Genomic DNA, 461373 nt, shown 5'->3' with positions numbered 1-461373 from the left:
GTCCAACCACGGCTGGTCGTTCTCCCACCGCGGGTCGAGCCGTGCGTGCTGGATGAGGCGGCGGTGCTGGTAGAGCGACATCCACTGCGGGAAGCAGTAGGACATGTAGTCGCTGGTCGCGCCCGGCACCAGGACGGCGCCGGTGGAGGTGTCGAGACCGTACTCGCCGATCGACGCGGCGGCGTAGGGCTCGTAGGTGGGGTAGCTCGGGTCGGTCGCGCCGGCCGCGCCGCACGGGGTGTGCTGGAAGCCGTACCCGTGCCCGATCTCGTGGAGCAGGGTCCCCTGGTCGCCCGAGACGGCGGAGCCCAGGCCGCCGATCCCGCACCCCGGGACCCCCAGCGGGATGCCGCTGGGCAGGAGGCCGTAGTAGACGACGTCGGTCCGGTTGCCGTCCGCGGTGCGCCGGTTGGTCAGGGCGTTGAGCAGCAGGTTCCAGTTGGCCGAGCAGCCGCCGGCGTTGAGGCGGGGGTCGTCGAGCGGGCGGGTCCACGCCAGCGTCGCCCCCGCCTGGGTGAAGGAGCCCCAGGCCTGGACGGGCATGGCGCGCAGGGCCCGCGCGGAGGTGGCCTGGAGGTCGGCGAGGCTGGGCGCGGCCAGGTTGAGGGGCGGCGGGGTGGGGATCCCCGGGGTGGCGTTCGCCGTCGTCGGCCCGTTGTAGCTGACGAGGATGCCGCGCAGCCGCAGCGTCTGGCGCAAGGTGGCATCGACCGTCACGGTGCGCGTGTCGTACTCCCGGCGGGCGCCGTCGGTGAGCGTCACGGTCATCCGGACGTTGCCCCAGAACGTCTCCGGGGGCACCCGGAAGTTCAGGGTGTGCGCCACGTTGCCGCGCTCGGTGGCGTAGTCGAGGAACGGGCGCGCCCGGACGGTGCCGGGCGCCAACGGGGAGAGCGTGGCCACGTCGACCCAGAGGAACCCCAGGATGCGGCGTTGCACGCGCAGCCGGCCGGTGACCCCGTGCACCGTTCCGAAGATGCCGCCGCGCACGTACACCCGCACCCACGTCGTCTTGCCCGCGACGAGCCGCACCGAGTTGTCGGCGCCGCGGTCGGCGGGGTCGGTGAGGTGCTGGTGCGCCTGGTGGTGCTGGATCGACTGGGTGACCTCCATGCCCGTGGCACGGACCCACCAGAAGCGGAACCTCTCCACCGCCCAGTCGTCCCAGACCCGGCGGGGCAGCACCTCGGCCACCCGCCTGGCGTCGTCCGAGCCGAGCGCCTCCGCGAGCCGAGCTAGCCAGTCGTCCCGATGCATCGTCGGGTCGCCGTGCGTCTCCGGTGCCATCAGAACCACCTCCTGGTCGTGCCGGCCCCGGTGGCCCCGGCGGACGCGGTCCCGGGCATGGTCGCGCAGCCGGCGTTACGGAGCCGTTACGGCCGGTCGTCGCGGCGACGGCGCACCCCAGGCGCCCGGCGGTCGGTCCCCGTGCCGTCGTCGCCGGGAGGATCGTTGACCCCGCGGAGACGCGGACCGTACCGTCGGTGCCTCAGGGGTCGAGAGCTCAGGGATCGAACATGACCTCGTCCGACGGCGGAGCGACGCAGGTACCAGTGGCACGCCCCCGGCACGGTGTCCCGGACGCGCCCGGGCCGCGCTGGGAGCTCGGTCTTCTGGGCGGTTGGCTCCTCGAGGGGCCGGCCGGTGTGACGGCGGACGTGCCCATGCGCGAACGACGGCTCCTCGGTCTGCTGGCGCTGCACGGACGGCGCTCCCGTCCCCACCTCGCCGCCCTGCTGTGGCCGGACAGTGCGCCGACCCGCGCCCACGGCAACCTCCGTGCGGCCGTGTGGCACGTCCAGCACCGGCACCCCGGGCTGCTGGAGGGGGAGCACGGCGCGATCCGGCTCTCGCCGGCGGTCCGGGTGGACGTCCACGCCCTCAGGGCGGCCATCGCCACGCTCGAGGCCGAGGGACCTCCGCCGTCGTGCGAGGGCTTCCTCGACCTGCTCGGTCACGACGAGCTGCTGCCCGGCTGGGACGAGGCGTGGGTAGCCGAGGAGCGGGCCCCGCTGCACCAGCACCGCCTGCGCGCGCTGGAGACCCTCGCGGGAATCCTGCTGGAGCGGGGCGACCTGGCTGGGGCGCTGACGGCGGCGCACCGGGCGGTGACCCTCGACCCGCTGCGCGAGAGCGCGCACCGGGCGCTGATCAGGGTGCACCTCGAGGACGGCAACCACGCCGAGGCCGTACGGATCTACCGGTCCTACCGCGGACGCGTGCGGGACGAGCTCGGGGTCGAGGTCTCCCCACGGCTGGTCGCGCTGGTCGCGCAGGTGCACCAGGCGGCTGCCGCGCCGGATGGTCGGGCGGTCGGGGGTGTGTCGGCCCCGCAGACGCTCGCGCTACCGTGAGCGGCACGGCAACGACGCCGGACGGCGGGAGACGACCATGCGCACATCGGTGCTGACCTCACGGTCGGGGGAGGCGTTCACGGTCCGGATCGGCGACGACGGCCGGATCGCCGACGTCGACGGCCCCTGGCCCACCGAGCCCGGTGCGGAGGTCGTGCTCGAGGGCGATCTGCCCGCCCACGCCTCGGCGCTGGATGCCCCGGAGTCGGTCCGGGCCGACGCCCTCGCTCGCGGGTTGGACGTGTGCTTCCACAGCGAGAGCCCGTGCCGCACCTGCTACTGCGACGGCTCCGGGCGTCTGGTCCGCTGCGTCGCGATGTGCTGAGGACGCCGCCATGGAGCGCTTCGCCGCGAACCGCGCCGCACCGAAAGAGGCCGCCGAGGTCGCCGGCCGCGCACCCCGCGCCGACGTCACGCAGGCCGACGACGCGGCGCAGGAGTACCTCGATGCGTGCCTCGCCTCCCTCGCCCGTGACCCCGAGGCGCCGCTGCCCGAGCCGGAGACCTTGCGTCGCCTCCTCGGTGGGCCGCTGAGCGTCGGGCACGCGGTCGTCGACGACGGCGTCGCTCCGGCCCGCGCGCTGTGCCCGGACGGCTCGAGCGGCGACTGCTGGCGTGAGCAGCGGCGCGAGGGAGGCCGCACGTACTGGGTGTGGGTCTGCAGCTGCCACTAAGTGTCTGGGTGGCCGCCGCCCGACGGCTGCCGGGCGGGGGTGCGCCGGCCCGACCTCCTTTCCTCCGATGTCCCCGGGCGGCGATAGCGTGGCGTCCGACCGCTTCCCCGACGAATCGAGCCCTCCATGTCCAGCAGCTCCGTCACCGTCTCGCGCACCGTCGCGGCGCCCGTCGAGACGGTCTGGGACGTCGCCACCGACCTCGAGGCCATGCCGGGAACCATGTCCGCGGTCGCGCGCGTCGAGGTCCTCGCCGGTGGCGACCCGTTCGACGTCGGCACCCGGTGGCGCGAGACCCGGGTCATGATGCGGCGGGAGGCCACCGAGGAGATGACCGTCACGCATGCGGCGCGGCCCTCGACCTACACCGTCGAGGCCGAGGACCATGGTGTCCACTACGTCTCCACCTTCGCGTTCACCCCGCTGGGTGCCGACCGCACCGAGGTCACGCTGACCTTCGCCGGCGAGCCCACGAAGCCGCAGAACCCGCTCGCCAGGGCGATGGGCCGCCTCGGGCTGCGGATGGTGAGGAAGGAGCTCGAGAAGGACCTCGCCGACCTGGCGACGGCCTCCGAGGCGGCTGCCCGGCGCGGGTGACCCGGCGCCGGTGCGGGCGCCGGGTGCTCACGCCGGCACGACGACGGGTGCAGGTTCGGCCTCCAGGTGGAAGACCGCGGCGAACCGGTCCAGCGCTCCCTGGTCGCCGTCGAGCACGCGGACGACCCCCGTGAGCAGGGCCTCCTCGGGCGACACCGCCCCGGCGATGACCTCCCGGATCGCCGGACCGGCGGCCAGGGTGAGCGTGGCGTCGTCGATGGCGCCGCGGGTGACCGCGAGCTCGCCGTCGCCCACGGCCAGGGTCAGGACGACGTCGCCGACGTGCACGACGAACGTGCCGGACCACCCGGTCGCGGCCGACGGCCGGAACGCCGTCCGGAACGCCATGGTCATCGAGTCCGGCGTGACGACGTCGTCGGCGCCGGGCTCTCCCATGGCGCGGAAACCCCACCGACCCAGGGCGAGGACGACGTCCTCGAGGCCGCGGCCGTACTCGGTGAGGTCGTAGACGAGGCCGTGGGCGAGCGGGACCCGGCGCACCACACCGGCCGCCTGGAGCTCCTTGAGCCGGGTGGCGAGGATGTTCGTGGGGATACGAGGCAGGCCGGCCTTGAGGTCGGAGTAGCGGCGCGGGCCCACGAGCAGGTCTCGGACGATGAGCAGCGCCCAGCGTTCGCCGACCAGCTCGAGGGCCGTCACGACCCCGCAGTACTGCCCGTACGCGCGTGGTGCCATCAGGCCTGCGGCGCCTGCCCGTCGCCTCCGGCGCCCTGCTGGGCCATGAACGCCTCGGGACCCTGCTCGGCCGCCATGGGGTGCATCCACAGCGCGGAGAAGAGGTTGCCGTCCGGGTCCTCGAAGTCGCGGGCGTACATGAAGCCGTAGTCCTGGGGCGGTCGCGGCTCGGCGCCGCCGGCAGCGAGGGCTCGGTCGAGGATGGCGTCGACGTCCTCGCGGCTGTCCCGGCTGAACGCGGTCTCCACCTGCAGGGAGGTGCGGGGATCGGCGATCGGCTTGTCGGTGAAGGTGGCGAAGAAGTCGCGGGTGAGGACCATGAGGTAGAGGTGCTCGTCGATGACGACGCACGCGGCGTTCTCGTCGGTGAAGTTCTCGTTGATGCGCCAGCCCAGGCCCGTGTAGAACGCCTTCGCGCGCTCGAGGTCGGTGGTGGGCAGGTTGACGAAGAGCTCGGTGGCCATGATGTCTCCCTTGACGTGGCGGTGCCGCTCTCGTGCGACGTCCCATCATGGTTGCTAAAAACAAGCGGACTTGTCAATAGCAAGCGCGAGGGAAGGTTGACGCCTTCTCGAGCCCCAGCGCGTCGAGGAGGGCGACGACGTCGGCCGTCATCTCGTCCCGGGTGTAGCCGGCCTGCGGTGCGTCGGTCCATCCCGAGCCGTGCAGGTCCGGGCAGATCACCCGCCGGTGCGACGCGAGCCCCGGAATTATCTTGTGCCACCCGTACCAGTGCACTGGGGCACCGTGCAGGAGCAGGACGGGGTCACCCGCGCCCGCCTCGGCCACGTGCATGCGCAGACCCGGCAGGTCCACGAAGCGGTGCTCGACGCCGTCGACGTGCGGCAGGTCGGTGCGGGCGGTCGTGGTTCGCTCTGATGAGCCGCCGAGGCTCTGCTTGCGCTCCGGGGCGAGAACTTACTACGTCTGTTGTGTCCTGTCACTACTGCTGTAGTGCCCACTGTACGGAGCGACAGCGCCCGGGCAGGGCCAGAGGCTCGGCGGGGAGTGTTCGGTGGTTCGGGGTGGAATCCGTGGCCCGGCGCCGTCGGATCTACCCCGACATTCCCTCGGTCTCGTCCGCGCCCTCGACAGTCGCCGGGACGTGGTGGTCCAGCGGGTGCTCGAGCTCGTCGCGCGGCATCCGCGCCAGGATCACCGCTGCGACGGCGAGAAGGACCGGGACGAGGCCCGCCACGAGGAACACCGGGCCGAGGCCGAACGCCTCGCCCACCGGACCGGCAAGGGCCATCGAGACCGGCATGAGCAGGATCGAGACGAAGAAGTCGAGGCTCGAGACCCGCCCCAGCAGGGCCGCGGGGACCCGCCGCTGCAGGAGCGTGCCCCAGATGACGGTCGCCGCCCCGCTCGTGAGACCCACGACGAACACCGCGGCCACCATGACCCAGAGCCGGTCGGTCAGGCCGATGACCGCGACCGGCATCGCCCCGGCGCCCCAGAGCATGACCATCACCGTGAGGTAGCGCCGCGGCAGCCGCCACGAGGCGACGAGGAGCGACCCGAGCGCGCCGCCCACGCCGAACGACGCCAGCACCAGCGCGAACGCCCCGGCCCCGCCGCCGGCCTGGTCGCGCACGGCGAACGGCAGCAGCACCTCGATCGGCCCCATGAGGAGCAGCACCCAGCCGGTCGCGAACAGCAGGGTCGCGAGGAACCACGGCGTGCGCACCATGTAGAGGTAGCCCTCGCGCAGGTCGGCGACGAGCCCGGCCACCGGGTTCCGGTCCGTCGGCTCACGTGGCGGGAGCGTCAGGCGCAGCCGGCTGAGGCCGACGGCGGCGAGCACCTGGGACCCGGCGACCAGCGCGAGGGCAAGACCGGGGGAGAGCGCCGCGATCGCCGCGCCGGCCAGCGCCGGGCCGGCGGCCTGCATGACGGCGGGCCGGAGCACCCCCTCGACACCGTTCGCCGCCAGGAGGTGCTCGGTGGGGAGCACGTTGGGCAGCAGGGCCGAGTAGGCGGGGTAGAAGAAGCCCTCGGTCGCGCCGACCACGACCGCCACCACCACGAGGTGCCACAGCCTCAGCGTCCCGGTGAGCGAGAGCGCCGCGAGGGCGCCCACGAGCAGCGCCTTGGTCGCCTCGACGCCCAGGAGGATCCGGTCCTGCGGGACGCGGTCGGCGAGGACCCCGCCGAAGAGGACCGCCACGAGCATCCCGACGGCGGAGCCGGTCGCGACCTGAGAGAGCTCGACCGGCCCGCCGTCGATAGCGATGACCTGCCAGACGAGCGCCACGATCCAGATCCCGGTCCCGAGCAGCGAGAGGGTGAGGGCGAGCGCGAGGATCCGGTACCGCCTCACGGTGAAGGGAAGCAGGGCACGCGGGAGCGGACGGCGTGACCGGCGCCGGTCGGTCGTCCGGGTTCCCGGCACGGCTCCACCTCCTCGATGACGGCGCCACGGCTCTGCGGGCAGCCGGTCTCGCGCGCGCGAGCGGCACGTCTGAGGACACTGTGCGCCGGAGGTCGTTCGACGGTCCATCGGATTTCGGCGGTCCGAAAGCGTCGGTGGGACGGCGGACGCTCTCGTTCGGCCCCTGCGGCGGTCCGCGAGCTCAGACCCGGACGAGTCGGCGGATCGTGACGAGGCCCTCGGGAGTCCCCGGCCAGTGCCGCTCCAGTGCTTCTGGGCCGGCCGCGCGGACGACCGAGCGCAGTACGAGGGCGACGACGATCACGTCGTCCGCGTAGCCGAGGACGGGGATGAAGTCCGGGACGAGGTCGAACGGCAGGGCGAGGTAGGCGAGGAGCAGCACGAGGCGAAGGTGGACGCCGCGGGGGAGCGAGGTGTCGCCCACGAGGCGTCTCAGGAGCCGCAGCACGTCGGGGAGCAGGCGGACGGCCTCGCGCAGGCGGATCTCGTCCGGCTTCGTGAGCCAGAGCGAGACGAGCAGGACCAGCCACAGCACGAGCAGGGCGCCTGCCAGGCCGGCAAGAACCGGCCACGCGCTGCTCAACCACTCCGGCATGCGCTCCACCTGTCCGTTGCCCGCAGCGGCCGACGGTGCTCGGGAGCTGCAGTGAGGTGCCGGCCAGGACCTCGAGGATCCTCCGCCGGACTCGGGCGATTCTCCAACACGAGGGGACCGCATGCACCAGATGCAAACTTGCACTGCGTGCAGTTGAGCCGCACCATGGACCCATGACGGTCGAGCCGGCTGCCGGGCGCCGCGAGCTCAACAAGGCGCGCACCCGCCAGGCGCTCCTCGACGCCGTCAAGGAGCTGAGCCGCGAGCGCGGTGTCGACCGCGTGACGGTGGACGACATCGCCGACCGGGCCGGCGTCTCTCGCCGGACGTTCTTCAACTACTTCGCCGGCATCGAGGGCGCCGTCGCCGAGGCGACCGCCGCTCCCGTCCAGCGGCTGGTCGAGGCGTTCCTGCGCCAGCCCCGGGCCGGCGACCCGCTCGCCGCGATCATCGCCGCGGTCCGCGAGTCCCCCGTCGACGAGGGCCTGCTCGGTTGGCAGCCCGCCGACCCCGCGGCCGCCGAGGACGCGGCGGGACACCGCGCCCACCTGCGGCTGTGGCAGCACCACGAGGACTGGCTCGCCGGCGTCCTCGCCGAGCGGCTCGACGACGACGACCCGCTGCGCGCCCGGACCCTCGCAGCCACCGTCATGACCCTCTTCGAGACGGTCGAGCGGTCCTGGCGCGTACGGAGCGCCGGGATGTCCGACGCCGACGCCGTCGCGCTGTTCAACGCCGACCTCACGTGCGCGCTCGAGCACGCCCGCGCCGGGTGGCGAACCGCCTGACCGGCCCCGCGACCGGCACCGGCACCAGCACCGACAACCCGCACCTGCCGCCTCCGGGCGCCACCCACACCACCCGCCACGACCGTGGCGGCAGGGCCACGCGCCCGGAGAGGAGCCCTCGTGGCCGCCCTGCTGCACCGGATCGGACGCTGGAGCGCCCGGCACCACTGGAGCGTCGTCGTCGCCTGGCTGCTCGTCATCGCCGTGGCCGGCACCGGCGCCGTCGTGCTCGGCAAGCCCCTCGGCAACGACTTCACCATCCCCGGCAGCCGCTTCCAGGAGGTGCTGGACGAGCTCGAGCGCGAGATCCCCGAGGCCTCCGGCGTCATCGGCACCGTGACGTTCTCCACCGAGGACGGCTTCACCGAGGACCAGAGGGCCGCGGTCGCCGACGTCACCGAGGAGTGGTCGGCCATCGACGGTGTCATCGAGGCCACCGACCCCTTCGAGGTCCAGGCCCAGCTCGACGGCACCGGCGAGCAGCTCGCCCAGGGCCGCGAGGCGATCGAGGCCGGCCGCGCCGAGCTCGAGGCCGGGCGGGCCGAGCTGGCCGCCGGTCAGGAGCAGGTCGACGCCGGACGGGCCGAGGCCGAGGCCGGTGCCGCCGAGCTCGACGCCGCCCAGGCCCAGCTCGACGAGCAGGCCGCCCAGCTCGAGGCCGGGCGCGCGATGATGCCCGCCGAGCAGATCGCGGCCGCCGAGCAGCAGCTCGCCGCCGGACAGGCGCAGGTCGACGCCGGCCGGGCCGAGCTCGCGGCCGGCAACGCCCAGCTCGACGCCGCCCAGGCGGAGATCGACACGGGCCTGGGCCGGCTCGAGCAGGGTGAGGCCGACCTCACCGCCGGCGAGGCCGAGCTCGACCAGGGCGAGCGGCTCGCCGCGCTGACCGACGGCGTGCGCCAGGTGTCCGAGAACGGCACCGTGGCCATGGCGCAGATCCGCTTCGACGCCGTCGGGGGCGGCACGCTGCCCGCCGAGGTCACCGAGGCGGTCCAGGAGATCGGTGCGGACCTCGAGGGGACCGGCGTCGAGGTGGACTACTCCACCGAGGTCGTCTCCGACGTCTCCAGCGTCATGGGCCCCGGCGAGGCCATCGGCCTGGTCATCGCCGCGATCGTCCTGCTCGTCATGCTCGGCTCCCTCCTGGCCGCCGGGCTGCCGCTGCTCGTCGCCGCGGTGGGCGTCGCCGTCGGCATCGGCGGGGCCCTGGCGCTCAGCGCCGTCGTCGAGATGACCAGCGTGACCCCGGCGCTGGCGCTCATGCTCGGCCTCGCGGTCGGCATCGACTACTCCCTGTTCATCCTCAACCGCCACCGCATCCAGCTCTCGGGCGGTATGGCGCGGACCGACTCGATCGCCCTGGCCACCGGCACCGCGGGCAACGCGGTGACGTTCGCGGGCATGACGGTCGTCATCGCGCTCGCGGCGCTGACCGTCACGGGCATCCCCTTCCTCGCGGTCATGGGCCTCGTCGCGGCCGCGACCGTCGTCGTCGCGGTGCTCGCGGCGATCACCCTGACCCCGGCGCTGCTCTCGCTGCTCGGGGAGCGCGTCCTGCCGCGACGTCGGCGTGGTGCGGCGCGGGCCGCCGGGGAGCGTCGCGCGGCGAGGGCGGCTCACCCCGCCGGCGCGGCGACGGCGGAGCCCACCGGCTCGCGGCGCGAGAGCCGTCCGAGCCGGAGCTGGGGCGCCGTCGTCCAGCGGTACCCGTGGCTGGCGATCGTCGGCGTCGTCGTCCTCGCTGGGGTGCTCGCCAGCCCGGTCCAGCAGCTGCGCCTGGGCCTGCCCGACGGCAGCGCCGAGCCCGCGGACTCCACCGCGTACCGCACCTACGACCTCATCCGCGACAACTTCGGCGCCGGTGCCAACGGTCCGCTCATCGTCGTCGCGACTCCGGATGAAGTGCCCGCCGACGACGCCGCGGTGACCACGGTCCAGCTCGACGTCGCCGAGGACCTCGCCGGCGTCGAGGGCGTGGAGTACGTGGTCCCGTTCGGGGTGAGCGAGGACCGCTCCACCCTGGCCTTCCAGCTCGTGCCGGCCGAGGGGCCCTCGACCGAGTCGACCGTGGACCTCGTGCACCGGCTCGACGACGCCGCGCCCGTCATCGGTGAGGCGCGCGGGGCCACGCTGGGCCTGACGGGGCAGACCGTGGCGAACATCGACATCTCCGAGCGTCTCGCCGACGCGCTGCCGGTGTACCTGGCCGTCGTCATCGGGCTGTCGCTGGTGCTCCTGCTGCTGGTGTTCCGCTCGATCTGGGTGCCGCTGCTCGCGACCGCGGGCTTCCTGCTCTCCCTCGCCGCGGCGTTCGGAGGCATCGTGGCCACCTACCAGCTCGGGATCGGCTCGGGGATCTTCGGGGTCCACGAGCCCGGACCGATCCTCAGCTTCCTGCCGATCATCCTCATCGGCGTGCTGTTCGGCCTGGCGATGGACTACCAGGTGTTCCTCGTCTCGGCGATCCGCGAGTCGTACGTGCACGGCGAGAACGTCCGCGCCGCGGTGGTCAGCGGGTTCGACCACAGCGCCCGGGTGGTCACCGCGGCCGCGATCATCATGGTCTCGGTCTTCGGCGGGTTCATCTTCGCCGAGCTGACGATGATCCGGCCGATCGGGTTCGGGTTGGCCCTCGGCGTCCTGGTCGACGCCTTCCTCTTGCGGATGACGCTCACCCCGGCGGTGCTGAGCCTGCTCGGGGAGCGGGCGTGGTGGCTGCCGCGCTGGCTCGACCGGGCGCTGCCCGACGTCGACGTCGAGGGGGCCAAGCTCGAGCGGTCGCTCGGGATCGACGACGGCGAGCAGCCGCACGCCGTGGCGCAGCCGGCGCCGGTGCGCTGAGCAGGGTCGGCCCGCGTTACCGCGGGCCGGCGCGCACCGCGGGCTGCCGTTCCCTCGCCGTGCCTCGTAGCCCATTCCTGTCGGCACCTGTTCAGGTGGCACCTTCGCAAGGTCGCCTCTACGTTGTGGCGTAGACCACACCGGAGGTGACATGTCCGGCTCGCAGGGCAGGGGCCAGCGCTCGGACGGCGGACGCCGTCTCGGACGCTGGGCCCTCCGCGGGCTGGGGCTGCTCGCCGGGTCGGTGGGCGCCCTGGCCGCCGGTGCCGCGCTCGCGTCGTCCGCGAGTGCGTCCGTGCTCGACGGCGGCGCGCTGGACGGCGCAGAGAGCGTCGTCGAGCACGTGGCCGCGACGGCTTCGACCGCCGTCGACCCCGTGGCCTCCGCCACGAACGAGGTCGTCGAGAGCGTGAGCGCGGAGGCGGTCGAGACGGCGGTAGCCCCTGCGGCGCCGGTGGTCGAGGTGGCTGCCCCGGTCGTCGAGGTGGTGGCACCGGTCGTGGAGACTGCGGCGCCGGTAATTGAGGCAGCACTCCCGGTGGTCGAGGTCGTGGAGGCGGCTGCCCCTGTCGTCGAGGTCGCAGCGCCGGTCGTCGAGGTCGCAGCGCCGGTCGTCGAGGTGGCAGCGCCGGTCGTCGAGGTGGCTGCGCCGGTCGTCGAAGCGGTGGCGCCCGTCGTGGAGAGCCTCACGGAGATCAGCGCGCCGGTCGAGCCCGCTCTCGCCCCCGTCAGAGATGCCCTCGACGACGTCGTGCTCGAGCCGGTCCTGGAGGCCGCTGCACCCGAGACCACGACCCCCGCGCTCCAGATTCCGGCGGAGTCGCCGGTCGCCGGTCCGGCGGCCGTGGCACCCGCTCCGGTGGCCGACGACGGCAGCGCCGGCGCCGATGACGTGGCCGCATCCACCGTGACGACAGGCGCCGACCGGTTCGATGGTGCGACCTCCCAGGTTCGAACCGGGGAGCCGCGGCCGGCCGGCCCGACGCTCGTCGCCACCGAGGGCGAACCAGGCGCAACCACCGGCACAGTCGTCGGAAGCATCGGGAACGCACGCACGCCGTCGTCAGCCGCGGTTCCCGGTACGCCCGTCGTGGCCGCGAGTGGTGCGTCCGCCGCCGCGGAGGCCGCTCCGGCCACTCCCTACAACCTCGACGCCGGACCGCGCACATCTCGCGGCAACCCCGGCGACGACCCCACACCGCAGAGCATCGCTCTGGACGTCTCCGTCTCTCCTGCCTGAGGCGGGTCCGGCCGGCTCCACTGCCGGCACGCGACCCCGCGCCCTGTGCGCACCCATCCCTCAGTCAGGAGATTCAGCCATGCACATCTACGTCACTCGGGCGCTCAAGACAGCGCTCGTCACCGGTGGCCTCTTCGCCGCCGGCGCCACAGCAGCACACGCCGAGGTCGGCGGAACCGGCCTCGACCTCAACGCCGAGGCGTCCGTCGAGGTCGTCACCGAGGTGACAGCCACGGAGGACGTCCTGGTGGACGTCGACGCGACCCTCGGCGGCACCGACGCCGTCACGGGCACAGGCACCGGCGACGTCGTCACCGTGGACGCGGAGGTCGACCTCACCGGCGACGCCGCCAACGAGGTGGTCGATGTCGATGCCGAGCTTCTCGGTGGTGACCTGTCCGAGGAGCAGGCGGCCGACGCCGCCGACCCGGCAACCGCCGATGTCGACCTCGCGATCGGTGACGCCAACACCGGCACCGGCACAGGCACCACCGGCACCGAGAACACGGGTGCGGGTGAGGTCGTCGTCGCGGACGTGGAGGTCGACTTGGCCGGCGACGCCGCCAACGATGTTGCCGATGTCGATGCCGAGCTTCTCGGTGGCGATCTGTCCGAGGAGCAGGCGGCCGACGCGGCTGACCCGGCCACGGTCGATGTCGATCTCACGATCGGTGGCACGGACACCGGTGGTATCGGCACCGACGACATTGCGGTGGGTGCTGACGACCTCGCCACTGCGGACGCGGAGGTCGATCTGACCGGCGACGCCTCGAATGAGGTTGTCGACGTCGATGCCGAGCTTCTCGGTGGTGACCTGTCCGAGGAGCAGGCGGCCGACGCTGCTGATCCCGCCACCGTCGATGTCGATCTGGCGATCGGTGGCAGCGACACCGGTGGTGTCGGCACCGACGACATCGCGGTGGGCGCCGAGGACCTCGTCACCGCGGACGTGGAGGTCGACCTGACCGGCGCCGCCTCGAATGAGGTTGTCGACGTCGACGGTGAGCTTCTCGGTGGTGACCTTTCCGAGGAGCAGGCTGCTGATGCGGCCGATCCGGCCACCGTCGATGTCGATCTCGCGATCGGTGGCAGCGACGCCGGGACTGACACCGACACCGGGACGGACGCAGGCACCGGGACGGACGCAGGCACCGGGACTGACACCGACACCGACACCGACACCGGGACTGACGCCGACACCGGCGAGGTCGTCATCGTGGATGCGGAGGTCGACCTCGGCGTCGACTCCGCCGACCGGACCGCCGGCGACAACGCCGTCGTCTCCACGGGTGGCGCGGCCGTTGGCACCGGCGTCCTCGGCGCCGGACGGATCGTCACGGTCGCCAACCTGACGCACGCCCTCAGTGCCTCGGGCGGACCGGCGGCGCAGATCTCTGGCACCGGAGTGGCTGCGATGTCCACCGGCTCCCTCCCGGTAACCGGAGGTGACGGCCGGATGCTCGGCGGGCTCGCCGTGCTGTTCATGCTGGCCGGTCTCGCTGCGACCCGGCGGTTCGGGATGCAGATCAGCTGACGAGCACAGCAGGTGACCGGCCACGTCCCGCGTGGCCGGTCATCGGCATGCCCGGGTGTCGGCAGGCTCGCGCGACGGTCCCGTCGCCGAGTTGGGGGTTGTGGCTGGTCCTCGAGGCGATCTGGTCGCAACAACCCGCAACTCGGCGCGTGGCTCGGGTGTGTGACACGCCGACCCGCCGAGGGAACGGGCTCGGGGCAACCTGTGGCAACCGGTGGCCACAGGTGTCGGTGCTCCGAAGACTGCGTCGTGTGCCGAGGAGCGACCGCAGCGCCTCCCTCGCACGACCCGTGCGGGCCGCGATCACCGCGGCCTCGCCGACAGGACACCGACGTTCCTCGAAGGAGAGCTCCTTGACCACCCAGAGACTGACCCGGCGGCACATCGCCGTGACTGCCGCGGCGCTCGGCGCCATCGGCCTGACCGCCACCATGGCACCCGCCGTCGCCGCCCCGCCCGCCCACCCGCACGCCGAGCCGGACGCCGTCACCGAGTCCCTCACGGCGGTGCCCGACGTCGTCGGACCGATCGCCGTCACCGAGGACAGCTACCCCTGGTCGACGATGGAACGGGCCCGCCAGCCCCTCGACCTCGCCGCCCGCGGCTACGTCGAGGAGGAGTACTTCCTCTCGGGCACCGCCAACGTCTACGACGACGACGCGGCCGCCGAGGGTGAGCTGAGCGTCGTCACCGAGGACGTCGACTACACCAACCACATCCTCGTGCGCCGCCCCGCGCACAAGGGCGACTCCTCCGGTGTCGTGCTCGTGGACATCCTCAACGCCTCCAACGGCTTCCCGGGTGAGGACCACTGGCGCCGCATGTGGGACTGGGCGATGGACGAGGGCCACACCGTCGTCGGCGTCACCTCCAAGCCCATCCAGGTCGACGCCCTGAAGAACTTCGACGCCGAGCGCTACGCGCCGCTGACCTGGGACGTCGAGGACGTCGAGCGTGAGCCCATCGTCGCCGACCCGGACGACCCCTCGTTCAACCCCTTCATGGTGGTGCCCGGCGCGGAGGAGGGCCTCGCGTGGGACATCCTCACCCAGGTCGGCACCCTGCTCGACGGCAACGACGGGCGCGCCGTCCTCGGCGGCGAGAAGGCCAAGACGGTCCTGCTCATGGGGCAGTCGCAGTCCGGTATCTACATCAACACCTACGCCACGCACTTCCACGAGGCCGTCACCGCGGCCAACGGCGGGCCGGTCTTCGACGGCTACCTCAACTCCGTCGGCGCTGTCCTCGAGCGCCCTCTCCAGCAGGCGGACACCGACGGGTTCGTCGTCGGCCCGGGCTCCGAGCCCGCGCTCGACGTCCCCTTCATCACCGTCACCTCGGAGGGTGACGCCGGCCTGTTCGGCGCCGCGACCCTGGCCGAGAAGGACCTGCCGGACAACCGCCGCCACTGGCAGGTGCCCGGCACCCCGCACACCGACCTCCTCTCCCCGGTCATCCCGGCGGATGCGGAGATCTACAAGGCGGGCCGGCTGCCCAACACCGACGTGCACAAGGAGGAGTTCCGCGACGCCCTCAACCCCTACCCGCTCGAGCCCACGATCATTGCCGCCGCCGAGGCGCTGGTGAGCTGGAGCAAGACCGGCAAGGAGGCCGCCCCCTCCCAGTGGTTCGACCAGGCCGACGGCGCCCTCGTCCGCGACGAGAGCGGCAACGTCACCGGTGGTGTGCGCTACGGCCTCATCGAGTACCCGCTGGGCTCGTACCTCGGGGCTTCCAAGCCTGGGTCGGTCTACGGTTCGGTCGACCTCATCACCGCTGAGGAGTTCGGGCAGACGTACGGCACCCGGGCGGAGTACCTCGCCCTGGTCGCCGAGGTCGACGCCCAGCAGATCGACGCCGGCTACCTCACCGAGTGGGGCGCGGAGTACCTCGCGGGCGTTGCTGCAGACCTCCTGGACCGGATCGGCGTCCCGGCGGAGTAGGGCAGCGCGACCCCGGCGACGTCACGGTTACCGAGACGTCGCTGACCGGGGTCGACGCCGACCCGCATCGTGAAAGCAGCCCCCGACCGCGCAACCGGTTGGGGGCTGCTTGACGATGTGACCTTGTTGCGACGATCTGTGCACGCAGACTCGCAACGAGGTGACACGGGCGACGCTGGTCGACTGCTCTCGATGGAGGGCGCAGTCCCTTGGGCTCGTTCCTCCGCCGTCCCGGCCGGCGCGCCCGCATGTGGGCGCGCCGGTAACGTGGTGGCCGATGGAGGAACGGGAGAGCCGGTGGGAAGAGCGTCTCGCCCTGCCGGTCCTGGTCGCCGCCGTCGCCTCCGTCCCCGCCGTCTTCCTCACGCTGCTCGACGACCCCTGGGCGACGCTCGGCACGGGCGCGAACTGGCTGAGCGGGGGAGTCCTCGTCGCCGAGACGGTCGTGCTCTTCGCCGTCTCGGGCGACAAGGTCGCATGGCTGCGGAAGCACGTGTGGATGGTGCTGCTCACCGTGGCCGTCGCCATCGCCGTCGTGCTCGCGGTGGGACCGGTCCAGCTGCTCCGCCTGCTCAGAGTCGTGGGTGCGCTGAGGATCGTCCGGGCCGGGCGCATCGTCCGGGCCGCGCAGATCCTGCGAGCGAAGATGGGGCTGGACGGGGTGTCGTCGAGGTGGGTCTCGGTCCTCGCCGGCGTGCTGGTCGCCGCGTTCGTGGGCGTGGTCCTCGCCGACCCCACCTCGCAGTCCCGCCAGATGCTCGAGTCCGTGGTGTCCGGCACCACCGGCACGGTGATCGTCATCGTCGCCGGGCTGCTGCTCGGCGGTGCGACGTACGTCGTGATGCGTCAGCGGCAGCGGGATCGCGGCCGGTGATGTGTCGGCCGCCCTCCACCGCCGCGCCTACGGTGGTGGTGTGAGCTCCCGACGACTGGGAGGTGGCCGATGACCCTCGTGCGACGGCCCGCGCCGCTGGACCGCCTCAGCGCCATGGATGTCACCAACCTCCTGGTGGAGTCCCGCGGGGTGGTCATGCACGTCGCCGCGCTCGCCGTCCTCGACGGGCGCCCGCTCCTCGACCCTGCCGGCGAGGTTCGGATCGACGCGGTGCGCGAGCACATGAGCGCGCGGCTGCCGCGCCGCCTGCGGCAGCGGCTCGTCCTGCCGCACCGCGCCGTGGCGTAACGCGGCGTGGTGCACCGGGCTGCTCACGGCGGCGCGCACTGGTCCGCACCCGGACCCGTCGACCTCACCCGGCACGTGCGCGCCCAGGCGCTCGACCCGCCCGCCGACGAGGCAGCCCTGCTCGAGGCCTGCACCCGGATCAACGAGCGGCCGCTCGACCGTGACCGCCCGCTGTGGGAGATGTGGCTCCTCACCGGCCTGCCCGGGGACCGGGTCGGGTTGTTCCTGCGACTGCACCACGTCATCGCCGACGGCGTGGCGGTCCTCGGTCTGCTGGAGTCGCTCTTCACCGGCGGGCCGGGCGCCGCAGGACAGGGGCCGGTGTTCGATCTCGCGGAGGTGCGCGACGCCGCCGGGCGTTCGCCGGCTCGGCAGGGTGCGCGTGCCGCCACGCGCGCTGGGGTGACCGGAGCCCGGACGGCGGTAAACCGGGCCGCGGAGACGGTGGAGGTGCTGCGCGCCGGCCGGGCGCCCGCCGTCTCCTTCAACCGGCCGGTGGGCGGGCGCAGCCGGATCGTCCTCGCCCGCGCCGACCTGGCCCGCACCAAGGCCGTCGCCCACGCCCACGGCGGCAAGGTCAACGACGTCGTCCTGGCAGCGGTGGCCGGCGGGGCCCGGCGCCTGCTCGAGGGCCGTGGCGAGCTCACGGACGATCTCGTCCTCCGCGTCTCGGTGATCGCCTCGCTCCGCGATCCCGCGGCGCGCCCCGACGGCGCCGCCGGCAACCTCACCGGTGTGCGGGTGGTACCTGTGCCGGTCGGGGAGGCGGACCCGGTGCGCCGCCTGGAGCTGATCGCCGCCCACACCGCCGCGCACCGGGGCCGGCCGCCGCTGCGGCCCGGCGGGCGGCTGCTGCGCCGGTGGATGGTCGGGGTGATGAACCACCAGCGCATGGTGAACTTGCTCGTCAGCAACCTCCCGGGCCCGACGGAGCCGCTCGTCTTCGCGGGCGCGCCGGTGCTGGAGCTCTTCCAGCTGGGCACCAACCAGGGCAACCTCGCGCTGTCCGTCGGTGTGCTCTCCTACGCCGGAACCCTGGAGATCGACGTGGTGGGCGACGTCGACGTCGTCCCCGACCTCGACGCCTTCGTCAGTGGTCTGACGGACACGCTGGTGCAGCTAGGGGTGTGCTGAGGGACGAGCGACCCGGTCGTGGGCGACCGGCGCGTGCGCCACGTCAGGTCGACCGGCCGGGAGAGGCGACGTCTAGGCCGGCGGCCCGTGCGGCGTCGGCGAGACGGTCGTCGTAGGTGACGAGGACCGTCAGGGCGTCGCCGAGCAGGCGGGCGGAGGCGAGGTGCAGCGCGTCCGAGGTCCTGAGCGACGGATCTCCGACGTCGCACGCGACGTCCTGCACCGCGCGGTCGAGCGAGATGAGGTCGAGGTCTCCCACGACGGCCCGCGCCTCTGCCAGCGCGTTGGCGCCAGCTCGTCGCGCGGCTCGCAGGACCTCGACCCGGCCGAGCTCGCTCGTCACCGCGGGGAGGTCACGGTGAAGCTGGAGCCACTCGAGGAACCCGGCTGTCTCTACCTCGCGTCGCACCAGCTTCATCATCGCCGACGAGTCGAGGTAGATCACATCCGTTCCTCGCGGCCGGCGTCGAGCAGATCCTCGTTGGCCGGTTCGCCGGGTGCCACCGGCACCGGGTGAGGGGAGCGGAGACGCCCACTCGGACTCGTCGCCGGAATGAGCAGGCCGGCTGCGATCAGGTGCTCCCGAGCGCTCCGGGCGCCTTCCGGGGGAGTGAGGAGCGCGACCAGCTGTCCCCGGTCCGTCACCTCGACGGTCTGGCCCTTCCTCACCAGAGCGATGTAGCGGGACGCGTGCTGGCGGAGCTCCCGGATGCCGATACGCGTCATACCGGACACTGTAGCACTCGGGGTGCTACCAGGCCTCACCCTGAAGGGCCGCCGACAGCCACGCCGCGCGACACGGTCCCTACACTGAGGTGATGGCAGCGCTCGAGCAGCGCATCGGGTTCGCCACCGCGCGGGACGGCACGCGCCTGGCGTACGCCGTCCACGGCCAGGGACCGGTGCTCGTCCGCGCCGCGCACTGGCTGACCCACCTCCAGTACGACTGGGAGAGCCCGATCTGGCAGCCCTTCCTCGCCGAGCTGGGCAGCCGGTACACGGTGGTGCGCTACGACGAACGTGGTTGCGGCCTCTCCGACCGGGAGGTCGAGGACTTCTCGCTGGACGCCTGGGTGGAGGACCTCGAGACCGTCGTCGACGCCGCGGGCCTGGACCGCTTCGCCCTCCTCGGGGTCTCCCAGGGGACGCCGGTCGCGATCCGCTACGCCGCGGCCCATCCCGAGCGGGTGAGCCACCTCGTCCTCTACGGCGGGTACCTGCGCGGCTTCGACCACCGCGACCCCACCGACCTCCAGCGCCAGGCCCGCGACGCCATGACCACCCTCATCCGGATCGCCTGGGGCAAGGAGAACCCGACGTTCCGCCGCCTGTACACCTCCGACTTCGTCCCCGATGGTGACGAGGAGCTCCTCCGCGCCTACGACGAGCTCCTGCGGCGCACCACGACGCCGGCCGACGCCGCGCGCTTCGAGGCGGCCTTCGGCGCGATCGACGTGCGGGACGTCGCGCCGCACGTCACCGTCCCGACGCTCGTGATGCACCTCGACGACGACCGGGTCATCCCGCTGTCCGCCGGCCAGGAGGTCGCCGCCGCCATCCCGCACGCCCGGTTCGTCCTGCTCCCGGGCCGCAACCACGTCATCCAGCCCGACGAGCCGGCCTGGCAGCGGTTCTTCCGCCTCGTCGACGACTTCCTCGCGAGCGACCCGGACGGCGACGCCGGCCGGGCGCCCCACACGCCGCTCACCGTCCGCGAGCTGGACGTCATGGCGCTCGTGCGGCGCGGGCTGGGCAACGACGAGATCGCCGCCGGGCTCGGCATCAGTCCGCGCACCGTCGAGCGGCACCTGTCGAACGTCTACGTCAAGCTCGGCCTGACCGGCAAGGGGGCCCGGGCTGCAGCAGCGGCGGCGACCGCGCACCCGAGCGGCACGCGGAGCTGAGGTCCCTGGGCGGCCAGCGCTCGTGCCCAGCCCGTTGAGCCACGTGCGCCCTACGTGCACCGCGCCGCACCGGGGCCGCACGGGGGCCGCCGCGCCCCGGCGACGTGGGTGGTACGACGGACGCGGCCATGCCAGCGGCGCTCCTAGCGTGAGGAGTACGACCGAGGAGGATCACCATGACCACCACCGCACCCACCACCACGTACGACGTCGAGGGCCGGCTGCTCGAGGTCTGTTCCTGCGAGGTGATCTGCCCGTGCTGGGTGGGGGAGGACCCCGACGGCGGCACGTGCGACTCCGCCCTGGCCTGGCACGTCGACTCCGGGACGATCGAGGGCACCGACGTCTCGGGCCTGACCCTCGCCCTGAGCGTCCACATCCCCGGCAACGTCCTCGCCGGCGGCTGGCGCGCCGTCGTCGTCGTCGATGACAAGGCCACGCAGGAGCAGGAGCGCGCCCTCCTGCGCCTCTTCACGGGGCAGCTGGGCGGTGCGGTCGCGGACCTGGCCGCCCTCATCGGTGAGGTCGCCGCTGTCGAGCGGGCCCCCATCGTGTTCACGGTGGCCGAGGGTGTTGGGCGTCTCACCGTCGGCAACCTCGCCGACGCCGAGATCACCGGGTTCACCGGCGCCACCGGGCAGCCGTCCGTGCTGTCCGAAACGGTCTTCTCGACCATCCCCGGCTCGCCCGTCTACGTCGGCCGGGCGTCGCGGTTCACCCGCGACGGCAGCCGGCACGGTCTGCCCGACGTCGACCTCGGCGGGCACAACGCCCTCCAGGGCCACTTCCGCTTCACTGCCTGAGGGGTGGCGAGATGGCCGTCGCGCACGCACCGCTGGCCCGGTTCCGGGCCGGGCTCGACCCGCTGGTCCTGGTCACGGTCACGGCTGCCTGGGCGCTGATGCTGGTCCTGGTCGTGCTCGACCGCCCGGCGGTGCTCGACCACGGCGCCATCCTGAGCGCGCCGCCGGCGTCGCTGCCCGTGGTCCTGGTCCTGTTCGTGGCCACCTGGCAGGTGATGACGGCGGCGATGATGCTGCCCACCGCGCTGCCGATGCTCCGGGCCTTCGGGCGGGTCGCCCGCGGGCAGGCCCGGCCGCGGACGACGATGGCGGTCTTCACCTCCGCCTACTTCGCGGTGTGGACCGGTTTCGCCGTCGTCGCGCTCGGCGGCGACGCCGTCCTGCACCGGGCGGTCGACGCCTCGCCGTGGCTCGCCCAGCGGCCGGACCTCATCGCCGGCGGCGTCCTCGTGGCGGCCGGGCTGTTCCAGCTCAGCCCGCTCAAGGAGCGCTGCCTCACCGAGTGCCGATCCCCGTCCGCCTTCCTGTGGACGCACTACCGGCGCGGCGTGGCCGGCGCCTGGCACACCGGCCTGCGGCACGCCGGCTACTGCCTGGGGTGCTGCTGGGCGCTCATGCTCGTGATGTTCGCCGTCGGGACGGGCAACCTCGTGGCCCTGGCGGCGCTGACCGGGGTCATGCTCCTCGAGCGCACGCACCCGCGCGGGCGCCGGCTCGTCCCGGTGGTGGGTGTCGCGCTCGTCGTCGCCGGGACGCTGGTCGTCTCCCTGGCGGGACCCGCGGAGGATGGCCACGGCGACGCCGATCACGCCGCACCTGGTTACACCGTCGACGACGGCGGCGCGTCGGTTCTCGTCGGGGGCTGACCGCATCGGTCGCAAGGGCTGACCGAGCAGAGCGCACGGGGAGAGGCCCGGGTCCGTGGACCCGGGCCTCTCAAGGGTGCTTTCCCGGTGGGTCGGCTTCCGCGACATGCCCGATCATGGGCTGTGCCGGTGCTGACTTCGCATCAACGGCCAAGTGGTCGCACGTCGCCTGACGGCCGGGTAGCGCTAGTTGGCTTCATCACCTCTACGCATCACCTGCTCTGCTTCCGTTCCGCACCGTTCCCCCCACCGCCGGCGAACGTGTGCACCGCGTCCGACCGCCGGGGGAGTTGCGGTCTTGTCCGTCCACCCTAACCCCGGAACCCGCCGGACGACAGGTCCAAGGTCGCTGGTGTCGTGCTCCGCCGACCGGACGATGTGGTCCGGTTCAGACGAGCTCGTGGAGCCGGCTGATCGGGGTGCTGACGGCGGTGCGGGCGCGCACGACCGCCTCCTCGTCGGGGGCGTCGTAGAAGCACAGGCACTTGAGGGTGTCCTCCCGCACGTAGGTGCGCAGGAAGCTCACCTCGGGGACGTCGGCGTAGCGCGGGGCGTTGGCCTTCTTGCGCGTGAGGTAGCTGTCCATGTCGATCTCGGCGGGGATGTCCCACTCGACGAGGTAGCCGGCGGCGGGGCGGGCGGCCTTGATGTCGGCGAGGTCCGCCCCGACGATCCGCACTTTCGCCGGTGGGGAGACCGAGACGGCGTCCAGGGCGGCAGGGTCGAGGGCGGGCGCGGCGGCGTCGTCCGCGACCTCGGCCACGGTGAAGATCTGGGTGGCCCCGCGGGTCACCTGGGACTCGATGACCTCGGCCCCCGCGGCAGTGAGGAGCTCACCGATGCCGGCGACGACGGCGGCCGGGTCCTCGCGGTGCGCCTCGTTCGGGACCGTCTCGTACAGGTAGAGAGCCATGCGGGTTCCTTCCATGTCGATGTCTGCCCGCGGGCAACGTGGTCTGCCCCGTGGACGGGCTGCTGCCAGGCTAACCGATGAACAGACAGGTCGGTCTAGTCGAGCTTGCGATGTCCACGGGCTGGACCGATCCGTGGGGAGGCCCACGAACCCGATCGATAAGGTGGTCGCGTGACTCTGACCACCGGGCGGGCGCACGCCGAGCGGCTCCGCCCTCGGGACCGGCTGCTCGCGACCGCGACCGAGCTGTTCGCCGAGCGGGGCGTCCACGCCGTCGGCATCGACCGCATCCTGCGCGAGGCGGGCGTGGCGAAGGCGAGCCTGTACACGACGTTCGGCTCCAAGGACGAGCTCGTGGCGGCCTACGTCCGCTCGCTCGACGAGCGGGACCGCGACCGGTGGGCGGGCGCCGTCGCCGACGAGGCGGACCCCACGGCGAAGGTGCTGACCTTCTTCGACCTCGCCCTGGCCGGCCAGGAGCCGCACCACCGCGGCTGTCTCTACCTCGGCGTCGCGTCGGACTATCCGGAGGCGACGACGGCGGGCGAGCGCGCCGTCCGCGCCGCGATCACGGCCCACCGTGACTGGTTCTTCACCACCATCGCCGACCTCCTGCGCCAGGACGGCCGTGACGACGCCGAGGAGCTCGCCCGCCGGCTGCGGGTCCTCTACGACGGCGCACTGGCCGGGTCGAAGCTCGCCCGCGACGGCGAGCCGCTCCGCACCGCCCGCGACCTCGCCGCGGCGATGCTCGCCCGCTGAGCCTGCGTCCGCTACGAGGTGCGCTGCCGGCTCACCATCTCGGTGATCCAGGCCGGCGCGAACGGGGAGGTGCAGCCAGGCGGGGTCGGGTAGTCCTTGAGGACCTCGAGTCGCTCGCCGATCTCCAGCGCCCGGGCGCGGTGCTCGGTGTGCTCGATGCCGATCTGGGCCAGGCAGTGGTTCATCGCCCACTGCAGGCGGTCAGGAGCATCCTTCATCTGCGCCTCGATGACGTCGAGGAGCCCGGGCAGGTCCAGGCCCTCGGGGCTGCGCGCCACGCGGTCGGTGGTCAGCGCCCAGCCGGCGCTCGCGACCACCGGGTCGGCGAACCACGCCACGCGCAGCGCCTCGGCGTGCGGGGACTTCTTGACGACGTAGCCGACGAGCCAGTCGTGCACCTTCGGGGTCCGCGCGTCACGCAGCATGGCGTCGAGCTCGTCCCGCTCGAACGCCTTCGGGCGGCAGACGAGGATGGCCAGCAGCCGCGCGGCGGTGTCACCGGTCGACCACAGCTCACGGGCCAGCTCGTGCTGGGTCTTGAGCCGCTTGGCGACCGCGCGAAGCTTCGTCAGGTTCACGCCGTGGTCGTCGCCGTGCCGAACGTTCACCGCGCGGACCTTGGGGTCCTCGAGTGCGGCCAGCTCGGCCATCACCTCGGCCACCGTCGTCCCGGTCGTCGCCGTCTGCGCCATCTCGCCCTCCCGATCGTCGGGGTCAGCCTACGGCGGCCCCGGCGGGGGCCCGTGTCGCCCGCGCGGCCGGCGCGGCCCGGCGCCGCTCGAGCAGGCGCCTCGAGAGGGTGTCGAGGAGGAAGCCGAGCGCCCCGATGACGACGATGACGGCCATCACCTGGTCGTAGGCGAGCTGGTCGCGCGCGTTGAGGACCTGGTAGCCCAGGCCTGACCGGACTCCGAGCATCTCCGCCGGGACCAGGACGATCCACGCCGTCCCGAGGGCCACCCGGAACCCGGTGAGCAGGGCGGGCCGGATCGAGGGCAGGACGACGGCGAGCAGGATCTCGCGGTGCGTCGCACCCATCGAGCGGGCCACCAGCACGTGCCCGGGATCCATGGCGCGCACCCCGGCCACGGTGTTCATGACGATCGGCCACACGGCCGCCGCGGCCACGAGGAAGACCACGGGCTCGTGCCCGATACCGAAGACGGCGACGGCGAGCGGCGTCCAGGACAGCGGCGAGATCATCCGCAGGAACTGGAACGGCGAGTGCGTGGCCTGCTCGAGCCGGCGGTTGAGCCCCACGAGCAGACCCACCGGGATCCCGACCACGGCGGCCACGAGGAGACCGCTGAGGAGCCGGTAGAGCGAGGCGAGGGCGTCCGGGACGAGGACGCCGCGGGCGAACAGCCCGGCCACCGCGGGCAGGGCGTGCTGCGGGGCGACCGCCCGCAGGATCGGGTCGTCCACCACCGCCGGGTGGGTCAGCGCCCACCACAGCACCATCAGCGTGGCGAACCCGGCGAGCGTGGCGCCCAGGCGGCCGGACCGGGCCCCGCGGCTCCGCGCGCGGAGCACGTCGGTGCGGGCGTCGGGAGGGGCGCTGCGGGTCGGCGCGCCAGAGGGCGGCGCGGTCGGGATCTGGGCGCTCATACGGCGATCTCCTCGGTACGGGTGAGGTCGGCGGGCAGGCCCCAGGCGGCGGCGCCGCCGGTGCGCTCGAGGGCGGTGCGGACGAACCGGTCGTCCACCAGGGCCCCGTGGACCGCGGCGGGGTCGAGGCGGTCGAGGAACGTCCGGTCGCCGTCGACGACGGTGGCGTGCATGGTCTCCACCAGGGCCTCGGTGAAGCTCGGGAACGGGAACGGCGCGAACCCGATGAGGTGCGGGTCCCACGCCGGGTGGACGACGGCGTGGGCGCCGGCGGGCTGGTTGAGCGCCCGGGCCACCACCGGCCCCGGCTGGGGCAGGTACGACATCTCCGTCAGGGTGGCGGCGGCCCCGGCCCGGTCGGCCACGATCGCCCGCTGCCCGGCGAGGACGGAGTCGGTGAGGGACTGGACCGCGCCGGGTCGGGCGTCGATGAGCTCGTCGTGGGTGAGGAGCACGCAGCACGCGTGGTCCTTCCAGACGTCGCCGAGGAACCGGTGGATCCGCCCGATCCCGCGCGCCTCGGCGGCGGCGTTGAACGGGTCCGCGACGGTGTATCCCGCGATCGACCCCCCGGCCAGCGCGGGCACCATGTCCGACGGCGACATGACGATGAGCTCGACCGTCCCGGCCCGGGCCGACGCGCCGCGCCGGATCACCGGCTCGAGGCCTGCGCCGCGCAGCATCCGCTGCAGGACGATGTTGTGGATCGACCACCAGCCGGGGATGGCCACCTGCTGCCCGGCGAGCTGGGCGAGGTCGGTGACCTGCGGGGCCACGGTCAGGGCCGACCCGGAGGTGTGGTTCCAGGCCAGCACCCGCGCGCCGGGGTCGACGGTCGCGCGCAGCTGCAGCGCCATCGGCATGAGCATGTGCACCACGTCCACCTGACGGGTGAGGAAGGCCTCGGCCAGACCCGCCCAGCTGCGGAAGAGGACCGGCTGGGCGACGTCGAGGTCGTGCTCGGCGTAGAGCCCGTGGCCGTGCGCCACGAGCAGGGGCGAGGCGTCGGTGATGGGGAGGTAGCCGATCCGCAGCGGCCGGTCCCGCCCGGAGGTGGCCGGGGCCCCGGTGGCGGCGGTGATGCCGAGGTTGGCCAGACCGGTCAGACCCCCGGCGGCGGCGCCCGCCACCAGGAGGCCGGACCCGGCGCGCAGCAGTCCCCGGCGGGTCAGGCTCATCGGCGGTACTCGCTGAGGATCTCGGTGCGCAGCGCGGTCCGGGCGCTGCCCTCGCGGGCGCGGTCCACGTCCGTCCACACGCGGTCGACGACGCCGGAGCCGCTGAGCAGCCCGATGCGGCCGCCGAGCGTGATCGCCTCGTCGACGTCGTGGGTGACGAGGATCGTCGTCGTGCCGAGCTCGGCCACCACACCGGCGAGCCACTGCTGCAGGTCGGCCCGGGTGGCGGGGTCGAGGGCGCTGAAGGGCTCGTCGAGGAGGAGCAGGCGGGGCCGGACCCCCACCGCGCGCATGACGGCGACCCGCTGGGCCTGCCCGCCGGAGAGCTCGTCGGGGTAGGCGTCGGCGAGGTGGTCCAGGCGGAAGTGCTCCAGCATCTCCTGCAGGTCGGAGTGGCCGTGGCGCTCGCGGGTGGACCGGAACCGCGAGCCGAGGGCCACGTTCTCCCGCACCGTGAGCCAGGGGTAGAGCAGCGGGTCCTGGAACACCATGGCGACGCTCGGGCGGACCCGGCCGGCGCCGTCGGCCTCGCTGACGGCGGCGAGGTCGACCGTGCCGTCGTCGAGCTGGTCGAGCCCGGCGAGGACGCGCAGCAGCGTGGACTTGCCCGAGCCGGACGGGCCGAGCAGGACGAAGAACGCGCCCTCCCGCACCTCCAGGTCGAGGTCGGCGAACAGGGGGCGGCCGTCGGGCAGGGTCCGGCGGGCCCCGTCGATGCGGACGGCGGGCGCGACCGTCACGGGCGGGGTCACGGGGGCGCTCATCGCGCCACCGCCTCGGCCCGGGCGAGCTCCCAGCGCAGCTGGGCCTCGGAGGGGGACTGCACCGGCAGGAAGGACGCCTCTCGGAATCGCCGGTTGGTGGCCGAGGCGGTGGCGTAGCCGCGCCCGCCGTCCAGGGCCAGGCCCAGGCGAGTGCTGGCGGTGGCGAGCGTCGTGCTCTCCAGGCGCAGGGCGATGAGGTCGCGCACCGCGACCGTGCCGGGCGTGGAGTCGGCGGCATAGCCGTGCAGGCGGTCCCGGAGGTCGTCGTAGCGGGCGGCGAGGTCCTCGTGGTCGCCCGCGTAGACGGCGCCGGTGCCGGCGAGCTGGGGGATTGCGGCGTCGAGCGCCGCGCCGGTGACGCCGCTGCAGAACGCGGTCTGCAGGAGCAGGAACCGGGGCCGCACCGTGGCGGCGAAGGCCTGGAGGTCGGTGCTGACGACGGCGTCCGCGGGGACGGCGACGTCGTCGATGAGGAGGGAGCCGGACGCCGTGGCGTTCAGGCCCAGCAGGTCCGGCGCCGCGCGCACGGTGAGGTCGGCGGCGTCGACGGCGAGGACGCGGGTGCCGCCGCCGGGCAGGTTCGCGGCCAGGACGACGACGCTGTCCGCGGCGACGTTCGACGCCCAGGCCACCGTGCCGCTGAGGCGGTACCCGCCCGCACCGTCGGGGGTGGCGGTGACCGGGGCCTTCTCGAGCCCGACCGCCTGGCGCTGGCCGGCGGCCATGGCCGTCACCCCGCGGCGGCGCACCGCGACGACGTCGGCGAGCCGGGTGGCCGTGCGGGGTGAGGCCGGGGCGAGGGCGAGGTACTCCGCCGCCATCCGCTGCGCCCAGGCCACGAACCCCACGGTGAGGGACGCGCGGGCCACCGACTCGATGACCCGCACCGCGGTGGCCACCGACGTCGCGCTCGGGTCGAACAGGTCGAGCCGGTGGGCGAGGACCCGCAGGTCGTCGATGGGGTCGGCGTCCGAGCGGTCGATGGCCCCGGCCCTGTCGGCGATGTCGGGCAGGACGTCCTCGAGGACGTCCTCGAGCGAGGGGGAGGTGGTCATGTCGGGCCTTCCTGGGCGGTGTCGGTCCGGTGATGGCTCGACGCTCCCACCGACAGACCGGTCTGTTCTCGTCCGGTTCGCCCGGATCTCAGGATGTGGGCCGAGGGCGGCGCGGGTGCGGCCGGTCGCCCGCACGTACTCGCCGTCGCTGGACGACTACGACGCCGACGACGCCTCGCTCGCGGCCGAGCACCAGGACTTCACCATCCCCTACGCCGCGGTCGGCATCACCCCGCGGGAGAAGGTGCTGGCCACCGACGCGCTCGTGGTCGAGGTGCTCACCGGCGTCGAGATCGCCGAGTTCGAGGGCGTCCCGTCGGGGGAGACGGTCACGGCCGGGTGGGCCGACCTCCCGGCGGGGGAGCACGGCTGGAACGTGGTGGTCACCGACCCCTACGGCGCCGAGGCCCTCTCAGCCGTGGAGACGGTGACGATCTCGCGCGGTGGTGCGGGCGAGCCAGGGGCCGGTGAGCCGCCCGCGCACGCCGGGGGAGCGGGCCCGGCCGGCGTTCGCCGGTCAGCCCGGCCCGCCGCCGCACGCGGGCGGGTACGCCAAGCGCCCGTAGCTCACAGCCAGAGGGGACCGGAGGGCATCCGGTCCCCTCTGCCGTTCCCTTCCCCATGGTCCGGTGAGGCATTGCCGCTTGGTGTCCGTGGCGGTATACCAGTGGGTATGAATGACTCCACGACCATCAAGGTGCCGCGTGCGTTGCGTGACCGGCTGGCCGTCCGCGCGAGGCAGCAGCACTCGACGCTCGCTGCAGCCATCGAGACCGCCTTGGATGCCTCCGAGGAAGGCGAGTTCTGGACGCGGGTTCGGTCGGAGAACGCCGCGCTGACCGACGAGGAGCGCCGCGCCCGCCTCCACGATCCGGCGGCCGCTGACAACCTTCGTGATCCGGTCGACGACGCCCTCAGGGAGGATGACTGGTGATTCGCGGCGAGATCCACCTCGCTGATCTCGGTGAGCCAGTGGGGCACGAGCAGTCGATGCGTCGGCCGGTTGTGATCATCAGCGCTCAGCCTTGGCTCGACTCGGCACCGCCAGTCGTCACGGTCCTGCCTATGACCCGAACCCACCGGCCGTCGGTCACTCATGTCGAGGTTGAACCGGGAGCCTCCGGTCTGCGCCAGACAAGCTATGTCAAGTGCGAGGACGTCCGGGCCATCTCGCCCCAGCGCCTGCTCCGAAGGATGGGTGCGGTGGACGTGGTGACACTCGCGCGCGCGGAGCTTGCGCTCCGGCGGCTCCTGGGCCTGTGATCCGACTGCCCCACGCGGCTCAGGTCAGGCCGAGCTGATCGACCACCTGCTGCATGACCACGTCGAGAACCGGGAGTAGGTGCGCCGGGAGCTCGTAGCGGTCGTCCGCAACGCTGAGCACGCCGGCCGTCGCGAGTGCAGCAAGGTCAGCGTGGACCATCACCGCCATGAGGTCGGCGGACGGGTGTGTGGGGGCGGCGAGGTGGACGCCACCGGGCTGAGCCGCCTTGGTCAGGGCCAGGAAGGTCAGCGGGGGCATCGCGGCCACCGTGGTCCCGTCCTCCTGCTCCGCGAGGAAGGTCAGCAGCGCCGAGCCGAACAGGACGTTGCCGCAGTTGACTCGCGCCTCGGCGTCGCCGTTCGGGCCTACCCACGGCAGGGCTTTCGCTGCGGGTGAGACGGTGGTCCGGCTGAGGTCGATGAAGCCACCGGCGACCAGGGCGGTCCAGAGCAGCGCGAGCTCGGGGACGTCCCACATCGAGCGCACGTGCGGGTCGTCGAGCCCGAGCAGCCCGATGACCTCCGCGGTGTCGGCCTGGCGCAGCGCACCGGTGCTCGTCACACGCCGGCCGTCGCCGAGCCAGGCCAGCAGGGCGTCGGCGCGGCGCACCAGCGTGGTTCCCGAGACCGCGGCGGCCTGCTCGGCGAGGGAGGTCGGTGCCGGGACGGCATCGGGGTCGACCGGGTCGCCCAGGAACGGCGGCCAGATGTCGGCGAGCTCGACGTCGTCGTCCTCGTCCGGCCAGTCCTCGTCGTCCTCGTCGGGCCAGGCGTCGTCGTCGGACCAGCTCACGCCCAGGTCCGGGACGACCGAGAGCCGTGGCCGGCCGCCCGGGCCGAGCCCGAACGCGGCACCGGCTTCACCCGGAGCCTGTGGGGTGCCGGGGGCGGCGTCGTCCGGGAGCCGACCCGTCTCGGTGACGGCGAAGCGCTCCTCGTAGCTCAGCGAGTTGAACCACTCCATGGCCGCGGCGACACCGGCGGGGCCGGTGACGTCGAACCCCTGGGAGCGCGCGGCCTCGATGATGTTGCCGCCGATGGAGCCGGTGGGGTCCGGACGGTCTCTCCGGTGCGGCCGCCGCACCGGGGGCTGCGTCTGGTGGGTCCGCGTCTTGCGGTTCTTGCGCTTCTTCGGCACGGGGTCCTCGCGGTGTCGGCCGACGGGATGGTCAGCGTCCAGTGTGCCAGCGGCCCCGACCGCGCGGTCCCGTGGGCCAGTCATGCTGCTCCGTCCTTGTCGTCGAGGAGGGTGCCGAGACGGTCCATCCGGTCGGGCCAGGTGGCCGTGAGGCCGGCGACCCACTCCTCGAGGTCCTGTACCGGTCCGGGGAGCAGCCGGTAGATGCGGCGCTGCACGCTTCGTCACGCCGACGACCCCCGCGTCGGCCAGGACCCGCAGGTGCCGGGACACCTGCGGCTGGCCGACGCCGAGCGCGTCGACGATCGCGCCGACCGATATATATCTGCAAGGGCATGCGCAGGCGGTCGTGGCTCGGTGCACAGGGCTGGCACCCGGCGCCGGCGGCCGTCCGGGACCTACGCCCGTTGTTCCCTGAGCCGGCGGTCATAAACTCCAAGCAGGGGCGGTCTCGGTCGCCAACGGGGGAGCTGCTGGCGGGCTGTCCCGACCGTCCAGAGGAGATGAGGACGGTGGCAAGGGTCGAGCACACAACCATGATCAACGCCCCGGTCGAGGAGGTCTTCGCGTTCGCGAAGGACCTCGGGAAGCTGTGGGACTGCTGGCCGGACGTCCGCGCAGGCCAGATGACGGACACCCCGCACGGCGTGGGCAGTCGTGCCGAGTTCTTCATCAAGGTGTTGGGCCCGATGCACATGCAGGGGCACGTCGACCTGCTCGAGATGGTCCCGAACGAGCGGCTCGTCGTGAAGTCGTCCTTCGGACCGCGGTTCACCTTCACGTTCGCCCCGCACGACGGCGCCACGGCTGTGACCATCGTCGTCGAGTGGAGCTACGACACCCCCATCGTCGGTGCGCCGATGGAGAGCCTCACCGCGAGGCGGTCGGTGAGCGAGTTCCTCACCTTCCTCGCCAACGTCAAGGCCGCGATCGAGGGCATCCCCGCCGAGGAGGTCGAGCCGGCCGAGGACGTCGCACCCGGCGTCCTCACGCGGTCGGTCCTCATCGACGCACCGGTCGAGAGGGTGTACGAGGACGTCCTGGACATCGGGACGTTCTGGACCGGGGCGCCCGACGTCGCCATGAGGTCGGTCCGGCGCACGCCCGACGGTGTGGGCACCTCGGCCCGCATCTACACCCACTGGCTCGGCGCTCACATGGAAGGGGGCCTCGAGATCGTCGAGGCCGTCCGTCCCGAGCGCGTCGTGGCGAAGGTGACCTTCGGGCCGGAGAGCCCGATGTGGACCTTCACCCTCGAGCCCGTCGACGGCGGGACCCGCCTGAGCGGGCAGGGCCGGTGGCACCTGGGCGTGCCGGTGGTCGGCAAGCGGTTCGTCACCATGATGGCGGCATCGCACGAGGAGTTCCTCGAGCAGATGCTCGCCGGCGCCAAGGAGCGGCTGGAGGCGCCGCACCTCGCCATGGCATGAGGCTCGGAAGGTGCGACATGGGGCCCGGGTCCGAGGACCCGGGCCCCTCATGGCCTACGACTCGTCCGCAGGTGCGGGTCGCCGACAAGGACGTCTGCGGCGTCGCGCAGATCGTCGATCAGGTCGGTGAGCAGCGCCTCCTCGTGGATGGCGTTCGTGATGTCACCCCGGACCAGCACGGCGTCCGGCGCCGAGGTCGGGTCGGTGAGGACACCGCCCGCGGCGGCGTAGTCACCCCGCGTGAACCGCCACGGCTCGAGCGCGGGTGCGACGGTGGTGAGCAGCCGGACGATGTCGGCACCTCTGCCGTCGAAGTCCGCCCGGGCCCGGACCGTGTACCCGGCACCCGCCACGGTGGCGACGAGGTCGATCACGGTCTGTGTCGGCACGCCGTCGGTGCAGATCAGCGGCGGACAGGCCGGACCGAGGCGGTCCGCGGCCGCCTCGACCACGGTGGGGTTCTCGCAGACGAACACCGATCCGCGCGAGGCGGGCGCCGCGACGGCCCAGCTGCCCGCGAGTGACCGCAGGGTCAGCCACACCGGTTCCCCGGGCGTCGCCGTCGCGACCGCGACGGCGGGCGCGGTCCCGCGCAGCGGCAGGTTGAGCACCAGCGCCGTGGAGGAGATGGTGTCGCACCACACGTCCGCCCGGGCCCACCGCTGCCGCCACGACGACGGTCCCGCCGGGTAGTCCTCACCGTGCACGAGGGCGACGAGCAGGACCGTCGCGCGTCCCGCCGCGGTGTCCCGGTCGAGCGCGTGGGCGTCCGCGCCGGTGACGAGCGTGGCGAGCTCGGCGAGCCGGACGGGCCGACCGCCGTGCGGGAGGTGGCCCCAGGCGCGCGCGACCTGACCGGCCAGGTGGACCAGCGTGCCGTCGCCACCGGCGGGCGTGACCGGGTGGGCGGCCCAGGCCGCCGCGGCCTCGGCGTCGACGCCGGCCTCGACCAGTGTCCGCACGGCGCGGTCCGTCTCCTCGACCCGTCCGGCGCGGGCCGCGGCCCGCTCGGCGCTGCGCGGCACGACCGGTGCGCCGTCCAGCCCCTCGAGGAACGCCGGGACGTCGAGCCCGTGCTCCGCGACCGCCCTGGCCAGGTGCTCCACCCGGACCGGGGCGGTGCCCAGCGTCCAGGGGGTGCCCAGGAGCCGCCCGACGTCGGACCGCTCGGCCTCGGTCAGGTCCGCGGTGACCTTCCCGCGCTCGAGTGACGCTCCTCGCCGGCCGCGCTCGCGCAGGGCGTCGACGACCTTGGTGCCCCCGGCGGTCTGCGCCCAGGCCCGGAGACCGGGCGGAACGGCGTCAACCACGTGCACCCTCGAGGTCGAGCTCGGACTCGACGTCCACCGCCGCCGCGGATGTGGCCGGTCCTGCGGCCACGTCCGCCACCCTCACCCGCCGGCCGCCCGCCCACAGGTAGACCACGGAGTCGACGCCGGGGAACCCCTTCTCCCGGGCGAGGTCGTAGATGGCCACCGCCGGCACGGACGGGTAGGTGCCCCACTCGTCGTGCGCGGTGAGCATGAGGTCGAGGTCGAAGTCGACCGTCAGGCCCAGGAAGGACGCCTTGAGCTCGGCGTCGACACCGGTCATCGCCTCGTCCAGCCACACCCAGCGCGGAGCGGTGGGCAGGGCCGAGTCGTAGGCGACCACGGCGGCCGCGAACAGCGGCTGCGACAGCAGGACCACCTTCTCACCGCCGGACTTCGACCCGTGCGTCGCGGCGTCGAAGGGCACCCAGGCGCTCTCCCGGCCGGCCCGGTACTGCAGCGTGATCCGCAGCCAGGTGCGGTAGTCCAGGGCGTGGTGGAGACTCTCGCGCCAGTCCTGCCCGTCGGCCTCGGCGTTGTCCCGCGCGTCCTCGATCCGCCGGGCGAGGAACTGGCGGACCTGCTCCTGGCGTTCGGCGGTGAGCTGGTCGAACCCGCGGCTGAGGGCGTGGATGACCTGGCCGGCCTCGGGGTCCTGGGAGTCCGGCTCCCACCGCAGCCGGACCGACTGTCCCTGGCGCGTCGGGTGCTCGGCGAGCCGGTCGTTGATGCGGGTGAACGTCCGCTGGGTGTAGTCCAGGCGCTCCTTGAGGTGCTCGATGAACGTCGAGCCCAGCAGCGTCGCCAGGACCCGGTGCTGCTCCTCGTCGAAGTGTGCGCGCTGGCGGTGGAGCTGTTCGGTCAACGACTGCTCCGCCAGGTCCGGCCGCTGCCAGCCGGCGTCGGGGTCGGCGAGGATCTCGAAGCCCCGCAGGACGGCGTCGGCGTCCTGGCGGTGCCGGGCGTCCCGCTCGGTGGCGAGCTCCTCGCCCAGGCGGGAGGTCGCGGCGAAGCACGCCCGCCAGGCCCGGTCGACGGCGGCCGCGAGGTCCTCGGCCGAGACCGACAGCGAGCCGCGGGCCGCGCGGGCGGAGACGCGGGCGGCCTCGACGGTGTGCCGCTCGGGGGCGTCGATCTCCAGCGCCGACAGCAGGCCGGCGTCGGCCGCCACCCACCACGCCGCCATCGCGCGGTCCCGTCGGCCCTCCGCCTCGACGTAGGCCTCCTCGTGGCGGTCCAGGACGCCGCGGGCCTTCTCCGCCTCGACGGTGGCGGCCAGCAGCGTCCGGCCGAGCTCGCGGACGGAGGTCTCGAGCTCACGGACGTGGTCGTCGATGCGCTGCCGCTCCGCGAGCACCTCGGCGTGGTCCTTGCGCATCATCCGTTCGAGGGTGTGCAGCCGCGTGCGGCACTCCTCGAGCTCGGCGACCCGCCGCGCCCGGCTCTCGCGCTCCACGGCCACGCGGGCGGTGGCCACGTCGAGCGCGTCGTGGGCGTCCGCCGCCGCACGGCGGCGCTCGTCCTCGATCGCGACGGCGTGCCCGAGTCGCTCCAGCGCCGCGGAGAACGCCCGGAGCGCCTCCTCCTGCGCCGGGACGTCGTCGGGGGAGAACCCGTGCTCGGAGGCGTACCGGGTCAGGGCGGCGCGGGCCTGGCTCACCGCCCCGAGGTTCTCCTCGTGACGGCGCCGGGTCGCCGCCGCTCGCTGCTCGGCGTCGGCGACGGCGCGCAGGGCCGACGCGAGGGCGGTCCGGGCTGCCCGGGCGCCGTGGTCCGCGGGCACGGTGCGGGCCTCGCTGTCGAGGCGGGTCAGGCGGTCCTGCACGCCGTGCACCGCGCGGGTCGCCTCGACGACGTCGGCGCGCAGGTCCCGCTCCTGGGACTCGAGGAGGGCGATCCGCCGCCGGCGCGCCGCCTCCCGCGCGGTGGCGCCGAGGTAGGACGCCGGCTGCAGCGGTGCCGCCCGCCCCGTGAGCGGCCCGAGGGACCAGGTGCCGTCCGGGGCGAACCACGCCTCCGCCGGCACGGGCGGGCGGCCCCACCCGATGGTGGACAGCAGCGCGAGGATCGTCTCGCCGGGCAGGGGGCAGCCCTCGGCGGGAGCGAGGACCGCGGTGAGGGTCGGGCCTTCCACGGGCGGCCCGCCGGGGCGCAGGACGACCTCGGCCACGGCCGTGCCGTCGGGTGCGCTGAGCAGGGACCCGCTCTCGCTCACCCAGGCGTCGAGGACGCCGGCCGCTGCCAGGGCCGCCTCGAGGGTCGCGGCCGCGTCGTCGTCGAGACCGACGGGCTCGACGCAGCGCCAGAACGGCGCACCGTGCGGGCCGGGCGCGGGACGCTCGCGGCGGCGCCAGCCCACCGGCTCCGGGACGCTCTGCTCGGTGGTGGACCGCTCGCGCCGGAGATCCTCGACCGTGCGGTCCAGGCGCTTGTCGATCTCGGACCTCACGGCAGTGAGCCGGCCGAGCTCGGCGGTGAGCAGCCGACGCGGGGCGGTGGTGGCCTCGTCGACGAGCTCGCGCAGGACGGGCGGGTCGGAGTCGGGCACGTCGAGCTGGGCGACGGCGTCCTCCCAGCGGGGGAGCCAGGCAGCGCCGTCGAGCTCACGAAGCTGCCCCGCCCACGCCACGAGGGCGCTCTGCAGGCTGGTCACGGCGCCGTCGAGGGCGTCGGCACGTCCGTCGGCGTCGTGCTGGGCGCCGGCGAGGTCGGCCTCGCGGGTGCTCAGCTCGGTCCCGGAGCCCTCCGCCGTCCGCGCCGCGCGCTGGTGCTCCGCGCTGAGGGTGCGCAGGTGGCGGAGGCGTTCGGAGCGTCGCTGGACCGTGGCGCGCAGGGCGTGCAGCGCGGCGGGGAGGGCGTCCTCGGGCAGCGCGACGACGACCCCGGCCGGGCCCCCGGTGCCGTGCAGCAGCTCCGCGGCGCGCTCCCGTGCGGCGACCGACTCGGTCAGCCGGTCCGTGGCGCCGGCATGCCGGGCCACGACGTCCGTGCGGTCCCGCTCCGCGGCGGCCAGCCGGGTGGCAGCGTCCTCGGCCTGCGCGGTGAGCCGTCGTGTCTCGTCCCGCAGGCTCGTGACGCGGTGCTCGGCCTGCTGGGCGTCGCGGTACGCCTCGGACTCCATGAGCTCGGCCAGGGCGGCGCGCTGGCGCTGCAGCTCGGCACCGGCCTCCTCCTCGTCGACCCGGGTGGTCTGCACGAGCGCCTCGCTCGCCGTGAGCGACTCCTGCGCCTGGCGCCGGTCCCGGGTGGTGCGGTCCAGGCGCGAGGTGGCGACCGCCATCTCGCCGGCGCGCTGCTCGACGACGGCGCGGGCCCAGGGCCGCCAGCTGTCGGCGACGTAGCGGGCGACGGCGCGGGCGGCGCGTTCGGTCTGGGCCATCCGCTCGCGCAGCGACTCCAGCCCGTCCCAGCCGTCTGCGAGCTGGCTGACCTCGTGGGACGCGAGCGGCGGCAGGGCGTCCCGCAGCGTGGCGGCCAGGGTGGCCGGGTTCAGCCGCTCGCCGAGCTTGGGGACCCGGAGCTCCCGCAGGAGGTTCGTGAGGTTGTCGTAGGCGCCGGCGGACAGGCCGAAGAGCTCGGCGGAGAGACGATCGCGGTAGGCGGCGGCGCTGGAGAACACCGTCATCCCGGGCAGGGCGCGCAGCTCCTTCTCAGGCAGGACCCGCCGGTCCTGCACGAGCTCGAGGTCGCGGCCCGGTCGCAGGTGGGTGACGAAGCGCCAGGACGTGATCGCGGGGTTGCCCGCGGCACGCCGGGCCGCAGCCCCGACCCCGGCGACGACGAACTGCGGGTCGCCGTCGTCGTCGAGCCGGCCGAACTCCACCCACGAGTAGCCCGTGGCGGCGTCGACGGCCGGTCGCGGGTCGTCGCCCTGCCCGGACGCGAGCAGGTTGTACCCCATGGTGCGGTTCCGGCTGCCGAAGGGGTCGAGCACGGCCGGGGCGATCTCCCCCCGCAGGAGCATCAGCGTGGTCAGCTCGAGGACCTTCGTCTTGCCGGAGCCGTTGGCGCCGCGCAGGATCAGCCGTCCGTCGGCGCTCCAGAACTCGGCCCGGTCGTACTCCCACATGTTGACGATGCCCACCCGCAGCGGTTGCCAGCGCTGCCGCGTGGGCAGGGGCAGTGCGCCGGTGGCCTGCGCGGCGAGCCACCGTCCCGGGTCCATCATGAGAAAACCTCCGTGTCGAACAGGGCGCTCTGGTTCTCGGGCCGGGGCTGCGCCTCGTCGTGCTGGGGTCCGCCGACGGAGACCGCCGGGTCGCGGAAACGCGCCGCGGCCGGCATGAGGTGCCACGAGCCGGGGACCGGGCCGGGCCGGAGCAGGTCGAGGGCGACCAACAGCTCGACCGACCGGTCGGCGACGGCGTCGCGCCCGGCCAGATCCTTCGTCATGGCCCGGGGGTAGGTGGTCCGCACCCGGTCGGCGGCGTCGAGCAGGACCTCCCGGGACACGACCGGCGCGGCAGACCCGGCGGGCGGCGCCGCCCGCACCAGCTCGCCGAGCACCATGAGGGCCGCGAAGTCGCGGGCTCGGGGACGCGGGAACGGCAGGTCCGTCCCGCCCTCGTGGTCCGGGACGAGCGCGACCCCCTCCCGGCGGTGCTCGAGGGTCCAGCCCGTCATCTCCTCGCACCACTGGGCGATCCGCGGGCGCTGGCCCGCCAGGTACTCCTGCTCACGGGGTGCGAGGTCGGCCACGAGGCAGACCGGCAGCTCCACGATCCGGCGCATGACGCCGAACCGGGCGGGGTGCTCGGCGGCGTCGGCGGGCCCGTGCCCGCCGGGTCCGTCCGGGCGCGGGCCGTGCGGGTCGGCGCCGAGCGCGGCGGTGAGGTTCGCGGGATGGACCAGTCGCAGGAGCATCTCGCGCTGGACCTGGTACGCCCCGCCCACCTGGTCGCGCTGGTGGGCCCAGCCCTCGCGGGCGTCCTCGTCGCGTCGGGCCAGCGGAACGAGCGCCCCCGCCCGGAGCAGCATCCCGAGCCCCTGGACGAACGTGCGACGCTCGGCGAACCGGTCGGGGTCGTACGCCTCCACGCCGACCTCCTCGCGTGCCGAGAGCACGCTGACCCGGTCGGAGAGCTCCTGCGTGGAGGTGATCTCGTCGGCGTCCTCCGCGACCGCAGCCGCCAGCAGCGCCAGGACGAGGGCCCGCCGGGGAACGGGTTCGAAGGGCCCGGGCGAGACGACGCCCGCGGGCGAGGCGAGCCGGACCAGCCGGGCCGTGGTGGCCGAGAGCACGAGCCGGTAGCCCAGGCGGGTGTCGAACCACTCGCCGAGGCGGTTCTGGTGGCGGCGCACGAGGTGGAAGGTCTCAGGGCTGCCGGCCCGGGAGAGCGCGGGCGTGGCCAGCAGCGAGGTGAAGGCGGTCTGGAGCTCGCGAGCCGACTGCGTCATGCCGGCGTCATCTCGAAGTGCCAGTCCCGCAGGGCGAGCGCACCGTCGGGGGAGTCGAGGACCACCACCGCGCCGGGCTCCGGCTCGGTCAGGCGCACCCGCCAGCGGCCGTCCTCGGTGACGGCGGTGCGGTCGTGGCCGTCGCCGTGACGGCTCAGGCGCGTCACGGTCGCGAACAGGTCCAGCAGCACCGTGAGCTCCTCGCGGTCGATCTGGGGCCAGGTCCCCACCCGGGTGCCGGACCGGGCCCGCAGGCGGGCGATGGCCTCCTCGCGTCCGGCCTCGCGCTGCTGGCGCGCCAGCCGGGAGAGCCGGCGCCCCTCGGCGAAGCTCGGGGCCCGGGAGACCCGACCGGCCACGGCGCGGGCACCCTGCTCCCGGAACCGCGTGGCGATCGGCGCCGGCGGAGCCTCGGCCCAGGAGAGTCGCTGATCCTCGGCCGAGGGGGCGGCGACGAGCAGGTGCCGCGAGGCGAACAACCCGGTCGCGACGTCCCACAGCTGCCAGGCGACGTCCTCGTCCTCGGCACGTTCGATCGCGGTCGCGAGCGCGAGGAGGTCGCCGCGCCGGGACACGGTCCCCGCCGACCCCATGAGGATGCCCATGTTGCGCGCCCACGGGGAGACGAGGTCGCGCAGCTGCCGGCGCAGGCTCCGCGCCTGGGAGTCGGGGCCGTCGAACCAGCGGCGCAGCACCACCCAGGCCTCGCGCCACCGCTCGACCGAGGCGTCGACCGCCGACTCCGGGGCGCCCTCACCCATGGAGGCCCGCACGCACGCCCGCCAGACGCCCGTGTCCAGCCGGGCGTCCAGGCGGTCCAGCGACGCCGAGATCGCGGGGGAGTGGACGTCGACCTGCTCGCCCCACATCGCGATGTAGGCGGATAGGGTCTGCCAGAGCAGGTCCTGCTTGTGCTCCTCGGGACGTCCGGCCAGGGCGTGGGCCAGGGTCCGCTGCCAGGAGCGGGCGGCCCGGGCCATCGACTCGCGCTGGACCTTGATCTGGGCGAACTCGTTGGCGGCCGAGGTGTAGTCCGCGGCCAGCACGGCGACCTCGAACGCCTCCGCGCGCTCGCGTATCGCCCGTGGGGCCAGGGCGATGTCGGCCTCGGGCTCGACGTCGTCGCCGAGCGTCCGCCAGAAGTGGTGCAGCGCCGCCGCCCGCGGGGTCAGCTGGTACCGGTCGCGCCGGCGCAGGAAGTCCTCACCGCTGCGGGCCGGCTCCTGCCACCGGGTCAGCACCCCCCAGTCCGCGAGCTGCTCGAGACGGGCCTCGAGCGGGAACACCTCCTCGTCGGTGAGTCGCCGCGCCGTCTCGCTGTCGAGGACCGCGGTCAGGTGCGCGACGACGGCGGAGCGTGCCTCGTCGAAGCTCATGCCGGTGAGCGAGGAGTCCTGCGTGGCGAGGAGGACGTCGACGACGGTGCGGTACTGCGCCGCGTGGCGCGAGGTCAGGTAGGTCGGGATGGACTCCGGACCCGCGAGGTAGGCGGCCCAGGGGTCCGGGCCGAGCTCCGCCGTCGCCTCCTCGGTCATGCGCGCCATGGTAGGTGCCCCCACCGACACTGATGATAGGAAGCGTGTTCCGAGGGGTCGTGACCCGCCTACTGACTGGCGCCCTGCTGGGTTGCCTTCCAGTTGATCTGTCCGGCCCCTCGGGCATGGCACCGGCCGGGCCGGTCATGACCTGATAAGAGCTTGGCGGTTCCTCACCAGTGTCCTGTCTGACCGTCCCGACCGGCGTCGACCCCATCGACTCCAGCGAAAGGGCGGTTCCAGCATGACAGCGGCACCAGGAGATGACGACCGTGACGACGGGGCCGAGGAGGTCATCGGAGGCATCGACACCCACGCCGAGACCATCCATGTGGCTGTCGTGAGCGTGCTGGGGCGGGAGATCGCCGACGCCGAGTTCGCGACCACTCCGGCGGGCTACCGGGCGGCGTACGACTTCCTGAACAGCCACGGCGCGATCGAGCGGGTCGGCATCGAGGGCACCAGCTCCTACGGGGCCGGGATCGCCCGGGCATGTGCCGCCGGCGGGCTCGAGGTCCGAGAGGTGCTGCGCCCCGACAAGACCGTCCGCCGCCGCCAGGGCAAGTCCGACCCCATCGATGCCTATCACGCCGCCCGTGCGGTGCTCTCCGGCCGGGCGACCTCGCCACCCAAGGACGAGAAGATCCTCGGCCTGCGCGCCCTGCACCTGGCCCGCCGCTCCGCGGTCAAGGCACGCACGGCGACGATCCACCAGATCCACCAAGTCCTGGTCACCGCACCGGACTCGATCCGGCAGAAGTACCGTTCCATGACCAACACCAAGCTGGTCACCGCACTGTCCCGAAGCCGCACCACCCGCTACGACCCAGTCGGCGCGGCCATCATGCGCGCGTTGAAGGACCTCGCCGCACGACACGAGTTCCTCACTAGTCAGGCCGCTGACCTCGAGCGCGACATCCGTACCGTCGTGGAGTCCATGAACCCCGGTCTGCTCGCCGCCCACGGCGTCGGCCCAGACACCGCTGCCCAGCTGCTCATCACCGCCGGCGCGAACCCCGACCGGCTCAGCAACGAGGCCTCCTTCGCCGCACTGTGCGGCACCGCACCGGTGCCCGCTTCCTCGGGCAAGACCCGCCGCTACCGGCTCTCCCGGGGAGGGGACCGCGCCGCGAACAACGCCCTGCACCGCGTCGCCCTGGTCCGCATGTCCAGCGACCCCACCACCCGCGCCTACGTTCAGCGACAACGCGCCAGAGGCCGCTCGAGCAAAGAGATCCTCCGCACCCTCAAACGTGCCCTCGCCCGGGAGATGTTCAAGTACCTCACCCGAGTCGTCACGGCCCCCGCGACCGCGGACTTGCGCCCCGCCCGACAGGCCAAGAACATCACCCTGACCCAGGCCGCCGCCCACTTCGGCGTCTGGCCCATGCACATCTCCACCATCGAACGCGGCACCCGCCGCGACGACGACCTCGCCCGCGCCTACCGCCAATGGCTCCAAGCAGCTTGACAACCAATAGGAGCATCAGTCGGTGTCGGTGTCGTCCGATCGGTCGGCACCAGCCGAGCCGTTCGCCCTGGGTCCGTTCAGCCCGCCAGCCCGAGGAACACGATGAGGGAACGGTCGAGCCGAACCATGTCGGCGTCGCTGAGGCGCCCGAGCCGCTGTCCCAGGTCGGCTCGAGGAACGGTCGTGACCTTGTCGACCATGAGACGGCTCGACCTGGTCAGTCCGTTCGAGAGGGAGGGTTCGACCTGGATACGGAAGAGCGGTGCCTCGACCTCGCTGGTCGTCGTGGGGCAGACCGTGACCGACGCCGTCAGGTCGAAGTGATCGTCCTGAACGATCACCACCGGTCTCGGCTCTCCGGTGTCCGGACCTCGTGCTGCAGCGGTGAAGACGTCTCCTCGCCTCACTCGTCCGCGCTCTCCCACGAGATGGCGTCGACGAATGCCTGGTCATCCTGTTCGGCGTCGCTCCGCGCAGCCGCAGCCGACTGTCGACGCGCCTCCTCGGCGAACTGAGGGGCGTTGACGTCCGGCACCCAGATCTGCACCGGCCGGAGTCCCTGCTCGCGGAGGCGACGGCGGTGCGCCTTCACCCGCTCCCTCGTAGAAGCCATGGGTCTACGTTACATGTAACGCTGACGGCGTGCGACGGAGGAGCGGTGTTCACGGGTGGGTGGTGGACCCTGCGGTCCACCACCCACCCGACTCGCGTGCGCCGGTCAGACGTGCGGCACGACGACGGCGCGGCCCGAGAGCTGGCCGGACTCGAGCTTGCGGTAGGCCTCGAGGGCGTCGTCCATGGAGTACCGCTCGACCTCGGGCCGGATCTGGCCCGCGCGGTACATCGCGACGACCTCGTGCAGGTCGGCGATGGTGCCCCAGTACGTGTTGCTGATGGTCGACTCGTACGGGGTCGTGAAGAACGACCACTCGGTGACGCCGTTCGCGATGCCCACGACGGTGAGCCGTCCGCCCTGCGCCATCGACGCCTGCGCGGTCTTGATGGTGGGCGTGGCCCCGACGAAGTCGAAGGCGGCGTCGACGCCGCGGCCGCCGGTGAGCTCGCGGATCGCGGCGACCTGGTTCTCCCCGCCCGGCACGGTCACCGCACCGTTGGCCTCGGCGCGCCGCATGGCGTCGTCCTTCATGTCGGTCGCGATGACGGTCGCCCCGGTCAGCGCGGTGAGGATCTGCACCGCCACCTGCCCGAGCCCGCCGAGCCCGATCACGAGTGCGAAGCGGCCGCCGCCGGCCAGGTTCGGCAGGGCGTTCTTGATGGCGTGGTACGGGGTGAGACCGGCGTCGCTCAGCGGTGCCGCGTCCACCGGGTCGGCGTCACCGAGGGGTACGAGGTTGCGCGCCGGGACGAGCACGTACTCGGCCATGCCGCCGTCCCGGCCCAGCCCGATGCCGAGGTAGGGCATCGACGCCACGTTCTCGCAGTACGTGTCCTGGCCGCGCGAGCAGGCCTTGCAGTGCCCGCAGCCGATCGGGCCGTAGGCCAGGAACGCCTCGCCCTTGGTGAATCCGTGGACGCCGGGTCCGGTCTCCTCGATCCAGCCGGAGACCTCGTGGCCGAGGGTGAAGCCCGGTGCGATCGCCCCGGGAGTGCCCTCGGCGAAGTCCTCGTAGATCGCGACGTCGGAGTGGCAGGCCCCCGAGCCCGCCACCTTGAGGAGCACCTCGCCCGGCCCAGGGACGGGCCGCTCGACCTCGGTGAGTGAGGGAAAGGTCTGGAAGTCGGTGAAAACCACTGCGCGCATGGCAGCTTCCTCTCGTGCCCGCACCCGGCGGGCCGGATCGTTCGAGCACGGGCGGGTGGGCCGTGCGGACGCCGTCGCCCTGCGGGAATTGTCCGGCTAGCGCCGGAAACGCGGTTGGGTCGAAGGTCCCAGAGCAGGGACCTTGGACCCAACCGCCCTCGGCCCCACCACGGGAAGCGGCAGCAGCCGGAGACGACGTCGCGGGGACCTGCCGCGGGATCACCTGACCGCCGTCGTGGTGATCGTCCGTCAAGACGTCGCACCGGTGCTCGGTGTTGACAACCGCAACTCTGTCTGAGAACGTTTCCAACAGCGACGACTTGGAAACGTTTCCAGTTCGACTGGACGTCTGCGCACCGCCATCAACGATGAGGAGGGAAACCGCATGGGCACTCACCGAGCCACCCTGCCGCAGGTCGCTGACCGCGCCGGCGTCTCCCTCGCCTCCGCCTCCCGCGCGTTGCACGGCAGCGGCGCCAGCAAGGCGATGGTGGAGAAGGTCCGTGTCGCAGCCGCCGAGCTGGGTTACCAGGCTGACGCCACCGGCAGGTCCCTGCGCCTGCGCCGCACGTTCCAGATCGCCTTCGCCGTCGCGGACATCGGCAACCCCGTCTACGTCGAGATGATGAAGGCACTGCAGGGTGAGCTCGCCGGGCGTGGGTACCGCCTGATGGTCGCCACCACGGGGGACTCGGCCGAGTCGACGATCGAGCTCGTCCACGGCCTCAGCAGCGGCCTGGTCGACGGCCTCGTGGTCAGCCCGCTCCGCGTGACGGACGCACTGGTCACAGCGCTCCGCGAGGCGCCCGTCCCTGTCGTCGTCATCGGCCGGTCGTTGGAGGACTCCGGACTCAACTCGGTCTCCACCGACTCCGCGGGTGGCATCGGGCAGGCCGTCGCGCACATCGTCGCACTCGGCCGCAGGCGGATCGGCTTCCTCAACGGTCCCGCCGACACCACGCCGGGCTCCGCCCGCCGGCGTGGCTTCGACGAGGCGGTCGAGCGCGAAGGATTCAGCGCCGACCTCGTGGACGCCGAGACCGCCGGCGACTTCACCGTCGCGGCCGGCCGTGCCGGCGCCCAGGCTCTGCTCGCGCGGCACGCCGGGCACCGCCTCGACGCGATCGTCGCCGCCAACGACCTGCTCGCCATCGGCGCGATCAAGGCGGTCCGTGAGACAGGGCTGCACGTCCCCGAGGACGTCGCGGTCACCGGCATGGACGACACCGAGATCGGGCAGGTGTACCAGCCCAGCCTCACCAGCGTCTCCCTCCACTCGAGCGAGCGCGGACGCCGTGCTGCCGAGCTCATGCTCGCGCTCCTGGACGACCCGTCGAGCGGACCCACCAACGTGTTCGTCGCGCCCGAGCTCCGGGTGCGCGAGTCCACCTGTCACGAGGAGGAGATGGCATGACAGCGCCGTCGCTCGCCAGCGGTCGCCAACGGCCGCCACTTCCGGACCCCAGCCCGGACCTCCGCAGGGCGCAGAAGCCCCGCATGGGCGGCGTCGGGAAAGCCAAGCGCCGCGAGGCCATCGCTCTCGTCCTGCCCTCGCTGCTGCCGATCCTGCTCCTGAGTGTGGCTCCGCTGCTCGTAGGCGTGCTCCTCGCCTTCACGGACGCCCGGCTGGTGCGCAACCCCGAGTACGCGTTCGTCGGCATCGACAACTTCACGCGGCTGCTCGACAACAGCTTCTTCTGGGACTCCTTCCGCATCGGCATGGTGTGGGCGGTCTCGGTCACGCTGCTCCAGCTCCTCGCCGGCATGGGCCTGGCGCTGCTGCTCAACTCCGACCTCCGCTTCCAGGGGCTCACCCGCGTGCTCGCACTCATCCCGTGGGCGATGCCCCCGGTGGTCGTGGCGATCATGTGGCGGATGATCTACTCGCCCAACGCCGGCCCGCTCAACGCCGTGCTCGGCGCGGTCGGTCTGCCTGACAGCATCAACTGGCTGGGCAACTTCGACACCGCCCTCCCCGCCGTCGTCGTTGTCGGCGTGTGGCTCGGCATGCCCCAGACGACCGTCACGCTCCTCGCCGGTCTGCAGCAGATCCCGGGCGAGCTCTACGAGGCGGCGTCGATGGACGGCGCGAACGCCGTCCGCCGGTTCTCGAGCGTGACGGTGCCGAGCCTGCGGCCGATCCTCACCTCGATCACGTCGCTCAACTTCATCTGGAACTTCAACTCCTTCAGCCTCGTGTACGTCCTCACCGAGGGCGGACCCGGCGGGAAGACGATGCTGCCGATGCTCTTCACCTACCTGGAGGCGTTCAAGAACCGCAACATCGGCTACGCCGCTGCGATGGGCGTGGTGCTCGTGGTCGTCGTCGTCCTGCTGCTCGCCGCGTACCTCTGGTCGCAGTTCCGCGAAGAGAAGGAGTCCTGAGCCGTGCGCGCAGTGGTCAAGCCGGCGCAGTACGCCGCACTCTTCCTCTACATCCTGTTCCTGGGCTTCCCGTTGCTGTGGCTGATCTCTGCCTCCGTGAAGTCCTCCGCCGAGCTGAACTCCCTCTCGGTCAACCTCATCCCGCAGGAGTGGCACTGGGAGAACTTCTCCGAGGCCCTCGAGCGTCAGGGACTGGTGCGCTCGGCGGGGAACTCGATCGTCGTCGCCCTCGTCTCCACCGCCCTGGTCGTCCTGATCTCGCTGCCGGCGGCCTACGTCCTGGCCAGGTTCAAGGGCATGTTCCGCACGGTCGGGACGGGCTGGATCCTGGTCAGCCAGGTCTTCCCCGTCATCCTCATCATCCTGCCGCTGTTCCTCATCCTGCGGACCGTCGGCCTCACCGACAGTCTCATCGGCCTCACGCTGGTCCACACCACGTACACGATGCCGTTCGCGCTGTGGATGCTCCAGGGCTACGTCTCGGCCATCCCGCCGGACCTGGAGGAGGCCGGGGCGATGGACGGCGCGGGCCGGCTCGTGGTGCTGCGCCGCATCGTGTTCCCGCTCCTCATGCCCGGCATCGTCGCGACCGCGATGTTCTCCTTCGTCTCCTCCTGGAACGAGTTCTTCTTCGCCCTGGTCCTCCTGCAGTCGCCGGAGAACTACACCCTGCCGATCACGCTGAAGATGTTCGTCGGCGGGGAGGGGAAGGTGGCCCTGGGCCCGCTCGCCGCGGGCTCGGTCCTGGCCGCCATCCCGAGCATCGTCTTCTTCTCCATCATGCAGAAGAAGCTCACCGGCGGACTCCTGTCCGGTGCCGTCAAGGGTTGATCCACCTCCACAACGCTGAAAGGCGACAAGACATGAACAAGCGTGGCGCTTCCATCGCTGCAAGCCTCACCGCCGGCCTGCTCGTCCTCACTGCCTGTGGCGGCGGGGACGGCGACACCGAGGCGGAACCCACCGGGCCCATCACCCTGGAGTTCCAGTCCCTCTCCGACCAGCCCGCCGCCATCGAGGCGACTGAGTCGATCGTCGCCCAGTGGAACGAGGAGAACCCCGACACGCAGGTCGAGATCGTCCCGGCCGGCTGGGACGGCATCTACGACAAGCTCATCACCCAGTTCAACGGTGGCGCGGCGCCGGACATCATCCACTACGAGGCCGCCTCGATCGTGCCCTTCGCGCGCGACGGCTACCTCGCCGACCTGTCCGAGTGGATGGACGAGGACTTCGCCTCCGATGTGCCCGAGGGCATCATGCAGACCGTCACGGTCGACGGCGAGGTGATCGGCTACCCGACCGAGCTGCAGTCCTACATGGTCTTCGCCAACCGCACCCTCCTGGAGGATGCGGGCGTGGAGATCCCCACGGGTGAGACCATGACCTGGGACGAGCTGCGTGAGATCGCGAAGACGACGACGGCGGACGGCAAGTACGGCCTCGGCTGGGGCCTGAAGAGCCCGACCGCCGCGTTCATGACCATGGGGCCGGCCTTCGGCGGCACCTACTTCGACGGCACCGGAGCCGACGCCGCTCTGCAGGTCGACGAGGGCGAGCTCGCCATCCCCGAGCTCGTCAACGCCATGAACACCGAGGACCAGTCGATCCTGCCCGTTTCCCTCACCCAGTCCGGCTCCGAGGTGCTCGCCTCGTTCTACGCCGGCGAGATCGCCATGACGATCCAGGGCTCCTTCCAGGCGGCCAACATCGCCGCCGACGCCCCGGAGGGCTTCGACTGGATCGTGCTGCCCCCGCTGGAGGGGCCTGAGGGCGCCGGTCAGGCTGCCAACCCGCAGACACTCTCGGTGAACATCGACTCGGAGTACCCGGAGCAGGCCGCCGAGTTCCTCAACTTCTTCACCCAGGCCGAGAACCTCGCGGCGCTGAACGAGGCGGACGCCCTCATCCCGGCGTCCAGCTCCGCCCAGGACGTCATGGCGGAGAACCTCTCGGGCGAGCCGGGCTGGGACACCGTCCTCGCCTCCGGCCAGCACTTCACGGACGCGCCGTACCTGTTCGTCGACGCCTACGCACAGTGGAAGGACACCGTGGCCACCCCTGCGTTCCAGCGTTACCTGGCGGGCGAGATCGACTCCGCCGGGCTCGCGGAGGAGCTCCAGGCCGGCTGGGACGAGATCACGGCCTGACCGCACCACCCATCGGCAGAGCGAGAGGTCACCGGCCCGGCCACCGTCACGAGCTCGTGACGCTGGGCCGGTGACATCTCGGCAGGCTGAGGACATGGCGATCCCTCCGTGCAAGGGCATCACGATCCCTCCTGCGAGGGCATCACGATCCCTCCGTGCGAGGGCATCACGAACGAACGGGAGCAGACGTGAGCTGGCTGGAAGACCGAGCGGTGGCAGTGATCACCGGTGCCGCCGTCGGGGACGCCCTCGGCGGCGCCATCGAGGGCTGGACGCCGGAGCAGATCGAGGAGCGCCACGGCGGCCGTATCACCGGCATCGTCGGGCCCTGGTTCGAGAACTGGCGCGACGCCCGCCCGATCGCGCCGTACCACAAGGGCGACGGGCACATCACCGACGACACCCTCATGACCCGTGCCCTCGTCGAGGTCTACGCCCGGCGCCGCGACCACCTCGACGCGTACGCCGTCGCCGAGGACCTCGTGCCGCTCATGATCGGCGAGCCGACGTGGATCCCCGAGCTCGAGACCACCGCCCTGATCCTCCAGCGGGTCTTCCTCGCCGAGAAGTGGCTGGTGGCGCGGCTGCACTACGGCCACGTCGACCCCCGCGAGGCGGGGGTGGGCAACATCGTCAACTGCGGCGCCGCGATGTACATGGCGCCCGTCGGCCTGGCCAACCCGGGCGACCCCCGGGGTGCCTACGCCGAGGCGATCGACGTCGCCGGTGCGCACCAGGCCAGCTACGGCCGCGAGGCCGCCGGCGTCTTCGCTGCCATGGTGGCCGCCGCGGTCGCCCCCGGCGCCACGCTCGACGACGTCGTCACCGCGGCCCTCGACGTCGCGCACGACGGCACGCGGGCCGCGCTCGTCGCGATGGTCGAGGCGGTCGTCGGCCGGGACGTCCCCACCACGGACGAGGAGGAGCGCGAGCTGGCCAGGGTCGTCCGTGACGCCGTCGCGCCCTACGACTCGGTGGGCCCGGAGTACCGGCAGATGTCCATGGACGCCCGGCGTCCCTCCCGGACCAAGGCCATCGAGGAGCTGCCTGCCGCGTTCGGGCTCGTCCTGGGCTACCGCGGGGACTTCCGCGGCGCCGTGCTCGGCGCCGTCAACTACGGACGCGACGCCGACTCCATCGCCGTCATGGCTGGTGCGATCTGTGCCGGGCTGGGCGGCCCCGACGTCGTCCCGGCCGAGTGGCTCGACGAGATCGAGACCGCCTCGAAGATGGACATCCGCGCGACCGGTCACCTCATGGGGCAGGTGGCCCTGGACATCGTCGAGCGGGACCGGACGCGCGCCCGCGCCCGGCTCGCCGCGCTGGAGACCCTCATGGAGCGTGAGCCGGCGTGAGACTGACGTGGGCCCAGCCCGAGGACCTGCTCGCCCACGAGCTCGTCCAGTCGGCCGCCGAGGGCAGGGACGTCGCGGCGGTCGTGGCGCGGTGGCAGCAGGCCGGCGGGGACGTCGTCCCCGCCGTCTCCGGCGCCTCGGCCACCCCGGCCACCCCGGAGCTGCGTGTCCTCGCCCGCGCCCACCTCGCCGAGCTCGCCGCCCTGCCGGCGGCGCCGGCGGACCACGAGCCGGACGGCTGGGACGCCATCGAGGCGCTGCTCCCGCCCGCGCCGTCCCTACCGGCGCCGACCGACCAGGAGCGGCGCGTCCACGGCGCGTGGACGGGACGGGCCGCCGGGTGCCTGCTCGGCAAACCGGTGGAGAAGATCCCGCGCCAGGGCATCGAGGAGATCCTGCGCGCCACCGGGCGGTGGCCGCTGGAGACGTGGTTCACCGCCGTCGGGCTCCCCGAGGACGTCGCCGCCCGCTGGCCGTGGAACCGGCGCAGCGCCCCGACCTCCCTCGAGGAGAACATCGACGGCATGCCGGAGGATGACGACCTCAACTACCCCCTCCTCGCCCTCGACCTCCTCGAGCGCCATGGGACCGGGTTCACCACCGACGACGTCGCCCGGGCCTGGCTCGACAACCTCCCGGCCGGGCGGGTCTTCACCGCCGAGCGCGCCGCCTACCGCAACATCCTCGACGTCCGGCCCGTGCCCGAGACGGCCACGTACCTCAACCCGTTCCGTGAGTGGATCGGCGCGCTGATCCGCACCGACGTCCTGGGCTGGGTGCGCCCCGGCGACGTGCGCGGCGCCGCTCGCCTGGCCTGGACGGACGCGCGTCTGTCCCACACGCGCAACGGGATCTACGGCGCCATGTGGGCCGCCGCCCTGTGCTCGGCCGCCCTGGTGGTCGACGACGTGGAGCAGGCCCTCGACGCCGCCGAGACCGTGCTCCCGCCGCAGAGCCGGCTGGCGCGGGCGGTGCGCCGCGGCCGTGAGATCGGTCGCGCGGACGGGGACGTCGCCGCCGGGCTCGACGTCCTGCACGCCGAGTACGGCCACCTGCACTGGGTGCACGTGCTCAACAACGCCGCCGTCATCGCGTACGCGCTGACCAAGGGCGGCGGGAGCTTCGGCCCGTCGGTCTCCATCGCCGTCACCGCCGGGTGGGACACCGACTCCGCCGGCGCCACCGTCGGCTCCGTCCTGGGGGCGCTGCTGGGCACCGAGGGCATCGGGGCGAGCTGGACCGCGCCGATCCACGGCACGATCGCCACCTCCCTGCCGGGCGGCGCCGTCCGGAGCATCGACGACCTGGCGCGGCGCACGCTGCGCCTGCAGGAGGGGGCAGCATGACCGGCACGGTGGTGGTCGTCGGCAGCGCCAACGTTGACCTGGTCGTGGACGTCCCGCGCCACCCAGGCCCGGGGGAGACGATCCTCGGCGGCAACCTCCGCCGCACCCCCGGCGGGAAGGGGGCCAACCAGGCGGTCGCCGCCGCCCGGGCCGGGGGAGCGGACACGTGGTTCCTCGGCGCGCTCGGCCGGGACGAGGCCGCGGACCTGCTGCTCGCCTCCCTGACCGGCGCCGGCGTCCACACCGACCTGGTCGCCCGTTCCGCGGAGGCCACCGGCACCGCGCTGATCTGGGTCACCGACGACGGCGAGAACGCCATCATCGTCGCGCCCGGCGCGAACTCCGAGGTGAGCGTCGACGCCGTCGCGGCCCGCCGGCTCGCGGTGGCGGACGTGGTCCTCGCCCAGCTGGAGATCCCGCTGGAGACCGTGGTCGCCGCGGCGCGGGCCCGCCGGGACGGCGCGCGGCTGGTGCTCAACGCCGCCCCGTCCCGGGATCTGCCGGCGCAGCTGTGGGCCGAGGTCGACATCCTGGTGGTCAACGAGCACGAGGCCCGCGACCTCGCCGGCCGCGACGGCAGCCCCGCACAGCTGGCCACCGCCCTCCTCGAGCGGGTCCCCGCCGTCGTGGTCACCCTCGGCGGCGACGGCGCGCTCGTCGCCGAGCGCGGCAGCGAGCACCAGAGCGTGACCGCACCCAGGGTCACCGCCGTCGACACCACCGGGGCCGGGGACACCTTCTGCGGCGTCCTCGCCGCGGCGCTGGCCGATGGCGCCTCCCTCGCCGGCGCCGCCCGGCTCGCCGCCGCGGCCGGGGCGCTCGCCGTCACCCGGCCGGGCGCCCAGGATGCCGTCCCCACCGCCACCGAGACCGCCCACCTCGCGAGGGAGCACGCGTGACCTACAGCTTCGACCCGCTCGTCCCGCGCCCCATCGACCGGCCGACGCCCGTCCCGCTGGAGGACGGCGCCGACCTCGCCGCCCTCGACGAGGCCAAGATCTTCGCCGCCCCGGACGACCCCGCCGACCGGCCCGCGTGGCGGGCGCGGCTCACCGCCTGGCGTGAGGGCGCCCGGCGGCGCCACGCCTACGACGGCGCCGCGTACGAGCGGCCGGGCGCCCGGTGGGCCGCGCGCTGCTTCACCGTGGCGCAGGTGTGGCTGTGGGACGAGCTGCTGTACTCCTTCGACGACCACCGCTTCACCCCCGAGCGCTTCCTCGACGACGCCCGCCAGCGGTTCGGCGGCCTCGACGCCGTCGTGCTCTGGCACGCCTACCCGGTGATCGGCATCGATGACCGGAACCAGTGGGACTTCTACCGCGACGTCCCGGGCCTGACCGGGCTCGTCGAGGACCTGCACGCCGCGGGCGTGAAGGTCTTCGTCGACTACAACCCCTGGGACACCGGCACCCGCCGCGGCGAGGACGACCTCACCGAGCTCGCCGCCCTCGTCCGGGACCTGCCGGCCGACGGCGTCTTCCTCGACACCCTCAAGAAGGCCGACCCCGAGCTCGTCGACTCCCTCGAGCGTGCCCGCCCCGGGATCGTGCTGGAGGGCGAGTCCAAGCTCGCCGTCGAGCGGATCGTCGACCACAACGCCTCGTGGGCGCAGTTCTTCGCCGACAGCCCCGTGCCGGGTGTGCTCCGCGCCCACTGGTACGAGCGCCGCCACATGCAGCACCACATCCGCCGCTGGCACCGCGACCACGCCGAGGAGCTGCAGTCCGCCTGGCTCAACGGCGTCGGGGTCATGGTGTGGGAGGTGGTGTTCGGCGTGTGGGTCGGGTGGAACCCCCGCGACGCCGCCACCGTGCGCCGCATGGTGACCGTGCAGCGCGCCGCCACCGAGCTGCTGCTCGAGGCGGAGTGGACCCCGCTCGCGGAGATCTCGCCGGACGCCGAGAGCGCCGGGGTCTACGCCTCGACCTTCGCCCGCGACGGCGTGACTTTGTGGGCGCTGGTCAACCGCGGCGACGCCGACTGGAGCGGTTCGCTGCCCGCCGACGGGAGCGTGCTGGATCTGTTCGGGACGGGCGGTGACGGCGTGAGCACCGCCCGTACCGGCGACGCGAAGGCCAGCGCCGTCACCGTCCGCGCCCGCTCGATCGGCGCCGCTCTCGCCGTGGCGCCCGGGGCGAGTGAGCCGGACTGGCTCCCCGGGCTGCTCGAGCGGCTCGCCACCATGCCGTTCGACGACGACGCCCGCTTCCCGCACCGCCTCGCCCACCGGGTGACCCCGGTCCCGCCCGCCGGACCCGCCTCGGCCCAGCCCGGCACGGCGCCGGCCGGCGCGGAAACGCCCGCCCCGACGCCGGCCGGCCTCGTGCCCGTGGACGCCGCCGTCGTCCCGGCGGGGGAGTACGTCCTCACCGTGCGCCACCGCGCGCGGGAGACCGGCATGTACCAGGGCGCCCCCTACGTCGACGAGTGGAAGCCGCTCGTCCCGCGGCTGCACGACGCCCGCACCCTCCAGCGTGACGGTCGGCTCGACCGCCCGGTCGCCGTCGCACGCGAGATCACCAACGCCGAGTTCGCCGCGTTCGTGGACGCCACCGGCTACCGGCCCGCCGTCGCCCACCGCTTCCTCGCCCACTTCGACGGTGACCGCCCGCCGGCCGGCCGCGAGGACGAGCCGGTCACCTTCGTCGACCTCGACGACGCCCGCGCCTACTGTGCCTGGCGCGGCGGGCGCCTGCCCACCGAGGACGAGTGGCAGCTCGCCGCCGAGCGGGGCCTGCGCCGCCGCACACCAGCGGTGTGGAGCTGGACCGAGAGCGAGCACAGCGACGGCCGCACCCGTTTCGCCATGCTCAAGGGCGGCTCCGCCCACGAGTCCGAGGGCTCGGAGTGGTACTTCGACGGCGGGGTCCGCGAACCGGGATTCACCGCCAAGCTGCTCGTGCCGGGGCTCGGCCTGGCCCGATCGTCGAGCATCGGCTTCCGGTGCGCCTGGACCCTGGAGGGCGAGCGATGACCGTCTCCCGTGACCCCGCCCGCGGAGCCCTGGCCGGCCTGAAGGTCGTGGACGCGTCGACGCTGTTCGCCGGCCCCCTCGCGGCCATGCACCTGGGCGACATGGGCGCCGACGTCGTCAAGGTCGAGCACCCGCGCAAGCCCGACCCCTCCCGGGGGCACGGCGCCGCCAAGGACGGCGTGAACCTGTGGTGGAAGACCCTCGGGCGCAACAAGCGCGCCGTGACGGTCGACCTCGGCTCCGACGGCGGCCGTGAGGTGTTCCTGCGGCTCGCCGCGACCGCCGACGTCGTCATCGAGAACTTCCGCCCCGGCACCCTGGAGCGGTGGGGCCTCGGGTACGACGAGCTCTCCGCCGCCAACCCCGGCCTCGTCCTCGCCCGGGTCTCCGGGTTCGGGCAGGTCGGCCCGTACCGCACCCGCCCCGGGTTCGGCACCCTGGCCGAGGCCATGAGCGGGTTCGCGGCCATGACCGGCGAGCCCGACGGCCCGCCCACCCTGCCGCCCTTCGGGCTAGCGGACGGCATCGCCTCCCTCGCGACCGCCTACGCGATCATGACCGCCCTGCATACCCGGCAGGCCACCGGGCGCGGGCAGGTGGTGGACGTGTCGATCATCGAGCCGATCCTCGCCATGCTCGGTCCGCAGATCACGCGGTGGGACCAGACCCGGACCGTCCAGCCCCGCACCGGCAACCGCTCCACGAACAACGCCCCCCGCAACACCTACCGCACCGGGGACGGGCAGTGGGTGGCGGTGTCCAGCTCCGCGCAGTCCATCGCGGAGCGGATCATGCGGCTCGTCGGCCGGCCGGACCTCATCGACGAGCCGTGGTTCGCGCACGGCCACCTCCGCGCACAGCACGCCGTCGTCATCGACGAGGCCGTCGGGGCGTGGATCGCCCGGCGCACCCGCGACGAGGTGGTCGCCGCCTTCGAGGAGGCGCAGGCCGCGGTCGCACCGATCTACGACGCGCACGACATCGTCGAGGACCCGCAGTTCCAGGCGCTCGGCACGATCCACGAGATCGAGGACCCCGAGCTGGGGCCGATGCGCATGCAGGGCCCGCTCTTCCGCCTCTCCGGCAACGTCGGCGTCATCTCCTTCACCGGCCGTCCGCACGGCGCGGACACCGACGCCGTGCTCGGGGAGCTGGGGTTCACCCCGGACCAGGTGGCGGCGTTCCGTGAGGACGGGGCGGTATGAGGCGGCCCGTGCTGACCCTGCTGTACGCGCCGGGGGACCGGCCCGACCGGGTCGAGAAGGCCCTGGCGTCCGAGGCCGACGTCGTGATCGTGGACCTCGAGGACGCCGTCGCGCCAGCGGCGAAGGACCGGGCACGGTCGGAGACGGCGCGGCTGCTCGCGACGGTGGACCGGCCGGTGCAGGTGCGGGTCAACCACGTCTCGACGCCGTGGCACGCCGACGACGTCGCCATGCTGGCCGCCGTGCCGGCGGACGTCGGTGCCCGGGTGCCGAAGGTCGAGTCGGCGGCGGAGGTGCGCGAGCTCGCCGCCGCCCTGCCCAGCCGGAGCCTGCACCTGCTCCTCGAGTCGGCCCTCGGTGTCGAGCGGGCCTTCGAGATCGCGGCCGCGTCGGAGCAGGTGGCGTCGGTCGGCCTCGGGGAGGCGGACCTGCGCTCGGACCTGCGGCTCACCGACGACGCCGGGCTCAGCTGGGCCCGCAGCCGGGTCGTCGTCGCCGCCCGCGCAGCGAAACTGCCGTCGCCCCACATGTCCGTCCACCCGAACGTCAAGGACGTCGACGGGCTCAGCGCCTCCTGCCGTGCCGGCCGGGCGCTGGGGTTCCTCGGCCGGGCGGCGATCCATCCCGCCCAGCTCGGGCCGATCCGCGAGGCCTTCCTCCCCACCGGGGAGGAGGTCGAACGCGCCCGCACCGTCCTCGCCCGGGTCGGTGACGCGCGGACCGACGGCGTCGGCGCCGTCGCGCTCGAGGACGGCACCTTCCTCGACGTCGCGATGGTCGAGCAGGCCCGCGCGGTCCTCGCCCTGGCCGACGACAGCACCTGACACCACCCCGCACCGACCAGTACCGCCGATGCCCTCAAAGGAGAGAAGCATGACGACACGCATCCTTCGCCGTCCCCTCACAGCACTGGCGGCAGTCGCCGTCGCCGGAGCGGGGGCGGTCTTCGCCCTCCCGGCGCTCGCGGTGGAGCACGGCACCGTGCGCTCCGCCGAGGCGCCGTCCGACGCCGTCGGAGCGATCGACTACACCGTCTACCTGCCCGCCGGGTACGACACCAGCGACGCCGAGTACCCCACGGTCTACCTCCTCCACGGCCGCGGCGACACCCAGGCGGCGTGGCAGCGCGTCGCAGGGGACCTCGACGAGATGATCGCCGCGGGCACCATCCAGCCGATGGTCGTCGTCATGCCGGACGCGCCCTGGAATGAGCGGGGGAGCTGGTACACCGACTCGCTCTACACCGGGGACAGGACGACCGGCGCGGGCGCGGGCGTGCCCGTCGAGACCGCGTTCACGGAGGACCTTGTCGAGCACGTGGACGCCACCTACCGCACCGTCGAGGACCGGGCGGCCCGCGCCGTCGGCGGGTACTCCATGGGCGGCGCCGGGGCGCTGCGGTTCACCCTCGCCCACCAGGACACCTTCTCCGCCGGCATCGTGCTCAGCCCGGCGGTCTACGTGCCCCAGCCGCCCGCCGACTCCTCGACCCGGGACTACGGCGCCTACGGCGTCGGCCACAAGCTCTTCGACAAGCACCGCTACACCGAGCTGAGCTACCCGACCGCCCTCGAGGCGCTCGACCCGAGCCTGCCGGTGCACCTGTTCATCGCCGTGGGCGACGACGAGTGGGCCAACCCCGACCCGGCCGACGCCTCCCACGACCTCGACTTCGAGGCGGCCCAGCTGTACAACACCGCACGCCGCGTCGACGGTGTGACGGCCGAGCTCCGCGTGCTCGACGGCGGCCACGACTGGGACGTGTGGCAGCCCGCCTTCCGTGAGGCGATCACCGACGTCTCCGCGCGGCTGCGCACCGAGCCGGTCGCACCCTGGAGCGCTGAGCTGGTGGGCACGACCGCCGACGACCGTGCGGGCGGCGTGCTCGCGCTCGACGACGGCACGCTCGTCGGCCTCAACGTCGGGGCCGCCTACGCCGACGTCCCCTACGCCGGCGCGATGGACGTCGTCCTCGAGCGGCGGGCGGCCGACGGCAGCGTCACCTGGCGTCACGCCCTGGCCACCGCGGCCAACGACCGCGCCTACGGCGTCGTCGCCGGGAGCGACGGCGGCGTCGTCACGGCCGGGTACACCCGCGGCGACCTCGACGGCGCCCACCCGACGGGCGCGAGCGACGACGCCTTCGTCGCTGGAATCGACGCCGCCGGGGCGCGCGCCTGGACCACCCAGCTCGGCGACCCGGCCGCCGCCGACCGCATCTACGCCGTCGCCTCCGACGGTGCGGGCGGCGCGTACGTGGCCGGGTACACCAGCGGCAGCGTCGACGGCCCCAGCGCCGGCGACAAGGACGCGCTCGTCGCCCACGTCACCGCCGACGGCGCCATCGCGTGGACCACCCAGCTCGGCGGCACCGGCGAGGACAAGGCTCTCGCCGTCGCATCGGCGCCCGATGGCGGGGTGTACGTGGGCGGGGTCGCCGGCGGCGCGATGCCCGGCGCGACCCACGCCGGCTCGCTCGACGGCTGGACCGCCAGGCTGTCCGCGGCCGGCGACGTCACCTGGCTGAACCAGCACGGCACCGGCGACACGGATCAGGTGAGCGGGATGGCCGTCCGCGACGACGGGACCGCCATCGCCGTCGGCCACACCGGCGGCCGGCTCGGCGCGACGGCGTTCGGGGACAAGGACGCCTTCGCCCTCGCCCTCGCCGTCGACGGCTCGGAGCTGTGGACCACCCAGCTGGGGACGGCCACCGACGACCGTGGCGTCACCGCCGTGGCTCGCGCCGACGGCTCCGTGTTCCTCGTCGGCACGACGTACGGGCCGGTCGGCTCCCAGGTTGGTGGGGTCGACGTGTTCACCGCGGTGCTCGACGCTGCCGGCGCGGTGGGTGAGCTCGACCAGTTCGGGTCCGCCGACCGCGACGGGGCCGACGAGTGGGACGAGGCAAACCTCTACGCCGCCGGCGCGCCCGATGGAAGCGTGCTGGTCTCTGGCCTCACCTTCGGCGCACCGGACGGTCAGACCAACGCGGGAGCCGGTGACGTGTTCACAATGACCATCGCCCCGTAGAGGTCGGCCGCCCCCGGAGCTGCTCCGGGGGCGGTCGACCGCGTTCAGATCGGCTTGCGGATCTCGCTCAGCCGGGCCCGCAGGAGACGCTCGACGACGTCATCGGGCAGCGGGTGCTCGGCGGTGAACCGCACGGTGCCCTTCGACAGCGAGTACCCCTCCAGATCCGCGCGCACGGTGTCGATCGCCGCGGGGGAGAACGGGAAGAGCGAGAGGTGCTTCGCCGCGGCGACGACGCTGACGAACGGCTTGTCCGCCACCCGCAGCGCCGGCATGCCGTAGCTCATGCCCTCCTCGGCGTCCGGCGCGAGCCGCCGAGCGATGTCGATGACGCGCTGGAGCGCCTCACGCGACGGCGAGGGGACCGCTGCGATGGCGTCGTCGACCGTTCCCATCGGTCCATGGTGGTGCAGGGTCTCGGCCGCTGTGCGAGAACGACGTGCCGAGCGCTCAGCCGATCTCGGCCCGGATCTTCTCGAGCTGGGCCACCGCCGCGTCGATCAGCGCCTCGTCGGCACCGCGGACGACGACGGTCGTGCCGTACGTGTCGCCCTCGCGGAACGGGTAGGAGCCGACGCTCAGCTCCGGCATCGCCTCGGCGAGCGCGCGCAGCGGCGTCGCGATCCGACCCTCGCCGACGTCGAAGCGGACTTCGCGGGACAGACGCGGGACGCCGGCCTCGAGCGTGGGCAGGACGGTGGCGAGCATCGCGACGAAGATGCTCGGCACCCCGGCCATGACGTGGACGTTGCCCATGCTGAATCCGGGTGCGCCGGAGAGGTCGTTGACGATGAGCGTCGCGCCGTCGGGGATGCGCGCCATGCGGAGCTGGTCGGCCGTGGCGGTCCGTCCCCGCCGGGCCAGGGAGGCCTCGAGCAGGGCCCGGGCGTCGTCGCGCACGCCGATCCCGACGCCGAAGGCCGCGGCGACGGCGTCGGCGGTGATGTCGTCGTGGGTCGGGCCGATCCCGCCGGAGGTGAAGACGTGCGTGTACGCGACGCGCAGGGCGTTCAGCGCACCGACGATGACGTCGTGGACGTCCGGCACCACCCGGATCTCGTGCAGGTCGATCCCGGCGGACGTCAGCTCACCGGCGAGGTGATAGGCGTTGGCGTCCCGGGTGCGACCGGAGAGGATCTCGTCGCCGATGACGAGCATGGCGGCAGTGGGGTTGGGCATGTCCGGAGCCTATGTGCCGGTGGGCGGCACGTCCCGGCGGACGACAAGTTCGGCAAACCGGCGCCCATCGGGGCGCAGAGGAGTGCCGTGGCCGGTACCCGGACGGTCGGTGTCCGGCAGAATGACCCCAACGCCGACGACAGCGCCCAGCGTAGGGAGTGCCCGTGAGCACCCGGAGCGAGGAGGTCCCGGTCCCGGTCGCGGATACCGGGCGCCTCGTGGGGCGCGCGGACGACCTCGACCGGCTCACGGCGCTGCTCGACCGGCCGGCCGTGCGGTGGGTCAGCGTCACCGGGCGGTCGGGCATCGGCAGGAGCGCGGTCGTGCGCGCACTGGCGGCCCGGCTCCGACGGCGCGGCACGCTCGTCCTCGCCGAGCCGCTCCTCGACGACCGCGAGGAGCCCCTGGTCGAGCAGGTCCGCAACCGGCTCGCCACCTTGCGCCGCTGGGTGGGGGACGGTGCCGCCCGGCCACCGGTGGTCGTCGTCCTGGAGGACCTCGAGCCCGACCGCCGGGACGAGGCGGACACCGTCGTCGCCGCCCTCGACCCGCTGACCACGGTCCTGGCGACCTCGGTCACGGGGCTGAACCGGCCGTGGGAGGTGCGCTACCCGCTCGGCGGCCTGGCCCACGTCGGCGATGCCGCCCCACCGCGCGGCGCCGCCACCCCCTCACCGGCCGCGGCGCTGTTCCTCGAGCACGCGGCGCGGGTGGACCCGCGGTTCCGGTCCGGCGAGGTCGTCCTCGACGACGTCGAGCGGCTCTGCGCGCTGCTGGCCGGTGTACCGCGCGACCTCGAGGTGTGCGCGGCACGGACCCCGGTCCTGGGTGTGCCCGGGATCCTGCGTGAGCTGACCGGCCAGTCCGACGCCGGCCGCCGGGCCGTCCTGACGTGGCGGGACGCCGAGGGGCGGCCGCTCGGCTCGTCGCTCGCCTGGACCCACGCCCACCTCTCCGCGGACGCCCAGCGCACCCTGCGGGCGGCGTCGGTGTTCGCCGAGACCTTCGGCCTGGACCACCTGCGTGCGGTGGTGGGCCCGGACCTCGACGACGGCCGGCTCGTCGACGCCCTCGCCGAGCTCGTCGACGTCTCCCTCGCCGAGCCGGTCCACGCCCAGGCGGCCGCACCCGTGCCGGGCGCCCCCGGGACCCCGGAGCACCCCGTCGCAGCGTCACCCTCGGACGTCGAGCCGCGGTTCCGGCTGCGTGCGCTGGTTGGGGACTTCGCCGCGCGCGAGGCGCGGCTGGCGGGTGAGGCCGAGGACCTCAGGGGCCGGCACGCCGCCTACCTGAGCGCGGTCGCCCGGCACTGCGCCACGCGGTGGGACGACGCCGAGGAGACCGAGGGGCTGCGGGTCCTGACACCCCTGCTCGCCGACCTCGTCGCCGCCGTCGAGTGGTACGCGTCGCGCGGCGAGGTGGCCAGGGCGCTGCGCCTGGCCTCCGACGCCGCGCCGGTGGCCGTGCGTCAGGGCCACCACGGCGAGGTGCACCGGGTGCTGCGCCGGCTCCTCGACGACCCGGGCGCCGCCGACGTCGACGAGGCCACCCGCGGTGACGCGCTGGTCTGGCTGGCGGCCGGCGGCCTGGGGGCCGTCGACACCGGCGAAGCGCCCGAACGGGTCATGCGGACCTGGCACGAGGGAGCCGAGCTCGTCCGGCGGCACGGGTCACCGACGGCGCTGCTGCGCACCCTGGCCCTGGCCTGCCTCGCCCTGCCGGTGCATCGCGACCTCGAGCTGACCGGGAGGCTGCTCGCCGAGGGGGTGAGCCTCGCCGACCGGATCGGCCACCGGGTGTGGGCGGACCGGTTCCGGCTCTGGACGGCCATGCTGCACCACGTCACGGGGGACCTCGACGGGGCGTGGGACACCGGCCTGGCCGTGATGGAGGCCGCGCGGCTCAGCGGCGACCCGGTCGCCCGGATCGGTGCCGCGCTGCTGCTCATCCCGCTGCGGGAGACACGCACGGTCGACGCCGACCTGGCCCCGTCGTCGGCGGACCTGCTCGACCTCGCGAGGGCGTTCGGCGACCCCTTCTACCTGAGCCTGGCGCGCGCCTACGAAGCCCGGGACACGCTCGCGCGCGGCGACACGATCGGCGTGTGCCGGCTCGTCGCCGACGCGCTGCGCGACGTGGACGAGCCCCGGCGGTGGCGCCTGTCCGAGTTCATGGTGGCCCTCGTCGTGCGGGTGGCCGCGGTTCGCGGTGACAGGGTCGTCGCGGCCACCCTGCACGGCGCCGCCTGGGCGCAGCTGGTCTCCTCCACGTCCTGGCCGGTGATGTGGCGGCGGACCTACGAGGAGGAGGTGGCGCGGCTGGCAGCGGGTCTCCCGCCACAGGTGTGGGCCCGCAGCCTCCACGAGGGCGCCTCACTCGGGTGGGCCGAGGTCCTCGCTCGAACCTCGTCGTACGTCGAGGACGTGCTCCGCTCGGCCCCGGCGGTGCGGTCCGCACCGCCTGCGGACGAGCTCACGGCCCGCGAACGGCAGGTGCTGGGCCACATCGTCGACGGCCTGACCAACCGCGAGATCGCCGAACTCCTCCAGCTCAGCGTCAAGACGGTCATGCACCACTCGACGGCGATCTACCGCAAGCTCGGCGTGCGGGGGCGCGCCGAGGCAGCCGTCTGGTGGGTGCGGCACGGGCAGGACTGAGCGCGGCCGGGCGTCCGGGCTGAGGCCGAGGCGGGCAGAGCGAAACCCGGGCATTTGCCCGATGTGTCGCCGGAGCGGACCGTCCTACGGTCGAGGTCCCATCTCGACCGTAGGCGAAGGAGCTCGGCAATGTTCCCCACGACGGCAGGTCCCAGGCGGCGTCTGGTCGGGATCGCCGCGATCTCCACGGTCGCCGCGCTCGCCACGGCGGGAGCTCTCGCGACGGCGTCGCCGAGCGGGACGGGCCCGGACGGGTGCGTCCCCGGACCGGGTGAGGGCGAGCAGGTCTGCACCTGGTCCACCCCCGGCGCCGCCCTCTGGAGGGTGCCGGAGGGGGTGACGAGCGCGACGTTCGCACTGCGCGGCGGCTCCGGCGCGGGCGACCCGTACGACTTCCGAGGTGGCTACGGCGCCCTCGTGACTGCGACTGTGCCGGTGACGCCGGGCGACGCCTTCGGCATCGTCGTCAGCCTCGGTGCCGCCAGACGCTCGGGCGGCTCCCTGGCCGGGGAGGGGGGCGGCGCGCTCGACGGCACGTCCCAGGGGTACGGCGGCGGCGGGCTCAGCGCCGTCCTGGACGGCGACGGCGGCGACCAGCTCCTGGTCGCCGGCGGCGGCGGTGGCCAGGGGGGCGGCCTCGGAGGCCTCGGTGGTTCCGGCGGGAACGCCGGCGAGGTCGCCGGCGACGGTGCCGGCGCCGGTCTCGCCAGGGGCGGCACCGGAGCCACCGCCGGCACCGACGGTGCCGGTGGCAGCTCGGCGCTGCAGTCGTTCGGCGACGGGTTGTGCGGTGGCGCCCTGACGGCGGGCGGTGACGGGCGGGGCGGCTTCGGTGGCCCCGGCGGCACCAGCGACTGCGCCGGCGGCGGAGGCGGCGGAGCGGGGTACCGCGGCGGCGGCGGTGGGGGCGCGAGCGGACCCGAGCTGCTGCAGGGTGCCGGCGGGGGCGCCGGCGCGAGCTACGCCGCCGACGGCATCGACGCCACGATGCGAACCCGCGACGACCACGGGGGCGGCCAGGTCGTCGTTCGCTTCATGGTCCCGGAGGACGCCGACACGCAGGGCTGAGCCGTGACCTGGGCCGGGCGTCTTCGCGGGAGGCTGTCCGCCCCGGCCTACCCGCCGGTGATCTCCGCGAGCCGGGCCCGATGCGCTCGACGACGTCGTCGGGCAGGGGGTGCTCGGCCGTGAAGCGCACGGTGCCCTTCGACAGCGAGTGGCCCGCGAGCTCGTCGCGCACGGTGTCGATCGCGGCCGGTGATAACGGGAAGAGCGAGAGGTGCTTCGCCGCGGCGACGTACGGCTTGCCCGCGACCCTCAGGGCCGGCATGCCGTAGCTCACGCCGTCCTCGGCGTCCGGCGCGAGCCGCCGGGCGATGTCGATGACGTGCTGGAGGGCTTCGCGCGAGGGCGAGGGGACCTCGGCGGTGGCCTCGTCGACGGTGCTCATGCCGCCATGGTCCTCGCCGAGGGGGACGCTCGGTGGGGAAGCTGGGGTCAAGGACGACTGGCACCTCCGTGGTCTCGACACTGATCCTCCCAGGCGATTCGGACGAGTGCCGGCATTCCCGTCGATAGCCTGACGGCGTGACAGAGACGACCGACGGAGAGCCCGCCTCGGAGGCGTCCCGCCGGATGAGGCTCCGGTATCCCGGAACCTGCCGGGTGTGCGGGGCCGGGCTCCCTGCGCGCACCGACGCCGTCTACGAACGCGCGACGAGGACCGTGCGGTGCGTTGAGTGTCCTGTCGAGGAGACAGCGACCACCGCGAGTGACGAAAGCCTGATGCTCACGTCGGCGCCGGAGCCGGCGACCTCGGAGCCAGCTGAGGAAGCCGGGGTGGCCGGCTCGTCCGCTCGCCGTGAGTACGAGCGTCGCAGAGCACGGGACGAGGAGCGACTCCGCCAACGGTGGGGCAGGCTCGGCGGCGTCGCGGTGGCCCTGTCGGACGAGCGGCAGAGCACGACGGCGTGGGAGCGTGGGGCCGTCGGCGAGGAGCGCCTGGGTGCTCGTCTCGACGGGCTGACCTCCCGAGGGGTCGTCGTCCTGCACGACCGTCGGATTCCCGGCACGAGGGCAAACATCGACCACATCGCCGTCACCGGCGGCGGCATCTGGGTGATCGACGCCAAGCGCTACCAGGGACGTCCTCAGCTGACCATCGAGGGCGGCTTCCTCCGACCTCGGGTCGAGAGGCTGCTCGTGGGCCGCCGCGACTGCACGAAGCTCGTCGACGGCGTGCTCAAGCAGGTCGAGCTGGTCCGCGAGGTCGTTGGCGACGTGCCGGTGACGGGTGTGATCTGCTTCGTCGAGGCGGACTGGCCGATGATCGGTAGTGCGTTCTCCACGCGCGGGGTACCGGTCCTCTGGCCGAAACGACTCGCGAAGCTCCTGGTCGAGGACGGCGGCGACGTCGACGTCGCCGCGACGCGTCAGGCGCTCGCCTCGCGGTTCAGGCCGAGCTTATGCCGGAGTGTCAGGGAGCGGTTCCGCTTACGAGCTGTTCTGCCGGCGCACCATCTCGGTGATCCAGATCGGCGCGAACGGTGACGTGCAGCCCGGCGGGGTGGGGTAGTCCTTGAGCACCTCGAGGCGCTCACCGATGTCCAGCGCGCGGGCCCGCTGCTCGGGGTGCGTGTTGCCGATCTGGGCGAGGCAGGTGTTCATCGCCCACTGGAGGCGGTCCGGGGCGTCCTTCATCTCTGCCTCGACGAGATCCTCGCCCGGCCGGCGCCGCAGCCGCGGATCGTGGTGCTGACGACGTTCGACCTCGACGAGTACGTGTGGTCCGCCGTCCGGGCCGGCGCCGCCGGGTTCCTCCTCAAGGACGTCGCCCCCGACGACCCGTTCACGCCGTGCGGGTGGTCACACGCGGGGAGTCGATGCTGGCGCCGGCGCTTATCACGAGGACGCTGACCCAGTTCGCCCGCCGGCCCCCGGCCGGGCAACGGCCGACCGAGCTGAGCGCCTTGAGCGAGCGGGAGACCGAGGTGGTGCGGCTCGTCGCGCGAGGCCTGTCGAACGCCGAGGTCGGCGCCAAGCTGTTCCTCAGCGAGGCCACGGTCAAGACGTACGTCTCCCGGGTCCTGACCAAGCTCGACCCTCGCGACCGGGTGCAGATCGCGGTCGTCGCGTACGAGTCCGGGCTCGTCCAGGCGGGGGAGCCGGGCTGACGACTGCCCGCTGGTCGGCGACCCATGGCACGCCACCGTCCACATAGTTCCGCCGTCATGCTGGCCGGCCGGGTGCTGTTCGCCGTGATCCCGCCCCGGTGCGGACGCCCGTGCCGGTAGGTTGCCCTTCGGCTGCAGACGCCCCGTAGCTCGTCGGGGGGCTGCTCGTCTGATCGGAGAGAGGTGCCATGGAGGACGGGTCCATTGAGGAGCTCGACTGGAGCGACCTTCGGCGCGTCGCGCTCGCCGTGGCCCGCGAGCAGGGAGCGGGGGAGTCGGCGGAGGACGTCGCCAGCGAAGCCCTCACCCGGCTGTGGGTCAACCTCGAAGAGGTTCGTGAACCGCGAGCCTGGGTGCGCCAGGTGACGCGACGCCTGGCGATCGACCAGCACCGCGCGGGGCCTGCTGACGGCTGGACCGACCTTCCGAACAGCAGCCCCGAGCCCGGCGAACGGCCATTCCCGGCCCATCTCGCGGCCCGATCACCGAGCGGAAAGGTGGCGGCACGCGACGACCTCGAGCGGGCTCTCGCCGTGGTGAACGACGTCGAGCGCGACCTGCTCCTCGGTCAGTCCGCCGGCTACTCGACCCGTGAGCTCGCGGAGAGGTGCCGCTACACCGAGCGGTCCGTCAGGGTGAAGCTGAGCGTCGCTCGTCGCAAGATCCGTCAGGCGTTCCCCGGGTTCGTCCTCGACTGATCACCCCCGCTCGGGTCGGCGCGTCAGCGCCTGATCGAGCCCGGCGAACCGGTCCCTGAACCGCTCGAGGACCTCGGCAGAGCCGTGACCCCCGGCCCGAACGAGATCCGTCATGGCAACCGACAGGGCGCCGTCGTCCTCCAGCTCGCCGCGGTCGGGCACGAGAACGCGGACCCGGGCCTCCCGTGTCACTGTGGAGGCGACGATCGTGAAGGGACGCTGCCAGCCGAAGAGTCCCTTCGGCATGACGGGTCGGACCGGGACGTCGAGCTTGGAGTACTTGGCGAGCGCGTGGAGGGCGACGTCGAGGAACGTCGGTTCGTCACGGATACTGAGCGCGCGCTCGAAGCCACGCGTGAGGTCGTGCCGGTCCTCGAGTGCGAATGCCACCAGCCCCAGCCCGCCCGCGACGACGACCTTGCCCGCGCCGGTCTCAAGACGGATGCAGTCAGGCGGCCACCGGCCCTCTAACCACATCACGGCGTCGTCCCCGGTGACGGACGTCCGGACCGACCACGGGCCCTCACCGACCTGCACGAAGGCGTCCCGCACGTCGACGTGGGGCCCGTCGCCCCGCGGGTCGATCCCGTCCGCCCACCTGTAGGGCCCCACGAACGTCTCGGCACGGAAGGTCCATCGGCTGTGACCGCCGCGGCGTAGGGCGCGGTCGCCGGCCCGGTCCGCCCATTCGAGCGATCGGTTGTCGGTCCCAGTCGGCTCACGGCGGCGTGGACCATCCATGGCCTCGCGCACGTGCCGAGCACCCTCATCAGCTCGATGGGCGATGGCCCGGGTGCTCGCCAGCGACAGGTCCTCGGGCCGGAAGTCCTCCGTCCACCACAGCGTGACCAAGCCGTCACCGCTCAGGGCGCCGCGAAGGCGGTCGAAACCGGTGAACCCTGCGTCCTGGGCGGTCAGGAGCGTATCTAGAACGGGGGTGGTGGCCGGGTAGGTTCCGACCTCCACGCCGAGCCAGCACCCCTGCGAGGACGGTGCGTCGTCCGGATCGAGCGGACCCCCGATGAGGAGGTCTGCTCGGCCGTCGCGGCCCATGCGGTGCACCAAGGTGTCGTGGTGCTCCTCGGTCGAGAGCAGTCGGAGACCGTCCAGCTCCAGGAGCGTCGACGCGACGTCGTGACCCGTCACAGTGCCCTCGCCTTCTCGAGGGCGAGGAGGATGAGCCCCTCGGCGGTGTCGAGGTCGTTCGGTGTTGTCACACGGGACGTGACGCCGTACCGGACGTGCTGCGGCCGGCCGAGCCGGTCGTCCGCAGCGAGCTCCGCCGGGAGGTCCTCGGGGACGAGCCGCACGGAGAGCTTCCCCGTCCAGTGCAGGTACGCCACGGCCGGCGACGGCTCACCCATGGCGAGGTCGTGGAGGCGGATGTAGTCACCGGTCCCGCCGTCGCGCGATGCGCCGACGACGGCCGCCACCTCCTCGTCCGTCAGCCGGTCGAGGAGGGACCGCAGCAGCGGCGCACGGTCGCCGGCGCGCTCGACCAGCGCCTCGTCGAGCGAGAGCGGTGCACCCGCAGTGGCCTCGATCTCGGTGGTCTCCACGTCCTCGGGGAGATCGGCGGTCGCGGGCGTCTGCGTGGTGGCCCCGCTCGTGGGCGGCACGAACCGGCGCTCCTCGAGCATGTCGTAGATCTCCACACCGGCCGCGACGTACCGGTCCCAGCCGACGGCGCTGACCTGGCCGAGGCGGGCGTGCTCCTCCACCGTGACGGTGCACGCCACGGCGTACTGCTCGAGGAAGTCGCGGAGCTCGTCGAGCGACCACTCCGGGCGGTTCAGGAGCTGCTCGATGATCCACTTCCGCTGCCAGACGTGCTCGTGGTTCACCGGGCTCGGGCTACTCGTGTCCAGGGCACCCGTGGAGCGAAGGCGGACGTGGTACTTCGCGTACGGCGCTACTCCCTCCGCCTCGGTCCACTTCCAGATGGCGATGCTCAGCATCTCCTTCTTGTGCGGGTCGGTGACGTCGGTGAGGCCGAGCTGGTGATGGATGAGTCGCAGCGCGCTCTCGCGGCGGGCGGGCATTCCTGCGTCCTCGACGTAGACGCGGGACAGGTTGATGGCGGTGTTGGTAGGCACGTCGCTCCTTGTCGTAGTGGCTTCACCTACAGAGACGCACGGAATGGAGAAGTGTTAACGACCCACTGCCAGGCGGGCCTCGGGACCGGTAACCGGCAATGCCAAGAGCACCTCGAACAGGGCACTGCTACACGCATACGCCCCACCCGATCGCCGTGGCCTTACCGGCAAGAACCGCGGCCACGTCGAAGGGCGGGACCTGAGCCAACGGTCGGGGGCCCAGTCGGCGCGGGAGCGCCTCCGGCTGACCGGGTAACCGCGATGTCGCCGGCTTCACGCCCCTATCTGGACTTCGCCCCGAGTGCCTCCAGAGTCTCTCGGATCTTGTCCCAGCCGACGCTCGATCTCGCGGCGGGTGAGATGGTGCGCTCGAACTCGATCAACGCGTCGCGGAGTGCGCGGTCGGCCGGGCTGAGGCCGGAGAGGTACCGCTCGTCCAGGAGGTACTCGGCCGAGAGGCTGTGGGTCCGAGCGGCGGTCCAGGAGAGCCGGTCCAGGAACACCTCGAGAGTTCGGGCCGCCTCCGCCACGCTTCCGGTCTCGGCCATCGGAAGGAACGTGAGATCGCCCTCCAGCTGGAACTCCTGGTCGGTCTTGCGAATGAGCGGAAGGACGGTCCCTGCGGTGGGCCGCGAGCTCGCACCGTCAGGCTCTGCATCGGCCCGTACCCGTGCGACCGCTGCCGCCATGTCGAGGAAGTCGCGGTCGGTCATGCTGAACCCGACGAAGAGGAGATGGCTTGTGAGCATAAGGGACTGGACCACTCCGGCGAGCGCCTTGTACTCCTCCGCGTGGGCGTCGTAGTGCGCCCGGGTCAGGACCACGGAGCCTGGCCGCGCAATGTCTCCGTGGAGCTTCAGGAGCCAGGGCAGAGCACCGTCGGCAAGGCGCCGGGTCATGACGCGAAAGCCCTCCTCGCCCAGCACTGATTCGAGCGCATGCTCCATGCACGGGTCGAAGTTGGTCGTGACCATCTCCCGGGGACGGAGGCCGGCGAGGAGGGCATGGCCGATGCCGTGGCGAGGAGTGCCCAGGATCTTGCCCAGCTCCGCCTCGATCTCGAGCTTCTCGGCGATCGAAGTGGCGACGTCGAGCGGGTCGGCGTCATCCGGCCAGTCGGTCGGGAGCTGTGCTCGTTCGGCGAGTATCCGCAAGAGCGTCTGCCAGTCGGGGAGCCCAACCGGCTTGGAGACGCCGGCGCCGATGAACAACGACAGTTGGCCCTTGGCCGCCATCGTGCCCAGCCGGTCCGCCTCCGCCTCCAGGTGCTCGGGGAGCGCCGCCCACTGCTCGTCGGTGCGCCGGGCCTGGACCGCCGCCACATCGCGGCGGTCCTGCACCACCAAGGCGATGTCGAAACCGTGGTCGCGAGCCGCGGTCGCCAGCGCCGGGAGGTACACGTCGATGACCTCGCCGCGCTGATGGTGCAATCCGCCCGCTCCGGTGCCGATCATCGGGACGCCGAGGAGCGGCCGGTCTCGGCCGCCGCGGGCTTCGAGCCCGCCGGCGAGCTCCGTGACGCCGTCGAGCATCCGCTGGACCATGCTGGTGATGGTCATGTCGTCGTGGACGGTGGCGACGGCGGTGACCCTGCGTCCGTCGCTGTCCGGGAGCGCCACGGCCGTGCCTGTCGAGGGGTGTGGCAGCCGCAACCAGCCGGTGCCTGGGACGCGAGGGAGGTTGCCCGGCAGGAAATCGGACCAGACGTCCGTGATGTTGAAGCGATCGTCGCACGGGATGGCGATGCCGTCGCAGGCGAGCTTGCGAAGGTCGCCGTGGATGACGAAGAGGTGTCCGGACATGGCGACATCGTTCCAGGAGGGCGCGGACAGGTCAGACCGACTCGCGGGGCAGCTGGAGCCGACGTCGTGAGGTGGCGCGATGGTCGGCGTCTCCCGACTTGGTGAAGACCCGGGCGGGTCGTCCCCCGGCGGACCGGGTCAGGGTGCTCCCGCGCTCGAGGACGGGTTCCAGGTGCTCGCTCATCCGCCGGTTGAAGGTGTCCTTGAGCAGTCGTTCGCCGAGCACGGCCTCGTGACAGGCGCGCAGCTCGGCGAGGGTGAACTCCGTTCCGAGGAGCCCGTCCGGGTCCGGCAGGTGCTCGTACCGATCGCGCATCGCCGCGGCGGCTTCCCGCACGATCGTGCCGTGGTCGAAGAGCAGCGGGTCGTCCGAGACGAGCGCGCCCGTGAGGTCGACGCCGACCAGCCGCCCGCGGCCCATCCGCAGGACCTCGTGGGGGAGGACGAGGGCGTGGCCGAGGGAGATCGTCCAGGCCCGAGGGTCGCGGTCGGGGTCGTCGAAGACGCGCAGGAGGTGGGGGGCCGGGACCGGGACCTTGAGGCCGACCTTGAGGCGGAGGACGTCGGCGACGGCGCCCGGGATGTGCTGCCGCTCGCGAAGGAACCGGCCGGGGAGTGCGGGCCCGGCAGGACCCGTCTCCCGGTCCTGGACCAGGACGACGAGCTGCCCGTCGGGTCGGGCGGGGTCGGGCGACCGATCCGGTGCCACGGTCAGCACGGCCAGATCGACGGCGACGTTGGGTCGCGGATACCCGGTCAGGTCGTCGTTGTTCCTCATTGCACACAGTTTAGCTCAGAGTTGCGCTATGGTTAGCGCAGGAACGAGATAAGGGGTGGTCGGAATGAGAGAGCTTCATGTCGGCAGGGGTGCGAACGCTGGCGCCTTGACCGTCTTCCCGGTGTGGGGTGACGCCCCCACCTCCCGCGGGTACGGCATCGACGACGCATCGCTCGTCGTGTCGGAGCTGCCGGACGGGCCCGCCGTGGGCCACGTGCTCGCCCAGAACAGCGCCAGCATGCCGTTGCTCATCACCGAGGGGATGCTCCTTGAAGGCGGTTGGCAGACCCGGGCGCTGACCCGCTCCGTCCTTCTGCCCGCGAGGGAGTCCCTCGCCGTCGAGGTGGTGTGCGTGGAGCAGGGCCGGTGGAGTGGCGGCGCCGGGCACCGGACGGCCGGCCGGCGTGCAAGCTCCCGCATTCGTGCGGCGGCTCGCCGACGTGGGGACCACGGCGCCCAAGGAACGGTCTGGCAGAGAGTGGCCCAGTACGAGGCCCGCTTCGGCCAGAGTCCGACGTCCTCGTACGCCGATCACGCCGACCGTGGCGCGGCCGACGTCCGCCGCCTGGTGGCGACGATGCGGACGCTGCCGGGCGAGCTCGGCGTCGTGATCGGCATCGGTGGCCACCAGGTCGTCGCCGAGGTGTTCGACAGCCCGCTCAGCCTGCGGCAGCAGTTCGCCGCGATCATGGAGGCGGCCGGTATGGACGCGCTCGACCAGCCCGCGGTGGCCACCCCCGCGCGCCGGGCCATCCGGCTCATCGAAGAGGCGGAGGGGCTGAGCCTGCGTCCGATCGCTGCAGCGGGTCTCGGCACGACCATGACCGGCTCGTCCGAGCGCGTCGCCGTGGATGCGCTGGCCTGGCGCCGACGTCTCGTCCACACGACCGTGACCAACGCGCATCACCCGTTGAACGTGGGCGCCTGAGATGCGGTGGCTGGATTCCGCGCAGCCGTGCGGGCGGACAGCCCGCCCGGCCATCGGTGAGCGGGACCTTGCGTCGTCAGCTTGGTGATCAGTGGCGGCCGTCGCCCGCGATCTCCAGACCGCGGTACTGCAGTGTTGCCGCGACGAATCGCTCGGCTGCGCGCGCTGTCGCTTGAGAGCCGAGAGGCGGTAGCCAGGGCACAAGGTCCTGTCTGAGCGGGCCTGCCGAGCGACCGTGGGGTTTGAGGACCTGCGCCTTCGGTTGGTGGTCGGGAGAGCAGTGCTGCCCGTGACGCTCGGTGATGCGCTTGGTCGTCTCACCGACGTAGATCACCGGCCGGCCGACCCCTTGGACGTCGAACGCGTAGATGCGGTGGCTGCCGACAGTCGCAGGGTGTGCCCAGACGAGGCTGTCGAGCAGACGTCTTGCGTCGATCACCTCACGCATGGTCCGTACGTGCGTCGCAGATGCCTGACCGTGGACGGCACAGTAGACGTAGGCGGAGTTCCTCATGCGGGTGGCCGCCGGGTGCCACCAGTCGAGCCACTCGAGGTGGGCGCCACACACGGCATCACCAGGGCCCGGTCGCGGACAGCACACGCCTAGCGATCCACCGGCACGCCATCCAGGTCGCCGCGCCGTCGTCCACGAGACGGGAGCCTCGTGAACCATGTCGAGCTCGTCCAGCGTGGGTCCGAACAGGGCTGCGGCCGCGTCGGCATCCCGTGTCTCGGCCGCCGGGAGGCTCGCGCCGTCCGTGAAGTGCACCTGGAGGTCCGAGCCCGACCGCTGCCAGAAGTAGTGCAGGCGATGAGCGCGTGCCATCTTCCGCACGGCCACGGCCGAGGTCGACACCACGGAGGCGCCGCGCAGAGCCCCCAGCGGTCCAAGGTCGATGTCGTTCCCGGTCGCGTCGATCCCGTTCAGGGTCTCCGGACCCGCGGGCAGGACGAAGACTTCTGCTGCGGGCGCCGACAAAGGAACCGATGGTTTCGGCGGGACCGAGCCCAGTGCAAGCCGTTCCGCGACCGTCAGACCTCGCGGGCTCCTGGGGAGGGCGACCAACTCAAGCCCCTCAGGCCAGCCCAGCTGGGACTTTGTCCGGGCGGTCGAGCGGCTTGCTCGCCTTCCTGCCGGACTCATGGAGCCAGATGGCGTGGTCGAGCGCACTGGCCGAGACCCCTAGCCGTCGGGCCGCCTCCTCGACCAGCTCCGCCACCTCACCCGCCGACATCCACGGGTCAACGGGCACGGAGGAGCTCTCGACGAACCGGCGGACCATCCGGTCCGGCTTCACGCCGGGAACACCGGCGAGCATGAGGAGGTACCGCCAGCTGATCCCCGACTTCTGACCCGGCAGGGCGAGCCACGCGGCCTTGAAGTCGTGCACCTTCGGCTCGGGTGCGGTGCGCAGGTCCTCGGTGGTGGTGACCCCCAGCTGCGGCAGCCGCGTGGCAGCTCGAAGGATGACCTCGGCCTTCAGCGGCGCGCGCGCCGCCGTGGAGGACTCGTGACGGTTGCCGACGGTGCGCGTCCAGCCCTCCACACCGCCCAGCTCGGCGAAGACGTTTCGGATGTCATCGAGGTCGTCGCCGTTGGCGCGCTCCTCACCTCGGTGGGTGCGGTACCGCGCTACGACCTTCTGCACGCTGCCGTATCGCACGCCGATCGACTGGACGGAGTCGATGACGCAGAGCGCGAGACTGTCGGGATAGCCCCGGGAAAGGACCACGACGACGGCGCGCCCAGGCGATTCTCGATGTGCATGATGAGCTCGTCGACGACGTCGATCGAAGTGGCGTCAGATTGCATCCCGCCATCCAACCACCGCCATACCCTGTGTACACAGGAATCAGGTTGCAGATTGGATCGCCCCGGGTCTTGTGTAGGGTCTGATCGCGCGGTTCGCTCTCGGCTTTCGCAAGCTGACCAACTACATCGCCAGAGCTTTTCTCGGTGCTGGCGCATTCAGGCGCCGACTACACGGGTCGAGCGGGCGAGGATGCCGATCGAGCAGTCGTCGTCGGTTCCTTCACGGATCTGAAGGTCCATGACGCGCTTGAGTTCCTTCTTGTACGCAGGATTGGCGACGGCATAGGTGGGGGCGTCAGATATGATGCGAAAGAGAGTGCGGCACGCGCGCGCCAAGACACGACGCTCATAGTTGTAGAGACTTTCTGCCGTGCCGTCGGACATTAGAATGAAGCCGTTGTAACCATCCAACTCGCCCTTTGTGATCTGCATGGAGGGCACCGCATTCTTTGACGTCACGAACGTCGTCACGTTCGGAAACTCCCCGTTGTCCGGGAGGGTCACAAGTTCGAGTTCGCCATCGCGTTCAGCTCCGATGACGCCGTCGCCGATTTGGGCCGCGACAAAGAACTCCTCGGTCACGGCCACGCACAGGAAGGTTGACGCCAGATCCTTGAGTTCGCATCCAATCCGTGCGGCAGTCCCGTTCAGCTTCTCGATCAGGTGCGCGTGGAGTGCGTTTCCATCGAGGTTACCGCGCCACCCTCGCCCAGATTCGAAGAGGTCCACGATGAAGTCACACCCCGCCGCGACAACCGCTTGCGCCCCATGCTCAGCCAACTTTGCTGATCCCGCGCCGTCCGCGAGGCAGAGCACCTGGACGCCACTACGAGACTCGTAGCGGAACCGATCCTGACCGGGTTTTCCGTCTAACACATGGCTCTTGCCACGCACTTGGTAGGCAAACTCGCGCCACCTTCCCCCCATCAAGATCAGCCTTGGAACATCTCTTTGTAGTTCTTGTACTTGTCGAGCTTGTTCGAGGTGACGGTCTGCTTGAGAGTGTCGACGGGAACTAGGTCCTCGATGTCCTCGGGCTCGATCTCAGGTCCCGCCTCAGAACCCTCGGATGCTGAGCGAGACATTGAATCGGATAGGACCTTGAAGAACTCTTTGAACGAGGAGAGACCCTCCAGTTGGAGCGGAGGAATCTCTGGGCTGAAATCAACGAGCGTCTCCCAGTCAAGCTCACCGTCGTCGCCGATCGCGATGGTGATGACAGTCAGCTTCTTCAGGTCGGCCATCTCTTGGACCTGCTTGATGACGCGGGGCTCATCCTCAACTCCTACGTTGGAGCCGCCGTCCGTCATGAGAACCAGCGTTGGGCGCGCTGCGCGTCGCCCGCCGGCGGCCTGCTTGTAGTACTCACGTCGCTTCGCGAGCAGGTCGAGGGCAAGACTCACGGCTCCGCTGATGTTCGTCCCTGTCGTCTCCAATTCAATCTGAACATCCCGATCAACGGAGTCGATGCTGGTGAATGGTTGCACCACAGCCGCATCGCCGCTGAACCCGATCAGGCAGAGGTCGGCGCCGTAGCGAGTTCGAGGATCAGCCTCGATGTCGCCGTAGAACTTCTTGAGCGCGGCTTCCAGGTCGGGCTTCTTGGTTCCGTCATTCATTGACCAGCTACGGTCGACACAGATCGCGATTGGGATGAGTTTCGAGCGATTGTTCGCCATGTCCTCATCGAGAATCTTCGTGCGCGCCATGAGCGCCCCCTTCTGTCTGGACGATGTCCATTCCGGTCACAGGTTGTTCCACCATCGTGCGATCCGCTGCCCCAGCGACTCCGTCTTTGAAGCGGTGGATTGCTTTGCGCTCGCCAACCCTTTCCGTGCCGTCGCGCCCGACCCAGATTTGGCTGCCGGGAGTCGGACGATTGGCGAGGAGTCGCACCTTGGGTCGGAATGCTTGTGTACCGGGCGGATCGGAATGCTGCGCTGATTGAGCCACTCGATTTCACCAAACGTTATGTATGGATTACCGCATCGCTCGCACAGGCGGGTTTGATCCAACGTTTCGCGCCTAGCACGCTCGGCATCCTTCGCGGCCTTCTCCACCGCTCGCCGTGCGCGGTCGGCTTCCCGCTGGGCTCGCTCTGCCTCCCTCTTGGCGCGATCGGCTTCTTGTAGGTCGGATCTGCGACACGGCCAACAGATCCCGGACTCCAGCGTCTCTGGCTCCCGTGGTTCCCCGCAGTTGTCGCACTTCGGGAGGCACTCATTGCAGGCAGACGGTGTCCGGAATTCCTTGTCGGGGCCATCGCCGACGCTGTACTCGGCGATGAAGTTGTGGCCCCCACACTGCGGACAATCGAGCAACTGTGCACCGCGCTCGGCCTTCCGCCGGATGGGGAAGATCTCTAGTGACTGAGGGTCGACGTCGCGATACTCGAGATTCTTCTTGAAGCCCTCGAACGCATTAATCCACTCCTCAACAGTGACCCGTTTGTCGGGTTGATACCGAGATCCCTCGCGGTGGAAGGAGTTCCAGAAAAGCTCCTTGAGTTGGTACGAGAGGTGGCTCCAGACGTAGAGCCATCGCAAGGGGGGCTGGAGGTCGCGCTCGGACTTCCCGTCGAATCCGTACGGGAAGAGCCCAGACTTGATGTTCTGGACAGTGTCGTCCGAGCCGCTGTTCTCGTACGGAAACGTGCCGGTCATCATGATCATGAAGACCAAGACCGCGATCGCGAAGTACTCGTGCTCGATCGAGCGTAGTCCTTGGACTCCGCCCAAGATTTCTGGAGCGGTGAACTCGTCCCACCCAACTGGACACGGGTAACCCTCAACTTGGACGGAGTCGATGTCGATGATCCAAGCGTCCTTCTGGTTCCCCAGCATGACGTTGTTCGGATTGATGTCGCCGATCAGGATGTTCAGGTCGTGGAGCGACTTCACACGCTTCAGGCACGACAGGCAGACATCGACCAGGTCGCGGCGAGTCCAACCTGGGTAGAGGCGATCGAGTTCCTGAGGAATGAAGATGGTGTCGTTGAGCACATGCGCGTCTTGCGCGCGGCGCATCGTAAAGCCGACGAACTCGCCCTCATAGCTAAGAATCGACTCCGGAAAGCAGACGCCGGGTAGCCACACCTTGTGTTGAACCATGAGTTCAACCTTCTCTTTGCGGTGTGTCGTGACCTTGCCCTTCTTGAAGATCTTCGCGACGAGATGGGGCTCTCCGTCGACCTGGTAGACGCTTCCCTCCTTGCCCCGAGAGATGCGCTCACCGAGCACCAACTGGCCGCTCGACCCGGGGCGTTGGAATGCTGCCTCGTCGCCTTCGCCGGGGAAGCTCCTCACCTCTATCGTCTGGTCAGGCGGCTTGAGTGCAGTCGATGGCGCGAAGGGGCTGGGAGGGGTTTCACGCCTGCGATCGGGCGTCTTCTTTGTCGGAGCCACCCGCCTGGGTTGCTGACGCAGGTCGAAGGCATCTGGCCACTCCTTGAGCACGGCAGACAGTCGGTCGTACTCATCGGCCTTACCGGGCTTCTCGGCGAGGGACTTCTTCTTGTTCATGCCCTTTCTCAGCATGAGAGCAAGGTTCTCAACCTCTACGAGACCATCAGCTGTGGCGGCGCCGGCAAGGTGCGCCTTGCGCTCCTTCTTGCCGAGGAGTCGAACCTCAAGCTTCACGGTGATGTCGGCAGTCAGGAACAGGACTTCCCAGCCCATCTCGGTTGCGACTCGTGCGATGGTGCTGAACTCGGGGTCGGCTTCGAAGTCTTTGATGCCACCGAAGTCGGTCGTTGCGAGACCGTCGCTGACGAGATCCTCAACCAGAGACTTCGCCAGCCTCGCGCGTCCCGCCAACTCAGGGTCCCTCAGCCTCGATCCGTAAGTTCTTGGGTGGCCCGGGAGGGCTGGGTGTGGCTGAGCCTTGATCGCCCGTTGATGGCTCCGATGGATTGGCCGCCCGGTTCCTCCTGGGGCGCCTTGACTGCTGATTGAGATGCGCGTCCTGGTCGCTGTTTACGGATCTGTCGGCGGGGTGTTCCTTCGGGCCATGGCAATCGCTCGTGTGCTCGAAGGAGGAGTTGATGAAGCAACGGATCGCGCCCGGGTGGGCTGGTGTCGACGTCGGTAAGGGTCATCACTGGATCTGCCTGATCGACGAGGCCGGCACCACAGTCTGGTCGACGAAGGTGGTCAACGACGAGGCCGCCATCCTCGACGCGATCGCCGGCGTCCTTGGCCACGCCGACGAGGTCGTCTGGGGAGTAGACGTCACCGGGACCATGTCGGGACTGCTGCTGGCACTGCTGGCAGCCCACGGTCAGCGGGTGAGATACGTCCCCGGCCGCACGGTGAACCAGATGGCCAGCGCCTACCGCGGTGAGGCCAAGACCGACGCCCGCGATGCCTACGTCATCGCCGAGACCCTGCGACACCGCGGCGATCTACAGGACGTCGAGGTCGCCACCGCGCTGGTGACCGAGCTGCGGCTACTGGTGACCCACCGCACCGACCTGGTCGGTGACCGGGTCCGCGTGGTCAACCGGCTCCGCGACGTGCTCAGCGGCTACTTCCCTGCGCTGGAGCGGTCCTTCGACTACGCCCATAGCCGGGGTGCGTTGGTCCTGCTGACGGGCTACCAGACGCCGCAGGCGATCCGCCGGACGGGTGAGTCGCGGTTGCGGGCATGGCTGGTCAAGCGGAAGGTGCGCAGCGCCGACCAGATCGCTGCAGCTGCGCTCGGTGCGGCCAAGGCCCAGCAGACCGTCGTGCCCGGGCAGGATGTGGCGGCCAGCATCGTGGCCGACCTCGCCGCTCAGCTCCTGGCGCTCGGCGCGCGGATCTCCGACCTCGACGCCCGGATCACCACCACCTTCCGCGCGCACCCCCAGGCCGAGATCATCGAGTCCCTGCCCGGCATGGGACCGATCCTCGGTGCCGAGCTGGTAGCCGCCGCAGGGGACCTTGCCGCCTATGCGAACGCCGGACGGCTCGCCTCGGCCGCCGGGCTTGTCCCGGTCCCGCGGGACTCTGGCCGGCGCACCGGGAACCTGCACCGGCCGATGCGCTACTCGCGCAAGCTGCGCAGAGTGTTCTACCTCTCCGCCTCAGCCGCCATGATGCGCGAGGGCCCCAACCGCGACTACTACCTCAAGAAGCGCGGACAAGGCCACGGGCACGTCCAAGCGCTCATCGCCTTGGCGCGCCGACGCGTCGACGTCCTATGGGCCCTGCTCCGCGACAACCGACCCTTCGAACTCGCCCCACCCTCGCGAGAACCGATGGCCCAAACGGCTTGACAAAGTCATTGAGAATCCACCGGTGGGGTGGGCGGGTCGTGACGCACGAGTGCCCTTCTGACCTGGGACGATGGGACTTGTCTAAGGTTCCGCGTCGCAGATAGAAGGGCACTTCGCAGGTGCGAGTCTCTCACAAGGTTTCCACGGATTTTGATGACCCGAATCTGGTGTCGGTGGCGGGTCTGGTCCCGACGATGGCGTTGGCGCGGCGGGCCGGGCTGCATGACCTGGCGGGGCAGCGGGTGAAGGTGCCTGGCGATGCGGGCGCCAATGCCGCGATGAAGGTCCCGGCCCTGGTGGCGGGGATGGTCGCGGGCGCGGACAGCATCGATGACATGGACCTGTTGCGCCACGGCGGCATGGGGAAGGTCTTCGCCGGGCTGCGGGCACCGTCGACGTTGGGCACGCATCTGCGCGCGTATACCCATGGGCATGTGCGCCAGCTCGACTCGGTCGCCGCGGCCGTTCTGGTTGGCCTGGCCGGGGAGGTCCCGGACCTGCTCAAGGGTTCCGAGGAGGTGGCCTACCTCGACGTTGACGACACCATGCGGCAGACCCACGGGTACCAGAAGCAGGGCGTGGCCTACGGGTACAACAAGACCAAGGGCCTCAACGCCCAGCTCGCGGCGGTCTCGACCCCGCTGGCGGCGCCGGTGATCGCCGCCACCCGGCTGCGCCGGGGCAACGTCTCCTCGCCCCACGGGGCGAAGTCGTTGATCACCGAGGCGCTGGGCACCGCACGCCGGGCCGGGGTGAGCGGGCAGATCACCGTGCGGGCCGACAGCGCGTACTACACCCACGCCGTCGTCGCCGCCGCCTCCAGGGGCGGGGCCCGGTTCTCCGTCACCGCCCGGATGGACCCCGCGGTGGTCGCGGCAATCTCCCGGATCCCCGAGACCGACTGGGTGGGGATCAAGTACCCCGCGGCGATCTGGGACCCCGACGAGCAACGGTGGATCTCCGACGCCGAGGTCGCCGAGGTCCCCTTCGTCGCGTTCACCTCCCGCCGGAAGGCCGAGCACGTCACCGCCCGGTTGATCGTGCGCCGGGTCAAGCGCCTGAATCCCAGGTCGGTCCCGGCCGGGCAGGGCGAGATGTTCGCCGCCTACCGCCACCACGCCGTCTTCACCGACACCGAGCTGGCCATGCTCGAGGCCGAGGCCTCCCACCGCGACCACGCGATCATCGAGCAGGTCATCGCCGACCTCAAGGACGGCCCGCTCGCTCACCTCCCCTCCGGGGTCTTCACCGCGAATTCGGCCTGGACCGTGCTCGCGGCCATCGCGTTCAACCTCACCCGCGCCGCCGGCACCCTCGCCTCGACCCGGCACGCCCGAGCCCGGACCGCCACCATCCGCAAGCATCTGATCACCGTCCCGGCCCGTCTCGCGACCTCCGCCCGCCGGCTGCGCCTCCACCTGCCCAAGGACTGGCCCTGGGAGCACCCCTGGCGCGCCCTCAACGACGCCGCCTTCGCTCCACCGCTCGCCCCCGCGGCCTGAGCCGCAGTTCCTGACCGCACGAGGAAACACACCGAAGTGGAAAAGGCCGGGCACACCGGCGACTACCCCACGCCCACCCAGGGGTGAACGGCCCCGACCCGAAATCAATCACCAAAGAATCCGCGTCGGTGGATCGAGGCTCAGTGCTCGCCGGTCCGACGTCTGGCTGGTCAGCTCGTTGAGCACCGCCTTTGGAATGACCAGGGGGTTCGCCGCGAGCGCCTCTGCGCAGTTTACGACCAACTGGGGCACGCCGCCGGCGTAACCCTCCCTGGTCTCCAAGAGCGCAGAGGTGTCAACAACGATCCTGCGATTGTCTGTGAGGTAGTCCCTCGGATCGAGCGCTTCTACGTCGAATGTGTTACGGGCGCCATCCGCCATCGGTGAAAACTCCGTTCGTACTTCCAGGGAGTGGGGTCATCCACGGCTCATCGGAAACCTCGCCTGCACTCGAGTCGGAAGGGGGAACAGCGACGGTCTCCACAGGCGATGAGTCGCTCGGGTGTGACTCGTTCTTTGTTGGCTTCGCGGGAGTGTGCGGGCTTGCACGCTTCGGGGGGACTGCGCGGTGAGGTTGTTCGACCGAACCGTCACTGACGTCCTCGATCGAGGCCTTAATCTGATCAATCAGGTCCTTTTTCTTACCGTCAATCGAAACGCCTGTGTTTTCGCCCAGGATGTAGTCTCGGTACTCCTTGATGAGGCTACGGATGACGAGATGCTTGAAGTTCTCTTCGTCCTTCCGGTAGAGGAAGTCGTTGAAGAAGGAAATGCTCACCGACAGGTACTCGTGAAATCTGTCGTCGTGCTGAAGTAGGGAAGCCCGGATGCTGTCGTTCGCTTTTGTGGCAATACAAGTCAGATAGTCGCTCAGTCTTCCAAGTTGGTGGTCGTAGTTCCCGACCACGCCGAGCACTTCGCGGATGTTCTCCCACTCCGGGTTGTTCGCCCCGGGATTCAGCAAGAAGCTTTCCCGGGGGTTGGCGAGTTCCTTGAGATGATTCGCGATCTGAAGGAAGACGTTGTTGCGGAAGCTGAATTTCACGTCCTTGAGGAGTGCCAGGGCCGAGTCCAGATCGTCGTCCTGGATCGTGCCGCCGAACTCGGCAGCGAGTTTGTCGATCGTGACGTCCGGGTCATCACCGGGAGAAATTTGGAACTTCCGCGCGAGGTCACCCGTGTTGTCGAGGAAGATGTTGATGAGGTCGTCCTTGAACTGTGTGACCTGTTCGTCGTAGAAGACGTCAAGTCCGCCGTATTGAGCGGTGATCTCGCGGCGAATCCGTTGCGCCTCGTCGCGGTACCAGTTGTAGTAGTCTTTCCGGCCGCGCGCGGCGAATTCCCACTCGGCTCGACCCATGAAGAAGCCGTCCTCGATGGACGCACGAGACTCGGCATGGATCCGATTGACGTCCGCGTCGAACGCGACATACCAGTCGCTGTGCTCGTCCGCCTCGTCGTCCAGCTTCTTCTGGAAGGTGTTGTACTCATGGATCAGGTCGCTGGCGATCCGGTCGATCTGCCTAAGAAGGATCTTCTCGGGAATGGGGATCAGTCGCAGGAGTTCCGTCAGCGTGCGGCTCAACTCCGTCAGCGTTCCCCGCACATCGGCCTCGCTGGCTTCGCTGGCAAGCGCGTGTGCTAAGACCTCTTGGTCCATCGTGTGCAGGCGGTCACTGATCCGTCGGAGGAGGGTGTCGAACAGGTCAGCAACCGATGAGTCGTCGATCGCTGTGTACTCGAGGACTTCGATGGGGTCAGAGCTGGCTCTGTTGATCTTGCGCTCAAAGTCGTCTCTGAGTGTTTCAACGGTCGCGCTAAGGCCCTCAGTAACGTTGATACCTGCCGTAATCAGGTCGCCACGCCGTTTGATTCCAGGCTGGATGCGTCGAAGATGGTCGATGTTGCTAGCGATCCCTTGCTTCGCGTAGCCCTCCGCGTCCGTGGGGCGCATGATCGGGAAGATCTGGTCAACGGCGTCCTCAAGGCCGCGCAAGTGCATGTCTGCGACCGAGGCGCCGATCTCGCCCAGCCCAGGCAAGTCAACAAGGCCAATCTTCACACCCTCAAGCCGCGGGAAGTGACAGAAGATTTTCACCGACTTGACCGCGATGTATGAGCGGCTCGAAGGCGTACCCGTGGCCTTCTCTGCGTCGAGGTCTTCTTTGGAGGGGTAGGCGACGTAACTCCGGAGGTCGTCCAGAGCAACTTGCCTGACGCCACCCGTCAGGAGCGATTCGTAGGTGTCGATGCTTCGCTGTGCATCGAGGAGTCTGTTTAGGCTGTCGGTGCTGATCGAGTCAACGTTCGAGCCGAGCGTCTCGGGGAACTTCGCAGTCCGCAGGCCGGCCAAGGTGTTGACTGCGAGCGGGACATCCAGGTGCCCGTTCACGATCTCAAGCAGAGGGTGGATGTACTCGGCGACGAACGTCTTCTGGTCGCGGAACGTGACTTCGGCGCGCTCGTCGGCACTGTTTACGATTTCCGACCGTACGGCGGTAACGGGTAGGCCCTTGCCGGTCGGGATCTGGGTGTCCGTCAGACCAGAGAACTTCTGCAGGGTCGTCGACTTGCCAACGCGTGCCTCGCCCGACACGCCAATGTTCACCGTGTCCCGGCTGAACCGAGCGCGAAGGGCGTTTAGGGTCGCTTCCCGCGCGGAGAAGGAGGAAAGAAGCTGATCAAGGTCGCCCAGGGCACCCTCGATGCGATCGAGCGCATCTTGGTCCTTCTCGATCCCTTTGAGTTCTCGCAGCAGTTCGAGCAGTCGGTCACTATCGCTTCGGCGTCGTGCAGCATCGTCTACCTCCCGCTGAACGGCGGGCAGGAGTCCCTTCCGAGCAGCCACGATGCTGTCGACTCGCTCAACTAGCACTCGCAACTGCTCGCTGTTGATGCTCAAAACGCCTCCCGCTCAGAACTTGGAGTCCAGTCTGGCAGCGGGGTCCAACGAAACTGCGCAACAGAGCCGACGGTGCCTCCTTCGGAGGACGACCTGCGGGTGCAGCGGCCGAGCGAAGTACGCCCGTTAGTTGCCATGACATTCCCTTTGCCCTAGGCAACTCGGTCCACCGGATGGCGTGCGCGTGACAGCCTAGCTAACCGAAGTCTATCTATTCCGCTTGTCCTCGGACGGAGAATCCGCTCTGCCGTGGCGTGCTCCCCGGTGAGGGTCATACACTGCGCCACACCGGGAGCGCTGCCGCGCTGCAGGCTTGGGCCGTGGAGCCTTGAGTCACCTCGTCTCCCAGGAGGCTTCGAGGGCGGCTTGCTCGGTGTCGGCGACAGCCCGTTCCAGCTCGTCGGGCTTTGGGCGCTGACGGCAATCAGGTCGGTATTGCGGCGGATGCCGTTTCCGGCGGTGAGGTCGGCTTCCTGCTGGAGGACGTTCCTTTACTCGGCGGACTGCTAGGCATCCTCGATCTGGCCGATCCGATGCCGCTGGGCGGCACCGGCGGAGATGTAATCCGTCTTCTTCTTGCGGATGTTGCGGGCAGCCTGGTCGGTTCGGATCGGTATGAAGAGCAGCGTGAAGGTGCGTCGTACGCCGGAGGAGAGCAGGACGGTCGCGAGGAAGCCCGGGCAGACGAGCGAGCGTGGCCATTCGCTTATCCAAAGCCCGCATTGGTGGGCGGAGTCGCTGGTCACTGTGGTCACCAGGGGCGAATGCAGTCAGGGAGTCGCTGAAGACCTGGTCTGTGGGTGACCGGAGCATCGAGCTGCCCCCACTTGCCGACGGCACAGCAGAGCTGTGGCGGCGCGTCGCGGGAGGAGAGCCGACGTTGCTCGAGGTCGACGGCCTCGACGAGCCGGACTAGCCCGACAGCGACCTCCCGCTGCTCACGGTGCTGGAGCAGCTCCTCACGCCGCTCCTCGAGGGCGGGTTCGCCCCCACGAGAGACGGTACGACCGCGCCGGAAACCCTGACGGCACGCTCGAGCGCCGCTCGAGTGCCCCGGACGGCGACCCCATGATCACCCTGCTCGCCACCCGCAACCAGGCCGTCGACGACGCCGCCGACATGGCCGACCGGTTGACGAGAAAGCTCTCGCCGCCCGAAGGGCTTCTCGTCGCCTCCACGGTGGACTCGTGGCAGGGGCAGACGAACGGCATCACCATCGCGGTGCACCCGCTCTCGGGTGCCAGCACGCTCGACGCGTTCAACTCGGCGTTCGGACGACTCGCCGTGGCGTGCACGCGAGCCACGCACGGACTCCTCCTGGCCTCCCGCGCCGGGCTCGACGATCTCCTGGCGAATGCGCGAGCACGCCCGGGGAACCCGTTCGGCGAGCCGGGCAACCGATCCCTGCCGCGACAGACGCACGCCCGGATCCTCGCGACGATGACCAGGGCCCGGATCGCAGTCCCATAGCGTCTCCCGGCACGCTGCGCCGCACTTCTCCGATAATGTCGTGACAGCGGTACCGACGGACTTCTGAACCACAGACATGTCCCCTCCGCACGATGATTCGTGCTGCCCGAGGGGAAATCAGTGGTCGGGAACGTCCGTCTGTCCGCGCACCAGCTCAGCGAGAGCGTCCACGGTGATTTCTCCGTGGTCGAGGACGCACTGGAGAACCATCTCCTCATGCACGGCGGCACAGCCTCCCGGTTTTCGCCGCCGACCTGACGGCCGCGGGTCTCGGCGACGTGGAGGTCGTCCTCGAGCACCGGCTACCGCTGTCGAACAAGCGGATCGACGTCCTCCTGGCCGGGCTGCACCCGGAGACGGGCCGTCCCAGCTACGTCCTTGTCGAGCTCAAGCAGTGGGGCGGCGCGACGCGCTGGCAGGACAGCGACACCCTCGTGGACGTCGCCGGGGCTCCCTACCGGCCGTCCCTGCACCCCTCTCTCCAGGTCGCCGCGTACGGCGAGTACCTCCGCGACTTCCTCGTCGTCCTGCAGGACGAGCCCGACCAGCTCGCGTCGGTCGCCTACCTGCACAACGCCACGGACCACCTTGTCGAGGACCTCTGGCCGACGGCGGAAGTCAGCAACGCCCCGATGTTCACCGGGCAGGGACGCGAGCATTTCCGTGAGTACCTCCGCACCTACCTCGCCCCGTCGTCCGGATTCTCGGCGGCCGACTCCCTCCTTTCCTCGCCGGTCCGGCCCTCCAAGCAGCTCCTCGAGCACGCTGCCGCCGAGATCCAGGACCGTGAGCAGTTCGTGCTCCTGGACGAGCAGCGCGTCGCCTACGAGCTGATCCTCCAGGCGGTGGAAGAAGCGCGACGCGAGAACAGCAAGACGGCGATCGTCGTCAGCGGCGCACCCGGCAGCGGCAAGAGCGTCATTGCCCTCTCCGTCCTCGGCGAGCTGGCGCGGCGAGGCTACCCGGTGGTGCACGCGACCGGTTCGAAGTCCTTCACCCAGACCATGCGCCAGGTCGCGGGTAAGGGCTCCACCCGGACGAAGAACCTGTTCAAGTACTTCAACTCGTTCATCGGCGCAGAGGCGGACGGTCTCGACGTGGTCGTGCTCGACGAAGCCCACCGCATCCGGGAGAAGTCGGTCAACCGCTACACGCCCAAGGCGCTGCGCGACCAGGCCCGCCCGCAGGTGGAGGAGCTGCTCGACGCCGCTCGGGTGCCGGTCTTCCTCCTCGACGAGCACCAGGTGGTACGGCCGGGGGAGATGGGCACGATCCCGGACATTAAGGCCCACGCGGCCAGCCGAGGCATCACCGTCCGGCAGGTCGACCTCGCCGGCCAGTTCCGCGCCGGAGGCAGCGACACCTATCTCGACTGGGTACACGCGCTGCTGGGACTCAGCACGGAAGCGCCGCACGCCGCAGGCCAGCCGGCAGCGTGGCACGACGAGTCGACCTTCTCCGTGGAGGTCGTGGACTCCGTCGAGGAGATGGAGGCCAGGCTCAGGACCCGGGTGGATGCCGGTGAGAACGCCCGGATGACCGCGGGCTTCTGCTGGCCGTGGAGCGACCCGAACAAGGACGGATCGCTCGTCCGCGACGTGCGGGTCGGCTCGTGGAGCCGGCCGTGGAACCTCAAGAGCGAGCGCGCCGTCGGCGGCGCCCCGCCCGCCTCGCTCTGGGCCTCCGATCCGGCCGGCTTTGAGCAGGTGGGGTGCGTCTACACCGCTCAGGGCTTCGAGTACGCCTGGAACGGTGTCATCCTCGGCCCAGACCTCGTCTGGCGGCGGGACCACTGGGTGGCCCGCCGCGAGTTCAACAAGGACCCGGACTTTCGCTCCCGTGCGGCGGTGGACAACCCGACCTTCGACCGGCTGGTCCGGCACGTCTACAAGGTCCTACTCACCCGCGGCCTGCGCGGGACGCTCCTCTACTCCGTCGACGAGGAGACCCAGGCGATGCTGCGTGACCGCGTGAACCCCGCGCGGGTCACTACCGAGGTACTCACCGCCTCCTGACAGTCCTCAGCGGAGCGACACCCCTGATCAACCACAAAACACAGCACGCGGCCCGACAGGCTTCCGGCTCCCGGACACGCCTCCACCCGCAACACGCGGACGAGGAATGCCATGACGAGCTGGGTGCTCACCATTGCTGAGGACTACCCGAACCACTGGGAAATCGCCAAGGAGAACGGGCTGTGGGACATGACCACACACCGCCCGATCGAGCGCGCGGATCGTGTCTACTTCTGGGTGACAGGCGGTATGGGATTTGTCGGCCGCGTGCTTGTGACACGTGGTGCGCATGCCCTCGCCGACAATGCTGTGTTGCCCTGGACGGACCAGGGTAAACGAGAGTACGTATCCCGATTCGAATTTGCGCAGGCCGAGGACTACGGCGCGGAGCCCGTTAGTTGGACCGCGGTCGCCAAAGTCACGGGGTGGGCACGCCGACCGGACTACGCCTCAGCGACGCCACGCCAGGACTCCGCTGCGGAAACGTGGCTCAGCTCGCTCTTCACGACGACGGAGGACGACGCCGAACGCGCCTTCGCCACCGCCGAGAGCGCCGCGGCCAAACTGGCGGATCTCAAGGAGGACACCCGCGAGCGGGCGCTCGCCGAGATCGCCGTCCGCCGCGGGCAGGGGAAGTTCCGCACGTCGCTGCTGGCCGCGTACGGGCGGCGGTGCGCCGTCACCGGGACGACCGAGGAGGCCGTGCTCGAGGCCGCCCACATCTCCCCGTACCGCGGCACGCACACGAACCTCGTAGCGAACGGTCTCCTGCTGCGGTCCGACATCCACACCCTCTTCGACCTGCACCTCCTCACGGTGCGCCCGCACGACGGAAGCTACGTCGTGCGGGTGGCACCCTCGGTGGCGGAGCAGCACTACCGCGACCTTGACGGGCACCCGCTCCAGCACCTGCCGCACGACGTCACGGCGAGACCGTCCGCGGAGGCGCTCGCCAACCACAACCAGGGCTGCGCGTGGTTGACCGGTCGAATCGGACCGACCGTCGACTACGCGCGCTGAGCGGCTCCAGCGAGGGTGTCGAGCCTGCCCATGTCAGCGGTGCTCCGGGCGCGCCTGCGTCGCTGCTTGTACTGCTCGGGCGCGAAGCGGTTCCACGCCTTCTGACGCACGGCGGCGATGTCTCCGGTGATAGCGGATTCCGCAGAGCCGGGGGCCGCCGGGTTCTTCGGCTTGCTCCACTCGGACCACTCGGAGATCGCGTTGAATGCGCCCCACGCGGTGTTGCGTCCGAGGTCCTGCGTGGGTGCGTCACGGAAGAAGTAGGCAAGGCCCTTCCGGTCGAGCATGCGGTTCTCCCACTGCTTGGGGCTGGCGTGGGGCGGCATGGGGATGAACTCCCGTGCCACGATGTCGTCAAACTCCGCGTCAGTGACCCTGTTCTTCAACATCTCCTCCGCCGCGGCGACGATGTCGAGACCGCCCGCCATTGTGATGCCCAGCATCTGGCGCGCCTCGGCCGCCGAGGGCGCCTGGCCGGGGCGGTGCTGCACCCTGTATCGCGACCGCGCCTCACGTAGCGCCAGGGTGAGCGTATTCTGACACACCACCCGCACGGGTGTGGGGATCGCAGTGAACGCGGACTGACCGTCATGGCTCGTGGTCACGGCGAGGTAGAGGTCTATCTGGTCGTGACCGGCCACCACGACGCTCTCCGGCACCCGCATCGTCACGAAGACCCGCGCGCCGCCGTGGAGGGAGCCGGCAGTCTCGAACGTGGCATCACCGTCTTCCACCAGATCGGTGAGGAAGCTGAAGGCTTCCTCGTTCTGGATGACCTGGTAGTCGGTACCGACGACCCCAAGCGCGTCGAAGGAGCCCTCGGGAGCACCCGGGGTCCGTCGTACCGTGGCACGGTGCTTGGGGAGTGCCACCGGCTGACCGTCGGGTCCGGTAGTGAAGACCGGCCTCATCGTCACGTCCCAGTTGTCGAGCCCCGCGAGGCGAAGAGCGTGCTCCGCCCGGACGGCGTCGTCCGTGACCGTGCCCAGCCGGTGCCACGCTGGCGTCCGCGCACCGTAGAACGCGGCTCGACCGTCCTGGAATATCTCGATGTCGTCCACTCGGTCTGCCTTTCGTGTGGCGCATCGCCACAATTCGCGGGACCGACGAGAAAAACTCGACGGCGAACGTGTCGTTCCTGGCCAGACCATATTGGTGCGTACCGACATTCCGGGTTGAATGGCGAGAGGGGGCGACGGCGCCACATAGGGTTTCCAGCACGGGTGACTCGCGGACACCCACGAACGGCCGAGGCTCCGTCCGAAATCATGGCAAGATCGAACGCCTTGGCCCACGTTGGTGGCGCCAGCGGCGAGTGGGGGCAGGGAACCGGATGGAGTCGGCGTCGACCAGGTGGGTCAACCTCGGTGAACCCGCCTCGCCGGCCGAGGCCGCACCCCTCGCGCGCTTCCGCGAGATACTGCCCGAAGGCGCCGCCTTCGCCTGGTCAACCTCACCTTCATCGACACCTCCGGAACGAATCGAAGGCCTCCCGGCTGCTCCCGATCGGCCGGGAAAGAGCGGATTCGCTTGTGTTGTCGAGGAAATCTCCTCGCTGACACCTCCGACTCTAACCGGTCAGTGATGGCCTGTAACGGGTCGATCTGGAGGGTAAGTGGAGGGCGAGCGCATCGAGCGATCTAGATGTACTCGGCCAGGAGGTTGGTGACACTCCGGGCCGGTTGTTGACGAAGCGAAGACCTCTGGGTGGCGGTGGGCGATGTCTAGGTCGTCTACCGTCTTCAAGGTCAATCCCCAGCGGTCCTGGCTGAGACTTCCACAAGGCTCCGACAGAATCAGCCGTTATCGGCCAGAGGAGGCTCTCCGCGCCCGCCGCTGATCCGCCGGCACGTCCCGGCAAAGTTCCGCCAGGTCGCACTTCGAGCACTTGTCCTCCCAGACTGGGAGGCGTGGAAGATCGTTGTCACGCAGTGCGTCGCCCGCCGCCTTGATCCGACCCCGGACGGCGGTGAGCAACGGGTCCTCAACGAGCTCGCGGATGGTCTTGCCCTGTTCGTCGAGGTTGAGGACCTCAATGAGATCTGCCCGTTCGCCGGTCAGCTCCTGATAACCAACTGCGTAGACATGAAGCTGGTCGCGCGTAACGTCCTCGTCCTGGGCCCGAGCCGTCGACTTGAAGTCGACAATCGCGACCTCGTCACTGTCGAGGCGACGGACAAGGTCGATGCGGCCGTCAACCGTGATCCCAGGAGCCACGTGCACCTGGATCTGCTTCTCGCTGTGGACCGTTCGCTCCAAGTCCGCAGCGTGATCCGTCAGGTAACGCTCGACAGACTTAATGGCGGCGGCACGCAGCGTTGCCTTCAGCGCCGGATAGGCGTACGGAGCGTGCAGGTGTCGGTCGACGAGGTCCTCGGCGGCGCCCGCACCGAGTATGTCCCCATTGAGCGCGCGCTTGTGCGCTTCGGCTAGCGCGTCATGGAGACCCTTCCCGTAGCCGAGCGCCTCGTGCAGCGGCGGATTGAAGCCGTAGAGAAAGCGCAGCTTGAACTGGTACGGGCACTCGAAGAGGTACTTGAGTTCTGAGAACGAGAGGGTGACGTTCGGCAGCTCCTGCTTGGCATGCGGCTCGAGCGTGGGCGCGGGAGCTGCTGGCTCGCGGGTCAGGAACCAGGGCTGCCGAGAGCAATGGTCGAAGAACTGCGAACGTCTGCCATACAGCCGATTGCCGGGCACCGGAGAGTAGGAGACGAATAGGAACTTCTGGGCCCGGGTCACTGCGACGTAGAACAGGCGAGTCTCGTCCTCGACGGTTCCGCGGTAGCGATCGGGGCTCGCGACCGCGGTGTCCGGAATGACGTGGAAGAGTCCGAGCCCGCCTTGCCGCTTCGCGGGAAAGCGGTTGCTGCGGAGACACGGCACGAAGACCACCGGCCACTGCATGCCCTTGGCTTGGTGGACCGTCGAGATGACGACGGCATCGGGTGCGGCGTACCCGACGTCTGCATCAGCGTCGGCGTAGTAATCGGGTGCTTGGTGCTCCAGCCAGTCGGCGAACGACCTGTACTTCTGGGCTGGGTCGGTGTTGAAGTAGATCGCTTCGAAGTCCGAGATCGCTTGGCTGAACTTGCCGAGTTGGTAGAAGACCAGTTCCGCACGTGCGGGATCGCCGGGAACGGTGTCCTCGCGGAGCATGAGCGTTTCGAGGAATTCCAGGTACAGGCGCTGGATGTTGTAGACGCCCCACCTTTCGCCACGGTCGAAGTCGCGCCCCTCGTCCAACACCCGCATCGCAGCCGCCCAATCTCCGCCGGCCGTGAGTAGCGACGCGTCGTCGAACAGAGTCCGTAGCGCCGCTCCGTCAATCTCGCTCACGATGTAGCGGAAGATTCCGACAATCGCCTGGATCTCGGGGCTATCGAACAACCGGTTGAGTCCCTTGATCACAAACGGAATGCCCCGGCGGCGCATCTCGTCCACGAGAGGTCCGGCGTCACGGGCCACCGATCGGAACAGCACCGCGCAGTCCGACCACGAGAGGCCGCGCGGATCCGCACTCGGCCCGTCGGCGAAGGCAACTCCCCGCATGGCCTGGATCCGGTTGCAGATCCACGATGCCTCCGCATCCGGTTCAGCGAACTCGAGAGCCAGGAGGTCACCACGAGCGAACTTCTGATGTCCCGAAGCAACCATCGCCTTCGAGAGCCTCGCCCCGAAGGGAATGAGCTCAGCGACCGACCTACCGACCTCCACGACGCCCCCGCTCGAGCGAAAGTTGTCGTCAAGTGTGACCTGTCGAACGCCGGCGTAGCGATCCTTAAAGGTCAAGATGTTGCTGACCTCACTACCGCGCCACTGGTAGATCGTCTGATCGTCGTCTCCGACGACGCAGAGGTTCGCGCCGAACTGCACGAGGCCCCGGATCAGTCGTTCCTGGAGCGGGTTGACGTCCTGGTACTCGTCGACGACCACGTAGCGGATCTCGTCACGGATGTTGCGCTGGACCAGGCCGGCCTCCGCATCCTCGTCCGGATCGCCCTCAAGAAGTTGCACCGCGAGATTGATCATCTCCGTGAAGTCGAAGTACGCGTTGTCGTACAGCAACTTCATGTAGTCCCAGTGGGACCTCAGCACACCGGCTGGAACCTGCTCCTCGTCGATGGTGTCTTCCCGGAGCACGCTTGTTGCCTGCATGTAGAGCTTCGAGTGGACAAAGCGCCGGAGGCGAGGTGTCCCGGGCGACAGCGTGGGGCACTCGGTGAGCCCTGACTTCCGGCTGTTGCGATCGATGAACAACCGCGTTGTGATGTCGGTGAGCACGGAGAACTTGAAGGTCTCCGGCACGAGGCGCTGCACCAAGTCGAGGGCGTATCCGTGCATGGTGCCTACGTACATCTCGGCGATGCCCTGGGTGCTCACGCCCTCAGCCTCGAGCACCGTGTGGATGCGCTCTTTCAGTTCCGCTGCTGCCTTCTCCGTGAACGTGAACGCGATGACGTTGCGCGGCTCGATGCCCGGCTGCTTTAAGATCTCGGCCACACGTTGGGAAATGACCTGCGTCTTCCCCGACCCCGCACACGCGATGATCTGCAGCGGCTCGTCGAGACAGGCGATGGCTGCCGCCTGCGCTTCGGTGTAGGCCGTCATCGAGGGCTCGGCTCCTTCGGCCCCGTCGGAATCGCATCCGGTGAGCCAGTCATGTGCTCGATCATCTCAACCGGGAATGGGCTCTGCGGCATTGTGTTGAGCCAGTCGACGCATGCCAGCGCATCGCGAAGAAATCCTGGGGCGACTCGATCGATCTGAACTGTGAACTTGCCGACGACTGGATATTCGTAACGGGTGATCGTGCCCTCGCGGTCCGCCATCATCCGACCGGACCCAGCGTAGGCAGTATCGCCCAATCTAATTCCCGAGTTCGCTGTCGTTGCACTGCTCAAATTGTGATGGACAAAATCGCAGAGGAGTGAGTATCTCGTTTCGGCGTCGGTGTGCTCGGGCTCAGACGCAAGCCCTCTAACACAGTTCGTGATGTTGAAGGGTTCCAAGCGTTTGCTCGGGACGCCAGCCTCGAGCAGCAGCGAACGGAACTCCGGGTTTGTGGTCGCGTATCGGGCACGTACAAGTAGTCCAAAGAACTTTTCTCCGAGCGGCCGCCACGACCTATCGGAGACCGCGGCCACTGTCTCGACCAAACGGTGATTGACCTCGTGCAAGTAGGCATTTAGCTCGAACATGCTCCGCGCGATCGAGTACAGCGTCATCGGATTCTCGTCGTCGACTGACCGAAGGAAGCCGTCCACGAGATACATGAATCTAATGCGGTTCGAATGCACCAGATGTTCGCGGTGGATGGTCGCCGTCTGCAAGATGTGCTTGTAGATCCGGACTGAATCGCCCCGTCGGGACTCGATATCCAACACCGCGTCTGGTTCGAAGAGCTCGATACGCTCCGCGACGCGGGGTAGCAGGTCGTCTCGAAGATTGCGGATCTTCTCCAAGGACTCCTGTCCACAAGGGTCCTCAGACATCAGTTGACCTCGAAAACCTTCATGACCTCATCGCCGTAGTCGTTGATGACCTTCACTGCGACTTTGCCGCTCTCGGGCTTCGCGAAAGGTCGGGAGACGGTCTTGTACAGCGACGCCCAGGCGTCCTCGTCGACGTCCGCCTTAAGCGCGGTCTTCAGACGCTTGTACGGGTCGTTGCCGCCAGTGAAGTAGCAGTGCCGGACGAAGAACGACTCGCCGTTATAGTCGGTGTCGATCATCCACAGCGCGATCTGGCTAGTGTCGTTGCTTCGCACCTCACCTGTCGTTGGGTCGTAGATGTCGACGCCCTTGAGATCCACCACGTAGCCTCCGGCGCTCTTCGAGATGTCGATGTCTGGCTCGCCGAAAACGGTGAAGAGGTTCCCTCTCCCCGTCTTCTTTAGCTCCTCCCCCATCAACAGGTCGGCATTCATCCGCACCATCAGAACGGGGAGCTTGCCGAGCAGACGTGCGCCTTCGACCTGGGCGAAGCCCTCGTCGGTGGCCTCAACCGTCACGCCGTCGGTCTCAGTGACGTTGGTGACGTTCGGATCGAAGGCGAAGCCAAGAAGGCAGAGCAGGTCGACGTTGTCGGCCTGGATCGCCTCTTTGGCTGCGCTCTTTACGTACGACGCACTCACCGTGCCGTACTGCGGGCCGACCGCGATGCCGATCCGTGAGGGCTTCGCGTGGTCGCCGGCCGGGATCTGCTCTCCGATTGCCTGGATGTACGAGCCGGCGTAGGTCTCGAACGCCGCGAACCTGATGCGTTCCGCCTTGGTGCCGTTCTGGATCCCGGCCTTCGCGAGGTTGTCAAGGATCGACTGCTCGAAGGTCGGCGCGTCGGCGTCCTTCGCTGCCTCGGTCTCGGAGACCGGCTCGTCCCAGTCCCTAAACGAAAGCGCACGGTGTGGGCTGAGCGACTCGACCGTGAACGGACCAGCGACTCGAACCTTCCTTGAATCCTCGAACGGTCTGTCATACATCAGCTCAAAGTCCGAGTGTCGGGTGATCGCGGCGTCGATCGCGGCCCGCGTCATGCCCTCCTGGATATCGGGGTTGTTGGCAATCGACTTGAGCATGATGTGCGGGATGCGTGCGTAGACGAATCCGTGGCGGATGTCGCCCGTCGGGGTCTGCCGCGGAAGAACGGCGGCTGTAAGCGACTGCTCCTTCTTGTAGCCGTCGACCGAATCCGCTAGCAGGTACCACGGATAGCGCGCTGCCATCACCCGTTGTCGCGCCAGGGCAAGTGAGACACGGGACGTATCCATCGTGATCCAGCGCCGGCCCCATTGCTCCGCAACGTACGCCGTCGTTCCGCTACCGCAAGTCGGGTCAATCACGAGATCCCCAGGGTCGGTACACATGAGCATGCATCGCTCGATAACCCTGGTGTTCGTCTGAACAACGTAGACCTTTGGATCAGCAAAGCCCGATGTCACCGTGTCATCCCACAGGTTGTTGATCGGGAACGCAGCGAAGTCGTCCAGATACCTGACGTAGGTCAGCGTGTTTCCCACTGGAGCGACACGATTGGCGGCAACGAGCCGCTTCATCCCTGCTTCGCTTGTCTTCCACACTCCCTTGCCGGGCGTGAAGATCCGGTCCCCAATCTTTACCGGATACCTCGTCTTGTCTACGCCGCTCTGGGACGTGAGTTGGTCGTACCGAAAGATCCGATCACCAGCCGAGACTGCGGCTCCCCGATGAGGCTCACGGGTTCCGTCCTCCCGCTCGACGTACCGGTATTGGCCGCCGCCCGCACCGTCCACCGTCTTAGCGAAGTAGAGCTGCCGATACTTGACGTTCGATCGGTCGCGGGCGAACCACACGACGTGGTCGATCACCCCAGCGAGGGTGTCCGTGCCTCCACTAGGCGAGCCGGCGCCGCTTGTTGTCTTATAGCTGACCTGGCTGACGAAGTTCTCACTGCCGAAGACCTCATCCATGAGGCTCCGGACCAGGTGCACGTTCTCGTCGCCAATTTGAACGAAGCAGGAGCCAGAGTCTGTCAACATTTCTCTCGCGACCAGGAGGCGGTCCCGCAGGTAGCCAAGGTACGAATGAATCCCGAGCTCCCAGGTGTCTCGAAACGCCCTGATCTGCTCGGCCTCCCGGACAGCGTCTTCCAACTTGCCGTCGCGAACAGATCGATTACGCGTCGACACTTGCCAGTTCGACCCGAACTTGATGCCGTACGGCGGGTCGATATAGACCATCTGGACCTTGCCACGCAGCTTCTCGCGCTCAGCAAGGGAAGCCATGACCTGGAGGCTGTCACCGAGAATCATGCGGTTCGACCAGTTTGCGTCGTGCTCGTAGAACTCGATCTGTTGGAGGTCGTCGAGGCCGTCGAACGAGTCAAAGAGCGTGAGCTCCGGCTCCTCCTCCGGACGTTCGCCCGTACGGCGCAGGTTCTCGATCAACACCCTCGAGTCGATCTTCTCTTGGATGTAGATTGGCGGCGCGTCCGTGACCAGGTCATTGTCGTACACGCCTACCTCATTGGACGGCGGGTACTTTCCGCGCCAAACCAACTGCGGGTCGAGGGACTCGTCTCGGGCGTACCGGACCTGACGGACCTCCTCCAGGACAGCGCTGTCATGGAACTCCACGCTGTCTGCCGTTGGGATGTTGGTCCGCTTCTCGTCGTGAGTGATCGAGTTGACGGGGGTCGGGTCCTTCGAGCTGTTACGCGCCACGAGCGCTCCTATCGCTGCCAGTCTCGCTGAAGTCCAGAAGGTCGGGGTCGCCGATGATCGGCGCGTCGTCGTACACGGCCTGGATCGCCTCCGCGATGCGGACCTTGAAGCTGTTCGGGTCGGTCATCTCGATGTAGCCCCAGCGCCCAAAGCCACCGTGATTGTTGACCGCGACGCACCACGAGTCGCGAGCCGTGATGGCCTTCTGCTGGGTTGGTCCAGGGCTCTTCTGACTTCCGGAGACCTCGATAATCAACATCCGCTCGATATCGGATTCGTCGTGCTTGACCAAACGGACGAGGAAGTCCGGGACGTATGAGTGACTCCGCCCCGTGTGCACGTACGGGATGGTGAAGCCGAGGTGGTCGTTCTTGACGTAGGAATACACGTTCTTGTTGAGCTCGAGCTCGCTGGCGAGGAGCTGCTCCCAGGTGTTGCCGTCCTTGCCGTCCAGCGTGACGTGCGAGACCTCAGACTTCTCGGCAGTGACGACTCGCTTGCGAGTGACGAAGTCGACGTCGCCGGTCGAACCCTCGGGGTCGAAGCGATTGATCATCGGGCGTAGCCGCTCTCGCCGGTTGCCCACGTGCCTGGTGATGGCATTCCAGACCTGCTCGGCCGCGAGGACTCGCGCCTCGGTAATGGTCATGAGGTAGCCCAGGTTGTAGTCACCCTTGAGCACGACCTTCTGCTCGATCCAGTCTTGGCAGAGCTTCACAAGCTTCGGGAAGAGCCATGGACGCTGGTCGCCAGCAGTCGTGAACTGCTCATCGAGAATCCGCTTGGCCAGGGCGAAAGCGACCTGCTGCGGGCGGTAAGCAGCGGGGTCCCCTTCCTCGAGCTCGCGCCTGCCGACGACTCCTCCCATTTCGACCCAGGTCGGAACGGTGTTCGGACCGATCTCGAAGACGGGCGCGTTGTCCAGATCGAGCCAGATGTCCTCGTCGGGAAGTTCCACGCGATAGCCGTCGAGCTTCGGAAAGGTAATGCGCAGGTCATCGCGTTCTTCGAGTGCTCGCACCTCGATCGAGGGCTTGGGCGGCGCAGGGTCAACGATTGGCTTGTCGCTGGAGATGAACTGAAACGGGATGCCGTACACGTTCGCATACTCCGGCTCGAAGTAGCCGTCCTCATTGGTTGCGTAGTTTCGCCGTCGCAGTCCGCGGCCAACTACCTGCTCGCACAGCAGTTGGCTGCCGAATGCTCGAACACCGAGGATGTGGCTGACCGTGTTGGCATCCCAGCCCTCGGTGAGCATCGAAACGCTGACGACACAGCGGACGTCGGCACCGAGCTTGCCCTTCTTGCCAACGGTGTTCATAACCTCGCGCAGCAGGTCCTGGTCCGTCAGCTTGTCGGTGTCAGCTCCTGGGTTGCGCTGGCGGTACTCGGCCTTGAACTTGGCGATCTCGAGGCCGGCCGCCTTCTTGAAGTCGTCCTTGAGCGTCTCGCCTGACTCGAGCTGTGCTGAGTCGACCAGGATGCTGAACGGCCGAACGACAGGCTGACCATCGACGATGTTGCTGAACAGCGCAAGGTTCCCTGGCTTGTGGGCGATGACTTCGCCCTCCTCGACGATCGCCTCGCCGGCGATCCAGTCGTAGACCAACTTGCTGACGACCGTGTTGGGGCAGACGACGATGAAGACTGGGGGTGTCTCGCCGAACGGCTTGAGGACCCTCTCCCAATGCTCGTACGCCTTTTCGTAACTGCGGTAAAGGCTGCGCAGCGCGCCTTCGAGTTCTTTGGGCGGCAGCCAGTCCTTGACTGTGTCCTTGGCTGCACGCTTGGGCAAGAGCTGTCCCACGTAGTCCCACAGCCGCAGATAGGTGACGAGGTCTTCGTCGGCGTCGTCGTCGACTGGGGTCCTCGGAACCTTGACGATGCCAGCCTCGATCGCGTCCATCAGGGAGAAGTCGCTGACGGTCCAGGGGAAGATGTAGCCCTCGTTGTAACCGCTGCCGGAAAGGTAGAACGGGGTCGCGGAAAGGTCCCAGACCTGTTTGATCCCGACGTGCTTGGCGATGGCCTGCAGGCCGGAGAACCAGACGCCTGCCTTCTCGTTCTCCTCCGCCTGCTCCTTCGCTACCTTCTCGCCAGTCTGAATCGGGCGAGCGAGGTAGCAGTGATGCGCCTCGTCGTTGAGCACCATGATCTGCTGCTTGTCCGCACCCAGGTCCCGGAGGACCCGGCTCACCATGGCTTTCGGCGTCTCTTTGAACGGGTCCTCAGCGCGGTCACCTTTGAGCAGCAGGCGCGTGTTCTTGGCGATGCCCTTTAATTCCTTGGCGTCCTTGAGGAGGAAGGAGTGGTAGTTCGTGATGACGATGCGCGCGCTGTCGAGGCCGCCCTTGAGATCGGCCGGCACGAGGTCCCGCAGGTCGTAGTAGTTCTCCGAGTCCTCGGGCAACAGGACCCGAAGGCGGTCGCGGATGGTGATGCCCGGCGCGACGATGAGGAACCGGTTGGTGAACCGCGCGTCGCGCGGCGCGTACTGCTTGTTCAGCGTTTGCCAGGCAATAAGCATCGCCATGACTATGGTCTTGCCAGAGCCAGTCGCCATCTTGAGTGCAGCACGCGGAAGGCCGCTGTTGTGTGCCTCGTTCTCGGGCTCCAGCCGCTTGCGCCAGTCAGCGTAGGACGCCTGCCGTCCCGCGACCTCGGTCAGAAAAATGGCCGTCTCCGCAGCCTCGCGCTGAGCGAAGATGACGCGGTTCTCGCGGGTTGGGTCAGCCCAATGCTGAAGGAGTTTCCGCGAGATGGGAGTGACCCCGGCGTACTGCCCGTCCCGGCGCCACTTGTCGACATCGCGACGGATGTCGTTGATCAGGCTGTTCTTCTCGCGACGCTCATGGGTCACGTCGAAGTCGAACCCCTCCTGCTCGGACCCGTCGCCGCCCTTCTTGCTCTTCTTGCTGACAGCGATCGGGATGAAGGACTCGCTCGGCCGCCGGCCGTCCTTGATCTCACCCGTCGGCCCCTGCGGACCGATCACGTAGTGCCGGTCCGGCTGCTCGTAGGGCGAGTTGAGGATGGGGTTGTCGATCGTCCCCGTCATGCGCGCACCTTCTCCACTCCCACGGAGACCACCCTAGTGAGGTCCTCCGACGGAAATGAGCAGGTTCGCCCCGAGTTGGAGCCCCGCCTACGCCCACGGACGGATTCAACCGACTCTGTCGGCCGTCCTCGGTACGGTGATCCGGAGACTTGGAGGATCGGGAATGACGGGCACCGCCAGCGAGCAGACGACGCTTTCGAGAGCGTCGGATCACCTTGGGAACCTTGCGAACATCCTCAAGGACCTCGGGGGTGGCGGCACGCTCCTGCACGAGTTGACGCAGAACGCGAACGACGCGGAGGCGGCTCGCATTACCTTCACCGCGTCGCGCGAGGAGCTGACCGTCTGGAACTCCGCCGTGTTCACCGACTGTGAGCGCCAGGACTTGAAGCGGTGCCCGTGGAAAGTTGACGAGGGACGGCGTAGTTGCGACCTGCACTCATTCCGCCAGGTCGCGGGCCGACACAAGGCCGACGACGCCCGGACGACCGGAGCATTCGGCGTGGGCTTCACGGCCGTCTATCAGGTCACCGATCATCCCGAAGTCCTCACGGCAAGGCGACACCTGATCCTCGACGAGTCCCGCGATGAAAATGAACGGATCGTCCTGTGTCCCGGAGGATGCTCAAGGGATCACGCCCGGGCCGGAACAACCTTCTTCCTGCCTTGGGCCCGGCAACAGACTCCGTTGCGCCGAGACTTGAGCTCCCCTCCGATGACCGATTCCGACGTTGCCCGGCTCGAAGAGGAACTGCACGAAGCAGCCGGAACCGCGCTGATGTTCCTCGACCGAACCCAACTACTCAGCGTCGAGTCGCCCGCACGGGCGACCAACGTGGTCCGGAAGCGGCAAGAGAACCGGATCACCGTCACGGTCAACGGCGCGACCTCCGGTTGGCTGCTCCTCGAAGGCGAGGCGGAGGGTGCGTCTCGGTTAAAGCAGGAGTACGAGCCCGACTCGAAGAGATCCTCGGTCGTCCAGGTTGCCGTGCCTGTTGAGGAGAGTGTTGTGGGCAGGATTTTCGCGGATCTCCCGACCGACACTCGAACCGGTTGGAGCGGCCACATCAACGCGACCTTCTTCCCCCGACAGGACCGAAAGGGCGTGGAGTTCGACAGTCGAGGATTTCGCGGCAAGTGGAACGACCTCCTGCTCGATGCCGCAGCCACCCTCATCGCTGACAACCTGGAAACGATCGCGCAAGAGCTCGGTCACCGAGTGGTGTGGACCTATCTGGTCGATGTTGAGAAGGTCAATCGCGAGATCGCCAAGGACGAATACCCGGCGGTGTTCAACAGGTTCTTCGAACGCGCGAAGGAGTTCGCCTCCGGGTCTCGCATCGCCCTGCTCGCCGACGACACGTCCGTCTTGCCGGCCGGGACGGTTGTGCCCCGAGATGAGGACGAGTACGACGCCGTGGGGGTCATGCTCCGGCTGGGCATGCCAGTCCTGGCGCCTTCCATTCGGCCACTGGCGAGGCAGACGACGCTCACGCAGTACGGCATGAGCGTCCTCAGGATCTCCGATGTTGTTTCGGCGCTGGAAGAATCCGAGATAACTGAGGCGTGGGAGCCGGAGCGCGACGACGCGCTGCTAACCGCTGCAGACGTCGAGGCGCTCTTGCGCCTTGTCGACCACCTTCAGGACCGCGGCAAGTCGCTGCTGGCCAACTCCAATATTGCCGAAGTGGCGATCGTCCCATGCGTGGGCGGAACGTATGCGGCTGCGTGTCAGGTATCGAGGCTCGAGGAGGACGACCGCGCCCTCTTCGAACTTCTCGACCCCGACCTGAAGATCGTGGACGCAGCGAGATTGGCTGCGCTCTGTCCCAACCTGATCGACCTCTGCGACGACATCAGCCCTGAGCGAGCGGTCGAGATCTTCGAAGCCGATCCAGCGGCTCTCGAAGTGGCGCCCGACCTGGTTCTGGACTGGCTGGACAACCACCGGGCGGCCCTGGCTCGAGAACTTGGAGCCCGCGTCAGTGCTCTTCCCCTCTTCCCGAGCGCCGGTGGCGAACTTCGGCCGCTCACGGAACTGTCGCTATCGTCCGACTTCGACGACCTCCTCGGCGTCGCCGACGTTGTGGACCGTGACAAGACCGCCGGCCATACCGACCTATTGCGCCTACTCGGAGCCCGGGAGCTCGACGCCGTGGAGTACCTACTGCGCCATGTTGCGCCGGCTGCGGTCAAAGGCCTCAGCGCCGACCAAGCTCGACAAGTGCTCGAGATCATTCAGCGCCACCGTGTCGAGTTGGACCAGGCCCCCGGCGCCCGGGCGATCCTCCGCCAAACGCCGATCGTCCCCTGCGCCGACGGACTACATCCGGCCAACAACGTCCACCTGCCCAACCCGGCGCTCACACTCATCGCACCTGAAGCGCCCATCGCTGACACCCGCGGCATGGCGTCTCACCTCGTCGAGACGCTCGTGTGGCTTGGGGTGTCGACACATCCGAGCGATGAGGTTTTGAACGAAGCCGCTCTCAGACTCGGACAGCAAGATGCCGCGCCGGACGCAGGCGTCGTACTGGCGATCCTTGAGGCTCTGCCCAACCCGCCCGAGTCGGAAACCGTCCCCGGTTCGTTGCGATCGCTACAGACGGCAGCATGGCTTCCGTGCGAGGGAGGCGGCCGCGGGAAGCCAAACGAGATCTTCGCAACGTTTCAGCGGTATCTATTTGAGTCGCAGGGCAAGAAGCTGGCGCTCCATGTGACCGACCAAGGTCGACTCGCCCCGGTCCTGGAGTGGCTAGGCGTCCAGAGGACGCCGGGAACAGCCATGGTCATCGCCCACTTGCGCCACTGCGTCGCTGGGAAGAGCAGGCTGCACCCCGAGGTGTACCGCACTCTTGGACAAGCGAAGGAAGAGCACGCCGTCAAGGCGCTAAGCCGCGAACCGTGCATCCAAATTGGTGATGGCGCGTTCGTTGAGCCGAGTACCGTCTTCTGGTCAGATCCCGGACTCGGCGAATGGGCGCACGTTCTAGCGCCGGGCAATCGGGACTACCAAGCCTTCTTCGATCGCGTCGGGGTCAGCGAGTCAGCGGAACCGGCTCACGTCGAGGAAACACTGCGCCGGGTCAGCCGAGCTGCTGGCAACACACGGCTCGATGAGGATGCCAAGCGGGTTGTCCATCGCTGCTGGGAACTACTCGACCAGCATCTCCCGGAGTCAGCAGAGACGCTGGCGACACTGGGCGCGATCAAGTCCGCCGTCGGCCCGCGTGACCTGCTCGAGAAGCCCGAACTACTCCTGTTCGCAGACGGCCGTCGGCTTGCCGAGACGATTCTGCTGATCAGGGACAACCTGATCAGACGTGATCGGTCCACTCATCGTGCGTTGGCCGCAGCCGGGGTCCGGCCTGCCGAGGAAGTGATCACCCCGCACATCAATGAAGAGGCGCCTTCGAACGAGGCGTCGTCACTCGCCGCGCTCGTGGACGACCGCATGCCGGCGCTCGAGCGTCTTGCCGAGGCGCAGCGCGTAGCGGACGGGGCCCAATACGACCTCATGCGACTGGCCGAGACCGGCATCGAGGTGATGCCCGACCTCACAGTCGAATACGTCACCCGATTCGCGCACCAGCATCAGGTCGATCCGCCCCGACCAACGGAAGCGATCTACCTACCCGACGAGCTGCGCCTGATCGTTCGAACGGAGACCCCCAACCGTCACATTGCTCGAGAGCTCGCGCTTTGCATCGCTCCCGACATCGACGTGAGCTCGCTGGCGCCATCCATCCTGGAGATCCTGACGGCCACCGATCTCGCTGATGCCATGACCGTCCTCGACGAGTACGGGGTGCGAGATCTGGATTACACCGAGTGGGAACGGGTGGGCAGCCAGACCTCCGTCGAGGTCCAAGACCTCGACCTCGACCCCGTCACCCCTGCGCCATTGGACGACGACCTCGACTCAAGTCGCTCCCAGGACCCGCCCGCTTCCTCCGACGGGGATGTAGCGGAAGACCCGGCACTTGGCGGGGAGTCCGAGTCTGGCGGCAACGCGGACGGCGGTGATGCACCGTCGTCGACCGTTCCGGGTCGGAAGCGGACCCGGCGTCACCCAGGCGGCGGGCAACGGCGGACTCACATGGCTTCCTTCGTCTCGTACGACAACGAGGACCGAGGCCACGACGACAGCGGTGACGGGGCAGCTGAAGAGTCACCAGTTGATGTCGCGGGCGTCCGCCGTGTGCTCGAGTACGAGCGGTCTTGCGGTCGGAACCCGGAGGAGCAAGCGCATAACAACCCCGGCTACGACGTCCTCTCCAGGGACGCGAACGGTGTCGTCCTCAGACGCATCGAGGTCAAATCGATCGGCGGAGCCTGGACGGGCTTCGGCGTGTGGATGTCCGCCACCCAGCTCGAGGAGAACAGGGCCCATCCAGACGACTTCTGGCTGTACGTGGTGGAACACGCAGAGGACGGCGATGCCGCAGTAGTCCACCGGATTCAGAATCCGGTGGCCGAAGCGACCAAGTTTGGGTTCGATGCTGGTTGGCAAGCCCTCCGCGAGCCTGACGTCGAGCGCGACTTGACGGGCAAGGCTCTCATCAACTCGACTCGTCGCCTCCTTGGCTGGGCGAAGCCGGAGGAGCGATGAGCTCCTGGGCGACCGGCCTGGGTCGAGCACAAACTGGTCTCCTGCGCCGGTAGTCCGTCGAAGAAGTCGTTCTAGTGATCCCAAGATCTGTTCGGCGGCTTGGCCCAGATGTGCGGGGTTGACCAGGTCAGGTCCGGCGCGTCCGCACGGACCCCGCGCGATCCCAAGGCGCATCGCGACGCCAACGGTCCGCGCCCACTTCGGGTCCCACAGCCCCCGCTCGTCCATGAGGTGCGCGAGGAGCTCCTCGAGCAGCACCGTGCACGCCACCGGCGAGGCCAGCACCCGGCCGACGCAGTCCTCGACCCCATGCTCGACCCGCCGTGTCGTCACCCGGTCGACGACACGCACCGCGATCGCGCCGCGCGCGGCCGCACGCCGCTCCTCATACGCCGCCCGCGGCCGCACGCCGCTCCTCATACGCCGCCCGCCGGCACACCTGCTAGCACCACGTCGCAGGCCGCCCCCTCTCTCGCATCGGCACCGGCGCACCACACCGCGGACACAACCCCGGCTCGACTCACCTGCTTTCCGTACGGACGTAACAGCAACGGCCTCTGGTGCCAGAGGTGTGAGCGCCTTGTGTTCTCGGCGTGGAACGTCGTCCCCAAGGCGGTTTCGGTCCTGCTCAGCTACGAGGTCGAACGTCGCGCGAGTGCCGCCAGTGGGGGAGAGGGGAGGCCCAGCTACATGCACACCATCACCCCGCCGCTGCGGTTCCAGGTCGAAGGCGGCCGGCGGAGCGGGATGCCGGTGCTCGGACTTCTTTACCCCTCGGTCACGCTGGCCCGCCTGGGGGATCCCCTCGAGGTGGCCCGGTCGACGGCGAGCACGCTGCCCGCTGACGTTTCTCGGGTGCGCGCGGAGGTTGATCGCCGGGTTCGTGCGGCGCTCAGTGCGCTACCCGATCCGGAAGGCACGAGGGACGAGCGGTGGTACTGGGCTGCTCCCTTTGCGCTCGACCGTCTTCACGACGGTGACGAGCAGCTGGAGTTCCAGCGGATGATGCGCCGATGGGGCGACGAGGATGTTGAGGACGCCACCACACGTCTGGTCGAGCACGTTGCGGAGGCTGCATCATTCGACGTCGCCGATCTCGGCGCACGTCCGGACGACCTGGCCGACGTCCTCACGGATCTCGCGCTGGCAGGCCCGGGCGTGGCCGCCCTCCGCGCCCTGTCGCGGGTCTCCGGTGGAGGCGATGTGCTGGCGGACGTGCACGTGCGCGAGAGCGCCTCGATCGTCTCGTGGGGACTGCGGTCGCTGTTCAACCGGCCGGAAATCATCTCAATCCTCCGCTCCGAGACGGACGGCAGGCTGCCGTACTGGCGGCGGGTGCTGCGCCACTGCGTGGAGGGAAACCTCCAGTCGGTGCTGGACGAGTACGCGCACGTCCTCACCGAGTCGGAGGGCCTCCAGGACACTGCCGGTGCGGAGAGGGCAGCCGAGATCAGCGCTGTCATGGCGGACGCGGCGAGCATCCGGACCGTACGCAACGCGATGGACGACGTCGTGATCGACGAGGCCGGGATCCGTCTCGAGCAGCGGCACCTCCGTGCCCACTTCGCGATGAGGTTCGGGCGGGCGGCCACCGAGGACGATGCTACGCAGCGTGAGGGGAAGGTCAGGGTGGCGTTCAACTCGCCGTTCTGGCCCTTTGTGCTCGCCTCCACGAGCGTGGGCCAGGAAGGGCTGGACTTCCACACCTACTGCCATGCCGTCATGCACTGGAACCTTCCCGGCAACCCGGTGGATCTCGAGCAGCGGGAAGGGCGCGTGCATCGCTACAAGGGACACGCAGTGCGCCGGAACGTCGCTGAGCGCCACCACGGCGCAGCGTTCCACGCCATAGTGGATGACCCCTGGTTCGCGATGTTCCTTGCGGCGGCCGAGCGGCGGCCGGCGGGGGAGAGTGAGGTGTACCCGTATTGGATCTTCACGGAGGGCACGGCAAAGATCGAGCGGCACATCGCACTGGCGCCGCTGAGCACCGAGTCTTCGCGGTACCGGCAGCTGCAGAAGTCAGTGGGGCTGTACCGAGTGGCCATCGGGCAGGCACGCCAGGAGGACCTCGTGACGCTTGCGGGCGAGGGTCAGGACCTGTCGTGGATGCAGCTGGACCTGACGCCATGAGCTTCATGATGGGCAGCCTTGACGGCGAGTCTGGAGCGGGCAGCTGTGGGTGCGAGGCGGCGACCCAGGATCACACAAACGACCTGATGGTCCTGTCCGCGTAGAGCAGCGTCTCGTCGATGGCCTTCGCCATGTCCTCGACGGCGTCCCGTTTCGCTGTGAGGAGCGCGCTCACGTTGATGCTGCTGACGGCTAGCAGGCAACCTGCGACCTCGAGAAACTCTCCGTACCGGCGCTGCCCCTCGCTCCCAAGCGAATCCCATCGTCGGGGCTCGGCAGGCAGACTGGTTCGCCACTTGTCGAGGGCGTGGGTGCCATGAACGCTGACGTACTCCATGATCTCCCTGGCACGTTCGAGCACGTCGGTCATCACGTCGAAGCCCTTCTGGGACTGCCGTAGAGCTGCTTCCGCGGCTTCGACCTCGCGCCGTAGACGTTCCTCCTCCATTCGGCTCCGCCGCTGCCTGACGACGTAGAAGCCCGCGGCCGCAAGTGCTGCGGCGGGTGCGGCAACCATGCCGGTGAGTAGAAGGGCGCCCCCAGCCATGCCAGCCCCCCCGGCCGCTAGCGTGCCACCCCCGAGAAGGGCGAGCGTGGCGTTGGTAGCGGCGACACCGGACAGGGCGGAAATGGCGGTGCCGGTGGAGGCGGTTCCAAGGAGTGCGGCAGCGGTGAAGGCGCCGTACGCGGCGGCCCCGCCTGCGGCTGCACCCGCCGCGACACCGGTTGCAGCGCCCCGGACCGCATTTGCGATGCCGACCGACATAGCCTGAATTCGTATCGCCGTCGGTGCTTCACCCTCGCCCTCCAGTTCCGCCTCGCTCGGCATCTTCGGTTCAGGGGCACCGGTGATGGTCTCCGCTAGTTGGACAAACTTGAGGAAGAAGTGGTCTCGCGCCTCATCGTGATAGGTGTTGAAAGACTCCGCCAGGTCCTGGGTCGTCCTGGAGCGAGCTGCCACCGTCTCATTGACCTTGTCGTGGCGAAGCTTCGTCTCGGCGACTTGCTCGCGAAGCCTCGCGGGTCTCGGCTTCTCCTGATCGGCCAGTGACCTGGTCCGGTCCGTCGCCTCCTGCTTGAGCTTCTCGGGAGTGAGCTGGAGTGCGAGAGCGATGGCCGCGAGTCTGCGCTCGCCGGGGGTCACGAGGCCCCGTTCGACCCTGGAGATCGAGACGGCCCCACCCTTTCCGTACTCGGCAAGGCTGGCGAGCTCCTGCTGAGTCATCGGTGGCGACTGCGCCTGACGCCGCTCGCGGATGGTGAGGCCCATAGCCTCCGCGCTGAAACTGTCCATCTCAAAGCCTCGTTCAGTCGCTGTGCCGCCGCCAGGACGACCGAACCTCGAGTGCCAGCTCGGTACCGGAGCGAATTGTCTGGGCGCCGTCCTCAGCAAATTGCCTGGCAGCCTTCACAACTGCAGGGTCCCGGCGAACTGCGTCTGCCGTGCGGATGTTCTGGCTGGCCATCGCAGCGAGGTGCTGGGCGTCGATCTTGGACATGGTGACCTCTTCCTTGAGTTCTCTGCTCGCACCAACGACCATAGCATCCGATAGTGTGCGCTGTCTCGTGTTTAGTGATCACTATCTAGTGCTTGGGGCCTTCGTCGGTCGAAGGGCCCTCGACGCGTCGCCTGTTGCTGCGGTGGGTCCGGTCGGCAGCAATTCGCGTTGCTGCGTCAGGAGATGTCCAAGACCCGTGTCGCCTGATCAGTCAAGCAGGCCCATCGTGGTTGCCAGCTCCGCCTCGTCCACGGTTTCCGGCACGACGACAGCGTCCTTGAGCGTGGTCTTCTGCCGGAGCAGGCGGTCCAGGTTGAGGTCGAAGGAGTCGTGGTGCGGGTGGAGCGCGATGGGAAGGTAGACGTGCACAGGGCGCGTCTGGCCGATGCGATAGATGCGGTCCGTCGCCTGGGCCTCTTTCGCGGGGTTCCAGTGGCGTTCGAGGTGGATGGCATGGTTCGCGCCCACGATCGTCAGGCCCACCCCGACCGCGAGTGGCGACATGATGATGAGGTTGAACCCGGGCTCGGCCTCGAAGTCCTGGATGATCCGACGCCGGGTCTCCCCGCCACCCTTGGACACGGCGGCGGTGTCCCCATTGACCACCCGAACCGGGAGTCCGTAGCGCTGGTGCAGCCAGAGAGCGAGGTGCTGCTGCACCTTCTTGTTGACGACGAAGATGATCACCTTCTCGCCCCGGGACCGGATGTCGTCGAGCACCGGCAGCATCGCCCGCATGCGCGCGGAGAGCTCGAGACCGGACGGGTCCTTCGCCAGTGCCGAGTCACCCTGGGCGTCGGGGTGCAGACTGACGGCCCGCAGCGCCTGGATGGCCTTGAGCGCGGCACCCTGGCTGCGTTGCGCTCGTGCCTGGAACGCCTGCACGTGGGCGTCGTACGCCGCCTGCTGAGGCGGGGGCATGGTGAGGGCGAGTCGGGGGTCGTGAGCGATGTCGGTGCCGGGTGCAGGGACGCCGCTGTGCACCGTCTTCGTCGGCAGGTCCGGCAGGTGGTCCTCCTTGACCCGCCGAAGCATGAACGGCCCCACCTCCTCCCGGAGGCCACGGCCCAGCTCGGCCTTGCGTTCACCGTCCGCCCCGTCCATCGGCGTGACCCACGCCTCCTGGAAGGTGGGCCACGAACCGAGGAGGCCTGGCTGTGCCGTGTCCATCAGGCACCAGAAGTCGAGGAGGCTGTTCTCGATGGGCGTTCCGGTCGCGAGCAGCTTGAACCGGGCTTTGAGGCCCTTCGCGGCTCGGGTCCGCAACGCGTCTGGGTTCTTGATGTTCTGGGCCTCGTCGAAGACGACTGCACCCCAGTCGACCTGGGCGAGGGACAGCTGGTACGAGGCGAGCGTCTCGTAGGTGGCGAGCACGAGTCGCCCCGGCACGTCGAGCCGGGCGGGGCCGTGAGCGTCGCCTACCCGCAACGACAGGCGGATGGCGTCCTCACGGAGCATGCCGTCATTGCCGACGTTGCTCGCTATGGCCGACGTCTCGCGGCCCGCGCCCCCGATGCGGAACCGGCCGAGGTCCCGGCCACTCTGCAGCACGACGACGTCGTCGAAGACCGGCCCGGCGAACGTCTCCCGCAGCTCGCCCTCCCAGTTCTCGATGAGGGAGACCGGGAGCACCGCGAGCGTGGGACGGCGTTCGTCGCGCGCGTCCTGGGCGGCCATGAGCTCCCGCAGCGCGACGAGCGTCATGTAGGTCTTGCCCAAGCCCATGTCATCCGCGAGCAACGCGCCCTGGACACGGTCCGGGGCGTCGGCGTCGCCGTCGAGTGATGCGGCCATCAGCGCTGAGAGCAACTCGATGCCCTCGCGCTGGTGGGGGTACGGCGCGCGCAGCAGGTCGGCGTACGGCACCGCCCGAGGGGGTGACACGTCCGCGACCCTGGCCCGGAGCAGATCGGTCAACGGGAGGGCGTCGCCGATCACCACGCCGACGGCGACAGTGCGCTCCCTTGCGCCGGCGGGCGGCCGGCTCTCATGCTGGCGCCGAAGCCGAGCGCGTGTGAGGACGAGCGCCTCCTGGACCGCGTCGTGGTCCGAGACGTCGACCAGCTCCTCGGCGACGGGCACGACCGTCCGGCCCGCCGTCCACGCCTCGTCGACGTCGCGTTCGACGGCGGTCAGGCTAGCGAGGTCCTGAATGAGGTCGGGGAGCACGCGTGCCGGCTTGACGGTCGCGCCGTCATCGAACCAGCTGATCCCGGACTCCGACGCCTCGACGAACGACTGGGTGACAACTCCGACGCCCGCGACGCGGACCCCGAAGTGGAGCTCGACATCGACGAGAGCGGTGTCGAAGAAGGAGCCCGGGGCCTTGAGGAAGGTCGGGACCTGGTGCTTCGGGATCGTTCGGTTCGACAGAACATTGCGGACACCGGCGAGCTGCTTCTCCTCGAGCAGGATGAGCTCGTCGTCGACCCGCAGCACCCCCGTGTCCGACTCCTCGTCGAGCTGGCGCCACCGACGGTCCAGCGTGGCCGTGTCGACGTCGGTACCGAGGTCCGGGGTGACCTTGAGCGAACCGTCGGTGCCGGGCTCGACGACGAGGCCGACCGACTCGGGGACGGTGGTGCTCCACGAGTCCAGGTGGCCCAGGCTCAAGCGGAAGCTCGGGTCGCGAGATTCCTCGGGACCTTCCGCCGCCAGCCTGTTCGCGCCCTGGAGCTCGGCGACGAGGCGGACGTTTCGGGACTCCGTGCGCTCGTCGAGGTCGAGCCGGCTGTGCTCCTCGACCGCGCGCAGCGCGCGGAGAGCGGGCAGCGAGAGCCGGTAGGACGTCGCCGATCCAAGGCGAAGCGTGGGGCCCAGCCGGTTCGACGGCTGCGGACTTGCACCACTGTGGGCGAGGATGGTGACCGCGAAGCGCTGGGACGTGGTGTTGGACCGGACCTCGGCGACGAAGGTCCCGGGGAACCTCGGTGGGAGGCCGACGATCTCGGCTTCCTCGTCGCTCAGCCGCGCCACGTCCTCGGCGTCCATCTCGAAGCCGTTGGGCAGGGGTCGCGCCGCGCCCTGCTCGGCGAGCATCTCGAGCACGAGGTGCTGCTCCTGGGCGGTGCGCTGTCCCTGACCACGGCGGAGAAGTTCGAGGTCGGACGCGGTGGTGACGAAGTTGGCGCCATCGTCGTCGAAGGTCACGTCGAAGCCCGGCATCGGGGCGTCGGTCTCGTCCGGCCGCATGCCAAGGCCTCGAAGCATGTCCCGCAGGCCCATGTGTTACCGCCGTCTCATCGTGCGTCGTACCGGAAGGCCGAACTTGTGCTTCAGGGTCGCGTAGTCCTCGGGGGAGAGGACCGCCCTGGGCTCCACAGGGAAGCCGTGCTTCTCGATGAGGAACTCCAACGCGCGTCGTTGCCAGAACCCGTTGTGGGTGACCTCGTCGTGGGCGTTGTACCCGAGTGGATGTGACTGAGAGTGGGCTACCGGAACGGTGTAGCGCAGGTCGTCGCCCGTGAACCTTTGCTTGGAACGGTCGGTGAGGAGCGGCACGGGCCGGCCCGCGTACAGCCACATCTTGAAGTGGTGGGACCCCTCGACGATGTGGAAGTCGCCGCAGTCAACGAAGATGATGGCGGTGTTGGGCATGTTCTCGAGCTTCGCCGCATCCGTACGGAGGCGCCCGACCTGTCGGACGACGGAGTTGCGCACGTTCGTGCCGAGGATGAGACGCGTCTCCTTGACGAGGCCGCTGTCGTACAGACCCCAGAGGAACTTCTTGCGCGGCGGGAAGAGTCTCTGGAGGTCGCTCACCCGCTCCTGCCTGCCGAAGTTCTCGACCGCCATGAGGAAGAGCCGCAGATCCTCTGCGCTCAGCCACGTCGTCACCCGGTCGACGAGTTCCCGGGGCAGGCGTTGCCACCACGTGCTCCAGTCGGGCGTGTGCCGCAGGCGGGGGTCACCACCGATGTCGATGACGGCCTGGAGCCACTCGTCGCTCGGGGTGCCCGACGTCCGGTCAGTGAGGGCGACGAGGAGGTCATGCCCGAAGAGTCGGCCGGCGGTGGCGGAGAGCGAGTTCTTGACGGATTTCGCAGCAACCTCGGTGAGGACCTCGTGGCCGGAGGTGGTGTGGTCCGCACGCCGGATGCGGGTGAGGTAGAAGGCCTGTCGGACGCGCTCGCCGTACCGGCCGTCGTCGAATCCCAGCAGTCCGGTGCGGCGCACGTGGTCGGACAGGGAGAGGTTCTGCGCGACGAGGCGTTCGGCCAGCCGGTCGGGGCCCTGCCTGTCGAGGTAGAGCCGCGGTTCGCTGCGCATCGTCGCGACCAGGTCGTGAGCGGCGTTGCGTGTCTTCTGCGACTGAACCGCTCTCGCGGTCGCCGTCGAGACCTCGTCGAAGAGGCCCGGGGTCCACGAGTCCAGCTCGTCGAAGTACTTCAGGAGGACGGCAGCGAGGCCGGTCGTGGTGAGGTACGTGGGCCTAGGGTTCTGATGGCGGAGCAGTCGGCGGACGCGGTCGCCGTCGAGCGACCGCTGGGCGAGACGCTCGTCGTGCTGCCACACGTGCAGGAGCGCCCGTGCCGCGGCCCGGCGTTCCTCGAGCATCTCATCGAGGTGGGCGAGCGCACCGCTCTCGACGAGCCTGCGGATCTCGGTGACGAGAGCGAGGAAGTCCCGTCCCTGACCTACCCGCTGGGTGATGGTCGCTGCTCTCTTGGTGGTGGTCGCCCACGCCAGCGTGTCGGCCGGCTGCCACGCGGGCAGGGCGGGCGAGAGCGGCAGGCGAAGCTTCACGAGTCCTCGGGGAGGAGCTCGAGGATCTCGGTGAGCTCGTCCGCGCTCGGTCGGACGATGGTGAAGCGGATGTCGATCCGGCGGTTCTGGGCCATCTGCGCGTCCGTGCCCTGCTCCGCCACCAGCGGACGGGTCTCGCCGTAGCCGCTGACGGAGAACAGGGGCTTCCCCGCGTCGCTGAGGAAGGAGTCGAGCTGCTTGTCCGCGGGCAGCTGCTCGTCCCAGAGGCGCCACAGCGAGATAGCCCTGAAGGTGGACAGGCCCCAGTTGCCGGTGCCCTCCAGACCGCCGAAGGCGAGGTTGTCGGTGTGCCCCTCGACGAAGACCGTGTCGAGGTACCGGTAGCGGTCGTCCTCGGCGATGACGTCCGCGATCGCGGTGCCGATGCGCTGGGAGACGTCGCGGTACTCCGGCTTGATCTCGAAGGAGGCCGGGTCGAAGCCCAGCACCTGCGCCGGGATGCTGAGCACCGTGTTGTTCTCCGAGACCGTGACCTCGATGCCCTGGGCGCGCAGGTTCTCCTGGACCTCGAGCAGCATCTCGGCGCGGATCTCCTCCGCGCGGCTCAGAGTGACGATCTGGTTGGAGAACCGTGCCCGCTGCTCCTCGGCGGTCTCCTGCTCGGATGCCAGGGCCTGCTCCCGCTCGGTCAGCTGCAGCACGAGCACGGCCACCGCGAGGATGAAGATCAGCAGGAGCGCGGACATCAGGTCCGAGAAGGAGATCCAGTACGGGTCAGCGTCGTCCCGCCGTGACGCCGTTCGGCGACGGGCTGCTAGCTGCACTGTGCTTCACCTCGATCTCGTCGACCACGTCCGAGAGCGCCTGGGCGGTGCGGAGCATGTGCGAGGCGTACTCCTGGCTGTGCTGGTTCCACAGCTGCATCCGGTCGGTGAGCTGCCCGGAGACCGCCTCCGCGTACGCCATCAGCCATTCCGACATCTGCTCGCCAAGAGCCGCGACCTCCTGCCGGAGTCCCTGGAGGAACTGGGTCTGGTGCGACTTGAGGGACTCGAACCCCTTCGTTGCGTCGGCCGCCGCCCCGCGCAGCTCGGTGCCCGCCCGGGTGCTCGTGACCGTGAGCTCCTTCAACCGCTCCGAGTGGCCGTCGAGGAGTGCCGCGGCGCGCTCGTGGCCCTGGCTGATGTGCTCGAGGGACTCCGCGCTCTGACCGATGATGGAACGCATCTCGTCGCTCGTGCTGGCGAAGATCGCTGCCGTCTCCCGGAGGTTCTCGGTGGCGGTCGCCAGGCTCGCGGTGGACGCACCGATCCGCGCGGACGCGGTGTCCAGGTTGCCGACGATCTGCGTGAGCGCACCCGAGAGCATCTCGCTCTGACGTGCGCTCAACCTCATGAGCTCCTCGAGCTGAGTGCTGAAAAGGGCCGACTGCTCCGCCTGCGCGGTCATCTGCTTGTCGCTGTGCGTCCTGAGGTCCTCGAGCATCGACGTGACGCCACCCGACATCGACTCAAGGGAGGTGGCGACACCGGCTGACGCGGCGTCGAGCCGTTCGGCCTGGCTGGTGCCGATCTGCTCGAAGGAGGCGGTGAACTTCTCGACAAGGCGTTCGAACACCGCACTCGACTGGGTGGCGGCGTTCTCGGCGAGCGACGCCATCGACGGCGCCATCGCGGTGTCGATGGCCCGGGTGAGCGCCTCCTGCATGTCGGCCGAGAGGCCCTCGACCGCCTCCTGCAGCTTGGTGCCGATCTTCTCGTGGAGCTCCTGCATCGCCACCGAGGTCTCGCGTGAGCTGTCCATGATGCTCACGAGGGACTGCTCGGGTGCCATGCGGAGGAAGAGAGCGTCGACGTGGTCCTGGAGGCGGCCCAGGCGGTCGGCGACACGGCGCTCGGCGACCTTCTCGAAGATGTTGGTCAGGAGGCTGGCGCCGACACCCCACACCGACGTCATGAACGCGACCGCCGCACCGCCGATGAGGTTGTCGATGCCGCTCTTGAGCTCGTCGGCCGAGGAGTCAGTCCCGAGCTCCATGCCGTTCAGACCGGTCGTCAGGCCGACAAACGTGCCGAGCACGCCCACGGCGGTCAGGATCGACGGCACCGTCGAGAGAACCCGGTTGTGCATCAGCTCGGATGCCAGGGTGCGGCTGTTGAAGAGCTGCTCGGCGTCGACCGTGTTCTCTAGCCGCAGGTGGTCGGGCGACATGACGAGGGTCTCGTCGAACTCGCGCCACAGATGACGAACCCGCTCGGAAGCGGCCGAGCCGGCCTGTTCGCGGATCTCCTCCCGGCGTACGACCAGATCGTCGGTGCGGACGTCTTCGACGAGGTGATGAAGCGCTGCGATGTCGCGCAACGCGCGTCGCCTCTTCACGTACACCGTCACGAAGAACCAGAGGGTGATTGCGAGAATGATGAAGATGACGAGAGCGCTCAGGCCCTCCAGCTCGCCACGGCCCAGGGCGCCGAAGTCGGGCATGAGCAGGGCGAAGATGTCCCAGAGGTCGTAGTCCTGCATCGCTCGGGTACGGGCCTTTCAGGTGCTGCCGGATTGCGGGGCACGGCAGCGATGCCATAGACCCAGGAGTATTCGCCGAGAATACGCGCAGCCAGGACGGAAAAGTCCAACTTCGAGTCACGATCGGTCCGATCCGTGGCAACGAGTCGGTGCTGCGTCGCTTGGCGTGCGCGAACTCACGGTACGGCGTGCCGAGATTGGCGGAGCTCGGGCGACGCATCGCGAGTTCCGTGAGCGATGTCATACGGTGGCCCTAGGATCCAGTAATTCGTTGTCCGTATGTCAGAGGATCCGCATGAGTGTGACCGACGTCGCCGAACGGCAGAGTGTGCTCGACCAGGAGCAGAGGTACTTCGACGACGCGTTCCATCACCGTGAGGCGAAGCGCCTCCGGCAGGCGGAGCAGTGGAAGGCGGCGGCCAACCCGAAGGACGGGGCAGCGCTGAAGGCGGCCGGCAACGGTGCGCTCGGCTCTCCGGAGGAGGCCGTCGCGTTCGCCAAGTACGAGACGACCGACGAGCAGACGTTCTACGTGGGGATGCACCTCATCACCGACGACGCCCGGGACATCGTCGTCTACCCCTGGCAGGCGCCTCGGGTGATGAAGCTTCGGGAGGCGACACCTGAGGCGCCCGCCGACGTCGCCAGGATCGTCAGCTTCACGACCACGGCCAACACGATCGTGGACTTCGACGAACGAGTGCTCGCCGAGATCGCCGACCGGCTGAGCGAGCTCGACAACCCGGACACCGTCCTGATCCGTGAGGACGAGCTTCTCAACGACGCCCTCGGCCGCCAGCGCACTCCCGAGATGCGGCAGATCGTCCAGACCATCCAGGCCGCCCAGAGCGCGTTGATCCGCTCTCCCCGGGAATCCCTGCTGATCATCCAGGGCGGCCCGGGGACAGGGAAGACGGCTGTCGCCCTGCACCGCGTCTCCTGGCTGCTCTACAACTACTCGGCGGGCCGGACGATGGACGTGCTCGACCCGGACGATGTCCTGGTCGTCGGGCCGAACCCGACGTTCACCCGATACATCAAGCAGGTGCTGCCCGAGCTCGGTGACAACGACGTCGTCCAGACCGACGTCGCCTCGATGCTCGAGACCGGGGTGCGCGCCTCGCGCAAGGAGTCCGGTGAGGTCGCTCGCGTCAAGGGCGATCTCCGGATGCTCGACATCATCTCCCAGGGCCTGCAGGACCGGATCCGACCGCTGCGGGAGCCCGTTCGGCTCAAGGCCGAGGGGTTCCCGTGGAGCGTCGAGGTGACGGAGCGCGACGTCCAGCCCATCGTGGCCCGGACGAGGTCGATGACCTACAACCGCGGACGGTCGCGGTTCCGTGAGGAGCTGCTCGCCTTCTTGGCCGGACAGGCCACGAGGACCCTCAAACGTGACGGCGGGGTCTACCGCGGCGACACCCGGCAGCTCTTCCAGACCGTCGAGGTCGACGCGATTGTCGAACGAGTGTGGCCCCAGCTCAGTGCCCAGGCGTTCCTCCGTGACCTCTTCGGCTCCCTGGCGCGGCTCGTCTCGGCCGCACCGCCGGGATTCCCTGTCGACCAGCTACAGCTCCTCCAGCGTCCGCCGGCGGGTCGGCTCTCCGAGGAGCGCTGGTCCAAGGAGGACCTCGTCCTCCTTGACGCGGTCCAGGCCGAGCTCTCCGGCGAGCCCATCGACTATGCGCACATCGTCGTCGACGAGGCGCAGGACCTCTCACCGATGCAGCTCAGCGCGATCCGGCTCCGTTCGCGGACCGGGTCGATGACGATCGTCGGCGACATCGCCCAGTCGACGGGGTTCTGGGCGCGTGACTCCTGGGACGACGTCGTCGAGATCCTTCAGTCGCCGTTGCCCGTGCGACGGGAGTCTCTGACCCACGGCTACCGTGTGCCGAGGTCTGTGCTCGCCCTCGCGAGCAACCTCCTCGACGAGCGGGACGCGCAGACCCTCCCGAGCGTCATCGTCCGCGACGTCGAGCCCGGTCCGGAGCTCCACGAGGTCGCGGCCAGCGCCGACCTGGCGGAGGCCACGCTCGAAACGGTGAAGCACCACAGCGCCCGCGGGCACTTCGTCGGCGTGGTCTGTCCGGCGAACCGCCGTGAGGCTCTCGAGGCAGCGTTCAGGTCGGCCGGAATCATGTGGTCCGATGCCGACCGCGGGGGACTGACCGCGGCCATCAACATCGTGAGTCCGCCCGCCGCGAAGGGTCTTGAGTTCGACGCCGTGGTGGTCGTCGACCCAGCGGCGATCGCCGAGTCCGGACCACAGGGCGACCGGATGCTCTACATCGCCATGACCCGCACCACGCACTACCTGGACATCGTGTACCCGGCGGGAACCCTGTCCCCGGCACTCGGCGGCACGCAACCCGAGGACGGCGCGGTTGATGACCCGGCGACGGCGATCGAGCAGTCGGTCCTGAAGGAGCAGCAGGACGCCGCCGTGTCGGCACCTGCAGACGCCCAGGCGGCAACCCGCTCGGGAGGTCCCCTGGGCGACGACCCCCGGAGCAGGATGGTGAAGTTCGCGGCCCAGGAGCTGCTCGGGCAGCTCCGGGACACCGTGGGGCCGGCGCTGTGGCGGGATGCACTCGGTGAGGCGATTCGACTGCTCGACAACGACGTCGCGCGGTAGGCACGAAGCAATCAAGGGAGCATTGGATGTCACACACGTCGCTCGTCTACGGTTACGACCCCTTTCACGAGAGTCTCGCGTTCCTTCCTGAGGATGTCGCAGTCGAGATGGCCACCGAGGTGCAGGCGATGGCCGCCGCCCGCACTCTCGGTGAGGCCCGTGCCGTAGAACGTCGCCACACCTGGCTGCCATTCGACGAGGAGAGCGAGGATGACGACGACACCGCGTTCGACGTCGAGGAGTCAGCGGCGTTCGCCGACGGCGACTGGCCTCCGATGGCGACGCAGTACGCGCTCGATCAGCAGCTGTTCCCCGAAGAGCTCCGCGAGGACATTGGCCAGGTCGTACGGACGACGCTCAACGGGGACTACCTCAAGATCCCAGCCAGCCGTGAGAAGGAGGTCGTTGCGCTCCTCGGGGAGCACGGCTTCGTGTGCCGACGAGACGACGAGCTGGTCCTTCGCTCCAGCTACCTTGGCGAGAACCTGCAGCAGTTCTTGGTGCAACGGTCAGAAGGGCCAAGCAGGTAACCGCGCCCACTTGACGGAAGCCTTCGAGATCAGCTACCCATGCCTGCGGAGCTCGCCGGTTTGGAATCGCCGACGGACCGCCGGCCGCGGAAGTCCCCTCAGGCGTGTCGAGGCTGATTTAGTCTTGCTCGGCAATGGCCTCCGCGGGCCTTGTTCCGGCCTCCGGCAGGGCGGTCGAGCCGAAGGGGTCATGGCCGATGACCTCTGTGAGCTGCTCGACAACAGAGAACGCCTGGTCGTGGTCTTCCGGGACGACGTTCTCGACGTCGAGGAACAGCTCGCTGTCGAGATGCGGGTACTTGTCCATGAGAAAGCGGCGCCGGTACGCGAACTCCGCCGCATCCACGATGGACTCCAAAGTGGCCCAGTTGAAGCCGGCGCCCATGATCACACCGACCGCGGGGAGGAATTTCCCCAGTGACTGCTTCGTCGCGCGGGTCCCGAATGCCTTCGCGAACGCAACGTACGCGCGCGACAGCACGGACTCATTGAGAACCTGCCAGGTCTTGCCACGGAACAAGGCTTGGGTGAGCCGAGAGAGGTCCTTCATCGCGGCTTGTTTGGCTGATGCCGACATCGCCGTGCCGACGTTGATGACCGACCAGATGAACGGCTTCTCGTTCGGATCCTCAGGGTCGTAGCCGTAGAGAAGTGCAACGTGTCCAACGGCTCGGGATGAGAGACCCATGACGGTGGCGATGTCGCTTGCGGACGCCGCCGCGATAGCCCCGCCGGACGGGGCAGCGGCCGCACCGCCGGACATCGCTCCGGTCAGCTCTCCGCCTGTGATGACAAGCGCGGCTGCCGCTCCGGACGTGGCGGCGGCAGCTGGATATGCCAGCCCGAGAAGCCGCCCGCGGACCTCGTCAACCTGCTGCAGGTCGAGTGCGCGCACGTCGAGCAGGCTGTGCACGTTGTGCCCACGGGCCTGGTGCTTGGAGACGACTCGGTCGGGTGAGAGACCGACCCTGGCGACACGGGTCACCATCTTCGTGGTGGAGCGTCCCGCGTCAATGAACCAGGATTGCGCACTTTCGGGGACAGACTTCCGGGCCTGTTTCGCAACGGTCGAGAGGCCGTTTCCGGCGCGCGTCGCGGCCTGACCGCCGCGCCTCATGACATCTCGTGCCCTTGGGTGCGCGTCGAGCACATTGTGTGCCTTCCCTCCCACTGCACGCGCGCCCGTCGCGACTCGGTCGTTGACCGAACGTACGGCGCCGGAGATGGGACGGGATCGGGCGAGCTGGACCTTCGCCCAAGCATCAAGTTCGTACGGGGAGGGTTCAGCCATGGCGGTCAGCGTAGAGGAGATATCCGACACCAGCGGCGCTTTACGAGGGTGTGCGTCAGCAAGGTTCCAAAGACCCAAAAGATCAGTGAGCCGCAACAGCTACGCATGATTGGCGACCGAGATCGCTCCCCGAGGTGTGCCGGGCCGACGACGCCGAGCCCTTGCAGATCATGGGTACGGCAGAATCTGACGACGCTCGCCCCCGGTCCGAGTCCGGCCGGAAACGTGCCCTACATAGCCGACACAAGCAAGGGCCCGCGTTGCTAGCGTGTGACGCACCTCACGATCACCCCAACGCGGACTGATCGTGCGGGAACGGGGGGGCTGGCACGTCGGACGGAGCCCAAGCAGCAATTACATGTCCCACCTTATGAAGTGTCACAACCCCACTGGTCTTGGAGCAAACCATGAGAAGAACGATTGCCGCCGTCCTCGTCATGACCGCAGCCGTCCTTGGACTGACCACAGCCGCCCACGCCCTCACCGGCACGCTCGGCAACCCCGCGACCGACCGCGCCTACGTGGACGGGTACCACAACTTCACGATTGTCGACACCAATCACCCGGCGCCGTTCGACGGCACGTTCACGCACGTCAACTACTACGCCGAGCGGGCCGGCGACATCCGCTTCGTCGTGGTCGACACCACGGGCACCGTCACGTGGGTCTCCGACGTCATCACCGCCGCGGGCGCCGGAGTCCAGACAGCGACCCTCGCCGACCCGGTCGGGGTGACCGCCGGGTCGAACATCGGCGTCTTCTCAGTAGGCCAGGGTGTCGTGAGCTACGAGTACGCAGGCGCACCGTCTGAGTGGACTGCGAACAACGCCGGACTTCCGGCGGTCGGGGACACCCTTGACTACGAGGCCACCACCCAGGGCCGCGTCTACTCCATGAACGCCACTGTCGAGGCGTCCTCACCGGAGGTCTGCAAGGACGGCGGCTGGGAGATGTACGACTACAAGAACCAGGGCCAGTGCATCGCGAGCATCGTTGCCGACAGCAACAGCGGGAAGTAGGGACGGCACATCGGCGACGGTCGGGCCCTGAGGGACCCGGCCGCCGCTGCCAGCCGCTGAGAGTCCGGCGCCTTCGGAGCTCCACGTCGCTCATACCGCTGAATACTGGGTAAGCGTCCGAACAAGCGATCATCGGTTGCCCGCCAGCTGAGGAGTCGAGATGCCAGTTGCGGTGTGGTCGGTGGGCGGGAACGCCGCACGCCGCCTGGAACAACGCCAGGACTGGGTCGAGGCCCAGCTGGAGGCCTGGGTCAAGCACGACCCGACCATGATCGCGCCGGGCCTGCGGTGGCTGGGCCAGCAGGTCATCTTCCCCGACCGGTCCCGGCTGGACCTGCTAGGCCTGAGCCAGGAAGGCGGGATCGTCCTGGCCGAGCTCAAACGCGGCCCCGTGGACGTCGCGACCCTGTCCCAGGCGCTGCACTACGTGCTGTGGCTCGGCTCCATGGACCCGGACGACCTCCTGGGCCGCCTCCGGCTCTCGGGCGACGACGCCGCGACCACCCGCCAGGCCCTGCAGAACGAGGGGGCGCGGGAGATCTCCATCGTGCTGATCGGGACGGGGCGGGCGCCTGAGCTCGACCAAGCGGTGCAGTTCCTCGTGGCCTCGGGGTTCACCGTCCCGGTCAGCATCGTCACGTTCACCTCCTTCGTCGACCCCAGCGGTGCGGTGTTCCTCACCCGCGAGACGGAGGACCACCAGGTCGCCGCCGAGGACGTCACCCCACGCCAGCAGGGAACCCGCCGCGCCAAGGTGGAGTGGGTCCTCGAACAGGCCCGCGAGCACGGCGTCCAGGACGCCTTCCAAGATGCCATCGCCCTCGCCGGAGACCTCGGCCTGCGGATCAAGCCGTGGCCCAACTCGATCACCGTGGTGCCACCGTTCACACACGGACGCACCCTCCTGTACCTCAGCCCCACCGGCCCCGGGCAGGTAGAGCTGTGGTTCAGCGAGGAAGCGCTCGCTGAGCTGTACGGGGCCGATGAGACGGACGTCCGTGAGGCCGTGGGACCGAACGGGAACTATGCCCTCATTGACGCCCGTCAGCGAGTCCGGACGTTCGCCGAGATCATGAACCGCCTCCTCGCCGCCAAGGATCCCGACCGTCAGACAACAGCCGGCGACCAGCACTAACACCGCCAGCAGCGGGCCGAGCGCCGGTCGCCGGCCTGCCCGATTCTTCAGGACGGCATCGCGGGCAGCCACGGACGAAGCCGCGGTCGGCCCGTGCTGGCCAGAACACCACCGCCCCGTTCACCCACAGGTCACCCGCACGTCGCCACGCCCTCCTACGTTCGGACGTGGACCGGACAAAACCACCCGGCCACCGATCTCCTGGGGGAAGAACCGTGCACGTACCGCTACGCCCACTCGCCGCGCTGGTAACCGCCGGCCTGTGCCTGACCGGCCTCACCGCCCTGCCCGCCGTGGCCACGCCCATCGCCGAACCGGTCGGCACCACCACCGGCGACACCGGTGGCCTCGACCTCGACGCCGACGGCTCGGTCCTCCACGAGGTCTCCACCCGCGCCGTCGCGCCGGGTCTGGACCTCACGAGCTTCCAGCGTCTGGAGGACAAGGGCTGGACGTCGGGAAACATCCTCGTAGCCGACCTCACCGAGCCGACCCTCAGCATGGAGGTCCTCGACTCCGGCTCGACGACGTCTCCCGCGACGGTCCTCGACCAGGTCGCCGGTACGGGTGCGGTCGCCGCCGTCAACGGCAACCACTTCGACATGAACTACACCAACGCCCCGGTCCTCACCACGATCACCGGCGGCGAGGTGGTCAACGGCTACCGCGAGGCCAACCCGGCGTTCACCCTCGCCGACGGCGTCGCCGCCATCGAGTACCTCTCCGCCGCCGGAATCCTCACGATCGGCGGTGCCGCCCACGAGCTCGCCGGCCTCAACCGCGCGACGGTCCCCGCCGGCGCCATCGGCGTCTACAACGAGCGGTGGGGGAGCGCGTCCCTCGACCGGCCCGCCGGCCTGCCCGGCGAGACGAACGTCGCCTCCGCCGTCGTCGTCGACGGGGTCGTCACCGCGGTGACCGACACCGTCGGCGAGCCCACCCTCCCCGACGGCGGGCAGATCCTCCTCGGCCGCGGGGCGGGAGCCGACGTCGTCCGTACGCTCGAGGTCGGCCAGGCCGTCGAGATCTCGATCGAGCCCAGCTCCGACGTCGACCTCGCGATCGCCGGGAACGTCCCGCTCGTCCTCGACGGCGAGCTCGCGAACTTCCCCGACGAGCCGGTCGCCGCGCGCACCGTGCTCGGCCTGACCGAGGACGGCTCCGAGCTCCTCGTCGCCACCGTCGACGGCCGCAGCGCCACCGCCCGCGGCCTGACTCGCGTGGAGATGGCCGAGCTCATGATCGACCTGGGCGCCCACAGCGCCGTCAACATCGACGGCGGCGGCTCCACCACGATGGTCGCCCGCCCCGCCGGCGGCACCGAGCCGGAGCTCGTCAACGTCCCCTCGGATGGCTCCCCACGCGTCGTCGCCAACTCCCTGTCGTTCTTCTCCTCCGCCGACACCGAGGAGCTCACCGACGTCGCCGTCCGGCCCGTCCTCGACGGCGACGACGCCCATCACGTCCTGCCCGGCCTGCAGCGCACCGTCGAGGGCGTGGGCCTGAGCGACCAGCTCGCCGGCACCGACGCGCAGGGCAGGTTCACCGTCACCTCGCCCGGCTCCCTGCCCAACGGCGACGACGCCAACGCCGTCATCGCCGAGCAGACCAGGACCGGCGCCGTCCTCACCGGCGTCACGCCCGGCCCCGCCACCCTCAGCTACAAGGCCTCGGGCCTGACCGGCGCCGCGAACCTCACCGTCCTCGGCCCGCTGGACCACGTGACCGCCTCCACGTCGCAGATCGCCATGGAGGGCGAGGGCGACACCGCCACCATCGCCCTGACCGGCCACGACGCCGACGGCTTCGCCGCCCCCATCGAGGTCGCCGACGTCACCGCGACCATCGGCGAGGGCTTCACCATCGCCCCCGCCGGGCTCGGCGCGTCGCGTTCACCGTCACCGCGACCACCGGCTCCGGCTCGGCCCTGGCCCAGCTCGAGGTGGCCGGCACCGTGGTCCAGGTACCTGTCACCGTGGGCCTGACCACCAAGCCCGTCACCGACCTCGCCGACGGCGCCTCGTGGTCATTCGCGCAGGCCCGCGCCGCCGGGTCGCTCACCACGACCACCGGCCCCGACGGCCAGGCCGCACTGCGGCTGCAGCACGACTTCACCCGCTCCACCGCCACCCGCGGGTCCTACGCCGTCGCCCCCTCGCCGATCGAGGTGCCCGGCCAGCCGCAGGCCATCACCATGCTCGTCGACGGCGACGCCACCGGCGCGTGGCCGCGCCTGCAGGTGCGCGACGGCGACGGCGTCGTCAAGCAGCTCGACGGGCCGATGATCACCTGGGAGGGGTGGAAGGAGACCACCTTCACCGTCCCGGCCGGCACCCCGTTCCCGCTGACCCTCGAGCGCGTCCGGATCATGGAGACCCGCTCGAGCGCGCTGTACCAGGGCGACATCGCCTTCACCGACATCGCCGCCGTCGTCGCGCCCGACGTCGAGCAGCCCGCCGCCACACCCGTGCACGACCCGGTGATCGTCACCGACGGCACCGTGGAGGGCTACGCCCAGCAGATCGCGGTGATGTCCGACGCGCAGTTCGTCGGGCGGGCACCGGGCTCCGACACGGTCGCCGCGGCGCGGCGCACCCTGCAGGAGATCGTCGCCGCCGAGCCGGACCTGCTCGTCATCAACGGCGACCTCGTCGACGAGGGCGCGCCGATCGACTTCGACCTCGCCGCGCGGGTGCTCGAGGAGGAGGTCGGCGACGCCGTGCCGTACCTCTACGTCCCCGGGAACCACGAGATCATGGGCGGCTCGATCGGGGCGTTCGAGGCCGCGTTCGGCCCGGCCCAGCAGGTCAGCGACCTCGGTGGCACCCGGGTGGTCACCCTCGACACCTCTGCCGGCTCCTTGCGCGCCGGTGGGCTCGACCAGATCCGTCTGCTCGAGGACGCCCTCGCCTCGGCGACGGCGGACGAGGACGTCACCGGCGTCGTCGTCTTCTTCCACCACCCCACCGAGGACCCCCTGCCCGACGACGCCTCGCAGATCTCCGACCGGCACGAGGCCGCGGCGGTCGACGCCCTCCTCGGCCGTTTCCGGGCGGAGTCGGGCAAGTCGGTGGCGGCGGTCAACGCCCACGTGGGCGCCTTCCACGCCCGCAGCTTCGACGGCGTCTCGAACGTCATCAATGGCAACTCCGGCAAGTCGCCGTCGTCGACGCCGGACAACGGCGGGTTCACCGGCTGGACGCTGCTGGGCATCGACCCCGCCGAGGGCGTCGTCGGGGCGAACCCGGCGCCGGTGACCGACCGGCTGGAGTGGCTCCGGGCCGAGGTCCGCGCCCGCGTGGACGGTCTCGCGCTCGACGCACCGGCCGAGCTGGCGCTGGGGGAGAGCGCCGTCGTGAGCGGCAGCGTGTCGCAGGACGGCACCCGCTCGGTGCCGGTCGCGTGGCCGATGAGCGCGGACTGGTCCGGCGACGGCGTGAGCGTCGTGGACGCGGCCGGCAGCGGGCTCGAGGCGGGCGCCGAGGTCCTGCGCCTCAACCCGGCGACCGGCGAGCTGACCGCCGTCGGCTCCGGGACGGCCGTGCTGCGGCTGACCGTCAACGGCGTCACCGAGGAGGTCACGGTGACGGTGCCCGAGGCCGAGGCGCCCGAGGCCGAGGCGCCCGAGTGCGAGGTGCCCGGTGAGGCGCCGACCACCGCTCCCGGCAGCTCGACCGGCAAGGCTCAGGCGATCGAGCGCGGCGCGGGCAACCCGCCGTGGGGTCGCTGCGAGGGGTGAAGCCCTGACTGGGCTTTGCTGACTGACCGACGGCGAGGGGCGTGGGACGCGCTCGTCGTGGTGCGGCGGGCGTAGCCGAGGTAAGGCACTCTCAGATCCGCGGCGGCGTCAGATCCACCCGCACCTGTCCGAGAGCCGCCCTTGTCTCCGGGTCGAGGTCTTTGAGGATCTGCACGAGTTCGTCCTGTCTCGGTTGCCCGAACGCCAGCCGGTAGTGCACGACGCTGGACAACAACGACCCGATCACCGACTTCTCGCGCGTGAACGGCGTCAGAGGAAGGTGCCGCTCGATCAGCGCCCACTCCCCGTCGAGGCTCACCGGAGCAAAGACCCAGTACGGGACCATGTCCGCATCGATGCTCTCGGGGAGCGCAGCCGCCGCAGCGAAGAGCTGCGTCCACGGGTGGCCCTCGCCGACGGGGAACGGCAAGGCGCGCGCAACGTTCTTGCGGACCGCGTGCCCCTTGTAGCGGTGGATCCGGCCCTCGCGTTGCTCGAGGTCGACCGGGTTTCCGGGCAAGTTCCAGTGACTCACCGCATGGGCGTACTGATGGAAGTCCAGACCTTCCTGGCCCACCGACGTCGACGCCAGGATGAACGGCCAGAACGGAGAGTTGAAAGCCAGGCCGACGTCGGCGGAGCGCTGCTCGGCCTTCTCCTCCGTGGACGTTGTGCCGTACCGCAGGGCGAACCGCCCGCGAAGGCGTAGCTGGCGCCACCGCGGCCCGTCGCCGTCCTGCTGGTCGGTCACGACGGCAGGACGGTAGAGCGCCGAGAGTCCGAGCGTCGTACGGACGTCCCGGGCGAGGTCGGCAAGCGCACCGGCCTGGTCGGGAGCGCGGTCGTAGCCTCGGTTCTCCACGAGAACGGAACAGAGCTCGTCGACGACGGCCTGCAAGTTGCCAACGGCGCAGTACCGCAGGACCGTAAGCCAGTACTCGCCGGGACCGTCGAAGGCGTCGAGGGCCTGGTTGGCCTCGGTCGAGTTGAACAAGGAGCGAAAGCCCTCCGCCGCGTACGCGGCAGCCGCGACCAGCGCGTCTGGACCCGCCGACGCGAACGATCGTTCAAAGGCGCGGATCAGAACCGTTGAAGGCCCCGCCACGCTCCGCAGTGCCAGCACCTCGGCGAGGTCGGCCGGCAACGGCGGGAGGTCGTCGGGAGTGGTGTCGGGGTTCTGTGCGACCGAGAAGAGCCTCTCGAGCTCGACGAGGTGGCGATCGAGCGCAGTCGTGCCTTCGTCGTCCTCGTCGCGGAGACCCTCCATGCTGAGGGTGCCGTCGCCGTCGAGGAGAGCCGGCGCCAGGGTGTACCAGGCAGTCGATCCGGCGCCACGCCCAACAGGGAGGTGCCCGATGAGTGGTTCGAGGGCCGCCCGGATACGGGTCGTTACATCCGCGAGAATCGTCTCGAGCGTGGGCACGCGGCCCTCACGACGCAGACGGACGGACTCGGCCCACGGGTCGGCCAGCCGTGCCAGCGCTGGACTTGGCACCACGAACTGAAGGTGTGCCATGGACTGGGTGCCGACTCCGAACCGCAAGCGAGTCGTGTTGCGGAGCTCGTCGTCATAGTCGTGCACGACTGCGCCCGCGTCGCGGGCGGCGTCGTGGAGCCGACGCTCGCATTCGTAGCTGGTGAGCGTTGCGATGGCTGTGGGAACGAGCGTCCATGAGGAGAAGATCAAGCGCTTCGTCAGGCGCCGCGCTGCTGCGCTCTCGAAGATGCCGCCGGACGTGTAGTAGGGCAGAGACGCCGGCATCCACAGCAACAGGTGTGCTTGTGCCTCGTCGAAGAAGTCGTGCCACAGACGCGCCAAGCCTTCGTGAGCGGGGTCAAGGGGCTGGTAGGTGCGCATCTCGTCCCAGGGGAGGACAGCCTCAGAGTGCTGAAGCATTGACAGCAGCTCGGTGTCGGGTACAGCCGAAGCGTCGCCTGCCAGGGCGCGCAGCTGTTCCGCGAGCTGGTAGGTGTGGGCTCCCAAGTAGCTCAGTGTGTAGGGCGCCGCCTTCCAGTACTCGACCACGTCGCCGATCTGACGGCCGGAGACGGCGACGACGTGCTGGGCGACGCGATCCGTCGCGACGTACTGCGCCAAGGCAACACGGCTCGGAACGGCGAGATCCTCGTCCACTTGCCGGAGCATCCCGTCGCGGTCCGGTGTGGAGGCGAGCCGCTCGGTGCGGACCATGACCTCTCGGAGTCGCTCACTGACGTGATGTGCCGCCGCGACGGCTGGTCGCACACCGGACGTCGGGGCGTCAAGCAGGGTGGTGCGGAGGGCCGACAGCTCACGACCCAGGTCGGTCTTCGCTTGCTCTGGATCGACTCCGGGCAGCCCTGCGGCCAGGAAGCCATAGGTCTCGAGGAAGTCCTTGTAGTGGTGGTTGCCACCGGCCGTCGCTTCAGCGCTCGTCGTGTGCATGACGTAGGGGGTCGCACTCAGCAGGAGGATTCGGGTGGTGCGGTCGAAGCGTTCGTCGTGGTATTCGAAGAGTTGGCGTGCGACCTCAGCGGCGTAGTCGGCCTCGCCCGTGCCATGGAGGATGTCGCGGAACCGCTGGAACTCATCGAGGACGACGATGTCAGGGTGGAGGAGGTGTGCGCCTGTCATGGCGAGAGCACTGCGCAGCTCGCTGATCAGTTCGTTGCGGACCCCAACAGCCGCCCTGCCGGGATCGTCAGTGCGAGCGAAGCGTTCCGCGACATGGTGCAGGGCCGTGTCCAGGTCGGCGTCGCCGCGCTGGGAGCGCCGTGCGTTGACCTTGCCCACCTCGCGGCCGAAGATCTCAAGCGCCTCTGGTGACAAGTTGCCCTGCTCCGCGGCGAGGGCGCGGATCCGCGCGTCCTTCGACTCGTACGAGCCCGGCCCGATTCCGGCGGCGAAGATCCGTCCGATCCCGCGACCCATGACACGTCTGCCGCCCCAGAGCTGTTGAAGTGCCCGCAGCACGGCAGCGCGCTCCTCGACCTGGCCTGTTGCCCATCCCTTGGCGAAGGCGGTTCCGGGAGTGAGCGCGATGAGGTTGACTGGGTGATGCTCGCGCCGGGAGAGCCGGAACGCGAGGAGAGGCAGGCGCTCGGACCGGTGCTCGACGGGCGCCCCCGCAGGCGCGAGCTTGCGCAGGTTCTGCGCGGCGATCGCACCGTTCGAGCAGATGTAGACAATGTCGACGCGTTCGTCGCCGCTCACCTGGAGGTGCTCGATCGTCTGGGCGATCACGCCACGCGCGACCATCGTCTTGCCTAACCCGACCTCGTCCGCCACGAGGAACCGGCTGCCGCTCTCCGCTCCGGCTCCGAAGAGCCGTTCGAACGCATAGTCAGCAGTCGCCCGCTGGAAGGAACGCAGCCGGGACATCTCCAGCTCGACGTCGATCATTGTGGTCCGTCCAGGCTCGGCAGTTCGGCGAGGCGATCCCACAACTCCAGGAGTGCGTCATCGCGGAGCTCGGGTGAGCTTCGCACCACGTCGAGAAGCCGACTGATGGCGACAAGGCGCTCGGGGTGACGCACTTGTGCTCGCAGGAGGAGCTCTAGGAGCGGAACCGTGCTGAGTGAGTAGCTGTCGCGCTGCCGAACCTCACGCTGCATCTCCCGCAGCGCACCGTCGAACCGGTCATCAGGTCGGTCGGTGAGGAGCATGAGCAGGTATCTGACGAGGCGGTCGGGGTTGGCGATCAGGAGTGCGAGGAGGCGGTCGTCGCGGTCGGCGGGCAGTCCGGTCATCGCGCAGGGCAGCACGAGCTCGATCGACTCGTCGCCAACCGTGACGCGGACACCGAGGAGCGAGCTCAGACCGGCCAACGGGGTACGAGCCGTGTGGTCGAGGTGATCCGTCTCAGGGGAGGTCCAGTTGGCCTCGCTGAGTGGCCGCACCCAGAGCACGGCGCCCTCGTGCGAGGGAAGCGGGTCATCGCTCGTGTAATGGACGGTGAACCAGCCATCCTCATCGGCGGTCACCGCGCACGTGACCGTGAGGCGCGCGAGTTCCGCCCGAATGGCGTCCAGGGCGACCAGTACTGCCGACCGCTCGGGCGGCTCCTCGCCCCAGACGTGTGGCGTGAGCAACCGCTGGAAGGTCGGGTCGCTGTCGTCGCTCAGCCATCGGCGCACGCCCACCTCGTACGTCGAGCCGACCATCTCGAGCAGGACCTCGGTGTTCTGGGTAACGGCAGCCGTGGTGGCGTTCGCGCTGCCCGCGAAGACGTGGCTGCGGCTTCTCGCGACGTCGAAGGCGAAGACCTTGGCGTGCAGGCCGGACAAGACGTCAGCGTCGTCCGAGACGTCGACGAGGTGGGGGTTCACCTCGAAGGCCGGTGGTCGCTGGGGCTCGAGTCGTGTGGCGTAAGTCCGGTCCAGTTCGTCGCTTCGGGAGACGACCGTAAACTCGCGGGTCGCGTCCTCGAGCCGGCGAAGGGCCCCGGCCGTGAGGAACGGGGAGACGACGAGCGTTCGCCTGGACGTCCTCGGAAACGGCCACTCTCTGGTGGAGCCTGGGCGGAACCCGAACGGGTGCAACGTCATCGTGTCGAAACCGGCGGGCAGGTCGAACTGGGCGGCACCGATCGTGCGCGCCAGGTCGCGGAGCGTGTCGGCCCGGTCGGCCGAGGGCTGGACACGGGTGGCGGGCATGTCGACGAGGGCCTCGACCACGCCCGTCAGCGGGGCCAGCGACACTCCGGGACCGTCGGACTCGTCGAGTCGGACGAGCGCGTCCCACGAGCGGTCGAACGTGAGGTTGCGACTCGCGACGAGGAGCCGGTGCAGCAGCGTGCCGTCCTCATCCGCGAACCGGAGCGCCCAGAGCTTCGGGTGGAACGCACCGCCGCGAGGAGCGCAGACCGGAACCACCGTCTTCTCCAGGAATCCGAACACGCCGCCCGCCGCCGTCGGGGGAAGGGCGATGTGTCCAGCGTCGGTGAATACGGTGATCCGCCCCGCATAGGAGCGGAGGGCTTCGAGCAGTGCGAGGGCGGTGTGGTCGGTGAGGCCGGCGCCGTCGCCCGAGTCACGGTGCAGCGCGAAAGCCGCAGGCACGGCGAGAAGCGCGTGGAGGTCGAGCGTGTACGACGTGCCCACCGCGACGTCGAGTTGGAAGCCCGCAGGGGGCGCGAGTGCCTCGAGCAGGGTGACGCCATCGTCAGGACCGAGCATGGCCGGCCTCCTTGCCATCGAGGCAGTCGAGGATGTGGCCGCGTGCTACACCCCACCGGAAGTCGAGCAGGTCGATGCCGAGCAGCTCCCCGTTCCACGCGTGGAGGGGGGAGTCATTGGTGAGACGAGCGGACGACTTCTTGAGCCGCGCCTCGCGCTGCGTGATGAGGTCCGCGAGTGCTGTATTCGCAAGGGCAGCATGGGCGTCCTCGACGGCGGCCGTCGACCATGTCGCGACGAACTCCTGGGTGCTCGGCCGGACATTGACGCCGTACTCGCCAAGGCGCTCGAACATTGCAGGGATACGCGCTTGCCAGGCCTGCATCCGCGCCGCATCGCGGTGCATGTCGGCCAACCACTCCGCGATGTGTCTGTCCAGCTCCGCCCGGCCGGCGGGTGGCTCGTCGCCCATCGCTGCCTTGCGCTCGAAAAGGAGGTCGAGATAACGGAGCCGCGCGCCCTGGATCGCGGTGGCGAACCCGTGTGCGAGCTCGACGAGTGCCGTCAGCTCCTCGCCGAGGAGCATGCTCGGGATGTCCCAGAGGTGCTCGAGCTCGGCGGTGTGAGGACTTCGGGCTACCTCCGCAAGCAGCGTCGGCCGGCCCGGCGTGTTTTGGATTTTCTCCGCCGCCGTTCTGCTCCGCGTCGTGGCCATCTTGCTCAGGATGTAGTCGGCCTCTTCGGGGGTCGGCAAGATCGACAGCGGCTCATGGGGGAAACCGCTCGGCGGGTCGGGGATGTCATCCCAGATCGTGAGGGGGGTGCTCTCTCCGTCGTCGTTGCGACGCACAGAGCGCGGGGCGAGGGCGAGGTCGCGAACGTCGGCTCTGGTGAGGTCGGCGGCGACTCTGATTCCCCACATCGCCAGACCTGACCAGTAGATCGTCGATGCGAGGTTGCGGGTCTTCCGGCCTCGCTCAACGCCGATGATTCCGCGGGCGGACGGGTCGCCGAGCTTCAGGGCGTCGATCGTCGCAACCTCGACATCGCGCAAGCGCTTGTCGTAGTTCTCCCTGTTACGGGGACTGCTCGCTTCAACGCGGCGAACCGCCCACGGGACGAGGAGGAAGTAGCGGGCGCGGGTCTGAATGGTCGACGTTCCAGGCAACAGGATGTTCGCGAACCCGTCGCGGATTGTTCCGATACCCAGTGAGTCGAGGGTCCCCGGCTCGGAGAGTGCGCGGACCAATTCGCGTGCGCGGCGGGACTGCTCGTCGTCGAACTGTAGCCAGGTGAAGGTCGATGGACTCACGGGGTAAAGGTCTCCTGTCTGTCGAACAGGGCATCCCGGCGCCAGGCTGCCCCCACGGCAGGCGTAGGTTCCAACCCGCGTCGACCGAACAAAGACATTGTTCACCGTTCACATGGCGGAGTGCGATGCCTTGCGCCGCTAAGACATCGGTAGGTCAGGCTGAGCAAGTAGAGCCCTTCTACGCGTCCGGCTCGGCCTCGGGCGTGCCCCGACGGTGTAGGTCCACAGGGCGGCGTCGAGCAGCCGGAGGTCGGAATCGTCCAGCTGCAGCTGTCGGTCGCCGCTGACGGAGCGCGCAGCCGCTGGCAGTGCCTCGATGGCCTGGCGGACGTCGTCGTCCTGCATCAGGGCCCGGAAGACCTGCCACTCTTCGCGGACGTCGCGGAGACCCAAGTACCGACAGATGTTGCGGTCGCTCGCCGGGAACAGGTCCGGGCGCTTGCGGGCGCACAGCTTGTTGGCGGTGCCCCAGCGGCTCGGGTCGGCGTCCGTCGGGGAGGCCAGGGTCGACTCCACCGCGAGGTGGAAGTCCTCCATGGCAACGAGCGTGTCCGGGTCCGCGGTGAGCAGCTCCCGGCCTGGGAGGTCGCGCATCGCGGTGAGCGTCCAGCCGCGATGCGGACCGGAGAGGAGCCGCCGGGCGGCACGCGGGCCGATCGCGCCGTGGACGAGGATCACGGAGAGCACGTCGGCGCCGGTGATGTCGTGCCAGTCGTTCGGGGGCATCGTGGCAAAAGTGGCGCCGACGTGGTCGCCGTCCACGTCGTAGTAGGCGGCGAGCCGCTCACCCACCGGTATCGGGCCGTCGTCGCTCAGCGCGATCAGGGCCTGCCGTCTCGCGTGGCCGATGACCACGGTGCTCACTGCCGGCCATGTCGCGGGTGCCTTCACCCACGGTGCGTCAATCGTCATGTGCCGAGCATGGCGTCAGGCGGAGGTGAGGACGTCGGATCTGGCACGCTTCTCGGCCGCATGGCGCTGGGATGGCGCGTTCAACGCGCCGCTTGAAGTCGGACGGTTCTCGCCCTGAACACGGCTGGTGGGCCTAGTGTCGGCCCTGTGACCAGCACCGACGCGCCAGCGACCACGACACCGCCCACTCTGTACGCCTGGCTCGCCGGGAGCACGCGGGAGGACGCCATCACCGAGCACCAGGTCACGGTCAACCTCGATTGGTGGAACGAGCGAACCGAGGACCTGCCCGGTGGCGGTCAGCTGGTAGGCGCGGACGGGGCGAGCGACGGCAAGGCGGTGGTCACACGCGGGCAGATCTTCGGCCTTGCCGACGATGCCGTCGCCGACGCCACCGGGCACGAGGCGCTGCGCCTGCTCTGGTACGCCCTGGCGTGGGGTTCGGGCCCTCGCGCCGGGCGTCGGTCGACCGCCATCCGCTCCATCCGCCAGCATCCCGACCACGCACGCGTCCTGCACGAGGCTGCCGTCGTCGCCCGTACCGACCCCGCGGCCGCATTCAGACTCCTGCGGCCACGCCACCGCAACACCATTACCGGTCTGGGGCCGAACTTCTTCACCAAGTTCCTCTACTTCGCGGGCGGGGGCCGACCCGAGCACCCCTCCGTCATCGTCGACCAGTTCGTCCGCGCCTCCGCGCACGAGCACACCGGTCGGCAGGACGCAAGGCTTGCGCATCGGTCGCAGTACTCGGTTGATGCCTACGTCGCGACGCTGGACGTCCTGACCGGCTGGGCACGCGAGGCCAGTACGGAGAATCGGCCCGTCGCCACGGACGAGGTCGAACGATGGGCGTTCGAGGCCGGCAAACAGCTGCGGTGATCCGACGCCCGGGCCGGGACTTCTACCCGGCCGCTGAGCCCTGATCCACCGGAGTGTTGAGCGTGGCGTAGAGCGAGAGAGCCCTTCTGGGCAGGGAAGATCTGGATTGCGACGTCTAGATCCGACCACCCGGAAGGGCACCTCGTAAGTGAAACCTTCTCACACGATTCGACCGGTCTTCGATGAGTCCAATCTGGTGTCGGCGGCGGGTCTGGTCCCGGCCTTGCGGCTGGCGGAGTCCGCGGGTTTGTACGGCCTGCTCGAGGGGTTGACGGTGCCCTCGCCCAACGCCGCGGTCAAGACGGCGAGTGTGGTCGGTGGGATGCTCGCCGGTGCGGACTGCATCGATGACCTGGACCTGCTGCGCCATGGCGGGATGGGCCGGGTCTTCGACGGGGTCCGGGCACCGTCGACGCTGGGCACGTTCCTGCGTTCGTTCACCCACGGTCACGTCCAGCAGCTCGACAAGATCAGCGGCGCGCTGCTGGCAGGGCTCGCCCGGAAGGTTCCCGCCCTGGTAAGCAGCGGCGCGGGGGCGCAGGACATCGCGTTCGTCGATGTCGACGACACGATCCGGGAGGTCCACGGCTACGCCAAGCAGGCCGCGGCGTACGGCTACTCCGGGGTCCGGGGCCTGAACGTCCAGCTCGCCACCCTGGCCACGGAGGTCGCGGCGCCGGTGATCGTGCGGGCGCGGCTGCGGCGCGGGAACGTCGCCTCGCACACCGGGGCCGGCCAGCTCCTTGCCCAGGCCCTGGGGACCGCCCGCGCCGCGGGTGTGAGGGGACCGGTGCTGTGCCGGGCGGACTCGGCGTACTACGGCCACGCCTTCGTCGCCACCGCCCTGCGCCACGGGGTGTGGTTCTCGGTGACGGTGCGGATGAACCCCAAGGCCAAGGCGGCCATCGCGGGCATCGGCGAGGACGCCTGGACCCCGATCAGGTACCCGCACGCCCTCTGGGACGAGACCGAGCAGCGGTGGGTCTCCGACGCCGAGGTCGCCGAGGTCCCCTTCGTCGCGTTCACCCGTCGCCGCAAGGCCGAGCAGGTGACCTGCCGGCTGATCGTGCGCCGCGTCCGACGGCTCCAGCCCCTGGCCGGTGACGGCAGCGAGCAGGGCGAGCTGTTCGCGACCTACCGCCACCACGCGTTCATCACCAACTCCGACCTGGACACCATCGAGGCCGACCAACGCCACCGCGGGCACGCGATCGTCGAGCAGGTCATCGCCGAGCTCAAGGACGGGCCCCTGGCGCACCTGCCGTCCGGGAAGTACGCCGCGAACGCGGCCTGGGTCGCCATGACGGCGATCGCGTTCAACATCGCCCGCGCCGCCGCCGTCGCCGCGAACATGGCCACCGCCCGGTGGGCCACCCTGCGCCGCCGGATCATCAACGTCCCCGCCCGGATCGCCTCCACCGGCCGCCGCCTGATCCTGCACCTGCCCGCCCGCTGGGCCTGGGCCGAGCACTGGACCGCACTCCACACCGCCGCCACCGGGCCACCACCGGCCACCGCGTCCTGACCACCCAGCCCCAACGGGCACGACCCGAGGAACCCCACCGTGGAAGAGCCGGCACAGACCGGCAGCCCCACCACGCCCAACGACCCGCTATCCCGGACACGCCACCCGACCAGCGACCACCCCGCCACGTCGGTGGATCGGGGCTGAGTAACCGCACGAGTCACACTCGCCGGTTGATGGCAGCTGGATGAAGCAACGTGGACAGACCTTCGGTGGCTCGGCGACCTCCGTCCGTGTGAGTCGGCGGTTGATCGCAGCCTGGTGCCGCGGGGCGAGCGCCGGACTGCCGCCGTCTGCAGGGAGATCCACCGCGTAACGGCGGTAGCACTCCAGGCGTGCGCCGGCCGCGTGCCGCTCGCGTTCCAGCTCATCCCTCAGGGCAGGTTCTCCGGCGACCTCGAGAACCTCGGCGTACCCGGTCCCGACCATCCCGTCATCGACGTGGACGACGAGTGCTGTCAGCGGGGGCTCACCGCGACGGTGATTGTCGTGTACGACCCTGCTCAGCATGGGGCCCACCCAGTTGTGCAGGAGGGCGGAAGTGCGGATGCCGGTTCGCGTCTGTACCTGCTCAGCGAGTTCCTTGTAGGTGATGACCCCGTGGTAGCGCTGCGCGACGCCATGCAGGACGTGGTGCGACTCGTCAGCCCATGCGCGCAGGGCGTCGGCGTATGCGACCGGACTGCCGTCGGGTTCGCGCCAGTAGCCGCGTCGATCTGCCATGCCTCCATCGTGCCTGACGCGTGCGGCTGGCTCGGACCCAAACTGTTCGGCTCGCCACGCGTGCCTGGGCCTGGGTGTCACCGCATCCGCAGCGCCAGCGGGTTCTCCCGCAGTAGCCCCGCCACCTGGGCCCGGCTGCCCACCTCGAGCTTGCGCAGGACCGAGTGGACGTGGTTCTTGATCGTCGCGACGGAGAGGTGGAGCTCGGCGGCGATCTCCTTGTTGGCGGCGCCCCGCCCGAGGAGCCGGGCGATCTGGATCTCCCGCGGGGTGAGGTGTAGGTCCTCGGCGTGCTCCGTCGCCGTGTGCCGGCGGGCCAGCTCGTTGAACAGGGTCCGGGCGATGCGGGGGTCGCAGACCGTCTCGCCCAGCTGGGCGCGGCGCAGGATCTCGAGCATCTCGCCTGTTTGGGCGGTGCGGGGCACGTAGGCGTCGAACCCGTTGTCCGCGCACGCGAGCACCTCGTCGGCCACCTCCGTCACGGCCACCGCGACGGTCGCGGTGTCCGGGCACAGCGCCTTGACCAGGCCCGCGGCCGCCCAGGACTCGGGCGCGGTGACGTCGAAGAGGACCACGTCGGCGCCGAACTCCATCGCCTTGATGTCGAGGTCGTCGACCTCGTGCTCGGGCGCGACCGCGTCGATCTGCTCGGCCGAGGCGAGGAACGCCGCCAGGCACTCCCCGAACAGCCGGACCGGTGAGTAGATGAGCACGCGCATCTGGATCCCTGACCCTCATGCCGGCGGCTGCAGGGTCCACCGCCGACCATAGGCCCCCCTTGAAGCCACAACTGTCCCCCTCTCTGCTGCGCCCTGACAAGGCGGACCCGGTCCGAAATGGGCGGGTTCACCGCAGGCCCCAAGGAGGTGGACCCACCGGCCCGAGGATCCAGGGCCCCACCCGGATCCCCTTCGGCCCGAACGATCCATTGGCCCGGCCACCCGCGCGCGCCATGGTGGGGAGATCGTCGGGTTGGAGCAGCAGTGACGCGCAGGATGACGGTCTTCATCGGCCCGTTCTCGAGCGAGCCGTTCACCCAGGGACTGCGCGCCCTGCTCGGCGAGACCGGCGAGTTCACCGTCATCGCCGTCGAGGACGTCGACGCCGCCGTCCGGGCCGCCGCGACCGACGAGCCCGTGGTCCTCGTCCTCGAGGGCAGCGACCCAGCGGCGTGCCGCCGCTACCTCGACGAGCCGGCCGTCCGAATGGTCGTCCTCCTGGACCCGGCCGCGGCGCGCTCGTTCGTCGGGGTGGACAACGCCCGGTGGACCGAGCTCGCCGACGTCGTCCGGGCCCTCGCCGGCGAGGCCCGCACCGCCCCCGCCGACGACGAGCGGGACCGGATCCGCGTCGTCCACGCCACCGGGCTCGACCGGGGCGTCGACGCCGAGGGACTCGCCCCGCTGGCCGGCTGGGTCGAGACCAGCCTCGCGCTGGCCCTGACCCGCCGGTTCGGCGAGAGCGGCCAGGGGGTGCTCGGCTGGTCGGTCAGCCCGCGCGAGGCGCTGGAGATGCTCGGTGTGGACCCCGCCCGGCCGCAGGCCGACGACCTCGCCGGCCGGCTCGCCGACGTCGACGACAGCCTCTTCGTCTCCCGCCACGCCCTGCCGACGGCGGTCGCCGACGTCGCCGACGCCTACCACCTCACCGACCAGGACCTGCGCCTCCTCAGCCTCGTCCTCGCCCCGGAGATCGACGGGCGCTACGCGACGGCGGTCGGTGTCCTCCAGGACGACCTCACCCGCCGCCGGCCGAGCCTGACCCTCCTGGCCGAGCTCCTCACCGGCGAACATCTCAGCGCCTGGGACCTGCGCCGGGCCCGCTCGCTCGTCGCAGTCGGCCTCATCCGCCCCGTCGAGAGCGAGGCCCCCGCCGTCGACGTCGGCTACGCCCCGTCCGCCGCGGTCCTCGCCCACCTCCTCGCCCCCTCCGCGGAGGACGCCGCGGCCCGCCTCGGCGCGCAGCTGCGGGCCTCCCTGGCCGGCTCGGAGCCGCCGCTGTCGGCGGCGGAGAGCGACCTCGCCCGCCAGCTCGAGGACGCCGCCCACCGCGCCACCGTGGTCCGGCTCGTCGGCGGGGACGGCGCCAAGCGCTGGTTCTCCCGGCTCACCGCGTGGACGGGCGTGCCGCTCGTCGTCGGCGACCTCGCCGGCGTCGAGCCCGGCGCCCGCGCGGCCGCCGCGGGAGACTGGTCGGTGCTCGCCCACCTCCTCGGCGGCGCCCTGCTCCTGCTCGGCACCGACACCCTGGACGAGTCCGAGCGCCACCGGGTCGGCGACGCCGCGCTGCCCCGGGCGGGCGGCCTCGTCGCCGCCGACGGCGACCTGGGCCCGGCCCGGTCCCGGCTCGTCCTACGGGCCCCGTCCGTCCCCGCGACCGAGCGGGCCACCTGGTGGGCCCGGGCCGCGGAGCACGCCGGCCTGCCGCTGCGGCCCGGCGACGCCGAGCGGCTGGCCGCCACGGTCGTCCTCGAGCCCGCCACCTTCGACGACGCCGCCGCCCTGGCCGCCCAGCACCGCGGCGCCGGGACACCCGGCACCGCCGTCGAGCTCGTCCAGCGCGCCGCCCGGGACCTGCGCCCCGCCACGCTGCCCGCCGGGGTGCGCAGCGTCGCCCCGGTCTACGGCTGGGACGACATCGTCCTGGGGGAGGAGAACCGCACCCTGCTCAAGGCGATCCCGCAGCACGTCCTGCACGCCGGCCGGGTGCTCGAGGAGTGGGGGTTCGCCGCCCGCGTGCCCTACGGGCAAGGCGTCGCGGCCCTCTTCAGCGGCCCGAGCGGGACCGGCAAGACCATGGCCGCCCAGATCATCGCCCGCGACCTCGGGGTCGACCTGCTCCAGGTGGACCTGTCCAAGACCGTCTCGAAGTACATCGGGGAGACCGAGAAAAACCTCGACCGGGTCTTCGACGCCGCCGAGCGCACCGGCGCCGTCCTCCTTTTCGACGAGGCCGACGCCGTGTTCGGCAAACGCACCGAGATCAAGGACGCCCACGACCGCCACGCCAACGTCGAGGTCGCCTACCTCCTCCAGCGCCTGGAGTCCTTCCGCGGCCTGACGATCCTCACGACGAACCTCAAGGCGAACATCGACGGCGCGTTCCTGCGCCGCCTGCGCTTCGTGGTCGACTTCGCCGTCCCGACCGCCGCCGAGCGGGCCCGGATCTGGCACAAGGCCTTCCCGCCGGCGGCGCCGCTGGACGGCCTCGACGTCGCCGCCGTCGCCAGCCGCCTGCCGATCAGCGGCGGCAGCATCCAGTCCATCGCCCTGCACGCCGCGTTCCTCGCCGCGCCGGGCGGCGGCCCCATCGGCCTGGACCACGTGCGCACCGCCACCCGCCGTGAGCTGCGCAAGACCGGCCTGCTCGCCGCGGAGAAGACCCTCGACGACTGGCCGGTGCCCGAGGAGCGCACGCCCGCGCTGGTGCGGCCATGACCGCCGACGCCGTCGCCCTGGTCACCGCCGCGCTGCAGGCCCGGCTCGAGAGCGCCGTCGGCGTGGGCAAGGTCTACGTCGGCCCGCCGGTGGCCGAGGACGTCGCCGACCGCAAGCTCGCCCTCTTCCTCGTCCACGTGGTCCCGAGCCCGGCGCTGCGCAACGAGCAGGTGCTCGTCCCGCGGCCCGGCGACGCCGACGGTCCCCTCGTCGCGACCGACGCCCTCGCCCTGGACCTGCGCTACCTGCTCTCGGTGTTCCGCTCCACCGGCGCCGGGCCGGGCGGCGGCGCCGACCCCGACGAGCTCCTCACCCTCGGGGCGGCCGTGCAGGCCCTGCACGAGCGCCCCACCATCGACCAGGTGCCCGGGCAGACCGTGCGGGTCACCCCTGAGCCGTGCACCGTGGAGGACCTCAGCCGCATCTGGGGGCTGCTGCCCCAGTCGTCCTACCGCACGTCGATGGTGTACCTGGCCAGCCCCGTGCTCGTCACGTCCGCGCCGCCGACCCGTGACGACCGGGTCACCGAACGCCGCTATCGCGCCGGGGTCCTGCCCGACCCGCCCGGGCCGCTGGCCGAACGGGTGGGGGCGCTATGAGCATCGCCTTCGAGGAGGGCCGGACCGACGTCGTCACCGCCGTCGTGACCCTCATGGACGGCGCCACCCGCCGGCCGGTGCGCGGCGACGTCGACGTGGCCCTGTGGGACGTCGCCGCCGGGCAGGCGCGCCCCGTCGCCGTGGTGCGCAACCTCAGCGGCCAGGCGGTGGTGCTCAACGCCCCGCCGGGCGAGGACCTCACCTTCCGGTTCGGGACCGAACGCAGCATCTACCGCGGCCCGGTGCTCCTGACGGTCAACCCCGCCGCCGACGGGGTGCGCCATGTCGTCGCCCTCGAGCGGCGGCCGGACGCCCCCTTCGACGACGTCGCGACGCTGGTGCGCGGGGTGGTGGTGCGGAGCCCGGGGGGTGCGCCCGTGCCGGTGGAGGGGGCGGCGGTCTCCGCCGCGGCGCCTGGACCCGGGCGGCAGTTCCCGGCGACGACCGACGAGCGGGGTGCGTTCGCCCTCGTGGTGGAGCTGCGCCCGCCGGCCCCGGACGAGCCGGCGGAGATCGACGTCGTCCTGACCGTGACCAAGGACGGCCTGCCCACCCGGACGCTGGCGGTGCAGCTCCAGCACGGCCGCCACCACGTCTTCACGGCGCCCATCGACCTCGACGACGCCGTCGTCCCACCCATCCACGTACGAGCCGGCCCCTGAGCCGGGCGGACCACCAACGAGAAGGAAGGAGCGCGGCCGTGAGCGAACCATCAGCGGACGCCGGTGACGCCGAGGCGGTGCCTGCCCAGCAGAAGGACCTCGACCAGCAGCTGCAGCCGCAGGGCCAGGCGGTGGGGGAGGCCGGTGGCTCACCCCCGACCGAGGAGGCGGTGCCCACCGAGCAGACCGAGGAGGTGGTCGAGGCGCCCGCCGGGGACGCGGCGGCGGGCACGCCGAGCACCGGAACCGCCGACGGGTCCACCGGCGGTGGTTCCACCGACGACGACTCGACCGGCAGTGGCTCGAGCGATGACGACACGATTGCCGAGAAGCTCGCCCAGCTCGAGACCGACGCCACCGCCGCGCGTACGAAGAAGAACCAGGCCGACGTCGCGCTCGCGGACCTCGAGAACCGGCTGACGACCCTGCGCGCGGTCCAGAAGGACGCCGAGACCGCCGCCACCGCCTACACCGCCGCCTACGACGCACTCGCCCGCGAGGACACGGCCTACGGGGAGTACCTCGAGTCCCAGGAGGAGGGCCTGCGCCGGCAGCTGGGCGAGGACGGCGTCGCCGGGGTCGAGGCCCTCGTCAAGGAACGGTCGGAGCGGACCAAGAAGCTCGATCGCAGGACGAGGAAGGCTGCCCGGACGCTCGCGAGCGCCGAGAGCAGGCGGGACCGGCTCAAGGACCGGGTCAAGAAGCGCTCCGACGCCCTGGCCGGGTGGAAGAAGCTCACCGCGACCGTCACCGCGCAGCACACCGAGCTCAAGACCCGGCGCGAGGAGATCGCCAAGGCGCGCCAGGCCGGTGAGTACGCGCTGGCGTACTGGTTGCTCGGCTCGGCGGCGGCCCGCCGGAAGTCCTTCGGCGACGGGCCCCGCCTCATCCCACCCAAGGACCTGGAGCCCAAGCTGCTCGACGCCGTCACGGCGCTCGCTGACGCCCAGAAGGCGCTCACCGATGCCGAGACCGCCGCCGCCACGGCCAAGGCCGACCTCGCGGCGGCGACGAAGGCGCGCGACAAGCACAGGGCGGAGTCGGAGGCGCAGCTGCGCGAGAGCCTCCGGACCGCCGGAACCCACGCCACGACAGGAGAGTCGAATGCCTGAGTACCTCGCACCGGGCGTCTACGTCGAGGAGATCGAACGGGGCCCCAAGCCGATCGAGGGCGTGGCGACCAGCACCGCGGCGTTCCTCGGGGAGGCCCAGCGCGGCCCGCTGGTGCCGTGGCTGACCACCAGCTACGGGGAGTACCTGCGCTGGTTCGGCGACGTCTTCGGCGCCGGGAAGTTCCTGCCCTACGCCGTGAAGACCTTCTTCGACAACGGCGGACGCCGCTGCTACGTCACCCGCGTGGTCGGGGCCGGGGCGGCCGCCGCCACGGCGGACGTCGGCGGGTTCACCGTCACCGCCACCGGACCGGGCACCGCCTACAACAACACCTGGGTCCGCATCCTGCCCGGCAGCACCCGCGGCGCGGACGGCAACCCCGTGGGGTTCCGCCTGCGCGTGGACCACTGGGCCAACCCCGCCGACGTCCCCGACGACGCCGGCGGCATCGACGAGGGTCCGATCAGCACGATCGCCGAGGACTTCGACGACCTCAGCCTCGACCCCGCCTCGCCGGCGTACTTCGACAAGCGGGTCAACGGGTTCAACTCCTCCCTCGTGCAGATCTCGGCCGCCGACGACGCCGAGCTCCCCACCGGCGACGGCGTCTCGGCCCAGCTCGACGGCGGCGCCGACGGCGACCCCCTCACCCCCGCCGACTACGACGTCAACGACCCCGACCCCGGCCGGCGCCGCGGCCTCAAGGCCCTCGAGCTCGACCGGTTCCGGGAGGTTGCCATCGTCTACGCCCCCGGCGTAGACTACGACACGGCCAGCAAGGTGGTCACGCACTGCGAGCGGAACAGGTTCCGCTTCGCCGTCGTCGACTCCCTCCAGGGCCTGGGCAACGCGAGCGGGATCGAGCCGCGCTCGGACGTCACCGACACCAAGTACGGCGCCTTCTACTACCCGTGGATCTACGTGAGCGACCCCCGCAGCGGGGTGCGCACCCTGGTTCCGCCGGGCGGGTCCGTGTGCGGGATCTACGCCCTCACCGACAACACCCGCGGGGTGTTCAAGGCCCCGGCGAACGAGACCCTCGCGGGCGCCGTCGACCTGGAGTACGACATCAACCAGGGCACCCAGGAGGTCCTCAACCCTCGCGGGGTCAACGCCATCCGCCGGTTCCCCGGCCGCGGCATCCGGCTGTGGGGCGCCCGGACGATGTCCAGCGACCCGCTGTGGAAGTACGTCAACGTCCGCCGGCTGTTCATCTTCCTCGAGGCCTCGATCTACAACTCCACCCAGTGGGTGGTGTTCGAGCCCAACGACCCGCGGCTGTGGGCGCGGGTCAAGCAGACCGTGACGCTGTTCCTGCGGACCCAGTGGCGCGAGGGCGCGCTGCTGGGGCTGAAGGAGGAGGAGGCGTTCTCCGTCGCGGTGGGCCGGGAGACGATGACCGAGGACGACCTCCTCAACGGCCGCCTCATCGTCGAGGTCGGCGTGGCACCGGTCCGGCCGGCCGAGTTCGTCGTCTTCCGGGTCTTCCAGAAGACGCAGGAGGCGAAGTCATGACTGACACGGGCATGACCGCCACGAGCACGACCGCCACGAGCCAGGAGGGCTGAGCGATGGCACGCACGGACCCGCTCCGGAAGTTCCGGTTCCGGCTGGAGATCGACGGCCTCGAGCAGGCCGCGTTCTCCGAGGTCACCATCGGGGACCTCGCGAGCGACCCGATCGAGTACCGCGAGGGTGACGAGGCCCGCCTCACGGTCCGCAAGCTCTCCGGCCTGACCAAGTACGCCAACGTCACCCTCAAGTGGGGGATCACCGACTCCCTCGAGCTCGCCGACTGGCACCAGCTCGTCGTCGGCGGCGCCACGCTCCAGGACGACATCCGCAAGACGGTCGTCATCCGGGTGCAGAACGAGGCCGGCGAGGACAAGGCCGCCTTCGAGGTCACCCGGGCGTGGCCGTGCAAGTACGACCCGACCGACCTCAACGGCACCGGCAACGAGGTGGCCATCGACACCCTCGAGCTCGCCAACGAGGGCATCCGTCGGATCCAGTAGGGAGGCCCATCATGTTCGCCACCGAGGTCGACTTCACGCTCCCCAAGGGCTACCTCGACGCCGACGGCGTCCTGCACACCGACGGCGTCATGCGCCTGGCCACCGCGGCCGACGAGATCCTGCCGCTCAAGGACCCCCGGGTGCAGGCCAACCCCGCCTACCTCACGATCATCGTCCTGGCCCGGGTGGTGACCCGGCTGGGGTCGCTGCCCGACGTCAACACCAAGGTGGTCGAGGGGCTCTTCGCCAGCGACCTGGACTACCTCCAGGTGCTCTACGAACGGCTCAACGCCGCCGAGGAGCCGGACGGCCGGCTGGGCGACGACGACGGCCAGCTCGCCGGCTCGGCGGACGGCCGTCTCGCCGGGGGCGGGAGGGTCTACGCCCTGGGGGAAGCGTGAGGGCCTATCCCGTGGCCCAGCTCTACGAGGAGATGGCCTTCATCGCCTACCACTTCCACTGGCCGCAGACCGAGCTGATGTCCCTCGAGCACGCCCAGCGCCGGCGCTGGTGCGAGGAGATCTCCCAGATCAACCGCCGGCTCGACGGCGCACCCGCCAACCCGTTCGACACCCTCTGAGGAGGTGAGTCATGGCCCGCCCCGACCCCTTCCGCCTGTTCCGGTTCGTCGTGGAGATCGACGGCACCGAGGCCGGCGGGTTCCAGGCGGTCTCCGGCGTCGAGCGGCAGACCCAGGTGGAGCCCTACCGCGAGGGCGGCGTCAACGACTTCGAGCACCAGCTGGCGCTGAAGACCACCTACCCGCCGCTCGTCCTCAAGCGCGGGCTGGTGGACGGGTGGCTGTGGGACTGGCACCAGGAGGTCATCTCCGGGCGGGTGCAGCGCCGGACCGTCTCGGTGGTCCTGCTCGACGAGGCGGGGCAGGAGGCGTGGCGGTGGGTGTGCGCCGCGGCGTACCCGGCACGGTGGTCGGGCGCCGAGCTCGACGCGATGTCCGGGGCGGTCGCGACCGAGGCGGTCGAGCTGGTCCACCACGGGATCACGAGGCAGCGATGAGCGCCCGCCTGCCCACGCGCCCCGCGCCGACCTACCGCCCCGGGGCCGGGTGGCTGCGCGGGGGGAAGGCTACTGCGCTGGGTGACGGCGTGCCTGGGGACCGGGCGGGCGGCGGACGGTCGGGGCGCGGGCCGCTGTGGCGGCGGCCGCTGGCCCTGATCTTCCGCCGGCCCGCGCGGGCGGTGCCGGCGCCGGTGCTGCGCTCGCGGGACGGCGCCGCGGTGCGTCTCTCCCTGTCGCTCTCGATGCGGGTCTGGCTCGCCGAGCGGCTGACGACGCTCGTGCGCGAGGTCGCGCCGGCGGTGGAACCTGAGCGTCGCGCAGCGTGGGCGGCGCCCGGCACACGCGCGGAGTCCGCGGTGGTCCAGCGCGCGTGGCGCCTCGGGGTGGCGAGCGACTCGGCGCCGATCCGGCTGACCCGCCGGCCGTTGAGCACCCGTGAGCCCGACGCCGTGCGGGCACCGCGTGGGGCTCGGCTCGATCGCTTTACGCCGGCTGACCTCATCGACCGGTCCGGCAGCGAGACCACCGCGACACGGACCACCTGGCGCACACCGTCTCCTCCCTCCGACGGTGACGGCCAGCAGAGACTGATCAGCAGCCGGCCAGCTGCACGGCCGACGTCGCCGGGCGTCGTTGCGGAGCCGCTGGACGTCAAAGCTCCGGCGACGGTTCCGTCGCTCCGGCACCGCACCCGCGGTTCGCGGCTCGGCGCCGCCAGGGAACCGCTCATGGACCGGCCCGCCGACCCGGCCGCCCCTGCCCCCGGGCCGGCGCGCCGTCGCCTCCGCCGGCCGACCGGTCCACCCGCCCCGCACCCGGGCGGCTACCCCGCCACCGAGCTGCGCGTCGGGCCACGGCTCCGCAGTGCGCCGCGTCCCGCGCCCGCTCCGCCGGCCCCCGGGCCGCTCGCCGTGCCGGACCGCCCGCCCGCCCCGCTCGTCCACCGCAACCGGCCCGCCGTCGTCGAGGCCCCCGCCGCGCCCGCCCCGGCCCCGCCGCCCGCCGCCCCGGCCGCCCCCGCCGTCGACCTGGACCGGCTCGACCGCGAGCTGTGGCACCGGTTCGAGAAGCGCATGCGCATCGAGCGCGAGCGCCGGGGGAGGGGCTGACATGGCCCAGGAGCTGGCGAAGGCCATCGTCACCCCCCTCGACGGGCGCGCCGCTGGCAACCCCATCACGGTGCTGTTCAACCCCACCGAGTACAACGTCGAGTACTCGGCGAACTTCCAGGAGTCCGCCCCGCCGGGCCTGTCCAACCCCGTCGTGCAGTTCGTCAACGGCAACGCCCGGGTCCTGAGCATGGACCTGCTCTTCGACACCTGGACCGACGGGCAGAGCCGGGACGTCCTCGAGCTGACCTCCCCGCTGACCGACCTGCTCTCCATCGACGGCGACCTCCACGCCCCGCCCCGCGTCGAGTTCCGCTGGGGGGTGTTCCGGTTCGTCGCCGTCGTGGAGAAGATCTCCCAGCGGCTGACGATGTTCGCCTCGGACGGCACCCCGGTCCGGGCCACCCTCTCGGTGACCTTCAAGCAGTACCGCACCATCGCCGAGCAGCTCGAGGACCCGCGCCGCAACTCCGCCGACAAGACCAAGCGCCGGGTCCTCGAGGCCCACGACAGCATCTGGCTCCTCGCCGCCCGCGAGTACGGCCAGCCCCGGTACTGGCGGCTCATCGCCCGGCACAACGACGTCGACGACCCCCGGCGCATCCCGCCCGGGACCGTCCTCGTGCTGCCGCCCATCGACGAGGGGGTGCCCCGTGCGACTCGCCCAGCTTGAGCAGGACACCGCCCACGACCGCTTCTACGTCCCCACCTTCGCCGTCAAGGTCGGCGGCGAGGACGTCCTGCGCGACCTCTACCTCGCGGTGACCTCGGTCAGCGTCGACCTCAAGGAGAAGACCGCGGGACGCTTCTCCTTCAAAGTGGCGGCGGCGTTCGACTGGGAGGCCCGGGAGTTCCTCGCCACCCGCGCCGAGGAGCGGGTGGACCTGCTCGAGCTGTTCGCCTTCGGCGCCACCGTCGAGATCGCCCTCGGGTACGGCGACCCCGCCGCCCTCAGCCCGGTGCTGACCGGCGTCGTCACCGAGCTCAGCACGGACTTCTCCGCCGGCTCCACCCCCGAGCTGTCCATCAGCGGCAGCGACGGCCTCTACCCCCTCACCGTCGGCAAGAACACCCGGCACTGGGAGGCCGCCCCGGACAGCACGGCCGTGGCCGACGTCGCCCGCGCGGCCGGCCTGCGCGCCGACGTCGAGCCCACCACCCCCGCCAAGGACCGGATCGACCAGAACAACGAGACCGACATGGTCTTCGTCACCACCCTCGCCGAGCGCAACAAGGCCACGTTCTACGAGCGGGACCGCACCCTCTACTTCGGCCCCCGGCACAAGGACGCCGCCGCCGTCGCCGAACTCGTCTGGGGCGAGGGCCTGCTCAGCTTCAGCCCCGAGGCCAACCTCGCCCGGCAGATCTCCGAGGTCCGCGTGCACGGCCGCTCGGCCGCCACCGGCACCGAGATCGTGGGCCGGGCCCGGCGCGGTGACGAGACCGGCCGCGACACCGGCGAGGAGAGCGGCGGAGAACGGGTCGTCCGGGCCCTCGCCGCCGACCCCGTCCTCAACCTCCGGGCACCGGTGAGCACCCAGGAGGAGGCCGACGCGCGCGCCCAGGCGGTGCTGGACGAACGCGCCCAGGACTTCCTCACCGGCCGCGGGGAGTGCGTCGGCCTGCCCGAGCTCCTGCCCGACACCAACGTCACCCTCGGCGGGCTGGGCCGGGCCTTCTCCAAGACCTACTACATCGCCGAGACCACCCACACCCTCGACGGCAGCGGCTACCGCACCACCTTCACAGTGCAGGAGACGACGGTATGAGCGGCACCTGGATGCGCACCGAGGAGGCCGAGCGCGAGGCGGACGGCTTCCTCACCGGCGTCGCGGTGGGGGAGGTCACGGACAACACCGACCCCGACGGGCTGGCCCGCGTCCGGGTCCGGCTGCCCTGGCACCCCGACGGTGACACGAGCTTCTGGGCCCGGCTCGCCGTCCCCATGGCGGGGGCCGACCGCGGCACGTACTTCCTGCCCGAGGTCGGCGACGAGGTGCTCGTCGCCGCCGAGAAGGGCGACCCCTCCCACCTCTACGTCCTCGGCTCGCTGTGGAACGGCAAGGACAAGCCACCCGCGGACAACGACGACGGCGCCAACAACACGCGCGTCATCAAGAGCCGCGCGGGGCACACCATCCGGTTCAACGACGACGACGCCGCTCCCGAGATCGAGGTCCGCCTCGCCGACGGCAAGCGCATCGCCCTGGACAAGGACGGCATCACGGTCGACGACGCGAAGAACAACGTCATCACCATCGACTCCGGCGGCGCGAAGGTCACCGTCACCGCCGGCCGCGAGCTCGTCCTCAAGGGCGCCACGGTCTCGATCGACGCCTCGGCGTCGATGAGCCTGACGTCGTCGGGGACGCTCAAGCTGCAGGGCTCGGTCGTGCAGATCAACTAGGTCAGCTCAACGAGGTCGACGAGGTCGTCCGGATCAGCGAGGAGGAGGGACAACATGGGAAAGCCGGCCGCGCGGGTGGGTGACACCACCGCCCACGGCACGCCGCTGACCCTCGGGCCGGGCTGCCCGACCGTCCTCATCGGCGGACGACCGGCGTGGCGGGCGGGGCCCGACACGCACCTCTGCCCGGTCTTCGACGGGCCCAAGCCGCACGTCGGCGGCATGATCGCCGTCGGCAGCGCCACGGTCTTCATCGGCGGCCTGCCCGCGGCCCGGGTGGGCGACCAGATCATCGAGGCCGGACCGCCCAACGCAGTCGCCACCGGCGACCCGACCGTCCTGATCGGCTGACCATGGACACCGACGCACGCGGACGCGAGTTCCTCGGGACGGGGTGGGCCTTCCCCGTCGCGCTCGACCCGGCCACCGGGCTGGTCGAGCTCGTCTCCTACGAGGAGGACATCCGCCAGTCGATCCTCATCATCCTCGGCACCGCCAAGGGCGAGCGGGTCATGCGTCCGGACTTCGGGTGCGGCATCCACGACCTCGTCTTCGCCGCCCTGTCCACCCAGGTCGTCGCCCAGATCGAGACGACCGTGCGCGAGGCGCTGCGCACCTACGAGGCCCGCATCGACGTCCGCGCCGTGACCGTGAGCAGCGCGCACCTGGCCCTGGGCCGCCTCGACGTCGTCATCGACTACGAGGTCCGGGCGACCAACCAGCCGGGAAACCTCGTCTACCCCTTCTCCTTCCGGGAGTCGGCGAGCCGATGAGCACCTACCGTTCGCGCCTCGAGGTCGGCGTCCACCCGGGGACCGATCCCCGCCGGGCCCCGGAGCTCCGGGCCGAGCTGCGCCGCCTCGCCGCCGCGCTCACCCCGCGGTGGCGGCCCACGGGGGAGCGCGACGACGTCGGCTCGGCCCTGCTGCGGATCGGCGCCCGGCTCGCCGAGGAGACGACGCAGCGCCTCGACGCCACCGCCCGGCGCGACGCCCTGGCCTTCTTCGACCTCCTCGGTCTGCCGCCTTCGCCGCCCCGGCCCGCCACCGGGGTACTCGTGCTCACCCTCGGGGCCAAGCAGCTGCGGGCCGTGCACGCGCCGGCCCGCACCCAGGTGGCCGTCACACCCCCGGCCCCCGATGTCGGTGCTGCCGGTGCTGCCGGTGCCGCCGGTGCCCGGCCCGCCCCGGCCGGCGACGACGTCACCTTCGAGACCCAGGCCCGCCTCCGGGTGGTCCCGGGCCGGGTGGGCGAGCTGGTCGCCGTCGACGCCGGCGCCGACCGCATCGAGCTCGCCCCGGCGCGGGTGACCTCGCCAGCGGCGCCGGTCGCGGCCGCGGACAGCTATCGGCTGCTCACCTTCGCCGGCGCCGGCAGCCGGACCGTCCAGCTCAGCCCCGCCGGGGGCCTCGCCCCGGAGGACCTGCTGCGGATCGGGACCGGCGCCTACCGGGTGCTCGAGGCCGACGAGCACGGGCTCGTCACCCTGCTGGACCCGCTCGAGGAGCCCGCTAACGCCGGGACGACGGCGGTGCGGATCTCCGCGCTGGAGTCGTTCCGCCTGCGCGACGTCCAGGCGCACGTCCTGCACCTCGGCCACCCCGACCTGCTCAACCTCGACCAGCCCGCCACCATCGGGGTGACCCTCGCCCCGGCCGGTCTCGCCCGGGAGCTCGGCGCGCTCGACGTCGCCTGGTCGCTCTTCGGCACCCGCGACGGGGAGGAGGAGCCGGCCTGGCAGCGGCTCGACCTGCTCGGGGTCCGGGGGGCGGAGGTCCGCCTGGCCAAGTCGTGGGCCGGGTCGGTGGAGGAGACCGAGGTCCACGGACAGACCTCCCGGTGGCTGCGCGCCGAGCTGCGCACCCCGGTGGTCGGCAGGCCCCCGACGTCCCGGGCGTCGGGCGTGCACCTCAGCGTCGCCTCCGCGGGGACCGGCGAGGACGGGGCCACGGGTACGGGCACAGGCACCGGCGCGGGTGGCGGTGCGACCCCCGCGGAGGGCAGCCGGACCGTGACCGCCGCCGCGCACAACGGCACCCCGCTCGCCACCACCCGCCGGTTCCTGCCCTTCGGCCCCGAGCCGTTGCGCTTCGACGTCTTCGCCCTCGCCGCACCGGAGACCCTCAGCAAGAAGGGCGCCACGGCCCGGCTGGACATCACCCTGGTCGACTCCTCGATCGTCGCGCTCGCCCTCGCGACCGGGTCCGGGACGGACTGGCGCGGCTACGGCGCGGGCCGCAACGGCAACCTCCAGGTGCTGCTGCCGGAGGACGGCGCCGTCCGCTGGCTCGAGGCGCCCCTCACGGGCGAGGACGGCCGCCGGGTCCTGCTCGGGGCCGCCGCGCCGGTGGCCGTGGGGCGGACCGATGCCGCCGGCGACGTCGTCGTCGTGACCGACCGCGACGGCGCGCTGTGGTCCGCGGTGGTGCGCACCTCGACGACGGTCACCGTCGACGGCAGCACGTGGCACCCGCTCGACCGCCCGGCCGGCCAGACGCCAGCGGGTGACGGCGAGGTCGCCGTCGTCGCGCCGGTGATCGTCCCGGCCCCGGCCGGCGACGGCGCGGCCGTGGTCCTCGACATGTCCGGCGGTGACCTGCACGCCCTCCGGCTGGACGAGGCCGGGCGCGCGGTGGGCTGGTCGGTCGTCGAGCCGGACTCGTTGGCCCCGGCGGGGCTCCGGCTCCTCACCGAGGTCCAGGGTGCGGACTGGCCGGGCCGCCCGGACCGGGTCGAGGTCCTGGCCGCGGACGACGACGGCGCCCTGTGGGTGGCCACCGTCGAGGACGGGGCCGCCGGACCGACGGCGTCGTGGACGCAGGTCGCGGGGGAGGAGCCGGTGCCGCCGGCCCGCCCGGACGTCGTCCCCGCAGCGACGCGCTACCGCACCGGCGGCGGGGAGCACCTGTGGGTCTGCCTCGCGGCCGGCGGCGGTCTCGTCGGGATCGACCGGGACGGCGACGACACCACCGTCCTGCCCATCACGGCCACGGTCGCGGACGGCTCCGCCCTGCACGCCCACCCGGGCGTCCTCGGCGTCGGTGGCCTGCCCACGACCGCCGGCCTGGGCCCGGACGAGGCGTTCGTGTGGCAGGGCGGCGAGGACGTCACGACCACGCCGCTGCCCGCCCCGGCGTCGGCCGCCCGCCCCCAGCTCGTCGCGACCGACGACGCGCTGGAGCTGCTCGTGCCCGGCGCCGGCGAGCGGGTGCTGCGCGCCGCCGTCGCCGAGCCGGAGGAGCTGGACGTCGAGCTCCACGACCTCATCGAGCTCGAGAGCCCCTGGGTGCCCAACCGCGCCGAGATCACCCCGTCCGACGGCACCGCCCCGTCCTTCCTCACCCTCGGGTCGGCCAACCGGCGCATCCGCGAGGGCGACGTCCGCGTGTACGAGGTCGACGGCGTCACCGCCGGGACCACCGTGCGGTTCCTGCGCGTGAGCACCACCGCGCACACCGGCACCTTCGACCCGGCGGACAGCCGCACGCAGCTGCGCCTGGCCGCCACGGACACCGCCACCGAGGTGGGGTCGCGGATCGTCGCCGGCGAGGCGAGCCACGTCGTCACCGACCTCACCGACGGCGTCGCCACCCTCGACCCCGAGGTCGCCGGCGACGACCCGGAGTACCAGGTGGTCGAGGAGACGGCCGTGGTGTCGGTGACGGACGAGGCGCTCGGCACCCTCGCGAAGGTCGTCACCACCGTCAAGCCCCACGAGCTCGTCTTCGGCGCCCCTGCCGACCCGAGGACCCAGCAGGTCCTGCGCGCGGAGCGGGTCCTGTCGGTGGTGTGGGCGCGGCTCGGCGCGGCCTGGGAGACCCTGCCCGCGGCGGGCGCGACGGCGGCGTCGTTCGCCGAGGAGCCCACCTGGACGGTGACCGTGCGCGAGCGCGGCTACACCAACCCCGAGCTGTCGTGGGAGTACGCCGACGGCGACGGCTGGCGGCGCCTGGAGGTGCTCGACGGCACCGACGACCTCTCGACGTCGGGGAGCATCCGCTTCGTCGTCCCCGCGGACCTGACCACCACCGAGATCGGCGGCCAGGAGGACTACTGGATCCGGGCGCGGCTCGTGGGCGGCGACTACGGCCGGCCCTCGTACGTGGTCCGGCAGGAGACCAGCGGTGGCGTCACGGAGCAGACGGTCGTCGTCGACACCTCCGAGCTGCGCCCGCCCGAGATCCTCGCCATCGAGGCGTCCTTCGCCTCCCCGCCGGGCCTGCCGCCGGAGGTGCTGCTCGTGGAGAACAACGCCGACGTCGTCGACCAGACGCAGGCGGCAGCCGTGGCGTCGGCGAGCTTCGAGCTGTTCGAGGGTGCCGGCGCCGTCGGCGCGGAGTCCCGGGCGGTGTTCGCGGGCCTGACCGCCGCGATCGGCCGCGGGCCGATCACGCTCCTCGTCGACGCCGTCGACCAGCCCGGGACCGGGGCGCTCGAGGTGGACGTGCGCACCCCGGAGGGGTGGCGCCGGGTGCCCGCCGACGACCGGACGGCGTCCCTGCGCCGCACCGGGACCATCACCCTGGCGCTCGACCACGATCCCGTGCCGGTACGGCTCTTCGGCCGGGACCGGGTGTGGCTGCGGCTGCGCCCCGGCACGGACCCGGTCGGGGCATCCGGTGCGACACCCGGCGGGGCATCCGGCTCCGGCGCGGGGTCGGGCGCAGAGGCGGCCGCGAGCTGGGCGCCGGTGGTGCGCCTCCTCCTGCCGAACGCGGTGCCGGTCAGCCAGGCGCGCACGGTCCAGCAGGAGATCCTCGGCTCGAGCCTCGGCGCCCCCGGCACCACGGTCTTCCTCGCCGACGTCCCGGTCCTGCCCGACACGGTCGAGCTCCGCGTCCGCGAGGACCTGAGCCAGGAGGAGGTCGCGGCACTCGCGGCGCTCGCGGCCGAGAACCGCGGTGCCGGCCCGACCCCCGTCGTCACCGGCGTCGAGCGGACACCCGGCACGTGGGTGCTCTGGCGCCGCGTCGACAGCCTCGTCGGGCAGCCCGGCGACGCGCGCGTGTACGTCCTCGAGCCCGCGACCGGCCGGGTGCGGTTCGGCGACGACCGTACCGGCCGGATCCCGCCCGCCGGCCGGGACAACATCCGCGCCTTCGGCTACCAGCAGGGCGGGGGAGCGGCCGGCAACACCCCACCCTGGCCGGCCACCCGTCTGACGACGGCGGTCCAGGGCGTCGAGGCCGCCGTCCTGCCGCTCGGCACCGCCGGCGGCATCGATGCCCCTGCCGCCGACACCCTCTTCGCCACGGCGCCCCAGCAGCTCCGCCACGCCGGCCGCGCCCTGACCCCCGCGGACGTCGAGGCGCTCGCCGTCGCCTCCTCCGGGGACGTCCTGCGCGCGCGGTGCCGGCGCCCGCGGGGGCCGGGGGAGCCGGTCCGGGTCGCCGTCGCCGTGCGCGGCACCGGCTGCCCGCACCCGACGTTCGCCCAGCTCGACGCGGTCGCCGCGCGCCTGCGCGAGGTCGGCTGGGGCGCGCTCGACGGCGACGGCGTCGAGGTCACCGGCCCCACCGACGTCCCCGTGACCGTGGCGGTCACCCTCGGCGCCCCGCCCGAGCGGTGGGCCGCCGTCGAGCAGGACGCCACCACGGCGCTCGCCGCACTGTTCGACCCCGTCACCGGCGGGCCGGACGGGACCGGGTGGCCGTTCGGCCGGCGCCCGACGACCGCGGACGTGCTGCGGGCGCTCGCCCCGGTCGGTGGCGTCGAGCGGGTGGTCGAGGTCAGCGTCGACGTGCCCGAGGCGTTCCCGGTGGACGGCCTCGTCTGCGCCCAGGACCTCTCCGTCGTCGTCACGGGAGGCGCGCCGTGATCCCGAGCGAGTTCGTCACCCCGCTGGACACGATCGAGTTCGACCAGCTCGTCGACCTCGCCCGTGGGGAGATCCCCCGGTACGCCCCCGACTGGACCGACCACAACGTCCACGACCCGGGGATGACGCTCGTCGACCTCCTCGCCTGGATCGTGGACCAGCAGGTCTACCGCGCCGGGCACGTCGGCGGCCGGCACCTGCGGGCGTTCGCCGCGCTGCTGGGCCGCCGCGCGGAGGGTCCGGCCCCGGCGCGCGGGATCGTCTGGCCGGCCCAGGGCGTGGCCGAGGGCCGGCTCCTCCAGCCGAGCACCGACGTCCGGTGCGAGGCGCACCCGGCGCTGCGCGTCGTCACCGAGCGGCAGGTGTACCTCACGCCCGCCGCGCTGGTCGGGGTGGACCTCACGGTTGGCGGCGTGCCCGTGCCCGCGCCGGCGCCCGACGGCGTGACGTGGACGGTCGACGGCGCCGGCCCGGGCACCATCCACACCGAGACAGCTACCGCCACCGCGTTGACGCTCCGGTTCGACGAGGCCCCCGGCATGGCCGGGACGACCGCCCCGATCGCGCTCGGACTCGAGGTCGCCGCGCCGCCCGGACCCCCGCCGTCGCCGGAGACCTCCTGGGGCCCAGCGGTCTGGGAGTACCGGGCAGCCGGCGACGGCTGGGAGCACCTGCCGGTGGACCACGACGGCACCGCGGGCCTGGCGAGGACCGGCGTCGTCGTCCTCACCGTCCCGCCCGCGCGGCCGGGCACCGCCGAGGTCCGCCTCCGGCTGGACCGCGGCTTCTTCCCCGTCGCCCCGCAGGTTCGCGCCGTCGCCGTCAACGCCCTGCCGGTGGTCCAGCTCGAGCACGTCGCGCGGGCGGCGCTGACGGTCGGCACCGGCCTGCCCGACCAGGTGGTCGAGCTCTCGACCGCCGACCTGGTCCCGGCGCCCGGCGGCCCCCGGCTGACGATCGAGGTGGGCGGTGAGCCCTGGACCGAGCACGACCTGGCCACCTCCGGCCCCGACGACCCGCACTACGCCGTCTCGCCGGACGCCGTCGTCTTCGGCAACGGCGTCAACGGCCGCCGCCCGCCGGCCGGCGCGGCGATCGCCCACGGCGACCTGCTGCGCACCGCGGGCTCCGGCGGGAACCTCCGGCCCGGGCTGACCTGGGGCGTCCCGGTCCTCGGCCCGGCGCCCTACGGCGCCAACCGCCATGCCCTTGCGGGCGGGCGGGACGCGACGACCGCCACCGAGCTCCTCGCGCAGGCCCGGGCCGCGGCCACCAGCCGCGCCGCACTCCTCACCGACGACGACCTCGCGGCCGCCGCCTACGCCCTGCCCGGCATGGCGGTCGGCCGGGCGGAGGTGCTGCCGCGGTTCGACCGCCGGCTCCCCGGCCGCTCCGTCGACGGCGTCCGGACCCTCGTCGTGGCCCCGGCCGGGTTCGGCGTCGGACCCGGTGGCTCGGCCGAGGTGCCGCGGGCGTACCTGCGTGAGGTCAGCGCGCGGCTCGGCGGCGGACGGGTGCTCGGCGAGCGGCTGGTGGTCCAGGGACCGGCGGTCGTCGTCGTCGACGTGGCGGTGCGCGTGACGTCCCAGGCGTGGGCCGTCCCGAGTGACGTCGCGGCCGCGGTCGAGGGGGCCCTGCGCGACCGGCTCACCGCCGTGCGGCGATCTGCAGAGCCGTGGCCGCTGGGGCGCGACCTCACCGTCACCGACGTCGTGGCGATCGTCGCGAGCGTCGAGGGTGTGGGGACCGTCCCCGACGTCCGGCTCGCGGGGGACGGGTCGGCAGGTTCCTCGGCGTCCGCCGACGACGCGTCGTCTGGGCTCACGGTGCCCCGTGACGGCGTCGTCGTCGCGGGTGACGTGGAGGTCGTCGTCGACGGCGGCGCCCCGGGCGCCGAGCCGAGCTGGCGGAGGTGGGACTGATGCCCTCGGTCGAGGAGCGCGTCTACGACTTCCGCACGGCAGCCCACTGGCGGGCCGGCGTCCGCCGCGGCCTGCAGGTGCGGGGTGACCGGCTGGTCGTCCCGGACGCTCTGACGGTGCGCCCTGTCGGCGGAACGGGGAGTGCCGACGGTGGCGCCCTGCCCGCGGCCGGCGGGTGTGCGGGGCTGACCTGGCTGCGGCCGCGGTCCCGCGAGCTTGCGCGCCTGCTGGCGGAGGAGCAGGCCGTCGCCGAGCTCGGGGTCCTGGAGGGTCCTGCGCCGGCGCGGCGCCTCGTCGTCGGTCGGTCGCTGCTGTGGGTGCTCGCCGGGGACGACCTCGAGCGTCACGACGCCCGGACGCTCCAGCGCCTCACCCCGGCCGCGGTCCCGACCGGCTGGCGGGTCAGCGACGTGACCGGTGACGGCGCGGACGGCGTGTGGGTCGTGGAGCTCGGCCGAGCGGGCCGGCGGCTGCGGCACGTCGACTGCTGGGGCCGCACCTGTCGCGACACCATCGCGCTGGACCGGACGGACGGCCCTGACTCGGGCCCGGCCGCGGACGCAGGCGCGGACACGTCGGATCCGGCTGTCGGTGACCGAGCCGAGCTGTCGGTGGCGGCAGGCGCGACCGGGGCCTGGATCGCCGTCGTCGACCCCGACGCCTCGACCGAGCTGCTCGTCGTCGACACCTCGACGGCGGCCGTGACCCGCATCCCGCTGGACCCCGTGCACCGACGTGGCCGCACGCTGCTCGCCGCCGACACGGTGGTGCACCTGCTCACCGTCGCCGACGACCGTTCGGCCGGTGTGGTGTACCAGTCGCTCGACCCCCGCACCGGCGACGTCGAGGACCACCAGGTCCTCACCCTCCCGCGGGGCCTCGGCCGCCCGACCTCGCTCGCCGTGGAGGGGACGACCCTCGTCCTCGGCGGCAGCGGCGGCCTCGCCCACATCGTCGCGGCGCCCGCGACGGAGCCCCGCCGGGCCACGTTCATCACCCCCGCCCTCGTCTCACCCCTGGGGCCGGTCGCGCCGTGGGACCGGGCCGAGGTCGACGTCGTCCTGCCCGCCGGGACGACCCTGGAGATCAGCTGGGCGACCGGCGACCCGTCACTCGCGGCGTCGCTGCTCGACGGACGGTCCCGAGCAGGCGTCGTCGATGAGCAGCGGCTCACCTGGCGGCGTGGAGCCACCTACCGCGGCAGCACCGACTCGCCGGAACGGCTCGTGGACCTCCTCGACGGCGCGGACGGGACCACGCTCTGGCTGCGCCTCGAGCTGGCCGTGCCCGCCGGCGGCCCGGCGTCCGAGCTGGCCCGGTTGCGCGTGCGCTACCCCGGCACGTCCTACCTCGACCACCTCCCGGCGATCTACCGGGAGGACCCGCGCGGCGCCGACGAGCTCCGTCGCCTGCTCGCGCCCTACGAGGTGCTCCTCGACGGCATCGACGAGACCCTCGACGCGCTCCCGGCCCGGCTCGACCCGGTGACCGCGGACGACGGCTGGAGCGACTACCTCCTCGGCTGGCTGGGCTTCCCCCCGCTCGGCGAGCTCCCCGCGCACGTGCGGCGGGACCTCCTCGTCCGCGCCGCCGAGATCCTCGACCTGCGGGGCACCCGCACGGGTCTGGAGCTGGTCCTCGACCTCGTCACCGGCGGCCGGGCGAGCGTCGAGGACTCGGCCGACGAGCCCGCCGGCTGGTTCCTCGGTGCGCACGCGGCGCCGTCGGTGGGGGCGGAGCCCGCCCGGCTGGGCGCGGACACCGTGGCGCTCGGACAGCTGCCACGCCCGCCGCGCGCCGGCGCGCTGGTGCTGGGCACCGCCCGGCTCGGTCCCACCTGCGCCGACCCGGTGGCGATGCTCGCTTATCGGGCCCGGACGGTGCGCATCACGCTCGCCGTCGGGCCGGACCGCACCGAGCTCGAGCCGCTCCTCGACCGGCTCCTGGACGTCTTCGTGCCCGCGCACTGCCGCGTCGAGGTCCGGTGGACCGGCGCGGCCGGCGGGAGGCGGCTCGGCGGGGGCCTGCGCCTGGCGGGCGGGCCCGGCGACGGCACCGACGGCGCCGTCATCGCCGATTCCGACGACTCCCGGCTCGCCGGCGCCGACCAGCTCGGGGCGACGACCCGGCTGGGCCGCTGGCCCCTCCCCGTCACGGCCGGCGCACCGATCGTGCTCGACCGCGCCGCCCGACCTGGCCCAGGACCGCGATTGCAGTGAGAAGGAGCGACCCATGAAGAACAGGAGCGGTCCCGAGCGGGGCGCCTGGTCCCGCCGGCCGAGCTTCACCCCCCGGCAGATGCTCACCGCGGAGCAGCTCAACGCAGGCCTCGCCGACGAGCTCATGCGCCAGCAAATGCTCAGCCGCGCCGTCCACGGCTACGGCGTGGTCCTGGGCTTCGCCCTGTCGGTGGACGACGACGGCGCCCTGGACCTGCGCCGCGGCTGCCTCGAGCTCAGCGGCGGTCTGGCGCTGGACCGGCACGGCCGGATGCTCCTGTGGGAGGGCGGGCGGCTCGGCATCGCCGACCTCGTCGGCCCGCCGCCGCGGGGGCCCGGCTGGTACACGCTGTGCGCGCACTACGCCCGCCGCGCCCCGCAGGACGAGGACTGCCGGGGCGACGACCCGCACTGGGCGCACGACGGCGTCGTCTTCTCCCTGCACCCCGGGTGTCGGGGCGTCGACCGGGACTGCCCGGACCACCCGCACGACCGGTGCCTCAGCCACGACGAGTACCTCGGGGTCCGCACCGGCGGCCTGCCCGGCGATCCCGAGAGTCCCGACGTCGAGTGGCTCCTCCGGGAGCCGGGGCCGATGCGCCCGACCGGCGACGACGAGTGGGAGTACGACCCCGACCCGGAGGTCTGCGTCCCGCTGGCGTGCGTCCGCGTCTGCGACCTCGCAGCCAAGGACGACCGCGACCAGCATCCCGGGACGGACGGGAAGGACCCGGACCAGTACCCCCAGGACGACGGCAAGGATGACGGCAAGGACGACGGGAAGGACCCGTACCCCGAGGGTAAGGACCCGGCCAAGGAGAACGAGAAGTACCCGCAGAAGCAGGAGCAGAAGGAGCCGCCGAAGAGCGACCAGAGCTACCCGGACAAGCCCGCCGAGACACCGGGGGAGAAGTACCCGGAGAAGGACCGGGATGACCCCAAGCATCCTGAGAAGCACCCCGACGAAGCCGAGCAGCGCCCTGAGAAGCCCGACCGGTGGGACCACGACGCGCACCCCGGGCCGCGACCCGACCCCTGCGACCCGCGGTACGGCTTCTGCCCCAGAACCGAGCCCGACACGGTCAGCGTCCGCCCGTTTGTCTACCGCAACCCGCTGCTGTACGAGCTGACCAGCTGCTGCGACGCCGACCTGCCGCGGGTGCGGTCGGTCTCCTGGCAGGACTGGCTCGACGGCGGCTGGTCGACGCCGGTGCCCTGGCGGGCGTTCGAGGAGCGGCTGACGTCGGGCGGGCTCGAGGTCTGGTTCACCAGACCGCTCGACCCGCGCACCCTCCACGAGGCGAGCGTCTTCGTCACCGCCTTCTACCAGCAGGACGACGCCAGCTGGCTGAGCTACCGCGTCCCGCTGGCCGAGGTGACGCCGCTCGGCCGGGCCGACAAGGACGGAGATGCCGAGCACGGTGACCACGGCGACGGCGCCTGGGGAGCCCGGCTCGTGCTGGACGACGAGTGGCTCGGCGCCGAGGTGACGGGCCGGCGCTCGAACCTCTTCGCCGGCGCCCGGATCGAGATCACCGTCCGCGGCCAGCTCCTGCGCGACCGCTGCGGCCGGATGCTCGACGCCCGCCCACCGGGCCTGAAGTGCGGCGTCCGGTGCCAGTCCCGGCCCGGCGACGACCTCGTCACCGCCTTCCAGGTGGAACGGCGGACCCGCCGGAAGGGCGGCTACAGCCCGGACGAGGCGGACACCGGGAGCGCGACATGACCGGCCACGTGGCACCCGGCACCACCAGACGTGGACCTGACCGCACGGCGGCGCGAGACCAAGGAGCGAGAAGATGAAGACCAAGGAGTGCAGCGTCCAGCTCCCCCGGAAGGCGCGGCCGAGCGGGATCGAGAGCGTGTCGTTCCACGACGGCATGCTCGTCAGCGCCGACGACCTCGACACCGCCGCTCGCTACCCCGTCTCGCTGCTGCAGAGTGTGCTGCGGGCGTACCTCGGGTGCGGCGTCGTCTGCGGGTTCGGGCTTCGGGTGCGGCGCACCGTCAAGGGTGAGCCCGCCTGGGTGCTCTGCGTGGACCGGGGCCTGGCGATCGACTGCGAGGGGTACCCGATCGAGCTGTGCGCACCCGTCGAGCTCGACCTGACGCCCGACCCCTGTGCCTGCGAGCCACCGCCGCCGACGGTGCTCATCGCCGTGCGCCGGACGACGTCGGACGAGACGTCACACCGGAGCGACGACGGGAACGGGTGCGGACGGTGCCGCGACGACGACGCGCACGAGTGCGGGCGGGTCCGCGAACACACGCTCGTCCGGGCGTTCACCCCGGAGGAGCTCGACGCCCTGTCGGTGTGCCGCCGCACGCCCGCGGACCGGCCGGACGACAACGGCCGGTGCGACGACCACGGCGACCAGTCCTACGAGACCGAGCGGCGCGGGTGGTGCGAGGTGCTCACCACGTGCCCGAGCTGCTGCTGCGAGGCGGAGTGGATCCTCCTGGGCGCCGTGACGCTGGACGAGAACCGCGGCATCGTCGGCGAGCCGGACCACGCGGGGCGGCGGTGGGTCAAGCCGGTCGAGGCCATGTGCGCGGCCGACCGGGCCACCGCCGAGCTGGCCGAGAAGGTCGCGGCGCTCGAGGACGCCGTCTCCCGGCTGGGCAAGAGCCCTGCCGCCCGGAACGCCGCGGGCTCGTAGCGCCGTCGGACCATGGCCCAGACCCGCCAGGCACCCGCCCGCCGGACCGGTGCGGAGCCGCGCCGATCCGGCGCACCGACCCGCCGGGCCGGCGCGGTGACGCCCGCCGACCTGCAGCAGCGCCTGGGCAACCGGGGGGTCGGCGCGGCGTTCGGGCTGGGCCAGGGCGGGCCGGTGGCCCGGGCGGCGGGCAGCGTGTCGGCGGCCGCGGCCGCGAGGGCTGCCGCTCCTGCGGCCGCGCGGGCCGCTGCTCCCGCGGCTGCGAGGGCGGCTGCTCCGGCCGGGGCGCGGGGTGCCGCTCCGGTCGTCGCGAGAGCCGCGGCGCCGGCTGTGGCGGTGCGGGGTGCGCCCGCGGTCGCGGCGACGAGCGCGGCCCGGGTGTCCGCGACGGCCGCGAGCGGTCCGACGGTGACCACCGGGACCCGTCCCACGACGGCGATGACCGGTGTCTCGGCACCGGGAGCCGGCGCTCCGGCAGGCGGAGCAGGGACGGTGGCGGAGCTTGCCGGCGGGCCGGGGGCGGCGGAGCCGGCGGCAGCGGCGACCGAGGCCGTGGCGGCCGGAGCCGGAGCAGCGCAGGCCATGGCCGGAGCCGCGCCGGTCGTCCCCGAAGCCGGTGCGGTCACGGCGGAGGGGGCCGCGGTGGAGGCAGCCGCGGCGGAGGCGGCGCCAGAGGTGACGGAACCGCCGTCGCCGCGGGAGGCGATCGCGCCGGCGGTCCAGCAGATCCGCCAGCGGGCGGGCCGGGCGTCCGGGCACACCCCGGCCGGGACGATCCAGGTCAATGCTCAGGCGGCGGCGGTCCGCCACCCGACCGAGCAGCTGCGCGGCGCCGCCGTCGCGACCGTGCAGAACCTCGACGAGGCGGGGACGGAGACGGACACCTTCCAGCGGGAGTCCTTCCGGGCTGCGTTGAGTGCGGCGATCGTGGCGGCGACGTCACCGACGCCGACCAGCGAGGACCAGGCCAACAGGGTCATCTCCGGCGGCGCGCAGGCCGCGAGCTCCAGCCTCCAGGGGCAGCTCGGCGCGCAGCGGGACGCGGCGGCCGGCCCGCTGGCGGCGCCCGCCGCGGCCGAGGTACCTCCGGCCGACGTCGAGACGCCCCAGCCGGAGGTCGACCTGCAGGTCGAGCAGGTCGGACCGCCCCCGGCGCCCGTCGCCGCCGCCCCCGTCGTGCCCGCGCCGCTGCCCCCGGAGAGGCTCGACTACTCCGAGGACCGGCAGGCGACCGACTCCGCGATGGCGGAGAGCGGGGTCACCCAGGACCAGCTCGAGCGGGGGAACGAGCCGGAGTTCGGCCAGACCCTTACGGCCCGGACCGAGGCCGAGGAGCACGAGGCCCAGGTGGCGGCCACGTACCGGGCCGGCGAGGCCGAGGTGCGCGGGGGTGCCGAGCAGCGGGCCCAGGGCGCCCTGGCGGGCGGCCTGGCCGGCATGCAGGAGGCCCGGACCGGGGTGATCGGAACCGTCGCGGGCCGCCAGACGGGCACCATGACGCGGGACGAGGCAGAGCGTCGGCGGGTCACCACCACGATCGAGGGGATCAAGAACCGCACCCGGACCGACGTCGAGACCCTCCTGACGGAGATGGAGACCGAGGCCGCCCGCATCTTCGGCGAGGGTCTCACCGCCGCCGAGAAGGCCTACCGCGACACCTTCGAGGAGGAGAAGGGCGGCGTCGGTACGTGGCTGACGACGTGGGGCGACGACTGGGAGGAGCTCATCGAGAGCTCCCTCGCCACCGCCCGGAGCGCCTACCTGTGGCACGTCAACGAAGCGATCGACCTGGTCGCCGACTGCGTGGACGCCAAGCTCGCCGCCGCGAAGCGGCGCGTCACCCAGGGGCTCGCCGAGGTCCAGGTCTTCGTCGCCAGCCTCGACGTCAGCCTGCAGGCCTTCGGCATGGAGACGCTTGCGGCGGTCTCCAACGAGTTCGACGAGATGACGCAGAGCATCGACGCCCGCAAGGACGCGCTCGTCGAGAGCCTCACGAACCAGTACAAGGCGTCGTACGAGCGCATGTCCGCCATGGAGGAGGAGCTGCGCGCCGCCAACAAGTCCCTGTGGCAGCGGGTCTACGACGCGACGATCGGCCTGGTCAAGAAGATCCTCGCCTTCAAGGACATGCTGCTGAGCATCCTGGCCAAGGCGGCCGACGTCGTCTCCGACATCATCTCCGACCCCATCGGCTTCCTGGGCAACCTCGTCGCCGGCGTCGCCCTCGGCCTGGAGAACTTCATCGCCAACATCGGCACCCACCTCAGGAAGGGCCTGATGGACTGGCTCTTCGGCGCGCTCGGCGGGGCCGGGATCACCATGCCGGACTCCTTCGACCTCAAGGGCATCGTCAGCATCGTCCTGCAGGTGCTCGGGCTCACCTACGCCAACTTCCGTGCGCGGGCGGTCAAGATCGTGGGCGAACCGGTCGTCTCGGCGCTGGAGCAGGCGGCGGAGGTCTTCAAGGTCATCGCGACCGAGGGCATTCCGGGCCTGTGGCGGTTCATCCAGGAGAAGGTCGCCGATCTCAAGGCGATGGTCCTCGACGCGATCTGGGAGTTCATCCAGGAGAAGGTCATCGTCGCCGGCATCACGTGGATCGTCGGCCTGCTCAACCCGGCGTCCGCGTTCTTCAAGGCGTGCAAGGCGATCTACGACATCGTCATGTTCTTCATCAACCGCGGGTCGCAGATCATCGACCTCGTCAACGCGGTGATCGACTCGATCGGGGCGATCGCCAAGGGCTCGATCAGCGTGGCGGCGACGTTCGTCGAGAACGCCCTCGCCAAGGCGATACCGGTGGCCATCGGGTTCCTCGCCAGCCTGCTCGGCCTGGGCGACATCAGCACCACCATCCGCAACACGATCGACAAGGCCCGCGCACCCGTCAACGACGCCATCGACTGGCTGATCAACCAGGCGGTCAAGGGCGGCAAGGCGGTCCTCGCGATCCTGGGCGGCGGTCCGAAGCCCGCCGCGGCCGCCGACCAGGCCCCGCCGCCGGCGGACCTCGACGTCACCGATCACCGAGCGGTCGCATCCCAAGCGGCGAGTGACCTTCGGGCCGGGGGTGAGGCAGAGGACTACGCCTCCCTGCGGTCCGCGAAGGAGGAACAGGCTCGCACCATCGAGCGTCGTTACACCTCGCTGCTCGAGCCCGGGATCGGCCTGACGATCGCCTTCGCGCCCGCCGCCGAGGACCGCACCGATGCTGATCTCGACTTCACCGTGACGATCGCGCCCAACAACTCGGTGGTCGAGGGAGCCGTCCCTGCGCCGGCGGCCGACGAGGCAGTGGCCTTCAAGGCCGGGGACCCCGCGTCCGTGCGGTTGGCGAGCGGCGAGGAGTGGAAGGACGCGGAGTTCGTCGAGACCACTGAGATGTCCGGCACAACCCTGTACACGTTCCGGCTGACCCGGTTCCGTGCCGGGACGCTGCTGCGCCTGCGACCGTCCGACACCGACCGGTACTCCAAGAAGGAGGTCGTCAGGCGCGGCCCCCACACCATGCAGCTGAGCATCATCGTCGGTGGACAAGAGGTGGTGGCCACCACGTTGGTGAGCGGCGACATGACCCAGGAGGAGTACGAGCTCGGCTACCCCCTCAACATGCTCGCCACACACACCGAGGCGCGGGCGCTGTCGACCTACGACGACTACGTCCGCCCCGGTGCTCACTGGGTCATGACCGGGCACTACCTGTCCTGCAGCTCGTGCAAGGGCAAGATGAACGCTGCCGGACGACGGGGCGCCAAGATCTCGTACGAACCGGGCGGATTCAGCGCCGGCGGGAGCTAGGAGGCAAAATGGAGGACATCGAGGTCCGGGCGGTCGCTGCCGTCCGGACGGACGGTTCCGCCGTGGTCGGACTGGGTGAGGACGAGTCCGGGGCCGGGACGCATCTCATCGTCTCCCGACTGCTCAGCCCGGACGGCTCTGCGGCCACCTCCGAGCCGTACACACTTTCCACCGAAACGGGAGCGACGTGCGAAGGGGGAGTGCGCGAGATCGTCGCGGACGGGGTCACCCTGACGATCCGGGTCAGCGACGGCGCCGCCGAGACGCTGGGTATCCCGGTCGAGCGTCGGTACAGGTTCTCTGACGCCACCGTCGCGGCGAGGATCCACAAAGCCCTCGCCTGGCTCGTCGACCCCGCCCGATCCACCGTGCCCGACGATCTCTTCGACCGTCCGTAGAGGGCAGGAGGACCCGACGTGAGTCCGAACCTCGCGGTGGTAGCGATCTTCGGCACGAACGATGCCACGGTGGACGAGCTCGCCGCTGCGGAGCTGCTTGGTGCAGCGGTGCACCGGGCGGAGGCCGTCCTGCTCACCGGAGGAGACCTCAAGCCCAGCAGGCCGCGACATGTCAAGGACACGGCCATCTTCGCTGCGAACGGAGCCGCATCACCGGGCCGGCCGGCGAGGTGGATCGGTGTCGCCAACAAGGAGCGCGCGGCTCCACCCCACTGGCGCGGAGCGGAGGCGGTCGTCCTGACACCCGGGTGGGGGCATCGACGCAACCTCGTCGAGGCCTGTCTGTGCGATGCCGCGATCGCCATCGGCGGAGCCAGCCCAGGGACGTCCTCGGAGGCGCTGTTCAGCCTCTACCTCAGGCGACCGCTCATCGTCCTCGGAGGAGAGGACATCAGTCCGCGAACGGTCCGACAGCTCGTCCCCCTGGCCGAGCAGAAGATTCGCCGTCCGTCGCGGCGAGCCCTGGCCGTGGATCGTGGCGTTGCCGGAGCCTATGCCTGGGCCGACGAGGTGGACATCGCACTGGACGTGCGGGCGCTGCCAACACGGGCGGCTTCCGCCTCAGAGCTGGTTGCCGACGTGCTCGGCCGCGCCACCCATCGCGCACCTCGGCCAGAGCTCGACCGTTTGGTTGACGAGGCGACCTGGGACGGCGTCGTCGCGATGGCGCTTCGCGACGTCGGTCTGGAAATTGGCTGATGATCGCCTGCGATGACCGCTCCGCGCCGAGAACCCCACGTCGCTCAACGACTCCTGGGTGTGCCCACGGCCGCCTCACCGCTCCAGAGCATCACGCCGTCGTCCTCGCGGCCGACCACGGGCACGAAGCCTTCGGCGGCGTACAGCCGTGCAGCACGGTTGCCCTCCTCGACGGACAGACTGAGTTTCGGGATCCGCTTGAGTACCGCCTCGTGCTGGAGTCGCCGGAGCAGCATCCTGCCCACCCCTGAGCCGCGGGCGTCCGCACGCACCCACAGACTGATCTCAGGGATGGCCCCGTCGACGAATCCGTACCCGGGGTCGTCGGCGGGCAGGAACAGGGCCCAACCGACGCCGACCGGGACGCCGGCCCGGAGTGCGACGAACCCGAAGTCCCCCCTGCTGCCCACCAGCCGCGTGTAGTGGCGGAACTCCGGTCGGGTGCGCACGTCCGCCTCGGTGAAGTGCTGCCCCGACCAGCTGAGGTTGCCGGCCGTTGCGACGACGAGCAGTGTGGCGTCGTCGTCGGTGATCGGCCGGAGGTCCACCACGTCGGTCACGGCGCCCGAACCTAGCCGGTGCGGACCGTCGTCGTGAAGGTGTCGGGGCCGTTGCCCGGAGCGGTACCGTCAAGTGCGGCTCTCGCCGCGCCCTGCTGGACCACCGGAGGATCAGCGATGGCCACCGTGACGATCACCGAGTCACCGCTGACGCTCGAGGAGATGCTCGACGTCGTCGACGGCGCCCGCGTCGAGCTCGACGAGAGAGTCCGCGCCAGGATCGCGGCGAGCCGCGCCGTCGTGGACCGGGCACTCGAGGCCCGTGAGGCCGTGTACGGCCTCACCACCCAGGTCGGGCACGGCAGGGACACCCGGCTCACCGAGGAGCAGATCCGCGACGAGCAGCTCTTCCTCGTCATGTCGCACAGCGGCGGGATCGGCGCGTCCCTGCCGACCGACGTCGTGCGCGCTGCCCTGGCCGTGCGCCTGAACGGCATCGCGCGCGGCGGGTCCGGCGCCGGCCTCCGGGTGGCCGAGGTGCTCGCCGAGATGCTCAACGCCCGGGTCCACCCGGTGGTCCCCGAGATCTCCTCGGTAGGCGCCGGGGATCTCGGGCAGCTGGCGGGCGTGGCGCAGGTCGCCATCGGCGTCGGTCGCGCCGAGCACGGTGGCGAGATCCTGCCCGGCGGCGAGGCGCTACGGCGGGCCGGCATCACTCCGCTCGTCCTCGGCGGCAAGGACGGCCTCGCGCTGATCTCGGCCAACGCGGTGTCGGTCGGTCACGCCGCGCTCGTGGTCGCCCGGGCCGCCCGGATCGCCGAGGCGGTCGACCTCGCCGCCGCCCTGTCGATGGAGGCGACCGGGGCCAACGTCTCGGTGCTCCACCCGGCGGTGGGCCGGGCCCACGGGATCCCCGGGCAGGTCGACGCCGCGGACCACCTCCGCGAGGTGCTCGCCGGGAGCGCGCTGGCCGAACCGGGAGGGGCCCGGTCCGTCCAGGACCCGCTCTCGTTCCGGGTCGTCCCGCAGGTTCATGGCGCGCTGCGCGAGTACGTGGCGGCGGCTCGTCACGCGGTCACCACCGAGCTCAACGCGGCCGCGGACAACCCGCTCGCCTCGGCGGCCGAGGGCGTCCTCCTGAGCAACGGGAACTTCCACCCCATGGTTCTCGCGATCAGCTTCGACGCCCTGCGCATCGCGCTGGCTCACGTGGGCCAGCTCAGCGAACGCCGGGTGGCGCAGCTCTGGGGAGCCTTCTTCCGCCAGATGGCCGACGGACCGCCGCCGCAGCAGCCGGTGTACGGCCTCCAGCTGCGCTACACCGCGGCAGCCCTGCTGCCCGAGCTCGTGCAGCTCGCGGCTCCCGCGACCCTCGGCACCCCGCCCCTCGACCTCGACGTCGAGGACCACGCCACCGGCGCACCGCTGGCCGTGCGCCGCACCGACCAGGCCCTGGGCGTGCTCGAGGACCTGCTCGCGATCGAGCTTCTCATGGCGCACGACGTGCTGGCGCGGGCGGCCGCTCCGGTCACCGGGAAGGGCACTGCGACTGTCCTGGCGACCGTGACCGAGGCGATCGCGGCCGCGGAGCCCTACGCCGAGGCCGTCCACGCCACGCTGCGGACCAGGTTCCCGGGCACCCCGGCACGGCAAGCACAGATCGACGGTCGCGGGTAGCGGGCTGACGGCCGGGTCCCGACGGCGCCCCCGGCCGGCTTGCGGGCGGGGGCCTGGCGGGGGAGCGTGGATTCACCCGAGCGAAGGAGTGGACATGGCGCAGCGTCCCGCCGCGGAGATCACCTCCGACTGGCCAGAGGAGTCCCGCGAGGCAGCACAGCTCGTCGTCGACAAGTACGGCGAGCCGCAGGAGGCCACCGACTCGTACCTCATCTGGCACGCGCCCGGTCCCTGGAAGCGCATGGTGGCGTCCAAGGACTTCGACGAGCACCTCTTCCCCGCGCCGCACAACGACTCGGTCCAGTCCGTGCTGGACTACCGCGTGCCCCCGGAGAAGGTCTCCGACCTCGCGCGCTTCGACGGCAGCGTGGTGGTCGACCGCACGCAGGGCGAGGTGTCGGCCCGCTGCCACGACGAGGAGGCGAACAACCTCGCGCTGAACCTCATGCACGACGTCGTCACCGCCGCGAAGTCCGTGGAGGAGGCGCGTGCCTACTACGCCAAGGAGTTCGCCGACTACCGGCGTGGCGAGCCGACGCCCTACATGGAGAAGCTCCGGTTCACCGCCGTGAGCGACGCCGCCGACCCCGACGAGCGGATCCTGTCCGACGAGGACCTGGCGGAGGCACAGCGCGAGGGCGAGCGCAAGAAGGGCTGACGCACCCGGCGCGGCCGGCAGCGCGGCTCCCCGCTCAGCCGCGGCGGCCGGCCGCCGGGCGACCCGAGACGAACGCCTGGATCGCGACGACGGCGGCCCCACGGGCCCACTGGTGGAAGTCGCCCGGCCGCACGATCACCTCGACCTCGCTCGCGTCGGGGTCGCGGCCGCTCGCCAGGCCCTGCGCGAACGCCGCCGCGGCGACGTCGGCGAGCCGGACGCCCTCGCCGCCGATGACGACCGCCGGCGCCGTCGTGAAGTTCGCGGCGGCGGCGACCATGATGCCGAGCGCACGCCCCGAGTCGTCGACGACGGCGCGGGCCACGGCGTCACCGGCAGCGGCCAGGTCGAGCGCCTCGTCGTAGCCGACCCAACGGCCCACCGCCGCGGAGACCGCGCCGCTGATCCCGCCGACCGTGAGCATCGCCGACGCGCACCCGCGGTGCCCGACGAGGCAGCGCGGCCCGCCGGGGTCCAGCGGGTGGTGGCCGACGAGCCCCAGGCCCGCCTCGGGGCTGGTGACCAGGCGCCGGTCGACCACGAGGCCGAACCCCACCCCGGCCCCGATCGTCAGCAGCCCGAAGGTCGCGTGCTCGCGCCCGGCGCCGAACCAGTGCTCCGCCTCGGTCAGGGCGGTGACGTCGTTCTCGATCACCGTGGGCAGCCCGGTCGCCGACGCGACGAGCTCGGCCAACGGCACGTCGCGCCAGCCGAGGAAGGGGGCGCGGGTGACCACGGTCGCCTCCCGGGTGTTGCCGCCGAGGCTCACGCCGACGCCCTGCAGCCCGCCGCGGTCGGCCGCCTCGGCGCCGAGCGCGGCCACCAGCTCCGCCACGGCCGCGACGACGCCCGCCGGGTCGTGCCCCGGCAGCGGCATCGTGCGCTCGGCCACCACACCCGCACGCAGCGTGGTGACGACGCCGTAGGCGGTCTCCTCGGTGAGCTTGACGCCCGCGAAGTGGCTCGCCTCGGGGATGACGTCGAGCGGCTGGGTCGGGCGGCCGAGCCGGGCCTCGCTCGCCGACGGCTCGGCCTCGACGAGGAGACCCGACTCGAGCAGGGGCTTGGTGAGCCGGGTGAGGGAGGCCTGGGAGAGCCCGAGCCGGGACGCGAGCGCGGTGCGGGAGAGCGGGCCGTTGACGAGCACCTCCAGCGCCACCGCCTGGGCCGAGCCCTCGAGCGGCGTCCACGCGGTCCTCGTCATGCTCCGCAGTCTAGGAGTACCGGCGCCTTCCTGTCGCAGCAAAACAAAAGGCGAGTCCCGGCCGTGCTGCCCGTCACACCGAACGGTCCGCGATGGACTGGTCGGGTTTATCGAAATTGTGAATGTTCCGCTCACGGCGCCGTGACGTTCCGCGGGGGAGCGACGACGGCGAGCGAAGGGGGTTGACGAGGCACTTACTTCTGCAGTAGAAATAACCCACTGAACGCGACGCCCCAACGAAGGAGCCCTCAGTGACCATCACCGCAGCGGCCACGCCGGTCACCACCACCCACGTGCACCTGCGCACCGGCGGCACCAGCCTGCTGCTCGACGTCGCCGGCGAGCAGCTCCCGCGCGTCCTGCACTGGGGCCCCGACCTCGGCGAGCTCACCGAGGGCGACGTCGCCGAGCTGCGGCGCGCCAGCGAACCCCCGCTCGTCTCCGGGCAGGCCGACGTCGTCGTCCCCCTGGGTCTGGTCGCCGAGCACTCCCGCGGCTGGCTCGGCACCCCGGGCCTGACCGGGCACCGGTCGGGAGCCGACTTCTCCACCGCCTTCACCCTCACCGGCGTCACCACCGAGCGCCCCGACGGCGACCCCGTCGTCGCCGAGCGCGTGGTCGTCACCGCCGCCGACGACGTCGCCGGGCTGGTCCTGCGGGTCGAGATCGAGCTGCTCACCTCCGGCCTGCTGCGCGAGCGCGCCGACGTGACCAACACCGGTGCGGGGGTCTTCGACCTGACCTCCCTCGACCTCGCCCTGCCCGTGCCCACGGAGGCGCAGGAGATCCTCGACCTCACCGGCCGCCACCTGCGCGAACGCGCCCAGCAGCGCCACACCTTCACGCTCGGCACCCACCTGCGTGAGTCCCGCCGCGGCCGCGGGCACGACGCGAGCCTCGTCATGGCCGCCGGCGAGCAGGGCTTCGGCTGGCGCCGCGGCGAGCTCCGGGCCGTGCACGTGGCCTGGTCGGGCAACACCCGCACGTACGCCGAGCGCACGAACCTCGGCGACTCCCTCCTCGCGGGCGGCGAGCTCCTGCTCGCCGGCGAGGTGCGGCTGGGGGAGGGGGAGGCCTACACCGGCCCCTGGGTCTACGCCTCGCACGGCACCGGCCTGGACGAGATGTCCGCACGGTTCCACCGCTACCTCCGCTCGCGTCCGGGCCACCCGCGCTCGGCCCGGCCGGTGCTCATCAACGTGTGGGAGGCCGTCTACTTCGACCACGACCTCGACCGCCTCAAGGAGCTCGCGGACCTCGCCGCCTCGGTCGGTGTCGAGCGGTTCGTCCTCGACGACGGCTGGTTCGGCTCCCGCCGGGACGACACCTCCGGCCTGGGGGACTGGGTCGTCTCCGCCGACGTCTGGCCCGAGGGTCTGGGCCCGATCGTCGACCACGTCCACGGCCTCGGCATGGAGTTCGGGCTGTGGTTCGAGCCGGAGATGGTCAACCCCGACTCCGACCTCTACCGGGCGCACCCGGAGTGGATCCTCGCCACCGGCGGGCGCACCCCGGTCCCGGCCCGTCAGCAGCAGGTCCTCGACCTCGCCCACGACGGTGCCTACGCCCACGTCCGCGACCAGGTCCTGGCCGTCCTGGCCGCCTACGACATCGACTACGTCAAGTGGGACTACAACCGCGACCTCGTCGACGCCGGGCACTGGCCCACCGGCCAGGCCGGGGTGCACCGCCAGGTCGAGGCGGTCTACCGCCTCATCGACGAGATCCGCGCCGCCCACCCGGACCTGGAGATCGAGTCCTGCGCCGGCGGCGGCGGCCGCGCCGACCTCGGCATCCTCGAGCGCACCGACCGGATCTGGACCTCGGACTGCATCGACCCCCTCGAACGCCAGCAGATCGAGGCCGGCACCGCCCTGCTCCTGCCGCCCGAGCTGGCCGGCTCGCACATCGCCTCCCCGGTCTCGCACACCACCGGCCGGGCCCACAGCCTGGACTTCCGCGCCGGCACGGCCTTCTTCTCCCACCTCGGCATCGAGTGGGACATCACCCGCGCCACACCCGAGGAGCTGGCCCGGCTCACCGCGTGGGTCGCCGCCCACAAGGCGCACCGCGACCTGCTGCACACCGGCGACGTCGTCCACGCCGACCACCCCGACGACGCGCTGTGGGTCCACGGCGTCGTCGCCGCCGACCGTGGCGAGGCGATCTTCACGATCGTCGAGCTGCGCACCCCGGTGGCCAACCCGCCCGGCCGGGTCCGCCTGCCCGGCCTGGACCCGGCCGCCCGCTACCGGCTCACCCCGCTGGCCCCCGGCGACGCCGTCACCGGTCGCACCGGCCAGCGGCCCGCCCCCTGGATGGCGGCCGGCACCGTCCTCACGGGCCAGACGCTCGCCCGCGTGGGCGTCCAGGCACCCGCCCTCAACCCCGAGCAGATGGTCCTGCTCCACCTCACCCGGCTCTGACGCGCTCCCGGCTCTGACGAGCCGGCGCACCCGGCGCCGTCGTCCGCGAACGCCCTCCCCAACCACCCGGCCCCAGGCCGGGGGGTCGACCCACCACACCCTCGTACCCGTCCCAGCGAAGCGACAGGAGCTCCCATGGCCATCACGGCCCCCCACGCGCCGGTCCGGCGCCGCCGCGCACGCCGGTGGGGAGGGACAGAGATGCGCACCGCGCTGCTCTTCCTCCTCCCCGCGTCGATCGGCCTCGTCGCCTTCTACCTCCTGCCCGCCGTCCGGGGGGTCTACTACAGCTTCACCAACTACCAGGTGCTCACCCCGCCCGAGTGGGTCGGCACCGCGAACTTCGAGCGCATGCTCGCCGACCCGCTGTTCTGGAACGCGCTCGGCGTCACGGCGCTGTACGTGCTCATGAACATCGGCGTCCAGACCGTGGTGGCCCTGGCCCTGGCGGTCCTGCTGCACCGGATCACCCGGTCGACCCTCATCCGCGGGATGGCGCTGCTGCCCTACTTCGTGGCCAACGTCATCGTCGCCCTCGTCTGGTACTTCATGCTCGACTTCCAGATCGGCATCGTCAACGTCGCCCTGGGCTGGGTCGGGCTCGACGCGGTCGCCTTCTTCGGCGAGAGCGCCCTCGCCCTGCCCACGATCGCGATGATCAACGTCTGGCGGCACATGGGCTACACCGCCCTGCTGATCTTCGCCGGGCTGCAGGTCATCTCGCCCCAGGTGTACGAGGCCGCCCAGCTCGACGGCGCGAGCGAGTGGCGCACGTTCCGCTCGATCACCCTGCCCCTGCTGCGCCCGGTGCTGGCGATGGTCCTCGTCGTCACGGTCACCGGCTCCTTCCAGGTGTTCGACACCGTCTCGGTCACCACCAACGGCGGCCCGGTCAACGCCACCCGGGTCCTCAACCTCTACATCTACGACCTCGCCTTCGGCCAGCTGAACTTCGGCTACGCCTCGGCGCTGGCGATCGCCCTGTTCCTGCTGCTGGCCGTCATCACCTTCGTGCAGATCAAGCTCATGCGCGCGGGCGAGTCGGACGAGAACTAGGAGAGACCGATGACGATGCCCACCACCACCACGCCCGTCCCGGTCGCCGAGCCCGACGTCGTCGCCGAAACCCGTCCGCCGCGCGAGCGCGTGCGGCCCACCGCCGGCCGGGTCCTGGCCTGGATCGGCCTCATCACCGTCCTGCTCGTGACGGTGTTCCCCTTCTACTGGATGCTGCGCACCTCGCTGTCCACCAACAGCGCGCTGGCCACCGACCCCGGCAACCTCCTGCCCGCCGGGCTGACCCTGGACGCCTACCGCCGCGTGTTCGGGCTGACGTCCCTGGAGGAGAACCTCGCCCAGGGCGGCGCGGGCTCGGCGCTGAACTTCTGGGTGTACCTGCGCAACTCCGTGATCGTCTCCACCGCGATCACCCTCGGTCAGGTCTTCTTCTCCGCGATGGCCGCGTACGCGTTCGCCCGGCTGCGCTGGCCCGGCCGCAACGTCGTCTTCGCCGTCTTCCTCGCCGCGCTCATGGTGCCGGGCATCTTCACCGCCATCCCGAACTTCGTGCTCATGAAGGACCTCGGGCTGCTCAACACCTACGCCGGCCTGGTCCTGCCGACCTTCTTCATGACCCCGTTCGCCATCTTCTTCCTGCGCCAGTTCTTCCTCGGCATCCCGCGCGAGATCGAGGAGGCGGCCCTCATCGACGGCGCCGGCCGGCTGCGGGTGTTCCTCCGCGTCATCCTGCCCATGGCGTCCGCGCCGATCACCACCCTGGCCGTCCTGACGTACATCACGGCCTGGAACGAGTACTTCTGGCCCCTGCTGGTCGGCCAGGAGGAAAGCGTGCGGGTCCTCACCGTCGCGCTGGGCATCTTCCGGTCCCAGACGCCGTTCGGCACGCCCGACTGGTCCGGCCTCATGGCAGCGACGCTGGTCGCCGCGCTGCCCATCGTCGTCCTCTTCGTCGTCCTCGGCCGGCGGATCGTCAACTCCATCGGCTTCTCGGGGATCAAGTGAGCGCCCCGACCGGCCGACCCGTCGCCGAGCCCCAGCCGAGCCCCAAGGAGCACCCCATGCGTCCCACCCGCCGCGCGGCCCTGCCGGCCGCCCTCGCCGCCCTCGCCCTGACCGTGACCGGCTGCGCCACCGACGCGCGCACCACCGGCGACGGCCGCACCGTCATCCAGTACTGGATGTGGGACTCCACGCAGATGCCCGGGTACAACCAGTGCGCCGAGGACTTCGAGGCCGACAACCCCGACATCGACGTCCAGATCGAGCAGTACGGCTGGGACGACTACTGGACCAAGCTCACCGCCGGCATGGTGGCCGAGAACGCCCCCGACGTCTTCGTCGACCACTCCGCCCAGTTCGGCAAGTTCGTCAGCCTCGGCCAGATCCTCGACCTCGAGCCCTACATCGACGAGGCCGGGGTCGACCTGGACCAGTACCAGGAGGGCCTGGCGGACTTGTGGATCGGCCCCGACGGCACCGGCCGCTACGGGCTGCCGAAGGACTGGGACACGGTCGGCATCTACTACAACACCGAGCTGGCCGAGGCCGCCGGGTACAGCGCCGAGGACCTGTGGGAACTGGAGTGGAACCCCGACGACGGCGGCACGTTCGAGGAGTTCCTCGCCGCCATGACCATCGACGAGAACGGGGTCCGCGGCAACGAGCCCGGCTTCGACAAGGACAACGTCGACGTCTACGGCATGGGGTACAACGAGGCCGGCGGCGGGTACGGGCAGGTCCAGTGGTCCGCCTACGCGCTGAGCAACGACTGGACCTACGCCGACCAGAACCCCTGGGGAACGAGGTTCAACTACGACGACCCGAGGTTCGTCGAGACCATCGCCTGGTGGCGGTCCCTGGTGGAGAAGGGGTACATGCCCTCCCTCGCCGCGGCCACCTCCGGCGTCGGCACCACCGACGCTCTCGCCGCCGGCGGCTACGCCTCGCTCATCGAGGGCAGCTGGAACGCCCGCACCATCCGCGAGCTGGGCGGGGTCGAGACCCAGGTCGCGCCCACCCCGGTCGGGCCGTCGGGGCAGCGGGCCTCGGTGTTCAACGGGCTCTCCGACGCCATCTGGTCCGGCAGCCCCAACCCCGACGAGGCGTGGCGCTGGGTGGAGCACCTCGGCTCCGCCGACTGCCAGGACGTCATGGCCGAGAGCGGGGTCATCTTCCCCGCCATCACGACCGCCACCGACCGGGCCGTGGAGGTCTACGAGGAGGCCGGGACCGACGCGGCGGCCTTCGCCGTGCACGTGCGGGAGGGCACCACCGTCACCAGCCCGGTCAGCGCCCGGTGGGCCGAGCTCACCTCGGTCATGGCCCCGGCCATGGACGCCGTGCTGTCCTTCCAGACGGAGCCGGAGTCCCTCGCCCGGGCGAACGAGCGGGTCAACGCCCTGTTCGGGAGCGAGGAGTAGCGGCGCCGTCCCGCGCCGTCGCCGACGAGTGGCCCGTCTCCTCCCCGGAGGCGGGCCGCTCGGTGGTTGAGTAGGAGCGTGAGCACCAGGTACGCGGCGCTGCTGCGGGGGATCGCGCCGAGCAACCCCAACATGACCAACGACAAGCTGCGGGGTGTCTTCGAGGGGCTCGGGTTCGACTCGGTCGCTTCGGTCCTGGCCAGCGGGAACATCGTCTTCTCCGCCCGGAAGGCCGGCGTCCCGGCGCTGCAGCGGCGGATCCAGCGCGCACTCAACGGTGCGCTCGGCATCCCCGGCGGCACGATCGTCCGTGAGCACGCCGAGCTCCGCGCCCTGCTCGACCGCGACCCGTTCCCGGGGCTCACCCACGGCCGGGGCACCTACCTGACGGCGACGTTCCTCAAGGACGGCGCCCAGGCCCCGGACCGCCTGCCCGAGCAGTCGGACCCGCGCGCCCGGGTCGTGGGCTTCGACGAGTCGGCCCGGGTCTTCCTCGCGGTCATCGACAACAGCGACCCGGGCAGCATCCCGGACTTCATGTCGTGGCTGGAGAAGACCTACGGCGCGGACATCACCACCCGGGCCTGGCTCACCGTCCAGCGGATCGTGAAGAAGCTGGAGAGCTGACGGACCCAGGCCTCGGAGCCGGACGTATACTCATCGTATGACCGACCTGACTACCATCAAGGTCACCAAAGCCGTTCGCGATCGTCTCAAGCGGCAGGCCGACGAAGCACATCTGTCGCTCGGCGCACACCTCGCCCGGTTGGCTGACTCTGCCGACAGGCAGGCCCGCTTCAGCGCCCTCCGTGAAGCGGCCGACCGCTCGCCGCTGGACCAAGCAGAGCTTGAGGCGTGGGACGTCGTGGAGTGGGACGACCCGCGTGAACGGTGAGGGGGACCCGGCGCCGCTCGTGCCCGGCAGCGTCGCCTGGGTCGCGTTGGAGCCTGTGCGCGGACGCGAACAGGGTGGCCACCGACCCGTGGTCGTTGTCGCAAGTGCCGGCTATCTGGAAGCTGTGACGACCCTCGCGGTCGTCGTGCCGGTGACGTCCGTAGACCGCGGATGGCCGAACCACGTCCGCCTGAGCGGCGAGCACGGTCTGCAGGACGGGAGCTGGGCCATGAGTGAACAGATCCGCACGGTCTCGCGCTCGAGGGTCTCGCGGGTCGACGGCGTGGTGTCAGCCGGATGTCTCCGTGAGATCCGGTCCTGGTTGTCGGACTTCCTCGACCTGCCCGTCGGCTAACTCGCGGGGTTCCCTGTGACCCGGCCGGTCTGCCGGAACTGTTCGCTCATGGTCCGTCAGGGGACGGGTGAGAGCGCTCGAGCCACCTGACGCACATAGTCCCTGTACCCGGTGAGAGCCGCGGGCACGGCGCGTGCGACGACGGCGAGATTGACGAGCTGGGTGAGGATCCGCTCGACATGGAGACGGACGGCCATGTCGTCGAGCACCTCCGGGGACCGGATGTCGAGGTGGTCCAGGAGCTGACGCATCGAGACCAGGCGACGCGTCACCACCTCGCGGTCGACGCTCATCGGGTCAGACTCTCGAGCACGGCACGGCGTAGGGGCGCCGTCTCGATGTCGTGGTTGATGGCAAAGATCTGCCGCTCGGCAAACCGGTGCGGGTCTGCTTGGTAGAGAAGCTCCCCCGTGACCGCCGACGGCACACCTCGGCGAGCGCTCCCGAGGCCTGCGCCACCCGCAAGCGACGCAGCGCCTGTGCGGCTGAGCCCATGACGTCACTGTACGGCCGCGCCACGACATCGCCGGGGACGGCGCGGACCGTCGTCCGGCGCGGTCACCCGGACGTCCACGTCGAGACCCCGGCGACCGATCTCGACGCGACCTGTCGTCGTCGCCCGGATGTTGCGAAACCACTGCGGCTCGTGCGACGAGCCGCCGTTGCTGCCGGTCACCAGGAAGCCGCCGTCGTGGAGGAAGTAAGCGACCGGCACGGTATCGGAGTCCGCGTCCGGCGTCCGGCGTCCCGGGACGGTCAGCAGGAGCACTGGGACCCCCTTGGCCGATCCGCCGATCCGTCCGCCCGGGCGGCGGTAGAGGGCGACGGCGAGGGTGTTGGCGGTGCGCAGGAGGGAGCTCAGCGCCGCGTTCATGCCATCCCTCCGCGAGCCGACCAGCCGCCGGCATCCGTCGTGGGGGTGGGCCCGTCAGGCGGTGCGCCGCTGCGGGATCGAGGAGGCGATGGCGAGGGTGACACCGGATGTCAGGCCGAGCAGCGCGACCCAGACACCGCGCGGGGTGCTGAGCGCCAGGTCGGGTCCGCCGATGCCGGCGGGGGTGGCCGCGATGCCCGCGACCAGGATGAGCACGACGACGCCGACCAGGGCGCGCCAGCGGGCCCTGCCTCGCCCCGACAGGGCGAAGCCCCCACCGATGCCGATGGCGGCGAAGGCGATAGCGCCGCCGCCGAGCCCCTGTGTCACAAGGGCGAGGACCGCGCCGGGCATGAGGAGCGGTGCGACCGCCAGGACGAGCGGGGAGAGCGTGAGCAGCCGCCAGTGCGGGCGGCCGCCCGTCCGGCGCAGGTACTCAGCCCAGCCGAGCAGCGCCCCGGTGACCCCGGCGGGGAGGAGGACGGCGAGCACGGTTCCGCCCCAGGTCACGACGGACTCGGCCCCGACCATCTCGGCCATGTAGCTGCGCAGCCCCGCTCCCCAGGCGAGGCCGGTCACCCCGCCCACGGCGACGTGGGCGGTGAGCGACGGGCTCGGCGCGGTGGCGAGCGGCGTGAGAGCGACCTGGGCGAGCTGGTCCGACATGGCGGTCTCCGAAGCTCACGGGTGGGGAGCATCCGTGTAGTAAGGTCAACCTGAATGTAAGGTGAACCTTAGGACGGAGAGCGGTGCCGGCGCAAGAGCCCAACACCATCGCGATGCTCGGGCAGGCCTACAGCCTTCTCGGCTTCCGCATCGTCGAGGGCGTCGTGGGAGCGGGGTACCCGCAGAAGCCGCGACACTCGGCCGTGTTCGCCCAGATCGGGCACGAGGGCGTGCGTCTGAGCGATCTCGCCCGCGGCGCGAACATGACGCCGCAGTCGATGCTCGAGCTCGTGGACGAGCTGGAGGAGCTCGGGTACCTGCGCCGCGAGCCCGACCCGACGGACCGGCGGGCGAAGCTCATCCGCCTCACCCCTCTCGGGGAGCGGACGGTCGACGCCGGCCGGGCGACCGTGAGCGGGATCGAGCAGACGATCACCCAGGTGCTTGGCGCCGAGGGGCACGCCGAGCTCCGCCGTCTGCTCGGGCTCCTGCTCACCGAGGTGGGGGACCCGGCCTAGTCACCACAGCGCCGTCGCCAGCGGGTTGCTCGGGGCCGGCGCTCCGGCGGCGTGTCCGACGACCTCGCCCACCCTGCTGGGACATCGGTCGCGAGACGTGCCCCGCGGCTCGTCAGGGCGCGGGTGAAAGAGCTCGAGCCACCTGACGCACGTAGTCCCTGTACCCGGTGAGAGCCGCAGGCACGGCGCGCGCGACGACGTCGAGGTCGACCCGGACGTACTCGTGCGTCAGGACGTTCCGCAGACCGACAGAGGGTTTCAGCTCCCGAGCGGTGTCAGGGTCGAGGAAGTGAGCCTCCACCATGCGGTCGAAGCCGTCGCGATAGTCCTCGGGTGGCCGCTGGAGGGCGGCCACCGCGACGTGCGCGTTGATCTCGACGGCGAGATTGACGAGCTGGGTGAGGATCCGCTCGACCTGGAGACGGACGGCCATGTCGTCGAGCGCCTCCGGGGATCGGATGTCGAGGGTGTCGAGGTGGTCCAGGAGCTGGCGCATCGAGACCAGCCGACGCGTCACCACCTCACGGTCGACGCTCATCGCGTCAGGCTCTCGAGGACGGAGCGTCGCAGGGGTGCGGTCTCGATGTAGTGGTTGATGGCGAAGATCTGCCGCTCGGCGAACAGGTGCGGGTGGGCCTGGTAGAGGAGCTCGCCGGTGGTGAAGACCCGGTGCAAGGCGACAGGACCCGCCGACGCGAGGTCCATGACGTCGAGGTCGTCGCCGCCGACGAGCTCGGCAAGATCCTCGATGGCCGTGAGGAGGTCGCCGGCGCCGCTACGACGGAAGCTGAGAGCAAGGTCGACGTCGCGTGGCTCGCGGACCGGGGCCCGCGCGACGGAGCTGCCGAACAGCACGGCGAGCTCGATCGACCGGCGACGGCACAGCTCGGTGAGCGCACCCGAGTCCTTCGCCGCCCTCAGGCGACGCAGCGTTCGTGCGGCCGAGCCCATGACGTCACTGTACGACCGCACCACGACATGGAAGGGACCGGCGCGGACCGTCGACGGGCGGGTCACCGGTCGGCCGCGCCGACTCTCGCCACCGCAGCCTCATGGAGGTCCGTCCACCGTGCCATCGCCGCGGCTGCCGCCGTCGCGGCGGTCTGTGCCTGCGCCGTCGCCGCAGGGTCCACCTCGGCCTGGGCGGCGGCCAGGGTGAGGGCACGTTCGGCCACCACGACGTCGCGGTAGGCCTCGTGCAACCGCCGCACCTCCGCGTCGCCACCGAGGGGGAGGCCGGCTCCGACGTCGTCCGCGGCGCCGATGGCGTCGTCGTACAACCCCGCGACGCGCCCGCGGAGGTCGGCTGCGACGTCACCCCCACGTGGGAAGTACAGGGCCTCCTCGTACGCCACCGCGGCGGTGTCCCGCAGCATGACGAGCAAGGGCAGCTCCTCACCCAGGTACGTCTCCAGGTCGCCGACGTCCGGCGGGACGTGGCTGTCGGCGGGGACCAGTGCCGCCGCCGTCAGGGCCGAGGCGAGGGCGACGACGGTGGTGAGGATGACCAGTCGTCCGGCGTCCCGTCGGGCGCCGGTGCCCGGACGCCGGAGGAGGGCGACCCCGGCGAGCAGCGGCAGGCCGGCGAGGGTCACGGTCGCGACGGCCGGCTCGAGGAGTGTCCAGATCCCGCCGAGCGGGCCACCGGCCCGGACGGCGGCGACCACGGCGACAGCCGGAGCGGCGAGGACGACCGTGACGGCGCCGGCGAGGGCGCCGTCGGCGAGCCCCCGCACCCCGACGAGGACCAGGACCGCCAGCGCCGCCGCGACAGGAGGCCAGAGCAGACCATCGAACCCGAGCTCGCCGCCGACGGCCCCGGCCACCACCGCAGCCGCCGCGCCGACGAGACCGGCCACCGCCGACGTCGCGAGCCGGTCGCGGCCGGTTCGGCGGTCCCGGACCAGAGCGCCCGCCGCGACGACGACCACCACGACCCCGAGCAGCCACGCCGCCGGACTCTGCGCCGCCACGAACGGCAGGAACGCCAGGACGACGACCGACAGCCCCGCGGCGAGGAGCTCGGCGACGCCGGTCACCGCGTCGGCAGCGAGCGCGCACGCCGCCGCGCCGCCCAGCGCCACCGCGCCCGGAGGTCCGGCGGCGACCTCCCGGCCCACGACGAGGACGGCGCCGAGCATCAGGCCCGTCAGGCCCGCCGAGACGGCGTCGACGACGGAGCCCTGGACGAGCCCGGTCCCCCCGAGCGAGAGGAGGGCGCCCACCGCCACCCCGCCGGCGAGCGCCGCAGCCGCGGCGGAGGTCCGGCCCGGACCGTTGACGGGCCGGCCGACGCCGCGGGTGCGCCAGACCTCCGCGCCGAGGACGGCGCCGAGGCTCCCGAAGGACACCGCTCGCGCAGCCCGGGCGGCGGTGAGCGCGTCCCAGGCGAACGCCTCGGCGGCCAGCGCCTGGAGCGGGGGAAGGGCAGCGCCGGCGGCGAACCCGGCGACGAGCAGCGTCATCGGGCTCAGTCGCCCTCGCCGGCCCGGGTCCAGGACGTAGGCGACCCGCTCGGGCCCGGTGGGGTGCAGCGCGAGGAGGCGGCGCAGAGGGGGTGGCAGAAGCCGGTGCCCGGGGAGCGCGGCCGCCCGCCCGAAGACCGCCGCCACCGCGTGCGGGTCGCCGGACCACAGCGCCGCGCTGAGGTCGGCCTCGTGCTCACGCCGGCGCAGGAGGAACGCCCGGGCGAGGTACACCGCGCTCGCCAGGGCCAGCGCGCGGACGAGGTAGCTCGGCAGGAGGGACCGGTCCCCGCCCGCGAGCCGGAGGACGACGGGGACAGCCAGGACGGGGACCGTGGCGTACCAGCAGTACAGCGCGAAGTACGCCAGGGCGACGTCGTGGTGGCGGACGTGGGCGAGCTCGTGCCGCACGACGGCGTCGTAGGTGGCCGGGCGGCGTCGGGCCGCGCCGAGAAGGGCCGGGGTGACCCGGACGACGTAACGGCCCGGCCGCCCGAGCGCGAGGGCACCGGTCCGCGGGTCCTGCGGGTTCCACACGAGCTCCGGCGCCGGGCTGATCCCGGCGCGGACGGCAGCGTCGGCGTACCGGCGAGCCGCCGGGGTCTGTGGCGGCACCGGGACGAGGTGGTCCGAGCGCAGGGTCCGTCCGGGCTGGGCCGCGACCAGACCCGCGGTGGCCACGAGGACGACGAGAGGCACGGCCACCATCCAGCGCAGGGACGTCCCGGCCGGCTCGCCCATGGTCAGCCACTGCCCGACGAACACCCCGGCCAGGAGGATCGTGGCGGTGAGGAGGGCGAACGCGGTCAGCGTCGCGGTGGCGGGGCGGTGCGGGGTGACGTCGGGTGCCCGCCGTCCGGGCGGGGCCACGGACGTTGCGGACATCTCAGGTGCCCGTCAGGGAGAGCCGGCCCACGAGGGCATCGGCGATGAGGAGCGCGTCGTCGTCCTCCAGGCCCATCTGCCGGCAGACGGTCGACGCGGTGTCGTGGACGCGGCGCAGCGTCGCGGCCGGGACAGGAGCCCCCGTGTCGTCGGCGGGCTCCCGGTGCAGGAGACGCCGGACCCAGGTGCGCAGCATCGGCTGCACCTCCTCCTCGGTGGCACCGGCGACGAGCTTGCCGAGGAACCGCACCGCGGCCGTCGCGGCCGCGACGACGTACGGCGCGAGCAGGACGACGACCTCCGCGCCGGAGCCGAGGGCGGTGTCCCTCTCCGGCCGGGGCACGGTGCCCGGGCACGCGACGAGCTCGGCCCGTCGGGCGCGGAACACCTCGAGCTCCTCGGGGGCGCTCTGCGCGAGGACGGCGTCGGTGAGGGCGCTGACGACCTCCGCCTCCAGCTCCGGCGGGAGGACCGGGGCCCCGAGGTCGACGGCCTCTCCCGGTGCCGGCCGGACCCCGTCGGGCCAGGACTCAGCCCTCGGCGCTCCCGTCATCTCCGCCTCCTCAGATCTCGTCGGACATCAGCGCGCACGTCCAGGCTCCGACGTACTGCGCCGAGACGGCCAGGTCGTCCCCGGCCGCCATGGCCCAGTCACCCGCGGCCACGACGTCGTCGTAGGTCCCGGAGTCCATCGCCCAGGCGACCTCGCCGAGGGCGTCGGCGCAGTCCGTGAGGGCGTCCACGAGGTCGGCGGCGGCCGGGTCGTCCGGCTGCAGCGAGGAGGCCTGGTCGGCGACGGCGCCCGCGAGCTGAGCGGCGACGAGGGAGAGGGTGACGGGCTCGGACTCGCCGATCGCGTCCTTGGCTCCCGCGTACTCCTCGATGGCCGAGCCGCACAGGGTGTCCACCATGGCGAGCCAGGTCCCGGCTGCATCGACATCGGTCGTGGGGTCCGGTGCCGGTTCGGTCGTGGGTTCCGGGGCATCCGTCGTGGCCTCGGGCGCCTCGGTCGTGGGCTCGGGTGCCTCGGTCGTGGGGTAGGGAGCCTCGGTTGTGGGCTCGGGCGCCGCCCCGGTTGTGGGCCCCGGGGCCGGCCCGGGGGTGGGCGCCGGTCCGGGAGCACCGCACCCGGCGAGCAGGATGAGGGCGGCGACGGCTCCACCGAGCCGACGGGCGGCGTGCTTCTCGGACATGACAGCCTCCGCGGTGGAGCGCGGAGGCGCTCCACATCCAGTGCACCGCGAGGGCGGGCCACCCGCCAGGGACGATTGTCCCCGGAACGGGGGATAGCCCGAGACGCCCGCCCTGTTGACGTGCCTTCCGCCGGCGGGAAGCATGCGGACGTGACGTACGCGTTCGAGGCCGAGCTCTGGCAGTGGGACGCCCGGCAGACGGACACCTGGACGTTCGTGGCGCTGCCCGCCGAGATCGCCGACGAGATCCTCGAGCTCTCCGCCCCGTTCGCGCGCGGGTTCGGCTCGGTGCGGGTCGAGGTCACGGTGGGGGAGACGGTGTGGCGGACGTCGATCTTCCCCGACGGCAAGAAGGGCACCTACGTCCTGCCGGTCAAGAAGGCCGTCCGCGCCGCCGAGCGGCTCGCCGCGGGGGACGTCGTGCGGGTGCGGCTCGCGCTGGTCGAGGTCTGACCTCGACCCGCCCGCGGGTCCTGACCGCGAGCACCTGACCGCAGAGACGTCTCACGCCCGGCGCAGCAGCCGCATCGCGTTGACGATGACGACGAGCACGGACGCCTCGTGGACGAGCATGCCCACCGACATCGTCACCCCCCCGAGGAGCACCCCGGCCAGGAGCACCGCCACGGTCACCAGGGCGACGGCGATGTTCTGCCGGATCGTGCGCACGGTCCGGCGGGCGAGGGCGAGCGCCTCGGGCAGGCGGGAGAGCCGGTCGCCCATGAGGGCGATGTCGGCGGTCTCGACCGCGACGGCGGTCCCGGCCGCCCCCATCGCCACGCCCACGTCCGCCGTCGCCAGGGCCGGGGCGTCGTTGACGCCGTCGCCCACCATCGCCACGACGTATCCGGCACGCTGGAGCTCGCGCACCGCCGTGAGCTTGTCCTCCGGCAGCAGCCCGGCCCGCACCTCGTCCACACCCGTGACCCGCGCGACCTCGGCCGCGACGGCGGCGGTGTCCCCGGTGAGCATGACGACCCGCCGCACCCCCGCGGCGTGCAGGGCGGCGACCATGGGCGCGGCCTCCGCGCGCACCGTGTCCGCCACGCCCAGCGCGCCCACCACCTGACCGTCGACGGCGAGGACGAGCGGGGTCCGGCCCCGGCGGGCGAGGTCGTCCGCGGCCGCCGCGGCCCCGCCGTCGGCGATGCCGTGGGCGGCCAGCAGGCCCGGGGAGCCGATCACCACGCGGGTGCCCTCGACCACCGCGACGACGCCGCGGCCGGGCACCGGTTCGGTCCGCCCGGGCACGCCGACGGCGACGCCGGCCCGGCGGGCGGCGTCGAGGACCGGCCGGGCCAGCGGGTGCTCGGAGCCGGCCTCCGCCCGCGCGGCCCAGGCCAGGACGTCGGTCCGGGTGAGCCGGTCGTCGAGGACGACGACGTCGGTGAGGACGGGCCGACCCGTGGTGAGGGTGCCCGTCTTGTCCAGGGCGACGGCGTCGACGCGCGCGGCGGTCTCGAGGTGGTCCCCGCCCTTGACGAGGATGCCGTCGCGGGCGCCGCGGCCGATACCGGCGACGAGCGCGACCGGGACGGCGATGACGAGCGCGCCGGGGCAGCCGATGACGAGCAGGGTCAGAGCCAGCTCGACGTCGCGCGAGAGCAGCCCGGCCACCACGGCCAGGACGATGATCGCGGGGGTGTACCAGCGGGCGAAGCGGTCCAGGAACGCCTGTGTGCGGGCCCGGGCGTCCTGCGCCTCCTCCACGCGGTGGATGATGCGGGCCAGCGTGGTGTCCGCCCCCGTCCCGGTGGCCCGCACGTGCAGCAGCCCGCCGAGGGAGACGGTGCCGGCGTAGACGACGTCGCCGGCGGTCTTGTCCACCGGCACGGACTCACCCGTGACGGCCGACTCGTCCACGGCGCCCGAGCCGGCCGTCACCTCGCCGTCGACCGGGACCTTGGCGCCGTTCTTCACCAGGACGACCTCGCCCGGGAGGACCTCGGCGGCCGGGACCTCCACCTGCTCGCCGTCGCGCAGGACGACGGCGACGTCGGGCGCCACGGCCACGAGCTCGGCCAGCGCGGCGCGGGTCCGCCCGAGCGTCGCGGACTCGAGCGCGTGCCCGACGGCGAAGAGGAAGGTCACCGCGGCGGCCTCCCAGTACTCCCCGATGACGATCGCGCCCACCGCAGCGACGGAGACGAGCAGGTCGATCCCGACCACCCGGGCCGACAGCGCCCGGACGGCCGAGCGGAGCACCGGGGCGCCGGCGACCGCGGCGGCCGCGACCATGAGGGGGTCACGGGCCGCGGGGGCGACGAGGCCGGCGAGCAGGGCGGCCAGGATGAGTGCGCCGGAGCCGGCGGGCACGGCCCACCGGCGGGTGAGGATGGTCACGGGGGTCTCCTGTCAGAACGTCGCCGGGCGGGCGGTGTACCCGGCGCGGCCGACGGCGTCGACCAGCGCCGGGACGCCGGCGAGGGTGGGGTCGTGGTCGATCTCGATCCGCCCGGAGGCGAAGTGGACGGTCACGGCGGAGACGCCGTCGAGCCGGCGGACCTGCTTGTCGATCTTCGTCACGCACGACGGGCAGGTGAAGCCCTCGGCGCGCAGGACGGTGTGGGTGGTCGAGGTGGTCATGGTCGGTCCCCTTCTCGTTGTCGGTGGACCCGACGTTACGAACGCGCCCGACGCCGGACCATGACCGCCGTCAATCAACGGCAGCTGCCGGGCTAGCCTGAGGAGGTGGCCCGCCGGCACGTCCCCCTGCGCAGCACCTGCGCCCAGCCGCACCGCTGCGCCCCGGACGTGCGCCTGGCCGTGCTGCGGCAGGTGCCGTACTTCCGCGGGCTGACCGAGGACGAGCTCGCCGGCGTCGACGCGCGCATGGTCTCGCTGTCCTGGGCCGAGGGGGACCGGCTCTACACCGCCGGGGAGCCGGCCGAGCACCTCTTCGTCGTGGCGGCCGGGCGGGTGAAGCTGACCCGGACCGGGGCGGGCGGGACCGAGGTCATCACCGACGTCCTGGCGCCGGGGGACCTCCTCGGTGCGCTGAGTACGCTGGGGGAGCCGACCTACGCCGAGTCCGCCGTCGCGCTGACCACCACGTGCGCGCTGCGGATCGGACCGGCGGCGTTCCGCGAGGTCCTCACCGAGCGCCCCGCTGTCGCGTTGCGGGTGCTCGACGACCTCGCCGGCCGGCTCGCCCGGGCCCGCTCCGACGTCGGTCGGTCGGGCGAGAGCGTCGCCGCGCGGGTGGCCACGGTTCTGCTCCGCCTCGCCGACCGGATGGGTCAGGAGCGCCCGGGCGGAGGAGTGCTCATCCAGGTCCCGCTCTCCCGCGCCGACCTCGCCGCGATGGCCGGCTCGACGCCGGAGTCGGTCTCGCGGGTGATGAGCCGGTGGCGGTCCGACGGGCTGGTCGACTCCGGCCGACGGTGGACCGCGCTGCTCGACCGGGACGGCCTCGCGCGGATCGCGGCCGTCTGACGGGGGAGATCAGCGCCGCCGGTAGACCTCCCTCCGGTGACCCGCGCGCAGCACGAGCACGACCAGTCGATCGTCCTCGATCTCGTAGATGACGCGGTAGTCCCCGGTTAGTACCCGCCACTCACCCGCCCCGCCCACGAGCCGGGTGGCGGCGGGTGGTCGGGGATTCTCGGCGAGCAGCTCCAGGACCGCCTGGACACGTCGTCGTGCGGTCGGGTCGAACTTGCGGAGGTCACGGACTGCGGCTGGGGAGAGGACGATGTCGTACGTCACGACAGGCCCAGGTCCGCCTTGACCTCGTCCCAGGGGATGGGCTCCTCCGCCGTCGCGCGCATCTCCTCCCGGGCGGCCTCGGCCGCGAGGATGTCCTCCATGTCCTCGGCGAGGTCGGTGATCCTGGTCAGCTCCGTGGCGTCCACGATCGCCGCGACGCGCTTCCCGCGGCGCGTGATGTAGACGGGTCGATGGCTGCTCGTGGCGTGCTCCAGGGCACCGGCGAAGCGCTCACGGGCCTGGGACACGCTCAGCTCGTCCGGGTTGTTCATCGTACGAACGGTACGTCAGCGTTGATGTCTGTACAAGAGATGCTCCTCGTCAAGAGGTGCCGGCACTCTCTCGACAGAGGCATCGCGTCGGGCGTACGCCCGGCCGCGCCAGGTCAGGAGCAGTCCGCTGACGATCGCTGCGCCGGCCGAGGCGAGGAGGATCGCGGCCTTGACGTGCTCACCACGGGGCGAGCCGCCCGGGAACGAGAGCTCGCCGATGAGGAGGGAGACGGTGAAGCCGATCCCGGCGACGACGCTGACGGCGGCGAGGTCCGGCCACCGCACGGATGCGTCGAGCCGAGCCCTGGTCAAGTGCATGAGCGCCCACGCCACCACCGCCACGAGCGGGAGCAGCCAGACGGGGGAGCGCCGCCGGCGCACCAGGAGGCCGAAGGTGGCGATCGCGGCGAGGGCCCCGACGAGCTCGAGGAGGTGGATCCCGTCGGAGTAGAACAGTGCGATGACGACGATCCCGAGGAGGTCGTCCACGACCGCGAGGGTGAGGAGGAAGGCGCGCAGCGCGGTGGGCAGGCGCCGGCCGAACAGGGTGAGCACGGCGACGGCGAAGGCGATGTCCGTGGCGACCGGGACCGCCCAGCCGCCGGGGTCGCCGTCCTCGGCAAGGACGTTGACGAGGAGGTAGAGCAGCGCCGGGACGGCCATGCCGCCGACGGCCGCGAGGATGGGCACGATGGCGGTGGCGGGCCGGCGGAGCTGGCCCTCGACCATCTCGCGCTTGAGTTCGAGGCCGACGACGAAGAAGAAGATCGCGAGCAGCCCGTCGGTGGCCCACTGCGCGAGCGTGAGGTCGAGGTGCAGCGCGGCCGGGCCGACGACCGCGCCGCTGATCGCGCCGTAGAGGCTGCGGGCGGGGGAGTTCGCGAGGACGAGGGCCGCTACCGTGCCGAGGACGAGCAGGACGGCGCCGGTGTTCTCGGCGCGCAGGGTGTCGGCGAAGTTGCGCCGCCCGCCGGGCGTCAGCCGGCTGAGGACCGTGCGGGGGGAGGCCGGGACCTTGCGAGGGGCCTCGACCTCGCTGCGCAGGGCCTCGGCCGTCCGGCCCTCGGCGGCGCTCACCGCTCCCGCCCGAGGGACTCGACCCGGTGAAGACCTGGCGCGTGACGTCGAGCTGCGGCGTCGCCGTCCCGGTCGCGGACGCCTCCGCGGCGGCGAAACCCAGGTCCTTGACCATGAACTGCGCCGGGCCGGAGGGGCTGTGGTCGTGCTCGGCCAGCCGCGCCTTCTTGACCTCCATCAGCCGGCTCCCGGCGTACCCGCCGCCGAGGAGGTCGAACAGGGCGCGGACGTCGAGCCCGGCGCGCTCGGCCACCACGGCGGCCTCGCCGAGGGCCAGGACGGTGGCGGCGACGATCATCTGGTTGCAGGCCTTGGCGACCTCGCCGGCGCCGGCCGGGCCGAGGTGCACCGGGGTGCCGGTCGCGGCCAGGACGGGCGTCGCGACGGCGACGTCCGCCTCGCTCCCACCCACCATCACCGACAGGGTGCCGGAAACGGCGCCCTCCTGACCGCCGCTGACGGGGGCGTCCACCAGCGTGGCGAGCCCGCTGGTCGCCTCGGCCACCCGTCGGCCCAGCGCCCGCACGCCATCGGGGGAGACGGTGGAGCAGACCACGACGACGGTCGGGGCGTCCACGCCGGCGAGCAGGCCGTCCGCACCGCCCAGGACCGCCTCGACGTCGGGCAGGTCGGGCACCATGACGACGACGACCTCCGCGACCTGGGCGAGCTCGCGGGCCGTGTCGTGCCAGGTGGCGCCGCCAGTGACGAGCGACGTGGCCACCTCCGGGCGCCGGGCGGTGACGTGCAGCTCGTACCCGGCCCGGGCGATGTTGCGGGCCATCGGGGCGCCCATGACCCCGAGACCGACGAAGCCGACCCGGGGGTGCTCGGCGTCACGGCTGCTCACCGCGCGTCCCTGCGGGCGTCGTCGACGAGGGTCAGCGCGGCGCCGGCGACGGCGAGCCGGGTGGGCACGTCGGCGTCCGTCGGCCGGACCGAGATCTTGACCGCGACGAGGGCGTCCGGTCCGGCGGCGTCGAGCGTCTCGCGCACCTCCTCGGGTCCGAGCAGGGACGCCGACGAGGGCGCGAGGGCCGGGTCGTCACCGCGCGGCGGGATGTGCGCGTCGCCCCAGGCCTCGCCCCAGGCGGTGGCCTCGCCGGTGGCGCCGGAGAGGACCACGGCGCCCAGGAGGCCGGCGTCGGCGGCGGCGCGGACGTGCTCGACCGGGGTCGCGGCGCCGCGGCCCTCGATGGCCGAGCGGCCCCAGTTGATGCTCAGCCCGGGCCCGACATCGGCGGCGTCCCGGTTGCCGTCGCCGCCGACACCGACGTCACCGGCGCCGACGGCGCGCAGGGCCGCGAGCTCCTCCTCGAGCGTGAGGAACCCCTTGACGGCGACGTGGTCGCCGGACGCGGCGTCGCAGTGCTCGAGCAGCAGCCGCGCGCCGGCGAGGTCCCACCCGGCGAGCACCTCGAGCGACCTCGCGAGGGCGTCCCGGCTGCCGCCGTCCGGACCGGGCGCGCTGTGCACCTGGACGGCGACGACGCGCCGCCGGCCGTGGGTGTCCGCCAGGCGCAGGGCGAGGTCGCGGGCCCGGGCGACGTCCTCGAGCGCGCGGGCGCGGGCGTCGTCGTCGGTGGCGGCCAGGCCGTACCCGGGGTCGGTGGCGAGGCGGCCCATGACCGTGGGGACGCAGGTCACGAGCAGGTCCCACCCCGGCCGGACGTTCCGGTCGAACCAGGCCGGCTCCAGGCTCGGCGCGCCGGGCAGGGGGAGGGGCAGCTCGAGGCCGCCGACGTCGAGACCGGCGACCCCGTCGTAGAAGGCCGCCTCCTCCGCGGGGGCGGTCGGGGCCATGGCGTAGGCGCCGAGGAGGGGGCGCACGTCTTCGTGAGTCATGGGGCTCCTGAGGTCGGTTCCGTGACGTGGAACATCGTTCCACGAAAGTCTCGATCCGGTCACGGTAGTGGATCTGGGACCAAGGTCGCGTTGCTTCTGGGTGGTTGGTCTGGTTATCTAGGTCCGCACTACGGAACTAGGTTCCATGAGATGGCACTTCTGGCAGCGAGATCAGCCTGCCAGGCAGCAACCAGGGTGCGGGGACGCAGATGCCACCCGTACGAGATGCGCTCACAGGCGTGAGCCGACAGAGGAGTCCTTGAACATGACGCGAAACAAGGCTGTTTCGATCACGGCCCTGCTGGGGGCCTCGGTGCTCGCGCTCACGGCGTGCAGCGCCGGCAGCGGCGCCACCCCCGGCGCGCAGAGCTCGTCCGAGGCGGGGAGCGAGGCGCCTGCGGCGTCCGGCGACACCCTGGTCATGAAGGCGGCGTTCAACCAGCCGGAGACCCACCCGCAGTACATCGTCCTCGACGAGCTCGGTGACAAGCTCTTCGAGGCCACCGACGGCGCGTACGACATCGAGGTCTTCCCCAACGAGACCCTCGGCGCGCAGCGCGAGACCATCGAGCTGCTGCAGGCCGGCACCCTGGAGATGGCCTACGTCGCCGGGCCGCTGCTGGAGAACTTCAACCCCGACTTCGTCGTGTTCAACCTTCCCTTCACCTTCGAGTCGCAGGACCACCAGCGCCAGGTCACCAACGACCCCGAGATCGTCGGCGACCTCTACTCCTCGCTCGAGGACCAGAGCATCAAGGTGCTCGGCGCCTTCCACGGCGGCGTCCGGTCGGTCTACAACACCGAGAAGCCGATCAACACCCCCGAGGACCTCGCGGGCATGAAGATCCGCGTCATCGAGTCCGACACCAACATCGAGATGCTCAGCCTCATGGGCGGCACCGGCACCCCGATGGGCCAGGGCGAGGTCTACACCGCCATGCAGTCCGGCCTGCTCGAGGGCGGCGAGAACAACGAGCTCATCTACTACAACCTCAAGCAGCACGAGGTCGCGCCCTACTACAGCTACACCCGCCACCTGATGTTCCCCGACTACCTCATCATCAACCCCACCATCTGGGAGTCGATGTCGGCCGAGCACCAGGAGATCTTCAACGAGCTCCTCGCCGAGGCCATCGAGCGCGAGGCCGAGCTCTGGAAGGAGCAGGTCGGCGAGGCGAAGGCGGCCGCCGAGGCCGAGGGCGCCCAGTTCAACGAGGTCGACGCCGAGGCGTTCGCCGAGGCCATCGCGCCGCTGACCGAGTCCAAGATCACCAACGACGTCACCCGCACGATCCTCGAGCAGGTCCGCGAAGCGGCCGAGTGACCCACCCGTACCCGAAGAGGCCCATCCCATGAATGCAGCAAAGAACGCGTTGGACCGCGTCCTGACGTGGGCGTGCGTGGTGCTGTTCGCACTGCTCGTGCTCGACGTCACCTGGCAGGTCTTCGCCCGACAGGTCCTCGACCAGCCCTCCGGCTGGTCCGAGGAGCTCGCCAAGTACCTGTTCATCTGGCTGGGCCTCTTCGGGGCGGCGCTCGTCTTCGGCGAGCGCGGTCACATCGCCGTCGAGGTCGCCGTCCGCAAGCTGCCCGTCACCGTGCAGAAGATCCTCGCGGTGGTCGTGCAGCTCGGCGTCCTCACCTTCACGTCCCTGGTCCTGATCTGGGGCGGCTTCAGCGTGGTCGACCTGGCCTGGGAGCAGAACCTCACCGGCCTGCCGGTCAACGTCGGCCCGCTCTACCTCGCGCTGCCGATCTCGGGCGTGCTCATCGCCCTCTACACCATCTACCACCTGGTACGGATCCTCACCGGCGCGGAGCGCCCGGTCGAGGACACCGAGCCGGACGTCGTGTGACGGAGGGCTGACCCATGGAAACCGCACCGCTCGCAGCACTGATCCTCCTCGCCGGCATCTCGATCTTCCTCGTGATCGGCGCCCCCATCTCCATCGCCGTCGGCCTGTCGTCGATGACCGCGCTCTTCGTGGTCCTCGGCGTCGAGAACGGCGTGCTCACCTCGGCCCAGCAGGTCTTCCGGGGCATCAACTCCTTCCCGCTGCTGGCCATCCCGTTCTTCGTCCTGGCCGGCGTCATCATGAACAACGGCGGCATAGCCAGCCGGCTGGTCAACGCCGCCAAGGTCATGGTCGGGCGGACCCCGGGCTCCCTGGCCCAGACGAACGTGGCCGCCAACGCGATGTTCGGCGCCGTCAGCGGCTCCGGCGTCGCCGCCGCGGCGGCGATCGGCTCGACCATGGGCCCCATGCAGGCCAAGGAGGGCTACGACCGCGGCTTCTCCGCGGCGACGAACATCGCCTCCGCGCCGGCCGGCATGCTCATCCCGCCGAGCAACCTCATGATCGTGTACTCGCTGGTCTCCAGCGCCTCGGTCGCCGCGCTGTTCGTCGCCGGGTACATCCCGGGCCTGCTCTGGGCCCTGGCCTGCATGGTCATCGTCTACCTGTATTCGCGCAGCCGCCCCGAGCTGCGGATCACCCGGCGGGTCGGGTTCGCCGAGGGCGCGCGCACCATCGTCGCCGCCCTGCCGGCCATGGTCCTCATCGTCATCGTGATCGGCGGGATCCTGCTCGGGTACTTCACCCCGACGGAGGCGTCCAACATCGCCGTGGTGTACTCGCTGGTCCTCTCGGCGATCTACAAGGCCATCAAGCTCAGCGACCTGCCGAACATCCTCATGGAGGCCGCCCGCACCACCTCGGTGGTCATGTTCCTCATCGGCGTCTCGTCGATCATGGGGTTCGTCATGTCCTTCGCCAAGGTCCCGGCGATGGTCTCGGAGGCGATGTTCAGCATCAGCTCCAACCCGGTGATCCTGCTGCTGCTCATCGCGGTCGTGCTGCTGGTCGTGGGCCTGTTCATGGACCCGACGCCGGCCGTGCTGATCTTCGCCCCCATCTTCCTGCCGATCGTCACCGCCTTCGGGATCGACCCCGTGCACTTCGGCATCATGATGGTGTTCGCCCTCTCGGTCGGCACGATCACCCCGCCGGTGGGACCGATCCTCTTCGTCGGCGCCAAGGTCGCGGGCCTGGGCATCGAGGACGTCATGCGGCGCCTCATGCCGTTCTTCGCGGCGCTCATCGCGCTGCTCATCGTCGTGATCTTCACCCCGTCCCTGTCCCTGTGGCTGCCCGGGGTGCTGGGCCTGTAATCGGCCCGCACGACACGCGCCCCACCCAACCCCACGAGAGGCCCACCATGGAACAGCGTTACGCCACCAGCCCCGAGCAGATCCCCGGCATGGGCACCGCCGAGCTGCGCGAGCGGTACCTCGCGCCCGCTCTGTTCGCCGACGACGAGGCCCGCGCGGTCTACACCCACCACGACCGCGTGGTCCTGGCCGGCGTCCGCCCGGTCACCACGACCGTCGAGCTGCCCACCTTCCCGGAGATCCGCTCGGAGTACTTCCTCGAGCACCGCGAGGCCGGCATCGTCAACGTCGGCGGCCCGGGCACGATCGCCGTCGACGGCACCACCTACGAGCTGGCGCACGGCTCGTGCCTGTACGTCGGGCGCGGCGCCCGCGAGGTGCTCCTGACCTCCACCGACGCCGGCGGCGAGCAGGGCCCCGCCCGCTTCTACGTCGTCTCCGCGCCGGCGCACACCGCCTACCCGACCACCCTGGTCCGGGCCGGCGAGGGCACGGTGCGCGAGCTCGGCGACCCCCTGACGTCCAACCGCCGCACCCTCAACCAGTACATCCACGAGAACGGCGTGCGCAGCTGCCAGGTGGTGATGGGTGTGACCACCCTGCACCCGGGCAGCATGTGGAACACCATGCCGGCGCACACCCACGACCGGCGCATGGAGGCCTACCTCTACTTCGACCTGCCCGCCGACGCCCGCGTCGTCCACCTCATGGGGCGCCCGGACGAGACCCGGCACCTCCTCGTCGGCAACGAGGAGGCCGTCATCTCCCCGAGCTGGTCGGTCCACTCCGGCGTCGGCACGGCGGCGTACAGCTTCGTGTGGGCGATGGCGGGGGAGAACCAGTCCTTCGACGACATGGACGGCTTCCCCATCGCCGACATGAGATAGGTCACGCTGGTACCCCCAGCACCCGACCAAGGACAGGCAGAGAGATGATCAGCGAGACCGCACCCCGGACCGGCGCAGCGAGCCCCTCGGACCACCCCGAGGCTCTCGCCGCGGTGGTCGCCACCGCGAACGCGAGCGAGAAGACCCTCCTCGTGCTCGAGGCGGCGCTCACCCACGACCGGTTCTCCGAGGTGGTCGCGGCCACCGGGCTGGCCAAGGCGACCACGCACCGGATCATCTCCACCCTGGTCGACCGGGGGTTCGTCGCGATCGCCGGCGACGGCAGCTACCTGCCCGGGCCGCAGATCCTCTCCCTGGCCGGGCGCGCGCTCCAGCGGATCGACATCTCCGAGATCGCCCGACCGTTCGTCGAGGAGCTCGTCGCCCAGGTGCACTGCACGGTGCACGTGGGCGCGGCCAACGGCGACGAGATCATCTACCTCGTCCGCACCGACTCCGACAAGCCGTACCAGATGCCCTCCCGGGTGGGGAACGCCATCCCCATGCACTCCTCGGGCATCGGCAAGGCCGTGCTGAGCGGCTACTCCGACGACGCGCTCGAGCGGTTCGTGGCGCGGGCCGGGCTGCCCGCCCGTACCCCGCACACGCTCACGACGCTGGAGGCGCTGCGCGCCGACGTGGCCGAGGTGCGCCGGTGCGGGTACGCCATGGACCGCGAGGAGAACGTCCCCGGCGTCGCCTGCGTGGCGGCTCCCATCCGGGACCACACCGGAACCATCAAGTACGGCCTGAGCATCTCCACGATCACGGTCGAGCACACGCTCGCCCAGGTCGAGGCGATGTCCGAGGCGGCGCTGCGCACCGCCGACCAGATCTCGCGCGCCCTGGGCTACACGCCCGAGGCCGCCACCACCGCCCCACCTGCCCACCAACGCTGAGCGCCACCGCGCGCGCCGCACCACCCACCCGCCAGGAGAACACCGACATGACGCACCCGAGCACGCCCGCAGCCTTCGCCGAGCACCTCCTCAGCCTCGAGGGGCAGACGGCCGTCGTCACCGGCGCGAGCCAGGGCATCGGCCTCGCGATCGCCGAGACGCTCGCCGCCGCCGGGGCGGACATCGTCGGCGTCAGCTACGACATGCCCCAGGGCGACAGCGACGTCCGCACCGCCGTCGAGGCCCACGGGCGCACCTTCACCCCCATCACCGCCGACTTCGCCGACCGCGATGCCGTCACCGCCCTCGCGGCCGACCTGGCCGAGCGCGGCGTCGACATCCTCGTCAACAACGGCGGCACCATCCGGCGCATCCCCGCCGCGCAGCACCCCGACGCCGACTTCGACCACGTCATGGACGTCAACCTGCGCACCGCGTTCGTCCTCGCCCGCGAGATCGGCGCCACGATGATCGAGCGCGGCCACGGCCGGATCATCAACACCGCCTCCATGCTCAGCTTCCAGGGCGGCATCAACGTGCCCGGGTACACCTCGTCCAAGTCCGCGATCGCCGGGCTGACCCGGGCCCTGGCCAACGAGTGGGCGCAGCACGGCGTCAACGTCAACGCCGTCGCCCCGGGCTACGTCGCCACCGCCAACACCCACGACCTGCGCCAGGACCCCGAGCGCTCCAAGGCCATCCTCGACCGCATCCCCGCCGGGCGCTGGGCCGAGGCCTCCGACATCGCCGGCGCCGTGCTGTTCCTGTGCAGCCGGGCCGCCGACTACGTCCACGGCGTCGTCCTGCCCGTCGACGGCGGATGGCTGGCCCGCTGATGCGCCTCGTCATCACCGAGTGCGACCACGACTCCTTCGCCGCCGAGCACGAGGTCGCCGACCCCGCCGGCGCCGAGCTGGTCCTCACCCAGTCGCGCAGCGCGGAGGAGCTGGTGGCCAACGCCGCAGGCGCCGACGCGATCCTCGTCCAGTACGCCACCATCACCGCCGAGATCATGGACGCCCTGCCCTCGCTGCGCGCGATCGGGCGCTACGGCGTGGGCGTCGACTCCGTGGACGTCGAGGCCGCCACCGCGCGCGGCATCGCGGTGTGCAACGTCCCCGACTACGGCACCGAGTCCGTCTCGGACCACGCGGTCGCCATGACGCTCGCCGCCGCCAGGGGCATCCCCCGCCTGGACCGGGGCGTGCGCGCCGGGTCCTTCGACCTCGCCGTCGTCCGGCCCGTCTACCAGACCCGCGACCGCGTCTTCGGGATCATCGGGATGGGCCTCATCGGCACCGCCACCGCCCGCAAGGCCGCCGGCCTCGGGTACGAGGTGATCGGCTACGACATCGCCGCCGAGCCCGGCGCGGCGACCTTCCACGGCTTCCCCTCGGTGACCCTCGACGAGCTGCTCGAGCGCTCCCAGGTGGTCTCGCTGCACACCCCGCTCACCGACGAGACCCGCGGCATGATCGGCGCCGCGGAGCTCGCCCGGATGCGCACCGACGCCATCGTCGTCAACACCAGCCGCGGCGGCGTCATCGACACCGACGCCCTCGTCGAGGCCCTGGCCACCGGCTCCATCCGCGCCGCTGCTATCGACGTGCACGAGTCCGAGCCCATTGCCGCGGACCACCCGCTGACCACGTTCGACTCCGTCGTCCTGACGCCGCACCTGGCCTGGTACACGGAGGAGTCCTACGACGAGCTCAAGCGGCGCACGGTCGAAAACGTCGTCGAGGTGTGCGCCGGCCGCGCGCCGCGCGACATCGTCAACCCCGAGGTGCTCGGCACCCCGGGCCGCAACGCCGGCTGCGCACCCGTCGCCGCCCTGACGGGAGCCTGAGATGAGCGCCACGACCGAGACCACCACGATGGCAGCAGCGGTCTGGACCGCCACCGACCAGGTGGTGCACCGCCGGGTCGCGCGGCCCGAGGTCCCCGAGGGCTGGGCGCTCGTCCGCGTGGCCTACAACGGGATCTGCGGCACCGACCTGTCGATCCTCCACGGCAGGCACCCGCGGGCCCAGGCGCCCCTGGTCATGGGGCACGAGATGTCCGGGTGGGTCGAGCAGGCCGGCACCACCGGCCCGGCGGCCGGCACCCTGGTCACCGTCGAGCCGCTCATCACGTGCGGCGAGTGCCGCGCCTGCCGCACCGGCAGCTCCCACGTGTGCCGGCGCCTCGGGCTCTTCGGCATCGACGCCCCCGGCGGCATGGCCGAGTACGTCGCGCTGCCGCCCGAGGTGCTGCACGCGGTGCCCGACGGCGTCGCCCCGCGCACCGCCGCCCTCGCCGAGCCGCTCGCCGTCGCCGTCCACGCGGTCGACCTGTCCGGCATGGAGCGCGGGGACGCCGTCGCCGTCTACGGCGCCGGGCCCATCGGCATCCTCACGGCGCTGGTGGCGCGGCACGAGGGCGCGGGCCACGTGGTCGTCACCGAGCCCAGCCCGTGGCGCCGCTCGGTGGCCGAGGGCCTCGGCTTCACCGTCGTGCCCGAGGGCTCGACGATGGCCGAGACGCTCGCGCCGCTGACCGACGGCGAGGGTGCGGACACCACCTTCGACTCCGCCGCCCACCCGTCGGTGGCGGCCGAGCTCACCGCGGCCACCCGGGTGCTGGGCCGGATCGTCGTCGTCGGCGTGTACAAGCAGCCGACCGCGCTGGACCTCCAGGCCGTGTGCTTCAAGGAGCAGAGCCTCGTGGGCGTGCGGGTCTACACCTCCGCGGACATGACCCGGGCGATCGAGCTCATCGCCGCCGGCGAGCTGGGTCTCGAGGGCTTCCCGACGAAGGCCTTCGGCCTGGCCGACATCGGCGCCGCGTTCGACGCCGCCACCTCCGGACAGGACTGCCTCAAGGTCCTGGTCACCCCGCTGAAGGGGAAGGCAGACGCATGAGCGCCACCACCAACAACAGGTTCGACCTCACCGGCCGCACGGCCGTCGTCACCGGGGGAGGGCGCGGGCTCGGCTCGGGCATCTCCCGCTCGCTCCTCGAGGCCGGCGCCGACGTCGTCGTCCTCGCCCGCAACGAGGTCCCCGGCGAGCTCCGCGACCACGCCGCCTCGCTGGGCCGGACCGTGTCCTTCCAGCAGGTGGACCTCGCCGACGGCGACGGCGTCGCCGCGGCCGCCGCGGCGGTCCTCGCCGAGCACCGGGTCGACATCCTCGTCAACAACGCCGGCACCCAGGACCGGTACCCCGCCGTTGACTTCCCGCTCGAGGCCTGGGACACGGTGCTCGACATCAACCTGCGCGCGCCGTTCCAGCTCTGCCAGCTCTTCGGCCGGCCGATGCTCGAGCGCGGCGAGGGCAAGGTGGTGAACTTCGCGTCGCTCCTGTCCTTCCAGGGCGGCATCACCGTGCCCGCCTACGCGGCGAGCAAGGGCGCGATCGCCCAGCTCACCAAGGCGCTGTGCAACGAGTGGGCCGGCAAGGGCGTCAACGTCAACGCCGTCGCGCCCGGCTACATGGCCACCGACATGAACAGTGCGCTCCTGGCCGACCCGGTGCGGCTCGAGCAGCTCTCGGTCCGGATCCCGGCCGGCCGCTGGGGCACCCCCGAGGACATCGGCGACGTTGTGGTGTTTCTCGCCTCCGACGCCGCCGCGTACGTCCACGGACAGGTCCTCGCTGTCGACGGCGGGTGGCTGGCGCGGTAGCAGTTCGCGCGCGGGCCACCTCGCCCGCAGATCTCGAGCTCACGCTCGGGAAGGGGTACGCCGAGGGCCTCGGCACGTGCACGACATCGCGCCGGAGGCCTTGGCGTCGTCCTGCCCCCGGCAGCCGCCGCTCCTCGTAGCCGAAAGCTCTGTCAGGACAGTCCGTACGTTGTTTGCGGCTTCGTACGTACTTGACGGCCAGGCAGCGAGTGGGGCGGCGCCGCTCATGGTCTGCCAGTTCAGGCACTCGTCGGCGTGACGTCATCGCAAACTGGCCGGGGGAGCGCTCCCCCCACGGGCGCGTCTCCGTGGACAAGAGTTCATCTCGGGTTTAGCGTGAAGCCACAACGCATTCATGGCACAAGGCCACCCTGGGCTGTGGGGGAGAGCGCTCCCCCTCGATGACGACATGGACGTCGCGGTCGGTCCAGGTCCGGCTCGCCGCCGCACTGAGATCACCGCCGATCCCGAGAGAAAGAGTCCCCCGTGCACAAGCTCTCCAGCATCGCGGCCACCGCCGCGGCAGCCACGCTTCTCCTCTCCGCCTGCAGCGCCACCGGTGCGGACACCGACGACGCCGAGACCCCCGCCGCGGGCGGTGAGGGGGGCGGCGGCGAGACGCTCATCGTCTACACGAACTCCAACGCCGACGGTCGCGCCGAGTGGCTGACCGAGCAGGCCGCCGAGGCCGGGTTCGACATCGAGGTCGTCGGACAGGGCGGCGGCGACACCACCAACAAGATCCTCGCCGAGGCGGGCAACCCGGTCGCGGACGTCGTCTTCGGCCTCAACCACATGTACTTCTCCCAGCTGGTCGCGGCCGACACGATCGAGCCCTACGAGCCGGCGTGGTCCGGCGAGGTCGACCCCGACCTGGCCGACCCCTCCGGCGAGGGCTACTTCTGGCCGCTCGTCCAGCAGGGGATCGTCCTGGCCTACAACGCCGAGGTGTACACCCCGGAGGAGGCGCCGCAGGAGTGGATCGACCTGTGGAACGACGAGCGCTTCCACGAGCGGTACGAGACCGTGGACGGCCTTGGCGGCGCGACGACCCAGCTGATCTTCGCCGGCATCCTCGACCGCTACAAGGACCCCGAGGGCGACCTCGGCGTCTCGGACGAGGGCTGGGAGCAGATCCAGGGCTACTTCGAGCACGGCAACCCCTCCGTGCCGGACACCGACCTGTACCTGCGCATGGCCGAGGGCGAGGTCGACATGGGCCAGATGTTCACCTCCGGCATCCCCTCGCGGGAGGAGGAGTACGGCGTCGACTCCGAGATCATGCGTCCGGAGTTCGGCATCCCGTTCGCCGTCGAGCAGATCGCCGTGGTCAAGGGCACGGACCAGGCCGACCAGGCGCACGAGTTCATCGACTGGTTCGGCGGCGCCGAGGCGCAGGCGGCGTGGTCCGCGGAGTTCGACTCCATGCCGGTCAACGAGGGCGCGATCGCCGAGGCCGACCCGGAGATCGTGGAGTTCCACGAGAACCTCGTGCAGCAGGAGATCGACTGGGAGTTCGTCGCCGAGAACATCGCCTCCTGGATCGAGAAGGTCGAGCTCGAGTACGTCCCGTGACCGACCGGCGGGCCGGGGCGCGGTGCCCCGGCCCGCCGCGCACCGCTCCGCCGTGCCCCGACCCGGCACGTCCCGGTCCACGCCCGAGCGCCGCCCAGCACCCGTACCGAGGAGAGTCACCGTGATCCGCTACGAGAACGTCGAGGTCGCCTTCGATGACTTCGTCGCCATCCCGCACCTGGACCTGGACGTCGCCGAGGGGGAGTTCTTCACCCTGCTCGGCCCCTCCGGATGCGGCAAGACGACGGCGCTGCGCACCCTCGCGGGGTTCGTCGAGCCGAGCGCGGGCGAGATCTACGTCGACGGCAAGGCCGTCACGCGGCTGCGCAGCGACCAGCGACGCGTGGGCATGGTGTTCCAGAACTACGCGCTGTTCCCCTCGATGGACGTCTGGGAGAACATCGCCTTCGGGCTCAAGGTCCGCAAGGAGAACAAGGCCGAGCGCGAGCGGCTCGTGCGCGACATCGCCCGGCGGGTGGACCTCAGCGACAACCAGCTCGGGAAGAACCTCGCCGAGCTCTCCGGCGGCCAGCAGCAGCGGGTGGCGATCGCCCGGGCACTCGTCCTCCAGCCCAAGATCCTCCTGCTCGACGAGCCGCTGTCGAACCTCGACGCCAAGCTGCGCCACCAGCTGCGCGGCCAGCTCAAGGAGCTCCAGCACGAGTTCGGCATCACCACGCTCTACGTCACGCACGACCAGGACGAGGCGCTGACGATGTCGGACCGCATCGCCGTCTTCAACAAGGGCCGGGTGGAGCAGGTGGGCACGCCGCAGGAGATCTACGACGCCTCCGCCACCGAGTTCGTCTGCACCTTCATCGGCGAGGCCTCCCGCCTCACCCCCGAGCTCCTCGCCGCGCTGGGTCCGGAAGCCGGCCTCGACCCGGTGCGCTCGTCCTACCTGCGCCTGGAGAAGGTCTCTCTGCTCGCCGACGGCGCGACGCCGCCACCGGGGTGCTGCGCCGTCGACGGCGTCGTCGCGGCCGCGAGCTACCACGGCCTGCACACCGTCTTCACCGTGGAGTCCCACGGGTCCCAGGTGCAGGTGCTCTTCAAGGAGGACGGTCAGGTCCGGCCGGCCGTGGGGGAGCGGGTCACCCTCACCCTCGACCCCGCCCACGTCCTGCAGTACGGCGACGACGGAGTGCGCGTCCCGCCGGCGCCGCGCGCCACGGTGGCCCACCGATGAGCCGCACCCCCGTGCGCAGCATGCTGCGCTCACCGTTCGTGCTGGTCGTCTCCGTCGTCCTGACGTGGTTCATCGCCGCGTTCCTCGTGTGGCCCAACGCGAACCTGCTCATCGAGACCTTCATCCCCGACGGCGCGTTCTCCGGCCGCGCGGTGGAGAAGCTCGCCTCCTCCGAGCGGGCCATGAGGTCGCTGACCAACAGCTTCCTCCTCGCCGTCACGCTCTCGGTCACCACGAACGTCGTCGGCGTCTTCATCGTCCTGGTGACGAAGTACTTCGACATCAGGGGTGCCCGGATCCTCTGGTTCGGGTACGCCACGACGTTCATCTACGGCGGCATCGTCCTGGCCGCCGGGTACAAGTTCGTCTACGGCGAGGACGGCATCGTCACCGGGTTCCTCCTGCGGATCTTCCCCGGGCTTGACCCCGCCTGGTTCACCGGCTACTTCGCCGTCCTCTTCGTCATGACGTTCGCGACGACGACGAACCACATGCTCTTCCTGTCCTCGTCGCTGGCCAAGGTCGACCACCAGACCATCGAGGCCGCGAAGAACATGGGAGCCGGCACGTTCACCATCCTCTTCCGGGTGGTCCTGCCCATGCTGCGCCCGATGCTCTTCGCGATCACGATCCTGTCTTTCCTCACCGGCCTGGGCGCGCTCTCGGCCCCGCAGGTCCTCGGTGGGCGGGACTTCCAGACGATCGCGCCGATGATCCTCACCTTCGCCGGCTCGCCCACGTCGCGCGACCTCGCGGCCCTCCTCGCCGTCGTCCTCGGTGCGGCGACCATCCTCATGCTCGCGGTGATGACGCGGGTGGAGAAGGGCGGCACGTACTTCTCCCTCTCGCGGGTCTCGACCTCCCTGGAGAAGCAGCAGATCACCAACCCCGCTGCCAACGCGGTGGTGCACGTCGTGGCCTACCTGCTCTTCGCCGTCTACGTGCTGCCGGTGGTCCTCATCGTCCTGTACTCCTTCGTCGACTCCACGACGATCCAGTCGGGCAGCTTCGCCATCGAGAAGATGTCGATCGACAACTACGTGCGCGTGCTCGGGCAGGAGTCGTCGCTGCGCCCGTTCCTCGTCTCGATCGTCTACTCGGCGGCGGCGGCGGTCATCGTCGTCGGCGGTCTGCTCTTCGTCACGCGGATCCTCTCGAAGTACCGCAACGGGCTGACGACGACCTTCGAGTACCTGCTGCACATCCCGTGGATCCTGCCCGCGGCGATGATCGCGCTCGGGCTCATCATGAGCTACGACCACCCCAACCCGGTGGTCGGCAACGTGGTGCTGACCGGCACGGCGGTCATCCTGCTCATCGCGTTCGTCGTGGTGAAGATCCCCTTCACGCTGCGCCTGCTCAAGGCGGCCTTCGCGGGCGTGAACTCCTCCCTCGAGGAGGCCGCGACCCTCATGGGCGCTCGCACGCTCTACATCTTCCGGCGCATCCTCTTCCCGGCCGTCCTGCCCGCCGCGGCCGCGGTGCTCGCGCTGAACTTCAACTCCCTGCTCGACGACTACGACACCGCGGTCTTCCTCGCCCACCCGCTCTTCCAGCCGCTGGGCCTGGTGATCAAGGCCAACACCGACGGCACGGCGAGCCTCGACGCGCGGGCGAACACGTTCGTCTACACCGTGCTCCTCATGGTCATCACCGGCCTGACGATGTACCTCGTCTACGGCCGTGCGGCGCGCACGAGGAAGCGGCGCACGCGGCTGCGGGCCGCCCTGCCCACCTCGCTGCCGGGCGAGACGGAGGCTCGCTGATGTTCGGCCAGGAGCGCTTCGCCACCACCAACGCGCTCCTGGGGGCGCGAGCCGCCGAGGTGGGCACGCTCATCGTCGTCCACCGCGGGACCGCCGTCGGCTCGCTCGTGGAGAACACGCCCGAGTCGGTCGTCGCAGCAGTCGCGTCGGGTGGGGACGTCGTCGAGATCGACGTCGTGGCTTCCACCGACGGGGAGTTCTTCGCCTTCCACGACGGCAACGAGCAGCGGCTTCTGGGCACGGACACCGACCTGCGCGCCTGCACCGCCCGGGAGATCCGCGCGCACCGGTATGTCCACAGCGCGCGGCCCGGGCGACCGGCCCCGGTGGCCGGGCTCCTCGAGCTGCTCGCCGGCGTCCCGGCCGGGACGCCGGTCAACGTCGACCGGTCGTGGGCCTGGTGGGAGAGCCTCCTGCCCGCCCTCGACACCCTCGGGATGAGCGACCGGCTCCTGCTCAAGTGCGCGGCCGCCGCCACCGACCGGATCGCGGTGCTGCGGGCGCACCCGGTGAAGTACCCGTTCGTACCGATCTGCACGACGCCGGAGGAGGCGCACCGGTACCTCGAGGACCCCGAGCTCAACACCGTCGGCGTGGAGCTGCTCGCCCGCGACGCCGCCAGCCCCTTCCTCGACCACGAGGTGCTCGCCGGGCTGCGCGCCCGGGGCGCGATGGTCCTGGTCAACGCCGAGGTGCTCACCACCGGCCGCGACCTCTTCGCCGGTCACGACGACGAGCGCGCCGTCCTCTGCTCGCCCGAGGAGGGGTGGGGTCCCCTGTTCGACCTCGGCGTCGACGCGATCCAGACAGACTGGCCCTGGCTGCTGCGCGACTACCGCGCGGCACGGGAGCGCGTGGCGGTGGGAGCATGAGCGTCGAGGACGACCCGGCGGGCGACGGGGATGCGGCCGCGCCGGACGCGCCCTCGAGCTTGACGATGGAGGACGTCGCCGCGGCGGCCGGGGTCTCGCGCACCTCGGTCTCTCGGGTGATGCTCGGGCAGAAGAAGGTCTCCGAGGATACCCGGCGCCGCGTCTTCGCCGCCGCCGACCGGCTCGGGTACGTGCCCAACGTGCTCGCCTCCGAGCTCGCCTCCCGCGGCACGTCGACGATCGGGCTGCTGCTGCGCGACGCCGCCAACCCCGCCTACGGCCTGCTGTTCACCCAGCTCCAGGAGGCCGCGCACGCCGCCGACCTCACCCTCGTGTCGATGACCGTCACCGCCGACAACCGCGGCCAGCGCCAGGTGGCCGGCCTGCACCGGCTCATGGGCATGCGGGTGGGCGGCCTCATCGTCGCCACCGGCGGCGTGACGAGCGAGCAGCTGGAGCCGTTCTGCTCCCGGATCCCCATCATCCGGGCCGGCCGCCCCGAGACGACCGAGCACATCCACGCCGTCTCCTACGACGAGGTCCACGCCGGCCGGACCCTCGCCGAGCACGTCGCCGACGCCGGGCACCGCGACGTCGCGATCGTCGTGACCGCCGAGGGCGACTCCTACCCCGAGTTCGTGCGCGGCACCACCATGGCCGCGACGCTCGCCGGGCGGGGGGTGCGGATCATCCCCGTCCCCGTGGGGGCCGGTCCGCGCGGGGGTGTCGACGAGGCGGTGGCCCTGGCGACAGAGGGCCGGGTGAGCGCGATCATGTGCCCCTCCGACCTGCGCCAGCTCGAGGTCCTCAGGAGCCTGGCCGCCGCGGGCGTGAGCGTGCCGGGCGACGTCTCCGTCACGGGCTGCGACGGCGTCCTGCACGGGGCGGACCTCCTCGGCCTGACGACCTACCGCATCCCCGTCGAGCAGCTCGCCGTGCGCACGGTCGCCCGGATGGCCGAGCTGCTCGCCGCCCGCCCGGGCGCCGGCGTCGTCGCCGAGCGGCTGCCCGGCGTCCTCGTCCCCGGGCGGACCGTCGGTCCGCCGTCCTCCCGGAAGGAACCATGACCGAGCTCCGTCCCGCCGAGCACCCGCGCGCGCGGCACTTCCTCGTGCACATCTCGGACACCCACCTCGTGCCGCCGGGCCGGCTGCTCGGCGACGTCGCCGACGCAGGCGGACACCTCGCCGAGCTCCTCGACGGCCTCGAGGCCACCGGTGTGCACCCGGAGGCCATCGTCTTCACCGGGGACCTGGCCGACCGTGGGGAGGTCGGCGCCTACCGCAGCCTGCGAGCCATCGTCGAGCCGGTCGCCGCGCGCATGGCGGCCCGGGTCGTGTGGGTCATGGGCAACCACGACGACCGGGCGGGCCTGCGGACCGAGCTCCTCGACGCGCCGGGCTCCGCCGAGCCCTACGACCATGTCGTCATGCTCGGCGGGCTGCGCCTCGTCGTCCTCGACACCACCGTCCCGGGCCGGCACCACGGGGAGCTCGAGCCCACCCAGCTCGAGTGGCTTCGCGAGGTCCTCGCGGTGCCAGCGCCGGAGGGCAGTCTGCTGGCGCTGCACCACCCGCCGCTCCCGTGCGTGCAGGACCTCGCGGTCACCGTCGAGCTCCGTGACCAGGCGGCCCTCGCCGAGGTGCTGCGCGGCTCGGACGTCCGGGCCATCCTCGGCGGGCACCTCCACTACTCGACCGCCGGCACCTTCGTGGGCATCCCGGTGTCGGTCGCCTCGGCCACCTGTTACACCCAGGACCTCCAGACCCCCGGTCGCGGCACCCGCGGGCGCGACGGCGCCCAGGCCTTCAACCTCGTGCACGTCCACGACGACACCGTCACGCACTCCGTGGTGCCGATCGGGCAGTACCGGACGGTGGGGCGCCACGTCGACGCCGTGGAGACCGACCGGATGCTGGCCGCGGCCGGGCTGTACATCCCCGGTCCGGACGAGATCGTGGTGCGGCGCTGACGTGTTCCGCCTGACCAACCCCGTCAAGCGCTACGCGTGGGGATCGACGACCGCGCTCCCGGCCCTGCTCGGTGCAGAGCCCGACGGCCGGCCCGTGGCCGAGATCTGGATGGGCGCCCACCCTGTTGACCCCTCCGTGAACGAGGACGGGACCGGGCTCGACCGCCTGGTCGCCGACGACCCGGCGGCCACGCTCGGGCCAGGGGTGCGCGGTCAGCGGCTGCCGTTCATGGCCAAGCTCCTCGCCGCCGCCGCGCCGCTGTCCCTCCAGGTCCACCCGACCGCCGAGCAGGCCGAGGCCGGGTTCCGACGCGAGGAGGCCGCCGGCGTGGGTCCGGACGATCCCGGCCGGAGCTACCGCGACCGGTCGGCCAAGCCCGAGCTGCTGCTCGCGCTGGAGGAGACCGAGCTCCTCGCCGGGTTCCGCCCACCCGCCGAGGCGGACCGGATGCTCTCCGGGCTGGGACTCGACGTGCTCGCACCTGTGGTCGCCAGGCTCAGGGCCGCCGACGCCCAGGACGTCTCCCGCGCAGCGCTGGAGGCGATTCTTCTCGACCCTGCGCCACGCGAGCTCGCCGACGCGGTGACCCGACGGGTGCGCGAGCTCGAACGGGGCGGACGCCGCACCGAGTACGCCACGGTGGCGAGGTTGGCCGAGCACCACCCGGGCGACGTCGGGATCGTCGCCGCGCTGCTCCTCAACCAGCTGCGTCTGGCGCCGGGTGAGGTCGTCTACGTCCCGCCCGGCATGGTCCACTCCTACCTGCGCGGGGCCGGCCTGGAGATCATGGCGACGTCGGACAACGTGCTCAGGGCGGGCCTGACCGCCAAGCACGTGGACGTCGCCGAGCTTCTCCGGCTCGTGGACCCGGCGCCGGGGGTGCCGGATCGCCTCGAGGGCGTGGTGGCCGGCGCCGGGACGGTGTACCGGCCGCCGGTGCGTGACTTCGCCCTGTGGACGCTGAGGGCGAGCGCAGGTCCAGCCGTACCGGGGGCCGGGCCACGCATCGTCGTCTCGTGCGGGGGACGGGCGACGGTCTCAGGCGAGCACGGCTCGCTCGACGTCGACCCGGGGGAGTGCGTCTTCCTCACCCATGCCGACGGGCCCGTGGAGCTCACCACGGACGGGCTGCTCGCCGTCGTCCACTGCCCGGAGACGGCTCCCTCTCTCGTGTGAACCGGTGACCGTCCCGTGACCGGCGTCCCAGGGGTCACGCAGTCCCGGGTCCGCCACCCCACGTTGCCGGCTCGGGCGCCACGTCGACCGTCCTCGACGGGGCGAGGACCGCCGTGGCACCCGTGCGCCGGTCCAGCGTCACCGTGCGGTGGACGACGGCGACCACGACCGCGACCGCGACGAACAGCCACATGTCTCACGGCTGGGCGTCGGGCCAGAGGGGGTTGTTCATCTGGGCGTGGAAGACGAACGCGACCAGCAGGCTGCCCCGTGCGGCGTTGAACATCGGGGTGAGGATGACGCTGATCGCGATGACGCCGAAGAAGAACGGCCAGAAGTCCCAGGCGGACTGCTTGGTGCCGCTCAGCAGGAACGACGGCGTGTGCCAGATGGCGATGACCAGGCCGAGGAAGACATCCGGACCAGGGCGAAGCGCCGGAAGAAGCGGCCCAGTCCCGGGAGGCCGTCGTGCTTCCACACCAGGAGCACACCGACGATGCCGGGGGAGTAGACCATGAGGATGAAGACCGAGTTGGTGTAACCCATCTCGCCGAACACCGCGTCGAGCGGCTCGGAGAAGAGCACGTAGAGGATCCCGGCGCCCCAGGACAGGCCGCCCCGTGCGTCCTCGGGACGGCCGCCACGCCGGGCGCTCCGAGACGCCGAGCCCTGCCTCCTTGCGATATACGTATACATATGCGTATGCTCACGTCGGAGGCTAGGATGAGCACATGCCCAACAAGACGATCTACGTGGCCGAGCGCGACGTCGAGCTCTTCCAGCGGGCGCAGGAGCTCGCCGGCGGGAACCTCTCGGCGGCGATCTCCAAGGCGCTGCAGCGCTACGTCGAGGTCGAGGAGGGCAAGGACGAGGGCCTCCAGGAGATCACCGTCCGCGTCGGCCCGGGCAAGGGACGGCGCCAGCGGTTCCTCGGCGTGCAGCTGGTCGACTGGACCCGGTCGACGAAGACCCGTTCCGAGCACTACCGGGTCTACCGCAGCCGCGCGGGCAAGTACGTCATCCATCTCGAGCGTTCGGCGGAGTACGTCGCGGCCGCGGGCCCCGACGGCAACCTCACCGGCTGGCGCCGCCACCTCAGCGCCGACCAGTCGTGGGGCACCACCGCGGCGACCGCCACCCTCGAGGTCGTCGACGACCTCACCACGCTCCGGGAGAAGGTCCCGGCCCCTCTCTACGACCTGGTCGTGGCCGCCGTCGACCAGCCGGTCGTCGAGGACCTCGACATCTGACCGCCGCGCCATCCGGCACCACTGACAGTCGCCTCCTCTGACCGCCGCTGACCTGCGGCCGTCCCCGCCTGCCCGCCCGGGCCGGCGTCAGCCTGCCCACACTGAGACGGATCAGCCATGCCCACTCCCACCAGCCCGGCCATCGAGGCCCTGGGGCTGCGCAAGTCGTTCGGCGAGCAGCTCGTGCTCGATGGCATCGACCTCGTCGTCCCCGCGGGGACCGTCCTCGCGCTGCTCGGCCCCAACGGGGCCGGCAAGACGACCACCGTGCACATCCTCTCGACGCTGCTCTCGCGCGACGCCGGGACGGTGCGCGTGGCCGGGCACGACCTCGACGACGACCCCGACGGGATCCGCGCCGCCATCGGCCTCACGGGCCAGTTCTCCGCCGTCGACGCTCTGCTGACCGGTGGGGAGAACCTCCACCTCATGGCCGACCTCCACCACCTCCCCCGTGCGGAGGGGCGCCGCCGCAGCGCCGACCTCCTCGCCCGGTTCGACCTCACGGAGTCCGCGCGCAAGCCCGCCTCCACGTACTCGGGCGGCATGCTGCGCAAGCTCGACCTCGCCATGACGCTTGTCGGCGAGCCCCGTGTGGTGTTCCTCGACGAGCCCACCACCGGACTGGACCCGCGAAGCCGTCACGCCATGTGGGACGTCGTCCGCAGCCTCGTCGCGGACGGCGTGACCATCCTGCTCACCACCCAGCACCTCGAGGAGGCCGACCAGCTCGCCGACCGCGTCGCCGTCCTCGACGCCGGCCGGATCGTCGCGCACGGCACCCCGGCCGAGCTCAAGCGGCTCGTCCCCGGCGGCAGCGTCCGCCTGCACCTCGCGGACCGACCCACCCTGGCGACGGCGGCCGCGGCCTTCCCCGACGGCGTCGCCGACGTCGAGGCGCTGACCGTCAGCCTGGCCCGCACGCCGGACCTGGAGTCGCTGCGCGTCGTCCTCGACGAGGCCGAGCGCGCCGGCGTCGTCGCCGATCGGATCGAGGTCGCCAGCCCCGGCCTCGACGACGTCTTCCTCGCCCTGACCGGGCACACCACCCCCACGCCCACCCGAGAGGTCGCACCATGACCGCCGTCCCGCTCGCCCTGCACGACTCCGCCACCATGCTCCGCCGGAGCCTGCGCCGCATGCGCCGGTACCCGAGCATGACCGTCATCCTCGTCGGGATGCCGATCGTGTTCCTGCTGCTCTTCGTCTACGTCTTCGGCGGGGCGCTCGGCGCCGGGATCGGTGGCGCCGAAGCAGGCGGTGCCGGCCGCGCCGTGTACGTCGACTACGTCACGCCGGCGATCATCGTCATGACGGCCGCGGCCGCCGCCCAGGGGACCGCGATCTCGGTGGCCATGGACATGACCGAGGGCATCATCGCTCGGTTCCGGACCATGGCCATCTCGCCGGGCTCGGTCCTGGCCGGTCACGTGCTCGGCAGCGTCATCCAGTCCCTGCTCGCGATGTTCGTCCTCCTCGTCGTCGGCCTCCTCATCGGGTTCCGGCCCGCGGCCGGCCCGCTGGACTGGCTCGCCCTGCTGGGTCTGCTCACGCTCGTCGCGTTCGCCCTCACGTGGCTGTCCGTGGCGCTCGGGCTGCTCTCGAAGAGCGCGGAGACGGCGAGCAACACGCCCATGTTCCTCATCCTCCTGCCGTTCCTCGGCAGCGGGTTCGTCCCCGTCGAGACCATGCCGACGGCGGTGCGCTGGTTCGCCGAGTACCAGCCGTTCACCCCGATCATCGAGACCGTCCGAGGGCTGCTCCAGGGCGCTCCCGACGGCGCCGCGGCGGCCTGGGCCGTGGGGTGGTCGCTCGCCGTCGCGGTGGCGGGCTACCTGTGGGCGCGGGCGCTGTACCGGCGCGAGCGGGTGCGCTGAATGCGGTCGACGACTCCCGGCGGTCGGGGGCGAGCGGTGCGTGCCATGTACCGCTCCGTCGTGGAGTCGTTGGCTCCATGGTGCTCGCAGGGAGACACCTCGGACAAGATGCGCTTCCGTCACGGAAGGCCGGCCCGGTCGAGCTCCTGCTGGAACCGCGGCCGGCGCCGGTGCTCCACCCGGAGCGAGGCGATGAACGCGTCGACGGCGGCGGCGTCGTCGGTCCCTCGGGCGAGCGTGCGCATCCTCTTCAGGCGCCGAGCCGCGAGCCGGTACTGCTGTGCGTCCGCCTGCACGAGCGCGGCCTCGACGAGCTCGATCTGGACGGGCAGCACGGCACGCGGGTCGACGCGCTCGTACGCCTCGACGAGTCGGTCCCAGGCGTCGACGTCGCGCAGCTCGAGCTTGTGCGCGAGGTTCCAGGCGAGCCGGGCGTCCTCGAGACCGAGGAGGGCGAAGAGGACCGCCTCGCGCGGGTCCGCCGCGAGCCGGTCGAGAACCTCGTCGCGGTAGTCGGGCCATGCGGCCTCGGCATCGGCGAGCAGGTGGCCGGCCGAGGTCGCCGACGGCCAGGTGCGGAACACCTGCAACCGCGCTTCCAGCAGCTCGTCCGGGCGGTGGGCGGCCAGGAGTCCGCACCAGTAGCGCGCGGCCGTGAGCGACTGGTGGCCGCGGTCGTGCTCGGTCGCCCGACGTGCCCAGTCGACGGCGAGGTCGATCTCGCCGATCTCCTCCAGCGCCTCGGCGGTGTCCTGCAGCCAGACCGCGACCCTCTGGTCCCGGGCGTGGGTACGGACGATCTCCTCGACGTCGCGGTCGAGCACCGCGAGGCGCCGGGCGTTGTGGTCGAGGGTGAACCACTCGTGCGAGCGCTCCGACCGCCACCACTCGCCGTCGGCCGGTTCGGGCCCGAGGCCCGCGCGGATCTCCGCGAGCCGGTCGCGGTACGCCGCGACACCCTGCTCGCCGAGCGCCGGTGCGTAGGCGACCGGGTCGATCTCGAAGTAGTCGACGTCGCCGGCGAACTGGAACCGGATCATCCAGTCCACGATCCTGCCCGGCGCGACGCCGGCCGCCGCCGCGTGCACGGGGTGCAGGGCGAGGAGACGGCGGCACGCGTCGCCGATGATGCCGCTGGAGTCGTCTGCGCGGGCGATGACCTTCACCGCCGAGGTGAGCGCCTTGTGCGTGACGGCGTACAGGCCGGCCGGGTCCTCGGTTCCGGCGGCCTGCTCAAGGAGGTCGACGGCGTCGTGCATCTGCCGGCCATGGGCGTTGGAGGCCGCCCGGCGGTGCAGATCGGCGCGGGTGCGGATGAGCGGCAGGACGGCGTCGGCGAGCTCGGTCATGCAGCCCATTGTCCCGGCAGAGGTCGAGAGGTCTCGCGAGGTGCGGTCTCGCGGGACCAACGGCTCTGCCGAACCACTGCTGACCGGCGGACGATGGAGCTGATGGGAGCGGTTCGGCGTGCGCCGTCGACGGTGGGCCCGACGCGCTTCCCGGGAAGGTCGCACCGATGACCGTGGTCGCGACCGCATTCGCGGTCGTCCTGGCTCTGTGGGTCGCACTGCTCTACGTCCCGTTCCGGTGGAGACCGGTCGGGATCTACCTCTTCGTGCCGAAGGTCCTGGCGGTCGGCCACGTGCCGTTGCTCGCCGTCGCGGGGACGGCCCTCGCGGTCGTCGGGTTCGTCGCGGGATCGTGGCCGATCGCCCTGCCTGCGGGCGTCGCGGCGGCCGCCGCGATCACCGCCGCGGTCCGAACCGGTGCGGCGAGCACCGACCTCTCGGGAGCGCTCGGTCCACACCGGGGCGAACGGGCGGACGGCACGGTGGGGAGGCGCGGACGCCGCGCCCCGGAGCCGCGCGTGGATCGCGACGTGCCCTTCGCCACCGTGCCCGGTACCGATCGCACCCTGCTCTGTGACCTCTGGCAGCCGGCTGCCGGGGTGCCGCCGTCCGGCGTCGCGGTCGTCTACCTGCACGGCAGCGCCTACTACTTCCTCGACAAGGACCTCGGCACGCGCCCGATGTTCCGGTACCTGACCGCCCGTGGACACGTCGTGGTCGATGTCGCGTACCGGCTCTTCCCCGAGACGGACGTCCCGGGGATGGTCTCCGACGCCAAGCGGGCCATCGCCTGGGTGAGGTCCCGCTCCGCGGAGCTCGGCGTCGACCCCGAACGGATCGTCGTCGCCGGAGGGTCCTCCGGCGGTCACCTCGCGCTGCTCGCCGCGTACACCGATGACGACCCCGCGTTCACCCCGGCCGAGCTGACGGGCCACGACCTGCGGGTCCGCGCCGTCGTGTCGCTGTACGGGCAGGTGAGCCTCGAGGCGCTGTACGCCCACGCCGGCCAGGACAAGCAGTGCCACCCCGACGACCCGCAGCCGGACTGGACCGCTCCGCCGCCACCGGCCCTCCGGAGGCTGTTCGGTGCGGACGCCACCCGCCTCCGGCTCGGCCTCATGACGTGCGCCGGCCGGTGCGACTGGCTGGTCGGCGGCACCCCGGAGCAGGTCCCCGAGCGCTACGAGCAGGTCTCGGCACTGAGCCACGTCGCTCGCGGCTGCCCGCCGACCCTGCTCCTCCACGGCACCCACGACGAGATGGCGCCGGTCGGCGCCGTCCGCGAGCTCGAGCAGGCGCTCGAACGGGCGGGGGTGCCGGTGGGCGCCGTCTACCTGCCGCACACCGACCACATGTTCGACCTGGTCGGCACGCGCTGGTCACCGGCCGCCCGAGCGTCGTTCCGCACGCTGGAGCGCTTCCTCGACGGCGTCGCCGTCGAGGGGCCGCGTCCCGGCCACCGCCACCACCGACAGGAGCAATCGTGAAGGTCTTCCTCACGTACGGCACGACCGAGGGCCAGACGGCCAAGATCGCCGACGTCGTCGCCGACGTCCTCCGTGACCGCGGCCACGAGATCACCAAGGTCGACGTCAAGGACGCCCGGGGCGCGATACCCGACGGCTACGACGGCGTGATCCTCGGGGCGTCCATCCACATGGGCAAGCACGACAAGCACGTGGTCGAGCTCGCGCAGAGAAACCACGACGTGCTCGCCCGCGTACCCGCGGCGTTCTTCTCGGTCAGCCTCGCTGCCTACGGCGACCCGCCGGAGGCCGAGGGCTACGTCGAGCAGTTCGAGCAGGAGACGGGCTGGCGGCCGGGCACGGTCGGCATCTTCGGCGGGGCGCTGCTCTACACGCAGTACGGCTTCGTCAAGCGGCACATGATGAAGAAGATCGCGAGCGACAAGCCCGGCAGCCTCGACACCGACATCTCCCGCGACCACGTCTACACCGAGTGGGACGGCGTGCGGCGCTTCGCCGAGGGTTACGCCGCCCGGCTCGAGCTGCAGTCCGCGTCCTCGGTGTAGCGCCGCGTCCCGGTGGTGTGTCCGCGCCGATGCGGTCCTCTCCGAGGGGTCCGCGCCGGCGTGTCGTGCTCCTACCGCCCGCCGCGCCAGCGCCTGCGCAGGGCGTGGGCAGCGGCCTTGGGCTGCCGGTCCCGGGTGAAGACGCCCTTCTTGTTCCCGCCCACCCGCATGATCCCGGACGTGGTGGCGAAGTCGGCGAAGTTCCACACGTGCTCACCGACGACGGCGTCGACGCTGTCGAACACCCGGTGGCTCATGTCGAGGTAGGCGACCTGGTACTCCTCGGACCACGGCTCGGGGACCAGGCTGTGCAGCCCGGGGTAGGTGTCGGCGCCGTACTCGGTGATGATGATGGGCTTGCCGTCGCCCGCCCAGGCGTCCAGCTCGGCCTTGAAGTCGTGCTCGGCCGCGGCGAGGTCGCCGGTGTTGACGTACCAGCCGTAGTACCGGTTGAGCATGAGCACGTCGCCGAACTGGGAGACGCGGCACGTGCCGTGGGGGGCGAGCATGACGTTGACGAACCCCACCGGCCGTGTCGGGTCGGCCCTCCGCGCGACGTCGAAGAGGGGACGGAAGTACTCCTCCGCGGCCTCCGTCTCGGACTCGGGCTCGTTGGCGATGCTCCACAGGACGACGCACGGGTGGTTCTTGTCCCGGGCGACCAGCTCGCGGATGGCCTGCGCGTGGACCTCCCGGGTGGCGTCGTTGGCGGTGTCGGGGGAGAAGGTGGTGTAGCCCTGACCACCGAAGATGCCGCCACCGAGGCCCATGTTCAGCCCGACGGCGGCGGTCTCGTCGATGACGACGACGCCGAGGCGGTCGGCGTGCTCGAGCACGTCCTCGGAGTAGGGGTAGTGGGAGGTGCGGAAGGAGTTCGCGCCGATCCAGCGGAGCAGCTCGAAGTCGTGGACGAGGTGGGCGTCGTTGTGCGCCTTGCCGATGACGGCGTGGTCCTCGTGCATCCCGAACCCCTTGAAGGCGAACGGCTCGCCGTTGATGAGGAACTCGCTGCCGCGGACCTCCACGGTCCGCACACCCACCTTGAGGTGGTAGCTGTCCACCGTCGCGGCGCCGTCGAGCAGCCGGACCTCGAGGTCGTAGAGGTAGCCGTCACCGGGTGCCCACCGGTGGACGTCCGGCACGGTGAGCGTGCCGGTGGTGCCGGTGCCGTGCGCGACCTCCGCGCCGTCGGCGTCGCGCAGGACGACGGCGACCTCCGCGCCGGACCCGCGGCCCGTGCCGTCCGGGTCGGCCCCGCCCGCGGTCTCCACGGTGTACTGCACCGTGCCCGTGGTGCCGTCGAGTCCTGTGACGACGGTGATGTCGGAGACGTGGCTGCGGGGGGTGCTGTAGAGCCAGACCGAGCGGTGCAGGCCGGCGTAGTTGAAGAAGTCGTGCCAGTAGCGCTGCTTCCGCCCGCTGGAGGTCTCCTCGATCGCGCCCGGTGGGATCGACTGGAAGCTCAGCGTGTTGTTGACGACAACCGTGATCCGTACCTCCTCGCCCGGGGTGACCAGGTCGCTGATGTCGGCCTCGAACGGGGTGTAGCCGCCCTCGTGCTCGGCGACCTGGGTGTCGTTGACCCACACCACCGCCCGGTGCGTGGCGGACTCGAGGTTCAGCACCACCCGCTGGTCCGCCCAGCCCCGGGGCACGCGGACGCTGCGCTGGTACCAGATGTCGCCGAAGTAGTCCCGCACGGCGGGGTCGGTGACGAGGTCGTTGAAGCTGGCCGGCACCGCCATCACGGACGCGCTTGGCAGCGGACCGGTGTGCCAGCGGGCGCCGCGTCCCGCACCGTCGGGGTCGAGGGCGAAGCTCCACAGGCCGTCGAGCCGCTTCCTCTCCCGGGTGGCGGTGTCCTGAGGGCGCAGCATGGGACTCCCCTTCGTCGTCGTCGTCGTCGTTGTCTTCGGTCGGTCGGTGGTCGCGGTAGGTCAGCGGGTGCGCCGTGCTCGGTGGCGGGCGGGGCTACCGGGCCGAGGTGGCGCGGCGGGCGGCGATGTCGGCCGTGATCTCGCGGAACTTCGCCTCGGTGAGCGGGTAGAAGACCATGACGAGCAGCGACAGCAGGGCGAAGGTCGCGACGATGCCGCCGGCCCACAGCTGGATCGCCTCGGCGACCCCCTCCTCCTGGGTCTCGCCGCCGGCGGCCCGGGCGGCGCTGAACCCCGCCCAGGTGAGGGCGAAGCCGCCGACGAACCCGCCGAGCGCCTGGCCCATCTTCCGGGTGAAGGAGAACGCTGCGTAGGTGGTGCCCTCGGTCCGGTTGCCGGTGCGCCACTCGCCGTACTCGACCGTGTCGGCCTCGAGGGCCCACATGAGGGTGTTGACGCCGTTGATGCCCAGCCCCATGAGGAGGAACGCCACCGGACCCAGGAGTGGGACGTCGCCGAGCGGGGAGAACGCCAGCACGGCGGCGCCGACGATCGTGACGGCGCTGAAGGAGACGTAGCCGGCGCGCTTGCCGATGGTGCGGACGATGACCGGGATCAGCGGCCCGACCACGAGGATGGCCAGGGTCTGGGCGAGGATGTTCCAGGCGATGAACTGCGCGTCCTGCTGGACGTAGATGGCGATGTAGGAGCCCAGCGTGCTCAGCGCCGTCACCGCGGTGAGGAACAGGACCGCCCCGAGGGAGAGCCACAGGAGCGGCTTGTTGGTGGTGAGGGTGCGCAGGCTGTCCTTCATCGAGACCGGCGACGTTGGCCGGGCGACCTGCTCGCGGGTGTTGAACACGAGGAACAGGTACAGCGCCATGCCGATCACGACGAACGCGGCGGTGGTGAGGAAGAGCGAGCGCTGCAGCGCCTCGGGGTTGCCGACGTTCGCGCGGATCTGCGGGGCGATGGCGAACGCCAGCCCGAGGATGGCGATCGAGGCGCCGTAGCCGCGGAACGCCGCGAGCTTCCCCCGCTCGAGCGGGTTCTGGGTGATGGCGGGGGCCATCGAGCCGTACGCGATGTTGACCAGCGTGTAGAAGACCGACCCCATGAGCAGGTAGGTGATGTACATGTAGGCGACCGCGGCGGCGCCGGAGATGTCGGGGAAGAACGTCTTCGCCGAGTAGATGGCCATGCTCGTGAGCAGCAGGGGCAGGGAGAACCACAGGACGAAGGGACGGAACTTGCCGAGCTTGCCCGGCTTCTTGGCGTCGACGGCGCGGCCGGCGAAGAGGTCGGTGAACGCGTCGACGAAGCGCACGACGAGGAACATCGTGCCGACGACGCCGCCCTCGATCCCCACGACGTTGGTGTAGTAGAGGATGAGGAAGAACCCCGCCATCGTGAAGGAGAGGTTGTTCGCCGCGTCGCCCGCCGCGTAGGCCAGGTAGTTGCGCGTGGTGAGCTTGCGGGGTGTGAGCACCCCGGTCGCGGGGACGGCGGAATCCATGGTCGTCAGCTCCTCGTCGTGGACGTGCGGTGATGAGCCCTCAGCGCGTCGTGACGCGCGCGGCGTGGACGATCGCGTCCGCGGCGGCGTCCAGCGGGATCCGGCTGGTGTTGATGACCAGGTCGTACCGGTCGGGCAGGCGCGGGTCCCAGCCGTACAGGGTCTTGGACATCTCGGCACGCACCTGGTCCTCCCGCTCCTGACGCCGGGCGGCCTGGTCGGTCGTGATGCCGGCCTCGCTCGCCGCGCGGGCGATGCGGTCCTCGCGGTCGCCGGTGAGCAGCACGTGCACGGTGTTGGGCCGGTCGGCCAGGATGACGGCGCCGTTGCGTCCGAGGATGACGCCGCCCTCCGCGGCCTCGGCCCACACCGCCCGGTTGTTGTCCATGACCAGGTCGTACTTCTGCTGCTGGGTGGCCACGACGTCGCGGCCCTCGAAGCCGCCGTAGGCGCCACCCATTGTCGAGTACACCGTCGCCAGCACCGCGTTGCTCCGCAGGACGGCGTCGGGTCCCGCCTCGAGGTCCTCGGAGCTGAAGGCCTGGGGGTGGAACGGCAGGCCCAGCTCCTCCGCCACCCGGCGGCCCACGGTGGTGGCGCCGGCACCGTAGTGCTCGAAGATGGTGATCACGGGCCTGTCGGTCCCGGGATCCCTCGCGCGGTCCGGACCTGCTCCGGCTGTGCCGTCAGACATGCCGACCTCCTCGTCGAGCCCGATGTCCTGAGGCTAGTCCGCGCAGGCTCCCGTGCCCAGGTTTCCGTGGGCTACCGTGCTCGAGATCCCGTCAGACCGGCGCCGCCCCCTCGCGCCCGGACCTCGCAAGGAGTTTGATCGACGTGGGCGCCGTCGTCGTCGCCGCCGTGACCCCAGGGAGATGACCATGTCGAGTGACACCACCGCCACCGCCTCGGACCGGCCCTGGACGGACACGACGTCGCCCCCCGGGGACCGGGCGCGGGCGCTGGTCGCCGCCATGACGCTGGAGCAGAAGATCGCCCAGCTGCACGGGGCGATGGAGACCATCGACATCTACGCGCTGACCGCGCAGGCGGCCGAGAGCGGTGCGGACATGGACCAGCTGGCCGCCCAGATCCGCATCGAACGGCACGTCGCCGGCATCGAGGAGCTCGGCATCCCGCGCTTCCGCATCACCAACGGACCGGTCGGGGTCGGGATGGGTGACGGCACGCCCAGCCCGCCGGCCACCGCGCTGCCGATGACCATCGGCCTCGCGGCCGGGTTCGACCCCGAGCTGGCCCACCAGTACGGCACCGTCATCGGGGACGAGGCGGCCACGCTGGGCCAGCACGTGCTCGAGGGCCCCGGGGTGTGCCTCCACCGGCTCCCGACGGCGGGTCGGAACTTCGAGTACTTCTCCGAGGACCCCTACCTCAGCGGGGTCATGGGCGTGGCGGTCGCCCGGGCGATCCAGGACCACGGCGTCATCGCGATGGGCAAGCACTACGCGGTCAACGACCAGGAGTACGAGCGCTTTCGCACCGACGTCGAGGTCGACGAGCGGACGCTGCGCGAGCTGTACCTCCTGCCGTTCGAGATGCTCGTCAAGGACGCCGGCATCGCCGCGATGATGAGCGCCTACAACCGGGTCCGGGGCACCTACGCGACGGAGAACCGCTACCTCCTGCACACGGTCCTGCGTGAGGAGTGGGGCTTCGAGGGGTACGTGCAGTCCGACTTCTGGTCGTGCCGGTCCGCGGCGCCGTCGATCAACGCCGGAATGGACCACGAGATGCCCGACGCCAAGTGGCTCAACGAGGCCAACGTCAAGGCGGCCCTGCACGACACGAGTCTGGAGATCGAGACGGTCGACCGCGCCCTGGTGCGCCGGTACACCCAGATGTTCCGGCTCGGGCAGTTCGAGCGGCCCTACGCGCCCGGCCAGATCGACGCGCGGCGCAACGGCGAGGTCTCCCGCCGCATCGGCGAGCAGATCGCCGTGCTGCTGAAGAACGAGAACCGGACGCTGCCGCTGGAAGGGGTGGGCAGCATCGTCGTCGTCGGGCAGACCACCTTCGTCGACGAGGCCTGCCTCGGCGGCGGCGGCAGCTCGAAGGTGGACCCCCTGTACACCGTGCGGCCGATGGACGGGCTGCGGGAGGTCCTCGACGGGCTCGGTTCCACCGTCGCCCTGAGCAAGGTCACGGTGGCCGACGACCTGTCCAACCTCGAGGAGGCCAGGAGGGCGGCGGCCGCCGCCGACGCCGTCGTCATCATGGCGGGGCTGGTCGCCACCGAGGGCGCCGACCAGGACGACGCCAGCATGCTCCACGACCAGAACCGGCTCATCGGCGAGGTGGGCCCGGTCAACCCCCGCACCGTCGTCGTCCTCAAGGACGGCAACCCCGTCCTCATGCCCTGGATCGACGCCGTCCCGGCCGTGCTCGAGGTGTGGAACCAGGGCTCGGAGGACGGGCACGTCGTCGCCGACCTCCTTCTCGGCGTCGTCAACCCCTCCGGCAAGCTGCCCACCACCTACCCGCGCGACTGGGCGGACACGCCGTTCGCCGGGCACCCCGAGCGGTACCCCGGCACGGACGAGGGCGCGGGCTACCCGGTCATCCGCTACACCGAGGGTCTGCGGATGGGTTACCGCTGGTACCAGTCGGAGGGGATCACGCCGCTCTTCCCGTTCGGGCACGGGCTGTCCTACACGACGTTCGAGCTCTCGGACCTGGCCGTGCGCCCCACCACGGGCGACGGGACGTCGCCGCTCACGGTCGAGGTGACCGTGACCAACACCGGGGACGTGGCGGGCGCCGAGGTGACCCAGGTCTACCTCGGCCTGCCGGAGGCGGCTGCCGAGCCACCGCGGCGGCTGGTCGGCTTCGCGAAGGTGCGGCTCGAGCCCGGGGCGTCGGAGCGGGTGCGGGTCGTCGTCGACCCGGGGGCGACGCACCACCCGCTGTCGGTGTGGGACGCGTGCACGCACGGCTTCGTCGTGCTGCCGGGGGAGTACACCGTCCACGTGGGCACCTCGAGTGCGGACACGCCCCTGACGGCGACCGTGACGGTCGGCTGAGGCGCGCCGAGGGTTGGCCGCGCGACGATTTCGCTGATCGGCATGCCCGCAGGCCGGCGGCGATGCGCCCGGCCGGCAGCGGCGGGACCCGTTGTGGCCGCAGGCCGACGGTGCCACCGTGGGTTGATGATCCGGCTGCTGGCCATCCTCGGCGGGCTGTCCGGCGCGATGGACCTGGGGTCCGGCTCCCCGCTGGACGAGTCGCTCACCCGGTCCGTCGTGGCGGTCCGGCTGGCGCGCGCCCTCGGCCGCCCCGAGGAGGACGCACGGGTGGTCCTCTACGCCTCCCTCCTCGAGCACCTCGGCTGCACCGCCGCCTCCTACGAGGCGGCCCGGCTCTTCGGGGACGACATCTCCCTCGTCCGGTACAGCTTCCTCGCCGACGTCGAGCGGCCCGCCGACGTGCTGCGCACCTTCGTCCCCGCGGTGAGCGCCGCATCGGGGCGCGGACGCGCGCAGACCCTCCTCACCGCCGTCCGCAGCGCCCGGGACGAGACGCCGCCCACCGCCACGTGCGAGGTGGCGCGCGACGCCGCGGTCCGGCTGGGCCTCGGCGACGCCGTCGCGCAGACGCTCGCGCACGTCACCGCCATGTGGAACGGCAAGGGGCAGCCGCACGTGGCGGGCGAACAGATCCCGATCACCACCCGGATCATGCACGTCGCCGGCACCGCCGTCCTCCTCGCCCTCCACGCCGGACCGGAGACGGCGCTCACGGAGCTGCGGCGGCGCGCGGGCACCCACCTGGACCCGGCCGTCGTCGCCGCGTTCGACGTCGGCCTGCTCGAGGGGCTCGTCGAGCTGCCGGGGCACCCCCTCGCGCCGGCGTCGGGCGCGCCCGGCAGGCCCGCGGGCAGCGGGCTCCCGTCCACTGCGGCAACGCTCGACCCCCTGGAGGCGGCCCTCGCCGTCGAGCCCGACCCCGTCCTTCTCGTCGACGAGCGCGGCCTGGCGGACGTCGCGCGCACCTTCGGCCACCTCGTCGACCTCAAGAGTCCCTGGCTGCACGGCCACTCGGCAGGTGTGGCGGACCTCGCGGGCGACGCCGCCGAGATCGTCGGGCTGCCGGGCGCCGACCGCGTGCGGATCGCCGGGCACCTCCACGACCTCGGCCGTGTGGGCGTCTCGAGCCGGATCTGGACGAAGTCCGGACCGCTCACGGCCGCCGAGCGCGACCAGGCCCGCCTCCACCCGTACTACACCGAACGGATCCTCTCCCGCTCGCCGGCGCTGGCCGACGTCGCCCTGGTTGCCGCGCAGCACCACGAGCGGTGCGACGGGACCGGCTACCACCGGGGGCTGCGCGCCGCGGACCTGTCGATGGCCGCCCGGGTCCTCGCCGCGGCCGACCGGTACCGCTCCGGCGTCGAGGAGGGGCCCCACCGGGCCGCGCTCACCCCCGACGCCGCGGCCGGGCGCCTGCGGTCGGAGGCGAGGACGGGCTGCCTCGACCCCGACGCCGTCGCGGCCGTCCTGCGCGCCGCGGGCCATGAACGGGCGGCGAGGCCCGCCGGCGCCGCGGGGCTGACGGACCGCCAGGTCCAGGTGCTGCGCCTGCTCACCCGCGGCCTGACCAACCGCGAGATCGGCGACCGGCTCGGTGTCTCCCCGCGCACCGCCGAGCACCACGTGCAGGACATCTACCTGCGGATCGGGGTGAGCACCCGGCCCGCGGCCGCCCTGTTCGCGATGGAGCACGGGCTGCTCGGACCCGGGTAGGTCTACCCATGTGCGGGGCGCCGCACGGGACGACGCTGGCGGCATGACCACCACCGGCACCCTTCCCACCGCCTCCCGTGAGCGCCTGTTCACCCGGCCCTTCGTCATGCTGGGCCTGGCCGAGCTGGCCTACTTCACCGCCGACGGCGTCGCGATCTACGCGCTGCCGCTGTACGTGACGGGTCCGCTCGGCGCGGACACGGCCGCCGCGGGGCTGGCGTTCGGCGCCTTCGCCGTGGTCGCCCTCGTGGCCCGGCCGTTCGCCGGCCGGGTGGCCGACACGAGGGGTCGGCGCCCGTCGCTCGTCGCCGGAGCGCTGCTGTGCGCGGCGTGCATGGCGCTGACGCCGCTCGCGGGCGGGCTCGGAGGCGTCGTCGGGCTCCGGCTCGTCCTGGGCCTGGCGGAGGCGGCGTTCTTCGTGGCGGCGGTGGCCGCGCTCATGGACCTCGCCCCGGCCAGCCGGATCGGGGAGGCGATGAGCTACAACTCGCTCGGGCTCTACCTCGGCCTGACCGCAGGCCCGCCGCTGGGTGAGCTGCTCGTCCGCGCCGCCGGGTTCACCACCGCCTGGCTCGCCGCCGCGGCGTTCGCCGCCGCTTCGGCCGCCCTGGCGGCGGGGATCGGCGAGACCCGCCCGGCGGTGCCGGCCGGACCCGACGGGGCGGGGGAGCCCGCGGAGCGCCACCTCGTCCACCGGGCGTCGGTGCCGGTGGGCCTCGTGTTCCTCGCCTCCATGGTGGCGATGGGCGGGTTCCTCGCCTTCGCCGCGCTGCACGCCGAGTCGGTCGGCATGTCTAACGCGAGCCTGCCGCTGGCGACCTACGGGATCGTCGTCGTCACGTGCCGGATCCTCTTCGCCAGGGTGCCCGACCGGTTCCCGGCGCTGCGGCTCGCCACGGCCGCGGTCGCGACGATGGCGGCCGGGCTCGGGCTCGTGGCGCTGTGGCCGACGCCGTTCGGTGCGGTGGTCGGGGCGGCCGTCATGGGGCTGGGCATCACGTTCAGCACCCCGGCACTGTTCGCCGCCATCTTCGCGCTCGCGGGCCCGGACGAGCGCGGAGCGGCGTCGGGAACGGCGAGCGCGGCCATCGACCTCGGGATCGGTCTCGGGCCGATGCTGCTCGGCGTCGTGGCCGAGTCGGCCGGGATCCCGTGGGCCTTCGGCGTCGCGGCGGGCATCGCCCTCGCCGGCGCGGTGTGGGCGCTGACGCTCGTGCAGCGGGAGCGGGTGGCTAGGCCACGGTCGCGACCGCACTCCACCAGAAGGCAATCACCAGGCACGCCCCAGCCAGTGCGATCAGGATGGTTCCCGCGCGGTAGAGGGCTTCACCGCGTTCCGGGTCGTACCGGTCCCCCTTCACCCATGCGCTGTCCTTGAGCGTGCTGTCCTTGTCCATGGCGCTCTTCAGGACGCGTTCGCCGTGGCCGAAGGTGGACCAGCTCATCCCGAGACAGCCACCTGCGGCAAGGAGGAGGGTGACCACGACGGCTGCCCACCAGACGTTCAGATTGTTGCCCGCGAGATCACCCGTACCGATCACCGACAGCCCGCCCACACCTGCGAGCAGCCGCAACGACGTCTCCGACCGGACCTTGTAGTGCGCATGGCGGCGAGAGTTGGGCCAGTCCTGCGGCGAGAAGTCTCCGGCGCGCTGCCGAGTCACGGCCGTCGACTCACGGATGGTCGTGCCAGAGGCTGTTGAAGAACCAACGCGCGACTCCGAGGTACGCCGCCGCCTCGACCCGCTGCAGATCCGGCTCGTGGTACCGCTCCCGCATCGCGACCGCCACGACCACCTGCTCGACGAAGAGCTCTGTCGCCGGAGCCGGCGGCGCGGTCGTCAGGTCGTGCAGCGCATCCTGCGCGATCTCCAGGCCCCGCTCGGCGGCCTCGTCGGTCAGCTCGACCTCTGCTCGCTCGAGCCGGCTCCGTGCTTGGTCGACCCCGGCCTGGGCCGGGTCATATCCCCAGACTGCCGTCATCTCTGCTCCTGGGCTGGGTGCTGTCCTGTCATCATGCGACCAGGCCGGAGCGCTGTCCAGGGCATGCCCCGAGACCATGACCGGCCGCAATCCTCATGTCGATGGTGTTCCCACGAACATGGCGCCGGCGCCGGTACGACGCGCACGGTGACGAACAGACCTGACCGGGCTGAGCCCGACCGCCTATCGGACACGTCCGGTGAGTTCCGGCGCCGGGCTAGCTCGCGACCAGGGCCAGCACGGGTGCCACCACGGCCCACACGATTGCGGCGACGACGAGGGCCCCAAGCACTGCCTGCCTCCGGCGCGCCCTCACCGGCGGCCGGGGTCGCGGGCCGAACTCCCAGTCGAGCGCCTCCTTCTCGTACCGGGTCCCGGCCACCGGGTCGACGCCGGTGAGCAAGCGCATGCGCTCGTTCGCGTCCGGGCGACCCGGCACGGCGACGGCGGGGGAGAGAGCCCAGCCGTACCGCGCGGACTCCATGCCGGAGACCAGAGCCTTGAGGGGGTTCGTCTCGACGAAGCTCCGCTGGGTCCAGGCCACCTTCGCCCGCTCGAGCGGCAGGGAAACCGCAACGTCGGGGCCGTCCCGGCGGATCACGAAGTCCACCCGGTGCACGGTCCGGCCGTGCGACGGCGCGGGGTGGGGCTCGGATGATGTCGCGGCGGGCGGCGCCGGCACGGTCGGCGCGCTGATCCGCGTGACGTGCAGCCAGTGGAACCTTGCGACCGGCTGCCACCCACGGCCGAGCACCACGACACCCTCCCGCTCGAGAGCGACCGTGACGGTCCGCCCGAGTCCGCCGTCCCGGTTCCGGGCGAGGTCATCAGGCCGCAGGAGGCGCAGGGCGGAGACCAGTGCGGCGTCACGGCGTCCCTGCAGCACGGTGGAACGGCTGAGCGTCGCGGCGGTGCGGAAGAAGTCCTCCTCTCGGTCAGCGAGCAGTGCCGCCCACGCAAGCACCCCGACGGCTCCTACCAGCCCGGCGAGGAAGACCTGGCCGAGCGAGACCGCTTGCGCCGTCGTCCACGCCGGCGTCGAGGACAGCGCCATCGCGGCGGCTGCGGCGGCGACCGCGAGCCGGGCACGGCGCTCGCGCGCCCGAACGGTCCAGCTCCGGCGGGTGAGGCGCTGCTGGAAGGCGTGGCCGGCGGTGCGCGCGTCGCCGTCGGCCGGGGCGACCACGAACGCCCTGCGCACCTCGTCCTCCGGCCCCGCTCCTGCCCGCGGTCGCCGTCGGACCGCTCCGGGCCCGTGCCAGGACGAGTACGGGGCGCTCAGCTCCGGGAGGCGGACGCGCAGCACCGCGAGCTCGGTGAGCAACCGGTCCTCGTCGATGTCGGTCGGCGAGATGCCGAGACCGTCCAACCGGCCGCGCCGCATGGTGGACACCAGCGCGTCCGGGGCCGGCCGCCACCTGAGGAGGTGGCGCGCGAAGGGGACGGTCATGAAGTGGCAGGCGTCGAGGGCGTCGGCGTAGGCGTCCATGCCGGAGTAGCCCATGGACGCAGTGATGTGGGCGGAGGTCCTGGTCAGCTGGACGGTGGCGAAGGACGCGGCGACGTCGAGCAGCAGGAACACCGCCGGCGCACCGTACTCGGCGAACCCGGTCGCCGCGAGGCTGTCCCTCGGCGGCAGCCCGAGGGCGTCCTTCACCCTGGCGACGGCGCGGCCGAACATCGTCGTGCCGTGCGCGAGCCCGATCTCACGAAAGACCAGGGTGTCCAGCAGGCGGGCCGCGAGCTCCGGGACCGAGGTACTCGGGTGGTACCGGGACGCGGGGATCGAGGCGGCGTAGCGCCGGCCCAGGAAAGCGGCCAGACCGGGCGCCGTCCCCGGAGGTCGGGTGACCATGCTGTCCGGCCGGTCGAGCTCGCGCTCGAGCTCGGTCAGGGTGCGGAGGTCGAGCACGTCGAGGAAGGCGAGAGCGTGGTGCAGGTCCTGGGGATCGTGACCGACGACGCCGGCCCGGGCTGCGGCGTCGACCCGGGCTGCGACGGTGAGCCGTTCCAGCCGGAGGGCACGGTCCAGGTGCTCGGCGTCCGCCACGTGTGCGGCGTCGCCGGCGTGTCCCGCGTCCGCCGCCTGCTCGTCCCTCACTGCTTCCCCCCGGGCCGGGCCGGCGACCGCCGGCTCCGACGCTGAACGTTACTGACCGCCCGCTCCGACGGTGACCGCCGGCCACCAGGGGGGCGGTACCGGTGACCGACGACGCACCCGGCGATGCGCTGCCCGCCCCGTGCCCGGTGTGCCACCCTGTGCGGCAACCACCTGCGAAGGAGCACCCATGACCCTGCTTGCCGACCTCGTCGCCGCCCTGCGGTCCGGCACGGTGGAGGTCGTCGACCTCACCGCGCCGCTGGCCGCCGAGACGCCGATCCTCGAGCTGCCCGAGCAGTTCGGGCAGACCGCGTCCTTCCGGCTCGAGGAGATCTCGCGCTACGACGACCGCGGGCCCGCCTGGTACTGGAACAACTTCCGCACCGGGGAGCACACCGGCACGCACTTCGACGCCCCTGTCCACTGGGTCACCGGACGGGACGGGGCCGACATCGCCGCCGTCCCGGCCGGGCAGCTCGTGGCACCCGCCGTCGTCCTCGACGTCACCGGCCAGGTCACGCAGGACCCGGACTTCGTCATCACCCGCGAGCACGTCGAGGCCTTCGCCGCCGAGCACGGTCCCCTGCCCGACGGCGGCTGGCTCCTGTGCCGCACCGGGTGGTCGGCGCGGACCACGCAGCAGGACATGATCAACAAGGACGACGACGGCCCGCACAGCCCGGGCATGTCCGCCGACTGCGCCCGCTGGATCGCGGAGGAGACCCCGCTCATCGGCCTCGGCGTGGAGACCGTGGGCACCGACGCGGGCGCGGCAGCGGGGTTCGAGCCCCCGTTCCCGTGCCACTCGTACCTCCTCGGCAACGGCAAGTACGGCCTCGCCCAGCTGACGAACCTCGACCGGCTGCCGGCGACCGGCGGGGTCCTGGTCACCTCGCCGCTGAAGATCGTCGGCGGGTCCGGCTCGCCCGCCCGGGTGCTGGCACTCGTCGAGCGCTGACGTGCGGGTCGCCGAGGTGGTCGGCCGGGCGCTGGTGCGCTCGGGCGTCGACCACGTCTTCGGGGTGGTGGGCTCCGGGAACTTCCGGACGACCAACGCGATGATCGACGCCGGTGCGCGGTTCGTCGCCGCCCGTCACGAGGGTGGTGCGGCCACCATGGGCGACGCCTACGCCCGCACCGCGGGGTCGGTCGCCGCCGTGTCCGTGCACCAGGGGTGCGGCCTGACGAACGCCATGACCGGGATCGCCGAGGCTGCGAAGTCGCGCACCCCGCTCGTCGTCCTCGCGGCCGAGGCGACCGCGCCGACGTCGAACTTCCACGTCGACCAGGACGCGCTCGCCCGCGCGGTCGGGGCGGTGCCGATGCGCGTCGGGGCCGGCACCGCGGCCGCCGACGCCGTTGCTGCCGTCGCGACCGCGCTGCACGGCCGGCGCACGGTGCTGGTCAACCTCCCGCTCGACGTCGCGGACCTCGAGGTCGGCGACGTCGAGATCCCGCCGCTGCCCGCTGCACCGGACCCGCCGGCACCGTCCGCGGCAGACCTCGAGCGGCTCGTCGCGGCGCTGCGGGCAGCCGAGCGCCCGGTGTTCGTGGCGGGCCGGGGCGCTCGCTCCGTCGCGGCCCGGGAGGCGCTGACGGCGCTGGGGGAGACGTGCGGTGCGCTGCTGGCGACCTCCGCCGTCGCCAAGGGGCTCTTCCGGGGCGAGGACTGGGACCTCGACGTCTCCGGCGGCTTCTCCTCGCCCGTGGTGGCTGAGCTGGTGGCCGGCGCCGACCTCCTCATCGGGTGGGGGTGCGCGCTGAACATGTGGACGATGCGCCACGGCCGGCTCATCGCCGACGGCGCCACCGTGATCCAGGTCGACGACACCACCGAGGCGCTCGGGGTCCACCGATTGCTCGACCTCGGGGTCGTCGGGGACGTGGCGGTCACCGCGACCGCGGCGCGCGCCGTGCTCGGCGGTGCGCCGGACAGGGGGACCGCGGCCGCGAACGTCGAGGGGCACGGCACGGCCGGGTACCGCACGTCAGACGTGCGTGCGCGGCTCTCCGCCGGCCGGCGGTGGCGGGACGTCACGTTCGAGGACCGCTCCACCGGCGACCGGATCGACCCGCGCACGCTCACCATCGCCCTGGACGACCTCCTGCCCGCCGAGCGCGTCGTCGCCGTCGACTCCGGGAACTTCATGGGCTACCCGTCGATGTTCCTCCGTGTCCCCGACGAGCGGGGGTTCTGCTTCACGCAGGCCTTCCAGTCCATCGGGCTGGGACTGTCCAGCGCCATCGGCGCGGCCCTCGCCGAGCCGGACCGGCTGCCGGTCGCCGCGCTCGGCGACGGCGGGGCACTCATGGGCGCCGCAGAGCTGGACACCGTGCGCAGGCTCGGCCTGCCCATGGTGGTGGTGGTCTACAACGACGACGCCTACGGCGCCGAGGTGCACCACTTCGCCGGCGAGCCCCTGGGCCCGGTGACGTTCCCGCCCACGGACGTCGCCGCCGTCGGCGCGGGCTACGGGTTCGACGCCGTGACGGTGCGCGGGCCCGCGGACCTCGGAGCCGTGGCCGCGTGGGTGGCCGGCCCCCGGGACCGGCCGCTGCTGATCGACGCCAAGGTGGTGGCCGACGAGCCGGCGTGGTGGCTGGCGGAGGCGTTCGGGCACTGAGGGTCCCCGAGCCGCGTGTGTCAGCCTGACGACGTGAGCGTGGCACCCCACGCCCGGCCGCTGGTCCTTGCCTACCCGTTCAGCGGCCGCTGGCGCACCGAGAACAGCCCGGCACGGCGGGTCCCCAGCCACGGCACGGCGCTGTTCGGGACCTCCCACGCGATCGACTTCGTCGCGGTCGACGCACGGGGCCGGTCCGGCCCGATCACGTGGCGGACCGTGGTCGCGACCGAACCGCCCGAGACCTACGTCGGCTTCGGCCTGCCGATCACCGCGCCGGTCGCCGGCACCGTGGTGGAGGCCGCGGACACGATGCCCGACCACGAGGGACGCCGGTCGCAGCTCGCCCTCGTCCGGTACGCGCTCGGCCAGCCGGCGCGCGCCCGGGCCGGGGTGGACTCCCTCGCCGGCAACCGCGTGGTCATCGCCGTGGGGCCCGAGGGTCCGTACGTGGTTCTCGCGCACCTGCGCCGGGAATCGGTCCGGGTGGACCCGGGACAGCGGGTCGAGGTGGGGGAGCTGCTGGGCGAGTGCGGGAACTCCGGCAACAGCACCGAGCCGCACGTGCACGTCCAGGTGTCCGACTCCGCCGACTGGCCGCGAGCCCGCGGCGTCCCGCTGGCGTTCCTGGGCTCGGACGGCACCGCACGGGTCCCGGCGGAGCGAGAGATCGTGGTGTCCTGACGGCGGCGTGGCAGGGATCCACCGCTGTTCCCTGGCCGCCCGAGCGCGACGCGCGTCCGGGCCATCGACACCCGGGCCCGCACCAGCCATCGACATCCGGGCCCGCACCGGCCATCGTGGACGCCTGGCCGCGGCCGGCCGCAGGACCATCACGAGGGAGTGACATGACGAGGACGAACACGCAGGCAGCGCCGATCATCCTGGTCCCGGGCTTCTGGCTCGGGGCATGGGCGTGGGACGAGGTGGCCGAGACGCTCCGCGCGGCCGGGCACGACGTCACCGCCCTCACCCTGCCGGGCCTCGAGTCGTCCGACGCGGACCGGTCCGCCGTCACCTTCACCGACCACGTGGACGCGATCTGCGCCGCGGTCGAGGCGAAGGACTCCCCGGTCGTCCTGGCGGTCCACAGCGCCGCCGGCTTCTCGGGCTACGCCGTCAGCGACCGCATCCCGGACCGGATCGCGGCCGTGGTCTACGTCGACACCGCGCCGGGCAAGGGCGCCCTCGACCCCGACTTCGCCGGCGTGGAGAAGCCGATGGTCTGGTCCGAGATCGAGGAGGAGGAGAACCTCGACGGCCTCACCGAGGAGCAGAAGGACACCTTCCGCCGGCGCGCGGTGCCCGAACCGGGCAGCCTCGTCCGGGAGAGCCTGGACCTGACGAACGACGCCCGGCGGGACATCCCCAGCACCTTCATCTGCACGGGCTTCACCGCCGAGCAGTACCGGACCGCGGCGGCCGAGCATCCCGACTGGGCGTTCGTGGCGGGCGTCCCGGAGATCCGCGACGCGACGTGGATCGACCTGCCGACCAGCCACTGGCCGATGTGGTCGCGTCCGCGGGAGCTGGCGGAGATCATCGGCGAGGTCGCCACCCGCGCCGGGGCGAGCTGAGGTCCGTACCGCCTCCGGGGACGAACCGGTCGGGGCACGGACCCGGACCACCGCGAAGCCGTCCAGCCCTGTACACGCCGCGCCCGCGGTGGTTCCGTTGTCCCATGGTCCCGACCGTGGACGCCGACTACCTCGTGGTGGGGGCGGGGGCCAGCGGCATGGCGTTCACCGACGCGCTCACCGACCACGCGGACGTGCGCGTCGCCGTCGTCGACCGGCGCCACGACGTCGGCGGGCACTGGCTCGACGCCTACCCGTTCGTCCGCCTGCACCAGGCCTCGGCGTTCTACGGCGTCGCCTCGACGCTGCTGGGCAGCGGGCGGGTGCAGGACCACGGGCCGGAGACCGGCCTGCAGGAGCGTGCCACCGTCGCGGAGATCTGCGCGTACTACGGGCGGGTGCGCGAGGCGATGGTGACCTCGGACAAGGTCGAAGTCCTGGCCGCCTGCGAGTACCTCGGTGACGGGCAGATCGTCTCGCGGGTGTCCGGCAAGCGGCTCGAGGTGCGGCCGGGGTGCCGGGTCGTCGACGCGCGCTACCTCGCCCCGGACATCCCGGCGGACACGCCGCCACCGTTCGAGGTCGCCGACGGCGCGCGGGTGCGCCCGGTCAACGACCTCGCCCGGCTGACCGAGGCGCCGAGCCAGTACGTCGTCGTCGGGTCCGGGAAGACCGCGACGGACGCCTGCGTGTGGCTGCTCGCGCACGGCGTCGACCCGGACGCGATCTGCTGGATACGTCCGCGCGACCCCTGGATGCTCAACCGGGCCGTCATCCAGCCGGACCCGGCGGTCTTCACGGGCATGGTGGCCGACGTCATGGCCGCCGCCGCGGCGGCCACGTCCCTCGACGACCTCTTCCGCCGGCTCGAGGACGCCGGCGTCATGCTGCGGATCGACCGGTCGGTGACACCGACGATGGCGAAGACGCCGACGCTCGCCACCTGGGAGCTCGACCTGCTGCGCACGATCGAGCAGGTGGTGCGGCTGGGACACATCCGGCGGGTCGAGCCGGGGCGCGTCGTCCTCGACGACGGGACGGTGACGACGGCGAAGGACGCACTGGTCGTGCACTGCGCGGCGTCGGGGCTGAAGTACCCGCCGCTCGTGCCGATCTGGGGACCCGCCGCGATCACCCTGCAGCCGATCCGGGTGGGCTTCCCCTGCTTCGGGGCGGCCCTGGCCGGGTACGTGGAGGCCACGCGGACCGCTGACGGCGAGAAGAACCGGCTGTGCCCGCCGACCCCGTACGCCAACACGCTCACCGACTGGGCGGCGATGAACGTCCTGGGGAGGCGGTCCTCCCTGGCGTTCGGTGCCGAGCCGGACATCAAGGAGTGGGCGAACAGCACCGCGCTCAACCCGGCGCGCATCCCGCCCGGGTACCCCAGCTCCGCCGCGCTGGACGACGCGCACGAGCGGCTACGGACCTATGGTGCACCCGGCGTGGCGCGGCTCGAGCAGCTCGGCGGGCTCGCAGCTGTGGCGTGACGCCCGTGGAGCGCCGGCATTGAGCTGCCCCCGGGTGCTCTCACGGCAGTCGCTGGTCGCCGTCCCGTGCTGCGTCAGCCGGTGGTGTCGTAGGTCGCCACCCCGAGGTCCGACCAGGCCCTCAGGAGCTGCCTGTCGCCGGTCGCGGCGACCACGTCGGTGTCGTTGACCAGCCAGGCCGCGGCGCAGTGGAGGGCGTCGTCGCCGCGAAGTGCGTGGTCGCCGGCATGTCTGGACGCCGCGCGCATCAGCTCGACGTCCAGCTCGAGCACCTCGACCGCCTCCCACAGCTCCTCCAGGACGGACCGGCAGCGGGAGAGCTGACCCGGACCGAGCCGACCGATCCGCTGGGCCAGCGCGAGCGCCGCGCTCGTCTCGACGTGGAGGAGGCGAGTGCTGACCAGCGTGTCCGCATCGTCCCAGAAGCGGCGGCAGGCTGTGCTCGTCGGCTCCTCGACCAGCAGGGGCACGAACGCCGACGTGTCCAGGTACCCGATCATCAACGTCGCTGCTCGGCGATGAGATCACTCAGGGGACCCTCGGTAGAGACCGGGTCGGGCGCGGGTTGCTTGACGCGGCGGGCCGGCTGGACTCGGCCCTCGCGGCGCAGCTGCTCCAGGCGGGTCGGTCGGGCGACCGGAACGATTCGGGCCACCGGGCGGCCGTGCTCGGTGACCGTGACCGTCCGCCCGGCCTTGACCTCAGTGAGGTACCGGCTGAGTGCGTCGCGCAGCTGGCGTACTCCCACATCCATGGGCCCACTCCTTGTGGCGCGAATGATGCTCATGAGTGTAGCCACCTTCCTGCGCGGTCGAGCTCGGCACCGTCATCCCTACCGATGGTGGTCCGGGGTTCCGGGTGGCGCCGTCCGCCTGGGGACAGCCGGTGACCGCGGGGACACGCTGTGGATCACCGGCGAGCGGGCGGCTCCTGCCACCTAGCGTCGTGGTGGAGGAAGGGAGCGGCGCATGACAGGTGTGGGGGACCCGGCCGTCGGGGCATGGCTCGACCAGCAGGAGCAGCTCGTCGCCCAGCACGTGCGCGAGCACGGGGTGCACCTGGAGTACGTCTTCGGCGATCCGGCAGGGGAACGGCCGCCCTTCTGCTACACCGTGGGACTGTTCGGGATCGGTCATCCGGAGCTGCTCGTGCTCGGGCTGAACATGGACAACGCCGCCGGGGTGCTCAACGACCTGGCGAAGCAGGTCTACGGCGGGCGCCAGCTCGTCCACGGCGAGGTGGTCACCTTCGAGGAGTGGCCGCACCGGCTCTTCGTCGAGGAGTCACCCAACCCTGGGGAGATCGTCTATGCGGCCAACGTCCACTACCGACGGCCGGCTGAGTACTCCGTGCCGGTGCTCCATCTGACCGTGGACGACCGGTCGGGTCGGTTCCCGTGGGAGGAGGGCTACGACATCCCGGCCTGGCGTCAGCCGCGCCCGGGACAGTTCCGGGCATGACACGAGATCTTCACCCTGAGCGCCGACGTCATTGATGTTCGGCCTCGTGACCGTGCTGCTAGTCCTCGCCGTGCTCGGCTCCGCCGTCGGGGTGGCCGCCGTGCGGTCCCTGGGCGGGGCGGTGGCCGCGCGATGACCCCCGCCGCACCCGTGATCGTCGTCTTCGACGCGCACGACGACGACCGCCGGGCGCACCCGCGCGGCGCTGGCCCGTCGCTTCGGCCCCGACTACGCGGTTCTCGCCTCCGCCGTGACCTACCGGCGCCTGGGCGGCACCGATCTCGAGCGTCTCGTCGGGGCCGGGGTGTACTACGGCGCGGCCGGGGTCGAGGCGCCGGCCATCGGGGGGCACGACGTCCACGTCGTCGGTGGCGCGAACTCCGCCGGGCAGCCGCCCTGCACCTGGCGAGGTTCGCCCGGCACGTGACGATGCTCGTGCGCGGGCAGTCCCTGGCAGCGAGCATGTCGGACTACCTGCTCCGGCAGATCGAGGCGACTGCGAACATCTCCGTGCTGGCCGGGACCAGGGTGCTCGGGGCGGGGGAGCGGAGCGCCTCGACAGCGTCGTGGTGCAGGGGCCCGACGGCGACCGGCAGGAGGTGCCGACCGCGGCGCTCTTCGTGCTCATGGGTGCCGAGCCGCGAACGGACTGGCTGGCCGGCACCGTCGAGCTGGACGAGCAGGGCTACGTCCTCACCGGCCGCGACCTCGGGCGGGGCGCCGTCGAGACGAGCCTGCCCGGCGTCTTCGCCGCGGGAGACGTCCGACGGGGTCGGTCAAGCGCGTCGCCGGGGCGGTGGGCGAGGGGACGGTCACCGTCGGTGCGGGCACCGGTACCTGCTGGACCTGTCCGGCTGACGGCGAGTGCTCGACGTCGTGTCGTAAGTGTGTTCGAATGGGGGTCATGAGATGGGAGTCGCGCCAGCTGAAGGTCGCGGACGAGACGGCGCTCGTGCCGCTCGCCGGGCTCGTCCGCAGCGTCCGCACGCCGGACTTCGACGGGGTGACCTTCCACGAGGTGCTGTGCAGGAGCGCCCTCAACCGGGTGCCCGCCGCCTCCCAGGTGCCGTTCTCGTGGACCATCAACCCCACCCGGGGCTGCCTGCACCGGTGCACGTACTGCTTCGCGCGGCGCACCCACGAGTACCTCGACCTCGACGCGGGCAAGGACTTCGACACCCAGATCGTCGTGAAGACCAACGTCGCCGGCGTGCTCCGCAAGGAGCTCGCCCGGCCCTCGTGGCAGCGTGAGCACGTCGCCCTGGGTACGAACTCCGACCCGTACATGCGCGCCGAGGGCCGCTACAGGCTGATGCCCGGGATCATCACGGCGCTCGCGGAGTCCGGCACGCCCTTCTCCATCCTCACGAAGGGACCGCTGCTCAAGCGGGACCTGCCGCTGCTGGTCGAGGCCGCGCGGACGGTGCCGGTCTCGGTGGCGGTCTCCCTGGCGCTCATCGACCCCGACCTCCAGCAGCGCGTCGAGCCGGGGACACCCACCCCGAAGGCGCGGCTGGACCTCGTCCGGGCGGTGACCGACGCCGGCCTGGAGTGCACCGTGCTCGCGATGCCGATCCTGCCGTGGCTCACCGACTCCGACGACCAGCTCGACGCGCTGTTCGCCGCGCTCGCCGACGCGGGGGCCGCCGATGTCACCACCGGCGCCCTGCACCTGCGCCCCGGTGCGCGTGAGTGGTTCCTCGCCTGGCTCGGCCGTGCGTACCCCGAGCTGGTCCCGGGCTACCGGCGCCTGTACGGCTCGGGCTCCTACGCCTCGACGGAGTACCGCACGTGGCTCGGTGAACGGGCGGGCCGGGTGCGCCGGAAGCACGGGTTCGACAGTCGCCCGCAACGGCGCTGGACCCGCACGGGCCAGGAGGCGGCGCCGCCACCCGCCGTCGAGCCGGCTCAGCCGGCGCTGTTCTGAGGCGGCGGGGGCCTGACCGGCCGGCCGCAGCCCCCGGGAGGGCCCTTGCGGGCGTGCAGCAGGGACGGCTCCTGCGGGCCTGCGGCGGGACGGGGCGTCCGCGCTACCGGCCGGCGGGCACCTCGTCCGCCGCGGGGCCCACGTGCTCGATCGCCCACTGCGCGAGCGGACGCAGCTGCGACCACATCGCGCGGACGTGGTCGAGGGCGTCGGCGGACGGCAGCCAGGCCGGGACGCCGACGTTCCTGAGCGCCATGACCTCCTTGCGCCGCAGCAGCTCGATGCGAGGGTGGTCCGCCGGGTAGCCGCGGGGCCGCGTCTTGAGAGACGCGCCCATCACCTCGTACCCCTGGCCCTCGAGGGTGGCGACGATCGCCGGCAGCGCGCCGTCGTCGTCGGCGTCGACCGCGCGGCGGTACCGGTCGGTCTGGGCGGGGGAGTGGGCGCGGAACCCGCCGCCGACGCTGAGACCGTCGGCGTCGAGCTGGACGTAGTACCCCAGCCCGCGGGCGGGCCCGGCGATCGCGCCCTGATGCGTCTTGTACGGCGACTTGTCGACGCTGAACCGTACGTCCCGGTGCGGGCGGAACACCGTCGCGGGGCCGAACTCCGGCTCGAGCGCGGCGACCAGCGCGCGCATCGGGTCGCGGACCTCCCTCTCCCACCGTTCCTTGTGCCCGGCCCAGAACTCTCGCGAGTTGTGGCGCTCGAGCTCGGCGTAGAACTGCGCCCCCCACAGCGGGAACCCCGCGAATTCGCTCATGAGCGTCATCATCGTCGAGGATGGGCGCGGACCGGGAGCCCGCACTGCGCGCCTGTGGACGCACGGACCGCGGATGAGCCCTTGGACCCAGATGGCGCGGCGGGGTCGATGGCAGGCTTGCCGGAAAGGTCGGCATTTGCGCCCTTCGGGCGGATCGGAGAGACAACCATGAAACGACTCGTTGCGGCCGCTGCCGGGGCGCTGGTGCTGCTCGCCGGGTGTGCCGGCGCGGCCGAGGAGCCCACACCGCCCGCGACGGCCGCCGCCACCGCTGGGGCGCCGGCGGCCGACGTCGAGGCGCTGCTCGCCGAGCACGACCTGGCGGACCTCGACGCCGCGGCGATCGTCGACGAGCTCGACCGGGTGGCGCTGACCGAGCGCTCGACCGAGCTCATGGCGTCGGTGCGCGTGGACCAGCTGGTCCTGACCGACGCCGACCAGGAGGTCGCCGTCGACCTGCCCGACGACCGGTTCTACCTCTCCGTCGCCCCGTACGTCGACCAGACGCACGAGTGCTTCTACCACTCCCTCACCACCTGCAAGGGCGAGCTCGGCGGCGAGGAGGTGCAGGTGAGCATCGTGGACGACGCCACCGGCGACGTCCTCGTGGACGAGACGGTGACCACCTTCGACAACGGGTTCACCGGCTTCTGGCTGCCGCGGGACATCGAGGCGACCCTGACGGTCTCCTACGACGGCAAGACGGCCGAGACCGCCATCGGCACCGGCGCGGAGGACCCCACCTGCCTGACCACGGTCCAGCTCGCCTGAGACTGAGCGGGCCGGCGCGGGCTCGTTCCGGGCGCGGCGGTCACCTGCGCGGGGCGGAGGTCGTCGGTGGTGCCGGTTGCGGTCGGTGGTGCGGGTCGCGGTCGGATCAGCTGACGCGATCGCCGGCGACGTAGAACCAGCGTCCGCCCTCCCGGACGAACCGGCTCACCTCGTGCAGCCGGCCGCGCCCGTCCGTGCCGCGGTGGTGGGCCACGAACTCCACGACGCCGGCGTCGTCGAACGGGCCGCCCGCCGACGTCCGCACGACGTCGAGGCGGCGCCACTCGACGTCGTCGTCCAGCTTCAGGTGGTCCGGGCGGGTCGAGGGGTGCCACGTCGCGAGCAGGTAGGGGGCGTCGCCGACGGCGAACGCGCTGTACCGCGAGCGCATGAGCGCCTCCGCGGTCGGTGCGTACGGACCGCCGGCGGCGATCCCGGCGTGGAGCGGCCCGCAGCAGTCGGCGTGGACCAGGCCGGACAGGCACGGGCAGCGGGCGTCGTCGGCAGGTCTGGGCATCGGGCCATTCTCGCGCGCCGCCACCGGGCGGACCTCCCGGCGCGGCACGTCGGCGCCGGACGCCGCGACGAGCGCCTCGACGCGCGAGGTCGCCGCGCGGCTCGTAACGTCGAGGCGTACCGCACGAGAGAAGGAGAAGAGCATGGCTGAGCTGTCCGGCAAGCGCGTCGCTTTCCTGCTGACCAACGGGTTCGAGGACTCCGAGCTGACCTCACCCTGGGAGGCCGTGACCTCCGCGGGCGCCGAGGCGGTGCTGGTCTCGCCGGAGTCCGGCACGATCACCGGCAAGAAGGGCCACGAGGCGAGCGTCGACCTCGCCGTCGGCAGCGCGAAGGCCGACGACTTCGACGGTCTCGTCCTGCCCGGGGGCGTCGCCAACGGCGACAAGCTCCGGATGGACGCCGACGCCGTCGCCCTGGTCCGGGCGTTCTTCGAGCAGCACAAGCCGGTGGGCGTCATCTGCCACGGCGGCTGGATCATGGCCGACGCGGACGTCCTCAACGGGCGCACGGTCACGTCCTACCCGAGCCTCAAGACCGACCTGCGCAACGCGGGGGCGACCTGGGTCGACGAGGAGGTCGTCGTCGACGCCGGTCTCGTGAGCAGCCGGACGCCGAAGGACCTGCCCGCGTTCAACGACAAGCTGGTCGAGGAGCTCGCCGAGGGCGAGCACGAGGGCCAGACCGCCTGAGCGCTGTACGGCCCGACGGCGAGGGGATCGGTAGCATCGAGAGGTGTCCGATTTCTCCGCCGTCGAGGCGTCGCGGCTGGTGGTCGGGTACACCGTGCCGGTCTGCCCGCCCGTGGACCTTCGCGTCCGTGCCGGCGAGGTGCTCGCCGTCGTGGGTGCGAACGGGACCGGCAAGTCGACCCTGCTGCGCACCGTCGTCGGCTCGCTCGAGCCGATCCGCGGGGAGGTGCACCTCCTGGGTGCACCGGTGGACGAGCGGTCCGGCGCCCAGCGGGCCGCGGTCGCGCAGTGCCTCGGTGACGAGGTGTTCTTCCCCGCGTTGACGGCGCGCGAGCACCTCCTGCTGACCTGCCTCGGGCACGGCGTCCCCGACGCCGCCGACGTCGTCGACCGCCTGGTGGACGAGCTCGGCCTCACCGCCCGGGCCGACGCCCTGCCCGCGGCGCTGTCATCCGGACAGTGCCGCCGCCTCCTCCTGGCAGCGGCGTTCGCTCGACCCCGGTCGCTCCTCGTCCTCGACGAGCCCGAGCAGCGCCTGGACGCCGGGATGCGGGACCGGCTGGTCGGGCGGCTCGTCGAGGAGCGCGAGGCCGGTGGTGCGGTCCTTCTCGCCACCCACGACCCCGCCGTCGTCGCCGGCGCCGCGACCGCCGTCCTCGTCCTGGGGGAGGAGCGTTCGCGGCTGGTCACGGCCGCCGAGGGCGCGGCCGCCATCGCCGCGCTGTGAGGCAGGGCAACGAGGTCCTCCGGGTCCGGCCGGCACCACCGACGGGCCGTGCGGTGCGGCGGTGGTCCCGCCGGCGCAGCCTCCAGCGCGCCGAGAGCCGGCTCGGCGACCTCCTCTACGACGTCTACCTCGGCGGCTTCATCGTTCTCATGTACACCGCCATGGCGTTCGCACTCGCGGCCCGGCTGGGCCGCGACCTGGGTGGGAGCCTCCTCGACGACGCCTCGGTGACCGCCGCTCGGTGGCTGGCCGTGCTCGTCCTGGCCGCGGGGGCGCCCGCGCTCGTCGGTCTCGCGGCACGGCTGGGACCGGTCTCGCTGCCCGGCCACGAGGCGACGTGGTGGCTGCCCCTGCCGGTGGACCGGCGCGGCCTGCTGCGCCCGGCCGCACGGCGCTGGCCCGTCGTCTCGGCCCTGCCCGGGGCGGTGGTCGCCGTCCTCGCGACACTCGTGCTGGTGCCGTCACCCGGCGCTGCCGCCCTCGCCGGGGCCGCCGTCACCGGGGGAGCGGGCGCCGCGGCGCTGGTCCTCGCGGTGGGACTGACGCAGGTCTCGGCCGGCGTGCACGGCCGGACCCGGCGCGCGGCGGACGCGGCCCTGGCCGCCGTACCCCTCGCCGGTCTCGCCGGGCTGTGGTGGGGGTGGCCGGCCCGGGTCATGGACGCGATCAGCGTCGACCCGGCCGCCGGGGCGTCGCGCGCCGCGGTCCCGACCCTTGCCGTGATGCTGCCGTTCGCCGCGGTGGCCCTCGCCACGACGCTCGCCGTCGTGCTCGACCTCCGGCTGGGGCAGGTCCGCGGATCCGTCGTGCGCGAGCGTGGCCGGACCTCGGCGGAGGCCCTGGGGTCGGTGCTCTCCCTCGACACCCGCGGGCTGGGCCGGGCGCTCGCCGCGGTGACCGAGCCGGCGGCTCGCCGCTCGGCCCGGCTGCGCCTGGTGGCGCGGATCCCGCGGCGCTGGGCCCCGCACGCAGCCCTCGTGACCTCCGACGCGATGCTCCTCCTTCGCCGGCCGCGCCGGTTGGTCCAGCTCGTGGCCGCCGGCAGCCTGCCGGCCCTTGCCCTTGGTCCGGACGTGCCTGTCCTCACCCTCGGGCTGCTCGTCGTCGGCGGGTACGCCGCGGGCCTCGCGGCAACCGACGGCGCGCGTGAGGCGAGCGCGGCCCCGGCCCTGGACGCGCTCCTGCCGCTCGACCAGCGCCAGGTGCACCGCCTGCGCCTCGTGGTTCCCACCGTCGTCCTCGTTCTGTGGTCCGCGGTCGCGCACGCGCTGCTCGCGGCGGCTCACACCGACGGGAGCTGGCTCGTCCTCGGCGTGCTGGTGGCGCCGGTGTGGTCAGCGGCTGCGGTGCGGGCGGCCTACCGGCCGCTGCCGGACTTCTCCGGACCGCTCGTGCACACCCCGTTCGGCGTGGTCCCGCCCGGCCTCGGCGCGGCGTTCCTCATGGGTCCTGATGTCGTCGCCGTGGGCACGCTGCCGCTGCTGGCCGCCGTGGTCGGCGGGAGCGTCACGCCCGGCCTCCTCGGGGCGCAGGGCGTCCTGGCCGTGGCGGCGCTCGTGCTCGCGGGACGGCAGCGCCCGGCACCGAGGAACCGGCCGGCCTGAGGGCGTGCCGCGGTCCGCCGGTCCGGCGGACGGCCCCGAGGTCCGCCTGCGGTGTTCCTGGACTCGGTGCAGGAGAGGGCCCGGCGGACCGCTCGCGATGTGACGGCGTGGCGGTTGGTCACGGCGGCGGAAGAGCATCAACGTCACGTCGCCGGCGCTGGCGCCGGCGCCGGCGCCGGCGGCGGCGCCGGACGTGCTCTGCGGTGCTCGCGGGGCGCTCGCTGCGCCCCCGGTGCGCGGGGCGTGGCTGACGTCACAATTCGGCAACATCGACGCGTGGGTGCTCTGGGTGGGTTTGAGCGGTCCCGCCGCCTGTGTACTGTGCGTGGAAAGCGCTTGCTGAGGTGGTCGTCCTGATGAGGTGACGGCGCCGTCGTCTTGATGAGGAGACACCATGTCGACAAGGAAGTTGACCGCCATCACCGCCGCGACCGCCGGTGCCCTGCTGCTCGCCTCGTGCGGCGGGGACACCGGTGGCGGGACCGGGGACGCCACCGGGGGCGCCGAGGGTGGGGACGACCCCATCGTCATCGGCATCTCGCTGCCGCTCACCGGTGACTTCGCCGAGCCGGGCAAGGGCGTCCAGCGCGGGTACGAGACCTGGGCCAAGGTCATCAACGACGGCGGCGGGCTGCTCGGCCGCCAGGTCGAGCTGAAGATCCTCGACGACGCCTCCGACGCCGCGCGCGTCGTGGCCGACTACGAGTCGCTCATCGCCCAGGACGAGGTCGACCTGGTCATGGGCCCGTTCTCCACCCGCCTCGTGGTGCCCGCGTCCCGCGTCGCCGACGAGTACGGGATGCTCTTCGTCGAGCCCGCGGCGGCCGCCGCGGAGGTCTTCGAGAACGGCTTCGAGAACATCTTCTACGCGGCCCCGGCCATCGCCCCGGACCACTACAACTACCTCCTCGACTTCATCGAGGCCATGCCCGAGGACGAGCGCCCGCAGACCGCGGCCGTCGCGGCCATGGACGACCCGTTCGCGCAGGGCACCGCCTACGGCCTGCGTGACGGGCTCGCCGAGCTCGGCGTCGAGATCGTCGTCGACGAGGTCTACCCGCCGAACGCGACCGACATGAGCGCCGTCGCCGCCCAGATCGCCGACGCCGACCCCGACGTCGTCATCGGCGGCACCCAGTACCAGGACGCCGTCAACATGATCCTGGCGCTGCAGCAGCTCGACTACCAGCCGCGCATGGCGGCCTTCTCCACCGCCCCGACCAACCCCGAGTTCGTCGAGGCGATCGGCGGCGCGGTGGACGGCATCCTCTCGCCCACCGGGTACACCGTCGAGGCCACCTTCCCCTCCAACGAGGAGTTCGTCGCGGCGAACGAGGAGCTCCACGGCGCCGAGCCCGGCGAGGACGAGGCGAACGCCTACACCGCCGGGCAGGTCGTCGCGGCCGCCGTCGAGGCGGTCGGGTGCGCGGAGCAGGGCGACTGCCAGCAGGATCTCATCGACTGGCTCCACGAGAACGAGGTGGACACCGTCGTCGGCACCCTGGGCTGGGACGAGGCCGGCCGGCCCAACGGCGCGCACCTCATCCAGCAGTACGTCGACGGTGAGATCGCCATCGTCCTCCCCGCCGACGTCGCCGAGGCCGAGCTCATCTACCCGAAGCCGGAGTGGTGAGCCGGTGGTCTCAGGCAGCCTGCTCTTCCAGAGCCTGATCCTGGGCCTGCTGCTGGGAGGGCTCTACGCCCTCCTGGCAGCGGGTCTGACCCTGTACTTCGGCATCATGCGGGTGGTGATGCTCGCGCACTCGGCGTTCATCATCCTCGCGGCCTACATCGCGTGGTGGTTCTCCACCGCCACCGGGCTGGACCCGATGCTCTCGCTGCTGGCCACCGTGCCGGCGTTCTTCGCCATCGGCTACCTCATGCAGCGCTTCCTGCTGTCCCGGCTGCGGCCGGCGACGATGACGATGATGTCGGTGCTCCTCACCTTCGCCATCGCGCTGATCATCGAGGGCCTGCTCGGCATGGTCTTCTCCGGCACCCAGCGCCGGATCAACCTGCCGTACGGGGCCTCGAGCATCGAGCTCCTCACCGCCCGCATCCCCGTGGTGCAGGTGATCTCCTTCGCCCTGGCGGGGGTGAGCCTCCTCGCGCTGTTCGCGGTGCTCAAGTACACCCGCTTCGGCCGGGCGCTCCGCGCGACCATCCAGCACCCGCAGGCCGCGCAGCTCGTGGGCATCGACACCAACCGGACCGCCGGCTTCGGCTTCGGTCTCGGCCTGGCCACGGCCGCCGTCGGTGGCGCCGCGCTGTCCCTCCAGGCGACGATCTACCCCTCGCTGCACTGGCACTGGATCGGTCCGCTCATGGCGATCATCGTCGTCGGCGGTCTCGGCTCGATCCCCGGCGCCGCGATCGCCGCGCTCCTGCTCGGCGTGCTGCGCGTGATGCTCGAGCTGCCCCTGGGCCCCACGTGGGCGCAGACCATCTTCTACCTCGCCCTGTTCGCCACGCTCATGGTGCGGCCGCAGGGGTTCTTCGGAGGCCGTCTTGCTCAGCGTTTCTGACCGCCGCCAGGCGGGCGCCGGTGACGGCGAGAGGCCCGGCCGCGCCGGCCTCGCCTCACGCGTCGGCCTCGCCGGTCCCGCCGCCCGGGGCGGGCGACCCGCGCGCGCCGGCCGCGACCGACGGCGGGACCTGCTCGTGATCGCCGTCGTCGTGGCGGTCCTGTCCCTGTGGCCCTTCGTCGCGCCGAACCCGTACATGCTCAGCGCGGGCGTCATCGTGCTCAACTACGCGGTCTTCGCGACGGGCTGGAACCTCATGGGCGGGTTCACCGGGTACATCTCGCTGGGCCACACGGCGTTCTTCGGCCTGGGGGCGTACGGGACGGCCCTGCTCGTGGTCAACACCGGGATGCCGAGCTTCGTGGCGCTGGTCGTCGCGGCGATCGGGACCCTCGTCGTCGCGATCCCGGTCGGCTTCGCCGCCCTGCGGGTGCGGGGCGCCTCGTTCGTCATCGTGACGATCGCGCTCGTGCTCGTGCTCCAGCTCGTGTTCCAGAGCTGGCACACCGTCACCGGTGGCTCGAACGGGCTGGTGGTCCCGCGCCCGTTCCCGGACCTGCTGCGCCCCGAGCACCACCGGGCGTTCTACTTCATCTTCCTCGGCCTGCTCGCCCTCGCGCTGGTCCTCTGGGCGCTCGTCAACCACTCCCGGTTCGGCGCCGGGCTCAAGGCCGTGCGCGAGGACGAGGACAAGGCCGAGTCCCTCGGCATCCCCACCGCCACGCTCAAGCTCGTCGCGTTCACCCTCTCCGCGCTGGTCGTGGCGCTGGCGGGCGGGCTGTACGGGCTGTGGTTCGGTGACCTCGACCCGATCTTCCAGTTCGACGTCGTGCTCAGCGCGCAGATCGTGCTCATGGCCCTCCTCGGCGGCACCCGGTTCCTCTTCGGCCCGCTGCTGGGCGCCGTCGTCATCGGCGTCGCGCTGGAGTACTTCGTCCTCAACTACGGCCAGACGCAGCTCCACCTCGTGGCCACCGGCCTGCTGCTCGCGATCGTCGTGCTGTTCCTGCCCGACGGCGTCCTCACCGGCGCCCAGCAGCTCGTGGGGCGGTTCCGGCCCCAGGCCACCTCGATCCGCGAGCTCTCCGCCGAGCAGCTGCGGGACGAGCAGACGGCGACGGCGGCCGGCGGGCCCCCGGTGACCGCGACGGGCGGGCCCCCGGCGACCTCGGCGGCAGAGCCGACCGCTAGGCACGCGGCCCCGGCCGCCCCCACGGACGAGCAGGAGGGCCCCCGATGACCACCGCCGACACCGCCCCCGCAGGCTCCGCCGTCGGCACGACGATCCTGCGCACCGAGGGGCTGACGAAGTCCTTCGGCGGGGTCCACGCCGTCAAGGACGCCACGGTGACCTTCCTCGACGGCAAGATCAACGGCCTCATCGGGCCCAACGGCTCGGGCAAGACGACCTTCTTCAACTGCGTGACCGGGATGATCAAGCCCGACTCCGGTCGGGTCTACCTCCACGACAAGGAGGTCACCCGCTGGGCGCCGCACAAGATCGCCCGCGCCGGGCTCGGGCGGAGCTTCCAGCTGTGCCGGACCTTCCCGCGGATGACGGTGCTGGAGAACATGCTCGTCGCCGTCCAGCCGCACTCGCTCGCGGACTACCTCGGCGGGAGCCACTCGCCGGAGACGGTCGAGCGGGCCCGGCGGATGCTGGCCCGGGTGGGCATCGACCACCTCGAGACGGCCGAGGCACGCGACCTCTCCTACGGCCAGCAGAAGCTCCTCGAGCTGGGTTCGACCCTCATGTCCGACCCGCCGTTCGTCATGCTCGACGAGCCCGCCGGCGGGGTGAACCCCTCGCTCATCGAGCGGATCGCCGTCCTCATCCGCGAGCTCAACGCGGAGGGCACCACCTTCCTCATCGTCGAGCACAACATGGAGCTCATCATGAAGCTGTGCGACCACATCGTGGTCTTCGACCGTGGCGCGCCGATCGCCACCGGGACGCCGGACCTCATCCAGTCCGACCCGCGAGTGCTGGAGGCCTACCTTGGCGTCTGACGTCGTCCTCGAGCTCAAGGGGATCGAGGCCGGGTACGGCAAGGCCGCCCTCGTGCTGCGGGGGCTGTCCGTCGAGGTCCCGCGCGGCACGGTCGTGTGCCTCGTCGGCCCCAACGGTGCGGGCAAGTCCACCGTGCTCAAGGTCGCCAGCGGGCTGCTCAAGCCCCGCGCGGGATCCATCGTCCTCAACGGCAAGGACATGACCGGCTCCGGGCCGCAGACGCTCCTGCGCGCCGGGCTGTCGCACGTCCTGCAGGGACACAGCGTCTTCCCCGAGATGACGGTGGAGGAGAACGTCATGCTCGGCGGGTACACCTCCGCCGACCGGGCGGCGCTGTCCGAGCGCGCCGGCTTCGTCAAGGAGGTCTTCCCGGTCGTGGCCGAACGGTGGGGCGCCGCCGCGGGCCTGCTCTCGGGCGGGCAGCAGAAGCAGGTGGAGTTCGCCCGCGCGCTCATGGTCAGCCCCGACGTCGTCCTCCTCGACGAGCCGTCGATGGGCCTGGACCCCAAGCGGACGACGACGGTGTTCGAGCAGGTCGCCCGCATGCGTGACGCGGGGGTCGCCGTGCTGCTCGTCGAGCAGAACGCCCGCCGCGCGCTCGAGATGGCCGACATCGGCTGCGTCCTCGACCTCGGCACCGTGTTCGCGACCGGGCCCGCCCGCGAGCTGCTGGCGGACCCGAAGCTGAGCGACCTCTACCTCGGCGGCCGCCCCGCCGCGTGAGACCCGCCCGGGACCGGCGCCGTCGCGCGCCGGTCCCGGACGTGAGAGGGGCGGGGCCGTGCGCAGGACCATCCGGCAGCTCCAGGCCGTCACCTTCCTCAGCTCGTTCGACCGGATGCTCATCGCGCCGGTCCTCCCGCTCGTCGCCGCCGACCTCGGCGTCTCCGTCGAGGTGGCGGCGGGCGCCGCGACGGCGTACTTCGTCGGGTACGGGGTCATGCAGGTCGGGTGGGGGGTGGTCTCGGACCGGTTCGGCCGGGTCCCGACCGTGCGCGTGGCCCTCGCGGTCGCCGGGGTGCTCGCCACCGCGTCGTTCCTCGTGCCGTCCTTCGCCCTCCTCGTGCTCCTGCGGGGTCTGACCGGGGCTGCCCTGGCCGCCGTGGTCCCGGGTGCCCTGGTCTACCTCGGTGACGCCGTCGACGCCGCCCGCCGGCACGGCCCGCTGACCGACGTCATGCGCGCCATGGCGCTCGGCACGGCGCTGGCGACGGTGGTGGCCGCGGTGCTCGGCGACGCGCTCGGGTGGCGGGCGGCGCTGGCGCTGCCCGGGGTCCTCGCCCTGGTGGTGGTGTGGTGGACACGGACGATGCCGGAGCCGTCACGCGTGGTGGGCGGGACCGACCGGAGGGCCTTCGGGGCCGTGGCCCGCGACGGCCGTGCCCGCGCCCTCCTCGCCGTCGCGTTCGTCGAGGGCGGGCTCATGCTGGGCGTCCTGCCGCTCCTGCCGGCCCTGCTGCAGGGGAGGGGGATGTCGGTGACGCTCTCCGGCGTGGTGGTCGCCGGCTACGGGGTGGGCGTGGTCGTCTTCGCCCGCGTGGTCAAGGCGGTGAGCTCGCGCACGGGACCGGCCAGCCTCATGGCCGCCGGGGCGGTGATGACGGTGGCGTCGTCACTCGTGCTCGCGGCAGACCGGTCCGGCCCGGCCGTCCTCGCAGCCGCCGTCCTGCTCGCCGGGGGCTGGGCCTTCTTCCACTCGACGCTGCAGAACTGGGTGACCGAGACCCTCCCGCGGGCCCGGGCGACCATGGTGAGCCTCTTCGCCACCGCCCTGTTCGTGGGCAGCGCGGCGGGGACGGCGGCCGCGTCCGCGGCGCTGGGCGCGGGCGCCATGACGCGCTACTTCGCGGCCGCAGCGGTGGTGATGGCGGTGCTGGGCGCCCTCGTCGTGCGGGCGCGCGCGCGGTGGCGGTGAGGTCAGCTCGTGCCCGGACGGCACTTGGCGAGGCAGTCGTTGTACCGCTCGGCGGAAGTCTTGTAGGCGTCCCCGGCGTTGTTCGACTTGTCCCGGGCGGTGTCGGCGTTCGACACGGCGATGGCCAGGGCCGTCACCGCGGCCGCGCAGGCGGCCGCCGTGAAACCCAGCCCGCCGAGGGTCCAGATGGCGGCGCCGCACGTGGCGAGCATGGCGGCGTCAGCGGCGAGGGCGAGATTCCTGGCGCCCTCCCAGTCGTCGTAGGCGTTCTCCCAGGCCGTCCACTTGTCGTCCCGGCGGGCCAGCTCCGAGGTGCATGGCATGGTCATCAGTCCAATCGCACAGCAGGCGTGAAGAACATGCTCATCCCGTCGGGGTAGAGCAGGGCGTGGTGGCGCACCCGGGCCGTGACGTCGTCGTACCAGCTCTGCCGGCGCAGCTCGGTGAGGTCGACCCGGTCGACGTCGAGGCCTACGGGGGCCGCCCACGGTGCCGCCCGGCGGACGAACCCGTTGACCCGGACGAACGCACCGTCCTGGACGCCGTTGTTGGCGAGGGAGAACATGTGCGCGCGGACCCTCACGGATGCGCCGTCGTCGAGGTCGGTGAGGTCGAAGAAGGTGGAGAACTTCGGCGGTGCGGGATCATCCGCGATGCCCAGGCCCGACACCAGGCCCTCGACGCTCACGAGATCGCCCTCCGCACCCGTGCCGTCCCGCAGAGCCTGCGCGCCGGCGGGCTGACCCGCAGGCACGCCGCTGGGGCTCTGGCGGTTCTCGGTGCGACGGCGTTCGTTGCCGTACCAGCGGCCGCGGTCCGGGGTGGCCATCTCGGCCTGGACCAGGCGTGCGTATGCGAGGAGCACCTGGAGCCGCTCGAGGAGCTCGACGACGTCCAGCACGGCCCGGTGCTGGGCCAGGGCGCCCTGCGTGGCGGGCCGCTGGTGCAGCAGGGCGAGGTAGGCACCCGCGAGCGGCGCCGAAACGGGCAGGCGGGCGGTGATTCGCTCGCCGACAGTGACGGCGAGGTCGAGGAGCCCTTGGCCGTCGTCGGTGGTGTCGAGGTGGGTGAAGAGGGCGGCGACGGTCTCGTCGTGCAGGGTGCGCAGGACCGTGGCCTCGTCGGTGACGGTCTCGGTGTCGGCCTCCTGGTCGGGGCCGGCGGCAAGGGCGGTGGTGATGTCGTAGGCCTTGTACAGACCGGAGTCGGCGACGGCGCGCGCCGCCAGCGTCGCCGTCTGCGCGTAGGCGGGCACGACGACGTCGAGCTCGGTGGTGACGGCGGAGCGCTCCGCCGCTCGTGAGTCGAAGAGGGGATGGGTACCGGCGAGCAGTGCGTCGAGAGCGGCCTGGGCGGCCGCGGGATCACCCAGCTCGGCGGTGAGCTGCGTGAGCATGGCGTCGCGGATGTCGTCGGCCTGGCCGGAGGTGTCCGCTGCGAGCGCGGCGTAGACCTGGGCGAGACCGGCGTCCCGCTCGGCGAGGTAGGTGGTGTGGTAGGCGTGCACGCCCGTTCGAGCATGGATGTGCTCGAGCAGGGCGAGGGCCAGCCCGGACAAGGTGGCGGCGTGGCTGTGGAGCAGGTCCCAGCTGCGCCCGAGGAGCAGGGCCCGGAAGGTCTCCTGGGCCTGGTCGGCCGCCCCGACGAGGTCGGGTGCGGTCTGGTTGAAGGGGGGTAAGGATTCCAGCGGCAACGCGCGCAAGCCCGTCATCGCGAACCTCCTGGTCGCTGCCCCGCCGGGGCGGGGCGTGGGTGGTGGGGGTGTTTCCTCCTTCCATGTGGTCGGGACGTGGGGTGCGGGGTTCGCGAGGCTACGGGCCGGGCGCCGGGATCGGGTCACCGCGGGCCAGGGCCAGGGCGACCTCGAGCGCCCGTGCGAACACCGGGGTCGTGCAGTCCTGGTAGTCGCGCACGATGTTGGTCACCCGCACGCGCAGGCGGCCGTCGTCGTCGGCGCGGGACAGCGACGTCATGAGCCGGTCGATGATCCAGTGGTTGTGCCCTACCCGGGCGAAGTTGACCTCGCGTCGCAGCTCACCGGCTCGCGGCTCGGCGAGGAGCGGGAAGGCGGTGAACAGGGCGCCGGCCGGCTGCAGGTCGGCAGTGCTCACGGCCGCGGCGCCGGTGGCCGTGAGCCACGCGTGGCCGGCGGGGTAGTCGAAGGGGTGCCGGCCGGTGAAGTCGGTGCAGAACGGGCACGGGCAGTCCCACGTCAGCGCCGGCTCGCGGGCGAGGCGGTGGGCGATCTTGCGGGTACGGAGCTTGAGGTGGGCGGGCCGGTCGCTGTAGATCGTCCCGCCCTGGGTGGCGTCGAGGATCGGGCTGGTCGCGTCGAAGCTGAGCTCGGGCGTGCGCGCCGCCGCCAGGGTGAGCACCGCGATCATGATCGGCGCGCCGATGCCGAGGAAGTGGAACCGCTGCGGCGGCTGGTGGGCGACCTCCTCGTAGCCCTCCCAGAAGCCGACGGCGGCAGCCGCGGTGCGGGTGTACCGCTGGGGGAGGTTGGCCCCCAGGTCGATGCGCCGCCGGTCGCGGTAGAGATGGTCGGCAAAGTGGTCGTCGGCCATGTAGGCGCCGAACCCCATGGCGATCCCGCTGAGCCCGGCGGCGGCGAACTCCCGCCCGGCATCCTTGGCCGTGTTGAAGGACACCGCCGACGCCACGGGCAGGTGCGCGCCGGCCAGTCGTGGCGCGAGGCCGGCCTCGGCCGCCGTCGCCCGTCTGGCGACCGAGCGGTTCAGGCGCCGGTAGCTCCCGCGAGGCCGGTGCAGGTACTCGGGCTCGATGTCCAGGCGGAGCCAGCACGCCATGGTGAGGTCCTCGACACCGACGACGGCGGTGGGGTCCAGCACCACCTGCGCGGCCAGGAGGTCGGCGTCGGGCGGGACCGCGGCGACGGCGGCGCGTCGGACACGGGTGGCGAGACCGCGGTAGCGAGTGGTCAGCGGTCCAGGCAGCTCGCCGTTGCGGACCGTGTGGCCGAGTCCGCGCTCGATCCGCGTGACCTCCCGGCGCAGAGCCGTGGCCTCGACGGTGAAACGGCGCGCTATGGGGGTGAGGTGGTCGAAGTTGCCGTTGTCGGCCAGCAGGTCCCAGCCACGCCCACGGACGAACCGCGTCAGCTCGAGGCTCTGACCCATGGCGTTGCCGGGGGAGATGAGGAAGCCCGTCGGGTCGCTCATCCCGCTCACCGCGGCCTGGACCGCGTCGGGCTTGAGGTTGTGCACGAATCTAGGCTTCGGCATGTCGCAGCCCCTTCGCAGGATGCATGCCCAGATCCCCGTCAGGCTACGCGCGTCGTCGTCGCGCTGACAATGATGGGCGCCAGCGGCCTCGCCGCCGTCGCCGTGCAGGCGCGGGTGAGGTGGCGTCGACGTCGGCGGAGCCTGTTCGGGACCTGCCTTCCCGCCGCGTCGGCCATCGGTGATGATGGGCCCACGTACCCCTCGAGGAGGACCACCGTGCAGATGCCCAAGCCCACCGAGGAGGACAAGGCGCGATTCCGCGACCTCGTCCCGGACGACCCGCGCGTGGTGGTCAAGCCGATGTTCGGCAACCTCGGGGCCTTCATCGGCGGGAACATGTTCGCCGGTCTCCTCGGCTCCGACGTCGGGGTGAAGCTCCCGGAGGCCGATCTGGTGGCGATGCGGGAGAAGGGCGCCCGCGGGTTCGGTCCCGAGGAGCGGCCGATGGGCGGGTACGTCACCGTCCCCGACGACGCCGATGCCCGCGACCTCCTCGCTCGGGCGGCGCAGTACGTGGCCACCCTCCCACCCAAGGCGGCGAGGCGACCGAAGCAGCCGAGGACGCCGACGGCCGCGACCCCAGCGAGGGCCCCGAGGAATCCGCCGACCGGCGGGTGACGACCCTCGCCAGGTCAGGGCGGTGGTCCTCGCCGTCGGACGGGCCCGCGACGCGCGCGCGTGTCACGATGGCGATGTGGCCCACATCGAGCACAGCACCGCGTTGCCCTACCCGCGCGAGCGGGTCTTCGCCTGGTTCGAGCGGCCAGGTGCCCTCGTCCGGCTGACGCCGCCCTTCGCCGGGTCCGTGCTCTCCGAGCCCGACGACGGGCTGCGTGACGGCTCCGAGGCCCGCCTCGCCGTCGGCGCGCCCGGTGTGCTGGGGACCGGGCTCGGCGCGCTGGCCGCGGCCCTGCCCCTGCCGTCGGCCCTGCCCGGGTGGCTGCGCCGGGGGCAGGTCGAGTCCACCGGCCGCCACGACTCCTACGACCCGCCGCGCGGCTTCCGCGTGACGACGACCGGTCCGTTCGGCCGGATCGTGCACGAGCACCGCTTCGTCGAGTCCGACGGCGGCGGGACGGTCCTCCACGAGAGCGTCGACGTCGTCGCGCCGCGGGAGAGCGACCTCGTCGCCGGGACGCTCGTGCCCACGCTGCGGCGGGTGCTGGAGTACCGCGCCGTCCAGCTGCGCGACGACCTCGCCTTCCACGCCGCCCACGCCGACGCCGGGCCCCGCACGATCGCCGTCGCCGGCGCGTCGGGGCTCATCGGCACGCAGCTGTGCGCGCTGCTCTCCGTCGGCGGGCACCGGGTGCTGCGCCTCGTGCGCCGCCCCGCGGAGACCTCCGACGAGATCAGCTGGGACCCCGCTGCGGGCCGGCTCGACCCGGAGGCCCTGAGAGACGTGGACGCCGTCGTCAACCTCGCCGGGCGCAGCATCGGCGGACGGTTCACGGCGGCCGCCAAGGACGAGATCCTCACCAGCCGCGCCGAGGGCACCCTGCTCATCGCGCGGGCTCTCGCAGACCTCGCGGGAGACGGTCGGCGACGCGCGTTCGTCTGCGCGTCGGGCATCGGGTACTACGGGACGGACCCGCACGGTGACGGCGACGACGCGCCCCTGACGGAGGACTCGCCGTCGGGCGCGGGGTTCCTCGCGCTGGTGTGCCGGGAGTGGGAAGGTGCCACCGAACCCGCGGAGAAGGCCGGCGTCCGCGTGGTCAACGTGCGCACCGGTCTGGTGCAGAGCCCGGCGGAGGGCTCGCTGTCGCGGCTGCTCCCGCTGTTCGCCGTCGGACTCGGTGGCCCCCTCGACCGCGAGCAGTGGCAGAGCTGGATCTCGGTCGACGACGTCGTGTCGGTGTACGCGCACGCGGTGCTCACCGACGACCTCGCCGGGCCGCTCAACGCCGTCGGGCCTGAGCCGGTGCGGGGCGCGGAGTACGCGCGCACGCTCGGGAAAGTGCTGCGCCGCCCGGCGCTGGTGCCCGTGCCGTCGTTCGGGCCGCGGCTGGTGGTGGGCAGCGAGGGGGCGCAGGAGCTGGCGTACGCGAGCCAGCGGGTCTCCAGCGACCGGCTCGAGGCGTCCGGCTACACGTTCCGGCACCGCACGCTCGGGGCGGCGCTGCGGCACGTGCTGCCGTAGGAGGCGGATCGGCCGGGTCCCGGGGGCGAGGGATCGCGTGCCGCGGAGGCGCGAGCCCAGGCCTGTTCACCGAAGTCCCCAGGCCCTAGGTTGACCCCAACGGGTGCACGCACCAGCCCGACCGGCAGGGACGCCAGCTGGTTGTTCCGCCTCCGACCGGAAGGCACGCCATGCCCAGAACGCTCCTCCGCCGTACCGCCAGGCTCCTCGCGGCCGGATCGGCCGCCGTCGGGCTGGCACTCGCAGGTGCCTCGGCCACCGCCGCGAAGCCTCTGGAGTCGGCCGGCCCACCGCAGGTGGACCACGTCAACCTCGGCGACTCCTACTCGGCGGCGTTCGGGACCGGGGGAGTGGCCCCGACCTTCCTGCAGACCCTCGACCCCGAGGTAGCCGTTCCCTGCCTCCAGGGTGCGGGACCCGACCACGTCAGCGAGCTCGACCGCCACCCGCGCGTCACGCTGGTCGTGGACGCGGCCTGCGGGCGCGCGACCACGCAGGACATGCGCACGATCGTGCAGACCGTGCCGGCCGTCCGGGCTGGGCTCGCCGAGGCCGAGCTCGTCAGCCTGACCCTGGGCGGGAACGACGTCGCCTGGGTGGAGACGCTCCTCCAGTGCTCGGCGTTCGCGGATACCGCCGACGTGTCGTGCGACGTGCTGCTGGGCAGTGCCCCGATCCGCGTCGCCGGGGCGGCGGCGTCCGCAGGTCAGACGATCACGACGATCGACGGCGTGACCGACGGCAGGATCGTCGTCCTGGGATACCCCCACCTCGTCGAGCCGACCGGCCTCACCCTGCCGAACGGTGTGGTTCTCATGACGGCGGAGCGCGCCGTGCAGATCAACGCGCTCACCGATGCGCTCAACGCTGCGCTCGAGGCGGCGGTGGAGTCCCAGGGAGCGGCCTTCGTCGACGTCACCGACCGCTTCGCCGGCCACGGGCTCGGTTCGGCCGACCCGTGGATCGCGCTCGACGTGCAGAACCTCGGCGACCCGAACAACCTCCACCCGACGGTCGACGGGTATCTCGAGGGCTACCGTCCCGCGCTCATGAGCGAGGTGAGCATCGGCCGGCTCGGTCGCTGACGCCGCGGTCCGGACGCCGCGAGGAGCGAGAGGCACCCGACCGAGCGGGGCAGGACACCGAGCGTGCCAGCACACCGAGCCGGTCGCATCGATAGGGTGGCACGGTGCTGCTGGCTGAGGACCTGGTGCTCCTGCTCACCGACGACAAGACGGGAAGGCCGATCGTCGACCAGCTGCGCCGGGACCTCGTCCTCTCCGGTGCCGTCGTCCACCAGCTGACCGAGCTCGGCAGGCTCCGGGTCACGGGCCGTGACGAGGAGCTGCGCCCAGGACGGCTCGTCGTCGCCGATGGCTCGCCCACCGGGGACGACCTCCTCGACGCCACGCTCGAACGGCTCGCCGGCCGCAAGCCCGAGAAGCCGAAGAACGCGCTCGGCGGTATCGGCAAGGGTCTGTACCAGCGGCTCCTCGAGCACCTCGCCGCACGGGGGATCCTCCGGCTGGAGGTGGACAGGGTGCTCGGGCTGTTCCCGAGGACCGCGTGGCCGGCGGTCGACTCCACCCACGAGGACGGCGTGCGCCGCGGCCTCAGCGACGTCCTCGTCGTGGGCCGCACGCCGACCCCGCACGAGCTGACCCTCATCGCCCTCCTCGACGCCGTCGGGCAGGTCCCCGCCGTCCTGCCGGGCAGCGACGTGAGCAGGCGCGAGCTGCGCCGCCGGGCGCGGGCCGTCGCCGAGGACGGCGGCTTCGCCGCGACGGCGGTGCGGAAGGCGCTCGACGACGCGCTCGCCGCCACGACCGTCGTCGCCACCAGCCAGTAGACGGGTCGTGGCCGGCGCCGGCCGGCGTGCCCGCCGGCGACGTCAGCGGCTCGCGCGGGAGATGAAGGCGAGGTCGGCCGGACCGGCCAGCTCACCGAGGAGCACCGTGCCCGCCGCCTCGCGGGTCACGTACCAGCCCTGGATCCGCTCGACGCCGGAGCCCGGGGTGACCTGGGCGTAGGCGCTCCCCACGCGGACCGAGGGCCCGGTGGCGGTGAGGTCGATCGCCACCGGGAGCTCGACCGTCTCGACCGTCGACCCGCCCGTGCAGTCGTCGAGGACCAGCACCTCCATCGGCACCGTCGTTGCCGCGACCGCCGCGGCCAACCTCGCCTCGATCGCGACCTCCGCGGCCGCAGACCCGACGAGCTCGCTGAACACGAACCCGGGTGCGCCGTCCTCACACCGGACTGCTCGCACCTGGATGGCGGAGGCGGTCAGTCTCATGTCCCTGTTCGGGGTGGGCCCGACCGTCGCGCCGACGAAGGCGTCCTCGAAGAGCAGACCGAGCCCGTCGGGCGGGTCGTAGGTGCGGGAGGTTGCCGCGAAGGCGCCCAGTCCACCGTCCGGCGCGGCGTTCTCCGGACTCGCCGGCATCGCGCCATGTCGGAAGAAGTGCTCCGCCGAGTAGGTGAGGAACGACTGGTCGCTGCTCGTGGCGGCGAGGAGCCCGTCGATCGTCACCGTGCCGGTGCCGTCGCGGGCGAGGTCGTAGTCCCGGAGACGGTCGACGTCCCCGGCCGAGGTGACCGAGCCGGACACACTGCTCCGGAAGCGTTCGGTGGTCCCGGTGACGTCGAGCGTGATGTGCCGGGCGGGAAGCTCGGTGACCAGGTCCTCGCCACCGCACCCCGGGTTCTCGGCCAGGGTGAGGTCGACGACGGCGTCAGCGTGCGCGGTGCGGAGCCGGCGGTCGATGTCGACGGTGACGGGTCCGGGCTCCGTCGCGTCCTCGGCCGAGGTCAGGTCGAAGTTGACGAGGTCCTCGGAGCCGTCCGGGCAGACGACCGACTCGCCCGCCCGGGTCAGTGACACGAACACCGAATCCCCGCCGCCGACGACGCTGCGGACGCTCACGCTGCCTTCCCACCCTTCGGCGGACTCGCTGACGAAAACGGATGACTCGTAGAACCGGAAGTTCTCGATCGTCGGCGCGGCAGCCGCTGACGACGAGCCGGTCGGTGCAGCCGCCGCCGCTACCCTCCCGGCGGGTGCTCCGCTCGCCACCGCCGGGAGCGCCGCCGCCAGCGCCATCGTGGCGGTGGCCACCAGGGCAGCCGCTCGAGCCGTCCCGTTCATCTCGTCCTCCTCGGCCGTGCGACGTCGGCCCGGACCCGCGGCCGGGAGCCGCCGTGGAACGTCATCGACGGTACGCCGAGCCCGACGGCGGGAACAGAGCAGAGGGTCCTGCATCTCATGGTGGTCAGATGGTGGTGGACCGGGTCGAGCGTCCGAAAGTCAGGCGGGCTCCGCGACCTCGGCCTGCTTCTCCCTCGGCTTGGCGATCACCTTCTGGAAGGGCTCGTGGCCGGTCAGCCGGAAGAAGGCAGGCTCCTCCGGCGCCCACCTCCGCAGGTCCGGGTTGGCGGTCACCGCCTGACCCAGCAGCTCGACAGCCCGGTCCCGTGCTGCCGCGCGTCGGGCGCCGCTCAGGCCCCGGCGGGCGTACCGCCGTGCCCACACGCAGGCGAGGCTGTAGACGACGTGAGGTCGCATCATCGTCGGCAGCGCGTCGAGCCGGTCGAGGAGGTCGGCGGTCGCGCGTGTGAGGCCGGCGTCCGAGCCGCAGCCGCGTGTGCGGCCCCACCCGCTCGCGACCTCGGCGATCCCGAGCTCGAGCGCCTTCGCGTACAGGGTGACCCGGCGCCGGAGGTGGTCCTCCGCGCGGCTCTGCTCGGTGGTGGCACGAAGCGTCGCCAGCGACCCCTCGAGGTCGCGGAGCGCTGCGTCGTCACGGCCCACGCCGTCGACGAGCCACGTTCTCGTGAGCATGTTGAGCCGGAGGATGACGAGGTTGAGCTCGGCCCGGAGCCGGAGGCCGTCGAGGCGGGTCCTCAGGTGGTCGTCCGCGGACCCCGACAGCTGTTCGCGCTCGTGCGCCAACGCCCCGGCGAGTGCCTCGAGCTCGCGGACTCCGGTCGGCCAGAGCGCGTGGTTCTTCGTCATGCCCAGCACCACGGCGGAGTTCAGCTCGGCCTCGAAGAACCGGCCGAGCACGCCGTCGTCGTGCTCCGCGGCGGTGCGGTGGGCCTCCAACGCGCGGAGGTACTGGAACCGGGCGTGACCGAGGTCCTCGTGCCTGGTCGCTCGGATGCCGAGGAGGAAGTGGCGGTGGGCGTGCCAGAACCACGTGCCGGTCCGGTCGGCGAAGGGTCCCCGGGTGCCCCTGATGTCAGCGACCTCCGTGGCCAGCCAGACGGCAGCGAATCCCGCGAGCGACGTGTAGTCGTCGGTCGTCGGCCCGGGCCCGGTGTAGGGGACCTCGATGAGGTCCTCGCGGACGCCGTCGGGGACGACGCCGCCCCGGCGACGGACCGGTCGACCGGTGGGCTCGTCGAGCCGGACCGTGCAGCTGACGGTGCGGGTGCGCGGGTCGGGCTCGCCCAGGAGTACGTGCATGTGCAAGGTGTTGCGCCCGCGCAGCCAGCGCCCCGCGCTGACCAGCCAGCTCACCTGCTCGGGCACCGGATCCATGGGGAGGCGTTCGATCTCGGCGTCGGTGGGCTCGGCGAGCCGGAGGGAGGGGAGCCGGTTTGGCTTGTCGGCGCCGGCCAGGTGCGAGCGGATCGTGCTCGCGAGCCGGTCGCCGAGATCCTGCCCGGTGGCGGCCGTGTCGACGTCGAGGCTCCCGATCCGCAGTGCCGGCCGCTTGCGTCGGCGACGCCACCATGGTTGTCGGACGAGCACCCCGATGATGGCGAAGGTGACGGCGGCGATGACGGCGGCCCAGGCCCACCACAGCTCGAGCCAGTCCTCGACGACCTTCTTGAAGTCGGCCAGTGGCGTGCCCCTCGATGCGGGGTGAAGGAGCTCAGCCGCGTCCTCGCACCTCTCGGCGGGCAGGCGGCCACCGCCGGCTGAGAGGGCCTCGACGGCGACCTCGACGGCCTCGTCCGTACGGTCGGCGTCCGCGAGCGTGAGAGCGGCGTCCCAGAGCCGCTGGGCACGGACCGAGAGCGTGGCGTCCGGCGGCGGGCACGCGAGCGACGCCGGACCGGTGGCCGACGGCGACGGCTCGGTCCCTCCGGTCGCGCCCTGCGTGCACGACGCGAGGAGCGCCGCGACGAGCACGGCGGAGCCGATCCGCCCGACAGTGGTGCTGCGAACGCCCATGGCGATGCCCCTCTGCGCTGCCCCCGGTGCGGACGCTACTCCGGAACCGTTCGCGCTGTCCCTAGAACGCGCTACAGGGATGCTCGTGCCCAGGCATGTCACCGCCGGCCGCTACCTTCGCCCGAACGGCGGGGGCCGTGCGAGAACGAGGCGAGGCCGCCCGCCGCCGGCGCGGGGCCTCGGACCAGAGGAGCGCGCCCGGTGGGACGAGAGGTGGACGGCGATGATCGGTCCGGGGGACCCCGACGCCGACGTGCGGCGGGTCGGTGGGGCACCGGCGTTCGTCGCCGCGCACGGGATCTTCCGTGCGCGGCGAGACCTCACCTTCGAGCAGGCGTACGGCCTCGCTCGCCTCGTCCTCGAGCTCGGCGGCGGACCGGTCCCCGTCCGGGGGAAGAAGGCGCCCCTGCGACCCCCCACGGTTCGGGTGCTCACGCTGGCCGGCCTCATCGAGCAGATCGGCGACTCCCAGCTGAAGGAGTGGTTCGCCATCCGCAGCACCCGCAACTACGACCCGACCGGTCCGGCGTTCACCACCTGGGCCACGAGCCACGGGACGGACGAGCGGACGCAGTGGTTCGCCGTCGCGACCGACGCCGGAGCCGAGCTGGTGCGAGACCACGTGCCCGGGTCGTCCGGCGCGCCGGGCCGGTGATGCCTGCCCACGGTCAGCCCCGGCGCGTGACGCTCTCCCGGCGCGCCGCCCACAGAGCCAGGGCCCCGAGCGCGACCGCCGAACCGAGCACCCAGGCGAGGTGGACCCACACCGGCCGGCCGGCGGCCGCGGTCCAGGCCTCGACGTCGGCTGCCGGCATGGCCACCCCGTAGGCGAGCCGGCCGAAGTGGAACGTCGGAAGGAACGCGGCGACGTCACGCAGCACCTCGGGGAGGTCGCTCAGCGGGACGAAGAAGCCCGAGGCGAACGACAGCGGCAGGAACACGAGGTTCGCCATCGTCGCGCCGAGCGCCAGCCACCTCGTCGCCGGCATGGACACCCCGGCCGCGGTGGCGGCGAGGACGCTCATCGCGGCCACGATGACGACGGCGAGCACGAGCGCGTCGGCGACCTTGGCCGCCAGATGGACGCTCGTCGGGAACGGCGTCGCGCGCAGTGTCCTCGTCCAGCCGCGGCCGCGCTCCTTCGCGACGTCCTCGCCGAAGGTGAAGATCGCCAGTGACACCACGCCGTACGCGCTCATCGAGACGAGCATCGCCAGCCCGACCGACGTCCCGCCCGGCAGGACGGCCGAGGCGTTGGTCAGCCCGAACATCGCCTAGCGGTGCTCGTCTCGGGGGTGCGCCTGAGCGACGACGCCGCGGTCGTCGCGCTGTGGTGGGCGGCCTACCTGGTCTACGTCGCCGCCTTCGCCGTCGAGAGCCTCGATGTGCGGGCGGCGCGGGGGTGGGACCCGCGGGCGACGATGGGGACCCTCGTCGTCGCCGGGATGGCGGTGTGGCTCCTCGCACCGGATCTCGGCTTCACGTCACTGCTCTTCGTCGTCACGACGGCGACGATCGCCTTCGTGATGCCGGTGGGTGCCGTCGCCGCGGTCATCGTCGTCCAGACGGTCGCGGTGGCCGTGGGCGGGGCGCTCACCGGGTGGGACACGACGACGATGGTGCTGAGCACCACCGCCTACCTCGCGTTCCAGGTCTTCACCGCGCTCGTGGTCGTCGGCACCCGCCGCGAGGCGGCCGCGCGGGCCGAGCTCGCCGCCACCCACGCCGACCTGCGGGCGGCGACCACCCTGCTGGCGACGTCCAGCCGAACCGACGAGCGGCTGCGCATCGCCCGCGACCTCCACGACGTCCTCGGCCACCAGCTCACCGCGCTCGCCCTCGAGCTGGAGGTGGCCGGCCACCAGGCGACCGGCGAGGCCCTGACCCACGTCTCGCGCGCCAGGGACATCGCCAAGGGCCTGCTCACCGACGTCCGCGCCACGGTCGGCGAGCTCCGTGACGCGCCGGCCGGCCTCGTGCCCACCCTGCGCGCCGTCGTCGGCCGGCTGCCGTGACTGACCCTCGTGCTGGACGTCGACGACGTCCGGGCCCCTCTCGACGACGACCGGTCACCGCTGGACGAGGAGCGCACCATCGCCGTCGTCCGCGCGGTGCAGGAGGTCGTGACGAACACGGTCCGGCACGCGGCGGCGAGCCGGCTGGAGATCTCGGTGGTCTCCGACGTCGACGGCCTCGTGGTCCGGGCGCACGACGACGGCGCCGGGCCAGGGCTTCACGGTGACGATCCGGCTGCCGGCGGCAGCGGACCACGCCGCGGCTGGTGTCGCGACGCCAGGTCCTGGAGCGGCAGGTGGTGCGGGCTCGGCTGTCGCGGACGCAGGGGGGCGGGGCTCACGAGCCGAGCCCCTCGCGGAGGCCCCATGACGCGCGTCGCCGTCGTCGACGACCAGACCCTCGTCCGGCAGGGGATCCTCAGCCTCCTCGCGCTGAGCGACGAGATCGAGGTGGTGGGGCAGGGGCAGGACGGCGACGACGCGCTCGCACTGGTCGGGCGCGGCGACGTCGAGGTCCTCCTGCTGGACCTGCGCATGCCGCGGCGCGACGGGATCACGACGCTCGAGGAGCTGGCCGCGCGCGGGTCCGAGGTGCCGGTGCTCGTGCTGACGACCTTCGACGACGACGAGCTCGTCCTGCGGGCCCTGCGCGCCGGGGCGCGCGGCTACCTGCTCAAGGACGTCACGCTCGACCAGCTCGTGGGTGCCATCGGGGTGCTCGCCGGCGGCGGGACGCTCCTCCAGCCCGGCCTGACCGACCGACTCTTCCGCGCGGTCTCCGCCCGGCCGGCCGCGGTGGAGGGTTTCGAGCGCCCGGAACCGCTCACCCCGCGCGAGCTCGACGTGCTGCGCCTGGCCGCGGCGGGCTACTCCAACGCCGAGATCGCCGGGGCGCTCCACCTCGCTGCCGGGACCGTGAAGAACCACCTGTCCGCGGTGTTCGTCAAGCTCGGGGTACGGGACCGCACCCGGGCCGTGCTGCGCGCGCTGGACCTCGGCCTGCTCGAGGGGTAGCCGCCGTCCGGCCGGGCCGTGGTCTGGCCGGGAGCCCCGGCGTGGTCTAGCTTCGGCCCACCGGGAGGTGCCGGTCCGACGTGCCGAGGAGGCCCCGGATGACGATCAGGGGCCGGGCCGTCGAAGCCGGGCACCCGGCCGCGTGGCACCTCGTCCGGACGCCGGCGGCGCTCGCGCTCGGCCTGTTCGCGAGCCTGGCCGTCCCCCTGGTCCTGCTCGCGACCGGCACGGGCGGACCCGGCGCACTGGTCGGACCGGGCGGGTACCTGGTCGGTGCCGCGGTCCTCGACCGGGCCGTGCGCAGGACGAACGAGGTCGCCGCTGAGCCCGTGGGCCTCGACCGGGCGGTGCGGGGCATGGGTGCCGCGAACGTCGTCACCCTCGTGCGTCTGGTGCTCGTGACCTGGATCGCCTCCCTGCTGCCCGCCCTGGCCGCGGCTGGTGAGGCAGCGGCCACGTCGGCTGTCCTCTCGCTCGCCGTGCTCCTCACGGGCACCGGTGCGCTCCTCCTCGACGGCGCCGACGGCCGGGTCGCGCGGCGACGCGGCGAGACGAGCGCGTCGGGTGCTCGGTTCGACTCCGAGACCGACGCCGCGCTCGTGCTCGTCCTCGCCGTCGCCGTCGCGGTGACCGGCTCCGCCGGGTGGTGGGTCCTGGCGATCGGTCTCATGCGCTACGGCCAGCTCGCCGCGGCCGCGGTGGCCCCCTGGCTCCGGGGACCGGTCTCATGCGCTACGGCCAGCTCGCCGCGGCCGCGGTGGCCCCCTGGCTCCGGGGACCGGTCCCGCCCTCGCTCGCCCGCAAGGTCGTCGGCGTCGCGCAGGTGGTCGTGCTCCTCGTCGTCCTCGGGGCGCCGCCCCTCGTCCCGGCCGCGGTGACGACCGCGGCACCAGCGGTGGCGCTCGTGGCGCTGAGCTGGTCGTTCGGCCGTGACGCACGCCGGCAGTGGGACCTCCGGCTCGTGCGGACCGCCGGGGCGCTCGCCGCTCAGCCGTGCAGCGTCACGTCCGACCGCACCGCGTAGACGTCGCCGGGCGGGGCGTCGGGGGAGAGGGCGCTGAGGCGGAGCACCATGTCCTCGGGCGTCACCCAGGGCGTCGCCCACCGCCAGGTCTCCACCGGGGAGGATGCGAACCGGTACTCCCCGAGCTCCGCCAGCCGCTCCACGCAGGCCACCGCCCGGTCGGCCACCACCGGGATGTACTCGAACGACAGCGCCGGCAGGGCCCGCGTCAGCCCGCGCAGGACCTCCAGCTCGTGGCCCTCGACGTCGATCTTGCAGAACCGGGGCTCCCCGTGGCGGGCGATGAGCTCGTCGAGGGTGCGCAGGGGCACGACCACCTCGCGGTCCCACCGGAGCTGGGCGAAGCGCGGGTCGGCGCGCACATCGCGGATCCAGCCCGGCGCGAGGCTGGAGACCGTCGGCGCCCGGGTCGCGAGGTGCAGGACCCCCTCGCCCGGCTCGGCGGCCAGCGCACACGGCTCGATCCGCACCCGCGGGTCGCGCCCGTAGAGCGTGCGCAGGACCGCGAGCAGGTCCGGCTGCGGCTCGACGGCGACCACCCGGGCCCCGGCCCGTCGGAAGGCCCGCACACGGTTCCCGACGTGGGAGCCGACGTCGAACGCGAGGTCGCCCGGCGCGAGGAAGGCCCCGTAGAAGGCCACCATCCGTCGGCGGCGCCACACGGTCCCGTACGACCAGAGGAGCGAGCGGGCCAGCCCGCGAGCCCGCGCGAGGGGGGCGGTCCGGGGCACCGCCGTCAGCCGAGCGTCGCGGCGAGGTGGAAGCGGCCTCCGAGGTCGACGTCGAGGGAGGTCAGCCGGGCGCCGGCCACCGGTCGTGCGCCCAGCGGGATCCGCCGGCCCCGCACGCGGCGCAGGTAGCCCTCCGCGAGCCCCTCGGCGATCCTCCCGAGCATGCCGCCCGCGCGGACGTCGACCTGCTCGACGTGCAGGACCAGTGCGGGGTCGAGGTGCACCTGCGCGTCGGCGCTGACCCGGCTCGAGACGAAGCCCTTGGTGACGGTCGCGCGGACCTCGACCTGCCAACGGTCCGGTCCCACGGTCCGCGGCACGACGCTCAGCTCCCGCAGGGTCAGGCCCTTGCTGCGGGCGAGCTCGCCGGCGACCTGCTCGACTGCGGCCGTCATCGCGGCGACGTCCCCGGTGACGGCGAGGCGGCCGCGGGCCGGACCGGCGGGCGAGGTCTCCTCGGTGAAGACGAGCCACAGGCGGGACTGCGCGTCGTGGACCCAGCGCGCGGGCACGTTCCCGGCCTCGAGGTCGGCGGCGACCGACGCGCCGAACAGCACCACTGGCGCGCCCGTCACGGCGAGGGACGTCACGGTGGCCGCGACCCCGCCCCGGGGGGCCGGGGGCCGCCAGGGGCGCACCGCGAGGTGGTGGCGGTCGACGACGGCGTGGGTGAGGTCGATGCGGACGTGGTCCACCTGCTCCGGCGCGGAGATGCCGGCCTCGACGCGGACGTGCTCCTCGCGCAGGTCGAGCGCCTCGCGCAGCGAGGCAGCGACCCGCGTGGCGAGCTCGGCGCCCTGCGTGGGGATGGCGGTGACACCGACGGGGATCATGCAGGCTCCTGGGGCTCGGAACGACGGGCCCGCGCTGACCCGCCGCCCCGATGCTAGGCACGCCCAGGGCGCTCGTGCGCGTCGACGGCGCTCGTGCGTCCCGACGGTGCTCGTGCACGTCGGTGGCACCGCTCGGGGCCGGTGGGCTCAGGTGGCCGACGCGGCCGCGATCTGCGCGATCGACGCGGCGAGCACGGCGTCGAACTCCGCCGGGCTCATCTCGGCGCGCAACCCCTCGGTGAGGGCGCGGGAGAAGCTCGCGACGCAGCCGTGGTTGCGACCCAGGCGCTCGCAGGCCTCGTCGCGGGAGTACCCGCCGGAGAGGAACAGCACGCGCAGCACCTGCGGGTGCGCGACGAGGTCGGCGTAGAGGTCGTCCCGCTCGGGCGGGGTGAGCTTGAGCATGATGAGCTCGTCCGGCCCGAGCCGCTCCGCGTGGGCGAGCAGGCCGGCGTGGAGCTGGTCCTCGGCGGCCTCCTTCTCGGGGCAGCGGATCTCGATCTCCGGCTCGATGATCGGCACGAGCCCGGCCTTGATGATGCGGTGCGCCACCTGGAACTGCTGGTCGAGGACGGCGTCGAGCCCGGCCCCCGGGCCGCAGACGACGGAGCGCATCTTCGTGGCGAACACGCCCTTCTCGACGGCCCGGGCCAGGAGCTCGTCCAGCCCCGGCATCGGCTTCATCGTGCGAGCGCCGTCGGTCTCGGCGTCGAGCCCCTTGTCGACCTTGAGGATGGGGACGATGGTCTTGATGTCCCACAGGTACTCGGCGGTCGGGCGACCCTCGACCTCGCGCTCCATGGTGTTCTCGAAGAGGATCGTGCCCAGGATGTGCTCACCGGTGAAGGCGGGGCTGGTCATGATACGGGCGCGCATCTGGTGGACGAGGTCGAACATCTCCTCCTCGGAGGCGTAGGCGTCGTCCTCGATGCCGTACAGGCGCAGCGCCTTGGGCGTGCTGCCGCCGCTCTGGTCGAGGGCGGCCACGAAGCCCGTGCCGGTGCGCATCTTCTCGAGCTGCTGCTCGTTCATCGACAACCTCCTCGTCGGCCGCGGCGGCGGGGCGCCGTCGCGACGCACAGCCGGATCGGCCATGCGTCGGCCTCACGACTCCATCGTCCCAGTTCGTCGCGGTGATGTCCGAGGGACCAGCGTCTCGGCTGCGCCTCTGGCGTTCGGTGCTCCCGGCAGGCGACGATGCACGGGTGGATGACCTGTCGGCGGAGGGGCGGACGCGGCTGCGGGCGCTGAGCCTGTACCTCGTCGGCGCGATCGTGCTGGCCCTCGCCGCGGTGGGCGGGTACGCCCTCGTCGTCGGGTTCGACCGGGTCCGCCCCGCGCCGGTCGAGGCCGTGGCGGTCGTCGGTGAGCGCGAGCTGCTCGTGCGCTACCTGGGGGGCGTGCCGGGGTGCGGGGACCCGCTCCGGGTCGAGGTCGCCGAGGACGCGGACGAGGTGGTCGTCTCGGCGTTCACGGTCGCCCGCCGCGCCACCCGTGAGGGGTTCTCGTGCAGCGCGGCGAGCGTGCCGATGCTCCAGACCGTCCGCCTGGGCGAGGCGCTGGGGGACCGGGTCGTGCGGGACGGAGCCCGAGGCGTCGACGTCGAGGTCGTCGCGGGGGTCCAGGACCTGTTGAGCGACTGAGCGGCGGCGGTCAGGCGACGCGGAACATGCCGGCGGTGCCGGTGATCTCCAGCAGCTCGAGGAGCACCGGGGAGGGGTCGACGAGCCGGATCCCGGGGTTGAGCGCGGTGAGGCCGAGCAGGAAGCGCAGGCCGGAGGAGTCGAGGAACGTCAGCGCCGAGGAGTCGACGGCGTGGACGACACCGACGTGGTCGCGCTCCTCCTTGAGGCGGCTCACGGCGTCGAGGTCGACCTCTCCGACGAGGACGGCGTGCACCTCGCCCTCGTGCGCGCGCAGCGCTATGTCGCCAGGGGTCCCGATCATGAGGTCACGTCCGTCATCGCCTCGAGCCTAACCCGGCGCACCACCACCACGGTGGCGTCGTCGTCCGAACGTGGGTCACGCACCTGGGCGACGACGGCGTCGAGGTCGACGCCCCCGTCCGGACCGGCACCGCCGTCAGGGCCGGCACCCTCGTCCGGGTCGCCGCCCGAGCCGTCACGGCCGCGACTCGCGGCCGCCGTGTGCGCCCGCCCGAACGCCTCCCGCAGCGACACCAGCGCCGAGCGCAGCGAGGTCCCGCGACGCTCGACGAGCCCGTCGGTGAAGAGGATCAGGGAGCCGCCCGGAGCGACGGTGAGGCGGCCCGGCGAGACGTGCCCGGTGACGAAGCCGACCGGGGTGGTGTGCACGTCGTCGGTGAGGACCGCGTCGCCGTCGGCGTCGAGCAGCACGGGCGGCAGGTGGCCGGCGCGGACGTAGACGACCTCACCCGTGCCGGGGTCGACGACGGCGACGAGCAGCGTCGCCATCTCGCCGGGCATGGTGGCGCGGACGAGCTCGTCGAGCGCGGTGACCGCCGCAGCGGGGTCCGGGTCGCGCACGAGGAGGGCGCGCAGGCCGTTGCGGAGCTGACCCATCGTCGACGCGGCGTGCAGGCCGTGCCCGGCGACGTCGCCGACCACCACGGCGAGCCGGCCGTCGGGCAGGGTGAGGGCGTCGTACCAGTCCCCGCCGACCCGGCCGCCGTCGGCGGGGGAGTAGCGCGCGTCGAGCACCCAGCCGGGGACCTGCGGCAGGTGCGCGGGCAGCGCGGAGGACTGGAGCGTCTCGGCGGCGCGGGCGTCGCGCTGGGTGCGGGTGTACATCGCCTCCACGACGTGGCGGCGCAGCAGCCTCGCGGTGTCGGCCTGGTCGTCGGTCCAGGGGAGGGAGGACCCGCGGACGGTCTCGCGCCACCGGTCGAAGGACCTGCGCGGGCTCAGCCGCACCGTGTCACCCTCCAGGCGGGCGATGGCCTTGTTGTGCGGGTCCCCGCCCCAGTCGACCGAGTGGACGACCTCCCGGCGCAGCCACGCCACGGCGTCCCCACCGGACATCGTGATCGCCAGGACACCGGCGACGTCGGGAACCAGCGCGGCGACCTCCGGGACGTCACGCACGAGCGAGGTGGTGCAGGCGTAGTCACCGGTGGACGTACCCGCCCACGCCAGGAGGGCCTCGCGTCCGGCGGGGCCGGGGGCGTGGCCCAGCGTGCGGGTGTCGCCCTGGGCGCGCACGACCACGCCGTCGGCGCCGAGCAGCTCGAGGATCGCGTCGTCGGCGGTGAGAGCCTCGGCCAGCGGCACTGCCTCGTCGCGCGAGGCCGCGACCAGGCCGGCCAGGTCGCGCGCCACCCGGCGGGCCGCGGCGATGCGCTCGTCCTCCACCTGGGCGACGAGGCGCAGCGAGAGGGCCGAGCCGAGGAACTCGGCCGCCGCGCGCACGCCGTAGGGCGGGGCGAACGGGCCGGAGTAGTGGTGGCAGGCGATGAGGCCCCACAGGCTCCCGTCCTTGAGGAGGGAGATGGACATCGACGCCGTGACGCCCATGTTCTGCAGGTACTCGACGTGGATCGGGGAGACGCTGCGCAGGGTCGCGAACGTCAGGTCCAGCGGTGCGCCGGTGCGCGGGTCGAGCGTGGGCACGATCGGCGCGGGCGTGTACCCGACGTCGGAGATGAGGCGGATCCAGCTCCGCTCGTACAGGGCGCGGGCCTGGCTGGGGATGTCGGTCGCCGGGTAGTGCAGGCCGACGAAGGGGTTGAGGTCGCCGCGACGCGCCTCGGCGACGACCTCGCCGTTGTACTCCTCGTCGAACCGGTAGACCATCACCCGGTCGAACCCGGTGAGCTCGCGCACCTCGCGGGCCGTGGTGTCGTACAGGGCGGTGAGGCTGTGGCCGCGGTTGAGCGCCTCGACCGCGCCGCGCACCGCCTGGTACGTGCCGGTGTACGTCAGGGGGCGGTCGCCCGAGACCGCCTCGAGCTCGACGACGACGACCCCGGCAGCCGTACCGCCGGCGCCCTGCGCGCCGGTGCCGGTGCCTGCGACCGTTCCGGTACCCGGGACCGGCGAGGCCGTGGCCGGTCGCTCACGCGCGCCGTCCGGACGCGGCGGGCGGTGGAGGATCGCGTCCACGCCCGCGCCGCGCACCGTGAGCGTGAGCGGGTTGCGGTCACGGACCTCACCGGGCTCGGCGAAGCGGGCCGCGAGGACGGCAGCCGCCTCCGCGCCCACCGCACCGGCCAGCGGGCCGCCGAGGAGCGCACGGGCCGGGACCCCGAGGAGGACCTCGGTGTTGTCGGAGGCGTGGAGAACCGTGAGGTCGTCCGCCGCGAGGGCCAGCAGGACGCCGCGCGGCTGGATCGACCCGGGGATGTGGATCGGCTCCCGGGCGCAGTTGTCCAGGTCGACGGGCACCTGCGGCGCCACCAGCGAGTCGTCCACGCAGTCTCCGTCCCCGGGGTGCGGATCACGCGGGTCTCCCAGCGCAGCGATCCGGTGCGCCGTGTGCTCGGCGCCGGGTCCCAGCGTGCAGCATCGGAGGCGGTCCTGTCCTCCCGGGCCCAGGAGGCGGCGCGCCGTGGCGCGGCCGTGGCGCGCGGTCGGGCCACCGGACGTGATCGAATGACGACCCCTGCTGCGGCACCCCCGGACGGACGGACAGGAGAAGGCGTGAAGCACCAGCTGACGGCGGAGCTCCCGGCCGGGCGACCGACCGGAACCTCGACGGCAGCCTCGACCGAGGAGTCGGCCGGGCGCTCCACCGGAGCCCCCACCGGGGCCTCGGCCGGGCTCGCGACCGAGCTGCGCGAGGGAACCCGCGCCGAGCACCGCGCGGCGGAGTCGGCCGGTTTCGTGACCGCGCTGCTCGACGGCCGTCTCGGACCGGACGCGTACGCCGACCTCGCCGCGCAGCAGCTGGGGGTGTACCGGGCTCTCGAGGCCGGTGGCGGCCGGCTCACCGGCGCCGCGGCCGTGCTCGTCGCGCCCGAGCTGGCCCGGACCGCTGCGCTGGAGGCGGACCTGGCCCACCTGTGGGGACCGGCCTGGCGGGGCCGGGTCGAGCCCGTACCCGCCGTCCGCCGCTACGTGAGCAGGCTCGACGCCGTCGCCGCGACCGACGTCGGGTACGCGGCCCACGCCTACGTGCGCTACCTGGGCGACCTCTCGGGCGGGCAGGTGGTCGCCGCGATGCTCCGCCGGCACTACGGCGTCGCCGAGGAGGGGCTGCGGTTCTACCGGTTCGACGGCATCGAGAAGGTCAAGCCCTACAAGGACGCCTACCGCGCCCGCCTGGACGCTCTGCCGTTCGGCGCGACCGAGCGCGCCGCCGTCGTCGCGGAGGCGCGGTACGCCCTGCGGCTGAACCGGGAGGTCTTCGACGACCTTGCGGACCGGCACCTGCGCTCGTGAGCCGGACCCGGCACCTCCCGCTCAGATGCTCGCGAGGGCGTCGGTGAGCCAACGACGCAGCTGTCCGGCCGGCTGGGCACCGACGACGCGGGAGACCTCCCGGCCGCCGGAGTAGAGCAGCAGCGTCGGGATCCCGCTGATGTTGTGGCGGACGGCGACCTCGGGTGCGAGGTCGGAGTTGACCTTGGCGACCTTGAGCCGCCCTGCGTTCTCCCGCCCCAGCTGCTCGACGACGGGGGAGACCTGGCGGCAGGGGCCGCACCAGGGTGCCCACACGTCCACCAGCACCGGGACGGCGCTGCCCTCGACGGCGGCCGCGAACTCGGTGCCGGAGACGTCCACCACCCAGGGCAGATCGGCGTGGCAGGCGGCACACCGCGGCCGGCCGCCGGCGGTCACGGGCACGCGGTTCCTCGTCCCGCAGGTGGTACACGACACGACGCGGGATGCCATGTCCCCATTCTTCCCCTGCCCGGACCGGCCCTGCCGCCAGGACCGATCGGTGACCCGCGGTACGCCCTGAACCTGGGACCTAAGTCCCCCAAACGGGCGTCCCAGGTCCCGGGGTCGCAGTGATCTGCGACACACTTTTGCGGGGCGGTGCGTGGCGGTCCGTGTGGCGTGTCCTGCGGCCGGGATGGTGTGCGCGACATCCGTCGTCCGACCTCGTCGCCGACCAGCCGCCCCACCCCGGAGATCCCCATGTCGCGATCCCGCGCGCGCCGCGCAGCCCCCCTCATCGCCACTCCCGCCCTCGCCGCCGCGCTCGTCGCCGCGGCAGCCGCGGCCGTTCCCGCCGGCGCCGCCGTCGAGGCCCCGGCCGGCGAGCCGGGGTACAGCACCGTCGCGACCGTCGCCCCGGTCGCGGCGCAGCGTTCCGCCCAGGGCCGGATCATCGACGACCTGTCCGTCCACGACGGTCTCATCCACCTCGGCTACGGGGACTACGGGGACAACACCGGGCCAATCGACCTCGTCACGCTCGACCCCGCGACGGGCGAGGTCGCCGTCGCCCTCGCCGGCGTCCCCACCGAGGAGATCCAGGTGGTCCGCGACGTCGGCGGGAGCCGCTTCGCCCCGATGGCCGACCCCAGGGCCAGCTGGCGCACACCCTCGGGCTTCGCCACGGACGCCTCCGGGAGGTGGGAGAACGCCGCCGCGGTGCCGGTCGTCCACGCCTACGACGTCACCACGATGGACGGCAGCGACCTCTGGGTAGCCGGCTCCGCCTACCTCGACGGCACCGACCGGGTCGGCGCCGTCGCGTACCGGTCCGTCGACGGCGGAACCACGTGGGAGCAGGCGGTCACCGACCTGCCCGCGACCGCCAGCGGCTACGAGCGCTACTACTGGGTGGCCGAGCTCGGCGGGAAGATCTACGTCCAGGCGCGCCACTACGGCACCACCAGCTCCTCCGGTCCGGTGCGGGTCTTCGACGGCCGACGCTGGACCACCGGGAGCACGCGGCTCGGCAACGTCTGCCTCCCCTCGGACGCCTCCGACATCGAGGTCTTCGCCGACACCCTCGTCTGCGGCCGCGGGACGGTCGTGACGACCTTCGACGGCCGGACGCTGCACCAGTCGCCGGCTCCCACGCGGCAGACCACCACGGGCGGGAGCATCGGGGCGATCGACGTCTTCAGCGACGACCAGCACGTGTGGGTCCTCGGCGGCGGCGGCATCGCCCGGTCCGCCGACGGCGTCACCTGGCAGCAGGTGACCACCTCCGTCCCGGAGGACGCGCGCTCGATCGCGGTCGCGGACGGCCACATCTACCTCGGCACGACCACGAGCACCGTCCTGCGCTCGGACCTCACCGTCGCCGAGCTCGCCCCGGCGCCGGCCGCGGCCGAGCCGGTCGTCAGCGGCAAGGGCAAGGGCGGCGGCAAGGGTCCGGGGAAGTAGGAACGGCGGCCCCGGCGGCCCGGCGGCGCAGCCGCTCCGCCGGTTCCCCGCGCGCCTACCCTGGTCACGTGACGACGGCGGAGCGCACCTGGCGACCCACCTGGCCCTGCCGGGTGGCGCAGCAGCTCGCCGTCCTGCGTCACGGCCCCGGGGACCCGACCTTCCTCGCCGCCGCCCACGGAGCGGCCTGGCGCGGCGTGCGCACCCCCGTCGGCACGGCGACCCTGCGGCTGAGCCTGCGTCCGGCGGACGGCGAGGTGCTCGCCACCGCCTGGGGTGACGGGGCGGACTGGGTGCTCGACGCCGTCCCCGCCATGCTCGGCGCCGGCGACGACCCGTCGGGCTTCCGGGCCGAGCGGCACCCGGTCGTGGACCGGCTGCGGCGCGCCCACCCGCACTGGCGGGTCCCGCGGACCGGGCTGGTCATGGAGTCGCTGGTGCCGGCCGTCATCGAGCAGAAGGTCACCGGGTCGGAGGCGTTCGCCGGCTACCGGCGCCTCGTGCGCCGCTTCGGTGAGCCTGCCCCGGGGCCCGGCGCGGGGCTGGGCCTGCGGGTCCAGCCCGCCCCGGCGGCCCTGGTGGCGATCCCGTCGTGGGAGTGGCTGCGGCTGGGCATCGACCACTCCCGGTCCTCGACGATCGTGGCCGCGGCGCGGCGGGCGGACGCGCTCGAGCGCACCCTCCAGCGCGACCACGCCGGTGCCGACCGCGGCCTGCGCTCCATCCCCGGCATCGGGGTGTGGACGAGCGCGGAGGTCCGCGTGCGCGCGCACGGCGACCCCGACGCCGTGAGCTTCGGCGACTACAACGTGGCCAAGGACGTCGGCTACGCCCTCACCGGGCGCCGGACCGACGACGCCGGCATGGCCGAGCTCCTCGAGCCGTTCCGCGGGCACCGCTACCGCGTGCAGCGCCTCGTCGAGCTGAGCGGGATCCGTCACCAGCGCTTCGGCCCGCGCATGCCGCTGCGGGCCCACCTACCGGTGTAGGGAGGGCGGCGTGCTCACCGTCGGTTCGATCGTCATCCGGGTCGACGACCTGCCCCGGCAGGTCGCGTTCTGGTCGGCCGCGCTGGACTACGTCCCCCGCGGCGGCAGCGTCGAGGCGGACGACTTCGTCCTGCTCCGCCCGCGGCCCGGCCGGTCCGGGCCGAACGTCTCCCTCGACCGGGTGCCCGCGCCGGTCCAGGTCCCGCCGAGGATCCACCTGGACCTGTACACCGAGGACCAGCGCGGCGAGGTTGCGCGGCTCGTCGGGCTCGGCGCGACCCGCGTGCACTGGGACAAGCAGCCCGCCGACGCCGACTACGTCATCCTCGCCGATCCGGAGGGCAACCGGTTCTGCGTCGTCGACACGACGCGTTGACCGGCGCGTCGTCACGCCGGCCCGGGCAGGGCCACCGCCACGCCGCGACCGTGGCGGGTGGCGGGCCGGCGGCGGGTCAGCCGAGACGCCAGACCTGCGCGCCGGGACCGTCGCCCGGCAGCTCGACCCCGCCCGGGCCGACGCGCAGCGGCGCCCCGCCGTAGAGGTTCTCGGCGCCGTCCGCGGCGAGCGAGGCGGGCAGCCGTGCGCCCGACCACGGCGCCCGCGCGAGGAGGACCAGCACCCGCTCGTCGCTCGTCTCGCGCAGGTACGCGACGGCGTCGTCGTCGACCACGGCCCACCGCAGGCCGCCCTCGCGCAGCGCCCGCGAGGACCGCCGCACGGCGAGGAGCGACCGGTAGATCTCGAACGTGGCCGCGTCCCAGTCCGGCCCGCCGCCGGCGTCGACCTGCGCCCAGGGCATGGTCCGCCGGGCGTGCTCACCGTTGACGCCCGTCATCCCGCCCTCGTCGCCGGCGAAGATCACCGGCGTCCCGGGGTAGGTCAGCAGCAGCGCCGCCGCCACCTCCGCCCGCTCGCGGCCGCCCACGACGCTGCGGATCCGGGCGGTGTCGTGCGAGCCGAGCATGTTCCACTGCCGGGCCGTCACCGACCACGGCACCGCCGAGTCGAACTCGCGCATCGTGGCCACCGCCGCGCCGGCGCCGCGGCGCGGCACCGGCACCGGCATCCCCAGGAACGGCAGCGAGGAGCCCGGCTCGACGAGCCAGGTCCACACCGGCCGGGTGAACCCGGAGTAGTTCATGTTGGCGTGCCAGCCGCCCGCGACGAGGTCGGCGCCGGCGTCGTGGAAGTGCTCCGAGACCAGCACGGCCTCGGGGTTCACCGCGCGCATCGTCTCCCTGATGGTCCGGGCGACGGTGTGGGTGAGGTCCACCGCGCCGTACCGGCCGGTCATGTTGGCCACGTCGATCCGCCACCCGTCCAGCGCGTAGGGCTCGGCGAGCCAGCGGGCGACGACGGAGCCCGGCCCCTCGACCAGGCGCCGCGCGAGCTCGGGGGAGCGGTGGTCGAGCTTGGGCAGCGAGGCGTGGCCGAGCCACCCCACGTACCCGGGCTCGCCGTCGTCCCAGTGGTAGAAGGACGACTCGGCGCTGCCCACGTCGGTGCGCGCCCGGTCGAACCACTCGTGGGCCACACCGGTGTGGTTGGTCGTGAGGTCGCCGACCAGCCGCATGCCGCGCGAGCGCAGCGCGGCGCGCAGCGAGGCGAGCGCCTCGTCGCCGCCGAGCAGGGGATCGACGTGGTCGAACGTGCGGGCGTCGTAGCGGTGGTTGGACCGGCCGGGGAAGAACGGGGTGAGGTAGAGGGTGTCGACCCCGAGGCGCTCGAGGTGGTCCAGGCGGGACTCGACCCCGGGCAGGTCCCCGCCGTAGAGCTGGCTGCCGACGCCCCGGCCGCGGGCGCCGGGGACCTCGTCCCACGCCGTGGGCAGCGCCCAGTCGGGCAGCGGGCCGGGCGGTGGACCGTCGTGGCCGCAGGAGCGGGCGAACCGGTCGGGGAAGACCTGGTAGACCACCGACGACGCCGTCCACGCCGGTGCGGGCTCGTGGACGCTGAGCCGGAAGTCGGCGGCGTCGGGCACGTCCCGGGCGTGGACGCCGCGGCCGTTGAGCCAGCGGTAGCCGCCGGGCTCGGCGACGAGGAACCGGTAGCCCGTGACCGGGTTGTGCACGTCCACCTCGGCGACGTACCAGTGCTCGTCGCCGACCGACCGGTCCAGCCGGGCCGGGGCGATCATCGGCTCGCCGTCGCGCACGGTGCGCACCCACACCTCGCGCCGGGCTCCCGGGACCCGCAGGCGCACGGGGACGACGTCACCCAGGTGCGGCGTCCCGGGCGGGACGTACACCTCGGAGCCGTCGTGGTGGGGCTGGTCGAGCAGGTGCGGTGCAGGGGTCACGGTGGTCCCTCGGGTCGGCGTCGGGCGTCCACGCTAGCCCCGCCGGGGGCCGGTCCGTCGACCCACCCACCCTGCGGGGTCCACCGGCGAGTCCCACCCTCCGGCGTAGCGCACTGCAGGGTCCCACCCTGCTGGTCCCACCCTGCGGGTCCCACCCTGCGGCATGGCGCCCGGCGGGCCACCGGGCGTGCGTGACCGGGCCAGGTGTCAAAGGCCCGTGCAGCTCTCAGGCGCCCGTGCGGGCGAGGCCCCGAGCAACCTCGTCGGCCCGCTCGCGGAACACCTCGACGTCGTGCGCCTGGTGCCCTGCACGCTCGAAGGCCTCGGTGAGCAGACGGACCTGGGTGAGCAGCCGCGCGCGCAGGGCCTGGTCCTGGGCGTGCCGGCCGACCCGCCGCACGAGGGTCAGGCCGGCGTGCATGACCGACGGCGCGGTCCCGGCGTACCAGCGCACGTGGTCCAGGACGTCGGAGGTGAGGGAGACGGCGTCGGGCCGCGGGGCGTGGACGCGCGGGACGCCGTCGTCGTCCGCCCGCCACGGCGAGGGCAGCTCGCGGGCGGCGAGGAGGGCAAGGCCCGAGGACAGGTCGTCCAGGGCGTTGACGGCGGTGTACGGGTCGTTCGTGCCGGGGGAGAGGGCCCGCACCGCGAGCTCGGTGAGCTGCTGCACGGCGAAGTCGACGTCCTGGTAGGGCGTTCGGGCGTCGGAGACGACGACGGCGTCGCGCACCTTCGCCGCGAGCCCGTCGTCCCGGCGCTCACCCGGGTGGACGAGGCAGAGCACGGTGTCCTCCAGGACGTAGCGACCGGGCACGACCCGCAGGGCGAGCAGCACGTCGCCGGAGCGGGCGGCGTCGAGCAGCGCCTCCTCGTCGACGTAGGTGACGTAGCCGGTCCGTCCGCCGCGCACGGGTGCGGCCTCCTCCTCGAGCCGGTCCGGCAGACGGGCGTCGACGTCGAGGTCACGGCCGATCTGCTCGGGGTAGAGCCGGTCGACGGTCGCGTGCAGGTCCTGCCGGACCCGGCGGGCGATGGTCGAGACCTGGATCGAGTCGGAGATGTGGTGGATGAAGTAGATGAGCACGGCGATGTTCAGCACGGCCAGGACGACCGCGCCGTTGACCGCCAGGTGGGGGATGAACACCTCGGCCTCGGGGTCGCCGGGGTCGCCGAGCGCCCGGATCGAGCGCAGCACCAGCAGGCTGTAGAGGAACGTCGCGACGAACACGCCCAGGACGGCCTGGTTCCCGCGGTCGGCCATGAAGTTGCGCACGAGGCGCGGGCCGTAGCTGGAGGACGTCAGCGCGAGGACCGCCATCGTGATGGAGAACGTCGTGCCGGCGACGGCGAGGGACGACCCGGCGATCGCGCCGAGGATGTCGCGGCTGCCGCTCTCGCCCACGCGGTAGATGATCGCGTCGAGCCAGCCGGGCAGCGTGGGGAGGATCGCCAGCTCGTCGACGGCGATGAGGGCCTCGGCGAGCAGGACCGCCACGACGACCATGACGGCCGGCACGAACCAGAAGCGTTCGCGCAGGCGCTGGAGGATGTTCACGGCCTCACCCTGCCAGGACGTGCCGGTCCGTGCGGTGAGGCGGGGCCGGTCACCACACCGAGACGAGGCCGGTCCGCGCGGTGAGGCGGCGCCGGTCACCACACCGCGACGGGCCGGTGCCGGGAGCGGGCCGGTGCCGGGTGGTAGGTCCGCGGGAGGGTCGGGTTGGAGCGGGAAGGGCCTTGTCGGGTTGACTGGCGCCGTGACCGACCTCAGCGCCGTGGCGCAGGAGCTCTACGGGCTGACCCCCGCCGAGTTCACGCCGGCGCGCAACGCGCGGGCGAAGGAGCTGCGGGCCGCCGGCGAGAAGGAGCTCGCGGACGCCGTGCGCGCGATGCCGAGGCCCTCGGCCGCCGCGTGGCTGGCCAACGCGATGGTGCGCCACCTCGGCGAGGAGGTCACCGGCCTGCTCGAGCTCGGCGAGGAGCTGCGGCGCGCCCAGGCCGACCTCGACGCCGCCCAGCTCCGCGAGCTCACCGCGCAGCGCCGTCGTCTCGTCTCGGCCCTCGCGCGCCGCGGCCGGGAGCTCGCGGGCGAGCTCGGGCACAAGGTGGGCCCGGGCGTCGTCGAGCAGCTCGCGGCGACCCTCAACGCGGCCATGACGGACAAGGACGCCGCCGAGGCCCTGCGGACCGGGCTCCTCGTCGGGCCGATGGAGTCCGCCGGGCTCGGCCGGGTGGACCTCGACGGGGTGCTGGCCGTTCCCGGGGCGGCGGGGGAGCGGGCCCCCGAGGGGGTGGCGCCCCTGGCGCGCAAGCGGGCCGCGCGCGACGCCGAGCGGGCGCGGGCGAGGGAGGCGGCAGCCCGCCGGCTCGCCGAGGCGCAGGAACATCTCGCCTCCGCCGAGGCGGAGGCCGCGACCGCCGACCGGCGGCGGCGCAAGGCCGAGGAGCACGTGCGGTCGCTGCAGGCGGGCGTCCTGCAGGCCCGGGCCGAGACCGAGGACCTGCGGCGGCGCCTCGAGTCGGCCGAGGTCGCCCTGGAGCGTGTGGAGGACGAGCTCGCCGACGCCGAGGACGACCGGGAGGTGGCCGTCGCGGACGACGCGGGCGCCCGTTCCGACGTCGAGGCCGCGCGCGCCGCGCTGGCGGCCCTGCGCCTGGAGCAGGGCCGCTGACCCGTGACGCGCGACGGCCCCGGCGCGGGGCCGGGGCCGTCGGGAGGATCAGCTCAGCTCGTGCCGGGTTCGGCACGCACCGGGGTGTCCTGGTGCCCGCTGCTCAGCGGAGCGGTTCGTCGTCGCGGCGGCGGGCGTCGTCGTCACGGTGCCGAGGCTCGCCCTCCGTGAGCCCGGTGCCCGACGCGTCCACGTCCGTCCGGTCCCCCTCGCCGGGGGCGAGCCCGGTCTCGGGGTCGACGTTGGCCTGTGCCCGCACGGCCGGCGGGATCGACTCGTCGTCAGCCACCGTGGGCGGGTACGCCGGCGGGGTCCCGGGAGGGGCCCCGGGGTCGAAGCCCTCCGCCGGTGCGGACGGCGCGGTGCGGGTGGGGCGGTCGTCACCGCCCTTGGCGGCCGCGACCGCGGCGGCACCCGCGGCGGCCGCGCCGACGGCGGCCGCGGCGGCCTTGCCGGAGACCCCCGCCCTGCCCGAGTCGCCCTCGGAGGGCGCTGCTGCGCCGACACCCGGGGCGCCGATCGTCGCGCCGGGGTTCACCGTGCCGCGCCAGGCGCCGCTCGCGTACCCCTCGGACTCGATGATCTCCTTGAAGCGCTCGAGGTCGGCCACCGCCTGCCGCTCGACGAGGCCGAGCTTGTCGCCGGCCGTCTCGACCAGGCCCTCGGGCTCGTACTCCAGCTCGAGGTGGATCTGGGTCTGGCCGCCGCCGACGTCCTCGAACGTCACCGCGCCGGCGTTGGTGGCGCCCTCCGTGGCCGCCCAGGCGATCTTGCGGTCGGGGACCTGCTCGAGGATCCGGGCCTCCCACTCGCGCTTGACCCCCGCGATCTCGGCGACCCACTGCAGGCGGTCGTCGGAGAGCTGGGTGACGGACGTGACGCCACCCATGAAGTGGGGGAAGTCCTCGAACTGCGTCCACTGGTTGTAGGCCGTGGCGACCGGGACGTCGACCATGATCGACTTGTGGACCTTCGTGGTCATGACATCTCCTCCTGCTCGGGACGAGGCGCTGACGCCCGCGTCTTTCGCCCAGCATGCGACCCCCGGCGGTGTCCCGCATCACGGGGACGCCGGCCCCGGTCCGGTGGCGGGTGCACGACGGGCCGCGCCACGTCCCGCCCCGGCTGCGAGATGTGTCGTCCCGATGTCGTCCGGACATCGATGGGAACTCGCCTTCCGAAATGCTTGTGGGCACCGCCGGCAAGGGACTAACGTCCTGCGCACACCGGCGCCGTTGTTCGGCATGGATAACCTGCGGCCCGGCAGCTCAAGCACCGAACCATGCCCCTCGCGGACCACCGGCACCGGCGGACCCCACGGGCAGTTCGAAGCAGGAGCACGAGGCATGGACCTAGAGGTCACCGTCAACGGCCGGGTCAGGGCCGACGTCGCGGCCGGGCCGCACACGTCCCTGCTGGACTGGCTGCGCGCGCAGGGCCTGACCGCCGCCAAGGAGGGCTGCGCGGAGGGTGAGTGCGGTGCGTGCGCCGTCCTCGTCGCCCGCCCGGACGGCGAGGGCCGCACCCGCTGGACCGCGATCAACGCCTGCCTGCCGTCCGCCGCCGCGCTGGACGGGCAGGAGATCGTCACCGCCGAGGGTCTGGGCACCGCGCCCGGCGCCTGCCGGGCGCAGGACCTGCACCCCGTCCAGCGCGAGATGGCCGAGCGGGGCGGGTCGCAGTGCGGCTACTGCACGCCCGGCTTCGTGTGCTCGATGGCCGCGGAGTACTACCGGCCCGACCGCCGGGCCAAGGTGGCGGCCGGGGCCACCGGGACGTCCGCCGTCGGGGAGGACCACGCTGCCGACGACGAGACCGGTCCCAACGGGTTCGACCTGCACGCCCTGAGCGGGAACCTGTGCCGCTGCACCGGGTACCGGCCCATCCGCGACGCGGCGTTCGCCCTCGCCGGCCCCGGGGCCGGCGACCCGCTCGCCGAGCGCCAGGGACGCCCCGCGCCCGCGGTCCGGAGCACCGACCTGTCCGACGCCACCGGGCGGTTCGTGCGGCCGGCCGACCTCGCCGAGCTCCTCGAGCGGCTCGCCGCCGACCCCGACGCCCTCGTCGTCGCCGGCGCCACGGACACCGGGGTCGAGCGCAACATCCGTCACGCCCGGCCCCCGCTCGTCCTGGCGGTGGACCGCCTCCCCGAGCTGCGCGGCCTCGAGGTCACCGAGGAACGCATCGAGATCGGTGCGGCCCTGACCCTCTCGGAGGTCGAGCGGGCCCTCGACGGGCGGGTGCCGCTGCTGGCCCAGCTCTTCCCGCAGTTCGCCTCGCGCCTCATCCGCAACACCGCCACCCTCGGCGGCAACCTCGGCACCGGCTCGCCCATCGGCGACTCCGCGCCCGCGCTCCTCGCCCTGGACGCCTCCCTCGTCCTCACCGGCGCCACCGGCGAGCGGGAGGCCCGCCTGGACGAGTACTTCACCGGGTACCGCACGACGGTGCGCCGGCCCGGTGAGATCATCCGGGCGGTGCGCATCCCCCTGCCGCTGGCCCCCGCCACCGCGTTCTACAAGATCGCCAAGCGGCGCTTCGACGACATCTCCTCGGTCGCCGTCGCGTTCGCCCTGACCACCCGTGACGACGGCGAGGTGAGCGGGGTCCGGATCGGGCTCGGCGGCGTCGCCGCGACGCCGGTCCGCGCACGGGCGACCGAGGGCGCCCTCGTGGGGCGCCGGTGGACCGAGGAGACGGCCCGGTCGGCCGCGGCCGTCATGGCCGGCGAGGGCACCCCCATGGACGACCACCGCGCCAGCTCGGGCTACCGCTCGGCCATGCTCGAGCAGTCCGTCCTGCGCTTCTTCGCCCAGACCGCCCTGGAGGTGGCCCGATGAGGTCCCTGTCCGAGCGTCCCGAGCGGCCCGTCGTCGGGGTGTCCGTCCCGCACGAGAGCGCCGAGCTCCATGTCACCGGCGCCGCGCTCTACACCGACGACCTCGTGGTGCGCACCGCCGGGGTCCTGCACGCCTGGCCCGTCCAGGCTCCGCACGCCCACGCTCGCGTCACGTCGCTGGACACCAGCGGGGCGACGACGGTGCCGGGCGTGGTCCGCGTCCTCACCGGCGCCGACGTGCCGGGCGTCAACGACGCCGGCGTCAAGGGCGACGAGCCGCTCTTCCCCACCGAGGTCATGTACTTCGGCCACCCGGTGGCCTGGGTCCTGGGCGAGAGCCTCGAGGCGGCCCGGCTCGGCGCCGAGGCGGTTCGGGCGGAGTACGAGGTCCTCCCGTCGCTGCTCACCCTCGGCGAGGCGATGGAGGCCGGCAGCTTCCAGGGCAACCAGCCCACCGTGAGCCGTGGCGACGCGGGCGCCGGGCTGGCCGCCGCAGCGCACCGCTTCGCCGGCGAGCTCGAGCTCGGCGGCCAGGAGCACTTCTATCTCGAGACCCACGCCGCGCTCGCCCTCGTCGACGAGGCGGGGCAGGTCTTCGTCCAGTCCAGCACCCAGCACCCCTCCGAGACCCAGGAGATCGTCGCGCACGTCCTCGGGCTGCACAGCCACGAGGTCACCGTGCAGTGCCTGCGCATGGGCGGGGGGTTCGGCGGGAAGGAGATGCAGCCGCACGGCCTCGCGGCGGTCGCGGCGCTGGGCTCGGTCCTGACCGGCCGGCCCGTCCGGCTGCGGCTCAACCGCACCCAGGACCTGACGATCACCGGCAAGCGGCACCCGTTCCACGCCTCGTGGGAGGTCGGCTTCGACGACGACGGCCGCCTGCTGGCCCTGCGCGCGACCCTGACCTCCGACGGCGGGTGGAGCCTGGACCTGTCCGAGCCCGTGCTCGCCCGGGCGCTGTGCCACATCGACAACGCCTACTTCATCCCCGACGTCGAGGTCCACGGCCGGATCGCGCGCACCAACAAGACCTCGCAGACGGCCTTCCGGGGCTTCGGCGGGCCCCAGGGTATGTTCGTCATCGAGGACATCCTCGGCAGGTGCGCGCCCCTGCTGGGCGTGGCGCCGGCCGAGCTGCGGCGGCGCAACTTCTACGCCCCCGGCCAGGCCACGCCCTACGGCCAGCCGGTGCGGCACCCCGAGCGGCTCGCCGCGATCTGGGACGAGGTCCACCAGCGCGGCGACGTCGCCCGGCGCCGTGCGGCGATCGCCGCTTTCAACGCCGCGCACCCGCACACGAAGCGGGCGCTGGCCGTGACGCCGGTGAAGTTCGGCATCTCCTTCAACCTCACCGCCTTCAACCAGGCCGGGGCGCTCGTCCACGTCTACAAGGACGGCTCGGTGCTCATCAACCACGGTGGGACCGAGATGGGCCAGGGCCTGCACACCAAGATGCGCCAGGTCGCCGCGACCGCCCTGGGGGTGCCGCTGGACCACGTCCGCCTCGCGCCCACCCGCACGGACAAGGTGCCCAACACCTCCGCCACGGCGGCCAGCTCGGGCGCGGACCTCAACGGCGGCGCCGTCAAGGACGCCTGCGAGCAGATCCGTGAGCGGCTCGCCGGCGTCGCGGCGCGTACGCTCGACATCCATCCCGACGACGTCCGCTTCGACGGCGGCCGGGTCACGGGCATCGGGTTCCACGACCGGGACCTGGCGTGGGCCGACGTCGTGCGCGCCGCCTACTTCCAGCGGGTCCCGCTGTTCGCCGCCGGGTACTACCGCACCGAGGGGCTGCACTGGGACTCCAGCCGGATGCAGGGCGAGCCGTTCAAGTACTTCTCCTACGGCGCCGCCGCCTCCGAGGTGGAGGTGGACGGCTTCACCGGCGCCTACCGGTTCCTGCGCACCGACATCGTCCACGACGTCGGCGACACGCTCTCCCCGCTCGTCGACGTCGGCCAGATCGAGGGCGGGTTCGTCCAGGGCGCCGGCTGGCTGACCCTGGAGGAGCTGCGCTGGGACCTCTCCGACGGCGACACCCGCGGCCGCCTGGCCACCCAGTCGGCGAGCACCTACAAGCTGCCGAGCTTCTCCGAGATGCCCGAGGAGCTCAACGTCCACCTCTTCGAGCGGGCCACCGAGACCGGCGTCGTCTACGGCTCCAAGGCTGTGGGGGAGCCGCCGCTCATGTTGGCCTTCAGCGTCCGGGAGGCGCTGCGCGAGGCCGCCGCCGCGTTCGGGCCCGGTGGGGTCAGCGTGGGTCTGGCGAGCCCGGCCACCCCCGAGGCGGTCTTCTGGGCCGTTCAGGCGGCCCGCTCGGCCGGTGGTGAGGCGCCCGGCGAGGAGACGTCGGCGGTGACGGGTGCGCCGGTCGCGGGGACGGCGGCGGCCGCCGGGCCGGCCGGCACCGTGACCGACCTCGGGGACGGCGCCCCCACCGCGGACGCGGCCGCGCCGTCGCCCGGGGCTGCCCAGCCCGCCGCGACGGGCGACGTCGACGGGTCCGACCACGGCACCGAGCAGGCCCACGACGGCGCCGACCACGGGGCCGCCCGGTCGGCCGCCACGGGCGAGCACGACGGCGGCCACGACGCACACGGTGTCGACGGCGGACACGGTGTCGATGGCGCCCACGGCGGCGCGGCGGCCGGGGCCGCCCGCTCCGTCTCCGGGGGGAGCTGACCGTGGACTGGCTGGAGGCGGTGCAGAGCCTGCGCGCGGACGCTCGCCCGGGCGTCCTCGTGACCGTGACCGCGGTCCGCGGCCACGCCCCGCGCGAGGCCGGCGCGAAGATGGTCGTGGCGAGAGGCGCCACATGGGACAGCGTCGGCGGGGGCAACCTCGAGGCCACGGTCGTGGACCGGGCGCGGGCGATGATCGACGAGGGCGCGACCGCGCCCGAGACCCTGACGTTCGCCCTCAACGACCACGCCGAGAACCGGCACGGGCGTCAGTGCTGCGGGGGAGAGGTCAGCGTCCTCCTCGAGCCGCTGCGCACGGCCCCGACCGTCGCCGTCTTCGGCGTCGGGCACGTCGGTCTCGAGCTCGCCCGCATCCTGTCCCGGCTGCGCCTGGACCTCCACCTCGTCGACAGCCGCGCCGAGCAGCTGGACCCGCTGCGTCTGGCGGACGTCACCGGCGGGCACGCGAGCGTCACCGTCCACCACGCCGTCGCCCCCGAGACCGTGCTGCGCGCCCTCCCGGCGGGGTCCCACGTGCTCGTCATGACGCACGACCACGCCGAGGACCTCCTCCTGTGCGACGCGGCCCTGCGCCGCGGCGACCTCGACGTCGGCCTCATCGGCTCCCGCGCCAAGTGGTCGCGGTTCCGGGTCCGCCTGCGTGCGGAGGGCCACGACGACGCCGTCATCTCCACCATCACCTGCCCCATCGGGTTGCCGACCATCACGGGCAAGGCCCCGGCCGTCATCGCCGTCTCCGTCGCGGCGGACCTGCTGCAGACCATCGAGCGCGAGGCCGGGGCCGCCGGGCCGGCCCACGTCCTCGCCCGGGCCGACCGTGCGGCGCCCGCCGCGCCGGCACCCGCCGAGGGCCGCCGCGCATGACCCTCTACCGCGCCACCGTCCTCGACACCCCGAGCGACCCGTTCGAGGACGGCCCCGAGGCCCTGCGCGCCGAGCACGACGGCGGGCTCCTCGTCCGCGACGGCGTCATCGCCGCCCGCGGCCGCTTCGCCGACGTCGCCGCCGCCCACCCCGGCGAGGAGGTCGTCGACCTGCGCGAGGGCATCCTCCTGCCGGGGATGGTCGACACCCACGTGCACTTCCCGCAGGTGCGGGCCATCGGCGGCCTGGGCATGCCCCTGCTGGACTGGCTCGACCGGTGCGCGCTGCCCGAGGAGACGCGCCTGGTGAACCGGACCTACGCCGAGGAGGTCGCCGGGGAGTTCGTCGACGGCCTCGTCCGGGCCGGCACCACCACCGCGCTCGTCTTCGGCTCGCACTTCCCGGAGGCGGTCGACGCCCTGTTCGCCGAGGCCGAGCGGGTCGGGCTGCGGATCACCAGCGGCCTGGTCGTCAGCGACCGGATCCTCCCCGAGCCCCTGCTCACCACCCCCGAGGCCGCGCTCGCGCACGGCCGGGCCCTGCTGGAGACGTGGCACGGCCGCGGACGCCTGCGCTACGCCGTCACGCCGCGGTTCTCCCTCTCCAGCTCCGAGCCCATGCTCGACGCGTGCGCCGAGCTCCTCGCCGCCCGCGACGACGTCTGGTTCACCTCCCACCTCAACGAGAACACCGCCGAGATTGAGGAGGTCGCCCGGCTCTTCCCCGGCGCCGGGCACTACCTCGACTCCTACGACCGGCACGGCCTGGTCACCCCGCGCTCGGTCCTGGCCCACAACGTCCACCCCACCGGCCACGAGCTGGAGGTGCTCGCCCGCGCGGGCGCCGCCGTCGCCCACTGCCCCACCTCCAACTGCGCCCTCGGCAGCGGGCTGTTCCCCTTCGCCGAGCACCTCACGGCCGGCGTGCGGGTGGCCCTCGGCTCCGACGTCGGGGCCGGCACCGGCTTCTCCCTGCTCAAGGAGGGCCTGCAGGCGTACTTCGTCCAGCGCCTCCTCGGCCCGCGCGGGGTGGCACTGGGCCCCGCCGCGCTCCTCCATCTCGCGACGAGGTCCGGCGCCCTGGCGCTGGGGCTCGGCGACGACGTCGGCGACCTCTCGGTCGGCAAGCAGTTCGACGCCGTCTGGGTCCGACCCCAGCCGGGCAGCACCCTCGACGTCGTGCTCCGCCACCCGGCGGACGCGACCGACGCCCTTGCCAAGATCTTCACCCTGGGCACACCCGGCGACGTCGCCGTCGTCTGGGTAGCCGGCCGGGCGGTCAGCTCCGCGCCCCAGCCCGTGCCCCCGTCCCTTCCCCTGGAGGCAGCATGAGCACGACCGCGACGAAGAAGTCCGGTCCCGTCCGCACCGGGCCCGGCCCGGTGGACCGCTACTTCGGCATCACCGCCGAGGGCTCGACGATCCCGCGCGAGCTGCGCGCGGGTTTCACCACGTTCCTGACGATGAGCTACATCCTCTTCGTCAACCCGCAGGTCCTCTCCGGGGCGATCGACGTCCCCAACTCCTTCGTCCAGCTGCTCATGGTCACGGCCATCGCGGCGGCGTTCGGCTCCATCGTCATGGGCGTGATCGCCCGCTACCCGTTCGCCCAGGCCCCCGGCATGGGGCTCAACGCGTTCTTCTCCTTCACCGTGGTGCAGGGGATGGGCGTACCGTGGCAGACCGCGCTCGGCGCGGTGTTCATCTCCGGCGTGCTGTTCGTCGTCCTGAGCGTCATCGGGGCCCGCAAGGCGATCGTCATGGCGATCCCCATGAGCCTCAAGCTGGCGATCACCGCCGGCATCGGCACGTTCCTGGCGTTCCTCGGGCTGCGCACCGCCGGGATCGTCGTGCCGAACGAGGCGACGATGGTCACCCTCGGCTCACTGGGCAGCCCCACCGCCTGGGTGGCGATCGTCGGCCTGCTCATCACCGCGGTCCTGCTCCAGCTCAAGGTCAAGGGCGCCATCCTCTGGGGCATCCTCGGCTCCTCGGTCATCGCGATCGTCTCCGGGGCCCAGGTCTTCGCCGGGGGCGCCGACGGCGGCCTCCAGGCGTTCCCCGGCTTCGGTGACGGCGTCGTCGCAGCGCCGATCTGGCCCAGTGACCTCGTGGGGGCGCTGGACATCGCCGGTGCCCTCGGGCTCGGCGTCCTGTCGGTGGTGTTCACCTTCTTCTTCGTGGACTTCTTCGACGCCACGGGCACCCTCACCGGGCTGGCCCAGCGCGCCGGGTACCTCGACCACCACCGCCTACGTCGAGAGCGCCTCGGGCATCGAGGACGGCGGACGGACGGGCCTGACGTCGGCGACGACGGGCGTGCTGTTCGCTCTGTCGATGTTCCTGTGGCCGCTCGCCGGGGCGATCCCGGGCGCGGCGACGGCGCCGGCGCTCATCCTCGTCGGGGCGATGATGATGGACGGGATCCGCCACATCGAGTGGGACAAGGTCTCCGAGGGTGTGCCCTCGTTCCTGGCGATCATCTCGATGCCGCTGACGTTCTCCATCGCCAACGGCGTGAGCCTCGGCGTCATCAGCTACTGCGCCATCAAGCTCTTCACCGGCGACGGCCGCAAGGTCCACCCGATCCTGTACGTCGTCGCCCTGTTGCTCGTGGCGAGGTACGTCTTCCTCAGCGAGTAGCGGACGGGGCGGCACGGGCCCCCTGCGCCCGTGCCGCCCCACCGTCCGGCTCCGGCGCGCCGGTCAGGCCCGCCAGGCCGAGGTCTGCGCCGTGGCGTCGTCCGTCGTGGCGTCGTCGTCGGAGGTGCCCTCGTCGGTCAGGCCGGCCATCCCGCGGTGCCCGCCGGGGCCGTGTCCAGGCCCACCCATCGGGAGTCCCTCCTCGACCGCGGTGGTGACGCGGCCCTCGAGGTCCGCGCGCAGGTCGGCCGCACGCTCCTCGTCGAGGTCGCCGTCGGCCACCGCCTGGTCGATCCGCTCGCCGGCGGCGGCGACGAGGGCGTCGACGAGCTCGGCGGTCGGGACCCCCTGCGCCTCGGCCACCTCGGCGAGCGTCGCGCCGTCGACCAGCTGCTCGCGCAGCGCGTCCTCGTCGAGCCCGAGCGCCTCCGCGGCGCTGCCGAGTGCGAGCATGCGCAGACCGTGGCCGCCGCGGGCGTCGGAGGAACCGAGCGTCTCGGCGACGTCGTCGGCCTGGTCCTCGGTGATGGTGCCGTCCTCCACGAGACCGGCGAGTGCGTCGCGGACACGCTGGACGCGGTCGGCGAGGAAGGAGCCGGAGTCCTCCTCGGTGGTCGTCCCGCTGGTCGTCGCGGCGCCCGCGGGCAGCAGGGCGACCCCGGCGACCCCGGCGATCCCCAGGGCCCCAGCGGCGGCCAGGGCGGAGAGTGTGCGCTTCATGTCTTCCATCCGTCTCTTCGGGTGCGGGGGCCCGGTCGTCGAATCCCGCGAGCACCACCTTCCCTCCGCGACCTGGGAGGACGCTGACGCGGACCTGCCAGTTCGCCCAGTGCCGCACGGGGCGGTGGCGCTCGGTAGCCTGACCCGCGGCATCTCGTCCCCAGGAGGCACCATGATCACCCTGCTCGCCACCGGCGGGACCATCGCGGCCCGCAGGAGCGCGCGCGGGCTCACCGTGGGGGCCGCCGGGGCGGAGCTCCTCGAGCGGGCCCGGACCGTCTGGCCGCTGGAGGTCGACGTGGTGGTCCGCGACGTCGAGGGGGTCGACTCCTCGGCACTGACCGTGCCGCGCGTGCTCCGGCTCGTCCGGACCGTCCGGGAGGCCCTGGTGACCTCCGACGGCGTCGTCGTCACCCACGGCACCGACACGATGGAGGAGACGGCGTTCCTCCTCGCCCTCGGCCACGACACCGAGCGGGCGGTCACCCTCACCGGGTCGCAGCGGCCCTTCGACGACGCCGCCCCGGACGGGCCCCGCAACCTCGCCGCCGCCCTGGCCTGGGCCGCGTCGCCGACGAGCCGGGGCACCGGGGTGACCATCGCCTTCGCCGATGCGGTGCTGCCGGCCATCGGGACCCACAAGGCCAAGTCGCTGGGTCTCGAGGCGTTCGCCGCACCCACCCGCGGCCCCCTCGGGCACGTCGACGAGACCGGGGTGCGCCGCCACGCCCGGCCCGAGCTGCCCGCCCCGATCCTGCCCATGGACGCCGTCGACCTGCCGCGGGTGACGGTCGTGCCCCAGTACCTCGGCGCCGACGCCGCTGCCGTCGAGGCGGCGGTGCGGGACGGGGCCGAAGGGCTGGTCGTGGCGGGGTTCGGCGCGGGGAACACCACCCCGCCGGTCACGGCGGTGCTCGTCGAGCTCCTCGGCGCGGGGCTGCCCGTGGTCGTGACGTCCCGGACCGGGTCCGGCGCCGTCGCGGGCCTCTACGCCGGCGGGGGAGCCGACCTCGCCGCGGCGGGAGCGGTCATGGCGGGCGACCTCTCCCACTGGCAGGCCCGGCTGCTCCTCGCCGCGGTGCTCGCCCGGGGGCGCGAGGGCTGGGCCGGGCGCGTGCGCGACTGGCTAGGCGCGGCGGGCGCGACGCCGTGAGCTGTACGGCGCGACGCCGTGTACGCCGCGGCGGTCGCGGCGGGCGTGACACCGCGCCGCACGACGCCCGGAGCTACCGCCCCAGGTAGACCCTGAGCTGCTCGACGAGGAAGGCGTGGTCCTCCCGCTGCGGCAGCCCGGAGACGCCGACGACCCCGACGATCTCCCCGCCGGCCAGGGTGAGCGGGAAGGCACCGCCGTGCGCGGCGAACCGGTCGGTGTCGAGACGGCTGTCGGTGTCGAAGTCCCTCCCGCCGACCCGGAACTGCTCGCCGACGCCCAAGGAGCTGCGGCCGTAGCGGCGCACGACCGCCATCTTGCGGGCGAGCCACGCGTCGTTGTCCGCGCTCGAGCCGTCCAGTGCCGTGTGGAAGGCGCGCTGCTCGCCCAGCATGATCCCGATCGCGATCGGCAGCGACCGGTCCTGCGCCGCGTCCCGGAGCAGGCAGCCCAGCTCCCAGGCGTGCCGGCGGGTGAAGGAGGTGAAGCGGAGCTCGGACTCCTCGGCGAGGATCTGCTCGTGCAGGGCGGTGGGGTGGCTCATGGCGCCACTGTAGGCGGGGTCGCACCCGCCGGGAGTCCGGCCACTCAGTCGCGGAGCAGCGCACCGACGGCGCCCGTGAGGTCGCCGGCCGGCACGAGGACGGCGCCGCCGGGCAGGGTGCGGGTTTCAGTACCCCGGAGGTGTGCAGCTGGTGGACGTCCCTCGGGGGGTCACGTGCCGGCGCGGGCACCGAGGGTGCGTCGTAGTGGCCGGTGGCGACCACGACGTTCTCGGCCGACCAGCGAGCGCCGGGGGCGGTGCGCACCTTCCGGCCCCGTGTGGACGCCGCGACGGCGGTGACCTCCACACCGGTGAGCAGCGGCGGGTCGAAGGAGCGCACGTACACGTCGAAGTCGACGACCTCGGCGCCGGTCATGAACCCGTCGGGGTCCGGGCCGGTGTAGCGGTAGTGCGGCAGGCGCGTGAGCCAGCTGGGGCTGAGTAGTCGGAAGAAGTCCCAGCGCTCGCTGCGCCAGCGCTCCGCGGGCCGGCCGCGTTCGAGGACGACGTGGTCCTGCCCGGCCTCGGTCAGCTCGCGGGTCAGCGCGAGACCTGCCTGGCCGGCACCGATGATGATCGTGCGGACGTGCGTCCCTCTCCTGGCGGGCCATGCCGGGAACCGACCGGTCCCCGGCGAGGCCGAGCCGCTCAGCGGAGGGTGGCGTCGATCGTCACCGGGACGCCGTCGGTGACGACGTCGAGGACGGCGGAGCGGCCCGCGGACCGCTCGAGCAGGTCCCGCAGCACCTCCTCGGGTGCGTCGCCGCTGATGGTGAGTGCACCCTCACCTGCGAGAAGCCGTTGCGGGTGTTCTCGGAGAGCCCCAGGATCCCCATGAGGTCGATGTCACCCTCGACGGTCGACTCCACGGAGGTCAGGGTGATCCCGCGGACGGCGGCGATGTTCTCCAGCCCTGCGGTGAGGCACGCGGCCAGGCCGTGCAGCACGTACTCCACCGGCGTGGGCCCGGTGTCCTTGCCGACGAGCACCTGTGGGTGGTCGGCGTCGAGGACGGTCTCGCGCAGGTGGCTCATCTCCTGGCCGGCGCCGTAGAACCCGCTGATCCGTCCCTGGCTGTGCGTGCCGCTGACCCAGCGCTTGTGCGCACGGAACCGGAAGTCGGCGATCGCGGGATCGGCGCTGACCGCGTCGAGCGTGGCGAGAAGGGTCGCGGCGTTGACCCCGTTGCGGGTCGTGGCCTCGGTGGTGACCTGGTTCATGGAAGTCCTCCTGGGTGTCGGTTGGAAGCTGGCCGGACACCCGCCGCCGGGCGCCACATCGGTAGCCGCTGCCCATCTCGCCGGACGGGGGTGCCCATCTCGGTGGGGCGGCGCTGCCGTAGGCACCCGGTCCCCGGTAGATGGGCATGCGCCCCCGATGCGCGGGCCGGGCGCCGGCCGGGATCGTCGTGTCCGGCGCAGGACGCCACGCCGGCCCGACCGGGTCGGCAGGACCCCGACGAGGAGGAGAACGTGGAGAGCGGACAGATCGTGGAGATGGTGCTCACGCAGGAGCGGCTGCGGAACCAGTGGAGCTACGACGAGGGTGCCTGGCGACGCGAGGAGGCCCGCCGGGTGGCGCGCGAGGCGCGCGGTCCGTGGTGGTCGCCGCTGGTCCTGGGTCGTTCGCGGCGCCGGCGAGGCTCGGCGGTGTCGACCGCCACCCCGACGGCGGCCGCGGCCGGCGCCTGAGGCCCGCGCACCCTCGGTGGGCCCCTGAGGACCGGGCGCGCCCTCGGGCGGCGCCCGCAGGGCATGCTGGACCCATGACCTCGACCGGCCCGCTGCTGCTTCTCGACAGTGCCTCGCTGTACTTCCGGGCGTTCTACGGGGTCCCGGACTCCGTCACCGCCCCGGACGGCACCCCCGTCAACGCGGTCCGCGGGTTCCTCGACACCATCGCGCGCCTGGTGACCGACCGTCGGCCGTCGCGCCTCGTCGCGTGCTGGGACGACGACTGGCGCCCGGCCTTCCGCGTCGCGGTGATCCCGTCCTACAAGGAGTACCGGCTCGCCGCCGACGGCGGCGAGGAGGTGCCGCCGGCCCTGACCGCGCAGGTGCCCGTCATCGTCGAGGCGCTCGCGGCCCTGGGGGTCGCGCGGGTGGGTGCCCCCGGCTACGAGGCCGACGACGTCATCGGGACCCTCACCGACCGGGCGGTCACGTCCCGGGCGCGCGGGGGCGTGGAGATCGTCACCGGGGACCGCGACCTCTTCCAGCTGGTCGACGACGACGCCGGGGTGGTCGTGCTGTACACCGCCCGCGGGCTGCGGAACCTCGAGCACGTGGACCAGGCGCGGCTGCGCGAGCGCTACGGCGTCGCGACGGGCGAGGCCTACGCCGACATGGCGATCCTGCGCGGCGACCCCAGTGACGGGCTGCCCGGGGTCGCCGGCGTGGGGGAGAAGACGGCGGCCGGGCTCCTCGCGCGGCACGGCAGCCTCGCGGGCCTCCGCGCTGCCGTCGACGCCGAGGACGGGACGGTCTCGGCCACCCAGCGGGCGCGGCTCCGCGCGGCCCGGGACTACCTCGACGTCGCGCCCCTCGTGGTCCGGGTGGCGCGCGACGCCCCGGTCGGGCAGGTCGACGACGCGCTGCCCGCCACCCCCGCCGACCCCGAGGCGGTCCTGGCGCTGGCGGAGCGGTGGAACCTCGGCTCCCCGATGACCCGGGTCGTCGAGGCCCTGTCGTCGGTGGGCGCGCGCTGACCTCTGCCGGCAGCGGTCGGCGCCCGCGCGGCCTTGCTGGCAGCATGGGTGAGCGGCCGAGATCCCGACCGCGACGAGGAGGAACCATGAAGGCCCTGTTCATCGGCGGGTCCGGCGTCATCAGCTCGGCGTGCGTGCGCCGGGCGGCGGACGACGGGTTCGACGTCACCGTGCTCAACCGTGGCCGGTCCACGACCCGCCCCCTGCCTGCGGGGGTGCGTGAGCTGCGGGCCGACGTGCGCGACCTTCCCGCGGTGCGCGACGCGCTGGCCGAGGAGACCTTCGACGTCGTCGCCGACTTCCTCGCCTTCACGCCGGCGCACGTGCGCGCAGCGGTGGAGACCTTCGCCGGACGGACCGGGCAGTACGTCTTCATCAGCTCGGCCTCGGCCTACCAGACGCCGCCGGCCCGGCTGCCCATCACCGAGTCGACCCCGCTGCGCAACCCCTTCTGGGGCTACTCCCGCAACAAGATCGCCGCGGAGGACGTGCTCGTCGGCGAGTACCGCGAGGACGGCTTCCCGGCGACGATCGTGCGGCCCTCGCACACCTACGACGCGACGATGGTGCCCCTGCCCGGCGGCTGGACGACGGTCGAGCGCATGCGGCGCGGCGCCGAGGTCGTCGTCCCCGGGGACGGCACGTCGCTGTGGGTCCTCACGCACAACAGCGACTTCGCCGCAGGCTTCACCGGACTGCTCGGGGCGACGTCCGCGATCGGCGAGGCCTTCCACATCACCTCCCACGAGGTGCTCACCTGGAACCAGATCTACACGCTCATGGCCGAGGCGGCCGGCGTGGAGCCGCGCCTGGTGCACGTCGCGTCGGAGGCGATCGCGGCGGCCGACCCCGAGCTCGGCGCGTCCCTGCTCGGCGACAAGGCCCACTCGGTCATCTTCGACAACGCCAAGGTGCGCCGGCTCGTCCCCGACTTCTCCGCGAAGGTGCCCTTCGCCCGGGGCGCGCGCGAGATCGTCGACTGGTACGACGCCGACCCCGCCCGGCGTGCGGTCGACGAGGACACCGACCGGCTCCTCGACGCGCTCGTCGCCGCCTACCGTCCGCGAAGCCTCTAGGGATCCGGGCGGGACGTAGGTCTCGTTGATACGCCCGGGGGTATCTCTACGGTAGGTGTGTCGCCGACGGTCGGACCTTGCCGGTCGCCAGGCGCGCTGACGCGAACGTCGGTGTGCGACGATCGCGCGGGTCGGGCGCGCCCGGGTCACGAGCCCTGGTGCGCCGGCTGCCCGATGGTCTGAGCTGCAGCCGCCCACATCACCCCGCACCCCTGGGGCCACGACGCCTTTGCCGAGATCCAGCGGCACGACGCAGGTCCGACGTCGCCCCCGAGCTCGGGGTGCTGGCCGCCATGGCCGTGGTCCTGCTGCTGATCGGGTCCTGGGCGCTGCGTCGCAGCTTGGCGCGGGCCATATGACGCAGCCTGGCTCGGGCCATGTGACGCGGCCCGGGCGCTCAGACCGTGGCCAGGACCTTCTCCAGGGTCTGCCACGCCGCACGGTCGAGGCTGTCGTACCGTCCGCTGACGGTCCGGAGCATGTTGCGCTGCGGGCGTGAGGTCCCGCGCATCGGGCTCAGGTGGTGCTCGTAGGTGTTGACCGCCTGCAGCACCGCGTGGGCCGTCCCCGCCCACGGCGCCGCGCGCTGGTCGTGCGCGTACAGCCCGGCCAGGGCCTCCCGCTTGCGCTCGGCCATCCGGGCCGCCTGCGGAGCGAGCCTGGCACCGTCCGCAGCGGTCCGGGGCACCCAGGAGTCGAGGAACCGGCTCCAGGTGCGGTGGTCGACCTCGATCCGGCACAGCCTCGCGACCTCGGCGGCGAACCCCTCCGCGGTGGTGTGGACCATCGCCAGGGCCTGCCGGGCGGCGTCCAGCCGCAGCAGGGAGTTGCGGGAGTGGCGGATCTTGACGTGCTCGCCCCGTTCGCGCAGGGCGGCGTTGCGGGTGTTGTCGCACACGACGTCGGTGACCGTGCGCTTGTACGTCGTGGCCAGTGAGCCGTCGAGCGTCGTCGTCGCGAGGAGGTTCGGCCGGAACTCCACACCCTCGGGCGTGACGATCGACTCCGGGACGGAGACCTCCACCCAGGCGACCGCGCCGTCCTTGAGCAGTCCGGCGGAGCTGATGGAGAGGGAGTCGTCGAGGATGTCCGACAGCGTCCGCAGCAGGTACTGGGCGTACTGGTGGGGGACGTAGGCGTCGGTGAAGACGCCCAGGACGGCGCCGTCGTCACGGTCCGAGCGCACCACCGCCTTGCGGCCGGGCACGTCCACCCAGCGCATGGGGGCACCGGTGGAGCTGACGTGGGTCATCGACCGCACGTCGGCCGGCACCTCGACGGCGATCCGGCGCGTCAGGGCGTCCCACCCGAAGAGCCGTCGGGCGACGTCCTCGACAGGGATGGGACCGGGATAGTGGTTGGGCTCCTCGCCCTGGAGATCGGCGCGGTAGTGCCAGGCCGTTCCCCGGTGGCGGGTGTTGCCGATGAGGGTGTTGACGTTCAGCGACTGCAGCGACTCGTTGGTCATGGGGTTCGCCTCCTTGAGGGAAGCAAAGCGCTCCCCACCCACGCGCGTGCCCGCCGTGCACCGCAGCACCCGGCGCACGGTGCGGACCCCGGCTGTGGAGGAAGGGTCCGGAGCGGGTGGTGCGCTACCCCCCGGTGACCGGCACCCGGACGACGGCCACGACGGGGGCACGGCACAGCACCCCCCGGCTGACCGAGCCCAGGCGCAGCGCGGCGAGGCCGCTGCGGCTACGGCTGCCGACGACGACGAGGCTGGCTGCGACGGCCTCCTCCGCGAGGACGTCGACCGGGTGGCCCTCGACGTCGACCACCTCGACCGCCACGCCCCGACCGGCCTCGGCCGCGACGAGCGCGTCGATGGCGGACCGCTCCGTGACCACCACCTGCTCGGCGGCCAGGGCCAGGAACTCCTCGGTTCGCGCCCCGAAGAAGTCGGTGCGCAGCGACGCGAGGGAGTGGGCGTGGACGGCCCGCAGACCCACGCCGTGGGCACGCGCCTGGTCGAACGCGAACTCCAGGACGGCGGCCGCTCCCTGGGCAGGCTCCACCCCGGCGACCACCGGGCCGTCGGGTGCGCCCCCGTGCTCCCGGATGACCACCACCGGCCCGTGCGCGTGGGCGGCCACCGACTGCGAGACCGAGCCCAGCAGCGCGCCGGCGACCGCCCCGCGCCCGCGCGCCCCCAGGACGACGACCGAGGCCTGCTCGGACGCCGTCACCAGGCTGACGGCGGCGTCGGCGACGACCACCTGGGTGGTGACGTCGAGGCCCGGGACGGACTCCAGCGCCTCGTCGACGGCGGCGTCCGTGACGGACGAGGCGTCACGGAGGATCTCCGCGCTCGGGGCGATCCCGTACTCGCTGGCGAAGACGGTCCACGGGTAGGCGTAGAGCACGTGCAGACCGGTCCGGCGGCGCGCGGCCTCGACGGCACCCCAGGCGAGGGCACGACGGTCCTTCCCGGTGCCGTCGACACCGACGACCACCGCACCCGGCGGGACGTTCTGAGTGCTCATGGGATGTCCTCCTGCCCGCCCGGCGCCGGTGCCGGGACCTCGACGGTCCCTCTCAGCCTGCCACCCGCAACGGGGTCGGACAGGCCCGGAGGTCCCGGTCTCCACCGCGGGAGGACCTAGGTCCCGCCAGCCCCGACCGAGGATTGCCTAACGTGTGGCGCGGCGCCCACGAGGACGTGGCGCCACCTGGACCTTCACCAGGGAGCGCGCGGCACCGTAGTACCCCTGAACGGACCGTTGGCGCCCGGCGCGACGGTCGACCTCCCCGACGAGGCGGCCGTCGCAGTTCGCCGCGCCGCACGCTCCGGGGTCATCAGCGCGCCCGTCGCGGTCGGCCTTCTCGCCCCCGCGCGCTCGGACGTTCTTGGCCCGTGGCCGACGCCCGGGTTAGCATCGAGGTGAAAGCACAACTTCTGGGGGACCCCACGTGAGCAGCCGCAAGGTGGACGCCAAGGACCGCGCGGCCCAGGTGGCCGCCATGCGGGCGGAGCAGCAGCGCAGGGACCGGCGCCAGCGCAACGTCATCGTCGGTGGTGCCGCGGGGCTGAGCCTCGCCCTCGTCGCGGCGGTCGCCGTCCCGCTCGTCAACGCCTCGCGGGAGCGCGCCGCCGTCGAGGCCGCGGCGAACGCGCCGATCGACGGCGTCGAGGAGTTCACCGAGCTCACCTCGAACCACGTCGAGACGGCCGTGGCGTACGAGCCGCTGCCGCCCGTCGGCGGTGACCACAACCCTGCGTGGCTCAACTGCGGGGTCTACACCGAGCCCGTCCCGAACGAGAACGCGGTGCACTCCCTCGAGCACGGCGCCGCGTGGATCACCTACGACCCCGACCTCCCGGCCGAGCAGGTCGAGGTTCTCACCGACCTCGTCGAGGGAGAGGCGTACGGCCTCCTCAGCCCGGGTGAGGCGGACATGCCCGCCCCGGTGGTGGCCAGCGCGTGGGGTATCCAGCTCCAGGTCGAGGACGCGGGCGACGAGCGGCTCGAGGTCTTCCTCGAGCGGTACCTCCAGGGCGCGCAGACGCCCGAGCCCGGCGCCGCCTGCTTCGGCGGCGTCGGGACGCCCGCCTGATGCCAGGCACCACGACGCTGCCCGACGACTCGGACGAGCAGGTCGGACCGGCCGCGGGCGGAGCGCGTCGCCAGGGCACGTTCGTCGCCGTCGCCGCGCTGCTGGTGGCGCTCGGCGCGGTGGGCGGGCTGCTCACCGGCACCCGGCTCGCACCGTCGGCGGCGACCCCGGCGGAGGGGTCGGCCGACGCCGGGTTCGCCCGGGACATGCGGGTCCACCACCTCCAGGCCGTCGAGATGGGGGTGCTTGTGCGTGAGGCGACCGAGGACGCTGAGGTGCGCCAGCTCGCGCTCGACATCGTGCTCACCCAGCAGCAGCAGGCCGGGCAGATGCACGCGTGGCTCGAGACGTGGGGCCTGCCGCAGTCGGGCCCGGCGGAGCCGATGGCGTGGATGACGGGACACGGCGACCACGGCGCCGCCCCCGACGGGCTCATGCCGGGCATGGCGACCCGGGACGAGCTCACCGCGCTCGCCGAGGCCGACGGTGCGGAGGCGGAGCGGATCTTCCTGGGCCTGATGATCCCGCACCACGAGGCCGGTGTGGAGATGGCCGAGGCGGCGGTGGACCTGGCCGAGCAGGACGTCGTGCGCGACCTCGCGGGCGCGATCGTCACCGCCCAGGAGGCCGAGCTGACGGTGCTGCGCGAGATGCTCGACGCCCGCGGCGGCGCACCGACCGAGGGCTGAGGCGGCCGAGCGCTGAGGCGACCAAGAGCGGAGGCGGCGCGGCGGGACGCCGCCCTCACCGGTCGACGGCGGTGACCCAGTACACCGCCCCGGCCGGGGGCGTCCCGAACCGGGCGTTGGGCAGGTAGAGGTCCGACCCGAACGCCGCGACGGTGGTCGGGACGTCGAGGTCGGGGCTGGTGAGGGTGTCGACGCTGGTGCCGCGTGTGCCGGCCGGGTCGAGCTCGACGACGGCGATCTCCCCGACCGCGTTCTGCACGGCGTACAGCGTGCGGCCCTGGAGCAGCAGGCCGTCGGCCGCGGGCAGCGGCTCGACGTCGACGGCCCGGGTCTCGCCGGTGGCCGGGTCCACGCGGTGCAGCACCCCGGTGGCGGAGCTCACCACGAGCAGCGCCTTGCCGTCCGGCGTGGTCTCGATGCCGTTGGCGTTGAAGCCGGCCAGCTGCTCCCAGTCACCGGTGAGCGGGAGCTCGGTGACCTCGCCCGGGTCTGGGAGGGCGCCCGCCGGTCCGAGCGGCACCCGGTAGAGCACCGCCCTGAAGGAGTCCGTGAACCAGGCGGCCTCCCGGGTGAGGACGACGTCGTTGACGAACGTCGTGCTCTCACCGGTGAGGGCGAAGGTGGCCAGGACCTCGCCGGTGGCGGTGTCGACGACACGTGCGTCACCGGCCGGGCCGCCCGCGACGAAGAGGTGCCCGCGGCTGTCGACCGCGAGACCGACCGACGGCGTGCCCGGGCCCTCGCTGACCACCTCGCCCGCGCCGGTGCGTAGGTCGACGGCGTAGATGTCGCCGTCGGCGAGGGAGCCGAGCCAGGCGGTCGGACCGGCCCCGATGGCGATCCCCTCCGGCTGGAACCCGGCGGGCAGCTCGAGCCGGTCGGGGTACGGGGTGGCAGCGGCCGGGGCGGTGAGGAGCAGCACCAGCGCGGCGGTGAGAACTCCGATCGGGCGTCGCGTCATCGCGAGCTCCCTCCCTGCGGGGCCGGGTCACCGGCCGGGACGGACGAACCGGACATGTCCACGGTAGGCGCCGGAGCACCGGAGCGGAAGGTCCGGGGCGGTGGGCGCGGTCCGGGCTCACGACCGCGCAGCGGCGTCGACCGCGGGCCCGGACCGCACGCGGGCTCGCCGCGGCGGCTCACGGTGACGGCTCGGAGGTCGGCACGCCGGTGAAGTCCGGGTGGTCGCGGGCGAAGGTGCGACGCATTGAGCGCGGCGACGACCAGGACGTAGGCGGCCCCGCCGAGGAGCCCGAGCAGGCCCACCGGTCGCTCGAGGTCCCACGACCCGGCCACCAGGGCGGCGAACACCCCGGCGACGAGGACGTCGACGACGAGCAGCAACAGCGCCGTGCTCCCGGAGAGCTGGCTCGCGCTGCGCCGACCGACCATCGTGTACGTCCGGCACGTCCGGCCGACGCCGGCAGGGTCCTCGGTCGTCCCGGTGATGAGGTCCGGCTCGACGCCCGCGTCGAGGTCGACGTGGCCCCGGCGCAGCCGGTTCATCCCCATGACGAGGGCGAGGTCGTCGTTGCTGCTTCGAGGACGCGCCGGACGTGCCGTCAGCATCGGTCACCGGGCCTCCAGACCGCCGTCCCTCCCATGGTGGACCTGTGGCGGGGCGGGCGGGGGGCCGCCGTAGGATCGCGGGGACGAGCGCCCCGCCCGCGGGCGCACGAGAGGACGGTGGCCCGCGTGCCGGAGGCGAGCGGCGACGGCGAGCTGGTGGTGCTGCTGGACGACGAGGGTCGCCCCGTCGGGGCGGCGGACAAGGCCACGGTCCACACCACCGACACCCCGCTGCACCTGGCGTTCTCCTGCCACGTCGTCGATCGCGCCGGCCGCGTGCTCGTCACGCGGCGGGCCCTGACCAAGCGGACCTGGCCCGGAGTCTGGACCAACTCCTTCTGCGGGCACCCCGGCCCGGGGGAGGACATCGTCGACGCCGTCCACCGCCGCGGGCGTGACGAGCTCGGCCTCGAGGTCGCCGACGTCCGGCCCGTCCTGCCGGACTTCCGCTACCGGGCCGTCGACGCCTCGGGCGTCGTCGAGAACGAGGTCTGCCCGGTGTTCACCGCGACCGCGGCCGGCGTGCCCCGTCCCGCGCCGGGCGAGGTGGCTGAGTACCGCTGGGTGGCTCGGGCGGACCTCGCGCTCGCCGTCTCCTCCGCACCGTGGGCCTTCAGCCCGTGGCTGGTCCTGCAGTACGCCGACCCGCGGATGCACGACGCCGAGCGGGCCCCGTCCGGCTGAGCTCTGCCGTCGCGCGGGAGCGTCGCGGTTCCCCGGTCGCGCCTCGCCCCCACCGGGTTCGTGGCCACCCCGGTAGGCTGCCTGCATGACCGGCCGCGGCGCGGCGGCGCTCCTCGGGATCGCCGTCACCGGCGTCACCATCGCTCTCGCCGAGGTCCTCGCCGCGCTGGCGGGCACGGGCCCCGGCCCGGTCGAGGCGGTCGCCGAGGCGTTCATCGACCTCACGCCGGGCTGGCTCAAGGACCTCGCCATCGCCTGGTTCGGGACGTCGGACAAGGTCGCCCTCGGCGCCGGGATCGCCGTCGTCGTCACGGCGCTGGCCACCGTCGCCGGGACCGAGGAGCGTCGCCGGCGTCTTGCCGGGGGCGCGCTGGTGGCGGTGCTGGGCGCCGTCGCAGCCCTGGCGACGGTGTCACGTCCCGACGGCGGGGCGCCGGCGGTGTGGCCCGTCCTGGCCGCCACGGTCGTCGGCGTGCTCGCGCTGCCCGCGCTGACCCCGCGGGACGCCGCGCTGACGCCGCGGGACGCCGGGCTCGCCCAGCGGGGCGCGCCGGGCCGCGACGGCACCGCGCACGACGGCTCGACGCCGGCCTCGCCCGTCGGGCCCGCCGCTGGACAGCCCGTCACGCGCCCGGACCCGGCCCGGCGCACCCTCCTCATCGGTGCCGGGCTCCTCGCCGGGGTCGCGGTGGCGGCGGCTGCCGTCGCCCGCTCGACCGCACGGCCCGCGCCGCCCGCCGTCGCCCTGCCCGAGCCGGACGTCCCCGCCCCGCCGGTCCCCGCCGGCGCCGAGCTCGCCGTCGCCGGGCTGACGCCGCTCGTGACGCCCAACGACGACTTCTACCGCATCGACACCGCGTTCATCGTCCCGCGGGTCGATGCGACCACCTGGCAGCTGCGGGTGCACGGCATGGTCGAGGAGGAGGTCGTCCTGACCTACGAGGACCTCCTCGCCGAGTCGCTGACCGAGGCGTGGGTGACGTTGTGCTGCGTCTCCAACGAGGTCGGGGGGCCGCTCATCGGCAACGCGGCCTGGGTCGGTGTCCCCGTGCGCGAGGTCCTCGCCCGCGCCCGCCCGACCGCGGGGGCGGACATGGTCCTGTCCCGCAGCGTCGACGGCTTCTCAGCCTCGACCCCGCTGGAGGTCCTCACCGACGGGCGCGACGCCCTCCTCGCCGTCGCCATGAACGGCGAGCCCCTGCCGCCCGAGCACGGGTACCCCGTGCGCCTGGTCGTACCCGGTCTCTACGGGTACGTCTCGGCGACGAAGTGGGTGAGCGAGCTCGAGGTCACCCGCTTCGCGGACCAGACCGCGTACTGGACCGACCGCGGGTGGTCCGAGCGGGGGCCGGTGAAGATCTCCTCCCGCATCGACGTGCCGCGGTCCGGGGCCTCGCTCGCGACGGGCGAGATCGCGGTCGCCGGCGTCGCGTGGGCGCAGCACACGGGGATCGCGCGGGTCGAGGTCCGTGTCGACGGCGGGGCGTGGGAGGACGCCGAGCTGGCGGGGGAGCTCGACGTCGACACCTGGCGGCAGTGGGTCTACCGGTGGCGGGCGGGTGCGGGCGAGCACCTCCTCGAGGTGCGGGCCACCGACCAGGACGGCGAGGTCCAGACGGGACAGACCCGCCCGGTCCTGCCCGACGGCGCGACGGGCTGGCACGGCGTGCGGGTACGGGTCGACTGACCCGGCCCGGTCCGCCCCGCCGCCCGCCGCCTGCCGTCCCGTCGGCCGGGGCACGTCCGCGGCCGGACCCGAGTCCCGCTCCCGGCCGTGCCCTGCGCCGTATGCTCCGGACCATGGACGCCACGACGGTGCGGCAGGTCAGCGAGCGGGCCACCCGTGTGCTCGCCCCCAACCCCGGCCCGATGACCCTGGACGGCACGAACACGTACGTCCTGCGCGAGGGCACCGACGTCGTCGTCGTCGACCCCGGCCCGGACGACGCCGGTCACCTGGAGCGGGTGCTCGAGGTCGCCACCGCCGACGGCGGACGGGTCGCCCTCGTCGTGCTCACCCACCACCACCGGGACCACACGGCCGGGGCCGACGCGCTCGCCGAGCGCACCGGTGCCCCGGTCCGCGGGGCCGGGCGGGGCGAGCCGTTCGCCGACGGCGAGCGGCTGGCCGCCGGTGCGCTGAGCCTGACGGTGCTCACCACGCCCGGACACACGGCCGACTCGGTGTGCCTGCTGCTCCCCGCCGACGGCCTGCTCCTCACCGGGGACACCGTCCTGGGACGGGGCAGCACGGTCCTCGCGTGGCCGGACGGCGACGTCACCGCCTACCTCGCCACACTCGACCGGCTCCTCGCCCTCGCCCGCAGGGAGGTCAGCTCCATCGCTCCCGGCCACGGTCCCCACGTGGACGAGCCGGCCGCGGCGCTGGAGAACATCCGCACCCACCGCAACGCCCGGCTGGCCGAGGTCCGGGCCGCCGTGGCCGCCGGCGCCCGGACCCCCGAGGACGTCGTCCGGCGGGTCTACGGAGACGTCGACCCCGCGCTGGAGTCGGCGGCCGGCCAGAGCGCCCGCACCCAGCTCGCGCACCTGGGGATCGTGCCCCGGACCTGAGCGGACGCCACACGGTCGATAGTGTCGGGAGCATGGATCTCAACCAGCTCGGCACCTCAGGCCTGTCCGTCTCCGTCGTGGGCCTGGGGTGCAACAACCTCGGCCGCGTCGGCACGAGGACCGAGAGCGCCGGGGGCGCTGCGGAGGTCGTGCACGCGGCGCTCGACGCGGGGATCACGCTCTTCGACACCGCCGACGTCTACGGTCGCGAGCCCGGGCTCAGTGAGGAGCTGCTCGGGCGCGCGCTGGGCAGACGCCGCGAGGACGTCGTCGTGGCGACGAAGTTCGGCATGGACATGAACGGCGTCAACGGCGCCGACTTCGGGGCGAGAGGGTCCCGGCGCTACGTCATGCGGGCCGTCGAGGCGTCCCTGCGCCGGCTCGGCACCGACTGGATCGACCTCTACCAGCTCCACGCGCCCGATCCGTGCACCCCCGTCGAGGAGACGCTGGCGGCCCTCGACGACCTGGTCCGCGCCGGGAAGGTGCGCTACGTCGGCCACTCCAACCGCGCCGGCTGGCAGATCGCCGACGCCGAGCACGTGGCCAGGGCCCGCGGGCTCACCCGCTTCGTCTCCGCGCAGAACCACTACAACCTCCTCGACCGGCGAGCCGAGCTCGAGGTGCTGCCGGCCGCGCAGGCCTACGGCCTGGGCGTCCTGCCGTACTTCCCGCTGGCCAACGGCCTCCTCACCGGGAAGTACTCGCGCGGCACCGCCCCCGAGGGCAGCCGCCTCACCCGGACTCGCCAGCACCTGCTCGAGGACACCGACTTCGACCAGCTCGCGCGGTTCGGGTCCTTCGCGCGCGACCGGGGGCTGAGCGAGGTCGAGGTCGCCTTCTCGTGGCTCGCCTCCAGACCGGCCGTCGCCTCGGTGATCGCCGGCGCGACGTCGGCGGAGCAGGTGCACCAGAACGCGGTGTCGGCCGCGTGGGTGCCGTCCGCGGCGGACCTGGCCGAGCTGGACGAGATCTTCCCGACGGTTCCCCGGGTCGCCCCGTTCTGAGAGCATCCCCGCCGGGCCGCGGCGGGTGAGCCGCACCGCGAGATCCGCGCGGGGAGCCCGACCGCGTCGTCCGCACCGCGTCAGCTGCGGCGGCGGGGATGCGGGTCGCGGCGGCACGGGGTGGCGGACGAACGACGGCGGCCGGGTGACCCGGCCGCCGTCGTCGCTGCGCGCGGACTCAGTGCACGATGGCCTTCTCGGCGCCGGCACCGGTCATCGACCGGACCTCCATCTCGGCCTGCTTGGCCACGTCGTGCTCGGCGGAGGTGACCGAGCCGAGCCAGCCGAGGAAGAAGCCCAGCGGGACCGAGACGAGCGCGGGGTTCGACAGCGGGAAGAAGGCGATGTCGATACCCGGGATCATCGCCGTCTCCGAACCGGTGACGACCGGGGAGAAGATGATGAGCACGAGCGCGCTGACGAGACCGCCGTAGATGCTCCACACCGACCCGCGGGTGTTGAACCGCTTCCAGTACAGGGAGAACAGGATCGACGGCAGGTTCGCGCTCGCCGCGATGGCGAAGGCGAGCGAGACGAGGAACGCGACGTTCTGCCCGTTCGCCAGGACACCCCCGACGATCGAGATCGCCCCGATGGTCACCGCCGTGCGACGGGCGACCTTGACCTCCTGGGCCGGGTCCGCCTCGCCGTTCTTGATGACACCGTTGTAGATGTCGTGGGCGAAGGAGGCGGCGGCGGTGATGGTCAGACCCGCGACGACCGCGAGGATCGTGGCGAAGGCGACGGCCGCGATGACCCCCAGCAGCAGGGTGCCGCCGAGCTCGAACGCCAGCGCCGGGGCGGCGGAGTTCGCCCCGCCGGGCGCCGCGCGGATCGCGTCGGCACCCACGAGGTAGGCCGCCCCGAAGCCCAGGACGAGGGTGAAGAGGTAGAACGCGCCGATGAGACCGATCGCCCAGGTGACCGAGCGGCGTGCCTCCTTGGCGGTGGGCACCGTGTAGAACCGCATGAGCACGTGCGGCAGGCCGGCAGCGCCGAAGACGAGCGCGATGGCCAGGGAGACGAACCCGAGCTTGGAGGTGCCCGAAGCCCCGTACTGCAGCATCGGCTCGGCGATCCGTGCCCCCTCGGGGTGGGCCGAGATGGCGGAGCCGACGACCTCGGAGAGGTTCATCCCGTTGAGGGCCATCACCCAGATCGTCATGACGCCGGCGCCGATGATGAGGAGCACGGCCTTGATGATCTGCACCCAGGTGGTGCCCTTCATCCCGCCGATGAGGACGTAGACGATCATGAGCGCCCCGACGACGGCGATGACCAGGCCCTGCCCGAACTTGCCGTCGATGCCCAGCAACAGTGCGACCAGGCCGCCCGCGCCGGCCATCTGGGCGAGCAGGTAGAAGAAGGACACCGCGAGCGTGGAGGTCGCCGCGGCGGTTCGCACCGGGCGCTGCTTCATGCGGAAGCTGAGCACGTCGGCCATCGTGTACTTGCCGGTGTTGCGCAGCGGCTCGGCGACGAGGAGCAGCGCCACGAGCCAGGCGACGAGGAAGCCGATGGAGTACAGCAGGCCGTCGTAGCCGTAGAGCGCGACGGCGCCGACGATGCCGAGGAAGGACGCCGCCGAGAGGTAGTCACCGGCGATGGCGATGCCGTTCTGGCGGCCGGAGAAGGCTCGGCCGCCGTGGTAGAAGTCGCTGACCGACGTCGTCGTGCGCGAGACACGGATGACGATGACCAGGGTGACGACGACGAACGCGAGGAAGATCGCGATGTTCAGCCACGGGTTTCCGACGTCCATCAGATCTCACCCTCCAGCTCGCCGCGCAGCTTCGCCGCGACGGGGTCCAGCGACTTGTTGGCGTGGCGGACGTAGAGCCACGTGATGAGGAACGTCGAGGCGAACTGGGCCAGGCCGAGGAGCAGACCGAGGTTGAGGTTGCCGAGGACCTTGGTCGACATGAACGACTCGGCGTACGTCGACAGCAGGACGTAGGCGAAGTACCAGACGAGGAACACCGCCGTCATCGGGAAGGCGAAGCTCCGGAAGGACTTGCGCAGGTGGACGAACTCCTCCGACGACTGCACCCGGGTGAAGTCCTCGGCGCTGGGTTCGCGCGTCCGCTCCTCCTCGACGAGCTCGGGGAGCGGGTTGTGGTGCGGCGGCAGATGCGCCTCCGCGTCGTAGTGCGAGTGCGTCATGCACGGACCCCCATCGGTGTGTGAACGGGCTCACAGCGGCGTGAACGGCGTCAAGGTAGCACCCGCCAGGGACGAAAGTCTCTATGTCGAGAGATCTTGGCGGCATGCTGGCGGGTAGTACCGGACATACCGGAACGAAGGGTCCGGGCGGGGGCCGCCGGGCGCGTCGAGGGCGGACCCGGTCCCGCGCGCGTACGAGGTCGGACCCGGTCCGCCGAGGGTGGATCCGCGCTGACGCGTGAGAACGGGCGCGGCCGTCCTCACGTGCAAGGCGTGAGGACGCTTACGACGGGGGCGCAGACGGAGGGGTCTGGGAGGTGCTGGTCCGGGTGCGTCGGACGGTCGCTGGGCGCCGTCAGAGCATGTGCTTCTCGCCGTCCTTGCCGCCCTTGAGGCCCTTGTCGTGGTGGTCCTTGCTCTCGGGGCGGCCGCGCACCGCCTCGGTCTCGGCGTCGGTCTCGGCGTCGGTGTTCTCGAACGGCTCGTCGGTCTCGAAGGTCGACATACGTGGCTCCTGGGAGTGCTCGTGGTGGCAGGCCCCCCTGCGCGTCGCAGCCTAGTGCGGCGGTGCGGCGCTGCCAACGACTTCCCGGACATCCAGCTGCACCCCGTCGCGCGTCGTCTGCTGTTCAATGGCCCCAGGGCCGGTGGACGGGAGAGGGCATGGGGTCGCGAACCGTGGGGTGGCCGTGACGCACCTGCCCGAGGGCACCGTCTCGATGCTGTTCACCGACATCGAGGGCTCCACCGCGGTCCTGCGCGACCTCGGGCCCCGGTACGCGGAGGTGCTCTCGCTCCAGCGCTCGATCGTGCGCGCCGCCGTCGGACGCCACGACGGGCACGAGATGGGCACCGAGGGCGACAGCTTCTTCGTCACCTTCGCCTCCGCCGCCGACGCCGTCGCCGCCGCGCGCGAGGCCCAGCGGGAGCTGACCGCCGCGACGTGGCCGGGCGGGGTCCAGGTGCGGGTCCGCATGGGCCTGCACACCGGCGAGCCGGTCCGCCACGAGGACGGCTACGTCGGCCTCGACGTCCACCGCGCCGCCCGCGTGTGCGGGGCCGCCCACGGCGGCCAGGTTCTGCTCACCGAGGCGACGTGGCAGCTGGTGCGCGGCGACGGCGGCGCCCGCGCCGCCGACGTCGGTGCCCACCGGCTCAAGGACCTCCCGCACCCGGAGCGTCTCTTCCAGCTCCTCGACGACGACCTGCCGGCGGACTTCCCGCCGCCCCGGAGCCTCGGCTCGGGCTCGAACGTCCCGGTCCCGCGCACCTCGCTGGTCGGCCGGGAGGCGGAGCTGGCCGACCTCACGCGCCTCGTCACCGGCGGTCCCGGCGCGGTCGTCACGCTCACCGGGCCGGCCGGGGTGGGCAAGTCCCGCCTCGCGATGGCGGTGGCGGCGAGCCTGGAGGCCGCCTTCCCCGACGGCGTCTACTTCGTCTCCCTCGCGGCGGTGCGGACGGGCAAGGTCATGTGGACCACGGTGGCCGAGACGGTGGGCCTGGCCGGTGCGGAGCTCACCCCCGAGATGGTGCTCGCCCACCTCGCGCCCCGCCGGGTCCTGCTGGTCCTGGACAACCTCGAGCAGATCCCCGACGCGGCGGAGGTCGTGCGCGCGCTCGCCGACGCCGGGCCGCGCGTCCTGGCGACGTCCCGCCGTGCGCTGCACGTCGTGGGCGAGCACGAGCACCCGCTCGACCCGCTCGCGGTCCCCGGACCCGGCCGGCCGGTCGCGGGCTCGCCGGCGGTGACCCTCTTCGCCGAGCGCGCCAGGCTCGTGCGCCCGGGATTCGCCGTCGGGCCCGACAACGCCGAGGACGTCGCGGCCATCTGCCGCCGCCTCGACGGGCTCCCGCTGGCCATCGAGCTCGTCGCCGCCCGCGCCAAGCTGCTCGGCCCGCGGGCCATGCGGGCCCGCCTGGACCAGAGCCTGGGCATCGCCGCGTCCGAGGCAGGCCGGCCGGGCCGGCAGCGAACCCTGCGCGACGCCGTCGCCTGGAGCTACGACCTCCTCGACCCCGCGCGGCAGCGGGCGCTGCGGCACCTCAGCGTCTTCGAGGGGGAGTTCGACCTCGACGACGTGGCCGCGCTCCTCGGCGACGAGGACGACCCGCTCGACACGGTCGCGGCGCTCATGGACGTCAACCTCGTCGTCGTCGCCGAAGGACCCGACGGGGAGCCGCGGGTCCGGCTGCTGCGCACCATCGCCGACTTCGGCCGGGAGCGGCTCGCAGAGGCGGGCGAGGCCCCGGACGTCCGACGGCGGCACGCCGAGCACTTCCTCGCCATCGTCGAGCGGGAGGTCCCGCGGCTGCGCGGCCCGGAGTACCTGCGCGCCCGGGGTCGCATCGAGGACCGGCTGAGCAACCTGCGCGGGGCGCTGCGCTGGGCGTTGGGGGCGGGACCGGACGGGTCGCCACGCGCGCTGGGCCTGGCCCTGCGGCTGTGCGAGGAGCTGGGCTGGTTCTGGTACGGCTGCGGCTACCAGGCCGAGGGCCGGCGCTGGCTGGCCCAGGCCGTCCAGGTGGCCAGCGACGTCGAGTCCGCGGACCTCGTCGGGGCCCTGCACGGGCTCGGGGTGCTGCTCCTCGAGCACGGCGAGGTGCCGGCGGCGCGTGAGCTCCTCACCGAGTGCCTGGAGTACTGGCGGCGCACGGGCGACGACGCCGGCGTCGCCCGCGAGCTCAACGCCCTCGGCGTGGTCCACCGGGTCCTCAGCGAGCCGGACCAGGCGCGCGAGCTGCTCACGGAGGCGGCCGCCGTCGCCGAGCGGGTCGGCGACCGCATCCGCCAGTGCAGCGCCATGTCGAACCTGGCCCTGGTGCACCTCGACACCGGCCGGCCGGCGGAGGCGCTGGAGATCTTCCACCGGGTGCTCCGGCACACCCTCGAGCTGGACGACCGGTGGGGCATCGCCGTCACCCGCGTGAACATCGCCGGGACCCACCTGCACGAGCGCCGCACCGACGACGCCGCCGCGGTGCTGCGCCGCCACGGTCGCGAGATCGCCTCGATGGGCGACGTGGACCTCACCGCGATCGTCGTCGAGCACGCCGCCGTGGTCGCCGCCCAGCGCGGCCGCGCCAGGGCCGCCGCCCGGCTCGTGGGCGCCGCGGGGGAGATGCGCGCCCGCGCGGACCTGCCTCTGCCGGCCCCGGACCGCGCGTGGTTCGCCGCCGCCGTCGGGGAGGTCCGCGAGGGCCACGGCGACTGGGACCGTGACCGCGCCGCCGGGGCGGAGCTCGACGCGGACGCCGCCGTCGACGAGGCGCTCGTCCTCGTCGACGCGCCGGCCGGGTCCGGGCGAGGCGATGGTGAGGGGACCGACTCGCGCTGACGAGCGCGGCGTTCCTCCCTGGTGCGACTGCTGCAGGTGAGGTTGCCACGGTGGCTGTTGTCGACGACCACCTGGGCGACCTGGTGCGCCCGGTCGGAGGCCGGTCGGAGCCCGGTCGTCGCCTGGTGCGTGAACCCTCGACCGGCAAGCGCCGCCTCGTGTTGAATGACGACCATCGCGTCACCGACGGGCGGAGCACACCATGCGGGTCGAGTCCACCATCACCTCCCTGTCCTGGATCCCGTCGGACTCCATGCGGGGGTGGCTCAAGGCCGGGATGGACCTGGGACTCTCGCACTACGACGCCCCGCCCGTGGACCACCTCAGCGGCGCGGAGGAGGTCCACCGGCTGCGCGCCGACGACCGCTTCCGCTTCGCCAACGTCCTGTCCGCCTGGGCGGACTTCGACGAGACCGGCACGCCCCTGGAGTGGGGCTTCGCGCCGGAGTCCGGGGTCGTCATGGGCTCGACGACGGTGCGGGTCGCCTCCGTGGGCGCCACCTTCGGCGGCTACGCGCTGCCCACCCTGCGCGAGGAGCCGGTGGTCGAGCAGGGCAGCGTCCACTTCACCCAGACGGTCGGCGGCCGTACCGGGGTGCCGCTGCCGCGGCCCGTGCCGCACGCGCCGTTCGCGATGTGGCAGGCCCCCATCGTGTGGACGACCCTCGCGCTCACCCTGCACCCCGACGGCCAGGTCGACGTCGCGATGCCCGGCGCGTCCGCGTTCCCCCGGCACTGGGTCTACGGCCCCGACGGTGCGCTGAGCCTGAAGTCGGGGCTCACCGACCTGGACTCGTGGCTGGCGCACTCCTTCGGCCCGCGCACCCCCTGGGGCAACCTGGACTCCGAGGCGCTCGTCGTCGAGGCCGAGAGCGCGCTGGAGCGTCAGCTCTCCGGCGGCATCATGCACGGCGGCGAACGGCCGGAGATCCGCCGCCTCCCCGCGGGAGCCACCGTCACCCGCCAGGGCGAGCCTGGCACCGAGATCTACCTCGTGCTGGACGGCGTCCTCACGGTCGACGTCGACGGCAGGGAGATCGCCCAGGTCGGTCCCGGAGCGGTGCTGGGGGAGCGCGCCGTGCTCGAGGGCGGCACCCGCACCTCCACCCTCACCGCGCTGACGCCCGTGCGGCTCGCCGTCGCCGCCGCCGACCGCCTCGACATGGAGAAGCTCCGGGCCGTCGCCGAGCTGCACCACCGTGAGGACGACGAACGCTGAGCGCTCGTCCACAACCGGTGCGGGGTGTGAGTCGTGGCCGTGTCGTTGAGGGTGTTTGTGCTGGTGGCTCCATATGCTGATTGTGGGTAGCATAATCAGCATCGGGGGGTAGTGATGGGCAAGGACTACTCGAGGAAGAGCGAGCGGGAGCTGGCCGAGCTGCGCTCGTTGGTTCTGGACCGGATCGCCGCGGTGCCGGCGTTCCGGCGCGGGTCGTTGCAGGTCGGTTACCGCAAGTGCGGGCGGGCGACGTGCCGGTGCGCCCGCCCGGGCGAGCAGGGCCACGGGCCGCGCGGGTTGTGGACCCGTACGGTCAAGGGCGAGGGTTCGCGCGGGCAGTACGTCCCGGTCGACCAGATCGACCAGGTCCGCGCCGAGCTGGACCACTACGCCGAGTTCGCGGCGCTGGTGGAGGACTACGTGGAGATCAACGAGGCGTTGTGCCGGGCCCGGGTCGGGCCCCCGGGGCCTCGCTCGCGCCGCGTCGCCCCTTCCGGGACGGACGGGAAAAAAGGGGGCTCTGCGACCCCGAAGAGCTGAGCGTCCTGGCCGAGCGGGTCGGCGAGCTCGCCGCGGCCGAGGCCCGCCGGCTGGTCCATGGCGCGGCCGGCCTGCTGCGCGGCGGGGAGCAGGGCGTGCTGGAGGCGATCGAGCGCGCCGCCCAGCAAGCCGGGGCACGGATCGGGCTGGCCGCGCTCGCCGGGGTCATCGACTGGGCCGGCCGGGACACCCCGACCCAGGCGCCGTGCCCGGGCCAGGGGCACGGCGCGCGGTTGGTCACCCGGCGCGCCCGGACGGTCCGGACCCTGCTCGGCGCCCTGCAGCTCAGCCGTGGCTACTACCACTGCGCCACCTGCCGGGAGGGGTTCGCCCCCCTGGACCTCGTCCTGGACGTGGCCGGCACGAGCCTGTCACCGGGCCTGTCCCGGGCTTGCGCGCTGGCCGGGGCCGAGATGCCGTACGAGAAGTCCAGACAGTTCATCGCCACCGTGACGGGCCTGGACCTGGCCTCGACCTCGACCCTGGCCCGGACCACCCGGGCCCAGGGACGACGGGCCCGGGTCCTGATCGGCGCCGAGCACACCACCGCGGCCAGAGCCACCGCCACGCCCGCGCCCGCACCGGGTGAGGGCCCGGACGTGTGCTACATCGTGCTGGACGGCACCGGCGCCCCCATGCTGCCCAGCGAGACCACCGGCCGGCCCGGCAAGGATGGCGGCAGAGCCGGGACGCGGGAGGTCAAGATCGGCTGCTTCTTCACCCAGTCCGGCCGCGACCCGGCCACCGGCGAGCCCGTGCAGGACCCCGACTCCGCGACCTACATCTCCACCTTCGAACCCGCCGCCACCTTCGCCACCCACGCCAAGGCCGAGTACCACCGGCGCGGCTTCGACCACATCCGCCAACCCATCGTCCTGGGCGACGGCGCCAAATGGATCTGGAACATCGCCGATACCCACTTCACCCACGCGACCCAGATCGTGGACTACTTCCACGCCCGCGAGCACCTCGCCGACCTGACCAAGCTCCTCACCCTCGTCCTGGACGACCCCGGCGCGTTCGAGGCCGACCTCGTCGACCAGCTCGACCTGGGCCACACCGCCGCGATCGCCGCCGCCGTCGACCGCCTCGACCTATCCGACCACGCCCCCGACCTGGCCCGCCCCGCCGCCACCGAGGTCGCCTACTTCACCACCAATCACCACCGCATGCAGTACGCCGATTTCCGCGCCAACGGCTACTACATCGGCTCCGGACCCGTCGAGGCCGCCTGCAACACCATCGTCAAACAACGCGCAAAACGAGCCGGCATGCACTGGACCATCCACGGCCTCGACCCCGTCCTCGCCCTCCGCACCCTCCACCAATCCAGACGCGACGACCTCCTCTGGCCCACGACCACGAGCCCGACACCACAAACCTGACGCACACCCACCGGTGCGCGGGTCCGGGCGCGACGTCGGTGGCCGCCGTTAGGGTCGAAGGGTGAAGTTCACCCCACCCCCGACCTTCCTCACCCGGCCCACCCTGCACGGCACCTTCGGGATGTCGGCCACGACGCACTGGCTCGCGACCGGCACGGCGCAGTCGGTCCTCGAGCGGGGCGGGAACGCGTTCGACGCGGCGGTCGCCGCCGGTTTCGTCCTCCACGTGGTCGAGCCCCACCTCAACGGCCCCGGCGGAGACATGACGGCGATCTTCGCCACCGCCGAGGACCCCACGCCCACCGTCCTCATGGGGCAGGGCCCTGCCCCGGCATGCGCGTCACGCGAGCACTACCTCGCCGAGGGGCTCGACCTCGTCCCCGGCTCGGGGGCCCTGGCCGCCGCGGTTCCCGGTGCGGTCGACGCGTGGTTCGTGCTGCTGCGCGATCACGGCACGTGGGAGCTGGCGGACGTCCTGGCGTACGCCGTCGGCTACGCCCGGGACGGGCACCCCGTGCTGGCGCGGGTGGGGGAGACGATCGCCACGGTGGAGGACCTCTTCACGGAGCACTGGCCCACGTCGGCGCAGCAGTGGATGCCGCACGGGCGGCCGCCGGCGCCCGGCGAGATGGTCCGCAACCAGGCGTACGCGCGCACGCTCGAGCGTCTCGTCGCGGCCGGGGAGGCGGGCGCGACCGACCGGGCCGGGCGCATCGAGGAGGCCCGGCGCCAGTGGCGCGAGGGGTTCGTCGCCCGGGAGGCGGCGTCGTTCCTCGCGGTGCCGCACCGGCACTCCACCGGCGGTGACCACGCCGGCGTCATCACGGCCGAGGACTTCGCCGCCTTCTCCGCGACCTACGAGCCGGCCGTCACCTACGACTTCCGCGGGCACACCGTCGCCAAGACCGGTGCCTGGGGGCAGGGACCGGCCCTGCTCCAGACCCTCGCGATCCTCGACGGCTTCGACGACGCCCATCTCGACCCGTCCACCGCCCTTGGCGCGCACACCGTGCTCGAGGCGCAGAAGCTCGCCCTGGCCGATCGCGACGCCTACTACGGCGACACCGACGTCCCGTTGGCGACCCTCCTGAGCGCGGAGTACGCCACCGGTCGGCGCGCCCTCATCACCGCCGAGGCGTCGGCGGAGCTGCGGCCGGGGCAGGTGCCCGGCCACGAGCCGTTCCTGCCGCCCCTGCGCACGGAGTACGACCCCGGCCACGAGAACTCCCGGGCCGGGCTCGGCGAGCCCACGGTCGCCCCCACGGGGGAGACCCGGGGCGACACCTGCCACCTCGACATCGTCGACCGGTGGGGCAACATCATCTCGGCGACGCCCTCGGGCGGGTGGCTCCAGTCCTCGCCGGCGATCCCTGCGCTCGGGTTCTGCCTCGGCTCCCGTCTGCAGATGACCTGGCTGGAGGAGGGCTCGCCCGCCACGCTCACCCCCGGGCGACGGCCGCGCACGACCCTCACTCCCACCCTCGTGCTGCGCGGCGGCAGGCCGGTGACGGCGCTGGGGTCGCCCGGCGGCGACCAGCAGGACCAGTGGCAGCTGCTGTACCTCCTGCGCACCATCGTCGGCGGCTACTCCCCGCAGCAGGCCATCGACGCCCCCGCCCTGCACACCACATCGATGCCGGGCTCGTTCTGGCCGCGCACGTGGACTCCTGCGGGTGCGGTCGTGGAGGACCGGCTCGGCGACGACGTCATCGCCGAGCTGCGTCGACGGGGCCACCGGGTGACGCGGGCGGGGGACTGGTCGCTGGGGCGCCTGTCCGCCGTCACGCTCGACCCGGACACCGGCGTGCTCTCGGCGGCGGCGAACCCCCGCGGGGTCCAGGGCTACGCGGCGGGCCGGTGACGCGCGTGACGGCCGCCGAGGAGGTCAAGAACCCGGTCGAGGGCGGGTCACGGAACAGTGAGGGCATCGCCACCGTTGTCCTTGGTGTGAGTCACGAAACACCCCAGGAAACCGCCTCCGACCCCGCCCGTCCCGCGGGCGACCAGCTCGTCCGCAACCGCCGGGCCCGTTCGGCCGTCCAGCGGTCCGACCCCAGCGACCACCTCGTCGACACCCTCGACCTCGTCGAGGAGATGGCCGTGATGACGCGGTCGCGCGAGCAGATCTTCCGCCACATCGAAACCCTCATCGGCATCCGCTTCGGCGAGCTCCAGGCCCTCACCGCCGTCGCCGAGGGCGCCGACCACTTCCGGGAGGTGGCGCGGCGGACCGGCCAGCCCGACGCCGCCGCCCGCGTGACCGTCGAGGGTCTGGCCGAGCGGGGTCTGCTCGGCCGGCACGCCCACGACCGCGCGGACGACGGGAGCACCCCGGGCCTGATCCACGTCAGCCCCGCGGGCACCGTCCTCCTCCAGCAGGCGCAGGCGCTGCAGGTCCGACTCCTCGACGCCGTCGTCGACACGCTCGACGAGGACGAGACCCTGCGGCTGCGCGAGTCGGTGGCGCACGTCGCTGAGACGCTCGAGCCCCGGCTCTCGCCCCGCCTGGCACTGACGCCTGCCGGGCGCTGACGTCGCGGGTCACGTCCTACGATCGGCGTGCGCCCACCCCTCACATCCGGGCGCGGAAGGACGTCTACCGGGCGTGAGTCCCTTCGAGCAGGTGGTCACCGAGCACGGCCCCACGGTGATGCGGGTCTGCCGCGCCCTCGTGGGCCCGGTCGACGCCGACGACGCCTGGTCCGAGACCTTCCTGGCCGCCATGCGGGCCTACCCGGCCCTCGACGACGGTGCGAACGTCGAGGCGTGGCTGGTGACGATCGCCCGGCACAAGGCGATCGACCTCCTGCGCTCCCGGGCCCGCCGGGCGGTGCCGGTGGCCGAGCTGCCGGAGCGCGCGGCCGCGGCGGGCACGCACGGCCACGAGGTCGTGGACCTGTGGCGGGCGCTGGGGGAGCTCACCGAGCGTCAACGGGAGGCGGTGGCCTACCACCACCTCGCGGGGCTGCCCTACGACCAGGTCGCGGCGCTCGTCGGCGGGACCGCACCGGCCGCCCGGCGCGCCGCCGCAGACGGCATCCGGAACCTGCGCGAAAGACTGGGAGCGTCCTCATGAGCATCACCCGACACGGGCCCGTCCACGAGCAGCGACCGGCAGCGCCCACGGACGCCCTGGCCCCCGCGCGGGAGATCGACGCCGCGCACCTCGCGACGCTGCACCGACGCCTCGCCGAGCTCGCCGATGCCGAGGGCCTGCTCGACGTCGCCTACCGGACGGTCGACTCGCCGCTGGGGCGGCTCCTGCTCGCGGCGACGCCCGTGGGCCTGGTGCGCGTGGCGTTCGAGGGCGAGGGCGAGGATGCCGTCCTCGCCGCGCTCGGCGAGCGCATCAGCCCCCGGATCCTGCGAGACCCGCGCAGGCTCGACACCGTCGCCCGCCAGCTCGAGGAGTACTTCAGGGGTCGCCGGCACGACTTCGACGTCACCGTCGACCTGCGTCTGACCGCCGGTTTTCGCCGGGAGGTCCTCGCGCACCTGCGCGAGATCCCGTACGGCGCCACCGCCAGCTACACCGCGCTTGCGGCCGCGGCGGGCCGACCCACGGCCGTGCGGGCCGCGGCGTCGGCCTGTGCGACGAACCCGGTCCCGCTCGTGGTGCCGTGCCACCGGGTGGTGCGCTCCGACGGCTCGCTGGGCGGTTACCGCGGCGGTCTGCCCGCCAAGCGGGTCCTGCTCGACCTCGAGCGGGCGGCGTGAGTCGAGGCGACGGCGGGGGCCTGCCGGGGGACGGCGGACCGGCCCTCCCCGAAGGGCTCGTCGTGGGCGACGACGGCCTCGCCCGCCCGGCGTGGGCGGCGACCGACCCACTCCTGCGCACGTACTACGACACCGAGTGGGGCATGCCGGTGCACGGCGAGCGCGCGCTCTTCGAACGGCTCAGCCTCGAGGCGTTCCAGGCCGGGCTGTCCTGGGCGACGGTCCTGCGCAAACGTCCCGCCTTCCGCGAGGTGTTCCACGACTTCGAGCCCGACGTGGTCGCGGCCTTCGGGGCCGACGCCGTCGAGCGGCTCATGGCGGACCCCAGGATCATTCGCAACCGCGCCAAGATCCTCGCGGCCACGACCAACGCCCGTGCTGTGATCGCGCTGCGTGAGCACGGGGGGCTGGAGCAGCTCGTGTGGTCCTACCGTCCTGCCAGGACACCGGTGCCCACCCGGCCGGACGAGGTGCCGACGACGTCACCCGAGTCGGTGGCGCTGTCCCGGGAGCTCAAGCGCCGCGGCTTCGCCTTCGTCGGCCCGACCACGGTCCACGCCCTCATGGAGGCGCTCGGCATCGTCGACACCCATCTCGTGGGGTCGCACCGGCGCGGCGCGTCCGGGCTGTGGCGCGCCGACGGCACGCCGGTGTGAGCGGCACCGACGTGGACGTCCTCCTGCCGGCCGCCACGCCGCTCGCCGTCGGGCCGATCCTCGCGGCGCTCGCCGCGCACGCTGTGCCCGGGGTCGAGGAGGTGGACCGCGCCGCGGGGTCGGTACGCCGGACGGTCCGGGGCGCCCACGGGCCGGCCGTCGTCTCGCTGCGGCTGACGCCGACCGCTGTGCGAGCGGAGGTCGCGCTCGCGCACCCGGGGGACGGCGACGCCGTCGTCGCCCGGCTGCGTCGCTGGTTCGACCTCGACACCGACGTCGCGGCCGTCGACGCCCACCTGGCGACGGACGCGGTGCTCGCACCGCTGGTGGCCGCCCGGCCCGGTCTGCGGGTGCTCGGGCACGTCGACGGCTTCGAGGCGGCGGCGACCACCGTGCTCGGTCAGCAGGTGTCCCTCGCCGCTGCCCGGACCTTCGCGGCGCGTCTCGTCGCAGCGCTCGGTGGCCCGGTCCCGGCCACGGGGTCAGGGGGTGCCGGGCTGCGCACCTTCCCGTCGCCGGAGGTGCTCGCCGACGCCGGAGCCTCCGTGGTGAGGGAGGCGACGGGAGTGACCGGGAGCAGGGCCCGCACCCTCCACGCCCTGGCCACGGCGTGCGCCGCAGGGCTCCGGATCGAGCCCGACCAGGATCCCGTCGCCACCCGGGCCGCCCTCCTCGCGGTGCCCGGTGTCGGTCCCTGGACGGTCGACTACCTCGCCCTGCGCGCCATGGGGGACCGTGACGCCCTGCCCTCGGGTGACCTCGTGCTGCGACGCGCCCTCGGGGGAGCCTCTGCCGCCGCGGCGGTGGCCGCGGCAGGTGCCTGGCGTCCGTGGCGCGCCTACGCCGTCACCCATCTGTGGACCGCAGCGGCCTACCTGAGGCGGGCGCACTGATCAGGGCCTGCGGCACACCAGCGCTCAGACGCTGACGCCCACCCCGCGGAGCTGGATGTCCACCAGCTCACGGACGTAGTCCTTGAGCCCGGCCTCGAGCTCCTCCCGGCTGCTCCGGGAGGAGCTGATGAGCATGTGCACGAAGATCGCGCCCTCGATCGCGTCGAGGAGATGGTGCACCGAGGTGCCGGGGGGCAGCTCACCGTCCGCGATGGCCTTCTCGATGCGACCGGCGAGGGCGAGCACCCCTCGGCTGATGTTCTCCTCCCGGATCTCCTTGAACTCCTCCGGGTTGACCACGGCCGCGGAGAACATGTGCGCCATCGCGGGGCCGTACTCACCGAGGAAGAACTCGGCACGCGCGCAGGCGTGCTGGTTGAGGTACTCGCGGATGTCGAGATCCTCACCCGCCGGCGTGACGTTCTGCGCCTCGAGGTGCCGGATGGCGTCGAGGAGGAGGTCGCGCTTGTCCTTCCAGCGCAGGTAGATGGAGGACTTCCCGATGCCGGCATGCGTCGCGACGCCGTCCAGGCTGAGACCGGACCAGCCCTTCTGGCCGAAGAGCTCGAGGACCGCGCGGAACGCACGCTCCTCGGTGTCGGCGTGGCGAGGTCGGCCCGGCCCTCGGCGGACCGGCGGGGATGCCTCGTCGATCGTGTGCGTCTCAGACTGAGTCATCGGGACCGCCTTCCTGAGCGTCTGGTCTGGACAATACCTTCGCGGCGCAGGTCTGGAGACTGATTTGCCCAGTTGTCCACGCCTGTCGTGAAGAGATCAGTCGGGCGGGGGCCCCGACCCCCACGGAGGCTGGTCGTACCCTCGCGAGGAGGACCCGACGGGACGGTGTCGCCGAGGGATGCCCGCGTCGGGCAAGACCTGGGGTGGTTGCTCAGCACCGAGCCGCACCCGTCGGCGGAACGCCCGGGCGCCCGCAGCGTGCTCGCCCGGGCGCCGCAGCGTGCTCGCCCGGGCGCCGCAGCGTGCTCGCCCGGGCGCCCGCAGCGTGCTCGCCCGGGCGCCCGCAGCGTGCTCGCCCGGGCGCCGCAGCGTGCTCGCTCGGGCCCACTCCACGACCGGTCGGCGGACTTGCCCTCCCGGGCGGGCTGACGGCACCTCGCCCGGGTGGCTGGCGGTTACCCGACGGTGGCGGGCCGGCACACGTCGACCCACTGTTCCGGCAGGAGGGGAGCGGCGTCGGAGCGACCGCGGAGCGACTCGCACAGCCGGATCGCCGAGTCGAGCAGGTCACGCAGCCGCTCGTCCGAGTCGGGCACGCAGGCCGCCGCGATGCCGGGGATCGCGAAGTCGAGGATCACCGGGCCGGGATGGAAGCGGACCGGTCCCACCACACCGCGGGCGACGAAGTCGCGAGCCCACCGGGTGGCGAGCGGAACGGTCTCCAGCGCCGCCGCGGTCGTTCCGCGCAGGGTGTCCGGGTCCCGCCCGTCACCGGGCGCGAGCAGCCGGTCGAGGCTGAGCAGCCCCACGGCGAGGGCCCGCTGGGTCTCCTCGGCCACCACCGGCAGGGCACGGCGCGCCGCCAGGTGGGCGATCTCGTGGTTCCACCGGGGGTCGTCGCTCACGAGCCCGATGACCGACGGGATCATCGTGGCCAGTGCCGGCCGGGCCGCGTCGGAGGTGCAGTCGTTGACCAGACGCGCCAGGTGGGCGAGGAGCGGATGGGTGCAGCGCGGGCGGTCGCTCCACCGCTCGCCGGCGAGGAAGGACGCCAGCTCCATGAAGCAGGCACCGCGCCGAGGGTTGCGGTGCTTGCCGCGCGAGAGCATCGGGAGCATGTCCAGCTGGTCGGTTCGCATCATGACCTCCGCCGCGCCTGAGGGACGTAGGTCAAGTCTGCGCCGGGACCTGGCGGTGTGCAACGGGTTCCGGGACTTTGGTCCCTCGCGTGAGCCTGCGGCCGGGCCGGGCCGGGCCGCGGTCAGCGCTGCGCCGGGCCGCGGTCGGCGCTGCGCCGCGGCGTGTCCGTGAGCGGTGCGCCGGGCCGTGGCCAGCGGTGCGCCGTGACCGTCGGCAGCAGCGCGCCGTGACGTCGCCGTCAGCGGTGCGCCGCCGTGACCGTCAGCAGTGCGCGGCGGCCACGGCCAGCCGCAGCGCCCGGCCGAAGTTCTGCTCCCGCTCCTCGGCGCTCATGTCCCGCGAGCCGTCGAGCAGGTGGTCCGAGATCGTCAGGACGGCGAGCGCCTCCCGGTCGTGCTCGGCGGCGATGCCGTAGAGGCCCGCTGCCTCCATCTCCACGGCGAGGGTGCCGTAGTCGGCCAGGGCCTGGATCTGCTCGGCGGGGTTGCCGTAGAAGTGGTCGCGGGAGACCACCGGGGCGACATGGACGTCGTCCGCCCCGCCCGCGGCCGCGACGGCGGCCGCGACGAGCGGGTAGGAGGCGACGGCGGAGAAGTGGATCCCCGGGATGCGAGTCGTGTTCATCGCCGAGTCCGTGTGGGCGCCCAGCGCGACGACGACGTCGCCGACCTTGACCTTGTGGGAGAGCCCGCCCGCGGTGCCCACGCGGATGATCCGCTGGACGTCGTAGAACTGGAAGAGCTCGTTGGCGTAGATGCCGAGGGACGGCATGCCCATCCCCGAGGCCATCACCGACAGCGGCCGTCCGTCCACCGTGCCGGTGTACGCCCCGATGCCGCGCACGTCGGAGACCTTGCGAGCGTCCGGCATGAGCTGCGCCGCGATGCGCTCGGCGCGCCTGGGGTCACCCGGCATGAGGACGGCGGGCGCGATGTCGCCCTTCTCGGCGGCGATGTGCGGGGTGGCCATGGCGTCTCTCCTGAGGATGGGGGCTACGGTGCGGCGACCATGCTCCCACGGCGGCGCGCGGAACCGGGCTCAGGTCGACCCCACCCTGTGCCGGCGCGGATACCGGTCACCCCGGCGCTGTCGGGCTGCGGACCTGGGTCGCCCCACCCTGTGCCGGCTCGGATACGGGCCAACCCCTGCGCTGTCGGGGTGCGGACATGGGTCGCCCGGCGCAGGCGGTGGCGCTACCCTCGGCGGCACCACGTGCCGTGCTGTCCGGGCGGGCACCTGCGGGAAAGGCAGCTCATGGCCACCTCACGACCGTCCGCCTCGGCGCCCGAACGGGAGCAGTGGTCGAGCCAGTACGGGTTCCTGCTCGCCGCCATCGGCTCCGCGATCGGACTCGGGAACATCTGGCGGTTCCCCGGGGTCGCCTACGAGAACGGCGGCGGGGCGTTCCTCATCCCGTACCTCGTCGCGCTGCTGACCGCCGGTGTGCCCATCCTCCTGCTCGACTACGCTCTTGGGCACCGCTACCGCGGGTCCGCCCCGGCGACCTTCCGCCGGCTGGGGCGCCCGTTCGAGGCGCTCGGCTGGTTCCAGGTGGCCATCTCGTTCGTCATCATCACGTACTACACGGTGATCATCGCGTGGTCGGTGCGCTACGTGGGCTTCTCGGTGACCGAGGCGTGGGGTTCGGACCCCACCGCGTTCTTCGTGGGTGAGTTCCTGCAGGCCGGCGACGCAGGGGTCTCCTTCGACATCGTGCCGGCGATCTTCTGGCCGCTGCTCGTGGTGTGGGTGGTCGTCCTCATCATCCTCGCCCTCGGTGTGCAGCGCGGTCTCGAGCGGGCGAACCGGGTCTTCCTGCCCCTGCTCGCGATCCTGTTCACGATCATGGTCGTGCGGGCCCTGTTCCTGCCCGGCGCGGTCGAGGGCATCGACGCCTTCTTCACGCCCGAGTGGGCGGCCCTGGCGGATCCGCAGGTGTGGATCGCCGCCTACAGCCAGATCTTCTTCTCCCTGTCGATCGCGTTCGGGATCATGCTCACCTACTCGAGCTACCTCAAGCGCCGCTCCAACCTGGTCCCCACCGGCTACGTGGCCGCCTTCGCGAACTCCTCCTTCGAGCTCCTCGCGGGCATCGGGGTCTTCGCGACCCTGGGGTACATGGCTGCGCAGCAGGGCGTCGGGGTGGGGGAGCTCGAGGGCATCACCGGCGTGAGCCTGAGCTTCATGACGTTCCCGCAGATCATCTCCCTCATGCCCGGCGGGCCGATCTTCGGCGTCCTTTTCTTCTCCTCGCTCACCCTGGCCGGTCTGACCTCGCTGCTCAGCCTCCTCCAGGTGGTCTCCGCCGCGTTCCAGGAGAAGTTCGGCCTGTCCCGGGTGCAGGCGTCGATCTTCATCGGCGGCTTCGCGGCGATCCTGTCCCTGGCGCTGTACTCCACCACCACCGGCCTGCCGGTCCTGGACACCGTCGACAAGTACATCAACGAGATCGGCGTGGTCTCCTCCGCCATCCTCATGTCGCTCCTCGTGGCGTTCGTGGCCCGCAAGCTCCCCGAGCTCCAGTCGCACCTCAACGGCACGTCGACGGCGCAGGTCGGGACGTGGTGGCGGGTGCTGGTCGCGGTCGTGGTGCCGGTCGTGCTCGTCGTGATGCTGGTGGCGACCGTGATCAACCTCCTCGCCGAGCCCTACTCCGGCTACCCGGGCTGGTTCCTCAACACCTTCGGCTGGGGCGTGGTCGGCCTGGCCGTGCTGGCCTCGGTCCTGTACTCCGTGATCCCGTGGCGCCGCCCCGTCGACGACTTCACCGCCCACCCGGTCGGACGACCGCTGGGCCGGCGCGGCACGGGCCCGGATACCGGCACCACGCACGGGGAGGTGACCCGATGAGCACCGTCGCCGTCGTCATGATGATCGTCGCCATCGTCGTCGTGTGGGGAGGGCTGGCCGCGTCCATCCACTTCCTCGCCCGGCACCCCCTGGACGACCGGGACGAGCTCGAGACCATCCTCGAGGACGGCCCGGAGGCCGACACCACCTGGTGACGTGGCCGCCCCGCCGACCGTGACGCCGTGCCACGGGACGGACCCGGAGGCGCAGGGGCGGGGTGGTCCGTAACCTGAGGGAGTGAGAGACGGAAACGCGAGTGCGCGGTACCGGGACAGCGCCGTGGTCGGCCTGGCCCACATCGAGGCGCCGGTGGTGGTGACCTCGGCGGAGTTCGAGGAACGGCTGGCGCCCACGCGGCGCGCGCTGCGCCTGCCCCCGAACCTCCTCGAGCGCGTGTCGGGCGTGCGCGAGCGGCGGTGGTGGGCCGAAGGAACCGACTTCGAGGACATGGCCGCCGAGGCCGGCGCCAAGGCGCTCGCCGCGGCCGGGGTCGACGCGGGCGACGTCGGGTTGCTCGTCAACACCTCTGTCTCGCGGCCGCACCTGGAGCCGTCGGTGGCGGTCGGGGTGCACCACCGCATGGGCCTGCCGAGCTCGGCCCTGAACTTCGACATCACCAACGCCTGCCTGGGGTTCGTCAACGGGCTGCAGATGGCCTCGGCGATGATCGACTCCGGCCAGATCGACTACGCCGTCGTCGTCGACGCCGAGGACGTGCGTCCCACGCAGGAGGACACGCTCCGCAGGCTCGCGACGGAAGGGGTCACGCGCGGGGACTACACCGACCAGTTCGCGTCGCTCACCCTCGGTGACGGCGCCGCAGCGGCGGTCGTGGGGCGTGCCTCTGACCGGCCCGACGGGCACCGCATCCTCGGTGGGGTCTCCCGTGCCGGCACCCAGCACCACCGCCTGTGCGTGGGGTCGTTCGGCAAGATGACGACCGACACCAAGAGCCTGCTCACCCACGGGCTCAAGCTCGTCACCGACGCGTGGCACGAGGCGGAGCGCTCGGGCTGGGACTGGCGCCGTCTGGACCGCTACGTCACCCATCAGATCTCCACGCCGTACACCAACGCCATCATCGAGGCGGTGGACCTCGACCCCGCGGCGGTGCCGATCACGTTCGACCGGTGGGGCAACGTCGGCCCGGCCGCGATCGCGATGACCCTCTCCGAGCAGGCGGAGAGCCTCAACCCCGGGGACCGGGTGATGTGCCTCGGCGTCGGGTCCGGCCTCAACACCACGATGCTCGAGCTCGCCTGGTGAGCGCACGCTCTGCCGCGCCGGGAGCCCAGGCGTGGCCCGGCGTCGACCCGGCCTGGTCACGCCGCGTCGCCGTCGACGGGCACGAGTGGCACCTGCTCGACAACGCACCCTCCCTCACCGCTCCCGCCCGCGGCGTCCTGCTGTGCGTGCACGGCAACCCCACCTGGTCGTACCTGTGGCGCTCGGTGCTCGCTGCCGGCGCGTCCGCGGGCTGGCGCGTCGTGGCCGTCGACCAGCTGGAGATGGGGTGGTCCGAACGCTCCGGGGCGCACCACCGCCTCGCCGACCGCGTGGCCCAGCTCGGCCGGCTCACCGACACCCTCGGGATCTCGGGCGACGGCGAGCCGGAGCCCGGCGGTGCACTCCCCGTGGTCGCCGTGGGCCACGACTGGGGCGGCGTCGTCGTGTCGGGGTGGGCCGTCGACCACCCGCGGGAGCTGGCAGCCCTCGTGCTGACGAACACGGCCGTCCACCACGACGACGCGGTGCCGGTACCGGGGCTGCTGCGCCTGGCGCGCCGCACCGCCGTCCACAGTGCCGCCACCGTGCTCACGCCGGCGTTCCTCGAGGTCACCCTGTCGCTGGCGAGCCCGGCGCTCTCCCCGGCGGTGCGCGCGGCGTTCCGTTCGCCGTACACGACGGCGGAGCGGCGCCGGGGGATCGGCGCGTTCGTCGAGGACATCCCGGTCGACGCCCGGCACCCCAGCCACCGGGAGCTGGGCCGCATCGCCGACGGGGTCGCCGCCCTGGACGTTCCCGCGCTGCTCATGTGGGGGCCCCGCGACCCGGTGTTCTACGAGCGTTACCTGCGGGATCTCCGCGAGCGACTCCCACAGGCCGACGTCCACCGCTTCGAGGGCGCCGGGCACCTCGTGGTCGAGGACGCCGATGTCGCCGGCGTGCTGGTGCGATGGTTGGCGGCGCGCGGGATCGGGCTGCCGGCCGCGGATCCGCAAGCTCTCGACCGCGACGTGACGGCGTTGCTCCGCCACGAGACCGACTCGGCGGCCCTCGGGCCGGGTGGAGAGCTCCGCGCGGACAGCGCCCCGTACGAGCCGCTGTGGGCGGCGCTGGACTCCCTCGCCGACACCGACGGGCCGGCCGTCGTCTCCCTGCGCGACGGCGCCGCGACGACCGTGACGTGGCGGCGCCTCGCCGCCGACGTCAGACACCTCGCGCTCGGTCTGGTGGACGCCGGGGTCCGGCCGCGGCAGCGGGTCAGCCTGCTGGTGCCGCCGGGAGCCGAGCTGACGACCGCGCTCTTCGCGTGCCTGCGTATCGGCGCCGTCGTCGTCCTCGCCGACGCCGGGCTGGGGACCGCGGGACTGACGCGGGCCGTCCGCGGCGCGGACCCGGACGTCACCATCGGGATCGACCGGGCGCTCCTCGGTGCGCGGACACTGGGGTGGCCCGGTCGGCGGGTCCTCGTCGCCGCGGAGTCGGGCTCGGGTGCAGATCCGCTCCGCAGGCGCATCCTCGGCGCGGAGGGGACCTACCGCGACCTCATCGCGCAGGGGCGGCGGCTCGAGGCCGCCGGCATCGAGCTCCCGCCCGAGCCTGGCCCGGACGCCGACGCCGCTGTTCTCTTCACCTCCGGCTCGACGGGCCCGGCGAAGGGCGTCGCCTACACCCACCGCGGGCTGGCGGGCATGCGCGACGTCGTCGGCGACACCTACGGACTCTCGCCCGAGCGGCCCTTCGTGGCCGGATTCGCTCCGTTCGCACTCCTCGGGACGGCGCTCGGAGCGACGTCGGCGACACCCGACATGGACGTCACGGCCCCCGCCACGCTCACAGCCGGCGCCCTGGCGGACGCCGTCGCCGCCATCGACGCCCGGGCCGTCTTCGCCTCACCGTCCGCCCTGGCGAACGTCGTACGGACGGCCGGTGAGGTGACCGGTGACGGGCGCTCGGCCCTGGGTCGTGTCGAGGTTCTGCTGTCCGCAGGTGCCCCGATCGCTCCGGAGCGTCTCGCCGCGGCCGCGGCGCTCGTACCCTCGGCCGCGGCGCACACACCGTACGGGATGACCGAGGCGCTTCCCGTCACCGACGTCTCGCTCGAGGAGATCCGCCAGGCTGCGGCCGACGCCGCCTCGGGGACCGTCCGGGGGGCCGGCGGCGGCACGTGCGTCGGCCGGCCGGTGGGACGCGCCCAGGTGCTGGTGGTGCCTCTCGACGACGATGGCCGGGCCACCGGGCAGCCCACCGACGAGGCCGGCGTGACCGGTGAGGTGCTGGTCAGCGCCCCGAACCTCAAGGACCGCTACGACCGGCTCTGGGCGACGGAGGCCGACTCGCGGACGTGGCCGGGATGGCACCGCACCGGCGACGTCGGGCATCTCGACGGTGTCGGTCGGTTGTGGGTCGAGGGCAGGTTGACCCACGTCATCTCCACCGCCGCCGGCGTCGTCACACCGGTTGCGGTGGAGAACGCGGCGCTCGCCGTGGCCGGGGTCGGGCGCGCCGCGGCCGTCGGGGTGGGTCCGGCAGGTACCCAGCAGGTGGTGGTGGTGGTCGAGACCGACCCCGACGTCCACGCGGGCGCCCGGCGGAGCTGGTCACTGGCCCCGGCGGGCCTGGCGCGGGCTGTCCGGGCGCGGGCGACGGTGCCCGTCGCCGCGGTCCTGCGGGTACCGGAGATCCCGACCGACGTCCGGCACAACTCCAAGGTCGAGCGCACCCGGCTGGCGGCGTGGGCGGAGCGGGCGCTCGCCGGCGCGAGGGTGGGGAACCCGTGAAGGTCCTCGTCACCGGCGCGTCGGGGATGCTCGGCCGGGCCGTCGCAAGCCGGCTCCGCGACCGCGGCGACGACGTCACCGTGCTGCAGCGGCGCGGCGCGGGGATCGCCGGCGTCCGCGAGGTGCGCGGCTCGGTGAGCGACCCCGACGCCGTCGCTGGTGCCGTACCCGGGCACGACGCCGTCGTCCACCTCGCCGCGAAGGTGTCGTTCACCGGCGCGGAGGCGGAGTTCGTCCGGACGAACGTCGAGGGCACCCGCCTCCTGCTCGAGGCGTCGCGCGCCGCGGGGATCGCACGATTCGTGTTCGTCTCATCCCCTTCCGTGGCGCACACCGGCGCCTCGATCGTCGGTGCCGGCGCGGAACCAGCCCGGCCGGACCTCGCGCGGGGTAGCTATGCACGGACGAAGGCGGCGGCCGAGCTGCTCGCCCTGGCCGCCGACCGTCCCGGTTTCGCCGTCGTCGCCGTGCGGCCGCACATCGTCTGGGGACCGGGCGACACCCAGCTCGTGCAACGCGTGGTGGACCGCGCGGCTGCCGGTCGGCTGCCCCGCATCGGCACCGGCGCCACCCTCATCGACACCACGTACGTGGACAACGCCGTCTCGGCGCTTCTCGCGGCGCTCGCGCGCGCTGAGACCGTCCACGGTGAGGCGTTCGTCGTGACCAACGGTGAGCCCCGGCCTGTGGCTGAGCTGATCGGCGGAATGTGCCGCGCCGCGGGTGTCGAGCCGCCCGCGTGGTCCCTCCCGGGCCTGGTCGCCCGCGGCGCCGGAGCCGTGGTGGAGCGGACGTGGACCCTTCTCGGGCGACCGGACGAGCCGCCGATGACCCGGTTCCTCGCCGAGCAGCTCAGCACCGCGCACTGGTTCGACCAGCGACGGACTCGCGACGCGCTGCGGTGGAGCCCCACGGTCGGGCTCGACGAGGGGTTCGCACGCCTCGCGACCCACTTCGCCAGCCTCTGAAGCACGCACGCGCTCGCAGGGCGCTCTGGCAGGTGCGCCGACCGGGCTAGTTGGTGCGGAAGGTGGTGGTGCCGAGGAGGGTGCCGTCGCGGCGGTGGAAGGTCCATCGGTCGGTGTGTCGTTCGATGGTGATGTGGCGGTTGTGGACGTGGTCGTGGTGGTGCCAGCACAGCAGGATGCCTGTGCGGAGGTCGGTGGGGCCGTGCTGGGCGTACCACCACAGGGAGTGGTGGATCTCGCCCTCGCCTGGTGGTGCTGAGCAGTCGGGGTACTGGCAGTGGCGGTCGCGGGCGATGATGGCGCGGGTCTGGGCGGCGGTGTAGAGGCGTTCCTCGCGGCCGACGTCCAGGGGTTGTGAGTCGGGGCCGAACACGACGCGGTGGATCCCGGAGGAGCAGGCCAGGCGGGCCAGGAGGGCGGGCGGCAGGGGGGTGCCGTCGGCCAGGGTCGCGGGGTCCGCGGCGGCCATCGCGGCGAGGTCGTAGTCGGCGCTGATGACGGCCTCGGGGTGGCCGCAGGTGCACCCGGCGGCCGCGGCGTCGGTGGTGACCGGGCCCGCGGCGTCGGTAGTGACCGCGTCTGTCGCGACAGCGGCGGGGCCGGTGGGGTCGAATGCGGCGCCGGGGCCGGTGAGGTCGAATGCGGCGCCGGGGCCGGTGGGGCCGAACGCGGCGCCGGGGCCGGTGGGGCCGAACGCGGCGCCGGGGCCGGTGGGGCCGAACGCGGCGCCGGGGCTGGTGGGGCGGGGGTTGGTGGCGGGGCAGGTGGGGTGGTGGGGGGTGGGGGTGGTCCGGGCGAGCAGGGCCAGGGTGGTGAAGGGGACGGTGACGCACAGGTGGGGGCGGGTCCGGGCGAAGGGTTTGAGGATGCCGGCGTCGAGGGTGAGGTGGGCCAGGGATCCCAGGGCGCCGGCGCGGCGTTGGTTGGGGGTGCGGGTATCGGTCGCGGCGGGGGTGCCGACCCGGGCGTCGAGGGCGGTCAGGAGCGCGGTGCCGGTGGTCTTGGAGAGCCAGCCGCCGGGGACGTAGCCGTCGGTGGTCTCGGCGAGGTAGAACTCCTCGCGGTCGGCGTCGGCGCGGTAGGCGCGGTCGGCGGCGTCGGGGTCGGCGCGCAGGGCCCAGTGGCGCAGGGCCAGGGTGAAGCCGTGGGCGTCCATGGTGGTGGCGTGGCCCAGGAGGAAGTCCTCGCCGAGGTCGTGGTGGCGGAGCAGGGCCTGGCGGGCCGGGGTGTCGGTGGTGTGGCGGACCAGGGCGGCGGCGTGGTCGACGCTGATCGTGCCGGTGGCCAGGGCGGTCGCGGTGGCGGGGAGGTGGTCGCGCAGGGCGCGGGCCTGGCGGACCTTGCGGGCCGCGGCGCTGTGGTGGCGCCCGGAGCGGTTCCGGTACCAGGCGGCCATGGACCGGGCACCGTCCAGGGCCCACCGGCCGTCGGCCTCGACCGCGGTCAGGGCCCGGGCGGTCAGGGCCTCGAGCTGGCGGCGCAGGGTCTCGGCCTGGTCCAGCACGTCCAGGGCGACCTGGGCGGGGTGGTCGAGCAGGTCGGTCGCCAGGACCGCCGTGAGGGCGTCCTGGACGCCGGTGAGCAGGGCGGCCGGGTCGGGGGCGGGCAGCTGCGCGGTGACCGCCATCACCGTTCACCTCCCTCGTCCGTGTCCACCCCCACCGTATCGAACGGACGTTCGCCAGGTCCAGGAGAACGGCGTCATTCCGCCGAATTTGTGGACACCCACGCACGAACCACACCTGTGGAGGAGCAGTGAACGGGGACCGTCGCCGCGCGCCGAGGTAGCGGGACATCGTCGCGGGCTACCCCGCGTCCCCGTCACTTCACAGCCGGCACTCCGTGGGCTCAAGTCCTTCCGAGCGGTGTCAGAGCCGACGGTCCGGAATCAGAACTCCTCGTGGACGTCCGGGTCGCCGCCGTACCGGGAGCCGGCGAGCGCGGAGATCCGGTCGAGCTCGGGCTCGTGGAGCGCGAAACGGAAGATGTCGAGGTTCTCGCGTTGCCGCTCGGGGTCGGCCGACTTCGGGATCGGCACCGCACCGAGCTGGTGGTGCCACCGCAGCACGGTCTGGGCCGGCGTGACCCCGTGGTGCCCGGCTGCCTCGATGATGGCCGGGGCGTCGAGCAGGCGGGCCCGTCCGAGCGGGCTCCACGACTGGGTGATGATCCCGCGCTCGGCGTGCGCGAGACGCATCTGCTCCTGGGGGAAGGCGGGGTGGAGCTCGATCTGGTTCACGGCAGGGGTGACCCCGGTCTCCGAGATGAGGCGGTCCAGGTGGTCCACCGTGAAGTTCGAGACGCCGATCGAGCGCACGAGTCCCTCCTCGCGCAGGCGGATCAGTGCCCGCCAGGTGTCCACGAACTTGTCGATCCGGGGCAGCGGCCAGTGGATGAGGTAGAGGTCGAGGTAGTCCACACCGAGGTCGCGGCGGCTGGAGTGGAAGGCCCGCAACGTCTCGTCGTAGCCCTGGTCCTGCCCTCGAAGCTTGCTCGTGAGCACGACCTCCTCGCGCGGCACACCGGAGTCGGCGATCCCGCGGCCGACGCCCACCTCGTTGCCGTACTTCGCAGCGGTGTCGACGAGGCGGTAGCCCATGCGGAGCGCCGAGGCGACGGCGGTCGCGGCCACCTCGTCGGTCATGGGGTAGGTGCCCAGGCCGATGGCCGGCAGGCGGTGTCCGTCGTCGAGGGTGAGCAGCGGCACGGTGGTCATGGGGACATTCTGCTCCGGGCGGTCGACGGGGACACGGCATAATCGCAGGACGACCACCCGAGGAGATCCATGACCGACGAGACCCTGGCCGACGCGACGGACGTGCGCCTCATCGCCTTCGACCTCGACGACACGCTTGCGCCGTCGAAGTCGCCGATGCCCGAGCGCATGGGGCGCGCCCTGACGGCGCTGCTGGACGAGGTGCCGGTGTGCATCATCTCCGGCGGTCACTTCGGTCAGTTCAGCGACCAGGTCCTGGCCCACCTCGACGCCACGGACGAGCAGCTCTCCCGGTTGCACCTCATGCCCACCTGCGGCACGCGCTACCTGCGCTACGAGGGAGGCACGTGGGAGCAGGTCTACAACCACGACCTCACCGACGACGAGCGGTCCCGTGCTCTCGCGGCCGTGGAGGGCGAGGCCCGCCGTCTCGGCCTCTGGGAGGAGCAGACCTGGGGCCAAATCCTCGAGGACCGCGGCTCCCAGATCACCTTCTCGGCACTGGGCCAGGAGGCCCCGCTCGCGGCGAAGAAGGCGTGGGACCTCGCCGGTGAGAAGAAGGGGCGCCTGCGCGACGCCGTCGCCGAGCTCCTGCCGGACCTCGAGGTCCGCTCCGGCGGCTCGACGTCGGTGGACATCACCCGTAAGGGCGTGGACAAGGCCTACGGGATGGAGCGCCTCAGCGAGCAGACGGGCATCGACGTCTCCGACATCCTCTTCGTCGGTGACCGTCTGGACGAGGGCGGCAACGACTACCCCGTCATCCGCCTGGGGATGCCCGTGCACGCCGTCCGGGACTGGGAGGAGACGGCCGACTACGTCGAGGCCTGGGTCCGTCGCTTCGCCTCCGCGCGGGCCTGAGGACGACGGCGCCGGCCACAGCCTGATCGCGCCGGCCACAGCCCGTTCATCTCGACGTACATGGCCTCGAACGCGGCGTCAACGCGCCGACCACAGCGTCATCGCGCCGACCACAAGCGTGTGGCGCGGACCGGCAAGGTCCGCCGGTCGGACGAGCCGACGGCGGACCCTGGCGTGGGACGGCCGGGCTCAGACCGTGGTGTACCCGCCGTCGACGAGGTAGTACCCGCCCGTGATGAACGAGGCGTCCTCCGACAGCAGGAAGCACACGAGGTGCGCGACCTCCTCCGCGCGGCCGAGACGTCCGAGCGGGTGCTTGCCGGCGAGCATCTCCATGACCTCGGGTGTGAGGTTGTTGTCGAGCAGGGGCGTGTGGATGTAGCCCGGTCCGACCGAGTTGATGCGCAGGCCCTGGGGTCCGTACTCGGCCGCCGCGTTCCTGGTGATCCCGACGACGCCGTGCTTGGCGGCGGTGTACGCGCCGTTGCCCAGGGCCGCGACGGAGCCGTGGATCGAGGCCATGTTGACGATGGCGCTGCGTTCCGCGCCCGCCTTGAGCATCTCCGGGATCTGGTAGCGCATCCCGTAGAGGACGCCGTTGAGGTTGATCCCGATGACCTTGTCCCACTCGTCGAGGTCCGTCTCGCCCGCGGGCGCGTTCTTGCCGCCGATACCCGCGTTGTTGACCGCGAGATGGAGTGCGCCGTAGGTCTCGACGGCGTAGCGGACCACCTTCTCCGAGTCCGCCTTGACGGCGGTGTCCTGCTCGACGGCGGAGGCGGTGCCGCCGGCGGTGGTGATCTCGTCCACCACGCGCTGGGCGGCGGCGAGGTTGATGTCGCTGAGCACGACCTTGGCGCCCTTGGCGGCGAGCTCCTTGCCGATCGCTTCTCCGAGCCCCGAGCCACCGCCGGTGACGATCGCGACCTTGTCCTGGAACGACATGTGCGGGTCCTCCTGTTTGTGTCGACTCTGACGACCCCATCCTGGGGCAGACGTCACACGCGGTGCAGGACCTTCGTCCGTGACGTTCCGTCTACCGCGGGACGGCGGCGGCTGCCTCGTCGACGCCGGCCCGCAGCCACGCCAGCCGTGGCACGCCCACGAGCCGGTGCCGGACGCCCCCGTCGCGGTCGAGGACGAGGACGGTCGGCGTCGCGGTGACCCGGAGGCGCTCGGCGAGCTCCTCGTGGCCGGCGACGTCGAGCTCGACGTGGGTCACCCCGTCGCTCGTCCCCGCGACGCGTGCCGCCACGTTTCGTGCTGCCCGGCACGGTGCGCAGAAGGCGCTGGAGACCTGGACGATCGTCGCCCGGTCGCCGAGCCTGGCGGTTCCGAGGTCGGCGGCGCTGAGGACGCCGCTCACCGCGTCGACCGCTCGGCAGCGACCCGCTCGCGCAGGTCCGGCATCACCTCGTGGCCGAAGCGCCGGATGTCGTCGTCGGTGTCGGCGGCGACGATGAAGGTGCTCGTCCCGTGGGTCAGCGCGACCTCGGCCAGCTGCTCGGCCCAGACCGGCGCTGGGCCACGGAGGAATCCCGCGCCCGGCGAGAAGTCCCCGCCGATGTTGTACAGGCGCCGCACGTCCGACGGCTCCCGGCCCGCGGCGCGGGCCGCGTCGTCGATGACGGCGTTCGGGGCGGCGAGGTCGGACGGCGGCAGGTAGGCCGAGCTCGGCACCCAGCCGTCGCCGAGACGCCCGGTCAGCCTCAGCATCCGGGGGCGCACAGCCCCGATCCAGATCGGGACCGGGTGCGCGGGAGCCGGACCGGGCTTCGCACCGTCGAGGTGGTGGTGCACGCCGCCGGCGCGCACGAGGCGGCGCGTGGGGTCCCACAGCTCGTGGATGACGTCGATCGCCTCAGCGAGAGCGTCGACGGCGTCGCCCGGGCTGAGGCGGGACCCCCCCATGGCGACGATCGCGTCCCAGAAGGCGCCGGCGCCGAGGCCCAGCTCGACCCGGCCACCGGTGAGGAGGTCGAGGCTCGCCGCCGAGCGTGCGAGGACGGCCGGTGGTCGCAGGGGGAGGTTCGCGACGTCGGGCATGAGGTGGACGCGCGAGGTGCGCGCCCCGACCCACGAGAGCAGCGTCCAGGCGTCGAGGAACGCCGGCTGGTAGGGGTGGTCCTGGAAGGCGACGACGTCGAGACCGGCGTCCTCGGCCGTCATGGCGAGGCGGACCGTGCCCGCGGCGTCGCGGGCCGAGGGGGTGATGAACGCGCCGCCGCGCATCTCGTGGCCGTAGTCCGGCATCCCTCGTCCTCTCCCGTGGTCCGACGGTCCTCTCGCCTGTGCAACAGGGACTCGGCGGGGAACCTTCCCCGCGGGGCCGCGGTGGCGATCCTCTCAGCCGACGGCGGTGGCGCCCGTGGCGGCGAGGGTGGTGTGGTGCGGCGTGCCGGCGGGGGAGGGGCGCGGCGCGGCGTTGCGGCAGAGGGAGGCGCACGGCGCGGCGTTGCGGCGAGAGAGAGGCGCGCGGCGCGGCACGCCCCGTGTCGCGGGGCTCGCCCTGTGGCGGATCTCCCGGCGCGCGCCCGCGCCGGCTGTCGGGGGCGGGCCGTACCCTGGAAGGACCGCCGACAGAACTTCTGAGGAGAGCATGCGCCCGTCTCGACGCACCGTTCCCGCCGCCCTCGCGGCCGCCGCCCTGGCGCTTGCCGGGTGCACGGACACCGAGGGCAAGGAGCTCGGTACCGCCGGACGTCCGAGCGAGTCGGCCGATCCCGCCGTCGTCGCGACGGTGGCCGCACCTCCCGCCACCGCCGTCCTCGGCGCCGACGGTGCGGCGGACCTCGCCGCCCAGACCTCCGCCACGTTCTTCACCGACGCCGAGGTGGTCGTCCTCGCGAGCGAGGCGGACGCGCTCCGTGGCGCCTCCGCGGCCTTCGCGCTCGGCGTCCCGGTGCTCCTCGACGGCCCGGCGACGACGGCGGAGCTCGAGCGCCTGGGCGCCCGCTCGGTCCTCGTGGTCGGAGAGGTGTCGGACCCCGCCGGCGGGGTGGAGGTTGTCGACGCACCGCAGGACGACGCTGCGCTGGCCGAGCTCGTCGGTGCGTCGGCGCCTGTCGAGCCGGTCGCCCCCGACGGTGCGGTGGCCGCCGTCGTCGCGCTCGACCCCGGCGAGCCCGCCCTGCTCGCGGCGGCCGACCCGGCACCGGCCGCTGAGAGCTCCTCGCCCGCGGACGGCGAGGGCGGCGAGAGCGCGCCTGCCACGGAGGCCGGGGCTGCGACCGCGCCGGCGACCGGCGACCCGGCCGGCCAGGCGAGCGGCGAGGGGGCTGGACCCGCTGACGGGACGGCCCCGGGGAGCGAGCCCACCGGACCAGGAGAGGACACCACCGAGGACGACGGCGAGGACTCCGGCGCCGAGCTTCCCGCGACGGAGCGGCCCGACCCGGCCGCGTCGGACGTGGTGGTGATGACGACCGGTGACCCGGCTCAGGCGGCCGCCGTCGCCAACGCCCGCACCGCCGGCGCGCGGGTGCAGACCGTGCCCGGGGGTGACCCGCGCGCGACGAGCACCACGGTCCAGGAGACGGCCGCGAACGAGCCGGGTGTCGTCGTCGGGCTGGGCGCCCCGTTCGGCGACCCGGGCACGCTGGAGTGGCGGACCCGGACCGCGGCGACCGGGACCGAGCTTCCCGGCGGCGGCCAGCTCGTCCTGCCCGGGAAGACCTACGTCGCGCTCTACGGCAGCCCCGTCACGTCCGCGCTCGGGGTGCTCGGCGAGCAGGGGCCCGAGGCCACCGTGGAGCGCGCCCGCGCGCACGCGGCGCCCTACGAGGCGCTGACCGACACGACCGTCGTCCCCGCCCTGGAGATCATCTCCACGGTCGCCTCGGCCGGGCCCGGCGACGACGGCAACTACTCCCGCGAGCGCCCGGTAGAGGAGCTGCGCCCGCTCGTCGACCTCGCGCACCAGCAGGGCCTCTACGTCGTCCTGGACCTCCAGCCTGGCCGCACGGACTTCGTCACCCAGGCCCGGCGCTACGAGGAGCTCCTCGCGATGCCCAACGTGGGCCTCGCCCTCGACCCGGAGTGGCGTCTCGGCCCGGACGAGGTGCACATGCGCCAGATCGGCCAGGTCGACGTCGCCGAGGTCAACCAGGTGGTCACCTACCTCGCCGACCTCACCCGCGACCGTGCCCTGCCGCAGAAGCTCCTCGTCCTCCACCAGTTCCAGGTGCGGATGATCCCGGGCGTCGACACCGTCGACCAGTCACGCAGCGAGCTCGCCGTCCTCATCCACGCAGACGGGCAGGGCGGTCAGGGAGCCAAGCAGGGCACCTGGGCGACGCTGCGCGCCAACGCGCCCTCCGTGCCGTGGTGGGGATGGAAGAACTTCTACGACGAGGACGTCCCCATGCTCACGCCGGAGCAGACGATGCAGGTGCAGCCGGTGCCGAACTTCATCAGCTACCAGTAGCGCCCGCGGCCGTCCCGGCCGGGTCGACCCCCTCACCGGGTCGGACCGGTCCGGGCGGCGTGCCGTCGCCGAACGGCCGCCCGCCGAGCACCTCCCGCCCGTGCGGCGTGAGCCAGCCGGCGAGGTCGGGGCCCCGGGGGACGATCCCGGTGGGGTTGATGTCCGTGTGCACGAGGTAGTAGTGCTGCTTGATCTGCCGGAAGTCGACAGTGTCGCCGAAGCCCGGCGTCTGGAACAGGTCCCGGGCATAGGCCCACAGGGCGGGCATCTCGGTGAGCTTGTTCCGGTTGCACCGGAAGTGGTTGTGGTAGACGGGGTCGAACCGGACGAGTGTGGTGAACAGGCGGACGTCGGCCTCGGTGATGGACTCCCCGACGAGGTACCGGCGCCCGGCGAGGCGCTCCTCCAGCCAGTCCAGCGCGGTGAACAGGCGGTCGTACGCGCGGTCGTACGCCTCCTGTGACCCGGCGAACCCGCACCGGTAGACGCCGTTGTTGACCTGGGCGAAGACTCGCCGGTTGACCGCGTCGATCTCGTCCCGCAAGGCGTCCGGGTACAGGTCCGGCGCCCCCGCACGGTGGTGCTCGCCCCACTGGGTCGAGAGGTCGAGCGTCATCTGGTCGAAGTCGTTGGTGACGACCGCACCGGTGGGCACATCGACGATCGCGGGGACCGTGATCCCGCGGGGGTAGCCGGGCACCCGGCGGAAGTACGCCTCCTGGAGCCGCTCCATGCCGAGCACCGGGTCACGGCGGTCCGGGTCGAGGTCGAACGTCCACGATCGGGCGTCGTGGGTGGGGCCGGGCAGGCCGAGCGAGATCGCGTCCTCGAGGCCGAGCAGGCGGCGCACGACGATCGCCCGGCTCGCCCACGGGCAGGCCCGGGCGGCCACGAGCCGGTAGCGGCCCGGCTCCACCGGGTAGCCGTCGCGCCCGTCGGCGGTGATGCGGGTGGTGATGTAGCGGGTGTCGCGCGTGTACTCCTGCCCGGGCGTGGTGTACCGGCCACCCTCGGCGTGCTCGGGGTGTTCCGCGTCGCTCTTCTGCGTGCTCATCGGTCCTCCTGTGGTCGTGCGTCGAGGGGTGCGTCCTGGATGTCCTCCTGGAGGGCGCTGCCCACCCGTAGCCCGGCCTCGTCCGCGGCGAGCCGGGCGCGGTCCAGGATGATGCGCTCGGGTAGGGCTAGCTCGGCCGCCGCGGCCACGACGTCGTCGAACTCGGGGGTGACCTGCCGCACCACCACCGCGTCGTGAGCGACCTTGACCCGCACCTGGGCGCCGCCGACGTCGACCGCCCGCCACGTCCGACCCAGGACGCGGCGGTGCAGCGGCGCGTGCTGGCGCACACCGATGGTGCTCGTCGTGGCGAAGAGGGTCGTGGCGACGTCGTCGGCGGCGCCGGCCGGGCACAGCGCGTGGACGGTGTGGGCGGGGCGGCCCTTCTTCATGAGGATGGGGGTGAGCCAGGCGTCGACGGCGCCCGCGTCGAGCACGGCTGCCAGCACGCCGGGCCACAGGCGCGGGTCGAGGTCGTCGACGTTCGCCTCGAGCTGGACGACCTGGGGGGTCTCGTCGCGCGGTCCGGCCGTACCGGGTGCGTCGCCGTGCGGTCCAGCCGGGCCCGGTGCCGGCCGGGGGGAGGCGAGCTGCCCGAGCACGACGCGGACGACGTTCGGCCTCCCGGGCACGTCCTTGGTGCCCGCCCCGACGCCGACCGCCTCGGGTGTCATCGAAGGCACGGGGCCGGCGCTCGTCGCGAGAGCTCGGACGAGGGCGACACCGGTGGGGGTGGCGAGCTCGCCGACCTGCCGAGGCCGGGCGGCCGCGGCAGGGTCGGTGCCGTCGTGCTCGCGGTCGGAGCCGTCGTCGTGGTCCTGGTCGTCGTGGTCCTGGTCGTCGTGGTCCTGGTCGTCGTGGTCGTGGTCGTGGTCGCCGTCGTGGTCGCGGTGGGTGTGGTCGTCGCGGTGGCCGTGGTCGGGACGCTCGTCGTCAGGGTGCTGGTGGGCCCCGACGTCGGGCCCCGTAGGCACGCCCGCCGTGACCGGCCAGCCGAGCACGAGCTCGGCCACCGCGGGGACGGGCACGGGGACGTCACCGTGCGCCACACGCGCGCGCCCCGCCCCGACGGCGATCGCCGTCGCGCTGACGGTGCCGACGTCCAGCAGCCGCAGCGCCTCGCAGGTGCCCACGACGTCGGCGATCGAGTCCAGCGCCCCGACCTCGTGGAAGTGGACGTCCTCCGGGCTCGTGCCGTGCACGCGCCCCTCCGCCTGGGCCAGCCGGGCGAACGCGTCCAGCGCACGTGTCCGTGTGAGCGGGTCGAGCGTGGCACCGGTGAGCATCGCCCGTACCTCGGTCCACCGCCGGTGCTGCGGGTCGTCCACGAGGACGACGACATCGACCTTCGCGGCGCGCAGGCCGGCGCGCATCACCTCGGACCGCTCGAGCCGCACCGCCCCGGGGACGACGGCGTCGACGGCACGCTGGACCACGGCGAGGTCGGCCCCGGCGTCGACGAGGGCACCGAGCAGCATGTCACCCGCGACGCCCGCCGTGACGTCGAGCCAGGCGTGACGGCTCGGCGCGGGGCTCAGCTGGGCTCCCGCAGCCGGAACAGCACCTCACCGGCGTTGTGCACGACGAAGGTGTCCGCGTCGGCCTCGAGGGCGGCGACGTCGACGTCGGCGGGGTCCATCCACGACAGGTTCACCGCCTCCACCTGCTCCCGGGGGACGGAGGTGGCCAGGGTGACCTTGACCCGGTTGGTCTCGGTCGCGGTCTCGGCGTCGTAGGTGCCCATGCCGCGAAGGTGCGTCGAGTGCGCGAGCTCGCCCCACGGGTGGTCCCGGAACCGGTCCCACTGCTTCACGAAGTAGTCGCGGTTGTGGTAGCCGATCTCCTTCAGGCCCGGGTGCATCACCGAGATCTCCGTGATGTGCGGGGCGTAGAGGATGACCTCCCCGCCGTCGGCCACGACGGGCTCGAGCTTGTAGAAGCCCTTGGCGCCGGTCCAGATGTCCTCGTACATCTCGGGCAGGATCGACAGCACCCGCTTGACCGGCCGGTCGAGGTAGGTGATGTGGGAGGCGGCGGCGATCTCGGCCGCGGCCGCCCATGCGGACTCCGTCGTACCGACGCTCACCGAGTGCAGCTCGCCCGTGCCGGCCTCGGTGACGACGGCGACGCAGAGCTTCTCCGACGGGACCCGCTCGGTCGCGGCGTTGATGAGGGCGCGCACCGGCGTGATGCCCGTCGTCCCGATGATCTCGTACGAGGAGATGAGGGCGCCGACCCAGTGGGACAGGTCGATGACGTCGTGCCCCGACAGGCCGGGGAAGAAGTACTTGTTGCCACCGGAGATCCCGACGACCTCGTGGGGCAGGACCGGGCCGACGACGAGGGAGACGTCGTGCTCGACCACTGCGCGGTTGACGACGACGTGCATGTCGCGGTCGTTGAGCCGGCCGCCGGAGTACCGGCTGACCTCGGAGGCCGGGATGACGCCGAGGTCGGCGAAGGTCTCCTCGTGCCACCACTCGTGGTTGACGAACGTCCAGCCCGGGTAGGTCTCCTCGGCCCGGCCCGGCTCGAACCCGAAGGCCCGGCCCATGGCCTCCTCGCTCATCGCGGCGTGCGTACCGAGCGCGACGACGACCGTCACCTTCGTGGCGCGCCCGGCCAGGGCATCGTGCACCGGGCGCAGGAGGCGCGGCATGGGCACCGACCGGGTGCCGTCCGGCACGACCAGCGCGACGCTGCGGCCGTCGAGGTCCAGCCGGGCGAGGGAGGACACGATGTGGTCGTGGACGGCACGCTCGTCGAGGACGCCCTCCGGGCCCCCGATCGTCGCCGCCTGCTCGGCCAGGCCCTCCGGTACCGGAACGGTGTCGCTCATGGACCGATCCTAGTGGGGGCGTCACGGCCGTGTCGGGGGTGGGGGCCGGCCCGGCGTGGCAGGCTCATACCAGCGGTCGTCCCGGTCGTCCCGTACGGGACGACCGGTCGGCCCGGGACGCGAGGAGACCATCGTGAGAGACGAACCGTCGGGCACCCCGGCCCATCCGGACCGGTCCGGCGCCGCGGGCGCTGAGCGCGGGGCGGGCCGCGGCGCACGTGACCGTGACGTGTCCGGGCGCGAGGGTGCGGCGTCCGGGGCCGGCGCGCGCGGCGCTGGGTCCGAACGCCGCACCGACGCCGTCGCGTGGACGGCCCTTGTGGTGGCCGTGGCCCTGACCGTGTGGCAGGCCGTCTACGCCTACTCCGCCGGGGCGCCGGGAGGGGCGGACGAGACCTACACGGCGGTGAACCGGTTCGTCTCGCTCATCCTCTCCCTCGTCGCGGCGGTGCTCGGTGTGGTCTCCCTCGCCCAGCGGCGCCATCCGACCTGGCCCGCCCTGGCGGGGCTCGCGATCGGCCTCAACGGCTTCATCGTCAGCGTCACCGCCTGGCTCGGCGGTGTCGCCGTCTGACGTCCGGTCCGGTTCCGTCCGACCTCCGGCACGGCGTCATTGTCCGGCGTCCGGCTCGGCGACGTCGATTCAGGGCGTCGGGGTGTCAGGGCACCGGCCAGGTGTGGACGGGGTCGTTGGCGTGCATGTGCCCCACGTACTCGCGCAGCATCTGCCGCAGGGCGGCGGGTCGGTCCAGGCCGCGCCGTTCGAGGGCCTGGGTGGCGGCCACCTGCCACGAGGCGCCGTTGACCCGCAGCTTCGCGCGGGACTCGATGATCTCCAGGTACCGGTCCGACGCCTCCGTCGCCACCCCGAGGCGCTCGAGCCCGGCCTGCGCCATCGGCAGCAGCCGCCGCAGGACGAGCTCGTCCCAGTCCACCTTGCCCGCCCCGGGCCAGTACAGCCGTGACTCGACGCCGTCACGCGCGGCGGCGTGGAAGTTCTCGCGGGCCGCCTCGAAGCTCATCCGCGACCACAGGGGCCGCTCGTCCAGCACCATCTCCACCGCGACGCCGTAGAAGAAGGCCGCGTTCGCCAGGACGTCGACGACCGTGGGGCCGGCGGGCAGCACCCGGTTCTCCACCCGGAGGTGGGGCCGGCCATCGGAGACGTCGTAGATGGGCCGGTTCCAGCGGTAGATCGTGCCGTTGTGCAGGCGCAGCTCGGACAGCTCCGGCGTGCCGTCCGCGTCAAGGACGGCGAACGGGTCCTCCTCCGTCGTCTCGGGCAGGAGGGTGGGGTAGTACCGGACGTTCTCCTCGAAGAGGTCGAAGATCGAGTTGATCCACCGGTCGCCGAAGGGCACGAGCGGGCGCACGTCCTGGTTGCGGAGCTCCGGCGCGCGCAGGTCCGTCGACTGGAGGAACAGCTCGGTGCGGGTCTCGGCCATGAGCTGGTGGCCGAAGAGGTAGGGCGAGTTCGCACCGACGGCGAGCTGCGGGCCGGCGAGCACCTGAGCGGCGTTCCAGTAGCGGGCGAAGCTTCCGGGGCGCACCTGCAGGTGCAGCTGGACGGAGGTGCAGGCGGCCTCGAGCGCGATCGTGTCCGAGGTCATCCGCAGCCGCTCGGGCCCGGGGATGTCGATGAGGATGTCCTCGCGCCGCGCGGAGAGGATGGCCTCGTCCAGGAGCCGGTACCGGTCGTTCTCCGAGAACCACGACCGCCCCGGCTCCGGCGGCTCGAGCGTGGGCAGGATCCCGATCATGACGATGTCCGCGCCGAGGTCCCCGGCCCGGTCGCGGGCCCGGTTGAGGTTCTTGCGCAGGGCCGACTCGAGCTGCAGGAGGGACTGACCGTCGATGCGCCGCGGCTCGACGTTGAGCTCGATGTTGAACCGTCCGAGCTCGGTCTGGTAGCGCATGTCGTCGATGTGCTCGAGGACCTCGGCGTTCTTCATCGCAGGGGAGAGGTCCTGCTCGACGAGGTTGAGCTCGATCTCCAGGCCCGTGCGCCACTCGTCCTCGACGAAGGAGCGGTCCTCGAGCATCTGCTCCAGCGCGTCGAGGTCGCGCTGGACGGCGCGCCGGTACCGGGTGTGGTCGCTGCGCGTGTACGACTTCGCCGTCACGTCCCTGCCCATGGAGCCTCCCTCTGCCGAGGCGAGCCGGCCGTGGCCGCCGTCCTCAGGATGGTCGGTGCCACGGTCTCACGCACGCCGGGCCCGGCGCCGGGCGATCCGTGCGGGGACAGGGGATGATGGACCTGATGAGCGACCCGGTCCCGATGCAGCGTCGCTGGGCGTGGTGGCACCGGCAGACCCCCACGACCCGGCGGGTGCTGCGCACCGCCGCGACCCTGCTCGTCACCGGCCTCCTCGCGCTCGCGGTCGGTGTCTCGACGGCGTCCACCCGCGCCTCCCTCGGACCGCACGAGGCTGACTACCAGGTCACGCTCGACCGGCAGGCGACCGTCGAGCTGGGCCCGCTCGGGGCCGTGGTGGCGGACTCGCCACTCCCGTGGCCGCTGGGCATCAAGGTGGTCGTCCGCGAGATCCCGCTCCAGCTCGGGACCACCGGCAGCCCGATGACCGGCCTCCTGGCCGACCTCCAGGCCTACGCCCAGCTCTTCAGCCACCCCGAGGCCGCCGTCGCCGCCGCGACCCGTGGGCTGGTCGCCGACGCCCTGGGCCGCACCGCCGTCGTCTGGTCGGTCGCCCTCGTCCTCATCGCTGCGGGGCGACTGGCCTCCCAGGGCCTCCTGCGCGACCACGTGCGGGCGGCGCTCGCTCGGCCCGGGGTCACGCCGCTCGGCGTGGTCGCGTCGCTGGCGCTCGTCGCCGCCGTCATCGTGCCGGCGGTACAGCAGCGCCCCGTCGTGGGGCTCAGCCCGCCGGTCCTGGACGGCACGCCGATGGAGGGGGTGCAGATCACGGGCCGGCTCGCGGACCTCATCGCCACGTACGGCCACGTGCTGCGTGACGCCTACGAGGAGAACGAGGAGTTCTACGCCCTCGCGTCGCAGAACCTGCGCACGGCGCTCGCCGAGGACGACCAGTCGGCGCCGGTCGCGCCTCCGCCGCTCCTGCTGGACGACGCCACCGGCACGCCGGAGACCGGGCCGGTACCGGTCGACGGTGCCGCCGGCCGGGCGGCCGACCCCGACGCGGACGCCGTCGAGACCCCGGCGCCGGGCGCCGACGCCGTCAACCCACCCCCGGCGGGCCCCGACGCTGCCGAGCCGGACGCACCCCTCGCCGAGCCGGGCGACACCCCCTCCGAGGCGGACGCACCCCTCGAACCGGGCGGCACCCTTGCCGAGCCGGACGCCGCGGGCGTGCCCGGTGGCGCGTCGCCTGAGGACGAGCCGGAGCCGGAGCCCGAGCCGGAGCCCGTCACGTTCGTCCTGGTCTCGGACCTGCACTGCAACGTCGGCATGGCCGACGTCATCACCGCCGCCGTCGATGCGTTCGCGGCCGACGCGGTGCTCGACGCGGGTGACACGGTGGTCTCGGGCAGCTCGGTGGAGTCGTACTGCGTGGACGCGTTCGCCGGGGCGGTGCCCGGGGGCGTCCCGATCGTCGTCGCGACCGGCAACCACGACTCGGTGACCACGGCCGAGCAGGAACGCGCCGCCGGGTGGACGGTGCTGGGCGGCGACGTCGTCGACGTCGCCGGTGTCCGCATCCTCGGCGACACCGACCCCAACCTCACCGCGATCGGCGCCGGCACCCGGCCGGAGCGGGACGAGACGATCCCGGAGATGGCGGAGCGGCTCGCCCGGACGGCCTGCGACGCGCGGGACGACGGTGACCCGGTCGACCTCCTGCTCACCCACAACCCCCGCGCGGGCACCGCCACCATGGAGTCGGGCTGCGTGCCCCTGCAGCTCTCGGGCCACTGGCACCGGACGGTGGGTCCGGAGCCGCTCGGGGCCGGGCTGCGCTACGTGAGCACCTCCACCGGGGGCGGGGCCGGCGGGGGCGCGACCGTCGGGCCGCTGACCTCCGACGCCGAGCTGACGGTCCTGCGGATCGACCGCGCGACCGGCGAGCCGATGGACTACCGCCGCATCCTCGTGGGTACCGACGCCTCCGTGCGGCTGGGTACGTGGTTCCGCTTCCCGGAGCCGGAGACGCGCACCGGTCCCGGCACGGACGGCGGCGAGGCCGTGGAGCCGGGGCCGGACGACGCGGGGACCGGGCCCGGGGCGGACGGCGGGTCGGGGACCGACGTCGCGGCGCCGGGCTCGGCGGGCTGAGCCGCCTCAGGCCAGCGCGGGCGAGTCCGCCGAGACAGGCACCTGCGCACCCCAGCCGGCGTCGCGCAGGGCGGCGCGCACCGTCTCGGTGGCCGCGTCGAGCTCCTCGGCGGGCAGGTCGTGGCGAGCGTTGTCGAAGCGCAGGGACTGCTCGTCCCACGCCGGCAGGACGTGCAGGTGGAGGTGGTCGACCTCGAAGCCGGCCACGAGCACCGCGGCTCGCGGGGCGCCGTAGGCCACCTGCTGGGCCTGACCGACCCGCTTGGCGACGACGGCCAGGTGGGCCAGCAGGGCGTCGTCGGCGTCGGTGTACCGGGTGACCTCCGCGCGCGGGACGACGAGCATGTGGCCGTCGGTGATCGGCGCGATGGTGGCCAGGACGACGCAGAGGTCGTCGGCCCAGACGAACCGGCCGGGGATGTCGCCGGCGATGATGCTGGTGAAGACGCTCATCACCCCATCCTCCCACCGGCGCGCGGGGCGGCGATCTGGGCGGCGAGGTGGCCGCCGCCGTAGCCGTTGTCGATGTTGACGACGCCCACGCCCGGCGCGCACGCGTTGAGCATGGTCAGCAGCGGTGCGAGCCCCTCGAAGGCCGCGCCGTACCCGACCGAGGTGGGCACCGCCACGACCGGGGCCGAGACCAGCCCGGCGACGACACCCGGCAGCGCGCCGTCCATCCCGGCGACCACGACGACGGCGTCGGCCGCCCGCAGGGTCTCCACCCGGGCGAGGACCCGGTGGATGCCCGCCACCCCGACGTCGACGACCAGCTCGGTGCGCCGGCCGAGGTAGCGGGCCGTGAGCTCGGCCTCCCGGGCCACGGGGAGGTCGGACGTCCCGGCGCAGACGACGACGACGAGTCCACCGGTGGGGTCCGGCTCGCCCGGCGGCCACGCGAGCAGGCGTGCGTCGGGCTCGTGACGCGCGTCGGGCAGCACCTCCAGGACGGCCGCCGCCCGCACGTCGTCGGCGCGGGTGAAGATCGTCGCGGCGTCCCCGGGCCGGGCCGCGAGGGCGGTGGCGATCCGGCGCAGCTGGTCGGGGGACTTGCCCTCGCAGTAGACCGCCTCGGGGTAGCCGCGACGCCGGGCACGGTCGTGGTCGAGCTCCGCCACGCCGGGGACGACGCCGTCGGGCTCAGCCACGGTGGCCGGCCGCGAGCAGGGGCAGGGTGAACCCGCCCGACCGGATGCCGCCGAGGTCCACGACGACGTAGCGGAACCCCGCCGCCCGGACGCCGCTCTCGAGGAGCTCCCGCACGTCGTCGCCGACGGCACGGGGGATCTCCGCCACCGGCAGCTCGACGCGGGCGATGTCGCCGTGGTGGCGCACGCGCCCGTCGCTGAACCCCAGCTCGCGCAGGACCTCCTCCGCGCGCTCGACCTGGCGCAGCTTGGCGGGGGTCACCTCCTGCCCGTGGGGGATGCGGGACGCCAGGCACGGGGCGGCCGGCTTGTCGGCCACCGGCAGGGCCATCGCCCGGGCGAGGGAGCGCACGTGCGCCTTGGTCAGGCCCGCGTCCGCCAGGGGCCGGAGCACGCGGTGCTCGGTCGCGGCCCGGGAGCCGGGCCGGTCCGGCCGCAGGGTGTCGTCGGCGTTCTCGCCGTAGGCGACGGCGACGAGACCGTGGTCGCGGACCACCTCGTGGTCGATCCGGCCGAAGAGCTCGTCCTTGCAGAAGAAGCAGCGGTCGACGCCGTTGCGGACGTAGTCCGGGTTCTCGCCCTCGCGGGTGGGCACCTCGACGAGACGGGCGCCGACGAACGCGGCGGTCTCGTGCGCCGTCGCCCGCTCGCTGCGGGCGAGGGAGGGCGAGACGCCGAGGAGGGCCACGACGTCGCCAGGGCCCAGCGCCCGCACCGCCAGGGCGAGGAGCGTCGCGGAGTCGACCCCGCCGGAGTACGCCACCCCCAGCGGGGCCGTGCCCGTCAGCAGCGCGCCGACGGCGTCGGCGCGGGCCAGGTCCTCACCGGCCAGCCGGTCGAAGCGTGGTGCCACCGGTCCTCCTTCGTCGGTCCCTCACCGTACGCGTGCCATCCTCGCCGGGACCGCCGCCCGCCGCCACGTCCGTGCCACGGGTTGCCGCGGCGGCGCGCCGGCGCCTCAGCCGCGGGCCCGCCCCGGACCCTCAGCCGCGCCACCGGCGCCGCAGGAGGTGGGCGGCCGCCTTGGGCCGGCGGTCCCGGGTGAAGACGCCCTTCTTGTTGCCGTCCACCCGCACGATCCCGCGGGAGGTGGCGAAGTCGGCGAAGTTCCAGACGTGCTCGCCCGCCATGGCCGGGGTGCGGTCGAAGACCCGGTGGTACATCTCGAGCAGCTCGGCCTGGTACTCCTCGGACCACATCGCCCCGGTGAGGTCGTGCAGGCCCGCGATCGTGTCGGCGCCGTACTCGGTCATGAGGATCGGCTTGCCGTGCTCGGACCACTGCGCCAGCTCGTCCGCGAGCGCCGACTCGGCAGCGGCGAGGTCGCCGCTGTCGGCGTACCAGCCGTAGTAGCGGTTGATCATGACGACGTCGGAGTACCCCGCGAGGCGGCACACGTCCGCCGGGGAGTACATGACGTTGACGAAGCCCACGGGGCGGTGCGGGTCGAGCTCGCGGGTGAGGGCGAACAGCGGCCGGAAGTACTCCTCCGACTCCTCGGTGTGCGACTCGGGCTCGTTCGCGATCGACCACAGCACCACGCTCGGGCGGTTCTTGTCCCGCGCGACCAGCTCCCGGACCGCCTGGGCATGGACCTCCCGGGTCCGCTCGCTCACGGTCTCGGGGGAGAAGACCTTGTCGACGCGGGTGCCCAGGACCGCGGCCACCGCGCCGTTCATGCCGACGGCGGCCGTCTCGTCGATGACGACGACGCCGTGCGCGTCGGCGTAGTCCATGACCTCCTCGGCGTAGGGGTAGTGCGAGGTGCGGAAGGAGTTGGCCCCCGTCCAGCGCAGGAGCTCGAAGTCGTGAACCATGGCGGTGTCGTCGTGGCCCTTGCCGCGGGTGACGTGGTCCTCGTGCATGCCGAACCCACGGAAGTAGAACGGGCGGCCGTTGATGAGGAAGTCGGTACCGCGGACCTCCACCGTGCGCACGCCGACCTTCTCGGTGTAGCGGTCGACGAGCACGCCGTCGGCGCTCACCGAGACGACGAAGTCGTAGCGGTAGCCCTCGCCCGGCTGCCACAGCCGCACGTCGGGGACGCTGAGGGTACCCACCGCGCCGCGGCCCTCGGCGACGACCGCGCCGTCGGCGTCGCGAAGCTCGACGTCGACGGTCGGGTCGCTCGCGCCGGCGTCATCGCCCCGGCCGTCGCCTTCGCTCCCCACGTTGCCATCACCGGTGGCGCCGCGGGCCACCTCCACCTCGTAGGTGACCGTCCCGGTGACGGCGGTCGCGGTGGGGTCGCCGTCCACGCCCGTGACGACGGTGACGTCGGCGACGTGGGTGGCCGGGGTGCTGTAGAGCCAGACGGTGCGGTGGAGCCCGGCGTAGTTGAAGAAGTCGTGCATGTACTTCTGGCGCCGGCCGTGCGGGGTGTCCACGACGATCCCCGGCGGGACGGTCTCCCAGGTGAGGGTGTTGTCGACGACGGCGGTGATGCGGACCTCCTCGCCGGGCGTCACGTACGCGGTGACGTCGGCCTCGAACGGGGTGTAGCCGCCCTCGTGGCTCATCACCTCGGTCTCCCCGACCCAGACCGTCGCGCGGTGCGTCGCGGCGTCGAACCTCAGGACCACCCGCTCGCCGGCCCACCCGCGCGGGACGCGGACGGCGCGCTGGTACCAGACCTCGCCGACGTGGTCGTGCAGCTCGCGGCCGGGCACGACGTCGTTGAAGCTCGCCGGTACCGGCATGTCGATCGCGTCGACGAGGGGGTGGGCGAACCAGCGCTCGGCGCGGCCCCGGGCAGCGGCGTCGGCGCGGAAGCGCCACAGACCGTCGAGGGAGCGGCGCTCACGGGTGGCGGAGTCCTGGGGGCGGAGCATGGGGATTCCTTCCGGTTCGGCGGTCGGGACGTCCGCTCCATTGACGCACCTGGAGGCGCCGCTCACCACGGATTGCCAGGTGTTGTCCGCTCTCGCGTGGCGCCGCCCCCCGCCGCCCCTGCCGCCCGCCGCGGGGACGTGCGCGGCGCACGGGGATCAGCGCGACGGTTCCCACTAGGCTGCCGGGAGAGTCGCAACCGTTTGCCGGATGTTGCACCGGCGCACGATCGAGGGGGCCCGCCGGTGGCGGACGACGAGCACGAGGGGCCGGAGCGCGGGACGGATTCCGTGCCCGCGGACGAGGCGCGCCCCGGACCGCGGCGGGGAGCTCCGACGATCTACGACGTCGCCCAGGTCGCCGGGGTGGCGCCGTCGACCGTGTCGCGCACCTTCTCCCGGCCCGGGCGGGTGAACTCCGAGACGGCGGACCGGATCCGCAAGGTCGCCGCCGAGCTGGGCTACCGCACCAACCCGATGGCGCGGGCGCTGTCGACCACCCACACCAACCTCATCGCCCTCGTCGTCCCGGACATCACCAACCCCGTCTACTTCGAGATCATCAACGGCGTCCAGGACGAGGCGGCCGAGGCCGGGTACATCGTCGTCCTCGTGGACTCGCGCGAGTCCGACCGGCAGGAGCGCGACGCGCTCGAACGGGCGCTGCCCATCGTCGACGGCATCGTGCTGGGCACGTCGCGCATGTCCGACGCGGCGATCCGGATGATCGCCAAGCAGAAGCCGATGGTCGTCATCAACCGTGCCGTGCGGGAGATCCCGTCGGTCGTCCCGGACAACCCCCGCGGCGTGCGGCGTGCGCTGGAGCACCTCGGCGAGCTCGGCCACACCACGGTGACCTACCTCGCCGGCCCCGAGGCGTCGTGGGCCGACGGGATGCGCTGGCGCGGGCTGCGCGAGGCGTCCCTGGAGCTCAGCGTGCACGTCCGGCGCATCGGCCCTCTCGCCCCCACGGTCGCCGGCGGCATCGCAGGGGCGAAGGCGTGGCTCCAGGCGCCCACCACCGGGGTGATCGCCTACAACGACCTCGTCGCGATCGGGTTCATGCGCGCGGTCCAGGCGAGGGGTGTCCGGGTGCCCGAGGACGTCTCCGTCGTGGGCTACGACAACATCTTCGCCGCCGACCTCGTCACCCCCTCCCTCACGACGGTGGCGACCCCGCGCCGGGCGCTCGGCTCGGCCGCGGTGCGCAACCTCGTCGCCCAGATGAAGGGCGCCCACCCGCGCGGGGGACCGCCGGTCGTGGTGCCCGTCAAGCTCATGGAGCGGTCGAGCACCGCTGCCGCCACCGAGCAGCCCTGAGGTGCGGCTGCGCGTTCGACGCTGGGCGCGCTCTCGGCGGCCGGGCACGCGGGAGGCGGGTGAGCGAGGACCGTGCGGGTGAACGCGCACCTGGCGGGGTGAGCGAGGACGTCCGTTGCTCCTGGTTCGGCGCTGACCCGCGCGCTCGGGACCGGGGTGACGGCGCGGACGTCTGGCAACACCCGGCAACACGTTGCCGCACGGTGGGGCCGCCAGGACGATGACAGCATGGCCACCACCGACGATGACGTCCTCCACGTCCACCCCGACCGCCTCCTCCCCGCGGACCCCACGCTCCGGCCCCTGGCCCGCGAGCTGTACGAGTCCGTCAAGGACCTGCCGATCATCTCCCCGCACGGGCACGTCCCGCCGCAGTGGCTGGCCGACGACGAGCCGTTCGCGGACCCGACCTCCCTCCTCATCAGCCCCGACCACTACATCAACCGGCTCCTGCACGCCTCCGGCGTCGACCTCGCCGACCTCGGTGCCGGCGGCCGTGAGCTGACCCCCGAGCAGAGCCGCCGGGCCTTCCACCTGCTGTGCGAGCACTGGAAGGTCTACCGCGGCACGCCGATGAAGTTCTGGTTCGAGTCGGTGCTCTCCGACGTGTTCGGCATCGCCCTCGTTCCCTCGGAGCGGACGGCCGACGAGATCTACGACCGGATCACCGCCGCCATCGCCACCCCCGAGTTCCGCCCCCGCGCCCTGTACCAGCGCTTCGGTATCGAGTTCCTCGCCACCACGGACGACCCCGCCGACGACCTGCGCCACCACGCCAAGCTCGCCGCCGACGAGACGTGGACGGGGACGGTCGCCCCGACCTTGCGGCCCGACAAGTACCTCGAGCCGGCTACGCCCGCATGGAACTCCCTGGTCGACACCCTGGGCCAGGTCGCCGGGGTCGACACCGGCACCTACGCCGGCTGGGTCGAGGCGATGGAGAACCGCCGCGCGTTCTTCAAGGCCCACGGGGCCGTCTCCTCCGACCACTCCCACCGCGACGCCCGCGCCGAGAGGCTCGACGACGCGGAGGCACAGCGCCTGTACGCCCGGGCCCGCGCCGGCGAGATCACCCCGACGGAGGGCGACACGCTGCGCCGCCACTTCGTCTTCCAGCAGGCTCGCATGGCCTCCGAGGACGGCCTGGTCATGACCATGCACCCGGGTGTCGTGCGCAACCACCACACGCCCACCCTGGACGCCCACGGTGCCGACGTCGGCGCCGACATCCCGATGGCCGTGGAGTTCTCCGAGGCGCTCAAGCCCGTGCTCTCGGCCTTCGGCACGGCGCCGAACTTCCAGCTCGTGCTGTTCACCATCGACGAGACGGTCTACTCCCGTGAGCTCGCCCCCCTGGCGGGCTTCTACCCCTCGGTCTACGTCGGGGCCCCGTGGTGGTTCATCGACGAGGCCGAGGGCATCAAGCGCTACCGCCGCTCGATCACCGGCTCCGCGGGGTTCAGCCGCACGTCGGGCTTCATCGACGACACGCGGGCCTTCCTCTCGATCCCGGCCCGGCACGACATGAACCGGCGGATCGACTCGGCGTTCCTCGCCGAGCTCGTCGCGGACCACCGGCTGACCATGGCCGAGGCGCTCGACAGCGCCTACGACCTCGTCGTCACCCAGCCCAGGAAGGCGTTCAAGCTGTGAGCAACGAACGACTGACCCGCCGTCACCACGGCCGGCCCGCAGCGCCGGTGCGGATCGTGCACCTCGGCGTCGGCAACTTCACCCGCGCCCACCAGGCCTGGTACACCGAGCACGCCCCGGACGCGGGGGAGTGGGGGATCGCCGCGTTCACCGGCCGGCGACCCGACACCGCCGAGGCGCTGGGCCCCCAGGACGGGCTCTACACGCTCATCACCCGGCACGCCGACGGCGACTCCTTCGAGATCATCAGCACGCTCTCCGCCGTCCACCCGGCGACGGACGCCGCCGCCTTCCTGAACTACCTCCGCGCCCCGCAGACGGCGATCATCACCACCACCGTCACCGAGGCGGGCTACATGCGCGGGCCAGACGGCCACCTCGCCGTCGGCGACCCGGACGTGGCCTCGGACGTGGAGACGCTCCGGGCCGACCCGACCACGCCGGTGCGCACGACTCCGGCCCGGCTCGTGGCCGGGTTCCTCGCCCGCCGCGAGGCGGGGGCCGGTGCCATCACGGTGCTGCCCTGCGACAACCTCCCGGACAACGGGCCCACCTTCCGCGGCGTCGTCGTCGAGCTGGCCGAGCTCGTCGACCCGTCGCTCACCGGCTGGATGGACGAGAACGTCTCCTGGGCGACCTCGATGGTCGACCGGATCACCCCGGCGACGACCGACGCCGAGCGCGACGCCGTGCGGGAGAGCCAGGGCTACGACGACGCGTCCCCGGTACCCACCGAGCCGTTCAGCGAGTGGGTCGTCTCCGGGGAGTTCCCGGCCGGCCGGCCGGCGTGGGAGGAGGCCGGGGTGAAGGTCGTCGACGACGTGCACCCCTTCGAGCAGCGCAAGCTCTGGATGCTCAACGGCTCGCACTCGCTCATGGCCTACGCCGCGACGATCCTCGGGCACGAGACCGTCGCCGACGCCATCGCCGACCCCGTCGTGCGGGGCTGGGTGGAGGACTGGTGGGACGTGGCGGGCGAGCACCTGAGTGTGCCGGCCGACGACGTCGCCCGGTACCGCGCCGCCCTGCTGGACCGCTACTCCAACCCGCGCGTGCGTCACCTCCTCGCGCAGATCGCCGCGGACGGCTCCCAGAAGGTCCCCGTCCGCATCCTGCCGGCGCTGCGGCTCGAGCGCGCCGCCGGCCGGCTCCCCGCCGGCCCGGTCCGAGCCCTGGCTGCCTGGGTCCTGCACCTGCAGGGGCACGGCGCGCCGGTCAAGGACACCCGCGAGGCGGAGGTCGTCGCGGCCGCGCAGGGAGGGGTTGCCGACGCCGTGCGCGCCCTCCTGGAGATGCTCGGACCGGACCTGCTGCCCGACGACGAGCTCGTGGCCGCCGTCGCCGAGCGGGCCGAGGAGGTCCTGGCGGCGCGCACGGGCCACTGACCCGAGCAGTCCTCACCACCACGCCGGAGGGCGCGGTGAGTCACGTGGCTCACCGCGCCCTCCGGCGACCCTGCGCCCTCCGGCGACCCTGCGCCATCCGGCGCCTCCGCGCCCCTGCGCCCTGGCGTCCCCGCGCCCTCCGGCGACCGGCCCGCGTCAACCCTTCCGCGGCAGAAGGCAAGGAGTGGCAACTGATTGCCGCTCGATTCGGCCGTGTGGGTGAATCAGGGCGTCCCCACCTCACCGGGGGTGGCGCCCAGCCCTCAGGCCGGCGCCGGACGGCACGGATGCCTCACCACCGCGACATCCCGGTCCCCGGGGCCGCTTCACACTGATCGCTCATCGCTGAGCAGAAGAGGAACACCCATGATGCGCACGAAGACCCTCACGATGGCCGCCCTGGCCACCGCCACCGCGCTCACCCTCGCCGCGTGCGGCGGCGGGGAGACCTCCGGCGACGGCGAGACCGCCGCCGCGGGCGGGGACGGCGGCGGCGCCACGATGCGCCTGGCCCTGAACCAGACCGAGGAGCACCCCTCGTTCATCGCCCTGGACAACTTCGGCCAGCGCCTCGAGGAGGCCACCGAGGGCCGCTACAGCATCGACGTCTACCCCAACGAGACCCTCGGCGCACAGGCCGAGGCCCTCCAGCTCGTCTCCGACGGCTCGGTGGACATGGCGATCGTCTCGGGCACGCAGCTGGAGAACCTCAACGAGGACTTCCTCGTCTTCAACCTGCCCAAGGTCTTCGACGACGTCGAGCACCAGATGCGCGTCGTCAACGACGAGGCGATCGTCGGCGACCTGTACGCCTCGCTCGAGGAGTCCAACAACGTCACCGTCCTGGGCGGATTCACGCAGGGCGCCCGTAGCGTCTACACCACCGACGGCCCGATCGAGACGCCGGCGGACCTGGCCGGGAAGAAGCTGCGCGTGCAGGAGTCCGACCTGCACATCGCCATGGCCGAGGCCATGGGCGCCTCCGCCACACCGATGGCCTTCGGCGAGCTCTACACCGGCCTGCAGTCCGGCGTCGTCGACGCGGCCGAGAACAACGAGGTCTCGTTCTGGACCCAGAAGCACTACGAGGTCGCCCCCTACTGGTCCTACACCAACCACCTGGTCGGCCTGGACTACCTCATCATCAACTCCGACCTCCTCGCCGAGATGTCGGAGGAGGACCGCGCCGCGTTCGACGCCGAGTGGACCGCCGCGTACGAGGAGCACACCGAGCTCTGGGCCACCGCCACCGAGGAGGCCATCGCGAACGCCAAGGCCGGCGGCGCCACGTTCACCGAGGTCGACGAGGCCGCCTTCGCCGAGGTCCTCGAGCCCCTCGCCGAGGAGTTCATCACCTCCGAGAGCCAGCAGGCCCTCTACGACGCCGCCCGCGCCGCGGCCGAGTGACCTCCCGCGGCCCGTCACCCACTGAAAGGAGGTGCTACCCGTGACCACCCTCAAGAAGGGCCTGGACAAGGTCCTCGCCACGATCTCCGTGACACTCTTCGCCGTGCTGGTCCTCGTCGTGGTCTGGCAGGTCTTCTCCCGCCAGGTCGTCGGCAACCCGAGCACGTGGTCCGAGGAGCTCGCCCGTCAGACGTTCGTCTGGCTCGGCCTGTTCGCCGCCGCGTACGTCTTCGGCGAGCGCGGCCACATCGCGGTCGAGTTCGTCGTCCGGCTCTTCCCCGAGAAGGTGGAGCGGGTCATCGCCATGGCCGTCCAGGTCCTCATCATCATCTTCGCGGTGGTGGTGCTGGTCTGGGGCGGGTGGCGGGCCGCCCAGGGTGCGATGGGGCAGAACCTCAGCGCGCTGCCGTTCACCATCGGGCAGATGTACCTGGCCCTGCCGATCTCCGGGCTGTTCGTCGCGTTCTACGCGATCTACCACCTCCAGGGGATCGCCCGGGGCACCGAGCCGGCCTACGCCGGCCTCGAGGCAGCCGACGAGGAGGCCGTGTGATGGACACGAACACCGTCGCGGGACTCATCCTGCTCTTCGGCATCATCCTCGGGATCGTCGCCTCCGTGCCGATCGCCGTCACCGTGGGGCTGTCCTCGCTCGGCGCGGCCATCGTGCTCCTCGGCACCGACCAGGCGGTACTCGTCTCCGCACAGCGGATGTTCACCGGCATCAACTCCTTCCCGCTGCTGGCGATCCCCTTCTTCGTGCTCGCCGGCGTCCTCATGAACAACGGCGGCATCGCCGGGCGGCTCATCGACGCCGCGAAGGTGCTCACCGGGCGCATGCCGGCCTCTCTCGCCCAGACCAACGTCGTGGCGAACGCCATGTTCGGTGCCGTCTCCGGCGCGGCCGTCGCCGCCGCCGCGGCGGTCGGCACCGTCATGACCCCCCGGATGCGCAAGGACGGCTACGAGCGGACCTTCGCCGCCGCCGTCAACGTGGCCTCCGCCCCGGCCGGGATGCTCATCCCGCCGAGCAACACCTTCATCGTGTACTCGCTGGTGTCGTCCACCTCGATCGCGGCGCTGTTCATGGCCGGGGTCGGACCGGGCCTCGTGTGGACGGTCGCCGTCATGGCGATGGTCTACGTCTACGCCCGCCGCCAGCCCGGCCGGCTGCGCTCGAGCGACCACCCGACGTTCGCCCAGGCCGTTCTGGTCCTGTGGAAGGCCGTGCCGTCGATGCTCATGATCATCGTCGTCGTGGGCGGCATCCTGGCCGGGTTCTTCACCGCGACGGAGTCGGCCGCCATTGCGGTCGTCTACAGCCTCGTCCTCGGATTCGTCTACCGGGCCCTGCACGTGCGGGACCTGCCGCGGATCCTGCTCGACTCGGCCCGCACGACGGCGATCGTCATGCTCCTCGTGGGCGTCTCCACCGCGCTGTCCTTCGTCATGTCGTTCGCGCGGATCCCGGATCTCATCTCCGAGGCCGTCCTCGGGCTCACCAGCAGCCCGACGGTGATCCTCGTCCTCATGATGGTGATCCTCCTCGTCGTCGGCACGTTCATGGACCCCACGCCGGCGATCCTCATCTTCACGCCGATCTTCCTGCCGATCGTCATGGAGTTCGGGGTCGACCCGATCCACTTCGGCACGATGATCGTCTACAACCTCTCCCTCGGGGTGATCACCCCACCGGTGGGCAACGTGCTCTTCGTCGGCGCCCGGGTGGCGGGGCTGCGCATCGAGCCGGTGGTGAGCAAGCTCTGGCCGTTCCTCGTCTCGCTCGTGCTCGGCCTGTTCGTGGTCGTGTTCATCCCCGCGATCTCGATGTGGCTGCCCGAGGCGATGGGTCTGGTCGCGGCCGGCTGACCCGTCCGGGACGCGACGTACCGGCACGGTCTTGACGGGGCCGTGCCGGTACGTTTGCGTCCATGGGTGACCAGCCGGCCGCGCAGCAGCACCCGGGGGAGCAGGGGTCCCCCGAGATGGTCGAGCACCCCGCGCAGCGGAACCGGGCGGTGGGCGACCACGGCGGGGGCGGCGAGGAGTCGCCCCGCCTGGCCGCCGAGGCGTGGGAGTCGCTCTTCCGGGCCCAGTCCACCCTCATGAAGCGCTTCGAGCGGGCCGGCGACTTCGCGCCCCTGCGCGCCCGGGAGTACGACGTGCTGTTCACGCTCAGCCGGGCGGGCGGCACACGGATGCGGCTGCGCGACCTCAACGAGGAGGTGTTCCTCAGCCAGCCCAGCCTCAGCCGGATGGTCGACCGGCTCGTCGAGCGCGGCCTGCTGGCGCGCGAGCCCGCGCCCGACGACGGCCGCGGCGTCCTGGTCTCGCTCACGGAGGCGGGGGCCCAGATGCAGCGGAGCATCGGGCGCAAGCACGTGCGCACCATCGCGGCGCACGTCGGCGGGGCGCTGAGCGCGGAGGAGCTGCGCACCCTCACCGCGCTCACCACCCGCCTCCGGGCCGCCCAGCGGGACGGGCGTGCGGGCGCCCCGCCCCTCACGTAACCTGAACCGCGGTGTGCCGGGAAGTCTGGTCGGCGACTCTCTCGCCGACCCACCAGGAAGGGACCCACCCGTGCCCGGAGTCCAGCACCACGTACCGACCCTCCACCCGCACGACCGCCGGGGCCTGAAGGCGCGCCTCCAGGACGAGCGGTTCGCCGGCGCCCTGCTCCTCGTCGGTGCCGTGGTCGCGCTCGTGTGGGCGAACTCGCCGTGGCGCGAGAGCTACCACGCCCTGACCGGGACGGTCGTCGGGCCCGCCGCGCTGCGCCTCGACCTCTCCCTCGGCACGTGGGCGGCCGACGGGCTGCTCGCGATCTTCTTCTTCGTCGTGGGCCTGGAGCTCAAGACCGAGTTCGTCACCGGGTCGCTGCGCAAGTTCTCCCACGCGCTGCTGCCCATGCTCGCCGCCGTGCTGGGCATGGCCGTGCCCGCCCTCATCTACGCCGGCGTCCAGGCCTTCACCGACTCCGGCGGCGGCCGCGGCTGGGCGATCCCCACCGCCACCGACATCGCCTTCGCCCTGGCTCTCCTCGGGATCTTCGGCCGCGGGCTTCCCCCCGCCGTGCGGGTCTTCCTCATGACCCTCGCCGTCGTCGACGACCTCCTCGCGATCACCGTGATCGCGGTGTTCTACACCGAGGAGATCCACTTCCTGCCCCTCGCCGGGGCCCTCGCGGTCATCGCCGTCTTCGCCGCCGCCGTCCAGCGCCGCGTCCACGCCTGGTGGGTGCTCGTCCCGCTCGCTCTCGTCGCCTGGGTGCTCATGCACGAGTCGGGCGTGCACGCCACGGTCGCCGGTGTCCTCCTGGGCATGAGCGTGCCCGCCCGCACCCGCGGCGGCGAGCACGAGTCGATGACCCACGCCTTCGTCGACCGGGTCCAGCCGTGGTCGGCCGGGCTCGTCCTGCCGGTGTTCGCGTTCTTCGCCGCCGGTGTGTCGGTGGTCGACTCCGGCGGCCTCGGCGACGTCCTGGGCGACCCCATCTCCATCGGTGTCATGGCCGGCCTCGTCCTCGGCAAGCCGCTGGGCATCTGGGGCGGGGTCGCCCTCATCGTGCGCACCACCCGCCTCAAGCTCGGGAACGGGATGGACCTGCCGGACCTCGCCGGGGTGAGCATGCTCGCCGGGATCGGGTTCACCGTGTCGCTCCTCATCGCCGAGCTGTCCTTCGGCTCGACCGCCGAGGGCGACCACGCCAAGTTCGCCGTGATCCTCGCGTCGGTGATCTCGGCGGCCGCCGGAGCGGTCGCCCTGCGGCTGCGCGCCCGCACCCGTATCCGTGGGCGCGCCGCCGAGGAGTCCGAGCACGCCGAGCTGCACCACGGCTCCGCCGGCAGCGACCGGCTCGAGCACCCCGCCCGCCCCGCCGAGCACCCCGAGCGCCGCGACGGACGCCGCCGAGGCGCCTCCCGGCCCACCACCCGGGGCACCGGCCGGCGTCCCTGAGTCCCAAGCGGCCCGCACCGCTGACCTGTCGCCCCACTGCCGAGGCGGTCCCCGGTCACCCGCAGCCGGGCCGTCCGCCGGACACGCGCGGGTCCGTCGTGACTTGTGCCCGCCGGGCCCCCGCCTGGCTGCGATAGCCTGGGCCCATGACGACCGTGGTGCTCCTGACGCGGCCGCGCTGACCCCAGCGGCGCTCAGGCGCCGCCTCAGCGCGGCTGACCTCCCGTGACCGGGAGGTCTTGTCATGTCAGGAGCCACGAAGGACGAGGGACGATGAGCCAGCACGACGACGCACCCGGGGCGCAGACCCCCCACCGCTACACCGCCGCGCTGGCGGGGACGATCGAGGAGCGGTGGCAGGACCGCTGGGACGAGCTCGGCACCTTCCACGCCGACAACCCCACCGGCGACCTCGCGGGCGACGCGGCGGGGGAGAAGTTCTACCTCCTGGACATGTTCCCCTACCCCTCGGGCAAGGGCCTGCACGTGGGCCACCCGCTGGGCTACATCGCCACGGACGTCGTGGGGCGCTACCACCGCATGAAGGGCAAGAACGTCCTGCACACCCTCGGCTACGACGCGTTCGGCCTGCCGGCCGAGCAGTACGCCGTGCAGACCGGCCAGCACCCCCGGGTGACGACCGAGGAGAACATCGTCAACATGCGCCGCCAGCTGCGGCGCCTGGGCCTGGGCCACGACCAGCGCCGCACCTTCGCCACCACCGACCCCGACTACGTGCGCTGGACGCAGTGGATCTTCCTGCAGATCTACGGCTCCTTCTACGACGCCGACGCCCCCCGGGCCGACGGCGGGACCGGACGTGCCCGGCCCGTCACCGAGCTCGAGGCGGAGCTCGCGGCCGGCACCCGGCCCACGCCCGACGGCCGCCCCTGGGCCGAGCTGTCCCCGGGCGAGCGGGCCGACGTCGTCGACTCCTTCCGCCTGGCCTACATCACCGAGGCGCCGGTGAACTGGTGCCCCGGGCTCGGCACCGTCCTGGCCAACGAGGAGGTCACGGCCGACGGCCGCTCCGAGCGCGGCAACTACCCGGTGTTCAAGCGCAGCCTGCGCCAGTGGAACATGCGGATCACCGCCTACGCGGACCGTCTCGTCGACGACCTCGACACGATCGACTGGCCCGAGAAGGTCCGCTCGATGCAGCGCAACTGGATCGGCCGCTCCACGGGCGCGCACGTCGACTTCGCCGTGCCCGGGTCCGACGAACCGCTGACGGTCTTCACCACCCGACCCGACACGCTCTTCGGCGCCACCTTCATGGTGGTCTCGCCCGAGCACCCGCTGCTCCACGACGGCGCCGTGCCGGCCGCGTGGCCGGCGGGCACCAAGGACGTCTGGACCGGCGGCGCCGCCGACCCGCGCGCGGCGGTGCGCGCCTACGCCGAGGCCGCCGCCGCGAAGACCGACATCGAGCGGCAGGACCCGGAGCGGCCCAAGACCGGGGTGTTCACCGGCATCTACGCCACCAACCCCGTCAACGGCGCCGAGGTGCCGCTGTTCGTGGCCGACTACGTCCTCATGGGCTACGGCACGGGCGCGATCATGGCCGTGCCCGGCGGCGACGAGCGCGACTTCGCCTTCGCGCAGGCGTACGAGCTGCCCGTGATCCACACGGTCGCCCCGCCCGAGGGCTTCGAGGGCGGCGCGTACTCCGGCGACGGGACGGTCGTGAACTCCGCCGGCCCGTCGCTCTCCCTCGACGGCCTCGACGTCGTGGCGGCCAAGGACGCCATGGTCGCCTGGCTCGAGGAGAACGGCGCCGGGCGCGGCGCCACGACCTACCGGCTCCGCGACTGGCTCTTCTCCCGCCAGCGCTACTGGGGCGAGCCCTTCCCCGTGGTCTACGACGACGAGGGCCGCGCGCACGCCCTGCCCGAGGCGATGCTGCCGGTGGACCTGCCCGAGGTGCCGGACTACTCCCCGCGCACCTTCGAGCCCGACGACGCCCTCTCCTCGCCCGAGCCCCCCCTGGGCCGCGCGACCGACTGGGTGCGCGTCGAGCTCGACCTGGGCGACGGCCCGCGCACCTACACCCGCGACACCAACACCATGCCCAACTGGGCGGGGTCGTGCTGGTACGAGCTGCGCTACCTCGACCCGCGCAACGACCAGGCCCTGGTCGACCCCGAGATCGAGCGGTACTGGATGGGGCCGCGGCCGGCGACGACCGCCGCCGACGGCACGGCCGTGGCAGCCAACGTCTCCGGCGGCGCGGACCTGTACGTCGGCGGCGTCGAGCACGCCGTCCTGCACCTGCTCTACGCCCGGTTCTGGCACAAGGTCCTGTTCGACCTCGGTCACGTCTCGAGCTCGGAGCCGTTCCACAAGCTCTTCAACCAGGGCTACATCCAGGCCTACGCCTACGCCGACGCCCGCGGGCAGTACGTGCCCGCCGACGAGGTCGAGGAGGCCGCCGACGCCGCCGGCGAGCCGACCTTCACCTGGCAGGGCGAGGAGGTCTTCCGCGAGTACGGGAAGATGGGCAAGTCCCTCAAGAACATCGTCACGCCCGACGACATGTACGCCACGTACGGGGCGGACACCTTCCGGGTGTACGAGATGTCGATGGGCCCCCTGGCCGACTCCCGGCCGTGGGACACCCGCGCCGTCGTCGGCTCGCAGCGGTTCCTCCAGCGGCTGTGGCGCAACGTCGTCGACGAGGTCGCCGGCGAGACGACCGTCGTCGAGACGGCCGCCGACGAGGCGACCCGTCGCCTGGTCGCCCGGACTGTCGCCGAGGTCGAGACCGAGATGTCCGCGATGCGCGTCAACACCGCGATCGCGCGCATGATCGTGCTCAACAACCACCTCACGGGCCTGGCGCAGGTGCCCCGCGAGGCGATCGAGCCGCTCGTCCTCATGGTCGCCCCCGTGGCCCCGCACATCGCCGAGGAGCTGTGGTCCCGTCTCGGGCACACGACCTCCCTGGCCCGGGAGCCCTTCCCGACGGCGGACCCGGCGCTGCTCGTCGAGGAAACGACCACGTGCGTCGTGCAGGTGGCGGGCAGGGTCCGCGACCGGCTCGAGGTGCCCGTCTCGATCGGCGAGGACGACCTGCGGGCCCTGGCGCTGCAGAGCCCGGCGGTGACCCGGGCCCTGGGCGGGAAGGACATCCGCACGGTCGTCGTGCGTGCGCCGAAGCTCGTCAACGTGGTGCCCTCCGGCTGAGCGCTGGTGTCCGGGCCTGCCGGCTGAGCGCGGAGGTCCGGAGTCCGCCGGCGGAACCAGTCGGTCGGCGGAGTCTGCCTGTTGGTGGGCCAGCCTCGCGCCGGCCTCGCGCGCCGGTCCAGCAGCGCCACGGCTCGCGTGCGTCAATCGCAGGGCTGCCGGTCCGATATCCTCCCCGCGACAACCGTCGTGGGCACCCGGCACGGGCCGGTGCGCCCGCACGACCCCGCTCGTCAAGGACGACAGATCGGAGCGACATGAATTCCGTGGTGCTGGCCCTCATCGGGGTCGCCATGATGATCACCGGCTATGCGCTGTACTCGAAGTTCCTCGCCCGACGCGTGTACCGGCTCAAGCCGGCATTCGCGACCCCCGCTCACGAGCATCGCGACGGCGTCGACTTCGTCCCGACCAACAAGTACGTGCTGTGGGGGCACCACTTCACGTCGGTCGCGGGCGCGGCCCCGATCGTGGGCCCCGCCGTGGCCGTCATCTGGGGCTGGCTGCCGGCCTTCCTGTGGGTGACGATCGGCACCGTCTTCTTCGCCGGGATGCACGACCTGGGCGCCCTGTGGGCGTCGGTGCGCAACAAGGGCCGCTCCATGGGCAGCCTCTCGGGCAACTACATCGGTCCGCGCGGGCGCAACCTCTTCCTCGTCGTGATCTTCCTGCTGCTGCTCATGGTCAACGCGGCGTTTGCCGTCGTCATCTCTAACCTTCTCGTCTCCACCCCGACCGCTGTCATCCCCACCTGGGGTGCGATCCTCGTGGCCCTCGCCGTCGGCCAGGCCATGTACCGGTTCAGGGTGAGCCTGCCCGTGGTCTCCGTCCTGGGCGTGGTGGCCCTGTACGCCCTCATCCTCGTCGGGGACCGTGTGCCCGTCGTCCTGCCCGAGACGATCCTCGGCCTGTCGGACAACTCCTTCTGGATCCTCGTGCTGTTCGTCTACGCGGGCATCGCCTCCGTCCTGCCGGTCTGGCTCCTGCTGCAGCCGCGCGACTACATCAACGGCCTGCAGCTCTTCATCGGCCTGGGCATCCTCTACGGCGCGGTGCTCGTGTCCGCCCCGACCGTCGTCGCGCCGGCCCTGAACACCAACCTGCCCGAGGGCACCCCGAACATCGTCCCGCTCCTCTTCGTCACCATCGCGTGCGGCGCCATCTCCGGATTCCACGGCATGGTCTCCTCGGGCACCTCCTCCAAGCAGCTCGACAAGGAGACCGACGCCCGGTTCGTCGGCTACTTCGGTGCCGTCGGCGAGGGCCTGCTGGCGCTCGGTGCGATCATCGCCACCACAGCCGGCTTCCGCACCCTTGCGGACTGGGAGGCCGTTTACAGCGCGTTCAACTCCGGCGGCGTCGCCGCGTTCGTCACCGGCGGCGGGTCGATCATCAACGCCGGGCTGGGTATCCCTGTCTCCCTCAGCGCCACCATCCTGGCGACCATGGCCGTTCTCTTCGCGGCGACCACCATGGACACCGGGGTGCGCCTGCAGCGCTTCGTCGTCCAGGAGGCCGCCGAGCTCGCCGGTATCCGCATCGGCAAGGGCGTGAGCACCGTCGTCGTCCTCGTCGTCGCTCTCGGACTGGCGTTCGGCGCCGGTGCCGACGGCTCCGGCGGCATGGTCATCTGGCCGCTGTTCGGCACCACCAACCAGCTGCTCGCCGGCCTGACGCTCTCGATCGTGGCCGTGATGCTGCTGCGCAAGGGACGCCCGGTGCTCCCGGTGCTCGTCCCGCTGGTGTTCGTGCTGTCGATGTCGGTCTTCGCGCTCGTTGTCCAGATCGGGACGTTCTACGCGGCCGGCAACTGGCTCCTGCTCGGGATGGACCTGGTCATCCTCGTCGCTGCCCTGTGGGTCATCGTCGAGGCCGGCCTGGCGATGGCCGCCGCCCGGCGCGCCCCCGCGGAGGAGGCCGTCGCGGAGTCGGCCCGGCACTGACCACCGTGACCACCCGCGAGACGTTCGAGCTCGCGCGGACCCGCCTGGCGGCGGGTCTGCGCGAGCTCTACGTGGCGCCCTACCGGTCCACGTTCGCCCGGGCCCGGCGCGACGAGGAGGACCTCTTCCTCATGATGGTCCTCGCCGAGGCCCTCGGGGTGCCCAACCCCGTGAGCTACTACACCGTCGAGCTCCTGCCGGCCGTCTACGACCGCTTCCACGACTGGCACCGGCGGATGGGGCTTGACCGCTCGCCCCTGGAGCACATCTCATGCTGCTAGAGCTCGCCGCCCGCTCCCGGGTCCTCTTCGTCGGCGGCAAGGGCGGGGTCGGCAAGACGGCCGTCGCCTCCGCCGTCGCCCTCGCACAGGCGCAGGCGGGGCGACGGGTGCTTGTCGTCTCCACCGACCCCGCCCACAACCTCGGCCACCTCTGGCGCCGTGACGTCGGTGACCGGGTCACCGGCCTCGCCGAGCGGCTCGACGGGCTGGAGATCGACCCGGCGCGGACGACCGACGCCCACCTCGCCGTCGTCGGGGCCACCGTCCGACGGCTCATGCCCGAGCACCTCGCCGGCGAGGTGGACAAGCACCTCGAGCTCGCCCGCGACGCACCCGGGACGCACGAGGCCGCGATCCTCGAGCGGATCGCCGACACCGTCGAGTCCGGACCGGCGCAGTACGACCTCATCGTCTTCGACACCGCACCGTCCGGGCACACCGCCCGGCTCATGACCCTGCCCGAGACCATGGGGGCATGGACGGACGGGCTCCTGCGGCGCCAGCACCGCGCCGAGCGGTTCGGCGCAGCGCTGCGCCGGCTGGAGGACGACCCCGCCGGGCTGATGGGACGGGAGGACCCGCGCGCGGCCCGGGACCACGAGATCCGCCGCATCCTCCTGCACCGCCGCCGGCGTTTCGAGCACCTGCGCGAGGTCCTCCTCGACGCCGGGCGGACGACCTTCGTCATCGTCCTGGCCGCCGAGCGGCTCCCGGTCCTGGAGACCATCGAGCTGCACGCCCAGCTCTCCCGTGCCGGTGTGCAGGTGGGCGCACTCGTGGTCAACAAGCGCTCGCCCGCCGACGCCGGCGAGCTCCTGGCCGCCCGACGGGTGCAGGAACAGGCCTACCTCGCCGAGGTGCGTGCGGCGCTCCCGAGGGTTCCGATCGTCCAGGTACCGCTCCTACCCGGGGACATCGTCGGCCCCGACGCCCTCGAGCGGTTCGCCCACGAGCTGGGCCGCGACGTGGACACCCCGGCGTGAGCGGCGCCGATCGGTCATGCTGAGGGCCAGACGACGAACGAGAGCAGGAGCAAGCATGGAGACCAGTTCCGTCACCCGCGCCGCGGTGACCCGCGGGGACCTCGACGGGCAGACCACCTGGGTGCTCACCCACCCCGACGGTGCGCTCCTGGAGGTCGCGGAGACGGGCGCGACCCTCCTGCGCTGGCAGGTCCCCGGCCCGGACGGCGCCCCGGTCGACCTGCACGACGGCTACCGCAGCGCCGCCGAGCTCGCCGAGCGTGACGGCTACCGCGGCGTCGTCCTGGCCCCGTGGTCCAACCGGGTCCGCGACGCCCGGTACACCTTCGCCGGGACCTCCCACGACCTCGGGGCCGACGTTGACGGCACCCGCGAGGCCCTGCACGGACTCCTCACCGACGTCCCCTGGCGCCGCGCCGCCGCCGGGGCGACGGACTCCGACCGGACCCTGCGCCTGACCGCGACGATCACCCCCGACCTCAACCCCGGGTACCCGTTCACCGTCGAGGTCACCGCCACCTACTCCCTGGGCATCGGCTCGTTCGGCGAGGCCCGGCTCGGCCTGGAGCTGGTCGCGCGGAACCTCGGCGACACCGCCGCGCCGGTGGCCCTGGGCTGGCACCCGTACCTGCGCCTGCCCGGGCACGCCAGCGTCGACGAGCTCGAGCTGAGCGTCCCGGCGCGCGCCCGGGTCCTCACCGACGCCGCCCGCATCCCGCTCGCGGGGGAGCAGGCCTACGCCGGGACGGCAGCGCCCGTGCGGTTCGCGCCCCTGGGCCAGACGGCCCTCGACGACGCCTTCACCAACCTCGTGCCCGACGACGACGGCGTCGTGGCCACGGTCGTGCGCTCGCCGCGCACGGGCGACACGCTCACCGTGGAGCAGGAGCCCTTCCAGGCCCGCGTGGTCCACGTGTTCACCGGTGACGCGCTCGAGCGTGACCCGCGCGGCTCGATCGCCGTCGAGCCGTGCCAGCTGCTCACCGACGCCCTCAACCGCGCCGACCAGGCGGACGAGCTCGCGCTCGCCCCGGGGGAGCGGCGCCAGCTCGTCACCGACGTCGTGTACCGGCGCGGCTGACCGGAGCGGGCCGCCGCGACCGTGCGGCACGGACTGTGGGCCGTGTCAGCGGCGGCGCGTGCCCAGGATCGACCGGGTGATCTCCCGGCCCAGCTGCGTGCCGGCCGAGCGGAGGAAGGAGTCGAAGGCGCTGCCGCGACGCCGGGCGGCGCGCTCGGCGGCGTCCCGGGCCTTCTTCTCCTCGCGCTCGATCTCCGCCTGCAGCTTCGCCAGCTCCCGGTCGCGTTCCTTCGCCGCGCGCTCGGTCTCCCTGCGCTGCTCCGCGGCGAGGCGGACCGCCTCCGCCCAGGTGGCGGCGGCCTGCGCGGCGGCCTCCTGCTGCGCCACGCGGGCGGCGAGGAGCTCGTGGGCGGACTCGTTGTCCACCGCGGCGCCGTACCGCGCCAGCAGGGGTGACGCGGCCACCGCGGACTCCATCGCCGCGGTCGTGGCCGGCTCCATCGAGGCGCGGGGCGCGCGCAGGCGGGTGGCCGCCACCGGGGTCGGCGCCCCCTTCTCGGACAGGACCGTCACGACCGCCTCGCCGGTGCCCAGCGTCGTGAGGAGCTCCTCGAGGTCGTAGGGGGAGGTGGGGAAGGTGCGCGCGGTGGCGCGTAGGGCGTCGGCGTCCTTGGGCGTGAAGGCCCGCAGGGCGTGCTGGACCCGGGCACCGAGCTGGGCCAGGACGTCCTCGGGGATGTCCTTGGGCGTCTGCGTGACGAAGAAGATCCCCACGCCCTTGGACCGGATGAGCCGGACCGTCTGGGTGACCTGCTTGAGGAACTCGGCCGAGGCGTCGGCGAAGAGCAGGTGCGCCTCGTCGAAGAAGAACACCAGCCGCGGGCGGTCGAGGTCACCGACCTCCGGCAGGGAGCCGAAGAGGTCCGCCAGGAGCCACATGACGAAGGTGGAGAAGAGACCGGGCCGGTCCTGCAGGTCGGGCAGCTGCAGGGCCGAGACGACGCCGCGGCCGTCGGCCGCGGTGCGGAGCAGGTCGGCGGTGTCGAAGGCCGGTTCGCCGAAGAAGACGTCGGCGCCCTGCGCCTGGAGCGCGGAGATCTCGCGGAGGATGACGCCCGCGGTGGCGGAGGAGATCCCGCCGATCTCGCGCAGCTCGGGCTTGCCCTCGTCGCTCGTGAGGTAGGCGACGGTCGAGCGGAGGTCCTTGAGGTCGAGCAGGGCCAGGCCCTGGGTGTCGGCCCAGTGGAAGATCAGCTGCAGGCTGGACTCCTGCGTGTCGTTCAGGCCCAGGACCTTCGCGAGGAGGAGAGGCCCGAAGTCGGTCACCGTCGTGCGGATCGGCACGCCCCGGCCGACCCCGCCGAGGGAGAGCAGCTCGACCGGGTAGGACGTCGGGGACCAGTCCTGGCCGATGCCGCGGGTGCGCTCGAGGAGCTTCTCGCTCTCCTGGCCGGGCTCGAGAACGCCGGAGAGGTCGCCCTTGATGTCGGTGAGGAAGACCGGCACGCCGGCGTCGGAGAGGCCCTCGCCCAGCACCTGGAGGGTGCGGGTCTTGCCGGTCCCGGTGGCGCCGGCGACCAGGCCGTGGCGGTTGAGCATGCCCAGCGGCAGGCGCACCTGTGCACCGGGGACGGCACCGTCCTCCGTGACCAGCGCACCGACCGCGAGCGTGGGGCCCTCGAAGGTGTAGCCGGCGGCCACCTCGGCGGCGTAGCCGACCAGGTCGGGCGAGTGCCCGGCGGCGCCGTCCGGCGCGGGCGTCGTGGCGGCCGCCTCGGGCTGCGGCGCGGGGGCCTCGGACCCCGGCACGTCAGCCGTGGTCGGGGCCGGGGCCTGGGCCGCGCCCGGTGAGCCCGCCGACGCGTGCCCGGCCGCGGCGAGCGCGGCGTCGAGCGCCGCCTGTGCGGCGGTCGCCCGTGCCTGGGCCGCCTCCGCGGCGGCCTGGGCGGCGTCGGCCTTGAGCTTGGCGAGATCGGCGGTGGTCAGGTCGTCGGCCATGACCGCGATCCTTCCACGCCTCAAGCGCTGAGCGAGACGATCCCCTGCCGCCCGGTCCCGGGGCCCTGCGGGCTCAGCCCCGCCCGGATCGCCAGCGCGATGGCGTCCGTCCTGCTGTGGAGGTCCAGCTTGGTCAGGAGGTGCTGGATGTGGGTGCCCACCGTCTTGCCGGAGATGTCCAGACGGGTGGCGATCTGCTTCTGCGTGTACCCCGCCACGAGCAGGTCGAGCACCTCGGCCTCCCGGTCCGTCAGCGCCGCGAGGGCTGGGGAGGAGACCGACCGTCGGGCGTCACGCATGAGGGACCGGCGCACCCGGCACAGCGCCTCATCGGCGTCGAAGGGCACGGCGAGGTAGTCGTCGGCGCCCACGAGGAACCCCGCCACGCGGTCCTGGGGCTCGGTCCGGGTGGCCGAGACCATGAGGACGGGGAGCGACTCCCCGAACCGGTCGTGGAGGTGCCGGCACACCATGAACGCACCGGCCTCCACCTCCAGCACGGCTACGGCGGGAGCGTCGCCCCGGAGGCGCATGACCTCGGTCGCCGACGACGCGCACACCAGCTCCAGGTCCAGGCGCGCGAGAATCCGCCCCAGCTCTCGCCGTAGGTCGTCCCCCGACGCCAGCACGACAGCACGGGCGTGCGCCCCCACGACGCTCGCCATGGCGACATGCTAGGCCGCGCCGCCAGCGGGTGACACACCCCGTGGGGATGAACCCGGGGGGAAAGCCCGCGGACATCAGGTCTTCACCCTAGGGAGGGCGTAGGGCGATCAGAGGGTGAGGAATCGGGTGAGTTGCCGATGTCGCGGCCGGTCATGCCCGCCCTACGGTCGCACCAGGGGGGACCGGCTGGTGGGACGACCCAGGCCCGGACCCACGGAGTTCGACCGGGGCGCACCGCCCGCACGACGCGGCTCAGAAGGGCAGGAGGTTCCCGCGTCGCGCGTTCGACCACGGGAAATCGGCGCCGTCAGTAGCGCCTCGAGAAGGGACTCCATCATGCGCCAACGCACGTCGCGACACAGGCGCTTCCTCGCTGTCTGTACAACGGTGGCTCTCACCTTCCTCGGCCTGGGCGCCATCACCGCGTCCCAGGCCGTGTCCGTCAACCCGTTCGACATCGACGGCGACGTGCCCGACGCCGACGCCTTCCTCTTCGAGGACGGGTTCGGCAACGCCCAGGAGCTCGGCCCCCTGAACTCCAACACCACCAAGCTCGGCGTGATCCACTCCGCCGCGCCGCCCATGCTGGGCACGACGAACCCGAACGCGCAGGTGGATCTGCGCAACGTCTGGCTCGACACCGAGACCTCCGGGACCGACACGTGGCTCTACTTCGCCTGGGAGCGCGACTCCAACAGGGGCACCGGCGTCATCATGTACGAGTTCCAGCAGGAGCCGGAGCCGGAAGACTGCGACTACGCCCTGCCGACGGCCGATCTCATCGCTTCCTGCAACCCGTGGGAGCGGCGCCAGCCGGGCGACTTCATCATCGTCTGGGACCAGGCCGGCCAGACCATCAACATCATCCTGCGCACCTGGTCCGCCGACCCGAACGGTGACCTCGACGGCGACGGCGTCTTCGACTTCGGCGAGGGCCTGGTTCTCGACGAGGGCACTGCGGTGCTCGCACCCAGCGCGTACGCCGCGGTCAGTGGCGACAAGTTCTACGGCGAGGCTGCGATCAACCTCACCGACACCGTCTTCACCAACGCCCCGGACTCCTGCCTGACCATCGGCAACGTCATCCCCGGCACCGTGACCGGCAACTCCGACACGGCCGACTACAAGGACACCGTCCTGGCCGACGTCGCCGACTACCTCACGATCACCAACTGTGGCGCCGTCACCATCACCAAGGTCACCGACCCGACGGGCGGCACCGGCACGTTCGACTGGACGCTGGAGCGCAGCGGCGGGGGCAACGTCTTCTACGACGACGCCGACGCCACGACGGACGAGTCCCAGGCCGGCGGCACCCTCACGGCCGACGGCGACTCGGACACCGTCATCGACCTCATCGCGGGCACCGACTACACGCTCTCCGAAATCATCAGCGCGGGCGCGTACGACCTAGCCTCGATCACGTGCGACCCCGATCCGGATGTCACGGGTGATGAGATCGACGTCTACCCCGGCGGGAACGACTTCACCGTCACGGCGGGTGAGACCGTCGCCTGCACCATCGTCAACGAGCTCCAGCAGGGCACCCTCGTCGTCGAGAAGGAGGTCGTCAACGATGACGGCGGGCTTCTCGAGGCCGACGACTTCTCTTTCCAGGTCGACGGCGGGACCGCCACGGCCTTCACGCCCGTCGTGGGTGACCCGCTCGCCGGGTCGAACAGCATCACCCTCGACGCGGGCACCTATTCAGTGACCGAGGCGAACCTGCCCGTCACCGGGTACGACACCTCCTACACCAACTCCGAGAACGCGGCGACCGACTGCACCGACCTCACGGTCCCGGCCGGCGGCTCCGTCACGTGCACCATCACCAACGACGACCAGCCCGCGACCCTCGTCGTCGAGAAGGTCGTCGTCAACGACAACGGCGGCACCGCGGTCGTCACCGACTTCAGCTACCAGGTGAACGGCGGGAGCTCGACCTTCTTCGAGATCGACGCCTCCAACTCGCACAGCGTCGACGCCGGGAGCTACTCCGTGGTCGAGGACGCCTTCGCCGGGTACACCACCAGCTACACCAACGACCTCAACGCGGCGCTCGACTGCGGCGACCTGGTCATCGGCAACGGTGAGACGGTCACCTGCACCATCACCAACGACGACACGAAGGCCCAGCCGGACGGCACCACCGTCCAGACCTGGGTGCTCCACGACAGCCTCACCATCACAGGTCTGCGTGCAGATGCGCCGGATGCCGCCGACGCCACGGCGACGTTCAGCCTGTTCAGTGACGCCATGTGCGCCGTCCAGGTCGGCTCCGACGAGGTGGTCGACGTGTCCGGCACGACGGCCGCCACCGCCACCGGGGTGAGTGTCACCGTGAGCGGCACCTACTACTGGACAGTCGCCTACAGCGGCGACCAGTACAACGAGGCGTTCGTGACCGACTGCGGCGACGAGGTCACGCAGGTTCTCGCCAAGGACGCCTTCGGTGGCGGGCGGGACGACTTCGCACCCTAGCCACACGTTGAGCCCGGCGACCGCGGGCCACCCACAGCCGGACCCGTCGTCCCCGAACGGCGGGTCCGGCGCTGTGCCCGGCCCTCCACAACGGCCCGCACGTTGGCTCCGTGCACACCGACCCCGCAGCGTCGCGCTCGGTGGCCGGCCGGGGTCGGAGCATCGTCGTCATGGACCGTGCCCGCGGGGAGCACCTGCACCGGCTCACCCGGGCCGCCTACACGGCGACGGCCGGGCACCTCGAGGTGGACCCGGAGACCGACCACCGCCGGAGCCGCTGGCGGTGGGCACCGTCGGTCCGGTCGACGGTCGCGGCGGGGGTCGTCGTCCTCGTGGCTGCCCTCGCCGTGGCCGCGTGGGCGTGGGCCGGCCGCCCCGGCGACCCCGTCCCGCTCCCACCGGTGGACGGGGCGGCCTCGTCCGTGCCGACGGGCGAAGCGGCGGACATCGACGGGGACAGCGCGCCGCGCGACGACGGCCCAGGTGCGTCGGGTGACGACGACGGCGCTGTCGATGTGCCGGGCGAGGGCTCGACACGGGAGGCCGACGCACCGGACGGCACGACCACGGGTGCACCCCTCGTCGTCCACGTGGCGGGCGCCGTGGCCCGACCGGGCGTGGTCGAGCTGCCCTCCGGCTCACGCGTGGGAGAGGCGGTGGAGGCTGCCGGTGGGGCGTCCCCGGACGCGGAGCTCGCCGCCGTCAACCTTGCGCGTCCGCTCGTCGACGGCGAGCAGGTGTTCGTGCCCGTGCAGGGGCAGGGCGTGCCCGGCAGCCAGGCCGGCCCGGTCCCCGGACTCTCCTCCGGCACGGGGGCCGCTGCCGGTGCCGGCGCGCCGGCGCCCCCCTCGCCGATCGACCTCAACACGGCCACTGCCGCCGACCTCGACGCCCTGCCCGGCATCGGCCCCGCCCTCGCCGAGCGGATCCTCCAGTGGCGCGAGGCCAACGGGGCGTTCGGCTCCGTCGACGACCTCGACGCGGTCTCCGGCATCGGCCCGACGACCATGGAGCGGCTGCGGGGACTGGTGACCGTGTGAGCGGCCCGCCCGTGCCGCGCAGCGCGCAGGACGTCCGCACCGTCGACGCCCGGTCGGTCCCGCCCGCCGCCGGGGCGTGGCTGGCCGCATGGGTGGCCGTGGCCCGGCCGGTGGACGCCGTCGCCCTCGGGGCGGCCGCGGCGCTCGGGCTCGCCGCCGCGGCCGGCGCGGTGATCATCGCCACCCGGCGCGGGCGGCCCGCCGGTGCCCGGCACCGGGCCAGCGCGCTGACGGCGCCGGCGGCGGCGACCCTGCTCGCGGCGGGCGTGGTCGCGGCGGTGCTCCTGAGCACCGCGGCCCAGCTCCACCACCGCCAGGGCGGCCACCTCGCCGACCTCACCTCCCGCGGCGCGTCGGTCGTCGTCACCGCCAGGGTGGCGACCGAGCCGGAGGCCCTCGGGCGTGCCCGTGAGTGGGAGGCGGCGCCCCGGGTCCGGGTGCACCTCGACCTGGAGAGCGTCGCCGGTCGAGGGGAGCGCTCCCGCACGGCGGTGCCCGTGGTGCTCCTGGGACCACCCGCGTGGGGCGAGGTCACCCTGGGCGAGCGCGTGCGCGTACGCGCCACCCTGGCCGCCACCGAACCGGGCGAACGGGCGGCCGCGCTCCTGCTGACCGGCGACCCGCCCGAGGTTTTGGGCCCACCCCCGGCGTCGCTGCGCGTGGTCAACGCGATGCGGGGCGAGCTGCGTTCGGCGACGGCGGGCCTGTCCCCGCAGGCCAGAGGCCTCGTGCCAGGCATCGCGGTCGGGGACGACCGTGCACTGCCCACCGAGCTGGCGGAGGACATGCGCGCCACCGGCCTGACCCACCTCACCGCCGTCTCGGGCGCGCACGTCGCCATCCTCCTCGGCGCGGTGCTCGGGGCGACCGCGTGGCTGCCGCGCCGGGGCCGTGCGGTCGTCGGGGCTCTCGCCCTGGTGGCGTTCGTGCTGCTCGTGCGGCCCGAGGCGAGCGTCCTGCGCTCAGCGGCGATGGGAGCGGTCGTCCTGGTCGCGCTGCTGCTCGGACGCCCGTCGCGGGCGCTGCCCGCGCTCGCGGCCGCCGTCGTGGGGCTCGTCCTGCTCGACCCCTGGCTGGCGCGGGAGTACGGCTTCGCCCTGTCGGTCCTCGCCACCGGCGGCGTCGTCCTGCTGGCCCGGCCGTGGGCGGCGTGGCTGAGCCACGTGGTGCCGCGCTGGCTGGCCGTGGGCATCGCGGTGCCCGCCGCGGCCCAGGCGGCCTGCGGACCGGTTGTCGTCCTGCTCACGCCGGCGCTCGCCGTCTACGCGGTCCCGGCCAACCTCCTTGCCGCCGCGGCGGTGCCGCCGGCCACCGTGCTCGGGGTGGCGGCCACGCTCCTGGGTCCGGTGTGGCCCGCCGCCGCGAGCGTCCTCGTCACGGGAGCGGCGGCCTTCACCTGGTGGATCGCCACCGTCGCGCAGACCTTCGCCGACCTGCCCGCCGCACAGGTCCCGTGGCCGGACGGTGTGCCGGGCGTGCTCACGCTGGCCGTCGCGACGGCGGCCGTGGTCGGCGTGCTCGCGCGGGCCGGCCCGCGCGCGACCTGGCTGCGCCCGGCGGTGGTCGCCGCGGTCGTGCTGCCGGCGCTGCTGGTCCTGCCCTGGCGCGACCACCTCGTCGCCGCCCTGCCGGACGGGTGGCCCCCGCGCGGCTGGGTGGCGATCCAGTGCGACGTCGGCCAGGGTGCGGCGTTCCTCCTGCGCTCGGACGCGGACGCTGCCGTCATGGTCGACACCGGGCCGGACGGCGGCGGCGCGGGGGACTGCCTCGGCGACGCGGACGTCGGCCGGGTGGACCTGCTCGTCCTCACCCACGCGCACGCGGACCACGTCGGCGGTCTGGCGGAGGTGCTCGCCGCCGCCGAGGTCACTGCGGCGGTCCTCGGGCCGGGCCCCGAGCCGGCCCCCGGCGTGCGCGAGACACTCACCCAGCTGGCCGACGCGGCCGTGCCCGTGTCCCGCCCGGTCGCGGGTGAGGTCCCGGCGCCGGCGGACGAGGCACCCGGGAGCCCGGCCGGCGGGCCGCCGGACCGGGGCCGGGCGGGAGAGGTCGACTGGCAGGTCCTGTGGCCCACCCCCGGGGCGGTCGCCCGGTCACCGGGCGCCGACGGCGTCAACGACCTCTCCCTCGTGCTGCGGCTCGCGGCACCCGGCGCCGACGTCGTGGCCCTCGGTGACGTCGAGCTCGCGGGACAGGCCGGGGTGCGTGGCCGGCTCACCGAGGCGCCCGCCGACCCCGCCGACGTCGTGGTGATGGCCCACCACGGGTCGGCGCGGCAGGACGCCGGCCTCGCCGCGGTCCTGCGGCCGCGCCTGACGGTGGTCAGCGTCGGCGCGGACAACGACTACGGCCATCCGGCGGCCTCGGCGCTGGAGCTGTACGCGCGGACCGGCTCGGTGGTGCTGCGAACCGACACGTGCGGACAGATCGCGCTCGTGCGCCGCGGGTCGGACCTCGCCACCGTCTCCCGGTGCCGGTGAACGGCCGTCCTGCGCGCCGCCCGGAGGTGGCAGGCTAGGGGGGTGCCCCCCACCCGTCGCAAGCCCGCCGCGCTCACCTGGGACCAGGTCTCCCTGGCACCTGTCGTGCTCGTTCGCGGCACGGAGGGGCTCCTTGCCGACCGCGCGGTGGACCGTCTCCTCGAGCTGGCGAAGGAGGCCGACCCGCAGGTGGAGGTCACCACCGTCGAGGCCGCCGCGTACGAGCGCGGGCAGCTCGAGATGCTCGCCAGCCCATCGTTGTTCGGTGAGCGGCGGTGCGTCGTCGTCGAGGGGCTCGAGTCGATGTCCGACCCGTTCCTCGACGACGCCCTCGCCTACCTCCGGGCGGTGCCGGACGACGTCTGGCTCGTGCTGCGGCACGGCGGGGGCACGCGCGGGAAGAAGCTGCTCGACGCCGTCGCGGCGGCCGGGCACCCGGTGGTGGCCTGCGACCCGGTCAAGCGCGACGCCGACAAGGCCGACCTCGTCCGCACCGACTTCCGCCGGGCTCGCCGGCGTATCGAGCCCGACGCCGTCCAGGCGCTCGTCGAGGCCGTCGGGACGGACCTGCGCGAGCTCGGGGCTGCGACCGCCCAGCTGGTCGCCGACACCACCGGCACCGTCACCACCGACGTCGTGCTGCGCTACTACGGCGGGCGGGTCGAGGCGACCGGCTTCCGGGTGGCCGATGCCGCCGTCGCGGGACGGGCGGGGGAGGCGGTCGCCCTGCTGCGCCACGCCGTCGCCACGGGCACCGGCCCCGTCCCGGTGGTCGCGGCCCTGGCCATGAAGCTGCGCACCCTGGCCAAGGTCGCCGCCACCCGGGGCCGGACGGGGGTCTCGGTGGGCGACCTCGGACTCGCGCCGTGGCAGATCGACCGGGCCCGCCGCGAGCTCGACGGCTGGACCCCCGAGGGCCTCGCCGCCGCGATCACCGCCGTCGCCGCGGCCGACGCCGAGGTCAAGGGGCTGGGCCGCGACCCGGTGTTCGCCGTCGAGCGGGCGGTCCTGCGCATCGCGGCCGCGCACCGCTGAGAACCGGTCCCAAGGAGTCGAGCTGCGGACGGCCGCGGCCTTGTGCTCGCACAGGGTCTAACCTGGAGGGCGACCGGCGCCCGCGGCGTCCGGCCCGGCCGCCCGCCGGGCGGCTCGACGAGCAGGTGGCCGTGTGCCGCCGTGATGGGAACCCTCATGGACGAAGCGGCCGCGACGACCGCCCGGGACACCGGCGGCCTCAGCCGTTCGCAGCGGCTCGACCGGCTGCCCTTCACGACCGAGCACCGGCGCCTGCTCGTCGGGTCGGGCATCGGGTGGGCGCTGGACGCCATGGACGTCGGACTCATCTCCTTCGTCATGGCCGCGCTGTCGGTGCAGTGGGGCCTCAACCCCACCCAGCTGAGCCTCGTGGGATCGATCGGCTTCGTCGGGATGGCCCTGGGCGCCTCGCTCGGTGGTCTGCTGGCGGACCGGGTCGGCCGCCGCAACGTCTTCGCCCTGACCCTCCTCGTCTACGGGCTCGCGACCGGCGCGTCGGCGCTGGTGACCTCGCTCGCGGCCCTCCTCGCCCTCCGTCTCGTCGTCGGTCTGGGGCTCGGCTCGGAGCTGCCCGTCGCGTCGACCCTGGTGAGTGAGTACGCCCCCGCCAGGATCCGCGGCCGTCTGGTGGTCATCCTCGAGGCGTTCTGGGCGGTGGGCTGGCTCGCCGCGGCGCTCATCGGCTACTTCGTCGTCTCCGCGTCCGACGACGGCTGGCGCTGGGCGCTGGCCCTCGGCGCGGTGCCGGCCCTGTACGCCCTCTACGTGCGCCGCGCGATCCCCGAGTCGGTCCGGTTCCTCGAGTCGCGCGGCCGGGTCGCCGAGGCCGAGGACGCGGTCCGCCGGTTCGAGGGCGCCAGGCCCGTCTTCCCCCAAAGCGCCACGGCCGCGACGGCGGGCGCGGGCCCGGTCGGTGCACCGGCCTCGACGGGTCCGGCGGGTGCGGCGGGTGCACCGGCCTCGACGGGTCCCGCGGCCGGTGGCCCGGTCGGGGCGCGGCTGCGGACGCTGTGGGCGCGACCGCTGCGCGTGCGGACGGCGGGGTTGTGGATCGTGTGGTTCTTCCTCAACTTCGCCTACTACGGCGCCTTCACGTGGCTTCCCACGCTCCTCGTCGCCTCCGGTCTGGGCATGGTCCGCTCCTTCGAGTACACGGTCGTCATCACCGCGGCCCAGCTGCCCGGGTATGCGCTCGCCGCCTACCTCATCGAGGCGTGGGGCCGTCGGCCGACCCTCGCGGCGTTCCTCACCGGCGCGGCCGGGGCCTCGTTCCTCTTCGCCACCGCGACGACCCCCGCGGGGGTCGTGGCGGCCGGGTGCCTGATGTCCTTCTTCGCCCTCGGGGCGTGGGGGTCGCTCTATGCCGTGACACCGGAGATGTACCCCACGGCCGTGCGCGGGACCGGGGCGGGCTGGGCTGCCGGGTTCGGCCGGATCGCGTCGATCCTCGCGCCGCTCTCCGTGCCGTTCCTCGACCGGTCCGGCGGGATCTGGCTGATCTTCACCGTCTTCGCCGCCGCGTTCCTGCTGGCCGCCGGCGGGTCGCTCCTCCTCAAGGAGAAGCGCGGCCTCACCCTGGAGGACTGAGGCTCCGCCGCGGACCGGCGGACCTCTGGCCGCCGCGAAGCGTTCACCGGCCCGACACCGGACACACCCGCGGCCGACGGCCGCCGGCCACCGCGCCGGGGGACGGTGAGCCCGTGCGCGTCGCCATCGTCACCGAGTCTTTCGTGCCGTCGGCCAACGGGGTGACCACCTCGGTCCTTCGGGTGCTGGACCACCTGGCCGCCCGCGGTCACGAGGCCGTCGACGTGTGCCCTGCCCCTGCGCCGCCGCGGTACGCCGGCTTCCCGGTCGTCGCCGTGCCTGCGGTCAGCTACCGCGGGTTCCGGGCGGGCCTCCCCAGCGTCCAGCTGGCCGGGGTCCTGGACGGCTTCGGCCCCGACGTCCTCCACGCCGCCTCACCCTTCGGGCTCGGCGCCCAGGCGATCACCGCCGCACGACGCCGGCGCATCCCCACCGTGGCGGTGTTCCAGACCGACGTCGCCGGGTTCGCGCGCACGCACGGCCTGTCCGCGACGGCGCCCGGGATCTGGCGCTGGCTGCGTCATGTGCACTCCCAGGCCGACCTCACCCTCGCTCCCTCCGCCGCCAGCCTCGCCGATCTCGCCGACAACGCCGGGGTGCGGAGCGTCCTGTGGGGACGCGGTGTCGACACCACGACCTTCCACCCCGGCGGCGGTCGGCACCGGCAGCGCGTGCCCTGCGTGCGTCCGTCCTCGACGGCGCACGGGCCGGCACCGCCGTCGTGGGCTACGTGGGACGGCTCGCCCCGGAGAAGCGCACGGAGCGGCTCCGGGGCGTGGCGGCGCCGGACGGGGTGCGGCTCGTGGTCGTCGGCGACGGACCCTCACGGCCGGCGCTCGAGCGACAGCTGCGGGGGACGGCCACGACGTTCCTCGGCCGACTCGACGGCGACGAGCTCGCCGACGCCTACGCCGCGCTGGACGTCTTCGTCCACACCGGCACCCACGAGACCTTCGACCAGACGCTCCAGGAGGCGATGGCCTCCGGTGTGCCGGTGGTCGCGCCGGCGGCCGGTGGACCTTTGGACGTCGTCGCCGAGGGGGAGACCGGTTACCTCTACGCCCCGGAGGACGACGCCGCCCTCGCCCGGGCGGTGCGGGTCCTCGCCGCCGACCCGGCGATGCGCGCACGCATGGGCGAGGCGGGGCGCCGCCGGGTCCTGCCGCGCTCGTGGGAGGCCCTCGGCGACGCGCTGCTCGGGCACTACCGGGCCGTCGTGGCTGCGGCGGCGCGTGGTCGCGGCACGCCGTCCGACGTGCCGGTGCGGTGAGACCGCCCGGCCGGGTGGCCGGGGGACCGGGACCACCGGGATTGTGCGGCGTCGGCCCGGCCGGCGCAGCGGTGCCGTCGGGGAAGGACGAAAGGGCGCCGCCCCCGGGGGAGCGGCGCCCTTCGGTCGCGGCCGCACGCGGCCGCGGAGGATCAGATCTTCTCGACGGAGCGGGCCAGCTTCGACTTGCGGTTGGCAGCCTGGTTGGCGTGGATGACGCCCTTGCTGACAGCCTTGTCGAGCTTGCGCCCGGCGGCCCGCAGGGCCTCCGACGCCGAGTCCTTGTCACCGGCGAGAACGGCCTCGCGAACCCGACGCACGTACGTCTTGAGCTCGGACTTCACGGCCTTGTTGCGCAGCCGCGCCTTCTCGTTGGTGAGGATGCGCTTCTTCTGGGACTTGATGTTCGCCACGTATGCACTCTCTGTTGCGTTCGCCTGAGCGATCGGTCATCGGTCGTTGAGGGAGTTGCCGCGACCGGGACTGGGGCGTGGGGCACCTCGTGGTTGGTCGGTGGCCGGGCCACCGCCGACCGGGCGGCAACCCAAGAGAACACCTTAGCAGCCCGCCCCGGTGCTGCTCACCCCGGCCGGGGTGAGCGCCGTCTCAGCCGTGCAGCGCCCGCAGGGCGGCGACGACCGCGTCGTAGCGCTCGCGCGGCAGGCCGGCGCCCTCGCGGCGCACCGCGCCCGGGTCCACCCAGAGCAGGCGGTCCAGGCGGACCTCGGACGGCCGCCCGCGCGAGTCCCACCCGCCGGACCCGACGTCGATCCAGCGCCGGCCCCAGCGCGCCTCGTCCGCCGCGTCCCGGTCGTGGTCCTTCGAGCTCATCTGCGCCACGACGAGCCCGGCGCCCTCCTGCGCGAGGACGAGCACGGGGCGGTCCTTGCCCTGGTCGGGGTCGTCGTCGTAGGGCACCCAGGTCCACACGACCTCGCCCGGGTCGGGCTGGTCGTCGGCCTGCGGCGCGTAGGCGAGGTCCGGCAGGCCGAGCCGGGCGACGTCGTACTCGACGGTGTCGCGCGAGCCCGCCTCGACCTGCTGCTCCCCGACGGTGGCCGCCGGCGAGGACGACCCCCGCGGACCGGCGCCCGGGACCGGTCGGCGGCGGCTCGGCCCCGGGCCTGCCCGCCGCGGCCGGCGAAGGTAGTCCTGGAGCACGCGGGCGGCGGCGTCGCCGGCGGCGCCGAGCGCACGGCGGAGCATGGGGTTCATGCCCGGCAGGCTAGCGGCGGGCGCGTCGCCGCGCCCGGCCGGCGCCCGGCCGGGGCCCGGCCGGGGCGGGAGCCTGACGGGCCCGCGCGGCCGGCCGGTCCCGTCACACGCCGGACACGTCGCGGCACTAACGTCGTCCCCCATGGACCTCTTCGACGGCTATCCCGCCGGGGCGGCGTGGGACGAGATGATCGAGCCCGACGGCGTCCGGGTGCCGTACCGCCACGTGTACGACACGCTGCGCGGGCTCAGCGCGGACGAGCTCATGGCCCGCGCCGACGCGCTCGCCCGGTCCTACCTCGCCCAGGGCATCACCTTCGACGTGGGCGGCGAGGAGCGGCCCTTCCCGCTGGACACGGTCCCGCGCGTCGTCACCGCGGACGAGTGGGACGCCCTCGCCCCCGGCGTGGCGCAGCGGGTCCGTGCGCTCGAGGCGCTGCTCGACGACGTCTACGGCCGCCAGCGGGTCATCGCCGACGGCGTCCTGCCGCGCTCGGCCGTCGTCTCCTCGGCGCACTTCACGCGCGCGGCACGGGGCATCGAACCGCCCAACGGGGTCCGCGTGCACGTCGCGGGGATCGACGTCATCCGCGACGCCGCGGACACCTGGCGGGTGCTCGAGGACAACGTCCGGGTCCCCTCGGGGGTCAGCTACGTCCTGTCCAACCGGCGCGCCATGGCGCAGTCCTTCCCCGAGCTCTTCGCGAGCCTGCGGGTGCGCCCGGTCGCGGACTACCCGCGCCGGCTCCTGCACGCGCTCATCGCCTCCGCCCCCGACGGCGTGGACGACCCCGTCGTCGTCGTCCTCACCCCCGGGGTGTACAACTCCGCCTACTACGAGCACTCCCTCCTCGCGCGCTCCATGGGCGTCGAGCTCGTCGAGGGCCGCGACCTCTTCGTCGCCGGCGGACGCGTGTACATGCGCACGACGGGCGGCCGGCGCCGGGTGGACGTCATCTACCGCCGGGTCGACGACGACTTCATCGACCCGGTCGTCTTCCGCTCCGACTCGCTCCTGGGCTGCCCCGGGCTCATGGGCGTGGCGCGGGCGGGCAACGTCACCATCGCCAACGCCGTCGGCAACGGGGTCGCCGACGACAAGCTCATCTACACCTACGTCCCGGACCTCATCCGGTACTACCTGGGCGAGGAGCCGCTCATCAGCAACGTCGACACCTGGCGCCTGGAGGAGCCGACGGCGCTGGAGGAGGTCTGCGACCGGCTCGAGGAGCTGGTGGTCAAGCCCGTGGACGGATCCGGCGGCAAGGGCATCCTCATCGGTCCGGCCGCCACCCGCCAGGAGGTCGACGCGGCCCGCGACCGGCTCCGCGCCGACCCGCGCGGCTGGATCGCCCAGCCCGTCATCCAGCTCTCCACCGTGCCCACCCTCGCGGGCGAGCACGTGCGGCCCCGGCACGTGGACCTGCGCCCGTTCGCCGTCAACGACGGCGAGAACGTGTGGGTGCTGCCCGGCGGCCTGACGCGGGTGGCCCTGCAGGAGGGCCAGCTCGTGGTCAACTCCTCCCAGGGCGGTGGGTCGAAGGACACATGGGTCATCGGGCACCGCCGGACGCCACCACCTCCTCCCGCGCCGCCGGTGCACGGTGAGCTGGTCGTGCCTGTCGGGGTGCCCCGCGACTCCGACGCCGCCGACACCGTCCGGGTGCAGAGCGAGCAGCAGCAGCAGAGCGGGGTGGCCCCGTGCTGAGCCGGATCGCCGAGTCGCTGTTCTGGATCGGTCGCTACGTCGAGCGCGCCGACGACACCGCCCGCCTCCTCGACGTCCAGCTCCAGGTCCTCCTCGAGGACCCCTGGGTCGATGAGGACGCCCACTCCCGCTCCGTGCTGGCCATCATGGGCTTCCCGCTGCCGCCGGTGGACGAGCCCGTGGGGCGGCGCCACCTCCTGGACACCCTCGCCTACGACCGCACCGCGCCCGGCTCCATCGCCGGCGCCCTGGTCGCGGCGCGCGAGAGCGCTCGGCGGGCCCGCGAGACGATCTCCACCGAGCTGTGGGAGTGCCTCAACACCACCTGGAACGCCCTGCCCGCCATGACCCACGGGCGCAGCGCCTACGACTACTTCCAGTGGGTCCGCGAACGGGCCGCGATCGTCGCGGGCATCGTCGACTCCTCGACCTCGCGGGACGAGACCTGGGAGTTCCTCGTGCTCGGCCGGTCCCTCGAGCGGGCGGACATGACCGCCCGCCTCGTCGCCTCCCGGACCGTCAGCGGCACGGGCGGGGCGAGCTGGGTCTCCCTCCTGCGCTCCGGCGGTGCGTACGAGGCGTTCCTGCGGACCTACCGCGGCCGCGTCGGGGACGTCCAGGCCGCCCAGTTCCTGCTCCTCGACCGGTACCTGCCGCGCTCGATCGTCCACGCTCTGGACCGGGCCGAGCAGTGCCTGGCCGAGCTCGAGCCGGCCGTGCGCCTGCCCGGTGTCCGGGAGGACGCCGGGCGCACCCTCGGCCGGGCCCGCTCGCACCTGGAGTACCTGCCCGTGACGGACCTGCAGACCAACCTGCTCGGGGAGATGGAGGCGGTCCAGGTGGCCTGCAGCCAGGCGTCGGACCACATCCGGGCCCGCTACTTCCTGGCCGAGCCGGCCGTGTGGATGGGGGAGCACCTGTGACCCGCCTGCACGTGGTGCACCGCACCACCTTCGCCTACGCCCACCCCGTGCGCGTGTCCTACAACGAGCTGCGGATGCGCCCGGCCGCGATGCTCGGCCAGCGGGTCGTGGAGTCCACCCTCACCGTCGCCCCGGAGACGTGGCGCAGCGAGTACCGGGACTACTGGGGCACGAGGGTCGACGCCGTCGAGGTCCTCACCCCGCACGAGAGCCTCACGTTCGTCGCGGACTCCCGCGTCGAGCGCGACGCGGCGCCGCAGCGGGTCCACGGCACCGAGTGGGCGAGCCTGGCCGCCCCGGCCCTGACCGACCGGATGAGCGAGATGCTCATGGTCTCGGCCACCACGAGCCCCCCGCCGGACCTGTGCGAGCTCGCCCGTGACGCCGCCGCCGGGCTCGGGGTCCACGACGGCGCCGTCGCGGTGTGCGAGGCGCTGCGCGGGGAGATGGAGTACGTACCGGGCGTCACCGGCGTCCACACCCGCGCCGCGGAGGCGTGGGAGGCACGCAAGGGGGTGTGCCAGGACATCGTCCACCTCGCCGTGGGCACCCTGCGGTCGCTGGGCATCCCCGCCCGTTACGTCTCGGGCTACCTCCACCCGCTCGCCGGCGCCGGGACCGGCGAGGTGGCCGTCGGGCAGTCCCACGCGTGGGTGGAGTTCTGGTCGGGCGACTGGTACGGCTTCGACCCCACCAACCGCATCGACGTCGGGCCGCACCACGTGCTCGTGGCGCGCGGCCGGGAGTACCGGGACGTCCCGCCGGTGCGGGGGGTGTTCTCGGGCGGGGGCCGGTCCACCCAGCACGTCGAGGTCCTCATGACGCTCGAGGAGTGAGGTCCGCCCGGCAGGGCCGGTGACCCGGCCGCGAGGGCGCGGACCCCGTCAGGACAGCAGCAGGGCGACGGCGGTGCCGACCGAGGCGAGCACGGAGAGCGGGATCGCCGCCACGGTGCCGATGAGCGCGAGCAGGGTGACGCGCAGGTCGTCGCGCAGGTAGGGCGCGTGGACCGGGCCGCCCGCCGCGACGAGGGCGGCCCGCTGGGCGGCCTCGACCCGGGGCAGGAAGCGTGCGGTGCGCAGGGCGTTCTCGGCGGCCGCGGCGTCGAGGGCGTCCATCTCGGCCCTCAGGTCGCGCCCTGCCGTGCCGGGCTCGTGCACCACGAGCTCACCCGTGCCCACGGTGCGGTGGACCTGCAGGCCCGCCGTCTGGGCCTGGAGGCGCCCACGGCGCACGGCCAGCACCACCACGGGCACGGCCAGGAGCGCGGCGAGGCCGAGCGGCACCCACGCCCACGCCCCGGTCGCGGTGACGCCCAGGGCGAGCCCGAGCAGCGCGAGGACGCCGACCCCGAGCCCGGCACCGGTGAGCAGGGCGGCGCCGGGCCGGCGGGCGACCCGCACGAGCGTGGGCACCACCTGGGCGAGGACGTCGGCCGTCGCAGTCATGCCCCCAGGTTCGCACGGCCGCCGCCCCGGTGCCGAGCGGCCTCGCCCCGGGCGAACACGACGTCCTCGCCGCCGGTGCCACCCCCGGCGCGGCGCCCGCGCCCGGGCGTGGGACGATGGGAGCAGTCCGTGTCCCGCGCGCCCCGCGCGCACCACCCCGCAGAGGTAGCCCGCGTTGTCACCGATCCCCAGCCCGGCACTGTCGGCGCAGATCAGCCCGGCGGGCACGCCGCCGGAGCTGCTGCGCAACTTCAGCATCATCGCCCACATCGACCACGGGAAGTCGACGCTGGCGGACCGGATGCTCCAGCTGACCGGCGTGGTGGACTCGCGGGCGATGCGTGCCCAGTACCTCGACCGCATGGACATCGAGCGTGAGCGCGGCATCACCATCAAGTCCCAGGCCGTGCGGATGCCCTGGCAGGTGGGCGACCAGGCCTACGCGCTGAACATGATCGACACCCCCGGGCACGTCGACTTCTCCTACGAGGTCAACAGGTCCCTCGCGGCGTGCGAGGGCGCCGTCCTCCTCGTCGACGCCGCCCAGGGCATCGAGGCCCAGACCCTGGCCAACCTCTACATGGCCATGGAGAACGACCTCACGATCATCCCCGTCCTCAACAAGATCGACCTGCCGGCCGCGCAGCCGGAGAAGTACGCCGAGGAGCTCGCCGGCCTCATCGGTGGCGAGCCGGAGGACTGCCTGCGGGTCTCGGGCAAGACCGGGGAGGGGGTGCTGGAGCTCCTCGACCGTATCGTGCGGGACATCCCGGCACCGGTCGGTGACGCCGACGCGCCGTCCCGAGCCATGATCTTCGACTCCGTCTACGACACCTACCGCGGCGTCATCACCTACGTCCGGGTCATCGACGGCCACCTCAGCCCGCGCGAGCGCATCCAGATGATGTCGACGCGGGCCACCCACGAGCTCCTCGAGATCGGCGTCATCTCCCCCGAGCCCATCCCGTCGCAGGGGCTGGGCGTCGGCGAGGTGGGCTACCTCATCACGGGCGTGAAGGACGTGCGCCAGTCCAAGGTCGGCGACACGGTGACGAACCTGTCCAAGCCGGCCGCGCACGCCCTGGGCGGCTACCGCGAGCCCAAGCCGATGGTGTTCTCCGGCCTCTACCCGATCGACGGCTCGGACTACCCCGTGCTCCGCGACGCCCTGGACAAGCTCAAGCTCAACGACGCCGCCCTCGTCTACGAGCCCGAGACCTCCGTGGCGCTCGGCTTCGGGTTCCGCTGCGGCTTCCTGGGTCTGCTGCACCTGGAGATCGTCCGGGAGCGGCTCGAGCGCGAGTTCGACCTGGCCCTGATCTCCACCGCGCCGAACGTCTCCTACGACGTCGTCGCCGAGGACGGCGGCCAGGTGCGGGTGACCAACCCCAGCGAGTTCCCCGAGGGGAAGATCAGCCAGATCCGTGAGCCGGTCGTCAAGGCCACGATCCTGGCACCGAGCGAGTTCGTCGGCACGATCATGGAGCTGACGCAGAGCCGGCGCGGCACCCTCCTGGGCATGGACTACCTCTCCCCGGAGCGCGTCGAGCTGCGCTACACCCTGCCGCTGGCCGAGATCGTCGGGGACTTCTTCGACCAGCTCAAGTCCAAGACCCGCGGCTACGCCTCGCTGGACTACGAGCCCTCCGGCGACCAGGAGGCCGACCTCGTCAAGGTCGACATCCTCCTCAACCACGAGCAGGTCGACGCGTTCTCGGCGATCGTCCACCGGGACAAGGCCTACACCTACGGCGTGACGATGGCCGAGAAGCTCAAGGAGCTCATCCCGCGGCAGCAGTTCGAGGTGCCGATCCAGGCCGCGGTGGGCGCGCGCGTCATCGCCCGCGAGACCATCCGCGCCCTGCGCAAGGACATGCTCGCCAAGTGCTACGGCGGTGACATCACCCGCAAGCGCAAGCTCCTGGAGAAGCAGAAGGAGGGCAAGAAGCGCATGAAGAACATCGGTCGGGTCGAGGTCCCGCAGGAGGCCTTCATCGCCGCCCTCACCTCGGACGCGCCCACGGGCAAGAAGTAGGACCGGCCGTGGCGGTCGTCACCCACGTGTGCCGGGTGGCGCGGCTCCACCCGGACGCGGGCTCGGTCGGCGTCACCGCCATCGACAAGCAGCCTCTCGACGGCGCCGTCCGGGTGGGCGCGTACGGGCTGCGCGGGGACGTCCAGGCCGACCGCAAGCACCACGGCGGGCCCGACAAGGCGCTGTACGCCGTCGACGCCGCCGAGGCCGAGCACTGGGCGGGCGTGCTCGGTGAGCCGGTCCCGCCCGGCCGCTTCGGGGAGAACCTGCGCACCGCGGGCCTGGCCGTCGACGACGCCGAGATCGGCGAGCGGTGGCGGATCGGCGAGCGCCTCGAGGTCGAGGTGACCGGTCCGCGCACCCCCTGCGCGACCTTCGGGCGGTGGCTGCACCAGGAGCGGTGGGTCGCCCGGTTCACCGCCCGCGGGCGCACCGGTGCCTACCTGCGGGTGGTGGTCCCCGGGCCGGTCGAGCCCGGCGACGCCGTCGCGACCGTCCACCGGCCCGGGCACGGGGTGAGCGTATGCCGGTGGTTCACCGCCCAGGACCCCGCCGACGCCCGCACGCTCCTCGCCCACGCCGCGGACGACGGCTGGCGGATGGCCGACTACCTGCGCGTGTACGTCGACCGGGTCGCCGCCCGCGCCTGACCACCGTCACAGCGCGACCGCCATGACCCGCTGCGGGCCCAGCCCGCCGCCGAGGTAGCGCCCGACGTCGACGAACCCGCCTGCGGTGTAGGCGCGCACCGCGGCCGGGTTGGCCTCGTTGACGGTGAGGACGAGGATCCGTGCGGCTGGGACCAGCTCGCGGGCGAGGACGCGCAGGAGGGGCACGGTCGCGCGGCCGATCCCACGGTTCTGCTCCGCGGCGTCGAGGTAGAACCCGCGCAGCAGGGCCGCCTCGTCGGGCCGGTCGACGACGTCGGCCAGGTAGCCCAGCGAGTCGATCACCCCGAACCCGACCACCCGTCCGTCGTGCTCGACGGCGAAGGGTGTACGGGTCGGCTCGGCGTCCGCGAGCGGCAGGGTCACCTCGGCCCGCGAGGAGTACGGCTCCTGCGCGGGCAGGGGGCGCAGCCGCACCACGGCGGCCCGCCGGGCGGCGGTGGCGGGGTCGTCGCCGTCGAGCCGGTGCAGCGCGGTGCGAGGTTCGGGGGCACGGTCCACGTGGGAGACACTAGAGGCCATGGCACCGGCACTTCCCGACGGCGAGACGCCGCCCGACGACGGCAGGCTCCCGCTCTCCGCGGCCGCCGGGGCCGCCGACCGCGACCTCGGCGTGTACCTGCACGTGCCCTTCTGCCGGGTGCGGTGCGGGTACTGCGACTTCAACACCTACACCAACGCCGAGCTCGGTGGCGGCGCGAGCGCGCAGGCGTACGCCGAGACCGCCCGACGCGAGATCGACCTCGCCGCCCGTGTCCTCGCCGACGAGGCGCTCGTGGCCGCCGGCATGCCGGCCCGCCCCGTGAGCACGGTCTTCGTCGGCGGCGGCACGCCGACCATGCTGCCCGCGCGCGACCTGGCCGGGATGCTGGGCGCCGTCCGGGACGCCTGGGGGCTGGCCGACGGCGCGGAGGTCACCACCGAGGCCAACCCCGACTCCGTGGATGCGGCTGCGCTGACGGCGCTGGCCGCGGCGGGCTTCACCCGGGTCTCCTTCGGGATGCAGTCGGCCGTGCCCGGCGTCCTCGCCACGCTCGACCGCACGCACGACCCCGCCCGCCTGCCCGACGTGGTGGCCTGGGCGAAGGCCGCGGGCCTGGCGGTGTCGGTCGACCTCATCTACGGCACGCCCGGGGAGTCCCTGGACGACTGGCGCACGAGCCTGGACGCCGCGGTCGCGCTCGAGCCGGACCACGTCTCGGCCTACGCCCTGGTCGTCGAGGCCGGGACCCGGATGGGCGCCCAGGTCCGCCGCGGAGAGCTCCCCCTGCCCGACGACGACGACGCGGCCCGCAAGTACGAGCTCGCCGAGGAGGTGCTCGCCGGGGCCGGGCTGCACTGGTACGAGGTGTCGAACTTCGCGCGCCGGCCCGATGACGCCTGCCGGCACAACCTCGCCTACTGGCGCGGGCACGACTGGTGGGGCGTCGGCCCGGGGGCGCACAGCCACGTCGGCGGGGTCCGGTGGTGGAACGTCAAGCACCCGCGCACGTACGCCCACCGGCTCGAGAACGGGCTCAGCCCTGCCGCCGGGCGCGAGGTCCTCGGGGCGCGGGAGGCCGAGCTCGAGCGCATCATGCTCGGGGTCCGCCTCGCCGACGGCGTCGAGCTGCGTCCCGGCGGGGCCGTGCCGGCGCGGCTCGCAGCGGTCGTGACGGACCTCGCCCGGCGTGGCCTGGTCGAGCCCGGACCGGCCCGGGACGGCCGGGTCGCCCTGACCCTGCGGGGCCGGCTCCTCGCCGACGCCGTCGTGCGCGAGCTCACCGCCTAAGAACCGGGCCGTAGGGCTCTCCCGCCCGGCGCCGCGGTGTGCCATCGTCATCAGGGACAGGGCGCGTCCGACGAGTGGGAGGTCCCACCAGTGAGCCAGAGCCCGCCTCCCCCCGGGGAGAGCCCCGACCGCATCCCCGACGAGCCGCGCGACGACGAGCGCCACGACGCGCCCTGGGCGCCCGCGGGCGGCCAGCCGCCGCAGTACGGCCAGCAGGTGCCGCCGCCGCAGTACGGCCAGCAGGTGCCGCCGCCGCAGTACGGCCAGCAGGTGCCGCCGCCGCAGTACGGCCAGCAGGCGCCCCCGCAGTACGGCCAGCATGCGCCGCCCGTCGCCCTCCAGGCCCCGCCCGTCTCCGTCGGTGAGGCCTTCCGCTACGCGTGGCAGGGGTTCAAGGTCAACGCGGGCCCGTGGGTGCTCGCCGCGCTGGTGATGCTCGTCGTGAGCAGCACCGGCACGAGCATCGAGCGCACGATCCGCAACGCCGGAGCGCCTTCCGGCGACGCCGGGTGGGTCATGATGACCTTCGATCCCGCGGCGTCGCTGGTGAACATCATCTTCACGATCATCAACTTCGCGATCGGGGCGGCGCTCGTCTCGGCCGCGCTGCGCACCGTGGACGGCAGGAGGATCCAGGTCGGCGACTTCCTCTCCGTGCCGAACTTCCTCCAGGCGCTGCTCGCCGCGGTCCTGCTGTCGCTCGCGATGTTCGTCGGCATCCTCCTGCTGGTGATCCCGGGTCTGATCATCGGGGTGCTGGGGATGTTCTACCTGCACTTCGCCATCGACCGACGGCTCTCCGCCGTCGACGCGCTCCGGGCGAGCTTCGTCCTCGTCAAGGACAACCTCGGCACGGCCGTGCTGTTCATCCTCGCGGCCCTCGGCGTCGTCATCCTCGGCGCGCTGGCCCTGGTGGTGGGGCTGCTCGTGGCGTTCCCGCTCGTCGTCATCGCCTCGGCGTTCGTCTACCGCCGGCTCACCGGCGGCGTCGTCATGGTGCCGGGCAGCGCGGGCTGACCCGCCGGGCAGCGCCGGCCGGCCGCTCGCGCCGGGGCGAGGGCCCGCACGGCGGTGCGCGCCCTCACTCCGGCACGCCGGTGACGAAGTCGATGAGCTCCTCCATCCGGCCCAGCAGGGCGGGGGAGAGGTCCTTGTAGGACCGGACCGTGCCGAGGATCCGCTTCCACCCCGAGGCGATGTCGGCCTGGTCGCCGTGGGGCCAGCCCAGGGCGGCGAGGGTGCCGACCTTGATGTCGGTCCCACGCGGGACGTCCGGCCACGCCCGCAGCCCCACCCGCTCCGGCCGCACCGCCTGCCAGACGTCGACGTAGGGGTGGCCCAGGACGAGCACGTGCTCACCGGCGGCGCCCGCCGTCACCTCGGCGGCGATCCGGGACTCCTTCGAGCCCGGCACGAGGTGGTCCACGAGCACCCCGGCGCGCCGGCCCGGGCCGGGGCGGAAGTCCCGCAGCGCGGCGGCGAGGTTGTCCACGCCGTCGAGCAGCTCCACGACGACGCCCTCGACCCGCAGGTCGTCGCCCCACACCCGTTCGACGAGCTCGGCGTCGTGGCGGCCCTCGACCCAGATCCGCGACGCCCGCGCCACCCGGGCGCGCTCCTGCTCGACGGCGAGCGAGCCGGACGCCGTCAGCCGCCGGCCGCCGGCGGTCCGCGGACCCTGCGGTGCTCGCGCCGTCGCCGGGGGGACGAGCCGGACCGGCCGGCCCTCCACCCAGAACCCCGCGCCCAGCGGGAACGTCCGGGTGCGGCCGCGCCGGTCCTCCAGCACGACCACGTGCATGCCGCCGGACTTCTCCACCCGCACCACGGCGCCGACCCAGCCGGTGCCGACCTCCTCCACCACGAGGCCCTTCTCCGCGGCCCGGTCGGTGGTGGTGGCGCGGTGGGCGTAGGCGCCCGCGCGGTGGGGGTCGGCGGAGAGGATGTCGGTGCCGTAGCGGTCGTCCACCCGGGCAGGGTAGGCCGCCGGTGGCGCGCCCCCACGCAGCGCGCGCGGGCGTGGCGCGTAGGATTAGCACTCGACGGCCGAGAGTGCTGGCCCGACGGAGGGAGGAACCGTGAGCGAGGACCGGAGGCTCGACGTGCTGCGTGCGATCGTGCAGGACTACGTCCAGACGAGGGAGCCGGTCGGCTCCCGGGTGCTCGTCGAGCGCCACTCCCTCGGCGTCTCCCCGGCCACCATCCGCAACGACATGGCCGTCCTGGAGGAGCTGGGGTACATCGCCCAGCCCCACACCTCGGCCGGACGCGTCCCGACCGACAAGGGCTACCGCGCCTTCGTGGACCAGATCTCCACGCTCAAGCCCCTCTCGGTCCCCGAGCGTCGGGCCATCGCGAACCTCCTGGACTCCGCGGTCGACCTCGACGACGTCGTCGAGCGGACCGTGCGCCTGCTCGCCCAGCTGACCCACCAGGTCGCCGTCGTGCAGTACCCGTCGCTGCGGCGCTCGGCCCTGCGTCATCTCGAGCTCGTCCTGCTCAGTCCGCACCGGCTGCTCGTGGTCATCATCACCGACGCGGGCCGGGTGGAGCAGCGCACCGTCGAGACCGGCAACGAGCTCGAGCCCGGGGTGGTCGGCGAGCTGCGCGCCCGGCTCAACGTCGCGTGCGCGGGCCGTCGCCTCGGCGCGATCGTCGAGCCGCTCGCGGCGCTGCCCCCGCAGTTCGCCCCCGAGCACCGCCCGCTCGTGGAGGCGGTGAGCGAGGAGGTCCTGGACACGCTGCGCCTGGACGCCGAGGAGCGCATCGTCATGGCGGGCACGGCCAACCTGGCGCGCTCGGACGTCGACTTCAGCCGCACCATCGGTCCCGTCCTGGAGGCCCTGGAGGAGCAGGTGGTGCTCCTGCGGCTGTTCTCGGAGATGGAGGACGACGTCGCCGTGCGGATCGGTTCGGAGAACCGCTCCGAGGCGCTCTCGGAGGCCTCCCTCGTCGCGAGCGCGTACGGTGGTTCTGCACCCGCGGAGGGGATCGCCCGGCTGGGCGTGCTCGGCCCCACCCGGATGGACTACCCCGGCACCATGGCCTCCGTCCGCGCGGTGGCCCGCTACCTCTCCCGGTTCCTTGCCGGGTGACCGCCCCGGTCCGGCCCGTCCGGACCCACCCACCGCGGCCGGCCCGTCCGGCCCGCAGCGCCCCGCCGGCCCGTCCGGCCCCCCAGGCCGGTGCCCCGGCCACGACCGCAGGCCGGCAGCCCCCGGCCCGAAGCCGACAGAGAGTGACCCCGTGAGCGACTACTACGAGATCCTCGGTGTCTCCCGCCAGGCGAGCGCCGAGGAGATCAAGAAGGCCTACCGCAAGCTCGCCCGCAAGCTTCACCCCGACGTCGCGGGGCCGGACGTGGCGGACGAGTTCAAGGAGGTCACCCGGGCGTACGAGGTCCTGTCCAACCCGGAGAAGCGCCAGCTCTACGACATGGGCGGCGAGTCCGCCCTGGGGGGCGGCGGCGGCGCCGGGTTCGGCGGCTTCCAGGACATCTTCGAGACCTTCTTCGGCGCGGCCGCGGGCGGTGCCCCGCGAGGGCCCGTCCCGCGCGGGCGCCGCGGCCAGGACGCCCTCGTGCGCCTGGACATCGACCTCGAGGAGGCCGTCTTCGGCGGCAGCCGCGACCTCCAGGTGGACACCGCCGTCGTGTGCGGCACGTGCCAGGGCTCGTGCTGCCGGCCCGGGACCTCCCCGCGCACCTGCGAGGTCTGTCACGGCCGCGGCTCCGTCCAGCGCGTGACCCGCTCCTTCCTCGGCCAGGTCATGGCCACCACCGCGTGCTCGGCCTGCCAGGGCCACGGCACCGTCATCCCCGACCCGTGCCCGGACTGCGCCGGCGAGGGCCGTGTGCGCACCCGCCGCACGATCAACGTCCAGGTGCCCGCCGGGGTGGACTCCGGCACGCGCATCCGGATGACCGGCCAGGGCGAGGTCGGCCCGGGCGGGGGGCCTGCCGGCGACCTCTACGTCGAGATCCGCGAGAAGCCCCACCCCGTGTTCGTCCGTCGCGGGGACGACCTGCACTGCACCATGGGCATCCCCATGACGGCCGCGGCGCTGGGCACCGTGCTGCCGCTGGAGTCCTTCGACGGTCCGCGCGAGGTCGACGTGGTGCCGGGCACCCAGCCCGAGCAGGTCGTCACCCTGCCGGGCCTCGGCGTGGGGCACCTGCACCGGCCCGGCCGCGGGGACCTGCACGTCCACCTCGACGTCCAGGTGCCCACCCGCCTGGACGAGCGCCAGCGCGAGCTCCTCGCCGAGCTCGCCTCGCTGCGCGGCGAGGAGCAGCCCGAGGCCCGCCTGGCCGCCTCCGGATCGGGGGTCTTCTCCAAGCTGCGCGAGAGGCTCGCCGGGAGATGACGACCGCGGTCTTCCTCGCCGACCTCGACGGCGCCGCGCCGGGTGGCGTCGTGACCGTCACCGGCGACGAGGCCCGTCACGCCGTCGCCGTCCGGCGGATGCGCGTGGGTGAGGCCGTCGACCTCGTCGACGGCGCCGGCACCCGGGCGAGCGGCACGGTCGTGGCCGCTGCCCGCGAGGAGCTCGCGGTGGCGGTCGAGACCCTCACCCACGAGCCCCCGCCGGGGGTCCGGCTGGTCCTGGTCCAGGCGCTGGCGAAGGGCGGGCGTGACGAGCAGGCGGTGGAGACCGCCACCGAGCTCGGCGTCGACGCCGTCGTCCCCTGGCAGGCCGAGCGGTCCGTGTCCGTCTGGTCCGGGCCCAGGGCCGAGAAGGGCCGGCGCCGCTGGGCGGCCGTGACCCTCGCCGCCGCGAAGCAGTCGCGGCGGGCCCGGGTCCCGGCCGTCCACGAGCCCGTCACCACCCGGGAGCTGTCCGCGGCCGTGGCCACGACGGTGGCCGCCGGTGGCGCCGTCCTGGTCCTGCACGAGCGCGCCACGAGGCCGCTCGCCACCGTCGTGCTCCCGGGGCCGGGCACGCTCACCGCGGGGGCCCACGGGCCGGCCCGCGCCGTCGACGTCGCCGTCGTCGTCGGTCCCGAGGGGGGCATCACCGACGCCGAGGTGGCCGCCTTGGAGGCCGGCGGGGCGCGCGCCGTGCTGCTCGGGCCCCACGTGCTGCGCACCTCCACCGCCGGACCGGCCGCGCTGGCCGTGCTCGCGCAACGGCTCGGCCGCTGGGGCTGAACGGGCGGCCACCCGATATCCTGGCCACGCACGGCGCGCGCCGTGCGTCCACCGACCGAGGAGATCCTGGGCCGCCGGCCCGACCCATGACGCAGCAGACCGCTCCCGGCGACGGCGCCCACGTCCCCGGCCACGTCCAGCACCAGGTCACCGTCCCCGACGACGTCCCCATGGTGGTCCTCCTCGGCCAGCGCGACGAGGTGCTGCGCGCCGTCGAGCGGGGCTTCCCGGCGGTGGACGTCCACGTCCGCGGCAACGTCCTCACCCTCACCGGGCCGGTGGGCGACGTCGCCCTCGCCGAGCGCCTGGTCGACGAGCTCTCCACCGTCGCGGGGGCCGGGCAGGCCTTGTCCGCCGACGCCGTCGAGCGGGCCATCGCCATGCTCACCGCGCCCAGCGCCGCCCGCCCGGCGGAGGTCCTCACCCAGAACATCCTGTCCAACCGCGGGCGGACCATCCGGCCCAAGACGCTGGGCCAGAAGCGCTACGTCGACGCCATCGACGCCTCCACCATCGTCTTCGGCATCGGCCCGGCGGGCACGGGCAAGACCTACCTCGCGATGGCCAAGGCGGTCGGCGCGCTGCAGAACAAGCAGGTCAGCCGGATCGTCCTGACCCGGCCCGCGGTCGAGGCGGGCGAGCGGCTGGGCTACCTGCCCGGCTCCCTCAGCGAGAAGATCGACCCCTACCTGCGGCCCCTCTACGACGCCCTGCACGACATGCTCGACCCGGAGTCGATCCCCAAGCTCATGGCGGCCGGGACCATCGAGGTCGCCCCGCTGGCGTACATGCGCGGACGAACCCTCAACGACGCCTTCATCATCCTCGACGAGGCCCAGAACACCTCCCCGGAGCAGATGAAGATGTTCCTCACCCGCCTGGGGTTCGGCTCGAAGGTCGTCGTCACCGGCGACGTCACCCAGGTGGACCTGCCCAGCGGCACCCGGTCGGGCCTGCGGGTGGTCCAGGAGATCCTCGACGACATCGAGGACGTCACGTTCTGCCGGCTCACCAGCGCCGACGTCGTGCGCCACCGGCTGGTGGGCGACATCATCGACGCCTACGAGCGCTGGGACGCCAACGTCCGCTCCCGCGAGGGCGAGCGCGCCCGCGCCGAGCTGCGCGAGCGGCGCGAGGGGCGCGGGGGACGGCGATGAGCACCGAGATCAACAACGAGTCCGGCTACGAGGTGGACGGCGAGGAGTTCGCGGCCCTGGCCCGCTACGTCCTGGACGAGATGCGCGTGCACCCCCAGGCGGAGCTGTCGATCCTCTTCGTCACCACCGACGTCATGGCCGAGCTGCACGAGCGCTGGATGGACGAGCCCGGCCCCACCGACGTCCTGTCCTTCCCCATGGACGAGCTGCGCCCGGCCCGGGAGGGCGAGCAGCCCGCCGAGGGCACGCTCGGCGACATCGTGCTCTGTCCCGAGGTGGCCGCCACCCAGGCCCGCACCGCGGGTCACTCCACCGTGGAGGAGCTCCTCCTGCTCACCACGCACGGCATCCTCCACCTCCTCGGGTACGACCATGCCGAGCCGGACGAGGAGAAGGAGATGTTCGACCTCCAGCGTCAGCTCCTCCTGACCTTCCTCGCGGGCCGCTGACGCCGGTGGACGGCATGATCGACCAGGTCCCCGAGGTGTGGCTCGGCCTCCTCGTCGTCGCCGGCGCCGCCGTCGGGGCCACCCTCAGCGCGGGTGAGGCCGCCCTCGCGCGCATCACGCGCGCGGCTGCCGGCGAGCTCGCCGCGACCGGTCACCGCCACGGCGCGACCGTGGTGCGCCTGGTCGAGCGTCGCGCCGCCGCGATGGCCGGCACCGCGTTCGTCCGCCTGCTCGCGGAGATGACCGCGGCGGTGTGCCTCACCCTCGTCGTGGCGGACCTGCTCCCGCGCTGGTGGCAGGTGCTGGCCGTCTCCGTCGTGCTGACCGCCGTCCTCGTCACGGTTGTCGTCGGGGTCTCCCCGCGCAGCGTCGGCCGGCGCAACCCCACCGGCGTCCTGGGCGTCCTCGCGCCCGTGATCGCCCCGCTCGCGGGCTTCGGGGCGGTGGCCCTGCGCGTGTCGGCGAGGCTGCGTCCCCGCTCGCCGCGCACCCTGGAGGAGGAGCGGGAGGAGCGTGACGAGGAGCTGCGCGACATGGTCGACCGGGTGAGCGAGTCCGAGCAGATCGAGGAGGACGAGCGCGAGCTGCTCCAGTCCGTCTTCGAGCTCGGGCGCACCCTGACCCGGGAGGTCATGGTCCCGCGCACCGACATGGTCACCATCGACGCCGACGAGCCCCTGGAGAAGGCCATCACCCTGTTCACCCGGTCGGGGTACTCCCGCGTCCCGGTCGTGGGGGAGTCCACCGACGACCTGCGCGGCGTGCTGTACCTCAAGGACGTCATGCGGCGGGTCCACCGGCGCCAGGACACCGCCGGCCTCACCGCCGCCGACGTCATGCGCGAGCCGGTGTTCGTGCCGGAGACCAAGCTCGTGGACGACCTCCTGCGCGAGATGCAGGCAGAGAGCGTCCACATCGCCATGGTCGTCGACGAGTACGGCGGCATCGCCGGGCTCGTCACGATCGAGGACCTCCTGGAGGAGCTCGTCGGGGAGATGGTCGACGAGCACGACCGGGCCGAGCCCGAGGTCGAGGACCTCGGGGACGGCACCGTGCGCGTCCCCGCGCGCCTGCCGGTGGACGACCTCGGCGAGATCTTCGGCCTGGAGATCGACGACGACGACGTCGACTCCGCCGGCGGCCTGCTGGCCAAGGCGCTGGGCAAGGTGCCCCTGCCGGGCGCGGAGGTCGACGTCCTGGGCCTCCACCTCGTCGCCGAGCGCGCCGAGGGCCGCCGGCGACGCGTCTCCACCCTGCTGGCCAGCCGTGCCGGCGGACCCCCCGACGAGGAGCAACCATGACCTTCCCCTCCGACGACGAGCTCACCGCCGGGCCCAACGCCCTCGAGGGCCTCGTGCGCCCGGACTGGCCCGAGGACTTCCGTGCCGGCTTCGCCTGCCTCGTGGGGCGTCCCAACGCCGGCAAGTCCACCCTCACCAACGCGCTCGTCGGCCAGAAGGTCGCGATCACCTCCGGCCGACCCCAGACCACCCGGCACACGATCCGCGGGATCGTCCACCGCGAGGACGGCCAGCTCGTCCTCGTCGACACCCCGGGGCTGCACCGCCCCCGCACGCTGCTGGGCCAGCGGCTCAACGACCTCGTCCGCGAGACCCTCGGGGAGGTCGACGTCATCGTCTTCTGCCTGCCCGCGGACGAGAAGATCGGCCCGGGGGACCGGTTCATCGCCCGCGAGCTCGGCCAGCAGCACACACCCGTGGTCGCCGTGGCCACCAAGGCCGACCTCGTCAGCCGCGAACGCCTCGCCGAGCACCTCCTCGAGATCGACCAGCTCGGCTCCTGGGCGGACATCGTGCCCGTCTCCGCCGTCGCCGGCGACCAGGTCGACGTGCTCACCGACGTCCTCTTCGCGCGTCTGCCGCTCTCCCCGCCGCTGTACCCCGACGGCGAGCTGACCGACGAGCCCGAGAACGTCATGATCGCCGAGCTCGTGCGCGAGGCCGCCCTGGAGGGGGTGCGCGACGAGCTGCCCCACTCCCTGGCCGTCGTCGTCGAGGAGATCAACGAGCGGCCCCGCGACGACGACGACCCCCGGCCCCCGATGCTCGACGTCCACGTCAACCTCTATGTCGAGCGGCCCTCCCAGAAGGCCATCGTCATCGGCAAGGGCGGTGCGCGGCTGCGTGACGTCGGTACGCGCGCCCGCAAGGGCATCGAGGCGCTGCTGGGCGCGCGGGTCTACCTCGACCTCCACGTGCGGGTGGCCAAGGACTGGCAGCGCGACCCCAAGCTGCTCCAGCGGCTCGGCTTCTGACCGCCGCGCGGGCGCGTCAGCGCCGAGAACTACCCTGAGCAGGTGAGATACCGCAGGCTGGCCGCCACCGTCGTGGTGGTCCTCGTCCTCGGTCTCGTCGGCGCCTTCGCCGGCCCGGGGTGGAACCCCCAGCCCCTGGGCCACACCATCGTGCCGGAGACGCCCGACACCACGATCGGCTCCGACGTGCTCACCCCGCCGGTCGGCACCTACGAGGTCACCCGCGAGGTCGTCGAGGTCCGCGTGGACGACGGCGTCACCGTCGAGGCAACGATCGCCTCGCCCGTCGGGGCGCCCGGGCGGCGCCCCGCGGTGCTGTTCATGCACGGCGCCGGGACCGCCACGCGCAACAACTTCGCGGACACCACCACCGCACTCGCCTCGGCCGGGGTCGTGACGATGGTGCCGGACAAGCGCGCCGACACGTACACCACCCGTTCCCGGGACTACCCCGGCATGGCGCAGGACTACCTCGCCTCCCTCGCCGTCCTGCGCGAGCGCGACGACGTCGACCCCGCCGAGGTCGGGGTCTACGGCGAGAGCGAGGGCGCCATCCCTGCCCCCATCGCCGCCGCCGGGAACGACGACGTCGCCTTCGTCGTCCTCGTCTCCGCCCCTGTGGTGCCCATCCGCGAGCAGGGGGCGTTGGCGGCCGACTCCTACCTGCGCGACGTCGGCGTCCCCGACCCGGTGCTGCGGGCGATCCCGCGCCTGGTGGGCGGCACCCTGCCGGGGGGCGGCTTCGAGTACTTCGACTTCGACCCCTCGCCGTACCACCAGCGCCTGACCCAGCCGGTCCTCGTCGTCTACGGCACCGCGGACGCCTCGATGCCGATCGTCCAGGGCCCCGAGGTCCTCGTGCGCGACCTCGAGCGGGCGGACAACGACCTGTACACGATCCGGTACTACGCCGGGGCGAACCACGGCATCCGCATCGACGGCGTCCTCGCGCCCGGGTTCACCGAGGACCTCGCGCGGTGGATCCTCGGGCTGCCCGAGACCGCCGACGCCCAGCCCCGGATCGCCGGGGACCAGCCGGTCCAGGCCTACCGGGCCGAGCCCGTGGACCAGCCGCGCTGGTTCGCCACCGGGGACATGATGGTCGCCTCGTTCCTCGTCGGGTTCGGTCTGCTGGCGCTCGGTGCCGTCACCGCCGCCGCCGGGCAGGTGCCCCGCCTGTGGGGCCGGCGGGTCGGCGCCCTGCCCGCCCCGCTGGGGCGCCACACCGCCGCCCTCAGCATGGCGACGACGGCGACCTGGGTGCTGTTCGGGTCCTACCTCATCGGCGTCGCCGACCTCGCCCTGAACTACCGCACCAACCCGCTGCTCGCCCAGGGCGGGTGGCTGGTCGCGCAGCTCGTGGGCATCCTCGCCGCCGCGCTGCTCGTGCAGGTGGTCGAGACCTGGTGGCGTCGCGGCGCCCGCGGGACCGGTCGCGCGGTCGTCGTGCTCACGCTGCTCGGCTCGCTCGTCCTGCTCGTCACCGCGGCGTACTGGGGCGTGTACCCCGCGGTGCTGTGAGGCAGGACGGGCGGTTTCTGGCACCCTGGGTCCCTGGACTTCACGAGAGGGTACGGATGTCGATCGAGTGGGGCGTGGCCTCCGACACGGGCGGGCGCCGCAGCATCAACGAGGACGCGGCCCTGGCGCGCCCACCGGTGTTCGTCGTCGCCGACGGGATGGGCGGGCACGCGCGCGGCGAGATGGCCAGCGCCGCCGTCGTGGACGCCTTCCGGTCCCTCGCCGGTGCGCCGGGGCCGGTCGCCCCCGCCGACGTCGAGGCGACCGTGGCCAACGCGGCCGGCCGGATCCGCGAGACGATGGCCCGCGACGGGGCCGACTCCACCGGTGACGCGTCGGCCGGCACCACGGTCGCCGGCGCGATCCTCACCGAGCAGGACAGGGAGCCCTACTGGCTCGTGCTCAACGTGGGGGACTCGCGCGTCTACCGGCTCGCGGAGGGCCGGCTCCAGCAGATCAGCGTCGACCACTCGCTCGTCCAGGAGATGGTCGACGCCGGCACCCTCGACGCCGCTGACGCCCGCCACCACCCGCGCCGCAACGTCATCACGCGGGCCGTGGGCACCGGCGGGGACAGCACGGTGGACTTCTGGATGCTGCGGGTGCTCCCCGACGAGCGTCTCCTGCTGTGCACCGACGGCCTGACCGGCGAGCTCGAGGAGGACCGCATCGCCGAGATCCTCACCGCCGTCCCCGGCGCCGAGGACGCCGCCCGCGCGCTCGTGGAGGAGGCGGTGCGCGGCGGCGCGAACGACAACGTCACCGTGGTCGTCGTCGACGCCGGTGCGGGCCCTCACCGCCCACACGAGCTGCATGCTGAGACGCCGCCGTCCGGAAGGTGACTCGTGCCGACCCCGGGCGGTAACCTCGTCATGTGCGCAGGTCCGTGCAGCACCAGCTGCTCCTTCTCTGCCGCGACGAGGCCAACTGACGGCCGGCCCCTCGTCGCGGCGGTCGTCGTGCCCGGCCATCACGCACGAGCGACGAGGAACCGATGAAGACCGCAGACCGCATCAGCGCCCAGCAGCCCTCCGCCATGCCGGTGTCGAAGTACCGGCCCTTCGTGGAGGTCAACCCGGTCGACCTGCCCGACCGGCAGTGGCCGACCCGCCGCACCACCCGGGCCCCACGCTGGCTCTCCACCGACCTGCGTGACGGCAACCAGTCCCTCATCGAGCCGATGAACGCCGAGCGCAAGCGCCGGATGTTCGACCTGCTCGTGACGATGGGGTACAAGGAGATCGAGATCGGCTTCCCGGCCGCCTCGCAGACCGACTTCGACTTCGTGCGCTCGCTCGTCGAGGACGACGCCGTCCCCGACGACGTGACCGTCTCGGTCCTGACCCAGGCGCGGCCCGAGCTCATCCACCGCACCATCGACTCCCTCGTCGGCTTCCCCCGGGCGAGCGTGCACCTGTACAACGCCACCGCCCCGGTCTTCCGGGACATCGTGTTCCACAACGACCGCGAGGCCACGCAGGAGCTCGCCGTCGCCGGCACCCGCGAGGTCCTCGCCTACGCCGAGAAGGTCCTCGGCGACGAGACCGTTTTCGGCTACCAGTACTCCCCGGAGATCTTCGTCGACACCGAGCTGGACTTCGCCCTCGCGGTCTGCGAGGCGGTCATGGACGTCTGGCAGCCCGAGCCCGGCCGCGAGATCATCCTCAACCTCCCCGCCACGGTCGAGCGGGCCACCCCGAACGTCTACGCCGACCAGATCGAGTGGATGAGCCGCAACCTCTCCCGGCGCGAGCACGTCGCACTGTCGCTCCACCCGCACAACGACCGCGGGACGGGCGTCGCGGCGGCCGAGCTGGGACTGCTCGCGGGCGCCGACCGGGTCGAGGGCTGCCTCTTCGGCCAGGGGGAGCGCACGGGCAACGTCGACCTCATCACGCTCGGCCTCAACCTCTTCAGCCAGGGCATCGACCCGATGATCGACTTCTCCGACATCGACGGGATCCGCCGCACCGTCGAGGCGTGCACCCAGATGGACGTCCACCCCCGCCACCCCTACGGCGGCGACCTCGTCTACACCTCCTTCTCCGGCTCGCACCAGGACGCCATCAAGAAGGGCTTCACCGCACGAGCGGAGAAGGTCGCGGCGGCCGGCGGCGCCGAGGATGCGGTCGTCTGGGAGCTGCCCTACCTCCCGATCGACCCCAAGGACGTCGGGCGCAGCTACGAGGCGGTCGTGCGGGTGAACTCCCAGTCCGGCAAGGGCGGGGTGGCCTACCTGCTGTCCTCGACCCGGCACCTGGACCTGCCCCGCCGCCTGCAGATCGAGCTGTCCGGCATCGTCCAGAAGCACACCGACGCCTACGGCGGGGAGATCGACGCCGAGCAGCTCTGGGCGATCTTCGCCGACGAGTACCTGCCGCACACCGCCGCGATGGGCCTCGAGCCCTGGGGGCGGTTCGCGCTCAAGGGCACCACCCTGACGACGGCGGGCGAGGGCACCGACGCGGTGCTCACCGTGACCCTCGTCGACGGCGGGGAGGAGAAGGTCCTCGCCGCCACCGGCAACGGCCCGATCGACGCCTTCGTCAACGCCCTCGGCGAGGTGGGCGTGGAGGTCCACGTGCTCGACTACGCCGAGCACGCCCTGTCCGAGGGCGGGGACGCCACCGCCGCCTCGTACGTGGAGTGCGAGGTGGGCGGACAGGTGCTGTGGGGCGTGGGCATCGACCCGTCGACCATGACGGCGTCCTTCAAGGCCATCGTCTCGGCGGTCAACCGCGCCGGGCGCTGAGCCGTTGGGGCCGGGCCGCCCCGTGCCCCGCGCGCCATGGGGCCGGGCCGGCGGCCGGTGGGGGAGAATGGACCGGTGAAGCTCTACCGGGACGAGGCGGTGGTGCTGCGGACCCACAAGCTCGGTGAGGCCGACCGCATCATCACGCTGCTGACCCGTGAGCACGGCCAGGTCCGCGCCGTCGCCAAGGGGGTGCGGCGCACCTCCTCGAAGTTCGGTGCCCGGCTCGAGCCGTTCGGGGTGGTCGACATCCAGCTCCACCTGGGCCGGAGCCTGGACACGATCACCCAGGTCGAGACCATCGCACCCTACGGGCGCAACCTCGGTGAGGACTACGGGCTGTACACCACCGCCCACGCCATGGCGGAGACCGCGGCCCGGCTCACCGAGATCGAGCGGGAGCCGTTCCCCCAGCAGTACCTCCTCCTCGTCGGTGCCCTGCACTCCCTGGCCACGCGCCGGCACGCGGCCTCCCTCGTGCTGGACTCCTACCTCCTGCGCGCCCTCGCCGTGGCGGGGTGGGCACCCAGCTGCTACGACTGCGTCCGGTGCGGCACCGACGGTCCGCACCGCGGGTTCAACGCCGCCGCCGGCGGCGCGGTGTGCGACTCGTGCCGCCCACCCGGCTCGGCCTCGCCCGCCCGGGAGACGATGTCCCTCCTCGGCGCGCTGCTCTCGGGCGACTGGGCCGAGGCCGACGCTTCCGAGCCGCGCGAGCGCAAGGAGGCCTCCGGGCTCGTGGCGTCCTACCTCCAGTGGCACCTCGAGCGTCAGCTGCGCTCCCTGCGGATGGTCGAGCGCGCGTGAGCGGCGCCGCGCCCGTCCCGCCGCCGCCGCACCCCTCGGGCGAGCGCGCCCCCGCGATCGACCCGCGGTTCGTGCCGCGGCACGTCGCCGTCGTCATGGACGGCAACGGCCGGTGGGCCAACGCCCGCGGGCTGCCCCGGGTCGAGGGGCACAAGGCGGGGGAGGCGGCCCTGCTCGAGGTGGTCGCCGGGGCGATCGAGATCGGGGTCACGCACGTCTCGGCGTACGCGTTCTCCACCGAGAACTGGAAGCGCTCACCCGACGAGGTCCGCTTCCTCATGGGCTTCAACCGCGACGTCCTCCACCGACGCCGGGACCAGATGGACGCCTGGGGGGTGCGGGTGCGCTGGGCCGGCCGACGCCCGCGCCTGTGGCGCTCGGTGGTCTCCGAGCTCGAGCGGGCCGAGGAGCAGACCCGGGACAACACCGTGTGCACGCTGACCATGTGCGTCAACTACGGGGGCCGGGCCGAGATCGCCGACGCCGCCCGCAGCATCGCCCGGGAGGTCGCCGCCGGGCGGCTGGACCCGGAGAGGGTCACCGAGCGCACCGTCGCCCGGCACCTGGACGAGCCGGACCTGCCCGACGTCGACATGTTCCTGCGCACGGGCGGGGAGCAGCGCACGTCGAACTTCCTGCTGTGGCAGTCCGCGTACGCCGAGATGGTCTTCATCGACGACGCCTGGCCCGACGTCGACCGCCGCACCCTGTGGCGTGCCGTGGAGACCTACGCCCGTCGTGACCGCCGGTACGGCGGGGCGGTGGACCGGCCCGAGGGCACCTAGGGCCACCCGTCACGGACGGCGACGAGGGGGTATCCGCCACGCACGGCGACGAGGCGCCTCCCGGGCCATCGACGGGGTCGCCCCCGCGAGCGACGAGGGGCCTCCCGTGGTGCGGGAGGCCCCTCGGCGCCGGCCTCAGCCGGTGCAGACCTGGTGGGTGCGGACCCGGTCAGCGGATGCGGAGCACCTGACCCGGGAGGATCAGGTCGGGGTTGTCCCCGACCACCGAGCGGTTGGCCTCGAAGAGGTCGCGCCAGAAGACGCCGTGGTCGGTGGCGATCCGGGCCAGGGTCTCGCCGGCGACGACGGTGTGGGTCTCCGCGGCCGGGCTCGGCGCCGGGGCCTGCTCGGCGGGCGCCGGGTGGGTGTGCTCCCGCTCGGCGGGCGCCTTCTGGGCCGGGGCCGGTGTGGCCTGCACGGTGGGGGCAGCCCCGGCGGACCCGGCCTTGTCGCCCTCGGAGAGCCCCAGCTTCGCCGAGCACGCCGGCCAGGCACCCCAGCCCTGCACGGCGAGGGTCTGCTCGGCGGTGGCGATCTGCTGCTCACGGCTGGCGAGGTCCGCCCGCGCTGCGTACTGCGTGCCGCCGAACGCCTCCCAGGTGCTCTGGGAGAACTGCAGACCGCCGTAGTAGCCGTTGCCGGTGTTGATCGCCCAGTTGCCGCTGCTCTCGCACTGCGCCAGGGCGTCCCAGGTCTCCCCGGAGGCGGCCCCGGCGCCGGTGACGCCGACGGCGGGGACGGACAGCATGGCCAGGAGGGCGCCGACGCCTCCGGCGCGCCGGAGGCGGCCGGCGGTGCTGCGGGACGCGGTCCTGGTGGCCGCGCCGGACATGGTGTTTCTCGTGGTCATGGACGTTCCTTCCGCGCGTGCCTGGCCCGTTGCGGGCTCCCCGCCCCCGCGCGATGGGGGACGTGCACGGCCGCCGGGGCGGGGTGGCGCTGCGGCGTGCACCGGGGCGCCCGACGGGCGGCCCGGCCGCGGCGGTCGGAGGCCCGCCGCGGATCCCACGACGTTACGTGACCGTTTCGTGATCTTCCACCGGAGGGCGGGCGACCGTGGACCGCCACGGACGACCGCGGCCCGCCACGACCGTTGTGGGGCCACCTCAGCCGGGGACCGATTCCTCCGGGACGGCCGGCTCGGTCGACGGCGTCGTCGGGCGACGACGGCGCCGCACGAGGACGGTCGAGACCAGGACGACGGTCAGCGCCCCGATGCCCGCCAGGCCCCAGGGGGAGCCGGCGGCGGCGGCGAGCCCGGCCTCCCACACCGCGAAGCCGATGGTGGAGTAGATCGCCGCCCACGCCAGGGCGCCGGGGAGCTGGGCGACCGTGTAGCGCAGCCAGCCGATGCGCAGCACCCCGGCCCCGGCGTTGACCATCGTCTGGAAGCCCACGGTGAGGTAGGAGAACGGCACGACCACCAGGCCCCACCGCCGGATCGCCTCGATGCCGCGCTCGGTGCCCTCCCCGGCCAGCCAGTCGTGCAGGCGCCGCGCGCGCCCGGCCACCGGGTGGGTGCGGCGCAGGGTCTGGTCGGTGACCACCCGGCCCGCCCAGTACGTCGCCTGCCCGCGCACGGTCGCCCCCGACCACATGAACACGAACACCAGCCAGAACGGCCAGGAGGAGAGGAACTCAGGCACGGGCGGCCGCGCTCTCCGCGCAGCGGGCGCACGTGCCGAACAGCTCGGCGGTGTGGTCCACCTCGACGAAGCCGTTGTCCTGGGCCACCTCGGCCGCCCACCGCTCGACCGGGGCGCCCTCGACCTCCACGGTGCGTCCGCAGCCGCGGCACACCAGGTGGTGGTGGTGCTCGGACTGGCCGCACCGGCGGTACCGGGTCTCGCCGTCGGCGATGCGCAGGACGTCCACCTCGCCGGCGTCGGCGAGGGACTGCAGCGTCCGGTACACCGTGGCCAGGCCGATCGACTCGCCCGCCTCGCGCAGCATCTCGTGGAGCTGCTGCGCGCTGCGGAAGTCCTGGGTGCGGGCGAGCATCCCGCTGACGGCGGCGCGCTGGCGCGTCATCCGCAGCATCACACCGCCTCCCGGACCTCGACGTCGTCGTCCACGTCCAGGTGGGGGTCCTCCCCGGCCGGACGCCGGAGCGACGGGCGCAGCACCGATACTACGGCGTACAGCCCGATGGCGAGGATGACGATCGTGGCGCCGGGGGACAGGGGCCGGAAGTACGTGATCGACAGGCCCACGACCGTCACGACGACGCCGATCGTCATGGCCAGTGCCATGGTCGCCCGGAAGGACCGGGCCACCAGCTGGGCCACCGCCACCGGGACGATCATCAGCGCGGAGACGAGCAGCACGCCCACGACCCGCATCGAGACCGACACCGTGAGGGCCGCCGTCACCGCCACGGTGATGTTCAGGGCGCGGACCGGCAGGCCGGTGGACCTTGCGAACTCCTCGTCGTGGCTGAGCGCGAACAGCGCGGGCCGCAGACCCAGGCCCACGCCGAGGATGACCGCGGCGAGGACCACGGTGAGCCAGACGTCCGTCGTCGTCACCGTGGAGATCGAGCCGAAGAGGTAGCCGGTGAGGTTGGCCGAGGTCCCGCCCGCGAGGCCGATGAGGAGGACGCCGCCGGCGATGCCGCCGTAGAAGAGCAGGGCGAGGGCGACGTCGCCGCTGGTGCGGCCCTGCTCCCGGACCAGCTCGACGGTGATGGCACCGGCGACGGCGGCCACGACCGCGCCCGGCACGGCGAGGACGTCGTGCGGGGTGAGGCCGACGGCGGCGCCGGCGAGCCAGCCCGCCGCCACGCCGGTCAGCGCCATGTGGCCGATGCCGTCGCCGAGGAGGGCCAGACGCCGCTGGACGAGGTAGGTCCCCACGACGGGGGCGGAGAGGCCGACGAGGAGGGCGACGAGCAGCGCTCGGCGCATGAGCGGGCTGGCGAGCATGTCGCCGAGGGGCGTCAGGAGGTCCATCACCACTCCGCGGAGAGGTCGGGGGCGGCGTAGCCGGGGACGGGCTGGTCGCCGTGGGGGTGGTCGTGCTCGTGGTCGGGGTCGTCGTGGCCCGGGACCGGGGCGGGGGGCGCGCCGTCGTGCACGACCCGACCGTGGCGCAGGACCACGGCTCGCTGCACGAGGCCCTGGAGCTCGCCGAGCTCGTGGAGGACGACCAGCACGGTGGTGCCGCGCTCGCGCAGACCCGTGAGCGTACCGGCGAGGGCCTCCTTCGACTCCCGGTCGATGCCGGCGAGCGGCTCGTCGAGGATGAGCAGGTCCGGGCGGCGCACGAGCGCGCGGGCGATGAGCACCCGCTGCTGCTGGCCGCCGGAGAAGACCTGCACGCTGCGGTGGGCGCGGGCGGCCAGGCCGACCTCTTCCAGCGCCTCCATGGCGCGCTGCCGGGCACCGGGGCCGGGCCGGAGCCGGCGGTTGTCCAGCAGCCCGGACGTCACCACCTCCAACGCGGTGGCGGGGACACCGGCCGTGGCGGTGACCCGCTGCGGGGCGTAGCCCACCCGGCGCCACGGGACGGCGCGCCGGTCGCCGACGTCGGCGCCGAAGACCCGGACGTGGCCCTGGGTCACCGGGACGATTCCCACGAGCGACTTCACCAGCGTGGACTTGCCCGAACCGTTCGCGCCGAGGAGGGCGACCATCTCGCCGGCGCCGACGGCGAAGGTCACGCCCCGCACGATGTGGGCGTGCCCGAGCGTGACCCCGAGGTCCTCGACCGCGAGCGGCACCTCCGACGGCCCGCCCGCCGCCCCACCGGCGAGGCGGCGGGGCAGGCCGGTGCCGCCCGTGCCGTCGGTCACGCGCAAGCGAGTGCCTCCCTCAGGGCGGCGAGGTTCTCCCGCATGACGACCTGGTAGTCCTTGCTGTCGTCCGCCAGGCCCTCCAGCGGGTCCAGCACCGCGGTCTCGACGCCGAGGTCGCCGGCGAGGGTCTCGGCCACCTTGGGGTTGACGAGGGACTCGGTGAAGATCGTCGTGACGCCCTCGGCGCGCACGACGTCGCCGATCTCGGCCAGACGGGCGGGTGATGGCTCGGTGTCGGGGTCGATGCCGGAGATGCCCACCTGCTCGAAGTCGTAGGCCTCGGCGAGGTAGCCGTACGCCTCGTGGGCCACGACGACGGTGCGGATCTCGCACTGGGCGAGCCCGGCGGTGAACTCCTCGTCCAGGGCCGTCAGCTCGCCGGCCAGGGTCTCGGCGTTCGCCCGGTACTCCTGGGCGTTGTCGGGGTCGGCGGCCGCGAGCTGGTCCGCGACGTCGCCGGCCACCTCGGCGAGCAGGGTGGGGTCCAGCCAGAGGTGCGGGTCGGCGCCCGCCTCAACCGCCTGGTCGTCGCCCTCGGCCGACTCCTCGTCCGCCTCGTCGTCGCCCTCGAACTCCTCGTCGGCGTGGTCGTCGGTGCCGGCGAGCTCGGCGTGGGCGGCCGCGTCGACGAGGTGCTCGGGCGAGGTCTGGGCCACGGCGTCGTCGACCGCCGGCTGGAAGCCGGACAGGTAGACCACGACGGACGCCTCGCCGAGGCGCGCGACGTCGGCCGGGGCGAGCTCGAGGTCGTGCGGCTCGGCTCCGGGTGGGGTCAGGGAGTCGACCCGGACACGGTCACCGCCCACCCGCTCGACCACGTACTGCAGCGGGTAGAAGGAGGCGAGGACCTCTCCGCCGGCCGCGTCGGGGAAGCCGGCGTCGCCGTCGCTCGAACCGGTCCCGGAGCAGGCGGCGAGGGTGGTCGCCAGAACGGCCGTCGCGGCGGTCGTACGGAGTGTGCGTCGCGTCATGAGGATCATTCTCATCGGTAATGAGAACGATCGTCAAACCCGCCGGGTGTGGCGCGCACCACGGGCGTGGCCACACCGCGGGTCCCCCGCCGCGGGTACGGGCTCCTGCCTCGCGCGGACGGCATCCCTGCACGCCGGTCGGTAGGTTGGTCCCCGCAGCCGGTCACCACCGGCGCCCGCCCGCACCAGCCAGGTGCGGGTCCGACTCGAGTACCGGAGTGATCACCCGTGGCAGCACCCTCGCGCCTGGACAACGTCATCAACCTCGCCAAGCGGCGCGGCTTCGTCTACCTCTCGGGGGAGATCTACGGCGGCACCCGCTCCGCCTGGGACTACGGGCCCCTCGGCGTCGAGCTCAAGGAGAACATCAAGCGCCAGTGGTGGCGGCACATGGTCACCTCGCGCGAGGACGTGGTGGGGATCGACTCCTCGGTGATCCTCCCGCGCCAGGTCTGGGTCGCCTCGGGCCACGTGGGCGTCTTCACCGACCCGCTCACCGAGTGCCTCAGCTGCCACAAGCGCTTCCGGGCCGACACCATGGCCGAGGAGTACGAGGAGAAGAAGGGCCACGCCCCGGAGAACGGCCTCGCCGACATCGCGTGCCCCAACTGCGGCACCCGCGGGCAGTGGACCGAGCCGCGCGACTTCAACATGATGCTCAAGACCTACCTCGGCCCGGTCGAGGACGAGTCCGGCCTGCACTACCTGCGCCCCGAGACCGCCCAGGGCATCTTCGTCAACTTCGCCAACGTCATGACCTCCGCCCGGAAGAAGCCGCCGTTCGGGATCGGGCAGGTGGGCAAGTCCTTCCGCAACGAGATCACCCCGGGCAACTTCATCTTCCGCACGCGCGAGTTCGAGCAGATGGAGATGGAGTTCTTCGTCGAGCCCGGCACGGACGAGGAGTGGCACCAGTACTGGATCGACAACCGCACCGCCTGGTACACCGACCTCGGCATCGACCCGGCCAACCTGCGCCACTACGAGCACCCGCAGGAGAAGCTCTCCCACTACTCCAAGCGCACGGTCGACATCGAGTACCGCTTCGGGTTCAGCGGCAGCGAGTGGGGCGAGCTCGAGGGGGTTGCCAACCGCACCGACTTCGACCTGGCCACCCACACCGAGCACTCCGGGCAGGACCTCAGCTACTTCGACCAGGCGAAGAACGAGCGCTGGGTCCCGTACGTCATCGAGCCGGCCGCAGGCCTGACCCGCTCCCTCATGGCGTTCCTGGCCGATGCCTACACCGAGGACGAGGCGCCGAACACCAAGGGCGGGGTGGACAAGCGCACCGTCCTGCGTCTCGACCCGCGCCTCGCCCCGGTCAAGGCGGCCGTCCTCCCGCTCTCGCGCAACGAGCAGCTCTCCCCGGTGGCGAAGAACCTCGCCGCCGAGCTGCGCAAGTACTGGAACGTCGAGTTCGACGACGCCGGGGCCGTGGGTCGGCGCTACCGGCGCCAGGACGAGGTCGGCACGCCGTACTGCATCACGGTCGACTTCGACTCCCTCGAGGACCAGTCCGTCACCGTGCGCGAGCGCGACTCGATGAGCCAGGAGCGCATCTCCCTCGACAAGGTGCGCGGCTACCTCGCCGAGCGCCTCGTCGGCTGCTGAGCGTCGGCGCCGGCGGCCACTGGCTGCCGGCGCCGCCGCCCGCGTGGGTGGGTGCACGGACGCTACGGTCGTGCTGGCTCGGCGTCGCGGTGCCCGAGGTCGTGCCTGCGCGCTGAGCGAGGACCTCCGAGGGTGCTGACCGACCCCGGGATCCGCGACCTCGACGCGACAGTGCTCGCTCGGCGTCGAAGTAGCCGAGGTCGTACCAGCGCGCTGAGCGAGGACGTCCGAGGGTCCTGACTGGTCCCGGCACCCGCGACCTCGACGCGACAGTGCTCGCTCGGCGTCGCGGTCGCCGCCGAGCACGCGTGACCCTCGTCGAGCCCGGCAGGCCGGTGTCCGACCGTCGGACGGCGTGGCCTGCGCGGTCCGCGCCCGCCGCGGGGCGAGCATGGGCACGTGAGCCACCACCACTCCGGCGAGCTGCCGCTCAACCCCTCAGAGGCCCGACGGGTGCGGGCGATCCTCGCCGCGCTGGTCCTGCCCCTCCTTGTCGCGACCGTCGTCGGGCTGCTCGCCCTGTGGCCGCGGGGGGAGACGCCGATCGGTTCCGTCCCGCTCGCAGGCACCGGCATGACGATCGAGGCAGGGGAGGTCGTGGAGATCCTCGGCCCGGACGGTGACGGCGGTCAGGTCCGCGTGGAGCTGTCCACCGGCAGCGGCGCGGGCCAGGTGGTGCCCGTCCAGGTGCCGCCGGAGATCATGGCCAATGGGATGGACGTCGGTGACGGGCTGCGCCTGATGTTCAGCCCCGACGCCATGGGCACCGGCAGCCCGTACGTCTTCTGGGACTTCGAGCGCTCCAGCCCGGTGTGGATCCTCGTCGCGATCTACGCCGCCGTCGTCCTCGCGGTCGCCCGCTGGCGCGGCCTGGCCGCCATGGCCGGCCTGGGCACGTCCCTCGCCGTCATCCTCCTGTTCGTCCTGCCGGCGCTCATGCTCGGCAGCCCGCCGCTGCTCGTCGCGCTCGTGGGGTCCGGGGCGATGCTGTTCCTCTCGCTCTACCTCGCTCACGGTGTGTCCATCCGCACGACGACGGCCCTGCTCGGTACGTTCGTCGGCCTCGCGGTCACGGCGACCCTGGGGGTGTGGGGGACGGGGTCGGCCAACCTCACCGGCGCCGGGTCGGACCAGTCGCTCATCCTCGCCTCGCAGTTCCCCAACCTCTCCCTCGCCGACCTGCTCCTGTGCGGCATCGTCATCGCAGGCCTTGGCGCCCTCAACGACGTGACCATCACCCAGGCCTCCGCGGTCTGGGAGCTGCACGCCGCCAACCCGTCGCTGCCGCGGCGGCGGCTGTTCGCCCAGGGGATGCGCATCGGCCGGGACCACATCGCCTCGACCGTCTACACCCTGGCGTTCGCGTACGTCGGCACCGCGCTGCCGGTACTCATGGTCGCCTCGCTCATGGACCGTGCAGTGCTCGACACCTTCATGGCCGGAGAGATCGCCGAGGAGATCGTACGCACCCTCGTCTCCTCCGTGGGCCTCGTGCTAGCGATCCCCGTGACGACGGCCATCGCCGCGCTGCTCGTCAGCCGGGCGCCCGCACGGGACCGTGGCGGGCACGATGTGATCGGCCCGGTTCGCCCCTCCTCGGCCCCGCCGGTGACAATGGCTCGGTGAGCGACCTCCAGATCGGTGCCGTCTCCCTCGGCACGCCCGTCGTGCTGGCCCCCATGGCCGGGGTGACGAACCCACCCTTCCGACGGCTGTGCCGTGAGTCCGGCGTCGCCGGCCTCGCCGCCGCCGGTGCGGCCTCTGCCACCGCCGGGGCCACCTCTGCCACCGTCGGCGCCACCTCTGCCACCGTCGGCGCCACCTCTGCCACAGTCGGCGCCACCGCTGTCCCCTCCGGCGATGGCGACGGCGAGGCCGCGCCGGCTGCCGCGAGCCCGTCCGGCCCGTTCGCGCCCGCCGGGCTCTACGTGAGCGAGATGATCACCTCGCGCGCACTGGTCGAGCGCACGCCCGAGACGATGCGGATGATCACGCCGGACCCCGCGGAGCCGGTGCGCTCGGTCCAGCTCTACGGCGTCGACCCCGCGACGATCGGTGCGGCGGTGCGCATCCTCGTCGCCGAGGACCGGGCCGACCACGTCGACCTCAACTTCGGCTGCCCGGTGCCCAAGGTCACCCGCAAGGGCGGGGGGTCGGCGCTGCCGTGGAAGCGCGACCTCTTCGACGCGATCGTCACCGAGGCCGTCGCCGCCGCCAGGGAGGCCTCGGCGGGGCGGGAGCACGAGGTGCCGGTGACGGTGAAGATGCGGATGGGCATCGACGACGACCACCTCACCTACCTCGACGCCGGCCGGCTGGCTGAGCGTGCGGGCGTGGCCGCCGTCGCCCTGCACGCCCGCACCGCCGCGCAGCACTACTCGGGCACGGCCAGGTGGGAGGCCGTCGCGCGGCTCAAGGAGGCGGTGACGAGCGTGCCGGTGCTCGGCAACGGCGACATCTGGTCGGCCGAGGACGCCGCCGAGATGATGGCGAGCACCGGGTGCGACGGCGTCGTCGTGGGCCGCGGGTGCCAGGGACGGCCCTGGTTGTTCACGGACCTCGTCGCCGCCGCGCACGGGTCGGACCTGCGGGTCCGGCCCGGGCTGCGGGAGGTGGCCGCCACGGTCCGGCGCCACGCCGAGCTCATGGTGGAGCACTTCGGCGAGGAGGGCCGGGCCCTGCGCGAGATGCGCAAGCACATGGCGTGGTACCTCAAGGGCTACGTCGTCGGCGGGGAGGCTCGGCACGACCTGGGGCTCGTCTCCTCCCTCGCCGAGCTGGACGAGCGGCTCGCCGCCCTCGACCTCGACCAGGCGTACCCCGGGGAGAGCGCCGAGGGGCCGCGCGGGCGGGCCGGCAGCCCCAAGGCCCCGCACCTGCCCGACGGCTGGCTGGACTCCCGCGACATGGACGCCGACCTGCTGGCGATGATCAGCCAGGCCGAGCTCTCCGTCTCCGGCGGCTGAGCGGCCGGCCGGGCCGGCGACGGCGGGCCGGCCGCGCGTGCGTGGTCCCGCGCGGCGCCGAGGCCGGGCGGGACCACGTCAGCGTCAGGTCAAATGCGCCGCGCCCAGACCGTGGTGTCGACCGGCACGGTGACCGCGTCGCCGTCGGTGCCCGAACCCAGCGGACCGCTGGCCACGAGCGCGCTCCACCCGCCCGGCAGGGCGACGTCGGCGTCGCCGAGGTTCGTCAGGACGAGGACCTCGGCCGCACCGGTGGTGACGAACGCGACGACGTCGGGGCTCGTCGCGTGCTCCGCGCTCCACGACATCGACCCCAGACCGAGCCCCAGCCCTGCCCGCAGGCGCAGCGCCTCGCGGTAGAGCTCGAGGGTCGAGCCGGGCCGCCCGGTCTGCGCGTCGGCTGCGAGGTCGGCCCACTCGGGGGGCTGCGGCAGCCAGGTGCGGCCGGTGGGGGAGAAGCCGAACCCGGGCGCGTCCTGCTCCCAGGGCAGCGGCACCCGGCACCCGTCGCGGCCGCGCTCGACCCCGCCGGTGCGGAAGAACGCCGGGTCCTGGCGCGCCTCGTCCGGCAGCTCGGTGTGCTCGGGCAGTCCGAGCTCCTCGCCCTGGTAGAGGTACGCCGAGCCCGGGAGCCCCAGCATGAGCAGCGTGGCGGCGCGGGCCCGGCGAAGTCCGAGCTCGGCGTCCGGCTGCGGGTCCGTGGCGCCGATGCCGTTGGGGCCCTTGCCGGTGCGGGCCAGGCCCAGCCGGGAGGCGTGCCGGACGACGTCGTGGTTCGACAGCACCCAGGTCGTCGGCGCCCCGACGGCGTCGTTGGCCCGGTAGGACCGGGCGATGACGTCCCGCAGCTCGGGGGCGTGCCAGGGGGAGACGAGGAAGGCGAAGTTGAAGGCCTGGTGCATCTCGTCGGCGCGGACGTACCGCGCGAGGCGTTCGATGGGGTCCACCCACGCCTCCGCCACGAGCACCCGGTCGCCCGGGTACTCGGCGAGGACCCGGTGCCAGTCGCGGTAGATCTCGTGCACACCCTCCTGGTCGAACATCGGCGGGTGCGCGTGGTGACCCTCGGGGGAGCGGAGCGCGGGGGACTCGGGGTCGGTGTCGTCCGCGTCCTCGGCGCCCTCGACCATGCTCACGTGCCCCGCCCAGTCGGGCAGGCCGGGGGCCTTGACCAGGCCGTGCGCGACGTCAACGCGGAACCCGTCGACGCCGCGGTCGAGCCAGAAGCGCAGGACGTCCTCGAGCTCGGCCCGGACCTCGGGGTTGCCCCAGTCCAGGTCGGGCTGCTTGGAGTCGAACAGGTGGAGGTACCACTGCCCGTCCTCGGCCCACGGGCTGCCCGGGGCGTCGGCGCGGTCGCGCACCCGGGTCCATGCGGGGCCGCCGAAGACGGACTCCCAGTTGTTCGGGGGCTCCTCACCGGTCTCCCCGCCGCCCTCGCGGAAGATGTAGCGGGCCCGCTCGGGGCTGCCGGGGCCGGCGGCGAGGGCCGCGGCGAACCACTCGTGCTCGTCCGAGGTGTGGTTCGGCACGAGGTCGACGATGACGCGCAGGCCGAGCTCGCGCGCGCGGGCGAGGAGGGCGTCGGCGTCGGCGAGGGTGCCGAACAGCGGGTCGACGGCGCGGTAGTCGGCGACGTCGTAGCCCGCGTCGGCCTGCGGGGAGCGGTAGAAGGGCGAAAGCCACACGGCGTCCACGCCCAGCGCGGCCAGGTGGTCCAGCCGTGCGGTGATCCCGGGCAGGTCGCCGATGCCGTCACCGTCGCCGTCGGCGAAGGAGCGGGGGTAGACCTGGTAGATGACCGCCTGGCGCCACCAGGGGGCGCGCCCCTGGGCGGGGGTGTGGACGGTCAGGTCGGCACGGGTGAGGGTGGACATCGATCTCCTGGGTCGGTGCTGGGGTGCTGGGGTGCTGGGGTGCTGGGGTGCTGGGGTGCGACGGGGCGTCGCCGACCGACCATCCTGACGCCGTCGGCGCGCGGAGGCCAGCCGGGCAGGCGTCACGACGACCTAGATCGCCAGCCCTACGGCGTTGCCCGGCGCGGCGGCGGTCGAGCCGCGGACGATGAGCTCGGGTACGAACACCAGCTCCGTGCGGGGGACCCTCGAGCCACCGATCTCGGCGACGAGCGTCGTGACGGCGGCCTGGCACATGGCCTCGACGGGCTGGCGGATGGTCGTCAGCGGCGGGTCCGTGAACGGGATCAGCGCCGAGTCGTCGTACCCCACGACGGAGAGGTCCTCGGGAACCCGCAGGCCCCGGGCGCGGGTGGCCCGCACGACGCCGAGCGCCATGAGGTCGGACCCGCAGATGATCGCGGTGCACCCGAGATCGATGAGCGAGGTGCCGGCGCTCAGGCCCCCCTCGACGGTGAACAGCGTGCTGACGATCGCCGGGTCGGACACGTCGAGGTAGTTGCGCATGGCCTCGACGAAGCCGTCGCGCTTGCGGCGGGCCGGGACGAACCGGTCCGGGCCGATGGCCAGCCCGATCGTGCGGTGGCCCTGGGAGACGAGGTGGCGCACGGCCAGGTCCATGCTGCCGCGGTCGTCGGTGGAGAAGGCCGGGGCGTCGATCTCGGGGTTGTGGCCGTTGATGAGGGCGATCGGGACGCCGCGCTCCTGCAGCCGCTGGTACCGGGCGGGGTCGGCGTGGGTGTCGGCGTGCAGGCCCGAGACGAAGATGATGCCGTCGACCTCGTGCTCGAGGAGCATGTCGACGTACTGGTCCTCCGTGATGCCGCCGGGGGACTGGGTGCACAGCAGGGGCGTGTAGCCCGTGGTGGCGAGCATGGTCTCGATGGACTGCGCGAACGCGGGGAAGACGGGGTTGCTCAGCTCGGGCACCACCAGGCCGACGAGCCCGTTGGACCGCGATCGCAGCTTCTCGGGCCGTTCGTAACCGAGCATGTCGAGCGCGGCGAGGACCGCCCGGCGCGTCTCTCCGGCCACACCGGGTTTGCCGTTGAGGACCCGAGAGACGGTCGCCGTGCTGACGCCGGCCTGCTCGGCGACGTCGGTAAGCCTGGTGCGCGCTTGCATGGCCACTCACTCCTGCATCCTGCGTGCAACCCTGCACGGCTGTCATGAAACTGTTGCCTGAAAGTTACTGCAAGTTGTTGCAGTCTGGCTACCGACATGCCTACTCTCTTGCACATCGGGTTCCCCGAGGTGCTGGCACCACAGGGAGACCGGCAGAGAAACCCATCCAACAACTGTTACAGGAGATGACGATGCGACGGAGCATCACCCTTGCGGCCGCGGTCGGCATGACCATGGCGCTTGCCGCGTGCGGCGGGGGCGGCGACGCCACCGACGACGAGACCACCGCAGCCCCGGCGGCCGAGGAGACCACCGAGGCCGGTACCGAGGCGGCCGGCGACGGCGGAACTCTCACCGTCTGGGTCGACGAGACCCGGCAGGCTGCCGTCGAGACCGCCGCTGCGGCGTTCGAGGAGGAGACCGGGACCGCCGTCGAGACGGTGCTCAAGAACTTCGAGGACATCCGGGCGGACTTCAACGCCCAGGTCCCCACCGGTGAGGGCCCGGACATCACCGTCGGCGCCCACGACTGGCTCGGTGAGCTCACAGCCAACGGTGTCGTCGCCCCGATCGAGCTCGGTGACAAGGCCGCCGAGTTCGAGACCGTCGCGGTCGAGGCCTTCACGCAGGACGGCCAGGTCTACGGCCTGCCCTACGCGGTGGAGAACATCGGTCTGATCCGTAACACCGCCCTCGCTCCCGAGGCGCCGGCCACGTGGGACGACGCGATCGCGGCAGGCGAGGCAGCCGGCACCGAGTACCCGATCCTCATCCAGATGGGCGAGGAGGGTGACCCCTACACGATGTACCCGATGCAGACGTCCTTCGGTGCCCCTGTGTTCGTGCAGAACGAGGACGGCTCCTACAGCCCCGAGCTCGCCCTCGGCGGTGAGGCCGGCAACGCCTTCGCGACCTGGCTCGCCGAGCAGGGTGCGGCGGGGAACCTTGACACGGCCGTCACCTACGACATCGCCGTGGAAGCCTTCGCCAACGGGCAGTCGCCCTTCATCATCGGCGGGCCCTGGATGATCGCCAGCTTCGAGGGCCTCGACCTCGCCGTCGACCCGATCCCGAGCGCGGGCGGGGAGCCGGCACAGCCGTTCGCGGGCGTCCAGGGCTTCTACGTCAACGCGCAGAGCGAGAACGCGATCCTGGCCAACGACTTCCTCGTCAACTACATGGCCACCGAGGACGCCCAGCTCGCGCTGTACGAGGCGGGCGACCGACCGCCGGCCTTGACCGCCGCTGCTGACACCGCGGCCGCGGACCCGGTCACGGACGGTTTCCGGACCGTCGGCGCCGACGCGGTGCCGATGCCGTCGATCCCCGAGATGGGTTCCGTGTGGGCCTTCTGGGGTGTCACCGAGGCGGGGATCGTCAACGGCTCCCTCGAGCCGGTGGCCGCGTGGGAGAAGATGGTCTCCGACATCCAGGGCGCGCTGGACGCCGCGGCCTGACGCACGAGGCCTCGGCCTCGACGGGCGCGCAGCCGGACCTCCGGCTGCGCGCCCGATCTCGCGGGCGGCACGACGCCGACCCGCTGCCCGGTGGCGACCGCCGCGGGCGAAAGGTGCAGTCGCACGACGACGTGCCGGGCCACCGGCCGGTCCACGGAGGGTCATAGATGAGTGTCCAGCCCGCAGCGGGGAGCACGACGCGCAGGCGTCGCGTTCGTCCGAGGCCGAGCGAATCCCACGCCAACACCTTCAGCGGCGGGTTCGTCGCCAAGCTGATCGTCATGGCCGCCGTCAACGCACTCGGCGTCTACGTCATCCTTGCCGCCTGGGCCGAGGAGTCCTACGGGATCCTCGCCGTGATGGTGGCGCTGCTGGTGGCCGCGAACGTCGTCTACTTCTCGCGGCGCATGCTCCCGATGAAGTACCTCCTGCCGGGCCTCGCGTTCCTCCTCGTCTACCAGGTGTTCGTCATCGGCTACACCGGCTGGGTGGCGTTCACCAACTACGGCGACGGGCACAACTCGACCAAGGCCGACGCCGTGGAGGCCCTTCTGGTGCAGAACGAGCGCCGTGTCGAGGGCTCGGCCGCCTACCCCCTCGTGGTCCTCGGTGACGGTGACGAGCTCGCGTTCGGCATCGTCAACGCGAACGGCGACGTACGCGTGGGCCGTGCGGAGACGCCGCTGGAGACGGTGGAGGACGCCACCGTCGCCGACGGTGCCGTCACGGAGGTTCCCGGCTACGACACCCTGTCCCGCCAGGACATCCTCGCGCGCCAGGCGGAGATCACCGCGCTGCGTGTGCCGGTCTCGGACGACCCGGAGGACGGGTCGATCAGGACTACGGACGCCCGCAACGGCTATGTCTACATCTCCACGCTGGCGTACGACGAGGCCGCCGGCACGATGACGGACACCCAGACCGGGACGGTCTACGAGCCCGACGACAACGGCCAGTTCGTCTCCGCCGACGGGCAGACGCTCCCGGTGGGCTGGCGTGTCAACGTCGGCTTCGAGAACTTCGCCACGGCTTTCGGCGACGCCCGGTACTCCACCCCGTTCCTCAAGGTGCTCGTCTGGACGATTGCCTTCGCCTTCCTCTCGGTGGCGACGACGTTCTTCTTGGGCCTGTTCCTGGCGATGGTCTTCAACGACGAGCGGGTGAAGGGGCGCAAGATCTACCGGACGCTCTTGATCCTTCCGTACGCCTTCCCCGGATTCCTCTCGGCGCTGCTGTGGTCGGGTCTGCTGAACCGGCGGTTCGGCTTCGTCAACCAGGTGCTGCTGGGCGGAGCGGAGATCCCGTGGCTGACGGACGAGTGGCTCGCCAAGCTTTCCGTGCTCGGGGTGAACCTCTGGCTCGGCTTCCCCTACATGTTCCTCATCGCCACCGGTGCCCTGCAGTCCATCCCCAAGGACGTCATGGAGGCCGCCACCATCGACGGGGCCGGCCGCGTCCGAACCTGGTGGTCGGTGACCATGCCGTTACTCATGGTGTCGACAGCGCCGCTCCTCATCTCGTCCTTCGCGTTCAACTTCAACAACTTCAACCTCATCTACATGCTCACCGGGGGCGGCCCCCGGATGGAGGACGCCTCCGTGCCGATCGGTCATACGGACATCCTGATCTCGATGGTGTATTCCATCTCCGGCCTGGACGGCACCGCGGCCAAGAACTACGGCCTCGCGAGTGCGCTCTCGATCGTCATCTTCATCATCGTCGCGACGATCTCGGTGATCAGCTTCCGGAAGACCCGCTCGCTCGAGGAGATCAACTGACATGGTCACGACCACCGCAGCGCCCTCCGTGAACCGCACCAGCCGCAAGCGCTGGTTCCTCGACGTCGGGTTCCGCCACGTCGTCGGCGTGCTCGCCGTCGTGTACGCGGCGTTCCCCATCGTCTACATCATCTCCGCGGCCCTGAACCCCGGCGGCACTCTCACCGGCTCGAACGCCCTCTTCGAGAACTTCAGCGGCGAGAACTTTGCCGACCTCAACCGGACGTTCTTCTGGACGTGGGCGGGCAACACCCTCTTCATTGGAGTCGTCACAGCCGTGGGGACGGTGCTCATGGGGGCAGCCGCCGCCTACGCCTTCTCGCGCTTCCGGTTCACCGGCAGACGGCTCGGCCTGATGGCACTCCTCGTCATCCAGATGTTTCCCCAGCTCCTCGCCTTCGTCGCGATCTTCCTGCTGCTCCTGGGCCTGGGCAACGTAGTGCCGGTGCTCGGGCTGAACAGCAAGCTCGGGCTGATCGCCGTCTACCTGGGTGGGGCGCTCGGGGTGAACACGTTCCTCATGTACGGCTTCTTCAACACCATCCCCAAGGAGCTCGACGAGGCGGCCAAGATCGACGGGGCCTCGCACGCCGTGATCTTCTGGACGATCATCCTGCGCCTGGTCGCACCGATCCTCGCCGTCGTCGGGCTCCTGTCCTTCATCAGCACGTTCTCGGACTTCATCCTGGCGAGGACCATCCTGCAGTCGGAGGAGAACTGGACGCTCGCGGTCGGTCTCTACGGGTGGGTGTCATCCCTCCTTGAGGCGAACTGGGGACAGTTCGCCGCCGGCGCCGTCATCTCGGCGATCCCGGTGCTGCTGCTCTTCCTCTTCCTGCAGCGCTACATCGTGGGCGGTCTCACCGCCGGCTCCGTGAAGGGCTGACGCCGCCGCTCCTGACGTCGTCGGCGCGGCTGGCCGAGGAGGCCGGCCGCGTCAGGCCAGCGAGAACCACACGGTGGTGTCCCGCGGCACGACCACGTCGCCGTCGACCGGTGGGCCCAGCGGGCTGGAGGCGTGGAGGAGCTCGCGGTCGGCTGGGACGCGGACGGCGTCCTCCCCGAGGTTGGTCACGACGAGCACCGAGCGGTTGACCAGGATCAGGGCCTCGCGCCCGTCCTTCTCGTCCACCCAGGCCAGGTGCCCGGTGCCGAGCCGCAGCTCGTGGCGCAGCCGGAGCGCGAGCCGGAAGTTCTCGAACGCGCTGCCCAGCTCGCCGCGCTGCTCCTGCGCGACCCGGGCGACGGTGGCGGTGCTGAACTCGACCGGGTGCTCGTCGCGCACCGTCACGCCGGTGGCGTCGCCCTGACGCAGGTACGCCACCCCCGGCAGGGCCAGGGTGAGGAGGGTGAGGGCGCGCAGGCGGCGCTCCCTCGTGTCCTCGTCGGTCCGGGCCCACACCCGGCGGCCGCGCGCCGGCCCCACGCCCGTCGTCGTCCAGCCGGCCGGGACGCCGATGACGTCGCGGACGGCGTAGGAGTCGGTGATCGTGGACCGGAGCGGCTCCGCCGACCAGTCGGTGACGGCGAGCCGGTCGTCGCGGGTGACGTGGAGCCAGTCCTCCTGCAGGTGCGCCAGCAGGGACCCCGCGTCAGTGGCGCTCGCCGCGCCGGTGAGGACGGCGTCGTCGGAGCGCTCGGCCAGCAGGGCGTGCAGCGCCCCGAGGTCGATCCCCTCGTGCCGGTGGGGGCCGTCGTGGGACGACGCCTGGGCGACCACCATGTCGATGCCGTCGACCCCGCGGTCCAGCCACGCGGCGCACCGGGCCAGGTGCCAGGCGGCCGGGTCCGTGGTGCCCGCCGGCGCGTCGTGACCGGCCAGGCCCACGACCATCCGCAGCCCGCGCTGATGGGTGCGGCGCACGAGGTCGCCGACCACCGGCGCGGCCGCCGGGTCGGCCGGGTCGAGCTCGGGCACCCGCACCTGCAGGACGTCCGCGCCGAGCCGGGCCAGGTGGGAGATCTCGGCGCTGAGCGTGCGGGCGCCGGCCACGTCGAGCCGCCCGGGCACCTGGTAGACGACGGCGGCCTCCCACCAGGCCGCCGGGCCCCTCGCTCCGCGGTGGACCAGGGTGGTCACGGTGAGGTCGCCGAGCCGGCCGGTCCCGCCGGGTCCCCCCGCCGGCGGTGCGGAATCGGTCGTCCTGCCCGGCACGTCCGCGTCGGTGGGCACGTCCGCCCCTTCCGGCGCGTCCGCGTCGGCGGGCGCGTCGGGCGTTCGGACGGGGGAGGGCTCGACGGCGGGGCTCACGCGGCCCATTGTGGCCCACATCGCAGCAGGGCACACCCGATCACGTAGGCTCCAGGCGTGCCCGACGCCCCGCTCGTCCCCGGCCCGGGGGCCGCCCCCGGTGCCGACGACGCGTACACCGGCCGCGACCGGGAGCGCTGGTCGCAGGAGCAGGCCAAGAGCCCGCGCCGGACGGCCTTCGAGCGCGACCGCGCACGTGTCCTGCACTCCTCGGCCCTGCGCCGGCTGGGGGCCAAGACGCAGGTGCTCGGTCCGAGCAGCGACGACTTCGTCCGCACGCGGCTGACCCACTCGCTCGAGGTCGCGCAGGTGGGCCGCGAGCTCGGCAAGGCGCTGGGGTGCGATCCCGACGTCGTCGACACCGCGTGCCTGTCCCACGACCTCGGCCACCCCCCGTTCGGCCACAACGGCGAGCGGGCCCTGCACGAGGTGGCCCGTGGCATCGGCGGGTTCGAGGGCAACGCCCAGACCCTCCGGCTGCTCTCCCGGCTCGAGCCGAAGGTGTTCACCGCCGAGGGGGAGTGCGTGGGCCTCAACCTCACGCGGGCCAGCCTGGACGCCGCGACGAAGTACCCGTGGCTGCCGGGCGAGGGCCCGGCCCGGGAGGACGGCACCACCACCCGCAAGTTCGGCGTCTACCCCGAGGACCTGCCCGTCTTCACCTGGCTACGACAGGGAGCGCCCGACCTCCGGCGCTGCCTCGAGGCCCAGGTCATGGACCTCGCCGACGACATCTCCTACTCCGTCCACGACGTCGAGGACGCCATCGTCGGCGGTCGCGTGGAGATGGACGTGCTGCGGCGCCAGGGCGAGCAGGCCCGCGTCGTGGCCCAGGTGCGCGACTGGTACGACCCGCCGGTCTCCGACGACGAGCTGGGCGCGGCGCTCGAGCGACTCCTCGCCGACCCCGTCTGGGTGCGCTCCTACGACGGCTCGCGGCGCGACCTGGCGGGCCTGAAGGACATGACGAGCCAGCTCATCGGCCGGTTCTGTGGGGCGGCGGAGGACGCCACGCGCGCACGCTACGGCCGGGGGCGCCTGACGCGCTACGCCGCCGACCTCGTCGTCCCGGACCCCACCCTCGCCGAGATCCTCGTCCTCAAGGGCGTCGCGGCGCTGTACGTCATGGCCCCGCGCGAGCTCGAACCGCTCTACCTGGCGCAGCGGACCATCGTCTTCGACCTCGTCGACGCCCTCGCCACGGGCGGGGAGCGGCACCTCGAGGCGCCCTTCGCGGCCGACTACCGGGAGGCCGGTGACGACGCCGGTCGGCTCCGCGCGGTCGTGGACCAGGTCGCCTCCCTCACCGACCCCTCGGCCCAGCAGTGGCACGCGCGCCTGTGCGGGATGCTCTCCGAGGTGTACTGACACTCCACAGGTGGGGTGGGTGCGACGCCCTCCCGAGCGGCGGCCGGCACGCGGTCCGGGCCACCTAGACTGACGCCATGCCAGGGCTCATCCGTCGCGAGGACATCGCCACCGTCCGCGAACGGGCCCGCATCGAGGAGATCGTCGGCACGTACGTCACGCTCCGGCCCGCAGGCGTGGGATCGATGAAGGGGCTGTGCCCCTTCCACGACGAACGCACGCCCTCCTTCCACGTCCGGCCCCAGCTGGGCCTGTGGCACTGCTTCGGCTGCGACGAGGGCGGCGACGTCATCTCCTTCGTCCAGAAGATCGACCACCTGCCCTTCAGCGAGGCGGTCGAGCACCTCGCCGGCAAGGTGGGCGTGCAGCTGCGCTACGAGGACGGCGGGACGGGCCGTCCCCGTGAGGAGCACGGCCGCCGTCAGCGCCTGGTCGACGCCCACCGCGTGGCGGAGGAGTTCTACGCCGGCCAGCTCGACACCCCGGGGGCTGAGCAGGCGCGGCAGTTCCTCGCCGAGCGCGGGTTCGACCGGGCTGCCGCCGCGACCTTCGGCGTCGGGTACGCCCCGCAGGGGTGGGACCACCTCATGCGGCACCTGCGCGGGAGGGGCTTCACCGAGGCCGAGCTCACCGCCTCCGGCCTGGTCTCCCAGGGCAACCGGGGCATCTACGACCGCTTCCGCGGCCGGCTCGTCTGGCCCATCCGGGACATCACCGGCGACACCGTGGGCTTCGGGGCCCGGCGCCTCTTCGAGGACGACCAGGGGCCGAAGTACCTCAACACCCCCGAGACCCCCATCTACAAGAAGTCCCAGGTCCTCTACGGCCTCGACCTGGCCAAGCGGGCGATCGCCAAGGAGCGACGCGTCGTCGTCGTCGAGGGCTACACCGACGTCATGGCCGCGCACCTCGCGGGCGTGGGCACCGCCGTGGCGACCTGCGGCACGGCGTTCGGCACCGACCACATCCGCATCGTGCGGCGCCTGCTGGGCGACTCGGCCGACCCGGCCTCGGGGGTGATCTTCTCCTCCGGCGCCACGCACGGCGGGGAGGTCATCTTCACCTTCGACGGCGACGCCGCCGGGCAGAAGGCCGCCCTGCGGGCGTTCGACGAGGACCAGCGGTTCGCGACGCAGACCTTCGTCGCCGTCGGGCCGGACGGGCTCGACCCCTGCGACCTGCGCCTGCAGCGCGGCGACGAGGCCGTGCGGGAGCTCGTCAGCACCCGGCAGCCGCTGTTCGCGTTCGCGATCCGCTCCGTCCTGGCCCAGCTCGACCTGGGGACGGCGGAGGGCCGGGTCGCCGCCCTGCGCGCCGCCGCGCCGGTGGTGGCGAGCATCCGGGACCGGGCGCTGCGGGCCGAGTACGCCCGCGAGCTCGCCGGGTGGCTCGGCATGGACGAGATCAGCGTGCGGCGCGCGGTCCAGGTGGCCGAGCGGGCGCCGCGCCCGGGTGGGGCCGACGGCGGAGCGGGTGGTCGTGACGGCGGTGGTCGTGACGGCGGGGGCCGGGACGCCGCTCCCGACGGCTCGCGTGGCCAGTGGCGACCCGACGGTGGCGGTGGTCGCCACGGCGAGGGTGGCGGGCGCTACGACGGCGGCGCGCGCACCGGTGGTGGCGCACGCCAGGAAGGCGGCTGGGTGCGTGGTGACGTCAACCGGTTGTCCGGGTCGAACGGCCAGGGCCGCCAGGGCGGTGGCGAGCGTCGGATGCGTGAGGACCCGGTGGCCCGGCTCGAGCGCGAGGTGCTCGAGGTCGTCCTGCAGCTCCCGCAGCACGCCCTCGGAGCCGGCTTCGACGACCTCGCGCCGGACACGTTCACCGTGCCGGCCTACCGGGGCGTGCACGACGCCATCCGGGCGGCGGGGGGCACGCGCGCGTACGGCGAGCGCGTCGAGCAGGTCGCGGCCGCCGGCGGCGGTGACGCGGCGCGACAGGCGGCGGGCTGGTGGGCCGAGGAGGTGCGCGAGAACGCCGCCGGGCCGGTGGCCGGCGTCCTCACCGAGCTCGCGGTGGCGCCGCTGCCCGAGGACCGGCCCGACGCCCTCGGCGGCTACGCCCAGGGCGTCCTGACCGCGCTCATACGGATGGGCCTCACCCGGGAGATCGCCGACGTCAAGGGCCGGCTGCAGCGCACGGATCCCGGCGACCCCACCTATGCGGCCACGTTCGGCGAGCTCGTGACCCTGGAGAACCGGCGGCGCGCCCTCCGCACCGAGTAACCGGCTCCGACGCTCCTCCCCAGGTCTCCCGGCCGCGTGCGCGGTAGCGTCGTCAGCGCACACGAGCGACGACGAGGGAGTCTCGATGCCCGAGGACCACACCACCGCACCCGAGGCGCGCGAGGTCGGGGCCGACCCGCGCGACGCCGACCCGCGCGACGCCGACCCGCGCGACGTCGAGACGGCGGCGGGGGCGCCGGTGGCCGACGGCCCCCTGGGTCTCGAGCCGGGTCCGGGTCCGGACTCGGACGTGGCGCCGGGGGACGTTCACGCCCAGGGGGAGCCGCACTCCTCGCTCGAGCGGCTCCCGGACGGCGTGGCGCCGGACGGCGTGGGACCTGAAAGGCCGGCACGGGCGCCGGTGCAGGGTGAGCGCCAGGGGCCAGCGTCGAACGATGCCAGGGGCCAGGGATGAACGATGAAGGCCCGCACCTCGTGGTGCGGGCCTCGTCCGGCTCCCGCGACTGGACTCGAACCAGTAACCGTCCGATTAACAGTCGGATGCTCTGCCAATTGAGCTACGCGGGATCGCGAGATAGGACTCTAGCAAAGAATCAGAGCCGCTCCGGCCACCGGACGCGCCCCGAGGTGGTCATGTGGTGAGGCCCACAGCGGCGCGGGCGTGACGCTCCATCTCGTCGACCAGACGGCGCTCCTCGGCGTCGTCGCGCAGCCGGCCGCGGGCGGTCACCTGGGAGAAGAGTGCCCCGTCCTCGTCGCGACGGATGTGGACCATGACGATGGCCCCGCCGGGCAGCTCGGCGCTCTCACTGTGGACGAGGGAGGACTGGACCCGTTCGCGAAGGGCGCGGGTGAACCGCTCGGCACTCGGCGCGTCATGCACCTTGAGCTCGAGCGGGGCGCGGACGCCGTCGACCCACGTGACGGTGAGGACCGACTCGTCGCCGTCCCACGTGCCGCGCTCGACCTCGTGCCACGGCGAGCGAACGACGATCCCGCTCGGGCCGACCACGGCGAGAGCCGCTCGGGCGACGACGGCCCAGGTCCCGTCCGCCAGCTCCGCCGACGCGAGGGGCGCGTCGCGTGCGGCGAGGTGGGCGGCGAGGGGCTCGGGCAGGCGGCGGTCGCGGCGCAGGATCACCCGACCACGGTAACGCGGCCGGTACGCTGGGCGCCGTCGTGAGCGCTCTGAGCGCCGCACGCCCCTGTAGCTCAGCTGGTCAGAGCAGCGAACTCATAATTCGTCGGTCGCGGGTTCAAGTCCTGCCGGGGGCACCACTCCTGACAGTGCCGTGAGGCCGGAGCAACCCTTCGAGCTGGCGCCGCTCGAACGAGCACTCCTGTGCGGGTCGCCCGGTCGGCGCTCAGCCGGTGCCGGCGCGCCGGTGCTGGTCGTGATAGCGCGCCATGAGCCGCCAGTAGACCAGGAGCAGCGCCATGACGACCGCGGTGGCGCCGGCCGCCGGTGCGGCCCGGTGCCGCCGGGCGGCGACCAGTGCGGTGACGCCGGCCAGCGTGGCCGCCGCGTTGACGGCCATCGCCGTGTCGCGGGGCCGATCGGTGATCCACTGCTCCTCGCCCAGGACCACCCGGGTGGACCAGGCGTGCTCGTCCGCCGGCCTCGGGAAGATCACGGGGTTGGCGGCCATCCAGGCACCGATGATTGCGGCGTGGCTCCACCGCCGTGTCCACAGCGGGACCAGCACGAGCGGGGTGCTCAGCCAGCGGGTCCAGGCGCTCCACGGGTTGGAGTGGCGGGCGAAGACCGTGTGACTGAGCCCGGCGAGGCGGTGGGACATGTCAGGATCCGTCCTCGGGCTGGAAGGCATGTCTCGAGCAGCCGACTCCGCCGCTCGGATGGGTCGAGGTGCGACGGCACCGCCCGCGATCATGTGGCGCGTGCGGGGGAGCCGCGCATCTGACGAGTTCCCAACCGGGTGGCGGCCAGGCCCGCTGCGGCAAGGCCCGGGACGAGCAGGAAGGCGGTGTGCACGCCGAAGAGCCCCGCGAGCACGCCGAGCGCGAACGGGACGACCCCGACCGCGACACCGATGGCGAGCATGATCACTCCCTGGGCCGCATCGGTGCTGCCACGGGCCGTCGAGAGCAGCAGGCTCGCCGAGAGCGGGTACAGCAGGCCGCACCCCATGCCGGCGAGGGCGAGCCCGACCATGGCGACGGCCGGTGCGGTGGAGAGCCAGAGCACGAGCCACCCTGCGACCGTGACGACGAACGCGCCGACGACGACCGTCGCGGGTGACCTGCCTGCCGTGACCACGCGGGACGTCAGCCGCGACGTGGCCATGCCCGCGACGAAGGCTGCGCCCGCCGCGGCCGCCAGCCCTGCGCCGGCACCGGTGCGTTCCACCAGGAGCGTGAGCGCCCAGAACGTGGTCGCGTTCTCGATCGCGACACCCATTAGTGCGGCGAGGAGGAACCACCAGCCCGCGGCGGGCAGCGGGTTGCGCGTGCGGTCCGGCGCCTTGGCGCCGGTCTCGGGCGTCAGCGACGCAGGGGTCGCCGCGCCGCGGCCTCGGGGTGATGTCCAGGTCGGTCGTGGTGTCAGCGCCGGCAGGGCCGGCATCCGCACCCAGAGCACGGCGACCGCGATGGCCACCGGGACGGTCACCAGCACGACCGGGCGCCAGCCCCAGCCGACGGCGACGGACGCGCCGATGAGCAGCGGTCCGAACAGGCCCACGAGCGTGCCCAGGCCGTTCGCGGTGGACACCGAGGCGGCGCTGTTCACCGTGTGGTGCACCACCAGACCTGCCTGGGCCGCCGCGATCGCGAGGTTCCCGCCCAGCGCGAGCACCACGGTCGCACCCATCGTCCCTGGCAGGTCGGAGAGCGCGGTCAGCCCGACGGCGCCGAGGGCGACCGTCGTCGCCCCGCACAGGAGTGCGCCACGCCGCCCCAGAGCCCGGACCGCGACCGGCAGGCACACACCGGCGAGGGCGGTGCCGACGGCCAGTGCGACACCGTGCAGGCCGATCGCCGCGGCGCTGAAGCCCAGGTCCGCCCCGAGCAGCTGGACAGCCGGCCCGTAGGCGTAGAGCAACCAGTTCCACAGGAGGAAGGCCGAGTACATCCCGACGCTGAACCGGTCGAACAACCGCGGCGACGCCCGAGTACCGGTCGCCGGCTGCCGGGGGTCCGTCACGACCGCAGCCTAGTGCTCCCGCTCACGCGGACGGGCGCGGCGGCGTGCGGCCCGCCCGGGCCGCACGCACGCCGTTCAGCGCCTGGGGGTGAGCCTGAGGAGCTGCCACCCGCCTTCCGGCCTGTCGTCGCTGGTGTCGGTCATGAGGTTCATCGGGTTTGCCATGCCCAGGAACAGGCCGTCCTCGTCGTCGGCGACCATGGTGCGGATGCCGTAGCTGGCGTAGTTCCCCACGCCGTCCGTGCGCTCAGGCCGTGCCGCGCTGGTCGCGTCGGGGAAGCGCCAGAGGTCCGCGCCGTAGAGGTCGTCCGGCGCGGGGATGCCGGAGAGGTCGAGCACGCCCTCGGCACCCTTGGCGAGCAGGTATCTCCAGTCCATCGTGCCGACGTAGAGGTCGTCACGGTAGACACCCATGGTCCAGGTGTAGTTGTTGAAGAAGTTCCCGAAGCCCGAGGCACCGTAGAGCGGCTCGGCGCCCATGGTGTTCGGCCGAAGCGTCCACGCCTGGCCGTCGTAGACCGGTAGCACGGCGGAGCCGTACAGCAGCTCGACGGTGGGGGAGTCGGTGTCGAGCTCGTCCCCGCGGAAGATGCTGATCGCCCGGTGCGAACCCAGGGCGTTGGCCAGCTCGGCGACGTCGGAGTCCCAGGGGCCGTAGACGTCGGTGTGGCCCAGGGCGGCGGTGAAGGGGACGTGCATCGTGCCCCAGTAGAGCTGCCCCTGGAACGAGGTGAGCGCTCCGCCGCCGTAGGTCGCGGCGGTGACGGGGTCCGGCTCGTAGTCCCCGGCGGTCCAGACCCGCTGCCAGACGGACCCGAGGTCGACGACGTCGACCTCGCCCGCGCTGATCGGCGGGCTCATGTACAGCGAGGCGTTCTCCGCTGCGGGCCAGGTCGAGACGTAGAGGCGGCCGTCGTGCTCGGCGAGCTCGGCCGGTTCGCTGGGGACCGTGCCCACGGAGACGTACTGGAACGGGTCGGCGGGGGAGCTGCCGGTGTAGCGCAGGACCTGGCCGCCGTTGCCGGCCCGGACGCCGGTGTAGAGGTGCCCGTCGACCTCGACCCACTTGCGGATGTTCGTGAAGCCGGGCAGGGACTCACTGCCGACGTAGGCGCCGCCGGTGTCGAAGACGAAGACGTTGAGGTAGCTGCCCATGCCCGGGCCGGCGAAGAAGACGCGGTCGCCGATCGACCCGGCGGAGCGGATGCCGATCGTCGAGCCGAGCCTGGCCTTGCCGGCCGGGTCGCTGTCCGGGATCGTCAGCCCGTTGAGCGTCCCGGTGGCCTGGTCGTAGCGGAACAGGTCTGCGGGGCGCCAGTCGCCCAACGTCGGCGGGAGCGTGACTCCGGGTGTCCAGGCGGTGCGGAAGCTGGACTCCTCGCCCTCGCAGACCCAGGAGTCGTTGATGACGGGACCGGTGCTGCGGAGGTAGCTGCTGAAGACCAGGCAGACGATGTTCGGGCCGGTGCCGAACCACAGGTCGTCCCCGGTCTTGGTCAGCCCCCACACGTAGGCCTGGTTGACCTTGGTCTGGCTGCCCTCCGGGCACACCAGGTTGCCCTCGTCGTCGTACGTCCCGGTCGGGTAGTGCGCCCCGACGCCGGCGAAGCACTCGTCCGGCGCGGCGGCGGCGAGCAGCCTGCTCTTGAGCACGGGGGCCTGGGACTTCGCGGCTTTGTCCGGCTTGGGACCCTTGACGGGGTTCGCCGCCTTGGCCTCACGGTCCCAGTGGTCCTGGAGGGTCGTCACCTGCTCCCGCACGCTCGGGTCCGGCACCTCCGGCGTCGCGGCTCCCGCCGCGGGCGCGAGCAGCGCCAGCGCGGCTGCGAGACCTGCGACGACCATGGCGGGGGACCCCCGCCGCGCGAACCAACCCATGACCGATCTCCTCGTCGGAACGTCCCGTGCCGAGGGCGGTGCCTGACCGGTACCTGCATCCCTCCCGCATGCGCAGCGGTTCGCGGGATCATCCCCACCCCACCGCCGAGCGACAGCACGTCGCAAGGGGCGAAGGTCCTCGCGGCCCCTCTCCCCGGCAGCAGGTTTTCGGCGCGTCGGCACACCACTGGCCAAGGGGGGGCAGCCCGTCTCCGGTCGTCATGGAAGGTCCGGCTACGCGTTCACGTCATGGAACCCTCGATGCACGTGCATGAACAAGGTCACCCGGCCGGGGCCCGTCCGTCAGCGGTCCGGCACGTATCCTGGACGTGTCGGGTGTGAACCCGGTCGAGGTGCCCAAGGGCGTGTTCTTCGGAACCGTTCCTGCAACACCTTCCGATGGGAGGCACCAATGACCAAGTACTTCGAGTGGATTCTCGAGACGGCCCGCAGCGTCGAGCAGATCGACCGCCTGGCGGAGTTCTCCACCTTCTGACCGCTCCGTCTGAGCGGCACTGCTCCGATGACGGAGAAGCCCCGTCACGCATCGTGCGTGACGGGGCTTCCCCGTCCCGGACCGGGCGGTCCGGCTCAGCCGAGCGTGTCCACGGTTCGCGGGTGCTCGGGCCGGCACGGCACCTCGACGTCGCCGCGCGCACGACTGGCGGCAAGGACCACGTGGGCATACTCCACGGCCAGGTCGAGCTGGGCCAGCAGGGCCGTGGTGTCGACGACGGCGCCGGTCGCGGGGGTCAGGACGACGCCGTCGTACCAGCCCCACGCCTGCGCGGTGAGCGAGGCGGTGACGGCCACGGTCACGACACCGTCCTCACCGACCACCACCTCGATCGTCGGGTCCGACCACGTGTTCACCGCACGCACGCCGTCGGTGGCGTCCGCCGCCGACTCGCGAACCTGGGCCGGGCCTGCGACGGCCCAGCCGGTGTCCCACTGCTCGAACGAGCCGTTCGTGAGCATGTTCGCGGGCGTCACCGTGACGGTCGCGGTGACCGCCAGGCCGGAGTCGGTCCGCCCTTCGTCTGGCTCGGCTGACGACGCCGTCAAGGAGCCGGGCATGCGGGTGAAGACGCCGGCCGGGTCCCGCTCAGGTGACGCGCCGTGTTGACGAGGCCCACGTGGCTGAACGCCTGCGGGAAGTTGCCGAGCTGCCGGCGCAGGTAAGGGTCGTACTCCTCGGCGAGCAGACCGACGTCGTTGCGCACCGACAGCAGCCGCTCGAAGAGGGCGACCGCCGCCGCCCCGCGGCCGGTGGCGTGGAGGGCGTCGGCGAGCCAGAAGCTGCACGCCAAAAAAGTGCCCTCGTCGCCGGGCAGACCGTCCACACCGCCCTCGGGACGATATCGCAGGACGAAGCCGTCCTGGACGAGCTCTCGGCGCACGGCGTCGACCGTGCCGACGACGCGGTCGTCGTCCCAGGGGAGGAAGCCGGTCTGGGGTATGAGGAGGAGCGCGGCGTCGAGACCGCGCGAGCCGTAGGACTGGGTGAAGGTCCGACGGTCGGCGTCGTAGCCCCGATCACACACCTCGGCGTGGATCTCCGACCGTAGCGCCCTCCACCGGGCGACAGGGCCGTCGAGCCCCCACCGCTCCACCGCCTGAACCGCGCGGTCGAGTCCCGCCCAGGCCATGACCTTGGAGTGCACGAAGTCCCGGGTCGGCCCCCGGACCTCCCACAGGCTGTGGTCCTGGTCGCGCCAGTGCCCCTCCAGGTAGTCCAGGATGGCCTTCTGCAGCTCCCACGCCTCGGTGACGTGGTCAAGGTGGGCCTCACGAGCCACGTGGAGCCCGTCCAGGACCTCGCCCCAGACGTCCAGCTGGACCTGGCGGGCGGCGGCGTTGCCGATCCGCACCGGGGCCGAGCGCTCGTACCCGGGCAGCCAGTCGAGCTCGTACTCCGGCAGACGCCGCGTGCCGTCGATCCCGTACATGATCTGGAGGTCGGCAGGATCGCCGGCGACGGCGCGCAGCAGCCAGTCCCGCCACGCGCCGGCCTCCTTGACGAACCCCGTGCCGAGGAGCGCCTGGAGGGTGAACGTCGCGTCGCGCAGCCAGCAGAACCGATAGTCCCAGTTCCGCCGACCGCCGAGCTGCTCGGGCAGCGATGTCGTCGCCGCCGCGACGATGCCGCCCGTCGGTGCATAGGTCAGCCCCTTGAGTACGACGAGGGAGCGCCGCACGGCGTCCGCCCAGTCGCCGTCGTAGGTCAGGCGCCCGATCCAGTCCGCCCAGAACGCCTCGGTCTCTGCCAGCACACGCTCAGGGTCCCGGCGCGCGGGTGCGGGCTGGTGCGAGGGGTGGTGGGTCAGCACGAACGGCACCCGCTGCCCCGCCGAGACCTCGAACTCGGACACCGTCGTGAGATTCCGGCCCTCCAGCGGCGCGGGGGTGTCGAGCCACACGGCGTCGGGCCCCGCGATCGCGGACAGCTCGTGGCCGTGCCGCTTCACCCAGGGGACGACATGGCCGTAGTCGAACCGCAGCCGCAGCTCCATGCGCATCGGGACGCGTCCGGAGACGCCCTCCACGATGCGCACGACGTCCGCCTCACGGTCACGCACCGGCATGAGGTCGATGAGGCGCACGGTGCCGTCCGGGGTGTCCCACTCCGTCTCCAGGACCAGGCTGTCGCCGCGGTACCGGCGGCGTGAACACATGCCGGCGCCGGCCGGAGCGATCCGCCACGTGCCCGCGTCGTCGTTGCCGAGGAGGGCGGCGAAGCACGCCGGTGAGTCGAAGCGAGGGAGGCACAGCCAGTCGATCGCCCCGTCCCGGCCGACCAGCGCCATGGTGTGGAGGTCACCGACCGTTGCGTAGTCCTCGATGCGCAGCCCCATGAGGCCTCCTGACGTGGGCACGAGCGATGCCGGCCTTGAGTCACGGACCGCCAGGCGCGGCGCGCCTCGGCCGCCCGGACTCCCGCCCGGGGTCCGCGTCCCACGGTTCTGCCGCTGCGTCCGCGGACGGTGCCCTCCGACGCAGCTGACGGGACGGCCAGCTGCTCACCGTGCCGACGATGGTCAGCAGCGACGGCACCAGCAGCGCCCGCACGACGAACACGTCGATGAGGATCCCCACCGCGAGCACGAACCCCAGCTCGCGGAACGGTCTGAGCGGCACCAGGGCGAGGAGCCCGAAGCTGGAGGCGAGGGCCAGACCGGCTGCCGTGATCGCCCGGGTCGACTGGGGGACCCCGGCGAGCATCGCGTCGCGCAGCGAGCGGTCGCGGGCGAGCTGCCAGACCCGTCCCACCGCGAAGATGTTGTAGTCCGAGCCGAGGGACAGCAGGAGCACGGCGGCGGCGAACGGCACGTAGAAGGTGAGGTCGTCGTGCCCGAGCACCCCCTGGAAGACCATGACCGTGATACCGAGGGTGGCGCCGAGGGCGAGGACGCTCGAGGCGAGGAGGTACAGGGGAGCGACGAGCGCCCTGAGGAAGATCACGAGCATGAGCAGGTTGACGGCCAGCGCTGCGACGCTGATGCGGAGGAGGTCGTCGGTCGTGTCCTTGACGATCCCGTCGGCCAGGGCCGTGTCGCCGGCGAGGCTGGTGGTGACGCCGTCGAGCCCGGCCTCGGCGGTCAGGTCCGGCAGGTTCTCGCGCAGACCGCGGAGGTTGTCGATCGCGGTGGCCTCGAGCGGCGTCGTGTCGAGGACGACGAGATAGCGCACGGCGTCGCCGCTCTCGGCGACGAGGACGCCCAGGTCGTCCGCGGCGGCGGAGTCACCGGGGCCGAGGACCCCGGCCACACCCGGCTGCGCCTGCAGCGCCTCGCCGAGCCGGGAGACCGCCTCCTCGTCCTCACCCACGCCGTCGCCCTCGACGAGCAGCTCGGTGGGGGAGACGATGCCGGGCGCGAAACCCTCGCCGGCGGCCTCCGCCGCGCGCGCGACCTCGCTCTCCGCGGGCAGCGACTGGACGAAGCCGAGCCCGAGGTCCATGTGGCGCACCTGGGAGGCGGCCAGCCCCAGCCCCGCGATGCACAGGGCGGCCACGACGACGGCGGAGGCCCGGTGCGTCACGGTCGACGTCAGGGCGGAGGAGCGCTGGCGGCCGGCCTCGCGCTCGAGGGCGCGGCGGATGTCGCTCGGCCAGAACGCGCGCGGGCCGAGCACCGCGAGGATCGCCGGGACGAGGGTGATCGCCACCACCACCCCGGTGAGCACGGTGACGGCAAGCCCGGGCCCGAAGCCGCTGAAGAGCGCTGACCCCGCGACGACGAGCGAGGCGGTCCCGGCGGCGACGGTGAGGCCCGCGACGGTGACGATCGGGGTGAACGACGCGGTCGCCAGCCGCGCGGCCTCGAGCCGGTGGTGGCCCTCGGCGAGCCGGGCCCGCAATCCCGAGAGGTAGAAGATGCAGTAGTCGGTCACCACGCCGAGCAGCAGCGCCACGATGAGCGGGCGCAGGTCCGCCGGGACGGAGAAGTCCAGCGCGTCCGCCACCGAGCCGGCGACGCCCATCGTCACCCCGACCGCCGCACCGACCGAGACGAGCGTGACGGCGGGCGCGGCGAGCGAGCGGAACGTCAGGGCGACGACGGTGAGGACGGCGAGGAGGGTGGTCAGCTCGACCACGGGGACGTACGCGTTGACCACGCGGCCCTGCGCGGCGCGGGCGGGCATGGAACCCGTCACGCCCACGTACGCGTCCTCGGCGTCGGTGAGCTGGTCCTCGGCGAACTGCTTCGCGACGTCCGTCTGCTCGAAGAAGCTCGCGGTCGGCTCGGCGAAGAGGAACGTGACGACAGCGGTGTCCTCCTCCAGAGCCCCGGGGAACGCGCCGCCGGCGTTGGGGATGGGGATGGCGCCGAGGAGCGCGGTGTCGTACGCGTCCTGGTTCACCGCGATCCCGCGCAGGACGGCCTCTGCCTGCGCGAGCGTCGTCATCCCGGCCGGGTCGTGCTGGACCATGGCCACCCGGCTGAGGAGCGGGAACCCGAAGAGCTCGACGGAGCGCTGCTCGGCGGCGAAGCTGGCGTCGTCGGCGCCGAGGGCCTCGAGGTCGTCGGCGGTGGTCCCCAGGGGCGGGAGCAGGATCATCGCCGCGGCCGCCGCCGCCGCCCAGCCGACGATGACGAACCAGCGCAGCGCGACGACGAGTCGCGCGTAGCCGTACCACAGGCGCTCCGCGAGGCCCCGGCGCCGGGCGGTGGAGCTCCGCTCGCTCATCGCGTCGCGGAGTCGGTCGGCTCGGCAGTGGCGTCCGAGGTGCTCGAGGTGCTCTCCTCGGTGCCGGTGGTGCCGGTCGTGGCGTCATCCGTGGCGTCGTCGGCCTCGGCGGCGAGGTCCTGGCACTCCTGCGACGCCGCCTCCGAGCCTGGCCGGGCGTCCTGCACGGCGTCCAGCGCCTCCTGCAGCGTGCGCGCGTCCTGGTCGCGGACACCGACGGCGATCTCGTCCAGGGCCTCGTTGAGCGTCTGGTTGTACTCCGCGGCCTCCAGGCACGCGGCCGGCACGGGACCGGACGCGTCCTGGCGTGGCGTCGGCTCGGCCGTCGGCGTCGGCGTCGGCGTCGGCGTGGGGGCCATGGCCTCCTCGGCGTCACCCACGCCGGCCACGCCGATGCCGAGCAGGACCACGGCGACGACGGTGGTCACCACCACCCCGACGAGGAACCCCAGCAGCGCCCCGACGGGCGAGCGGCGCCGCCGAGGCGGGACGTCGTCCCCTGCACGAGTGGTCGGAGCCACGGGTCCCCCTGTCCGGTCCACGCGGTGGCCGGCGGCCCCGGCGCGCTCACGTGAGAACTGTGATGCTAGGGGGGCCCGGGCGTGCCGCAACCGGAACCGGACGGCGGGCGGCCGGGCTCTGGCCGGGCCGGGGGAGCGGGGGCCCGTGCGACCCAGACGGACGCGGTTCTCACGAGGACGGGCCCTCAGACGGGCGCGGTTCTCAGACGGCCAGGGCCCTCAGACGGACGCGCGGTTCTCAGACGGACGCGGTTCTCAGACGGACGGGGCCCTCAGATGGGCGGGGCCACGGCGCGGGAGACGATCGCGTCGGCGACCCGGCCGAGGGAGGCCGGGGCGACGTCGAGGTAGAGGTTCGGCTCGACCGCCTCGAGCTCGAGCAGCACCGGTGCGCCGTCGTCGCCCAGGACCATGTCGACCCGTGCGTAGAGCGGGGTGCCGCGGAAGCGGGCGGTGACGTCGTCGAGGACCCGGAGCACGAGGTCCAGCTCGGCCGGCTCGGCCTCGCCGGGGACCACGAGGTCCGGGTCGTACATCGCCTCGGCGGCGCCGAGCTCGTCGGCGCGCACGGGTGCCACCTCGTCGGGCCGCAGGACGGCGTGCTTGTGCAGGGTGTGGAGAGGCTCGCCGTCGATGCAGACCACCGCCGTCTCGCCCCGGGTGTCCACGGCGGGGAGGTAGGGCTGGACCATCGCCGTCCGGCCCCCGGCCTGGATGCGCGCCACGAGCTCGCGGGCGCGGTGGTGGCTGCGCTCACCGAAGCGGCCGGTGTCGCGGGCACCGGCCGAGACGCTCGGTTTGACGACGACCTCTCCGCGCAGCTCCGGCAACGGCTCGCCCGGCGCCACGAACGTCGTCGGGACGACCGGGATCCCGGCCGCGGCGAGGTCGGCGAGGTAGCGCTTGTCGCTGTTCCACCGCACGAGCGCGGGAGTGTTGTGCAGGCGTGGACCGACGGCGTCGGCCCACGCGAGGAACTCCACGCGCCGGGCCGGGTAGTCCCAGGTGGACCGGATGACGACGGTGTCGAAGGTGTCCCAGCGGGCGCCCGGCGTGTCCCAGGCGATCCTGGCGACGTCGATCCCCCGGCGGCCGAGCTCCTCGGCGAGGCGCTCGTCGTCGTCGAAGCCCGGCGGCACCGCCGTGCACGTCGCGATCGCGACCCTCACCCGTGCGTCTGCCTCACTGGTTCGCGGACCGCCACCACAGCGGGTGGTCCTGGCGCAGGTCGTGGTGCGAGGGCATGGGGTAGAACGCGAGGTCGGTGCCGTTGCCGAAGTAGAAGCCGCTGCCGTCCTTGACGGTGCGGTAGGTGAACTCCCCGGACGGTACCCGCTCGACCATCTTGGTCGACTTGTCGGGCTGGGAGACCTCCAGCAGAGCCTCACGAAGGTGGTGGAGGTTGGGGTACGGAAGGTCCGCGACGTGGCCGCGGGCGGGGTCGCTCGCCAGCTCACCGAGCTCGAGCTCGACGAACGCCAGGCCCGGGAAGCGCACGAACTTCGACGGCTGCACCGTGATGCCCTCGTAGAAGGTGCGGGGGTCCTGGTCGCTGACGACCAGGCTGGTGACCGGGGCGAGCTCCTTGTACAGGTGCAGACCGTCGCCGGCGGGCGGCAGGTCCGCGCTGCGCCCGAGCTCGAGCGTGGCGCCGTACGCGGTGGTCAGGTGGAGGCTGCCGAGCGCGTCGACCGGGACGTGCTCGAGCACCCGGTAGGTGGAGACGTACACCGAGCTCTTGGGGCGGCCGTCGGGGTGGGCGACGCACCGCTCGAACGCGGCCTCGAGGTCGAAGAAGTCGCCGAGCCGCACGGGGTCGACGTCGAAGAACAGCGCCTGACCCTTGGACTTGTAGCCGTACCCCGTGGCGTAGTACTGCCCGAACTTCTCCGGCGGGAGCTGGGAGGCGATCAGCGCCTCGGGCACCAGCGAGAAGTAGAGGTACGTCTGCATCATCGGCTCCGCTCGGGTGGGCGTCCTTGTCCGGGGCCAAGACTAGGGGCGACGGCGGCGAGCGTGGGCACGATCAGGCTCTGACCTCGTCCACCATGCGCGCGACGTGCAGCGTCAGGTACGTCACCTCGTCCTCGGTGAGCGGCTGGCCGAGCCGGAGCTCGAGGACCGCCTGCAGCTTCAGCGCCGTCGAGTAGGCCTCGGGGTAGGCGTCCCGGATGGCCGTGCCGAGCCGGCCTGCGCCGTCGTCGAGCTGGCGTCCGGTGTGCGCCCGGACGAAGAAGTACCGCAGGTGCGTGATGAACCGGGCCGCGTTGACCGTGTCCCGGTCGAAGGGCCGGGAGTACGTCTGCTCGAGGACGTCGAAGAGCTGCGCGAAGACGCCGGTCATGCGGTAGGTCTGCGACAGGTCGCCCGTGGCGAACCCGGCGTTGACCAGGTGCAGGGCGATCGGCACGGCCTCCTCCGGGGGGAGGGGCACCGCGAGCCGGGCGTTGACGAGCTCGAGGACGCGCCCGGCGGTGGCCAGCTCGGCGGGGTAGAGGTGCGCGACCTCGGCCCGGAGCGGGTACTCGATCTCGATGCCCTGGCGCAGGCGTTCGAGCGCGAAGCTGATGTGGTCGGCGAGGCCGACGACCGTGGTGGAGCCGGCCCGCCGGCCGGAGCCGGTGTCCGAGGCGGCCAGGGCCTGGTCGGCGAGGAGGAGGAGCTCGGGCGGGATCGCCGAGATGAGCGCACCGAAGTTGTCCGGGTCGCGGCCGTCCTCGGGCACGAAGACGCGCACCACCTTCTCCTGGTCGACGGTGTCACCGGGCCTCGCCTGGAAGCCCAGCCCGCGGCCGGTGAGGATGACGTCACTGCCGGCGTCGGTACGGGCGAGGACCACGTTGTTGTTGAACACCCGCAGGATCTCCACGCCCACCTCCTCTCCTCAGGCCCAGGGTGGCGGGAACCGTCCGGCCCCGCCACCCCGGTCTCAGTGCTGCAGCGCCGGAGCCACGTCGTCGGCGCGGCGGCCGAACATCGCGCCGTTGGTCGCGATGACCTGGCGATACCAGTGGAACGACTTCTTGCGGTACCGCTCCAGGCTGCCGGTGCCGTCGTCGTTGCGGTCGACGTAGATGAACCCGTACCGCTTGCTCATCTGGGCGGTCGAGGCGCTGACGAGGTCGATGCAGCCCCACGTGGTGTAGCCCAGCAGGTCCACGCCGTCGGCCAGCGCCTCGCCCACCTGCACGAGGTGGTCGTCGAGGTAGGCGATGCGGTAGTCGTCGACGACGGTGGGGGTGCCGTCCACCTCGACGAGCTGGTCGACGGCGCCGAGGCCGTTCTCCACGATGAAGAGCGGCTTCTGCCACCGCTCCCAGTAGTCGTTGAGGACGACGCGCAGACCCTGCGGGTCGATCTGCCAGCCCCACTCCGACGCCTCGAGGGTGGGGTTCGGGACGCCGCCCATGATGTTGCCAAGGCCGGCCACCTTCTTCTCGGGGTCGGCGGTCTCGCACAGGCTCATGTAGTAGCTGAACGAGACGAAGTCGACCGTGTGTCGCAGGTCCTCGCGGTCCTGGTCGGTGACGTCCAGCTCGATGCCGTGCTCGCGGAAGTACCGCAGCAGGTAGCCCGGGTACTCGCCCCGGCAGTGGATGTCACCGAAGGCGTAGTTGGCGTGCTCCGCCTGCATGGCCGCGACGACGTCCGCGGGGTCCGGGGTGAGCGGGTAGGTGGGCATGGCGAGGATCATGCAGCCGACCTGTGCACCGGGAGCGAGCTCGCGGGCGAGCCTGGTGGCGCGCGCGGACGCGACGAGCTCGTGGTGGATGGCCTGGTACAGGTCCTGCTCGCTCAGCTGGTCCTTCGGCGTCGGGATGCCGCCGGAGAGGAAGGGCTCGTGCAGCACGGAGTTGATCTCGTTGAACGTCAGCCAGTACCTCACCCGGTGGCCGTAGCGCTCGAAGAGCGTGCGGCAGTACCGCTCGTAGAACCCGATGAGGTCGCGGTTGGTCCACCCGCCGTAGGCGCGTGCCAGGTGCAGCGGTGTCTCGTAGTGGCTGATGGTGACGAGGGGCTCGATGCCGTGCCGCTCGAGCTCGTCGAGGACCCGGTCGTAGAAGGCGAGGCCCTCCTCGTTCGGGGCGTCGTCGTCACCGTTGGGGAAGATCCGGCTCCACGCGATCGAGAGGCGGAAGACCTTGAACCCCATCTCGGCGAACAGGGCGATGTCCTCGGCGTAGCGGTGGTAGAAGTCGACCGCCTCGAGCTTGAGGTTGTCCGGCGTGGGGGCCTCGGTGGGCGGCGTCTGGATGCCCCGGGGAAGGACGTCCTGGATGGACAGGCCCTTACCCCCCTCGGCGTAGGCGCCCTCGACCTGGTTGGCCGCGGTGGCGCCGCCCCAGAGGAAGCCGGCGGGGAAGCTGGTGGTCACGGTGCGCTCCGTCGTCGTCGGGAAGTGGTTCATCTGTCTCAGACCTGCACGGTCAGGGCCGGGTCACCGTGGGCCACGGTGCCGCTGGCGACCGGGACGACCGCGGTGAGCTCCTTGGTGTTCGTCACGACGAGCACCGTGGTGAGGTCGTAGCCGGCCTCGGCGACGACGTCCGGGTCGACGACGGCGATGAGGTCGCCGGCGCGGACCTGCTGACCGCGGGTCACCTCCGCGGTGAAGCCGCGTCCGCCGAGCTTGACGGTGTCGATCCCGATGTGGACGAGGGCCTCGACGCCCTCGGCCGACTTGATGCCGTAGGCGTGCCCGGTCTTCATCGCCACCTGGACCGTGCCGGTGATGGGCGAGTAGATGCGACCGTCGGAGGGCACGATGCCCACACCCTGTCCCATCGCGCCGGAGGAGAACACCTTGTCCTGCACGTCGGCCAGCGGCACGGCGCGGCCGGCGACGGGGGAGAGGACGTCGACGACGCCGGTGAGCGTGGCGGTCGAGGCCTGGGCGGCGCCCGAGGTGGCTCCCGGAACGGCGGGAACCGGGGCGCCCCCGGTGGTGGCGGCGGGGCTGACGGCGTCCGCGGACTCGCGAGGCCCGAAGAAGAAGGTCAGGGTGAAGGCGATCGCGACCGCGACGGCTGTGCCGATGAGCTGGAGGGTGAAGTTGCCGACGGCGGTGTAGGCGGGCAGGGCGAGCAGGGAGGGGAAGACGAAGGCGTTGGCGGCGCTGCCGCCGGCCGCCGCGATCGCGCCGCCGACGACGCCACCCGCGATGCCGAAGTAGAAGGGCTTCTTCAGGGGCAGGTTGACGCCGTAGATGACGGGCTCGGTGATCCCGGCGAGGAACCCGGAGAGCGAGCCCGTCGCGGCGACCTCACGACGTGCGTCGCTGTGGCTGCGGATCGCGACGGCGAGGGCGGCGGCCGCCTGCGAGAGGACCGCGGCGAGGAGCGGGCCCGTGAGGAGGGAGTAGCCCTGGGTCGTCAGGTCGTTCACCATGACGGGGACCAGGCCCCAGTGGAGCCCGAAGAGGACGAACACCTGCCAGAAGCCGCCGAGGATGGCGCCGGCGAGCCAGGGGGCGATGCCGAAGATCGCGTTGACGCCCGAGGAGATCCCCTGGGCGGCGTAGGTGGTGACCGGCCCGACCGTCATGAGGACGAGCGGCACCATGACGAGGATGGTCAGCAGCGGGACGCTGAAGTTGCGGATCGCGTCCGGGAGGACCTTGGCGAGGAACCGCTCGAGGTGGCTCTGGAGCCAGACGGCGACGATGATCGGGATCACCGAGCTCGTGTAGTTCATGAGCACGACCGGCAGACCGGCGAATGCCACCGGCTCGCCGGTCGCCGCCAGGGCGATGATCGAGGGGTACACCAGGGCGCCGGCGATGGCCATCGAGGTGAACTGGTTCGTCCTGAACCGCTTGGCCGCGGTGATGGCCAGGAACATCGGCAGGAAGTAGAAGAGTGCGTCCGCGGCTGCGGCGAGGATGACGTAGGTCTGGGACTCGGCCGCGAGCCAGCCGAACTGGGTCGCCATGCTCAGGAAGGCCTTGAGGAGTCCCGCACCCGCGAGGGGCCACAGCACCGGCTGGAAGATCGAGGAGATGAGGTCGATGAACCGGTTGAAGATGTTGCCCCCGGCCGGGGCGTCGGCGCCGGCGAGGCGGTCGTCGGTCAGCTTCGAGATCTTGCCGAGCTCGGCATAGACCGTCGGCACGTTGTTGCCGATGACCACCTGGTACTGGCCGCCCGCCTGCATCACCGTGATGACCCCGGGGAGCTTCTCGATGGCGGCCTTGTCGGCCTTGCTCTCGTCGCGCAGCTTCAGCCGCAGCCGGGTGGCGCAGTGCGTCGCGCTCGTCACGTTCTGCTCGCCGCCGACCTCCTGCAGGATGTCCTCGGCCAACGTGCGGTAGTTCACGGAACCCATCTCAAGACCTCTCTGTCCACGTCCCCGGGCACAAAAAAAGACCCGAGCCGCACGTGCGTGCGTCTCAGGTCTTGCCTCGTCGCCGAGTAACAATCCTTCAGGCAACCCTGCCTGTCGGGGAGGAACCTACACGGCGACCGGTCCGCAACACAAGTGTGTTCTGCGCCACTGGTCGGTGTCAGTGCCGGGCAGTACCGCCGCCAGAGGGATGAAAGGCGCGTGCGAAGCTCGAGCCCGCTCTCGGTGGGTCAGTTCCGTGGATTCTCGGTGGGTCAGTTCCGTGAATTGTCTCGACAAATGGGCGAAAGGTTGGTGGCTGTTCGTGGGGCTCGGGTCGCCGGCCGGCGAGCGGCCCTGGCGAATTAGTGGCGTGGCGTGGCCCACCGTGGCGCCGACGGCTTCTCACCTCCTTGGGTGTCCGGGCCGTTGTCGACGCACAGGTAGATGTGAGCGCAGGTGGGACCCTCGCGCGGCATGTCAGCGGTGAGCGTTCGTGCTGCTGGGTCCGGAAGCGCTCCCGCGTGACGGTGAACCGACGACCGGGATCTGTGGATATCCGTGGTTATCCACAAATTGATTCACACGAGTCGGAGGTATTGCGGTCCCGTACGCGCGTTCGATAAATTGGTGGCAGGTAGAGGACTCGATCCGAAACGCCCCGTGAAACGGGGCGGTGTGCCCTGGGGGGTGTGTGGTGGCGGCGGAGGCGGTGGTCGATCCCGGGACCGCGTTGGCGGCCGGGGTCGCCGACCTGCTGACCGCGTGCGCAGGGTTGGCCGAGCTGGACGTGCACGGGCTGGCGTTCACCGCCCTGGCCCAGACCGCCCAGGACTTGGAGCGGGTCCGCCGTCACCTCACCGGCCTGGAGGCCAAGGTCCTGGCCGCGGTCGACGCCGACGGGCGGTGGGCCACCGGCGGGGCCAGGACCCTGCCCGCCTGGGTCCGCCAGACCACCGGCGCCCACCCCGCCACCGCCGCCCGGCGGGTCCGTACCGCCCGGGCCCTGCGCGAGGTCCTGCCCGCCACCGCCACGGCCCTGTCCGCGGGGATGATCAGTGACGAGCACGTCGGGGTCCTGATCCGCCACGCCACCGACACCCCCGCCCGGGTGGCGCAGCTGGCCGACCCCGAGCTGGGTGAGGACTTCCTCCTCACCCACGCGCTGGGACTGGACGTGGCCCGGTTCACCCGCCTGGTCCAGCACTGGGCCATCCGCACCGACCCCGACGCCGCCGACCGGTCCTACACCGACGACCTGGACCGTGAGGAGCTGTTCATCTCCGACGTCCCCGGCGGGTCCCTCCTACGCGGCTTCCTCGCCACCGCCAACGCCACCGCCCTGAAAGAAGCCCTCACCGCCCGCACCGGCGTCCCGCCCGCCGGGGACACCCGCACCCCCGCCCAACGCCGCGCCGCGGCCCTGAACGGCCTCACCCACCTCGCCCTGGACTCCGGCACCCTCCAACCCACCGCCCGGATCCGCCCCCACCTGGCCGTGACCACCACCCTGGACACCCTCCTCGCCCTCACCGCCGCCTCCGCACACGGCACCGGCGGCGCCGGCGGCCCCGGGCGGGGTGACGCCGGCACGGGCGGCGTCGAGGACGCGGGCGAGGACGGGGACGCCCTCGCCCGGATCACCGCCGACCTCGACCCCGGTGTCCTCGCCGGGATCGAGGCCGCGACCCTGGCCGACAACACCCCCATCCCCTTCACCCTGCTCCAACGCCTGGCCTGCGCCAGCGCCGTCCACCGCGTCATCTTCGGCCCCGACGCCGAGATCCTCGACGTCGGCCGCGAAGAACGCCTCTTCACCACCGCCCAGACCCGCGCCATCATCGCCCGCGACCGGCACTGCCAGTACCCCGGCTGCGACGCCCCACCCGGCGAGGGCGAGATCCACCACAACCTCTGGTGGTACGCCCACCACGGCCCCACCGACATCACCAACGCCATCCTGCTGTGCTGGCACCACCACGACCACGTCCACGCCCAACACCTCACCATCGAACGCCACCCCACCCACTGGCGTTTCCTCGACCGCCACGGCACCCCCACCGGCACCACCCCCATCACCACCCCCGGAACACCACCGAGCCCCGGATCGCCACCGAGCCCCGGGTCGCCCCCGACCCCGGCATCACCACCGACCTCAGGGTCACCGCCGACCCCAGGGTCACCGCCGACCTCAGGGTCACCGCCGAGCACCGGATCGCCCCCGGGCACCTAGCCCTCACCCAGCGCCCGGTCGTCGCCGAGCCGAGGCGGCCGAGTCCGCGTGCCAGTCAGTCCGACGAACCGTGCCGGTCAGTCCGACGAGCCTCGTGGCCCGATCCGGTACGCCACCACTCAGGTGCACTGCGCGAGCTCCAGCCGCGCGTACGGGCCGCCGGCGTCGATGAGCTTGTCGTGAGCTCCGACCTCGACGCTGCTTCCGTGCTCTAGGACGAACGCGATGGTCTCGCCGGCGGCGACCTCGAGGTCGACGTCGACCACGGCGTCGGTCTCGGCGTCGGGATAGCGGAATCCCACGTGGTCGAACCGGACCAGGCCGCTCACCGAGCGCACCACGGCCTTGCCCTCGTTCTCCTCCAGGTTGGCCTCGGGGAGGACCTCGGCGATGGAGCGCACCGACTCCAGGCGGCGCTGGCCGATGGGCAGCACCATGAGCACCGGGGCCAGCCCGCCCGTGATGAGGCCGAAGTAGGCGGAGAGCTGCACCACCTCACCGGCGTGATGTCCGCCGTGCCGCTGACCGTGGCCCACGCCGCAGTGACGAGGGGGTGAGCTGACCGCGGGCACGTTCCCGCCGTCCCACCAGGGACATTCACCGACGTCGACGCGCACCTCCCGCGACGCGCCCGGCACGGGACGGTGCTGGCCGTCACCGCGGACGAGCGGGACCGGCTCCTGGACGCGTACGGCGGCGAGGCCGACGTCGCTTCGGAGAGACCTCGACAGTCGAACGCCTGTTCGCATAGGCTGGGCGCGTGCCCGACGGAGCGACGATCCTCCACGCCGACCTCGACGCCTTCTACGCGTCGGTGGAGCAGCTGCTCGATCCCGCCCTGCGGGGCCGGCCCATCGCGGTGGGCGGCAGCCCGAGCGGTGGCGTGGTGCTCGCGGCGTCCTACGAGGCCAAGGCCTTCGGCGTGCAGGGCGGGATGCCGGGCTGGCGGGCGGCCCGCCTGTGCCCGGACCTCACCTTCGTCCGCGGCAGCTTCGCGCGGTACCAGCCGCTGGCGGACCGCGTCATGGACATCCTCGGTGACGTCACGCCCCTCGTGCAGCGCATCTCCGTCGACGAGGCCTTCCTCGACGTCTCGGGGGCCGTCCACCTCTTCGGCCCGCCCGCGTCGATCGGGGCGCTGATCCGGCGGCGGGTGCGCGCGGAGGTGGGGCTGGCGATCTCGGTGGGCGCGGCCCGCACCAAGCACCTGGCCAAGGTCGCCTCGCAGGTGGCCAAGCCCGACGGGCTCGTCGTCGTCGAGCCGGGGCACGAGCGCGCCTTCCTCGACCCGCTGCCGGTGGCCCTCATGTGGGGGGTCGGCCCGGTGACGGAGCGGCAGCTCGCGGAGCGGGGCATCCGCACCGTCGGCGACCTCGCGGCCGCGCCGGGACCCATGCTCGAGCGTCTGCTCGGGCGCCCCGGGGGGACGCTGCACGCACTGGCGCTGGACGAGGACCCGCGCCGGGTCGCGACGTCGTCCCGGGCCCGGTCCGTCGGCGCCCAGTCCGCGCTGGGCCGGCGGGACCCGACGCCGGAGCTCGTCCGCTCGGTGCTCTCCCACCTCGCGGAGCGGGTCGCCGGGCGCCTGCGTGCCAAGGACCGCGCCGGCCGCACGGTCACGGTGCGGGTGCGGTTCGCCGGCATGCGGGCCGTCACCCGCTCCCTCACCCTCGCCGCCCCCGTCTCGTCGACGCTCACGCTCACCGAGGTGGCCGAGCGCCTCGTCCGGCAGGCCCTGGACGACCAGGACGGCGACCCCGAGATCACCCTTCTGGCGATCTCGGTGTCGAACCTCGCCGCCCAGCCGTCCATCCAGCTCGAGCTGCCTCTCCCCCCGCCCGACCCGTGGCGCCCCGGCTCGGCGACCGGCTCGGCCCGGTGGGCGCTGGACCGGTCGATGGACGCCGCGCGCGCCCGGTTCGGCAAGGACGCTGTCGGCTACCTCCCGGCGACGCTGGGCCGGACCGGCGGTGTGCCGGACGACCTCCGAGAGCTGGCCCAGCGGGACCTGTGAGGACGCCCGCCCGGCGTCGTCGTGCCACCCTGGTCCGGGGGCACGGCGCCCGGCCGGCCCACGGAAGGAGCAGCACGTGAAGGTCGCGGTCGTCGGCGGCGGGTCGACGTACACCCCCGAGCTCGTCGACGGGATCGCACGGCTGGGGAACCTGCTCTCGATCGAGGAGCTGGCTCTGACGGACCCGGCCGAGGAGCGTCTGGACCTGGTCGCGGGCGTGTCCTGGCGCATCCTGGCCCGTCAGGGCCACCCGGCCCGGGTGAGCGCGACGACGGACCTGGACGCGGCCGTGGACGGTGCCGGCGTCGTCCTGCTCCAGCTGCGTGTCGGCGGGCAGCGAGCCCGCGCGGTCGACGAGACCCTTCCGCTCGAGTGCGGCTGCGTGGGGCAGGAGACCACCGGCGCCGGGGGGCTGGCGAAGGCCCTGCGCACCGTGCCGGTCGTGCTGGACATCGCCGAGCGGGTCCGGGCCCGGGCGGCACCGAACGCCTGGGTCGTCGACTTCACCAACCCGGTCGGGATCGTCACCCGGGCGCTGCTCGACGCCGGGCACCGTGCGGTGGGCCTGTGCAACGTCGCCATCGGCAACCAGCGCGCCGTCGCTGCCCACCTCGGCGCGGACCCCGCCGACGTGAGCCTGGACCACGTGGGGCTCAACCACCTCACATGGACCCGGCGCGTCGTCGTCGGCGGCACCGACGTCCTGCCGGGCCTGCTGGACGAGGGCGCCGAGGTCCTCACCGAGCGGTCCGGCCTGCCTGCTGCCCTGCTGCGCCGGATCGGTGCCTGGCCCTCGTACTACCTGCGCTACTTCTACGACCACGACGCCGTCGTCCGCGAGCAGCGCACGAGCGCCTCGCGCGCCGAGGAGGTCGCCGCCATCGAGCGGGAGCTCCTCGACCTCTACGCCGACCCCGCCCTCGACGAGAAGCCGGCCCTGCTGGAGCGGCGCGGGGGCGCCTACTACTCCGAGGCTGCCGTGGACCTCATGGCCTCCCTCGTCGGCGACCGGCGCGACGTCCAGGTCGTCAACCTGCGCAACGCGGGGACGTTGCCCTTCCTCGACGACGGCGCCGTCGTCGAGGTGCCCGCCCGGGTCGGCGCCGGGGGCGTGGTGCCCGAACCCGTGGCGCCGCTCGACCCGCTCCTCGCCGGTCTGGTCGCGCACGTCAGCGCCTACGAGAGCCTCGCGCTCGACGCCGCGCTGCGCGGGGGGCGGGACCGTGTCTTCCGCGCCCTGCTCGCCCACCCGCTCATCGGTCAGGCGGAGACCGCCGACCGGCTGACCGACCTCCTCCTCGCCGCGAACCACGAGCACCTGCGGTGGCTGTCGTGAGCGTCCTGGCCGTCGACGGCGGGAACAGCAAGACCGACGTCGTCCTCGTCGCCGCGGACGGGACGGTGCTGGCGCGCGCCCGGGGTGGCGGATCGTGCCACCAGAGCGTGGGGATGACCACGACCATGAGCGTGATCGGTGAGCTCGTGGCGCGCGTCGCCGCCGACGCCGGGCAGGACCCGGCGGCCGGCCCGGTGGCCGACCACGGCGCGTTCTACCTGGCCGGGGCCGACCTGCCCGCGGAGACCGCAGCGCTCCGCGACCGGATCGACGCGGCCGGCTGGACGCAGCGGGCGGTGGTCGACAACGACACCTTCGCGCTCCTGCGGGCCGGGACCGACGCGGCCGACGCGGTGGCCGTGGTCGTGGGGGCGGGCGTCAACGCCGTCGGCGTCGCCGCCGACGGCGCGGTGGCCCGGTTCCCCGCGCTGGGGCGGCTCTCGGGCGACTGGGGCGGCGGGGAGGACCTCGCCGCGGAGACGCTGTGGCTCGCGGTGCGGGCCGAGGACGGCCGGGGCGCGCCCACCGCCCTGCGCGACGCCGTCATCGGCCACTTCGGCGTCACGACGGTCGCCGAGGTCGTCGCGGGCATCCACCTGGGCGACATCCCTGCCGCCCGGCTGCTCGGGCTGACCCCGGTGCTGCTGCGGGTGGCCGGCGCGGGTGACCCCGCCGCCGTCGCCGTCGTGCGGCGCATGGCGGAGGAGGTGGTGCTCCTCGCCACCGCCGCCCTGGGCCGGCTCGGACTGCTGCGGACGGCGGTCGACGTCGTCCTCGGCGGCGGGGTCCTCGCGGCCCGCGACCCGCTGCTCCTCGGGGCGGTCGAGGCGGGTCTGGCCGACGGCGCGCCGTCGGCGTCCGTGCGTGTGGTGGACGCCCCGCCGGTGCTCGGCGCGGCCCTTCTCGGCCTCGACGCGGTGGGCGCACCACCGGGCGCGGAGGAGGTCCTGCGCTCCACGCTGGGGACATCCCTACCGAAGGACACCACGACAGGGGAGCCATGACCGACGAGCACGACCTCGAGAGGTTCGTCCGGGCCCAGGACGGCACCTACGACGCCGCTCTGGCCGAGCTGGGCCGCGGACGCAAGACGGGGCACTGGATGTGGTTCGTCTTCCCGCAGGTCGCCGGGCTGGGCCGCAGCGAGACGGCGCGGCGGTTCGCCATCACCTCCGCGGCCGAGGCCCGGGCCTACCTGCGGCACCCGGTCCTGGGGCCCCGTCTCGTCCAGTGCGCGCGGACCGTCGCGGCGAGCCCCGCCCCCACGGCGCAGGAGCTGCTCGGCGGGATCGACGCGGTCAAGCTCCGGTCGTCGATGACGCTGTTCGCGGCCGCCGATCCCGACGAGCCGGCGTTCACCGCGGTGCTGGACCGGTACTACGGCGGCTCGGCCGACCCGGAGACCCTCGCCCGGCTCTGACGGCCGACCCGGTCGGCGGCGCCCCGGCGGGCGGGTACCCGCGGTGGGCGAGACGGTGCACGACGACGAGCGCGAGCCCGGCCCCGAGGACCAGGGCACCGGCGACCGCCCACGCGCGCGGCGGCAGGGTGGTGAGCGCGAAGAACGACCGCGTCCACGGCACCACCATCAGCGCGGCGAACGTGCCGACCAGCGCCGCGAGGAGGCCCAGCTCCCAGCGCCGTAGCGGCACCATGAGCAGGGTGAGGACGCTCAGGCCGATCCCGAGCAGGACCACCGTGGCCGTGGTCCGGGCGGCGCCGACGCCCAGGCCGGCGCCGAGCGCCAGGGCGTAGCCACCGAAGGTCGCGGCCGCTGCGACGGTCCCGGCCGGCACGGCGAAGCGCAGCACCCGGCGCAGGAAGTCGGGCCGGGACCGCTCGAGGTTCGGGGCCAGGGCGAGGAAGAACGCCGGCACGCCGATCGTGAGGGTGGAGACGATGGTGAGGTGCCGCGGGAAGAACGGGAACGGCAGCTGGGCCACCCCGACCGCGACGGCCAGGACGGCGACGTAGACGGTCTTGGTGAGGAACAGGTGCGCGACCCGCTCGATGTTGGCGATGACCCGGCGGCCCTCGGCGACCACGCCCGGCAGCACGTCGAACCGGTCGTCCATGAGCACGAGCTGGGCCACCGCCCGGGCGGCGGGGGCGCCGCTGCCCATGGCCACGCCGATGTCCGCCTCCTTCAGCGCCAGGACGTCGTTGACGCCGTCGCCGGTCATGGCGACGACGTGCCCGCGCCCGCGCAGGGCCCGGACCATCTCCCGCTTCTGCTGCGGCGTCACCCGGCCCAGGACGGCTGCGCCCTCGACGGCGTCGGCCAGGTCCGGACCCAGGGTGCGGGCGTCCACCGGCCGGTCCGCGCCGGGCAGGGCGAGCTCGGCGGCCACCGCGGAGGCGGTGCGAGGGCTGTCGCCCGAGATCACCTTGACGTCGACCCCCTCGGCGGCGAAGTAGCGCAGGGTGGCGGCGGCGTCGGGGCGCACCCGCTCCGCCAGCGCGACGAGGGCGACGGCGACGAGCGTGCCGGGGGGCTGCCGGTCCCCGGCCCGTGTCGTCCGCGGCCCGCTGGCCGGGAGCTCGCCCGTCGTCCGCGTCCCGGTGGCGGGGAGCTCGCCCGTCGTCCGCGTCCCGGTGGCCGGGAGCTCGCCGGCTCCGGCCAGGAGCAGCACCCGCTGCCCCGCGGCCGACCGTCGTTCGGCCTCGGCCACGGCCGGCGCGCCGGGCGGGAGGAGCATCTCCGGGGCGCCCAGCACCCACGTCCCGTGCCCGGCCACCGTGACCCCGCTCCACTTGCGGGCCGAGGAGAAGGGCACCTCGTCGGGTCACCACCCACCCGTCCGGCGCGGGGAAGGCGCGCGCGAGGGCGAGGGTGGAGGCGTTGGGGTTCTCGTCGGCGTGGGCGATCGCCCCCAGCGCCGCCTCGGCCGGGCCCTCGCCGAAGGGCACGACCGCGGCCACCGACATCGCGGGCTCGGTGAGGGTGCCGGTCTTGTCGATCCCGACCACGTCGACCCGCGCCAGCCCCTCGATGGCCGGCAGCTCCTTGACGAGCACGCCGCGCGCCCCCAGCCGGACGACGCCCACGGCGAACGCCACCGAGGTGAGCAGCACCAGCCCCTCCGGCACCATGCCGACGACGCCCGCGACAGAGGATCGGACCGCCGCGGCGAGCGACTCCTGCTCGACGAGGAGCTGGGTCGCCACGAGCAGCACCGCCGTGGGCACCAGCACCCAGGTGATCACCCGGAGCACGCGGTCGAGAGCGACGCGGATCTCGCTGGCGACGAGGGTGAACCGCCGGGCCTCGGCCGCCAGCGTCACGGCGTAGGCTGCCTCGCCCACCCGGTCCGCGCGGTACCGGCCCCACCCGGCGACGACGAAGCTGCCCGACAGGACGGTCTCGCCCACCCCGCGGGGCTCGGGAGCGGCCTCACCGGTGAGGAGGGACTCGTCGACCTCCAGGCCCTCCGCCCGCAGCAGCGGCCCGTCGACGACGAGCTGGTCGCCGCGGTGGACCTCCACCACGTCGCCGAGCACGACCTCCGCGGCGCCGACCCGGGCGGTGGCGCCGTCGCGCACGACCGTCGCGACGGGGGCCTCGAGCACCGAGAGGCGGTCGAGCGTGCGCTTGGCCCTGAGCTCCTGGACGATCCCCACCGCCGCGTTGGCGACGATGACGATGCCGAAGAGTGCGTCCTGCAGGGGCCCGACGACGAGGATCACCGCGAGCAGGGCGCCGAGGAGGACGTTGAAGCGGGTGAGGAGGTTCGCCCGGAGGATCTGCGCGACGGTGCGGCTGGGCCGCTCGCTCGTGCGGTTGACCTGGCCGGCCCGGACGCGCTCGGCGACCTCGGCAGCGGTGAGCCCGGTCTCGGCAGGCACCGCTCCGGCGGCCGGGTACGCGCTCGCCTCCCCGGTCTCGGTCCCCGCCGCGGAGGACCGGGGGAGCGCGGCGGCGGCCCCCTCGGGCTGCTCGACCATCTCTCCCTCCCCGGCCCGGTCGCGCCGACGGGCCTGGGTCCAGCGTGCCCGGCGGGCCGCTGCGGGCGCCAGAGGCCTAGGGCCCCGAGCGGGTCAGCGCTCCTCGGACAGCTGCGAGGGGGCGCCGAGAGTCATGCCGTGCCGCTCGGCCTCGCGCCGCAGCCGCAGGGCGAGCAGACGCTCGCGGTAGCCGACGACGGTGCCCACGACGATCGCGGTGCCGCTGAGGAGGAGCCCGACGCCCACCCCGACGCCCGCGAAGGGGATGAGGTCGGGCGCGACGACCGCGACGGTGCCCACCGCGAGCAGCACCGCGCCGAAGCCGATCGCGACGGCGGTGTTGAGCGGGCTCGCCCCCGCGAGCGCCGTGACGTCGTGGGCGCGCCGGCGCACGTGGTGGACGTGCTTGCGGGCCCAGGCGTACTCCGTGGCGAGGATGGCCAGGCCGGCGGCCGTGCCGAGCAGGCCCGGGCCGGGGAGCACCAGCATGAGCAGCCCCGCCACGAGGACCGTGGCGCCGACGACGGTGACGGCACCACGGCGCACCATGCGGAGCAGTCCGGGCATGCCTTCCAGGCTCTCACACCTTCGTCGCGGTGGGCAGGGGGTGAGACGAACTCCCCACCGGCCGCGGCCGCCGGCCGTCGGGGACGCGCGGGCGATCGTGAAACGATGGCCCCATGGCCATGCGTGAGATCCGTACCGTCGGCGACCCCGTCCTGCGCACCCCCTGCGAGGACATCACCGACATCGACGACCGTGTCCGCTCCCTGGTGGAGGACCTCCTCGAGACCGTCGACACCGAGGGACGCGCCGGCCTGGCCGCCAACCAGATCGGCGTCGGGCTCCGGGCGTTCTCCTGGAACATCGACGACGAGATCGGCTACGTCCTCAACCCGCGCATCGTCGAGCTGTCCGAGGACGAGTTCCAGGACGGCGACGAGGGCTGCCTGTCGGTCCCCGGGCTGTGGTTCCCCACCCGGCGCGCCTGGTACGCCCGTGTCGAGGGCATCGACCTGGACGGCAAGGAGGTGGTGGTCGAGGGCGAGGAGCTCATGGCCCGCGCCCTCCAGCACGAGGTCGACCACCTCGACGGCAAGCTCTACCTCGACCGGCTCGAGCCCGCCGTGCGCAAGAAGGCGATGAAGGCGGTCCGCGAGCTGCTCTGAGTGGTTGGGCGTCTTTGCGGGCCGCCAACCGCCGTCCGCTCAGCGGTGCTCGTGGGATCGCCGTACGGCTCGCCGCGCCCACGTGTGGCGCGAGCGGCTCCCTGTACGGCATGATGACGCTGTTCGCCGCGCGAACAGCTCTCGCCTGTGAGGTACCGAGGTCGTTGGGGAAGACGCACCTCGAAACCAACCAGGAGGAGTCGACATGAGTGGTGCCTTCACCCGCGGCGTCATCTTCGTGCACTCTGCGCCCCGGGCGCTGTGCCCCCACGTCGAGTGGGCGGCGGGCACGGTGCTGGACGCGCGCGTGACGATGGAGTGGACGGTGCAGCCCGCCGCCGACGGCCTGTTCCGGGCCGAGCACTCCTGGGTCGGCCCGGTCGGCACGGGGGCGCGTCTGGCATCGGCGCTGCGCGGATGGACCCACCTGCGCTACGAGATCACCGAGGAGGCGAGCCCGGGCTGCGACGGCGGACGCTGGTCGCACACCCCCGAGCTCGGGATCTTCCACGCGCAGACGGACACCCACGGCAACGTGGTCGTGCCCGAGGACCGTGTCCGCGCGGCGCTGGAGCACGCCGGTGACCCCCTGCGCCTGCGCCACGAGCTCGACCTGGCGCTGGGCCAGGCCTGGGACGACGAGCTCGAGCCCTTCCGGTACGCGGGTGCGGGTGCCCCCGTGCGGTGGCTCCACCGGGTCGGCTGACCCGGCTCGGTGACGCCGGTCGGCGGGCCGGCGGGCGCGTGACGCGACGAGGGCGCCCCGGGAGGTCTCCCTGGGCGCCCCTCGAGGTGCTGCGGTCTAGGCGGAGGCGAACAGCACCGCCACGTTGTGCCCGCCGAAGCCGAACGCGTTGTTGAGCGCGGCGACCTGGCCGGTGGGCAGGGCGCGCGGCTCGTCGCGCACCAGGTCGATCGCCAGCCCCTCCTGGAGGTTGTCGACGTTGATCGTCGGCGGGGCGGTGCGCTCGCGCACCGCCAGGACCGTGAGGACCGCCTCGAGGGCACCGGCGCCGCCGAGGAGGTGCCCGGTCATGGACTTCGTCGCGGACACGCAGGCCCCCGCGCCCAGGACGCGCGCGATGGCGCCCGCCTCCACGCCGTCGCCGGCGGGGGTGGAGGTGGCGTGGGCGTTGACGTGGACGACGTCGGAGCCGGCCAGGCCGGCGTCGGCCAGGGCGATGCGCATGGCGCGCTCCTGGCCCGCACCGGTCGGGTCGGGCGGGGCGATGTCGAAGGCGTCGGCGGACATCCCGACCCCGGCGACGACCGCGTGGACGCGGGCGCCGCGGGCGGCGGCGTGCTCGGCGGACTCCAGGACGACGATGCCGGCGCCCTCACCCATGACGAACCCGTCCCGGTCGACGTCGTAGGGACGCGAGGCCGCCTCCGGGTCGTCGTTGCGGGTGGACAGCGCCTGCATCTTGGCGAAGGAGGCGAGCGGCATCGGGTGGATCGCGGCCTCGGCGCCGCCGGCGATGACGACGTCGGCGCGCCCGGAGCGGATCATGTCGACCCCGTAGGCGATGGCCTCGGCGCCCGACGCGCAGGCGGAGACCGGGGCGTGGGCGCCGGCTCTCGCGCCGAAGCGCACGGAGATGTTGGCGACGGGGGAGTTGGCCATGAGCATGGGCACCGTCAGCGGCATGACCCGCCGGGCGCCCTTGTCCTTGATGGTGTCCCAGGCGTCGAGGATGGTCCAGACCCCGCCGATGCCGGAGCCGACGACGGCGCCGAGGCGTTCGCCGTCGACCTCGGGGCTGCCGGCGTCGGCCCAGGCCTCGAGCGCGGCGATCATGGCGTACTGGGCCGAGGGGTCCAGGCGGCGCAGCTGGGGCCGGGGGAGGACGTCCTCGGGCTTGACCGCGACCTCGGCGGCGAAGCTGACGGGCAGCTCGTAGCGTTCGGCCCAGTCGTTGTCGAGCGTGTGCACGCCCGACTTGCCGGCGAGGACCGCCGACCAGGTGGACGCGACGTCCCCGCCGAGCGGGTTGGTGGTGCCGAGGCCGGTCACGACGACGGTGGTCGCTGCCATGCGGGTGCTCCTTCGGGCTGTGCGGGGCTGTGCGGGGCGGTGCTGGCCGTGCCACGGCCGGGGCGCGCGGGGCGCGCCCCGGCCGGTGAGGTCAGGCCTGCTGGGCGCCGTTGATGTAGGCGACGGCGTCCTGGACGGTCTTGAGGTTGCCGACCTCCTCGTCGGGGATGCGGACCTCGAACTTCTCCTCGGCGAGGGTGGCGATCGTCATCATCGACAGGGAGTCGACGTCGAGGTCGTCCGTGAAGGACTTCTCGGGGGTGACGGAGTCCACCGGCAGGCCGGTCTCCTCGTTGACGATCTCGGCCAGCCCGGCCAGGATCTCCTGCTCGCTGTAAGCCATGTGTTCTCTCCCTTGTTGTGTCACGTGCGGTGAAGTCTCACGTGGGTGGTCGGTGGACAGTCTGGTGGGGGCCCGCCGCCCGTGCCAGGGCGGCACGCGGGTGGGTCAGGGCAAGACGACGACCTGGGCGGCGTAGACCAGCCCGGCGCCGAACCCGATCTGCAGGGCGATGTCGCCGCTGCGCGCCTGCCCCTCGCGCAGGAGCCGCTCGGTGGCCAGCGGGATCGACGCGGCGGAGGTGTTGCCCGTCTCGGCGATGTCCCGGCCCACGACGACGTCGTCGCGCAGGCCGAGCTTCTTGACCATGTGGTCGATGATCCGCATGTTCGCCTGGTGCGGGATGAACACGTCGATGTCCTCCGGGCGCAGCCCGGCCGCCTCGATGGCGCGCTCCGCGGTCGGCGTCATCTGGAAGACGGCCCACTTGTACACCGAGGGCCCCTCCTGGCGCAGGGTCGGCCAGTCGACCTCCGCGCCGGGACCCGCGGTGCGGTAGTCCAGCCACGAGTGCGTCTGCTTGATCATCCCGGCGGCCGAGCCGTCCGAGCCCCACACCGTCGGCCCGATGCCCGGGGTGTCCGAGGGGCCGACGACGGCGGCGCCGGCGCCGTCACCGAGGAGGAAGGAGATCGACCGGTCGGTGGGGTCGATGAAGTCGGACATCTTCTCCACGCCGATGACCAGGACGTGCCGGGCGGTGCCCGCGCGGACCATGGCGTCGGCCTGGGCGATGCCGTAGGCGTACCCGGCGCACGCGGCCGAGATGTCGTAGGCCGCGGCGGGCGTCGCGCCGATCCGGTCGGCGACGACCGCCGCGAGGGACGGCGTCTGCTCGAACCACGTCACGGTGGACACGACCACGGCGTCGACGTCCGACCCCGTCAGCCCCGCGGCCTCGAGCGCGGCCCGGGCGGCGCCCTCGGCCAGGTCGGCGACGTCGACGTCCTCGCCCGCGCGGCGGCGCGAGACGATGCCGGTGCGCTGGCGGATCCACTCGTCGGAGGAGCTGATCGGCCCGACGATGTCGTCGTTGACGACGACGTTCTCGCCGCGGACCCCGCCGACGCCGAGGATCCGGGCGTGCTCGACGGGTGTGGAGACGCGCAGGGTGGGGCGGGTCATCGGGATCCTCCGTGGCTGTCGATGAGCTCGCGTGCGGCGGGCAGGTCGTCCGGGCTCTTGAGGGCCACCGTCTCGACCCCGGGCAGGGTGCGCCGGGCCAGACCCGTGAGCACCCCGCCGGGGCACAGCTCCACGGCGGCGGTGACGCCGGAGGCGAGCATCTGCTCGCAGCACAGGTCCCAGCGCACGGGGCTGGCCACCTGGGTGACGAGGCGCTCGAGGGCGTCGGCCCCGGAGGACACCACGGCGCCGTCGGCGTTCGAGAGCAGCGTGGTGGCCGGGTCGGCCGGGGTGAGGCCGGCGGCCGTGGCGCGGACCGCCGCGACGGCGGGGGCCATGTGCTCGGTGTGGAAGGCGCCCGCGACCTGCAGCGGGATCACCCGGGCACGCGGGGGCGGGTCGGCGGCGAGAGCGGCGAGCTGGTCGGCGGTGCCGGCGGCGACCACCTGCCCCCCGCCGTTGACGTTGGCAGCGGTGAGGCCGTGCCGCGCCAGGGCCGCCTCGACCTCGTCGGGGCGCCCGCCCACGACGGCGGTCATGCCGGTGGGGACGGCCGCCGCGGCGTCGGCCATGGCCCGGCCACGCTCGCGGACGAGCACCAGGGCTGCGTCGTCGGTCAGGACCCCGGCGACGGCGGCCGCGGCCAGCTCGCCCACGGAGTGCCCCGCGGCCAGGTCGGCGCGGGGGCGCCCGAGCGCGTGGTGGCTCAGCAGGGAGGCGGCCACGAGCAGCGGCTGGGCGACCCGCGTGTCGCGGATGGTCTCGGCGTCCGCCGTCGTCCCGAGGGTGACGAGGTCGAGCTCGGTGACGTCGCTGTAGTGCTCGAGCAGCTCACGCAGGTGGGCGAGCTCGAGCCAGGGCGCGAGCATCCCGGGGGTCTGGGCGCCCTGTCCGGGGCAGAGAACGGCTAGCACCGTCCAACCTTGCCCGCCGGGGAGGGGGCCGCCGCGCCTACGGGGCCTACCAAGTCCCGCGGAGGCGCTTGTGCGATACCTACAAGTCCGTGACGCCGGTCACTGGCCCGCCCCTCGGGGCGGCGCGGGCGCGGGACGTGCGTCACACGCCGGCCTGTCGGGCGCGAGGCGCTCACACGCCCGAGTGCCCGGCGTCGGTCTGCGTGAGGCGGCCGACGGCGAGGGCGATCTGGAGGACGAAGCCCTCCCGGGCGTCGGTGGGGTCCCACCCCACCACCTGGGCGATGCGCCGCAGGCGGTACCGCACCGTGTTGGGGTGGACGAACAGGGCGCGCGCGGCAGCCTCGAGCGAGCGGCCCTGCGCGAAGTACTCCTCCAGGGTCTGCACGAGCGTGGCGCCGCCGGCGACGAGCGGCTTGTACAGGTCCTCGACAAGGGTGCGCCGGGCGAGGGGGTCCCCGTTGAGCATCCGCTCGGGCAGCAGCTCGTCGGCCAGCACGGGCCGCGGGGCGCCGGGCCAGGCGCGCACGGCCAGCTGGCCGGCCACCGCGGCCCGGGCCGCCCGGCCGGCGTCGCCGACGTCGCGCACCTGCGGGCCCAGGACCACCGGGCCCGGGGCGAACCGGGGCAGCAGGGACTCGGCGGCGGCGCGCAGGTCCCCCTCACCGCCGAGGACGACGACGAGACGGTCGCCCTGGATCCCGACGAGGGCGTCGGCGGCGGCGCGGCGGCACGCCCGGCGCAGGTCGGAGGTGCGCCGCTCGTCCATCGCCGCAGGCGCCGGGCCGACGAGGACGAGGGTGGCGCCCAGGCCGGACCACCCCAGGGCCGCGATCCGCGAACGGACCGAGTCGTCGGCGACGCCGCGCACGAGCGAGTCGACCACGAGAGCCTCGAGCCGGGCGTCCCAGGCGCCGCGGGTCTCGGCCGCGCGGGCGTAGATCTCCGCCGCGGAGAACGCGACCTCGCGCGAGTAGACCAGGACGGCGTCGCGCAGCTCGCGCTGCTGGCCGGGCTCGGCGAGCTGGACGGCGTTGTCCTCGACGACCTCGACGACGATCCGGACGAGCTGGAGGGTGTGCTGCAGCGAGATCGACCGCGTCAGCTCGGGCGGCGCGGCGCGGAAGATCTCCTGGGCGTTGTAGGAGCCCGAGGAGGGCTGCTCGTACCAGGTGATGAAGGCGGCGATGCCGGCCTGGGCCACCAGACCGATCCACGAGCGGTCCTCGGCGGCCAGGGACCGGTACCAGTCGAGCTCGGCGTCGAGGCGCCGCAGGGCGGCCGAGGTGAGCATGTCCGTGCCGCCACGCAGGCGGCGCACGACGTCGGAGCTGCCCTCCTCCCGGCTGACCCGCTCGCTGACCGTCATGCGTGCGAGCATAGCGAGGGGTTGTGGGATGCCTACAAAGTCGGCCGGTACCGGCCGCCACGCCTGCGGCCCCCGTCGGGCGGCAGGGCCGGGGCGATGCGGATATGGTCGTCGGCATGGCACTGCTGAGACGACTGCGCGCCCTCCTCGGGCGGAAGAAGCCGGTCCGCCGCGTCGGGATGCGCCGTCCCTCCGCGGTCCCGCCGACCGCCGACGTCCCGCGTGAGGACTCCCTCCGGGCGCGGCTCGTGGAGGACCCGAACGACATCGAGGCCTTCGGGGCCCTCGCCGACCTGGTGCGCCGGCGCGCCAGCGGGGTCGGCCCGGCCGACCCGCTCACCGCGGACCAGGAGCCCGCGGACCGCGAGCGCGCCGAGAACCTCGCGGTGTGGGCCCTCGCCGAGGAGATCGCGGGCAACCCGCGCGCCTGGTACGCCCTCATCGAGCTCGCCCGCCTCTCCCTCGTCGACGACCACGAGGGCGCGATGCGCCGGCTCAACGGCGCCTGCGAGCGCGACCGGACGGGCCGCGCGGTCAGCGAGAGCGTGCGGATGCTGCGCGAGTCGGGGCTGCCGGGCGACGGCCTGGGGCTGGGCGTGGGGCACTGGTCCCCACGCGAGCACGAGGTCGAGGCCGGACGTCAGGTGGTCCTGGCCGCCCTCGACGCCGGCCGCCCGCTCGACGCGCGCCGCCACCTGGGCGAGCTCGCCGACTCTCCCGACGCGGCCGGCGTGGCCCGGGTCACCGCCGAGCTGGAGCCGCTCGTGGCAGCCGCGCAGGTCCAGGCCTAGCATCATCGGCGGGCCCCGCCACGCCCGGCAGGACGCACGGCGTCCCCGTGGTGGGGAGAGGGACGGGCATGGACACGAGGATCGAAGAGGATCTGCTCGGTGAGCGAGAGGTCCCGGCGGACGCGTACTACGGCATCCACACCGTGCGCGCGGCGGAGAACTTCCGCATCAGCACGAGCACCATCAACGACGTCCCCGAGCTCGTCCGGGGGATGGTCGAGGTCAAGAAGGCCTCGGCCCTGGCCAACGCCGAGCTGGGCACCGTCCCCGCCCGGGTGGCGGGCGCCGTCGTCGCGGCCTGCGACGAGATCCTCCTGCACGGGCGGTGCGCGGACCAGTTCCCCGTCGACGTCTTCCAGGGCGGGGCCGGCACGAGCGTGAACATGAACGTCAACGAGGTGGTGGCCAACCTCGCGCTGGAGCACCTCGGGCTGCCCAAGGGGCGCTACGACGTCGTCAACCCCAACGACCACGTCAACAAGAGCCAGTCGACGAACGACGCCTACCCCACCGGCTTCCGCATCGCCCTGCACCGGGCCACGGAGGAGCTGAAGAACGCCGTCCAGCGTCTCGTCATCGCCTTCGACGACAAGGGCACGGAGTTCGCCGGCATGCTCAAGATGGGCCGCACCCAGCTCCAGGACGCCGTGCCGATGACCCTCGGGCAGGAGTTCACCGCGTTCGGCGTCGTCCTCGGCGAGGAGCTGCGCCAGCTCAGCCTCGCCCAGTCCCTGCTGCTCGAGGTCAACCTCGGTGCGACGGCGATCGGCACCGGTCTGAACACCCCGGAGGGCTACCCCGCCACGGCGGTGGCCAAGCTCGCGGAGGTCACCGGCCTGCCGCTGGTCAGCGCCGAGAACCTCATCGAGGCCACCTCGGACACCGGCGCCTACGTCACCCTGCACGCGGCGACGAAGCGCACGGCGGTCAAGCTCGGGAAGATCTGCAACGACCTGCGCCTGCTGTCCTCGGGCCCGCGCGCGGGCCTGAAGGAGATCAACCTGCCCGAGCTCCAGGCCGGCTCGTCGATCATGCCCGCGAAGGTCAACCCGGTCATCCCCGAGGTCGTCAACCAGGTGTGCTTCAAGGTCATCGGCAACGACGTCACCGTCTCCATGGCCGCCGAGGCCGGGCAGCTCCAGCTCAACGTCATGGAGCCGGTCATCGCCCAGGCGTGCTTCGAGTCCCTGCACCTGCTGACCAACGCGTGCGACAACCTCACCGAGCGCTGCGTCGTGGGGATCACCGCGAACGAGGAGGTCGCCCGCGGCTACGTGCTGAACTCCATCGGGATCGTCACGTTCCTCAACCCCGTCATCGGTCACCACAACGGCGACCTCGTGGGCCGGGAGTGCGCCCGCACCGGCAAGAGCGTGCGCGAGGTGGTGCTCGAGATGGGCCTGCTCGGTGCCGACGAGCTCGACGAGATCCTCTCGGTGGAGAACCTCGTGCGCCCGCAGTACCGCGGCCGGCGCTACGAGGGGCAGGACCCGACCACCCTGACCCACGGCATCGCGGTGGGCGGGCGGGACTGACGACGGCGGCGGCCGCACCCTGCCGGGTGCGGCCGCCGCGGTGGTGTCAGGCCCTCAGGCGTCGCCGCCGGCGGAGCCGGACTCGCCGGCGTGGACGTTGAACAGGTCGTAGCGCTCGATGGCCTGGCGGGCCAGGTCCCGGTCGACCTCGCCCCGCTGCCCGAGCGCCTCCAACGCCTTGACGACCATGGAGTGCGCGTCGATGAAGAGCTGGCGGCGCGCCGCCGGCCGGGTGTCGGAGTAGCCGAACCCGTCCGCGCCCAGGGTGTGGTAGTCGCCCGGGACCCAGGGCCGGATGGCGTCCTGCACCTGGTGCTCGTAGTCGCTGGTGGCCACGTACGGACCGCCGGCGTCGCGCAGCCGGGTGGTGACGTAGGCCTCGCGGCGCTCCTGCTCCGGGTGGAGGAAGTTGTGCCGGTCGGCCTCGAGGCCGTCCCGGCGCAGCTCGTACCAGCTCGTCACCGACCACACGCCGGCACGGATGCCCCAGTCCTGGGCGAGGAGCTCGCGGGCGTGCAGGGCCCACGGGACACCCACGCCGGAGGCGAGGAGCTGCACGCGCGGACCGTCGCCGTCGGGCCGGGCGATCTGGTGGACGCCCCGGAGGATGCCCTCGACGTCGACGTCCTCCGGCTCGGCGGGCTGGACCATCGGCTCGTTGTACACCGTGAGGTAGTACATGACGTTCTGGTCGCGGCTGTCCTCGCCGTACATCCGCTGCAGACCGTCCTTGACGATGTGCCGGATCTCGTACGCGTACGCCGGGTCGTAGTGGACGATCGCCGGGTTCGTCGACGCCAGCACGGGGGAGTGCCCGTCCATGTGCTGGGTGCCCTCGCCGGCCAGCGTGGTCTTGCCGGCCGTGGCGCCGATGATGAAGCCGCGGGCGAGCTGGTCGCCGGCCGCCCAGAACTGGTCGCCGGTGCGCTGGAAGCCGAACATCGAGTAGAAGATGTAGACGGGGATCATCGGCTCGCAGTGCACCGCGTACGACGTTCCGACCACCTGCATCGCGGCGGCCGAGCCGGCCTCGTTGATGCCGGTGTGGAGGATCTGCCCCTGCTCGGACTCCTTGTAGCTGAGCATGAGCTCCTGGTCCACCGAGGTGTAGTTCTGCCCCTTGGTGTTGAAGATCTTCGCGGTGGGGAAGATCGCGTCGAGACCGAACGTGCGCGCCTCGTCGGGGATGATCGGCACGAACCGCCGGCCGACCTCCTTGTCCTTCATCAGCTCCTTGAGCAGCCGGACGAACGCCATGGTCGTGGCGATCTCCTGCTTGCCCGAGCCCTTCGCCAGGATCTGGTACGGCTTGTCGTCCGGGAGCGCCAGCGCCTTGGCGTCGGTGCGCCGCTCGGGCACGTAGCCGCCGAGGGCCTTGCGCCGCTCGAGCATGTACTGCAGGGTCTCGTCCGAGGCGTCGGGCCGGTAGTACGGGGCGCTGAACGGGTCCTCGAGCTGCTCGTCCGAGATCGGGATGCGCAGGGCGTCCCGGAGCATCTTGAGGTCCGTCGTCTTCATCTTCTTCATCTGGTGGGTCGAGTTGCGACCCGCGAAGCTCGGTCCCAGCCCGTAGCCCTTGACGGTGTGCGCGAGGATCACCGTCGGCTGGCCGGTGTGCTCGGTGGCCGCCTTGTAGGCGGCGTAGATCTTGCGGTAGTCGTGCCCGCCGCGCTTGAGCGCCCAGATCTCGTCGTCGGTCATGTTGGCCACGAGCGCCTTGGTGCGCGGGTCACGGCCGAAGAAGTGCTCCCGGACGTAGGCGCCGTCGTTCGCCTTGTACGTCTGGTAGTCCCCATCGAGCGTCTCGTTCATGAGGTTGACGAGGGCGCGGTCCTTGTCGGCGTTGAGCAGGACGTCCCACTCCCGGCCCCAGATCACCTTGATGACGTTCCAGCCGGCCCCCCGGAACTGGGCCTCGAGCTCCTGGATGATCTTGCCGTTGCCGCGCACCGGGCCGTCGAGGCGCTGGAGGTTGCAGTTGACGACGAAGGTGAGGTTGTCGAGGTTCTGCTGGGCGGCCTGCTGGAGCATGCCGCGCGACTCCGGCTCGTCCATCTCGCCGTCGCCGAGGAACGCCCACACGTGCTGCTGGGAGGTGTCCTTGATCCCGCGCTCGTGGACGTAGCGGTTGACCCACGCCTGGTAGATCGCCTGGGCCGGACCCAGCCCCATCGACACCGTGGGGAACTCCCAGAAGTCCGGCATCCGGCGCGGGTGCGGGTAGGACGGCAGCCCGCGGCTGCCCTCCGGGTGGGAGTACTCCTGCCGGAAGCCGTCCAGGTCCGCCTCGCTGAGGCGGCCCTCGAGGAAGGCCCGGGCGTAGTTGCCGGGCGAGGCGTGGCCCTGGAAGAAGACCTGGTCGCCGCCGCCGGGGTGGTTCTTGCCGCGGAAGAAGTGGTTCATGCCCACCTCGTACAGCGTGGCGACGGAGGCGTAGGAGGAGATGTGCCCGCCGACGGCGACGTCGGGCCGCTGGGCACGGGTGACCATGACGGCCGCGTTCCACCGGATCCAGCCGCGGTACTTGCGCTCGACCGCCTCGTCGCCGGGGAAGTACGGCTCCTCGTGGACGCCGATCGTGTTGACGTAGGGCGTGTTGACCGAGCTGGGGATCGCGACGTTGCGCTCCCGGGCCCGCTTGAGCAGGTTGAGCATGATGTAGCGCGCCCGCGGCCCGCCGCGTTCGTCGATGAGCCCGTCCAGGGAGTCGAGCCACTCCTGGGTCTCGTCGTGGTCGATGTCCTGGACCCTGCTCAGCAGTCCGTTGATCAGGGGCGAGGACTCGTCTCGTGAACTCACGCGTTCCCTCTTCTCGCGGTCAGGCGTCGCTTCGACGCTGGGTGGTGACGCACTCTCGTTAGGTTAGGACCATTGTCGTGCCTTGACCTTGCCGAGGTCGAATGCGGGGCGGGGCATCGCCCCTGTGACGCTCCCGACAGCCCCGGCGGCGGCTCCGCGGAGCAGATCCGCGACCGCCACGCCCGGACCGGGCTTGCACCGAGGGGTCGGGTTGCGATGGGCTTGGCCCCACACGTCGTCCCGGGAGAGCCCGGGGCGCGCGGACGACGCGGGCCGACGGCCCAGGAGAGGTAGGACCGACGTGTCAGGGAGCGCGGGTGCGGGGGCCGGTTTCGGCTTCACCACCGGGCAGGTCATCCAGGAGTGGGGCTACGACGAGGACGTCTCGCTCGAGGTGCGCGAGGCCATCGAGGTGGCCACCGGCACCGAGCTGGTGGACGAGGACTACGGCGACGTGTGCGACGGCTCCCTCATCTGGTGGCGCGAGGAGGACGCCGAGGTGGAGGACCTCACGGACCTGCTCGTCGACGCCCAGGCCAACCTCGACGACGGCGGCCTCATCTGGGTCCTCACGCCCAAGCCGGGCCGGCCGGGCCACGTGCGCCCCGCCGACGTCGAGGACGCCGCGCGCACGGCGGGGATGCACGCCACGTCCGCCGTCTCCGCGGCGCCCACGTGGTCGGGCATCCGCATCGCCGCGCGCAGCCGCGGCCGCTGATCGGTCTAGGCTGAGGCCGCGCCGCGTGGCGCGTGGGGCCTGTAGCTCAGTTGGTCAGAGCGCCGCGTTTACACCGCGGAGGTCGTCGGTTCGAGACCGGCCGGGCCCACCGGCGCGCAGGTAGGCTCGCCGCCATGCCGCTGACCGTCGCCGACGTCGTCGCCGTCCTCGAGGAGCACTACCCCCCGCGCACGGCGCAGGACTGGGACGCCGTCGGGCTCGTCCTGGGGGACCCGGCCGCCGCGGTCACCTCGGTGGTCCTGGCGGTCGACCCCACCGAGGAGGTCGTCACCGAGGCGCTCGCCCGCGGCGCCGACCTGCTCCTCACCCACCACCCGCTCTACCTGCGCGGGACGTCCTCCGTGGCGGCGACCGACCCCAAGGGCCGGGCCGTCCACCGCCTGGTCACCGGCGGGTGCGCCCTCTACGCCGCGCACACCAACGCCGACGCGGCCGCCGACGGCGTCTCGCAGGCCCTGGCCGACCTCCTGGGACTCACCCGGACCGTCCCGGTGGAGCCGCTGGACGCCCCCGCGCTGGACACCCTGACGACCTTCGTGCCCCGGGACAGCACCGCCGGCGTCCTCGACGCGCTCGCCGCCGCCGGCGCCGGCCGGCTGGGGGACTACGAGCGGGCCGCCTTCCACTCGCCCGGGACCGGGACGTTCCGGCCCCTCCCCGGGGCGCACCCCGCCGTCGGGCAGGTCGGCACCGTCGAGGACGTCGCCGAGGACCGGCTGGAGATGGTGCTCCCGCGCGAGCGGCGCGCCGCCGTCCTGGCGGCGCTGCGACAGGCGCACCCGTACGAGGAGCCCGCCCACAGCCTCGTCGCGCAGGCACCCGTCCCGGCCGACACGGGCACCGGGCGCATCGGGCGGCTGCCCGAGGCGATGACCCTCCGGGCGTTCGCCGAGCTCGTCGCCCGGGTGCTCCCCCCCACCGCGCAGGGCATCCGGGTGGGCGGGGACCTCGACGCCGAGGTCCGCACCGTCGCGGTCTGCGGCGGGTCCGGCGACTCCCTCCTCGGCCGGGTGCGCTCCCTCGGCGCCGACGTCTACCTCACCGCCGACCTGCGCCACCACCCCGCCTCGGAGCACCTCGCGGGCGGGCGCCCCTTCCTCGTCGACGCCACCCACTGGGCCAGCGAGTGGCCCTGGCTGCCGCGCGCCGCCGAGGTGCTCCGCGCCGCCGCGCTCGCCCGCGGCGCTAGGTTGGACCTGCACGTGTCCACCCTCGTCACCGACCCGTGGGCGGTGCACCTCCCGCAGACACCGAGCGGCGCCGCGTCGCCGCACGAAGGAGCCTCCTCGTGACCACCGCCCCCGTGAAGGACCAGCGCCGCCTGCTCGACCTGCAGGCGCTGGACACCCGGCTGGCCAGGCTCGCCCACCAGCGTCGCAGCCTGCCGGTCCTCGCTGCCCTGGAGGAGCTGAGGGGCCGGGCCGAGGACCTCCACCGCGCCCAGGTCGAGGCCCGGACCGTGGCCTCGGACACCCGGCGCGAGCTCACCAAGGCCGAGGCCGACGTCGAGCAGGTGCGGGCCCGGGCGGCGCGCCACCAGGCCACGCTCGACTCCGGCACGGGGCTGTCCCGCGAGCTGGTCGCCCTCCAGGACGAGCTCGCCAAGCTCGCGCAGCGCCAGGAGGTCCTGGAGGAGGTCGAGCTGGAGATCATGGAGCGCATGGACGCCGCGGAGAGCCGGGTCACCGACCTCGACGCCCAGGAGCAGGCCATCAGTGCCGACGTGGCCCACCACGAGGCCCAGCGCGACGCCGCGTTCGCCACGCTCGACGAGGAGGCGCGCAAGGTCGCGGAGGACCGCGCGCGCCTGGCCGGCGAGCTCGACCCCGAGCTGGTCGACCTCTACGAGGCCGCCCGGCGGCGCACCGGCGGGCTCGGCGCGGTGGGCATCCACGGGCACCGCACCGACGGTGTGCAGGTCGACTTCTCCCTCACCGAGCTGGCCGCGATCGACGCCGCCGGACCCGAGGAGGTCATCGTCTCGGAGGACCACGGCTACGTCCTGGTGCGCCTGGACGAGCAGTGACGGAGCAGGACGGGCTCTTCGAGCTCGGCGAGGGACTCCCGGCGGACCGGCGTCCGACGGACGGGCATGCCGCGGAGCCCGGGGCACCGGTCGGCCGCGCGGACCTCGACGCCGCGCCCGCGAGCGGGCGGTTCCTCGTCATCGAGACCGACGGCGGCTCCCGCGGCAACCCCGGCCCCGCCGGGTACGGCGCGGTCGTGCGCGACGGACGCACGGGG

The 461373-nt window shown here is 72.7% G+C and carries 395 protein-coding genes, 3 tRNA genes and 10 pseudogenes (2 of these 408 only partly in view); 241 read left to right on the top strand and 167 right to left on the bottom strand.

All coding sequences use genetic code 11. From position 1 onward, the window contains the following. Positions 1-1287 carry the 5' portion of a hypothetical protein gene (locus tag EDD32_RS18225; RefSeq protein WP_123919816.1) on the bottom strand. Its footprint begins 963 nt before the window's first position, so 1287 of the gene's 2250 nt are visible here — the first part of the coding sequence; it begins with the start codon at positions 1285-1287; the stop codon falls past the left edge of the window. A 377-nt stretch (positions 1288-1664) separates the two neighbouring features. Between EDD32_RS18225 and EDD32_RS18220 the strand changes: the two genes are divergently transcribed. The 4 genes from EDD32_RS18220 (at position 1665) to EDD32_RS18205 (ending at position 3625) form a co-directional block, all read left to right on the top strand. Continuing rightward, on the top strand, positions 1665-2354 hold the full coding sequence (locus tag EDD32_RS18220; protein WP_170175354.1) for an AfsR/SARP family transcriptional regulator: 690 nt from the start codon (positions 1665-1667) through the stop codon (positions 2352-2354). 37 nt (positions 2355-2391) lie between these two features. Continuing rightward, positions 2392-2679 (top strand): hypothetical protein, encoded by a 288-nt coding sequence (locus EDD32_RS18215; protein WP_123919812.1) that lies wholly within the window; start codon positions 2392-2394, stop codon positions 2677-2679. Positions 2680-2689: 10 nt separating this feature from the next. Then, entirely contained in the window at positions 2690-3028 is a 339-nt protein-coding gene (locus EDD32_RS18210) for a hypothetical protein (protein ID WP_123919810.1), read from the top strand. 126 nt (positions 3029-3154) lie between these two features. Continuing rightward, entirely contained in the window at positions 3155-3625 is a 471-nt protein-coding gene (locus tag EDD32_RS18205; RefSeq protein WP_123919808.1) for an SRPBCC family protein, read from the top strand. A gap of 27 nt (positions 3626-3652) precedes the next feature. Here EDD32_RS18205 and EDD32_RS18200 read toward each other — a convergent pair whose 3' ends face one another. From EDD32_RS18200 to EDD32_RS18180, 5 genes are all read right to left on the bottom strand, one after another. After that, a complete protein-coding gene (locus EDD32_RS18200) occupies positions 3653-4321 on the bottom strand; it encodes a winged helix-turn-helix transcriptional regulator (RefSeq protein ID WP_123919806.1) in 669 nt (222 codons plus the stop codon). Further along, the gene (locus EDD32_RS18195) at positions 4321-4785 is read right to left on the bottom strand and encodes a VOC family protein (RefSeq protein WP_123919804.1); all 465 of its coding nucleotides are present in this window, start codon (positions 4783-4785) and stop codon (positions 4321-4323) included. Before EDD32_RS18195 ends, EDD32_RS18200 begins: the two co-directional genes overlap by 1 nt. A 73-nt stretch (positions 4786-4858) precedes the next feature. Further along, complete coding sequence (locus tag EDD32_RS18190; RefSeq protein ID WP_211338888.1) at positions 4859-5137, bottom strand: alpha/beta fold hydrolase; 279 nt, start codon at positions 5135-5137, stop codon at positions 4859-4861. A gap of 238 nt (positions 5138-5375) precedes the next feature. Beyond that, a complete protein-coding gene (locus EDD32_RS18185; protein ID WP_246006217.1) occupies positions 5376-6716 on the bottom strand; it encodes an MFS transporter in 1341 nt (446 codons plus the stop codon). Positions 6717-6897: 181 nt separating this feature from the next. Then, positions 6898-7311 (bottom strand): YkvA family protein, encoded by a 414-nt coding sequence (locus EDD32_RS18180; RefSeq protein ID WP_123919800.1) that lies wholly within the window; start codon positions 7309-7311, stop codon positions 6898-6900. A gap of 173 nt (positions 7312-7484) precedes the next feature. Between EDD32_RS18180 and EDD32_RS19700 the strand changes: the two genes are divergently transcribed. The 8 genes from EDD32_RS19700 (at position 7485) to EDD32_RS18140 (ending at position 17974) form a co-directional block, all read left to right on the top strand. Next, positions 7485-8099, top strand: coding sequence for a TetR/AcrR family transcriptional regulator (locus tag EDD32_RS19700; RefSeq protein ID WP_246006216.1), 615 nt, complete (start codon positions 7485-7487; stop codon positions 8097-8099). 120 nt (positions 8100-8219) lie between these two features. Next, the gene (locus EDD32_RS18170; protein WP_123919798.1) at positions 8220-10940 is read left to right on the top strand and encodes an MMPL family transporter; all 2721 of its coding nucleotides are present in this window, start codon (positions 8220-8222) and stop codon (positions 10938-10940) included. Positions 10941-11091: 151 nt separating this feature from the next. Then, positions 11092-12180, top strand: coding sequence for a hypothetical protein (locus EDD32_RS18985; protein WP_170175353.1), 1089 nt, complete (start codon positions 11092-11094; stop codon positions 12178-12180). 79 nt (positions 12181-12259) lie between these two features. After that, complete coding sequence (locus EDD32_RS18980) at positions 12260-13714, top strand: hypothetical protein (RefSeq protein ID WP_170175352.1); 1455 nt, start codon at positions 12260-12262, stop codon at positions 13712-13714. Positions 13715-14067: 353 nt separating this feature from the next. Then, on the top strand, positions 14068-15657 hold the full coding sequence (locus tag EDD32_RS18155; protein WP_123919796.1) for an alpha/beta hydrolase domain-containing protein: 1590 nt from the start codon (positions 14068-14070) through the stop codon (positions 15655-15657). A 277-nt stretch (positions 15658-15934) separates the two neighbouring features. Further along, on the top strand, positions 15935-16531 hold the full coding sequence (locus EDD32_RS18150) for a hypothetical protein (RefSeq protein ID WP_123919794.1): 597 nt from the start codon (positions 15935-15937) through the stop codon (positions 16529-16531). 69 nt (positions 16532-16600) lie between these two features. Further along, positions 16601-16840 (top strand): hypothetical protein, encoded by a 240-nt coding sequence (locus EDD32_RS18145; RefSeq protein ID WP_123919792.1) that lies wholly within the window; start codon positions 16601-16603, stop codon positions 16838-16840. Positions 16841-16849: 9 nt separating this feature from the next. Beyond that, positions 16850-17974: a wax ester/triacylglycerol synthase domain-containing protein gene (locus EDD32_RS18140; RefSeq protein ID WP_123919790.1), complete on the top strand. Its 1125-nt coding sequence runs from the start codon at positions 16850-16852 to the stop codon at positions 17972-17974. Between the two features lie 43 nt (positions 17975-18017). Here EDD32_RS18140 and EDD32_RS18135 read toward each other — a convergent pair whose 3' ends face one another. Further along, entirely contained in the window at positions 18018-18419 is a 402-nt protein-coding gene (locus EDD32_RS18135; RefSeq protein WP_123919788.1) for a PIN domain-containing protein, read from the bottom strand. Then, positions 18416-18700, bottom strand: coding sequence for a type II toxin-antitoxin system Phd/YefM family antitoxin (locus tag EDD32_RS18130; RefSeq protein WP_123919786.1), 285 nt, complete (start codon positions 18698-18700; stop codon positions 18416-18418). Before EDD32_RS18130 ends, EDD32_RS18135 begins: the two co-directional genes overlap by 4 nt. Before the next feature lie 92 nt (positions 18701-18792). Here EDD32_RS18130 and EDD32_RS18125 point away from each other — a divergent pair, with 92 nt between their 5' ends. The 3 genes from EDD32_RS18125 (at position 18793) to EDD32_RS18115 (ending at position 21547) form a co-directional block, all read left to right on the top strand. Then, entirely contained in the window at positions 18793-19878 is a 1086-nt protein-coding gene (locus EDD32_RS18125) for an alpha/beta fold hydrolase (RefSeq protein ID WP_123919784.1), read from the top strand. A gap of 176 nt (positions 19879-20054) precedes the next feature. After that, complete coding sequence (locus EDD32_RS18120; RefSeq protein WP_123919782.1) at positions 20055-20681, top strand: DUF1326 domain-containing protein; 627 nt, start codon at positions 20055-20057, stop codon at positions 20679-20681. A gap of 11 nt (positions 20682-20692) precedes the next feature. Continuing rightward, entirely contained in the window at positions 20693-21547 is an 855-nt protein-coding gene (locus EDD32_RS18115; protein ID WP_123919780.1) for a DUF2182 domain-containing protein, read from the top strand. A 388-nt stretch (positions 21548-21935) separates the two neighbouring features. On the opposite strand, the gene EDD32_RS18110 is transcribed toward EDD32_RS18115, so the two are convergent. After that, positions 21936-22460, bottom strand: coding sequence for a DUF4242 domain-containing protein (locus EDD32_RS18110; RefSeq protein WP_123919778.1), 525 nt, complete (start codon positions 22458-22460; stop codon positions 21936-21938). Between the two features lie 171 nt (positions 22461-22631). Between EDD32_RS18110 and EDD32_RS18105 the strand changes: the two genes are divergently transcribed. Next, complete coding sequence (locus EDD32_RS18105) at positions 22632-23222, top strand: TetR/AcrR family transcriptional regulator (RefSeq protein WP_123919776.1); 591 nt, start codon at positions 22632-22634, stop codon at positions 23220-23222. Between the two features lie 11 nt (positions 23223-23233). Here EDD32_RS18105 and EDD32_RS18100 read toward each other — a convergent pair whose 3' ends face one another. Genes EDD32_RS18100 through EDD32_RS18080 form a run of 5 tightly spaced genes read right to left on the bottom strand, consistent with a single transcriptional unit; the run spans position 23234 to position 27827 of the window. Continuing rightward, the gene (locus EDD32_RS18100; RefSeq protein ID WP_123919774.1) at positions 23234-23914 is read right to left on the bottom strand and encodes a DNA alkylation repair protein; all 681 of its coding nucleotides are present in this window, start codon (positions 23912-23914) and stop codon (positions 23234-23236) included. A 22-nt stretch (positions 23915-23936) separates the two neighbouring features. Further along, positions 23937-24830, bottom strand: coding sequence for an ABC transporter permease (locus EDD32_RS18095; protein WP_246006215.1), 894 nt, complete (start codon positions 24828-24830; stop codon positions 23937-23939). Further along, entirely contained in the window at positions 24827-26008 is a 1182-nt protein-coding gene (locus EDD32_RS18090; protein ID WP_123919772.1) for an ABC transporter substrate-binding protein, read from the bottom strand. The genes EDD32_RS18095 and EDD32_RS18090 overlap by 4 nt, the downstream gene beginning before the upstream one ends. Continuing rightward, complete coding sequence (locus EDD32_RS18085; protein ID WP_123919770.1) at positions 26005-26772, bottom strand: ABC transporter ATP-binding protein; 768 nt, start codon at positions 26770-26772, stop codon at positions 26005-26007. Before EDD32_RS18085 ends, EDD32_RS18090 begins: the two co-directional genes overlap by 4 nt. Further along, on the bottom strand, positions 26769-27827 hold the full coding sequence (locus tag EDD32_RS18080; protein WP_123919768.1) for an acyl-CoA dehydrogenase family protein: 1059 nt from the start codon (positions 27825-27827) through the stop codon (positions 26769-26771). The genes EDD32_RS18085 and EDD32_RS18080 overlap by 4 nt, the downstream gene beginning before the upstream one ends. Here EDD32_RS18080 and EDD32_RS19275 point away from each other — a divergent pair. Beyond that, complete coding sequence (locus tag EDD32_RS19275) at positions 27820-28761, top strand: hypothetical protein (RefSeq protein WP_211338887.1); 942 nt, start codon at positions 27820-27822, stop codon at positions 28759-28761. The two genes, EDD32_RS18080 and EDD32_RS19275, sit on opposite strands and share 8 nt — an antisense overlap. After that, entirely contained in the window at positions 28758-29090 is a 333-nt protein-coding gene (locus EDD32_RS18070) for a type II toxin-antitoxin system PemK/MazF family toxin (RefSeq protein WP_123919766.1), read from the top strand. Before EDD32_RS19275 ends, EDD32_RS18070 begins: the two co-directional genes overlap by 4 nt. 19 nt (positions 29091-29109) lie before the next feature. Here the strand turns inward: EDD32_RS18070 and EDD32_RS18065 are convergent, their stop codons facing one another. From EDD32_RS18065 to EDD32_RS20065, 3 genes and pseudogenes are all read right to left on the bottom strand, one after another. Then, complete coding sequence (locus tag EDD32_RS18065) at positions 29110-30228, bottom strand: hypothetical protein (RefSeq protein ID WP_123919764.1); 1119 nt, start codon at positions 30226-30228, stop codon at positions 29110-29112. An 80-nt stretch (positions 30229-30308) separates the two neighbouring features. Continuing rightward, the gene (locus EDD32_RS19695; protein ID WP_246006214.1) at positions 30309-30446 is read right to left on the bottom strand and encodes a hypothetical protein; all 138 of its coding nucleotides are present in this window, start codon (positions 30444-30446) and stop codon (positions 30309-30311) included. A 52-nt stretch (positions 30447-30498) separates the two neighbouring features. Then, a pseudogene (locus EDD32_RS20065) lies at positions 30499-30591 on the bottom strand (hypothetical protein); the annotation flags it as partial. Between EDD32_RS20065 and EDD32_RS18055 the strand changes: the two are divergent. Next, the gene (locus EDD32_RS18055) at positions 30564-31658 is read left to right on the top strand and encodes an SRPBCC family protein (RefSeq protein WP_123919762.1); all 1095 of its coding nucleotides are present in this window, start codon (positions 30564-30566) and stop codon (positions 31656-31658) included. The pseudogene EDD32_RS20065 and the gene EDD32_RS18055 sit on opposite strands and share 28 nt — an antisense overlap. A 47-nt stretch (positions 31659-31705) precedes the next feature. Here EDD32_RS18055 and EDD32_RS18050 read toward each other — a convergent pair whose 3' ends face one another. The 4 genes from EDD32_RS18050 to EDD32_RS18035 are packed head-to-tail and all read right to left on the bottom strand — an operon-like array spanning position 31706 to position 39900. Then, positions 31706-32968, bottom strand: a complete 1263-nt coding sequence (locus tag EDD32_RS18050) for a DUF2399 domain-containing protein (protein WP_170175350.1) — start codon at positions 32966-32968, stop codon at positions 31706-31708. Continuing rightward, positions 32961-37136: a TIGR02680 family protein gene (locus EDD32_RS18045; protein WP_123919758.1), complete on the bottom strand. Its 4176-nt coding sequence runs from the start codon at positions 37134-37136 to the stop codon at positions 32961-32963. The genes EDD32_RS18050 and EDD32_RS18045 overlap by 8 nt, the downstream gene beginning before the upstream one ends. Beyond that, positions 37133-38365, bottom strand: coding sequence for a TIGR02678 family protein (locus tag EDD32_RS18040; protein WP_123919756.1), 1233 nt, complete (start codon positions 38363-38365; stop codon positions 37133-37135). Before EDD32_RS18040 ends, EDD32_RS18045 begins: the two co-directional genes overlap by 4 nt. Beyond that, positions 38362-39900: a DUF2397 domain-containing protein gene (locus tag EDD32_RS18035; protein WP_123919754.1), complete on the bottom strand. Its 1539-nt coding sequence runs from the start codon at positions 39898-39900 to the stop codon at positions 38362-38364. The genes EDD32_RS18040 and EDD32_RS18035 overlap by 4 nt, the downstream gene beginning before the upstream one ends. Positions 39901-40144: 244 nt before the next feature. Here EDD32_RS18035 and EDD32_RS18030 point away from each other — a divergent pair, with 244 nt between their 5' ends. Further along, the gene (locus EDD32_RS18030; protein WP_123919052.1) at positions 40145-41371 is read left to right on the top strand and encodes an IS110 family RNA-guided transposase; all 1227 of its coding nucleotides are present in this window, start codon (positions 40145-40147) and stop codon (positions 41369-41371) included. A gap of 77 nt (positions 41372-41448) precedes the next feature. Here the strand turns inward: EDD32_RS18030 and EDD32_RS18025 are convergent, their stop codons facing one another. The 3 genes from EDD32_RS18025 to EDD32_RS18015 all read right to left on the bottom strand — a co-directional run bounded on the left by EDD32_RS18025 (position 41449) and on the right by EDD32_RS18015 (position 43133). Continuing rightward, complete coding sequence (locus EDD32_RS18025) at positions 41449-41778, bottom strand: type II toxin-antitoxin system PemK/MazF family toxin (protein WP_123919752.1); 330 nt, start codon at positions 41776-41778, stop codon at positions 41449-41451. Further along, positions 41775-41984 (bottom strand): antitoxin MazE family protein, encoded by a 210-nt coding sequence (locus tag EDD32_RS18020; RefSeq protein WP_123919751.1) that lies wholly within the window; start codon positions 41982-41984, stop codon positions 41775-41777. Before EDD32_RS18020 ends, EDD32_RS18025 begins: the two co-directional genes overlap by 4 nt. Before the next feature lie 105 nt (positions 41985-42089). Then, a complete protein-coding gene (locus EDD32_RS18015) occupies positions 42090-43133 on the bottom strand; it encodes an NAD(P)-dependent alcohol dehydrogenase (protein ID WP_123919749.1) in 1044 nt (347 codons plus the stop codon). A 385-nt stretch (positions 43134-43518) separates the two neighbouring features. On the opposite strand from EDD32_RS18015, the gene EDD32_RS18010 reads away from it, so the two are divergent. The 11 genes from EDD32_RS18010 to EDD32_RS17960 all read left to right on the top strand — a co-directional run bounded on the left by EDD32_RS18010 (position 43519) and on the right by EDD32_RS17960 (position 57581). Further along, positions 43519-44547 carry a LacI family DNA-binding transcriptional regulator gene (locus tag EDD32_RS18010; protein ID WP_123919747.1) on the top strand — a complete coding sequence of 343 codons (1029 nt, stop codon included), beginning with the start codon at positions 43519-43521 and terminating at the stop codon, positions 44545-44547. After that, positions 44544-45518: a carbohydrate ABC transporter permease gene (locus EDD32_RS18005; RefSeq protein ID WP_123919745.1), complete on the top strand. Its 975-nt coding sequence runs from the start codon at positions 44544-44546 to the stop codon at positions 45516-45518. The genes EDD32_RS18010 and EDD32_RS18005 overlap by 4 nt, the downstream gene beginning before the upstream one ends. A 3-nt stretch (positions 45519-45521) precedes the next feature. Continuing rightward, on the top strand, positions 45522-46349 hold the full coding sequence (locus EDD32_RS18000; protein ID WP_123919743.1) for a carbohydrate ABC transporter permease: 828 nt from the start codon (positions 45522-45524) through the stop codon (positions 46347-46349). 32 nt (positions 46350-46381) lie between these two features. Beyond that, the gene (locus tag EDD32_RS17995; protein WP_123919741.1) at positions 46382-47668 is read left to right on the top strand and encodes an ABC transporter substrate-binding protein; all 1287 of its coding nucleotides are present in this window, start codon (positions 46382-46384) and stop codon (positions 47666-47668) included. 188 nt (positions 47669-47856) lie between these two features. Further along, complete coding sequence (locus tag EDD32_RS17990) at positions 47857-49023, top strand: ADP-ribosylglycohydrolase family protein (protein WP_123919739.1); 1167 nt, start codon at positions 47857-47859, stop codon at positions 49021-49023. Next, on the top strand, positions 49020-50369 hold the full coding sequence (locus EDD32_RS17985; RefSeq protein ID WP_123919737.1) for an ADP-ribosylglycohydrolase family protein: 1350 nt from the start codon (positions 49020-49022) through the stop codon (positions 50367-50369). The genes EDD32_RS17990 and EDD32_RS17985 overlap by 4 nt, the downstream gene beginning before the upstream one ends. After that, entirely contained in the window at positions 50366-51268 is a 903-nt protein-coding gene (locus tag EDD32_RS17980; protein ID WP_123919735.1) for a ribokinase, read from the top strand. The genes EDD32_RS17985 and EDD32_RS17980 overlap by 4 nt, the downstream gene beginning before the upstream one ends. Further along, on the top strand, positions 51265-53343 hold the full coding sequence (locus EDD32_RS17975) for an SUMF1/EgtB/PvdO family nonheme iron enzyme (RefSeq protein WP_123919733.1): 2079 nt from the start codon (positions 51265-51267) through the stop codon (positions 53341-53343). The genes EDD32_RS17980 and EDD32_RS17975 overlap by 4 nt, the downstream gene beginning before the upstream one ends. Then, positions 53340-54548 (top strand): CaiB/BaiF CoA transferase family protein, encoded by a 1209-nt coding sequence (locus EDD32_RS17970; protein WP_123919731.1) that lies wholly within the window; start codon positions 53340-53342, stop codon positions 54546-54548. Before EDD32_RS17975 ends, EDD32_RS17970 begins: the two co-directional genes overlap by 4 nt. Further along, positions 54545-55372, top strand: a complete 828-nt coding sequence (locus tag EDD32_RS17965) for an HpcH/HpaI aldolase/citrate lyase family protein (protein WP_123919729.1) — start codon at positions 54545-54547, stop codon at positions 55370-55372. Before EDD32_RS17970 ends, EDD32_RS17965 begins: the two co-directional genes overlap by 4 nt. 49 nt (positions 55373-55421) lie before the next feature. Beyond that, on the top strand, positions 55422-57581 hold the full coding sequence (locus EDD32_RS17960; protein ID WP_123919727.1) for an alpha/beta hydrolase-fold protein: 2160 nt from the start codon (positions 55422-55424) through the stop codon (positions 57579-57581). Positions 57582-57625: 44 nt separating this feature from the next. Here the strand turns inward: EDD32_RS17960 and EDD32_RS17955 are convergent, their stop codons facing one another. Together EDD32_RS17955 and EDD32_RS17950 are read right to left on the bottom strand one after the other, a co-directional pair. Continuing rightward, entirely contained in the window at positions 57626-57976 is a 351-nt protein-coding gene (locus EDD32_RS17955; protein WP_123919725.1) for an iron chaperone, read from the bottom strand. 55 nt (positions 57977-58031) lie between these two features. Next, positions 58032-58760, bottom strand: coding sequence for a competence/damage-inducible protein A (locus EDD32_RS17950; protein WP_123919723.1), 729 nt, complete (start codon positions 58758-58760; stop codon positions 58032-58034). Positions 58761-58924: 164 nt separating this feature from the next. Between EDD32_RS17950 and EDD32_RS17945 the strand changes: the two genes are divergently transcribed. Together EDD32_RS17945 and EDD32_RS17940 are read left to right on the top strand one after the other, a co-directional pair. After that, complete coding sequence (locus tag EDD32_RS17945) at positions 58925-61417, top strand: LuxR C-terminal-related transcriptional regulator (RefSeq protein ID WP_170175349.1); 2493 nt, start codon at positions 58925-58927, stop codon at positions 61415-61417. A 129-nt stretch (positions 61418-61546) separates the two neighbouring features. Next, a complete protein-coding gene (locus tag EDD32_RS17940; protein WP_123919719.1) occupies positions 61547-62485 on the top strand; it encodes an IPTL-CTERM sorting domain-containing protein in 939 nt (312 codons plus the stop codon). On the opposite strand, the gene EDD32_RS17935 is transcribed toward EDD32_RS17940, so the two are convergent. Continuing rightward, entirely contained in the window at positions 62451-62867 is a 417-nt protein-coding gene (locus EDD32_RS17935) for an iron chaperone (protein ID WP_123919717.1), read from the bottom strand. The two genes, EDD32_RS17940 and EDD32_RS17935, sit on opposite strands and share 35 nt — an antisense overlap. Positions 62868-63256: 389 nt before the next feature. Between EDD32_RS17935 and EDD32_RS17930 the strand changes: the two genes are divergently transcribed. Continuing rightward, complete coding sequence (locus EDD32_RS17930; RefSeq protein WP_246006212.1) at positions 63257-63967, top strand: nuclease-related domain-containing protein; 711 nt, start codon at positions 63257-63259, stop codon at positions 63965-63967. Here the strand turns inward: EDD32_RS17930 and EDD32_RS17925 are convergent. Beyond that, positions 63911-64135, bottom strand: a pseudogene (locus EDD32_RS17925) (DNA alkylation repair protein); the annotation flags it as partial. The gene EDD32_RS17930 and the pseudogene EDD32_RS17925 overlap by 57 nt on opposite strands. Positions 64136-64159: 24 nt before the next feature. Here EDD32_RS17925 and EDD32_RS20165 point away from each other — a divergent pair. Then, positions 64160-64590, top strand: a pseudogene (locus EDD32_RS20165) (LuxR C-terminal-related transcriptional regulator); the annotation flags it as partial. Between the two features lie 188 nt (positions 64591-64778). After that, positions 64779-65288, top strand: a complete 510-nt coding sequence (locus EDD32_RS17915) for an RNA polymerase sigma factor (RefSeq protein ID WP_123919715.1) — start codon at positions 64779-64781, stop codon at positions 65286-65288. On the opposite strand, the gene EDD32_RS17910 is transcribed toward EDD32_RS17915, so the two are convergent. The 4 genes from EDD32_RS17910 to EDD32_RS18975 form a co-directional block, all read right to left on the bottom strand. Continuing rightward, positions 65289-66434, bottom strand: a complete 1146-nt coding sequence (locus EDD32_RS17910; protein WP_123919713.1) for a hypothetical protein — start codon at positions 66432-66434, stop codon at positions 65289-65291. Beyond that, positions 66431-67384 (bottom strand): hypothetical protein, encoded by a 954-nt coding sequence (locus EDD32_RS17905; protein WP_123919711.1) that lies wholly within the window; start codon positions 67382-67384, stop codon positions 66431-66433. Before EDD32_RS17905 ends, EDD32_RS17910 begins: the two co-directional genes overlap by 4 nt. A 281-nt stretch (positions 67385-67665) precedes the next feature. Beyond that, a complete protein-coding gene (locus EDD32_RS19865; protein WP_123919709.1) occupies positions 67666-69186 on the bottom strand; it encodes an SIR2 family protein in 1521 nt (506 codons plus the stop codon). Positions 69187-69217: 31 nt separating this feature from the next. After that, positions 69218-69964 (bottom strand): NrtR DNA-binding winged helix domain-containing protein, encoded by a 747-nt coding sequence (locus tag EDD32_RS18975; RefSeq protein WP_211338885.1) that lies wholly within the window; start codon positions 69962-69964, stop codon positions 69218-69220. Positions 69965-70028: 64 nt separating this feature from the next. Between EDD32_RS18975 and EDD32_RS17890 the strand changes: the two genes are divergently transcribed. Further along, positions 70029-70892, top strand: a complete 864-nt coding sequence (locus EDD32_RS17890; RefSeq protein WP_342771423.1) for an ARPP-1 family domain-containing protein — start codon at positions 70029-70031, stop codon at positions 70890-70892. An 88-nt stretch (positions 70893-70980) separates the two neighbouring features. On the opposite strand, the gene EDD32_RS17885 is transcribed toward EDD32_RS17890, so the two are convergent. The 5 genes from EDD32_RS17885 to EDD32_RS17865 form a co-directional block, all read right to left on the bottom strand. Next, complete coding sequence (locus tag EDD32_RS17885; RefSeq protein WP_123919705.1) at positions 70981-71871, bottom strand: hypothetical protein; 891 nt, start codon at positions 71869-71871, stop codon at positions 70981-70983. Between the two features lie 97 nt (positions 71872-71968). After that, entirely contained in the window at positions 71969-72541 is a 573-nt protein-coding gene (locus tag EDD32_RS17880; RefSeq protein ID WP_123919703.1) for a heme peroxidase, read from the bottom strand. Between the two features lie 320 nt (positions 72542-72861). Next, entirely contained in the window at positions 72862-73632 is a 771-nt protein-coding gene (locus EDD32_RS17875) for a PP2C family serine/threonine-protein phosphatase (protein ID WP_123919701.1), read from the bottom strand. A 5-nt stretch (positions 73633-73637) separates the two neighbouring features. Then, a complete protein-coding gene (locus EDD32_RS17870) occupies positions 73638-74414 on the bottom strand; it encodes a vWA domain-containing protein (protein ID WP_123919699.1) in 777 nt (258 codons plus the stop codon). Positions 74415-74450: 36 nt separating this feature from the next. After that, positions 74451-76520, bottom strand: a complete 2070-nt coding sequence (locus EDD32_RS17865) for a protein kinase domain-containing protein (protein ID WP_123919697.1) — start codon at positions 76518-76520, stop codon at positions 74451-74453. A gap of 227 nt (positions 76521-76747) precedes the next feature. Here EDD32_RS17865 and EDD32_RS17860 point away from each other — a divergent pair, with 227 nt between their 5' ends. Further along, complete coding sequence (locus EDD32_RS17860; protein ID WP_123914369.1) at positions 76748-77962, top strand: IS110 family RNA-guided transposase; 1215 nt, start codon at positions 76748-76750, stop codon at positions 77960-77962. A 119-nt stretch (positions 77963-78081) separates the two neighbouring features. Beyond that, complete coding sequence (locus EDD32_RS17855; protein WP_123914576.1) at positions 78082-79464, top strand: IS1380 family transposase; 1383 nt, start codon at positions 78082-78084, stop codon at positions 79462-79464. A 361-nt stretch (positions 79465-79825) separates the two neighbouring features. Here EDD32_RS17855 and EDD32_RS17850 read toward each other — a convergent pair whose 3' ends face one another. Further along, positions 79826-82366 (bottom strand): hypothetical protein, encoded by a 2541-nt coding sequence (locus EDD32_RS17850; RefSeq protein WP_123919695.1) that lies wholly within the window; start codon positions 82364-82366, stop codon positions 79826-79828. 271 nt (positions 82367-82637) lie between these two features. After that, positions 82638-83106, bottom strand: a pseudogene (locus EDD32_RS19675) (SCO6880 family protein); the annotation flags it as partial. A gap of 328 nt (positions 83107-83434) precedes the next feature. Between EDD32_RS19675 and EDD32_RS17840 the strand changes: the two are divergent. From EDD32_RS17840 to EDD32_RS17830, 3 genes are all read left to right on the top strand, one after another. Continuing rightward, positions 83435-83836: a hypothetical protein gene (locus tag EDD32_RS17840; RefSeq protein WP_123919693.1), complete on the top strand. Its 402-nt coding sequence runs from the start codon at positions 83435-83437 to the stop codon at positions 83834-83836. 278 nt (positions 83837-84114) lie between these two features. Continuing rightward, the gene (locus EDD32_RS17835) at positions 84115-85851 is read left to right on the top strand and encodes a DUF2075 domain-containing protein (RefSeq protein WP_246006209.1); all 1737 of its coding nucleotides are present in this window, start codon (positions 84115-84117) and stop codon (positions 85849-85851) included. Between the two features lie 111 nt (positions 85852-85962). Then, the gene (locus EDD32_RS17830) at positions 85963-86871 is read left to right on the top strand and encodes an HNH endonuclease (protein WP_123919689.1); all 909 of its coding nucleotides are present in this window, start codon (positions 85963-85965) and stop codon (positions 86869-86871) included. Here the strand turns inward: EDD32_RS17830 and EDD32_RS17825 are convergent. The 5 genes from EDD32_RS17825 to EDD32_RS17805 form a co-directional block, all read right to left on the bottom strand. Next, entirely contained in the window at positions 86859-87932 is a 1074-nt protein-coding gene (locus EDD32_RS17825; protein ID WP_170175348.1) for a DUF932 domain-containing protein, read from the bottom strand. The two genes, EDD32_RS17830 and EDD32_RS17825, sit on opposite strands and share 13 nt — an antisense overlap. Before the next feature lie 742 nt (positions 87933-88674). After that, positions 88675-91479, bottom strand: a complete 2805-nt coding sequence (locus tag EDD32_RS17820; protein WP_123919685.1) for an ATP-dependent helicase — start codon at positions 91477-91479, stop codon at positions 88675-88677. Beyond that, a complete protein-coding gene (locus tag EDD32_RS17815) occupies positions 91476-92363 on the bottom strand; it encodes a hypothetical protein (RefSeq protein ID WP_123919683.1) in 888 nt (295 codons plus the stop codon). The genes EDD32_RS17820 and EDD32_RS17815 overlap by 4 nt, the downstream gene beginning before the upstream one ends. Then, positions 92363-95068: a site-specific DNA-methyltransferase gene (locus EDD32_RS17810; protein WP_123919681.1), complete on the bottom strand. Its 2706-nt coding sequence runs from the start codon at positions 95066-95068 to the stop codon at positions 92363-92365. The genes EDD32_RS17815 and EDD32_RS17810 overlap by 1 nt, the downstream gene beginning before the upstream one ends. Then, positions 95058-98126, bottom strand: coding sequence for a BPTD_3080 family restriction endonuclease (locus tag EDD32_RS17805; RefSeq protein WP_123919679.1), 3069 nt, complete (start codon positions 98124-98126; stop codon positions 95058-95060). Before EDD32_RS17805 ends, EDD32_RS17810 begins: the two co-directional genes overlap by 11 nt. A gap of 163 nt (positions 98127-98289) precedes the next feature. Between EDD32_RS17805 and EDD32_RS17800 the strand changes: the two genes are divergently transcribed. Then, entirely contained in the window at positions 98290-102738 is a 4449-nt protein-coding gene (locus EDD32_RS17800) for a protein NO VEIN domain-containing protein (protein ID WP_170175347.1), read from the top strand. 690 nt (positions 102739-103428) lie between these two features. Next, a complete protein-coding gene (locus tag EDD32_RS17795; protein ID WP_123919675.1) occupies positions 103429-104871 on the top strand; it encodes a C-terminal helicase domain-containing protein in 1443 nt (480 codons plus the stop codon). Positions 104872-104941: 70 nt separating this feature from the next. Here EDD32_RS17795 and EDD32_RS17790 read toward each other — a convergent pair whose 3' ends face one another. The 6 genes from EDD32_RS17790 to zorA all read right to left on the bottom strand — a co-directional run bounded on the left by EDD32_RS17790 (position 104942) and on the right by zorA (position 113600). Then, positions 104942-106165: a hypothetical protein gene (locus tag EDD32_RS17790; RefSeq protein WP_211338883.1), complete on the bottom strand. Its 1224-nt coding sequence runs from the start codon at positions 106163-106165 to the stop codon at positions 104942-104944. Positions 106166-106178: 13 nt separating this feature from the next. Continuing rightward, the gene (locus tag EDD32_RS17785) at positions 106179-106370 is read right to left on the bottom strand and encodes a hypothetical protein (protein ID WP_123919673.1); all 192 of its coding nucleotides are present in this window, start codon (positions 106368-106370) and stop codon (positions 106179-106181) included. Between the two features lie 207 nt (positions 106371-106577). Then, on the bottom strand, positions 106578-109562 hold the full coding sequence (locus EDD32_RS17780) for a DEAD/DEAH box helicase (RefSeq protein WP_170175346.1): 2985 nt from the start codon (positions 109560-109562) through the stop codon (positions 106578-106580). Between the two features lie 36 nt (positions 109563-109598). Continuing rightward, positions 109599-111116 (bottom strand): EH signature domain-containing protein, encoded by a 1518-nt coding sequence (locus EDD32_RS17775; RefSeq protein WP_123919669.1) that lies wholly within the window; start codon positions 111114-111116, stop codon positions 109599-109601. Next, positions 111113-111823 (bottom strand): OmpA/MotB family protein, encoded by a 711-nt coding sequence (locus tag EDD32_RS17770; protein ID WP_123919667.1) that lies wholly within the window; start codon positions 111821-111823, stop codon positions 111113-111115. The genes EDD32_RS17775 and EDD32_RS17770 overlap by 4 nt, the downstream gene beginning before the upstream one ends. 28 nt (positions 111824-111851) lie before the next feature. Then, positions 111852-113600 (bottom strand): anti-phage ZorAB system protein ZorA, encoded by a 1749-nt coding sequence (zorA, locus tag EDD32_RS17765; RefSeq protein WP_123919665.1) that lies wholly within the window; start codon positions 113598-113600, stop codon positions 111852-111854. A gap of 295 nt (positions 113601-113895) precedes the next feature. Here zorA and EDD32_RS17760 point away from each other — a divergent pair, with 295 nt between their 5' ends. Together EDD32_RS17760 and EDD32_RS17755 are read left to right on the top strand one after the other, a co-directional pair. After that, positions 113896-116235: a HelD family protein gene (locus tag EDD32_RS17760; protein WP_123919663.1), complete on the top strand. Its 2340-nt coding sequence runs from the start codon at positions 113896-113898 to the stop codon at positions 116233-116235. A gap of 26 nt (positions 116236-116261) precedes the next feature. After that, entirely contained in the window at positions 116262-116765 is a 504-nt protein-coding gene (locus tag EDD32_RS17755) for a hypothetical protein (protein ID WP_123919661.1), read from the top strand. 118 nt (positions 116766-116883) lie between these two features. On the opposite strand, the gene EDD32_RS17750 is transcribed toward EDD32_RS17755, so the two are convergent. Further along, positions 116884-118056, bottom strand: coding sequence for an EcsC family protein (locus tag EDD32_RS17750; RefSeq protein WP_123919659.1), 1173 nt, complete (start codon positions 118054-118056; stop codon positions 116884-116886). Positions 118057-118463: 407 nt separating this feature from the next. Here EDD32_RS17750 and EDD32_RS17745 point away from each other — a divergent pair, with 407 nt between their 5' ends. The 4 genes from EDD32_RS17745 (at position 118464) to EDD32_RS17730 (ending at position 123949) form a co-directional block, all read left to right on the top strand. Then, entirely contained in the window at positions 118464-119075 is a 612-nt protein-coding gene (locus EDD32_RS17745; RefSeq protein ID WP_123919657.1) for a hypothetical protein, read from the top strand. A 160-nt stretch (positions 119076-119235) separates the two neighbouring features. Beyond that, complete coding sequence (locus EDD32_RS17740; protein WP_123919655.1) at positions 119236-120210, top strand: PDDEXK family nuclease; 975 nt, start codon at positions 119236-119238, stop codon at positions 120208-120210. A 215-nt stretch (positions 120211-120425) separates the two neighbouring features. Next, positions 120426-122195: a phosphodiester glycosidase family protein gene (locus EDD32_RS19860; protein WP_123919653.1), complete on the top strand. Its 1770-nt coding sequence runs from the start codon at positions 120426-120428 to the stop codon at positions 122193-122195. Beyond that, the gene (locus EDD32_RS17730; protein WP_123919651.1) at positions 122165-123949 is read left to right on the top strand and encodes a metallophosphoesterase family protein; all 1785 of its coding nucleotides are present in this window, start codon (positions 122165-122167) and stop codon (positions 123947-123949) included. The genes EDD32_RS19860 and EDD32_RS17730 overlap by 31 nt, the downstream gene beginning before the upstream one ends. A gap of 91 nt (positions 123950-124040) precedes the next feature. Here EDD32_RS17730 and EDD32_RS17725 read toward each other — a convergent pair whose 3' ends face one another. The 4 genes from EDD32_RS17725 to EDD32_RS17710 all read right to left on the bottom strand — a co-directional run bounded on the left by EDD32_RS17725 (position 124041) and on the right by EDD32_RS17710 (position 131270). After that, positions 124041-127331 carry a helicase-related protein gene (locus EDD32_RS17725; RefSeq protein WP_123919649.1) on the bottom strand — a complete coding sequence of 1097 codons (3291 nt, stop codon included), beginning with the start codon at positions 127329-127331 and terminating at the stop codon, positions 124041-124043. After that, positions 127328-129106, bottom strand: coding sequence for a phospholipase D family protein (locus EDD32_RS17720; RefSeq protein ID WP_123919647.1), 1779 nt, complete (start codon positions 129104-129106; stop codon positions 127328-127330). The genes EDD32_RS17725 and EDD32_RS17720 overlap by 4 nt, the downstream gene beginning before the upstream one ends. Continuing rightward, the gene (locus EDD32_RS17715; RefSeq protein WP_123919645.1) at positions 129093-130358 is read right to left on the bottom strand and encodes a DUF6361 family protein; all 1266 of its coding nucleotides are present in this window, start codon (positions 130356-130358) and stop codon (positions 129093-129095) included. Before EDD32_RS17715 ends, EDD32_RS17720 begins: the two co-directional genes overlap by 14 nt. 138 nt (positions 130359-130496) lie before the next feature. Then, positions 130497-131270 carry a DUF6308 family protein gene (locus EDD32_RS17710; protein WP_123919643.1) on the bottom strand — a complete coding sequence of 258 codons (774 nt, stop codon included), beginning with the start codon at positions 131268-131270 and terminating at the stop codon, positions 130497-130499. Between the two features lie 147 nt (positions 131271-131417). Between EDD32_RS17710 and EDD32_RS17705 the strand changes: the two genes are divergently transcribed. Next, positions 131418-132152, top strand: a complete 735-nt coding sequence (locus EDD32_RS17705) for an 8-oxoguanine DNA glycosylase OGG fold protein (protein WP_123919641.1) — start codon at positions 131418-131420, stop codon at positions 132150-132152. A gap of 148 nt (positions 132153-132300) precedes the next feature. Beyond that, on the top strand, positions 132301-133677 hold the full coding sequence (locus EDD32_RS17700; protein ID WP_425459491.1) for an IS1380 family transposase: 1377 nt from the start codon (positions 132301-132303) through the stop codon (positions 133675-133677). 87 nt (positions 133678-133764) lie between these two features. Here EDD32_RS17700 and EDD32_RS17695 read toward each other — a convergent pair whose 3' ends face one another. Continuing rightward, on the bottom strand, positions 133765-134400 hold the full coding sequence (locus EDD32_RS17695; RefSeq protein WP_211338882.1) for a hypothetical protein: 636 nt from the start codon (positions 134398-134400) through the stop codon (positions 133765-133767). A 77-nt stretch (positions 134401-134477) separates the two neighbouring features. Further along, on the bottom strand, positions 134478-135119 hold the full coding sequence (locus EDD32_RS17690; protein WP_123919639.1) for a response regulator transcription factor: 642 nt from the start codon (positions 135117-135119) through the stop codon (positions 134478-134480). Between the two features lie 264 nt (positions 135120-135383). Here EDD32_RS17690 and EDD32_RS17685 point away from each other — a divergent pair, with 264 nt between their 5' ends. The 23 genes from EDD32_RS17685 to EDD32_RS17575 all read left to right on the top strand — a co-directional run bounded on the left by EDD32_RS17685 (position 135384) and on the right by EDD32_RS17575 (position 164336). Further along, the gene (locus EDD32_RS17685) at positions 135384-137837 is read left to right on the top strand and encodes an AAA family ATPase (protein ID WP_211338881.1); all 2454 of its coding nucleotides are present in this window, start codon (positions 135384-135386) and stop codon (positions 137835-137837) included. Next, positions 137834-138436 carry a Pvc16 family protein gene (locus EDD32_RS17680; RefSeq protein WP_123919637.1) on the top strand — a complete coding sequence of 201 codons (603 nt, stop codon included), beginning with the start codon at positions 137834-137836 and terminating at the stop codon, positions 138434-138436. The genes EDD32_RS17685 and EDD32_RS17680 overlap by 4 nt, the downstream gene beginning before the upstream one ends. Continuing rightward, positions 138433-139098, top strand: a complete 666-nt coding sequence (locus EDD32_RS17675) for a hypothetical protein (protein WP_123919635.1) — start codon at positions 138433-138435, stop codon at positions 139096-139098. Before EDD32_RS17680 ends, EDD32_RS17675 begins: the two co-directional genes overlap by 4 nt. Before the next feature lie 38 nt (positions 139099-139136). Next, positions 139137-140210 carry a hypothetical protein gene (locus EDD32_RS17670; protein ID WP_123919633.1) on the top strand — a complete coding sequence of 358 codons (1074 nt, stop codon included), beginning with the start codon at positions 139137-139139 and terminating at the stop codon, positions 140208-140210. Continuing rightward, complete coding sequence (locus EDD32_RS17665) at positions 140203-141726, top strand: phage tail sheath family protein (protein WP_123919631.1); 1524 nt, start codon at positions 140203-140205, stop codon at positions 141724-141726. The genes EDD32_RS17670 and EDD32_RS17665 overlap by 8 nt, the downstream gene beginning before the upstream one ends. Before the next feature lie 56 nt (positions 141727-141782). After that, positions 141783-142226 carry a phage tail protein gene (locus EDD32_RS17660; RefSeq protein ID WP_123919629.1) on the top strand — a complete coding sequence of 148 codons (444 nt, stop codon included), beginning with the start codon at positions 141783-141785 and terminating at the stop codon, positions 142224-142226. 8 nt (positions 142227-142234) lie between these two features. After that, the gene (locus EDD32_RS17655; protein ID WP_484103616.1) at positions 142235-142627 is read left to right on the top strand and encodes a hypothetical protein; all 393 of its coding nucleotides are present in this window, start codon (positions 142235-142237) and stop codon (positions 142625-142627) included. After that, the gene (locus EDD32_RS17650; protein ID WP_123919625.1) at positions 142624-142806 is read left to right on the top strand and encodes a DUF6760 family protein; all 183 of its coding nucleotides are present in this window, start codon (positions 142624-142626) and stop codon (positions 142804-142806) included. The genes EDD32_RS17655 and EDD32_RS17650 overlap by 4 nt, the downstream gene beginning before the upstream one ends. An 11-nt stretch (positions 142807-142817) precedes the next feature. Beyond that, positions 142818-143243 carry a phage tail protein gene (locus tag EDD32_RS17645; RefSeq protein ID WP_123919623.1) on the top strand — a complete coding sequence of 142 codons (426 nt, stop codon included), beginning with the start codon at positions 142818-142820 and terminating at the stop codon, positions 143241-143243. Beyond that, positions 143240-144355 (top strand): hypothetical protein, encoded by a 1116-nt coding sequence (locus tag EDD32_RS17640; RefSeq protein WP_123919621.1) that lies wholly within the window; start codon positions 143240-143242, stop codon positions 144353-144355. Before EDD32_RS17645 ends, EDD32_RS17640 begins: the two co-directional genes overlap by 4 nt. Position 144356: 1 nt before the next feature. Further along, on the top strand, positions 144357-145028 hold the full coding sequence (locus EDD32_RS17635; RefSeq protein ID WP_123919619.1) for a CIS tube protein: 672 nt from the start codon (positions 144357-144359) through the stop codon (positions 145026-145028). Further along, on the top strand, positions 145009-146124 hold the full coding sequence (locus EDD32_RS17630) for a phage late control D family protein (protein ID WP_123919617.1): 1116 nt from the start codon (positions 145009-145011) through the stop codon (positions 146122-146124). Before EDD32_RS17635 ends, EDD32_RS17630 begins: the two co-directional genes overlap by 20 nt. After that, positions 146121-146762 carry a phage baseplate assembly protein V gene (locus EDD32_RS17625; protein ID WP_123919615.1) on the top strand — a complete coding sequence of 214 codons (642 nt, stop codon included), beginning with the start codon at positions 146121-146123 and terminating at the stop codon, positions 146760-146762. Before EDD32_RS17630 ends, EDD32_RS17625 begins: the two co-directional genes overlap by 4 nt. A 54-nt stretch (positions 146763-146816) precedes the next feature. Then, a complete protein-coding gene (locus EDD32_RS17620) occupies positions 146817-147113 on the top strand; it encodes a PAAR domain-containing protein (protein ID WP_123919613.1) in 297 nt (98 codons plus the stop codon). Positions 147114-147115: 2 nt separating this feature from the next. Further along, the gene (locus EDD32_RS17615; RefSeq protein WP_123919611.1) at positions 147116-147535 is read left to right on the top strand and encodes a GPW/gp25 family protein; all 420 of its coding nucleotides are present in this window, start codon (positions 147116-147118) and stop codon (positions 147533-147535) included. Continuing rightward, positions 147532-152580, top strand: a complete 5049-nt coding sequence (locus tag EDD32_RS17610; RefSeq protein WP_123919609.1) for a baseplate J/gp47 family protein — start codon at positions 147532-147534, stop codon at positions 152578-152580. The genes EDD32_RS17615 and EDD32_RS17610 overlap by 4 nt, the downstream gene beginning before the upstream one ends. Next, on the top strand, positions 152577-154502 hold the full coding sequence (locus EDD32_RS17605) for a baseplate J/gp47 family protein (protein ID WP_123919607.1): 1926 nt from the start codon (positions 152577-152579) through the stop codon (positions 154500-154502). The genes EDD32_RS17610 and EDD32_RS17605 overlap by 4 nt, the downstream gene beginning before the upstream one ends. Continuing rightward, positions 154502-156721, top strand: coding sequence for a hypothetical protein (locus tag EDD32_RS17600; RefSeq protein WP_123919605.1), 2220 nt, complete (start codon positions 154502-154504; stop codon positions 156719-156721). Before EDD32_RS17605 ends, EDD32_RS17600 begins: the two co-directional genes overlap by 1 nt. Before the next feature lie 13 nt (positions 156722-156734). Then, positions 156735-158447: a hypothetical protein gene (locus EDD32_RS17595; protein ID WP_123919603.1), complete on the top strand. Its 1713-nt coding sequence runs from the start codon at positions 156735-156737 to the stop codon at positions 158445-158447. A 73-nt stretch (positions 158448-158520) separates the two neighbouring features. Then, positions 158521-159381 (top strand): hypothetical protein, encoded by an 861-nt coding sequence (locus EDD32_RS17590; protein WP_123919601.1) that lies wholly within the window; start codon positions 158521-158523, stop codon positions 159379-159381. Between the two features lie 12 nt (positions 159382-159393). Then, positions 159394-163179, top strand: a complete 3786-nt coding sequence (locus tag EDD32_RS17585) for a hypothetical protein (protein ID WP_123919599.1) — start codon at positions 159394-159396, stop codon at positions 163177-163179. A gap of 8 nt (positions 163180-163187) precedes the next feature. Beyond that, complete coding sequence (locus EDD32_RS17580; protein WP_123919597.1) at positions 163188-163577, top strand: hypothetical protein; 390 nt, start codon at positions 163188-163190, stop codon at positions 163575-163577. A gap of 18 nt (positions 163578-163595) precedes the next feature. Next, entirely contained in the window at positions 163596-164336 is a 741-nt protein-coding gene (locus tag EDD32_RS17575; RefSeq protein ID WP_123919595.1) for an SLOG cluster 4 domain-containing protein, read from the top strand. Between the two features lie 44 nt (positions 164337-164380). Here EDD32_RS17575 and EDD32_RS17570 read toward each other — a convergent pair whose 3' ends face one another. Continuing rightward, on the bottom strand, positions 164381-164896 hold the full coding sequence (locus tag EDD32_RS17570; RefSeq protein WP_246006208.1) for a GNAT family N-acetyltransferase: 516 nt from the start codon (positions 164894-164896) through the stop codon (positions 164381-164383). Positions 164897-165013: 117 nt separating this feature from the next. Between EDD32_RS17570 and EDD32_RS17565 the strand changes: the two genes are divergently transcribed. Together EDD32_RS17565 and EDD32_RS17560 are read left to right on the top strand one after the other, a co-directional pair. Next, positions 165014-166513 carry an HAL/PAL/TAL family ammonia-lyase gene (locus EDD32_RS17565; protein WP_123919593.1) on the top strand — a complete coding sequence of 500 codons (1500 nt, stop codon included), beginning with the start codon at positions 165014-165016 and terminating at the stop codon, positions 166511-166513. 94 nt (positions 166514-166607) lie between these two features. Further along, positions 166608-167171 (top strand): hypothetical protein, encoded by a 564-nt coding sequence (locus EDD32_RS17560; RefSeq protein ID WP_123919591.1) that lies wholly within the window; start codon positions 166608-166610, stop codon positions 167169-167171. 34 nt (positions 167172-167205) lie between these two features. Here EDD32_RS17560 and EDD32_RS17555 read toward each other — a convergent pair whose 3' ends face one another. Then, positions 167206-168375, bottom strand: coding sequence for an ROK family transcriptional regulator (locus EDD32_RS17555; RefSeq protein ID WP_123919589.1), 1170 nt, complete (start codon positions 168373-168375; stop codon positions 167206-167208). A 251-nt stretch (positions 168376-168626) separates the two neighbouring features. On the opposite strand from EDD32_RS17555, the gene EDD32_RS17550 reads away from it, so the two are divergent. From EDD32_RS17550 to EDD32_RS17520, 7 genes are all read left to right on the top strand, one after another. Then, positions 168627-170801 (top strand): alpha-galactosidase, encoded by a 2175-nt coding sequence (locus EDD32_RS17550; RefSeq protein WP_246006207.1) that lies wholly within the window; start codon positions 168627-168629, stop codon positions 170799-170801. Between the two features lie 135 nt (positions 170802-170936). Beyond that, on the top strand, positions 170937-171857 hold the full coding sequence (locus EDD32_RS17545) for a carbohydrate ABC transporter permease (RefSeq protein WP_123919587.1): 921 nt from the start codon (positions 170937-170939) through the stop codon (positions 171855-171857). Positions 171858-171872: 15 nt separating this feature from the next. After that, positions 171873-172823, top strand: a complete 951-nt coding sequence (locus tag EDD32_RS17540; RefSeq protein ID WP_211339001.1) for a carbohydrate ABC transporter permease — start codon at positions 171873-171875, stop codon at positions 172821-172823. A gap of 56 nt (positions 172824-172879) precedes the next feature. Then, positions 172880-174241 carry an ABC transporter substrate-binding protein gene (locus EDD32_RS17535; protein WP_123919583.1) on the top strand — a complete coding sequence of 454 codons (1362 nt, stop codon included), beginning with the start codon at positions 172880-172882 and terminating at the stop codon, positions 174239-174241. 78 nt (positions 174242-174319) lie between these two features. After that, the gene (locus EDD32_RS17530; protein WP_123919581.1) at positions 174320-174868 is read left to right on the top strand and encodes a DUF1697 domain-containing protein; all 549 of its coding nucleotides are present in this window, start codon (positions 174320-174322) and stop codon (positions 174866-174868) included. Between the two features lie 37 nt (positions 174869-174905). Continuing rightward, positions 174906-175136, top strand: a complete 231-nt coding sequence (locus EDD32_RS17525) for a hypothetical protein (RefSeq protein ID WP_123919579.1) — start codon at positions 174906-174908, stop codon at positions 175134-175136. Then, positions 175051-175491 carry a type II toxin-antitoxin system PemK/MazF family toxin gene (locus EDD32_RS17520; RefSeq protein WP_342771422.1) on the top strand — a complete coding sequence of 147 codons (441 nt, stop codon included), beginning with the start codon at positions 175051-175053 and terminating at the stop codon, positions 175489-175491. Before EDD32_RS17525 ends, EDD32_RS17520 begins: the two co-directional genes overlap by 86 nt. A gap of 56 nt (positions 175492-175547) precedes the next feature. Here EDD32_RS17520 and EDD32_RS17515 read toward each other — a convergent pair whose 3' ends face one another. The 3 genes from EDD32_RS17515 to EDD32_RS17505 form a co-directional block, all read right to left on the bottom strand. Then, positions 175548-175784 (bottom strand): hypothetical protein, encoded by a 237-nt coding sequence (locus EDD32_RS17515; protein WP_123919575.1) that lies wholly within the window; start codon positions 175782-175784, stop codon positions 175548-175550. A 206-nt stretch (positions 175785-175990) separates the two neighbouring features. Then, positions 175991-176365, bottom strand: coding sequence for a nitroreductase/quinone reductase family protein (locus EDD32_RS17510; RefSeq protein WP_123919573.1), 375 nt, complete (start codon positions 176363-176365; stop codon positions 175991-175993). 54 nt (positions 176366-176419) lie between these two features. Next, positions 176420-177031 (bottom strand): hypothetical protein, encoded by a 612-nt coding sequence (locus tag EDD32_RS17505; protein ID WP_123919571.1) that lies wholly within the window; start codon positions 177029-177031, stop codon positions 176420-176422. Positions 177032-177114: 83 nt separating this feature from the next. Here EDD32_RS17505 and EDD32_RS17500 point away from each other — a divergent pair, with 83 nt between their 5' ends. Continuing rightward, on the top strand, positions 177115-177549 hold the full coding sequence (locus tag EDD32_RS17500; RefSeq protein WP_246006206.1) for a MarR family winged helix-turn-helix transcriptional regulator: 435 nt from the start codon (positions 177115-177117) through the stop codon (positions 177547-177549). Positions 177550-177661: 112 nt separating this feature from the next. Here the strand turns inward: EDD32_RS17500 and hepT are convergent, their stop codons facing one another. The 5 genes from hepT to EDD32_RS19655 form a co-directional block, all read right to left on the bottom strand. Further along, the gene (hepT, locus tag EDD32_RS17495; protein WP_123919569.1) at positions 177662-178087 is read right to left on the bottom strand and encodes a type VII toxin-antitoxin system HepT family RNase toxin; all 426 of its coding nucleotides are present in this window, start codon (positions 178085-178087) and stop codon (positions 177662-177664) included. Continuing rightward, positions 178084-178500: a nucleotidyltransferase family protein gene (locus tag EDD32_RS17490; RefSeq protein ID WP_123919567.1), complete on the bottom strand. Its 417-nt coding sequence runs from the start codon at positions 178498-178500 to the stop codon at positions 178084-178086. Before EDD32_RS17490 ends, hepT begins: the two co-directional genes overlap by 4 nt. Positions 178501-178562: 62 nt before the next feature. Beyond that, the gene (locus EDD32_RS17485; RefSeq protein WP_123919565.1) at positions 178563-180899 is read right to left on the bottom strand and encodes a M48 family metalloprotease; all 2337 of its coding nucleotides are present in this window, start codon (positions 180897-180899) and stop codon (positions 178563-178565) included. A gap of 1 nt (position 180900) precedes the next feature. Beyond that, positions 180901-181452, bottom strand: a complete 552-nt coding sequence (locus tag EDD32_RS19660; protein ID WP_123919563.1) for a hypothetical protein — start codon at positions 181450-181452, stop codon at positions 180901-180903. A gap of 10 nt (positions 181453-181462) precedes the next feature. Beyond that, positions 181463-182092: a hypothetical protein gene (locus tag EDD32_RS19655; RefSeq protein WP_123919561.1), complete on the bottom strand. Its 630-nt coding sequence runs from the start codon at positions 182090-182092 to the stop codon at positions 181463-181465. Between the two features lie 150 nt (positions 182093-182242). Here EDD32_RS19655 and EDD32_RS19650 point away from each other — a divergent pair, with 150 nt between their 5' ends. After that, entirely contained in the window at positions 182243-182545 is a 303-nt protein-coding gene (locus EDD32_RS19650; protein WP_123919559.1) for a DUF1905 domain-containing protein, read from the top strand. Positions 182546-182596: 51 nt separating this feature from the next. Here the strand turns inward: EDD32_RS19650 and EDD32_RS17465 are convergent, their stop codons facing one another. Both EDD32_RS17465 and EDD32_RS17460 read right to left on the bottom strand, forming a co-directional pair. Next, on the bottom strand, positions 182597-184435 hold the full coding sequence (locus EDD32_RS17465) for a heavy metal translocating P-type ATPase (RefSeq protein ID WP_246006205.1): 1839 nt from the start codon (positions 184433-184435) through the stop codon (positions 182597-182599). Positions 184436-184447: 12 nt separating this feature from the next. Continuing rightward, complete coding sequence (locus EDD32_RS17460) at positions 184448-184678, bottom strand: heavy-metal-associated domain-containing protein (protein WP_123919557.1); 231 nt, start codon at positions 184676-184678, stop codon at positions 184448-184450. 105 nt (positions 184679-184783) lie between these two features. Here EDD32_RS17460 and EDD32_RS17455 point away from each other — a divergent pair, with 105 nt between their 5' ends. Continuing rightward, the gene (locus EDD32_RS17455) at positions 184784-185527 is read left to right on the top strand and encodes a Crp/Fnr family transcriptional regulator (RefSeq protein ID WP_211338880.1); all 744 of its coding nucleotides are present in this window, start codon (positions 184784-184786) and stop codon (positions 185525-185527) included. A gap of 9 nt (positions 185528-185536) precedes the next feature. On the opposite strand, the gene EDD32_RS17450 is transcribed toward EDD32_RS17455, so the two are convergent. The 5 genes and pseudogenes from EDD32_RS17450 to EDD32_RS17430 all read right to left on the bottom strand — a co-directional run bounded on the left by EDD32_RS17450 (position 185537) and on the right by EDD32_RS17430 (position 188994). Next, a complete protein-coding gene (locus tag EDD32_RS17450) occupies positions 185537-185800 on the bottom strand; it encodes a type II toxin-antitoxin system RelE family toxin (protein ID WP_123919555.1) in 264 nt (87 codons plus the stop codon). Then, a complete protein-coding gene (locus EDD32_RS17445; protein WP_123919553.1) occupies positions 185797-186072 on the bottom strand; it encodes a type II toxin-antitoxin system Phd/YefM family antitoxin in 276 nt (91 codons plus the stop codon). The genes EDD32_RS17450 and EDD32_RS17445 overlap by 4 nt, the downstream gene beginning before the upstream one ends. 15 nt (positions 186073-186087) lie before the next feature. Then, complete coding sequence (locus EDD32_RS17440) at positions 186088-187116, bottom strand: Na+/H+ antiporter NhaA (RefSeq protein ID WP_123920648.1); 1029 nt, start codon at positions 187114-187116, stop codon at positions 186088-186090. A gap of 49 nt (positions 187117-187165) precedes the next feature. Further along, positions 187166-187999, bottom strand: a pseudogene (locus tag EDD32_RS20060) (NAD(P)-dependent oxidoreductase); the annotation flags it as partial. Then, positions 187996-188994 (bottom strand): DUF4862 family protein, encoded by a 999-nt coding sequence (locus EDD32_RS17430; protein ID WP_123919551.1) that lies wholly within the window; start codon positions 188992-188994, stop codon positions 187996-187998. The pseudogene EDD32_RS20060 and the gene EDD32_RS17430, both read right to left, overlap by 4 nt. A 265-nt stretch (positions 188995-189259) precedes the next feature. On the opposite strand from EDD32_RS17430, the gene EDD32_RS17425 reads away from it, so the two are divergent. The 16 genes from EDD32_RS17425 to manA all read left to right on the top strand — a co-directional run bounded on the left by EDD32_RS17425 (position 189260) and on the right by manA (position 206170). After that, positions 189260-190318, top strand: coding sequence for a TRAP transporter substrate-binding protein (locus EDD32_RS17425; protein WP_123919549.1), 1059 nt, complete (start codon positions 189260-189262; stop codon positions 190316-190318). Positions 190319-190346: 28 nt separating this feature from the next. Then, positions 190347-190850, top strand: a complete 504-nt coding sequence (locus EDD32_RS17420) for a TRAP transporter small permease (RefSeq protein WP_123919547.1) — start codon at positions 190347-190349, stop codon at positions 190848-190850. A 14-nt stretch (positions 190851-190864) separates the two neighbouring features. Continuing rightward, a complete protein-coding gene (locus EDD32_RS17415) occupies positions 190865-192166 on the top strand; it encodes a TRAP transporter large permease (protein WP_123919545.1) in 1302 nt (433 codons plus the stop codon). A 47-nt stretch (positions 192167-192213) separates the two neighbouring features. After that, positions 192214-193053, top strand: coding sequence for a 5-dehydro-4-deoxy-D-glucuronate isomerase (gene kduI, locus EDD32_RS17410; protein ID WP_123919543.1), 840 nt, complete (start codon positions 192214-192216; stop codon positions 193051-193053). A 44-nt stretch (positions 193054-193097) separates the two neighbouring features. After that, positions 193098-193952, top strand: a complete 855-nt coding sequence (locus EDD32_RS17405) for an IclR family transcriptional regulator (RefSeq protein ID WP_123919541.1) — start codon at positions 193098-193100, stop codon at positions 193950-193952. A 47-nt stretch (positions 193953-193999) separates the two neighbouring features. Beyond that, on the top strand, positions 194000-194788 hold the full coding sequence (locus EDD32_RS17400; RefSeq protein ID WP_123919539.1) for an SDR family oxidoreductase: 789 nt from the start codon (positions 194000-194002) through the stop codon (positions 194786-194788). Beyond that, positions 194773-195801: a C-terminal binding protein gene (locus EDD32_RS17395; RefSeq protein ID WP_246006203.1), complete on the top strand. Its 1029-nt coding sequence runs from the start codon at positions 194773-194775 to the stop codon at positions 195799-195801. The genes EDD32_RS17400 and EDD32_RS17395 overlap by 16 nt, the downstream gene beginning before the upstream one ends. A 1-nt stretch (position 195802) precedes the next feature. After that, positions 195803-196855 (top strand): zinc-dependent alcohol dehydrogenase, encoded by a 1053-nt coding sequence (locus EDD32_RS17390; protein WP_170175345.1) that lies wholly within the window; start codon positions 195803-195805, stop codon positions 196853-196855. Further along, entirely contained in the window at positions 196852-197619 is a 768-nt protein-coding gene (locus EDD32_RS17385; RefSeq protein WP_123919537.1) for a glucose 1-dehydrogenase, read from the top strand. The genes EDD32_RS17390 and EDD32_RS17385 overlap by 4 nt, the downstream gene beginning before the upstream one ends. Positions 197620-198105: 486 nt before the next feature. Next, the gene (locus EDD32_RS17380; protein ID WP_123919535.1) at positions 198106-199194 is read left to right on the top strand and encodes an extracellular solute-binding protein; all 1089 of its coding nucleotides are present in this window, start codon (positions 198106-198108) and stop codon (positions 199192-199194) included. A gap of 121 nt (positions 199195-199315) precedes the next feature. Next, positions 199316-200383 carry an ABC transporter ATP-binding protein gene (locus EDD32_RS17375; protein ID WP_123919533.1) on the top strand — a complete coding sequence of 356 codons (1068 nt, stop codon included), beginning with the start codon at positions 199316-199318 and terminating at the stop codon, positions 200381-200383. Next, positions 200380-202149 carry an ABC transporter permease gene (locus EDD32_RS17370; RefSeq protein ID WP_123919531.1) on the top strand — a complete coding sequence of 590 codons (1770 nt, stop codon included), beginning with the start codon at positions 200380-200382 and terminating at the stop codon, positions 202147-202149. Before EDD32_RS17375 ends, EDD32_RS17370 begins: the two co-directional genes overlap by 4 nt. Then, positions 202149-203021: a glycerophosphodiester phosphodiesterase family protein gene (locus EDD32_RS17365; RefSeq protein ID WP_123919529.1), complete on the top strand. Its 873-nt coding sequence runs from the start codon at positions 202149-202151 to the stop codon at positions 203019-203021. Before EDD32_RS17370 ends, EDD32_RS17365 begins: the two co-directional genes overlap by 1 nt. Then, positions 203018-204088, top strand: a complete 1071-nt coding sequence (locus EDD32_RS17360) for a LacI family DNA-binding transcriptional regulator (RefSeq protein WP_123919527.1) — start codon at positions 203018-203020, stop codon at positions 204086-204088. Before EDD32_RS17365 ends, EDD32_RS17360 begins: the two co-directional genes overlap by 4 nt. Further along, on the top strand, positions 204085-204993 hold the full coding sequence (locus tag EDD32_RS17355) for a phosphodiesterase (RefSeq protein WP_123919525.1): 909 nt from the start codon (positions 204085-204087) through the stop codon (positions 204991-204993). The genes EDD32_RS17360 and EDD32_RS17355 overlap by 4 nt, the downstream gene beginning before the upstream one ends. Before the next feature lies 1 nt (position 204994). Next, on the top strand, positions 204995-206170 hold the full coding sequence (manA, locus tag EDD32_RS17350) for a mannose-6-phosphate isomerase, class I (RefSeq protein WP_123919523.1): 1176 nt from the start codon (positions 204995-204997) through the stop codon (positions 206168-206170). Between the two features lie 34 nt (positions 206171-206204). Here manA and EDD32_RS18970 read toward each other — a convergent pair whose 3' ends face one another. Together EDD32_RS18970 and EDD32_RS17345 are read right to left on the bottom strand one after the other, a co-directional pair. Next, positions 206205-206363, bottom strand: coding sequence for a hypothetical protein (locus EDD32_RS18970; RefSeq protein WP_170175344.1), 159 nt, complete (start codon positions 206361-206363; stop codon positions 206205-206207). A gap of 3 nt (positions 206364-206366) precedes the next feature. Beyond that, positions 206367-206648: a hypothetical protein gene (locus tag EDD32_RS17345; protein WP_123919521.1), complete on the bottom strand. Its 282-nt coding sequence runs from the start codon at positions 206646-206648 to the stop codon at positions 206367-206369. A gap of 253 nt (positions 206649-206901) precedes the next feature. On the opposite strand from EDD32_RS17345, the gene EDD32_RS17340 reads away from it, so the two are divergent. The 3 genes from EDD32_RS17340 to EDD32_RS17330 all read left to right on the top strand — a co-directional run bounded on the left by EDD32_RS17340 (position 206902) and on the right by EDD32_RS17330 (position 209297). Beyond that, complete coding sequence (locus tag EDD32_RS17340) at positions 206902-207420, top strand: EXLDI protein (RefSeq protein ID WP_123919519.1); 519 nt, start codon at positions 206902-206904, stop codon at positions 207418-207420. A 117-nt stretch (positions 207421-207537) separates the two neighbouring features. Beyond that, positions 207538-208500, top strand: a complete 963-nt coding sequence (locus EDD32_RS17335; protein ID WP_123919517.1) for an ATP-binding cassette domain-containing protein — start codon at positions 207538-207540, stop codon at positions 208498-208500. Further along, positions 208497-209297 carry an ABC transporter permease gene (locus EDD32_RS17330; RefSeq protein ID WP_123919515.1) on the top strand — a complete coding sequence of 267 codons (801 nt, stop codon included), beginning with the start codon at positions 208497-208499 and terminating at the stop codon, positions 209295-209297. Before EDD32_RS17335 ends, EDD32_RS17330 begins: the two co-directional genes overlap by 4 nt. 119 nt (positions 209298-209416) lie before the next feature. On the opposite strand, the gene EDD32_RS17325 is transcribed toward EDD32_RS17330, so the two are convergent. Then, on the bottom strand, positions 209417-210646 hold the full coding sequence (locus EDD32_RS17325) for a DUF6880 family protein (RefSeq protein WP_211338879.1): 1230 nt from the start codon (positions 210644-210646) through the stop codon (positions 209417-209419). Positions 210647-210813: 167 nt separating this feature from the next. Between EDD32_RS17325 and EDD32_RS17320 the strand changes: the two genes are divergently transcribed. Both EDD32_RS17320 and EDD32_RS17315 read left to right on the top strand, forming a co-directional pair. Continuing rightward, entirely contained in the window at positions 210814-212133 is a 1320-nt protein-coding gene (locus EDD32_RS17320) for an alpha/beta hydrolase (protein WP_123919513.1), read from the top strand. Then, a complete protein-coding gene (locus EDD32_RS17315; protein ID WP_246006202.1) occupies positions 212130-212678 on the top strand; it encodes a flavodoxin domain-containing protein in 549 nt (182 codons plus the stop codon). Before EDD32_RS17320 ends, EDD32_RS17315 begins: the two co-directional genes overlap by 4 nt. 71 nt (positions 212679-212749) lie before the next feature. On the opposite strand, the gene uidA (EDD32_RS17310) is transcribed toward EDD32_RS17315, so the two are convergent. From uidA (EDD32_RS17310) to EDD32_RS17300, 3 genes are all read right to left on the bottom strand, one after another. Further along, complete coding sequence (gene uidA, locus EDD32_RS17310; RefSeq protein ID WP_123919511.1) at positions 212750-214555, bottom strand: beta-glucuronidase; 1806 nt, start codon at positions 214553-214555, stop codon at positions 212750-212752. A 94-nt stretch (positions 214556-214649) separates the two neighbouring features. Further along, positions 214650-216071 (bottom strand): glycoside-pentoside-hexuronide (GPH):cation symporter, encoded by a 1422-nt coding sequence (locus EDD32_RS17305; RefSeq protein ID WP_123919509.1) that lies wholly within the window; start codon positions 216069-216071, stop codon positions 214650-214652. A 40-nt stretch (positions 216072-216111) separates the two neighbouring features. After that, positions 216112-216702 carry a cytidylate kinase-like family protein gene (locus EDD32_RS17300; RefSeq protein ID WP_170175342.1) on the bottom strand — a complete coding sequence of 197 codons (591 nt, stop codon included), beginning with the start codon at positions 216700-216702 and terminating at the stop codon, positions 216112-216114. A 250-nt stretch (positions 216703-216952) separates the two neighbouring features. Here EDD32_RS17300 and EDD32_RS17295 point away from each other — a divergent pair, with 250 nt between their 5' ends. The 3 genes from EDD32_RS17295 to EDD32_RS17285 all read left to right on the top strand — a co-directional run bounded on the left by EDD32_RS17295 (position 216953) and on the right by EDD32_RS17285 (position 222209). Further along, on the top strand, positions 216953-219112 hold the full coding sequence (locus tag EDD32_RS17295; RefSeq protein ID WP_123919505.1) for a beta-glucosidase: 2160 nt from the start codon (positions 216953-216955) through the stop codon (positions 219110-219112). Positions 219113-219238: 126 nt separating this feature from the next. Next, the gene (locus tag EDD32_RS17290) at positions 219239-220831 is read left to right on the top strand and encodes an HD domain-containing phosphohydrolase (RefSeq protein WP_123919503.1); all 1593 of its coding nucleotides are present in this window, start codon (positions 219239-219241) and stop codon (positions 220829-220831) included. A gap of 43 nt (positions 220832-220874) precedes the next feature. Further along, a complete protein-coding gene (locus EDD32_RS17285) occupies positions 220875-222209 on the top strand; it encodes an MFS transporter (RefSeq protein WP_123919501.1) in 1335 nt (444 codons plus the stop codon). A 296-nt stretch (positions 222210-222505) separates the two neighbouring features. Here EDD32_RS17285 and EDD32_RS17280 read toward each other — a convergent pair whose 3' ends face one another. Next, entirely contained in the window at positions 222506-222814 is a 309-nt protein-coding gene (locus EDD32_RS17280; RefSeq protein WP_123919499.1) for a hypothetical protein, read from the bottom strand. A 217-nt stretch (positions 222815-223031) separates the two neighbouring features. Then, positions 223032-224915, bottom strand: coding sequence for a hypothetical protein (locus EDD32_RS17275; protein WP_123919497.1), 1884 nt, complete (start codon positions 224913-224915; stop codon positions 223032-223034). A gap of 187 nt (positions 224916-225102) precedes the next feature. On the opposite strand from EDD32_RS17275, the gene EDD32_RS17270 reads away from it, so the two are divergent. The 5 genes from EDD32_RS17270 to EDD32_RS17250 all read left to right on the top strand — a co-directional run bounded on the left by EDD32_RS17270 (position 225103) and on the right by EDD32_RS17250 (position 230606). After that, positions 225103-225873, top strand: coding sequence for a cyclase family protein (locus tag EDD32_RS17270; RefSeq protein ID WP_123919495.1), 771 nt, complete (start codon positions 225103-225105; stop codon positions 225871-225873). A 1-nt stretch (position 225874) separates the two neighbouring features. Continuing rightward, positions 225875-227539, top strand: coding sequence for a thiamine pyrophosphate-binding protein (locus EDD32_RS17265; RefSeq protein WP_123919493.1), 1665 nt, complete (start codon positions 225875-225877; stop codon positions 227537-227539). Between the two features lie 33 nt (positions 227540-227572). Next, positions 227573-228223, top strand: coding sequence for a M23 family metallopeptidase (locus EDD32_RS17260; RefSeq protein ID WP_246006201.1), 651 nt, complete (start codon positions 227573-227575; stop codon positions 228221-228223). A 164-nt stretch (positions 228224-228387) separates the two neighbouring features. Further along, positions 228388-229116 carry an alpha/beta fold hydrolase gene (locus tag EDD32_RS17255; protein WP_123919491.1) on the top strand — a complete coding sequence of 243 codons (729 nt, stop codon included), beginning with the start codon at positions 228388-228390 and terminating at the stop codon, positions 229114-229116. A gap of 104 nt (positions 229117-229220) precedes the next feature. Further along, positions 229221-230606: an NAD(P)-binding protein gene (locus tag EDD32_RS17250; protein WP_123919489.1), complete on the top strand. Its 1386-nt coding sequence runs from the start codon at positions 229221-229223 to the stop codon at positions 230604-230606. Between the two features lie 74 nt (positions 230607-230680). Here EDD32_RS17250 and EDD32_RS17245 read toward each other — a convergent pair whose 3' ends face one another. Beyond that, entirely contained in the window at positions 230681-231106 is a 426-nt protein-coding gene (locus EDD32_RS17245) for a type II toxin-antitoxin system VapC family toxin (protein WP_123919487.1), read from the bottom strand. Continuing rightward, on the bottom strand, positions 231106-231360 hold the full coding sequence (locus EDD32_RS17240) for a type II toxin-antitoxin system Phd/YefM family antitoxin (RefSeq protein WP_123919485.1): 255 nt from the start codon (positions 231358-231360) through the stop codon (positions 231106-231108). The genes EDD32_RS17245 and EDD32_RS17240 overlap by 1 nt, the downstream gene beginning before the upstream one ends. Before the next feature lie 214 nt (positions 231361-231574). On the opposite strand from EDD32_RS17240, the gene EDD32_RS17235 reads away from it, so the two are divergent. The 4 genes from EDD32_RS17235 (at position 231575) to EDD32_RS17225 (ending at position 233993) form a co-directional block, all read left to right on the top strand. Then, positions 231575-232066 carry a DUF4262 domain-containing protein gene (locus tag EDD32_RS17235; protein ID WP_123919483.1) on the top strand — a complete coding sequence of 164 codons (492 nt, stop codon included), beginning with the start codon at positions 231575-231577 and terminating at the stop codon, positions 232064-232066. 250 nt (positions 232067-232316) lie between these two features. Continuing rightward, positions 232317-232493, top strand: a complete 177-nt coding sequence (locus EDD32_RS18965) for a hypothetical protein (protein WP_170175341.1) — start codon at positions 232317-232319, stop codon at positions 232491-232493. Continuing rightward, positions 232435-232974, top strand: coding sequence for an FAD-dependent oxidoreductase (locus tag EDD32_RS20055; RefSeq protein ID WP_425459490.1), 540 nt, complete (start codon positions 232435-232437; stop codon positions 232972-232974). The genes EDD32_RS18965 and EDD32_RS20055 overlap by 59 nt, the downstream gene beginning before the upstream one ends. Next, the gene (locus EDD32_RS17225; protein WP_123919479.1) at positions 232971-233993 is read left to right on the top strand and encodes an Rv2578c family radical SAM protein; all 1023 of its coding nucleotides are present in this window, start codon (positions 232971-232973) and stop codon (positions 233991-233993) included. The genes EDD32_RS20055 and EDD32_RS17225 overlap by 4 nt, the downstream gene beginning before the upstream one ends. A 103-nt stretch (positions 233994-234096) precedes the next feature. Here EDD32_RS17225 and EDD32_RS17220 read toward each other — a convergent pair whose 3' ends face one another. Beyond that, complete coding sequence (locus tag EDD32_RS17220; protein WP_123919477.1) at positions 234097-234756, bottom strand: DUF2461 domain-containing protein; 660 nt, start codon at positions 234754-234756, stop codon at positions 234097-234099. A gap of 168 nt (positions 234757-234924) precedes the next feature. Between EDD32_RS17220 and EDD32_RS17215 the strand changes: the two genes are divergently transcribed. Beyond that, complete coding sequence (locus EDD32_RS17215) at positions 234925-235527, top strand: CueP family metal-binding protein (RefSeq protein ID WP_123919475.1); 603 nt, start codon at positions 234925-234927, stop codon at positions 235525-235527. A 106-nt stretch (positions 235528-235633) separates the two neighbouring features. Here EDD32_RS17215 and EDD32_RS17210 read toward each other — a convergent pair whose 3' ends face one another. Beyond that, positions 235634-236044 carry a YchJ family protein gene (locus EDD32_RS17210; RefSeq protein WP_123919473.1) on the bottom strand — a complete coding sequence of 137 codons (411 nt, stop codon included), beginning with the start codon at positions 236042-236044 and terminating at the stop codon, positions 235634-235636. Between the two features lie 142 nt (positions 236045-236186). On the opposite strand from EDD32_RS17210, the gene EDD32_RS17205 reads away from it, so the two are divergent. From EDD32_RS17205 to EDD32_RS17165, 9 genes are all read left to right on the top strand, one after another. Then, entirely contained in the window at positions 236187-236735 is a 549-nt protein-coding gene (locus EDD32_RS17205; protein WP_123919471.1) for a type 1 glutamine amidotransferase domain-containing protein, read from the top strand. A gap of 43 nt (positions 236736-236778) precedes the next feature. Beyond that, positions 236779-237462 (top strand): ABC transporter ATP-binding protein, encoded by a 684-nt coding sequence (locus tag EDD32_RS17200; RefSeq protein WP_123919469.1) that lies wholly within the window; start codon positions 236779-236781, stop codon positions 237460-237462. After that, complete coding sequence (locus EDD32_RS17195) at positions 237459-239066, top strand: DUF6297 family protein (protein ID WP_123919467.1); 1608 nt, start codon at positions 237459-237461, stop codon at positions 239064-239066. The genes EDD32_RS17200 and EDD32_RS17195 overlap by 4 nt, the downstream gene beginning before the upstream one ends. 394 nt (positions 239067-239460) lie before the next feature. Beyond that, entirely contained in the window at positions 239461-240699 is a 1239-nt protein-coding gene (locus tag EDD32_RS17190) for an amino acid ABC transporter substrate-binding protein (protein ID WP_123919465.1), read from the top strand. Between the two features lie 4 nt (positions 240700-240703). Then, complete coding sequence (locus EDD32_RS17185; protein ID WP_123919463.1) at positions 240704-241591, top strand: branched-chain amino acid ABC transporter permease; 888 nt, start codon at positions 240704-240706, stop codon at positions 241589-241591. Continuing rightward, complete coding sequence (locus EDD32_RS17180; protein WP_246006200.1) at positions 241575-242831, top strand: branched-chain amino acid ABC transporter permease; 1257 nt, start codon at positions 241575-241577, stop codon at positions 242829-242831. The genes EDD32_RS17185 and EDD32_RS17180 overlap by 17 nt, the downstream gene beginning before the upstream one ends. After that, positions 242828-243601 carry an ABC transporter ATP-binding protein gene (locus EDD32_RS17175; protein WP_123919461.1) on the top strand — a complete coding sequence of 258 codons (774 nt, stop codon included), beginning with the start codon at positions 242828-242830 and terminating at the stop codon, positions 243599-243601. The genes EDD32_RS17180 and EDD32_RS17175 overlap by 4 nt, the downstream gene beginning before the upstream one ends. Continuing rightward, the gene (locus EDD32_RS17170; protein WP_123919459.1) at positions 243591-244325 is read left to right on the top strand and encodes an ABC transporter ATP-binding protein; all 735 of its coding nucleotides are present in this window, start codon (positions 243591-243593) and stop codon (positions 244323-244325) included. Before EDD32_RS17175 ends, EDD32_RS17170 begins: the two co-directional genes overlap by 11 nt. Before the next feature lie 58 nt (positions 244326-244383). Continuing rightward, a complete protein-coding gene (locus EDD32_RS17165) occupies positions 244384-245517 on the top strand; it encodes an MFS transporter (protein WP_123919457.1) in 1134 nt (377 codons plus the stop codon). A gap of 2 nt (positions 245518-245519) precedes the next feature. On the opposite strand, the gene EDD32_RS17160 is transcribed toward EDD32_RS17165, so the two are convergent. From EDD32_RS17160 to EDD32_RS17150, 3 genes are all read right to left on the bottom strand, one after another. Then, on the bottom strand, positions 245520-245846 hold the full coding sequence (locus EDD32_RS17160; RefSeq protein ID WP_123919455.1) for a hypothetical protein: 327 nt from the start codon (positions 245844-245846) through the stop codon (positions 245520-245522). After that, positions 245846-247228 carry a hypothetical protein gene (locus tag EDD32_RS17155; RefSeq protein WP_123919453.1) on the bottom strand — a complete coding sequence of 461 codons (1383 nt, stop codon included), beginning with the start codon at positions 247226-247228 and terminating at the stop codon, positions 245846-245848. Before EDD32_RS17155 ends, EDD32_RS17160 begins: the two co-directional genes overlap by 1 nt. A gap of 100 nt (positions 247229-247328) precedes the next feature. Further along, positions 247329-248762, bottom strand: coding sequence for a hypothetical protein (locus EDD32_RS17150; protein WP_123919451.1), 1434 nt, complete (start codon positions 248760-248762; stop codon positions 247329-247331). 222 nt (positions 248763-248984) lie between these two features. Here EDD32_RS17150 and EDD32_RS17145 point away from each other — a divergent pair, with 222 nt between their 5' ends. The 4 genes from EDD32_RS17145 to EDD32_RS17130 all read left to right on the top strand — a co-directional run bounded on the left by EDD32_RS17145 (position 248985) and on the right by EDD32_RS17130 (position 252754). Continuing rightward, positions 248985-249380, top strand: coding sequence for a TfoX/Sxy family protein (locus tag EDD32_RS17145; protein ID WP_342771435.1), 396 nt, complete (start codon positions 248985-248987; stop codon positions 249378-249380). A gap of 76 nt (positions 249381-249456) precedes the next feature. Then, positions 249457-250905, top strand: a complete 1449-nt coding sequence (locus tag EDD32_RS17140; RefSeq protein WP_170175148.1) for a TIGR01777 family oxidoreductase — start codon at positions 249457-249459, stop codon at positions 250903-250905. A 170-nt stretch (positions 250906-251075) separates the two neighbouring features. Continuing rightward, a complete protein-coding gene (locus tag EDD32_RS17135) occupies positions 251076-251990 on the top strand; it encodes a GDSL-type esterase/lipase family protein (protein WP_123919445.1) in 915 nt (304 codons plus the stop codon). Positions 251991-252094: 104 nt separating this feature from the next. Further along, on the top strand, positions 252095-252754 hold the full coding sequence (locus EDD32_RS17130; protein WP_123919443.1) for a GOLPH3/VPS74 family protein: 660 nt from the start codon (positions 252095-252097) through the stop codon (positions 252752-252754). Between the two features lie 42 nt (positions 252755-252796). Here the strand turns inward: EDD32_RS17130 and EDD32_RS17125 are convergent, their stop codons facing one another. Together EDD32_RS17125 and EDD32_RS17120 are read right to left on the bottom strand one after the other, a co-directional pair. After that, a complete protein-coding gene (locus tag EDD32_RS17125; protein WP_123919441.1) occupies positions 252797-254053 on the bottom strand; it encodes a hypothetical protein in 1257 nt (418 codons plus the stop codon). Positions 254054-254212: 159 nt separating this feature from the next. After that, positions 254213-256087, bottom strand: a complete 1875-nt coding sequence (locus tag EDD32_RS17120; RefSeq protein WP_123919439.1) for a hypothetical protein — start codon at positions 256085-256087, stop codon at positions 254213-254215. 223 nt (positions 256088-256310) lie between these two features. Between EDD32_RS17120 and EDD32_RS17115 the strand changes: the two genes are divergently transcribed. Next, entirely contained in the window at positions 256311-256742 is a 432-nt protein-coding gene (locus EDD32_RS17115; protein WP_123919437.1) for a hypothetical protein, read from the top strand. A gap of 13 nt (positions 256743-256755) precedes the next feature. On the opposite strand, the gene EDD32_RS17110 is transcribed toward EDD32_RS17115, so the two are convergent. Then, on the bottom strand, positions 256756-257358 hold the full coding sequence (locus EDD32_RS17110) for an ABC transporter permease (protein WP_123919435.1): 603 nt from the start codon (positions 257356-257358) through the stop codon (positions 256756-256758). A 9-nt stretch (positions 257359-257367) separates the two neighbouring features. On the opposite strand from EDD32_RS17110, the gene EDD32_RS17105 reads away from it, so the two are divergent. The 4 genes and pseudogenes from EDD32_RS17105 to EDD32_RS17095 all read left to right on the top strand — a co-directional run bounded on the left by EDD32_RS17105 (position 257368) and on the right by EDD32_RS17095 (position 259994). Continuing rightward, positions 257368-258102: a sensor histidine kinase gene (locus EDD32_RS17105; RefSeq protein WP_123919433.1), complete on the top strand. Its 735-nt coding sequence runs from the start codon at positions 257368-257370 to the stop codon at positions 258100-258102. 9 nt (positions 258103-258111) lie between these two features. After that, positions 258112-258306, top strand: a pseudogene (locus EDD32_RS20050) (sensor histidine kinase); the annotation flags it as partial. A gap of 162 nt (positions 258307-258468) precedes the next feature. After that, positions 258469-259116 carry a response regulator gene (locus EDD32_RS17100; protein ID WP_123919431.1) on the top strand — a complete coding sequence of 216 codons (648 nt, stop codon included), beginning with the start codon at positions 258469-258471 and terminating at the stop codon, positions 259114-259116. Between the two features lie 98 nt (positions 259117-259214). Continuing rightward, complete coding sequence (locus EDD32_RS17095) at positions 259215-259994, top strand: CDP-alcohol phosphatidyltransferase family protein (RefSeq protein ID WP_123919429.1); 780 nt, start codon at positions 259215-259217, stop codon at positions 259992-259994. A gap of 109 nt (positions 259995-260103) precedes the next feature. Here EDD32_RS17095 and EDD32_RS17085 read toward each other — a convergent pair whose 3' ends face one another. The 3 genes from EDD32_RS17085 to EDD32_RS17075 all read right to left on the bottom strand — a co-directional run bounded on the left by EDD32_RS17085 (position 260104) and on the right by EDD32_RS17075 (position 262736). Then, on the bottom strand, positions 260104-260871 hold the full coding sequence (locus EDD32_RS17085) for an FkbM family methyltransferase (RefSeq protein ID WP_211338878.1): 768 nt from the start codon (positions 260869-260871) through the stop codon (positions 260104-260106). Between the two features lie 5 nt (positions 260872-260876). Next, a complete protein-coding gene (locus EDD32_RS17080; RefSeq protein WP_123919425.1) occupies positions 260877-261704 on the bottom strand; it encodes a hypothetical protein in 828 nt (275 codons plus the stop codon). Positions 261705-261851: 147 nt separating this feature from the next. Further along, positions 261852-262736: a fructose bisphosphate aldolase gene (locus EDD32_RS17075; RefSeq protein ID WP_123919423.1), complete on the bottom strand. Its 885-nt coding sequence runs from the start codon at positions 262734-262736 to the stop codon at positions 261852-261854. Between the two features lie 173 nt (positions 262737-262909). Between EDD32_RS17075 and EDD32_RS17070 the strand changes: the two genes are divergently transcribed. Continuing rightward, on the top strand, positions 262910-263347 hold the full coding sequence (locus tag EDD32_RS17070) for a hypothetical protein (RefSeq protein WP_123919421.1): 438 nt from the start codon (positions 262910-262912) through the stop codon (positions 263345-263347). A 10-nt stretch (positions 263348-263357) separates the two neighbouring features. Here EDD32_RS17070 and EDD32_RS17065 read toward each other — a convergent pair whose 3' ends face one another. Beyond that, a complete protein-coding gene (locus EDD32_RS17065; protein ID WP_123919419.1) occupies positions 263358-263651 on the bottom strand; it encodes an STAS domain-containing protein in 294 nt (97 codons plus the stop codon). Further along, positions 263648-266095 (bottom strand): SpoIIE family protein phosphatase, encoded by a 2448-nt coding sequence (locus tag EDD32_RS17060; RefSeq protein ID WP_123919417.1) that lies wholly within the window; start codon positions 266093-266095, stop codon positions 263648-263650. The genes EDD32_RS17065 and EDD32_RS17060 overlap by 4 nt, the downstream gene beginning before the upstream one ends. A gap of 228 nt (positions 266096-266323) precedes the next feature. Here EDD32_RS17060 and EDD32_RS17055 point away from each other — a divergent pair, with 228 nt between their 5' ends. Further along, the gene (locus tag EDD32_RS17055) at positions 266324-267064 is read left to right on the top strand and encodes a biliverdin-producing heme oxygenase (RefSeq protein ID WP_246006199.1); all 741 of its coding nucleotides are present in this window, start codon (positions 266324-266326) and stop codon (positions 267062-267064) included. Between the two features lie 21 nt (positions 267065-267085). On the opposite strand, the gene trxA is transcribed toward EDD32_RS17055, so the two are convergent. Continuing rightward, on the bottom strand, positions 267086-267469 hold the full coding sequence (gene trxA / locus EDD32_RS17050; protein ID WP_342771421.1) for a thioredoxin: 384 nt from the start codon (positions 267467-267469) through the stop codon (positions 267086-267088). A gap of 297 nt (positions 267470-267766) precedes the next feature. Here trxA and EDD32_RS17045 point away from each other — a divergent pair, with 297 nt between their 5' ends. The 3 genes from EDD32_RS17045 (at position 267767) to EDD32_RS17035 (ending at position 270334) form a co-directional block, all read left to right on the top strand. After that, positions 267767-268969 (top strand): WD40/YVTN/BNR-like repeat-containing protein, encoded by a 1203-nt coding sequence (locus EDD32_RS17045; RefSeq protein ID WP_123919411.1) that lies wholly within the window; start codon positions 267767-267769, stop codon positions 268967-268969. A 68-nt stretch (positions 268970-269037) separates the two neighbouring features. After that, entirely contained in the window at positions 269038-269958 is a 921-nt protein-coding gene (locus EDD32_RS17040) for a DNA-3-methyladenine glycosylase family protein (RefSeq protein WP_123919409.1), read from the top strand. A 10-nt stretch (positions 269959-269968) separates the two neighbouring features. Then, positions 269969-270334, top strand: coding sequence for a VOC family protein (locus tag EDD32_RS17035; protein ID WP_123919407.1), 366 nt, complete (start codon positions 269969-269971; stop codon positions 270332-270334). Between the two features lie 76 nt (positions 270335-270410). Here the strand turns inward: EDD32_RS17035 and EDD32_RS17030 are convergent, their stop codons facing one another. Then, positions 270411-272258, bottom strand: a complete 1848-nt coding sequence (locus EDD32_RS17030) for a glycoside hydrolase family 13 protein (protein WP_211338877.1) — start codon at positions 272256-272258, stop codon at positions 270411-270413. Between the two features lie 226 nt (positions 272259-272484). Then, on the bottom strand, positions 272485-273813 hold the full coding sequence (locus EDD32_RS17025) for a DUF2254 domain-containing protein (RefSeq protein ID WP_123919405.1): 1329 nt from the start codon (positions 273811-273813) through the stop codon (positions 272485-272487). Between the two features lie 202 nt (positions 273814-274015). Between EDD32_RS17025 and EDD32_RS17020 the strand changes: the two genes are divergently transcribed. Then, positions 274016-274930, top strand: a complete 915-nt coding sequence (locus EDD32_RS17020) for a hypothetical protein (protein WP_123919403.1) — start codon at positions 274016-274018, stop codon at positions 274928-274930. 103 nt (positions 274931-275033) lie between these two features. On the opposite strand, the gene EDD32_RS17015 is transcribed toward EDD32_RS17020, so the two are convergent. Continuing rightward, positions 275034-275912 carry an SRPBCC family protein gene (locus tag EDD32_RS17015; RefSeq protein WP_123919401.1) on the bottom strand — a complete coding sequence of 293 codons (879 nt, stop codon included), beginning with the start codon at positions 275910-275912 and terminating at the stop codon, positions 275034-275036. Between the two features lie 364 nt (positions 275913-276276). On the opposite strand from EDD32_RS17015, the gene EDD32_RS17010 reads away from it, so the two are divergent. The 5 genes and pseudogenes from EDD32_RS17010 to EDD32_RS19645 all read left to right on the top strand — a co-directional run bounded on the left by EDD32_RS17010 (position 276277) and on the right by EDD32_RS19645 (position 283980). After that, on the top strand, positions 276277-277770 hold the full coding sequence (locus tag EDD32_RS17010; protein WP_123919399.1) for a xanthine dehydrogenase small subunit: 1494 nt from the start codon (positions 276277-276279) through the stop codon (positions 277768-277770). Continuing rightward, positions 277767-280454 carry a xanthine dehydrogenase molybdopterin binding subunit gene (gene xdhB / locus EDD32_RS17005; RefSeq protein WP_246006198.1) on the top strand — a complete coding sequence of 896 codons (2688 nt, stop codon included), beginning with the start codon at positions 277767-277769 and terminating at the stop codon, positions 280452-280454. Before EDD32_RS17010 ends, xdhB begins: the two co-directional genes overlap by 4 nt. A gap of 2 nt (positions 280455-280456) precedes the next feature. After that, positions 280457-281338 carry a xanthine dehydrogenase accessory protein XdhC gene (gene xdhC / locus EDD32_RS17000; protein ID WP_123919397.1) on the top strand — a complete coding sequence of 294 codons (882 nt, stop codon included), beginning with the start codon at positions 280457-280459 and terminating at the stop codon, positions 281336-281338. Beyond that, entirely contained in the window at positions 281335-282669 is a 1335-nt protein-coding gene (guaD, locus tag EDD32_RS16995) for a guanine deaminase (protein WP_123919395.1), read from the top strand. The genes xdhC and guaD overlap by 4 nt, the downstream gene beginning before the upstream one ends. Beyond that, positions 282666-283980: pseudogene (locus EDD32_RS19645) on the top strand (NCS2 family permease). The gene guaD and the pseudogene EDD32_RS19645 overlap by 4 nt, the downstream one beginning before the upstream one ends. Before the next feature lie 63 nt (positions 283981-284043). On the opposite strand, the gene EDD32_RS16985 reads toward EDD32_RS19645, so the two are convergent. Beyond that, on the bottom strand, positions 284044-284700 hold the full coding sequence (locus EDD32_RS16985; protein ID WP_123919393.1) for a hypothetical protein: 657 nt from the start codon (positions 284698-284700) through the stop codon (positions 284044-284046). A 172-nt stretch (positions 284701-284872) separates the two neighbouring features. On the opposite strand from EDD32_RS16985, the gene EDD32_RS16980 reads away from it, so the two are divergent. Beyond that, the gene (locus EDD32_RS16980) at positions 284873-285853 is read left to right on the top strand and encodes an asparaginase domain-containing protein (protein WP_123919391.1); all 981 of its coding nucleotides are present in this window, start codon (positions 284873-284875) and stop codon (positions 285851-285853) included. Positions 285854-285926: 73 nt separating this feature from the next. Here EDD32_RS16980 and EDD32_RS16975 read toward each other — a convergent pair whose 3' ends face one another. From EDD32_RS16975 to EDD32_RS16965, 3 genes and pseudogenes are all read right to left on the bottom strand, one after another. After that, positions 285927-286397 carry a heme-degrading domain-containing protein gene (locus tag EDD32_RS16975; RefSeq protein WP_123919389.1) on the bottom strand — a complete coding sequence of 157 codons (471 nt, stop codon included), beginning with the start codon at positions 286395-286397 and terminating at the stop codon, positions 285927-285929. A gap of 244 nt (positions 286398-286641) precedes the next feature. After that, positions 286642-286971: pseudogene (locus tag EDD32_RS20045) on the bottom strand (pyridine nucleotide-disulfide oxidoreductase); the annotation flags it as partial. A 97-nt stretch (positions 286972-287068) separates the two neighbouring features. Further along, complete coding sequence (locus tag EDD32_RS16965; RefSeq protein WP_211338874.1) at positions 287069-287617, bottom strand: OsmC family protein; 549 nt, start codon at positions 287615-287617, stop codon at positions 287069-287071. 252 nt (positions 287618-287869) lie between these two features. Here EDD32_RS16965 and EDD32_RS16960 point away from each other — a divergent pair, with 252 nt between their 5' ends. From EDD32_RS16960 to EDD32_RS16950, 3 genes are all read left to right on the top strand, one after another. Then, a complete protein-coding gene (locus EDD32_RS16960) occupies positions 287870-288088 on the top strand; it encodes a hypothetical protein (RefSeq protein ID WP_123919387.1) in 219 nt (72 codons plus the stop codon). Positions 288089-288162: 74 nt separating this feature from the next. Next, positions 288163-289104, top strand: a complete 942-nt coding sequence (locus EDD32_RS16955) for a 5'-3' exonuclease (RefSeq protein ID WP_123919385.1) — start codon at positions 288163-288165, stop codon at positions 289102-289104. An 86-nt stretch (positions 289105-289190) separates the two neighbouring features. After that, a complete protein-coding gene (locus tag EDD32_RS16950; protein WP_123919383.1) occupies positions 289191-290180 on the top strand; it encodes an SDR family oxidoreductase in 990 nt (329 codons plus the stop codon). 397 nt (positions 290181-290577) lie between these two features. Here EDD32_RS16950 and EDD32_RS16945 read toward each other — a convergent pair whose 3' ends face one another. Both EDD32_RS16945 and EDD32_RS16940 read right to left on the bottom strand, forming a co-directional pair. After that, positions 290578-291648 carry a DUF932 domain-containing protein gene (locus tag EDD32_RS16945; RefSeq protein ID WP_123919381.1) on the bottom strand — a complete coding sequence of 357 codons (1071 nt, stop codon included), beginning with the start codon at positions 291646-291648 and terminating at the stop codon, positions 290578-290580. A 124-nt stretch (positions 291649-291772) separates the two neighbouring features. Next, the gene (locus EDD32_RS16940) at positions 291773-292663 is read right to left on the bottom strand and encodes a universal stress protein (RefSeq protein ID WP_123919379.1); all 891 of its coding nucleotides are present in this window, start codon (positions 292661-292663) and stop codon (positions 291773-291775) included. 427 nt (positions 292664-293090) lie between these two features. Between EDD32_RS16940 and EDD32_RS16935 the strand changes: the two genes are divergently transcribed. Together EDD32_RS16935 and EDD32_RS16930 are read left to right on the top strand one after the other, a co-directional pair. Further along, positions 293091-293735, top strand: coding sequence for a thioredoxin-like domain-containing protein (locus EDD32_RS16935; protein ID WP_123919377.1), 645 nt, complete (start codon positions 293091-293093; stop codon positions 293733-293735). Beyond that, positions 293735-294424 (top strand): DUF305 domain-containing protein, encoded by a 690-nt coding sequence (locus EDD32_RS16930; RefSeq protein ID WP_123919375.1) that lies wholly within the window; start codon positions 293735-293737, stop codon positions 294422-294424. Before EDD32_RS16935 ends, EDD32_RS16930 begins: the two co-directional genes overlap by 1 nt. A 55-nt stretch (positions 294425-294479) precedes the next feature. Here the strand turns inward: EDD32_RS16930 and EDD32_RS16925 are convergent, their stop codons facing one another. Further along, the gene (locus tag EDD32_RS16925; RefSeq protein WP_123919373.1) at positions 294480-295385 is read right to left on the bottom strand and encodes an SMP-30/gluconolactonase/LRE family protein; all 906 of its coding nucleotides are present in this window, start codon (positions 295383-295385) and stop codon (positions 294480-294482) included. After that, a complete protein-coding gene (locus EDD32_RS16920; protein WP_123919371.1) occupies positions 295382-295993 on the bottom strand; it encodes a hypothetical protein in 612 nt (203 codons plus the stop codon). The genes EDD32_RS16925 and EDD32_RS16920 overlap by 4 nt, the downstream gene beginning before the upstream one ends. 126 nt (positions 295994-296119) lie before the next feature. On the opposite strand from EDD32_RS16920, the gene idi reads away from it, so the two are divergent. The 4 genes from idi to EDD32_RS16900 all read left to right on the top strand — a co-directional run bounded on the left by idi (position 296120) and on the right by EDD32_RS16900 (position 300258). Then, positions 296120-296677, top strand: coding sequence for an isopentenyl-diphosphate Delta-isomerase (idi, locus tag EDD32_RS16915; protein WP_246006196.1), 558 nt, complete (start codon positions 296120-296122; stop codon positions 296675-296677). An 85-nt stretch (positions 296678-296762) separates the two neighbouring features. Beyond that, entirely contained in the window at positions 296763-298364 is a 1602-nt protein-coding gene (locus EDD32_RS16910; protein ID WP_123919367.1) for a molybdopterin-dependent oxidoreductase, read from the top strand. Positions 298365-298477: 113 nt separating this feature from the next. Further along, positions 298478-299251 (top strand): MBL fold metallo-hydrolase, encoded by a 774-nt coding sequence (locus EDD32_RS16905; RefSeq protein ID WP_123919365.1) that lies wholly within the window; start codon positions 298478-298480, stop codon positions 299249-299251. Positions 299252-299283: 32 nt separating this feature from the next. Beyond that, positions 299284-300258: an aldo/keto reductase gene (locus EDD32_RS16900; RefSeq protein WP_123919363.1), complete on the top strand. Its 975-nt coding sequence runs from the start codon at positions 299284-299286 to the stop codon at positions 300256-300258. Positions 300259-300436: 178 nt separating this feature from the next. Here the strand turns inward: EDD32_RS16900 and EDD32_RS16895 are convergent, their stop codons facing one another. The 3 genes from EDD32_RS16895 to EDD32_RS18950 all read right to left on the bottom strand — a co-directional run bounded on the left by EDD32_RS16895 (position 300437) and on the right by EDD32_RS18950 (position 302926). Continuing rightward, on the bottom strand, positions 300437-302020 hold the full coding sequence (locus EDD32_RS16895; RefSeq protein ID WP_123919361.1) for a solute symporter family protein: 1584 nt from the start codon (positions 302018-302020) through the stop codon (positions 300437-300439). Continuing rightward, entirely contained in the window at positions 302020-302421 is a 402-nt protein-coding gene (locus EDD32_RS16890) for a DUF485 domain-containing protein (protein WP_123919359.1), read from the bottom strand. Before EDD32_RS16890 ends, EDD32_RS16895 begins: the two co-directional genes overlap by 1 nt. Before the next feature lie 355 nt (positions 302422-302776). Beyond that, positions 302777-302926 carry a hypothetical protein gene (locus EDD32_RS18950; RefSeq protein ID WP_170175338.1) on the bottom strand — a complete coding sequence of 50 codons (150 nt, stop codon included), beginning with the start codon at positions 302924-302926 and terminating at the stop codon, positions 302777-302779. 184 nt (positions 302927-303110) lie between these two features. Here EDD32_RS18950 and EDD32_RS16885 point away from each other — a divergent pair, with 184 nt between their 5' ends. The 10 genes from EDD32_RS16885 to EDD32_RS16840 all read left to right on the top strand — a co-directional run bounded on the left by EDD32_RS16885 (position 303111) and on the right by EDD32_RS16840 (position 314166). Further along, positions 303111-305756 carry an ATP-binding protein gene (locus EDD32_RS16885; RefSeq protein WP_170175337.1) on the top strand — a complete coding sequence of 882 codons (2646 nt, stop codon included), beginning with the start codon at positions 303111-303113 and terminating at the stop codon, positions 305754-305756. A 202-nt stretch (positions 305757-305958) separates the two neighbouring features. After that, entirely contained in the window at positions 305959-306975 is a 1017-nt protein-coding gene (locus EDD32_RS16880) for a cyclic nucleotide-binding domain-containing protein (protein WP_123919355.1), read from the top strand. Positions 306976-307089: 114 nt separating this feature from the next. Further along, positions 307090-307515: a DUF6788 family protein gene (locus tag EDD32_RS16875; RefSeq protein ID WP_123919353.1), complete on the top strand. Its 426-nt coding sequence runs from the start codon at positions 307090-307092 to the stop codon at positions 307513-307515. Beyond that, the gene (locus EDD32_RS16870; protein ID WP_123919351.1) at positions 307416-308900 is read left to right on the top strand and encodes an ISKra4 family transposase; all 1485 of its coding nucleotides are present in this window, start codon (positions 307416-307418) and stop codon (positions 308898-308900) included. The genes EDD32_RS16875 and EDD32_RS16870 overlap by 100 nt, the downstream gene beginning before the upstream one ends. A 121-nt stretch (positions 308901-309021) precedes the next feature. Next, positions 309022-310761 (top strand): gamma-glutamyltransferase family protein, encoded by a 1740-nt coding sequence (locus EDD32_RS16865; RefSeq protein WP_211338997.1) that lies wholly within the window; start codon positions 309022-309024, stop codon positions 310759-310761. Between the two features lie 5 nt (positions 310762-310766). After that, positions 310767-311432, top strand: a complete 666-nt coding sequence (locus tag EDD32_RS16860) for a hypothetical protein (protein WP_148087418.1) — start codon at positions 310767-310769, stop codon at positions 311430-311432. A gap of 73 nt (positions 311433-311505) precedes the next feature. Further along, entirely contained in the window at positions 311506-311976 is a 471-nt protein-coding gene (locus tag EDD32_RS16855) for an RNA polymerase sigma factor (RefSeq protein ID WP_123919345.1), read from the top strand. Next, a complete protein-coding gene (locus tag EDD32_RS16850; RefSeq protein ID WP_123919343.1) occupies positions 311973-312617 on the top strand; it encodes a methylated-DNA--[protein]-cysteine S-methyltransferase in 645 nt (214 codons plus the stop codon). The genes EDD32_RS16855 and EDD32_RS16850 overlap by 4 nt, the downstream gene beginning before the upstream one ends. Continuing rightward, the gene (locus tag EDD32_RS16845) at positions 312614-313273 is read left to right on the top strand and encodes a DNA-3-methyladenine glycosylase I (RefSeq protein WP_246006195.1); all 660 of its coding nucleotides are present in this window, start codon (positions 312614-312616) and stop codon (positions 313271-313273) included. The genes EDD32_RS16850 and EDD32_RS16845 overlap by 4 nt, the downstream gene beginning before the upstream one ends. Continuing rightward, the gene (locus EDD32_RS16840) at positions 313270-314166 is read left to right on the top strand and encodes a DNA-3-methyladenine glycosylase family protein (RefSeq protein ID WP_246006194.1); all 897 of its coding nucleotides are present in this window, start codon (positions 313270-313272) and stop codon (positions 314164-314166) included. The genes EDD32_RS16845 and EDD32_RS16840 overlap by 4 nt, the downstream gene beginning before the upstream one ends. 24 nt (positions 314167-314190) lie before the next feature. Here EDD32_RS16840 and EDD32_RS16835 read toward each other — a convergent pair whose 3' ends face one another. From EDD32_RS16835 to deoD, 3 genes are all read right to left on the bottom strand, one after another. Further along, positions 314191-314844 carry a TetR/AcrR family transcriptional regulator gene (locus tag EDD32_RS16835; RefSeq protein WP_123919341.1) on the bottom strand — a complete coding sequence of 218 codons (654 nt, stop codon included), beginning with the start codon at positions 314842-314844 and terminating at the stop codon, positions 314191-314193. Positions 314845-315299: 455 nt separating this feature from the next. After that, a complete protein-coding gene (locus EDD32_RS16830; protein ID WP_211338873.1) occupies positions 315300-315983 on the bottom strand; it encodes a hypothetical protein in 684 nt (227 codons plus the stop codon). A 262-nt stretch (positions 315984-316245) separates the two neighbouring features. Further along, a complete protein-coding gene (gene deoD / locus EDD32_RS16825; RefSeq protein ID WP_123919339.1) occupies positions 316246-316953 on the bottom strand; it encodes a purine-nucleoside phosphorylase in 708 nt (235 codons plus the stop codon). 285 nt (positions 316954-317238) lie between these two features. On the opposite strand from deoD, the gene EDD32_RS16820 reads away from it, so the two are divergent. The 5 genes from EDD32_RS16820 to EDD32_RS16800 all read left to right on the top strand — a co-directional run bounded on the left by EDD32_RS16820 (position 317239) and on the right by EDD32_RS16800 (position 323806). Further along, positions 317239-318834, top strand: coding sequence for a sodium-dependent transporter (locus EDD32_RS16820; protein ID WP_123919337.1), 1596 nt, complete (start codon positions 317239-317241; stop codon positions 318832-318834). Further along, positions 318831-318989: a methionine/alanine import family NSS transporter small subunit gene (locus tag EDD32_RS16815; RefSeq protein WP_123919335.1), complete on the top strand. Its 159-nt coding sequence runs from the start codon at positions 318831-318833 to the stop codon at positions 318987-318989. The genes EDD32_RS16820 and EDD32_RS16815 overlap by 4 nt, the downstream gene beginning before the upstream one ends. 82 nt (positions 318990-319071) lie before the next feature. Next, the gene (locus EDD32_RS16810; RefSeq protein WP_123919333.1) at positions 319072-320100 is read left to right on the top strand and encodes a 3-oxoacyl-ACP synthase III; all 1029 of its coding nucleotides are present in this window, start codon (positions 319072-319074) and stop codon (positions 320098-320100) included. Then, positions 320097-322838: an alpha/beta fold hydrolase gene (locus tag EDD32_RS16805; protein WP_170175336.1), complete on the top strand. Its 2742-nt coding sequence runs from the start codon at positions 320097-320099 to the stop codon at positions 322836-322838. The genes EDD32_RS16810 and EDD32_RS16805 overlap by 4 nt, the downstream gene beginning before the upstream one ends. Beyond that, positions 322835-323806: an NAD-dependent epimerase/dehydratase family protein gene (locus tag EDD32_RS16800; RefSeq protein WP_170175147.1), complete on the top strand. Its 972-nt coding sequence runs from the start codon at positions 322835-322837 to the stop codon at positions 323804-323806. The genes EDD32_RS16805 and EDD32_RS16800 overlap by 4 nt, the downstream gene beginning before the upstream one ends. 46 nt (positions 323807-323852) lie before the next feature. Here EDD32_RS16800 and EDD32_RS19855 read toward each other — a convergent pair whose 3' ends face one another. Then, complete coding sequence (locus EDD32_RS19855) at positions 323853-325433, bottom strand: DUF222 domain-containing protein (protein WP_123919327.1); 1581 nt, start codon at positions 325431-325433, stop codon at positions 323853-323855. Between the two features lie 261 nt (positions 325434-325694). Then, positions 325695-326522: an aldo/keto reductase gene (locus tag EDD32_RS16790; protein ID WP_123919325.1), complete on the bottom strand. Its 828-nt coding sequence runs from the start codon at positions 326520-326522 to the stop codon at positions 325695-325697. 69 nt (positions 326523-326591) lie between these two features. On the opposite strand from EDD32_RS16790, the gene EDD32_RS16785 reads away from it, so the two are divergent. Beyond that, positions 326592-327383: an HAD-IIB family hydrolase gene (locus EDD32_RS16785; RefSeq protein ID WP_123919323.1), complete on the top strand. Its 792-nt coding sequence runs from the start codon at positions 326592-326594 to the stop codon at positions 327381-327383. A gap of 189 nt (positions 327384-327572) precedes the next feature. Here the strand turns inward: EDD32_RS16785 and EDD32_RS16780 are convergent, their stop codons facing one another. From EDD32_RS16780 to EDD32_RS16770, 3 genes are all read right to left on the bottom strand, one after another. Continuing rightward, the gene (locus EDD32_RS16780) at positions 327573-328328 is read right to left on the bottom strand and encodes an SDR family NAD(P)-dependent oxidoreductase (RefSeq protein WP_123919321.1); all 756 of its coding nucleotides are present in this window, start codon (positions 328326-328328) and stop codon (positions 327573-327575) included. A 91-nt stretch (positions 328329-328419) separates the two neighbouring features. Continuing rightward, the gene (locus tag EDD32_RS16775) at positions 328420-328749 is read right to left on the bottom strand and encodes a thioredoxin family protein (protein ID WP_123919319.1); all 330 of its coding nucleotides are present in this window, start codon (positions 328747-328749) and stop codon (positions 328420-328422) included. Beyond that, entirely contained in the window at positions 328746-329636 is an 891-nt protein-coding gene (locus EDD32_RS16770; RefSeq protein ID WP_123919317.1) for an LLM class flavin-dependent oxidoreductase, read from the bottom strand. Before EDD32_RS16770 ends, EDD32_RS16775 begins: the two co-directional genes overlap by 4 nt. Positions 329637-329982: 346 nt before the next feature. Here EDD32_RS16770 and EDD32_RS16765 point away from each other — a divergent pair, with 346 nt between their 5' ends. After that, positions 329983-331809 carry a hypothetical protein gene (locus tag EDD32_RS16765; protein ID WP_123919315.1) on the top strand — a complete coding sequence of 609 codons (1827 nt, stop codon included), beginning with the start codon at positions 329983-329985 and terminating at the stop codon, positions 331807-331809. Here the strand turns inward: EDD32_RS16765 and EDD32_RS16760 are convergent. The 3 genes from EDD32_RS16760 to EDD32_RS16750 are packed head-to-tail and all read right to left on the bottom strand — an operon-like array spanning position 331796 to position 335702. After that, a complete protein-coding gene (locus EDD32_RS16760) occupies positions 331796-332863 on the bottom strand; it encodes a glutathione S-transferase family protein (RefSeq protein ID WP_123919313.1) in 1068 nt (355 codons plus the stop codon). The genes EDD32_RS16765 and EDD32_RS16760 overlap by 14 nt on opposite strands. Continuing rightward, the gene (gene larC / locus EDD32_RS16755; RefSeq protein ID WP_123919311.1) at positions 332860-334401 is read right to left on the bottom strand and encodes a nickel pincer cofactor biosynthesis protein LarC; all 1542 of its coding nucleotides are present in this window, start codon (positions 334399-334401) and stop codon (positions 332860-332862) included. Before larC ends, EDD32_RS16760 begins: the two co-directional genes overlap by 4 nt. Then, positions 334398-335702 (bottom strand): lactate racemase domain-containing protein, encoded by a 1305-nt coding sequence (locus EDD32_RS16750; RefSeq protein ID WP_123919309.1) that lies wholly within the window; start codon positions 335700-335702, stop codon positions 334398-334400. The genes larC and EDD32_RS16750 overlap by 4 nt, the downstream gene beginning before the upstream one ends. Positions 335703-335835: 133 nt before the next feature. Here EDD32_RS16750 and EDD32_RS16745 point away from each other — a divergent pair, with 133 nt between their 5' ends. Further along, complete coding sequence (locus EDD32_RS16745; RefSeq protein ID WP_123919308.1) at positions 335836-336276, top strand: hypothetical protein; 441 nt, start codon at positions 335836-335838, stop codon at positions 336274-336276. Positions 336277-336361: 85 nt separating this feature from the next. On the opposite strand, the gene EDD32_RS16740 is transcribed toward EDD32_RS16745, so the two are convergent. Next, positions 336362-337837 (bottom strand): glutamate-cysteine ligase family protein, encoded by a 1476-nt coding sequence (locus tag EDD32_RS16740; protein WP_123919306.1) that lies wholly within the window; start codon positions 337835-337837, stop codon positions 336362-336364. 125 nt (positions 337838-337962) lie between these two features. On the opposite strand from EDD32_RS16740, the gene EDD32_RS16735 reads away from it, so the two are divergent. Then, positions 337963-339954: a metallophosphoesterase gene (locus EDD32_RS16735; RefSeq protein ID WP_123919304.1), complete on the top strand. Its 1992-nt coding sequence runs from the start codon at positions 337963-337965 to the stop codon at positions 339952-339954. A 6-nt stretch (positions 339955-339960) separates the two neighbouring features. Here the strand turns inward: EDD32_RS16735 and EDD32_RS16730 are convergent, their stop codons facing one another. From EDD32_RS16730 to uidA (EDD32_RS16715), 4 genes are all read right to left on the bottom strand, one after another. Then, positions 339961-340407 (bottom strand): HIT family protein, encoded by a 447-nt coding sequence (locus EDD32_RS16730; protein ID WP_342771420.1) that lies wholly within the window; start codon positions 340405-340407, stop codon positions 339961-339963. Beyond that, positions 340407-341102, bottom strand: coding sequence for a nickel pincer cofactor biosynthesis protein LarB (larB, locus tag EDD32_RS16725; protein ID WP_123919300.1), 696 nt, complete (start codon positions 341100-341102; stop codon positions 340407-340409). The genes EDD32_RS16730 and larB overlap by 1 nt, the downstream gene beginning before the upstream one ends. Further along, a complete protein-coding gene (larE, locus tag EDD32_RS16720; RefSeq protein WP_123919298.1) occupies positions 341095-341955 on the bottom strand; it encodes an ATP-dependent sacrificial sulfur transferase LarE in 861 nt (286 codons plus the stop codon). Before larE ends, larB begins: the two co-directional genes overlap by 8 nt. A 130-nt stretch (positions 341956-342085) precedes the next feature. Beyond that, positions 342086-343933 (bottom strand): beta-glucuronidase, encoded by a 1848-nt coding sequence (gene uidA, locus EDD32_RS16715; protein ID WP_123919296.1) that lies wholly within the window; start codon positions 343931-343933, stop codon positions 342086-342088. A 243-nt stretch (positions 343934-344176) separates the two neighbouring features. On the opposite strand from uidA (EDD32_RS16715), the gene EDD32_RS16710 reads away from it, so the two are divergent. From EDD32_RS16710 to EDD32_RS16650, 13 genes are all read left to right on the top strand, one after another. Next, entirely contained in the window at positions 344177-345250 is a 1074-nt protein-coding gene (locus EDD32_RS16710) for a LacI family DNA-binding transcriptional regulator (RefSeq protein WP_246006192.1), read from the top strand. Positions 345251-345478: 228 nt separating this feature from the next. Next, positions 345479-346903 (top strand): glucuronate isomerase, encoded by a 1425-nt coding sequence (uxaC, locus tag EDD32_RS16705; RefSeq protein ID WP_123919294.1) that lies wholly within the window; start codon positions 345479-345481, stop codon positions 346901-346903. Further along, positions 346900-348288, top strand: coding sequence for a mannitol dehydrogenase family protein (locus EDD32_RS16700; RefSeq protein WP_211338872.1), 1389 nt, complete (start codon positions 346900-346902; stop codon positions 348286-348288). The genes uxaC and EDD32_RS16700 overlap by 4 nt, the downstream gene beginning before the upstream one ends. Before the next feature lie 366 nt (positions 348289-348654). Beyond that, positions 348655-349695 (top strand): TRAP transporter substrate-binding protein, encoded by a 1041-nt coding sequence (locus EDD32_RS16695; RefSeq protein WP_246006191.1) that lies wholly within the window; start codon positions 348655-348657, stop codon positions 349693-349695. A gap of 40 nt (positions 349696-349735) precedes the next feature. Further along, positions 349736-350248 (top strand): TRAP transporter small permease, encoded by a 513-nt coding sequence (locus tag EDD32_RS16690; protein ID WP_123919292.1) that lies wholly within the window; start codon positions 349736-349738, stop codon positions 350246-350248. Beyond that, positions 350248-351564, top strand: coding sequence for a TRAP transporter large permease (locus EDD32_RS16685; RefSeq protein WP_123919290.1), 1317 nt, complete (start codon positions 350248-350250; stop codon positions 351562-351564). Before EDD32_RS16690 ends, EDD32_RS16685 begins: the two co-directional genes overlap by 1 nt. Before the next feature lie 62 nt (positions 351565-351626). Then, a complete protein-coding gene (locus tag EDD32_RS16680) occupies positions 351627-352205 on the top strand; it encodes a MarR family winged helix-turn-helix transcriptional regulator (protein WP_246006190.1) in 579 nt (192 codons plus the stop codon). A 70-nt stretch (positions 352206-352275) separates the two neighbouring features. Then, complete coding sequence (gene nhaA / locus EDD32_RS16675) at positions 352276-353652, top strand: Na+/H+ antiporter NhaA (RefSeq protein ID WP_211338871.1); 1377 nt, start codon at positions 352276-352278, stop codon at positions 353650-353652. Between the two features lie 273 nt (positions 353653-353925). Next, entirely contained in the window at positions 353926-356838 is a 2913-nt protein-coding gene (leuS, locus tag EDD32_RS16670) for a leucine--tRNA ligase (protein WP_123919288.1), read from the top strand. A gap of 257 nt (positions 356839-357095) precedes the next feature. After that, entirely contained in the window at positions 357096-358781 is a 1686-nt protein-coding gene (locus EDD32_RS16665; protein ID WP_123919286.1) for a carbon starvation CstA family protein, read from the top strand. A 5-nt stretch (positions 358782-358786) separates the two neighbouring features. Then, positions 358787-359062, top strand: a complete 276-nt coding sequence (locus EDD32_RS16660; protein WP_123919284.1) for a cory-CC-star protein — start codon at positions 358787-358789, stop codon at positions 359060-359062. After that, on the top strand, positions 359053-360045 hold the full coding sequence (locus EDD32_RS16655; RefSeq protein WP_123919282.1) for an ArsA family ATPase: 993 nt from the start codon (positions 359053-359055) through the stop codon (positions 360043-360045). Before EDD32_RS16660 ends, EDD32_RS16655 begins: the two co-directional genes overlap by 10 nt. A gap of 55 nt (positions 360046-360100) precedes the next feature. Then, positions 360101-361126, top strand: coding sequence for an aldose 1-epimerase (locus EDD32_RS16650; protein ID WP_170175335.1), 1026 nt, complete (start codon positions 360101-360103; stop codon positions 361124-361126). Positions 361127-361171: 45 nt separating this feature from the next. On the opposite strand, the gene EDD32_RS16645 is transcribed toward EDD32_RS16650, so the two are convergent. Beyond that, a complete protein-coding gene (locus EDD32_RS16645; RefSeq protein ID WP_123919278.1) occupies positions 361172-363064 on the bottom strand; it encodes a helicase HerA-like domain-containing protein in 1893 nt (630 codons plus the stop codon). A 20-nt stretch (positions 363065-363084) separates the two neighbouring features. After that, positions 363085-363729 (bottom strand): response regulator transcription factor, encoded by a 645-nt coding sequence (locus tag EDD32_RS19850; protein ID WP_123919276.1) that lies wholly within the window; start codon positions 363727-363729, stop codon positions 363085-363087. Positions 363730-364066: 337 nt separating this feature from the next. Between EDD32_RS19850 and EDD32_RS16635 the strand changes: the two genes are divergently transcribed. The 6 genes and pseudogenes from EDD32_RS16635 to EDD32_RS20160 all read left to right on the top strand — a co-directional run bounded on the left by EDD32_RS16635 (position 364067) and on the right by EDD32_RS20160 (position 373623). After that, the gene (locus EDD32_RS16635) at positions 364067-366211 is read left to right on the top strand and encodes a hypothetical protein (RefSeq protein ID WP_170175334.1); all 2145 of its coding nucleotides are present in this window, start codon (positions 364067-364069) and stop codon (positions 366209-366211) included. A 110-nt stretch (positions 366212-366321) separates the two neighbouring features. Further along, entirely contained in the window at positions 366322-367251 is a 930-nt protein-coding gene (locus tag EDD32_RS16630; RefSeq protein WP_123919272.1) for a ComEA family DNA-binding protein, read from the top strand. Next, complete coding sequence (locus EDD32_RS16625; RefSeq protein WP_246006189.1) at positions 367248-369731, top strand: ComEC/Rec2 family competence protein; 2484 nt, start codon at positions 367248-367250, stop codon at positions 369729-369731. The genes EDD32_RS16630 and EDD32_RS16625 overlap by 4 nt, the downstream gene beginning before the upstream one ends. A 42-nt stretch (positions 369732-369773) precedes the next feature. Further along, positions 369774-370766, top strand: coding sequence for a DNA polymerase III subunit delta (gene holA, locus EDD32_RS16620; RefSeq protein WP_246006188.1), 993 nt, complete (start codon positions 369774-369776; stop codon positions 370764-370766). A 156-nt stretch (positions 370767-370922) separates the two neighbouring features. Next, entirely contained in the window at positions 370923-372353 is a 1431-nt protein-coding gene (locus tag EDD32_RS16615; protein WP_123919270.1) for an MFS transporter, read from the top strand. A 113-nt stretch (positions 372354-372466) separates the two neighbouring features. Beyond that, a pseudogene (locus tag EDD32_RS20160) lies at positions 372467-373623 on the top strand (glycosyltransferase family 4 protein). Positions 373624-373775: 152 nt separating this feature from the next. On the opposite strand, the gene rpsT reads toward EDD32_RS20160, so the two are convergent. Together rpsT and EDD32_RS16600 are read right to left on the bottom strand one after the other, a co-directional pair. Beyond that, positions 373776-374036, bottom strand: a complete 261-nt coding sequence (gene rpsT, locus EDD32_RS16605) for a 30S ribosomal protein S20 (RefSeq protein WP_123919268.1) — start codon at positions 374034-374036, stop codon at positions 373776-373778. Positions 374037-374229: 193 nt separating this feature from the next. After that, positions 374230-374838 (bottom strand): type II toxin-antitoxin system PemK/MazF family toxin, encoded by a 609-nt coding sequence (locus tag EDD32_RS16600; protein ID WP_123919266.1) that lies wholly within the window; start codon positions 374836-374838, stop codon positions 374230-374232. A 142-nt stretch (positions 374839-374980) separates the two neighbouring features. Here EDD32_RS16600 and EDD32_RS16595 point away from each other — a divergent pair, with 142 nt between their 5' ends. Genes EDD32_RS16595 through EDD32_RS16585 form a run of 3 tightly spaced genes read left to right on the top strand, consistent with a single transcriptional unit; the run spans position 374981 to position 378305 of the window. After that, positions 374981-376546 carry a circularly permuted type 2 ATP-grasp protein gene (locus EDD32_RS16595; protein WP_123919264.1) on the top strand — a complete coding sequence of 522 codons (1566 nt, stop codon included), beginning with the start codon at positions 374981-374983 and terminating at the stop codon, positions 376544-376546. Further along, a complete protein-coding gene (locus EDD32_RS16590; protein WP_123919262.1) occupies positions 376540-377469 on the top strand; it encodes an alpha-E domain-containing protein in 930 nt (309 codons plus the stop codon). Before EDD32_RS16595 ends, EDD32_RS16590 begins: the two co-directional genes overlap by 7 nt. Beyond that, complete coding sequence (locus EDD32_RS16585) at positions 377466-378305, top strand: transglutaminase family protein (protein ID WP_123919260.1); 840 nt, start codon at positions 377466-377468, stop codon at positions 378303-378305. The genes EDD32_RS16590 and EDD32_RS16585 overlap by 4 nt, the downstream gene beginning before the upstream one ends. A 48-nt stretch (positions 378306-378353) precedes the next feature. Here the strand turns inward: EDD32_RS16585 and EDD32_RS16580 are convergent, their stop codons facing one another. Continuing rightward, positions 378354-378917 (bottom strand): hypothetical protein, encoded by a 564-nt coding sequence (locus EDD32_RS16580; RefSeq protein WP_123919258.1) that lies wholly within the window; start codon positions 378915-378917, stop codon positions 378354-378356. Positions 378918-379092: 175 nt separating this feature from the next. Here EDD32_RS16580 and lepA point away from each other — a divergent pair, with 175 nt between their 5' ends. Both lepA and EDD32_RS16570 read left to right on the top strand, forming a co-directional pair. Further along, entirely contained in the window at positions 379093-380952 is a 1860-nt protein-coding gene (lepA, locus tag EDD32_RS16575; RefSeq protein WP_123919256.1) for a translation elongation factor 4, read from the top strand. Positions 380953-380960: 8 nt separating this feature from the next. After that, positions 380961-381602 carry an MOSC domain-containing protein gene (locus EDD32_RS16570; RefSeq protein ID WP_123919254.1) on the top strand — a complete coding sequence of 214 codons (642 nt, stop codon included), beginning with the start codon at positions 380961-380963 and terminating at the stop codon, positions 381600-381602. A 6-nt stretch (positions 381603-381608) separates the two neighbouring features. On the opposite strand, the gene EDD32_RS16565 is transcribed toward EDD32_RS16570, so the two are convergent. Further along, the gene (locus EDD32_RS16565; protein ID WP_211338870.1) at positions 381609-382121 is read right to left on the bottom strand and encodes a GNAT family N-acetyltransferase; all 513 of its coding nucleotides are present in this window, start codon (positions 382119-382121) and stop codon (positions 381609-381611) included. Between the two features lie 19 nt (positions 382122-382140). On the opposite strand from EDD32_RS16565, the gene hemW reads away from it, so the two are divergent. Together hemW and EDD32_RS16555 are read left to right on the top strand one after the other, a co-directional pair. Further along, positions 382141-383391, top strand: coding sequence for a radical SAM family heme chaperone HemW (gene hemW, locus EDD32_RS16560; RefSeq protein ID WP_123919250.1), 1251 nt, complete (start codon positions 382141-382143; stop codon positions 383389-383391). A 90-nt stretch (positions 383392-383481) separates the two neighbouring features. Then, positions 383482-384408, top strand: a complete 927-nt coding sequence (locus EDD32_RS16555; protein WP_123919248.1) for a DUF2189 domain-containing protein — start codon at positions 383482-383484, stop codon at positions 384406-384408. 64 nt (positions 384409-384472) lie between these two features. Here EDD32_RS16555 and EDD32_RS16550 read toward each other — a convergent pair whose 3' ends face one another. Next, entirely contained in the window at positions 384473-385399 is a 927-nt protein-coding gene (locus EDD32_RS16550; protein WP_123919246.1) for a DUF3097 domain-containing protein, read from the bottom strand. A gap of 70 nt (positions 385400-385469) precedes the next feature. Between EDD32_RS16550 and hrcA the strand changes: the two genes are divergently transcribed. The 12 genes from hrcA (at position 385470) to EDD32_RS16490 (ending at position 398287) form a co-directional block, all read left to right on the top strand. After that, complete coding sequence (hrcA, locus tag EDD32_RS16545) at positions 385470-386486, top strand: heat-inducible transcriptional repressor HrcA (protein WP_123919244.1); 1017 nt, start codon at positions 385470-385472, stop codon at positions 386484-386486. A gap of 151 nt (positions 386487-386637) precedes the next feature. Then, on the top strand, positions 386638-387756 hold the full coding sequence (gene dnaJ, locus EDD32_RS16540) for a molecular chaperone DnaJ (protein ID WP_123919242.1): 1119 nt from the start codon (positions 386638-386640) through the stop codon (positions 387754-387756). Then, the gene (locus EDD32_RS16535) at positions 387753-388541 is read left to right on the top strand and encodes a 16S rRNA (uracil(1498)-N(3))-methyltransferase (RefSeq protein WP_123919240.1); all 789 of its coding nucleotides are present in this window, start codon (positions 387753-387755) and stop codon (positions 388539-388541) included. The genes dnaJ and EDD32_RS16535 overlap by 4 nt, the downstream gene beginning before the upstream one ends. Positions 388542-388627: 86 nt before the next feature. Further along, entirely contained in the window at positions 388628-389698 is a 1071-nt protein-coding gene (locus EDD32_RS16530; protein WP_123919238.1) for a PhoH family protein, read from the top strand. After that, the gene (gene ybeY, locus EDD32_RS16525; protein ID WP_123919235.1) at positions 389695-390147 is read left to right on the top strand and encodes an rRNA maturation RNase YbeY; all 453 of its coding nucleotides are present in this window, start codon (positions 389695-389697) and stop codon (positions 390145-390147) included. The genes EDD32_RS16530 and ybeY overlap by 4 nt, the downstream gene beginning before the upstream one ends. A 17-nt stretch (positions 390148-390164) precedes the next feature. Continuing rightward, entirely contained in the window at positions 390165-391448 is a 1284-nt protein-coding gene (locus EDD32_RS16520) for a hemolysin family protein (protein WP_447925990.1), read from the top strand. Next, positions 391445-392422, top strand: coding sequence for a GTPase Era (era, locus tag EDD32_RS16515; RefSeq protein ID WP_123919231.1), 978 nt, complete (start codon positions 391445-391447; stop codon positions 392420-392422). The genes EDD32_RS16520 and era overlap by 4 nt, the downstream gene beginning before the upstream one ends. Positions 392423-392464: 42 nt before the next feature. After that, complete coding sequence (locus EDD32_RS16510; RefSeq protein WP_123919229.1) at positions 392465-393943, top strand: alpha/beta hydrolase family protein; 1479 nt, start codon at positions 392465-392467, stop codon at positions 393941-393943. Positions 393944-393999: 56 nt separating this feature from the next. Next, complete coding sequence (locus EDD32_RS16505) at positions 394000-394785, top strand: PP2C family protein-serine/threonine phosphatase (protein WP_123919227.1); 786 nt, start codon at positions 394000-394002, stop codon at positions 394783-394785. A gap of 152 nt (positions 394786-394937) precedes the next feature. Further along, positions 394938-396695 carry a 2-isopropylmalate synthase gene (gene leuA, locus EDD32_RS16500; RefSeq protein WP_123919225.1) on the top strand — a complete coding sequence of 586 codons (1758 nt, stop codon included), beginning with the start codon at positions 394938-394940 and terminating at the stop codon, positions 396693-396695. A 75-nt stretch (positions 396696-396770) separates the two neighbouring features. Continuing rightward, complete coding sequence (gene recO / locus EDD32_RS16495) at positions 396771-397502, top strand: DNA repair protein RecO (RefSeq protein WP_123919223.1); 732 nt, start codon at positions 396771-396773, stop codon at positions 397500-397502. Then, entirely contained in the window at positions 397499-398287 is a 789-nt protein-coding gene (locus EDD32_RS16490; protein WP_123919221.1) for an isoprenyl transferase, read from the top strand. The genes recO and EDD32_RS16490 overlap by 4 nt, the downstream gene beginning before the upstream one ends. Positions 398288-398456: 169 nt before the next feature. Here EDD32_RS16490 and EDD32_RS16485 read toward each other — a convergent pair whose 3' ends face one another. From EDD32_RS16485 to EDD32_RS16460, 6 genes are all read right to left on the bottom strand, one after another. Then, on the bottom strand, positions 398457-399137 hold the full coding sequence (locus tag EDD32_RS16485) for a LysM peptidoglycan-binding domain-containing protein (protein ID WP_170175332.1): 681 nt from the start codon (positions 399135-399137) through the stop codon (positions 398457-398459). A 256-nt stretch (positions 399138-399393) separates the two neighbouring features. Continuing rightward, positions 399394-399933 (bottom strand): DedA family protein, encoded by a 540-nt coding sequence (locus EDD32_RS16480; RefSeq protein WP_123919219.1) that lies wholly within the window; start codon positions 399931-399933, stop codon positions 399394-399396. Continuing rightward, positions 399926-400327 carry a Fur family transcriptional regulator gene (locus EDD32_RS16475; RefSeq protein WP_123919217.1) on the bottom strand — a complete coding sequence of 134 codons (402 nt, stop codon included), beginning with the start codon at positions 400325-400327 and terminating at the stop codon, positions 399926-399928. Before EDD32_RS16475 ends, EDD32_RS16480 begins: the two co-directional genes overlap by 8 nt. Beyond that, positions 400327-401238 carry a metal ABC transporter permease gene (locus EDD32_RS16470; RefSeq protein WP_123919215.1) on the bottom strand — a complete coding sequence of 304 codons (912 nt, stop codon included), beginning with the start codon at positions 401236-401238 and terminating at the stop codon, positions 400327-400329. The genes EDD32_RS16475 and EDD32_RS16470 overlap by 1 nt, the downstream gene beginning before the upstream one ends. After that, positions 401238-402053, bottom strand: a complete 816-nt coding sequence (locus EDD32_RS16465; RefSeq protein ID WP_447925991.1) for a metal ABC transporter ATP-binding protein — start codon at positions 402051-402053, stop codon at positions 401238-401240. The genes EDD32_RS16470 and EDD32_RS16465 overlap by 1 nt, the downstream gene beginning before the upstream one ends. A 23-nt stretch (positions 402054-402076) precedes the next feature. Then, positions 402077-403054, bottom strand: a complete 978-nt coding sequence (locus EDD32_RS16460) for a metal ABC transporter substrate-binding protein (RefSeq protein WP_211338868.1) — start codon at positions 403052-403054, stop codon at positions 402077-402079. 228 nt (positions 403055-403282) lie between these two features. On the opposite strand from EDD32_RS16460, the gene EDD32_RS16455 reads away from it, so the two are divergent. The 3 genes from EDD32_RS16455 (at position 403283) to dusB (ending at position 407634) form a co-directional block, all read left to right on the top strand. Beyond that, positions 403283-404668 (top strand): glycine--tRNA ligase, encoded by a 1386-nt coding sequence (locus EDD32_RS16455; RefSeq protein WP_123919213.1) that lies wholly within the window; start codon positions 403283-403285, stop codon positions 404666-404668. 399 nt (positions 404669-405067) lie between these two features. After that, complete coding sequence (locus EDD32_RS16450; protein ID WP_246006187.1) at positions 405068-406294, top strand: YibE/F family protein; 1227 nt, start codon at positions 405068-405070, stop codon at positions 406292-406294. Then, complete coding sequence (gene dusB, locus EDD32_RS16445; protein WP_123919209.1) at positions 406291-407634, top strand: tRNA dihydrouridine synthase DusB; 1344 nt, start codon at positions 406291-406293, stop codon at positions 407632-407634. Before EDD32_RS16450 ends, dusB begins: the two co-directional genes overlap by 4 nt. Before the next feature lie 89 nt (positions 407635-407723). On the opposite strand, the gene EDD32_RS16440 is transcribed toward dusB, so the two are convergent. Together EDD32_RS16440 and EDD32_RS16435 are read right to left on the bottom strand one after the other, a co-directional pair. Next, a complete protein-coding gene (locus EDD32_RS16440) occupies positions 407724-409511 on the bottom strand; it encodes a glycoside hydrolase family 13 protein (RefSeq protein ID WP_123919207.1) in 1788 nt (595 codons plus the stop codon). A gap of 132 nt (positions 409512-409643) precedes the next feature. After that, complete coding sequence (locus EDD32_RS16435; RefSeq protein ID WP_123919205.1) at positions 409644-410675, bottom strand: LacI family DNA-binding transcriptional regulator; 1032 nt, start codon at positions 410673-410675, stop codon at positions 409644-409646. Positions 410676-410866: 191 nt separating this feature from the next. Here EDD32_RS16435 and EDD32_RS16430 point away from each other — a divergent pair, with 191 nt between their 5' ends. The 3 genes from EDD32_RS16430 to EDD32_RS16420 all read left to right on the top strand — a co-directional run bounded on the left by EDD32_RS16430 (position 410867) and on the right by EDD32_RS16420 (position 414796). Then, a complete protein-coding gene (locus tag EDD32_RS16430; RefSeq protein ID WP_123919203.1) occupies positions 410867-412132 on the top strand; it encodes a sugar ABC transporter substrate-binding protein in 1266 nt (421 codons plus the stop codon). Between the two features lie 167 nt (positions 412133-412299). Continuing rightward, positions 412300-413910, top strand: coding sequence for an ABC transporter permease subunit (locus EDD32_RS16425; protein WP_123919201.1), 1611 nt, complete (start codon positions 412300-412302; stop codon positions 413908-413910). A gap of 1 nt (position 413911) precedes the next feature. After that, positions 413912-414796, top strand: coding sequence for a sugar ABC transporter permease (locus EDD32_RS16420; protein ID WP_123919199.1), 885 nt, complete (start codon positions 413912-413914; stop codon positions 414794-414796). 51 nt (positions 414797-414847) lie between these two features. Here the strand turns inward: EDD32_RS16420 and EDD32_RS16415 are convergent, their stop codons facing one another. Beyond that, a complete protein-coding gene (locus tag EDD32_RS16415) occupies positions 414848-416161 on the bottom strand; it encodes an alpha-amylase family protein (protein ID WP_123919197.1) in 1314 nt (437 codons plus the stop codon). Positions 416162-416218: 57 nt separating this feature from the next. Between EDD32_RS16415 and EDD32_RS16410 the strand changes: the two genes are divergently transcribed. The 3 genes from EDD32_RS16410 to EDD32_RS16400 all read left to right on the top strand — a co-directional run bounded on the left by EDD32_RS16410 (position 416219) and on the right by EDD32_RS16400 (position 420166). Further along, a complete protein-coding gene (locus EDD32_RS16410) occupies positions 416219-417529 on the top strand; it encodes a deoxyguanosinetriphosphate triphosphohydrolase (RefSeq protein ID WP_123919195.1) in 1311 nt (436 codons plus the stop codon). A gap of 77 nt (positions 417530-417606) precedes the next feature. Next, on the top strand, positions 417607-419751 hold the full coding sequence (gene dnaG, locus EDD32_RS16405) for a DNA primase (protein ID WP_123919193.1): 2145 nt from the start codon (positions 417607-417609) through the stop codon (positions 419749-419751). A gap of 85 nt (positions 419752-419836) precedes the next feature. Continuing rightward, on the top strand, positions 419837-420166 hold the full coding sequence (locus EDD32_RS16400) for a hypothetical protein (RefSeq protein WP_123919191.1): 330 nt from the start codon (positions 419837-419839) through the stop codon (positions 420164-420166). A 40-nt stretch (positions 420167-420206) separates the two neighbouring features. Here the strand turns inward: EDD32_RS16400 and EDD32_RS16395 are convergent. Further along, positions 420207-420279 (bottom strand) — tRNA-Asn (locus EDD32_RS16395). A 64-nt stretch (positions 420280-420343) separates the two neighbouring features. Continuing rightward, positions 420344-420853 (bottom strand): hypothetical protein, encoded by a 510-nt coding sequence (locus EDD32_RS16390; RefSeq protein ID WP_123919189.1) that lies wholly within the window; start codon positions 420851-420853, stop codon positions 420344-420346. Between the two features lie 60 nt (positions 420854-420913). On the opposite strand from EDD32_RS16390, the gene EDD32_RS16385 reads away from it, so the two are divergent. Beyond that, positions 420914-420990: transfer RNA gene (locus tag EDD32_RS16385), tRNA-Ile, on the top strand. A gap of 86 nt (positions 420991-421076) precedes the next feature. Here the strand turns inward: EDD32_RS16385 and EDD32_RS16380 are convergent. The 12 genes from EDD32_RS16380 to EDD32_RS16325 all read right to left on the bottom strand — a co-directional run bounded on the left by EDD32_RS16380 (position 421077) and on the right by EDD32_RS16325 (position 436788). Further along, positions 421077-421511 carry a DUF6653 family protein gene (locus tag EDD32_RS16380; protein WP_123919187.1) on the bottom strand — a complete coding sequence of 145 codons (435 nt, stop codon included), beginning with the start codon at positions 421509-421511 and terminating at the stop codon, positions 421077-421079. Between the two features lie 89 nt (positions 421512-421600). Then, positions 421601-422875 carry an MFS transporter gene (locus EDD32_RS16375; protein WP_123919185.1) on the bottom strand — a complete coding sequence of 425 codons (1275 nt, stop codon included), beginning with the start codon at positions 422873-422875 and terminating at the stop codon, positions 421601-421603. 75 nt (positions 422876-422950) lie between these two features. Further along, positions 422951-424753: a hypothetical protein gene (locus tag EDD32_RS16370; RefSeq protein ID WP_123919183.1), complete on the bottom strand. Its 1803-nt coding sequence runs from the start codon at positions 424751-424753 to the stop codon at positions 422951-422953. A gap of 591 nt (positions 424754-425344) precedes the next feature. Beyond that, entirely contained in the window at positions 425345-425731 is a 387-nt protein-coding gene (locus EDD32_RS16365; protein ID WP_123919181.1) for a hypothetical protein, read from the bottom strand. Positions 425732-425814: 83 nt separating this feature from the next. Further along, positions 425815-427608 carry a glycoside hydrolase family 15 protein gene (locus EDD32_RS16360; protein WP_123919179.1) on the bottom strand — a complete coding sequence of 598 codons (1794 nt, stop codon included), beginning with the start codon at positions 427606-427608 and terminating at the stop codon, positions 425815-425817. Between the two features lie 40 nt (positions 427609-427648). Continuing rightward, positions 427649-429943: an MMPL family transporter gene (locus EDD32_RS16355; RefSeq protein WP_123919177.1), complete on the bottom strand. Its 2295-nt coding sequence runs from the start codon at positions 429941-429943 to the stop codon at positions 427649-427651. Then, a complete protein-coding gene (locus tag EDD32_RS16350) occupies positions 429940-430464 on the bottom strand; it encodes a hypothetical protein (RefSeq protein WP_123919175.1) in 525 nt (174 codons plus the stop codon). The genes EDD32_RS16355 and EDD32_RS16350 overlap by 4 nt, the downstream gene beginning before the upstream one ends. Positions 430465-430736: 272 nt before the next feature. Beyond that, the gene (locus EDD32_RS16345) at positions 430737-431633 is read right to left on the bottom strand and encodes an ATP-grasp domain-containing protein (protein ID WP_123919173.1); all 897 of its coding nucleotides are present in this window, start codon (positions 431631-431633) and stop codon (positions 430737-430739) included. Positions 431634-431646: 13 nt separating this feature from the next. Then, on the bottom strand, positions 431647-432417 hold the full coding sequence (locus EDD32_RS16340) for a hypothetical protein (RefSeq protein WP_123920626.1): 771 nt from the start codon (positions 432415-432417) through the stop codon (positions 431647-431649). Positions 432418-432490: 73 nt separating this feature from the next. After that, a complete protein-coding gene (locus tag EDD32_RS16335; protein WP_123920625.1) occupies positions 432491-433333 on the bottom strand; it encodes a PRD domain-containing protein in 843 nt (280 codons plus the stop codon). Between the two features lie 60 nt (positions 433334-433393). Next, a complete protein-coding gene (locus tag EDD32_RS16330) occupies positions 433394-434839 on the bottom strand; it encodes a glycoside hydrolase family 1 protein (protein WP_246006185.1) in 1446 nt (481 codons plus the stop codon). Positions 434840-434877: 38 nt separating this feature from the next. Beyond that, on the bottom strand, positions 434878-436788 hold the full coding sequence (locus tag EDD32_RS16325; RefSeq protein ID WP_123919169.1) for a beta-glucoside-specific PTS transporter subunit IIABC: 1911 nt from the start codon (positions 436786-436788) through the stop codon (positions 434878-434880). A 694-nt stretch (positions 436789-437482) separates the two neighbouring features. Here EDD32_RS16325 and EDD32_RS16320 point away from each other — a divergent pair. Next, positions 437483-439018 (top strand): HNH endonuclease signature motif containing protein, encoded by a 1536-nt coding sequence (locus EDD32_RS16320; protein WP_170175331.1) that lies wholly within the window; start codon positions 437483-437485, stop codon positions 439016-439018. 119 nt (positions 439019-439137) lie between these two features. Here the strand turns inward: EDD32_RS16320 and EDD32_RS16315 are convergent, their stop codons facing one another. Beyond that, positions 439138-439512 (bottom strand): ABC transporter ATP-binding protein/permease, encoded by a 375-nt coding sequence (locus tag EDD32_RS16315; protein ID WP_123919165.1) that lies wholly within the window; start codon positions 439510-439512, stop codon positions 439138-439140. Between the two features lie 266 nt (positions 439513-439778). On the opposite strand from EDD32_RS16315, the gene dinB reads away from it, so the two are divergent. The 4 genes from dinB to EDD32_RS16295 all read left to right on the top strand — a co-directional run bounded on the left by dinB (position 439779) and on the right by EDD32_RS16295 (position 443788). Continuing rightward, complete coding sequence (dinB, locus tag EDD32_RS16310; protein ID WP_123919163.1) at positions 439779-441032, top strand: DNA polymerase IV; 1254 nt, start codon at positions 439779-439781, stop codon at positions 441030-441032. 76 nt (positions 441033-441108) lie between these two features. After that, the gene (locus tag EDD32_RS16305) at positions 441109-442368 is read left to right on the top strand and encodes a 6-phospho-beta-glucosidase (RefSeq protein ID WP_123919161.1); all 1260 of its coding nucleotides are present in this window, start codon (positions 441109-441111) and stop codon (positions 442366-442368) included. Then, positions 442365-443372: an N-acetylglucosamine kinase gene (locus EDD32_RS16300; RefSeq protein WP_246006184.1), complete on the top strand. Its 1008-nt coding sequence runs from the start codon at positions 442365-442367 to the stop codon at positions 443370-443372. The genes EDD32_RS16305 and EDD32_RS16300 overlap by 4 nt, the downstream gene beginning before the upstream one ends. Further along, positions 443369-443788 (top strand): DUF1810 domain-containing protein, encoded by a 420-nt coding sequence (locus tag EDD32_RS16295; RefSeq protein WP_123919157.1) that lies wholly within the window; start codon positions 443369-443371, stop codon positions 443786-443788. The genes EDD32_RS16300 and EDD32_RS16295 overlap by 4 nt, the downstream gene beginning before the upstream one ends. Here the strand turns inward: EDD32_RS16295 and EDD32_RS20155 are convergent. Together EDD32_RS20155 and EDD32_RS16280 are read right to left on the bottom strand one after the other, a co-directional pair. Then, positions 443724-446313, bottom strand: a pseudogene (locus EDD32_RS20155) (HAD-IC family P-type ATPase). The gene EDD32_RS16295 and the pseudogene EDD32_RS20155 sit on opposite strands and share 65 nt — an antisense overlap. A gap of 93 nt (positions 446314-446406) precedes the next feature. Continuing rightward, the gene (locus tag EDD32_RS16280; protein WP_123919155.1) at positions 446407-446880 is read right to left on the bottom strand and encodes a PGPGW domain-containing protein; all 474 of its coding nucleotides are present in this window, start codon (positions 446878-446880) and stop codon (positions 446407-446409) included. A gap of 113 nt (positions 446881-446993) precedes the next feature. On the opposite strand from EDD32_RS16280, the gene def reads away from it, so the two are divergent. Continuing rightward, on the top strand, positions 446994-447482 hold the full coding sequence (gene def / locus EDD32_RS16275) for a peptide deformylase (protein ID WP_123919153.1): 489 nt from the start codon (positions 446994-446996) through the stop codon (positions 447480-447482). A gap of 205 nt (positions 447483-447687) precedes the next feature. Continuing rightward, complete coding sequence (locus EDD32_RS16270) at positions 447688-448188, top strand: DUF3145 domain-containing protein (RefSeq protein WP_123919151.1); 501 nt, start codon at positions 447688-447690, stop codon at positions 448186-448188. Between the two features lie 96 nt (positions 448189-448284). On the opposite strand, the gene EDD32_RS16265 is transcribed toward EDD32_RS16270, so the two are convergent. The 5 genes from EDD32_RS16265 to EDD32_RS16245 all read right to left on the bottom strand — a co-directional run bounded on the left by EDD32_RS16265 (position 448285) and on the right by EDD32_RS16245 (position 453265). Beyond that, a complete protein-coding gene (locus EDD32_RS16265; RefSeq protein ID WP_123919149.1) occupies positions 448285-449517 on the bottom strand; it encodes a beta-ketoacyl-[acyl-carrier-protein] synthase family protein in 1233 nt (410 codons plus the stop codon). Between the two features lie 91 nt (positions 449518-449608). Then, positions 449609-449860 (bottom strand): acyl carrier protein, encoded by a 252-nt coding sequence (locus tag EDD32_RS16260; protein WP_123919147.1) that lies wholly within the window; start codon positions 449858-449860, stop codon positions 449609-449611. 105 nt (positions 449861-449965) lie between these two features. Further along, positions 449966-450982, bottom strand: coding sequence for a beta-ketoacyl-ACP synthase III (locus tag EDD32_RS16255; protein WP_123919145.1), 1017 nt, complete (start codon positions 450980-450982; stop codon positions 449966-449968). Then, entirely contained in the window at positions 450979-451896 is a 918-nt protein-coding gene (locus EDD32_RS16250; protein ID WP_123919143.1) for an ACP S-malonyltransferase, read from the bottom strand. Before EDD32_RS16250 ends, EDD32_RS16255 begins: the two co-directional genes overlap by 4 nt. 172 nt (positions 451897-452068) lie before the next feature. Further along, on the bottom strand, positions 452069-453265 hold the full coding sequence (locus tag EDD32_RS16245; protein ID WP_246006182.1) for a PucR family transcriptional regulator: 1197 nt from the start codon (positions 453263-453265) through the stop codon (positions 452069-452071). A 116-nt stretch (positions 453266-453381) separates the two neighbouring features. Between EDD32_RS16245 and EDD32_RS16240 the strand changes: the two genes are divergently transcribed. Both EDD32_RS16240 and aspA read left to right on the top strand, forming a co-directional pair. Then, positions 453382-454056: a hypothetical protein gene (locus tag EDD32_RS16240; protein ID WP_123919139.1), complete on the top strand. Its 675-nt coding sequence runs from the start codon at positions 453382-453384 to the stop codon at positions 454054-454056. Between the two features lie 68 nt (positions 454057-454124). After that, positions 454125-455591, top strand: coding sequence for an aspartate ammonia-lyase (gene aspA, locus EDD32_RS16235; protein WP_123919137.1), 1467 nt, complete (start codon positions 454125-454127; stop codon positions 455589-455591). 54 nt (positions 455592-455645) lie between these two features. On the opposite strand, the gene aceE is transcribed toward aspA, so the two are convergent. Then, entirely contained in the window at positions 455646-458390 is a 2745-nt protein-coding gene (gene aceE, locus EDD32_RS16230) for a pyruvate dehydrogenase (acetyl-transferring), homodimeric type (RefSeq protein ID WP_123919135.1), read from the bottom strand. Between the two features lie 301 nt (positions 458391-458691). On the opposite strand from aceE, the gene EDD32_RS16225 reads away from it, so the two are divergent. The 5 genes from EDD32_RS16225 to EDD32_RS16205 all read left to right on the top strand — a co-directional run. Beyond that, on the top strand, positions 458692-459108 hold the full coding sequence (locus EDD32_RS16225) for a DUF3052 domain-containing protein (protein WP_123919133.1): 417 nt from the start codon (positions 458692-458694) through the stop codon (positions 459106-459108). A gap of 35 nt (positions 459109-459143) precedes the next feature. Continuing rightward, positions 459144-459217 (top strand) — tRNA-Val (locus tag EDD32_RS16220). A 25-nt stretch (positions 459218-459242) separates the two neighbouring features. Next, positions 459243-460421 (top strand): Nif3-like dinuclear metal center hexameric protein, encoded by a 1179-nt coding sequence (locus EDD32_RS16215; RefSeq protein WP_123919132.1) that lies wholly within the window; start codon positions 459243-459245, stop codon positions 460419-460421. Beyond that, positions 460418-461155, top strand: a complete 738-nt coding sequence (locus tag EDD32_RS16210) for a zinc ribbon domain-containing protein (protein ID WP_123919131.1) — start codon at positions 460418-460420, stop codon at positions 461153-461155. The genes EDD32_RS16215 and EDD32_RS16210 overlap by 4 nt, the downstream gene beginning before the upstream one ends. Next, positions 461152-461373: the 5' portion of a bifunctional RNase H/acid phosphatase gene (locus EDD32_RS16205; protein ID WP_246006315.1), read on the top strand. Its footprint extends 1185 nt past the window's final position; the window shows 222 of its 1407 coding nt (coding positions 1-222); the start codon lies at positions 461152-461154; the stop codon falls past the right edge of the window. The genes EDD32_RS16210 and EDD32_RS16205 overlap by 4 nt, the downstream gene beginning before the upstream one ends.

Source organism: Georgenia muralis (assembly GCF_003814705.1).
GTDB lineage: Bacteria > Actinomycetota > Actinomycetes > Actinomycetales > Actinomycetaceae > Georgenia > Georgenia muralis.
The sequence above is the reverse complement of the archived record's forward strand: the minus strand, read 5'-3'. Positions and strand labels throughout refer to the sequence as shown.

Excerpts from the sequence above, each read along its gene's own strand:
- EDD32_RS18220 (WP_170175354.1), top strand. The coding sequence starts at position 1,665 with ATGCGCGAACGACGGCTCCTCGGTCTGCTGGCGCTGCACGGACGGCGC.
- EDD32_RS18215 (WP_123919812.1), top strand. The coding sequence starts at position 2,392 with ATGCGCACATCGGTGCTGACCTCACGGTCGGGGGAGGCGTTCACGGTC.
- EDD32_RS18210 (WP_123919810.1), top strand. The coding sequence starts at position 2,690 with ATGGAGCGCTTCGCCGCGAACCGCGCCGCACCGAAAGAGGCCGCCGAG.
- EDD32_RS18205 (WP_123919808.1), top strand. The coding sequence starts at position 3,155 with ATGTCCAGCAGCTCCGTCACCGTCTCGCGCACCGTCGCGGCGCCCGTC.
- EDD32_RS18200 (WP_123919806.1), bottom strand. The coding sequence starts at position 4,321 with ATGGCACCACGCGCGTACGGGCAGTACTGCGGGGTCGTGACGGCCCTC.
- EDD32_RS18195 (WP_123919804.1), bottom strand. The coding sequence starts at position 4,785 with ATGGCCACCGAGCTCTTCGTCAACCTGCCCACCACCGACCTCGAGCGC.
- EDD32_RS18180 (WP_123919800.1), bottom strand. The coding sequence starts at position 7,311 with ATGCCGGAGTGGTTGAGCAGCGCGTGGCCGGTTCTTGCCGGCCTGGCA.
- EDD32_RS19700 (WP_246006216.1), top strand. The coding sequence starts at position 7,485 with ATGACGGTCGAGCCGGCTGCCGGGCGCCGCGAGCTCAACAAGGCGCGC.
- EDD32_RS18985 (WP_170175353.1), top strand. The coding sequence starts at position 11,092 with ATGTCCGGCTCGCAGGGCAGGGGCCAGCGCTCGGACGGCGGACGCCGT.
- EDD32_RS18980 (WP_170175352.1), top strand. The coding sequence starts at position 12,260 with ATGCACATCTACGTCACTCGGGCGCTCAAGACAGCGCTCGTCACCGGT.
- EDD32_RS18150 (WP_123919794.1), top strand. The coding sequence starts at position 15,935 with ATGGAGGAACGGGAGAGCCGGTGGGAAGAGCGTCTCGCCCTGCCGGTC.
- EDD32_RS18145 (WP_123919792.1), top strand. The coding sequence starts at position 16,601 with ATGACCCTCGTGCGACGGCCCGCGCCGCTGGACCGCCTCAGCGCCATG.
- EDD32_RS18130 (WP_123919786.1), bottom strand. The coding sequence starts at position 18,700 with ATGACGCGTATCGGCATCCGGGAGCTCCGCCAGCACGCGTCCCGCTAC.
- EDD32_RS18125 (WP_123919784.1), top strand. The coding sequence starts at position 18,793 with ATGGCAGCGCTCGAGCAGCGCATCGGGTTCGCCACCGCGCGGGACGGC.
- EDD32_RS18120 (WP_123919782.1), top strand. The coding sequence starts at position 20,055 with ATGACCACCACCGCACCCACCACCACGTACGACGTCGAGGGCCGGCTG.
- EDD32_RS18115 (WP_123919780.1), top strand. The coding sequence starts at position 20,693 with ATGGCCGTCGCGCACGCACCGCTGGCCCGGTTCCGGGCCGGGCTCGAC.
- EDD32_RS18110 (WP_123919778.1), bottom strand. The coding sequence starts at position 22,460 with ATGGCTCTCTACCTGTACGAGACGGTCCCGAACGAGGCGCACCGCGAG.
- EDD32_RS18100 (WP_123919774.1), bottom strand. The coding sequence starts at position 23,914 with ATGGCGCAGACGGCGACGACCGGGACGACGGTGGCCGAGGTGATGGCC.
- EDD32_RS18095 (WP_246006215.1), bottom strand. The coding sequence starts at position 24,830 with ATGAGCGCCCAGATCCCGACCGCGCCGCCCTCTGGCGCGCCGACCCGC.
- EDD32_RS18090 (WP_123919772.1), bottom strand. The coding sequence starts at position 26,008 with ATGAGCCTGACCCGCCGGGGACTGCTGCGCGCCGGGTCCGGCCTCCTG.
- EDD32_RS18085 (WP_123919770.1), bottom strand. The coding sequence starts at position 26,772 with ATGAGCGCCCCCGTGACCCCGCCCGTGACGGTCGCGCCCGCCGTCCGC.
- EDD32_RS18080 (WP_123919768.1), bottom strand. The coding sequence starts at position 27,827 with ATGACCACCTCCCCCTCGCTCGAGGACGTCCTCGAGGACGTCCTGCCC.
- EDD32_RS18055 (WP_123919762.1), top strand. The coding sequence starts at position 30,564 with ATGCGCAGGCGGTCGTGGCTCGGTGCACAGGGCTGGCACCCGGCGCCG.
- EDD32_RS18045 (WP_123919758.1), bottom strand. The coding sequence starts at position 37,136 with ATGATGGACCCGGGACGGTGGCTCGCCGCGCAGGCCACCGGCGCACTG.
- EDD32_RS18040 (WP_123919756.1), bottom strand. The coding sequence starts at position 38,365 with ATGACGCAGTCGGCTCGCGAGCTCCAGACCGCCTTCACCTCGCTGCTG.
- EDD32_RS18035 (WP_123919754.1), bottom strand. The coding sequence starts at position 39,900 with ATGACCGAGGAGGCGACGGCGGAGCTCGGCCCGGACCCCTGGGCCGCC.
- EDD32_RS18030 (WP_123919052.1), top strand. The coding sequence starts at position 40,145 with ATGACAGCGGCACCAGGAGATGACGACCGTGACGACGGGGCCGAGGAG.
- EDD32_RS18020 (WP_123919751.1), bottom strand. The coding sequence starts at position 41,984 with ATGGCTTCTACGAGGGAGCGGGTGAAGGCGCACCGCCGTCGCCTCCGC.
- EDD32_RS18015 (WP_123919749.1), bottom strand. The coding sequence starts at position 43,133 with ATGCGCGCAGTGGTTTTCACCGACTTCCAGACCTTTCCCTCACTCACC.
- EDD32_RS18010 (WP_123919747.1), top strand. The coding sequence starts at position 43,519 with ATGGGCACTCACCGAGCCACCCTGCCGCAGGTCGCTGACCGCGCCGGC.
- EDD32_RS18005 (WP_123919745.1), top strand. The coding sequence starts at position 44,544 with ATGACAGCGCCGTCGCTCGCCAGCGGTCGCCAACGGCCGCCACTTCCG.
- EDD32_RS17995 (WP_123919741.1), top strand. The coding sequence starts at position 46,382 with ATGAACAAGCGTGGCGCTTCCATCGCTGCAAGCCTCACCGCCGGCCTG.
- EDD32_RS17980 (WP_123919735.1), top strand. The coding sequence starts at position 50,366 with ATGACCGGCACGGTGGTGGTCGTCGGCAGCGCCAACGTTGACCTGGTC.
- EDD32_RS17970 (WP_123919731.1), top strand. The coding sequence starts at position 53,340 with ATGACCGTCTCCCGTGACCCCGCCCGCGGAGCCCTGGCCGGCCTGAAG.
- EDD32_RS17965 (WP_123919729.1), top strand. The coding sequence starts at position 54,545 with ATGAGGCGGCCCGTGCTGACCCTGCTGTACGCGCCGGGGGACCGGCCC.
- EDD32_RS17960 (WP_123919727.1), top strand. The coding sequence starts at position 55,422 with ATGACGACACGCATCCTTCGCCGTCCCCTCACAGCACTGGCGGCAGTC.
- EDD32_RS17955 (WP_123919725.1), bottom strand. The coding sequence starts at position 57,976 with ATGGGAACGGTCGACGACGCCATCGCAGCGGTCCCCTCGCCGTCGCGT.
- EDD32_RS17950 (WP_123919723.1), bottom strand. The coding sequence starts at position 58,760 with ATGCCCAACCCCACTGCCGCCATGCTCGTCATCGGCGACGAGATCCTC.
- EDD32_RS17940 (WP_123919719.1), top strand. The coding sequence starts at position 61,547 with ATGTTCCCCACGACGGCAGGTCCCAGGCGGCGTCTGGTCGGGATCGCC.
- EDD32_RS17935 (WP_123919717.1), bottom strand. The coding sequence starts at position 62,867 with ATGAGCACCGTCGACGAGGCCACCGCCGAGGTCCCCTCGCCCTCGCGC.
- EDD32_RS17915 (WP_123919715.1), top strand. The coding sequence starts at position 64,779 with ATGGAGGACGGGTCCATTGAGGAGCTCGACTGGAGCGACCTTCGGCGC.
- EDD32_RS19865 (WP_123919709.1), bottom strand. The coding sequence starts at position 69,186 with ATGTCCGGACACCTCTTCGTCATCCACGGCGACCTTCGCAAGCTCGCC.
- EDD32_RS18975 (WP_211338885.1), bottom strand. The coding sequence starts at position 69,964 with ATGAGGAACAACGACGACCTGACCGGGTATCCGCGACCCAACGTCGCC.
- EDD32_RS17890 (WP_342771423.1), top strand. The coding sequence starts at position 70,029 with ATGAGAGAGCTTCATGTCGGCAGGGGTGCGAACGCTGGCGCCTTGACC.
- EDD32_RS17875 (WP_123919701.1), bottom strand. The coding sequence starts at position 73,632 with ATGGGGGGAAGGTGGCGCGAGTTTGCCTACCAAGTGCGTGGCAAGAGC.
- EDD32_RS17870 (WP_123919699.1), bottom strand. The coding sequence starts at position 74,414 with ATGGCGCGCACGAAGATTCTCGATGAGGACATGGCGAACAATCGCTCG.
- EDD32_RS17860 (WP_123914369.1), top strand. The coding sequence starts at position 76,748 with ATGAAGCAACGGATCGCGCCCGGGTGGGCTGGTGTCGACGTCGGTAAG.
- EDD32_RS17840 (WP_123919693.1), top strand. The coding sequence starts at position 83,435 with ATGATCACCCTGCTCGCCACCCGCAACCAGGCCGTCGACGACGCCGCC.
- EDD32_RS17830 (WP_123919689.1), top strand. The coding sequence starts at position 85,963 with ATGACGAGCTGGGTGCTCACCATTGCTGAGGACTACCCGAACCACTGG.
- EDD32_RS17820 (WP_123919685.1), bottom strand. The coding sequence starts at position 91,479 with ATGACGGCCTACACCGAAGCGCAGGCGGCAGCCATCGCCTGTCTCGAC.
- EDD32_RS17815 (WP_123919683.1), bottom strand. The coding sequence starts at position 92,363 with ATGTCTGAGGACCCTTGTGGACAGGAGTCCTTGGAGAAGATCCGCAAT.
- EDD32_RS17805 (WP_123919679.1), bottom strand. The coding sequence starts at position 98,126 with ATGACGGGGACGATCGACAACCCCATCCTCAACTCGCCCTACGAGCAG.
- EDD32_RS17800 (WP_170175347.1), top strand. The coding sequence starts at position 98,290 with ATGACGGGCACCGCCAGCGAGCAGACGACGCTTTCGAGAGCGTCGGAT.
- EDD32_RS17795 (WP_123919675.1), top strand. The coding sequence starts at position 103,429 with ATGCACACCATCACCCCGCCGCTGCGGTTCCAGGTCGAAGGCGGCCGG.
- EDD32_RS17790 (WP_211338883.1), bottom strand. The coding sequence starts at position 106,165 with ATGGACAGTTTCAGCGCGGAGGCTATGGGCCTCACCATCCGCGAGCGG.
- EDD32_RS17785 (WP_123919673.1), bottom strand. The coding sequence starts at position 106,370 with ATGTCCAAGATCGACGCCCAGCACCTCGCTGCGATGGCCAGCCAGAAC.
- EDD32_RS17780 (WP_170175346.1), bottom strand. The coding sequence starts at position 109,562 with ATGCGGCCGGACGAGACCGACGCCCCGATGCCGGGCTTCGACGTGACC.
- EDD32_RS17770 (WP_123919667.1), bottom strand. The coding sequence starts at position 111,823 with ATGTCCGCGCTCCTGCTGATCTTCATCCTCGCGGTGGCCGTGCTCGTG.
- zorA (WP_123919665.1), bottom strand. The coding sequence starts at position 113,600 with ATGCAGGACTACGACCTCTGGGACATCTTCGCCCTGCTCATGCCCGAC.
- EDD32_RS17760 (WP_123919663.1), top strand. The coding sequence starts at position 113,896 with ATGAGTGTGACCGACGTCGCCGAACGGCAGAGTGTGCTCGACCAGGAG.
- EDD32_RS17755 (WP_123919661.1), top strand. The coding sequence starts at position 116,262 with ATGTCACACACGTCGCTCGTCTACGGTTACGACCCCTTTCACGAGAGT.
- EDD32_RS17750 (WP_123919659.1), bottom strand. The coding sequence starts at position 118,056 with ATGGCTGAACCCTCCCCGTACGAACTTGATGCTTGGGCGAAGGTCCAG.
- EDD32_RS17745 (WP_123919657.1), top strand. The coding sequence starts at position 118,464 with ATGAGAAGAACGATTGCCGCCGTCCTCGTCATGACCGCAGCCGTCCTT.
- EDD32_RS17740 (WP_123919655.1), top strand. The coding sequence starts at position 119,236 with ATGCCAGTTGCGGTGTGGTCGGTGGGCGGGAACGCCGCACGCCGCCTG.
- EDD32_RS17725 (WP_123919649.1), bottom strand. The coding sequence starts at position 127,331 with ATGATCGACGTCGAGCTGGAGATGTCCCGGCTGCGTTCCTTCCAGCGG.
- EDD32_RS17720 (WP_123919647.1), bottom strand. The coding sequence starts at position 129,106 with ATGCTCGGTCCTGACGATGGCGTCACCCTGCTCGAGGCACTCGCGCCC.
- EDD32_RS17710 (WP_123919643.1), bottom strand. The coding sequence starts at position 131,270 with ATGACGATTGACGCACCGTGGGTGAAGGCACCCGCGACATGGCCGGCA.
- EDD32_RS17695 (WP_211338882.1), bottom strand. The coding sequence starts at position 134,400 with ATGGCAGATCGACGCGGCTACTGGCGCGAACCCGACGGCAGTCCGGTC.
- EDD32_RS17690 (WP_123919639.1), bottom strand. The coding sequence starts at position 135,119 with ATGCGCGTGCTCATCTACTCACCGGTCCGGCTGTTCGGGGAGTGCCTG.
- EDD32_RS17680 (WP_123919637.1), top strand. The coding sequence starts at position 137,834 with ATGACCGCCGACGCCGTCGCCCTGGTCACCGCCGCGCTGCAGGCCCGG.
- EDD32_RS17675 (WP_123919635.1), top strand. The coding sequence starts at position 138,433 with ATGAGCATCGCCTTCGAGGAGGGCCGGACCGACGTCGTCACCGCCGTC.
- EDD32_RS17665 (WP_123919631.1), top strand. The coding sequence starts at position 140,203 with ATGCCTGAGTACCTCGCACCGGGCGTCTACGTCGAGGAGATCGAACGG.
- EDD32_RS17660 (WP_123919629.1), top strand. The coding sequence starts at position 141,783 with ATGGCACGCACGGACCCGCTCCGGAAGTTCCGGTTCCGGCTGGAGATC.
- EDD32_RS17645 (WP_123919623.1), top strand. The coding sequence starts at position 142,818 with ATGGCCCGCCCCGACCCCTTCCGCCTGTTCCGGTTCGTCGTGGAGATC.
- EDD32_RS17640 (WP_123919621.1), top strand. The coding sequence starts at position 143,240 with ATGAGCGCCCGCCTGCCCACGCGCCCCGCGCCGACCTACCGCCCCGGG.
- EDD32_RS17635 (WP_123919619.1), top strand. The coding sequence starts at position 144,357 with ATGGCCCAGGAGCTGGCGAAGGCCATCGTCACCCCCCTCGACGGGCGC.
- EDD32_RS17625 (WP_123919615.1), top strand. The coding sequence starts at position 146,121 with ATGAGCGGCACCTGGATGCGCACCGAGGAGGCCGAGCGCGAGGCGGAC.
- EDD32_RS17620 (WP_123919613.1), top strand. The coding sequence starts at position 146,817 with ATGGGAAAGCCGGCCGCGCGGGTGGGTGACACCACCGCCCACGGCACG.
- EDD32_RS17615 (WP_123919611.1), top strand. The coding sequence starts at position 147,116 with ATGGACACCGACGCACGCGGACGCGAGTTCCTCGGGACGGGGTGGGCC.
- EDD32_RS17610 (WP_123919609.1), top strand. The coding sequence starts at position 147,532 with ATGAGCACCTACCGTTCGCGCCTCGAGGTCGGCGTCCACCCGGGGACC.
- EDD32_RS17600 (WP_123919605.1), top strand. The coding sequence starts at position 154,502 with ATGCCCTCGGTCGAGGAGCGCGTCTACGACTTCCGCACGGCAGCCCAC.
- EDD32_RS17595 (WP_123919603.1), top strand. The coding sequence starts at position 156,735 with ATGAAGAACAGGAGCGGTCCCGAGCGGGGCGCCTGGTCCCGCCGGCCG.
- EDD32_RS17590 (WP_123919601.1), top strand. The coding sequence starts at position 158,521 with ATGAAGACCAAGGAGTGCAGCGTCCAGCTCCCCCGGAAGGCGCGGCCG.
- EDD32_RS17585 (WP_123919599.1), top strand. The coding sequence starts at position 159,394 with ATGGCCCAGACCCGCCAGGCACCCGCCCGCCGGACCGGTGCGGAGCCG.
- EDD32_RS17580 (WP_123919597.1), top strand. The coding sequence starts at position 163,188 with ATGGAGGACATCGAGGTCCGGGCGGTCGCTGCCGTCCGGACGGACGGT.
- EDD32_RS17565 (WP_123919593.1), top strand. The coding sequence starts at position 165,014 with ATGGCCACCGTGACGATCACCGAGTCACCGCTGACGCTCGAGGAGATG.
- EDD32_RS17560 (WP_123919591.1), top strand. The coding sequence starts at position 166,608 with ATGGCGCAGCGTCCCGCCGCGGAGATCACCTCCGACTGGCCAGAGGAG.
- EDD32_RS17555 (WP_123919589.1), bottom strand. The coding sequence starts at position 168,375 with ATGACGAGGACCGCGTGGACGCCGCTCGAGGGCTCGGCCCAGGCGGTG.
- EDD32_RS17545 (WP_123919587.1), top strand. The coding sequence starts at position 170,937 with ATGGCCATCACGGCCCCCCACGCGCCGGTCCGGCGCCGCCGCGCACGC.
- EDD32_RS17540 (WP_211339001.1), top strand. The coding sequence starts at position 171,873 with ATGCCCACCACCACCACGCCCGTCCCGGTCGCCGAGCCCGACGTCGTC.
- EDD32_RS17535 (WP_123919583.1), top strand. The coding sequence starts at position 172,880 with ATGCGTCCCACCCGCCGCGCGGCCCTGCCGGCCGCCCTCGCCGCCCTC.
- EDD32_RS17525 (WP_123919579.1), top strand. The coding sequence starts at position 174,906 with ATGACCGACCTGACTACCATCAAGGTCACCAAAGCCGTTCGCGATCGT.
- EDD32_RS17515 (WP_123919575.1), bottom strand. The coding sequence starts at position 175,784 with ATGAGCGTCGACCGCGAGGTGGTGACGCGTCGCCTGGTCTCGATGCGT.
- EDD32_RS17510 (WP_123919573.1), bottom strand. The coding sequence starts at position 176,365 with ATGAACGCGGCGCTGAGCTCCCTCCTGCGCACCGCCAACACCCTCGCC.
- EDD32_RS17505 (WP_123919571.1), bottom strand. The coding sequence starts at position 177,031 with ATGTCGGACCAGCTCGCCCAGGTCGCTCTCACGCCGCTCGCCACCGCG.
- hepT (WP_123919569.1), bottom strand. The coding sequence starts at position 178,087 with ATGAGCGTCGACCGTGAGGTGGTGACGCGTCGGCTGGTCTCGATGCGC.
- EDD32_RS17490 (WP_123919567.1), bottom strand. The coding sequence starts at position 178,500 with ATGGGCTCGGCCGCACGAACGCTGCGTCGCCTGAGGGCGGCGAAGGAC.
- EDD32_RS17485 (WP_123919565.1), bottom strand. The coding sequence starts at position 180,899 with ATGTCCGCAACGTCCGTGGCCCCGCCCGGACGGCGGGCACCCGACGTC.
- EDD32_RS19660 (WP_123919563.1), bottom strand. The coding sequence starts at position 181,452 with ATGACGGGAGCGCCGAGGGCTGAGTCCTGGCCCGACGGGGTCCGGCCG.
- EDD32_RS19655 (WP_123919561.1), bottom strand. The coding sequence starts at position 182,092 with ATGTCCGAGAAGCACGCCGCCCGTCGGCTCGGTGGAGCCGTCGCCGCC.
- EDD32_RS17460 (WP_123919557.1), bottom strand. The coding sequence starts at position 184,678 with ATGACCACCTCGACCACCCACACCGTCCTGCGCGCCGAGGGCTTCACC.
- EDD32_RS17445 (WP_123919553.1), bottom strand. The coding sequence starts at position 186,072 with ATGAACAACCCGGACGAGCTGAGCGTGTCCCAGGCCCGTGAGCGCTTC.
- EDD32_RS17430 (WP_123919551.1), bottom strand. The coding sequence starts at position 188,994 with ATGACTCACGAAGACGTGCGCCCCCTCCTCGGCGCCTACGCCATGGCC.
- EDD32_RS17425 (WP_123919549.1), top strand. The coding sequence starts at position 189,260 with ATGACGCGAAACAAGGCTGTTTCGATCACGGCCCTGCTGGGGGCCTCG.
- EDD32_RS17420 (WP_123919547.1), top strand. The coding sequence starts at position 190,347 with ATGAATGCAGCAAAGAACGCGTTGGACCGCGTCCTGACGTGGGCGTGC.
- EDD32_RS17415 (WP_123919545.1), top strand. The coding sequence starts at position 190,865 with ATGGAAACCGCACCGCTCGCAGCACTGATCCTCCTCGCCGGCATCTCG.
- kduI (WP_123919543.1), top strand. The coding sequence starts at position 192,214 with ATGGAACAGCGTTACGCCACCAGCCCCGAGCAGATCCCCGGCATGGGC.
- EDD32_RS17405 (WP_123919541.1), top strand. The coding sequence starts at position 193,098 with ATGATCAGCGAGACCGCACCCCGGACCGGCGCAGCGAGCCCCTCGGAC.
- EDD32_RS17400 (WP_123919539.1), top strand. The coding sequence starts at position 194,000 with ATGACGCACCCGAGCACGCCCGCAGCCTTCGCCGAGCACCTCCTCAGC.
- EDD32_RS17395 (WP_246006203.1), top strand. The coding sequence starts at position 194,773 with ATGGCTGGCCCGCTGATGCGCCTCGTCATCACCGAGTGCGACCACGAC.
- EDD32_RS17390 (WP_170175345.1), top strand. The coding sequence starts at position 195,803 with ATGAGCGCCACGACCGAGACCACCACGATGGCAGCAGCGGTCTGGACC.
- EDD32_RS17385 (WP_123919537.1), top strand. The coding sequence starts at position 196,852 with ATGAGCGCCACCACCAACAACAGGTTCGACCTCACCGGCCGCACGGCC.
- EDD32_RS17370 (WP_123919531.1), top strand. The coding sequence starts at position 200,380 with ATGAGCCGCACCCCCGTGCGCAGCATGCTGCGCTCACCGTTCGTGCTG.
- EDD32_RS17365 (WP_123919529.1), top strand. The coding sequence starts at position 202,149 with ATGTTCGGCCAGGAGCGCTTCGCCACCACCAACGCGCTCCTGGGGGCG.
- EDD32_RS17360 (WP_123919527.1), top strand. The coding sequence starts at position 203,018 with ATGAGCGTCGAGGACGACCCGGCGGGCGACGGGGATGCGGCCGCGCCG.
- EDD32_RS17355 (WP_123919525.1), top strand. The coding sequence starts at position 204,085 with ATGACCGAGCTCCGTCCCGCCGAGCACCCGCGCGCGCGGCACTTCCTC.
- EDD32_RS18970 (WP_170175344.1), bottom strand. The coding sequence starts at position 206,363 with ATGTGGCTGTTCGTCGCGGTCGCGGTCGTGGTCGCCGTCGTCCACCGC.
- EDD32_RS17340 (WP_123919519.1), top strand. The coding sequence starts at position 206,902 with ATGCCCAACAAGACGATCTACGTGGCCGAGCGCGACGTCGAGCTCTTC.
- EDD32_RS17335 (WP_123919517.1), top strand. The coding sequence starts at position 207,538 with ATGCCCACTCCCACCAGCCCGGCCATCGAGGCCCTGGGGCTGCGCAAG.
- EDD32_RS17330 (WP_123919515.1), top strand. The coding sequence starts at position 208,497 with ATGACCGCCGTCCCGCTCGCCCTGCACGACTCCGCCACCATGCTCCGC.
- EDD32_RS17325 (WP_211338879.1), bottom strand. The coding sequence starts at position 210,646 with ATGACCGAGCTCGCCGACGCCGTCCTGCCGCTCATCCGCACCCGCGCC.
- EDD32_RS17320 (WP_123919513.1), top strand. The coding sequence starts at position 210,814 with ATGACCGTGGTCGCGACCGCATTCGCGGTCGTCCTGGCTCTGTGGGTC.
- uidA (WP_123919511.1), bottom strand. The coding sequence starts at position 214,555 with ATGCTGCGCCCTCAGGACACCGCCACCCGGGAGAGGAAGCGGCTCGAC.
- EDD32_RS17305 (WP_123919509.1), bottom strand. The coding sequence starts at position 216,071 with ATGGATTCCGCCGTCCCCGCGACCGGGGTGCTCACACCCCGCAAGCTC.
- EDD32_RS17295 (WP_123919505.1), top strand. The coding sequence starts at position 216,953 with ATGTCGAGTGACACCACCGCCACCGCCTCGGACCGGCCCTGGACGGAC.
- EDD32_RS17290 (WP_123919503.1), top strand. The coding sequence starts at position 219,239 with ATGATCCGGCTGCTGGCCATCCTCGGCGGGCTGTCCGGCGCGATGGAC.
- EDD32_RS17285 (WP_123919501.1), top strand. The coding sequence starts at position 220,875 with ATGACCACCACCGGCACCCTTCCCACCGCCTCCCGTGAGCGCCTGTTC.
- EDD32_RS17280 (WP_123919499.1), bottom strand. The coding sequence starts at position 222,814 with ATGACGGCAGTCTGGGGATATGACCCGGCCCAGGCCGGGGTCGACCAA.
- EDD32_RS17270 (WP_123919495.1), top strand. The coding sequence starts at position 225,103 with ATGACCCTGCTTGCCGACCTCGTCGCCGCCCTGCGGTCCGGCACGGTG.
- EDD32_RS17255 (WP_123919491.1), top strand. The coding sequence starts at position 228,388 with ATGACGAGGACGAACACGCAGGCAGCGCCGATCATCCTGGTCCCGGGC.
- EDD32_RS17250 (WP_123919489.1), top strand. The coding sequence starts at position 229,221 with ATGGTCCCGACCGTGGACGCCGACTACCTCGTGGTGGGGGCGGGGGCC.
- EDD32_RS17245 (WP_123919487.1), bottom strand. The coding sequence starts at position 231,106 with ATGATCGGGTACCTGGACACGTCGGCGTTCGTGCCCCTGCTGGTCGAG.
- EDD32_RS17240 (WP_123919485.1), bottom strand. The coding sequence starts at position 231,360 with ATGGATGTGGGAGTACGCCAGCTGCGCGACGCACTCAGCCGGTACCTC.
- EDD32_RS17235 (WP_123919483.1), top strand. The coding sequence starts at position 231,575 with ATGACAGGTGTGGGGGACCCGGCCGTCGGGGCATGGCTCGACCAGCAG.
- EDD32_RS17225 (WP_123919479.1), top strand. The coding sequence starts at position 232,971 with ATGAGATGGGAGTCGCGCCAGCTGAAGGTCGCGGACGAGACGGCGCTC.
- EDD32_RS17220 (WP_123919477.1), bottom strand. The coding sequence starts at position 234,756 with ATGAGCGAATTCGCGGGGTTCCCGCTGTGGGGGGCGCAGTTCTACGCC.
- EDD32_RS17215 (WP_123919475.1), top strand. The coding sequence starts at position 234,925 with ATGAAACGACTCGTTGCGGCCGCTGCCGGGGCGCTGGTGCTGCTCGCC.
- EDD32_RS17210 (WP_123919473.1), bottom strand. The coding sequence starts at position 236,044 with ATGCCCAGACCTGCCGACGACGCCCGCTGCCCGTGCCTGTCCGGCCTG.
- EDD32_RS17205 (WP_123919471.1), top strand. The coding sequence starts at position 236,187 with ATGGCTGAGCTGTCCGGCAAGCGCGTCGCTTTCCTGCTGACCAACGGG.
- EDD32_RS17190 (WP_123919465.1), top strand. The coding sequence starts at position 239,461 with ATGTCGACAAGGAAGTTGACCGCCATCACCGCCGCGACCGCCGGTGCC.
- EDD32_RS17175 (WP_123919461.1), top strand. The coding sequence starts at position 242,828 with ATGACCACCGCCGACACCGCCCCCGCAGGCTCCGCCGTCGGCACGACG.
- EDD32_RS17160 (WP_123919455.1), bottom strand. The coding sequence starts at position 245,846 with ATGACCATGCCATGCACCTCGGAGCTGGCCCGCCGGGACGACAAGTGG.
- EDD32_RS17155 (WP_123919453.1), bottom strand. The coding sequence starts at position 247,228 with ATGACGGGCTTGCGCGCGTTGCCGCTGGAATCCTTACCCCCCTTCAAC.
- EDD32_RS17150 (WP_123919451.1), bottom strand. The coding sequence starts at position 248,762 with ATGCCGAAGCCTAGATTCGTGCACAACCTCAAGCCCGACGCGGTCCAG.
- EDD32_RS17145 (WP_342771435.1), top strand. The coding sequence starts at position 248,985 with ATGCCCAAGCCCACCGAGGAGGACAAGGCGCGATTCCGCGACCTCGTC.
- EDD32_RS17135 (WP_123919445.1), top strand. The coding sequence starts at position 251,076 with ATGCCCAGAACGCTCCTCCGCCGTACCGCCAGGCTCCTCGCGGCCGGA.
- EDD32_RS17125 (WP_123919441.1), bottom strand. The coding sequence starts at position 254,053 with ATGAACGGGACGGCTCGAGCGGCTGCCCTGGTGGCCACCGCCACGATG.
- EDD32_RS17120 (WP_123919439.1), bottom strand. The coding sequence starts at position 256,087 with ATGGGCGTTCGCAGCACCACTGTCGGGCGGATCGGCTCCGCCGTGCTC.
- EDD32_RS17115 (WP_123919437.1), top strand. The coding sequence starts at position 256,311 with ATGATCGGTCCGGGGGACCCCGACGCCGACGTGCGGCGGGTCGGTGGG.
- EDD32_RS17110 (WP_123919435.1), bottom strand. The coding sequence starts at position 257,358 with ATGTTCGGGCTGACCAACGCCTCGGCCGTCCTGCCGGGCGGGACGTCG.
- EDD32_RS17100 (WP_123919431.1), top strand. The coding sequence starts at position 258,469 with ATGACGCGCGTCGCCGTCGTCGACGACCAGACCCTCGTCCGGCAGGGG.
- EDD32_RS17095 (WP_123919429.1), top strand. The coding sequence starts at position 259,215 with ATGACGATCAGGGGCCGGGCCGTCGAAGCCGGGCACCCGGCCGCGTGG.
- EDD32_RS17080 (WP_123919425.1), bottom strand. The coding sequence starts at position 261,704 with ATGATCCCCGTCGGTGTCACCGCCATCCCCACGCAGGGCGCCGAGCTC.
- EDD32_RS17075 (WP_123919423.1), bottom strand. The coding sequence starts at position 262,736 with ATGAACGAGCAGCAGCTCGAGAAGATGCGCACCGGCACGGGCTTCGTG.
- EDD32_RS17065 (WP_123919419.1), bottom strand. The coding sequence starts at position 263,651 with ATGATCGGGACCCCTGGCGACATAGCGCTGCGCGCGCACGAGGGCGAG.
- EDD32_RS17045 (WP_123919411.1), top strand. The coding sequence starts at position 267,767 with ATGTCGCGATCCCGCGCGCGCCGCGCAGCCCCCCTCATCGCCACTCCC.
- EDD32_RS17015 (WP_123919401.1), bottom strand. The coding sequence starts at position 275,912 with ATGACCACGAAGGTCCACAAGTCGATCATGGTCGACGTCCCGGTCGCC.
- EDD32_RS17010 (WP_123919399.1), top strand. The coding sequence starts at position 276,277 with ATGGACCTAGAGGTCACCGTCAACGGCCGGGTCAGGGCCGACGTCGCG.
- xdhB (WP_246006198.1), top strand. The coding sequence starts at position 277,767 with ATGAGGTCCCTGTCCGAGCGTCCCGAGCGGCCCGTCGTCGGGGTGTCC.
- guaD (WP_123919395.1), top strand. The coding sequence starts at position 281,335 with ATGACCCTCTACCGCGCCACCGTCCTCGACACCCCGAGCGACCCGTTC.
- EDD32_RS16985 (WP_123919393.1), bottom strand. The coding sequence starts at position 284,700 with ATGAAGCGCACACTCTCCGCCCTGGCCGCCGCTGGGGCCCTGGGGATC.
- EDD32_RS16980 (WP_123919391.1), top strand. The coding sequence starts at position 284,873 with ATGATCACCCTGCTCGCCACCGGCGGGACCATCGCGGCCCGCAGGAGC.
- EDD32_RS16975 (WP_123919389.1), bottom strand. The coding sequence starts at position 286,397 with ATGAGCCACCCCACCGCCCTGCACGAGCAGATCCTCGCCGAGGAGTCC.
- EDD32_RS16965 (WP_211338874.1), bottom strand. The coding sequence starts at position 287,617 with ATGAACCAGGTCACCACCGAGGCCACGACCCGCAACGGGGTCAACGCC.
- EDD32_RS16955 (WP_123919385.1), top strand. The coding sequence starts at position 288,163 with ATGACCTCGACCGGCCCGCTGCTGCTTCTCGACAGTGCCTCGCTGTAC.
- EDD32_RS16950 (WP_123919383.1), top strand. The coding sequence starts at position 289,191 with ATGAAGGCCCTGTTCATCGGCGGGTCCGGCGTCATCAGCTCGGCGTGC.
- EDD32_RS16945 (WP_123919381.1), bottom strand. The coding sequence starts at position 291,648 with ATGACCAACGAGTCGCTGCAGTCGCTGAACGTCAACACCCTCATCGGC.
- EDD32_RS16940 (WP_123919379.1), bottom strand. The coding sequence starts at position 292,663 with ATGAGCACTCAGAACGTCCCGCCGGGTGCGGTGGTCGTCGGTGTCGAC.
- EDD32_RS16930 (WP_123919375.1), top strand. The coding sequence starts at position 293,735 with ATGCCAGGCACCACGACGCTGCCCGACGACTCGGACGAGCAGGTCGGA.
- EDD32_RS16925 (WP_123919373.1), bottom strand. The coding sequence starts at position 295,385 with ATGACGCGACGCCCGATCGGAGTTCTCACCGCCGCGCTGGTGCTGCTC.
- EDD32_RS16920 (WP_123919371.1), bottom strand. The coding sequence starts at position 295,993 with ATGCTGACGGCACGTCCGGCGCGTCCTCGAAGCAGCAACGACGACCTC.
- EDD32_RS16910 (WP_123919367.1), top strand. The coding sequence starts at position 296,763 with ATGACCGGCCGCGGCGCGGCGGCGCTCCTCGGGATCGCCGTCACCGGC.
- EDD32_RS16905 (WP_123919365.1), top strand. The coding sequence starts at position 298,478 with ATGGACGCCACGACGGTGCGGCAGGTCAGCGAGCGGGCCACCCGTGTG.
- EDD32_RS16900 (WP_123919363.1), top strand. The coding sequence starts at position 299,284 with ATGGATCTCAACCAGCTCGGCACCTCAGGCCTGTCCGTCTCCGTCGTG.
- EDD32_RS16895 (WP_123919361.1), bottom strand. The coding sequence starts at position 302,020 with ATGGACGTCGGAAACCCGTGGCTGAACATCGCGATCTTCCTCGCGTTC.
- EDD32_RS16890 (WP_123919359.1), bottom strand. The coding sequence starts at position 302,421 with ATGACGCACTCGCACTACGACGCGGAGGCGCATCTGCCGCCGCACCAC.
- EDD32_RS18950 (WP_170175338.1), bottom strand. The coding sequence starts at position 302,926 with ATGTCGACCTTCGAGACCGACGAGCCGTTCGAGAACACCGACGCCGAG.
- EDD32_RS16880 (WP_123919355.1), top strand. The coding sequence starts at position 305,959 with ATGCGGGTCGAGTCCACCATCACCTCCCTGTCCTGGATCCCGTCGGAC.
- EDD32_RS16875 (WP_123919353.1), top strand. The coding sequence starts at position 307,090 with ATGGGCAAGGACTACTCGAGGAAGAGCGAGCGGGAGCTGGCCGAGCTG.
- EDD32_RS16865 (WP_211338997.1), top strand. The coding sequence starts at position 309,022 with ATGTCGGCCACGACGCACTGGCTCGCGACCGGCACGGCGCAGTCGGTC.
- EDD32_RS16850 (WP_123919343.1), top strand. The coding sequence starts at position 311,973 with ATGAGCATCACCCGACACGGGCCCGTCCACGAGCAGCGACCGGCAGCG.
- EDD32_RS16835 (WP_123919341.1), bottom strand. The coding sequence starts at position 314,844 with ATGACTCAGTCTGAGACGCACACGATCGACGAGGCATCCCCGCCGGTC.
- EDD32_RS16830 (WP_211338873.1), bottom strand. The coding sequence starts at position 315,983 with ATGCGAACCGACCAGCTGGACATGCTCCCGATGCTCTCGCGCGGCAAG.
- deoD (WP_123919339.1), bottom strand. The coding sequence starts at position 316,953 with ATGGCCACCCCGCACATCGCCGCCGAGAAGGGCGACATCGCGCCCGCC.
- EDD32_RS16820 (WP_123919337.1), top strand. The coding sequence starts at position 317,239 with ATGGCCACCTCACGACCGTCCGCCTCGGCGCCCGAACGGGAGCAGTGG.
- EDD32_RS16815 (WP_123919335.1), top strand. The coding sequence starts at position 318,831 with ATGAGCACCGTCGCCGTCGTCATGATGATCGTCGCCATCGTCGTCGTG.
- EDD32_RS19855 (WP_123919327.1), bottom strand. The coding sequence starts at position 325,433 with ATGGCGGTCACCGCGCAGCTGCCCGCCCCCGACCCGGCCGCCCTGCTC.
- EDD32_RS16790 (WP_123919325.1), bottom strand. The coding sequence starts at position 326,522 with ATGACCACCGTGCCGCTGCTCACCCTCGACGACGGACACCGCCTGCCG.
- EDD32_RS16785 (WP_123919323.1), top strand. The coding sequence starts at position 326,592 with ATGACCGACGAGACCCTGGCCGACGCGACGGACGTGCGCCTCATCGCC.
- EDD32_RS16780 (WP_123919321.1), bottom strand. The coding sequence starts at position 328,328 with ATGTCGTTCCAGGACAAGGTCGCGATCGTCACCGGCGGTGGCTCGGGG.
- EDD32_RS16770 (WP_123919317.1), bottom strand. The coding sequence starts at position 329,636 with ATGCCGGACTACGGCCACGAGATGCGCGGCGGCGCGTTCATCACCCCC.
- EDD32_RS16765 (WP_123919315.1), top strand. The coding sequence starts at position 329,983 with ATGCGCCCGTCTCGACGCACCGTTCCCGCCGCCCTCGCGGCCGCCGCC.
- EDD32_RS16760 (WP_123919313.1), bottom strand. The coding sequence starts at position 332,863 with ATGAGCACGCAGAAGAGCGACGCGGAACACCCCGAGCACGCCGAGGGT.
- EDD32_RS16750 (WP_123919309.1), bottom strand. The coding sequence starts at position 335,702 with ATGAGCGACACCGTTCCGGTACCGGAGGGCCTGGCCGAGCAGGCGGCG.
- EDD32_RS16740 (WP_123919306.1), bottom strand. The coding sequence starts at position 337,837 with ATGGGCAGGGACGTGACGGCGAAGTCGTACACGCGCAGCGACCACACC.
- EDD32_RS16735 (WP_123919304.1), top strand. The coding sequence starts at position 337,963 with ATGAGCGACCCGGTCCCGATGCAGCGTCGCTGGGCGTGGTGGCACCGG.
- EDD32_RS16730 (WP_342771420.1), bottom strand. The coding sequence starts at position 340,407 with ATGAGCGTCTTCACCAGCATCATCGCCGGCGACATCCCCGGCCGGTTC.
- uidA (WP_123919296.1), bottom strand. The coding sequence starts at position 343,933 with ATGCTCCGCCCCCAGGACTCCGCCACCCGTGAGCGCCGCTCCCTCGAC.
- uxaC (WP_123919294.1), top strand. The coding sequence starts at position 345,479 with ATGGCCACCACCGACGATGACGTCCTCCACGTCCACCCCGACCGCCTC.
- EDD32_RS16695 (WP_246006191.1), top strand. The coding sequence starts at position 348,655 with ATGATGCGCACGAAGACCCTCACGATGGCCGCCCTGGCCACCGCCACC.
- EDD32_RS16685 (WP_123919290.1), top strand. The coding sequence starts at position 350,248 with ATGGACACGAACACCGTCGCGGGACTCATCCTGCTCTTCGGCATCATC.
- EDD32_RS16680 (WP_246006190.1), top strand. The coding sequence starts at position 351,627 with ATGGGTGACCAGCCGGCCGCGCAGCAGCACCCGGGGGAGCAGGGGTCC.
- leuS (WP_123919288.1), top strand. The coding sequence starts at position 353,926 with ATGAGCCAGCACGACGACGCACCCGGGGCGCAGACCCCCCACCGCTAC.
- EDD32_RS16665 (WP_123919286.1), top strand. The coding sequence starts at position 357,096 with ATGAATTCCGTGGTGCTGGCCCTCATCGGGGTCGCCATGATGATCACC.
- EDD32_RS16655 (WP_123919282.1), top strand. The coding sequence starts at position 359,053 with ATGCTGCTAGAGCTCGCCGCCCGCTCCCGGGTCCTCTTCGTCGGCGGC.
- EDD32_RS16650 (WP_170175335.1), top strand. The coding sequence starts at position 360,101 with ATGGAGACCAGTTCCGTCACCCGCGCCGCGGTGACCCGCGGGGACCTC.
- EDD32_RS16645 (WP_123919278.1), bottom strand. The coding sequence starts at position 363,064 with ATGGCCGACGACCTGACCACCGCCGATCTCGCCAAGCTCAAGGCCGAC.
- EDD32_RS19850 (WP_123919276.1), bottom strand. The coding sequence starts at position 363,729 with ATGGCGAGCGTCGTGGGGGCGCACGCCCGTGCTGTCGTGCTGGCGTCG.
- EDD32_RS16635 (WP_170175334.1), top strand. The coding sequence starts at position 364,067 with ATGCGCCAACGCACGTCGCGACACAGGCGCTTCCTCGCTGTCTGTACA.
- EDD32_RS16615 (WP_123919270.1), top strand. The coding sequence starts at position 370,923 with ATGGACGAAGCGGCCGCGACGACCGCCCGGGACACCGGCGGCCTCAGC.
- EDD32_RS16600 (WP_123919266.1), bottom strand. The coding sequence starts at position 374,838 with ATGAACCCCATGCTCCGCCGTGCGCTCGGCGCCGCCGGCGACGCCGCC.
- EDD32_RS16595 (WP_123919264.1), top strand. The coding sequence starts at position 374,981 with ATGGACCTCTTCGACGGCTATCCCGCCGGGGCGGCGTGGGACGAGATG.
- EDD32_RS16580 (WP_123919258.1), bottom strand. The coding sequence starts at position 378,917 with ATGACTGCGACGGCCGACGTCCTCGCCCAGGTGGTGCCCACGCTCGTG.
- hemW (WP_123919250.1), top strand. The coding sequence starts at position 382,141 with ATGGCACCGGCACTTCCCGACGGCGAGACGCCGCCCGACGACGGCAGG.
- EDD32_RS16535 (WP_123919240.1), top strand. The coding sequence starts at position 387,753 with ATGACGACCGCGGTCTTCCTCGCCGACCTCGACGGCGCCGCGCCGGGT.
- EDD32_RS16530 (WP_123919238.1), top strand. The coding sequence starts at position 388,628 with ATGACGCAGCAGACCGCTCCCGGCGACGGCGCCCACGTCCCCGGCCAC.
- ybeY (WP_123919235.1), top strand. The coding sequence starts at position 389,695 with ATGAGCACCGAGATCAACAACGAGTCCGGCTACGAGGTGGACGGCGAG.
- era (WP_123919231.1), top strand. The coding sequence starts at position 391,445 with ATGACCTTCCCCTCCGACGACGAGCTCACCGCCGGGCCCAACGCCCTC.
- EDD32_RS16505 (WP_123919227.1), top strand. The coding sequence starts at position 394,000 with ATGTCGATCGAGTGGGGCGTGGCCTCCGACACGGGCGGGCGCCGCAGC.
- leuA (WP_123919225.1), top strand. The coding sequence starts at position 394,938 with ATGAAGACCGCAGACCGCATCAGCGCCCAGCAGCCCTCCGCCATGCCG.
- EDD32_RS16485 (WP_170175332.1), bottom strand. The coding sequence starts at position 399,137 with ATGACCACGAGAAACACCATGTCCGGCGCGGCCACCAGGACCGCGTCC.
- EDD32_RS16475 (WP_123919217.1), bottom strand. The coding sequence starts at position 400,327 with ATGCTGCGGATGACGCGCCAGCGCGCCGCCGTCAGCGGGATGCTCGCC.
- EDD32_RS16470 (WP_123919215.1), bottom strand. The coding sequence starts at position 401,238 with ATGGACCTCCTGACGCCCCTCGGCGACATGCTCGCCAGCCCGCTCATG.
- EDD32_RS16460 (WP_211338868.1), bottom strand. The coding sequence starts at position 403,054 with ATGACGCGACGCACACTCCGTACGACCGCCGCGACGGCCGTTCTGGCG.
- EDD32_RS16440 (WP_123919207.1), bottom strand. The coding sequence starts at position 409,511 with ATGTCCACCCTCACCCGTGCCGACCTGACCGTCCACACCCCCGCCCAG.
- EDD32_RS16435 (WP_123919205.1), bottom strand. The coding sequence starts at position 410,675 with ATGCAAGCGCGCACCAGGCTTACCGACGTCGCCGAGCAGGCCGGCGTC.
- EDD32_RS16430 (WP_123919203.1), top strand. The coding sequence starts at position 410,867 with ATGCGACGGAGCATCACCCTTGCGGCCGCGGTCGGCATGACCATGGCG.
- EDD32_RS16425 (WP_123919201.1), top strand. The coding sequence starts at position 412,300 with ATGAGTGTCCAGCCCGCAGCGGGGAGCACGACGCGCAGGCGTCGCGTT.
- EDD32_RS16420 (WP_123919199.1), top strand. The coding sequence starts at position 413,912 with ATGGTCACGACCACCGCAGCGCCCTCCGTGAACCGCACCAGCCGCAAG.
- dnaG (WP_123919193.1), top strand. The coding sequence starts at position 417,607 with ATGCCAGGGCTCATCCGTCGCGAGGACATCGCCACCGTCCGCGAACGG.
- EDD32_RS16400 (WP_123919191.1), top strand. The coding sequence starts at position 419,837 with ATGCCCGAGGACCACACCACCGCACCCGAGGCGCGCGAGGTCGGGGCC.
- EDD32_RS16380 (WP_123919187.1), bottom strand. The coding sequence starts at position 421,511 with ATGTCCCACCGCCTCGCCGGGCTCAGTCACACGGTCTTCGCCCGCCAC.
- EDD32_RS16370 (WP_123919183.1), bottom strand. The coding sequence starts at position 424,753 with ATGGGTTGGTTCGCGCGGCGGGGGTCCCCCGCCATGGTCGTCGCAGGT.
- EDD32_RS16365 (WP_123919181.1), bottom strand. The coding sequence starts at position 425,731 with ATGCTCACGAACGGCTCGTTCGAGCAGTGGGACACCGGCTGGGCCGTC.
- EDD32_RS16360 (WP_123919179.1), bottom strand. The coding sequence starts at position 427,608 with ATGGGGCTGCGCATCGAGGACTACGCAACGGTCGGTGACCTCCACACC.
- EDD32_RS16355 (WP_123919177.1), bottom strand. The coding sequence starts at position 429,943 with ATGAGCGAGCGGAGCTCCACCGCCCGGCGCCGGGGCCTCGCGGAGCGC.
- EDD32_RS16340 (WP_123920626.1), bottom strand. The coding sequence starts at position 432,417 with ATGCAGACGTACCTCTACTTCTCGCTGGTGCCCGAGGCGCTGATCGCC.
- EDD32_RS16325 (WP_123919169.1), bottom strand. The coding sequence starts at position 436,788 with ATGGGTTCCGTGAACTACCGCACGTTGGCCGAGGACATCCTGCAGGAG.
- EDD32_RS16295 (WP_123919157.1), top strand. The coding sequence starts at position 443,369 with ATGACCGACGAGCACGACCTCGAGAGGTTCGTCCGGGCCCAGGACGGC.
- EDD32_RS16280 (WP_123919155.1), bottom strand. The coding sequence starts at position 446,880 with ATGCCCGGACTGCTCCGCATGGTGCGCCGTGGTGCCGTCACCGTCGTC.
- def (WP_123919153.1), top strand. The coding sequence starts at position 446,994 with ATGGCCATGCGTGAGATCCGTACCGTCGGCGACCCCGTCCTGCGCACC.
- EDD32_RS16270 (WP_123919151.1), top strand. The coding sequence starts at position 447,688 with ATGAGTGGTGCCTTCACCCGCGGCGTCATCTTCGTGCACTCTGCGCCC.
- EDD32_RS16265 (WP_123919149.1), bottom strand. The coding sequence starts at position 449,517 with ATGGCAGCGACCACCGTCGTCGTGACCGGCCTCGGCACCACCAACCCG.
- EDD32_RS16260 (WP_123919147.1), bottom strand. The coding sequence starts at position 449,860 with ATGGCTTACAGCGAGCAGGAGATCCTGGCCGGGCTGGCCGAGATCGTC.
- EDD32_RS16255 (WP_123919145.1), bottom strand. The coding sequence starts at position 450,982 with ATGACCCGCCCCACCCTGCGCGTCTCCACACCCGTCGAGCACGCCCGG.
- EDD32_RS16245 (WP_246006182.1), bottom strand. The coding sequence starts at position 453,265 with ATGACGGTCAGCGAGCGGGTCAGCCGGGAGGAGGGCAGCTCCGACGTC.
- EDD32_RS16240 (WP_123919139.1), top strand. The coding sequence starts at position 453,382 with ATGGCACTGCTGAGACGACTGCGCGCCCTCCTCGGGCGGAAGAAGCCG.
- aspA (WP_123919137.1), top strand. The coding sequence starts at position 454,125 with ATGGACACGAGGATCGAAGAGGATCTGCTCGGTGAGCGAGAGGTCCCG.
- EDD32_RS16215 (WP_123919132.1), top strand. The coding sequence starts at position 459,243 with ATGCCGCTGACCGTCGCCGACGTCGTCGCCGTCCTCGAGGAGCACTAC.